The organism is Methanobacterium sp. CWC-01 (assembly GCF_030323845.1).
GTDB lineage: Archaea > Methanobacteriota > Methanobacteria > Methanobacteriales > Methanobacteriaceae > Methanobacterium > Methanobacterium aridiramus.
In genome coordinates this window covers 916,566-1,370,000 of sequence record NZ_CP040735.1, presented here as the reverse complement: position 1 = coordinate 1,370,000, position 453,435 = coordinate 916,566, and the positions used below count along the sequence as shown (strand labels likewise).

487 protein-coding genes, 16 tRNA genes and 1 other RNA gene (2 of these 504 running past the window's edge) are annotated in these 453,435 nt (G+C 42.8%); 220 read left to right on the top strand and 284 right to left on the bottom strand.

The features are described from left to right. A protein-coding gene (gene mer / locus FGU46_RS07435; protein ID WP_286473571.1) for a 5,10-methylenetetrahydromethanopterin reductase crosses the window boundary here: on the top strand, nt 1-109 show its 3' end. The gene continues 857 nt to the left of window position 1, outside the view; only the last 109 of its 966 coding nucleotides appear in the window; the start codon falls outside the window, past its left edge; the stop codon is at nt 107-109. A gap of 28 nt (nt 110-137) precedes the next feature. Here the strand turns inward: mer and FGU46_RS07430 are convergent, their stop codons facing one another. Beyond that, nucleotides 138-1,034, bottom strand: a complete 897-nt coding sequence (locus FGU46_RS07430) for an SPL family radical SAM protein (RefSeq protein WP_286473569.1) — start codon at nt 1,032-1,034, stop codon at nt 138-140. Between the two features lie 104 nt (nt 1,035-1,138). Between FGU46_RS07430 and FGU46_RS07425 the strand changes: the two genes are divergently transcribed. Next, entirely contained in the window at nt 1,139-2,209 is a 1,071-nt protein-coding gene (locus FGU46_RS07425; RefSeq protein ID WP_286478371.1) for an archaeosine biosynthesis radical SAM protein RaSEA, read from the top strand. Nucleotides 2,210-2,327: 118 nt separating this feature from the next. On the opposite strand, the gene FGU46_RS07420 is transcribed toward FGU46_RS07425, so the two are convergent. Continuing rightward, complete coding sequence (locus FGU46_RS07420; protein ID WP_286473567.1) at nt 2,328-2,960, bottom strand: DUF998 domain-containing protein; 633 nt, start codon at nt 2,958-2,960, stop codon at nt 2,328-2,330. A 118-nt stretch (nt 2,961-3,078) separates the two neighbouring features. Here FGU46_RS07420 and FGU46_RS07415 point away from each other — a divergent pair, with 118 nt between their 5' ends. Continuing rightward, nucleotides 3,079-4,368 (top strand): adenylyltransferase/cytidyltransferase family protein, encoded by a 1,290-nt coding sequence (locus FGU46_RS07415; protein ID WP_286473565.1) that lies wholly within the window; start codon nt 3,079-3,081, stop codon nt 4,366-4,368. On the opposite strand, the gene FGU46_RS07410 is transcribed toward FGU46_RS07415, so the two are convergent. The 10 genes from FGU46_RS07410 to FGU46_RS07365 form a co-directional block, all read right to left on the bottom strand. Further along, nucleotides 4,365-4,580 carry a hypothetical protein gene (locus FGU46_RS07410; protein ID WP_286473563.1) on the bottom strand — a complete coding sequence of 72 codons (216 nt, stop codon included), beginning with the start codon at nt 4,578-4,580 and terminating at the stop codon, nt 4,365-4,367. The two genes, FGU46_RS07415 and FGU46_RS07410, sit on opposite strands and share 4 nt — an antisense overlap. A gap of 107 nt (nt 4,581-4,687) precedes the next feature. Next, entirely contained in the window at nt 4,688-5,524 is an 837-nt protein-coding gene (locus FGU46_RS07405) for an NAD(P)-dependent oxidoreductase (RefSeq protein WP_286473561.1), read from the bottom strand. A 19-nt stretch (nt 5,525-5,543) separates the two neighbouring features. Continuing rightward, the gene (locus tag FGU46_RS07400; protein ID WP_286473559.1) at nt 5,544-6,152 is read right to left on the bottom strand and encodes a cytochrome c biogenesis CcdA family protein; all 609 of its coding nucleotides are present in this window, start codon (nt 6,150-6,152) and stop codon (nt 5,544-5,546) included. Between the two features lie 10 nt (nt 6,153-6,162). After that, on the bottom strand, nt 6,163-6,558 hold the full coding sequence (locus FGU46_RS07395) for a thioredoxin domain-containing protein (protein ID WP_286473556.1): 396 nt from the start codon (nt 6,556-6,558) through the stop codon (nt 6,163-6,165). Nucleotides 6,559-6,649: 91 nt separating this feature from the next. Further along, nucleotides 6,650-7,510 (bottom strand): damage-control phosphatase ARMT1 family protein, encoded by an 861-nt coding sequence (locus tag FGU46_RS07390; RefSeq protein ID WP_286473554.1) that lies wholly within the window; start codon nt 7,508-7,510, stop codon nt 6,650-6,652. A gap of 74 nt (nt 7,511-7,584) precedes the next feature. Next, on the bottom strand, nt 7,585-8,589 hold the full coding sequence (locus tag FGU46_RS07385) for a site-2 protease family protein (protein WP_286473551.1): 1,005 nt from the start codon (nt 8,587-8,589) through the stop codon (nt 7,585-7,587). A gap of 57 nt (nt 8,590-8,646) precedes the next feature. Beyond that, on the bottom strand, nt 8,647-8,844 hold the full coding sequence (locus FGU46_RS07380; protein WP_286473549.1) for a MoaD/ThiS family protein: 198 nt from the start codon (nt 8,842-8,844) through the stop codon (nt 8,647-8,649). 64 nt (nt 8,845-8,908) lie between these two features. Then, nucleotides 8,909-9,823 carry a TIGR00269 family protein gene (locus tag FGU46_RS07375; protein WP_286473547.1) on the bottom strand — a complete coding sequence of 305 codons (915 nt, stop codon included), beginning with the start codon at nt 9,821-9,823 and terminating at the stop codon, nt 8,909-8,911. A 45-nt stretch (nt 9,824-9,868) separates the two neighbouring features. Then, nucleotides 9,869-11,437 carry a dihydropteroate synthase-like protein gene (locus FGU46_RS07370; protein ID WP_286473543.1) on the bottom strand — a complete coding sequence of 523 codons (1,569 nt, stop codon included), beginning with the start codon at nt 11,435-11,437 and terminating at the stop codon, nt 9,869-9,871. A gap of 70 nt (nt 11,438-11,507) precedes the next feature. Further along, nucleotides 11,508-11,834, bottom strand: coding sequence for a hypothetical protein (locus FGU46_RS07365; protein ID WP_286473541.1), 327 nt, complete (start codon nt 11,832-11,834; stop codon nt 11,508-11,510). A 186-nt stretch (nt 11,835-12,020) separates the two neighbouring features. Here FGU46_RS07365 and porC point away from each other — a divergent pair, with 186 nt between their 5' ends. Genes porC through FGU46_RS07330 form a run of 7 tightly spaced genes read left to right on the top strand, consistent with a single transcriptional unit; the run spans nt 12,021 to nt 16,639 of the window. Continuing rightward, nucleotides 12,021-12,545 carry a pyruvate synthase subunit PorC gene (gene porC, locus FGU46_RS07360; RefSeq protein ID WP_286473538.1) on the top strand — a complete coding sequence of 175 codons (525 nt, stop codon included), beginning with the start codon at nt 12,021-12,023 and terminating at the stop codon, nt 12,543-12,545. Between the two features lie 17 nt (nt 12,546-12,562). After that, nucleotides 12,563-12,805, top strand: coding sequence for a pyruvate synthase subunit PorD (gene porD, locus FGU46_RS07355; protein WP_286473536.1), 243 nt, complete (start codon nt 12,563-12,565; stop codon nt 12,803-12,805). A gap of 2 nt (nt 12,806-12,807) precedes the next feature. Further along, nucleotides 12,808-13,956: a pyruvate synthase subunit PorA gene (gene porA / locus FGU46_RS07350; protein ID WP_286473533.1), complete on the top strand. Its 1,149-nt coding sequence runs from the start codon at nt 12,808-12,810 to the stop codon at nt 13,954-13,956. Next, nucleotides 13,956-14,819: a pyruvate synthase subunit PorB gene (gene porB, locus FGU46_RS07345; protein WP_286473531.1), complete on the top strand. Its 864-nt coding sequence runs from the start codon at nt 13,956-13,958 to the stop codon at nt 14,817-14,819. The genes porA and porB overlap by 1 nt, the downstream gene beginning before the upstream one ends. 11 nt (nt 14,820-14,830) lie before the next feature. Then, complete coding sequence (locus FGU46_RS07340) at nt 14,831-15,334, top strand: 4Fe-4S dicluster domain-containing protein (protein ID WP_286473526.1); 504 nt, start codon at nt 14,831-14,833, stop codon at nt 15,332-15,334. Between the two features lie 2 nt (nt 15,335-15,336). Then, nucleotides 15,337-15,768 carry a 4Fe-4S dicluster domain-containing protein gene (locus tag FGU46_RS07335; RefSeq protein ID WP_286473522.1) on the top strand — a complete coding sequence of 144 codons (432 nt, stop codon included), beginning with the start codon at nt 15,337-15,339 and terminating at the stop codon, nt 15,766-15,768. A gap of 31 nt (nt 15,769-15,799) precedes the next feature. Then, nucleotides 15,800-16,639, top strand: coding sequence for a fumarate hydratase (locus tag FGU46_RS07330; RefSeq protein ID WP_286473520.1), 840 nt, complete (start codon nt 15,800-15,802; stop codon nt 16,637-16,639). 100 nt (nt 16,640-16,739) lie between these two features. On the opposite strand, the gene phoU is transcribed toward FGU46_RS07330, so the two are convergent. The 6 genes from phoU to FGU46_RS07300 all read right to left on the bottom strand — a co-directional run bounded on the left by phoU (nt 16,740) and on the right by FGU46_RS07300 (nt 21,850). Further along, nucleotides 16,740-17,399 (bottom strand): phosphate signaling complex protein PhoU, encoded by a 660-nt coding sequence (phoU, locus tag FGU46_RS07325; RefSeq protein WP_286473516.1) that lies wholly within the window; start codon nt 17,397-17,399, stop codon nt 16,740-16,742. A gap of 26 nt (nt 17,400-17,425) precedes the next feature. Continuing rightward, the gene (pstB, locus tag FGU46_RS07320) at nt 17,426-18,181 is read right to left on the bottom strand and encodes a phosphate ABC transporter ATP-binding protein PstB (protein ID WP_286473514.1); all 756 of its coding nucleotides are present in this window, start codon (nt 18,179-18,181) and stop codon (nt 17,426-17,428) included. A gap of 2 nt (nt 18,182-18,183) precedes the next feature. Next, a complete protein-coding gene (gene pstA / locus FGU46_RS07315; RefSeq protein WP_286473511.1) occupies nt 18,184-19,032 on the bottom strand; it encodes a phosphate ABC transporter permease PstA in 849 nt (282 codons plus the stop codon). A 41-nt stretch (nt 19,033-19,073) separates the two neighbouring features. Continuing rightward, nucleotides 19,074-19,949: a phosphate ABC transporter permease subunit PstC gene (gene pstC / locus FGU46_RS07310; protein WP_286473509.1), complete on the bottom strand. Its 876-nt coding sequence runs from the start codon at nt 19,947-19,949 to the stop codon at nt 19,074-19,076. A 52-nt stretch (nt 19,950-20,001) separates the two neighbouring features. After that, nucleotides 20,002-20,817 (bottom strand): phosphate ABC transporter substrate-binding protein, encoded by an 816-nt coding sequence (locus FGU46_RS07305; protein WP_286473505.1) that lies wholly within the window; start codon nt 20,815-20,817, stop codon nt 20,002-20,004. Nucleotides 20,818-21,013: 196 nt separating this feature from the next. Further along, nucleotides 21,014-21,850, bottom strand: coding sequence for a phosphate ABC transporter substrate-binding protein (locus FGU46_RS07300; protein WP_286473501.1), 837 nt, complete (start codon nt 21,848-21,850; stop codon nt 21,014-21,016). Nucleotides 21,851-22,040: 190 nt separating this feature from the next. Here FGU46_RS07300 and FGU46_RS07295 point away from each other — a divergent pair, with 190 nt between their 5' ends. Beyond that, nucleotides 22,041-22,844: a citryl-CoA lyase gene (locus FGU46_RS07295; protein ID WP_286473499.1), complete on the top strand. Its 804-nt coding sequence runs from the start codon at nt 22,041-22,043 to the stop codon at nt 22,842-22,844. Nucleotides 22,845-23,090: 246 nt separating this feature from the next. Here FGU46_RS07295 and FGU46_RS07290 read toward each other — a convergent pair whose 3' ends face one another. The 5 genes from FGU46_RS07290 to FGU46_RS07270 all read right to left on the bottom strand — a co-directional run bounded on the left by FGU46_RS07290 (nt 23,091) and on the right by FGU46_RS07270 (nt 25,847). Continuing rightward, on the bottom strand, nt 23,091-23,999 hold the full coding sequence (locus tag FGU46_RS07290) for a phosphate signaling complex PhoU family protein (RefSeq protein ID WP_286473497.1): 909 nt from the start codon (nt 23,997-23,999) through the stop codon (nt 23,091-23,093). A gap of 16 nt (nt 24,000-24,015) precedes the next feature. After that, nucleotides 24,016-24,657, bottom strand: coding sequence for a hypothetical protein (locus FGU46_RS07285; RefSeq protein WP_286473494.1), 642 nt, complete (start codon nt 24,655-24,657; stop codon nt 24,016-24,018). A gap of 65 nt (nt 24,658-24,722) precedes the next feature. Beyond that, nucleotides 24,723-25,529 (bottom strand): metallophosphoesterase family protein, encoded by an 807-nt coding sequence (locus tag FGU46_RS07280; protein WP_286473491.1) that lies wholly within the window; start codon nt 25,527-25,529, stop codon nt 24,723-24,725. 140 nt (nt 25,530-25,669) lie between these two features. Then, nucleotides 25,670-25,742: transfer RNA gene (locus FGU46_RS07275), tRNA-Thr, on the bottom strand. Nucleotides 25,743-25,764: 22 nt separating this feature from the next. Then, nucleotides 25,765-25,847, bottom strand: a tRNA-Leu gene (locus FGU46_RS07270). Nucleotides 25,848-26,140: 293 nt separating this feature from the next. Between FGU46_RS07270 and FGU46_RS07265 the strand changes: the two genes are divergently transcribed. The 3 genes from FGU46_RS07265 to FGU46_RS07255 are packed head-to-tail and all read left to right on the top strand — an operon-like array spanning nt 26,141 to nt 28,878. Then, on the top strand, nt 26,141-26,323 hold the full coding sequence (locus FGU46_RS07265) for a 4Fe-4S binding protein (RefSeq protein ID WP_286473489.1): 183 nt from the start codon (nt 26,141-26,143) through the stop codon (nt 26,321-26,323). Next, nucleotides 26,320-27,468 carry an NAD(P)/FAD-dependent oxidoreductase gene (locus tag FGU46_RS07260; protein WP_286473486.1) on the top strand — a complete coding sequence of 383 codons (1,149 nt, stop codon included), beginning with the start codon at nt 26,320-26,322 and terminating at the stop codon, nt 27,466-27,468. Before FGU46_RS07265 ends, FGU46_RS07260 begins: the two co-directional genes overlap by 4 nt. A gap of 54 nt (nt 27,469-27,522) precedes the next feature. Then, a complete protein-coding gene (locus FGU46_RS07255) occupies nt 27,523-28,878 on the top strand; it encodes a HEAT repeat domain-containing protein (protein WP_286473475.1) in 1,356 nt (451 codons plus the stop codon). 102 nt (nt 28,879-28,980) lie between these two features. Here FGU46_RS07255 and FGU46_RS07250 read toward each other — a convergent pair whose 3' ends face one another. Genes FGU46_RS07250 through cdhA form a run of 7 tightly spaced genes read right to left on the bottom strand, consistent with a single transcriptional unit; the run spans nt 28,981 to nt 37,120 of the window. Then, on the bottom strand, nt 28,981-29,451 hold the full coding sequence (locus FGU46_RS07250) for a 4Fe-4S dicluster domain-containing protein (RefSeq protein ID WP_286473469.1): 471 nt from the start codon (nt 29,449-29,451) through the stop codon (nt 28,981-28,983). A gap of 22 nt (nt 29,452-29,473) precedes the next feature. Continuing rightward, nucleotides 29,474-30,850 carry an acetyl-CoA decarbonylase/synthase complex subunit gamma gene (gene acsC, locus FGU46_RS07245; protein WP_286473466.1) on the bottom strand — a complete coding sequence of 459 codons (1,377 nt, stop codon included), beginning with the start codon at nt 30,848-30,850 and terminating at the stop codon, nt 29,474-29,476. A 12-nt stretch (nt 30,851-30,862) separates the two neighbouring features. Continuing rightward, nucleotides 30,863-32,026: a CO dehydrogenase/acetyl-CoA synthase subunit delta gene (gene cdhD, locus FGU46_RS07240; protein ID WP_286473463.1), complete on the bottom strand. Its 1,164-nt coding sequence runs from the start codon at nt 32,024-32,026 to the stop codon at nt 30,863-30,865. 11 nt (nt 32,027-32,037) lie between these two features. After that, entirely contained in the window at nt 32,038-32,793 is a 756-nt protein-coding gene (locus FGU46_RS07235; RefSeq protein WP_286473451.1) for an ATP-binding protein, read from the bottom strand. A gap of 42 nt (nt 32,794-32,835) precedes the next feature. Continuing rightward, entirely contained in the window at nt 32,836-34,239 is a 1,404-nt protein-coding gene (gene cdhC, locus FGU46_RS07230; RefSeq protein WP_286473444.1) for a CO dehydrogenase/CO-methylating acetyl-CoA synthase complex subunit beta, read from the bottom strand. 45 nt (nt 34,240-34,284) lie between these two features. Next, nucleotides 34,285-34,800 carry a CO dehydrogenase/acetyl-CoA synthase complex subunit epsilon gene (cdhB, locus tag FGU46_RS07225; RefSeq protein ID WP_286473431.1) on the bottom strand — a complete coding sequence of 172 codons (516 nt, stop codon included), beginning with the start codon at nt 34,798-34,800 and terminating at the stop codon, nt 34,285-34,287. A 1-nt stretch (nt 34,801) separates the two neighbouring features. Further along, on the bottom strand, nt 34,802-37,120 hold the full coding sequence (gene cdhA / locus FGU46_RS07220) for a CO dehydrogenase/acetyl-CoA synthase complex subunit alpha (protein WP_286478367.1): 2,319 nt from the start codon (nt 37,118-37,120) through the stop codon (nt 34,802-34,804). 326 nt (nt 37,121-37,446) lie between these two features. Here cdhA and cbiM point away from each other — a divergent pair, with 326 nt between their 5' ends. From cbiM to cbiQ, 3 genes are all read left to right on the top strand, one after another. Further along, entirely contained in the window at nt 37,447-38,094 is a 648-nt protein-coding gene (gene cbiM, locus FGU46_RS07215) for a cobalt transporter CbiM (protein ID WP_286473411.1), read from the top strand. Beyond that, nucleotides 38,091-38,381, top strand: a complete 291-nt coding sequence (locus FGU46_RS07210; protein WP_286473403.1) for a PDGLE domain-containing protein — start codon at nt 38,091-38,093, stop codon at nt 38,379-38,381. Before cbiM ends, FGU46_RS07210 begins: the two co-directional genes overlap by 4 nt. A 102-nt stretch (nt 38,382-38,483) precedes the next feature. Then, entirely contained in the window at nt 38,484-39,272 is a 789-nt protein-coding gene (gene cbiQ, locus FGU46_RS07205; RefSeq protein ID WP_286473399.1) for a cobalt ECF transporter T component CbiQ, read from the top strand. Between the two features lie 71 nt (nt 39,273-39,343). On the opposite strand, the gene FGU46_RS07200 is transcribed toward cbiQ, so the two are convergent. Both FGU46_RS07200 and FGU46_RS07195 read right to left on the bottom strand, forming a co-directional pair. Beyond that, the gene (locus FGU46_RS07200) at nt 39,344-40,462 is read right to left on the bottom strand and encodes a type II secretion system F family protein (RefSeq protein ID WP_286473382.1); all 1,119 of its coding nucleotides are present in this window, start codon (nt 40,460-40,462) and stop codon (nt 39,344-39,346) included. A gap of 33 nt (nt 40,463-40,495) precedes the next feature. Further along, complete coding sequence (locus FGU46_RS07195) at nt 40,496-42,151, bottom strand: CpaF family protein (protein ID WP_286473373.1); 1,656 nt, start codon at nt 42,149-42,151, stop codon at nt 40,496-40,498. 416 nt (nt 42,152-42,567) lie between these two features. Here FGU46_RS07195 and FGU46_RS07190 point away from each other — a divergent pair, with 416 nt between their 5' ends. Continuing rightward, complete coding sequence (locus FGU46_RS07190) at nt 42,568-43,551, top strand: 50S ribosomal protein L11 methyltransferase (protein WP_286473369.1); 984 nt, start codon at nt 42,568-42,570, stop codon at nt 43,549-43,551. Between the two features lie 3 nt (nt 43,552-43,554). Here the strand turns inward: FGU46_RS07190 and FGU46_RS07185 are convergent, their stop codons facing one another. The 8 genes from FGU46_RS07185 to FGU46_RS07150 all read right to left on the bottom strand — a co-directional run bounded on the left by FGU46_RS07185 (nt 43,555) and on the right by FGU46_RS07150 (nt 49,031). Then, nucleotides 43,555-44,799, bottom strand: a complete 1,245-nt coding sequence (locus FGU46_RS07185) for a tripartite tricarboxylate transporter permease (RefSeq protein ID WP_286473366.1) — start codon at nt 44,797-44,799, stop codon at nt 43,555-43,557. 220 nt (nt 44,800-45,019) lie between these two features. Further along, on the bottom strand, nt 45,020-45,289 hold the full coding sequence (locus FGU46_RS07180; RefSeq protein ID WP_286473357.1) for an elongation factor 1-beta: 270 nt from the start codon (nt 45,287-45,289) through the stop codon (nt 45,020-45,022). 67 nt (nt 45,290-45,356) lie between these two features. After that, on the bottom strand, nt 45,357-45,518 hold the full coding sequence (locus FGU46_RS07175) for a zinc finger domain-containing protein (protein WP_286473349.1): 162 nt from the start codon (nt 45,516-45,518) through the stop codon (nt 45,357-45,359). Further along, nucleotides 45,519-46,163, bottom strand: a complete 645-nt coding sequence (locus FGU46_RS07170; protein ID WP_286473347.1) for an amino acid kinase family protein — start codon at nt 46,161-46,163, stop codon at nt 45,519-45,521. Nucleotides 46,164-46,179: 16 nt separating this feature from the next. Further along, the gene (gene pth2, locus FGU46_RS07165; protein ID WP_286473344.1) at nt 46,180-46,521 is read right to left on the bottom strand and encodes a peptidyl-tRNA hydrolase Pth2; all 342 of its coding nucleotides are present in this window, start codon (nt 46,519-46,521) and stop codon (nt 46,180-46,182) included. Nucleotides 46,522-46,607: 86 nt separating this feature from the next. Continuing rightward, nucleotides 46,608-47,207: a cation diffusion facilitator family transporter gene (locus FGU46_RS07160; protein ID WP_286473341.1), complete on the bottom strand. Its 600-nt coding sequence runs from the start codon at nt 47,205-47,207 to the stop codon at nt 46,608-46,610. 61 nt (nt 47,208-47,268) lie between these two features. Next, the gene (locus tag FGU46_RS07155; RefSeq protein WP_286473340.1) at nt 47,269-48,471 is read right to left on the bottom strand and encodes a YcaO-related McrA-glycine thioamidation protein; all 1,203 of its coding nucleotides are present in this window, start codon (nt 48,469-48,471) and stop codon (nt 47,269-47,271) included. Between the two features lie 11 nt (nt 48,472-48,482). Beyond that, nucleotides 48,483-49,031, bottom strand: a complete 549-nt coding sequence (locus tag FGU46_RS07150; protein ID WP_353619885.1) for a site-2 protease family protein — start codon at nt 49,029-49,031, stop codon at nt 48,483-48,485. Nucleotides 49,032-49,330: 299 nt separating this feature from the next. Here FGU46_RS07150 and FGU46_RS07145 point away from each other — a divergent pair, with 299 nt between their 5' ends. The 6 genes from FGU46_RS07145 to FGU46_RS07120 all read left to right on the top strand — a co-directional run bounded on the left by FGU46_RS07145 (nt 49,331) and on the right by FGU46_RS07120 (nt 53,901). After that, nucleotides 49,331-49,810, top strand: a complete 480-nt coding sequence (locus FGU46_RS07145) for an HIT family protein (RefSeq protein ID WP_286473336.1) — start codon at nt 49,331-49,333, stop codon at nt 49,808-49,810. 58 nt (nt 49,811-49,868) lie between these two features. Further along, the gene (locus FGU46_RS07140; protein WP_286473334.1) at nt 49,869-50,861 is read left to right on the top strand and encodes a M24 family metallopeptidase; all 993 of its coding nucleotides are present in this window, start codon (nt 49,869-49,871) and stop codon (nt 50,859-50,861) included. Between the two features lie 114 nt (nt 50,862-50,975). Further along, a complete protein-coding gene (locus FGU46_RS07135; protein ID WP_286473330.1) occupies nt 50,976-51,911 on the top strand; it encodes a type II secretion system F family protein in 936 nt (311 codons plus the stop codon). A 21-nt stretch (nt 51,912-51,932) separates the two neighbouring features. After that, complete coding sequence (locus FGU46_RS07130; RefSeq protein WP_286473325.1) at nt 51,933-52,127, top strand: class III signal peptide-containing protein; 195 nt, start codon at nt 51,933-51,935, stop codon at nt 52,125-52,127. A 100-nt stretch (nt 52,128-52,227) separates the two neighbouring features. After that, nucleotides 52,228-53,634 carry a lactaldehyde dehydrogenase gene (locus tag FGU46_RS07125; RefSeq protein WP_286473323.1) on the top strand — a complete coding sequence of 469 codons (1,407 nt, stop codon included), beginning with the start codon at nt 52,228-52,230 and terminating at the stop codon, nt 53,632-53,634. 42 nt (nt 53,635-53,676) lie between these two features. After that, complete coding sequence (locus FGU46_RS07120; protein WP_286473322.1) at nt 53,677-53,901, top strand: hypothetical protein; 225 nt, start codon at nt 53,677-53,679, stop codon at nt 53,899-53,901. Between the two features lie 101 nt (nt 53,902-54,002). Here the strand turns inward: FGU46_RS07120 and FGU46_RS07115 are convergent, their stop codons facing one another. Continuing rightward, nucleotides 54,003-54,728 carry a tRNA-binding protein gene (locus tag FGU46_RS07115; protein WP_286473315.1) on the bottom strand — a complete coding sequence of 242 codons (726 nt, stop codon included), beginning with the start codon at nt 54,726-54,728 and terminating at the stop codon, nt 54,003-54,005. 447 nt (nt 54,729-55,175) lie between these two features. Between FGU46_RS07115 and FGU46_RS07110 the strand changes: the two genes are divergently transcribed. The 4 genes from FGU46_RS07110 to FGU46_RS07095 all read left to right on the top strand — a co-directional run bounded on the left by FGU46_RS07110 (nt 55,176) and on the right by FGU46_RS07095 (nt 57,562). Then, nucleotides 55,176-55,496, top strand: a complete 321-nt coding sequence (locus FGU46_RS07110; protein WP_286473311.1) for a PRC-barrel domain-containing protein — start codon at nt 55,176-55,178, stop codon at nt 55,494-55,496. 12 nt (nt 55,497-55,508) lie between these two features. Then, nucleotides 55,509-56,273: an aspartate dehydrogenase gene (locus FGU46_RS07105; RefSeq protein WP_286473307.1), complete on the top strand. Its 765-nt coding sequence runs from the start codon at nt 55,509-55,511 to the stop codon at nt 56,271-56,273. 67 nt (nt 56,274-56,340) lie between these two features. Next, nucleotides 56,341-57,090, top strand: coding sequence for a tRNA(His) guanylyltransferase Thg1 family protein (locus FGU46_RS07100; protein ID WP_353619884.1), 750 nt, complete (start codon nt 56,341-56,343; stop codon nt 57,088-57,090). A gap of 10 nt (nt 57,091-57,100) precedes the next feature. After that, nucleotides 57,101-57,562, top strand: coding sequence for a Mov34/MPN/PAD-1 family protein (locus tag FGU46_RS07095; RefSeq protein WP_286473305.1), 462 nt, complete (start codon nt 57,101-57,103; stop codon nt 57,560-57,562). Nucleotides 57,563-57,757: 195 nt separating this feature from the next. Here FGU46_RS07095 and serA read toward each other — a convergent pair whose 3' ends face one another. Continuing rightward, nucleotides 57,758-59,329, bottom strand: a complete 1,572-nt coding sequence (gene serA / locus FGU46_RS07090) for a phosphoglycerate dehydrogenase (protein ID WP_286478343.1) — start codon at nt 59,327-59,329, stop codon at nt 57,758-57,760. Between the two features lie 296 nt (nt 59,330-59,625). On the opposite strand from serA, the gene FGU46_RS07085 reads away from it, so the two are divergent. Next, nucleotides 59,626-59,964, top strand: coding sequence for a heavy metal-binding domain-containing protein (locus FGU46_RS07085; RefSeq protein WP_286473301.1), 339 nt, complete (start codon nt 59,626-59,628; stop codon nt 59,962-59,964). Nucleotides 59,965-59,975: 11 nt separating this feature from the next. Next, nucleotides 59,976-60,725 (top strand): hypothetical protein, encoded by a 750-nt coding sequence (locus FGU46_RS07080; RefSeq protein ID WP_286473300.1) that lies wholly within the window; start codon nt 59,976-59,978, stop codon nt 60,723-60,725. Between the two features lie 33 nt (nt 60,726-60,758). Here the strand turns inward: FGU46_RS07080 and FGU46_RS07075 are convergent, their stop codons facing one another. After that, nucleotides 60,759-61,742, bottom strand: a complete 984-nt coding sequence (locus tag FGU46_RS07075) for a transcriptional regulator (protein WP_286473297.1) — start codon at nt 61,740-61,742, stop codon at nt 60,759-60,761. Between FGU46_RS07075 and FGU46_RS07070 the strand changes: the two genes are divergently transcribed. From FGU46_RS07070 to FGU46_RS06995, 16 genes are all read left to right on the top strand, one after another. Continuing rightward, entirely contained in the window at nt 61,742-63,013 is a 1,272-nt protein-coding gene (locus FGU46_RS07070; RefSeq protein ID WP_286473282.1) for a tRNA(Ile)(2)-agmatinylcytidine synthase, read from the top strand. The two genes, FGU46_RS07075 and FGU46_RS07070, sit on opposite strands and share 1 nt — an antisense overlap. Before the next feature lie 182 nt (nt 63,014-63,195). Continuing rightward, the gene (locus FGU46_RS07065; protein ID WP_286473278.1) at nt 63,196-64,521 is read left to right on the top strand and encodes an MmgE/PrpD family protein; all 1,326 of its coding nucleotides are present in this window, start codon (nt 63,196-63,198) and stop codon (nt 64,519-64,521) included. A gap of 10 nt (nt 64,522-64,531) precedes the next feature. Continuing rightward, nucleotides 64,532-65,440, top strand: coding sequence for a peptidase (locus tag FGU46_RS07060; protein WP_286473277.1), 909 nt, complete (start codon nt 64,532-64,534; stop codon nt 65,438-65,440). Between the two features lie 41 nt (nt 65,441-65,481). Next, complete coding sequence (locus tag FGU46_RS07055) at nt 65,482-66,345, top strand: fumarate hydratase (RefSeq protein ID WP_286478335.1); 864 nt, start codon at nt 65,482-65,484, stop codon at nt 66,343-66,345. Between the two features lies 1 nt (nt 66,346). Beyond that, the gene (locus tag FGU46_RS07050) at nt 66,347-67,198 is read left to right on the top strand and encodes a citryl-CoA lyase (protein WP_286473272.1); all 852 of its coding nucleotides are present in this window, start codon (nt 66,347-66,349) and stop codon (nt 67,196-67,198) included. A gap of 113 nt (nt 67,199-67,311) precedes the next feature. Continuing rightward, nucleotides 67,312-67,626, top strand: coding sequence for an ATP synthase archaeal subunit H (gene ahaH / locus FGU46_RS07045; RefSeq protein WP_286473271.1), 315 nt, complete (start codon nt 67,312-67,314; stop codon nt 67,624-67,626). Nucleotides 67,627-67,635: 9 nt separating this feature from the next. Then, nucleotides 67,636-69,624 carry a V-type ATP synthase subunit I gene (locus FGU46_RS07040; protein WP_286473269.1) on the top strand — a complete coding sequence of 663 codons (1,989 nt, stop codon included), beginning with the start codon at nt 67,636-67,638 and terminating at the stop codon, nt 69,622-69,624. Nucleotide 69,625: 1 nt separating this feature from the next. After that, complete coding sequence (locus tag FGU46_RS07035; RefSeq protein WP_286473265.1) at nt 69,626-70,105, top strand: V-type ATP synthase subunit K; 480 nt, start codon at nt 69,626-69,628, stop codon at nt 70,103-70,105. Nucleotides 70,106-70,110: 5 nt separating this feature from the next. After that, nucleotides 70,111-70,734 (top strand): V-type proton ATPase subunit E, encoded by a 624-nt coding sequence (locus tag FGU46_RS07030; protein ID WP_286478331.1) that lies wholly within the window; start codon nt 70,111-70,113, stop codon nt 70,732-70,734. A gap of 18 nt (nt 70,735-70,752) precedes the next feature. Beyond that, nucleotides 70,753-71,910, top strand: a complete 1,158-nt coding sequence (locus FGU46_RS07025) for a V-type ATP synthase subunit C (protein ID WP_286473264.1) — start codon at nt 70,753-70,755, stop codon at nt 71,908-71,910. Next, a complete protein-coding gene (locus tag FGU46_RS07020; protein WP_286473263.1) occupies nt 71,907-72,224 on the top strand; it encodes a V-type ATP synthase subunit F in 318 nt (105 codons plus the stop codon). Before FGU46_RS07025 ends, FGU46_RS07020 begins: the two co-directional genes overlap by 4 nt. Beyond that, nucleotides 72,221-73,975 (top strand): ATP synthase subunit A, encoded by a 1,755-nt coding sequence (locus tag FGU46_RS07015; protein WP_286473257.1) that lies wholly within the window; start codon nt 72,221-72,223, stop codon nt 73,973-73,975. The genes FGU46_RS07020 and FGU46_RS07015 overlap by 4 nt, the downstream gene beginning before the upstream one ends. Nucleotides 73,976-73,977: 2 nt before the next feature. Continuing rightward, entirely contained in the window at nt 73,978-75,369 is a 1,392-nt protein-coding gene (locus FGU46_RS07010) for an ATP synthase subunit B (protein WP_286478321.1), read from the top strand. A 26-nt stretch (nt 75,370-75,395) separates the two neighbouring features. Next, on the top strand, nt 75,396-76,052 hold the full coding sequence (locus FGU46_RS07005) for a V-type ATP synthase subunit D (RefSeq protein WP_286473252.1): 657 nt from the start codon (nt 75,396-75,398) through the stop codon (nt 76,050-76,052). Continuing rightward, nucleotides 76,045-76,440, top strand: coding sequence for a DUF22 domain-containing protein (locus tag FGU46_RS07000; RefSeq protein ID WP_286473246.1), 396 nt, complete (start codon nt 76,045-76,047; stop codon nt 76,438-76,440). Before FGU46_RS07005 ends, FGU46_RS07000 begins: the two co-directional genes overlap by 8 nt. Before the next feature lie 63 nt (nt 76,441-76,503). Further along, nucleotides 76,504-76,668, top strand: coding sequence for a hypothetical protein (locus tag FGU46_RS06995; RefSeq protein ID WP_286473242.1), 165 nt, complete (start codon nt 76,504-76,506; stop codon nt 76,666-76,668). A gap of 281 nt (nt 76,669-76,949) precedes the next feature. Here FGU46_RS06995 and FGU46_RS06990 read toward each other — a convergent pair whose 3' ends face one another. Together FGU46_RS06990 and FGU46_RS06985 are read right to left on the bottom strand one after the other, a co-directional pair. After that, on the bottom strand, nt 76,950-77,363 hold the full coding sequence (locus FGU46_RS06990; protein WP_286473239.1) for a hypothetical protein: 414 nt from the start codon (nt 77,361-77,363) through the stop codon (nt 76,950-76,952). A 63-nt stretch (nt 77,364-77,426) separates the two neighbouring features. After that, entirely contained in the window at nt 77,427-77,762 is a 336-nt protein-coding gene (locus FGU46_RS06985; protein WP_286473234.1) for a hypothetical protein, read from the bottom strand. A gap of 65 nt (nt 77,763-77,827) precedes the next feature. On the opposite strand from FGU46_RS06985, the gene FGU46_RS06980 reads away from it, so the two are divergent. Further along, nucleotides 77,828-78,238 carry a DUF61 family protein gene (locus FGU46_RS06980; protein WP_286473232.1) on the top strand — a complete coding sequence of 137 codons (411 nt, stop codon included), beginning with the start codon at nt 77,828-77,830 and terminating at the stop codon, nt 78,236-78,238. A 60-nt stretch (nt 78,239-78,298) separates the two neighbouring features. On the opposite strand, the gene FGU46_RS06975 is transcribed toward FGU46_RS06980, so the two are convergent. The 4 genes from FGU46_RS06975 to FGU46_RS06960 form a co-directional block, all read right to left on the bottom strand. Then, on the bottom strand, nt 78,299-79,414 hold the full coding sequence (locus FGU46_RS06975; RefSeq protein WP_286473231.1) for an ATP-grasp domain-containing protein: 1,116 nt from the start codon (nt 79,412-79,414) through the stop codon (nt 78,299-78,301). Between the two features lie 20 nt (nt 79,415-79,434). Further along, nucleotides 79,435-79,506 (bottom strand) — tRNA-Gln (locus FGU46_RS06970). A gap of 78 nt (nt 79,507-79,584) precedes the next feature. Continuing rightward, nucleotides 79,585-80,250, bottom strand: coding sequence for a CRISPR-associated protein Cas4 (locus FGU46_RS06965; RefSeq protein WP_286473227.1), 666 nt, complete (start codon nt 80,248-80,250; stop codon nt 79,585-79,587). A gap of 134 nt (nt 80,251-80,384) precedes the next feature. Continuing rightward, nucleotides 80,385-80,939 (bottom strand): hypothetical protein, encoded by a 555-nt coding sequence (locus tag FGU46_RS06960; RefSeq protein WP_286473222.1) that lies wholly within the window; start codon nt 80,937-80,939, stop codon nt 80,385-80,387. Between the two features lie 775 nt (nt 80,940-81,714). Between FGU46_RS06960 and cofH the strand changes: the two genes are divergently transcribed. Beyond that, the gene (gene cofH, locus FGU46_RS06955) at nt 81,715-82,761 is read left to right on the top strand and encodes a 5-amino-6-(D-ribitylamino)uracil--L-tyrosine 4-hydroxyphenyl transferase CofH (RefSeq protein ID WP_286473221.1); all 1,047 of its coding nucleotides are present in this window, start codon (nt 81,715-81,717) and stop codon (nt 82,759-82,761) included. 34 nt (nt 82,762-82,795) lie between these two features. Here cofH and FGU46_RS06950 read toward each other — a convergent pair whose 3' ends face one another. Then, nucleotides 82,796-83,110, bottom strand: a complete 315-nt coding sequence (locus FGU46_RS06950) for a DUF2769 domain-containing protein (RefSeq protein WP_286473214.1) — start codon at nt 83,108-83,110, stop codon at nt 82,796-82,798. 125 nt (nt 83,111-83,235) lie between these two features. On the opposite strand from FGU46_RS06950, the gene ku reads away from it, so the two are divergent. After that, nucleotides 83,236-84,027: a non-homologous end joining protein Ku gene (gene ku, locus FGU46_RS06945; RefSeq protein WP_286473211.1), complete on the top strand. Its 792-nt coding sequence runs from the start codon at nt 83,236-83,238 to the stop codon at nt 84,025-84,027. After that, the gene (locus FGU46_RS06940; RefSeq protein ID WP_286473209.1) at nt 84,002-84,889 is read left to right on the top strand and encodes an ATP-dependent DNA ligase; all 888 of its coding nucleotides are present in this window, start codon (nt 84,002-84,004) and stop codon (nt 84,887-84,889) included. The genes ku and FGU46_RS06940 overlap by 26 nt, the downstream gene beginning before the upstream one ends. 53 nt (nt 84,890-84,942) lie before the next feature. Here the strand turns inward: FGU46_RS06940 and FGU46_RS06935 are convergent, their stop codons facing one another. The 5 genes from FGU46_RS06935 to FGU46_RS06915 form a co-directional block, all read right to left on the bottom strand. After that, nucleotides 84,943-85,170, bottom strand: coding sequence for a zinc-ribbon domain-containing protein (locus tag FGU46_RS06935; RefSeq protein WP_286473207.1), 228 nt, complete (start codon nt 85,168-85,170; stop codon nt 84,943-84,945). Nucleotides 85,171-85,337: 167 nt separating this feature from the next. Further along, nucleotides 85,338-85,937 carry a DUF4405 domain-containing protein gene (locus FGU46_RS06930; protein ID WP_286473205.1) on the bottom strand — a complete coding sequence of 200 codons (600 nt, stop codon included), beginning with the start codon at nt 85,935-85,937 and terminating at the stop codon, nt 85,338-85,340. Then, nucleotides 85,934-86,260, bottom strand: coding sequence for a hypothetical protein (locus FGU46_RS06925; RefSeq protein WP_286473198.1), 327 nt, complete (start codon nt 86,258-86,260; stop codon nt 85,934-85,936). Before FGU46_RS06925 ends, FGU46_RS06930 begins: the two co-directional genes overlap by 4 nt. A 48-nt stretch (nt 86,261-86,308) precedes the next feature. Beyond that, nucleotides 86,309-87,073, bottom strand: a complete 765-nt coding sequence (locus FGU46_RS06920; protein WP_286473197.1) for an ABC transporter permease — start codon at nt 87,071-87,073, stop codon at nt 86,309-86,311. A gap of 1 nt (nt 87,074) precedes the next feature. Further along, nucleotides 87,075-88,016 (bottom strand): ATP-binding cassette domain-containing protein, encoded by a 942-nt coding sequence (locus tag FGU46_RS06915; protein ID WP_286473196.1) that lies wholly within the window; start codon nt 88,014-88,016, stop codon nt 87,075-87,077. A 143-nt stretch (nt 88,017-88,159) separates the two neighbouring features. Here FGU46_RS06915 and FGU46_RS06910 point away from each other — a divergent pair, with 143 nt between their 5' ends. The 3 genes from FGU46_RS06910 (at nt 88,160) to FGU46_RS06900 (ending at nt 90,807) form a co-directional block, all read left to right on the top strand. Further along, entirely contained in the window at nt 88,160-89,533 is a 1,374-nt protein-coding gene (locus tag FGU46_RS06910; protein ID WP_286473192.1) for an MBL fold metallo-hydrolase, read from the top strand. Between the two features lie 46 nt (nt 89,534-89,579). Further along, nucleotides 89,580-90,050, top strand: coding sequence for a pyridoxamine 5'-phosphate oxidase family protein (locus tag FGU46_RS06905; protein WP_286473190.1), 471 nt, complete (start codon nt 89,580-89,582; stop codon nt 90,048-90,050). Between the two features lie 181 nt (nt 90,051-90,231). Next, nucleotides 90,232-90,807 (top strand): methylated-DNA--[protein]-cysteine S-methyltransferase, encoded by a 576-nt coding sequence (locus FGU46_RS06900; protein WP_286473189.1) that lies wholly within the window; start codon nt 90,232-90,234, stop codon nt 90,805-90,807. A gap of 44 nt (nt 90,808-90,851) precedes the next feature. Here the strand turns inward: FGU46_RS06900 and FGU46_RS06895 are convergent, their stop codons facing one another. From FGU46_RS06895 to afpA, 5 genes are all read right to left on the bottom strand, one after another. Continuing rightward, nucleotides 90,852-91,604 carry an MIP/aquaporin family protein gene (locus FGU46_RS06895; RefSeq protein ID WP_286473182.1) on the bottom strand — a complete coding sequence of 251 codons (753 nt, stop codon included), beginning with the start codon at nt 91,602-91,604 and terminating at the stop codon, nt 90,852-90,854. 3 nt (nt 91,605-91,607) lie between these two features. Then, a complete protein-coding gene (locus tag FGU46_RS06890) occupies nt 91,608-91,817 on the bottom strand; it encodes a DUF2180 family protein (RefSeq protein ID WP_286473180.1) in 210 nt (69 codons plus the stop codon). Nucleotides 91,818-91,829: 12 nt separating this feature from the next. Beyond that, complete coding sequence (locus FGU46_RS06885) at nt 91,830-93,329, bottom strand: DUF2193 domain-containing protein (protein WP_286473178.1); 1,500 nt, start codon at nt 93,327-93,329, stop codon at nt 91,830-91,832. A gap of 310 nt (nt 93,330-93,639) precedes the next feature. Continuing rightward, nucleotides 93,640-94,092 carry a hypothetical protein gene (locus FGU46_RS06880; protein WP_286473177.1) on the bottom strand — a complete coding sequence of 151 codons (453 nt, stop codon included), beginning with the start codon at nt 94,090-94,092 and terminating at the stop codon, nt 93,640-93,642. A 106-nt stretch (nt 94,093-94,198) separates the two neighbouring features. Then, nucleotides 94,199-94,765, bottom strand: coding sequence for an archaeoflavoprotein AfpA (gene afpA, locus FGU46_RS06875; RefSeq protein ID WP_286473174.1), 567 nt, complete (start codon nt 94,763-94,765; stop codon nt 94,199-94,201). 184 nt (nt 94,766-94,949) lie between these two features. Here afpA and FGU46_RS06870 point away from each other — a divergent pair, with 184 nt between their 5' ends. The 5 genes from FGU46_RS06870 (at nt 94,950) to FGU46_RS06850 (ending at nt 98,586) form a co-directional block, all read left to right on the top strand. Continuing rightward, nucleotides 94,950-95,336 carry a Fur family transcriptional regulator gene (locus FGU46_RS06870; RefSeq protein WP_286473172.1) on the top strand — a complete coding sequence of 129 codons (387 nt, stop codon included), beginning with the start codon at nt 94,950-94,952 and terminating at the stop codon, nt 95,334-95,336. A 195-nt stretch (nt 95,337-95,531) separates the two neighbouring features. Next, entirely contained in the window at nt 95,532-96,473 is a 942-nt protein-coding gene (locus FGU46_RS06865) for a hypothetical protein (RefSeq protein ID WP_286473168.1), read from the top strand. A gap of 30 nt (nt 96,474-96,503) precedes the next feature. Further along, complete coding sequence (locus FGU46_RS06860; RefSeq protein ID WP_286473167.1) at nt 96,504-96,791, top strand: DUF2769 domain-containing protein; 288 nt, start codon at nt 96,504-96,506, stop codon at nt 96,789-96,791. A 14-nt stretch (nt 96,792-96,805) separates the two neighbouring features. Then, nucleotides 96,806-97,243 carry a small multi-drug export protein gene (locus tag FGU46_RS06855; protein ID WP_286473165.1) on the top strand — a complete coding sequence of 146 codons (438 nt, stop codon included), beginning with the start codon at nt 96,806-96,808 and terminating at the stop codon, nt 97,241-97,243. A 239-nt stretch (nt 97,244-97,482) separates the two neighbouring features. Then, the gene (locus FGU46_RS06850) at nt 97,483-98,586 is read left to right on the top strand and encodes an inositol-3-phosphate synthase (RefSeq protein ID WP_286473163.1); all 1,104 of its coding nucleotides are present in this window, start codon (nt 97,483-97,485) and stop codon (nt 98,584-98,586) included. Between the two features lie 89 nt (nt 98,587-98,675). Here FGU46_RS06850 and FGU46_RS06845 read toward each other — a convergent pair whose 3' ends face one another. Further along, on the bottom strand, nt 98,676-99,545 hold the full coding sequence (locus FGU46_RS06845) for a C1 family peptidase (protein WP_286473159.1): 870 nt from the start codon (nt 99,543-99,545) through the stop codon (nt 98,676-98,678). 354 nt (nt 99,546-99,899) lie between these two features. Here FGU46_RS06845 and FGU46_RS06840 point away from each other — a divergent pair, with 354 nt between their 5' ends. Next, on the top strand, nt 99,900-101,495 hold the full coding sequence (locus FGU46_RS06840) for a DUF6541 family protein (protein ID WP_286473158.1): 1,596 nt from the start codon (nt 99,900-99,902) through the stop codon (nt 101,493-101,495). Between the two features lie 24 nt (nt 101,496-101,519). On the opposite strand, the gene FGU46_RS06835 is transcribed toward FGU46_RS06840, so the two are convergent. Beyond that, complete coding sequence (locus FGU46_RS06835) at nt 101,520-101,771, bottom strand: hypothetical protein (protein ID WP_286473153.1); 252 nt, start codon at nt 101,769-101,771, stop codon at nt 101,520-101,522. Between the two features lie 160 nt (nt 101,772-101,931). Here FGU46_RS06835 and oadA point away from each other — a divergent pair, with 160 nt between their 5' ends. After that, complete coding sequence (gene oadA, locus FGU46_RS06830) at nt 101,932-103,647, top strand: sodium-extruding oxaloacetate decarboxylase subunit alpha (RefSeq protein WP_286473151.1); 1,716 nt, start codon at nt 101,932-101,934, stop codon at nt 103,645-103,647. Nucleotides 103,648-103,734: 87 nt separating this feature from the next. Here the strand turns inward: oadA and queC are convergent, their stop codons facing one another. From queC to FGU46_RS06810, 4 genes are all read right to left on the bottom strand, one after another. Continuing rightward, on the bottom strand, nt 103,735-104,421 hold the full coding sequence (queC, locus tag FGU46_RS06825) for a 7-cyano-7-deazaguanine synthase QueC (protein WP_286473150.1): 687 nt from the start codon (nt 104,419-104,421) through the stop codon (nt 103,735-103,737). 52 nt (nt 104,422-104,473) lie between these two features. After that, nucleotides 104,474-105,688 carry a nickel pincer cofactor biosynthesis protein LarC gene (gene larC / locus FGU46_RS06820; protein ID WP_286473146.1) on the bottom strand — a complete coding sequence of 405 codons (1,215 nt, stop codon included), beginning with the start codon at nt 105,686-105,688 and terminating at the stop codon, nt 104,474-104,476. 112 nt (nt 105,689-105,800) lie between these two features. Further along, entirely contained in the window at nt 105,801-105,974 is a 174-nt protein-coding gene (locus FGU46_RS06815; RefSeq protein WP_286473145.1) for a hypothetical protein, read from the bottom strand. Continuing rightward, complete coding sequence (locus FGU46_RS06810; protein ID WP_286473144.1) at nt 105,975-106,481, bottom strand: MJ1244 family protein; 507 nt, start codon at nt 106,479-106,481, stop codon at nt 105,975-105,977. Nucleotides 106,482-106,543: 62 nt separating this feature from the next. Between FGU46_RS06810 and FGU46_RS06805 the strand changes: the two genes are divergently transcribed. Genes FGU46_RS06805 through FGU46_RS06795 form a run of 3 tightly spaced genes read left to right on the top strand, consistent with a single transcriptional unit; the run spans nt 106,544 to nt 108,946 of the window. Next, nucleotides 106,544-107,593 (top strand): phosphatidylglycerophosphatase A, encoded by a 1,050-nt coding sequence (locus FGU46_RS06805; RefSeq protein WP_286473142.1) that lies wholly within the window; start codon nt 106,544-106,546, stop codon nt 107,591-107,593. Between the two features lies 1 nt (nt 107,594). Further along, nucleotides 107,595-108,407 carry an adenosylcobinamide-GDP ribazoletransferase gene (gene cobS, locus FGU46_RS06800; protein ID WP_286473140.1) on the top strand — a complete coding sequence of 271 codons (813 nt, stop codon included), beginning with the start codon at nt 107,595-107,597 and terminating at the stop codon, nt 108,405-108,407. Then, a complete protein-coding gene (locus FGU46_RS06795) occupies nt 108,407-108,946 on the top strand; it encodes a tRNA (cytidine(56)-2'-O)-methyltransferase (RefSeq protein ID WP_286473138.1) in 540 nt (179 codons plus the stop codon). Before cobS ends, FGU46_RS06795 begins: the two co-directional genes overlap by 1 nt. 14 nt (nt 108,947-108,960) lie before the next feature. Here the strand turns inward: FGU46_RS06795 and FGU46_RS06790 are convergent, their stop codons facing one another. Then, nucleotides 108,961-110,004: a PQQ-dependent sugar dehydrogenase gene (locus FGU46_RS06790; protein ID WP_286473136.1), complete on the bottom strand. Its 1,044-nt coding sequence runs from the start codon at nt 110,002-110,004 to the stop codon at nt 108,961-108,963. 133 nt (nt 110,005-110,137) lie between these two features. Here FGU46_RS06790 and upp point away from each other — a divergent pair, with 133 nt between their 5' ends. Continuing rightward, nucleotides 110,138-110,785, top strand: a complete 648-nt coding sequence (gene upp / locus FGU46_RS06785; protein ID WP_286473135.1) for a uracil phosphoribosyltransferase — start codon at nt 110,138-110,140, stop codon at nt 110,783-110,785. Nucleotides 110,786-110,850: 65 nt separating this feature from the next. On the opposite strand, the gene FGU46_RS06780 is transcribed toward upp, so the two are convergent. From FGU46_RS06780 to FGU46_RS06760, 5 genes are all read right to left on the bottom strand, one after another. Beyond that, nucleotides 110,851-111,357 (bottom strand): fumarate hydratase C-terminal domain-containing protein, encoded by a 507-nt coding sequence (locus FGU46_RS06780; RefSeq protein WP_286473131.1) that lies wholly within the window; start codon nt 111,355-111,357, stop codon nt 110,851-110,853. Between the two features lie 14 nt (nt 111,358-111,371). Further along, complete coding sequence (mfnA, locus tag FGU46_RS06775) at nt 111,372-112,523, bottom strand: tyrosine decarboxylase MfnA (RefSeq protein ID WP_286473129.1); 1,152 nt, start codon at nt 112,521-112,523, stop codon at nt 111,372-111,374. A gap of 91 nt (nt 112,524-112,614) precedes the next feature. Continuing rightward, nucleotides 112,615-114,903 (bottom strand): phosphoenolpyruvate synthase, encoded by a 2,289-nt coding sequence (gene ppsA / locus FGU46_RS06770; protein ID WP_286473125.1) that lies wholly within the window; start codon nt 114,901-114,903, stop codon nt 112,615-112,617. Between the two features lie 71 nt (nt 114,904-114,974). Then, a complete protein-coding gene (rplJ, locus tag FGU46_RS06765; protein ID WP_286473119.1) occupies nt 114,975-115,457 on the bottom strand; it encodes a 50S ribosomal protein L16 in 483 nt (160 codons plus the stop codon). A gap of 432 nt (nt 115,458-115,889) precedes the next feature. Continuing rightward, nucleotides 115,890-116,483: a hypothetical protein gene (locus tag FGU46_RS06760; protein ID WP_286473118.1), complete on the bottom strand. Its 594-nt coding sequence runs from the start codon at nt 116,481-116,483 to the stop codon at nt 115,890-115,892. A 703-nt stretch (nt 116,484-117,186) separates the two neighbouring features. Between FGU46_RS06760 and FGU46_RS06755 the strand changes: the two genes are divergently transcribed. From FGU46_RS06755 to serS, 3 genes are read left to right on the top strand one after another with little or no spacing between them, the layout of a single operon-like run. Beyond that, a complete protein-coding gene (locus FGU46_RS06755) occupies nt 117,187-117,969 on the top strand; it encodes an ATP-binding protein (RefSeq protein WP_286473116.1) in 783 nt (260 codons plus the stop codon). A gap of 9 nt (nt 117,970-117,978) precedes the next feature. Next, the gene (locus tag FGU46_RS06750; RefSeq protein WP_286473114.1) at nt 117,979-118,215 is read left to right on the top strand and encodes a KEOPS complex subunit Pcc1; all 237 of its coding nucleotides are present in this window, start codon (nt 117,979-117,981) and stop codon (nt 118,213-118,215) included. Next, nucleotides 118,212-119,765, top strand: a complete 1,554-nt coding sequence (serS, locus tag FGU46_RS06745; RefSeq protein ID WP_286473113.1) for a serine--tRNA ligase — start codon at nt 118,212-118,214, stop codon at nt 119,763-119,765. Before FGU46_RS06750 ends, serS begins: the two co-directional genes overlap by 4 nt. A 148-nt stretch (nt 119,766-119,913) precedes the next feature. Here the strand turns inward: serS and FGU46_RS06740 are convergent, their stop codons facing one another. Then, nucleotides 119,914-120,723 carry a peptidylprolyl isomerase gene (locus FGU46_RS06740; RefSeq protein WP_286473111.1) on the bottom strand — a complete coding sequence of 270 codons (810 nt, stop codon included), beginning with the start codon at nt 120,721-120,723 and terminating at the stop codon, nt 119,914-119,916. Further along, a complete protein-coding gene (locus FGU46_RS06735) occupies nt 120,714-121,814 on the bottom strand; it encodes a nucleotidyltransferase family protein (RefSeq protein ID WP_286473106.1) in 1,101 nt (366 codons plus the stop codon). Before FGU46_RS06735 ends, FGU46_RS06740 begins: the two co-directional genes overlap by 10 nt. Before the next feature lie 134 nt (nt 121,815-121,948). Between FGU46_RS06735 and FGU46_RS06730 the strand changes: the two genes are divergently transcribed. From FGU46_RS06730 to FGU46_RS06720, 3 genes are read left to right on the top strand one after another with little or no spacing between them, the layout of a single operon-like run. After that, nucleotides 121,949-123,232, top strand: a complete 1,284-nt coding sequence (locus FGU46_RS06730; protein WP_286473105.1) for a dihydroorotase — start codon at nt 121,949-121,951, stop codon at nt 123,230-123,232. A 20-nt stretch (nt 123,233-123,252) separates the two neighbouring features. Continuing rightward, the gene (locus FGU46_RS06725; protein WP_286473103.1) at nt 123,253-123,435 is read left to right on the top strand and encodes a CooT family nickel-binding protein; all 183 of its coding nucleotides are present in this window, start codon (nt 123,253-123,255) and stop codon (nt 123,433-123,435) included. A 46-nt stretch (nt 123,436-123,481) separates the two neighbouring features. Further along, complete coding sequence (locus FGU46_RS06720) at nt 123,482-124,126, top strand: DedA family protein (RefSeq protein ID WP_286473097.1); 645 nt, start codon at nt 123,482-123,484, stop codon at nt 124,124-124,126. A 124-nt stretch (nt 124,127-124,250) separates the two neighbouring features. Here the strand turns inward: FGU46_RS06720 and FGU46_RS06715 are convergent, their stop codons facing one another. Genes FGU46_RS06715 through FGU46_RS06700 form a run of 4 tightly spaced genes read right to left on the bottom strand, consistent with a single transcriptional unit; the run spans nt 124,251 to nt 128,302 of the window. Next, entirely contained in the window at nt 124,251-125,489 is a 1,239-nt protein-coding gene (locus tag FGU46_RS06715) for a 4Fe-4S binding protein (protein ID WP_286473095.1), read from the bottom strand. Nucleotides 125,490-125,506: 17 nt separating this feature from the next. Beyond that, nucleotides 125,507-126,925, bottom strand: a complete 1,419-nt coding sequence (mvhA, locus tag FGU46_RS06710; protein WP_286473093.1) for a F420-non-reducing hydrogenase subunit MvhA — start codon at nt 126,923-126,925, stop codon at nt 125,507-125,509. After that, nucleotides 126,925-127,854, bottom strand: coding sequence for an NADH-quinone oxidoreductase subunit B family protein (locus FGU46_RS06705; protein ID WP_286473087.1), 930 nt, complete (start codon nt 127,852-127,854; stop codon nt 126,925-126,927). The genes mvhA and FGU46_RS06705 overlap by 1 nt, the downstream gene beginning before the upstream one ends. A gap of 1 nt (nt 127,855) precedes the next feature. After that, on the bottom strand, nt 127,856-128,302 hold the full coding sequence (locus tag FGU46_RS06700; protein WP_286473086.1) for a hydrogenase iron-sulfur subunit: 447 nt from the start codon (nt 128,300-128,302) through the stop codon (nt 127,856-127,858). 540 nt (nt 128,303-128,842) lie between these two features. Between FGU46_RS06700 and FGU46_RS06695 the strand changes: the two genes are divergently transcribed. Then, nucleotides 128,843-129,595, top strand: coding sequence for an ABC transporter ATP-binding protein (locus FGU46_RS06695; protein ID WP_286478317.1), 753 nt, complete (start codon nt 128,843-128,845; stop codon nt 129,593-129,595). After that, nucleotides 129,577-130,797 carry a SufB/SufD family protein gene (locus FGU46_RS06690; protein WP_286473084.1) on the top strand — a complete coding sequence of 407 codons (1,221 nt, stop codon included), beginning with the start codon at nt 129,577-129,579 and terminating at the stop codon, nt 130,795-130,797. The genes FGU46_RS06695 and FGU46_RS06690 overlap by 19 nt, the downstream gene beginning before the upstream one ends. 229 nt (nt 130,798-131,026) lie before the next feature. Here FGU46_RS06690 and FGU46_RS06685 read toward each other — a convergent pair whose 3' ends face one another. The 18 genes from FGU46_RS06685 to mcrB all read right to left on the bottom strand — a co-directional run bounded on the left by FGU46_RS06685 (nt 131,027) and on the right by mcrB (nt 145,000). Beyond that, nucleotides 131,027-131,299 carry a PRC-barrel domain-containing protein gene (locus tag FGU46_RS06685; RefSeq protein ID WP_286473081.1) on the bottom strand — a complete coding sequence of 91 codons (273 nt, stop codon included), beginning with the start codon at nt 131,297-131,299 and terminating at the stop codon, nt 131,027-131,029. 5 nt (nt 131,300-131,304) lie between these two features. After that, nucleotides 131,305-131,901 carry an NTP transferase domain-containing protein gene (locus FGU46_RS06680; RefSeq protein ID WP_286473076.1) on the bottom strand — a complete coding sequence of 199 codons (597 nt, stop codon included), beginning with the start codon at nt 131,899-131,901 and terminating at the stop codon, nt 131,305-131,307. A gap of 82 nt (nt 131,902-131,983) precedes the next feature. Next, nucleotides 131,984-133,462 (bottom strand): methanogenesis marker 14 protein, encoded by a 1,479-nt coding sequence (locus FGU46_RS06675; RefSeq protein WP_415926585.1) that lies wholly within the window; start codon nt 133,460-133,462, stop codon nt 131,984-131,986. 124 nt (nt 133,463-133,586) lie between these two features. After that, on the bottom strand, nt 133,587-134,018 hold the full coding sequence (locus FGU46_RS06670; protein ID WP_286473073.1) for a universal stress protein: 432 nt from the start codon (nt 134,016-134,018) through the stop codon (nt 133,587-133,589). A gap of 14 nt (nt 134,019-134,032) precedes the next feature. Beyond that, on the bottom strand, nt 134,033-135,007 hold the full coding sequence (locus FGU46_RS06665; RefSeq protein WP_286473069.1) for a calcium/sodium antiporter: 975 nt from the start codon (nt 135,005-135,007) through the stop codon (nt 134,033-134,035). Between the two features lie 191 nt (nt 135,008-135,198). Beyond that, nucleotides 135,199-136,152, bottom strand: a complete 954-nt coding sequence (gene mtrH, locus FGU46_RS06660) for a tetrahydromethanopterin S-methyltransferase subunit H (RefSeq protein WP_286473066.1) — start codon at nt 136,150-136,152, stop codon at nt 135,199-135,201. 19 nt (nt 136,153-136,171) lie between these two features. Next, complete coding sequence (gene mtrG / locus FGU46_RS06655) at nt 136,172-136,426, bottom strand: tetrahydromethanopterin S-methyltransferase subunit MtrG (protein WP_286473064.1); 255 nt, start codon at nt 136,424-136,426, stop codon at nt 136,172-136,174. Nucleotides 136,427-136,430: 4 nt separating this feature from the next. Continuing rightward, a complete protein-coding gene (mtrF, locus tag FGU46_RS06650) occupies nt 136,431-136,640 on the bottom strand; it encodes a tetrahydromethanopterin S-methyltransferase subunit F (RefSeq protein WP_286473062.1) in 210 nt (69 codons plus the stop codon). Between the two features lie 12 nt (nt 136,641-136,652). Then, the gene (gene mtrA, locus FGU46_RS06645; RefSeq protein WP_286473060.1) at nt 136,653-137,375 is read right to left on the bottom strand and encodes a tetrahydromethanopterin S-methyltransferase subunit A; all 723 of its coding nucleotides are present in this window, start codon (nt 137,373-137,375) and stop codon (nt 136,653-136,655) included. A gap of 12 nt (nt 137,376-137,387) precedes the next feature. Further along, entirely contained in the window at nt 137,388-137,693 is a 306-nt protein-coding gene (gene mtrB / locus FGU46_RS06640) for a tetrahydromethanopterin S-methyltransferase subunit MtrB (RefSeq protein ID WP_286473058.1), read from the bottom strand. A gap of 11 nt (nt 137,694-137,704) precedes the next feature. After that, nucleotides 137,705-138,517: a tetrahydromethanopterin S-methyltransferase subunit MtrC gene (mtrC, locus tag FGU46_RS06635; protein WP_286473055.1), complete on the bottom strand. Its 813-nt coding sequence runs from the start codon at nt 138,515-138,517 to the stop codon at nt 137,705-137,707. Then, the gene (gene mtrD, locus FGU46_RS06630) at nt 138,517-139,242 is read right to left on the bottom strand and encodes a tetrahydromethanopterin S-methyltransferase subunit D (protein ID WP_286478305.1); all 726 of its coding nucleotides are present in this window, start codon (nt 139,240-139,242) and stop codon (nt 138,517-138,519) included. The genes mtrC and mtrD overlap by 1 nt, the downstream gene beginning before the upstream one ends. Nucleotides 139,243-139,254: 12 nt before the next feature. Beyond that, entirely contained in the window at nt 139,255-140,136 is an 882-nt protein-coding gene (gene mtrE / locus FGU46_RS06625) for a tetrahydromethanopterin S-methyltransferase subunit E (RefSeq protein ID WP_286473053.1), read from the bottom strand. Nucleotides 140,137-140,193: 57 nt separating this feature from the next. Next, the gene (gene mcrA / locus FGU46_RS06620; RefSeq protein WP_286473051.1) at nt 140,194-141,846 is read right to left on the bottom strand and encodes a coenzyme-B sulfoethylthiotransferase subunit alpha; all 1,653 of its coding nucleotides are present in this window, start codon (nt 141,844-141,846) and stop codon (nt 140,194-140,196) included. 17 nt (nt 141,847-141,863) lie between these two features. Beyond that, nucleotides 141,864-142,613, bottom strand: a complete 750-nt coding sequence (gene mcrG, locus FGU46_RS06615; RefSeq protein ID WP_286473046.1) for a coenzyme-B sulfoethylthiotransferase subunit gamma — start codon at nt 142,611-142,613, stop codon at nt 141,864-141,866. A 1-nt stretch (nt 142,614) separates the two neighbouring features. Beyond that, the gene (mcrC, locus tag FGU46_RS06610) at nt 142,615-143,211 is read right to left on the bottom strand and encodes a methyl-coenzyme M reductase I operon protein C (protein ID WP_286473044.1); all 597 of its coding nucleotides are present in this window, start codon (nt 143,209-143,211) and stop codon (nt 142,615-142,617) included. A 2-nt stretch (nt 143,212-143,213) separates the two neighbouring features. Next, nucleotides 143,214-143,645: a methyl-coenzyme M reductase operon protein D gene (mcrD, locus tag FGU46_RS06605; RefSeq protein ID WP_286473042.1), complete on the bottom strand. Its 432-nt coding sequence runs from the start codon at nt 143,643-143,645 to the stop codon at nt 143,214-143,216. Nucleotides 143,646-143,668: 23 nt separating this feature from the next. Next, nucleotides 143,669-145,000, bottom strand: coding sequence for a coenzyme-B sulfoethylthiotransferase subunit beta (gene mcrB / locus FGU46_RS06600; RefSeq protein ID WP_286473037.1), 1,332 nt, complete (start codon nt 144,998-145,000; stop codon nt 143,669-143,671). Nucleotides 145,001-145,276: 276 nt separating this feature from the next. On the opposite strand from mcrB, the gene mmp10 reads away from it, so the two are divergent. Further along, a complete protein-coding gene (gene mmp10, locus FGU46_RS06595; RefSeq protein WP_286478299.1) occupies nt 145,277-146,527 on the top strand; it encodes a methyl coenzyme M reductase-arginine methyltransferase Mmp10 in 1,251 nt (416 codons plus the stop codon). 56 nt (nt 146,528-146,583) lie between these two features. Continuing rightward, a complete protein-coding gene (locus FGU46_RS06590) occupies nt 146,584-147,927 on the top strand; it encodes a methyl-coenzyme M reductase glutamine C-methyltransferase (RefSeq protein WP_286473034.1) in 1,344 nt (447 codons plus the stop codon). Nucleotides 147,928-147,978: 51 nt separating this feature from the next. Here the strand turns inward: FGU46_RS06590 and FGU46_RS06585 are convergent, their stop codons facing one another. The 7 genes from FGU46_RS06585 to FGU46_RS06555 form a co-directional block, all read right to left on the bottom strand. Beyond that, a complete protein-coding gene (locus tag FGU46_RS06585; RefSeq protein WP_286473022.1) occupies nt 147,979-149,199 on the bottom strand; it encodes a cation diffusion facilitator family transporter in 1,221 nt (406 codons plus the stop codon). A gap of 88 nt (nt 149,200-149,287) precedes the next feature. Beyond that, entirely contained in the window at nt 149,288-150,178 is an 891-nt protein-coding gene (locus tag FGU46_RS06580; protein ID WP_286473020.1) for an ATP-binding protein, read from the bottom strand. Further along, nucleotides 150,175-151,083 carry an ATP-binding protein gene (locus FGU46_RS06575; RefSeq protein WP_286473016.1) on the bottom strand — a complete coding sequence of 303 codons (909 nt, stop codon included), beginning with the start codon at nt 151,081-151,083 and terminating at the stop codon, nt 150,175-150,177. The genes FGU46_RS06580 and FGU46_RS06575 overlap by 4 nt, the downstream gene beginning before the upstream one ends. A gap of 15 nt (nt 151,084-151,098) precedes the next feature. Then, nucleotides 151,099-151,542, bottom strand: coding sequence for a NifB/NifX family molybdenum-iron cluster-binding protein (locus FGU46_RS06570; protein WP_286473013.1), 444 nt, complete (start codon nt 151,540-151,542; stop codon nt 151,099-151,101). Nucleotides 151,543-151,544: 2 nt separating this feature from the next. Beyond that, entirely contained in the window at nt 151,545-152,396 is an 852-nt protein-coding gene (locus tag FGU46_RS06565; protein WP_286473010.1) for an Mrp/NBP35 family ATP-binding protein, read from the bottom strand. A 143-nt stretch (nt 152,397-152,539) separates the two neighbouring features. Then, nucleotides 152,540-152,908 carry a NifB/NifX family molybdenum-iron cluster-binding protein gene (locus FGU46_RS06560; RefSeq protein WP_286473007.1) on the bottom strand — a complete coding sequence of 123 codons (369 nt, stop codon included), beginning with the start codon at nt 152,906-152,908 and terminating at the stop codon, nt 152,540-152,542. A 12-nt stretch (nt 152,909-152,920) separates the two neighbouring features. Then, on the bottom strand, nt 152,921-153,268 hold the full coding sequence (locus FGU46_RS06555; RefSeq protein WP_286473006.1) for a hypothetical protein: 348 nt from the start codon (nt 153,266-153,268) through the stop codon (nt 152,921-152,923). Between the two features lie 95 nt (nt 153,269-153,363). Between FGU46_RS06555 and FGU46_RS06550 the strand changes: the two genes are divergently transcribed. Further along, nucleotides 153,364-153,954 carry a DUF134 domain-containing protein gene (locus tag FGU46_RS06550; protein ID WP_286473004.1) on the top strand — a complete coding sequence of 197 codons (591 nt, stop codon included), beginning with the start codon at nt 153,364-153,366 and terminating at the stop codon, nt 153,952-153,954. Nucleotides 153,955-154,200: 246 nt separating this feature from the next. Here FGU46_RS06550 and FGU46_RS06545 read toward each other — a convergent pair whose 3' ends face one another. From FGU46_RS06545 to FGU46_RS06535, 3 genes are all read right to left on the bottom strand, one after another. Continuing rightward, nucleotides 154,201-155,274 (bottom strand): metallophosphoesterase, encoded by a 1,074-nt coding sequence (locus tag FGU46_RS06545; protein ID WP_286473001.1) that lies wholly within the window; start codon nt 155,272-155,274, stop codon nt 154,201-154,203. Nucleotides 155,275-155,340: 66 nt separating this feature from the next. Next, nucleotides 155,341-156,294: a methanogenesis marker 7 protein gene (locus tag FGU46_RS06540; RefSeq protein ID WP_286472995.1), complete on the bottom strand. Its 954-nt coding sequence runs from the start codon at nt 156,292-156,294 to the stop codon at nt 155,341-155,343. Beyond that, on the bottom strand, nt 156,279-156,800 hold the full coding sequence (locus FGU46_RS06535; RefSeq protein ID WP_286472991.1) for a hypothetical protein: 522 nt from the start codon (nt 156,798-156,800) through the stop codon (nt 156,279-156,281). Before FGU46_RS06535 ends, FGU46_RS06540 begins: the two co-directional genes overlap by 16 nt. Before the next feature lie 259 nt (nt 156,801-157,059). Here FGU46_RS06535 and FGU46_RS06530 point away from each other — a divergent pair, with 259 nt between their 5' ends. The 4 genes from FGU46_RS06530 to FGU46_RS06515 all read left to right on the top strand — a co-directional run bounded on the left by FGU46_RS06530 (nt 157,060) and on the right by FGU46_RS06515 (nt 159,494). Next, complete coding sequence (locus FGU46_RS06530; RefSeq protein ID WP_286472990.1) at nt 157,060-157,269, top strand: TRAM domain-containing protein; 210 nt, start codon at nt 157,060-157,062, stop codon at nt 157,267-157,269. Nucleotides 157,270-157,312: 43 nt separating this feature from the next. Beyond that, entirely contained in the window at nt 157,313-157,984 is a 672-nt protein-coding gene (gene comB, locus FGU46_RS06525; protein ID WP_286472987.1) for a 2-phosphosulfolactate phosphatase, read from the top strand. Between the two features lie 4 nt (nt 157,985-157,988). Then, entirely contained in the window at nt 157,989-159,149 is a 1,161-nt protein-coding gene (locus FGU46_RS06520) for a TraB/GumN family protein (RefSeq protein WP_286472986.1), read from the top strand. Nucleotides 159,150-159,275: 126 nt separating this feature from the next. Then, a complete protein-coding gene (locus FGU46_RS06515) occupies nt 159,276-159,494 on the top strand; it encodes a DUF1922 domain-containing protein (RefSeq protein ID WP_286472984.1) in 219 nt (72 codons plus the stop codon). Nucleotides 159,495-159,596: 102 nt separating this feature from the next. Here the strand turns inward: FGU46_RS06515 and FGU46_RS06510 are convergent, their stop codons facing one another. Then, nucleotides 159,597-160,454 (bottom strand): TIGR00269 family protein, encoded by an 858-nt coding sequence (locus tag FGU46_RS06510; RefSeq protein WP_286472981.1) that lies wholly within the window; start codon nt 160,452-160,454, stop codon nt 159,597-159,599. Nucleotides 160,455-160,489: 35 nt separating this feature from the next. On the opposite strand from FGU46_RS06510, the gene FGU46_RS06505 reads away from it, so the two are divergent. Next, on the top strand, nt 160,490-160,789 hold the full coding sequence (locus tag FGU46_RS06505) for an MTH1187 family thiamine-binding protein (RefSeq protein ID WP_286472976.1): 300 nt from the start codon (nt 160,490-160,492) through the stop codon (nt 160,787-160,789). A 508-nt stretch (nt 160,790-161,297) separates the two neighbouring features. Here the strand turns inward: FGU46_RS06505 and FGU46_RS06500 are convergent. Both FGU46_RS06500 and FGU46_RS06495 read right to left on the bottom strand, forming a co-directional pair. Beyond that, the gene (locus tag FGU46_RS06500; protein ID WP_286472974.1) at nt 161,298-162,392 is read right to left on the bottom strand and encodes a DegT/DnrJ/EryC1/StrS family aminotransferase; all 1,095 of its coding nucleotides are present in this window, start codon (nt 162,390-162,392) and stop codon (nt 161,298-161,300) included. A 185-nt stretch (nt 162,393-162,577) separates the two neighbouring features. Beyond that, entirely contained in the window at nt 162,578-163,498 is a 921-nt protein-coding gene (locus tag FGU46_RS06495) for a CPBP family intramembrane glutamic endopeptidase (RefSeq protein WP_286472969.1), read from the bottom strand. Nucleotides 163,499-163,597: 99 nt separating this feature from the next. Between FGU46_RS06495 and FGU46_RS06490 the strand changes: the two genes are divergently transcribed. Continuing rightward, on the top strand, nt 163,598-164,773 hold the full coding sequence (locus tag FGU46_RS06490) for a tRNA (guanine(10)-N(2))-dimethyltransferase (RefSeq protein ID WP_286472968.1): 1,176 nt from the start codon (nt 163,598-163,600) through the stop codon (nt 164,771-164,773). A 101-nt stretch (nt 164,774-164,874) separates the two neighbouring features. Here the strand turns inward: FGU46_RS06490 and FGU46_RS06485 are convergent, their stop codons facing one another. Further along, nucleotides 164,875-165,564 carry a hypothetical protein gene (locus FGU46_RS06485; RefSeq protein WP_286472967.1) on the bottom strand — a complete coding sequence of 230 codons (690 nt, stop codon included), beginning with the start codon at nt 165,562-165,564 and terminating at the stop codon, nt 164,875-164,877. Nucleotides 165,565-166,162: 598 nt separating this feature from the next. Between FGU46_RS06485 and FGU46_RS06480 the strand changes: the two genes are divergently transcribed. Beyond that, complete coding sequence (locus FGU46_RS06480; RefSeq protein WP_286472961.1) at nt 166,163-166,837, top strand: DUF4013 domain-containing protein; 675 nt, start codon at nt 166,163-166,165, stop codon at nt 166,835-166,837. A gap of 217 nt (nt 166,838-167,054) precedes the next feature. Here FGU46_RS06480 and FGU46_RS06475 read toward each other — a convergent pair whose 3' ends face one another. Continuing rightward, a complete protein-coding gene (locus FGU46_RS06475) occupies nt 167,055-168,920 on the bottom strand; it encodes a glutamate synthase-related protein (protein WP_286472958.1) in 1,866 nt (621 codons plus the stop codon). After that, the gene (locus FGU46_RS06470) at nt 168,921-169,568 is read right to left on the bottom strand and encodes a GltB/FmdC/FwdC-like GXGXG domain-containing protein (protein ID WP_286472917.1); all 648 of its coding nucleotides are present in this window, start codon (nt 169,566-169,568) and stop codon (nt 168,921-168,923) included. A gap of 149 nt (nt 169,569-169,717) precedes the next feature. On the opposite strand from FGU46_RS06470, the gene FGU46_RS06465 reads away from it, so the two are divergent. Beyond that, complete coding sequence (locus FGU46_RS06465; RefSeq protein ID WP_286472914.1) at nt 169,718-170,284, top strand: winged helix-turn-helix domain-containing protein; 567 nt, start codon at nt 169,718-169,720, stop codon at nt 170,282-170,284. An 81-nt stretch (nt 170,285-170,365) separates the two neighbouring features. On the opposite strand, the gene FGU46_RS06460 is transcribed toward FGU46_RS06465, so the two are convergent. Continuing rightward, a complete protein-coding gene (locus FGU46_RS06460; protein WP_286472913.1) occupies nt 170,366-170,587 on the bottom strand; it encodes a hypothetical protein in 222 nt (73 codons plus the stop codon). Between the two features lie 132 nt (nt 170,588-170,719). Between FGU46_RS06460 and FGU46_RS06455 the strand changes: the two genes are divergently transcribed. From FGU46_RS06455 to cofG, 6 genes are all read left to right on the top strand, one after another. After that, complete coding sequence (locus FGU46_RS06455) at nt 170,720-171,199, top strand: Lrp/AsnC family transcriptional regulator (protein WP_286472911.1); 480 nt, start codon at nt 170,720-170,722, stop codon at nt 171,197-171,199. Between the two features lie 71 nt (nt 171,200-171,270). Next, nucleotides 171,271-172,296, top strand: coding sequence for a histone deacetylase family protein (locus FGU46_RS06450; protein ID WP_286472909.1), 1,026 nt, complete (start codon nt 171,271-171,273; stop codon nt 172,294-172,296). 9 nt (nt 172,297-172,305) lie between these two features. After that, nucleotides 172,306-172,986: a SepCysE family protein gene (locus tag FGU46_RS06445; protein ID WP_286472906.1), complete on the top strand. Its 681-nt coding sequence runs from the start codon at nt 172,306-172,308 to the stop codon at nt 172,984-172,986. A 179-nt stretch (nt 172,987-173,165) separates the two neighbouring features. Next, the gene (mptA, locus tag FGU46_RS06440; RefSeq protein ID WP_286478295.1) at nt 173,166-174,104 is read left to right on the top strand and encodes a GTP cyclohydrolase MptA; all 939 of its coding nucleotides are present in this window, start codon (nt 173,166-173,168) and stop codon (nt 174,102-174,104) included. After that, nucleotides 174,101-174,541 (top strand): DUF2120 domain-containing protein, encoded by a 441-nt coding sequence (locus FGU46_RS06435; RefSeq protein WP_286472905.1) that lies wholly within the window; start codon nt 174,101-174,103, stop codon nt 174,539-174,541. The genes mptA and FGU46_RS06435 overlap by 4 nt, the downstream gene beginning before the upstream one ends. A gap of 23 nt (nt 174,542-174,564) precedes the next feature. Next, complete coding sequence (gene cofG, locus FGU46_RS06430) at nt 174,565-175,638, top strand: 7,8-didemethyl-8-hydroxy-5-deazariboflavin synthase CofG (protein WP_286472903.1); 1,074 nt, start codon at nt 174,565-174,567, stop codon at nt 175,636-175,638. Between the two features lie 93 nt (nt 175,639-175,731). On the opposite strand, the gene FGU46_RS06425 is transcribed toward cofG, so the two are convergent. The 4 genes from FGU46_RS06425 to FGU46_RS06410 all read right to left on the bottom strand — a co-directional run bounded on the left by FGU46_RS06425 (nt 175,732) and on the right by FGU46_RS06410 (nt 182,434). Next, entirely contained in the window at nt 175,732-177,639 is a 1,908-nt protein-coding gene (locus FGU46_RS06425; protein ID WP_286472899.1) for a response regulator, read from the bottom strand. 10 nt (nt 177,640-177,649) lie between these two features. Beyond that, on the bottom strand, nt 177,650-180,733 hold the full coding sequence (locus tag FGU46_RS06420) for a PAS domain S-box protein (protein ID WP_286472893.1): 3,084 nt from the start codon (nt 180,731-180,733) through the stop codon (nt 177,650-177,652). Nucleotides 180,734-181,173: 440 nt separating this feature from the next. Continuing rightward, nucleotides 181,174-181,698, bottom strand: a complete 525-nt coding sequence (locus tag FGU46_RS06415; protein ID WP_286472892.1) for a nitroreductase family protein — start codon at nt 181,696-181,698, stop codon at nt 181,174-181,176. Between the two features lies 1 nt (nt 181,699). Continuing rightward, on the bottom strand, nt 181,700-182,434 hold the full coding sequence (locus FGU46_RS06410) for a class I SAM-dependent methyltransferase (RefSeq protein WP_286472888.1): 735 nt from the start codon (nt 182,432-182,434) through the stop codon (nt 181,700-181,702). A gap of 140 nt (nt 182,435-182,574) precedes the next feature. Here FGU46_RS06410 and FGU46_RS06405 point away from each other — a divergent pair, with 140 nt between their 5' ends. The 14 genes from FGU46_RS06405 (at nt 182,575) to comE (ending at nt 197,304) form a co-directional block, all read left to right on the top strand. Beyond that, entirely contained in the window at nt 182,575-182,919 is a 345-nt protein-coding gene (locus FGU46_RS06405; RefSeq protein WP_286472885.1) for a hypothetical protein, read from the top strand. Between the two features lie 311 nt (nt 182,920-183,230). Further along, a complete protein-coding gene (locus tag FGU46_RS06400; RefSeq protein WP_286472879.1) occupies nt 183,231-184,061 on the top strand; it encodes a formate/nitrite transporter family protein in 831 nt (276 codons plus the stop codon). Nucleotides 184,062-184,222: 161 nt separating this feature from the next. Next, nucleotides 184,223-186,277, top strand: coding sequence for a formate dehydrogenase subunit alpha (fdhF, locus tag FGU46_RS06395; protein WP_286472876.1), 2,055 nt, complete (start codon nt 184,223-184,225; stop codon nt 186,275-186,277). 4 nt (nt 186,278-186,281) lie between these two features. Then, the gene (locus FGU46_RS06390; RefSeq protein WP_286472873.1) at nt 186,282-187,478 is read left to right on the top strand and encodes a Coenzyme F420 hydrogenase/dehydrogenase, beta subunit C-terminal domain; all 1,197 of its coding nucleotides are present in this window, start codon (nt 186,282-186,284) and stop codon (nt 187,476-187,478) included. A 108-nt stretch (nt 187,479-187,586) separates the two neighbouring features. Next, nucleotides 187,587-188,012: a hydrogenase iron-sulfur subunit gene (locus tag FGU46_RS06385; protein ID WP_286472869.1), complete on the top strand. Its 426-nt coding sequence runs from the start codon at nt 187,587-187,589 to the stop codon at nt 188,010-188,012. Nucleotides 188,013-188,017: 5 nt separating this feature from the next. Continuing rightward, complete coding sequence (locus FGU46_RS06380) at nt 188,018-189,214, top strand: Coenzyme F420 hydrogenase/dehydrogenase, beta subunit C-terminal domain (protein ID WP_286472864.1); 1,197 nt, start codon at nt 188,018-188,020, stop codon at nt 189,212-189,214. 110 nt (nt 189,215-189,324) lie between these two features. Continuing rightward, a complete protein-coding gene (locus FGU46_RS06375; RefSeq protein ID WP_415926584.1) occupies nt 189,325-189,789 on the top strand; it encodes a beta-class carbonic anhydrase in 465 nt (154 codons plus the stop codon). Between the two features lie 257 nt (nt 189,790-190,046). Beyond that, the gene (locus FGU46_RS06370; RefSeq protein ID WP_286472860.1) at nt 190,047-191,138 is read left to right on the top strand and encodes a formate--phosphoribosylaminoimidazolecarboxamide ligase; all 1,092 of its coding nucleotides are present in this window, start codon (nt 190,047-190,049) and stop codon (nt 191,136-191,138) included. Between the two features lie 213 nt (nt 191,139-191,351). Next, nucleotides 191,352-191,984, top strand: a complete 633-nt coding sequence (psmB, locus tag FGU46_RS06365; protein WP_286472858.1) for an archaeal proteasome endopeptidase complex subunit beta — start codon at nt 191,352-191,354, stop codon at nt 191,982-191,984. Between the two features lie 71 nt (nt 191,985-192,055). After that, nucleotides 192,056-193,960 (top strand): beta-CASP ribonuclease aCPSF1, encoded by a 1,905-nt coding sequence (locus FGU46_RS06360; RefSeq protein ID WP_286472855.1) that lies wholly within the window; start codon nt 192,056-192,058, stop codon nt 193,958-193,960. Between the two features lie 122 nt (nt 193,961-194,082). Then, nucleotides 194,083-195,108, top strand: a complete 1,026-nt coding sequence (gene purM, locus FGU46_RS06355; protein ID WP_286472853.1) for a phosphoribosylformylglycinamidine cyclo-ligase — start codon at nt 194,083-194,085, stop codon at nt 195,106-195,108. 13 nt (nt 195,109-195,121) lie between these two features. Continuing rightward, the gene (comC, locus tag FGU46_RS06350) at nt 195,122-196,150 is read left to right on the top strand and encodes an L-sulfolactate dehydrogenase (protein ID WP_286472852.1); all 1,029 of its coding nucleotides are present in this window, start codon (nt 195,122-195,124) and stop codon (nt 196,148-196,150) included. Nucleotides 196,151-196,239: 89 nt separating this feature from the next. Then, entirely contained in the window at nt 196,240-196,731 is a 492-nt protein-coding gene (comD, locus tag FGU46_RS06345; RefSeq protein ID WP_286472847.1) for a sulfopyruvate decarboxylase subunit alpha, read from the top strand. 15 nt (nt 196,732-196,746) lie between these two features. Continuing rightward, nucleotides 196,747-197,304 carry a sulfopyruvate decarboxylase subunit beta gene (gene comE / locus FGU46_RS06340; RefSeq protein ID WP_286472844.1) on the top strand — a complete coding sequence of 186 codons (558 nt, stop codon included), beginning with the start codon at nt 196,747-196,749 and terminating at the stop codon, nt 197,302-197,304. Between the two features lie 20 nt (nt 197,305-197,324). On the opposite strand, the gene FGU46_RS06335 is transcribed toward comE, so the two are convergent. The 8 genes from FGU46_RS06335 to FGU46_RS06300 all read right to left on the bottom strand — a co-directional run bounded on the left by FGU46_RS06335 (nt 197,325) and on the right by FGU46_RS06300 (nt 203,519). Further along, a complete protein-coding gene (locus FGU46_RS06335; protein ID WP_286472840.1) occupies nt 197,325-197,891 on the bottom strand; it encodes a flavin reductase family protein in 567 nt (188 codons plus the stop codon). Between the two features lie 68 nt (nt 197,892-197,959). Next, on the bottom strand, nt 197,960-198,469 hold the full coding sequence (locus FGU46_RS06330; protein ID WP_286472836.1) for a nitroreductase family protein: 510 nt from the start codon (nt 198,467-198,469) through the stop codon (nt 197,960-197,962). 34 nt (nt 198,470-198,503) lie between these two features. Further along, nucleotides 198,504-199,652, bottom strand: coding sequence for an aldo/keto reductase (locus tag FGU46_RS06325; protein ID WP_286472834.1), 1,149 nt, complete (start codon nt 199,650-199,652; stop codon nt 198,504-198,506). Nucleotides 199,653-199,732: 80 nt separating this feature from the next. Beyond that, nucleotides 199,733-200,020 (bottom strand): phosphoribosyl-ATP diphosphatase, encoded by a 288-nt coding sequence (gene hisE, locus FGU46_RS06320; protein WP_286472830.1) that lies wholly within the window; start codon nt 200,018-200,020, stop codon nt 199,733-199,735. Nucleotide 200,021: 1 nt separating this feature from the next. Further along, nucleotides 200,022-200,834 carry a CBS domain-containing ParB/RepB/Spo0J family partition protein gene (locus FGU46_RS06315; RefSeq protein WP_286472826.1) on the bottom strand — a complete coding sequence of 271 codons (813 nt, stop codon included), beginning with the start codon at nt 200,832-200,834 and terminating at the stop codon, nt 200,022-200,024. A gap of 1 nt (nt 200,835) precedes the next feature. Then, nucleotides 200,836-201,078 carry a DUF504 domain-containing protein gene (locus tag FGU46_RS06310; protein ID WP_286472820.1) on the bottom strand — a complete coding sequence of 81 codons (243 nt, stop codon included), beginning with the start codon at nt 201,076-201,078 and terminating at the stop codon, nt 200,836-200,838. Nucleotides 201,079-201,114: 36 nt separating this feature from the next. After that, nucleotides 201,115-202,476 carry an Asp-tRNA(Asn)/Glu-tRNA(Gln) amidotransferase subunit GatB gene (gene gatB, locus FGU46_RS06305; RefSeq protein WP_286472817.1) on the bottom strand — a complete coding sequence of 454 codons (1,362 nt, stop codon included), beginning with the start codon at nt 202,474-202,476 and terminating at the stop codon, nt 201,115-201,117. 17 nt (nt 202,477-202,493) lie between these two features. Then, nucleotides 202,494-203,519, bottom strand: coding sequence for a radical SAM protein (locus FGU46_RS06300; RefSeq protein WP_286472815.1), 1,026 nt, complete (start codon nt 203,517-203,519; stop codon nt 202,494-202,496). 268 nt (nt 203,520-203,787) lie between these two features. Here FGU46_RS06300 and FGU46_RS06295 point away from each other — a divergent pair. The 7 genes from FGU46_RS06295 (at nt 203,788) to hjc (ending at nt 205,237) form a co-directional block, all read left to right on the top strand. Continuing rightward, nucleotides 203,788-203,860 (top strand) — tRNA-Asn (locus tag FGU46_RS06295). Nucleotides 203,861-203,864: 4 nt separating this feature from the next. Further along, nucleotides 203,865-203,938 (top strand) — tRNA-Ile (locus tag FGU46_RS06290). A gap of 25 nt (nt 203,939-203,963) precedes the next feature. Then, nucleotides 203,964-204,038 (top strand) — tRNA-Glu (locus FGU46_RS06285). A 61-nt stretch (nt 204,039-204,099) separates the two neighbouring features. Beyond that, nucleotides 204,100-204,183, top strand: a tRNA-Leu gene (locus FGU46_RS06280). A 39-nt stretch (nt 204,184-204,222) separates the two neighbouring features. After that, a tRNA-His gene (locus FGU46_RS06275) sits at nt 204,223-204,298 on the top strand. Nucleotides 204,299-204,452: 154 nt separating this feature from the next. Next, a complete protein-coding gene (locus tag FGU46_RS06270) occupies nt 204,453-204,767 on the top strand; it encodes a hypothetical protein (protein ID WP_286472813.1) in 315 nt (104 codons plus the stop codon). Nucleotides 204,768-204,823: 56 nt separating this feature from the next. Then, the gene (hjc, locus tag FGU46_RS06265; RefSeq protein ID WP_286472812.1) at nt 204,824-205,237 is read left to right on the top strand and encodes a Holliday junction resolvase Hjc; all 414 of its coding nucleotides are present in this window, start codon (nt 204,824-204,826) and stop codon (nt 205,235-205,237) included. 39 nt (nt 205,238-205,276) lie between these two features. Here hjc and FGU46_RS06260 read toward each other — a convergent pair whose 3' ends face one another. From FGU46_RS06260 to FGU46_RS06250, 3 genes are read right to left on the bottom strand one after another with little or no spacing between them, the layout of a single operon-like run. Then, complete coding sequence (locus FGU46_RS06260) at nt 205,277-206,374, bottom strand: AI-2E family transporter (RefSeq protein WP_286472811.1); 1,098 nt, start codon at nt 206,372-206,374, stop codon at nt 205,277-205,279. A 13-nt stretch (nt 206,375-206,387) separates the two neighbouring features. Next, nucleotides 206,388-207,182 (bottom strand): dihydroorotate dehydrogenase electron transfer subunit, encoded by a 795-nt coding sequence (locus tag FGU46_RS06255; protein WP_286472810.1) that lies wholly within the window; start codon nt 207,180-207,182, stop codon nt 206,388-206,390. A gap of 22 nt (nt 207,183-207,204) precedes the next feature. Beyond that, entirely contained in the window at nt 207,205-208,110 is a 906-nt protein-coding gene (locus FGU46_RS06250) for a dihydroorotate dehydrogenase (protein WP_286472809.1), read from the bottom strand. A 50-nt stretch (nt 208,111-208,160) separates the two neighbouring features. On the opposite strand from FGU46_RS06250, the gene FGU46_RS06245 reads away from it, so the two are divergent. Genes FGU46_RS06245 through FGU46_RS06235 form a run of 3 tightly spaced genes read left to right on the top strand, consistent with a single transcriptional unit; the run spans nt 208,161 to nt 210,401 of the window. Further along, complete coding sequence (locus tag FGU46_RS06245; RefSeq protein ID WP_286472808.1) at nt 208,161-209,375, top strand: NOP5/NOP56 family protein; 1,215 nt, start codon at nt 208,161-208,163, stop codon at nt 209,373-209,375. Nucleotides 209,376-209,433: 58 nt separating this feature from the next. Beyond that, nucleotides 209,434-209,703 carry a hypothetical protein gene (locus FGU46_RS06240; RefSeq protein ID WP_286472807.1) on the top strand — a complete coding sequence of 90 codons (270 nt, stop codon included), beginning with the start codon at nt 209,434-209,436 and terminating at the stop codon, nt 209,701-209,703. A 32-nt stretch (nt 209,704-209,735) separates the two neighbouring features. After that, nucleotides 209,736-210,401, top strand: a complete 666-nt coding sequence (locus FGU46_RS06235; protein ID WP_286472806.1) for a fibrillarin-like rRNA/tRNA 2'-O-methyltransferase — start codon at nt 209,736-209,738, stop codon at nt 210,399-210,401. Between the two features lie 258 nt (nt 210,402-210,659). On the opposite strand, the gene FGU46_RS06230 is transcribed toward FGU46_RS06235, so the two are convergent. From FGU46_RS06230 to FGU46_RS06130, 21 genes are all read right to left on the bottom strand, one after another. Continuing rightward, nucleotides 210,660-211,037, bottom strand: a complete 378-nt coding sequence (locus FGU46_RS06230) for a ubiquitination-like system serine protease family protein (RefSeq protein WP_286472805.1) — start codon at nt 211,035-211,037, stop codon at nt 210,660-210,662. Beyond that, the gene (locus tag FGU46_RS06225; protein WP_286472804.1) at nt 211,027-212,193 is read right to left on the bottom strand and encodes a ThiF family adenylyltransferase; all 1,167 of its coding nucleotides are present in this window, start codon (nt 212,191-212,193) and stop codon (nt 211,027-211,029) included. Before FGU46_RS06225 ends, FGU46_RS06230 begins: the two co-directional genes overlap by 11 nt. Next, complete coding sequence (locus FGU46_RS06220; RefSeq protein WP_286472803.1) at nt 212,168-212,404, bottom strand: hypothetical protein; 237 nt, start codon at nt 212,402-212,404, stop codon at nt 212,168-212,170. Before FGU46_RS06220 ends, FGU46_RS06225 begins: the two co-directional genes overlap by 26 nt. A gap of 454 nt (nt 212,405-212,858) precedes the next feature. Further along, complete coding sequence (locus tag FGU46_RS06215) at nt 212,859-213,620, bottom strand: hypothetical protein (RefSeq protein WP_286472802.1); 762 nt, start codon at nt 213,618-213,620, stop codon at nt 212,859-212,861. Nucleotides 213,621-214,550: 930 nt separating this feature from the next. Beyond that, nucleotides 214,551-214,922, bottom strand: coding sequence for a hypothetical protein (locus tag FGU46_RS06210; protein WP_286472801.1), 372 nt, complete (start codon nt 214,920-214,922; stop codon nt 214,551-214,553). Nucleotides 214,923-215,246: 324 nt separating this feature from the next. Further along, nucleotides 215,247-216,008 (bottom strand): hypothetical protein, encoded by a 762-nt coding sequence (locus tag FGU46_RS06205; protein WP_286472800.1) that lies wholly within the window; start codon nt 216,006-216,008, stop codon nt 215,247-215,249. 65 nt (nt 216,009-216,073) lie between these two features. Then, on the bottom strand, nt 216,074-220,702 hold the full coding sequence (locus tag FGU46_RS06200) for a NosD domain-containing protein (RefSeq protein ID WP_286472799.1): 4,629 nt from the start codon (nt 220,700-220,702) through the stop codon (nt 216,074-216,076). A gap of 163 nt (nt 220,703-220,865) precedes the next feature. Then, entirely contained in the window at nt 220,866-222,008 is a 1,143-nt protein-coding gene (gene coaBC, locus FGU46_RS06195; RefSeq protein ID WP_286472798.1) for a bifunctional phosphopantothenoylcysteine decarboxylase/phosphopantothenate--cysteine ligase CoaBC, read from the bottom strand. Between the two features lie 30 nt (nt 222,009-222,038). Continuing rightward, nucleotides 222,039-222,542, bottom strand: a complete 504-nt coding sequence (locus FGU46_RS06190) for a KH domain-containing protein (RefSeq protein ID WP_286472797.1) — start codon at nt 222,540-222,542, stop codon at nt 222,039-222,041. A 431-nt stretch (nt 222,543-222,973) separates the two neighbouring features. Further along, nucleotides 222,974-223,507, bottom strand: coding sequence for a PsbP-related protein (locus FGU46_RS06185; protein WP_286472796.1), 534 nt, complete (start codon nt 223,505-223,507; stop codon nt 222,974-222,976). Nucleotides 223,508-223,551: 44 nt separating this feature from the next. Beyond that, nucleotides 223,552-224,130 (bottom strand): hypothetical protein, encoded by a 579-nt coding sequence (locus tag FGU46_RS06180; RefSeq protein WP_286472795.1) that lies wholly within the window; start codon nt 224,128-224,130, stop codon nt 223,552-223,554. Beyond that, nucleotides 224,123-224,932, bottom strand: coding sequence for a prephenate dehydratase (gene pheA, locus FGU46_RS06175; RefSeq protein ID WP_286472794.1), 810 nt, complete (start codon nt 224,930-224,932; stop codon nt 224,123-224,125). Before pheA ends, FGU46_RS06180 begins: the two co-directional genes overlap by 8 nt. 88 nt (nt 224,933-225,020) lie before the next feature. Continuing rightward, on the bottom strand, nt 225,021-226,229 hold the full coding sequence (locus FGU46_RS06170) for an RNA ligase (protein WP_286472793.1): 1,209 nt from the start codon (nt 226,227-226,229) through the stop codon (nt 225,021-225,023). A 31-nt stretch (nt 226,230-226,260) separates the two neighbouring features. Continuing rightward, nucleotides 226,261-227,079 (bottom strand): CBS domain-containing protein, encoded by an 819-nt coding sequence (locus FGU46_RS06165; RefSeq protein WP_286472792.1) that lies wholly within the window; start codon nt 227,077-227,079, stop codon nt 226,261-226,263. Nucleotides 227,080-227,101: 22 nt separating this feature from the next. Beyond that, nucleotides 227,102-227,944: a CBS domain-containing protein gene (locus FGU46_RS06160; RefSeq protein ID WP_353619883.1), complete on the bottom strand. Its 843-nt coding sequence runs from the start codon at nt 227,942-227,944 to the stop codon at nt 227,102-227,104. Between the two features lie 14 nt (nt 227,945-227,958). After that, entirely contained in the window at nt 227,959-228,921 is a 963-nt protein-coding gene (locus tag FGU46_RS06155; RefSeq protein ID WP_286472791.1) for a CBS domain-containing protein, read from the bottom strand. Nucleotides 228,922-229,012: 91 nt separating this feature from the next. Beyond that, nucleotides 229,013-229,828: a CBS domain-containing protein gene (locus tag FGU46_RS06150; RefSeq protein WP_286472790.1), complete on the bottom strand. Its 816-nt coding sequence runs from the start codon at nt 229,826-229,828 to the stop codon at nt 229,013-229,015. Between the two features lies 1 nt (nt 229,829). After that, nucleotides 229,830-230,390, bottom strand: coding sequence for a CBS domain-containing protein (locus tag FGU46_RS06145; protein WP_286472789.1), 561 nt, complete (start codon nt 230,388-230,390; stop codon nt 229,830-229,832). An 11-nt stretch (nt 230,391-230,401) separates the two neighbouring features. Then, nucleotides 230,402-231,070: a 7-carboxy-7-deazaguanine synthase QueE gene (locus FGU46_RS06140; protein ID WP_353619899.1), complete on the bottom strand. Its 669-nt coding sequence runs from the start codon at nt 231,068-231,070 to the stop codon at nt 230,402-230,404. A gap of 51 nt (nt 231,071-231,121) precedes the next feature. Beyond that, on the bottom strand, nt 231,122-231,601 hold the full coding sequence (locus tag FGU46_RS06135; RefSeq protein WP_286472788.1) for a 6-pyruvoyl trahydropterin synthase family protein: 480 nt from the start codon (nt 231,599-231,601) through the stop codon (nt 231,122-231,124). 11 nt (nt 231,602-231,612) lie between these two features. Continuing rightward, on the bottom strand, nt 231,613-232,185 hold the full coding sequence (locus FGU46_RS06130) for a DUF366 family protein (RefSeq protein ID WP_286472787.1): 573 nt from the start codon (nt 232,183-232,185) through the stop codon (nt 231,613-231,615). 94 nt (nt 232,186-232,279) lie between these two features. Here FGU46_RS06130 and FGU46_RS06125 point away from each other — a divergent pair, with 94 nt between their 5' ends. From FGU46_RS06125 to cas4, 3 genes are all read left to right on the top strand, one after another. After that, nucleotides 232,280-233,317, top strand: a complete 1,038-nt coding sequence (locus FGU46_RS06125) for a DNA polymerase subunit beta (RefSeq protein WP_286472786.1) — start codon at nt 232,280-232,282, stop codon at nt 233,315-233,317. Between the two features lie 31 nt (nt 233,318-233,348). Next, entirely contained in the window at nt 233,349-234,632 is a 1,284-nt protein-coding gene (locus FGU46_RS06120; RefSeq protein WP_286472785.1) for a homoserine dehydrogenase, read from the top strand. An 83-nt stretch (nt 234,633-234,715) separates the two neighbouring features. Next, nucleotides 234,716-235,525, top strand: a complete 810-nt coding sequence (gene cas4 / locus FGU46_RS06115; protein ID WP_286472784.1) for a CRISPR-associated protein Cas4 — start codon at nt 234,716-234,718, stop codon at nt 235,523-235,525. 61 nt (nt 235,526-235,586) lie between these two features. Here the strand turns inward: cas4 and FGU46_RS06110 are convergent, their stop codons facing one another. Together FGU46_RS06110 and FGU46_RS06105 are read right to left on the bottom strand one after the other, a co-directional pair. Beyond that, the gene (locus FGU46_RS06110; RefSeq protein ID WP_286472783.1) at nt 235,587-235,910 is read right to left on the bottom strand and encodes a cupin domain-containing protein; all 324 of its coding nucleotides are present in this window, start codon (nt 235,908-235,910) and stop codon (nt 235,587-235,589) included. Between the two features lie 12 nt (nt 235,911-235,922). Next, entirely contained in the window at nt 235,923-236,426 is a 504-nt protein-coding gene (locus FGU46_RS06105) for a DUF6448 family protein (protein WP_286472782.1), read from the bottom strand. Nucleotides 236,427-236,577: 151 nt separating this feature from the next. Between FGU46_RS06105 and FGU46_RS06100 the strand changes: the two genes are divergently transcribed. Next, nucleotides 236,578-236,856: a hypothetical protein gene (locus tag FGU46_RS06100; protein WP_286472781.1), complete on the top strand. Its 279-nt coding sequence runs from the start codon at nt 236,578-236,580 to the stop codon at nt 236,854-236,856. A 6-nt stretch (nt 236,857-236,862) separates the two neighbouring features. Here the strand turns inward: FGU46_RS06100 and FGU46_RS06095 are convergent, their stop codons facing one another. From FGU46_RS06095 to FGU46_RS06085, 3 genes are read right to left on the bottom strand one after another with little or no spacing between them, the layout of a single operon-like run. Continuing rightward, nucleotides 236,863-237,519 (bottom strand): DUF5612 domain-containing protein, encoded by a 657-nt coding sequence (locus FGU46_RS06095; RefSeq protein WP_286472780.1) that lies wholly within the window; start codon nt 237,517-237,519, stop codon nt 236,863-236,865. 22 nt (nt 237,520-237,541) lie between these two features. Then, nucleotides 237,542-237,811, bottom strand: coding sequence for a hypothetical protein (locus tag FGU46_RS06090; RefSeq protein WP_286472779.1), 270 nt, complete (start codon nt 237,809-237,811; stop codon nt 237,542-237,544). Between the two features lie 8 nt (nt 237,812-237,819). After that, the gene (locus FGU46_RS06085) at nt 237,820-238,002 is read right to left on the bottom strand and encodes a pyridoxamine 5'-phosphate oxidase family protein (protein WP_286472778.1); all 183 of its coding nucleotides are present in this window, start codon (nt 238,000-238,002) and stop codon (nt 237,820-237,822) included. 267 nt (nt 238,003-238,269) lie between these two features. Here FGU46_RS06085 and FGU46_RS06080 point away from each other — a divergent pair, with 267 nt between their 5' ends. From FGU46_RS06080 to FGU46_RS06060, 5 genes are all read left to right on the top strand, one after another. Then, nucleotides 238,270-238,944 (top strand): TetR/AcrR family transcriptional regulator, encoded by a 675-nt coding sequence (locus tag FGU46_RS06080; protein ID WP_286472777.1) that lies wholly within the window; start codon nt 238,270-238,272, stop codon nt 238,942-238,944. 74 nt (nt 238,945-239,018) lie between these two features. Beyond that, on the top strand, nt 239,019-240,341 hold the full coding sequence (locus tag FGU46_RS06075) for a polysaccharide pyruvyl transferase family protein (RefSeq protein ID WP_286472776.1): 1,323 nt from the start codon (nt 239,019-239,021) through the stop codon (nt 240,339-240,341). Continuing rightward, nucleotides 240,334-243,108 carry an AMP-binding protein gene (locus FGU46_RS06070; RefSeq protein ID WP_286472775.1) on the top strand — a complete coding sequence of 925 codons (2,775 nt, stop codon included), beginning with the start codon at nt 240,334-240,336 and terminating at the stop codon, nt 243,106-243,108. The genes FGU46_RS06075 and FGU46_RS06070 overlap by 8 nt, the downstream gene beginning before the upstream one ends. Then, the gene (locus FGU46_RS06065) at nt 243,056-243,718 is read left to right on the top strand and encodes an L-2-amino-thiazoline-4-carboxylic acid hydrolase (protein ID WP_286472774.1); all 663 of its coding nucleotides are present in this window, start codon (nt 243,056-243,058) and stop codon (nt 243,716-243,718) included. Before FGU46_RS06070 ends, FGU46_RS06065 begins: the two co-directional genes overlap by 53 nt. Further along, complete coding sequence (locus tag FGU46_RS06060) at nt 243,715-245,013, top strand: FAD-dependent oxidoreductase (RefSeq protein WP_286472773.1); 1,299 nt, start codon at nt 243,715-243,717, stop codon at nt 245,011-245,013. The genes FGU46_RS06065 and FGU46_RS06060 overlap by 4 nt, the downstream gene beginning before the upstream one ends. A 38-nt stretch (nt 245,014-245,051) precedes the next feature. On the opposite strand, the gene FGU46_RS06055 is transcribed toward FGU46_RS06060, so the two are convergent. The 18 genes from FGU46_RS06055 to FGU46_RS05970 form a co-directional block, all read right to left on the bottom strand. Next, a complete protein-coding gene (locus FGU46_RS06055) occupies nt 245,052-245,315 on the bottom strand; it encodes an energy-converting hydrogenase B subunit P (protein ID WP_286472772.1) in 264 nt (87 codons plus the stop codon). Nucleotides 245,316-245,380: 65 nt separating this feature from the next. Then, nucleotides 245,381-246,370 carry a respiratory chain complex I subunit 1 family protein gene (locus tag FGU46_RS06050; RefSeq protein ID WP_286472771.1) on the bottom strand — a complete coding sequence of 330 codons (990 nt, stop codon included), beginning with the start codon at nt 246,368-246,370 and terminating at the stop codon, nt 245,381-245,383. A 12-nt stretch (nt 246,371-246,382) separates the two neighbouring features. Then, the gene (locus FGU46_RS06045; protein WP_286472770.1) at nt 246,383-247,510 is read right to left on the bottom strand and encodes a hydrogenase large subunit; all 1,128 of its coding nucleotides are present in this window, start codon (nt 247,508-247,510) and stop codon (nt 246,383-246,385) included. Nucleotides 247,511-247,560: 50 nt separating this feature from the next. Next, a complete protein-coding gene (locus tag FGU46_RS06040; RefSeq protein ID WP_286472769.1) occupies nt 247,561-248,007 on the bottom strand; it encodes an NADH-quinone oxidoreductase subunit B family protein in 447 nt (148 codons plus the stop codon). Between the two features lie 68 nt (nt 248,008-248,075). Continuing rightward, nucleotides 248,076-248,570: a 4Fe-4S binding protein gene (locus FGU46_RS06035; protein ID WP_286472768.1), complete on the bottom strand. Its 495-nt coding sequence runs from the start codon at nt 248,568-248,570 to the stop codon at nt 248,076-248,078. Beyond that, nucleotides 248,567-249,925, bottom strand: a complete 1,359-nt coding sequence (locus FGU46_RS06030; RefSeq protein WP_286472767.1) for a 4Fe-4S binding protein — start codon at nt 249,923-249,925, stop codon at nt 248,567-248,569. Before FGU46_RS06030 ends, FGU46_RS06035 begins: the two co-directional genes overlap by 4 nt. A 128-nt stretch (nt 249,926-250,053) precedes the next feature. Next, nucleotides 250,054-250,332, bottom strand: coding sequence for an energy-converting hydrogenase B subunit J (locus tag FGU46_RS06025; protein WP_286472766.1), 279 nt, complete (start codon nt 250,330-250,332; stop codon nt 250,054-250,056). Next, on the bottom strand, nt 250,329-250,808 hold the full coding sequence (locus tag FGU46_RS06020) for an MnhB domain-containing protein (protein ID WP_286472765.1): 480 nt from the start codon (nt 250,806-250,808) through the stop codon (nt 250,329-250,331). The genes FGU46_RS06025 and FGU46_RS06020 overlap by 4 nt, the downstream gene beginning before the upstream one ends. Beyond that, complete coding sequence (locus FGU46_RS06015) at nt 250,809-251,087, bottom strand: EhbH (protein ID WP_286472764.1); 279 nt, start codon at nt 251,085-251,087, stop codon at nt 250,809-250,811. It lies immediately after the preceding gene. Continuing rightward, nucleotides 251,080-251,415 carry an energy-converting hydrogenase B subunit G, EhbG gene (locus FGU46_RS06010; RefSeq protein ID WP_286472763.1) on the bottom strand — a complete coding sequence of 112 codons (336 nt, stop codon included), beginning with the start codon at nt 251,413-251,415 and terminating at the stop codon, nt 251,080-251,082. The genes FGU46_RS06015 and FGU46_RS06010 overlap by 8 nt, the downstream gene beginning before the upstream one ends. Then, nucleotides 251,412-252,917: an energy conserving hydrogenase EhbF gene (ehbF, locus tag FGU46_RS06005; protein WP_286472762.1), complete on the bottom strand. Its 1,506-nt coding sequence runs from the start codon at nt 252,915-252,917 to the stop codon at nt 251,412-251,414. The genes FGU46_RS06010 and ehbF overlap by 4 nt, the downstream gene beginning before the upstream one ends. Nucleotides 252,918-252,994: 77 nt before the next feature. After that, nucleotides 252,995-253,357: a cation:proton antiporter subunit C gene (locus tag FGU46_RS06000; RefSeq protein ID WP_286472761.1), complete on the bottom strand. Its 363-nt coding sequence runs from the start codon at nt 253,355-253,357 to the stop codon at nt 252,995-252,997. A gap of 2 nt (nt 253,358-253,359) precedes the next feature. Then, nucleotides 253,360-253,593, bottom strand: coding sequence for a DUF4040 domain-containing protein (locus FGU46_RS05995; RefSeq protein WP_286472760.1), 234 nt, complete (start codon nt 253,591-253,593; stop codon nt 253,360-253,362). Further along, entirely contained in the window at nt 253,590-253,862 is a 273-nt protein-coding gene (locus FGU46_RS05990; protein ID WP_286472759.1) for a monovalent cation/H(+) antiporter subunit G, read from the bottom strand. The genes FGU46_RS05995 and FGU46_RS05990 overlap by 4 nt, the downstream gene beginning before the upstream one ends. Beyond that, nucleotides 253,855-254,124: a monovalent cation/H+ antiporter complex subunit F gene (locus tag FGU46_RS05985; RefSeq protein WP_286472758.1), complete on the bottom strand. Its 270-nt coding sequence runs from the start codon at nt 254,122-254,124 to the stop codon at nt 253,855-253,857. The genes FGU46_RS05990 and FGU46_RS05985 overlap by 8 nt, the downstream gene beginning before the upstream one ends. Further along, on the bottom strand, nt 254,121-254,432 hold the full coding sequence (locus tag FGU46_RS05980) for a monovalent cation/H+ antiporter subunit E (protein ID WP_286472757.1): 312 nt from the start codon (nt 254,430-254,432) through the stop codon (nt 254,121-254,123). The genes FGU46_RS05985 and FGU46_RS05980 overlap by 4 nt, the downstream gene beginning before the upstream one ends. Before the next feature lie 326 nt (nt 254,433-254,758). Beyond that, the gene (locus FGU46_RS10880) at nt 254,759-255,109 is read right to left on the bottom strand and encodes a metal-dependent hydrolase (protein WP_353619898.1); all 351 of its coding nucleotides are present in this window, start codon (nt 255,107-255,109) and stop codon (nt 254,759-254,761) included. 366 nt (nt 255,110-255,475) lie between these two features. Next, on the bottom strand, nt 255,476-256,219 hold the full coding sequence (locus tag FGU46_RS05970; RefSeq protein WP_286472755.1) for a succinylglutamate desuccinylase/aspartoacylase domain-containing protein: 744 nt from the start codon (nt 256,217-256,219) through the stop codon (nt 255,476-255,478). 94 nt (nt 256,220-256,313) lie between these two features. Between FGU46_RS05970 and FGU46_RS05965 the strand changes: the two genes are divergently transcribed. Further along, nucleotides 256,314-257,492 carry an argininosuccinate synthase gene (locus FGU46_RS05965; RefSeq protein ID WP_286472754.1) on the top strand — a complete coding sequence of 393 codons (1,179 nt, stop codon included), beginning with the start codon at nt 256,314-256,316 and terminating at the stop codon, nt 257,490-257,492. Nucleotides 257,493-257,518: 26 nt separating this feature from the next. Then, nucleotides 257,519-257,779 carry a pro-sigmaK processing inhibitor BofA family protein gene (locus tag FGU46_RS05960; RefSeq protein ID WP_286472753.1) on the top strand — a complete coding sequence of 87 codons (261 nt, stop codon included), beginning with the start codon at nt 257,519-257,521 and terminating at the stop codon, nt 257,777-257,779. A gap of 15 nt (nt 257,780-257,794) precedes the next feature. On the opposite strand, the gene FGU46_RS05955 is transcribed toward FGU46_RS05960, so the two are convergent. Then, a complete protein-coding gene (locus tag FGU46_RS05955) occupies nt 257,795-259,273 on the bottom strand; it encodes an NAD(P)H-hydrate dehydratase (protein WP_286472752.1) in 1,479 nt (492 codons plus the stop codon). A 93-nt stretch (nt 259,274-259,366) separates the two neighbouring features. On the opposite strand from FGU46_RS05955, the gene FGU46_RS05950 reads away from it, so the two are divergent. Next, nucleotides 259,367-261,316 (top strand): 3H domain-containing protein, encoded by a 1,950-nt coding sequence (locus FGU46_RS05950; RefSeq protein ID WP_286472751.1) that lies wholly within the window; start codon nt 259,367-259,369, stop codon nt 261,314-261,316. Nucleotides 261,317-261,344: 28 nt separating this feature from the next. Here the strand turns inward: FGU46_RS05950 and fhcD are convergent, their stop codons facing one another. The 3 genes from fhcD to FGU46_RS05935 form a co-directional block, all read right to left on the bottom strand. Then, nucleotides 261,345-262,244 (bottom strand): formylmethanofuran--tetrahydromethanopterin N-formyltransferase, encoded by a 900-nt coding sequence (fhcD, locus tag FGU46_RS05945; RefSeq protein WP_286472750.1) that lies wholly within the window; start codon nt 262,242-262,244, stop codon nt 261,345-261,347. Between the two features lie 18 nt (nt 262,245-262,262). After that, a complete protein-coding gene (locus FGU46_RS05940; RefSeq protein WP_286472749.1) occupies nt 262,263-262,655 on the bottom strand; it encodes a pyridoxamine 5'-phosphate oxidase family protein in 393 nt (130 codons plus the stop codon). 240 nt (nt 262,656-262,895) lie between these two features. Then, nucleotides 262,896-263,381, bottom strand: a complete 486-nt coding sequence (locus FGU46_RS05935; RefSeq protein ID WP_286472748.1) for a metallophosphoesterase — start codon at nt 263,379-263,381, stop codon at nt 262,896-262,898. A gap of 214 nt (nt 263,382-263,595) precedes the next feature. On the opposite strand from FGU46_RS05935, the gene FGU46_RS05930 reads away from it, so the two are divergent. From FGU46_RS05930 to FGU46_RS05915, 4 genes are all read left to right on the top strand, one after another. Then, the gene (locus tag FGU46_RS05930; protein ID WP_286478261.1) at nt 263,596-264,387 is read left to right on the top strand and encodes a slipin family protein; all 792 of its coding nucleotides are present in this window, start codon (nt 263,596-263,598) and stop codon (nt 264,385-264,387) included. A 188-nt stretch (nt 264,388-264,575) separates the two neighbouring features. Further along, nucleotides 264,576-266,006 carry a TrkH family potassium uptake protein gene (locus FGU46_RS05925; RefSeq protein WP_286472747.1) on the top strand — a complete coding sequence of 477 codons (1,431 nt, stop codon included), beginning with the start codon at nt 264,576-264,578 and terminating at the stop codon, nt 266,004-266,006. Between the two features lie 82 nt (nt 266,007-266,088). Further along, nucleotides 266,089-266,739: a potassium channel family protein gene (locus FGU46_RS05920; protein ID WP_286472746.1), complete on the top strand. Its 651-nt coding sequence runs from the start codon at nt 266,089-266,091 to the stop codon at nt 266,737-266,739. Between the two features lie 303 nt (nt 266,740-267,042). Next, nucleotides 267,043-267,183: a hypothetical protein gene (locus FGU46_RS05915; protein ID WP_286472745.1), complete on the top strand. Its 141-nt coding sequence runs from the start codon at nt 267,043-267,045 to the stop codon at nt 267,181-267,183. A 168-nt stretch (nt 267,184-267,351) separates the two neighbouring features. On the opposite strand, the gene FGU46_RS05910 is transcribed toward FGU46_RS05915, so the two are convergent. The 10 genes from FGU46_RS05910 to FGU46_RS05865 form a co-directional block, all read right to left on the bottom strand. Continuing rightward, nucleotides 267,352-268,161 carry a UbiA family prenyltransferase gene (locus tag FGU46_RS05910; RefSeq protein ID WP_286472744.1) on the bottom strand — a complete coding sequence of 270 codons (810 nt, stop codon included), beginning with the start codon at nt 268,159-268,161 and terminating at the stop codon, nt 267,352-267,354. 52 nt (nt 268,162-268,213) lie between these two features. Next, nucleotides 268,214-269,032 carry a helix-turn-helix transcriptional regulator gene (locus FGU46_RS05905; RefSeq protein ID WP_286472743.1) on the bottom strand — a complete coding sequence of 273 codons (819 nt, stop codon included), beginning with the start codon at nt 269,030-269,032 and terminating at the stop codon, nt 268,214-268,216. 212 nt (nt 269,033-269,244) lie between these two features. Beyond that, nucleotides 269,245-269,862: an MBL fold metallo-hydrolase gene (locus FGU46_RS05900; RefSeq protein WP_286472742.1), complete on the bottom strand. Its 618-nt coding sequence runs from the start codon at nt 269,860-269,862 to the stop codon at nt 269,245-269,247. Nucleotides 269,863-269,898: 36 nt separating this feature from the next. Beyond that, nucleotides 269,899-270,051, bottom strand: a tRNA-Trp gene (locus tag FGU46_RS05895). 14 nt (nt 270,052-270,065) lie between these two features. Beyond that, nucleotides 270,066-270,137 (bottom strand) — tRNA-Cys (locus FGU46_RS05890). 88 nt (nt 270,138-270,225) lie between these two features. Continuing rightward, nucleotides 270,226-270,606, bottom strand: a complete 381-nt coding sequence (locus FGU46_RS05885) for a DUF3221 domain-containing protein (protein WP_286472741.1) — start codon at nt 270,604-270,606, stop codon at nt 270,226-270,228. Between the two features lie 242 nt (nt 270,607-270,848). Next, complete coding sequence (locus tag FGU46_RS05880) at nt 270,849-271,163, bottom strand: dihydrofolate reductase family protein (RefSeq protein ID WP_286472740.1); 315 nt, start codon at nt 271,161-271,163, stop codon at nt 270,849-270,851. A gap of 19 nt (nt 271,164-271,182) precedes the next feature. After that, a complete protein-coding gene (locus FGU46_RS05875) occupies nt 271,183-271,539 on the bottom strand; it encodes a dihydrofolate reductase family protein (protein WP_286472739.1) in 357 nt (118 codons plus the stop codon). 38 nt (nt 271,540-271,577) lie between these two features. Then, nucleotides 271,578-272,411: an isocitrate lyase/PEP mutase family protein gene (locus FGU46_RS05870; RefSeq protein ID WP_286478248.1), complete on the bottom strand. Its 834-nt coding sequence runs from the start codon at nt 272,409-272,411 to the stop codon at nt 271,578-271,580. A gap of 114 nt (nt 272,412-272,525) precedes the next feature. Next, complete coding sequence (locus FGU46_RS05865; RefSeq protein ID WP_286472738.1) at nt 272,526-273,281, bottom strand: class I SAM-dependent methyltransferase; 756 nt, start codon at nt 273,279-273,281, stop codon at nt 272,526-272,528. Between the two features lie 275 nt (nt 273,282-273,556). On the opposite strand from FGU46_RS05865, the gene FGU46_RS05860 reads away from it, so the two are divergent. Continuing rightward, nucleotides 273,557-274,171 (top strand): LysE family translocator, encoded by a 615-nt coding sequence (locus FGU46_RS05860; RefSeq protein ID WP_286472737.1) that lies wholly within the window; start codon nt 273,557-273,559, stop codon nt 274,169-274,171. Nucleotides 274,172-274,175: 4 nt separating this feature from the next. On the opposite strand, the gene FGU46_RS05855 is transcribed toward FGU46_RS05860, so the two are convergent. Then, on the bottom strand, nt 274,176-274,757 hold the full coding sequence (locus FGU46_RS05855) for a GNAT family N-acetyltransferase (protein WP_286472736.1): 582 nt from the start codon (nt 274,755-274,757) through the stop codon (nt 274,176-274,178). 173 nt (nt 274,758-274,930) lie between these two features. On the opposite strand from FGU46_RS05855, the gene FGU46_RS05850 reads away from it, so the two are divergent. From FGU46_RS05850 to FGU46_RS05825, 6 genes are read left to right on the top strand one after another with little or no spacing between them, the layout of a single operon-like run. After that, nucleotides 274,931-276,736: a DNA-directed DNA polymerase gene (locus FGU46_RS05850; protein WP_286472735.1), complete on the top strand. Its 1,806-nt coding sequence runs from the start codon at nt 274,931-274,933 to the stop codon at nt 276,734-276,736. Nucleotides 276,737-276,789: 53 nt separating this feature from the next. Then, a complete protein-coding gene (locus FGU46_RS05845; protein ID WP_286472734.1) occupies nt 276,790-277,767 on the top strand; it encodes a prenyltransferase/squalene oxidase repeat-containing protein in 978 nt (325 codons plus the stop codon). A gap of 14 nt (nt 277,768-277,781) precedes the next feature. Then, on the top strand, nt 277,782-278,033 hold the full coding sequence (locus FGU46_RS05840; protein ID WP_286472733.1) for a hypothetical protein: 252 nt from the start codon (nt 277,782-277,784) through the stop codon (nt 278,031-278,033). 5 nt (nt 278,034-278,038) lie between these two features. Beyond that, complete coding sequence (locus tag FGU46_RS05835) at nt 278,039-278,263, top strand: GNAT family N-acetyltransferase (RefSeq protein ID WP_286472732.1); 225 nt, start codon at nt 278,039-278,041, stop codon at nt 278,261-278,263. Nucleotides 278,264-278,272: 9 nt separating this feature from the next. Then, nucleotides 278,273-278,965, top strand: a complete 693-nt coding sequence (locus FGU46_RS05830; RefSeq protein WP_286472731.1) for a class I SAM-dependent methyltransferase — start codon at nt 278,273-278,275, stop codon at nt 278,963-278,965. Nucleotides 278,966-278,973: 8 nt separating this feature from the next. After that, nucleotides 278,974-279,681, top strand: a complete 708-nt coding sequence (locus FGU46_RS05825; protein WP_286472730.1) for a 4Fe-4S double cluster binding domain-containing protein — start codon at nt 278,974-278,976, stop codon at nt 279,679-279,681. Nucleotides 279,682-279,717: 36 nt separating this feature from the next. On the opposite strand, the gene larB is transcribed toward FGU46_RS05825, so the two are convergent. Then, nucleotides 279,718-280,497, bottom strand: coding sequence for a nickel pincer cofactor biosynthesis protein LarB (larB, locus tag FGU46_RS05820; protein ID WP_286472729.1), 780 nt, complete (start codon nt 280,495-280,497; stop codon nt 279,718-279,720). A 140-nt stretch (nt 280,498-280,637) separates the two neighbouring features. Between larB and hypF the strand changes: the two genes are divergently transcribed. Then, nucleotides 280,638-282,935 carry a carbamoyltransferase HypF gene (gene hypF, locus FGU46_RS05815; protein WP_286472724.1) on the top strand — a complete coding sequence of 766 codons (2,298 nt, stop codon included), beginning with the start codon at nt 280,638-280,640 and terminating at the stop codon, nt 282,933-282,935. A 26-nt stretch (nt 282,936-282,961) separates the two neighbouring features. Here the strand turns inward: hypF and FGU46_RS05810 are convergent, their stop codons facing one another. Beyond that, nucleotides 282,962-283,441, bottom strand: coding sequence for an ArsR/SmtB family transcription factor (locus FGU46_RS05810; protein WP_286472722.1), 480 nt, complete (start codon nt 283,439-283,441; stop codon nt 282,962-282,964). A gap of 154 nt (nt 283,442-283,595) precedes the next feature. On the opposite strand from FGU46_RS05810, the gene FGU46_RS05805 reads away from it, so the two are divergent. The 5 genes from FGU46_RS05805 to FGU46_RS05785 all read left to right on the top strand — a co-directional run bounded on the left by FGU46_RS05805 (nt 283,596) and on the right by FGU46_RS05785 (nt 288,391). Beyond that, a complete protein-coding gene (locus tag FGU46_RS05805) occupies nt 283,596-284,114 on the top strand; it encodes a nucleotide exchange factor GrpE (RefSeq protein WP_286472720.1) in 519 nt (172 codons plus the stop codon). Nucleotides 284,115-284,116: 2 nt separating this feature from the next. Beyond that, the gene (dnaK, locus tag FGU46_RS05800) at nt 284,117-285,976 is read left to right on the top strand and encodes a molecular chaperone DnaK (protein WP_286472710.1); all 1,860 of its coding nucleotides are present in this window, start codon (nt 284,117-284,119) and stop codon (nt 285,974-285,976) included. A gap of 145 nt (nt 285,977-286,121) precedes the next feature. Continuing rightward, a complete protein-coding gene (gene dnaJ, locus FGU46_RS05795) occupies nt 286,122-287,276 on the top strand; it encodes a molecular chaperone DnaJ (RefSeq protein WP_286472708.1) in 1,155 nt (384 codons plus the stop codon). A 144-nt stretch (nt 287,277-287,420) separates the two neighbouring features. After that, nucleotides 287,421-287,792 carry a carboxymuconolactone decarboxylase family protein gene (locus FGU46_RS05790; protein WP_286472702.1) on the top strand — a complete coding sequence of 124 codons (372 nt, stop codon included), beginning with the start codon at nt 287,421-287,423 and terminating at the stop codon, nt 287,790-287,792. 116 nt (nt 287,793-287,908) lie between these two features. Continuing rightward, a complete protein-coding gene (locus FGU46_RS05785) occupies nt 287,909-288,391 on the top strand; it encodes a DUF308 domain-containing protein (protein ID WP_286472695.1) in 483 nt (160 codons plus the stop codon). 86 nt (nt 288,392-288,477) lie between these two features. On the opposite strand, the gene rnpB is transcribed toward FGU46_RS05785, so the two are convergent. The 4 genes from rnpB to FGU46_RS05765 form a co-directional block, all read right to left on the bottom strand. Then, an RNA gene (gene rnpB, locus FGU46_RS05780) (RNase P RNA component) lies at nt 288,478-288,767 on the bottom strand. A 23-nt stretch (nt 288,768-288,790) separates the two neighbouring features. Beyond that, a tRNA-Met gene (locus tag FGU46_RS05775) sits at nt 288,791-288,865 on the bottom strand. A 261-nt stretch (nt 288,866-289,126) separates the two neighbouring features. Next, nucleotides 289,127-289,696 (bottom strand): hypothetical protein, encoded by a 570-nt coding sequence (locus FGU46_RS05770; RefSeq protein WP_286472694.1) that lies wholly within the window; start codon nt 289,694-289,696, stop codon nt 289,127-289,129. A 2-nt stretch (nt 289,697-289,698) separates the two neighbouring features. Continuing rightward, a complete protein-coding gene (locus FGU46_RS05765; protein ID WP_286472693.1) occupies nt 289,699-290,118 on the bottom strand; it encodes a hypothetical protein in 420 nt (139 codons plus the stop codon). A 310-nt stretch (nt 290,119-290,428) separates the two neighbouring features. On the opposite strand from FGU46_RS05765, the gene map reads away from it, so the two are divergent. Further along, entirely contained in the window at nt 290,429-291,349 is a 921-nt protein-coding gene (gene map, locus FGU46_RS05760) for a type II methionyl aminopeptidase (RefSeq protein ID WP_286472692.1), read from the top strand. 62 nt (nt 291,350-291,411) lie between these two features. Here map and FGU46_RS05755 read toward each other — a convergent pair whose 3' ends face one another. The 5 genes from FGU46_RS05755 to frhA all read right to left on the bottom strand — a co-directional run bounded on the left by FGU46_RS05755 (nt 291,412) and on the right by frhA (nt 295,969). Further along, entirely contained in the window at nt 291,412-292,437 is a 1,026-nt protein-coding gene (locus FGU46_RS05755; RefSeq protein WP_286478240.1) for a zinc ribbon domain-containing protein, read from the bottom strand. A gap of 122 nt (nt 292,438-292,559) precedes the next feature. Next, nucleotides 292,560-293,444 carry a coenzyme F420 hydrogenase subunit beta gene (gene frhB / locus FGU46_RS05750; RefSeq protein WP_286472691.1) on the bottom strand — a complete coding sequence of 295 codons (885 nt, stop codon included), beginning with the start codon at nt 293,442-293,444 and terminating at the stop codon, nt 292,560-292,562. An 11-nt stretch (nt 293,445-293,455) separates the two neighbouring features. After that, complete coding sequence (gene frhG / locus FGU46_RS05745) at nt 293,456-294,268, bottom strand: coenzyme F420 hydrogenase subunit gamma (RefSeq protein ID WP_286472688.1); 813 nt, start codon at nt 294,266-294,268, stop codon at nt 293,456-293,458. After that, nucleotides 294,269-294,742 (bottom strand): coenzyme F420-reducing hydrogenase, FrhD protein, encoded by a 474-nt coding sequence (gene frhD, locus FGU46_RS05740; RefSeq protein ID WP_286472685.1) that lies wholly within the window; start codon nt 294,740-294,742, stop codon nt 294,269-294,271. Nucleotides 294,743-294,751: 9 nt separating this feature from the next. Beyond that, on the bottom strand, nt 294,752-295,969 hold the full coding sequence (frhA, locus tag FGU46_RS05735) for a coenzyme F420 hydrogenase subunit alpha (protein WP_286472679.1): 1,218 nt from the start codon (nt 295,967-295,969) through the stop codon (nt 294,752-294,754). A 257-nt stretch (nt 295,970-296,226) separates the two neighbouring features. Between frhA and FGU46_RS05730 the strand changes: the two genes are divergently transcribed. From FGU46_RS05730 to FGU46_RS05715, 4 genes are all read left to right on the top strand, one after another. Continuing rightward, nucleotides 296,227-296,667 carry a PepSY domain-containing protein gene (locus FGU46_RS05730; protein WP_286472675.1) on the top strand — a complete coding sequence of 147 codons (441 nt, stop codon included), beginning with the start codon at nt 296,227-296,229 and terminating at the stop codon, nt 296,665-296,667. Further along, nucleotides 296,660-297,376 carry a proteasome assembly chaperone family protein gene (locus tag FGU46_RS05725; RefSeq protein ID WP_286472670.1) on the top strand — a complete coding sequence of 239 codons (717 nt, stop codon included), beginning with the start codon at nt 296,660-296,662 and terminating at the stop codon, nt 297,374-297,376. Before FGU46_RS05730 ends, FGU46_RS05725 begins: the two co-directional genes overlap by 8 nt. A gap of 7 nt (nt 297,377-297,383) precedes the next feature. Continuing rightward, nucleotides 297,384-297,457: transfer RNA gene (locus FGU46_RS05720), tRNA-Arg, on the top strand. A gap of 57 nt (nt 297,458-297,514) precedes the next feature. After that, nucleotides 297,515-297,589: transfer RNA gene (locus FGU46_RS05715), tRNA-Arg, on the top strand. Nucleotides 297,590-297,697: 108 nt separating this feature from the next. Here FGU46_RS05715 and FGU46_RS05710 read toward each other — a convergent pair. From FGU46_RS05710 to hpt, 16 genes are all read right to left on the bottom strand, one after another. Continuing rightward, a complete protein-coding gene (locus FGU46_RS05710) occupies nt 297,698-298,957 on the bottom strand; it encodes a TIGR00375 family protein (RefSeq protein ID WP_286472665.1) in 1,260 nt (419 codons plus the stop codon). 49 nt (nt 298,958-299,006) lie between these two features. After that, nucleotides 299,007-299,780, bottom strand: a complete 774-nt coding sequence (locus FGU46_RS05705) for a proteasome assembly chaperone family protein (RefSeq protein ID WP_286472659.1) — start codon at nt 299,778-299,780, stop codon at nt 299,007-299,009. 57 nt (nt 299,781-299,837) lie between these two features. Beyond that, nucleotides 299,838-300,023, bottom strand: a complete 186-nt coding sequence (locus FGU46_RS05700; RefSeq protein ID WP_286472657.1) for an RNA-protein complex protein Nop10 — start codon at nt 300,021-300,023, stop codon at nt 299,838-299,840. Beyond that, the gene (locus FGU46_RS05695) at nt 300,020-300,799 is read right to left on the bottom strand and encodes a translation initiation factor IF-2 subunit alpha (RefSeq protein ID WP_286472656.1); all 780 of its coding nucleotides are present in this window, start codon (nt 300,797-300,799) and stop codon (nt 300,020-300,022) included. The genes FGU46_RS05700 and FGU46_RS05695 overlap by 4 nt, the downstream gene beginning before the upstream one ends. Before the next feature lie 9 nt (nt 300,800-300,808). Further along, nucleotides 300,809-300,985 (bottom strand): 30S ribosomal protein S27e, encoded by a 177-nt coding sequence (locus FGU46_RS05690; RefSeq protein ID WP_286472651.1) that lies wholly within the window; start codon nt 300,983-300,985, stop codon nt 300,809-300,811. Between the two features lie 9 nt (nt 300,986-300,994). Then, a complete protein-coding gene (locus tag FGU46_RS05685) occupies nt 300,995-301,273 on the bottom strand; it encodes a 50S ribosomal protein L44e (protein WP_286472649.1) in 279 nt (92 codons plus the stop codon). Between the two features lie 115 nt (nt 301,274-301,388). After that, nucleotides 301,389-302,156 carry a DNA replication complex subunit Gins51 gene (locus tag FGU46_RS05680; RefSeq protein ID WP_286472643.1) on the bottom strand — a complete coding sequence of 256 codons (768 nt, stop codon included), beginning with the start codon at nt 302,154-302,156 and terminating at the stop codon, nt 301,389-301,391. Between the two features lie 119 nt (nt 302,157-302,275). Beyond that, nucleotides 302,276-303,010, bottom strand: coding sequence for a proliferating cell nuclear antigen (pcna) (gene pcn / locus FGU46_RS05675; protein WP_286472639.1), 735 nt, complete (start codon nt 303,008-303,010; stop codon nt 302,276-302,278). A 12-nt stretch (nt 303,011-303,022) separates the two neighbouring features. After that, nucleotides 303,023-303,622, bottom strand: coding sequence for a hypothetical protein (locus FGU46_RS05670; protein WP_286472636.1), 600 nt, complete (start codon nt 303,620-303,622; stop codon nt 303,023-303,025). 9 nt (nt 303,623-303,631) lie between these two features. Beyond that, a complete protein-coding gene (locus tag FGU46_RS05665; RefSeq protein ID WP_286472634.1) occupies nt 303,632-303,946 on the bottom strand; it encodes a transcription factor S in 315 nt (104 codons plus the stop codon). Between the two features lie 47 nt (nt 303,947-303,993). After that, nucleotides 303,994-304,413: an NUDIX hydrolase gene (locus FGU46_RS05660; protein ID WP_286478230.1), complete on the bottom strand. Its 420-nt coding sequence runs from the start codon at nt 304,411-304,413 to the stop codon at nt 303,994-303,996. Between the two features lie 72 nt (nt 304,414-304,485). Next, nucleotides 304,486-305,094, bottom strand: a complete 609-nt coding sequence (locus tag FGU46_RS05655; RefSeq protein ID WP_286472632.1) for an endonuclease dU — start codon at nt 305,092-305,094, stop codon at nt 304,486-304,488. A gap of 2 nt (nt 305,095-305,096) precedes the next feature. Next, entirely contained in the window at nt 305,097-305,354 is a 258-nt protein-coding gene (locus FGU46_RS05650) for a DNA-directed RNA polymerase subunit L (RefSeq protein WP_286472630.1), read from the bottom strand. A gap of 2 nt (nt 305,355-305,356) precedes the next feature. Beyond that, complete coding sequence (locus FGU46_RS05645) at nt 305,357-305,926, bottom strand: exosome complex RNA-binding protein Csl4 (protein ID WP_286472629.1); 570 nt, start codon at nt 305,924-305,926, stop codon at nt 305,357-305,359. A gap of 335 nt (nt 305,927-306,261) precedes the next feature. Further along, nucleotides 306,262-307,254 carry a diphthamide biosynthesis enzyme Dph2 gene (gene dph2 / locus FGU46_RS05640; RefSeq protein ID WP_286472622.1) on the bottom strand — a complete coding sequence of 331 codons (993 nt, stop codon included), beginning with the start codon at nt 307,252-307,254 and terminating at the stop codon, nt 306,262-306,264. A 41-nt stretch (nt 307,255-307,295) separates the two neighbouring features. After that, nucleotides 307,296-307,850, bottom strand: a complete 555-nt coding sequence (gene hpt / locus FGU46_RS05635; RefSeq protein WP_286472621.1) for a hypoxanthine/guanine phosphoribosyltransferase — start codon at nt 307,848-307,850, stop codon at nt 307,296-307,298. Nucleotides 307,851-308,183: 333 nt separating this feature from the next. Here hpt and FGU46_RS05630 point away from each other — a divergent pair, with 333 nt between their 5' ends. The 8 genes from FGU46_RS05630 (at nt 308,184) to FGU46_RS05595 (ending at nt 314,131) form a co-directional block, all read left to right on the top strand. Next, entirely contained in the window at nt 308,184-309,518 is a 1,335-nt protein-coding gene (locus FGU46_RS05630) for a signal recognition particle protein Srp54 (protein ID WP_286472620.1), read from the top strand. A 74-nt stretch (nt 309,519-309,592) separates the two neighbouring features. Next, nucleotides 309,593-310,780 (top strand): tRNA pseudouridine(54/55) synthase Pus10, encoded by a 1,188-nt coding sequence (locus tag FGU46_RS05625; RefSeq protein ID WP_286472619.1) that lies wholly within the window; start codon nt 309,593-309,595, stop codon nt 310,778-310,780. Between the two features lie 265 nt (nt 310,781-311,045). Continuing rightward, nucleotides 311,046-311,336, top strand: coding sequence for a 50S ribosomal protein L21e (locus FGU46_RS05620; RefSeq protein ID WP_286472617.1), 291 nt, complete (start codon nt 311,046-311,048; stop codon nt 311,334-311,336). Nucleotides 311,337-311,341: 5 nt separating this feature from the next. Beyond that, nucleotides 311,342-311,674, top strand: a complete 333-nt coding sequence (locus tag FGU46_RS05615) for an RNA polymerase Rpb4 family protein (RefSeq protein ID WP_286472615.1) — start codon at nt 311,342-311,344, stop codon at nt 311,672-311,674. Between the two features lie 47 nt (nt 311,675-311,721). Continuing rightward, nucleotides 311,722-312,303, top strand: a complete 582-nt coding sequence (locus tag FGU46_RS05610) for a DUF655 domain-containing protein (protein ID WP_286472611.1) — start codon at nt 311,722-311,724, stop codon at nt 312,301-312,303. Between the two features lie 5 nt (nt 312,304-312,308). Next, nucleotides 312,309-313,139: a 16S rRNA (adenine(1518)-N(6)/adenine(1519)-N(6))-dimethyltransferase RsmA gene (gene rsmA / locus FGU46_RS05605; protein ID WP_286472609.1), complete on the top strand. Its 831-nt coding sequence runs from the start codon at nt 312,309-312,311 to the stop codon at nt 313,137-313,139. Between the two features lie 56 nt (nt 313,140-313,195). After that, nucleotides 313,196-313,498, top strand: coding sequence for a carboxymuconolactone decarboxylase family protein (locus tag FGU46_RS05600; protein WP_286472607.1), 303 nt, complete (start codon nt 313,196-313,198; stop codon nt 313,496-313,498). A 36-nt stretch (nt 313,499-313,534) separates the two neighbouring features. Further along, complete coding sequence (locus FGU46_RS05595; RefSeq protein ID WP_286472605.1) at nt 313,535-314,131, top strand: HemK2/MTQ2 family protein methyltransferase; 597 nt, start codon at nt 313,535-313,537, stop codon at nt 314,129-314,131. Nucleotides 314,132-314,203: 72 nt separating this feature from the next. Here FGU46_RS05595 and FGU46_RS05590 read toward each other — a convergent pair whose 3' ends face one another. Beyond that, nucleotides 314,204-315,214 (bottom strand): hypothetical protein, encoded by a 1,011-nt coding sequence (locus FGU46_RS05590; protein ID WP_286472603.1) that lies wholly within the window; start codon nt 315,212-315,214, stop codon nt 314,204-314,206. Between the two features lie 9 nt (nt 315,215-315,223). Further along, a complete protein-coding gene (locus tag FGU46_RS05585) occupies nt 315,224-316,204 on the bottom strand; it encodes a hypothetical protein (protein ID WP_286472602.1) in 981 nt (326 codons plus the stop codon). Nucleotides 316,205-316,471: 267 nt separating this feature from the next. Between FGU46_RS05585 and FGU46_RS05580 the strand changes: the two genes are divergently transcribed. Genes FGU46_RS05580 through amrS form a run of 4 tightly spaced genes read left to right on the top strand, consistent with a single transcriptional unit; the run spans nt 316,472 to nt 319,340 of the window. After that, complete coding sequence (locus FGU46_RS05580) at nt 316,472-316,867, top strand: Zn-ribbon domain-containing OB-fold protein (protein ID WP_286472601.1); 396 nt, start codon at nt 316,472-316,474, stop codon at nt 316,865-316,867. Then, a complete protein-coding gene (gene cfbA / locus FGU46_RS05575; RefSeq protein WP_286472600.1) occupies nt 316,842-317,285 on the top strand; it encodes a sirohydrochlorin nickelochelatase in 444 nt (147 codons plus the stop codon). The genes FGU46_RS05580 and cfbA overlap by 26 nt, the downstream gene beginning before the upstream one ends. Further along, a complete protein-coding gene (thiL, locus tag FGU46_RS05570) occupies nt 317,275-318,321 on the top strand; it encodes a thiamine-phosphate kinase (RefSeq protein ID WP_286472598.1) in 1,047 nt (348 codons plus the stop codon). Before cfbA ends, thiL begins: the two co-directional genes overlap by 11 nt. 14 nt (nt 318,322-318,335) lie before the next feature. Next, entirely contained in the window at nt 318,336-319,340 is a 1,005-nt protein-coding gene (gene amrS / locus FGU46_RS05565) for an AmmeMemoRadiSam system radical SAM enzyme (protein WP_286472596.1), read from the top strand. 14 nt (nt 319,341-319,354) lie between these two features. On the opposite strand, the gene FGU46_RS05560 is transcribed toward amrS, so the two are convergent. Genes FGU46_RS05560 through purE form a run of 3 tightly spaced genes read right to left on the bottom strand, consistent with a single transcriptional unit; the run spans nt 319,355 to nt 321,862 of the window. Continuing rightward, nucleotides 319,355-320,638 (bottom strand): UbiD family decarboxylase, encoded by a 1,284-nt coding sequence (locus FGU46_RS05560; protein ID WP_286472592.1) that lies wholly within the window; start codon nt 320,636-320,638, stop codon nt 319,355-319,357. Between the two features lie 31 nt (nt 320,639-320,669). Further along, a complete protein-coding gene (locus FGU46_RS05555) occupies nt 320,670-320,804 on the bottom strand; it encodes a hypothetical protein (protein WP_286472586.1) in 135 nt (44 codons plus the stop codon). Nucleotides 320,805-320,845: 41 nt separating this feature from the next. Beyond that, on the bottom strand, nt 320,846-321,862 hold the full coding sequence (gene purE, locus FGU46_RS05550) for a 5-(carboxyamino)imidazole ribonucleotide mutase (RefSeq protein ID WP_286472581.1): 1,017 nt from the start codon (nt 321,860-321,862) through the stop codon (nt 320,846-320,848). A 251-nt stretch (nt 321,863-322,113) separates the two neighbouring features. Here purE and FGU46_RS05545 point away from each other — a divergent pair, with 251 nt between their 5' ends. Then, nucleotides 322,114-323,763 (top strand): glycosyltransferase, encoded by a 1,650-nt coding sequence (locus tag FGU46_RS05545; RefSeq protein ID WP_286472579.1) that lies wholly within the window; start codon nt 322,114-322,116, stop codon nt 323,761-323,763. A gap of 97 nt (nt 323,764-323,860) precedes the next feature. Here FGU46_RS05545 and mmp11 read toward each other — a convergent pair whose 3' ends face one another. The 7 genes from mmp11 to FGU46_RS05510 all read right to left on the bottom strand — a co-directional run bounded on the left by mmp11 (nt 323,861) and on the right by FGU46_RS05510 (nt 330,271). Continuing rightward, nucleotides 323,861-324,793, bottom strand: coding sequence for a methanogenesis marker protein 11 (gene mmp11, locus FGU46_RS05540; protein WP_286472577.1), 933 nt, complete (start codon nt 324,791-324,793; stop codon nt 323,861-323,863). Between the two features lie 150 nt (nt 324,794-324,943). Then, nucleotides 324,944-325,354, bottom strand: a complete 411-nt coding sequence (gene ribH / locus FGU46_RS05535) for a 6,7-dimethyl-8-ribityllumazine synthase (RefSeq protein WP_286472575.1) — start codon at nt 325,352-325,354, stop codon at nt 324,944-324,946. Nucleotides 325,355-325,556: 202 nt separating this feature from the next. After that, nucleotides 325,557-326,762 (bottom strand): cysteine desulfurase, encoded by a 1,206-nt coding sequence (locus tag FGU46_RS05530; RefSeq protein ID WP_286472570.1) that lies wholly within the window; start codon nt 326,760-326,762, stop codon nt 325,557-325,559. 86 nt (nt 326,763-326,848) lie between these two features. Beyond that, complete coding sequence (locus FGU46_RS05525; RefSeq protein ID WP_415926589.1) at nt 326,849-327,862, bottom strand: isocitrate/isopropylmalate family dehydrogenase; 1,014 nt, start codon at nt 327,860-327,862, stop codon at nt 326,849-326,851. A gap of 66 nt (nt 327,863-327,928) precedes the next feature. Next, a complete protein-coding gene (locus FGU46_RS05520; RefSeq protein ID WP_286478223.1) occupies nt 327,929-328,429 on the bottom strand; it encodes a 3-isopropylmalate dehydratase small subunit in 501 nt (166 codons plus the stop codon). A gap of 95 nt (nt 328,430-328,524) precedes the next feature. Next, entirely contained in the window at nt 328,525-329,775 is a 1,251-nt protein-coding gene (hacA, locus tag FGU46_RS05515; protein ID WP_286472566.1) for a homoaconitase large subunit, read from the bottom strand. Nucleotides 329,776-329,845: 70 nt separating this feature from the next. Further along, on the bottom strand, nt 329,846-330,271 hold the full coding sequence (locus FGU46_RS05510; RefSeq protein ID WP_286472565.1) for a MarR family winged helix-turn-helix transcriptional regulator: 426 nt from the start codon (nt 330,269-330,271) through the stop codon (nt 329,846-329,848). 218 nt (nt 330,272-330,489) lie between these two features. On the opposite strand from FGU46_RS05510, the gene FGU46_RS05505 reads away from it, so the two are divergent. The 6 genes from FGU46_RS05505 to FGU46_RS05480 all read left to right on the top strand — a co-directional run bounded on the left by FGU46_RS05505 (nt 330,490) and on the right by FGU46_RS05480 (nt 339,014). Then, nucleotides 330,490-332,871, top strand: a complete 2,382-nt coding sequence (locus FGU46_RS05505; protein WP_286472561.1) for an OB-fold nucleic acid binding domain-containing protein — start codon at nt 330,490-330,492, stop codon at nt 332,869-332,871. Between the two features lie 42 nt (nt 332,872-332,913). Further along, entirely contained in the window at nt 332,914-333,849 is a 936-nt protein-coding gene (gene radA / locus FGU46_RS05500) for a DNA repair and recombination protein RadA (protein ID WP_286472558.1), read from the top strand. Nucleotides 333,850-334,102: 253 nt separating this feature from the next. Continuing rightward, the gene (locus FGU46_RS05495; RefSeq protein ID WP_415926588.1) at nt 334,103-336,055 is read left to right on the top strand and encodes a 4Fe-4S binding protein; all 1,953 of its coding nucleotides are present in this window, start codon (nt 334,103-334,105) and stop codon (nt 336,053-336,055) included. A 167-nt stretch (nt 336,056-336,222) separates the two neighbouring features. After that, entirely contained in the window at nt 336,223-336,909 is a 687-nt protein-coding gene (locus FGU46_RS05490; protein WP_286472554.1) for a DUF169 domain-containing protein, read from the top strand. Nucleotides 336,910-337,028: 119 nt separating this feature from the next. Next, nucleotides 337,029-338,297 carry a serine hydroxymethyltransferase gene (gene glyA / locus FGU46_RS05485; RefSeq protein WP_286472548.1) on the top strand — a complete coding sequence of 423 codons (1,269 nt, stop codon included), beginning with the start codon at nt 337,029-337,031 and terminating at the stop codon, nt 338,295-338,297. A gap of 15 nt (nt 338,298-338,312) precedes the next feature. After that, on the top strand, nt 338,313-339,014 hold the full coding sequence (locus FGU46_RS05480) for a dihydromethanopterin reductase (acceptor) (RefSeq protein WP_286472532.1): 702 nt from the start codon (nt 338,313-338,315) through the stop codon (nt 339,012-339,014). Nucleotides 339,015-339,100: 86 nt separating this feature from the next. Here FGU46_RS05480 and FGU46_RS05475 read toward each other — a convergent pair whose 3' ends face one another. The 5 genes from FGU46_RS05475 to FGU46_RS05455 form a co-directional block, all read right to left on the bottom strand. Next, nucleotides 339,101-339,385, bottom strand: a complete 285-nt coding sequence (locus FGU46_RS05475; protein ID WP_286472523.1) for a DUF5750 family protein — start codon at nt 339,383-339,385, stop codon at nt 339,101-339,103. A 24-nt stretch (nt 339,386-339,409) separates the two neighbouring features. Then, the gene (locus tag FGU46_RS05470) at nt 339,410-339,724 is read right to left on the bottom strand and encodes a DUF192 domain-containing protein (protein ID WP_286472515.1); all 315 of its coding nucleotides are present in this window, start codon (nt 339,722-339,724) and stop codon (nt 339,410-339,412) included. Between the two features lie 205 nt (nt 339,725-339,929). Then, a complete protein-coding gene (locus FGU46_RS05465) occupies nt 339,930-341,276 on the bottom strand; it encodes a magnesium transporter (RefSeq protein WP_286472510.1) in 1,347 nt (448 codons plus the stop codon). A gap of 109 nt (nt 341,277-341,385) precedes the next feature. Then, a complete protein-coding gene (locus FGU46_RS05460) occupies nt 341,386-341,823 on the bottom strand; it encodes an Lrp/AsnC family transcriptional regulator (RefSeq protein ID WP_286472492.1) in 438 nt (145 codons plus the stop codon). A 226-nt stretch (nt 341,824-342,049) separates the two neighbouring features. Beyond that, nucleotides 342,050-342,622: a potassium channel family protein gene (locus tag FGU46_RS05455; RefSeq protein ID WP_353619897.1), complete on the bottom strand. Its 573-nt coding sequence runs from the start codon at nt 342,620-342,622 to the stop codon at nt 342,050-342,052. Nucleotides 342,623-342,947: 325 nt separating this feature from the next. Between FGU46_RS05455 and FGU46_RS05450 the strand changes: the two genes are divergently transcribed. From FGU46_RS05450 to FGU46_RS05435, 4 genes are all read left to right on the top strand, one after another. Further along, nucleotides 342,948-344,153 carry a methionine adenosyltransferase gene (locus tag FGU46_RS05450; RefSeq protein WP_286472484.1) on the top strand — a complete coding sequence of 402 codons (1,206 nt, stop codon included), beginning with the start codon at nt 342,948-342,950 and terminating at the stop codon, nt 344,151-344,153. 167 nt (nt 344,154-344,320) lie between these two features. Further along, entirely contained in the window at nt 344,321-347,470 is a 3,150-nt protein-coding gene (gene ileS, locus FGU46_RS05445) for an isoleucine--tRNA ligase (RefSeq protein WP_286472478.1), read from the top strand. 18 nt (nt 347,471-347,488) lie between these two features. After that, nucleotides 347,489-349,654, top strand: coding sequence for a phosphoribosylformylglycinamidine synthase subunit PurL (gene purL, locus FGU46_RS05440; protein WP_286472473.1), 2,166 nt, complete (start codon nt 347,489-347,491; stop codon nt 349,652-349,654). Nucleotides 349,655-349,658: 4 nt separating this feature from the next. Continuing rightward, on the top strand, nt 349,659-350,219 hold the full coding sequence (locus tag FGU46_RS05435; protein ID WP_286472468.1) for a diacylglycerol/polyprenol kinase family protein: 561 nt from the start codon (nt 349,659-349,661) through the stop codon (nt 350,217-350,219). 36 nt (nt 350,220-350,255) lie between these two features. Here FGU46_RS05435 and FGU46_RS05430 read toward each other — a convergent pair whose 3' ends face one another. From FGU46_RS05430 to FGU46_RS05415, 4 genes are read right to left on the bottom strand one after another with little or no spacing between them, the layout of a single operon-like run. Then, on the bottom strand, nt 350,256-351,389 hold the full coding sequence (locus tag FGU46_RS05430; protein WP_286472465.1) for an ABC transporter permease: 1,134 nt from the start codon (nt 351,387-351,389) through the stop codon (nt 350,256-350,258). Nucleotides 351,390-351,414: 25 nt separating this feature from the next. Then, complete coding sequence (locus FGU46_RS05425; protein ID WP_286472461.1) at nt 351,415-352,611, bottom strand: ABC transporter permease; 1,197 nt, start codon at nt 352,609-352,611, stop codon at nt 351,415-351,417. Continuing rightward, nucleotides 352,608-353,561, bottom strand: a complete 954-nt coding sequence (locus FGU46_RS05420) for an ABC transporter ATP-binding protein (protein WP_353619882.1) — start codon at nt 353,559-353,561, stop codon at nt 352,608-352,610. The genes FGU46_RS05425 and FGU46_RS05420 overlap by 4 nt, the downstream gene beginning before the upstream one ends. Nucleotides 353,562-353,568: 7 nt before the next feature. After that, a complete protein-coding gene (locus tag FGU46_RS05415) occupies nt 353,569-354,195 on the bottom strand; it encodes a cadmium resistance transporter (protein ID WP_286472457.1) in 627 nt (208 codons plus the stop codon). Nucleotides 354,196-354,599: 404 nt separating this feature from the next. Between FGU46_RS05415 and FGU46_RS05410 the strand changes: the two genes are divergently transcribed. Further along, the gene (locus tag FGU46_RS05410; protein WP_286472455.1) at nt 354,600-355,841 is read left to right on the top strand and encodes a molybdopterin molybdotransferase MoeA; all 1,242 of its coding nucleotides are present in this window, start codon (nt 354,600-354,602) and stop codon (nt 355,839-355,841) included. 27 nt (nt 355,842-355,868) lie between these two features. Further along, nucleotides 355,869-357,017 carry a site-2 protease family protein gene (locus FGU46_RS05405; protein ID WP_286472443.1) on the top strand — a complete coding sequence of 383 codons (1,149 nt, stop codon included), beginning with the start codon at nt 355,869-355,871 and terminating at the stop codon, nt 357,015-357,017. A gap of 46 nt (nt 357,018-357,063) precedes the next feature. On the opposite strand, the gene FGU46_RS05400 is transcribed toward FGU46_RS05405, so the two are convergent. The 5 genes from FGU46_RS05400 to FGU46_RS05380 are packed head-to-tail and all read right to left on the bottom strand — an operon-like array spanning nt 357,064 to nt 358,966. Continuing rightward, complete coding sequence (locus tag FGU46_RS05400; protein WP_286472440.1) at nt 357,064-357,228, bottom strand: hypothetical protein; 165 nt, start codon at nt 357,226-357,228, stop codon at nt 357,064-357,066. Between the two features lie 14 nt (nt 357,229-357,242). Then, nucleotides 357,243-357,566 (bottom strand): sulfurtransferase complex subunit TusB, encoded by a 324-nt coding sequence (gene tusB / locus FGU46_RS05395; RefSeq protein WP_286472437.1) that lies wholly within the window; start codon nt 357,564-357,566, stop codon nt 357,243-357,245. Nucleotides 357,567-357,594: 28 nt separating this feature from the next. Continuing rightward, on the bottom strand, nt 357,595-358,212 hold the full coding sequence (locus FGU46_RS05390; RefSeq protein ID WP_286472431.1) for a (Fe-S)-binding protein: 618 nt from the start codon (nt 358,210-358,212) through the stop codon (nt 357,595-357,597). 9 nt (nt 358,213-358,221) lie between these two features. Beyond that, nucleotides 358,222-358,584, bottom strand: coding sequence for a DsrE family protein (locus FGU46_RS05385; protein WP_286472429.1), 363 nt, complete (start codon nt 358,582-358,584; stop codon nt 358,222-358,224). Between the two features lies 1 nt (nt 358,585). Further along, entirely contained in the window at nt 358,586-358,966 is a 381-nt protein-coding gene (locus FGU46_RS05380; protein ID WP_286472425.1) for a DsrE/DsrF/TusD sulfur relay family protein, read from the bottom strand. 165 nt (nt 358,967-359,131) lie between these two features. On the opposite strand from FGU46_RS05380, the gene FGU46_RS05375 reads away from it, so the two are divergent. Then, nucleotides 359,132-360,484, top strand: a complete 1,353-nt coding sequence (locus FGU46_RS05375) for an FAD-dependent oxidoreductase (protein ID WP_286478210.1) — start codon at nt 359,132-359,134, stop codon at nt 360,482-360,484. Nucleotides 360,485-360,660: 176 nt separating this feature from the next. On the opposite strand, the gene FGU46_RS05370 is transcribed toward FGU46_RS05375, so the two are convergent. Continuing rightward, on the bottom strand, nt 360,661-361,884 hold the full coding sequence (locus FGU46_RS05370; RefSeq protein WP_286478205.1) for an FprA family A-type flavoprotein: 1,224 nt from the start codon (nt 361,882-361,884) through the stop codon (nt 360,661-360,663). Nucleotides 361,885-362,046: 162 nt separating this feature from the next. On the opposite strand from FGU46_RS05370, the gene FGU46_RS05365 reads away from it, so the two are divergent. Next, nucleotides 362,047-362,805 (top strand): V4R domain-containing protein, encoded by a 759-nt coding sequence (locus FGU46_RS05365; protein WP_286472419.1) that lies wholly within the window; start codon nt 362,047-362,049, stop codon nt 362,803-362,805. 9 nt (nt 362,806-362,814) lie between these two features. Here the strand turns inward: FGU46_RS05365 and FGU46_RS05360 are convergent, their stop codons facing one another. Both FGU46_RS05360 and cobI read right to left on the bottom strand, forming a co-directional pair. Then, complete coding sequence (locus FGU46_RS05360) at nt 362,815-363,801, bottom strand: alpha/beta fold hydrolase (protein WP_286472418.1); 987 nt, start codon at nt 363,799-363,801, stop codon at nt 362,815-362,817. Nucleotides 363,802-363,817: 16 nt separating this feature from the next. Next, entirely contained in the window at nt 363,818-364,516 is a 699-nt protein-coding gene (gene cobI / locus FGU46_RS05355) for a precorrin-2 C(20)-methyltransferase (protein ID WP_286472410.1), read from the bottom strand. Between the two features lie 136 nt (nt 364,517-364,652). On the opposite strand from cobI, the gene FGU46_RS05350 reads away from it, so the two are divergent. After that, on the top strand, nt 364,653-366,524 hold the full coding sequence (locus FGU46_RS05350; protein WP_286472405.1) for a helicase C-terminal domain-containing protein: 1,872 nt from the start codon (nt 364,653-364,655) through the stop codon (nt 366,522-366,524). 162 nt (nt 366,525-366,686) lie between these two features. Here FGU46_RS05350 and FGU46_RS05345 read toward each other — a convergent pair. From FGU46_RS05345 to FGU46_RS05335, 3 genes are all read right to left on the bottom strand, one after another. Then, nucleotides 366,687-366,762, bottom strand: a tRNA-Arg gene (locus FGU46_RS05345). Nucleotides 366,763-366,885: 123 nt separating this feature from the next. Continuing rightward, the gene (locus FGU46_RS05340; protein ID WP_286472402.1) at nt 366,886-367,107 is read right to left on the bottom strand and encodes a VOC family protein; all 222 of its coding nucleotides are present in this window, start codon (nt 367,105-367,107) and stop codon (nt 366,886-366,888) included. 29 nt (nt 367,108-367,136) lie between these two features. Continuing rightward, entirely contained in the window at nt 367,137-367,805 is a 669-nt protein-coding gene (locus FGU46_RS05335; protein ID WP_286472400.1) for a DUF4013 domain-containing protein, read from the bottom strand. A gap of 173 nt (nt 367,806-367,978) precedes the next feature. Here FGU46_RS05335 and hisF point away from each other — a divergent pair, with 173 nt between their 5' ends. The 6 genes from hisF to FGU46_RS05305 all read left to right on the top strand — a co-directional run bounded on the left by hisF (nt 367,979) and on the right by FGU46_RS05305 (nt 372,928). Continuing rightward, nucleotides 367,979-368,803 (top strand): imidazole glycerol phosphate synthase subunit HisF, encoded by an 825-nt coding sequence (hisF, locus tag FGU46_RS05330; protein ID WP_286472391.1) that lies wholly within the window; start codon nt 367,979-367,981, stop codon nt 368,801-368,803. Between the two features lie 19 nt (nt 368,804-368,822). Then, nucleotides 368,823-369,773 carry a hypothetical protein gene (locus FGU46_RS05325; protein ID WP_286472390.1) on the top strand — a complete coding sequence of 317 codons (951 nt, stop codon included), beginning with the start codon at nt 368,823-368,825 and terminating at the stop codon, nt 369,771-369,773. 54 nt (nt 369,774-369,827) lie between these two features. Further along, the gene (locus FGU46_RS05320; RefSeq protein ID WP_286472388.1) at nt 369,828-370,319 is read left to right on the top strand and encodes a hypothetical protein; all 492 of its coding nucleotides are present in this window, start codon (nt 369,828-369,830) and stop codon (nt 370,317-370,319) included. A 335-nt stretch (nt 370,320-370,654) separates the two neighbouring features. Continuing rightward, entirely contained in the window at nt 370,655-371,641 is a 987-nt protein-coding gene (locus FGU46_RS05315; protein WP_286472380.1) for a DNA glycosylase, read from the top strand. A 4-nt stretch (nt 371,642-371,645) separates the two neighbouring features. After that, nucleotides 371,646-372,248, top strand: a complete 603-nt coding sequence (locus FGU46_RS05310) for a hypothetical protein (RefSeq protein ID WP_286472379.1) — start codon at nt 371,646-371,648, stop codon at nt 372,246-372,248. 128 nt (nt 372,249-372,376) lie between these two features. Further along, the gene (locus tag FGU46_RS05305) at nt 372,377-372,928 is read left to right on the top strand and encodes a GAF domain-containing protein (RefSeq protein WP_286472377.1); all 552 of its coding nucleotides are present in this window, start codon (nt 372,377-372,379) and stop codon (nt 372,926-372,928) included. A gap of 12 nt (nt 372,929-372,940) precedes the next feature. Here the strand turns inward: FGU46_RS05305 and FGU46_RS05300 are convergent, their stop codons facing one another. The 3 genes from FGU46_RS05300 to FGU46_RS05290 form a co-directional block, all read right to left on the bottom strand. Further along, nucleotides 372,941-373,219, bottom strand: coding sequence for a hypothetical protein (locus FGU46_RS05300; protein WP_286472372.1), 279 nt, complete (start codon nt 373,217-373,219; stop codon nt 372,941-372,943). A gap of 233 nt (nt 373,220-373,452) precedes the next feature. Next, on the bottom strand, nt 373,453-373,878 hold the full coding sequence (locus FGU46_RS05295; protein ID WP_286472369.1) for a peptidylprolyl isomerase: 426 nt from the start codon (nt 373,876-373,878) through the stop codon (nt 373,453-373,455). A 141-nt stretch (nt 373,879-374,019) separates the two neighbouring features. Continuing rightward, complete coding sequence (locus FGU46_RS05290; protein WP_286472367.1) at nt 374,020-374,361, bottom strand: hypothetical protein; 342 nt, start codon at nt 374,359-374,361, stop codon at nt 374,020-374,022. Nucleotides 374,362-374,507: 146 nt separating this feature from the next. Here FGU46_RS05290 and FGU46_RS05285 point away from each other — a divergent pair, with 146 nt between their 5' ends. The 3 genes from FGU46_RS05285 (at nt 374,508) to dapF (ending at nt 378,024) form a co-directional block, all read left to right on the top strand. Beyond that, entirely contained in the window at nt 374,508-375,686 is a 1,179-nt protein-coding gene (locus FGU46_RS05285) for an acetylornithine transaminase (protein ID WP_286472365.1), read from the top strand. 182 nt (nt 375,687-375,868) lie between these two features. After that, a complete protein-coding gene (gene lysA, locus FGU46_RS05280; RefSeq protein WP_286472358.1) occupies nt 375,869-377,155 on the top strand; it encodes a diaminopimelate decarboxylase in 1,287 nt (428 codons plus the stop codon). Next, nucleotides 377,152-378,024: a diaminopimelate epimerase gene (dapF, locus tag FGU46_RS05275; RefSeq protein ID WP_286472357.1), complete on the top strand. Its 873-nt coding sequence runs from the start codon at nt 377,152-377,154 to the stop codon at nt 378,022-378,024. Before lysA ends, dapF begins: the two co-directional genes overlap by 4 nt. A gap of 101 nt (nt 378,025-378,125) precedes the next feature. Here dapF and cobJ read toward each other — a convergent pair whose 3' ends face one another. After that, a complete protein-coding gene (cobJ, locus tag FGU46_RS05270) occupies nt 378,126-379,187 on the bottom strand; it encodes a precorrin-3B C(17)-methyltransferase (RefSeq protein WP_286478195.1) in 1,062 nt (353 codons plus the stop codon). 62 nt (nt 379,188-379,249) lie between these two features. Next, entirely contained in the window at nt 379,250-379,774 is a 525-nt protein-coding gene (locus tag FGU46_RS05265) for a hypothetical protein (RefSeq protein ID WP_286478190.1), read from the bottom strand. 196 nt (nt 379,775-379,970) lie between these two features. Between FGU46_RS05265 and FGU46_RS05260 the strand changes: the two genes are divergently transcribed. Together FGU46_RS05260 and FGU46_RS05255 are read left to right on the top strand one after the other, a co-directional pair. After that, a complete protein-coding gene (locus FGU46_RS05260; protein WP_286478181.1) occupies nt 379,971-381,422 on the top strand; it encodes a DNA-directed DNA polymerase II small subunit in 1,452 nt (483 codons plus the stop codon). Nucleotides 381,423-381,553: 131 nt separating this feature from the next. Beyond that, nucleotides 381,554-382,114 carry a class II aldolase/adducin family protein gene (locus FGU46_RS05255; protein ID WP_286478179.1) on the top strand — a complete coding sequence of 187 codons (561 nt, stop codon included), beginning with the start codon at nt 381,554-381,556 and terminating at the stop codon, nt 382,112-382,114. 101 nt (nt 382,115-382,215) lie between these two features. On the opposite strand, the gene FGU46_RS05250 is transcribed toward FGU46_RS05255, so the two are convergent. The 3 genes from FGU46_RS05250 to FGU46_RS05240 form a co-directional block, all read right to left on the bottom strand. Beyond that, complete coding sequence (locus tag FGU46_RS05250; RefSeq protein ID WP_286478173.1) at nt 382,216-382,470, bottom strand: UPF0147 family protein; 255 nt, start codon at nt 382,468-382,470, stop codon at nt 382,216-382,218. A gap of 165 nt (nt 382,471-382,635) precedes the next feature. Beyond that, complete coding sequence (locus FGU46_RS05245) at nt 382,636-383,634, bottom strand: cobalt-precorrin 5A hydrolase (RefSeq protein WP_286478171.1); 999 nt, start codon at nt 383,632-383,634, stop codon at nt 382,636-382,638. A 140-nt stretch (nt 383,635-383,774) separates the two neighbouring features. Continuing rightward, entirely contained in the window at nt 383,775-384,875 is a 1,101-nt protein-coding gene (locus FGU46_RS05240; protein WP_286478169.1) for a cobalamin biosynthesis protein, read from the bottom strand. A gap of 1,146 nt (nt 384,876-386,021) precedes the next feature. Here FGU46_RS05240 and FGU46_RS05235 point away from each other — a divergent pair. After that, nucleotides 386,022-387,170 carry an orc1/cdc6 family replication initiation protein gene (locus tag FGU46_RS05235; protein ID WP_286478167.1) on the top strand — a complete coding sequence of 383 codons (1,149 nt, stop codon included), beginning with the start codon at nt 386,022-386,024 and terminating at the stop codon, nt 387,168-387,170. Nucleotides 387,171-387,184: 14 nt separating this feature from the next. On the opposite strand, the gene pyrB is transcribed toward FGU46_RS05235, so the two are convergent. From pyrB to FGU46_RS05200, 7 genes are all read right to left on the bottom strand, one after another. Further along, nucleotides 387,185-388,108 carry an aspartate carbamoyltransferase gene (gene pyrB, locus FGU46_RS05230; protein WP_286478160.1) on the bottom strand — a complete coding sequence of 308 codons (924 nt, stop codon included), beginning with the start codon at nt 388,106-388,108 and terminating at the stop codon, nt 387,185-387,187. A gap of 84 nt (nt 388,109-388,192) precedes the next feature. Next, nucleotides 388,193-388,921, bottom strand: a complete 729-nt coding sequence (locus FGU46_RS05225) for a tRNA (adenine-N1)-methyltransferase (RefSeq protein WP_286478159.1) — start codon at nt 388,919-388,921, stop codon at nt 388,193-388,195. Between the two features lie 36 nt (nt 388,922-388,957). After that, nucleotides 388,958-391,162, bottom strand: a complete 2,205-nt coding sequence (locus FGU46_RS05220; RefSeq protein WP_286478151.1) for a DEAD/DEAH box helicase — start codon at nt 391,160-391,162, stop codon at nt 388,958-388,960. Nucleotides 391,163-391,232: 70 nt separating this feature from the next. Continuing rightward, nucleotides 391,233-392,423, bottom strand: coding sequence for an aconitase X catalytic domain-containing protein (locus tag FGU46_RS05215; protein WP_286478145.1), 1,191 nt, complete (start codon nt 392,421-392,423; stop codon nt 391,233-391,235). Between the two features lie 22 nt (nt 392,424-392,445). Continuing rightward, nucleotides 392,446-393,807: a DHH family phosphoesterase gene (locus FGU46_RS05210; protein ID WP_286478134.1), complete on the bottom strand. Its 1,362-nt coding sequence runs from the start codon at nt 393,805-393,807 to the stop codon at nt 392,446-392,448. Next, nucleotides 393,773-394,174 carry a 30S ribosomal protein S15 gene (locus FGU46_RS05205; RefSeq protein WP_286478132.1) on the bottom strand — a complete coding sequence of 134 codons (402 nt, stop codon included), beginning with the start codon at nt 394,172-394,174 and terminating at the stop codon, nt 393,773-393,775. The genes FGU46_RS05210 and FGU46_RS05205 overlap by 35 nt, the downstream gene beginning before the upstream one ends. 1 nt (nt 394,175) lies before the next feature. Next, nucleotides 394,176-394,760 (bottom strand): XTP/dITP diphosphatase, encoded by a 585-nt coding sequence (locus tag FGU46_RS05200; protein WP_286478120.1) that lies wholly within the window; start codon nt 394,758-394,760, stop codon nt 394,176-394,178. A 139-nt stretch (nt 394,761-394,899) separates the two neighbouring features. Between FGU46_RS05200 and FGU46_RS05195 the strand changes: the two genes are divergently transcribed. The 9 genes from FGU46_RS05195 to FGU46_RS05155 all read left to right on the top strand — a co-directional run bounded on the left by FGU46_RS05195 (nt 394,900) and on the right by FGU46_RS05155 (nt 404,836). Beyond that, entirely contained in the window at nt 394,900-396,030 is a 1,131-nt protein-coding gene (locus tag FGU46_RS05195; protein ID WP_286478110.1) for a tyrosine-type recombinase/integrase, read from the top strand. A gap of 150 nt (nt 396,031-396,180) precedes the next feature. Then, nucleotides 396,181-396,312: a hypothetical protein gene (locus tag FGU46_RS05190; protein ID WP_286478092.1), complete on the top strand. Its 132-nt coding sequence runs from the start codon at nt 396,181-396,183 to the stop codon at nt 396,310-396,312. Between the two features lie 192 nt (nt 396,313-396,504). Next, nucleotides 396,505-396,648: a hypothetical protein gene (locus FGU46_RS05185; protein ID WP_286478080.1), complete on the top strand. Its 144-nt coding sequence runs from the start codon at nt 396,505-396,507 to the stop codon at nt 396,646-396,648. Between the two features lie 130 nt (nt 396,649-396,778). Beyond that, nucleotides 396,779-399,190: a bifunctional DNA primase/polymerase gene (locus FGU46_RS05180; RefSeq protein WP_286478074.1), complete on the top strand. Its 2,412-nt coding sequence runs from the start codon at nt 396,779-396,781 to the stop codon at nt 399,188-399,190. Next, entirely contained in the window at nt 399,180-399,425 is a 246-nt protein-coding gene (locus FGU46_RS05175; RefSeq protein WP_286478070.1) for a hypothetical protein, read from the top strand. Before FGU46_RS05180 ends, FGU46_RS05175 begins: the two co-directional genes overlap by 11 nt. 441 nt (nt 399,426-399,866) lie before the next feature. Beyond that, entirely contained in the window at nt 399,867-400,094 is a 228-nt protein-coding gene (locus FGU46_RS05170; RefSeq protein WP_286478059.1) for a hypothetical protein, read from the top strand. Nucleotides 400,095-400,220: 126 nt separating this feature from the next. Then, a complete protein-coding gene (locus FGU46_RS05165; protein WP_286478052.1) occupies nt 400,221-401,033 on the top strand; it encodes a hypothetical protein in 813 nt (270 codons plus the stop codon). Between the two features lie 18 nt (nt 401,034-401,051). Further along, nucleotides 401,052-403,766, top strand: a complete 2,715-nt coding sequence (locus tag FGU46_RS05160; protein WP_286478046.1) for a class I SAM-dependent DNA methyltransferase — start codon at nt 401,052-401,054, stop codon at nt 403,764-403,766. A gap of 8 nt (nt 403,767-403,774) precedes the next feature. Then, nucleotides 403,775-404,836, top strand: coding sequence for an endonuclease NucS domain-containing protein (locus tag FGU46_RS05155; protein ID WP_286478035.1), 1,062 nt, complete (start codon nt 403,775-403,777; stop codon nt 404,834-404,836). 77 nt (nt 404,837-404,913) lie between these two features. Here the strand turns inward: FGU46_RS05155 and FGU46_RS05150 are convergent, their stop codons facing one another. The 3 genes from FGU46_RS05150 to FGU46_RS05140 all read right to left on the bottom strand — a co-directional run bounded on the left by FGU46_RS05150 (nt 404,914) and on the right by FGU46_RS05140 (nt 409,126). Continuing rightward, nucleotides 404,914-406,638, bottom strand: coding sequence for a hypothetical protein (locus tag FGU46_RS05150; RefSeq protein ID WP_286478016.1), 1,725 nt, complete (start codon nt 406,636-406,638; stop codon nt 404,914-404,916). Further along, complete coding sequence (locus FGU46_RS05145; protein WP_286478009.1) at nt 406,604-407,209, bottom strand: hypothetical protein; 606 nt, start codon at nt 407,207-407,209, stop codon at nt 406,604-406,606. Before FGU46_RS05145 ends, FGU46_RS05150 begins: the two co-directional genes overlap by 35 nt. Nucleotides 407,210-407,488: 279 nt before the next feature. Next, the gene (locus FGU46_RS05140; RefSeq protein ID WP_286478006.1) at nt 407,489-409,126 is read right to left on the bottom strand and encodes a bifunctional N(6)-L-threonylcarbamoyladenine synthase/serine/threonine protein kinase; all 1,638 of its coding nucleotides are present in this window, start codon (nt 409,124-409,126) and stop codon (nt 407,489-407,491) included. A gap of 539 nt (nt 409,127-409,665) precedes the next feature. Here FGU46_RS05140 and FGU46_RS05135 point away from each other — a divergent pair. Beyond that, complete coding sequence (locus FGU46_RS05135; RefSeq protein ID WP_286478001.1) at nt 409,666-410,400, top strand: alpha/beta hydrolase; 735 nt, start codon at nt 409,666-409,668, stop codon at nt 410,398-410,400. A gap of 34 nt (nt 410,401-410,434) precedes the next feature. Continuing rightward, the gene (gene cobT, locus FGU46_RS05130) at nt 410,435-411,502 is read left to right on the top strand and encodes a nicotinate mononucleotide-dependent phosphoribosyltransferase CobT (RefSeq protein ID WP_286478570.1); all 1,068 of its coding nucleotides are present in this window, start codon (nt 410,435-410,437) and stop codon (nt 411,500-411,502) included. A gap of 62 nt (nt 411,503-411,564) precedes the next feature. On the opposite strand, the gene FGU46_RS05125 is transcribed toward cobT, so the two are convergent. Beyond that, entirely contained in the window at nt 411,565-412,389 is an 825-nt protein-coding gene (locus FGU46_RS05125; RefSeq protein ID WP_286478567.1) for an undecaprenyl-diphosphate phosphatase, read from the bottom strand. Nucleotides 412,390-412,491: 102 nt separating this feature from the next. Then, the gene (gene ilvE, locus FGU46_RS05120; RefSeq protein ID WP_286477997.1) at nt 412,492-413,412 is read right to left on the bottom strand and encodes a branched-chain-amino-acid transaminase; all 921 of its coding nucleotides are present in this window, start codon (nt 413,410-413,412) and stop codon (nt 412,492-412,494) included. Nucleotides 413,413-413,554: 142 nt separating this feature from the next. Between ilvE and FGU46_RS05115 the strand changes: the two genes are divergently transcribed. Both FGU46_RS05115 and FGU46_RS05110 read left to right on the top strand, forming a co-directional pair. After that, nucleotides 413,555-413,626 (top strand) — tRNA-Val (locus tag FGU46_RS05115). Between the two features lie 88 nt (nt 413,627-413,714). Continuing rightward, nucleotides 413,715-413,786 (top strand) — tRNA-Val (locus FGU46_RS05110). A 144-nt stretch (nt 413,787-413,930) separates the two neighbouring features. Here the strand turns inward: FGU46_RS05110 and FGU46_RS05105 are convergent. Next, a complete protein-coding gene (locus tag FGU46_RS05105; RefSeq protein WP_286477990.1) occupies nt 413,931-414,725 on the bottom strand; it encodes a restriction endonuclease in 795 nt (264 codons plus the stop codon). A gap of 158 nt (nt 414,726-414,883) precedes the next feature. Here FGU46_RS05105 and surE point away from each other — a divergent pair, with 158 nt between their 5' ends. Both surE and FGU46_RS05095 read left to right on the top strand, forming a co-directional pair. Beyond that, nucleotides 414,884-415,657 carry a 5'/3'-nucleotidase SurE gene (gene surE, locus FGU46_RS05100; RefSeq protein WP_286477972.1) on the top strand — a complete coding sequence of 258 codons (774 nt, stop codon included), beginning with the start codon at nt 414,884-414,886 and terminating at the stop codon, nt 415,655-415,657. Between the two features lie 38 nt (nt 415,658-415,695). Continuing rightward, on the top strand, nt 415,696-415,995 hold the full coding sequence (locus FGU46_RS05095; RefSeq protein ID WP_286477960.1) for a DUF2098 family protein: 300 nt from the start codon (nt 415,696-415,698) through the stop codon (nt 415,993-415,995). A 285-nt stretch (nt 415,996-416,280) separates the two neighbouring features. On the opposite strand, the gene FGU46_RS05090 is transcribed toward FGU46_RS05095, so the two are convergent. From FGU46_RS05090 to FGU46_RS05075, 4 genes are all read right to left on the bottom strand, one after another. After that, nucleotides 416,281-417,279 carry a methanogenesis marker 12 protein gene (locus tag FGU46_RS05090; protein ID WP_286477950.1) on the bottom strand — a complete coding sequence of 333 codons (999 nt, stop codon included), beginning with the start codon at nt 417,277-417,279 and terminating at the stop codon, nt 416,281-416,283. A gap of 39 nt (nt 417,280-417,318) precedes the next feature. After that, nucleotides 417,319-418,305, bottom strand: coding sequence for a ketol-acid reductoisomerase (gene ilvC, locus FGU46_RS05085; protein ID WP_286477941.1), 987 nt, complete (start codon nt 418,303-418,305; stop codon nt 417,319-417,321). Nucleotides 418,306-418,498: 193 nt separating this feature from the next. Further along, nucleotides 418,499-418,999: an acetolactate synthase small subunit gene (gene ilvN / locus FGU46_RS05080; RefSeq protein ID WP_286477937.1), complete on the bottom strand. Its 501-nt coding sequence runs from the start codon at nt 418,997-418,999 to the stop codon at nt 418,499-418,501. Beyond that, complete coding sequence (locus tag FGU46_RS05075) at nt 419,000-420,736, bottom strand: acetolactate synthase large subunit (protein WP_286477931.1); 1,737 nt, start codon at nt 420,734-420,736, stop codon at nt 419,000-419,002. 160 nt (nt 420,737-420,896) lie between these two features. Here FGU46_RS05075 and purD point away from each other — a divergent pair, with 160 nt between their 5' ends. Beyond that, nucleotides 420,897-422,213 (top strand): phosphoribosylamine--glycine ligase, encoded by a 1,317-nt coding sequence (gene purD / locus FGU46_RS05070; RefSeq protein ID WP_286477925.1) that lies wholly within the window; start codon nt 420,897-420,899, stop codon nt 422,211-422,213. A gap of 40 nt (nt 422,214-422,253) precedes the next feature. Further along, complete coding sequence (argF, locus tag FGU46_RS05065) at nt 422,254-423,159, top strand: ornithine carbamoyltransferase (RefSeq protein ID WP_286477918.1); 906 nt, start codon at nt 422,254-422,256, stop codon at nt 423,157-423,159. 51 nt (nt 423,160-423,210) lie between these two features. Here argF and FGU46_RS05060 read toward each other — a convergent pair whose 3' ends face one another. The 4 genes from FGU46_RS05060 to ilvD are packed head-to-tail and all read right to left on the bottom strand — an operon-like array spanning nt 423,211 to nt 427,710. Next, nucleotides 423,211-423,759 carry a TetR/AcrR family transcriptional regulator gene (locus tag FGU46_RS05060; protein WP_286477911.1) on the bottom strand — a complete coding sequence of 183 codons (549 nt, stop codon included), beginning with the start codon at nt 423,757-423,759 and terminating at the stop codon, nt 423,211-423,213. 59 nt (nt 423,760-423,818) lie between these two features. Beyond that, the gene (gene argS / locus FGU46_RS05055; protein WP_286477904.1) at nt 423,819-425,507 is read right to left on the bottom strand and encodes an arginine--tRNA ligase; all 1,689 of its coding nucleotides are present in this window, start codon (nt 425,505-425,507) and stop codon (nt 423,819-423,821) included. A gap of 52 nt (nt 425,508-425,559) precedes the next feature. Continuing rightward, on the bottom strand, nt 425,560-426,045 hold the full coding sequence (locus FGU46_RS05050; RefSeq protein WP_286477899.1) for a signal peptidase I: 486 nt from the start codon (nt 426,043-426,045) through the stop codon (nt 425,560-425,562). Nucleotides 426,046-426,054: 9 nt separating this feature from the next. Continuing rightward, entirely contained in the window at nt 426,055-427,710 is a 1,656-nt protein-coding gene (gene ilvD, locus FGU46_RS05045; protein ID WP_286477894.1) for a dihydroxy-acid dehydratase, read from the bottom strand. A gap of 358 nt (nt 427,711-428,068) precedes the next feature. On the opposite strand from ilvD, the gene FGU46_RS05040 reads away from it, so the two are divergent. From FGU46_RS05040 to FGU46_RS05025, 4 genes are all read left to right on the top strand, one after another. Then, complete coding sequence (locus FGU46_RS05040; protein WP_286477886.1) at nt 428,069-429,307, top strand: MgtC/SapB family protein; 1,239 nt, start codon at nt 428,069-428,071, stop codon at nt 429,305-429,307. A gap of 114 nt (nt 429,308-429,421) precedes the next feature. Beyond that, entirely contained in the window at nt 429,422-431,248 is a 1,827-nt protein-coding gene (locus tag FGU46_RS05035; RefSeq protein WP_286477881.1) for a threonine--tRNA ligase, read from the top strand. A 228-nt stretch (nt 431,249-431,476) separates the two neighbouring features. Further along, nucleotides 431,477-432,253: a ParA family protein gene (locus FGU46_RS05030; protein ID WP_286477873.1), complete on the top strand. Its 777-nt coding sequence runs from the start codon at nt 431,477-431,479 to the stop codon at nt 432,251-432,253. After that, nucleotides 432,250-432,630: an AAA family ATPase gene (locus tag FGU46_RS05025; protein ID WP_286477867.1), complete on the top strand. Its 381-nt coding sequence runs from the start codon at nt 432,250-432,252 to the stop codon at nt 432,628-432,630. The genes FGU46_RS05030 and FGU46_RS05025 overlap by 4 nt, the downstream gene beginning before the upstream one ends. A 68-nt stretch (nt 432,631-432,698) precedes the next feature. Here FGU46_RS05025 and FGU46_RS05020 read toward each other — a convergent pair whose 3' ends face one another. Further along, on the bottom strand, nt 432,699-433,820 hold the full coding sequence (locus FGU46_RS05020; RefSeq protein ID WP_286477857.1) for a radical SAM protein: 1,122 nt from the start codon (nt 433,818-433,820) through the stop codon (nt 432,699-432,701). A gap of 93 nt (nt 433,821-433,913) precedes the next feature. Here FGU46_RS05020 and cfbB point away from each other — a divergent pair, with 93 nt between their 5' ends. The 4 genes from cfbB to FGU46_RS05000 all read left to right on the top strand — a co-directional run bounded on the left by cfbB (nt 433,914) and on the right by FGU46_RS05000 (nt 439,336). Continuing rightward, entirely contained in the window at nt 433,914-435,260 is a 1,347-nt protein-coding gene (gene cfbB / locus FGU46_RS05015) for a Ni-sirohydrochlorin a,c-diamide synthase (RefSeq protein WP_286477851.1), read from the top strand. Between the two features lie 74 nt (nt 435,261-435,334). Then, nucleotides 435,335-436,471 carry an oligosaccharide repeat unit polymerase family protein gene (locus FGU46_RS05010; protein ID WP_286477843.1) on the top strand — a complete coding sequence of 379 codons (1,137 nt, stop codon included), beginning with the start codon at nt 435,335-435,337 and terminating at the stop codon, nt 436,469-436,471. Between the two features lie 648 nt (nt 436,472-437,119). After that, nucleotides 437,120-437,950 carry a F420-dependent methylenetetrahydromethanopterin dehydrogenase gene (locus FGU46_RS05005; protein WP_286477840.1) on the top strand — a complete coding sequence of 277 codons (831 nt, stop codon included), beginning with the start codon at nt 437,120-437,122 and terminating at the stop codon, nt 437,948-437,950. A 183-nt stretch (nt 437,951-438,133) separates the two neighbouring features. Further along, nucleotides 438,134-439,336, top strand: a complete 1,203-nt coding sequence (locus FGU46_RS05000; protein WP_286477831.1) for an HD domain-containing protein — start codon at nt 438,134-438,136, stop codon at nt 439,334-439,336. Nucleotides 439,337-439,362: 26 nt separating this feature from the next. Here the strand turns inward: FGU46_RS05000 and FGU46_RS04995 are convergent, their stop codons facing one another. The 5 genes from FGU46_RS04995 to FGU46_RS04975 all read right to left on the bottom strand — a co-directional run bounded on the left by FGU46_RS04995 (nt 439,363) and on the right by FGU46_RS04975 (nt 442,380). Continuing rightward, nucleotides 439,363-439,833 (bottom strand): flavodoxin family protein, encoded by a 471-nt coding sequence (locus FGU46_RS04995; protein WP_286477825.1) that lies wholly within the window; start codon nt 439,831-439,833, stop codon nt 439,363-439,365. A 370-nt stretch (nt 439,834-440,203) separates the two neighbouring features. Beyond that, nucleotides 440,204-440,779 (bottom strand): imidazoleglycerol-phosphate dehydratase HisB, encoded by a 576-nt coding sequence (gene hisB, locus FGU46_RS04990; protein ID WP_286477819.1) that lies wholly within the window; start codon nt 440,777-440,779, stop codon nt 440,204-440,206. Then, complete coding sequence (locus FGU46_RS04985; protein WP_286477805.1) at nt 440,757-440,960, bottom strand: ferredoxin family protein; 204 nt, start codon at nt 440,958-440,960, stop codon at nt 440,757-440,759. Before FGU46_RS04985 ends, hisB begins: the two co-directional genes overlap by 23 nt. Before the next feature lie 107 nt (nt 440,961-441,067). Beyond that, entirely contained in the window at nt 441,068-441,769 is a 702-nt protein-coding gene (locus FGU46_RS04980) for a TOBE domain-containing protein (protein WP_286477804.1), read from the bottom strand. A gap of 20 nt (nt 441,770-441,789) precedes the next feature. Beyond that, on the bottom strand, nt 441,790-442,380 hold the full coding sequence (locus tag FGU46_RS04975; RefSeq protein WP_286478565.1) for a flavodoxin family protein: 591 nt from the start codon (nt 442,378-442,380) through the stop codon (nt 441,790-441,792). 718 nt (nt 442,381-443,098) lie between these two features. On the opposite strand from FGU46_RS04975, the gene FGU46_RS04970 reads away from it, so the two are divergent. Continuing rightward, nucleotides 443,099-443,698: a hypothetical protein gene (locus FGU46_RS04970; protein ID WP_286477802.1), complete on the top strand. Its 600-nt coding sequence runs from the start codon at nt 443,099-443,101 to the stop codon at nt 443,696-443,698. 475 nt (nt 443,699-444,173) lie between these two features. Here the strand turns inward: FGU46_RS04970 and FGU46_RS04965 are convergent, their stop codons facing one another. Both FGU46_RS04965 and FGU46_RS04960 read right to left on the bottom strand, forming a co-directional pair. Next, nucleotides 444,174-445,394, bottom strand: a complete 1,221-nt coding sequence (locus FGU46_RS04965; RefSeq protein ID WP_286477793.1) for a bifunctional 5,6,7,8-tetrahydromethanopterin hydro-lyase/3-hexulose-6-phosphate synthase — start codon at nt 445,392-445,394, stop codon at nt 444,174-444,176. Between the two features lie 172 nt (nt 445,395-445,566). Continuing rightward, nucleotides 445,567-446,859 carry a TrpB-like pyridoxal phosphate-dependent enzyme gene (locus tag FGU46_RS04960; protein ID WP_286478563.1) on the bottom strand — a complete coding sequence of 431 codons (1,293 nt, stop codon included), beginning with the start codon at nt 446,857-446,859 and terminating at the stop codon, nt 445,567-445,569. Nucleotides 446,860-446,980: 121 nt separating this feature from the next. Between FGU46_RS04960 and FGU46_RS04955 the strand changes: the two genes are divergently transcribed. The 7 genes from FGU46_RS04955 to albA all read left to right on the top strand — a co-directional run bounded on the left by FGU46_RS04955 (nt 446,981) and on the right by albA (nt 453,183). Next, complete coding sequence (locus FGU46_RS04955; RefSeq protein WP_286477787.1) at nt 446,981-448,006, top strand: DUF1786 domain-containing protein; 1,026 nt, start codon at nt 446,981-446,983, stop codon at nt 448,004-448,006. Between the two features lie 7 nt (nt 448,007-448,013). Continuing rightward, nucleotides 448,014-448,661 (top strand): PHP domain-containing protein, encoded by a 648-nt coding sequence (locus FGU46_RS04950; protein ID WP_286477781.1) that lies wholly within the window; start codon nt 448,014-448,016, stop codon nt 448,659-448,661. Between the two features lie 39 nt (nt 448,662-448,700). After that, nucleotides 448,701-449,483, top strand: a complete 783-nt coding sequence (locus FGU46_RS04945; protein ID WP_286477776.1) for a DUF63 family protein — start codon at nt 448,701-448,703, stop codon at nt 449,481-449,483. A gap of 69 nt (nt 449,484-449,552) precedes the next feature. Beyond that, the gene (locus tag FGU46_RS04940) at nt 449,553-451,076 is read left to right on the top strand and encodes a 2-isopropylmalate synthase (RefSeq protein WP_286477770.1); all 1,524 of its coding nucleotides are present in this window, start codon (nt 449,553-449,555) and stop codon (nt 451,074-451,076) included. Between the two features lie 105 nt (nt 451,077-451,181). Next, nucleotides 451,182-451,931 (top strand): ATP-binding response regulator, encoded by a 750-nt coding sequence (locus FGU46_RS04935; protein WP_286477766.1) that lies wholly within the window; start codon nt 451,182-451,184, stop codon nt 451,929-451,931. Nucleotides 451,932-451,996: 65 nt separating this feature from the next. Then, entirely contained in the window at nt 451,997-452,746 is a 750-nt protein-coding gene (locus FGU46_RS04930; RefSeq protein ID WP_286477761.1) for an ATP-binding response regulator, read from the top strand. A gap of 161 nt (nt 452,747-452,907) precedes the next feature. Continuing rightward, a complete protein-coding gene (albA, locus tag FGU46_RS04925) occupies nt 452,908-453,183 on the top strand; it encodes a DNA-binding protein Alba (RefSeq protein WP_286477758.1) in 276 nt (91 codons plus the stop codon). Nucleotides 453,184-453,308: 125 nt separating this feature from the next. On the opposite strand, the gene FGU46_RS04920 is transcribed toward albA, so the two are convergent. Then, nucleotides 453,309-453,435 carry the final stretch of a beta-alanine-activating enzyme beta-propeller domain-containing protein gene (locus FGU46_RS04920; RefSeq protein WP_286477755.1) on the bottom strand. The gene runs 1,115 nt beyond the window's last position, so only the last 127 of its 1,242 coding nucleotides appear in the window; its start codon lies off the right edge, out of view; it ends in the stop codon at nt 453,309-453,311.

Sequence of the window (453,435 nt, the reverse complement as noted above, 5' to 3'; positions counted from 1 at the left end):
CGAAGCTCTCGGTGAAATGGGTGTAACCCAGTACGTAGCCGGTTCCCCAATTGGTCCTGACAAAGAAAAATCCATAAAACTGTTAGGAGAAGTAATAGACAGCTTCTAAATAAACTTCTTCTTCTTTTTTTTATTTTTCAATACACCCTGTTTCTGATTCCGTGGTCTTTGCACAAATTCTTCACCCTGAGGTATAGCTCTCGCTGATATTTCCGGGAAGGTGCAAATGAATTTCCAAAAAGGGCACGAGTCTCCTCTACCTTCTCTGGAAAATGTTGCTCCAGGGTCTCATAATAACGAGTTTTACAATCAGCAGGGCCTTCACCAAATAGTGTCAACCCAGCCGCCAGAACAAAATCTGCCCCCTGCTTTTTTGCCCGGCCAATCATATAATCCAGAGATTCCGGGGTGTCAGAAAGATAGGGTAGCAGGGGCATGAACACCGCCCCGACCCTGAAACCGGCCTCTTTACACTTCTTCATGGTTTCTAACCTTACATCTGGCTCCGGGGCTTCGGGTTCAAATATCCGGGCCAGCTCCGGATCCATGGTGGAAAAGGAAAAGGAGATGATAACTCCCTTACCCACTCGGTCCCGTAGTTCCCGTGGAATAATGGCCTTTTCTCCAATCTTAGTCAAAAGGTCCAGATCCCTTAAAATCAGGGAGGATCTGGTCAGGATATGCACCGGAAACTGGAAGCGTAGGATAATCCTGAGAAATTCATGGGTGATCTTATAATCTTCCTCCAGTGGCAGGTAAGGATCAGTAGCTGATCCCAGGGCTATAAATGCGTACTCTTTTTTTCGGGCCTGGTTTTTCAACTGTTTAACCAGTACCTGGGGGCCATTGATTTTGACTGCCAGCCCAGGCACCTGATGCTCCCCATATTTGCTACCTCGGGTATAGCAGTATACACAGTTAAATGAACAGCCCGAGTAAGGGTTGAGGGAGTAACCCGACAAAAACCAGTCATCAACATGTCTTTGCTTGTTCAGGACTGATTTAACCTTGATTTCCTGGACCACGTATTTCACCTTAATATGATTATTCGATTTGGTGAGAAATTAGATTATCAGATTTATTAAATAATATCTTCAGAGTACTATAATAGATCTTGAGTTGTTAGAAGGTAAAAATGATGGAAATCAAAGAGCTAAACCGTGAGCTTCGGGAGAAATCTCTTAGAAGGATTGATAAAAAATCACCACCAGAACTGGCTGCCAGCTGGTCCAGCGAGGACCTACTCTACTCTGGCCCCGGCCGGACCATATTCATGGTATTACCCACCTCCGGCTGTGCCTGGGCTCTTTCAGGTTCAGGGGGGTGCACTATGTGCAGTTACGTGGCGGATTCACCACTGGAAGCAGTATCGGCAGAGGAGATGCTGGAAATATTCCATGAACACTTCGAAAAACAGATACAAAGACAGGCCCTGGAGGGTCCCACCGCGGTGAAGTTATTCGTATCTGGCAGCTTCCTTAATCCGAAAGAAGTCCCAGCAGAAGCCAGGAGGAAGATTCTTAAATCCCTGGCTGATTACCCGGAAATTGAAGAGGTGGTGGTGGAGTCCCGCCCCGAGTACGTCATCGAAGAAGTGCTCCAGGAGTGCTGTGAGGCTTTGCCGGGTAAAATATTCGAGGTGGCCATGGGTCTAGAAACCGGGGATGAAAGACGCCGGATGAACATCATAAATAAGGGTTTTTCCAATGCAGAGTTTGAACGGGCTGTACAAACAATCCAGGAACTTAAATCCGAATACCCCATAAGATCCAAGGCCTATTTACTTGTAAAGCCCATCCTGACCAGTGAAAAGGAAGCCATAATTGATGCCATCCAGTCTGCCGAGTATGCTGAACAATCTGGAGTGGACCGGATTTCTTTCTGCCCCTCCACCATCCATAAAGGTACTTTAATGGAAATTCTCTGGAGGAAGGGTTCTTATCAGCCGCCCTGGATATGGAGTGTTATGGAAATAATCCGGAGAGTTCGCAGTCTGGCCAAGATACCGGTTATCATGGACACCGCCGGTTTTGGTACCCGCAGGGGGCCTTACAACTGTAAAAAGTGTAACTCTGCCCTGAAAGAGATGATCATCCAGTCCAACATAACCCAGACCATTCCGGAAGATTTTGAATGTGAATGTAGAAGTAAGTGGCTGGCTGAAGTGGAATACTCAGGAATAACTGGTTCTCCAAGTAATTTGAACTAAAAGGAGATTTCTTTGATGGGAGATTCCCCAGAACTTTAGTCCTCCCTGGTTTAAAAATATTTTTTAGTGAAAAACATTAATTTTTTTGAGTATTTAATTGAGAAATCTTAAAAAGGAATCAATCCCCGCTTTTTTCAGTTACAGATAATCCCATGAGGTATCCGCCGAAGCCCAGGAACCACAATACCACGGGATAGGCCACCCATCTTTCCACACCACCACCACCCAATAGGGGCATGAACATGTTGGACGTGAACAGGAAGAACAGACAAATAACTCCAAACAAGAGGGCCATATACTTGAGTGGTGATTTGATTAATCTGAAGGAGTAGATAGCAGATAGACCTCCGCTTGCAAATGCGGTCAGGGAGAATATGGGGTGCTGGGGGGTGATGTTACCGGGGAATACTCCCACACCCAGAACTCCCAAACCCAAAAGTCCAATGAGGATTCCAGCGATTTTATCACGGAAATATCGGAACAGGAAATAATTACCCACCAATATAAGAATTCCAGAAATAATCATGGTCCAGTTAAAAATTGTGGCTGATGGCTGGGTGATGATGCTGTTGGGAGGTACTGTAGAGCCTAAATCACTGATCATGCTCTGGGCAGTGGTGTAGGTGAGTTCATCTGGATAAAAAATTTCTCCGGTTATGATTCCCATTAGAATTATGCTGCCGACTAAGAAAAACAGAAATCCGGCTAGGGTCAAATTTTGTTTACTTGAATTCTGATTCAGGTCTGCCATTTTTATTACCTAATGAATTATTTTCTATTCTGTACTCCTTTATCATAATAAAGTTCTTTATAAATTATATATTACTAGTTGAATCTATAGAAATAAAAACAGCAATTAAGGAAGCACGATGATCGGAATCAGCGCGGACTTTGACCCCGTACACAATGGACATGTTAAGCTCATCCAAAAGGCCCGGGAAGTAGCCGATGAGAAAAACACGGAAGTGGTTATCTACCTCAACAAGGGTTACAGTGCCAACCACGCCCCCTTCTTCGCGGACTACGATGCCCGGAAGAGGATGGCCCTGGAAGCCGGGGCAGATCGAATTTTTCCCATTGAAGGCCTACACCATCGTCTGACCATGGCCTACACCGTGCCCATAAGGATTGCTATGATGATCCAGGATGGGGTGCGGGATTATGTGGATGCCGCCGATGTAAGACCGGAACAGATTAAGAAGTACGCCTCTCGCTTTGTAAAAAGTGGAATATTCAGCGGGATTCCCCGTAATTTACCCAACCGTAATGTGATACGCTGGTATGCGGTTAACGAATTTCTGGGTAAGGTTCTGGGTAATAAAATGGAGTTTCATTTTATTCCTGAATCAAAGGTGGGAGAAGAAAAGATCTCAGGACGCATAATACGCAGGGAAATCCTGGAGAATAACTTAGAAATACCGAAGAGTGTCCAAAAACTGCTTCCCATTTCCACCGTGAAAATATTGCAAGAAGAAATTGACCATGAAAATATTCCGGGAAAAAGAAACCTGGAAGTTCTCCTGGACCGCTTGAACAACTATTCCCGTCCGCGCCTTTTAGAAATCGCTCACTTGAACGCTGCTGCCGTGGAAGAAATAGTCCAGGGACGCAAGTACCGTAAAGAAGCGCCAGCCTGGGCTTCACTTAGAAAGGCAGGATATGGGCCGGTTCTCACCCGCCTGGCTTTGAGTTGTGTGGAGGAGGATGTCACTCGCCGGGAGGTTTTTGACCTTATAAGACACTACCAGACGGAAGGAATCATACCCCCTGACCAGAAGGTAGAAAGAGTTATTGATAGGGCATGGTTCGTGGCATCATCAGCTGATAAGGGGATGGAAAGTCAGGAAGCTCATGAAAGATTCAGGAATGGGGAGAAGATTCGTTCCAAAGCTCCCTATACTGTTGATGCCGGTATTCATCTTCGCAGTTTTGAATTATCCTCCCTGCAGGAGGGCCTTCCCGCCTGGTTGTATGTGGATAAGAGAGGAATGATTGCCTGCCTCCTTAAAACTGCAGAACGTAAAATTAAAAGTCCACTGAAGTTACCGGCCAGAGATGCTACCTACCTCCGGCTGCTTTTAGATTCCCAGATTGTGCCCCTCCAGGGCAGTATGGTTAGTAAAAAGAGAGGCTGGAGAGTGCGAATCCAGGTGGGTTAATTAGTTATATTAAAGTGTTCAGTGCTATGGCTTACCACCGGACACTCCCATTCCCGGCAGAAAGTCATGGTAAACACCCCATCATCAGTGTCTATGTAAAATCTCCAGCAGTCCTTTTCCCGACCCTGGACTTCGAAACGGATATCCATTACTTTTTTACCCACCAACTTTGCGAGGGCCTCTTTACATTCTTTCATCTGGTTGATTTTCACAAAAGCCACCCTACAGAGATTTAGGTAATTATTATTCTGTCAAAGGACTGTAATATAATTAAAGATCAGGCCCAAGAAATTCGAAAATGCGAACGTTCCGTCCAGATTTAACCCTGATGATCTGGTTTATCCAGTTTTTGGAAGAGTTGGTGCATGTTGGCTGGCCTTTTATCCAGTTTACCCAGCTTATCGGCCAGGGCCACCAAAGATTCCAGGGTGGCCTTGCTCATGAAAGGTTCGGTTAGAGCAGAAAGCATCTTTACCACCTCTTCCATCTCTTCAGACCTTCGCCGAGCATGATAGAAACTGCTTGTCATCCTAGAAACTGCTGATTCTTTAAAGTCAGGCCCTTCCGTCTGTGATATGTATTTTAAAACTTCTTCATCTATGCCCATCCGGTAGGCGGCGTGTAGGGATTCCAAAAGAAGTGCTGAAACCCCCTTGGTGTAGGCGCTGCGCAGCATCTTAATGGCGGAGGCCTGGCCTGGTTCTGACCCAATGACCTCAATATTCATACCATAACCATTTAATTTCTCGAATTCTTCTGCACCCGCCCCTGAAGCTATGATTTTAACCTTCAAACCATTTCGCTGGACACTGCCTAGGATTGCTGCGTCCACGGTGTCGGAGCTTCCAACATTTTTTAAAGCTTCCTTAACGGTGGCGGGAGATACGTTATTGAGATCCACATAAACCCCCTGGATATGGTCCAATTCCCTGGCTACCAGTACTGCTTGGGATGGTGTAACCGCCGAGAAGATCATTTCCGCCTTTTTTGCCATTTCCTGGTTGTTACTGCACAGTTGAACATCCATTGATCTGGCCAATTCCTTGGTCCGCACACTTCTTCCCTCCAGACAGGTGTAGACCTCCACACCCTCCCCCATAAGACCCCTAGCCAGGGTAGAGGCCACTTCACCAAAACCTATAAAGCCCACTCTCATATTACTACCTCTTAGCTCATTACAACAAGCCCCACAACAAATAAATTCCGGCCAGCACTATAACCAGACCGGATATGATCCTTATCGTGCTTGAGTATTTTGAAATTCTCTCAAAGTTTATTCTAGAGGCCAGAAGAGCCAGTATGAACAGGGTGAGAGAGAAACCTGCAGCAAACAGTATCATGTTCAGGGCGCTGTAGAGCACGTTGCCCGTGGCGGTGCTGTATGCTGCTATCGCCACTACATAGGGCCCAAAGCAGGGGGACCAGGCCAGACAGGTCAATAGTCCCAGTATAAAAGATCCCACGACACCGCCTTCAGTACTGGATTTAAATGATAATCTTGGAATCTGGGGGTTGAATATGAAAAAAATCCCCACCAAAACCAGGATGATTGCAGCCAGCATCCTTATATGGAGAAGATATGCATTCAGGGCCGCGGTAAATATAACGGTTAGTATGGTGATAACTGCAAAGATTAAAAAAAACCCGCCGGTGAAGGCAAAAATTTCTCTTAAACTCCGATTCAGAATGGAATATCCAACAACGATGGGTATGAGTGGCAGCACGCATGGCGATAATAAGGAGGCCATTCCCGCCAGGAATGATAATATAAAACCGGTTTGCATCCCCCTACTCCTATAGTTGGCTCAGTAACTGGCTGGCAGATTGGTATCCTTCAATTCTTTTTATTTCCTGTCCATTAGAGTTGAAGATGATGATGGTGGGTAAACCGTAGATTGCATACCGGGAGCTTAAATCAGGGTTGTCATCGGTGTCAATCTTAACCGCAATATAACTTTGCGCTATCCGTTGTTGAACATCAGGGTCAGTGTAAGTTACACTATCCATCTCCTGGCAGTAGTGACACCAGTCAGCGTAAAAGTCAGCGAATACCATTTTATTGGAAGCCTGAGCCTGCTGAAATGCCGTGTTCATATCGGTGTTCCAGTTAATGCCAGAAGAACCAGTACTGGAATTGTTCTGGGTGCCAGGGAGGAAAGTACAACCAGTTATCACCACGACCAGGAACATGATTCCTAGGATAGTAAATAGCCTGCTCATAATGCTTGATTGTCATTTAAAGGGAATATATTTTTGGTGCTCTCAACTTTTAAATCTCAATTTACAGCTTTAAGACCACGTTATCACCGACCTCTACACCTATTTCCCGAGCTATCGGGGAGCATTTGGCGTTGAATAGACAAAAAACAGGTTTATCTTTTAAATCCATTTCGGTAAGGCCCTCATAGTTACCCAGGCCCTTGGAAATTACCATATCTGATCGGAAAAAGAGTTCCAGGAAGTCTGATGAAACATCTTTATAAACCACCCCCACTGAATCGGTTCCGATGGTGGTTAAATCTGCAAACTCATCTAAACCAATATCCCGTGCTTCCTCCAGGCAGGCATCGTTTAAAATGGGCATCTCCTTGAGGGCCACGGTGACCTTAACTTCATATTTTTGGATTTCTTCTATGAGCAACTTGTCGAAGACTATTTCTCCCACATTATCCGCCAGATATAAAACATTTCGGCCTTTTTTAAGTTCTTCTTCCAGTTCAGGAGAATTATCTACAGTTAATTCTTTTTGCATGGCCGACAGGATCATAGCCTCCATATCGATATCCAGGCCCAAAGCAGCAAAATCCAGGAGATTTCCAGCGATGGCAGCTTTTAAATAGTTTTTAAGACTGGGATCCTCTTTTAAGATCTTTTTTACTTGGGGTAGAAATTTAAGGGCAATTTCATTGGATTTAGCCCTTTCCTGGTGGTACGGATCATGGTTACCAGTTTCTCTTTTGATGGTGCGGTGCATCTCGGTGCCAATCTCATTGGCAGATGCATTCGGTTGGAATCTCTGACCTATGAGATCGGTTAACTGGGAAGTGATCTCCAGCTTTAATTTTTCATCATCGGTAGCCAGATCCAGGGCTTCTCGGGCCTGTCTTAGAAAACAGGGGGCGCATTCGTAGTGTACTTTCATAAGATCATCTTAAATTTTTTTAACGCTAATTCATTCAGGGTCTAATTTTCATATAAGTATTGAGTCGTATCCATTTAAGATGGTACAGGGGATAAGCACAGTATAAGCAAGATCAGGGCCATGATGGCCATTATTTTTCTTCCCCGGGTGATGGGGGCCACATTATCCATGGCCCCCGGGTGTGTCTTGCTTTTGAAGAGTATTATCAACATTAGGAGGGCCATAGGGATCCATCCTAACAGTACGGTTACCACCACGGCTAACATGGATATTACCGAGTGTATCTTTTCACTGAAAATGGACCTGGATATATGGCCCCCATCCAGGAAAGCCACCGGCATCAGATTTAACATGGCCACCACCACTCCCACCCAACCGGCAAAAGCCACTGGGTGTAAAAATATCATCTGACCCGAAGCCACGGCAGGGGCAGTGAAGTAGGCTATAATATCCATTAAAAGAGGCGGTGTGAAAAGCATGGCCCCTGTTGATTGTACAGTTACCGTGGAGATACTCAATCCAATCATCAAAACCGGCACCGTTACCAGAAGCCCAGCCAGTGGGCCGCTTAATCCCAAATCAAAGAGGGCGTTACGATTGGGGATGGGAGATTTGACGTTTATAACTGCGCCGAAGGTGCCTATTATAGTGGGAGCCGGGATGAAGTAGGGCAATGTAGCTTTAACACCATGTTTACGGGCGTAAATAAAATGGGCTGTTTCATGTGTACCTATTATGGCCAGAAGAGCTATTGCAAATCCTACTGCCGCCAGCCAGCTGTTTCCCAGAAGATAACCAGCTGCCAGAGTGGTTCCCAGGGTGGCCAGAAATAGTATCAAGTTTATATGAATCCGGGAATCTTTTTGCTCTGGTTTCTGGGCCAGTCGTATCCGGTAATACAGTCCATCAGGATCAATATAGGGTAAGTAATTTACCTGGTCCAGTTCCTCAACCAGGGCAGTAAATTTTTCAGTACTATAATCCCCAACCATGAAGTAGGATGCGTCTTCATCATCCACAAATTCTATAACCGAGAAATATCTACCCACAATATCATACAGAAGCTCTTGGTCTTCCAATGGTTCACGTCCAGGTTAATTTTCAATTAATTCAGATCATAAGAAAGTTGATAAAGTTTATCCCCCATATATAACCCTTATAACCTCAATGGTATCCCCATCTTCCAGGGATTCTTCTTCGATGACTATCTGCTGGTTTTTTTTAACCACCACAGTTTCCAGGGGTATTTCCATCTCCTGAAGTAGGTCTTTGATTTTACCCCCCATAATTTCCATCCTTTTTTCTTCTTCTCCCATTATAAAGGTAATATTCATCTAATCACTTCGGGTTTATATGCAGATTCTACAAGTATAAAGTTAACTAGTGTATCTTTTAGATTTATTCATTCCTCTCTTTTAGGAAGCTGCAGGCCTTACACAGATTGGCGGCTGCTGGTTCACCACATACTTTACACCGGGTGAGAGGCGATTTTCTGGAAAATTCTTTCTTCAGAACTGGTTTTATTCGGTCAAATCCACGAAGGGTGGAGTACATAATGGTGGGATGTTTTAGGGATATTTCCTTCAAAAACTGCCCCACTTCGGCCCGAAAAGAATCACCAGCGTAAGGACACCCTGCCAGGTGAACCTTGAGTTCCCTGGCCAGTACGTAAAGTGCTATTTCCCTTTCCGGTACTTCCCGGAGAGGTTTGATTTTCACGGTGAACCGGGGATCTTTGGACTGGGATTTTACACCGATCCGGGTCAAATTATCGAGATTTCCTTCCAGATAGTTCATCAGGATTGACTGAGCCTCATCATCTAAGTTGTGACCGGTGGCAATTTTAGTGGCACCCTCCTCCCTGGCTACTTTGTTGAGTATCCATCGTCTGAAAACCCCACAATAGGTACAGGCCCCATTTTGGGGTTTTTTCATTAGTTCATCCAGAGTAACTCCTAAATATTCTTCAAAGGAAACTATTCTATGCTTTATATCCATTTCTTTGGCGATTTTAGTGGCGATTTCCACGCCTTCCGCCCGGTAACCACTTATTCCCTCGTCGATGGTCACTGCCATCACTTCAACAATACCCCTCTCATGAAGATTTTTTAGGATATCTAGGGCCATGACACTGTCTTTTCCACCGGATAACCCTAATAGTATTTTGTCTCCCTTTTCCACCAGTTTATATTTTCTTATATCCTTTAAGACCTTCTCCTGCATTTTCTGGATGAAACAATCTTTACAGAGTTTCTGTCCGGAGTGCTTACGGTGAATGACCACCGGAATTGACCCACAATAGTCACATTTCATAGTACTATCCTGATTTGCATTCTGACATCTAAATTGTACCTAACTTCACTTCTCCAGAAACTTTTGGAAAATGGGAAAGTCCTGTACGTAATGTTTGCCAAATTTCACTGACTCTTCTGCTTTTTGAAGTTCTGATCCCAGGTAAGCAGCATGTTCCAATTTGGTTACCAGCCTTCTTTTAATGATTTCATCGTAAATAGGCTTGGCTTCAATGCCGGTTAGAGTAAGTTGGGGCTTACTTTTCTGATAGTGCACCGCCATTATAAGGCCGTTGGAAACGGTGATTTTGAAACTGCCAGCAGGGTCCTGGTTGAAAGTGTAATCAGGTTTTCCCTCCACTTCCGGAACATCAAGGGCCTCTTCCAGGGTTTCACCACGCCTCTTGTCCTTGAAAACCACTAGATTAATTCCCAGATCCTTGGGTATGGAACCTCTTTTCTTAGCCAGGAACATCATTTGAGATGATATTGCCAGTTCTTTGACGCTTCCCACCGTTTTCCCACTTTCTTCAGGTGTGAAGAGTATACTTGCCCCCAGTTCCATCCCTATACCTGATAATAAAGTGTTTACTCCAGTAGAGTCCACATCCAACAGTTCGGTTACGTTTCCCACCCCAAAAAATAGGGGAACTCTGTTTTCACTTTTAAACTGGCGACAGGCTAAGAACGAATCCACAATGCTTTTACTGTTAACCGGATCCAGAACTGGATCAGCAATGACTTCCAGGTCTCTGCATTTTTCTATGAGGCTCTTCAGGGAACTTACTCGCTCTTCCCAGGTGCTAGGCACCCAGTTTTGGCTGTAATCCGTGGGGAGTAAGACTGCAGGCACTTCCTTTTCTCTAAGCAGGGTTAGCAGTTCCTGGTAGTTCCCGTGGTCCAGGCTTAAAACCAGGTCCACCCCGGACTCAACTGCCACTTCAATCTCTGCCGGGTTGAGGGTGTCGATGCTGATGGGTACGTCTAGTTTATCCTTTAAAAGATCAATCATGGCCGGTATTCTACTTTTGAGGTTTTCTCCGGCCAGCATGCCCAGATCCACCAGATCAGCACCGGATCTAACGAAGTATTCTGCCCTTCTCAGCAACTTCTCAGGGCTTAGAAGGGGGGCATTGGCTATTTCGGCTAGAACTCGCATGGGAAAGTCCTCCCCCACGGGGAGGTTCCCCACCATAATGTTTTCAGGTTTTTTAAGTAGTTTTTTAATGTTTTCAGAGTCTTCTTCAAAGTCCTGAATGTATTTAAGTGCCCGATTCCTGAGTTCGTCTTCTATAAGCTTATCTGCCGGTTTTTTAGATGACAGGTCAATTTTATCCAGCATCTCCAGCACCACTCCCAAATCAGCAGCATCAGTGGATCCCTTGTAGGTGGGTATACCCGTAACCTCCCCCACATAACTTACATCCTTTCTTATCAGCCCCGGAGTAATGATCATGTCCAGAGATTCCAGTTCTATCCCTGATATGTTATCCAGTTCAGCAACTATGCGACGGGGTGTAAGAAAAGCAGCTATGGGTGTGTTAAAGGTTAAAACATGAACTTCATGTTCTGATTGGGCGGTGACCTTTGTAACCAGCGGACTGGCCAGTTTGGCGGTGACGATGAGTATTTTCATAGGATTGTTCCCAAAGATTGAAATTATTATTTACCAGGATGTTAATCAGATTCTAACTAAAGTTCGTCAACTATTTCTTCACAGGCCGGTACTGAACCTTGTAATCTTTCCAGGGGTTTCTCCCCGTTTTTGAGGGCTGCTTACCCTGATAGGTTATGAGTACCTCACTGCCCAGGGGCACCTTTCCCATCAAATCATCCAGGACGGTGGAGCCCCAGATTTTTTTTTCTCCATTCTCAGTTTTGATGAAGTACATGTTACTCTTATACTGCCCCACATTCTCTTCTTTTTCTATATAGATCCCCTGAATTGATTCCCCTATAGCTTCAGGTTCCCACAGATCATCTTTATCTTTTTCTTCCGTTTCCTTTTCCACTTCTATCCATTCGCTCATCATTATCCCTCTAATTTAAGTTAGGTAGTAGATCAAAATTATTAAAAATTATTTTTTAGTTTTCTTTTTTGGCCTATTGGTACTAATTTTTTGCTAAAAAATCAGTCCCCATAATATATCAACAATCATCCAACACGTATATATATTAAAAATTTATAATGATTAACTATGAGGAATGGAGGTAAATAGATGATCGAAATTCGCTTTCACGGACGTGGCGGACAAGGAGCAGTAACCGCCGCAGAGATACTAGCAAAAGCAGCCTTCGAAGATGGAAAATACTGTCAAGCATTCCCATTTTTCGGTGCTGAAAGAAAAGGCGCACCAGTAATGGCTTTCTCAAGGATACATGATAAGCCTATTAGAAGGAGATATCAAGTTTACAACCCCGATTATGTGGTAGTGCTGGATGAAACACTACTCGAAGCTGTGGACATAGTTTCTGGTCTTAAAGAAGGGGGTAAAGTAGTTATCAATACTGAAGAGGATTTGAAGTTGGATAGTGTAGAAGTACACACCATAGACGCTACCGGAATTGCCCTGGAGACTCTGGGCGTCCCCATTGTGAACACAGTAATGTTAGGAGCGTTTGCCAAGGTAACCGAAGAAGTTTCCCTTGATTCAATTATAAAAATAACCAAAGAAACATTCCCTGGTAAAATTGGGGAGAAAAACGCCACGGCAGCTGAAATTGCTTATGAACAGGTGAAATAATAATTTAAGGTGATCTAATGGTAAACACAGGAGCAGCAGTTAAAGAACCAGGCAGCACCCGTAAGAACAAAACTGGAAGCTGGAGGACCTTCAAGCCAGTCCTGGATAAGGATAAATGCATAGACTGCGATAACTGCATTCTTTTCTGTCCTGAGGGATGTATAAACCAAGAACATGACATTGATTACGATTACTGTAAAGGATGCGGCATATGCGCTGAAGAATGTCCAGTTGAAGCTATTAAAATGGAGAGGGGATAGAAATGGTATTAAAAGTTATGACTTCCAACCGGGCCGTGGCCGAAGCAGTGAAAATGGCTAAACCAGATGTGGTGCCCGTTTATCCCATTACCCCTCAGACCACCATATCTGAGTATCTGGCTAAGTTCGTGGCAGACGGAGAGTTGAAATCCGAGTATATTAGGGTAGAATCAGAGCACAGCGCTATAAGTGCCGCTTTAGGAGCATCAAGTGCAGGTGTTAGGGTTTTCACTGCAACATCATCACAGGGACTGGCCCTGATGCACGAGATATTATTTGCCACTGCGGGTATGAGGAGCCCAGTGGTCCTGGTGGATGCCAACCGGGCATTATCTGCTCCTTTAAGTATTTGGAATGACCAGCAGGACACCATATCTGAACGTGACTCCGGATGGCTGCAGATATATGCAGAAAACGCTCAAGAGGCCTTAGATGCTGTGTTAATCGCCTATCGAGTTGCTGAAGATCCAGAAGTGCTGTTACCCTGCATGGTCTGTATTGACGGCTACTTTTTAACCCATACCGTGGAACCCCTGGATGTGCCCAGCCAGGAAGAAGTGGACCAGTTCTTACCACCCTACAAACCCTATGCCTTCCTGGACCCGGAAAACCCCATGTCCATCGGCACCTTCACTGATCCGGAATACTACATGGAAGCCCGTTATGCCATAGAAAAAGCCATGGAAAAGTCCAAAGAGGTCATTGCCAAGGCCGATCAAGATTTCAAGGAAATATTCGGAAGAGAATATGATTTAGTTGAAAACTACCGGTGTGACGATGCTGAGATCATCATCGTAGCTATGGGATCTGTTTGTGGCACTATTAAAGATGTGATAGACACCCTTAGAGAAGAGGGAGAGAAGGTAGGACTCTTAAAACTGCGAGTATTCCGTCCCTTCCCCCAGGAGGAGATTGTGAAGGTCCTGGGAAAAGCATCCAAAGTGGCGGTTCTGGATAAGAATGTCTCTTTTGGAATGGGAGGAGTGGTTTATAACGAAATTAAAGCTAAAACCAACGCTGATACATACGGATTTATTGCTGGACTGGGTGGACGAGACATAACCCCAGAACACATCAGGGAAATCATTGCTAAAACTAAAAATCCCACCCGTGAGGTGGAATGGATAGGACTGAAAAAGGAGGAAGTCTAATGGAAATCAGTAAAGAAGAATTCCTGGCCCCTGGACATCGAGGATGTGCCGGCTGCGGAGCCACAGTAGGGGTCAGGCTGGCCCTGAAGGCCCTGGGCAAGAACACAGTGGCCGTGTCTGCCACTGGTTGTCTGGAGGTTATCACTACTCCCTACCCAGAAACTGCCTGGGAGATTCCCTGGGTACATGTAGCCTTCGAAAACGCGGCAGCAGTTGCGTCAGGAGTTGAAAGAGCACTCAAAGCACAGGGAAAAGATGCCCAAGTAGTTGCATTCGCCGGAGATGGTGGAACTGCAGATATTGGACTGCAGGCCCTGTCCGGAGCCATGGAACGTGGACACAACATCATTTACATCTGTTACGATAACGAAGCCTACATGAACACCGGGGTGCAGCGCAGTGGGGCTACACCTTATGGAGCCTCTACCACTACCAGTCCACATGGTAAGGAGAGTTTTGGAGAAGATAAACCCAAAAAGAACATTCCCATGATAATGGCCGCCCATGGAGTGCCCTACGTGGCCACCGCCTCCATTTCTTATCCAGAAGACTTTGTTAAAAAGGTGCAGAAAGCCAGGGAAATTGAAGGACCGGCTTACATTCACCTCCACCAACCCTGCACCACTGGGTGGGGATACGATCCCGCGAAAACCATAGAACTGGGCCGTTTGGCTGTTGAAACCGGCTCCTGGATCCTTTACGAGATTGTTGAGGGCGAGTTCAGGGTGACCTATCGTCCCCTGCAGCGGAAACCAGTAGAAGAGTACCTAAACGCCCAGAAAAGGTTTAAACACCTCACTGACCAGGAGCGTCTGCGCATCCAGAACCAAGTTGATGCCCTGTGCAGTGAATTAAAAATATAGGAGGCCCATCCTTGGAAAAAATAATAATCCAACCGGAACTCTGTGATGGCTGCCTGGACTGTCAGGAAGCCTGTGCCCAGATTCATGGCACATCCGGGATTCTGGTGAGGGAAGTGGAAGGATCATACTATCCCATCATCTGCCAGCAGTGTGAGGATGCTCCCTGTGAATTAATCTGTCCCACTGAGGCCATCGGCAAAGAAGGAATTGATAAAGATCGTTGTATCGGTTGTGGGCTGTGTATGATGGTCTGTCCCTTTGGTGCAGTGGTCATCCACGAGCGTAAGGCCCATAAATGTAATCAGTGCCCTGATCTGGATACACCAGCCTGTATTAAGGCCTGTTCCCAGCGCGCCATAGCCAAGGTGGATACCGACAAATTACAAGCCAAAAGACAACTCGAACACATCAAAAAGATTTCTGGCGTGAAGAAAAGATCCCACCGAGGCTCAGATCTTGTACAAATTGTCACTGCCAACACCCGGGCTAAAAAGGCCCTGGATAAGGAGGCCTGAGGATGAAGGAACTGATTTCAAGGCCCGAACTCTGTGATGAATGCGGCAAATGTGAACGTATATGTCCCAAAAATGCCATCCGAGTGGTTAGTGGAGTGCCACTATTCTGTTTGCACTGTGCTAAGGACCGGGCCCCCTGCCTCAATGTATGTCCAGAGGAGGCCATAGAAGAGGTAAATGGGGCTATTATCATCCACGAAGAAGCCTGTATTGGCTGTGGCCTGTGCCGCGATTTCTGTCCCGTGGGAGCCATTCAAATTAATGAGTATGGAATTGCCACCAAATGTGACCTGTGTGAGGGTGAGGAAGTACCACTCTGCGTGTCAGTATGCCCCACCGAGGCCCTGAAGATAAGTTCTGAGGATATAATGACCGAAAAAAGAGATCGTGTAGCCAAGGAACTGGAAAGAGTTAAGATGATCATGAAATACTGATCATCAGTATTTATTTTATTAACTGATTTTTATGATAGCATCGGAGAGAGTGGAGGAGGAAGTTTGCCGCCTGTTTAAGGAAGCAGTGATTAAACTTCCGTCTGATGTAAAGAAGGCCCTTAAGGATGCCTATGATAATGAAACCGAAGAGGTGGCCCGCCTTAACTTGGAAGCGGTTTTGGATAATATTAAGGCCGCCGAGGATATGGGAGTTCCACTCTGCCAGGACACCGGTCTGCCCATCATATTCGTGAAACTGGGAAATGTTCATGTGGAAAACCTTTACCAGGGCATCCGAAAGGGAGTGAAACGTGCCACCCGAGAAATACCCCTCCGACCCAACGTGGTGGACCCCTTCACCCGTCAGAACACCGGGAACAACACCGGTCAGTTAATACCACAGATCGACGTGGAGTTAGTGGAAGGTGACTATCTGGAGATAACGGTATTCCCCAAGGGATTCGGTTCCGAAAATAACAACACCCTTAAAATGGCCCTTCCCGGTGAAGGAGAAGAAGGAGTTGAATATTTCGTCCTGGATACTGTGCTGGCTGCCGGTGGCAAGCCCTGCCCCCCCATCCGGATAGGAGTGGGTATTGGAGGATCTTCTGATCTGGCACTTAAACTGGCCAAGAAGGCCCTTCTGGATGAGGTGGGAGCCAAAAACCCAGATGAAAGACTGGCCCGGTTGGAGGAAGAGATTTTAAACCAAGTCAACGCCACCGGTATTGGACCCATGGGCCTGGGTGGTAAAACCACTGCCCTGGATGTTAAAATACGCACCGCCGATACACACACCGCTGGACTGCCCATAGGTGTCTGTATTCAGTGTTGGGCCGCCAGGAAAGCCACTGGCCGGTTGAAAGAGTGATAATTTTTTTTTAAATTAAGTTAGTTGAATAAAGTCTATTTAGTTTTTAATTACTATAATAAAGAATTAAAAAGAAGAAAAGAAAAAAAATACAAGTTTCCTATGGTTTTTTACAGGTAATCATGAAGATAGTGCGATCCCCGATATTCTCCGCCCGATCGGCAATTCTTTCCAGTATACGGGCTAAGAACAACAGATAAACCAGGTATGAGATGGTTTCCGGGTCATCGATCATGCATTTGGTAACATCGTTCATGGCCCGGTCGAATAGGTCATCAACCTTATCATCATCCCTTCTAAGCTCCCGGGCGGTGTCCATGTTCTGGCCCAGGAAGGTGGTGAGACTCTTGCTGACCATGTTCTCCACGATATCGGCCATGTGCACAATATCATCCATGGGTTTTTCAGGGACCTCCTCATCCTTTATCTGCTTGGCCACCTCGGTGATGTTGCCTGCCAAATAGCCAATCCTTTTCAAATGACTCCCAACCTTGATACAGGCCTCAATAAATCTCAGATCACCAGCCACTGGCTGTTCAGCGGCGATGATGCCCAGGGTCTTGTGTTCCAGGTCGTAGTTCATCTCATCAATCTTTTGAGCAGCGTCCTTCACACTCCTTACCTTCTCTTCATCATAATTAAAAAGGACTTTAATAGAATCCCGATAGGCCTGCATGGTTTTTTTACCCATCTGCTCTACATCTTCCCTTAATTCCTTTAATCTCCTTCTAAACAATATCCTTGGATGTCTTTTCTCCATTTTATAACCCCATTTAATAAATTTAATCAGCCAAATCGGCCAGTGATGTAATCCTCAGTGCGTTGATCACATGGTTCCAGGAATATCTGGTCGGTGAGACCACTCTCCACTATTTCTCCATGGAGGAAGAATGCCGCGTATTTAGAAACCCGGGTGGCCTGTTGCATATTGTGGGTGACGATGATGATGGTGTAGTCCTTCTTCAACTTGTGTATCAGGTCCTCGATCTTGGTGGTGGAGATGGGATCCAGGGCAGAGCAGGGCTCGTCCATAAGTATAACCTCCGGTTCCACGGCAATGGTCCGGGCGATGCACAGACGTTGCTGCTGTCCTCCCGAAAGCCCCATGGCCGATTTTTCCAGGATATTTTCAACCTCATTCCACAAGGCTGCTCCTTTAAGGGCCTCTTCCACCCTTTGAGCTAAGACATCTTTATCGTTTATTCCGTGTACCCTCAGACCATAAGCCACATTGTCAAATATGGATTTGGGGAAGGGGTTGGGCTTCTGGAAGACCATGCCAACTCTTTTGCGCAATTCGACTACGTCTACTTTTGGTTTGTAGATATCCTCACCATCCAGCAGGATAGTTCCTTCCATCCGGAAAGTACTTATGAGGTCGTTCATTCTGTTCAGACTACGGATGAAAGTCGATTTTCCACAACCAGAAGGCCCTATAAGGGCTGTTACGTTGTTTTTAGGGATTTTTAGGCTTACATCCTTTAGAATGTGTAATTCATCAAAGTAAACGTTCAGATCTTCTGCTTCTATTCTATATTCCATTTTTATCGCCCCATCATCTTCTTACGGTAACGATCCACCAGCGTATTGGTGGCTACAGTAATTATGAGGATTAGAATCACCATCACCGCTGCTGTCCCCCAGGCATTATCCAGAGATATGCCCTCCGTGGCGAGGATATAAAGGTGCAGTGGTAAAGGTCGTGCTGGATCCAATAGTGAAGTGGGTATCAAAAGAGCAGCGCCCACAGTATACAACACTGCTGCAGCTTCGGCAATAGCCCGGGCCATTCCCAGTATTATTCCTGTAGTTATTCCGGGTAGTGCGGCAGGTATAATAACTTTGTAAACAGTCTGCCACTTGGTGGCCCCTAAAGCCAGACTTCCCTCGGCATATGACTTGTTAACCGATTCTACAGAAACTTCAGAAGCCGCTAGTATGGTGGGTAAAGCCATTAGGGCCAGAGTGAGGCCACCGGAGAGTACACTCCATCCTAGACCTAAATACACAACAAAAAATGCCAACCCGAACAATCCAAATATTATGGAAGGTATGGAACTCAGTGTTTCGGCTCCAAATCTAATCAGTTTAACTGTTTTGTTTTCACCAGCATACTCAGCCAGATAAACAGCCGCCCCTACACCCAGGGGTGCAGCCACTAGAACGGCAATAAGAGTCACGTAAATACTGGACATTATCATGGGGAATATCCCGCCTGATCTACCAGAATCTATGGGATCAGTGAACAGAAATTCTAAACTGACAAACGGCAATCCCTTAAAAAGGACGTAGCCAATTATGAATAATAATATGAATATGGTTAGTATTCCTGAAGCCCAAAAAATACTGTTCATTATCTTCTGGGCGATTTTTGGGGGTATAATCCTGTGCATTAATTAGACCCCCTTTACTTTAAATGTAGTCCTGAATGCGGTCATAAGTACCCGCCCCCAATAGTCACCTTCTTCTTGTAGTGGAGGTAGTTGGCTATGACCAGGAGTATGATGATCATGAATATGAGCACGATACCTGTGGCAAACAGGGCGTTGTAGTGTACACCCGTTGCATAACCCATCTCAATGGCAATATTAGAGGTCAGTGCCCGTACCGGGTCAAATATTGAACCGGGGATCTGTACCACGTTACCAGCTACCATGATAATGGCCAGAGTTTCACCAATGGCACGTCCCATTCCCAGAATTACGGAAGTTATCACTCCCGGTATGGCAGCCGGAAAAATTACATTTTTAATGGTCTGCCAGTGGGTGGCGCCAAGAGCCAGAGAAGCTTCTTTGTATTCTTGAGGTACAGAAACCAAAGCATCCTCGGATACGCTGACAATAATCGGTAGGATCATTACGGTTAGGATGATGGATGCCGTGAACATGCTAAAACCAGTGCCTCCAAACTGGACCCGCATGAAGGGGACCAATAGAATAAGTCCAAAAAATCCGTAAACCACAGAAGGAATACCCGCCAGAGTTTGTAGAGTAGGTTTTAATATCTTCTTCATTCTGTTGGGAGCTACTTCTGCTAAAAATATGGCACATAATAATCCTAGTGGAACTGCCATTAGTAGGGAAAGTAGAGTTATGCCTATCGAACCTATGATCATTGGAAATACGCCATATTGTCCCTCAGATGGACTCCAGTCCATTCCAAAAATAAAGTTGAAAAATCCTACACTTTCCAGAGCCGGAATACCTTCTTGGAAAATGAAGATTATTATAAGAGCTATGATTATAATCGAAGATATTGCCGTTAATAGTAGCCCTTTCTCAACAAAATACTCTTCAGTCCACTTAGACATATTATCATAACCTCAAATTATCGTTCTAATTGAAAAATCTTGTATTCTGTTATTACACTGAAACTGGTACCACTTTTTCTTTCGCTACAATGTTCTGTCCTTCGGGACTTAAACACCAGTCAATGAATTCTTTAACAGCACCTTCAGGTTCTCCTGCGGTGAGGAATAGGAATGGCCTTTGAAGCTCATAAGAACCATCTAGCACGGTTTCCAATGAAGGATAAACTCCATCTAACTCAACAGCCTTAACATCACCACTCATATGAGCCAGGGATACATATCCAATGGCATTAGGATCTTGTTTTACGGCCAGCTTTACAGACTCTGTGGAAGTCTGCACAATGGCATCACTTATAACCTTAGAATCTTTACCCATCACCAGATCTTCAAAGGCTTTTCTGGTTCCGGAGCCATCTTCGCGTACTACCACATTTATAGAGGCATCAGGCCCTCCCACATCCTTCCAGTTCTTTATGTCACCTGAGAAGATTTGCTTTAGTTGATCTTTACTCAGATCATCTACCGGGTTTTCAGAATTTACTGCAATCACTATCCCTTCCTTACCAATAACAAATTCCTTCAAAGAACCCCTTTCATCAGCTTTTAGATCTTTTGAGCTGGTACCAATGGCTATTATGTCCTGGGATACACTTCGTATCCCCAAGCCTGAACCACCCCCCTGCACGTTGATCTTCACGTTGGGATGAGTTTTCATGTATTCCTGAGCCAGTGCCTCTGCCACGGGTTGAACCGAAGTGGATCCGGCGATATCTATTCTTTCATACTGATTTTCAGTGCTGATAGTGCTGTAAACTGCAATGATGATTATTAATATTACCAACAATCCTAAGCCGATTTTTAACTTCACTTAATCACCATAAAAAATACTATTAGAAATTACTTCCAACTAACAGTATTTATAATTATATAGTGATAGAGGACTGGAGATATTTTAGATGCCCGTTGGCGTTAATAAAGGTTTTTTTCAACTCAAAAAATTCTTCCGCATATTCTGTCGTTAAAGAAAATAAAAAGGTGGTTGAACCACCATTTTCCTATTTTATCTAGCTGACCTGCTTACCGGTTGGGACCAGTTTTTCGGACTTGATTATGGCCTGACCTTCAGCACCGTTTACCCAATCAATGAAAGCCTTTACAGCCCCACTGGCATCTCCTTTAACCAGGAAGAGGAATGGTCGCTGGATCTTGTAGGTACCATCCAGTATAGTGGATTCGGAAGGAGCTACGTTATCGATTTGCAGAGCTTTTGCATCTTTAACTGCCGCAAAGGATATGAAACCTATGGCGTTAGGATCTTGTACCACAGTTTGTTGCACAGCTTCAGTGGAACTTTGCACAATAGCATCTTTCTTAAAAGATACTTTCGTACCGTTGTCCAGTTTTCCTAACACAATTTCCTGGAAAGCATCACGGGTACCAGATCCGTCTTCACGAACCACGACGTTAATTTGAGCATCAGCACCACCTACTTCCTTCCAGTTGGTGATATTACCAGTGAATATTCCTTTAACCTGTTCTAAGGTTAATCCACTGACTGAATTTTGACTGTTTACTACGACTGCTATTCCATCTTTACCTATCTCGTATTGAGTTAGTCCGGCAGATTCGTTGTCTTTTAACTCCTTGGAACTAGTCCCTATATCTGCGGTACCATCTTGTACACTTTTAATGCCCACACTGGAGCCTCCGCCTTGAACTGTTATCTTCACATCCGGATTCTTTTTCATGTACTCCGTTGCTAATTTCTCAGCAACAGGTTGTACTGAAGTTGAACCAACTATGTTAATACTTTCTTGACTGCTTCCGCCTGCTAAAACGAAGTAGGCTCCCACAATTACTAAAAGGACCACAATGATCCCGATTATATATTTGGTGTCCATTTTAAATCACCTCAATCCACACTGACTTAGCATTCTATTTAAAGGTTACTAATTGTGTTTAATATAACACTATAAGTGAATTAAATAAAGGCCTTATAGGCCGTATCTAAATTATTTTTCACTTTTTATGAACATTAATTCGCTAAAAGCATTAGATTTAAATAGTAAACCCTTCCTTAAAAGAATTCCAATGATAACTCAGGATGGACTTAATAACATTTTCAAAACCAGATACTCACGCTGGAGGACCTCAATAACGAAGGTAGAACCTAATCAGCTGGTTACCAGGGGATATTCACAGGAGGATCTGATTGGTAATATATCCTTCCCAGCCATGATAAATCTGCTCTTGAAGGGTGATTTACCCACGGAAAAAGAGGAGAAAATGTTAAGTGCAGTTCTGGTTTCCTTTTGTGATCACGGATTAACACTCCCAAGTACACAGTCGGCAAGACTCATTGCATCCGCAGGCTCCTCTCTAAATGCATGCATAGCCGGAGGTCTACTGGCTTTCGGAGAAAATCATGCTGGAGCCATAGAAAAGTCCATGAAGATGTTACAAGATGGAGTACAAGCATCACAATCCTATGGCCGGTCATTAATCAATGTCGCCAATGATTTACTATCAGATTTTTTAATTAGAGGCCTAAAAGTTCCGGGTTTTGGTCACCGCTATCACAAAGAGGATCCTAGGGCCCCTAGACTCTTGAAACTTGCCAAAAAATATGGTTGCTTTGGTGAACACTCCCAATTTGCCATTCACTTAGAAGACACATTAAGTGAAGATAAAGGAGTGAAAATGAACGTTGACGGGGCTAATGCAGCCGTATTATCTGATTTAGGATTTGACTGGAGAATAGGAACTGGAATGTTTATTATCGGTAGAATCCCCGGTATTTTAGCCCATGTCCATGAAGAACAAACCAGAGAAGAGCCTTTCCGTAAGATTTTAGACACGGATAACGAAGGCATGATTAACTCTTTTAGAATCTGAGTATTATAGTTGAACTATTCTACAACAACTGTCACTTTCCAACCAAACCATTCATTTTATCCTTCACATATTCCAAGTCTAATTTTTCCTTTTTAATACCTGCAAGTGATAATAAAGCCATTACAAGGCCAATACACCCCCCAAATATAACCACCTAAGAAAAATAAGAAAAAAAACCGAAATTTAAAAAAGTAAGATAGAGCTCTTAATGGATTAATCTAAAAACAAAAAGAAATAAAGCAACACCTAATCTAATTTATACCTACCCTGAAACCGTTCAGGGGTGGTGGTACGGGGTATATTACGGTAAAACTCACCGGCAGTGTCTATGATCTCGATGGAGATATCTCCAATCCGTTCGAAAGCCTTAACCACCCGTGAGAGATAAATGTAGTAGGTGGATCTCTCCTGATCCATCAGGTCATCCTCAGCCATCTGATGAGCAATCCTGTTCATTGCTTCGCCCTGAAGGCTATGCAACTTTTCTTCAGCGTCCATGACTTTATCTTTAAGTTCCAGTTTTTCGTTGGAAAAGGCGTTCATGGAATGGGTTATCATCTTATGGGATGTATCATACATAGATTTTATGATCCCCATCATCTCCCCATCAACATCATAGGACTCGTTTAAAGCAAAATTAGCTATATGGCATGAATGATCACCAATACGCTCAAGATCAAAGGCTATTTCTCCAAATACCATGGTTTTACTGAATTCTGAATAGGGGTTCATGGACACGGCAGTTTCCACCGAAGAACGAACCTTTTCCAGCATGTTATTAGTTATATAATCTAATCTGAGGGCTTCTTCAGCCAGGACCGCATCATGGTTAAGAAAAGCCTCAAAAGACATTTCCAATTGCTGACAAACGTGTTTGGCCATGTCACTGAGCATTTCCTTAATCAAGTAGGATCCAGCATGTTCCCGGGATGTGGGTTCTTCCTGAAAAATCTCAGAGAACTCGTCAAACTTCTTAAAATCAAGTATATATGCTCTCCGGACCACTCCTTTTTTTACCAGGGGTTGAAGGAGTTTAGTTACGTATCTACGGGTCAATCCCAGTTTTTCCGCGATTTCATCCTGGGTGGAAGGACTTTCATATAATATTACATCCAGAACCGCTTTAAGGGTGCTGTTTTTCGCTCTCTTGGTCATTATATCAGTTTGTGTCCTATTTTTTCTGATTCATTTGATGATCTTCACTCTCTTTATTATGATCTTTTTCATAGATAACAGTCACCGATTCCCTGGTGATGGCAATTATCACGTACAGAAGTGCTATAACTACCATAATAGAGATTATTTCGTTGAGTTGATAAAATATGGGCGAATATAAATTTACAATAGCCGAATTTAAGTCCGCAAACCCGCCTAAAAGTTTCACCACCCCTACGGCCAAGACCACATAACCATACTTTCGTGATATGCTTTTTTCATAGCCCAGTCGGCGTTCAACAAAGGGGAATAATCCCATTATTATGAGTGCTAATCCGATGGTCCGGAACAGATTCCAGCCCGTGGCCCTCTCCAGTAAGAAGAATAAATCTCCCTGTGGAAGTGAAAAAATGTAGAATAAGTACACAATTTCTATTATAAGAATTACAATCAATGGGAAGATGTAAAAGATGCTGCGCTCCACCCGCTGAGTTTTAACTCCGTCCAGTGGTTCCCTGAAAATGTGTGACATTACCTGATATAGCATGGAACCTATTACGGCCCCTATGATGGTACCTGTAACTCCCAACTGAGAGGTGGTGTAGGCCACGATTCCGGATATTACTCCGGCCATTACTATATCCAATGCTTTAGACATTCTAACACTTCTTCAGATTGATCCTGATCCTGGTGAATTTTTTATAACCTTTTCCTTAATTTGATTTAAACACTGTGCGGCGAGTTGTGACAATACGAACAGATTAAATATTCACTGCCATCAACTTTAACTGAGTAGTTTGCCATCTCCTTTTTATAACCGGTCTGGCTGTTAATTAGATTCACGATTATCTTATCCTCGTTAATCAGAATCTGGTTGTAGGAAGCCTGGGTATTTCCCCTCAACTTACGTGTGGTAGCCGTGCCGGAGTTAAGGGTGACCATCTTCTCGATCATCCACACATTGGGAACATGTTTATGGCCATTTAAGACAAAGTCAACCCCATAATCAGAAAATACCCTTAAAAGATCACCTGAATCCAGGAGTATATTTCTTTCTCTGCCAGTCTGGGGTATAGGTAAAAGATGATGGTGGAAGGTAACAATTTTACACAAATCACTGGGTATTTTGTCCAGTTGCATCTTCAGCCAATCCAGCTGATCCACCCCAATCTGACCATCATTTATATCTGGCTCTGATGAATCCAGGCCAATAATTGCAAAGCCGCCACTTTTGTCGGTGTGAACAAATTTACGATGGCCTATTAACTTTTCAAAATGGATCAACCCAACGTTACGAGCATCATGGTTCCCCGGTATGGTATAGGTATTGGTTATGGTTTTAAGTTCTTCCAGGAAAGTGAGGGCATCCTCATATTCATGCAGATATCCCTGGGTAGTCAGATCACCGGAAACAACAATCAGATCTGGATTTTCAGATTCGAGTTGTTTTAGAACATTGTATTTCAGGTCATGGGAGAAAGTTTTCTCCCCAAAGTGAATATCAGATATCTGTATAATTTTTCGCTCCATTAGATCACCACATTAATAGCCCAATTGCTATGTCCCTCAGAATAAAATCACTTTCAATAAATAAAAGGGTTTTCACAAATAATAATATGGAAGCAAATTAAAGTGAATTATTAAATTCTAGAGTTAAATTAATGTTTATAAGCCCTAGGGGGGATTCGAACCCCCGGCCTATACCTTACCAAGGTATCGCTCTACCGGCTGAGCCACTAGGGCAGTAATTTAAAACCAACCACAGTGCAGGGGAAGGGATTCGAACCCTCGAAGGCCTACGCCAGAGGATCTTAAGTCCTCCCCCTTTGGCCGCTCGGGCACCCCTGCATACAACGAACTTGGTGTGATATCCTATATTAACTTAACGGTTAGCTTGTTGCTGGGACTATTTTCCATTTAATTTAACTTCATCCTCCCCTAATTTACTGATTTTGATGTATTTACAGATATCAATGTAGTTTAAAACTAAAAACATTCAATTTACACTACCTATAGCCAGATAAATCCTGAATAATCTCTACGATAAGACAAACAGGAGTTAAGGTAATGAGGTAATTTATATAAGAGTCATAATCCCATACTATCAATGGTTATTAACTTTCGAGATAACAGTCCATGGGGTGTCTAAAATAGAAAGGCTTCCTGATATTTGCGGAGTTTGCGGAGTTTGCGTTGCTGTTTGCCCACAAAATTGCCTAAAAATCACCGAAAACGTCTTGGAGATCTTAGAAGGCTGTGATAATTGCGGCTATTGTCTCCAAGTATGTCCCCTGGGTGCCATCAAAATGGAAGGTGGAAAATGAAGTACGACGTGGTGGTAATAGGAGGACGGGTGGGAGGTTCAACTACGTCATTATTTGCATCTAAACATGGCTTAGACGTGCTCATGATTGAAAAACGTCAGGAAATCGGAACTCCCGTTCAGTGTGCCGGAGCTACAACCTGCAACACCTTCCAGACCCTGGATATGAAACCTTCAAACAAATACATCTGCACCGAGATATATGGTGGAACCATATGTTCTCCTGATGGTAATCGGGCTAAACTCAGGGGAAAAAAGGTAGAAGGATATATATTAGAAAGAAAAGCCTTTGATAAACATCTGGCCATCGAATCTGCCCGGGCAGGGACCGATATTATGGTTAAAACCATGGTCACTGATCTGGTAAGAAAGGATGGAAAAGTATGTGGTGTGGTGGCCAAACACATGGGAAAAACCATGGAGATTGAAGCTGATCTGGTGATTGCTGCAGATGGAGTTGAATCCCAAATTGCCCCACTGGCAGGTCTTAACACTCAAAAAAGGCCCCAAGATATAGGTTCCTGTGCCCAATATGAAATGGTGGGAATGGATGTAGACCCCAACTACGTAGAATTCTACTTTGGGGCAAATACAGCTCCCGGAGGTTATCTATGGGTATTTCCGAAAGGTGAGGGTCTGGCCAACGTAGGGGTGGGAGTTAGGAATTCTCCATACCCGGCCTATCATTACCTCCAAAAATTCACATCACAACTACCGGCCACTCCCGTTGAACTTAACGTGGGAGGAGTTCCTCTTTCGGGCGTGGTGGAAAAGACCTTCACCGATGGTTTCCTTCTGGTAGGTGATGCTGCTGGCCAGGTGGAACCTCTTAGTGGCGGTGGAATACACACCACGGTAGAGTGTGCTAAAATTGCCGGGGAAGTGGCCGCTGAAGCCCTGGAAAAAAATGATACTTCTACCCGTTTTTTGAAAAATTATGAAAAACAGTGCAGAGCTAAGGTGGGAAATAACATCAAAAACTCCCTTAAATATCGTCGTATTATGGATAAACTAGTTGATGAAGACTTCAATGAAATAACCAAATTTTTAGAGGGACACGATTTAGAATCAATATCAAAATTATCGATGATGGGACTTATTAAAGGACATCCTAATCTTTTAGGACTATTAAAGAAGATATTATAAGAATTAAAAAAGTAAATAATAGAGGAGATAATATAGAAGAGGGGCAGGTGGAACATGAACTCATTACAACCAGATATTGATAAACTAATAGAGAATGGGGACGTGGAAGGACTAATCAATGCTTTATATGATGATGATTACATCACCCGAAAAGAAGCCGCCTTTGGTCTTAAAAAGGTGGGTGATAAGAGGGCTGTGGAGCACCTGATTAATTCTCTACTTTACAAAAACTGGCATAAAGATTACACCATATTAACCGGGGTTAGAGAGAATTCTGCAGAAGCTTTAGGGATGATCGGAGAGGAATCAGCCATCGACGCATTGATCCAGGCTTTAGAAGAAGACCCTGATGAAGAAGTGCGCTGGAAAGCTGCCTGGGCTCTGGGAGAAATTGGGAACATCCAGGCCACTGAAGCACTGATTAAAGCCCTGAAAGATAACGATTGGACTGTGCGAAGACACGCCGCCAATGCCCTGGGTATGATTGGTGACGAAGAGGCGGTGCCACCCATAATTAAGGCCCTGAATGATAAGGACTGGCACGTGCGTAAATATGCCGCGGTAGCCCTGGGTAAGATGAAGGATGAACGGGCCATCCCCATTCTTTTAGAAGCCCTGGACGATGATGATGCGGATGTAAGATGGAAAGCGGGTTCTTCCTTGATAAAAATGGGAAATATGGTCGTTCCTTCCGTTATAAATGTCTTCAAAACTGGAAGCTGGCGTGTGCGAGGAAGGGCAGCGGAGATTCTGGGAAGGATTGGAGATGAACGAGCGGTTCCGGTTTTAATTGATTCTTTAAGCCCGGGAAGATCACTAGAAAAGCATAGGCACGTTAGAGGAAAAGCTGCTGAAGCATTGGGAAATATTGGTAACAAAGACGCTATAGACATTCTCTTGAAAACTTTCCACGAAGATGAATATAAATATGTCCAGGATAAGGCAGAGGAAGCTATAAATAAAATCAGGAAAACTGCAAAAGAAAGGAGGATACTTACCTACGACAATGGGGAAGTTTCCTTCAATTATCCAGGTGAATGGGACCTCATGGATACCCCCGATCCCAAAAAAATAGTGAAGGGTTTCTATGCAAACAGCGCCATCAACCTATCCCTTAACCGACAAGCAGACGTAGAAGATATAACCTCTAAAGAATTTGCAGAAATGTTAAGGAATGTGCTGTCCATCCAGAATAGCACTATAATCTCGGAGGACTTGTTCGCCAGGGATGGTATGGAGATTTATCAAGTGGTGGCCGAGAACAATGAGGTGGTCCCCACCGACATACTGGCTGTTTCCTATAAAAAGCTAGGTCTCTTGTACTATCTGTGGTTTGCAGGGGATCCAGAAATCCTTAAGCACGCTGAAGAAGGAATTCAGATTATTCTGGACACTTTCAACATCTATTAGTATTCCGGATTATCCAGTATAATTTTTTATTATTTTTTTACTGAAAACTTATTTTTTTAAAAAGTAGGAATAGACCCAGATCCATCTGGGCCACGCTATTCATTATCCAACCTTGTCTTGGTAGGCCTTCATAGCTTCGTTCAAAACTTCAGTAAAGGAAAGATCTTTCTTGAGTTCTTCCAGATCCTCCACCGAGAATATCTTTAGAACGTTATCTTTACAGGCATCTACACAGGCCGGGATTACACCCTCAGCATCCAGACACAGGGTGCACTTCTGCATACACTTATGATCCTCGTCAATTACCATCATCCCCACGGGACAGGCGATCATGCACAGGCGGCAGAGGATACAAGCATCCTCATCCACCATTAACGTGCCTTCATCCTCCCTAATAGCCCCAGTTGGACATATCCTGGCGCAAGGAGCCTTATCAGGGTGGCATTGCATGCAGAATATAGGCACCGTACTGCTCTTCTTTACACGAGCCACTCCGTGTTCTTTCTGGCAGGCGTTGATACAGTCTTGACATTCACTGCAACGCCTGGGATCTACCACCATCAGGGTTTTCATGTTATCACTTTCCCAAATCCAATCAAGATTTTCCTTTTATGTCCGATAAGAACCCAGGCACAGCCGAAGAGTCCCTGGGACCCACAATAACTTCCCACCCACTTTCATCTTCAATTTCACCACTAACCGGGGCTGCTAGCCCGGGTATGATCAGTGTGCGGGTTTCTACCTTATCCTCTATACCGGTTTCCTTGATAAGATCGGCTACTGCCTCGGCATTAAGCTGGCCTCCCGCCAGGGAAACATCCACTGCTCGACCTTCGGTGTCCAGTACCAGTAGGTATGCATTGGCCTTGCCCTTAATGTCCCCTTCCACGGTGTAGAAGGTGAGGGCGAAATTGGTGGTCATCAATACTGGTGAATCTTTGTTCACATCTCCAAATTCGTAAAGTCCAGCATCCACTGCCTGAGGCTTCCGGGGGTCGGTGTATATGCCCTGTCTTAGAGTCAGGACCGGAATCAGTTCCCATATGTTTGTTCCATGGAATATTAGAACGTCTGCATATTTGTTCATGAGGGTGGCGGCGATGGTGGCCTCTCTGATACCACCCTGGATCTCATCCCTTTCGTATAACCAGGTGAGGGCGGGTATACCCAGTATGGGGAACCGGAAGTCTTCATCCTGTTCTTCCACTGCCAGCCGGCGGATCATAACGAAATCATCCAGACTGTCCCCGACACCGGCCTCCACGAAGGTTCCGGGGTCCAGAACAATGTCAGTTATTCCCTTATTCCTTAAAGCCCGGCTGATGTTCTTCATCTTCTCCAGGTCGTTGGGAGAGAATATGGTCAGGGGACAATCATATTCCAGGGCTAATGCAGCCATTTCTTCCATGTTAGTCTCGTTAGCTGCGTAGATAAGGGGTCTTTCATCCCCAACTTTTTCCAGGGCGGCTTTAATGGCTGCAGGATCAAAGGAACATAATATTAGTGGGAATCTGGTGGTTCTAAGCTTGGCTGCGGCTTCAGCAAATTTTGCTGTGTCTCCAGAGGTATTTCGGAGGGCTATTGCATCGAGTTTAAGCATTTCTCCAATCCTTTCAAACTCGGTGTCTTCGATGATCTTAACCCTTTCCTGGAACTCTTCATCGGCCAGGTTATCGGCGATATCAATCACCAGGGCAGTGGGATTGTAGTAGGTTAACTCGTAGCGATACAATACTTCGTCTCCACCAATGATGACCGTTTTAGCACCGGTACCGATGGTGATCTCCCTTACTGCAGGGGCAAGTAGGGCCTCCAGCTGGGCGAATGCTTCCGGTTCCAGTTCCGTGCACAGATCCAGTTGAGTTTCTTTTTCGGAGAGTTTAGTGGCGAAGGCCATGCAGGAGGCCTCTCCACAATCTTCGCAGTTGGTTTTGGGGAGTAATTTGTAAATATCCATGGCTGTAACTTGCATACTCATAACCTCCTATTCCAGCTCCGTTATCCAGTTGGATATGTCTGGTACATCAGTTGTAAGGTACTCCTTGGTGAAAGTGGAGCCTATTTCACTTAAAAGCTGCACTGATAAGGGGTGCAGCATCATGAAGATGTCCACTCCACATAACATCATGGTCAGGCCAGTGACTATCTCCCAGATGGGCCCCCGATAGTCGGTGGGTCCCCAATCATCGTTTTTCATCCAGGCTTCCCTGGATCCCCAGGCATTGGTGGTTCCAGAGCTCATGGGCATCTGCAGGTCCTTGTCACCTTTCAGGGCAGCCAGTCGGGTCCGGGTGATGACGTCAATGGAAAACTCGATACCGTAACCGAGGGCACAAGTTGTGGGGTCCATGACTATGTCGTTGGGGGTGAGTCCCTCTTTCATCAGGTACTTGTTGAGGGTTTTTTGCATATTAACATCGGTGATGGCCCAGCTTAAGACGGCATGATTGTAATCAACAGCAGCTTTAGCCACCTTCTTGTAGTCCAGATCCAGGTTGGCCGATGCTAAAAGACATCTTTCTCCTTCGGCAGCGGCAGCGGCTGCTTCAAGGATTACTGGGTCTTTCTGCGGGTCACCAGATCCCCCTACCACCAGTGGCACATCCACAGCTTGCAGTACTTCTTCTATGTCCTGAGCCGCTTCACGAGGTGTTTTGTCCATGACCTTGGGACCGGTTCCAATCAGGTGAATGGTAACCATGTTGGCCCCAAATTCCTTCACCGCCTTTTTTGCCCAGTCCCCAGGGTGGTCCATGACATCGGAGAAGTGTTCCCTTATTGGTCGGGGTAGTCCGGGCATGGGAATATCAAACACGTCGAAAGTTACCACCGGTGGGTTGGGTTGTGGCTCCTCGAAACGGTATAGGGCCTTTTGTCCGCCTAAAAAAACTGGCTTGCGGGTTCCAGCCCCCAGTTGAACCTCTGCTACCTCTCCAGGGTAGTCCTGTACTGGTGGTATAAATTCCAGGGTTTCCATCTTCTCAGAAACTTTCTTAACAGCCGCCTGTTGTTGCACCGCCTGTTGCATTACTCGCTGCATGGCTGGGGCCAGTTGCAGTTCCAGTTCATCAAAATCCATACGAAACTCATTTATTTCTACATAATCCGTTTTTTCCAATAGTTTAAGAAGTTGCGATATTTTATCCATATACCCACACCCTATTCTCTTAAAATTCGGGACAATATCCCGGATACTGCCTTTACAGTATTAGAATCATCTGGTAATTCCACCAGAGGTTTTCCCTCCAGATCGTATTCCGTGACCTCTTCATCTTCATGTACAATCCCCAAAATTTCAAGACCGGTCTCCTGGGCCTTTTTAATAAGATCCTCTTCTATTTCAGGCCTTACCCGGTTCAAGATGAGATACAGTTCTTTGAATTGTATCTCCAGTTCACCCGCCAGATCTCCAATGCGATGGGCAGTTAACATCCCCCTCTTGGAGTTATCAGTAACCACCAGCATTAAATCCACGTTCTGAGTGGTTCGTCGGCTCAGGTGTTCCAGTCCGGCTTCGGTGTCAATGATAATGAGGTCATAGTTTTCGGAAAGGTTCTCAATGATCCTGCGAAGCATGTTGTTAACCGCACAGTAGCATCCACTCCCTTCAGGGCGCCCCATGACCAAAAGATCAAATTCTGGAGTCTCAATAATGGACTCCATGATCTTGTAGTCCAGGATGTCCCACTTGTTCATTCCAGTGGGAATTTTACCCTGGGCCGTGTCTTTTTTGAGTTCTTCGCGGATATCTCCCACGGTACGATCCACATCAACCCCCAGGGCTTCAGGAAGGTTGGAATCAGGGTCAGCATCTATGGCCAGAATATCCTTCCCGGTTTTGGATAGCTCCTTTATGAGGAGGGATGACACCAGGGTCTTGCCGACTCCGCCCTTGCCACTGATTGCAATTATCAAATTAATTCTCCTTGATGGATTACCATTTAGATGTTTTTTTAGTTATTTTCTTTTAATAATCACCTTCTCTGCGTAGACTTTAGCATTTTTAAAGATGATCTTCACTCCTCCCGATGCGGGCATGGTAAGTTCAGGGGCGTAGGCCATCGGGGCCAGGGGTAGAGACTCCATACTCATTTCAGCATATTCTACGGGTTCTTCCCCCAGGGCAGGAGCTTCTTCTACTTCCTCTACCTCCTGAGAACTTTCCAGCCTTTTCATTATGGGATGTCCCTTCTCCTCCAGGAACGTCCGCATTTCCTTTATGTTGGCTGCATCTTCTTCAGTGGTGATTTTATCCTTGAGATCCTCAGGGATGTAATCGGAAAGGGATTCCTTAATTTCTTTAGGTAACCATATTATCCGCTCATAGCCTCCGTCGGCCTGTAAAAATTTTGGTGAACGCATGTATTCCAGGCTGAGTCCGGTGAATCCTTCCACCTGTTTTCCACCTGAACATTGCCCGGCCATGGCCGAGAATGGTATTCCCAGTGGTGTTTCTCCCCGGAAGTCCCGGTCCACAATCCCAATTCCATCCAGTTCAGGAATGTAGAAGGCTACTGCTTCGAAACATCCGCAGGAAGTATGAGGGTATCCAAAAACACTGTGCAGGTATACCCTATCGAAGGTGCCCTGTGATCGATCAGCCACGACTTCATTAACCGTGGAATATTCGCCTTTAACTTCGTCTAAAACTTCGCCCTTACCAATTTCAAATATGGGCCCATCTGGATCCATTTTAGCTGCAGCCCGGCAGTCGAACCAGTTGATGGCTCCACACAGAGCGGTACGGTCGGGGGTAACCACACAAACGTGGGTGGGTGCAAAGGACTGGCACATCACACAACCGTAAAAAACGTCAACATCCTCATCCGAGAGTTCACGGGCCCGGGCATCTCTTTGTTCATATTGAGTACCGGCTTTTTCGACGAATTCTTTGACCTTATCTTCATCGGTCATGATGGTAATGGCTATGGCTTCAATTATGGGGAATTCTTCCTTAAATAAAATGGACAAAGCCTTGGCCAGATCTTCAAGTTTAAATCCTGCTTCTAGGGCCTCTTTACTAACCCTACACCAGATCTGGTCCCGCTGGTTAAGGTGCATGAACCCCTTTATGTAGTTACATAGTTCGTGGGTTCTCCTTTCGATAACACCTTCCAGTTCCTTTTCCAATGTTTCTCCCTGGATTTCAATCAAAATACCCAAGGGATGAATATCGCCTTCCTGCATATCCTGCAGTTCTGGGCCTATGATCTCCACCTTACCGTCCTCAACGTTTTCTTCCACTTGAACCAGTTCAGCTCCCAATGACTTGGGACCAGCCAGCTCCACAAACATGTTAGCGGATCTTATTCTTTCACCCTCGTACATGGGGCTTACATCAACCGGTATATCCTCAAACATCCAATTTCCTCCGTTATTCCTCTTTTTGTGCTAAATAATGACTAATTATTGTCCTGCCATCTTTGCCAGATATTTTAACCATTCCTCATCTTTCATATTGGGGAAAGATGCATCAGCATTGGAATGGAAGAATTTGCAGATGGTTAGTGTTTTCAGATGAGGGGCATAGTGTTTCAGTGCCGATAGACCCTGGGAAGCCAGGTAATAGATGCATCCCAAGAAAATAACCAGGTCATGTTGACCTTCACCATTTACACCATCCCATTCGGGGTCTTTCAGTAGATTTACGATTTCAATGGCACCATAAGCAGTAGAATCCAATCCAATTTCCCGGAAGGCTTTGTAAGCATCTCCAGTAGTTACCACTGGTAGGTTCCATTTTTCAGCTATTCCCTTGGATAGGGAAAGTAAAGGTTCTTCCTTAACCAGCGGCCCTAAAATAAATAAAGGCCTTTTAGATTTTCGAATCATTAGTTCCGCAGTCTCAGGTGTAACTAGGAGTGCTTGTTTGGGTCCGGCAATAACTGTGGGTTGCCAGGGTATAACACGATCGTTACTCAATTCAATCACCATCCAATCCCATGAGGGATGGTTCCTGGGGTATTTCCCTAGGTTCCCATCCTACTTCTTCCAGTAAATCTTTCACTTCTTTTTTATGAGTGATTGGTATGTCCTTGTCGTTGCGAACGAAAAGGTTTATATCCGGGGGCAGTACACCAAAATAACGTTTATAAATATCGATATAATGGTTTAATTTGATCTGTCTTCCCTTGGCAGTGTCGGTCGGTCTTATGCACAGTTTAGCTATCACGGGCATAGCTTCCTCCACAGTTTCAGCAGCATATATCAAATGCTCTGGGGCTGGCTCGCCATCCATTATTTTACCAGTTCTCAGATCTTTTATTTTCCAGTTTTCTTTCTTATCAGCTCGGCCCAAATATAGCCGACGATATTTAGATCCATGTGGCCCAATAACCACTGGGATACCCCAGCGATTAACTCCAGTAGCAATCGCTGCTGCTTTTTGACTGTAAGCACCCCAAGCCACACCACAAGCACCTACCCGGTTTAGGATGTAGTCTGCTATTTCTTCGAAATTGCCTTCCAGGGGTTTTTTGGCGAATATATTGGCTATTTTAATACATGCACCTGAAATGTGGGCATTTGATACACAGGACCCCATATTTACCAGACCTCGGGCATCGAAGTCTCCACTGTACTGTTCATAGAGTGTTTTTCCTTCTTCGTCCTTGTATTCACCAATGGACATGGCCCCACAGCCGGTGGCGACCACGATGTAGTTACGTTCCAAGAATTCCTTGGCCATTTCAGCTACTTCTTTCCCACCATCAGGATAGTTTGAACATCCCACGAAAGCTATAACACCAGGTATATCTCCTAGAACTAGTGGAGCCCCGACTCTTCGGATTTCTACATCTTGTACTGGCCCTCGGCCGGCCCGGATATTGAATTTCTCATCTTTAACGAAGTGCTCTCCCACTTTAGTTATGATATCCATCAGAGGAAGATCTCTTTCACATTCTTGTTCGCATCTACCGCAGCTGTAACATACATCATATTCGTATAAGTCCTGGAACTTGGAAAAATCACCTTTACCTGCTGCCACAACAGCCTCCATCATTGGCTTGTTGTTGGGACAAACACGATTACACCATCCGCACTCAGTACAATTTGCGGCTATTTTTTGTATTTCATCTAATTCCGGCAAAAGTTTAAGTTTTTCACGTTCAGGTGATAAAATTTTAGCCACTTTAACCGAGACTTCCCCAACCTTTTTAGGATTGAGGATTAAGGCTCCAGATATTTCCTTGTTGACCAGTTTGGAAACGATTTTATCGGCTTCTTCATCGGTCATGTCGGGAAGTCCTAAACACATCTTATCGGTGGTGGCGATAACCGCACTATTCTTATTTAATGCTTCTTCAAGTACATCCGTACGTATACATTGCTCGTCAACAACAATAACATCAGCCACGCCGCTGCGGATGAATTTAAGCTGTTTAGAGAGGGGGCCCACTACTTTAGCCCGGTCGTTATAACGAGTTACATCTATGGCTGCACAACATATACCACAGACCTCTAAATCCTCTTCCTGGCCGGTTTCATCCAAGTAATCCATTATTCCAGCACCTGGAAGAACATTATGACCTATACAAAGCACAACTGGCTTTTTACTGTCGATAGTTCCCATTCCCATTTCCACGAGAGGTGCATCCTCATCACCTTTTGGCATGTTCAAGGCCACAATTTGGGCAATGTCACCGACTTCACGCGCTAAATCATCCATCATCCCCGAATGAAGTGCTTTAGACTCAAAATCAAGGCTACTTCCTTCTTGCCCGGTGTGACAAGCAGATAAAAGGTGGGACATTTGTTCTTCAACATAAGAGATCACTTCTTTAAGATCGCCCAGCTTTTCCGGTTTCTTACCCATTAAGGTTCGGATTAAAGGAGCTTCGATGTCAATATTCATCCCTAAATCGATGGGGAAATCTGCCCCGAAAGTTTCAATGAGATGTTCCACCAGGTGGCGTGCGTGCCCAGCATGAGCTGCTGTACCTATATTACACGCTAGAAGCACTATCCGCGCCTGTTGAGCCGCAGAATCAATCCCACAAGCACCTTTCTTGCCAGTTAGGTCGCATTTTCCGAAGGTGCACAAACAGCACATATCACAGAATGGTGCGTAGAATGGTTGGTACCGATCCAGTAGCTTCATATCCCATGATCGCAGATCGGTTACATGAGGTTTGGGAGTTGGACCCATGGGGACTTCTTCTCCGATTTTATTGCCATCTTTTTCCTCTATCTCCCCGATAGAGATTTTTATATCCTTTGATTTCCAGAAATCGTCCTTCATCTCTTTTGGTTTAGGTGCCACATGTATCACCGAATTATTAATGATTTATAATGATATTTTGAGATTGTGGTGATCTATATATATAAAGTTTGCGTATTACTTCCCTGCCAAAAAGGGACGTTTTTGTAATAAATTTTTAATACTAAAAATAATGAAAAAAACCATTCAGTAATACTAACAGAAACCTTTATATGATTATAAATAAAACCTCATTTTACCAGTTAAAATGAATTTCAAGGCCTTTAAAGGAGTATTACTAAGTTCACCTAAATTGGCTGTGAAGTAATACTGGTCAGTCATGGTGTGAAAAGAGAGGAGGGAAAAATATGCATATACCAGATGGTTTTATTCCGTTATGGCAGTGCGCGATCTACTGGATCATTGCCCTGGTAGCGCTAGGTATTTCGCTTAGATGGGCCCGATCGAACTTGGACGAAAGGAACGTTCCACTGTTGGCCGTTCTGGCCGCAGGTATATTCGCAATACAGGCTATGAACATACCAATACCCTGGGGAACCAGTGGTCATATGGTAGGCGCAGCATTGATAGCAATTATATTTTTCAGTCCCTGGGCTGCAGTACTGGTTCTGTCCATTGTGCTGATATTACAGGGATTGATATTTGGAGATGGTGGAATGACGGCTCTTGGAGCCAACATAGTCAACATGGGAATTATTGGTGGTTTTGTTGGATTCTATGCTTACAAAACACTCAAAGGAATTGGAAGAGTACCAGCAGTCTTTATTGCATCATGGGCCTCAATATTCCTGGCATCCATTGCCTGTGCCTTTGAAATGGCCTGGGCTGGTACTTTCCCACTGGCAGAAGGAATTGCCTTCATGGGACTTTATCACGCTGTGATTGGATGTATTGAAGGTGTGATCTCTGTAGTGGTAGTTCTGGGAATCGACAGGGTGAGATCAGACTTGTTAGCCGACTGGGTTAGCAGTAGTAAACAGGAGGCCCTGCAATGAACACCCAAAATCGTAACTTAGTGATGGGTGGTCTGGCCATAGCCATAGTTATAGCCATTCTAGCACCCTTCTTGGCATCCAGCAATCCAGACGGATTGGAAAGTGCTGCAGAAAGTCTGGAAGTCCCTGAATCTGAAGCAACATTCGAATCACCATTACCTGACTACGCCATACCGGGAATGGAAGATAATCCCTGGGGTGGTGTTGCAGCCCTAATTTTCGGGACAATATTGGTGGTGCTAGTGATGCTGGGATTGGCAACCTTCCTCAGCAAAAGAAAAAGGTAAAGGTCCAGAATAATTAAGGGAGCTTATTTTTAAGCTCCCAACTGCTTTTTTACCTAACTGATTTTTTATATACTTTTCATAATAAATAAAAGAAGAGATACCATGGAAGGACTGGCTGAAATCGATCGAGAAGCTCGTAAAGAAAGCTTCATGAACAACTTAGATGGAAGGATAAAACTCATATCTGCAATGTTAATCATAATATACGCAGTTTCCAGTGCTAACATCATGATTCTGGCCATAATGGAAGTATACCTTTTAATCCTGGTTTCCATATCTAATGTTACCCCTAAATATGCCTTAAAGCGGATTGCCCTCATCATCCCATTCGGAGGATTCGTGGCCCTAATACAACCGTTCTTTCAGCCAGGAAATGTGATCTGGACCGGACCTTTTGGTTGGTTACAAATTACAGATTATGGTCTGTTTTTCGGAGCCTTACTCCTCTCTAGAATGGTAGTTGCAGTTACGGCCATTGTGTTTTTATCATCATCAACTTCCATGCAGGACCTGGTGGCCTCCGCACAGAGATTAGGAGTACCCCACCAGTTGGCTATGCTCCTGAACCTCACCGTTAGATATCTTTTTTTCTTCTACGATCAACTTGAGAATATATTAAATGCCCAGTCCACCCGCTGCTTTGACATATTCAATAAGAAGACCTCTTATAAGTGGAGGTTAAGAAAAGTAGGCGAAACAATCACTATGATGTTCCTTAGAGCATTTGAACAGGGGGAAAAGGTTTACCTGAGCATGATGTCCCGGGGTTATTCTGAAAATACCCAGACCTACCGGGCTAAAACTAGACTAGATTCCAAAGACTACGGCTTCTTCAGTATAACCTTGTTGTTCATCGCCGGTCTGCAATTAATGAACATGTTCCTTCTTTAAAAATAAAAAAATCAATGATCCCCGGTGTAAGGAACCGATGAACCATTTCTTATTTGATTTTAAACTTTATTTTAAAGCTTGGGCTCCAGCCTCTTGATCATGAAGGCCATGAAGGCTACAATGGCCGGGAAGAAGAAGAGGTACATGATGAGTAGCAATATAGGTGGGATCATTGGCCCCATAACAGTGGAAGCCGCGATGAGCATAACCATGAGGATAACCGGTCCCAGAATGGCTATGAACATGTAAATCATGGTGAATGAGTTTAGCTTCTGGGCATAATCTTTGAGTTTCATCCTCATTTCATAGGCGGTGTCCTCGGCGATAACCCCCAGGGTTTTGGCCAGATCTCCCCCACTGGTAAGTGTTCGGGTGATCTGATACACGGCTCTTTTCAGACCCTCAGAATCTATTCGTTCACTCATATCCATTAGGGCCTGTTCCGTAGTTTGACCATACCTTATTTCCTCTAAGGCCCGAGCAAATTCTTCAGAAAGAGGACCGTAGCCTGAAGTGGCCACTGACCGCATACTGTCATGGAGTCCCATTCCGGCCCGGAGTTCAGTGGCCATCTGTCTAAGGGCAAATGGTATTTCTCGTGAAGCAGCAGTGGATCGGCCCCCTGATTTCATTTTTGGTAGATATATGAGGAATACAGTTAATAAGATAATCAAAATACCGAAGATAAGCCCTATTTCCAGACCTATACCTAAAATTATCAAGACCACGAACACTATCCCAAAGGAAAGCACACCTAATCCTAAGATTAATTTAGGATCAACACCTTTCTTTTCCTCTTCACGAAGAATTTCTTCTAAAGATGCTTTCCGAATGGCAGTCTTTTGAGATTCTTCTGTAGAATCAGTATCCGTCCTTTCATATTTCTTGTCAATTAACTCCCGAAATATGGCAATTTCATCTTTATCCATATTCATACGTTTAATACTTCTTTTGGGAGCTGAGGACCGGGTAGTAGATGCCTTGAATTTGAGGCCTTCATCATCATCCTTTTTCTTGGGTTTAAAAGGAGATTTTACAGCGGGTTTACGGGGTTTGATCTTTCCCACTCTCTTTACCGGGGTTTGAACTCCACTACTAACCTTCTGAGCCCCCTCACCTACCTTCTGGGATGAGTCAACAGTGAAATTACCTATACGGTTAAAAAATTTTTTAAGGCCCTCGAAAACCATTATTTACACCTTTTCATTCTGCTTGCCAAGATTCTATAATATTCTGTCCATCATTTCATCAGGGTCCCGGTAATAACTGTTTACACAACGTCCCACTTCATGGATGGACCTTATATTGTTATCTGCCAGGTACTCCAGTACCAGCCTTCTCTTTTCTATTTCTTCTTCTATCTCAGTTATACCAATACCTCTCAGTTCGGCTATATCTCTTAAAGTTTGACTGGCGATTCCCACATATTCAACTTTATCAGTAACATTATTCCATTCGAACACTCGGTTTAGCTGGACGTTACCTTCTTCCATACCCACTACTTCGGCCACCTCAGTGACTCTACGCATAGATCCTCCTTCAGACCGATACATACGGTTCTGCATGATTATAAAGTCCAGAGCAGGTATCATGATGTTGGGAACACTCATAGGAGGGTTGACTAATCTAGTTATGGTTTCCCTGGCAGTGTTAGAGTGAAGCGTACCCATACCAGAGTGACCAGTATTTAGCGCGGTGAACAGAGTTGTGGCTTCTCCTCCCCGAACTTCTCCCACAATAACACGATCTGGCCTTTGACGGAGTGAATTCTTAACCAGTGTGTCCATATTGAGTTCACCTTGACCCTCAATATTGGGTGGGCGGGTCTCCATACGCAGAACGTGTGTGTGAGGCAGTTGCAGTTCCAGAGTGTCTTCAATGGTTATGATCCTTTCCCGTGGGGGTACAAAGGCAGCGACGGTGTTGAGGGTGGTGGTCTTACCAGAACCGGTACCACCCGCAATGATGGCGTTACAGGGTTTAACACCCATACCATCGGTACAGACCCAAAGGAAACCTGCCAGGTGTGATGAAAGAGTTTTGAAGTTTATTAAATCCACCACGGTTAGGGGATCCTTACGGAATTTACGAATGGTTAAAGTGGAACCATCAGCAGAAACCGGGGGAATGGTTGCGTTTACCCTTGACCCATCCTTCAAACGAGCATCCAGAATGGGCATCTGTTGGTCTATTCTCCTACCCACCTGACGGGCAATGACATCGATGATGGCCCGGATATCTTCATCAGTTTCAAAAACAACATTGGTGGCCATCATTCCTATCTTTCGATGGTATACAAATACCGTTCTATCGGTCCCAATTACCATGACCTCTTCCAGATCATCGTCCTTGATCATGGGATCCAGTTTGCCGTAACCCAGCATCTCCTGGGATATCTGGGTAGCCAGTCGATCCACATCCCTTATGCCCTTGCTGCGCAGGAATTGCTTAACCTCACCAGTAAAGGAGTCTTCATCAACCTGGAATTCTTCACCCTGGGCCACAGCCACTTCCACTAGTTTTTCCCGGATCTCGTTGAAAAGATTTAATTCATTCTTTGACAACCGGGGTAAAGCAACGTTATATTTGGGGATAAGACCTTCCTCAATAATTTCGGCTTTAAAAGCTTCAGACATCTGTCTAGCTTTTTTAGGACGTCTTGAACCCCTTTTTGAATGTTCCTTTATTAAGTTGTCCAGATTGAATTTATCATCATCTCTGGCAAAAAAACCTTCCTCAGCTCTCCCCTCAGTTTCAGACTCTTCATCAGATCTTTCTAAGTTTTCTTCACTCTTCTTTGAGGCTTCTGCTTCATCTGCATCCTCATCTGCAAATTCACCCAAAAGATCTCTAAGAATCTCTTTACGCTTGTCCCTCATAAAACTCGATTATTTATATAACGTATCAAATATTTAAGCTTAAGCCTAATTTTACTCCACAATATCCCACAACCCCAGGGACTAGAGGATTGGTAAGTTTCTGCCGTTACATAATATTTTCAGAGTGAGATGAAAAAATTGATCCCAAGACCCTGTTATGCAGGGGTGAGGCTTTTCGAACACTGCTTTTATGGAATAAAAATGTTTTCAAAGCCATGATTATAAATTTTAATTCCATATGACATTGAGATTATCTTTAAGCAGATCAATGCTGGTTTTTCTATTGAAAAAATTCCGATATTACTAAGAATCAGTTAGTAGTGCCCACTGGCTCTTCCCATATCTACTTCCTATTCTAGAGATCTTGGGACAACGTAAGGAAAAGATATTGTAAAATGACTGCCTTATTTAAGTCCATGAATATCAAGTGTTCTTGCGGGATCCACTTCCTAAAAAGTTGTGAAGAGGTTCTGAAAAGTCTGGAGGATCATTACTTGCCCTGCAAAAGCTGCGAGAATACTGATCTGAAAAAGTTTCGGCCTTTAATAGAGCAAGTTGAGTTAAAAAACATTGACGCCCCATGGAAACGATGCAAATGTGGACGTCGCCACCTGGATTATGTGATGGCCCACATTCTGGCGATAATGATGGAAGAAGGGCAAAGGAATCGGAACTCTACTCTACGCCAGGTTGGAACTCCCCTAATAACACCCGGATATCCTTTAAAAGGCCCTCCTTATCTAGAGAAAGATTCCATGATCCTTTTAACTGATGATATTGATGAAAATTGTTCTCTGAGAATTTACAAAGATGTACCCGAGGTTAAAGGAGTCTTAAAAGGTGATTTGAAAGTAACCGTGGGGGTTAGAGATTCGGGATCATCACCACACACTTACCAGCTTCTGGCCGGGTGCGACTTGAGGTGCGACATCCTAAAAACCACATGTGGACCGATTTGCATCTACAAAAACCAGAGTCAAATTCATCTGGAGTTTCCAAAACCATCTAACCCTAAAATAATTGCTCTTCATCAAATATTGAGCAAATATCAGAATCCAAGTGTTCTAGACTGTACATGCGGACCTGGGACCCTGGGGATAGCTGCCCTCAAATCAGGTGCCAGTAAAGTAGTTTTTAATGACATCTGGTATCCTGCTGCCAGGATGACTACCATTAATCTGGAAGTTAACGGATTTCCAGTGAATATTAACGAGAAAAAACAGGGATTATTAGCAGAAGGTGAGAATTCCCAGGTTTACTGTGCTGATATCAGGGATTTGAAATATGTTTTGGATGGGAGGTTTGATATCGGCGTTATAGATCCATTTCCGGGTGTTAATTTTAAAGAATTTAGCCAGGCGGTAGGTGAAATATGTCAGGAAGTGATTATAATCCAGTAAACATCATAATCCAGCATAAACCACAATAGCAGGCACTATTAACACCCCCATAAGGTGTGACTTATTAAGATCAAGATAATGGGGAAGTAAACCAAGAGATATGGATGTAATATAAACCAATACCACCATTAGAACGTTAGCTTGCTCTATAAATGAGAATAAAGCCACTAAGAAGCTCATGAATATGATTACATACCAGGTTAATTTATTATAATCGACTTTTTCCAGATTCTTCCCGGCAGCGTCTCCCAGTTTTAGGCATAAAATCAGTGCTACTGATACTGCGGTTATCGATGCGAATATGAAAACCAGGAGATGGGGAAAATTAACCCCATTTAGCAGGTGGTTGACGTAAACAGCGATTCCACTTCGGGGATTTCCAATCAAAAAAATGGCCATTAACGAAAATAAAGCATCAGAAACATTAACACCGCTCATGGCCACCAGAAATCCTTCCCTTTGATTCTCAGTATCACTACCACCACTGAGTTCCTGGGCTATCATGCTACCCTGGGCCGGGCCTAAACCTGGCAGGAAACCTAGTATGCTTCCTGCAATCCCTCCTGCAAAAATTCCTCTAATCACATCAGTGTTTATGGTAAGCCTGTGATAATGATCCTGTTTGGGTAAAAAAGAGTTCTGAGATAAGCTGTAAAGCATGGTACTCACTCCAAAAAGACCGGTGAACATGCATAGAAAGGATACACTGGTGGGCAGGGATGAGTTTAGAAGGGTCCAGCCCATAATCCCGGAGAGTATGAATATCAATGATGACCAGGCCATGGCCATTTTATCCCTGCTAAGACGAATTATCATCACGATAACCACTATAATGAGCATTATCCATATATATGGCTTCAGCAGCCCGTAAAGTGGTGGTAAGACCATCATGAACACTGGTAACAGTATTATCACCACCATAACCGATCCAAACCCCCCCAGAGCCACTAAACGGATGGCTTCTTTTCCCCTGCCTTGAAGCAGCATTTGATGTCCAGGTAGTACGGATAGTACCGTTCCTTCTTCAGGAACACCCAGAAACATGGATGGAATAAACTCCAGTAGGGCATGGCTGATGGACATGGATATCAGGAAGACACAAATTGATTCAGGAGAGTAGAAATTTAGTAGAAAATTAGAAGATGCGAAAATAAAGGCTCCCACTGTGTTAACATGGATCCCGGGAATCAGACCGGTTACTGCACCGCAGAATATGCCGATAAAACAGGCCAGGATCAAGTCAATCAATATTTCCACCAACTTTCGATAGATGTCAGTGTAAGATTGATCCTCATTATTAATAATTTTTTATAAAAAATTATTATTAAAAATTTATTATTGAAGATTATTTCTGGAGATTCACAGTTTAAAAAAAATTTTGTTGAAAAAAAATAGACTCCATTAACAGAATCTGCTATTATAAAGAATGGATTTATGATAACTAAAATAAGAAAAATTGACATCCAGGCTACATGAGCCGGCGGACGTCAGTAACTTCTACGCTGTTAACACCATCAATCTGAGCCAGATTTTCTTCCACTGGTTCTGTTCCGCCCTCGGCATCTCCCACCACAACCATAACATTAAGGGCCACCAGGCCAAAAGCAATGGGTTCTTCGTCAATTTTGTGTAATTCAGCTCCAGATGGCATGGAACTTTCCACATCAGTTTTAATTTTTGCCAAGTCCACATCAGGACTTTCCGGCATGAGTTTTATAGTTGCAACCACATCTCCCATACTATTTCCTCCCATAAATTTTTAAGTATTCTAAAAGTTTCTAGTAAGATTTCCAATTATAAGGTCCTTAAGGTCCTTTAAATCCACACTTGCACTGATACATGTGGCCAAAGGTTCTGCATTTCTGGCAGCGGAAAAGAATCTCCTGACATTCCGGACATTCAAATTTTACATAGGTCTCTACAGGGGATATCTCTTGTTTACAAGATGTACATTCTATTTTATCCATTTAATCTCCTCCAATGAACGTGTATATAGAGCTCTCGCCATCCATTATGGATAGAACCCTTTCGGGATACTTTCCGTTAACAACATAACATGTGGATGGGTATTGGAATAAAAGCTCCGCAAAACTATCATCTACAGATGTTTCACCAAAATTTAGTAGTTTTCTATCATCAATATTCCTTAGTAGCTGGGCCCCATCCTGGGATGGATCCCGCGTGTATATACCATCTACATCAGTGGCTATTAATAGTTTCGCCTCTAGGAGGTGGGCGAAGTAGAGTGAGATGGAATCGGAAGTAACTCTCCAGGAGTGTTCCAGGGGGTCCAGGAAATGCATAAGCTTTGATGGCAGCAATACCGGAGTTTTACCTGCTTTTATGGTATTTTTTGCATCTTCCAGAGAATATACTGCTACCCCGTTCTTGATTTTATCAGACAGAAGTCTTCCTAGAATGTCCATACACATTATGGCGGCATGGTGGTTGGCAGATCTCGAAAAATGAATTTGATGGTCCAATTGCCTTATCAGATTAGCGAAATCTCCACCACCACATATTATTAAGACCTTTCTATTCTTAAGAGATTCTGCCAGATTTATGGCATAATTGGGGAACAGGCTCCCCCCAATCTTAACTACCCACTCCATCTAAAACACCACATCATTACTTGAGAAGTTTGAGATCCTGGGTTATTTTATCGATTTTATCATCTTCATCTGGCCCTATTCCCAGGCAGGTCACTGTAGACGGGGGTAGTTCGGTATGGCCTGCATCCCGTACCAAGTAATGGGGAATTCCAGCTGCTTTAACCAACTCATGTATCTGGTAAAGCTCTTCTTCATTTTTAACCTTTAAAACAACCTTTTTTTCTGCCTCTCTTTCCCACTTGGTAATCTTTAATTTATCAGCCCTCTTATAAGCACCAAGACTGCCATGACAGGCCTGGGCAGCTATTTTACCCCTGCTCATGGGCAAATCTCCCCTTATGACTAGAACTTGTTTCATATTTATCATTAATAGATGGGTTAATCCCATAAAAATAGTATTCATTTGAAATTAACAGGTTAAATAAGAAAGTAGGATTTATTAATTTAATCTTCTTCACCGAACAAGATCTCATAGCCCTCTCTCAATAGATAGACAGATATAAGGAGCCCAATAAGCGGGTCCGCCTGCCAAATACCCCAAAAATAGTTCAATAAAAGACCAGTTAAAAGAGCTATGGAGAGAAAAAAACAGGATAGAGTTTCTTTTGAGTCAGCAATCAGGCTTTTACTTCCAAGATCGTTCCCGGTACTATGTTTAAGGTAAAAAAGCAGGGGCATTACAATTGTGGATGCCAATGCAATCATTATTCCCAGTAAGCTCGGTTCAGGAATTTCTGCATTATAAAGCTTGCTAAAGGATTCGTACAAAACGTATCCGCCCAGGATGAGGAAGGTATAACCAACATACCTTAAGGCCCGTCTTTCCAACCCTTCCTCCTCATCTGGCTCTAGGTCGTCCTTCCTAAATCTCCATACCATTATAACTGCAGAAAGGGATTCAACTGCGCTATCCAGGCCAAATCCAATTAATGAAACACTTCCAGCCCATACTCCAGCGAGGATGGATAAGGTACCCTCGGCAATATTATATATGATGGTGAAGTAGGAAAGAAAAAGAGCCCGCCTCATCAATTTTTGTTTCAAAAACTCACCAAAATAATTACCATAACTTGGGACCATAACCGGGCCATGACCTAAAAATATCCTAAAAAATATCTCTATTCATGATTCTTTTACCCATCCGTTCAGGATCCACAGCGTATACTTCCAATCCAGGTATTATAACCCTGACTACTGGAATATCAATCTCTGGACGGGTGATATCAACATATAAAACCTCTTTAATGCCTGTTTTTATAAGTTCATCCAAGGAAATTTCCAGATCATCCTTAAAGGAAGCGGTGGACTTGTTTTCCATCTGGGATACGTCAATTTTTTCCTTATAATCCCCAAACCAATGTTTGTTAATGCGTTTCATGCGCTCGTATCCTGCTTTTCGCATGAAAACAGCCCGGTTGGTGTCTTCCCGAGTCCCGTGTATCTGGGTGGCACGACTCTGAGCCACTTCGGTTAAGGCCCTTATTACCGCGATTTCCGGATCCAAGTGGGTGCCCACCCCCATGGTCAGAAGAGCCGGATCTTTAAGTACCGTATCATCGGCCACTGCCGCTATGGTGGTTATTTTTATGTCGGCAGTGAGGTCCACCAGCTTAACATCCACCCCCTTTTTCCTGAATTTATACAGAAGGGTTCTAATAAGCTCGTTTTGAGTTTCATCACATATAACTTCTTTTTTATGTTTCTTACGTGCTTCAAATATGCTCCAGGCATCTCTCTCCACCACTTCCATCAGCCCATGAAAAACTGCCTCCTCCAGGACGTTGCCTGACGCCAGGCCGTTGGTGTTGGACTTGAAAAGATGAACCCCATCCCGTGGCTGATATGGATGATAAACTGCATTAGCAGGTATAAGCTGTTTTTTGTCGGTTTTGGCATCCAGAGCTGGTATCCATTCTATTTTTTCAGAGTGAGGATCAGATATTCTCCGGGGGATGATCAGCGAACGGGGATCCAAACATTCACCCGGTTCATAAACCTTTGAAACTATATTAACCTTGTCTGAAGCCTGAAACTCTGCAGAATACCTCTCAAATGCCTCCATCATGGCCGAAGCCTTGGCTTGTATTTTGGTTGCGCCTTTACCAGCATATATACTCACCGCACCCTCTGCTGCTCCGGGCCGGATGGCGGAGTACACTGGTATTCCCACCCGATCCAGGTGAGTTATCTCGGCTATTCGGGTCACTCCTGCAAATTTCAGTTTCCCTTCAACCTTGCTAATTGTTTTTTCCGGATTAACAGCCCGGTGAGTGCATCCAAAATATGTGACGGGGATTTCTCTGAACATTTAACCAGATCCTACATTAAACTTCCTAACATGGAATAAACGACCATTAAAAAGGATAATCCTGCTGAAAGGCCCCAAATAACTGGGTTCCATTTAAAAACCTTGGCACCGTCAAACACACTGATGGGTATGAGGTTAAAAAGGGCTAAAAAGCTGTTGACCGTGAATCCTAATATCCCCATAAGGTATATGAGGCTTGGAGACGGGAAAAGAAAGGCTATGCCCATGAAAATAAATGCCAAAATTACGTTGGTCATGGGCCCTGCCAGGGAAATTTTCCCATTCTCTTCCCTAGATATGTACTCTCCGTGAATGTAAACCGCCCCCGGTGCTGCGAATACAAAACCAAAGTAGGCAGTCACCAGGGCTAATATCAAACCTTGCACCCACATCCGATACTCGGCATAAAACCCGTAATGTACTGCGACGAATTTATGGGAAAGTTCGTGAAGAACGAACCCCAATCCAACAGACACCAGAGTAACAGGTATGAGATAAAAGAAGATATTTAAATTCCTTCCACTGAATATATAAGCGAAAGCGCCGGCAATCACCAGCATAGAGATTATTATATCCCTAATTTCTCTTGAAGTAAACTTCACCATATTAAATAAAACCAATGTCTTACTTATAATAATTTTCGCCGTAACCAAAAAAGCCGCTGAAATTGATTTTGATAGGATAATAATCTAAATTAGCACTCCAATGCAAATAATTTTTAATCCGATTTTATAATAATACTTAATATGAGATTTTATAATAATATTAATATAAAAAATAGAATATTTCATTAATCACAGCGAGGATATTTCATGATTAAAAATCATAGAACCATTATTTAAATATACGGGTACATTAGATGAATGTTTCTTGCGAATACTGCCAAATAGAAGAAGGATATGGAGATTTAATATGGGAAACAACCTACTGGCTTATTTTCCTCGCACCCAGTCAGAGATATCTGGGTACCTGCGTAGTTGCCCAAAAGAAAGGTTGTAAAGATCTCTCTGGATTAAAAAAAGAGGAATGGACAGAATTCGGGTTAATTGTGAAAAGACTGGAAGAAACTCTGAAAACCATTTTCAACCCCACGCTCTTCAACTGGAGTTGTTTTAAAAACGCTACTTTTCGCCAAAAGAATCCGAAACCAGAGGTCCACTGGCATTTCATTCCACGCTATAAGGAAGAGGTAGTCTTTGGAGGATTGAAGTTCAAAGACCCGGATTTCGGTTACATTCCCCAGCCCATTACTCGAAGAATACCCCCCCAAGTACAAAAGAATCTTAAAAAGAAGATCGAAACTCATTTAATAAATAAATACCCAAAAACATCAAAATAAGAAATCAAGTGAAAAAAAATCATGATATATATATTATTTCATAGTCAAGGAGGTTTCAATGGAAATTCCTGAAATAATCAACCAGATGCATGAGGAAGGAATAGAATCTCTCCTGATTTTCAAACCAGAAAATATAACTTATCTAAGTGGTTACTGGCCAACCAGCACTTCAATTTTTTTACTTAAAGATGATCCCGTACTCTTGGTTCCTAAATTAGACCTTAAAGAGGCAGAAGAAACATCTACCATTGAGGTTGATGAATTAAAATCTTTACCTAAACTCAAGAAGGTACTTCCGGTTAATCTGGGAGTGGAACCCTCCCTTAACATTGCCACCTACCAGAAGTTGGGTGGAGACTTTGAAATTCAGGTGACGGACTTGGTGGAAAGGTCAAGAGTTATAAAATCAGACCAGGAGATTTCTCATATCCAGAAGGCAATCAACATCGCCGAAAAATCATTAATGGAACTGGAAATGAGTGGTACTGAAGAGGATGCTGCAGCCCAACTGGAATATCTAATGAGACAAAATGGTTCAAGTAAACCAGCCTTTGATACTATTATGGCGTCGGGGCGACGTTCCAGTTTTCCCCATGCATCCACATCCTCAGAAAATATAGAAAGCCCCCTGGTAATTGATTGGGGAGCAGTACATAATCATTATGCTTCAGACACCAGCCGTACCCTGATCCGGACAGAAAAGGAAGAGGAAATTTTTGATATAGTACTTGAAGCCCAAAATAAGGCCATAAAAACCATTAAACCAGGAGTCAAGGCTTCTTATATCGATAAGGTGGCTAGAGATATTATAACTGAATATGGCTATGGTGAAAGTTTCCTTCATTCCACCGGCCACGGGGTGGGTCTGGAGGTTCATGAAATGCCTTCACTGTCATCAAGAGAGAATAAAAAATTGGAATCAGGAATGGTGATCACTGTAGAACCAGGGATCTATCTGGAGGGAAGATTTGGAGTTCGAGTGGAAGATATGGTACTGGTGGCAAAAAGATCTAAAGTCTTGAATAATATAGATTCACGGTTGAGTTTCTAGGAAGAGTCTAACCTATAAAAAATGTCTAGTGAAGTAAGAATCAATAAACCGTGACTTACTTATAATAATATAATATATAATAAGCTAACATAATTAATGAGTAGGTGAAAAAAAATGGCCTTGATACCCCCCCCACTAGCACCAGTATCTGAGACCATGGACCGAATATTCCCAGATAGGTATCTTGTAAAACTTCAGGAGACACTTATTCGTGCAGGGATGTACGTTAAAGCTTCTGATCTTATAACTTTACTTGTTTTAGTCGGTTTCGGATTAGCAGTAGTTGCATTTGTGTTATTTTCAATTTTTGGAATAAATCCCATTTTAGGAATTCTGTTAGGACTATTTGCTCCTGCTATTCTTATTGGTGCATGGTTGTTCTTCTTAATGGAAAGAAGAGTAGATGCCATTGAAAATGGAACTCCTGATTTTCTAAGGCAGATTGCATCATTATTACGCGCCGGGGTGGGTATTGAGACTGCTTTGGAAGATATCTCTAAACACGGTAAAGGACCACTCTACGATGAGCTTAAACGGACTGTAATCGAAATAAAAATTGGAAGCACTTTTGATGAATCCCTGTTATCGATGGGGGAGCGTCTGAAGTCCAAAAATCTTGATAGAACATTCCGTATGATATTAGAAGGCAGAAGGGTTGGTGGAAGTCTAGCCGATGTAATCGAAACTGTAGCGGAAGACCTGAGAGCAGTTTTATCTCTTCAAAGGGAGCGAAGAGCAAACGTGATGATGTCGGTGATGTTTTTGGTTATAGCCGCCATTATAGCCGCACCTTTTGCATTAGGAATGATTATGACCTATTCTTCATTTATTGAGGTCATAGGAAAACCAAATGCACTGCAAGACGCAGCTATGATGTCCGCCACAGGATATATAATCATACACTCCATCATTGCCAGCTTATTAATTGGTATTGTCATGTATGGAAGTGCCAAGAAGGGAGTGAAATATGCTCTACTCTTAGTACCGGCAGCTTACGCCATATTTTATGTTATAACACTTTTAGGACCCGGATTATTAGGATTTTCATAGAAAGGGGGTTTTACTATTGGAATGGTGAATGATGAATCAGGGCAGACTGGAGCAGAAATGATCCTCATTATTGGAGGCATAATAGTTATAGCCATAATTGCCGCCATAGTGTACCGAAATTACCTGCAGGGTCTGGGTGATGAAATTAACAAAACTGAAGTACAAAATGTAACCAATAACATTCAAAATCTAGGCGACACCATAAACGGTACCTAAGCCTTTAAAACAGCACCAATGTTATTTTTGACTATTGATTTTACTTTTTTAATTTAATTTTCTTCTAACCTATGCTAAGACACCACCAGGAGGTTCAAGCATGAAAATGTTGATCAATGGCAAATTAGAGGATAAAAATAATAATATACCTGTTATTAATCCTTTCAACAATGAATTGGTGGATAAAGTTCCCCTGGGAAATGTAGAAGACGTTAAGGGGGCCATTTTAGCCGCTAATCGGGCCTGTAAATTGATGGATGAGATGTCTTCCCGAAAGCTTTCCCGGATACTCACTGACGTACACCAGGAGCTCAGGGAGAATAAGGAAGACATGGCCCGACTGATAACCCTGGAAACCGGAAAGACTATACGAGACTCACGTATGGAAATGCAACGCACTCTGGAGACTCTCCAGCTGTCTGCAGAGGAATGTAAACGAATATATGGAGAAACAGTGCCCATGGACGCGGCTATCGCAGGTAAAAGTGTTTTTGGTTTTACCCTAAAAATTCCATTAGGGGTGGTGGCGGCCATTACTCCCTTTAATTATCCAGTTAATCTGGCCATCCACAAACTGGCACCCGCCCTGGCTGCCAAAAATTCGGTGGTCCTTAAACCATCCCTCACCGCCCCTCTGGCTGCCATGAAACTGGCCGAAATCATGGGGTATCACCTTCCCCCTGGAGCGGTTAACTGTGTAACTGGCAAAAGCAGTGTGATCGGGGACGAATTAGTTACCAGTACCCTGATCAATAAAATATCCTTCACTGGAAGTGTTCCCACCGGATTGTCCATAGCACAGAAAGCTGGTTTGAAAAAGCTTACCCTGGAGCTGGGTGGCAACGATCCCCTGGTGATCCTAGAAGACGCTGATCTGGATGCAGCTGTCTCCGCCACTGTGGCCGGATCCTATCTTAATGCCGGGCAGGTTTGCATAGCCGTTAAGAGGATAATCATACAGGATCAGGTGGCAGATGATTTTTTGGAGGATTTAATTCGAAAAACTGAAAAATTAAAGGTAGGCAATCCCCTGGATCCTAAAACCGACATGGGACCACTCATTGATGAACAGGCTGCTTTAACTGTACAGAATAAAGTGGAAGATGCTGTTAAGGAGGGTGCACAGCTTCTTTGTGGTGGCCAAAGAAAGGGGTCATTCTACCAACCCACCGTCCTGGACCATGTACAACCAGATATGCAGGTAGTCCAGGAAGAAACCTTCGGACCAGTTTCCCCCATTATAAGAGTGAAAACTGAAAAAGAAGCTTATAAAATGGCCAATTATACCCAATATGGTCTACAAGCAGGGGTTTTTACTCAGGATATAAACCGGGCTAAACGTGCGGTGAAAAATATAGAAGCAGGGTCTGTTCTTGTGAATAAACAACCCACCTTCAGGACGGATAACATGCCATTTGGGGGTTTTAAAATGAGTGGTATGGGCAAGGAGGGTGTTAAATATGCGCTTGAAGATATGACCCGCACCAAGATGGTGGTTATCGGATGAGTGGGTATAGATAAGCATTGATCATTAGTAATGGGTGATGATATGTACACAGACGGTCAGCTCAGGATATTGCAGGGAGAAATCACTAAGGATGACATTAAGGCCATGCCACGATTGATGGAAGGATTTAATGTAGGGGATAGTGTGGCCATTATCCACGATGACGATTTAAGGGATTTGCTTGATGATTATTACGAACTGATAATTAGTTATAAAGAACTTGTGGAAGAACTTACAGCCATAAAAAGATCTATAGGGTTACTATAGGGTTACTATAGGCGATTAACTAACAAATGGAACTTTAAGGCTGAAAACTACTATTTAATTCCAAAAAAAATTCAACTACGGATAATTTGATTCACTTCTTATTAGCATTTCAAAAATGCTTCCACCAGGTTACGGGCCTCATTAAGAGCTTCTAATGGAATACCACGAGGAATATCCCCTATATCACCATCCACATCCTTTAAAACACCGTCTCCAGCCCCCAGGAACATTCCTTCACTGGTAATACCTAAGAAGTTTTCAGGAGGTAGAAGGGCCACCGCCACTTTATCACCATCTTTCAGGGTTAAATCATTGGTAACCACAGTTATTGCACGTTCACCCAGGTTTAAATTACATATTAAAAGTTTTAAAGCAGCTGGATGTTTTGCCACACTGAGAATTTCCCCTTTTTTCATGTCAACACCTATTACCGGGTCATTTATCTCTCCTAAAAGAATCCTCTGCCTGAGACCGTAGATGGTGTTTAGGAAGAACTTTATCTTGGCCAATGATTCCTCCACTTTTTCCCTTTCACCACGATCCGCCATCTGTAGGAACTGGCGATTCCAGGACTCACCTCCCAATGCTTCCATTACTTCCTGGGCAAGTGCCTCCAATGTTTTCAGGTGTGTGCTCTCGGCCATTTCAACCGGGGAAAGGTAAGAATAATACAGCGACTGGATCTCTGGTACCATTTTACGGGCAGCATCCAGGGCTTGTTTTTTACTCCACCTTCCCTTGAGATTGGCCCGGTCCACAGTTCTTATAAAAAGTTCAACAGACTTTTCTGCCACTTTAAGCCGGTAATCGTTACTGGTATCCCACATGGTGTCACCTTAAGAAATAATATGGATCAAGTTTAGGTTAATTATGCCTATTAATATTAATTTAATATTAATTCAGATGATTTAAAAGACCAATCTAAATTCTGTTCTGTCATCTTTCTTGGTTCTAAGTGAAAGATATGTGCTTGTTACCGCCAATCCCACCATTATCTGAAGAACAATCATTTTTGGTAAAAATTGTAGTAATACAATAGGATCGATGTATTTGAGGATAGCCAAAAAAACAATACTTCTCCATTTTAATTGAAAATACAATTTTTAGATTTGCATTTTAAGTTTTTTTATCATAAAATTAAGTTAACGGTGTCTATTTTTCGAAATATTTAAGTATGGTGAGGTTTTTAAATTTATTTAGTTAAGGTAACATCCTGGGGCATTCCATAAAAGGATAAGACCGGGAAAATGATAAAAAAAGGCAGGTGGTTTAATATGGTGGAGTTAACAAATCTATACAACTTGGATGTGTACACCACCCGCGGTAAATACGTGGGACGGATTCAGGACGTTGTGTTGAACATTAAGAAAGGAAGAGTTTCAACCCTGAAGGCAGTTGCCATAAATCATGACAAAAAAAGTGTGGGCATTAAGGACGTAATAACCAAGAGTATCCGTATAGTACCCGAAACTGACGAAATCCGGCCCCTTAAAGAAGAAGGTAGTATAGATATACCTTACGAGAGGGTGCAGGCCGTGGGGGACATACTGTTAATTAGCCCCGAGATAAAAGAACCTGCAGTGTCTCCACAGTAGGAAGATAAGTTCATGAAGGTTGGAATTCTAGGTTGCGGCGCCATAGCTAACATAATAACTAATTTTTCCCAAGAGGGCAAGCTCGGCGTCGAAATTGCATTTTTCTACGATCGGGATATGGAAAGGGCGGAAAATCTGGCGTCCCAGGTAGATGGCAGGGTGGTTCTGAACCTGGAGGACATGCTGGACGAAGTGGACCTGGTTATCGAGGCTGCTTCCCCTCAGGCTGTGGAACAGATGGTTCCCCTTATTTTAGAAAAGGGTAGAGATGTGCTGATCATGAGTGTGGGGGGGCTTATGAACCCCCAAATAAGGAAAAATCTTGAATCTATAGCTAAAAAGAATAATGCCAAGATTCACGTCCCCTCCGGGGCAATAGTTGGTCTAGACGGTATGAAAGCAGCTTCAATTGGTAAAATCCAAAATGCAACCCTTATTACCCGAAAACCCCCCCGTTCACTTGGTATCGAAACCAAGGAAGAAACCATACTTTATCAGGGAAAGGCCAGTGCTGCGGTGGAGAAGTTTCCCATGAACATTAACGTGGCAGCCACTTTGAGCATTGCAGCCGGTATGGAAATCGAGGTGCAGATAATCGCTGACCCCCAAGTAGACCGAAACATGCATGAAGTCCGGGTGGTGGGTGACTTTGGAGAATTTAGGACCGTTACTGAAAACGTTCGATGTGCCATTAACCCAAAAACCAGCGTTATGGCCGCTTATTCTGCCATTAAACTCCTGAATAGTCTTAATGAAAATCTTCAGGTCGGCACTTAGACTTTAATTTTATTTATCACTGCAACTCATCATATGTCTCCACATATAATGTCCCAACACAGGATAGATGTTCAAGATGAAAGAATGTGAAATTTATTCAAATTTGAAAATTCCCTGCAGCTCTAAGGTAGTGATAAGAGCTGACGGAAGAAACTTTCAAAGGCTGGCGAAAGAACTGGATTTAAAAAAACCCTACGATAAGACCTTCAGCACTTTAATGGCCAGTGTGGGAGTCGATGTTTTCCAGGAATTCAGCCCAATTATGGTGTACACTTTTTCTGATGAGATTAACATTTTGCTGGGAGAGATACCCTTCGCAGGACGGGTGGAGAAGATTGATTCCGTTTTTGCTGGTTTTATAAGCAGCAGTTTTACCCAGAAACTCATGATGAAAAATCTTGATTCTGATGAGTTATCGGGGCCCTTATCCTTTGATTCCCGCATCATACCTCTTTCATCCGAAATGGTGGTAAAATATTTCCAGGAAAGGCAAAGCGAAGCCTGGCGAAACTGTCTTAATGGATATGCTTACTGGACACTGCGAAAGGAACATTCCTACCAAAAAACAGTGCAAATCCTCAGAAAACAAAAAAGCAAAGACTTGCACGATTTACTTTTCAAGAGGGGAATTAATATTAATGAAGTACCCTCCTGGCAGCGCCGTGGGCTGGGCATCTACCGTAGAGATGTGGAGGTAGAAGGCTACAATCCCCTGAAAGAAAAAAAGGTGGTTTCAATTCGTGAAAAGGCCTTTGTAGATTGGGAACTGCCCCTATTTGACCCTGAATTTTTTAAGGGTCTTAAAAAATTAAAGTGATGATTCTCCAATGGCAGACCGAATACCTGCAGAGGATAACCCGGGTATCTTAGACAAGTTTATTGGATATTTACTGGGTAATGACAAACGAGATTTCCAGGAAGTGCACATAGATGCCGGGATAATTGATGAAATTATTAGTATTGCTAGAGAGTCCCATCCTAACGAATTCGCAGCTCTTCTAGAAGGAAAAATAAAAGTTAATACATTGAAAATCCAAGGACTTGTTTTTCTTCCCGGGGAAACCTCTAACCAGGGAGCTGTTATGCAGACCTTCATGAAGCCCCTTATCACCGGGACCATAGGTTCGGTGCACAGCCACCCCGGCTATAATGCCAGCCCCTCCAAAGCGGACCTCTACTTTTTCTCTAAAAATGGTCTTTTCCATTTAATAATTGCTGAACCATACGATGAGCATAGCATTAGGGCTTATGACAGTATGGGGGCTGAAATTAGGTTCAAGATTATTTGAGAGCTAGCCATCCTTTTCTGTCAATTACACGAATACGGTATTACATGAATGCTGTAAAAATCAGATAAAAAATCAACACCAGGACTAAAAATCCAATAATCTGTATCATTTGTGGTCTATCCATTTTTTTACCTCCCTTATCCTGCAGAGTCTCATACTATTTTATAATAAAAAGGGGTTTATCAACCTTTATAATTAAAGGTTGACAGCCACTGCATCGTAAACGTGTATCATTTTTTTCAGTTCGGCCACCACGTCATGGGGAACGTTTTGATCAACTTTCAGAACCATAACTGCTTCTCCACCGGGTTCCTGTCTACCCACCTGCATCTTGGCGATATTTATACCATGTTCACCTAACTTGGTTCCTATGAAACCTATTATCCCGGGTATATCCTTGTATTTAGCGATGAGCATGGTCCCCTTAGTTTCAACATCCACGTTGTAGTCGTTTATCATTACGATTTTGGGTTCCCGGGAGAAAACTCCCTCCACACTCACCTGGTTGGCGTCGGCCTTCATATCCACCTTAATCAGGTTTTTATATCCTCCAGCATCACTGCGTTTTCCTTCAGTGATGATGATACCCCTGTTCTGGGCAACGGTGGCGGCGTTTACCAGGTTTACTGGTTCAGTGAGTATGGGGTTTAAAACTTCCTGGAGCAGTATCCGGGTGATAATATCATGATTAGACATCTTGGCCAGTTCCCCACAGTAGGTAACCTCCAGTTCATTTATATTACCCTCAGCAGTCTGTATTAAGAATTTTCCCAGTTTTTCAACCAGACTTAAGTATGGTTTAATCTGCTGGAAGGTCTTGGGGTCGATGACCGGCATGTTAAGAACATTTTTAGGTGATCCTCCTTTTAAAACTTCTTTAACATCTTTAGCCACGATTATAGCTGCGTCACGCTGTGCTTCACGGGTGGATGCCCCTATATGAGGCGTGAATACCACATTATCCAGGGTTAGAAGGGGATTGTCCTTCGGTGGTTCCTGTTCGAATACATCCAACGCAGCACCCCCAATTTTTCCATCTAGGATGGCCTGGTAAAGGTCTTCCTCATTTATGATACCTCCGCGGGCACAGTTTATAATAAAGGCGTTATCCTTCATGATCTCCATTTCTTCCTTGGCTATGAGGTGTTTGGTCTCAGGGGTGAGGGGTACGTGTATGGTTATAACATCAGCAACTCTTAATAGGCCATATAAGTCCATTACTTCGACTCCGATCTCGGCAGCAGCTTCTGGAGTGATGTACGGGTCGTATACCATGAGGTCCATACCAAAGGCCTTACAACGACTGGCTACCTGACTTCCAATACGGCCCATTCCCACTATTCCTAAGGTTTTGCCGTTTAGTTCCATGCCCATAAATGCACTTTTATCCCATTTACCTTCCTTAACTGATTTATCGGCCAGAGATATTTTCCGGGCCAGGGAAAGCATGAGTCCCATAGCATGTTCGGCCACGGTAATGGAGGTGGATTCCGGAGCATTTACCACCATTACACCCCTTTCCGTAGCGGCCTCCACATCCACGTTGTCCACCCCTACACCTGCACGAGCAATTATACGGAGTTTAGGGGCGGCTTCTATGACCTCCCGTGTAACTTTGGTTCGACTCCTAACCACTATGGCTTCAAAATCATTAATATCATTAACAAGCTCTTCGGGAGTGATACTGGTATGGACTACTACCTCTGCTACCTCTTTCAGCTCCTCTATTCCTTTTTCATTGATTTGATCAGCGATAAGTACCTTCATATTATCCATCATGTTCACCAGCTTACTGTGGTTCATTTCATAGTATTAGAGTTAGGGCGTTTAAACCTTTGCTGACCATTTAGGGGTTACCCGAGAGGGCATAGAAAATAGAATTATTTAGGAAAATATATCATATTTACTGTATACTAACCTTTAAAACTGTGATAATCATTTAAGACATGACAGTAGAGATAAATCCTTAAATACCGAATAAGAGATATTGTTTAACAACTTAAGGATATTTGTTATTAAATAATGAATAAAAATTAGAGATTGTGAAATCGTGAGGCGATAAGATGGTTTCGGTAGATGAATTTGTAATCGTAAGTTCCAACTACGTGCCGGGATACGAAATTATAGAAACTAAAGGCTTTGTTTATGGCCTTACCGTGCGTAGCCGGGGAGTGGGTGGACAGATAGGAGCAGGAATTCGGTCTATGTTTGGAGGAGAGATCAAAGAATACGTTAGTATGATGGAAGAAACCAGGGAGGAAGCCCTGCGGAGGGCTATTCAACATGCCCAGGATATGGGGGCTAATGCCGTAATCAGCGCCCGGTACGATTCCAATGATATATCTGATATAATGCAGGAGATACTGGTTTACGGAACGGCAGTAGTGGTTCGGAAAGAATAAGTGGGAGTAAAATGTTTGAAGGCTGCCTAAACCTTAATAACGTTTCTTTACCCCGTACCCTGTTGGGAACTTCACCCTTCATTGGAGCCGGGCAGTTTGGACACCGAGCACGTCTGTATCAGCTTGACCTCTACAGCAATCCCGAAAACATGCTTCGTATCATCAGAACCAGTTACGATGGGGGTGTGAGGGGAATGCAGCTTTTACCCTACCCCCCGGTGATCCAGGCCCTGGAAATGGCCCGGGATGAGGGCATGAAAATAGATGTAATAGGAACAGTACGCCATGACCATGAAAAGGAGGACATTGAACTCCTAAACAACCTGGATGCTAAGGCCATGCTCCTCCACGCCATGATCACCGACCAGGGTGATTGGGATTTCATTGCAGACAAGTTGAACCACATCCAGGAAGCGGAAGCTATTCCCGGTTTGGTGACCCATCGTCCTTTCCACACTACCCGTATGCTCCTAGAATCTCTGGTTAAAGATCTTTTTGAACTGTACATGATACCCTTAAACCGGCTGGGCTACCTGATGGACTGTGAACAGAACCTGGAAGAAGAGCGAAGCCAACTGCGGGAAATGGTTCTGGAACTGGACAAAACCATAATTGGAAAAAAATTGTTGGCTGCCGGGATAATGACACCCCAGGATGCTTTTGAATATCTGAAAACCCTGGATTATGTGGACATGGTGGCAGTGGGTATTGCTTCAGAAAGTGAAGCCCGGGAAACATTCGGGATTCTTTCCAGAAAATAAATAGTTTTCTATAGGCTTTCTAATATCTGAAGCCTAGTTATCCCTTCTTTCTTTTAAAAGTTTCATAAAGTCCCGGGAATTTTTAAGTTCTTCCATCTCCCAGTTGTGCACCACCGGCACTCCCTCAATGGAGTTCAATTTTCGCCGGCTGGCCAGTATAAAAGCTGCTTCGGTATCAGTTATAGAGGATATATCCCTTAGATTCACAGCCATCTTAGTCAGTAGCTTTTGATTTCGTTGCTTATCCAGATTAGCGATTATAGGCTGAGCATCCTTAGACCTAATCTGGTCAGGTTTAGCCAGAGCATCAAAAGGTGTACGGTTGGTCTTTATAACCCCATAACCCAACTCTTCCAGTTCTTTGTGTTCAGATTCCCCAATTTTTGCATCTTTAGCAGTTAGAGGGACCTGGAATAGATTTACAGATACTGTAATCTTCATGTTCAGTATTCGCTCCAGAACCATGGCGGTTTCGGGATGGGCCCGGGCTCTTCCAGTTTCATATTTATATATGGTCTCTCGGGATACATGGGCCAGATCAGCCAGTTCCTTTAAGGATAAATCCTGCTCTTCACGCAGCTCTTTAATAATTTGACCATCAATCTGGACGTAATATCCACCCCTCCCGGCGAATACCTCCGGATAAAGGTTGTCGACAATCAGGTTGCGGAAGGTTTCCATGGCAATGACGGGAATGCCATGACGTTCGTAAACCACGTCTTCTTCCAGATACTCGTTTTTAGACTTTACTCCCACCACTAATGGTGAAGCCAGGAGTGTGTTAGCCACCATTTTTATTTCCTGGGCTTGTTCCAGGCTGAACCCATCCACATTCACCAGGACTTTCATTAAAATAAGTATTAATTCGCGGCGGGCTACCAGATCAAAGCAACTCCGATCATATATATTAGAAGTTTCAAAACCATGGTTGGTTAAAGTTTTAGTGATGTCTAAGAGTAGCTCTTCTCTGTGCACTGGAAGATTGGCATGAGGCAGGAGATCACCCCGGTGATGCAATGTACAATAATATATTATTATATGTAGGTTTTGATGACACGGATTCCAGTAGTGGAATGTGCACCACTTATGTATGTGCTGTGGTGCTGGAGAGACTTAAAGCTTGTGGTATGACTTTAAAAGGAGAACCTCGCCTAATACGTCTCAACCCATTTGCACCATATAAAACCCGAGGAAACGGTGCAGTGTCATTCAAACTGGTTTTGGATCATAAACAGGATGTCAAAAGAGTTAAAAAGATAGTTTTAGATACGGTGGAAGAGTTATCACAGATGGATGACCCCCGCACCAACCCGGGAGTGGTGTTCTATCAGGGCCCGATAACCGAAGATCTGCAGGAATACTCGTTGCGGACTGTGCAGTGTATGGTTACCCTAGAAGAAGCAGAACAACTTGCCCAGCAGATTGAAGCTGAAGTTTTTAAATATAAAAATGGCAGAGGAGTTATTGGCGCTTTAGCTGCCATCGGATGCCCATTATCTGATAAAACCTACGAATTGATTGCCTACCGAGAAGTTGATAACTACGGTGAAGTTAGGAGAATTGATGAGGATTCAGTGCGTGTGATGAACCAGAAGACCTATCCTGAAACGTTTGATAACTTGGATGAGGGTTACATGGCCATTACTCCCCACACCCCATGTCCCGTACTTTATGGAATTAGAGGGGAAAGTAAAGAAGCAGTGTCCAGAGCTCAGGAGCTGGTTAAATCGGAAGAACCCATTGAACGTGTTATGGTATTTTTAACCAACCAACACACCGACATGCACCTCCAAAACTCGGACACTATTGCAGGAATGGATCAGTATCAATGCTACCGGGTTGCAGGTGAAGTTTACAGCACCCCCCATGTAATCGAAGGTGGACACGTTATATTCAACTTGAAAGATGCATCCGGGGAAATAGAGTGTGCAGCCTACGAACCCACCAAGGGATTCAGAAACACGGTGCGTAAGCTTGCCCCAGGCGATTATGTTATTGTTTACGGAGGAATTGGGGATAGAGGAACTCTAAATGTGGAAAAAATTGAGATACTTCATCTTAGGCCACAGTATCAGAATCTTAATCCCCGGTGTAAATGTGGTAAACGCATGAAGTCGGCCGGAAAAGATAAAGGGTACAAATGTTCCCGTTGTGGTGTCAAGGTGGTTGATGCTCCTAAAGAAAAGGTGGAAATAGTGAGGGATCTGGAGGAAGGCTTTTACGAAGTTCCCCCCTCAGCCAGGAGACACTTAAGCCAGCCATTGGTCCGAATCCAGGGACATGAGTGAATCACTATTTTTGTCAGATATGCAATTAAATAGACACTAGGACTATTTCTGCTAAATATATCGGGTTTACCCTGTTAGGGTTGAATGAATTTCATTTATAATTTGATTAAAAGGAAATTCTAAGACCTCCCTGATACCTTATCAAAAAGTTTATCTTCATGGGCGTTACCCCTAGGATACATATGATCACTGCTGAACTGGCCCACTTCATTGGTAATACCGAATATAACGATTTTCCCTTAAAAGTTGTAGAGAAGGCTAAGCTATGTTTTTTAGACTTTTTAGGGGTATCCATTGCTGGTTCAAGGACCCGGAGTGGCCAGATTATGAGAAGTATCATCAGTTCCAATGGTCAATCCACAGTTATTGGCGGTCCAAGAACCAGTGCCAGAGAGGCCAGTTTGATCAACGGTGTGTCGGCCCATTCTCTGGATCTAGATGATGGACATCGCCTGGCCCAGCTTCATCCCGGAGCTTGTGTGATACCAGCTGCTTTATCACTGGCAGAATCAGAGGAAAGAAGTGGAAGAGATTTCCTAGAAGCCATGATAGTCGGATATCAGGTAACATTATCCCTGGGAATGATGGTTAATCCCAGTCACAGAAACAAGGGGTTTCACAGTACCGGGACTTGTGGAACGTTTGGAGCAGCAGCAGCGGGTAAAGTGTTAAAACTTTCTGAGGAAGAAAATATGAATTGTTTAGGCCTGGCCGGTACCCAGGCTGCAGGGTTACTGGAATCCGACCATTCCGGCAGTATGGCCAAACATCTGCATCCGGGTCGGGCGGCATATTCAGGAGTGCTTTCAGCCCTACTCTCCCAAAAAGGATTCACAGGAGCCAGGAGCATAGTGGAAGGTAGGGAAGGTTTCCTGAATTCCATGTGTAAAGTGGACGATACAATACAAACCGAATGGAAAATAACGCCAGATGAATCTTATCATATCGCAGGAGTTTATTTCAAGAATTATCCAGTGTGCAGGCATCTACACTCCGCTTTAGATTCCACGTTATCTTTGCACCGAAGATATCGAATTAAGCCCCGGGATGTTGTTGAAGTGAAAGTTAAGACCTACCAAATTGCAGCCGAACACCGAGACTACACACCTCAGGAACCAGAAGCCATCAGACAGAGCCTACCAGCAACTGTGGCTTTGGCCATTTCTCAAGGCCATCTGCACCCCCATGAACTTCATATCAACGAAGATGTGTTGAGTTTAGCTTCTAAAGTGTCTATAGAGTGCGATCCCGATTTCGAAGCACTTTATCCTGAAATGAGACCAGCCCAAGTAATGATAAAGACGACTAAAGGATCTTTTAAGGATACGGTTTATCTACCTCATGGAGAACCAGAAAAAGCCTTTAGCTGGGATGATCTTCGAGTTAAGTTTCTGACTCTGAATCCCAAATTTGATGCAGATACCCTGGACATAATAAAAAGGATAGAATCACTTGATATGAATGATTTAATGAATATTTTGTCAAATTATGAGGATAAGAACCTTTAAAGGTGATTTAATGTACACAGAGGATTATTTAGAAAATATTGGTATAAAAAAGGCCGATAATAGCCCATCAATGCCCCCTAAGCGGTTTGAAGATGGGGCCCAATACCGTTTTGAGGTGCCGGGAATCCAAAAGCCAGAGACCCTGTCAGGTTTGATTGACGCTCTGGACCATTTTGAAGTTCAAATTCACCGGGTAACCCAGACCAAAGGCATAATGTTACTTACTGACTCCGAAATACTGGAAATGGCTGATATGGCCAGAGAAGCTGGTTTGGAACTGTTTTTGAGTGTAGGTCCCAGGGCTACCTATGATACTAGCGCTTCGGCTCAGACCAAAGAGGGAGCCCGGATTGGATACCGTCTGCGTGGTTACCAAAATCTGGTATACGCCATAGAAGATGTTAAACGAGCGGTGAATCTGGGGGTGAGGGGAATCGTGTTGTACGACGAAGGACTTCTATGGGTGCTTTCTAAGATGCGAAGCGATGGAGAGCTTCCTTTCAATGTTCACTTCAAGATTTCAGCCCATACTGGACATGGAAACCCTGCTTCGGCCCGTCTGATGCAAGATATTGGAGCCGACTCATTTAATCCAGTACGTGACTTATCGGTGACCATGATGCACGAGATCCGGCAGGTTATTGACATTTCTCTGGACATACACACCGAAAACCCTAAGTCCTCTGGAGGGTTCATACGACATTATGAGGCCCCAGAAATTATAAGACGCGCTTCTCCAGTATATCTAAAGACAGGAGGAGCAGTTGCTGCCCATCATGGTTGGGATACCACCTCCAGCCAGGCCGCCGAGCGTGTCAGACAGGTACGCCTGGTTCAGGACATGATCAACCGTTATTATCCGGAAGCAACAAAATCCAAGTTGGGGAGTGAGGATCTGGCCATTCCCGAAAAAATTTAATTAATTTATTATATAATAACGATAAGGATGATTTTATGGAGATTAATGTGGTGGGGATGGTTAAAAACACCGTTATTGAGGCCAGTACCAGTTTTCGGGATGATCAACTGGGGGCTTATCATCGAGCCCTGGAAAAGGAAGAAAATCCCAACGCCAGATGGGTCCTGGAGATCATGCTAGAAAATGCCCTGCTGGCGGAGAAAAATAAAGTGCCCCTCTGTGATGACACCGGTGTACCACACGTTCTAGTAGAGATTGGGCATGATACTCTCCTTCCGCCTAATTTTCTTGGCCAAATTAAGGAAGGGATTCGTCAAGGCCTGTTAAAACTTCCAGGTAGACCTATGGCTGTGCGTGGAGAGGGTATTGAGAGAATAGAGCAGAGGAAGGGTCTGGACAACAACCCCGGAAAACTGGTTCCTCCCGGGTTTTTAGTTGACACTGCAGATTTTGAAGGCCTTAAAATTCATGTACTGATGTTAGGTGGGGGGCCAGAGATAAGGGCCCTTACTCGGAGCGTTTTTCACAAGAGGGATCATAGAAAGCTTTTTAAGGAAGTGGTAACATGGATGAGATCAGAGATACCTAAGCTGGGATGTACTCCCACCGTCCCTGCTGTTGGCATTGGTAGAACTCATTTTGAAGCTTCATCCTTAATGCTCAAGGCAATGGCTCATCGGAGTCTCGACCAGCAATCAGAATTGGAAATAGAAATAACCGAATCCCTTAACAAGTCAGGTATTGGTTCCCTGGGACTGGGTGGAACGGTAACGGCCCTGGGAAGCCTGGTACAAATAGGTCCACAAAGGGCCAGCGGAGTTCGGATAGTGTGTATGCGGCCCTGCTGCTCTGTGGAGCCCCGCAGGTCATCGTTATATTTGCCACCAAATTTTTGGAGTGAATAAAATGGCAATTGGAAGAGAAACTGTGGAAAATCTTATTAAAATCTCAAAACCAAAATGGAGAACCTCCATTTCTCAGGTGGCACCCAATCGAATTACAACCAGAGGATATCCCCAGGAAGACCTCATTGAAAACATATCCTTCGCAGAAATGGTTTACCTCCTTTTAAAGGGAGAAATTCCCTCAAAAAGTCAGTCCAAAATGTTACAATCCGTTCTAGTTTCCTTCTGTGACCACGGAGTAACCCCTCCCAGCACCCAGATGGCCAGAATAATGGCTTCTACCGGATCTTCCATGAACTCCTGCGTAGCAGGGGGGCTGTTATCCTTTGGCAAACACCATGCCGGAGCTCTGGAACTTTCTATGAAAGTTTTACAGGATGCCTTGAAGCATGTGGAAATAGAAAGAATTGATTCGGAAAGTGTCGACTTGGTACAAACCGCGGCCCAGATGGTAGTGGATCGCTACCGGAGTAAGGGTGAGAAAATTCCCGGATTTGGCCACAGATTCCATCAAGAAGACCCCAGGCCGCCGAAACTAATCGATATGGCCATTAAATACGATTGTTTTGGAATTCACACCGAACTAGCCCTAAATATTCAAGAAATACTCTTCAAAACCAAAGGCGTCCGTATGAATATTGATGGAGCCAATGCCGGAATACTTTCAGATTTAGGTTTTGAATGGGAATTGGGAACTGGTATCTTCATGATTGGGAGACTTCCAGCACTGGTTGCTCATGTAAATGAAGAGAAGGTTAGGGAAACTCCTTTCAGAAAGCTTTTTGAGATTGAAGAGATTTATTACGATGGTCCAGATATCAAAAAGTTAGACGAATTTTTTAACATTGATTAAAAGTTTTTTTTGTGCCTAAAATTTCGCTCTTTTCCCCTGAAAATTAAATAGTAAATCATAAATATAACTCAAAATAGAATTCCGTTTATCATAGTCATATTAGGGTGATTTAAATGACAACAATATCTGAAGCTATCACTACCATTAAAAAGGCCGAAAATGACGCCGATAGACTCATAGAAGACGCAAAAGCTAAATCTTCTGAGATTATCAAAGAATCCAAATCAAAAACTTACGATACCATTGAAACGGCCAAAGAACAGGCAAATAGTGAAGCAGAAAAAATATTATTTGAAGCCGAAACCAACGCCAAAAAAGAAGCTTATCATATAAACCATGAAACTGGTGAAAAAGTAGAGCAAACTAAAAATAAAGCTACCGGTATGGTTGAAGAAGCTGCAGAGGTCATTGTAAAAAGCATATTATAAGTGAGTACCATGTTCAAGCCGGCAAGGATGAAAAAGCTCAAGATAATCACCTTAGACAAGTACGCTGATTCTGCAGTGAGTTCACTTCACGAAGCGGGCTTAGTCCAAATCGAGGATATATCTGAGCGAATACAACAAGACGCAGAATGGAGACAAATTCTCAAACCTTCGGGTACATCTCCTTTTACCGGGAAAATTTCTTCTCTTTTGATGAAGACCACCGGGACCTTGGATTTTTTAAAATCTATGGAGAAAAAGGAGAAAGGGATTCTACCCATGGTTAAAGGTTTTATAAGCCCTCCTCCCATTGAAAAAGTAGATATTGAAGAGTTGGAGGTTCAAGATCTTATAGAAGATGCTGATAAAACATTGGCCGAGGTTGCTTCCAAAACCAAGCCCCTCGAAGAAAAGTTAAACCAACTTGATAATAGAAAATCTGAACTGGAGAATGCTCTTAAAGTCTCCCAAAACCTTTTAAATTTTGATGTGGATCTCTCTTTTTTGGAAGGATCTGATTATGTCTCTTATTTTGCCGGAAAAATATCTTCTGAATCCTTTGATACTTTTAAAGGAACTTTAAAGAATTTGCCTGAGGAAATGGTGATTTTTGACCATGAAAGCGATTTGAAAAACTTTAAGGTACTGGTCATTGTTACCCTAAAAAAACATGGCGACGAAGTTTTAAGTCAGCTGCGTAAGCTGGAGTTTGAAAGATTCGAGATTTCGGGCTTATCCGGTACCCCCAGTGATATTATACAGAAATCAGAAAATGAGATAGTAACTATTACCCAAAACAAGGAATCGGTTTTGAACGATCTATCTGAAATAGCTGATAAATGGATTACCAAACTTCAAGGTCTCAAAGAACAGTTAGAGATACAAAAACAGCGCAGCGAGATTTTCTCATCATTCGGTGAAACCAAAAATACTTTGATGTTCGAAGGTTGGGTAACTGAGAAAAAATTGAATGTTGCTCTGGAAACCATTGAGACCTCAACTGAAGGTCATTCCATTGTTGATGTTTCAGATCCGGATGTTGAAACTGATAAAATTCCAATTCATCTGGATAACCCACGATTTGCCAAACCGTATGAAATGTTTGTACACATGTATTCTCCCCCGGATTATAGGGAGATTGATCCCACCATCCTTATGGCCATTGTATTCCCATTTTTCTTTGGTTTCTGTCTTACAGAAGCTGGTTACGGGATAATTGATGCCCTGGTTGGTTTCATCATATTTAGGGGCCTGGGAAGAAACAGTAAAACTTGGGCCAATCTTGGATTGATAATGATTGCCTGTGGAGTGTGGGCCATTATTCTGGGAGCAGCTACCAACAGTTTCATTGGAGACTTCGTACCTCGATTTATATGGGGAGATCCCAGTGCCGCAATTCCTACCACAATCCCCTCTATTAACTCCTTCGTGTTCCCCCAAAACATTTTGATACTGGCACTCCTGGTTGGTGTCATTCACATCAACATGGGATTAGTCATAGGTGCCTACAACAACATAGTTAGGGGAGATTTGAGAGAAGCTTTAGGAGCCCAGATACCATGGTTTGTCCTGGAAGCAGGAGTAATATTGTTATTGGTAGGCGGAATTTATATTGGAGGCCCAGTCATTGCTGCCAGTCTGATAATGCTCCTTTACTTCAACGGATTGTTTGGATTAATGGACGTTTCCGGTTTCCTGGGTACTCTTTTATCCTACGCCAGGCTTCTGGCACTGTGTCTTTCCACTGGAGGGATTGCCACCACAGTTAACATCCTAACAGGAATCGTTGCAGACATGATCCCCTTCATTGGAATTATTATTGCACCCCTAATATTCATTGGGGGACAAATCGCAAATTTAGCATTCCAAAGTCTGGGTGCTTTTATCAATTCATTGCGTTTGCATTACGTTGAGTTTTTCGCTCAATTTTACATAGGAGGAAGCCAAAAATTCAGGGATTTCCGCACTAAAAGAAAGTATACTGATATAGGAGGTAAATAAAATGGTAGAAATAGCTTTAGGAACAGCATTAGCAGCAATCGGTGCCGGATTAGCCGTCGGTTTCGCTGGATTAGGTTCAGGATTAGGACAAGGAATAGCAGCAGCAGGAAGTGTGGGTGCTGTGGCAGAAGACGAGGAAATGTTCGCCAGAGGTATCATTTTCACTGCTTTGCCCGAAACTCAGGCTATCTACGGTTTTTTGATCGCTATACTGCTCATGGTTTTCACAATTATGTCTGGACAAGACTTGCCTACAACCTCAGGTCTGGTAGCAATAGGTGCTGGAGCAGCAATAGGATTCGCTGGTCTTGGTTCTGGTATGGGCCAAGGTATCACTGCATCCTCATCAGTAGGAGCTGTTGTTGAAAACGAAGACATGTTTGCCAGAGGTATCATCTTCACCGCCTTGCCTGAAACTCAGGCTATCTACGGGTTCCTGATTGCAATACTCCTGATGGTATTTGGTGGACTTCTGGGATGATCGAGATGAGTTCCGGGAAAGAGAAGATAGTCTCAAGTATAATGTCCGATGCTCAGATTAAAGCAGAGGCCATATTAGCTAAAGCAGAAAAGGAAAAAGAATCCATTCTCTCTGAAGGTGAAGTCCAAGCAGTAGTTGAGAAAGAAAGAATCTTAGAAACCGCAGAAAAACAGGCTAAAATGAGATATCAACAGATCATCTCAGAAGCTAAGATGAATTCCCGTAGAATGGAACTTGAGGCTAGAGAAGAAATGATAGAAGAAGCCTTCAACAAAGCCGAAGAAAAGCTTACAGAAATTGCTTCTTCAGACGCCGCTGAATACAAAACATCTCTCCAAAAAATGATTACCGAAGCAGGTGTTGAAATTGGAGGAGGAGATCTTGTTGTACTCGTTAAAGAAAGCGATGTAACTAAGGTAAAGGATTCTTTACCATCTATTGAAAAAGAGATCACCGATAAAATCAACACCCCCACTAAACTGGAGATGGGAGAAAACATCCCCACTATTGGTGGGACTGTTCTAAAAACGAAAAATGGCGAAATAGAGGTTAATAACACCATCGAAGCAAGGATGCAACGCTTTAAAAAGTCACTGCGATCCGAAGTTGCAGGAATATTGTTCCAATAGAAATAGAGGAGATTTCACATGGTAGAAGATATAACTTCTTTAATAAATGGATTGGGATTTCCATCAGTGGAAGCTTTTCTAGCCCTTCTAGTTATTGTGTTGGCAATATTCGGGGCAATAGTATACATATCAACCATCAAACCAGTGCTTAGCATGTTCCCCTATACCTATCCCAACGCAAGGGTTAGGGCCAGAATGGGAAGGATCTTCAACGAAAAACAGTTTTCTGAAATCATAGAATCAGGAAACATCGAAGAAGTTAAAAATTATCTCAGGGGATACCCAGATTACGCCAAATACATCGATCAGTACCCTCTTGAAAAGGCTCTGGATACTCTTTTAGCTGAAAACTATGATTTAGTAGCAAGGATTACTCCTGAAAACAGTAGAGACGCGTTCAAGTTTTTACTGAAAAAATGGGACATCCGGAACATAAAAAGCATAGTAATCGCCAAAGCAGTGGGATTAAACGCTGACGACACACTTGATCTTATTGTTCCCTATGGAGATCTAACCGATAAACTTGACGCCCTAATAGAGGCCGATAACATCACAGAAGTATTAGGTGCCCTGGAAGGAACTGAATACGCACCTATACTGGAGGATGCTATTCCCATCTACCAGGAAACCGGGATGCTGTTACCATTAGAAGCCTCTTTGGATAAATATCTCCTGGAGAACCTTCTAAGGACGGTTGCCACACCAGAAGATGATAACACTTCTTATCTAAAAAATTACGTAGGGGACATGGTGGACAGCACCAACCTGAAAATCATCTTAAGGGCCAAGGTTGATGGATTGAAGTTTGAGGATATAGAACCCTACATGATCAGTGATGGTTACCAGATTCGGGAATGGAAGCTGAAGGATCTTCTGGAAACAGAAGATGTGGCTGGAGTGGTTAGTGGTCTGGAAGGAAGCGACTACGCAGCTATACTATCAGGAGCTATGGCTGATTACAACGAAACTGGTTCCATATCCGCCTTTGAAACCGCCCTGGATAACCATGTGAACGATACTGCAAAAAAAATATCCCTGAAAAACCAGTTCGGAATTGGCCCCATGATCGGTTTTCTAAGTAGAAAAGAAATGGAAATAAAAAACCTGAAGATCATCGCTCGTGGAAAAAGGGAAGAAGGATATTCTCCTGCTCAGATTAAGGAGATGTTAATATGAAATCAGCAATAGCAGTGATGGCTGATCCGGACACAGTTACCGGTTTCATGCTGGGAGGAATTAAAGACGGATTTCCTGTAAGTAACATGGAAGAAGCAGGAAAAAAGCTGGAAGAACTTCGAAAAGAATATTCCATTATAATAACCACCGAAAAAATTGGAGACCATTACAGAGCTACGATAGATAAGATGAGCAGTGAAGGTGCACTGCCCATGATAATTGAAATACCAGATAAAACCGGCTCGATAGATAGGGAATCTGATCCTATCCGGGAGCTTATTAAACGAGTAATTGGGGTTGAGATGGTAGAATGACTGCCGAAGGAAAGATAATTAAGATAGCGGGTCCTGTAATTACCGCTGATGGTATGAGAGGGACTCAGATGTACGAGATGGTTAAGGTTGGTGAAGACAAGCTCATCGGTGAGATAATCGAACTTGAAGGCGACACCGCCACCATCCAGGTTTACGAAGAAACAGCCGGAATGAAGCCCGGAGAAATAGTAGAACCTACGGGAGGGCCCCTATCAGTTGAACTGGGACCCGGAATCATTGGTTCCATTTTTGACGGTATCCAGAGACCACTGGAAACCATCAAGATCAAAACTGGGGACTACATTGAAAGGGGAGTGGACGTTCCATCCATACCAAAGGACAAAAAATGGTCCTTCAAACCCTTAGCCACAGCTGGTGCCGAAGTTAAAGGGGGAGACATAATCGGGGAAGTGCAGGAAACTTCTGCGGTGACCCAGAAGATAATGATCCCACCGAACGTATCCGGTACCCTGAAGAGCATAGTATCAGAAGGGGACTACATTGTAGAGGAGGATATCGCTGAAGTTGAAACCGACAAAGGGCCTGTTAAAGTACAGATGATGCAAAAATGGCCAGTGCGTACGGGTAGGCCTTACAAAGACAAGTTAGACCCAGACATACCCTTAGTAACCGGTCAAAGAGCCCAGGACACTTTCTTCCCCGTGGCTAAAGGTGGAACCGCAGCTATACCCGGTCCATTCGGATCCGGTAAAACTGTAACCCAGCAACAGTTGGCTAAATGGGCCGACGCTGATATCATCGTTTATGTGGGTTGCGGTGAAAGAGGTAACGAAATGACCGAGGTTCTGAAAGAATTCCCAGAACTTGAGGACCCGAAAACTGGTAAACCACTGATGGACCGAACCGTGCTGATTGCTAACACTTCTAACATGCCTGTGGCAGCCAGGGAAGCCTGTGTATACACGGGTATAACCATTGCCGAATATTTCCGTGATATGGGATACGATGTGGCCTTAATGGCAGACTCCACATCCCGATGGGCCGAGGCCATGAGGGAGATCTCGGGAAGGTTGGAAGAAATGCCTGGTGAAGAGGGGTACCCTGCCTATCTAGCTTCACGTCTGGCCCAGTTCTATGAACGAGCTGGCCGAGTTACAACCGTGGGTACCGAAGATAAAACTGCTTCTGTTAGTGTAGTGGGAGCTGTATCACCACCTGGTGGAGACTTATCCGAACCAGTAACTCAGAACACCCTGCGTATCTGTAAGGTTTTCTGGGCACTGGACGCATCTCTGGCAGATAAAAGACACTTCCCATCCATAGACTGGTTGCAGAGTTATTCACTTTACGTGGACAGTGTAGAAGGATGGTGGGACGCTTCAGTTGGTGCCGACTGGAGGAAAACCAGGGATGAGGCCATGATTCTTCTGCAGAAAGAATCTGAACTTCAGGAGATCGTGCAACTGGTAGGACCAGACGCACTTCCTGACAGAGAAAGGATCACCCTGGAAACTACCCGAATGATACGGGAGGACTTCCTGCAACAGAACGCCTACCACGAAGTAGACACCTACTGTTCTTCATCAAAACAGTACCAGATGCTTAAGACCATTATAATGTTCCAGGAACATGCCACCGCAGCTCTGGAAAGAGGAGCAGCATCTGCTGATCTTACAGCCTTATCCGTTAAGGAAGATATCGGAAGGATGAAGTTTATCCCTGAAGCTGAATTTGACGAAAAAGTGAAAGAAATCCAGGATAAAATAGTTAAACAGACGAGTGAGGTATGAAGATGAACGCCAATATCAAAACCAGGGAATACACAACTGTTTCCGAAGTGGCTGGCCCCCTTATGATTGTGGAAGGTGTGGAAGGCGTTGCCTACAATGAAATAGTGGATATTGAAACGCCCAATGGTGAAATGAGAAGGGGACAAGTCCTGGAGGTAAAAGGCGATATAGCTGTGGTACAGGTCTTCGAAGGAACCAGAGATCTGAACACTTCCACCACCAAGGTCCGATTCACCGGAGAAACCGCTCATATCGGAGTGTCACTGGACATGCTGGGACGTGTCTTCAACGGTACCGGCAAACCCATCGACGGTGGTCCTGAAATCATACCAGAAAAGGAACTGGACATCAACGGAAGTCCCATGAATCCTTCTGCCAGAGAATTCCCAGCAGAGTTCATCCAAACGGGTATATCAACCATCGACGGGATGAACACCCTGGTAAGAGGACAGAAGCTACCTATCTTCTCCGGATCCGGTTTACCGCACAACGATCTGGCGGCCCAAATCGCCAGACAGGCCAAAGTACTGGCCGAAGAATCCGAGTTTTCAGTTATATTCGCGGCCATGGGTATTACCCACGAAGAAGCAAACTACTTCATGCGGGACTTCGAGCGAACTGGTGCCCTGGAAAGAGTTACCGTGTTCATGAACCTGGCCGACGACCCGGCCATTGAACGAATCATCACCCCCCGTATGGCCTTAACCACTGCTGAATACTTCGCCTTTGAGCATAACATGCACGTACTGGTTATCCTTACCGACATGACCAACTACGCCGAAGCACTGCGGGAGATATCAGCAGCTCGGGATGAAGTGCCTGGAAGAAGGGGATACCCTGGTTACATGTATACTGACCTTTCTAGTATCTACGAAAGGGCTGGCCGTATCGTGGGTAAGGAAGGTTCCATCACCCAGATGCCAATTCTGGTTATGCCCCAGGATGACATTACTCACCCCATTCCCGACCTTACCGGTTACATTACCGAGGGACAAATCGTGCTTTCCAGAGATTTACACCGTAAAGGGATTTATCCACCAGTAGATGTGTTACCATCACTTTCCAGACTGATGAGTGGTGGAATTGGTGAAGGACAAACCAGAGAAGACCATAGCGGTGTCTCAGACCAGTTATACTCTGCATATGCCGAAGGACGTGACTTGAGAGATCTGATGGCTGTGGTGGGTGAAGAAGCCCTGACCGAGCGTGACCGGAAATTCCTGTCCTTTGCAGATGATTTTGAAGGTAAATTCATCACCCAGAGCAAGGATGAAGACCGTTCTATCCAGGAAACCCTGGATCTTGGTTGGGAGTTAATGAGTCTGCTGCCCATTGCCGAACTCAAACGGGTACGTGCAGAACACATTCCCAAATACCACCCTGACCAGAAATAACCCAATTCACCTTATAGAGGGATAAAATGGCACAAGAAATGATAGAAGGCGTCAATCCCACACGGATGGAGCTTCTAAAATTAAAACAGCGAGAAAAACTTGCAGTGAAGGGATACAGTCTCCTCAAGGAAAAAAGGAATGCCCTTATTATGGAGTTTTTCAACATCCTCGAGAGAGTGAAAGGATCCCGAGAAAATGTGGCTGAGAAATTGCAGGAAGCCTATCAGGATCTTACCGCTGCCCAGATCATAATGGGCGATTTAGCTGTTAAAAAGGCTGCCATGTCCGTCACTGAGTCTGTGGATGTGGATATTGACTCTAGAAGTGTGATGGGAGTTGTGGTGCCACTGATCGAATCAGAAACTGCACAGCGTACCATTGTGGAACGTGGCTATGGATTTATGGACACATCGGTGAAATTGGATGAAGCTGCTAAGAAGTTCGAAGAATCCATCCAGCTCATAATTGAACTGGGAGAGATCGAAAAAACCATCATGCTCCTGGCAGGGGAAATAGAGTCAACTAAAAGAAGGGTAAATGCCCTGGAGCATATTATTATTCCCCGACTGGAAAACACGGTCAAATACATTGAGATGCGCCTGGAAGAGATGGAAAGGGAGAACTTTGTACGGCTTAAAATGATCAAAAAAACCATGGAAGAAACGGAGGTAGCCAATGGTTAGAATAATAACTCGTCTGGATCAGGTTAAAAGGGATTTGCATGATCACGAGAAACCACCTATTGATTTCCAGATCGGCACCATATCCGGGAAAGTTCGTGCCATTATTGCCGATGAAGACCGGGAATTCAAGGCCGGTCAGATAAAGGCAGTTAAGATCAAGAAGATATCCATCAATGCCAAGCACATATCTTTTATCAGCGCCTACGCAGCCAATAAATACGGGCACACTATGGCAGTTGGAGAAGAAACCTACCTACCCATATCAATGGACCGATCTGCAGATCACGCTCAGTTCGCTGCAGCACTCGATTGTAAAATTGAAAAGAATGATCTATTGGGCCTTTTAATACTCCTTCCCGTTGAATTAACTAGCCGATGGAAGGAATAAATTATCGCCCAATATTTTTGTTTTTAATAGATGTCTAATCTTCATTTTTTGTGGTGAAGTAAATTGAACCTAGATTTTTTATGGAATTTCGATTGGGAAGAAATTAAAAAAGATCCGGACAAGATGGCCAAGGTCTTCATGTTAATTTCAGGAGCCATGATTCTGAGCACAATTTTAATCGTGATCGGAACCATAATATTCATTTTGAGTGTGTTAGGACTGTTGTAATTCCTGTTGTAATTGGGGTACAGAGGAATCCATTGCCCTAATAGATTCTGAATAAAAACGAGGATAAAAATAAATGTATAATATGTATCTATGTAATTCTTTACTCAGCAGGGTTTCGGTTTAAAATCTGCATCAGCAAACTCACTATAATAAAACCGCCAATAATAACACCAAAAATATACCAGGAATAGTCCATTGTTATACTCATCTTCACACCTCTCTCCTATAGCAATAATGAACTCTCATTATAGAAAAGCTTTTTCAATTTGTTTTCTTGTCATTCAAAGACCCATCTTGTCTATTACAAAGTCTTGTAGTGGCTTTTTAGCATCGTTCATTTCATTCAACAGTTGCTCAGCCATGGTCCGTACCTTATAGTAGGGCTCTAAAACTTCTTTCTTTTCATTTTCCAATTTCTTCAAGACCATAACACGAGACTCTTTTTTCTTACCAAAACGTTTCTTGGGAATAACATCTTGGTTCTGATTGAATACTTGATTCTGTTCCCTCTTTCGCTTTAAATAAACCGCTTCTATATAGCGGATGTCTCTTTTTAATTCGAGATGCAGATTTTTTAGTTCTTCTTCCCTTTCTTCAAGTTCATCCAAAATTGTACGAGACTCGGCCATGGTTTTGGGCTCTACATCCAGGTCCGCCAATTCCATTATGCGTTTATAATAATCGTTAGCTTCCATCTAAATCATCTCTGCAATTGCATCCGCTCTTGCTCACTTAATAAGATAATATAAAAGAGCCAATCAAGTTTTCAGATCTATTGTTACCTTCAGCATGTTATCTTTTAATTCACAGACCGTGCTCAGATCATCGTTGTTCCTTTCAATTTCCTTCAGACGGAATAAAACGTTGGTAAGGGAAATGGTATTAAATATTCCAGTCTTATTATCGGGTTTAGAAGATATGAGTAGTAGGATAAAACGATTATCTTCCACCATAACGTTGTAGTTGATGGCGTTGATGTAGATAGCATCAGAAAGCCTTAAAAGTAGCTTGATATGTTTGATCGGAAGTCCGCTGTTAGAAATAATCTTTTTTATCTTGTCGTTTTCACGGCACTGTTCAATGTCAATGTCCATTTAACCACCAGGCTTACCACTGTACTAGAAGATATTATAGTTTACTATTTTAAATAATTGGTTGTATGAGACAGGACCCGAATCGGTCGGATCGACTGTTAAAAAAACAGATCCTGAGTCTTAACCGACATATTCCCCGGCAGAGAAAAACCTTATCTGAGCTTATAACTGAAGATAAACCCCATGTGATGGGTGTGGATGGCTCCCGTCATCGTTTTAAGAGGAATGAGCTGGAACTGGTTGTTTCCATGTTAAATGATTCTGAACAGGATATTCTGAAGTTACCCATCTACATCGAAATGGACACCATGGCTTCTGGGGCTCGTGTGGCCGGTAAACTGGAAACAAGGATATTCTGTAAGATTTTGAAAAGGAAAGAATGTCAAAGGGATGAAATTTTTATTTACCGACCAGAGATGAAGCTGATACGCCAAAAATTGCCTACAGTAACCCAGTACATGTTCCTGGTTAGGTAAGATTTATCATTCCTTACAAGATGTTTTTTGAGGTTCTACCAAGAACCTAACTTTAAGGACCTACTTTAAGGGGAGTAAATTTTCATAGACTTTATCCACCCTTAACCGGGCCTTATACAAAGCATTTTCCATCATATTATCACTGCTAAGGACGGTGGCCACGGGTTCCCCGACTTCGATTATTACCCCCTCCAGGGGGAGGTCGTGGATGCCCCTGAAATCCATATTACCAGCTATGGACTTTTTCTGAGCATGGACGATCATTTTAACAGCAAATTTTTCAGGTAAGGGAATGGGCACCATATTTCCATGACAGGCCTCCATATGGGCCTCGGCCATGTTAATCCCCAAAGATTTTTCCACACACTCGAAGGTACCCTGAATTCGGGGATTTACCTCCAGTACATAAACTTCCCCATCATTGATTATGAAATCCACACCATTAGATCCCACCAGATCCAGATGGGCGATCACCATCTCTGCCAATTGCACGATGTCAGCCGTTCCACAGTAGGGGGTGATGTTACCCGCGTATCCAAATGGCTCTTTTTGGCCTAGTTTAACATCACCCACAATTTGGCTGCTGGTAATAAGGGTCCTGACCTCTTTTCCAGTGCTGAGAACCGATGCACTGATGTTCTCACCGAGTAGGTGCTCCTGCAGTAGCCAGTCCTCAGGCCAGTTTTCAGGATCATCCCATTTCCTTACCCCATATCCCCCTGCACCATCTTTAGGTTTGATGATGAATTCTTTATCCGGGTACTGTCGTGTGATCTCCCTAGCTTCCTCAAGGCTTTCAGGCATATAAGTTAATGGCATCCGGAAGTCATCCCTTAAAGCCCGGTACAGATGGGCCTTATCAACTCCGGGAGAACGATTTCCACATACCTTACTGGCAGGGAAATCTGAGGGTGATGAACCAGAAAGGCAGATCACCCAGTCCACCTCGTCTATCATGGAGAGGGCTTCATTTTTTAAATCAAAAGGGTTAAAATCTTCTTGGAAGTGACCACACGATACTCCTGCCCTTTGTTCCAGTATAGGGAGTGAAAGATCCGTACAGTTTTCCAGATCTGTGACTCCAAAGTAATCTGCAGAATAAACCTTATATCCTAGTTTCTTAAGGGAACAGGCCACAGCCCGGGTGTTGACACCTGCCAATAATATGGTTTCCATGTAATCCCCTTTAAAAGAAATAGTCCCGAGCGGAGTCGAACCGCCGTCGCCGGGTCCAAAGCCCAGCAGGATTACCACTACCCCACGGGACTAATTTGTAAAAAAGGCTGTGGTAATACAGCACTCCCCTTTTAGTTGAACGTCATATTTAAAGGTATCGGAGCCTGCAGTTAGGGTTCAATCCGACGGTCGCATTTAGCGCTAAAACGGCAGCTACGACATTTATTTGGATTTTCAGTAGCTAAAAACTCTTCATTGAACAAGAGAGCCTGATGAACATGATGAACAATGCTTTTTATCCGGTTTTCAGCTTTTTCATCAAAGTAATGCTGCCAGAAAACATCCCCAGAAGTGCTCTGGCGTAGAGAAGCAATTATTCTGCGCCCATCACCATATTTGTCCTTAAAGGCGAGACAGTACCCAAAAACCTGATTTATTTGGGAGGAATAAGCAATTTTTCCCGGTTTATCATCGATAATTATGAACTCATCAGGAGTCATCCATATCTCATCAATAAGTCCTCGAATACCATGACGAGCCGATTCCACATATAACTCCCGGGAAAGTATTTCAACGGTTTTGGAAGTCTCCATCATTTCTTCCATGGTGGTGGGAACCGCATCCTTTTTAAACTCCTCTTCCAGCACGTGATGAACCTTGCTTCCCCTCTTCATAGCCATGGTGCGTGGGGCAGTGATTCCTTTAACATTCTCCAGGTAAATGCAGTACTCACAGTACCCCTGGGTGTTAAGCCAGCTTATGGGAAAGTTATTCTGACCATCAATAATCCGTACCTGTGCAATTTCCGGGTGGTAAGTTGGACGTGAATCTTTCATGGTTTAAACTCCCTATATTACCCCTGTTAAGTATATTAAGATATGAAATTATAAAGGTTGGGTGAGAGCAGCTGAAAAGTATTAAACAAAACTTAGTATGAAATTGAATGGGATAAATTAGTCACTTGAGTTCCTTATAGATCTTTTTCTTCTTTACTGGCTAATTTACTTCTTATAGCCGTCCAGAAGTCTCCCCTGTGCTTCGAAAGTTCTTCTTCAAGAAGTTCGGCTTTTTTCACATCTAACTGATGTTTTTTCTCCAGAGTCTGGTAGTTTTCTCTTTCAACTTTCAAATTCGTTTCCAGTTCCTGGTTATTAACACGAAGATTTTCCAATTCAGCAGTTAATCCACGGATTTGCTGGTTATTCTTCATATTTTTAGCCACTAACTCTTTGTAAGAACGGGATAATTCACTATGTTTCCATTCCAGTTCATCCAACTCCTTCTGATAGACACCAATATGACGCTGAAGCTCGTCTTGATCACCTACCAATTCTCCCTCATCATTAAACATACCATCTAGTTCATCCTGAAGGACCACAAAAACATCCAGACCGCATTCCAGTTGATCAGATATTTTTAGAGGGACCAAGTATTGGTTGTACTCGTATGTCTTCCTCTTACCACCCACGGTCTTTTTGGTCTTCTTCCGGTAACATTTGACCGTGGATTTGATTAACTTAACCATAAAACTTTCATCCCCCTGACCAACAAAATTCTATTGGTCCAAATATACTTTTATAGTTGGTGATAATCTAAGACGATACTTCTAAATTAATCCGTAAATACGTGATGTTTCACCCATAAAGGCCTAAAGTAGTTTTATAGGAGTTGGAATTAAATTACCAGAAATAACAACAAATATGGATATTACTAGAAATACTATGGAATGGGAAGGATTTGGAAAAATGTCCTGAATGTAAAATACTGAATAACGCATAGCCCTTAAGAGGGACTAGGAATACCAATAACAGCAAGAAAGTACTAGGTTCGTCATGTGCCTTCCTGTTCAACGGGAGTGATCCGCTGTACCCAATGTGGTTACACTATTCGAATACTGTGAGGATCGTGAGCTGCCACTGAAGATCAAAAAGATTGAGCTCTAGTAAATTTGATTCAACCACCGATAAGTTGTGCAGGTAATTATCATTCGCCACATCCCATATGAAGGCTTTTCCTACCCCTAAAATCGAAAGGTATTTATTATATAAAAAAGACCTATTAATTGCCTATTGGTTAATAGGTACCCAACTTCTGGGACTCCTGTCATAATTCCTCCCATCAATACATTATACTAATTTCTAATAAGAGGAAAAAGTCCCAGAAGTCCCCCCCCAATGCTACTCATTTTTCACAGATCAATTCTCTAGATCCCATAAAATTCAAATAATTTATCGGACCAAAATCTTAAAATACGGAACGTATAATATCCATGTGTCCCCCTTAAAGGGAGGTTTCATCACATGATATCCGATATTTATGATCGCTCCTTAGATGGAGACATAACCCGTGAAGACGCCTTAATGCTGGTTAAATACAACCCGTTTGAATTATTCGACACTGCTGACCAGCTTCGTCAAGAGATCGTGGGTGACCGGGTCACCTTCGTAGCCAATCGAAACATCGACATCACCGACCGCTGCATCATCGAATGCGGCTTCTGCTCATTCCGGAACCATATCGGGTACGAAATGACCACCGACGAAATATTAGATAGTATCAGGGAAGCCAAAGAGGTGGGAGCCACGGAAGTATGTTTATTTGGAGGCGTGCTTCCCCACATGACTGTTGAATATTATTTAGACCTTATTAAATCTATAAAATCAAATTATGACATTAAGATTCATGGACTATCACCGGTCGAAGTGTATCATGCAGCTAAATCGTCAGAGGTGAGTACTAAAGAGGCTTTGAGTGTCTTTAAGAAGGCCGGTTTAGATACCATGACTGGTGCAGCCGCAGAGATCCTGGTGGATTCGGTTAGGAAGCAGATCTGCCCTAATAAAGTATCCACTGCCCAGTGGGTGGAGATAATTACTGAAGCTCATCTTTTGGGGATCCCCACCACTTCCACTATAATGTACGGTACCGTGGAAACCTGGGAGGACCGGATCGAGCACTTGCTTATTTTGCGCGATATACAACGTCAGACAGGGGGATTTACAGAATTTGTGCCCTTAACCTTCCTCAATGAGAATAACCTTCTGGGTAATGCCTCTAAAGGGGCCAGTGGTATGGACGACCTGAAACTTCATGCCCTGGCCAGAATTGTCTTTGGTAGAGACCTACCCAATATCCAGGCTTCCTGGATAAAAATGGGGACAAAAATGGCACAAATAGTGCTTTGTTGTGGTGCTAATGACTTAGGGGGCACCATGATGGAGGATAAGATATCCGTAGCCGCCGGAGCAGCCCATGGTGAGTATTTATCCCGGGAAGAGATGGCCTTAATTATAAAAGAAATTGGAAGAGTGCCAGCCGAGAGGGATACTATTTACAAACTGATCTAGGGACATAATTATCATAAACAGACTTTAAATCAAATCATCTAATAATCCGGGCCGAACCATCCCTGCAGAAGTAACGTTGTGGTTCCAACTTATATTCATCCCAGATGGAGCATTCATTACATTTGCAGACCTTTTTTGTATCAATATCCTGACAGATGGCCTTACCTGTAGAGCAGTATAGTCCTGGGACTCTTTCCTCATCCATCCTCATGGGACTGTCCAAGTCCTGCTGGGTCATGAGTAACATGATCTTCTGCTTGTCCCTTACGCACTGGCTTTCAATCTGGACCGCACACTTGGTACATAGGCATTTTTTAATATTTTCCATGCTGAAGTCTATTCCAACCATAGTCTACCCATTTTAGTTTAATTATTTTAGATTATCTCTGTCTATACTGAAATTAATTTTTATGGAAACCTTGGATAAGTGAAAAGTTTATGGGAACTAAAACAAAAAATTAATGGGTGAAATCTATGAGATCCATCTGGTCAGGGGCAATGAAGTTTGGAACTATTTTTATACCGATCCGTTTGTACGCTGCCAGTGAAAACCTGCATATAGGGTTCCATCTGGTGCATAAAACCGATTGCGGCCGGGTTCGTTACAAGAAGGTGTGTGCGAAAGACGGGGAAGAGCTTAAACCCGAAGATATTGTGAGGGCCATTGATATCGCTGGGGAGTGCATACAGTTTACAGAAGATGAAATCAAGAATCTGCGTCCCTTCACCACCCGTACCATGGAAATTTTAGGGTTCTGCGAATCCTACGAAATACCATTAGTTGCCCTTGGCAAACCCTACTACATTGGAACCGAGTCTCCCAAAAAGGGAGGGGTAGCGCAGGGGTTCCAGATGCTGAAAAAAGCAATGCAGGACAGTGATAAAGTGGCAGTGGTTCGTTGGGTGGCCCGATCCAACGAATACATGGGTATGTTAACATCCTACGAGCAGGGGTTCCTCCTGAAGCAGATACTCTATCATGAACAGATCCGATCAGTTGAGGAGATCGAGATCATAGAAGCTGAGGTGGATCCAGAAGTATTAGAAAAGGGGATGCAGGTAGTGGAGAAGATGGCCATTAACTTTGACTGGACCCGGTATAGAGAAAAATACACCCAGGAACTGCGGGAACTCATTGAGAAGAAAGCCCTGGGTGAAGAGATAATACCGGAGTTAAAACCCCCTGAAACTCGTTCTCTGGAAAAAGAGCTGGAGAAAATGCTGGCCATGGTGGATGAAAATGAAGATAGAGCCCATGCTGGCTAAACTGAAAAATTTAGACGTTAATTTGGCAGGTACTTGGATAAGTGAACCCAAATATGATGGGGAAAGACTTTTAGCCGAGTCGAAGGGGAAAAGAATTGGATTATGGACCCGTAGACACGTTCAGGTATCGCGCAAGTTTCCAGAAGTTGTGGATGCTCTTATGAAAGTGAATGGTGATGACTGGATCCTGGATGGGGAATTAACCGTACCTGGAGGCTTTCGTAGGCTTTTAAAACGCAACGTGGAAGATAAAACCAAGATCAAGATCCTGTCCCAGAAGATACCGGCCACCTATCATGTGTTCGACATACTCCGCTGGGAGGGAGAGGATCTCGCCATGAAACCCCTTAAAGACCGGAAAAAAATACTCTTAAACCATATAATACCATCTAAGCGGGTGAAACTAATGCCCTTCCGCCTGGTGACCAGTTCCAAGGTGAAAAAACACTTCCAGGAGTATGTGGAAGATGGTTTTGAAGGCGCGGTACTGAAAAATGCACTTTCAACCTACGAACCCGGCAAGAGGACTGGTCAGTGGATAAAGATCAAAAGAGAAGAAACTGTAGATGTAAATATCATCGGTGCCACCCAAAGTACAGGCAGCATACCCTTCGGAGCCCTTCTGATGGAGAAGGATGGAAAATACTTCGGGAAAGTAGGTACTGGATACAGCACTGCTGAACAAAAGTCCATAATGAAAATACTCGAAAAAAATCAGGGCCCCCTTAAGATTCCCATACCTTCAGACGTGAAATCTGAGGTTCTGATAACATCCCGACCGCTGCCAGCCGAGATAAAGGTAAATGAGATCTTCAAAGGTTCACCCCGGGCACCGGTGTGGATACGATTCCGGTGGGGCTAATTAAAGAATAAATTTAAATGGTTCAATCCTGATTATAACGCCCTTTGATCATCTCATAATTTAATACCCACTCCGGGTATAAATGATATTAAAATAGCCACAATGATCAAGATCAGTACAACTAACGCCAGGATGACTTGTAGTTTTAATTCTGATTTGGCTTTCTCTGGTTTCTTGGATTTTTTTTCAAGTCGGGGGAATATGGTTAACTTCGAGCCGCACCCCGAGCAGAATCGGGCCCCGTCTGGGTTTTTTGTTCCACATCTTTGACAATCAGGCATTCGGTATCCTCCATTATAAAGATCAATTACCTTTTAAGGCACACGTTATTTCAAACTTTCTCATATAATAATCATATAATCCTTTGAATCGCTTATACTTTAATGGGTATAATACTTATCAGGTGATCACAACATGATCTTTAATTTTCACACGTATTTAATGCAATTTAAAGCCTGAAAATTCCTTTAAACTGTTTCCAGTAAAGATGTACATGGAATATACTTGTCACTGCCATTATAATTGAAAATTCAGCATGCCAGAAGTCAATGGACATATTCCAAGGCGTTTGCATACCAAAGTTTATCAGTATTATCAACACTATTCCTGTAATCCCCGAGACCAGAAAACTACCGGTTAGTATGTAATTCCAGATACGATAGTAGGGCCTTCTTTTTAATCTATGGTTGAGATAGAGGAAGTAAGTGACCAGATAGGAAATGGAAGTCAATATTACCAGGGGTATCAGATAAAAATTAGCACCAGGCACTTGTTCTGGTTCATTAATCTCACTAGGAGTAATATTCTCTTGGCTTCCCCTTCTTCTACCACTTCCAGTCAAGTTATCAGTAGTGGTGGTGCTGGTGTTATCAATACTATCAGGGGAAGACTGGGAGAGATCACAGATACCATCCTGATTAGTATCTACATAGCGGGGACATTGACCAGGGAAAGGATCATCCACCAGCCCATAAGGACAGTCATTCCAGGCGTAAACGGCAATAGGAGCCAATATAACGATTAAAAGGACCGTTAATAGCTTCTTCAATGACGAGACCTCCGGCCAAAGGTGTAAGAACGGAACGATTTCCAATAAACATGTATGTGGAAGATGGAAATTGCAAACATGGCAATGGCCACTTGCACATGCCAGTACAGGAAATCTTTACTAATGGGAAGAGCTAACCCGTATTCTACCAGCCCTATAAGGATCATTCCCGCCCCTACTGATACTAAAAATGTTATCAGAATGAGGATATTCCATATCTGTACGTGACGAGATCTTCTTAGGTAACCTTTCTTGAATAAAACATAGCTGAACAGGTACAAAATCAGGAAGGTCAAAGATATGGGCAATAGATAGTAGGTCATATAGTTATCCTCAATTAGACTTTTTATCCTTACTGTGGAAGTAAGATTCTACATCAACTCCTGTTCTCTGCGGCTGAAGACGAAAGCTGATAACAAGACCATGATAAGTGCGAAGAGGCTCACAACCACCAAACTCACATACAAAGGTAATACCGAGGTTTTCAGGATTATGGCCCGGAGGGCATCCACCCCGTAGGTTAATGGATCTAGATACACCGCTACTTGAAGCCAGGATGGCAAATTAGTGACCGGAAAGAGAGCTCCGCTAAGAAGGAAAATAGGGAGAACTATGAAGCTGAGGATGAGGTTAAATCCTTCCATACTATCGGTGAAAGAAGCAATTAAGAGACCTAAACCTGCCAGACCAAGGGAGATCAATAGGATAACCACTGCACTCTGAATAAATATTTCAGGAGTCATCTGGATACCTACCAGGAAGGACAGTAATAGGAGTATTAATCCCTGTATCATGGCCGTGGTGCTTATACCCAATGCTTTACCAAAAACAATAGCCGGCCTGGAAATAGGTGCCACCAGTATCTCTTTAAGGAATCCGTATTGACGATCGATGATTACCGAGACCCCGGAAAAAACAGCGGTGAAAAGTACAGTCTGACCTATGATCCCTGGGAAAATAAAGGCCTGGTATCCTCCCACACCCCCACCAAAACGTACGGCTGAACCCAGTCCGGTTCCGAAGATGAGCAACCATAAAAGTGGAGTTACCACTGAGGTTAATATACGGGAACGGTATCTAACAAACCTTTTGTTCTCCCGGAGCCAGATAGTATAAATTCCCTCCAGTTCCGGCATATTAGGCTCCCTCACTTATGGATCTTCCTGTGTATTTGAGGAACACATCCTCCAGGTTGGGATGTTCTAGTTCAATGGAATTCACAAAAATATCATTCTGATTGGCAAAGTTAACGATCTCTGGGACCAGATAATCTCCCCTTTCCACCATCATCTTGATTTCGGAGTCAACTGCAAAGATATCTTTAACGAAAACCAGGTTTTGTGCCTTTTCCATGAATTCCTCAGGTTTATCTACCTTTACAGTGATGGTATCTGCTTTCAACTCCCGCTTGAGATTGCTGGGCGAGTCAGCGGTGATTATAGTTCCCCTATTTATGATGGCCACCTCATCACATAGTTTGTCAGCCTCTTCCATGTAATGGGTGGTCATAAGGACAGTGACCTTCTCCTCCTGATTTAACTTCTGTATGTACTCCCAGATACTCTCCCTGGTCTGTGGATCCAGACCCAGGGTGGGTTCATCCAGAAACAGGACCTTAGGATGGTGTATTAAGCCCCTTCCTATCTCCAGTCTTCGCTTCATACCTCCAGAGTAAGTCTTTACGAATTCATCAGCCTTGGACCCCAGGGCTATGAGATCCAGTACCTCATCCAGGCGTTTTTCCCGTAGATCCTTGGGTACTCCGTACAGAGCAGCGTGCATTTCCAGATGTTCCCTTCCAGTCAAAATGTCATCCAGAGCCCGGGATTGAAAAACGATTCCAATTGATTCTCTTACTTTTTTTGGATCCTTAACAATATCATATCCGTTCACGGTGGCCGAACCTTCGGTGGGATGCAGTATGGTGCACAGCATAGAGATCAGGGTGGTCTTACCAGCGCCATTAGGCCCTAAAACCCCATATACACTATTTTTAGGCACTTTCAGGTTTACACCGTCCACTGCTGTGAAATCATCATATTTTTTGGTGATGTTCTGGGTTTCTATAATATATTCCATGTGATCCTCCCAAAAGATCTATTTAAAAATTATTGTGTATCCGGGTGATTTAATAATTTAGTTTGCATCGATAAAATTAAATCTAATCTGGATAATACTATAATCATCCCTGAAGTTTTAAATAGCAAATAGGTGGTTTAAGCTTGATTTTTAGGATGATAAAATCTGAGGGTATAGCCCACCACTCTTACTTCTTAGGAGATGGAGGGAAAGCAGCCGTTATAGATCCCAGGCGGGATGTGGAGATCTACCAGGATCTAGCCCAGGAAAATGATCTTCAAATCGAATATATCTTCGAAACCCATCGTAACGAGGATTATGTAATTGGTTCCCTGGAACTTCAGAATGCTGCTGGTGGCGAAATATATCATGGAGCCCACTTTGATTTTGCTTATGGGAATCCGGTTAATGAGAAAGATAAATTCCAATTGGGATCCATGGAGTTGGAGGTTCTAGAAACTCCGGGCCATACTAAAGAAAGTATATCCCTGGTTCTTCGGGATTTGAGTGCTTCCCATGCTGTTCAGATGGTTTTTACAGGCGATCTTATTTTCGCTGGAGAAACAGGGAGGATCGACTTTTACGGAGTCAAAAACCGCCCAAAGATGGCCGAGCTACTGTACGACAGTCTATTTACCAAGATATTCTCTCTAGGCGAACATGTGATCCTTTGTCCAGCCCACGGTGCTGGGTCAGTTTGTGGAGCCGACATCAGGGAACAGGACTACTCCACCGTTGGTTATGAGATGAATACTAATCAGCAGCTTCAGTTAAGTAAAGAGGAGTTTATCCGCCAAAAATCTGAAGAAGAGTTGTATTATCCGCCTTATTTCAGGAACATGGAAAAATTAAACCAGGATGGTGCTCCAATTCTGGGTCGGCTTCTTCACCTTAGACCTGTATCTCCTTTAAATTTAATCAAACTACAAAAAAATGGCTTCCAGATCCTGGACGTCCGTAAACCAACCAGTTTCGCCGGAGGACATATAAAAGGTAGTCTGAGCATCTGGAGGGAAGGTGTGCCCGCCTTTGCCGGGTGGTTCCTTAACTACCAGGACCCCATTATAATCGTGGACGACCGGGATGGTACTCGAGATATGGTGCAACGGGTACTGCTCCGTGCAGGCTTTGACAATCTATACGGATATCTTTCGGGCGGATTCCCATCTTGGTATCTTCAAGCCCAGGATGTGGAAACCTTAAAACTCCAGACAGTCCAACAACTCCGGGATAGACAGTTCGATGGTGACTTCAACCTTTTAGATGTTCGCAAGTTAGCTGACCGTGAAAAAGGCTTCATTGAAGGTTCAAAGCATATATACGCCGGTTTAGTCCCACATAGATTAGAAGAAATTCCTAAAGAACAGGAAATTGTGGTTTACTGTGATTCAGGATTTAAATCAACCATGGTGGCCAGTTATCTACTTCAGAAGGGTTATCGTGATGTGGTTAGTGTACTGGGGAGTATGAGGGCCTGGATAAACGCTTCATATCCTGTGGTTAAAAATAATCAATGATAATTAAGATAATAAATGTAATGATGGAATGTAAAATGGTGATACCATGGAATTGCATAAAATACCCTTCATGAATAAAGAAGAGTACGACAGTTTAATTAAAGATGGCTACGTTAGTAGAATTGCGTTTAAGGGCGAATACCCTTATATAGCCCCTTTTCTCTATGTGTTTGATGGAAGATTCCTGTACTTCCTCTCCACCAAATACGGAAAGAAAGTGAAGCTCTTAAATGAAGATCCCCAAGTTGCAGTTGAGATCGAATGTTACCATCCGGACATGTCTCATTTCCGCTTTGTGACCCTGCAGGGAACCATAAACTCTGTGGTAGAAGAAGATGAAAAAAAAAGTGTGAGGGGAATGTTCGTCGACTTGATAAAAGAAAAAGAGCTTTCTCCTAAAATCTTAGCTGCACTGGGACATTCACCGGAAGAACCATTGGAAAAAATATGCCAGGAAGAACGCAGTTACGTGTGGAAACTGGTGGATGTGCAGGATATTGTGGCTCTGAAAAGCTAAACAGGCTTTCTGTAGAAATAATTAAGAAATAGTTTATCGATGATAAAACAGGAGATATCCTACTTCCATTGTGGGGGCCCATTTAGATATGCTAAGTTTGAATATCGTTTAAATCTAATCTTCCATATTTTCCTTAGTTTTTGACTTATATAATAGTTAATAATTAAAAACCATTGAAAAGATGAAAATAAAAATCCTTGAATCAACTTCTTTTGGACCAGTAGCAATATTATGGTCCATATTCAATGGACAGCCCCAAATTACCAGAGTTATAATCTCCAAACCAGATTACTCAGCTTTAGATCAGGCCACCCACAGCTACCCGGATGCTCAGCCCTCTTCCTGCAGGGAAATTGATGCGGTTACCACAGACATCAAAGCGTTTCTTGAAGGAGAAGATGTTACCTTTCCCCTTGAAATGGTAACTTTAGATGAGTGTCCGCCCTTTCAAAAGGCAGTGTTGCACGCTGAACACCTGATTCCAAGGGGAAGTGTCAGTACCTACAAACTCATTGCTGCGTATCTGGGCAATGGCCAGGCCTCCCGGGCGGTTGGCAATGCCCTGGCGAGTAATCCTTTCCCCATCATAGTCCCCTGCCATCGAGCTATTCGCTCGGATGGGCACATTGGAGGTTTTCAAGGCGGATTTTATATGAAAAAAGCTTTATTAGAAAACGAAGGTGTGAAAATCGATGATAAGGGGCGAGTGGTTAATCCACCATTGCATTACGGGACAGAGCCGGATGAAAATAAATAAAATTAAAAAAAAAGAATAAAAGAGTTTTTTTATTATATTTCTGGTTAAATACTGGTATCTTCGCTGGTTAGATACTGGTAGAGAAGTGCTGCCACCACGGCGCCCACAATTGGCCCGATGACGTAAATGGGGAAGTAATTCCACAGATTATTTCCGCCCAGCAACAGGTCACCTAGATAGGGTCCGAAGGTCCTGGCTGGGTTGAGGGATGCTCCAGCAATATTACCCGTGGTGGTGATAACACCAGCCACGGTTAATCCTATGGCCATCCCGGCAAATCCAGGTGTGGCTCTACGGTCTACAGCGACTCCCATGATGGTCAGCATCAATATGAAAGTCCCAATTGCCTCCACCAGGATGGCCTGTCCGTAACCAATACCAGGGAAGGGTGCTGTGGCACCTAAACCACCAATGGTAACTGCATCTATACCCACAATCATGGCAAAGGTCAGACTGGCCAGTGAGGCACCCATCAGTTGCGCTATGATGTAGGGTAACACATCCCTGCTGGGGAACTTCCTAACAGCCCATAAACCAATAGTTACCGCAGGATTTATGTGACAGCCAGAAATGGAACCCAGGGCATATATTGATGCCATAATGGCGAATCCGAATGCCAATCCAATGGCCAGCCAGTCGCCCAGGCCCCCCAAAACTCCAATTCCAATGTTAAAGGTGGTGGTGGGATCCTGACCGGCACTGATCATCAGGGTGATGGCCGCAGCCCCTGCTCCAAAAAAAACCAGTAGGAAGGTCCCTACCAGTTCGGCTATAGCCCGTTTAGCCAGAGAAGCCATCTACTATTCCCCCTCCAGAGCGTTGTAGCAGGATGGGCAGAGTATGCGGGGCAGGGTTTTTTTTACCTTCTCCGAGGGGAAGGGATATCCTCCTTCCCATAGCTCAACCTCCTGGCGTATGATGTGTTCCTGGCATAATCCCATCCCACATACGATGCATATGGCCAGAGCGTCAGTTTCTTTTCCCTGTTGTGCACAAACATAACATTTCATGTTTTCACATCCTTAGACGGCTTCTTTCCACTGGCAATGGTTGTGGCGGAAGTCCACCAGACAGGCTGAGGCACAGCTCTTACAGGTTCGGGCTGGTGATGCGGGGTTTTCCTTGTCCAGGGCTATGATGTTGGTCATTAGAGTGGCGGTGACTGGTTCACTGGTTAATAGGCAGGGGTAGTCAGCCAGACGCATCAATGCTGAGAAGCGAACAGTTATGGCACAGGCCGGATAGGTGTAGCGTTGTGGGTTCATAATAACTTCATTCTGGTGTACTGGTTCCAGATCCACGGTGAAATTTCCGATACGGGGTGTGAGTTTTCCTGGTGTTCCGTTCTGGGCACGTCGAGCCGTGTCCAGGTGGTTCCATCCCCGGTATATCATGTCCATGAAATCACAGTTGTGCAGTTCAGCCGCGGCACCCCGGGTAGGGTAGAGTTGAACGTAGTTGTGGAACCTTTTGGTTAACATGTCCACCACCATGGGTGCGTTAAACCCATCCAGTTCCAGTATGTATTCCACAGCACAGGCAGATGATCCTGTAGCCAGGGATAAAATCTCCACTGCGCTTTTGAAATTGGGAAGAGCTGCTTTTAGCGTGGATTCCATCACTGCCGTGGTGGCCTCTATAACCCCCATGATCACATCATCCTTACACATGTTGTAGGTGGACTGGGCGATGTGATGAGAAATATCACCCACACAGTAGGCCGGCACGGTGAGTATGTTTCCATAGTGCACCCCATCATCTACCGCGGCCATGATGGTCCTTTTCATTTTATCTTTGTATCCCGCCATGTACTTGCGGACGTCGAAAGAGGTGTGTCCCAGGGAATCCATAAGTTGGGCTTGGGCATCCACCGGATTCTCGTAGATCTGCTGGACCATAGCCACTTCTTTATCGATGGCATCGGATAGGGTGGCTCCTGCTTCTAACTCCTGGGCAAATACTTCCCCCACACCATAAGAGGTGTTCATTCCCCATGATTTGGCAGATAAGATGGCCTGTTTATGTTCCAGTGGTGCATCTACAGTCTGCAGAATCTGATTCACTAGGTTACTGGTACTACCGGGTATGAGGGCAAAATCCACCACACAAGTAGGGCCATAGAATCCACCGTATCTACGGACCACTTCCCGGCCTATGAGGGCTTCAGAACTTGATATCGCGTCTATGAATCTATCCACACTGGCCTGGAAGTCTGAATCTTCTTCGCCGAGGATCTCCAGGATAGCCGGGGTTTGATAGTGCTCCACGAAGGGGTCATCTTCGGGGCGAATGGTGTCGGTGAGGCTGTTTAAAAGTTCAAAGTGAGTTTTCACCGAATCCACGTGGAGATTGATGACCGATTCACTCTGGTCACCAACGGCCTCCATCTTCTCCACCACATCCAGGTAGGCCTTGGTATCTTTAATCTTAAAGTCAGTTCCCCGATTCTTCTTAATAGTCGCAACATCTGCTTTTTGGGCCATTAAGGCCTCATTTACCATTTTTTCATATAATTCCTGCATTTTATCACCTCAAACATCTTCATATTCTTGTGATCTATCTCACAGGAGTAGTGGTTCCAAAATTAAAAAATTGGTAAATCCCTACCCCCACGGCAGTTATCGGAGATCAAAAAAAACAACCTTATTCCCCTCCCGCTTAATTTCGTTTTTAATACGAGGGCTGCCGTTTTTCTTACATGTACATTTATGTTATGATTGAAGTAGTTGATAAATTTTTCCGGATTATAATTCCTTTGATGAAGACTTCACTTGTGGAGAGTTCATTATTCAAAAGATATGGAAGAGTATGGAGTTCAATCCATCAATCCCTTTAAAAATGTTCGGAGAAAGTTTTCAAAATCAGGTGGTAACCTTCGATAGCGTTTACACCCTCAGAAGCCTTCAGTAAGATTGAAGTTACCTTCCCATCCTTTTCAGGGAAATAAGACTGATAATAATGAATTCCGTCGTAAAAAGCTTCCACTTGGTAGATTTCATGTCCTTCAATATCCACCAAGCCCTCCTTCTGAATATACTGTGAAGCTGGCTTTGTCAAATTCACATAATCTTCAAATGATTCTCCATCTAACAGATGCCAGGTCTGAATCTCTCCACTTACACCATCTCCCTCAATGGTAAGCTCCTCACTGATGGTCCAATCGACAGGATATTGGAAGGAAACATCTACCGAATCATAATATTTGGTTGTTTTTTCCTCAGTACATCCAGAAATAGTCACTACACCTAAAATTAAAATGAACGTTAATAGAATTCCACGTTTCAAATATTCACCCCCGGATATTAGAATGGTAATTATAATGTTAACTGGATTTAAAAAAGTTATGAATCTACATGTAAACAGAATCTTTCAGAAAGCCGTTAAACTCATATCATTTGGAAAAATGTTGGTTGAAAACCTCTTCAATGTCCTCCGGGTCCTTTATCATGAAGGTCCTGTGCATTTTAGCCAGTTTTTCCACGTGTTCCACATCCTCTTTTCGGATGGTGATCTTTAAATCCTTGCCATTAGGCAGTTTGGTGATGGTCACGCCTTCTTCGTAATCCGATGGAAGTATATAAAGGGGAACGTCAGCTTTTTGGCCCATTATGGCGGCGTTGGCAATTAGGGTGTCACCCATTCGCATGGCTATCTTGGCCACAGTGTTAGAGGTGGTGGGTGCGATAAGCATGAATTTATATTTACCTAACTGGATATTGCCAGCTAGAAAAGGAGCATTGGCATTGATTTCAACCCAGATCCTATCGAAGTTTTCTTCGATCTGGTTGGATATTCCGTAGTACTTCACAACTTGGTCACCGGATTTGGAGATGTACACTTCAATGTCCACCTCATCTTCGTACTTGTACTTTATTTTCTTCATCACTTCCAGTGTTTCCAGAATCTTATCGCCGGCACCGGTAATCCCCCAGGCAACCTTCTTTTTCTTCCTTTCCATGCTCATTCCCCCGATTCAATGGCCATCTATTTATTTAAAGCCATTTATTTAAAATTTTGGCCCATCTCATTTATTTTTCCTTTAGTCAAGTTCCAGTCTGGAAGATAGTTGTTTTTAAATAGAACTTGGTTCTATATAAGTTTTGTTTCGATAATTTTTTATTTGATGTAATCAACTATCATTCATGGAGAATTTGTTAAAAAAACATAAGATCAAAATCACTCCCCAAAGGATGGAGTTGATCAGAATATTAAATGAATTGGGAAATACCCATCCATCCTTTAATGGAATTTACCAGACAATTAATGCCACTCACCCCAATGTGAGTCGTTCCACGGTCTACGAGAATCTAAAACTTCTGGTTGAACTGGGAATTATAACGAGCTTTCATTACAAGGGTGAAATCCGCTACGAAATGGACCCGGAACCCCATGTGAACCTAGCAGAGCTGGATGGCACCATAACTGATATAAAAAATCCTGAAATTCAGAAACATTTAGAATATATCCGGCGGATCCTAAAGGAAAAGGAAGGGATAGAACCTGAGACCTTATTAGTGATTGTAGAGTAATAGTTTTCATTTTAAAATGCAGGAGTTAGTGCTTGATCCGGATTAAGTTCTCTAATAGCCTAAAAAAATGATATAGATCAGCAAATAGGTTTAATCCATAATCAAATCAATTATTCTAATCCTTCAAATATGTCTGAATTTCCTGAATATTGGCTAAAAGAAAACCTTATAAAATCCTAACGCATAAATAAACTTATGAAGTCCGAACCCCGAAAAAACGGACTAATTATAGGAATTATACTGGTTTTATTTTTATCTCTAAATGCTTTGAGTGCTCACCAACCCCGACTGGATACTGGAGCTGCGGTTTCCGCGGAAAATCCAATTATTGTGGAAAATCCAGAAATTTCCCAGGCATTCTATGGCCAACTCAACGGGAAGCCTGTTTATTACCAGATAAAGTCAGATCAGCCCTTCCAGTTGTATGTGAACTTGCTGGTCCCCACCAGCCCTGGACAGGGGGGCGAATTTATATCAGCGGAAGTTACTGACCAAACCGGGAATATTGTGATGTTTTTAAACGGAACCAATTCCACCTGGACTCCCTATTTTGAGGAGTTTGGAGGGGACTTCTACTTAAAAGGACCGGAAGCTACCCTGGATGTGCCGGACGGGACTTACACCATAAAGGTCTTCAACTCCCAAAACCAGGGTAAATACTCCATCGCCATCGGGAAGATTGAAACTTTCCCAGCTAACGAAGCATTGGCCGCCCTATTTACCCTGCCACTTCTTAAACAGCAATTTTTTGCCAAACCAATTTCAACCCTTTTCATTGAATTTATAGGGATTATAGTGGCTCTAGGAAGTGTCATGGTCCTTTTCACCCTCATGATCAAATCCAGAAAGTCAGAAGAGTTAAAAGCCCTGACTATCAGAGTGGGTGCTGCAATAGCACCACTCATATGGATGGGTTCGATTATAGCTACTCTGGTGTGGATGTGGGTAATGTACCAAAACCCTCTGAATATACTGGGAATAGTTAACACCCTTATACTGGTTTTAATCCTTATCCTAACCTGGAGGGTTGGTTCAAAGACTATGAACCCTGACTTAACTAAACTGCCCCTGATTACCACGGTGTTCCTGGTGATATTTTGGTGGATTTTCGTATTCCTGGCCATATCCGTCATTTAGGTTGTTGGTTACAGATTTTAAGGTGATATAATGGATTTATTCCAAGAACTGCTGGAAGAACTAAGAAATTTAAGTGAGGAAGATCGTGCTAAAAAGCTTAAAGAAATGGAAGGTGACTGTGTCTGCCCCATCTGCCCCACCTATGAGGACTGTGGGAAGGGAGAAAACGTCTTCTGCATCACCCAGAAAAGTAGCTGTGTAGATATGGAACTGGGATGCCTGTGTCCCACCTGTCCTTTGGCACAAAAATATAAAATAGGAGTGCTTTACAACTTCTATTGTCACCGTGGGACAGAAAAAGAGCAGCGAGAGGGTTAATCTTTTTTAAAAATATGAGCCTAGAATCAGTGATAGCAGTTTTTGCAACCAGTGCACTGGAACTATGGTTAGCCATTCCCCTGGGTCTGGCTTTGGGTTTAAATCCGGTTATTATCGCATTGGCATCCATGGCCGGCTCCATATTTGCTGTTTTAGTTGTGGCCCTCACCGGTGCTAACTTGAGAAACCGCATCCTCAGATGGAGGTATAAAAATGAGCCGACTCAACACCATCGGTGGTATCAGATTTGGAATAAGTATGGAGTCATGGGCCTGGGGTTAATCTCTCCACTTATTTTTGGTGCGCCACTGGGAACCGCCGTTGGAATGGCCTTAGGAGCTAAAAAAGAAAAGTTAGTTATCTGGATGAGTTTAGGTATCCTGATCTGGAGTTTAGGTCTCACTTGGGCCGGATTCATGGGAATGTTAAATTTGCAAAGCTTTATTCAATAACCAGTCATGTTTTTTTAGATTAATCCAATGGGTAGTAGGAATAAAAAAAGACGAATAACGTGTTTTTCTAAGTTTTATAAGATTACATGGCCAGTTGATCGAAACATTTAATAGTAAATCTAGGCTAAGGTTACCCTAAGAGAAGTTAAAAGGCTTATTATTTAGAATGGTGATATTGATTTTAAATAACGAACCCTAGGCACCATTTTTTAAGATGGCGTATGGAGAAGGTGTTAGATTTGGATAAGATAAGGATCGCGATTATTGGCATAGGAAATTGTGCAAGCTCACTCATACAAGGTATTTACTACTATCAGGATAAGGAAGCAGATGATGCTATTGGACTCATGCACTGGGATATTGGAGGATATCTGCCTTCTGATCTGGAAGTGGTGGCTGCCTTCGACATAGACCAGCGCAAGGTTGGTAAAGATGTGAATAAAGCCATATTCGCCCCACCGAATTGTACCCAGGTATTCTGTCCAGACTTATCACCATCAGGAGTTAAAGTTGAAATGGGGTGCGTATTAGACGGAGTAGCTGCCCACATGGCGGAATTTGATGAAAATCATACCTTTGTAGTTTCAGAAGAATCAGAAAAAAGCAAAGAAGAGATTGTTAAGATTTTAAAGGATAAAGATGTGGAGATTCTGGTGAACTACCTGCCCGTAGGATCTGAAGAAGCTGTACGTTTCTATGCAGAATGTGCTCTGGAGGCGGGTGTAGCTCTAATAAACTCCATGCCCGTGTTCATAGTTAGCGATCCGGTATGGGCGGCCAGATTTGAAGAAAAAGGAATACCAATAGTGGGTGATGACATAAAGGCACAGATAGGTGCTACTATTACTCATCGTACCCTGGCCAATCTTTTCCGGGAAAGGGGAGTCAAACTGGAACGTACCTATCAACTTAACACCGGTGGGAACACAGACTTTTTAAACATGCTCAACCGCAGCCGTCTGGATTCTAAAAAGGAATCTAAAACTGAAGCAGTTCAATCCGTATTGGGAAAAAGGCTGGATTCAGAAAATATACACATAGGTCCCAGTGACTACGTACCCTGGCAGAAAGATAATAAGCTCTGTTTCCTTCGTATGGAAGGTAAAACCTTTGGAGATGTTCCCATGAACATTGAATTACGTCTTTCAGTAGAGGATTCACCTAACTCGGCTGGTTGTGTCATCGATGCCGTGCGCTGCTGCAAACTTGCCCTGGAACGGGGAATAGGCGGACAGTTAACTTCCATATCTGCATTTACCATGAAACACCCCCCTGAGCAGTACACCGATGATCTGGCCAGGGAGATGGTGGATGAGTTTATTGCCGGGGAAAGGGAGAGATAGTTCTTTTTTTTAAGTTAAAAGTAAATTAAACCAGGAAGATGGAGTAAAACACCCATCTATCCATTAATCACAAATTTATTCTTCAAAACTTACTCTTCTATACCAAATTGTTCGGTGTCCACCCACTCGTTTTTTATCAGTGTCCACCAATCAGTGGCTAATCCTTTAGTAACGTATTCGTAGGGTAACCAGCCATATCCCTCTTTACCCCACTTTGTCCCCCAGGAGTTTCGTATTAATATAGCCCCGGTGGTTTTATTTTTGCAGGAAGAATTTTTTATTTCCATTTTATCATCGTAGCCCACGGCCATCACGGCATGTCCACCCATGACCTGCTCTCCCTTACAGGGGTAAGGTATCTTACCAGTGGCCGCTGAATCTTGTATGGAGTTGTATACTGTAAAGCCAAATATAGATGGCAGTCCCGCGGCTAGATTGGTTTTGATTCTGTCTAAAAGAACTTCTGTATCAGTCTGCAGAGGATCAAGACGAAGGTACTGTAAGGCCTGATAACTCTGCGCGAAAGAATAAGTGAAGGCTGGTGGCTCCAAGTCAAAGTCTTCCACCACATAGGGATAGTATTCCTCGGGAGGTACTCCGAAAAGGACCAGAGCCTGCATGGTAGTCCTTAGGTAGGCCCCGGTGTCCCCAGTAACCTTCATAAGGTTTCTGGTGGCCTTGTATAAAAAAAGGCGTGAGGCATCCAGATGTTTACCAAATGCTCTTTTCTCAAAATATTCCACCATTCCCACTCCTGCATTAGCTGTGCAGGAGCCTAGCTGTCCCTGATCTTCCACAGGAGGGCACCATTCCCTGAGATCTATGTTTTCAGGGGCTGCCTTTAACGGATCAGCGATGCCCATTTTATCCATAAGCGGTTTTAAACTCTTTCGACTCACACTGTAATCCCGGAAGTCGGGATAATCTTTTAACCAACCCATACCATTCCTGTTATCCACATTCATCACCTACTAAATAATTGATGATATTGACTGTAAGTAATAATTTAGGATAGATTTCCAGTGAATATAATAAAATTATTGCTCTTATAAAGCAATATTGCACCATCGAAAATTTTAAAACCTTTAATTATATCGTTTATTAATATAAAACTAATCCTTATTAATTTTTTTGTATTTTGAGTTGAAAATGACCATTTTACAATGTAATAAAATCATAATTTTATATAATAAAAAAAGAGTGCACTACTTTTGGTGGCATAAATTCCAGTGGAAATCTTTTTATCCAGATCAGCCCCCAATATCTACTGTGGGATTAGATTTTTTATCTCCTTAAAATTCCAGGATGAAAACATGGAACTGAAAAAATACGGTAAATACGCGCTGGCCATCCCCACAGTGGTGGCTCTACTGCTGGCACTGATCCCCACCCTGAAGTATCAATGGCCCCTCAGCTGGGACATCATCTACCACGTTCAGTATGCAAAGGTTTACTCCCAATACGGGTTAACATTAACCACTCCCCTATTAAACGCTCCAGTGGGGCAAAAAATAGGTTATCCTCCTCTTTTCCACTTCCTGTTGGCTGGTCTTGGAAATTTATTCCAGACTGACTACTTCCAGGTCGCGCGCTCATTACAACCAGTTCTAACCGCTTTGGTAGTTTTTTCAACTTCCTATGTAGCTTATAAGTTCTATGGAAAACTGGCTGGGGTGTCGGCCGGGTTTATACTCATATCCAGCTATCTTTTCAAAAGGATGATCCTTCCAGTACCAGAAAACCTGGCCCTGATCTTCATTCCCCTGGCTGTTTATCTTTACTATCTATCCATAAGAGATAATCGAGTTAAAATAGCAGTTTTATCGGGTTTAATACTGATATTGATCATGGGGATCCATTTGGCAGCGGCCTTAACCCTGTTATTAACGGTTAGCGCTATCAGTCTAGTTGAATTAGTGTATTACCGGGATGTGGAAGTATTTAAGAGTTATGGAGCATTCTTATTGCCCCCAATATTAACCCTAATCATTGTTGTCATGGGATTGTTATTCCTGTACCCAGAGGTATTTGGATCGGTTTTAGCTCAGGGAATAACTGCCGCAACTGGCTTTGCAACCTCGCTGGTTACTAACCGCCCCTTAAGTATCCCAGGTTACCTTGGAAATTTAGGGCCTTTAGCATGTGTTTTTGGACTCTTAGGATTAATAAGAGCACTAAAGCAGCCTAGAAAAAAGGATCTGTTCATTATCGTCTGGATAGTAGCCATGCTCCTTCTGAGCGTTTCTTACCTTATCGGTATCAACGTTATATCCTATCGGGTGATGATCTACATCCTCATACCCCTCTCCATACTGGCGGGGTTGGGCCTTCATCAATTTTATAATCATCTGAAAAATTACCATCGTTCATCCTCCCCACGATTCAGGTGTACCGTTATGGTACTGATATTTATACTGGCTACCTTAAGCGGATTTTTAACAGTCAGCAGTCAGGATATTGCTTCTTTTTCCGTTAAGAGCGACTATGGTGATATCCAAATCGCGCCGCCATCTGACGCCGAGCTGGATCTCGCCAGTTGGTTCCAGGAAAATGGCAATCAAAACCGTTCCATCCTTATATCCAACCAGTTCACGGGAATGTTCCTGGCCACCCAGGCAGGGGTGCCTATGCACTACGGTTTTGAGTATTATGGCCTTAAAAGTCTACCTACAGCCACCTTAGATGCCATGATGAATGAAAGCATCGGTTATATTGTATATGATAAAAAACTGGTCCTATCACCACCAGATGAAAGCAAACTGCATATTAAAAGGGTTTATTACGAGTTTTTCCCCCTGTTCTACTTCAGCCAGGACATTGAAAAAAACATAGATCAGATTAAGCCAGACTACACCCAATTGGTCTACGAAAACCAGGAATTCATCGTTTGCCAGGTGGTTTATACCTAATATTCTGCCTAAGACTTCTTATCCCTACGAGTTCTTATCAATGAACTCCCGGTACACCCACACCACCAGCTGCCCCACTATCCAGGGTACGAATATGAAAATCAGCACCCCCGTTACAATCAGTAAAAGGCCGCCAATTAATCCGGGTAGTAAATTCATGGCGTAACTAGCTAGATTTGTACTGAAAAAGTTTAAAACCGTGGTTATTGCACCAAAGATAATGCTGAAGATAAGTCCTGCCAGCCAGTACTTGCCAAAACCTTCTCTTATACTCATTTGAATTTCTCCAGGTTATAATATTAACTTTTTAGAGTTTAACTATTGGTGTGCTGGCTTTTGATCTACCCTAAAGCCTCATCCTGTTTTGAGAAATATATATGCCAGTTTTGACTATCTATATTAAGATTAGTAAATTTCAACAACTTCGAGGGTCATCATGACTAAGATTAGGATCATTGAAACAGCGTACCGGGATGCCCATCAATCACTACTGGCCACCCGTATGAGGACCAGGGATATGTTGCCCATTGCCGAGGAAATGGACAAAGTGGGATACTTTTCACTGGAGTCCTGGGGAGGAGCAACCTTTGACTCCTGTATCCGCTACCTCAACGAAGACCCCTGGGAAAGGTTAAGAGAACTAAAAGAACATGTGACTAAGACCCCACTGCAGATGTTACTCCGGGGTCAGAACCTGGTGGGATACAAGCACTACCCGGATGATATCGTACGCAGATTTGTGGAGAAGTCCTACGAGAACGGGGTGGACGTTTTCAGGATATTTGATGCCTTGAACGACATTCGAAACATGGAAATGTCTATTAAGGTGGCCAAAGAACAGGGTGCTCATGTACAGGTTGTCATCAGTTACACCACCAGTCCCTACCACACTCTAGAGAAGTATGTGGAATTCGCCAAGGAATTAGAGGCTAAAGACTGTGATTCACTGGCTATAAAAGATATGGCCGGACTTATCTCTCCCCATGATACTTATGAACTTATTAAAACTCTTAAAGAAGAAACTAACCTACTTATTAACCTGCACTGTCACTGTACCAGCGGTATGACCCCCATGAGTTACTATGCAGCATGTGAAGCCGGAGTAGACCTTTTAGACACTGCAATTTCTCCACTGGCCTGGGGAGCCTCTCAACCCCCTACTGAGAGTATAGTGGCTGCCTTAAAAGACACCCCCTACGATACGGGACTGGATTTGAAGCTCTTAAACCGTATAAAGAAGTACTTCGAAGAGATTAGGAAAAAATACAGTGGCATACTAGACCCCATAACTGAGAGGGTTGATACTGACGTCTTAATATACCAAATACCCGGGGGAATGCTCTCTAACCTGGTTTCCCAGCTTAAAGAACAAAACGCCATGGACCGTTACCAGGACGTGCTGGATGAAATGCCCCGGGTCCGAAAGGAAATGGGCTATCCGCCCCTGGTAACCCCCACCAGCCAGATCGTAGGTATCCAGGCAGTTATGAATGTTCTGAGCGGAGAAAGATATAAAAACGTCACCCAAGAGGTTAAAGAGTACATGAAGGGCTTTTATGGTAGGCCACCAGCCCCCATAGATCCCGAGGTTTCCAAGAAGATCATCGGGGATGAAGAGGTCATAACCTGCCGGCCCGCCGACCTCCTGGAGCCGGGACTGGAGAAATGTCGCGCTGAGGCAGAAAAACTGGGTATTGTGAATAAAGAAGAAGATGTACTGACCTACGCCCTTTATCCTGCCGTGGCACCCAAGTTCCTTAGGGGAGAATTAGAAGAAGAACCCTTGGAACCTCCAAAAGAGGATGGTGCATCCAATGACACGGGAACTGTCCCCACCGATTACCAGGTCGATGTGGATGGAGAAGTTTTCCAAGTAAAGGTGGTTCCCACCGGTTACATGGAAATTGAGCCAGCAAACCAGACCCCCACAGGACCAGTGGAGGGCGGGGTCTCATCTACCATGCAGGGCATGATCCTCAAGTTAAAGGTTACAACAGGGGATAAAGTCAATGAAGGAGACGTTGTGGCTGTGGTAGAGGCCATGAAGATGGAAAATAACATACACGCCCCTGAATCTGGAATGGTAGAGGAAGTCTTCGTAGAGGAGGGTGACACCGTCAATGCCGGAGATCCCCTGATGGTTATAAAATAAATGTGGGTTTAACCCTGCATTAACCTTTTTTTTAATTTTTAAGGACTTTTCTTTAGTAAATTTTTTTTAGACTAATAACAATAGAGTCTAATCACTGTATACAGTTCTATCAACAACTCCAGACTTATAAAAAGCCCTCTTACGCCTCATACAGGATTCACAAGTCCCACAATGCTCCTCCCCACCCAGGTAACACGAGTAACTCAAATGCAGAGGGGCATCAACCCTATCTCCTAATTCCACTATCCCAGTCTTTTCCAGATTGATAAGCGGGGCCTCTATTTCTATTTCATCCGGGGAACCTATTTCCAGGACTTTATTGAATGCTTTCAGGAACCCTTGGGAGTTATCAGGAAAGGTGGCTGCTTCTTCCTGATCCCAGCCCACTATTATGGCTTTGGCTCCTTCAGACTCTGCAAATGAAGTTGCAATGGCTGTGAATACAATGTTACGTCCAGGAACCCACACTTTACGGGCAGTCTGGTCACAGAGTTCCTTATTATCCAGTTGATCCATCCCAATTTGGGGGACCTCTTCTTGGCTGGTGAGGGCTGAGTTTCCCAGAGCAGCTAACCAGGGAAGGTCGATGACCGTGTGCTCGATGTCCAAGGCATCACATATGGCCTGGGATGACTTTATCTCCATTTCAGCACTTCGTTGACCATAATTAAAGGTCACAGCATGGATCTGGTAATGATCTTTAAGGTAGGTAGTGGCCACTGTGGAATCCAAACCACCGGATAGGACGGATATGGCCCTAGGTTTTAAATTCATTTATTTAACTCCTAATTTACATTAACAATGTCCATAGATAACTTAGATTAACTTAGATTATTTGTTCCCGGGAGATGTGGTGCCAAAATGCCTCATCCGCCATCCGGATTACCTCTTTAATGGGGATTTGCATCTTTTCTGCTATCTGACGTGCGTCTTCATATTCAGGGGCGGTGTTTATAATTTCATTGCCAATCTTTCCCACTTTTATGCGAATTTTTTCATAACTTCCAGCTAGTTCAAATTCTAGGGGGATGATCTCCCTCTCCAGGATGTTCCTATGGACAAACGGCATGACTCTAACGCCTAAAGTACCTGTCTCTCGTATAATGGCCTCAGATATCCTGTCACAATCCTGTGGACGGACAATTACCCGCAGCAGGTGGCCGGGACGATTTTTTTTCATTAATACTGGTATCATGGAAACATCCAATGCTCCCTGAGCCATTAACTTTTGGAAAAGATTTCCCAATATCTCTCCGGAAACATTATCTAAGTTGGTCTCCAAGATGGCCACTTGATCCGTGGGAAGGGCCGAGGCCCCTTTAATTATCCTTAGAACATTGGGAAAGTGCAGATCCATTTTACCCGCCCCATAGCCAGCTCTCTTGCTGGTCAAGAAGGGCTGAAACTGACAGTATTCATCCACCAGATTTACGTATAAGGCTGCACCGGTGGGGGTGGTGAGCTCTTCGGATACCGGGCCACCCTGGGTTGGTGTGTTTTTTAAGATTTCCAGAGTAGCAGGGGCGGGTATACTCATCAATCCATGTTTAGTTTTTTTCATACCCCCACCCATGGCAACTGGCAGGCCATATACCTTATGTAAGTTTAATTTTAAATCATAAAAGGCATAGGCGGAGCCCATTACATCGGCCACCGCGTCTGCAGCACCCACCTCATGGAAATGAACATCTTCTAAATCAACACCATGCACCCGAGCTTCAGCCCGGGCCAGGGTTTTGAAAACATTCATGGAAAGATCAAATGCCCCAGAAGGCATTTCTTCAGGTTTTGTATTCTTTAAAATCTTAACCAGTTTTACATATTTAATTGAATCCTGGTCCTCAGCGTCAATCTTAGCATGGGTAGCAGCCAAACCTCCTTTATTTAACTTTTCCAGTTTTATATCGATATGGCCAAAAGGAGAAGTAAAATATTCCATAACACTTTTCGTGCCATTTATATCAGCCCCCAGGTCAATTAATGCGCTTAAAACCATATTACCTGCTATTCCTGCATTTTGGGGGTCGATAATTACTACCATAAGATCACTATTTTAAATAATTATAAAAATCTTAAATTCCTTTTTTTTAGATAGATCCTTAAATAGATATTTCGAGGGTCAAAAAAAATGAAAAAAATGAATATTAAGGCCTCTAATCACACTTTGGTGGAGTTTCTACCATGTGGAATTTATAATAACGGGTAAATCCACAATCTTTACAGGTTATCTTAAGGGTGTAGGTGTCCACTTCAATGTCGTGGATGGTAGCATCCCCACATTTAAAACAACTCGCGGATTTTTTTAATTTCCACTTTTCAATTGCCATCTACGATACCCCCTTTTCCGCCCCTTTGATGGTGTAGTGGCGGGTGGCACCACAGTTGGTGCACCATATTTTAGCCCGGTTAGTATCTATTCTGATTCTTTGAATGGCATTTTCTCCACAGTAAAAGCATGAAACTTCTTTTTCCAGTAACCAGGTTTCAGCCCTTTCTGCTTTTTCCTTGTCGCCATAGTTAACGATTATACGACGGATAGGAACTTCCATAATGGTATATTTTTCTCCTTCCAGGTTATCAGTTACTGATTTGACAATTCCTTCCACCCTTTCCTCTTCCACCACACTGCAAATCAGAACTGCATCGGTTGCAAGGTCCCGAATAAGACTAATGGCAGATTTGGGATCTTCCTTAATAGAAAAACCCTTCCAATCCTGAGGAGACATTCCCTTATACTCTAAAACATAAAATCCAGTTATACCTGCATCAGTTAACGCGTTCATGGCCTTTCCTAAGTTTTCAACCTCGACAAAGACCCTTAAATGCACTTTCATAAGACCACCTATATAAATTATATCCTTCATATCTATTATATGCTAGTGTGAAAGGTGGTTAGATGGAAGTAAAGCTATGTACCGATGATTTTAATCTGGTAATGAACCAGAATGAGGTTATTTTAGAGGGAAAAAAGGATTTTATCCTATTCGGGAGGTCGAAGAACTTTAATGGTTGGGGAAAGTTCAGATCACTTTCCAATCATGTTCTGGAAGTAGATGTCACTGGGGATAAATTAGACGAAGAAAGATATATTGCAGATCTGGTTTTAAAAAAAGAACTACCTGAGCCAGCAGCAGTTATCCTAACCCCCTCCACAAGAATAAAAAATGAAATGGTGACCATTGGGCCAGTTTCTACCATTATCAGTGCCGGTGAGTCACGAACAGGAACTGCAATTTTTGAAAATATTTTTATCTCCACCATGGTGCTTGTAGACCGTGTTCTGGACCAAGGCACCCTTCTAAAACTAATACTTAACATTCAAAATACCCTATCAACTGTTTTATGGGAATTAGGTGCTATCGATGGTGCCCATCTCAAAAACCAACCTATGCCCATTTTAATTTTGTGTAAAGGTTTAGAAACCCAGGAAAATCCCGATGAAATTCAGGAAATAGAAGAATTCGCCCACCAATGCGTATTGAAAGCTACCCGTTTAGCCCTGGAGGATGCGGGGTATCCACTTTCCATAACCCAATTTTTGAATGCATCCGGGGTGGGAATAGATGACCTGGTGGCGGCCGGGACAGAACTTCTGGTAGGTGTAGATGACAGTCCTGAACTTCGAGTAAAGATTAAAGGGCAATTAATAAAAGCTTTACAGGACATAAACGTGATTTCGTTAGTCCTGGCGGGCATTAGGGTAGAAGATGATTACCAGCGTCATCGGGTGCTGGGCGTGGATGTGGATGATGATCCGGCCTATTTGTATGCAGACGAGGTCTTGGGAATGGCCATTGCCAATCAAATAGCCGGTACCAAGGCCATATTCAATTTTAAAAGGTATGATGAGAAAAAACCGGGCATAATTAGCAAACTGGGCCCTATGCTGGATGACGTGTGCGCGGGATTAGTGGCCGGCTGCATGTCCAAAATATTCGAGGAATAACATGGCAAGTAAAGTTAGATTAGATGCCCCAGTTCGAAAAGGTGAAGGTAATAAAAGTAACAGGATCAACGGTTGGAAAGGGTTCCTGGGACTGGTCTCTTTCTCCACCATACTACCCTTAAATATTCATACCAGCATACAGGAAATGGCAAGATTTACTTGGACCTGGCCATTAATTGGTGGTTTCATTGGAATATTAGTAGGTTTAGTGGCCTTTCTGATTACAGGTGTAATACACCTACCCCAATTGATATCTGCTGCCCTGATATACAGCTTCGCCATCATCATTACCGGGTTACACCACCTGGACGGGCTGATAGACTTTGGAGACGGGCTTATGGCCCATGGAAATCCCCAAAGACGAATAGAAATTATGAGGGATCAAAGGATTGGGACCGGAGGACTTTCATCTCTTTTAATTGTAGCCCTTGTAACTGTGACATCCCTATCGGCACTTCCGGTGGAGCTATTGGTAATGATAATTGTTGTATCTGAAATAGCAGCCAAGTTAGGCCTGGTAACCTGTGCCACTTTTTCCAGACCCTCAGGTGATGGTACCGGCACCCATTTCATAGAAAATATGAGTCCCAGATTATTGGGCATTTCCCTGACTATATGCATCCTCATAGGATATTTTGCAGTGCAGTACACTGGAATAACCGGAATATTAGGAGGCGTTGTTATGGGCCTGATCATGGCCATGATAGCCCGTCGAAAGTTCAAATACACCACAGGCGATATATTGGGGGCTACAAATGAATTATCCCGAATGTTGGCCCTGCTCGTAATGGTTTTAATCCTGACTATGGGGTGATGAGAGTGGAAGTAAAGGTTTTAAGGCTGGATCACCGGCGGATACGTGACGCTAGAATTACTACACATGTATGTTTAACTGCCCGGGCATTTGGAGCATCAGGAGTATTCCTGGATGGAGACCATGACCAGAAACTCATGGAAAACGTCCGGGATGTGGTGAAAAGATGGGGTGGTTCCTTCCAGATCGATTATCAAAAAAACTGGAAAAACCTTCTAGAGGAGTGGAAAAAGAATGACGGAGAGATAATCCATCTTACCATGTACGGAGAACCTGTCCAGAATGTAACTCCCCACATAAAAGATTCCAAAAAGGACAAGCTGGTAGTGGTAGGCGGGCCCCGGGTACCTACCGAGGTATATCAGAAGGCCGACTGGAATGTGGCCGTGACCAGCCAACCCCATTCCGAGGTATCGGCCCTGGCCTTATTCCTGCACCTGCTCTTCGAGGGCCAGGAACTGGACCTCGAATTTGAGGGAGGAGAAATCAAGGTTTTACCATCCCCTAAGGGTAAGAAAGTGATTATGGGCCGGGATTAACCATAGAACCCGGATTAACTTACCTTCACCCTTATGATCCGATCATCTCCTGATTTAGGAATACCCCGACCATCCCGATTAGAAGTGGAGATGTAGAGGTAACCACCATACTCTACCACATCCCTAATACGGCCCAGATCATGGAACAAAACCTCTTCCCCCACCACAGATCTTCCATCCACCGACAATCTTACTCTTCTAAGCTGATTCCCCCTTAAACCAGCCAGATAAAGGCTTCCCTGGGAGTAGGCCAATCCAGACGGGGCCAGGGTGAATTCGGTAAAGGCACGTAAGGGTGAAACCATACCGGGGGAGGTCTGATTACCTTCCATGTTGGGCCAGCCATAGTTGGAACCGCTGGTGATGATGTTGATCTCATCGTTACTACTCTGACCATGTTCAGAAGCATACATAATACCATTACTACCCCAAGCTATTCCCTGGGGGTTGCGGTGTCCGTAGCTGTACACGTAGCTTCCAAAGGGGTTGTCAGATGGTATGCTGCCATCTGGATTGATTCGGAGTATTTTACCCGCCAGTGAATTAGTATCCTGGGCCAGTTGCCGTTGAGAAGCATCCCCTGTGGTAATGTACAGTTTACCATCAGGACCGAATTTCAATCGGCCCCCATCATGTATCTGGGCGGCGGGAATGTTTTCTATTAATATGGTCTCATTTTCTAACCTTTCACCTAATTGGAAGCGGGACACCCTATTGAAGCTGCCCGAGGTGTAATAAAGATAGATGTACCGGTTTTGGCCAAATTCAGGATCCACGGCCACACCTAAAAGACCTGATTCACCGGTGGAAGTGGGGTTAACGTTTCCCACCACCTTAACCTGATTACCCTCCAGAATACTTACCCTCCCTGGTCGTTCAGTGAATATCATCCTTCCGTCTGGCAAAAATGCCATTGCCCAGGGCACTTCCAGGTTTTCAGCCAACACCTCAGTCTGATTACCTGTATCCTGGACCTGACGAGGTAATGTCAAATAAACTCCAACAGCCACCACTAAAACCAGTAATATAACCCCCACTATCAGCAGATTTCTCCTCATTTCCATCTCCCCCTAGTCTGCATATTATAATATCTTCTTCTACCACTTTATATTTTCAAAAAAAAGAATACATCATTAACCCACTGTTTACTATTATAATAATCGGAAATATATGGATTAAAGGAGATTAGAAATGATGATAGAAGTTAACCATCTACTGGTCCAGGAGCGGTTAAGCAGGATTAGAAGACGCAACGTGGGGCGTGTTGAATTCCGAGCAGGAGTGAGAGAAATTGGGCGGTTAATCAGCTACCAATTTGCCAACAGTCTGGATAAGGAAGAATTTGACGTGGAAACTCCCATGGGTACCGCAAAGGGTGTGAAGATTAAGGACTGGGACGATCTAATTGTGGTCAGTGTACTGCGAGCCGCCATACCCATGGTGGAAGGGATTATGCGGGTATTCCAGGAGGCCCAGTCCGGAGTGGCTGGCGCGTGGAGGAGTGATGAACCCCCCTTCCCCGTGGAAGTGGGGTACTTGAGGCTTCCGGAAGTTGACGGTAAAATAGTGATTGTGGCTGATCCCATGCTGGCCACCGGGAACACTTTAGTGGCCATACTGGACCGTATTAAAGAATTGGGAACACCCAAACGATTGGTTATGTTTAACATAATCTCGGCCCCGGAGGGATTAGAAAAAGTGCTTAGCCAACATCCTGATGTGGAGTTATACACGGCCTCCATTGATAAGGAACTTACCTGTGACGGTTATATTGTTCCGGGGCTTGGTGACGCAGGAGACATCGCCTTTGGTAAGCCCTGTGAATATACCTGCCCATAAATAATATAAGATAATATAAAATGAGATGAAGATAAAATAAAGGCTAGATACGACGTGTAGATTGTTTAGTAAAGTGATTCGCCTTGGGCCACGGCCACTATCCCGGGAACCCCCCGCACTTCAAGTTTATGAATGGCCTCCATACCCTCTTCAGGGAAGGCAACTACTTCAGAGGAGATAACCTTACTGGTGAGGAGAGCTGCCGCCGGGGGGGTGACTGCAAAAACAGATTTATATTGGTTCAAGTCATCTATCGTTTCTGGGGAAAGAGCCCCTTTACCAAGGTGTATGCGTACCCCGGCCCGGGATAATGGAGCAATGCTTTCCTCGATTTCCACTTTGTTACTGGTGGTGGGGGATATGCCTGCTTGGCTAACAGCCGTGTGCATAATAACTGCTCCCTCCAATTTAAATGGGGTATCTTCTTTTTTTATGAGTTTAACCAGGCGTGGTAGGGCTGCATCGCGGCCGGTGAAAATGCTGCCAGATATAATGATGAGATCACCAACCTTCAACTGTTGGACCACATCTAGAGTTAGTGGAGTGTTGATATTTCTGCCTTTTTCTACCATGTGAACTTCTACTCCTAAAAGGATTTTAAATCAGTTAAGTCAGACAAGAATTTAAGAAGATGCTCTTTTTTAATATGGGGCATGACAATTATGCGAATAGCCGCGGGGTAAGCAGAAACAGAAGGTAACCATCCTTTATCCATCATTCCCTGGGATATTTCATCCATAGTCATTTTGGGAGAGTGGAAAGCCACGATGTTAAGTTCTGGTTCGGTTACCAGTTCAAATCCAGCCTTTTCTATACCATCAGCCAGGAAATCAGTTAACTCCATGCATCTGGTAGCAATTTTACGGTAACCGTCTCTTCCCAGGTGTTTTAAGAGGGCCCAGGTAGCAGCGGTGCTGGCTCCGGTCCGGGTGCCTACGATGGTTGATTGCCGGTCTTCAGTCAGGTAGGGTGTTTCTATACTCATGGATTCCAGATATTTCCTGTGACGGAATAAAATCCCACCGGTGGGTATAGGGGCCAGACCCATCTTATGGGGGTCTATGGTTATGGATGAAACTCCCGGAATCTTAAAATCAAATTCTGGTAAATAATATCCAGCATCTCGCAGGAAGGGTATGGAAAATCCTCCAAAAGCAGCGTCCACATGGAGGTAAATATCGTTATCCATGCAGATCTCAGACAATCCCAGTATCGGATCTATTTTTCCCAGCTCAGTAGTGCCGGCCACCCCTACCACAGCCACCGTCCTATCCGATATCAGATCCTCCACTGAAGTTAGGTCTACCCGGTAGTTCTCATCCAGTTCAGCTTCTTTGAGGGAAAGACACAACATTTCCGCTGCTTTTTTGAAGGAAAAGTGGGCGGATTTTGGTACAATGATCTCGGCATCTTTAATTTCACTAAGGTTACGGGCAGCCCGCACAGCCATTAAATTAGCCTCCGTCCCCCCAGTGATGATATGACCATGTACATCAGGTTTTCCAAGCATATCGCCCAGAATAGTTATCACTTCATCTTCCAGGTCTTTAGTACCAGGGAAAAGCCCAGGATCCCCCAGGTTAGATTCTAAAAACATAGAGTATGCTTCCAGGGCTACTGGATGAGGGCAGGTGCACATGGATCCCAATATCCTGCCGGACTGATAGGTTAAGTCCTTTTTTTTGTATTCCCTGAGACTTTCAATGACCTTTTCTCGGGACATTCCCTTGTATTGCATATGATCCCTAAAACATAGAATTATTATGGCCTTTGGAAATGGCCTTTAGAAGTAAAACCTAAAATAAAGAAAATAATGGAGTTTTGTACTCCTATTGTTGCATCATCTTACGTGCAGCTTTGAGTAAAAGTTTTTTCTCCACCCGGGCCACAGTTTCCCGGACATCAGCCACAGCATCTGTGTTGGCAGATACCGAGGTTATTCCCAGTTCTACTAATTTTTCCACAATGGCTGGGATACTTCCCGCCTGTCCACAGATACTGGTTTTCACCCCAGCCTTGTTACACTCTATGATTACTCTTTCAATGAGTTTAAGCACTGCAGGGTGACCTTCAGTGTATAAACCGGCCACTTTCTCGTTATTGCGATCAATGGCCAGGGTGTACTGGGTGAGGTCGTTGGTTCCAAAACTCACAAAGTCCAGTCCTTCAGCAATGAAGTCCTCTATAATCATCGCTGCCCCGGGTGTTTCCACCATTACCCCAAATTCGATCGTTTTCTGAGGTTTAAGGCCCACTTCACGGGCTATATTTTTAGCTTGCTTCAGCTCGTCGGGGTGTTGCACCAGGGGTAGCATGATGCCAATGTTGGTGTATCCCTGTTCGTGGAGCTTTTTGATGGCCTTGAACTCTGCCCGGAGAATATCCGGCTCGTCCAATTCTCTTCTGATACCTCTCCAGCCCAGCATGGGGTTGTGTTCATGTGGTTCGCCTTCTCCACCTTCCAGGGATTGGAATTCATCGGTGGGTGCGTCCAGGGTTCGGTACCAGACTGGTTTAGGGTAGAAGGTATCCGCTACTTTTAGTATGTTCTCCACCAGTACCCGAATGAGTTCATCTTCATTCCCTTCCACTATGTATTTTTTGGGATGTACTCCAGTGGTGAGCATCATATGTTCGGTTCTGAGTAATCCTACACCATCAGCGCCAGTAGCTGCGGCCTTTCTGGCTGCTTCAGGCATGCTGACATTCACTTTTACCTCAGTCACAGTTAACAGGGATGGTGAAACCATTACTTGCTGTTCGGTGGTTTCTTCCTTTTTTGTGGTGTCTATCAGTTTACCCTCCCATACTAATCCCTTGTTACCATCCAGGGTAACTACGCTGTTTTCAGGGAGTATTTGAGTGGCTTCTCCGGTCCCCACCACACAGGGGATTCCCAATTCACGGGATACTATAGCAGCGTGGCAGGTGACCCCGCCCTCATCGGTTATGATACCATTAGCCCTTTTCATGGCCGGAACCATATCCGGGGTGGTCATTACCGTCACCAATATATCTCCTTCATGAACTTTGTCCAGTTCATCGGTGCTGCTGATGATCTTTACCGTTCCCGCAGCCATTCCAGGACTGGCCCCCAGTCCCTTGGTAATAATAGTCCGATCTATTTTTTCGCCTTCTTCCACTTCAGATACTTCCTGAAGGGTAGTTACTGGCCGGGACTGCAACATGAAAATACGGCCCCCTTCGATGGCCCATTCGGTGTCCTGGGGGAACTGGTAATGATTGTGTATATTCCGGCCCAGCTCCGCCAGGCTAGATATTTCATCATCGTTTAGAACCTGTTTGTTTTTAAGATCATCAGGCACAGGTAACTTCACCGTATTGCCCTTTTCAGGATCACGGACGAACATGATGTTCTTTTCACTTACCTGATGTTCGTTGATCTTCCCGGTTTGCTTGTCCACCCAGTAAGTGTCGGGAGTAACTGTTCCAGATACTACTGCTTCGCCCAGACCCCAGGCGGCCTCGATTAGAATTTTTTCCTCACCGGTGGATGGGTGAACGGTGAACATAACTCCGGCCTTTTCAGCATTCACCATTTCCTGTACCACCACCGCAATGTAAACCTTGTCGTGGTCGAAGTTGTTTTCTTCCCGGTAAAATATGGCTCGGGCTCCGAACAAGGATGCCCAGCATTTCTGAACGTATTTAAGGACGTCTTCATCGCCCCTTATATTTAGATAAGTATCTTGCTGGCCTGCGAATGATGCTTCAGGGAGATCCTCAGCGGTAGCAGATGATCTGATGGCTACAAATACGTCATCAGAGCCAATACGAAGACACAAAGCATTATATGCTTCTATGATAATCCTTCTGATGTCATCCGGCATCGGAGTGTCAATGACGATCTTTTTTATCCTTCGAGCGGCATCCTGAAGTTCTCGATTCTGGTTGACGTCAATGGCATTAAGAATGTCCATAATGGTGTCGAAGATTCCTGTCTCCTCCACGAATTTCTGGTAAGTTGCAGAAGTAACCACAAACCCGGGGGGTACTGGTATGCCTGCCTGGGTTAGCTCCCCCAGGTTAGCCCCCTTTCCACCAGCCACATCAACATCGTCTTTTCCCAGTTCCTCGAAAAATTTGACAAACTCCATGCTAACCCTCTTTTATCCGTTTCTTTTTACCAGCAAAGGTACTACTTAAAGCACTATTTAAAAATTTAAATCTATTTAACCAGTTCTGCCCCTTCATCGATTACTATCTTACAGGGGACTGGAAACTTCATGGCAGCCCTTCTGAGTGCTTCTTTGGCGTCCTTAAAGTTCTTCTTGTTGGTTCTAATTGTTAAGACACGCTGGTCAGCTTTAACTATCGCCACTGAACTCACTGGCTTTCCGTATGCTTTTCTCATACCATCCTGCACCCGGTCTGCACCAGCACCAGTAGCCATAGGGTTCTCACGCACTATGTGGTGAGGATATACCCTTATTTTCAAGTGGTAACCCATTCTACCAGCCCTTCTCTGCATGTACCTGTTGGAAGCTATCCTAGAAGCTTCCAGAGAATTGTGAGAGAGATGGGCCTGTTTCTTAAGGGCCAGGCTTACGGTAAGGGGAAACTCACCTGATAAGTTACCCATGTCATATTGAACAATCCTGGAACCAGGAATTTTACGAATGTACTCTTTTCTAGTGTATGCTCTTACCATCTATTCTTCCTCCTTGTCAAAGTTTAATTCTATAATCTAATAAATTTTAGGCTTCCACCAGTTGGGTCATATAATTACTCGGAATCAAAACCAGGTAGAAATCAATAGTAGATTTAGTTTGTGAATTTATAATATATAAGACTTGGCAATGGCTAAAATTACCAGCATAAAATATCATGAAAAAAAGTTAAATTCGTTTTATCAGAATGATCATTGCACATTTGCACATTAAAATTTAATGTAGAATATGAATAATTTTCTTGCTCTACTTAAGAATCCGCCTTTGATTTCTTCAAATAATAAGAAAATCATCTAACTGGGTAGAAAAATCAAAAAACTACTCTTTAATGGAGTATAATTATTTTAAAAAAAATATTGGAGGATTAAGAGCTTGCACCCCAAATCCACACACTTTATGCACTTATGGATCCATCAACTCTGGATTACTTTACCGTTGACGTAGTTGGATGTGTACCAGTATCGCATTGCGTATCCGTTGCCTTTGTAGTCGTAGTTTACCCATTTGCCGTTTTTGTAGTATTGTACGGATCGGTGTCGGGAAGACATGCTGGTGGCGTATTGAATGATTCTTACTTTGTATCCTTGTTTTTTCAATTGATTGTAAAGTATTGCACTGTTGGTCCAGCAGTCTCCGGTTCCTTTAGAACCTTTGCTGGATTTGTAACTGGATTTGTAGTATACTTTCACGTATTTGGTGACTTTAACGTAGTATGCGGCTCGGACGTACCTGTAGCGGCCGTTCCGGTACTTTTTCTTGTACTTGTACTTTTTCACGTAGTAGGTTTTCTTCTTCCAGTAATAGGAAGCCGCGTTGACTTCTGGTTTTGCAACTGAAGCCGAATTTGCTGAGTCGATGTTCGTAACTTGTGAAACGCTGGTGCTTTGACTTGTGCTCAGACTATCTACGGCCCCTGAGAGGGGTAAAGTGCATATCACTATCGCTAATGCGAATAGCAACGCTTTATTTACTTGTCGCTTGATTATACCGCCTCCGTGTCTCATCATATCACATGATAAGCCATCTTGGTATAGAATTGCATCTAGTAACAGGACTTATAAAGGTTCTGGTTTTATTCTCGCAAATTCCAAGCCATACAGCTTTTTTTTCGATTTAAGACGTCTTTAGAGGGAATTCACAAGACCAAAAATAGATAAACCCAATCCATTGTTATTTTCCCCAACATACCTTNCAACTAAATAAAGCCAAGCTAATCAGAATTCATAAAAAGATCCATTCCTAAAATACACTGTGCCCCACCCAATGACCCAATTAACAAAAAAGAACCAAACTACAACATTTCAATCATTTATGAAGTTATGACAAGCAATTTATACTAAATCATCTTTAAATCCACATTTCACAAGGAAATAGGAGACCACGTCTTTTTCCACTCCCCATCCCCGGAGCGAAGTGACAAGGGTTGATAGCAAAATGATCATAATCCGCCCCAAGAACCCTAAAACCTTCCTAAACTGTTCAGTTTAACCCTGCAACGGTTCTAATCCAATTAAAAATTCGGGCCAATAAACCCTGAAAATCTATAAATCGGATTAAAATTTCATTAATACCTAGTTCAGACCACCTTATAGTAGAATTTAACAAATTTTATACTCGTTAAGTAATTAAACCCCAGCCACCATAGTAGATCTATTGATCCCTGACCTCTGTTGATGAGGGGCTATTAATCAGTTTTTGTTGGTGAAAAGTATGAAGATCGCGGTTACTGGAAAAGGAGGAGTAGGAAAAACCACACTGGCTGGTACCCTGGCTTGTATACTATCCCAAACCTACAGGGTATTCGCCATCGACGCCGACCCGGACATGAATCTGGCGGGAAGTTTGGGAATACACACCCCTATAACTCCCATATCTAAAATGAAGGACCTGATTAAAGACCGGACCGGTGCTGAACCAGGATCATCCTTTGGAGAAGTTTTCAAGATGAACCCCAAGATATCTGATCTTCCGGAATCCCTTTCCATAAATTACGATGAAGAAGGACGTTTGAAACTCCTGGTGATGGGTACCGTGGATAAAGGGGGCGATGGATGTGTTTGCCCCGCTTCAGTACTCCTTAAAGCTCTTTTAAGGCACCTTATATTGAAAAAAGACGAAATAATTCTTTTAGACATGGAAGCGGGAATTGAACATCTGGGAAGACGTACCGCAGAAGCCGTGGATCTGATGATTATTGTGGTGGAACCCGGACTCAAATCTTTAGAAACCGCCGCCCGTATCAGGAAACTGGCTAAGGATATCGGAGTGGAAGAAGTGGTTGCCGTTATAAATAAAGTTTCCAGTGGGGATGAAGAAGCCTTCGTAACCAGTAAACTCAATGAAATTGGTTTAAATGTTTTAGGAAGTATCCCCCGGGATTATAATGTGGTGAAAGCCGATATGGAAGGTCTGCCCCTGGTTGATTATCCTGATTCTCCGGCTCTAAAAGCAGTGGAGGATATCGCGGAAAATATTTTAAGCAATCTCCCCTAAAATCATAGTATGCAGATCACTGCTCGGCTAACCTTCCATTATCAGGCGGAAAAACAGGCTATAATTGCCTACCAATCCCTAGAACCTGATAACCGGAATTATCTGGAGTCAAAAGTTGTAGATAATGACTTTATATGTGAAATTCGCGGTGAATCTGTGACAAGAGTATTAGCAACTCTCGATGACCTTATTTTTTCTGAGATCCTGGTAGAAAAAGTGTTAAAAATAGATGGTGATGAAATATGAAGTTTACATTAGAAGGCCAAATCACCTTCAGTAAAGATGCTGAAGAGGCCCGTGATGATATTAAAGAATTCCTAAACGATGCCAACCAAGACCTTTTCCTCAAAGGAGTGCCCCCGGAACAGAAGGAAGATGCCTCCCGTGTGGTGGAATGGAGCCTAGAAGGGGACACCCTGCATCTCAAGCTGGTCTCCGGTAGAAGAGGAAGAGCCCATGACGCCATCCTAAGGATAAAAAAACCTTTAACACAACTTTTAGGTCCCAAGTACCGGCTGGGAGTCCGTAAAATTTCAGTTGATTTCTATGAAATCCGCATACCCACCAGGGAGATGGTGGATGTAGGTGAAATGCCCTATGTCCAGGATTCCAGCTTCAAAGACGGGGTCATGATAATTAAATTCCAGAAATTAGAAGAATCAGATATTCGTCGCCATGTGGTTGATCGGGTGGTAAAACAAGTCCAGAACCAAGCAGGTATATTAACGGATACTTCCTCTGAAGAATCATCCACTGATATCCTAACTCGACAGGTTACCAAAATTGAACCGGGAACCATAGTTTTCAAGAGTAAAAAACAGGAAATCTTCTTTGACGGAGATCCCACTGAGGAGTTAGCCCGGTTGGGGTGGGTTAAAAAGTTTCCTGGTAAAGGGCAGTGGTTCTATGGGCCTCCACTCATCACACTGCAGAGGGCTGTGGAGGAGATATTCCTGGAAAAACTGGTTTATAAACTGGGTTTCGAGGAGTGCATGTGGCCCAAACTCATTCCCATCCCAGTGATGAACAAGATGCGCTACCTGGAAGGCCTCCCCGAAGGAATGTACTACTGTTCTGCTCCTCGCCGGGACCCAGAACTCTTTGAGAAGTTTAAAAATGAATTAACCATCACCAAAGAGGTGCCCATCCATCGTCTGAAAGAGGGATTGAAGGACCCATCCTACGTCTTGGCACCAGCCCAGTGCGAGCCATTTTACGAGTTTTTCTCACATGAAGTGGTAGATGAAAAGGATCTTCCTATTTCCCTGTTCGATCGTAGCGGTTGGACCTACCGCTGGGAGGCCGGCGGAGCCAAGGGCCTGGACAGGGTTCACGAATTCCAGAGGGTGGAACTGGTGTGGCTGGGCCACCCGGAACAGGTGGAAAAAATTCGTGACGCCACCCTGGAGATCTCACAGGAATTAGCCGACCAGATGGAGCTGGAATGGTACACCGAAGTAGGTGATGACCCTTTCTACCTGGAGGGTAGAAAATTAGAGGATAGGGGAATTGAATTTCCGGATGTACCCAAATATGAGATGCGCCTGGTGGTTCCTGGAGCCGATAAGGGAGTGGCTGCGGTTTCTGCCAACGTACACGGCACCCACTTTACGGAAGGTTTTTCCATCAAAGAGGCCCATCAAAAAACTCTGTGGACCGGATGTACCGGTATCGGCATCACCCGCTGGTTGTTCGGATTCCTGGCCCAGAAGGGTTTTGATAAGGAAAATTGGCCAATTGACGTCAAGAAAAGAGTGGAAATGGTCAGGGTTCCCAAGATGGTTACCTGGCCATGATAAGTTCGTAGACGGCCAATCCAAGAACACGTGCTTTAAATTGGTGCACTGAAAAGCCAAGAAAATCTAAAATAGTATTTAATCAAAAATAGTTAAAAAAATAGTTAGTAGGAGTAGAAACCAGGTTTCTACAACCTATTTATTTTTATTATTCTTCGGCTTCCTCAGGAAGCGTTTCTTCAGGAAGTTTTTCCTCAACCACTTCTTCTTCAGGAAGTTTCTCTGGAACTTCCTCTTCTTCTTCGACCTCTTCCTTCTTCTCGAAAACATCCACAAATTCTACCTTGGAAACATTGTCCATGTTCTCGTGGATATCCCGAGCAATACGGAATCTAGCAAGAGTTATGTCCATGTAGGATCTTTGCTGGTCGAATTTAGCCATTTCATCCATGTAAATGACTACCTTACCATCTTCCACCAGGACCGTGTGTTTTTCAGGGTCCAGATTCGGGTTGGGGTAGTGTAACTGGATCATGGCTTTGACCTTTTCGGTGTCATCTTCGATTATCTCTTCCACCTTAACCTGATACTCCAGGTTTTTACCGGCCAGTTCGTGGTTGAAGTCCACCGTGACCCGACCGCCACTGACGGTTCGGATAATGCCAGTGTGGCCCTCGGAAGTGATGGCCATTCCCACTTGGGGCTTAATCCCCTGCTTTTTAAACTCACGCATGGGGACCATCTGCAGAAGGTTGGAGTCACGCTTGCCGAAACCATCTTCCGGACTAACATCGACATTTTTTTCTTCTCCTGCTTCCATACCTTCAACAGCATCATCTAAAGCTGGTAATATGTGTCCGCCGCCCACGACTATGGGGATGGCTCCATAAGCTTTACCTTCAGTAATAATTTCTTCTTTTTCGGCTACTTCTTGGTTGGTGGTGTCAAAGACCTCGTTAGTTTCCTGGATTCTTCCAGTGTAGTCCAGTCTTATAAAATCTCCTTTTTTCACTGGCATATCTCTAGCCTCCTTTGTGATATTCTCATTTTAAATTCTCTTAGGACTTCTTTATTTTTATAGTTTAATATACGTATGACAGCAGGATAATGATCAATGTATCGGCTAATGGTGTCACCATCGATTCTGGCTTCCAAGGAGGATAGAACTCTTTCTGGATGGTGGCGGCTGAAACCACGAGCAATACATGATCTTAACTCGTCAATAGAATTAAAAGGACGTTTTTCCAGGATAGCCTCCCGGGTGCGGTGATCAATCAGGGCCAGGGCCTTCAAATCATGAGGATTGGCCTGGTTGGCCGTGTATAAAATGCCCTCCACGTCCCTGGTTCCATGGAGAGGTGCTCTTTTCTGGTTCATCTCTTCTTCTAGGACTTCTATAGTTTGGGGCGGTAACATTTGCTGTGCAGATTCCAGGTTCCCGGAGACAACTGCTTCCCTTATAATAGTTCCACTAACGCCCTCTATACGGGGTATGAAAATAAATTTATCCTTGAAGTCGAAACCAATCCGGGTTAAAGATTTGGAGAGGGATATGATAACATAATTATCCTCATTAAGCCTTCCCTGAAGCAGAACCTCCCCACTTTCCATGTCCACCATACGATAAGGTTTAGGAGCCACTCCCCTGCCTTTACTGATGGTTTCTAAGAGGGGTGTGAATTCCTGGCTGGGTTTGTAGCCACGGGGGATATAATCTGCGTCTAACGCCCGGAACATGCGCGCCAGGCATAGTGAATACTGTCCTGATCCCATTATACCCATCGGTGGGCCTTCCACCACCACATCTGCACCTACCGCCACTGCTGCCTTGGCCCTGGCCTGACGAGTTAGTATGTAGGGCAATCCCCGTCCGCTGCGTTCAAAAAGACCGGGAACTATTGCCACAAAGATTCCCTCTGGAATTGCTTTTTTAGCTTCCAGTAGACAGTGCAAATGGCCCTTGTGGAGCGGGTTGTACTCAGTAAAATCGGCCAGTAAGGGGATATCAGATTCAACATCTTTTGTTTCCGGTCGCTTAGCCACATCTTCCAGGAAGGTTTTCCGATCCCGGGCCAGAATTTCCTTTACCAAGTCCACTGTGTAGTCCATGCTTATCTATTTGACTTTCATCAAAGTTATATGATTATTTCAATAAAGAGTAGATGAAGTGAATACAAAACCCGGGAAAATTACTAAAAAATAACCATTCCTGTTCCTTCTTTCTTATAAGGAGAGTGTTTGTAATGCTGGATCTGTGTCTCACCAACTGCAAACTCGAACTAGACCACAGAAAGGTTTGTTTGGGAATAAAAAAGGGGAAGATATATTCCATTAAAAAGTTACCAACACCATCCCATGAAACCCTGGATCTGAGGGGTAAGTTAGTCCTTCCGGGTCTTATCGATTCCCATGTGCACTTTCGGGATCCGGGTATGACCCATAAGGAAGATTTTCGCAGTGGTTCAGCGGCAGCAGCTGCTGGTGGCTTCACCACCGTACTGGACATGCCCAACAACATACCTCCCACCAGCACCCCCCAAGCTTTTTTGAAAAAACTCAAGATTGCTGAAAAGAAGAGTCTGGTTGACTTTGGACTACATGCTGGGGTTAAGGACCCCCACGATATGGGATCACTTGCAGAATTACGACCAGCGTCCTTCAAAATATTCATGGATCTGGTGGATGACATCTTTTTACAGGAAGCTTCTGTGAACCTAAAGGGGTGTGATCCGGAACTGCCCCTGTCCCTACATCCCGAGGATTCCACTATCGTAAGCCAATTCACCTCGACCATGAAAAGGGAAGGGAATGAAACTATCCTGTACGCCCAAGCACGCCCCCCAATGGCAGAGGAGGTTGCCGTGGCTGAAGCAATAACTCTATGCCAGAAGATAAACCAGAAAATACATCTCTGCCACGTGAGTACCCAAAAATCCTTCCATATGGCGAAATATGCCCAGAAGGGGGGATTGCCGTTGAGTTTCGAGGTAACTCCCCACCACCTGTTCCTGGATGCTTCTTATCTGGAGCGCTGGGGAAACCTGGCCAAGACCAACCCCCCCCTGAGGGATGATGAACATAGACTGGGAATCGCCGAACTGGCTGGAATAGATATCATCGCCTCGGACCACGCCCCCCACACCCTGGAGGAAAAGAGTCAGGATGTGTGGAATGCCCCACCCGGTGTTCCTGGCCTGGAAACTGCACTTCCACTGCTTCTAACCCTTGTGAATCGGGGAAAACTTACTTTATATGATTTAAAAAGGCTTTTATGTGAAAATCCTGCCAGAATATTTAATATTCCTAACAAAGGCTTTATTAAAGAGGGCATGGACGCCGATCTGGTAGTGGTAGACCTTGATAGGGAAGAGATGATAGACCCTGGGAAATTCCAATCAAAAGCCAAATATTCTCCCTTCAAAGGTTTTAAAGTTAAAGGGATGCCAGTGATGACCATGGTTAGGGGTAATTTGGTAATGAATGAAGGAGAAGTTTTAGACAACCAAGGAAAATGTGTTTATTCTTAAAAAAAATGAGGTGCGAAAAAATGTGTGAATCAAGCGTCTACAGTACCAATGGAGAAAAGATAATGGAAGATGTCATATCCATTAAAATTGATGGCGAAAATATTAACTTACTTGATATACTGAATCAGCCCCTCTCCATTACAGGAAAAATAGTGGAGATAGACTTGGATAAGCATGGAATTTATGTGGAAGTCCAGGATTAAATCAACAAATGTGAACAAGTTGACCCATTAAAATTCCAGTGATACCGTGTTAGAAGAAATAATACTGGGCATCGAAACTTTCTTTTTAAATTATGGTACCCTGGGAGTCTTCCTGGCCAGTATTATCGAGGAGATAATTGCACCCATACCTTCCACCCTGGTTATAATGGGAAGCAGCTTCCTAATACTGAAAGGTTATCCGCTGGCTTTGGAAAACATTTTAACACTCTTAACGTATGTGGTTCTGCCTGCATCAGCGGGTGTGACCCTGGGTTCCCTCTTTGTGTATGCCATTGGTTACTTATTGGGCTGCCCCTTCATTAGACGGTGGGGAAAATATTTGGGGGTATCTTGGGGAGACATCGCGAAGGCAAAAGGCCAGTTCTCTTCCAAAAAAAACGATAACCTGATATTATTCATTCTTCGGGCTATTCCAGTAGTTCCTAGTGTGGCCATAAGTATATTCTGTGGTGTTATACGCTACCGTATCCGGGATTATCTAATTTTTACTCTTCTGGGTAGCCTGTTAAGGGGATTCATACTCGGCCTGCTGGGCTGGCAGTTCGGAATGCTATACCTCGAAATATCACAGCAAATATCCTTCCTGGAAGAATTAGTCCTGATATTGTTGGTTATGGCCCTGGCCATATATCTTTACCGGAGAAAACAAAAAGATCCTGAAAAAACCTAGAACTATATCTAGAACTATCAATTCACTTAAATTAGAATTGAAATCCAAATAAATTTTAATTCCTAAAAAAAGTCCTAAAAAAAAGTTATTTTAGGTGGGTTCGCACCACCTAAGATATTTTGTTTTACTTAAGAGAAAGGGCTTCGTGTGGACAGGCTGGTATGCACTGGTCGCAGAGTATACAGAATCCTTTGAGTGGGACTTTGTCGTCGGTAAGTTTCAGCATGTCGTAAGGACATACCTCCACACAGTCACCGCACTGGGTACACTTTTCAGGACTGTACTGGATCCGGTTTCTTTTAACGATTTGTCCGTCTACCACTTTATCCATTTCAACCAGCGTTAAAGCCTCGTTAGGACAGGCCATGGTACAGGCACCGCAACGGGTACACATCGCAAAGGCTGGCTCGCCACCAACTTCTTCATCTCCAGGCACCTGGAAACCAGTCTTGGTTACTACCCTCATGGCGTCATTAGGACATATGCGAGCACAAGCTCCGACATAATCACATTTGGATTCGTCCCAAACCAGGCCCTCTTCCGAGGCAGGTTTGGCTGGTCCCAATTCAACTTCCAGATCAATGGCTTCCACAGGACAGAGTCTTTCACAAAGTCCACAGGCTGTGCATATCTCTGGGAGGTCAACGGTGAGAGTTGCTGGTTTTGGCTTGATGAAGTCGCCAGGACAAGATTCTACACATAGATTACAGCCGATACAAGTTTCTTCGTCCAGTTCAAATTTGAGCATGTCCTTGGAACGTTTTTCGGGCTTTTTACCGGAGATAAATACCGCATTCCAGGGGCAGGTCTGGGAACAGACGCCACACTTGATACAGGTGTCTTCATCGATTTCAATTTTTCCACCGATTTCTGGAAGGGTGATGGCGTCCACAGGACATTCATCCACGCACATTCCACAACCCACGCAATCGGCGATGAATATAGGTCCAGTTATGACCAGATCGCTCTTTTTGGGTTCAATAACACCTTCCACGCCAATTACATCTACCGGGCACACGTCAACACATTGTTGGCACATGACACAGTATCCATGCAGGGGTATTTTCTGGACGGTGCCCTCATCCAATTTAAGAATGTTGGGAGGACACACCTCCACACAGTCCCCACACTCGTTGCACAAGTCGGGGTTGAATACGATACGAGTCTGGGTGGTGCCAGCATCATCTACTGCCAGTTCGTCAGTTTTAAGAGCGCCAGTGGGACATATGTCCACACATTTGGGCTCTCCTCCACAAACGTCACAGTAGATGACATCTGCAGGGGATACGGTTATGGCAGTAGTAGGACAAGCGCCTTCACAGGCTCCGCATCGAATACAGTCGTCCTTATTTACTACTATCATGGTTTTTCTCCATCAATTTAGATTCTCTTCACAAGGTGTCCCTCTGAGTCATAGACTTCAAGGGTAGCCAGTCTCATTTGACTGTCGATTTGGTGAGTTGCACAGGATAAACATGGATCGTAGGCTCTTATAACCATCTCCATTAGGTTAAATATCTTGTCGTCTACTTCAACACCTGGTTTTATATAATCTTTGGCTACCTTCTGGATACCCATTTCCATGGCAGGGTTGTTCTGGATGGTAGCTACTACAATGTTGGCTTTGGTGACCATTCCATTTTCGTCACAGGCGTAGTGGTGGGTTAGTGTCCCTCGGGAAGCCTCCACTATTCCTACACCTTCACCAGCAGTTCTTTCCAGAGGACCTGGGAACTTATCACCAGACAAATCTCCTTCTAAAGTATCAGCAGCACATTCGGCGGATGCCAGTAACTCAATGAGTCGAGCCCAGTGATATAGTAAAGGTTCGTGGGCGTAACCAAAGGTTTTTCTGAATTCTTCGAATTCTGCCTGGGCTAGAGGAGCTGCATCTGGCATTTTGTCGGCTACATTGAGCCGAGATAATGGGCAAACTCTGTAAACTCCGTCCGGATATCCTAAGTCTTTTATATAGGGGAATTTCAGCCAGGAGTAGGGTTTAACATGCTCGGCGATGTAGTCCAGATAATCTGATGGTTTAAATTCGGCATACATATTACCTTCTTTGTCTTTCATGCGGACGTTTCCGTCGTACATGTCCCATACACCGTTTTTAACCAGTCCACAGTGGTAACTTTCCATGTACCCTAATGTTTTGACCAGGTCAATATTTTCTTCAAATATTGGTTTGGCCAGTTCCAGAGTTGCTACAGACAATTCCACATTCCTCTTGGCCTTCTTTAGAAGGTCTTTCTGGGTTTCATCGTCCAGACTGGTGGAGATACCTCCCGGAGTAGATGATGTAGGGTGTATAGGTCGCCCCCCGGTGGCTTTCACAATATCTAAAGCGTTTTTTCGCAGTTCAATTGCCTGTAAAGCAGCTTCTGGAGCGTCTTTAACAATCTGGAATACGTTCCTGGTTTTCCTGTCTTTTCCGGCTAAGAAGTCTGGAGCCGCCAGGAAATAGAAGTGCAGGGCGTGGGAGTGCATGGTGGAACCCCAGTCCATGAGTTCCCGCATCTTGTAGGCATCGGGAAGAATTTCATCAGGTTCGAATCCAAAACATGCGTCCACAGCTTTGGCAGCGGCCAGGTGGTGCTGCACATCACAGATCCCGCATATTCTGGGCACTAATCTTGGTACTTCTTCAATATTTCTTCCCTGCAGGAATTTTTCAAATCCACGGAATTCCATAACGTGGAGTTTGGTGTCCTGAACGTTTCCTGCATCATCCAGGTCCACTGTGATCTTTGCGTGACCTTCAATCCTGGTCACAGGTTCCATTTTAATTGTAACCATTATTTACCCTCCTTTTTCACCTTAGCGGGCACAAGAGCCGCGGGGAGTGTGTAGGTATAGAAAGTTCCAACTATATCATCCAGTTCATTGGCTACTTCTTCGGGATCCACAGTTTTATCACGTTCCACACCGAAGTCAGAACCAATGGCACTGATCATTTTGGCGCCCTGGTCGACTACATTGAAGGTAGGTCCGTAGCATCCCTGGCACTTGATGCCTATAATGGGACATTCAGCACCACATATGGAAGTAGTGGCAGGCCCCATACATACTAATCCTTGAGGTACCAAGCACATTTCCGGGTCCGGTTCTCCAAGTTCGAACTGTCGGATAATTTTGTCCATAGCCATTCCTTCTGGTGGCTTTTCCCTTGGACAAACTTCACATAAGTTGGTTTGTGGTATTTCTGGTAGTTCTTCTCCTTTTAAGAGGGCCATTACAATCTGGGCTACCAGATCGGATCGGGGTGGGCAGCCAGGTAGGAGTAAATCAACATCAATAACATCAGTTAGCGGTCTTACCCTACTTTCCAGATGAGGTACTCCTTCACTGGGTATTATTCCTTCATCGTTGTAGGTGCTCTCTGAGTTGATGTAAGCCTCTTGAGTTAAATCATCAACGGTGTGGAGGTTTCCTAATCCAAAGACTCCCCCATAAGCTGCACAGGTACCGTATCCTATGACTACCTTTGCTTTTTCCCTTACTTTCAGTGCCAGTTCCCGGTTTTCATCGTTTCGAATACCTCCGGTTACAATGGCAACATCCACGTCACTCCATTCATCATATTTAACGTCCATTAGAACTGGCATAAATTCAAAATCGGCCAATCCCAGAACATCGACAATGGCTTCATGTATGTCCGCAATAGACAGTTCACATCCAGAACATACGCTGAGCCATACATTTCCTAGTTTAATTTTATCCGCCATATTAAGCCTCCATTTCCGATTCTTCTGGGGCTTCTAATTGTGCCTTTAGTGGGGATGGACCCAGACTTTGGATGCGATCCACCATCATTTTAACTGTCTCCGCGAACTTTTCACCTTCAGATGCGGAAATCCAGTCGTGGTGAATCCTTTCTCTTCCAATTCCAAGATCATCAGCCAATTTGTATATAATCCTCATTCTACGGTCGAGTTTGTAGTTTCCGGCGTCGTAGTGACAGTCACCATGGTGACAACCAGCAACGATTACACCATCGGCGCCTTCCCGGAACGCCTTCAGAATAAACTGGGGTTCAATCCTTCCAGAACACATTACCCGAATGACCCTTACATTTGGAGGATATTGCATCCTTGCGGTTCCAGCGGTGTCAGCTCCACCGTAGGAGCACCAGTTACAACAAAACATTACAATTTTCACATCATCCTCAGCCATATGGCTTCCTCCTTGACTTCATGGTGTACCTATAATGTACGTATATGAGTTAAAGTATAGTTATTATAAAGCTTACTTACCGGACTAATTCGAAAAATTTATATGTAAGAATAACATCGGAGAATTTTTTAATATCACCCGTTCGGTTCTTTTATGAACTCTTTAGGTTATAGGCTGGCTAATTATTTTATTATTGAATTATTAGCTATTTAAACTATTTATCATCTCACCGCCCCCTGGTATTATTAAGTAGGAGTATACAAACAGCCCGAAACAAATTATTAACCAAGTTTAACGGTGATTGGGAATTATTAACAGAATTTATCCACTTTAATATTCTATAATGTTATTTTTTGGAATAATATCATTAGATAAGGATTCTATATTGAAAAAATGAGTTATTATTTTGATAAATGTCAATAATTTTGATTTCCACGTTTTTAGTTATTTATTTATGACAATACATCAATAAACCTTAACACTGATTGGACTAATTTTCACCATATCAGTTCTCAAAAAACGACCATAGAGGTGGTTAAACTGCTACTGGAGATAACCGATTTAGCGGTTGAGGTTAATGGGAAAGAAATTTTAAGCGACATAGACCTCTACATAGACAAGGGAGAAACTCATGTGCTCCTAGGGCCTAATGGATCAGGCAAAAGCACTTTGTTCATGACTTTGTTAGGATTTCCGAAGTACAATGTAACCCGAGGGGAGATAATCTTTAAAGGGGAAGATATAACTGATTACTCAACCACGGCCCGGGTGAAGATGGGTGTGGGTGTGAGTTTCCAGAATCCACCTGCAATTAGAGGGGTCAAGTTACAGGATCTCTTAAAAATTGAACATCACGAAACTGGAGAAGAACTAAGCCCGGAAATGATGGGCATGGTCAAGAAACTCAAATTTGATGAACATTTCCTGGAGAGAGATGTCAATCTGGGTTTTTCCGGGGGAGAAGTGAAGAGATCAGAAATTTTACAGCTACTTGCCCAAGAACCAGACTTCATCATGTTCGACGAACCAGACTCAGGGGTAGATATTGAGAATGTGGAGCTCTTAGCCGAAGAAATCAATATTCTTTTGGATAAAGATAAAAAACCAGCATTAAGAGAGAAATCAGGACTACTTATCACTCATTTGGGTTACATCCTTAACTTCGTCACCGCAAATACTGCCCACGTTTTAATGGATGGAAAAATAGCTTGTTCAGGAATTCCTGATGAAATACTTGAGCATGTGAGAAAAGAAGGTTTTAAGGGGTGCGTAGAATGCTGCGGGATACACTAAAAAAGGCAGAGAAGGCCAAAAAGAAGAAAGCCACCCTGGGAGAAGACATTAACCTGGAAGAATTTGAAAAAGAAGAAGCAGGGGAACATGAAGAGGTTGAGTCGCTGGATCAGCTTCCCAGCAGATATCAGGAAACCATGCTGAAAGTGGGTGTGGACCCTGGAGCGGATGAACGGGGAGGTTCATTTATGATGATGGACCAAAGCGGAATTTTGGCAGAATCCCGCTCTAAATCTATAGAACTTTTGAATATTAGGGATGCCCTGGAAAAGTATAATTGGCTATCGGACTATATGTGGAATGCCATTGATGTCGATACGGACAAATATACTGCAGAGACAGCTCTAGGCGAACCCGGAGGATTTTTCATCCGCGCCCTGCCTGGAGCCAAAACCGTGTTTCCCATCCAGGCCTGTATGTTCATTGGTGATAATCGACTAGCTCAAACAGCCCACAATATCGTAATCGCAGAAGAAGGCTCAGAAATTCACATGATCACCGGATGTGCCACCGGTGATGATATTTCATCCGCCCTACACATCGGTGTTTCTGAGTTCTACATCCAGAAAGATGCAAAAATCAGTTATACCATGGTCCACAACTGGGGGGAGCAGGTAGAAGTCAGACCCCGCACTGCCGTGGTCCTGGAGGACAATGCCACTTACATCAACAATTACATACTCACCAGTCCCGTAAAAACCATTCAGTCCTACCCTACTGCGTACTGTAAGGGTGAGAACTCTAAGGTTGTTTTTCAATCCATCCTAGGTGGTCAGAAGAAATCTATTCTGGACTTGGGCTCCCGGGTTATCCTGGAAGGTCGTGGTTCCAGTGCCGAAATGATATCCAGAGCAGTGTCCAAAGACCAGTCCCAGATATATTCCCGGGGACATCTGGCCGGTAAAGTGCGAGATTCAAAAGGACACTTGGAATGCCATGGATTGGTTTTATCAGATGATTCCCTGATTTACGCTGTTCCTGAGTTGGAAGGTAGTGCTGTTGATCTGGAACTATCCCACGAAGCCGCGGTAGGGAAGATAGCTGAAGAAGAAGTGCTGTATTTGACGTCCAGGGGTCTTACTGAGGAAGAAGCTGCTAGTATGATCGTCCGCGGATTCCTGAGCATGGACATAACTGGTCTGCCACCAGAACTGGCTACAGAGACCAAACGCATGCTGGATATGAGTCTGAAAGGAATGTAAAAATTATCTTTACTTCCTTTTTTCTTTCCTTTTTTTGTTAATTTTTCATATTTTATAAATAATATAAAATACGAAGCACATTGTTCAAAAAGAATTGATTACTTGCACTTATCTTAAGGGATGAATTTAAAAAGAACTATCTGGGACTCTAAAATATTGATTAAACCTGATTATTGATTAAATCTGAGATCCCGGTCATTAAATAAATTTAAATAAAATAGGAGTGGGTTTATTCGGAGATGATAATAAATTCTCCCACCTTTTCCACCTTGCCGAATGGAATCAGGAGATTGTCTCCCTTCTTTTTAGCACCCTTAACCTGTACATTTCGACCTTTATCAACTTTGATTACCACATCGGTTATTTTACCAGTACGATCGTTTACTATGAGCTCTTCCAGCTCCCCCAAGATACGGGCGTTACTAGTGGCCACTTGATAACCCTTAATCTCGCTCCATACCTTTTCTTCCCCTTTTATAAGTTTCCTCTCTGGTTCCACCATAAACATCACCTGCAGGAGTTCATCCCAAGTTTTTTTAGGGATATTATGTCCTCGGGGCTATTAATATTTAAGGCTACTTCTAATTTGCCGAGGACAAGAAGCTCCTCATCTTGTTCTGTGTCTTTGCCCCTTAATATATTTAATCCAGATGGTACCAGATTTTCCCAGACCATACTGGGCTGAAGACAGTGTTTATAGAAAATTTCCACCGGCACCATCACCGACAGGGCAGGTTTTTGACACTGAAGGTAGTATTGGATTACCTCATCAACCACCTCCCCGGTGAGTAGGGGTAGATCAGCAGTGACGGTGAGGATAATTTTATCATGAAGATCTGGCCGGGAAAGTATATATGCCATATCCTCCACGTAGCCCCGGCCTGGAGTATCTATACTGGCCAATCCCTTGTTTTTAACCCACCTGGCGGTCTGTGGAGTGTGAATACTGGTGGCCACCATGACCGTTTCCACATATTCCGAAGAAAAAATCGCATCCACTACGTTCTGAATCAGAGGCTGGCCCAGTACTTCCAGAAGAGGTTTCTCCTGGTTTGATCGCATTCTGGTACCCTTACCACCAGCCATGATCACTGCAATTACCATGAAATCCCTCAGAATCTAGATTCCGTAATTTTTAGTTCGAATAGCGTGGAATATATTTTTGGGAAAGATGAGGATGGTTGCTTCATTTTCCCTTCTGCTGTAGTTTTCTGCGCTGACCGAGGATACAAGGTCCACCCTGTCTACCGCCCAGGGGTATTTTGGTAGTTCCCATGGAATTCATGCAACGAGCCATTACCGCCGCCCCCAGAGCAAGAGCATCAGAAACAAACAAAACGTCTTTAAAATAGGGTTTAGCATATTCCATGATGAATTCGGGTTTTCTACCGGTGATACCCGCACGTCCGGTAACTCCCAATGCCGAACCCTCCTCGATGACCTTTTCCTCTACGGCCTCATCAATTAACCTTTTAACCACAAGGGCACTTACGTGGTCCAGGGTGGCAAAGATAGTGTGGATTCCAGCTTCCTCGTATATTTTATGGCCAATTTTGGTCAGTTCCGGCAACTTATCACCATTGACACCCACATCACAGCCTATGAGGGTAGTTCCTGCACTGTTGGCAGCATCGGGATCTACAGGTACGGTTCCAAACCGATCCCGGTTTTCAGGCACCTTTCTAATATCCACGTGTTCATGCACCTGTTTTGCGTATTCCAGGGCCGCCTTCCAGTCTGCTTTTTTAAGGATGTCCCGCGAGTACAGATCAAGGGCTGCTCCTCCCCTTTGATCAACTTTCTCTGTTCCACGGATAACCGCATCGGAAATGGCTCCTGCCAGTCCGCAGAAGTTACCGATGGTTCGAGCGTAGGGTTGATCATTATTAACTATACGTCCTGCTAATGTAGTTCCAAAGTCCATAGAGACACAGGGGTTTCTGAAATCAATTTCAGTCCACTTTGCACCTGCTTTTATACCGGCAGTTACCAGCTCACCCTCCATTTCGTTGGCCACAACCGATCGGCCGGTGGGCGGTACTACGCTTACTACCGCACCATCAAACATTACCTTATCCAGCAGGGTGAATTCCTGTAGCCTTTTGGGCAGGGCCTCTTTGGATATGGCCGGAGACATCTTGCGGGGAGGTATACCCGCATCCAGACAGCCATCAGCCAGGGCGATGATCAACTCTCCCACTTCTTCCGGGGATGCGAAACCAGCAGTGACCCCGGTGGATCTTACTACGAAATCTAAATCCTTTTCTAGATCAATTTTAGAACGTTTGATGGACTCCAAGATCGTGTCTCGGACCATCTCGGATACCGATTCTTTAGTTAGCTCTACATGCCAGACTGTCTCTCCGAATACTCTTTCACCCTTCCTAGGAGGTCTGATATCCCTGGTCATCTTTACCGTTTTGTCCAGAAGGTAGGTGCGACTGGTATTAAGGTTGGTAGCAGTTAAGATACACTTGGTGGTGGTATTTCCCAGTTCCACCGAGGCGACAATATAGTACACATCCGGCCGCAGGGAGGTTCCATACCCCTGACCCACTGCCTTCTTGGTAAAGGTGGCCATCTTAGCATCTTCAATGGTGATGAACTTACTCTTTGCCATAACTGGTTTTGGACCGATACCTAGAATTTTCTTAAAAAGTGACAGAATAATCCCCTCCTAATTTAAAATCTCCAGATTAGGATTTATTTAAAATAGTTATAAATCTTATGAAAATAATTGAACCACCAAAGAATGGATAAAAAAATTAAAAAAAAGTCTTAGAATCCACTCAAGTAGTTCTTACCAGAAGAATGGTGCAAGGAGCCGAGTGAACAACCTTCTCAGAAACACTGCCCAAAAGACGCTTGTCTACAATGTTCTTTCCGGTTCCCAGTATTATAAGATCCACACCCTCTTTTTCTGCTGTTTTAACTATTTCTTCGGCGGGATCACCCTCCAACAGGATTTTTCTAAATTTTATGGCATCGCAGCCAGGAGCCTCGAAGACTCTTTCCATCTGGTCCAGTATTTCCTTGCCCTTAGTCCTTAATTCAGTGATCATCATTTCTTTCACCTTTTTAGGTGTTAAAAATGGGACCGAAGTCTCTACTACATATATGCCCATTATTTCGGTTTTCCGATCCTTTAGAAGGTTTAAGGTATGTTCCATAATCTGATCCATATATTGGCCCATACTGGCGACCATAATTTTTTCATACATTCCTGATCATCCCCCTAAGATAGTATAAATATCCTGATTATGGCATAGGAAAGGTAGGTTCCAATTAATATTATTCCCCCTGATCTATTTAATTTCATCTTTCCAGTTCTAATCAGCACCATTAACAGCACCGTGACCAGAATCATTACCGGTGCATCAAAGACTATAGAAAGTCTTTCCACCGGCACTCCCAGGATTAGTGCAGGTATTCCAATTCCTATAAGTATGTTGAAGGTGTTACTGCCCAGTACCGTCCCAATAGAAAGATCGTGAAGACCTTTCATAGCCGACGACAGAGTTACCACCAGTTCTGGGATGCTGGTGCCTATGGCCAGGGTGAAAAGTCCCATGATCATCTCGGGTATGCCGGCGATACGGGCTAGTTCCACCCCACTGTAGACCAGTATTCGACAACCCACAATTAGGCCCAGGAGTCCCAGCAATGCAAATCCTAATTTTTTCTTGTCCAACACCTTTTTCTCGGGTTTATGATTATTTTGGTAATATTTTTGTTCTCTCAGGATGCTTTTACTCCTTTGGGATTTTATTAAAAGCCACAAATAGACCCCATAAAGTGATACCATTACCAGAGCAGCTACCCAATTAATATCTCCAAAAAACATGAAAAATAGGAGAATTAAGCCGGTGGCAAGAGTCATCAACCAATCTCGATTCAATCCTTCCTTACTGGCCCCAATCCCCCCTGCAACCGTGGCCGAAATACCGAGGATGCCCGCGATATTCCAGATATTAGAACCAATAACCGTGCCTACTCCAATATCCACACTACCAGATAAGGAAGCTATCAGAGCTGAACCGAACTCAGGAAGGGAAGTCCCCATAGCTGAGGCTGTTACTCCCAGGATTATCTGGGATATACCCAGGGCACTCCCAATTTCTATTAAATTATCAACAAAAACATCAGCAGATTTGATAACCAAGATCAAAGAAACTGCTAAGGCTCCTACTAGCAGGAAGATTTGAATCAAATTATCACCGGAAGTATGTTTCCCGTCTCCTCCATATATACTTTCTCTCCTATAATTAATTAATCTTTATTTAAAAACGTTTCCACCTATTTTTTTTTAAATAGAGGATTATTATTAGAGAATTATGAAAAATTGAGTTTTATCTAAACTAATTACAAAAAAAGAAAAATATATCTAAGGCGAAAATCGCCTTAGAGTAGTTTGAAGAGTGGGTGCTCTTCGATGGGCTCGGTTCCAATATCCTTAGCAGCTTCAGCTAAGAAGATGTCACACATAGCACATGCAGGGAATGCCATTTCACAGTTTTCAATAGGACCTATGAGCACGAAGTCTCCTCCAGCCATCTGCATGATGAGGTTGGATCCTACGTCGGCTACTGGCCAGGCTTCTGGGTGTCCCATTCCACCTTTATCTACAGGTTTTTTGTAGGTTCTCATCCAGTCCCAAGCAGATGGTACGTTGTGTATACCTGCTCCGGATGGGTATCCCCATTTGCTTTTCTGCATGAAGGAAGTTCGAACTGCAGGACCTGCTCCTTGACCCAGAGGGGTCACAGCTACGTCCATCAGTGGTTTGTCGATACCGGATTCAGCAGCCATTTCCAGGAGCCCTTTATCCAGTACACTTCCACCATTTTCCCAGATGTCTATTTTACCCTGGGCAGTCATGTCCATGGCGTTGAAACCCAGGACAATTGATGCGGTCAGGTCTGTTTCTCCCACAGCCACAATTTCGGATGGATCGGCAGCCATGTTGATGGAGTTGTAGATTGCTCTATCTGCCAGTCCTACTTCGGTTGCATAGTTTGCACCGGCGATCCTTGCTTCTGCTGAGGTTGAGTCAATCAGGAAGGGGTAGTCCGAATGTTCTCCCACAAACTCCAGGTATTTAACGATTGCTTCTGGAGTTTGTCCGAAGGTGTGAACCCAGTGTGGGTTTCCTGTTGTATCAGACATTTCTTCCTGTATTTTCATTAGGCTCTGTGCTGCTTCTGCGTCGAATATACCGGCCTTCTCATCTTCAATAATTTTGTGTCCACCATAAAATATGGTACCTGCTAAAACAGTTGGATATTCACCTGGCTGTCCTCCACATTTGACGCCAGCAATATCTAACACAACTTGTTCTTTGTCAAATCTAAACATAAATTGACCTCCTTAATATTTAGACTCCACCAAAGGCGGATAAGATTGCTCCTACCTTCACCACGTTGAAAGCCACAAACAGGATTATTAGTCCTATTACGATTCCGTATAGAATACCAATATCCCTGCCTATTTGCTGGCCCATTCTCTGAGATATTTCACCCCAGGTGAACTCAACTTTTTCGTCCATGTCGTCTAATCGTTCATTAGCCTTGTTAAACTCATCGGCAGGAACTATGGGACGTGGTATTACATTTTTTTCTTCTTCAGCCATTTTATCAAGCCCCACTGCTGGTCATTAAAGCCCATAGGACTGGAATACCTACCAAGAGAAGTGCTAGGATGAATCCCAGAGCCATACCGTAAATTCTGGTGGCAATGAGTCCAGAAAACAGTCTCTGATCTCTACCAATCAGTTGGGCTCGGTATTTTACATCTGCTGCTACTTTACGTATGCCTCGAATATTAGGTTTATTTGATATTAACATCTAAAAACCCCCTTATTGTAAGAGCAGTATGGTTCCAAGAGTCAGGATGAAGATCAACCCGATCATGATTCCCTGAACTTTACCGGCATACATACCTGCGGATATCCTCTGTAAACTACCAACTGATTTAACTTGGGTTTGGATACTGCGCATTCTTGCATCGATTAAAGCAGTTTCAGGAGTAACTGGCGGTATTTCTTCACCTTCTTCCTCTTCTTCGCCACCCTCTTTTACTTCGATGACCATTGCTTCTTCTTCGAATGCACCTGGGTCTTTTTCGATGCATTCCTTGATCTTAGATTGTATAGCCGCGGCATCTTCCACATCGATGATGCTGACAATTTCCATTTGCTGCTGGAACCTCTCGATTCCCTCATCAGGAATGTTCTCGATGAAAGGAATAGCTCCAGTAGCATCGATAATTTTCCTTTTTTCGGGGTCAACACCGTTGGCGTGGAGTGCTTCTATACTTTGACCAGTAATGTGTCCCTGCACTTCAGATCCACACAGAACCAGAAACCTAATGTTAGGGTTTGAGATGAGATTAGCGAGCATCTTCTCAATACCCAGGTTCTCAGTCTTGCAAGGCCCGGCAATAGCCGCCCCCGCATCAACTGGAATTTGTTCTATGTGAGAAGCCAGTGTAGCAGCTGCAACAGGACTTTCAGGGTCACCTACTACGTAATCCCCGTTTATCACAGGCCAGCCCTCTGCTGGTGATTTCTTTTCAGCCAACTTTAACACCTCCTATAACAATAGGGCCAGCAGTAGTACTAACCCTAAGACGAATCCATAAACCATGTTGGTTAATTTACCAGCGGTAAGGTACACTCCTTCCCTTCCAGGATAGGAACCTTCAGATACGGTTGTTGGATCAAGGGCTGTGTATAAATCTTCTACTGCAACCTCTAACACACCTAATTGTTCGTTTACACCGTCCATGGAGACGATTACGACATCTCTGCCTAAAGCCGCTCCTATGATACCAGTGGATGGATCGTGGGTTAAATTGGATTCAGGAGCAATTTGTATTAACGGTAACATTTCTGCCATTTTTATTCCTCCTAGTGTTCCTCCTCTTTAGGCCACATACCAGACCATTGGACAGATGCAGCTTCTTCACTTGATGCCTGTATGAATGCGTTCATGGATATGAACCAAGCGATGGCACCAAGAACAGCTATTACCCACCATGCTTTGGAGGATCCGATACCGAGTAATCCGGTAATGGCCATTGCCATGAAACCAGTGGCTGCGGCCAGTTTAAGGGTTCGAACCCGGTTTTCTTGTGGTCCTAAACAGGCGTTGAATGGGTGCTGTATGGCCATGGTGTTCATTATAAATAGCACACCAATAATTCCAGTGGAAATTACACTGACTAATATGGCTGGCATTAAGTAACTTCCGGCAATTGCGGCTGAGAATCCGAGGACGGATATGGCAGCTGCACCAGAAAGTTCCATGGTACATGAAACCAGGACAGGTATTTTCATTCCAATTACTTTGGTACCAAGCAGAGCCACTACACCGCCTAATATGACGGCTAACAGTACTCCAATCAAGGGTGCTAATATAGCGTAGCTCGCACCGATGAAAATACCACCGGCTAAACCGGCTATGACACCTATGGCACCGATGGCCAGGGACATGTATCCAATGGAAGGTACACCGGTACCTAAACCATAGCTTGCAACTCGCGCAATGGCGTCTGCGCCCCAAATAATGGCACAAACAGCTCCTAATGCGGCCAGAAGTGGTCCTATCACGGGGTCAATAGGGGTGGCATATATACCAATAATTCCGCCTACAACTCCCAGGGCCAAAGTTTGCTTTGGGTCTATAGCGGACTCGCCGCCTCCCCCTGCTGCAACTGACATTAGAAGACACCTCCTTTAAGTAGTAATACTCCAATTAATCCCGTAACAAGGGATGCAATAAGACATGCCAAAACACCTTTAGGGATTCTTTTGAATTTGGGGTCGTGGAATCCTTCAATGGTACCTCCAATGTTGTAGGAAGCAATTACTGCGTTAATAAAGAAAGTACCTAATGCGAATATTCCTGCGACCATGGCTGCGGCAATAGAAGTATTTCCACTTATCAGCGGAATGTAAGCTGGTAAAGTGACCAGTGATTCGTAGACCGCCCAGTAAATCAGGCCTCCACCTAGTCCACCTAATATTCCACCAATTACCCCACTGACGAAACACACCGTTGGAATACCGTGTCCTTCTGTACCGGGAGTTACGTACTTCTCTTGCGGTAATTTGGTTATTGGGTCGGTATTTACCTTTGCGGATACAGGCACACAGCCCACACCGTAAACGTATACCCAGTTACCTACCAGCATGGTTACGGCTATCATTAAAGCTGCACCACCGGCTCCGGCTGCTAATATGAGCCAGAGTGGCTGTCCAGTCATGGCTGCAGCGGTTATGAGTCCAGTCATACCACTACCAGCAGCCAGCATGGCAGTACCAGTTCCCACACCAGTAGCTGTTGCTATAGCTGCTGGAGCACCACCCACTGGTATGAAGTGTACACCTCCACCAATAAGGGCCCCGCCAACAGTTACAGCAGCGATCATTAATAATGGGTCCATCATAAAACCTCCTTACTCCTTATATGGTCCGTATTTGTTTCTGGCAAATACTTCGATTCGGTTGTTGATGTAGATCAGTAGTAAGACTATCACGAAAGATGCGACTACTCCACCAGCTAATCCAAAGACCAGGGTGACCCAGAAGCTAAGGAATACTATCAGTCCAAAAGCGAAACCAGTTACTGGTCCTCCAAATTTGGCACAGAAGTATACAACATCTATTGAGTTTCTGGGACCTAACTCTGATTGCCGGGTGATGTCACCGTGAATAGCTACAGGAATACCTCCACCGAATGGGTACTGCTGGTATTCCCTTTCAGCACCGTAGTGAACGTCTCCAGTTGATGAACCAATGGCTCCGATGGTTATACCCCATAAAACTGCTAAAAATGGCAATGCGAAGGGGTGAGCGAAACCTGGTATTTGTAAAGTCATCAGGTATGATAATCCTACTATACAGAACGTTGTAATAAATCCGTGGCCAGCAATTGGTCCTAAGTGCTGGGTAACAACATCCAGGAACAGTGGTTGATTAAATTGAGATTGACTCACTATCCTTCCCAAATGGGATGAAGTAGCGAAAGTGGCATGAACCAAAGCTGCTATGGCTGCTCCTGATGCAATAGACAATATGACAGGTAGGCTGAGTGAATTTAATAGAACAAAAGCTACGCCACCAGCTATACCGGCCCATGTACCCATGGAGACGGGTTCGCCTGAGACAGCCTTGTTGAACATTCTGTGTAAGTTACCCATCTGGGGTGCCAGTTGTACCTGAGAGTTGGGGTTACTCTGTGAACCAACGTCGGATTCCAGATCCTCTGCAGCACCAGCAATGGTAGCAGCTGCACCCATAAGAGCAACAACACCTAATCCTGCTATCATAGCCTCCATATAATTCCTCCTCTTAATTTTTTAAATAAATAAAAAAAATAGGTGTTTGCGTAACACCTATTTTGCTGGGCTAATTAAAGCTCTTTCACCGTCTGGTTCGAATTCTCGTAGAGCACCTTTGGCAAAGTTGGCCCTTACTTCGGAGAAGTCGAAGGTCAGGTTGTCGTCGGCAAAGGCAATTTTAACCAGTGGGTTAAGTACAAATGCGTCTCCACGGGCGGCGTGTGCAGCCTGAGAGATACCGGCGTATTCCCCTTGGTGACCCACGTTCATGGCGTAGTTGGGGTAGTTGGCTCCTCTCAGTTCCAGTGGTAATCCTTCGTCTCCACGGATGGAGAATACGTTGGATGCACCACACTGGTCCTGCAGGTCGTATCCATAGAATCCGAGCCTGGAGTGCTGTTCTTTGTGCAGGTACATTGACAGGTACCATCCACTAAGAGCAGTCTGAGCGTTTCCAGTGGCGTAACCAGTGGAACAACCGGATGCTGCTGCACAGATAGCTGCCCTCTGAGATCCACCGAACTGGTCTTCTAAGAGTGCAGGGTATTCTTCGTACTGTTCCAGGCCGTAGAAGGTTACTTCGGATGCTACGTCCAGCACGGTATCCATGGTGTTAGGTGCTTGGGCTACTCCGAACTTGTCCTCTACGTACTCTTTACCGAAGTAGCAGTAGTCGTCGAGGATGTTGTCAGTGTAGGCAGCGGTAGCGTACTGGGTAAATCCAACACCACCAGACATGTAGGAACCTAGCCAGATCTGATCGTATAACATAGCACCGGAAGCCACCACGTCCAGAGATACTCGGACAGGGTCTTCGTAGTACTTACGGGAGGACTGACAGATGTCAGCTAAGAATCCGAAGGCAATACCTCCAGGTTCGTTTTCCCCACGAGCACGTCGTACAGGTAGGTAGGTACCCATGTGGATAACTGCTGCGTGTTTAGCTGCGTAAGCGAAGTCACCAGTTGCGGCTTCCCCGGCAGCTTGTTTGTAGGCAGAAATCATGGACATACCAATCTGCATAGCAGACCATCGTGAGGTGGTTCCACCGTCACAGGTACGGGATACTATGGTTGGTATACGTACTGCTTGCCACATGCTGTCCCCAACTTCAGCTTTTAAAACTTCGGCTTGGTGTTCTGGGAACATTTTGTTGATGTCGATGACATAGGCAGAGTCGATTTCGTCTGCAATTTCGTCGTTACCAGTGAAGATTTTCACGTAACTGTCAGCCACCAGAGTTGGGTGGGTTTCCACCATGTGCTCTTGGACAACTGCAGCACCAGGCATAGCGTGGTTCACAGTTTCCAGGTAGTGAGTGATGGTTTCAGGGGTAACTTCTTTACCTAACCTTTTCTCAATAACGTTGTGGGCTGAGTCTAATCCCACAATAACGGTCCTTCGGATGTCGTCCCAGAATTGCTGCATAGCAGCGTTGTTGACGAAGTGAAGGTCGTCACCTTCCACGAAGGTGTCGGTGGTTGAAACCTGGTAAGGCATGAGGACCCTTTGACCCAGTGGAGTACCCACGTCAGGGTCGTATTGAGGAATTCCACGTTTTTTAGCCACTTCTTTACCAGCGGCCACGAATTCCCGCTTCCTCTCGGACTGTTGCCATCCACCGTATTTGTAGAAGGTGGTCTTGGTTTCCTCAGGAGCTTCTTCGAATTTTTCTTTCAATGCTCTTATAAACATCTTATCGGCCATAATCATACACCTCCTGATTATTCAGGACTGAAACCAGCCTCGGATCGGACCACGTGTATTCGGTGCAGTATTTCAACTGCGTCCTTGTCGTCGCGGTATGCTTCACCATCTTTTCGGTAGATAGTGGTCTTTTCTTTGAGGGTAGCTTCATCCAGTGGTTCTCCCATTACTACGGGTTCGTCCAGCTCGTCGCCGATCTGATTTTTGACTGCTTCCACTTTGCCGGTGTCTTTGTTTAAGACCAGCCTTCGCAGCATGTCAAACATCATACCATCTTCATCTAACCTGAGGGAGTGACCGTGTACAGTTTTACCCCTGATACCACTTCTGGCTGGGTCAAACCATTCGGTTTCCAGCAAGTACTTGGAGTATTTTTCCAGGTCTCTTTCTCTGGTTTCTATAATTTGCCTTCCGGATAGGGTACCAGCGTCGGCTCCACGGAACCTGCACAGGTATGATCTGGACCTGACGAATGGCTGAGCTGGGGCAAAGTACATGGAGTCAGTGAACTGAATGTATCGTACTCGGTCTCCTGCTTTTGCACCGTCAAGTGGCACCACCATTTCGCGAATGGCGTCGTCTGGTTCATCCATCTCTTCCAGAGGTGGGTGTACGCTTGGGTATTCTTCACCGGGAGCCCGGTGTCCCAGGATGTTCACCACATCCTCATCTGAGATTTCCCTGAGCTTTTCTAGTTCGTAGTCAGGGTCACTAAAATTTCTTCGGTTTTGAGCAACCTTAGTTGTTCCAGGATAATATTGTGCCATATCATGCACCTCCTAATGCTAATCTCACCTTTTTAATAATCTCATCCAATTTTTCTTGGGGACAAGTTTCTCCTCTAATAACTCCGCTTATTATGTCCACAATTTCACCTTTGGTATTGGGTTCTTCGGGCATAACAGCCTTAGTTTTGACACCAATTTTTGCGAAATCTTCAAAGTCCACCGGGTATTCACAGATAATCACACAGGGCCGGTCAACATGCCTGAGAATCAGGCGGGCCTTGTATATGATATGGTGTTTTACCCCTCCCAGGTGCACTACTACCACTTTAAACCTTTTGATCTGTTCTTCCTCCTTGACCGTTAGGCCCATGAGGCTCCCAGATCCAGCTGTGGGTGCATCCTGAGGCACTCCTGCTCCTGCGTTAAGTACCAGCGTGCTGGTGAGAATGTTAGCTTCCCGCAGGGCAAACGTGATTTCACAGACTGGCTTGGTAATGTGTCTCCTTCCAGGAGACATTGCTATAGCCAATACCTCATTTCCACACTCGGCAAAAGTACCGCGCTGCGCTATTCCGCCTCCTTCACCCATTCCCATGGTTTCTCTGCAGTCTACAACGTGGGTGCATTTGCCAATCATGTTCAGTCTTTCCTCTTGATTACAGTGGTTCTTTCACTGAGTTTTGCGTTCTGATCGGTTAACCCGATCATTTCTTCTGGTATCTGGTCAAGACCAGCGTACTTAATATCGTCGGTAACTGTTTTCTCCTTCCTGATGAAGGTTCCCACGTAAACGTTGAAACCGAAGGGAAGGTGATTTTCGCATATCGCTCTTACATCACTGATAGTATCTTCTTCATCAATTTCAAGAAGTATCCTACCGGTTTGTACCTGTAATTGTACTTTCTCGCCTTGGATGGTTATGGTCCGATCTGAACTTCCTTCCTTCACAGGTGGAAGTCTTGGTCCGTGTACCACCATCCTTTTAACGCCTTCCATCACTTCCAGTTCGTTTAGCAACTTTTCAGTGGTTTCTGCGTTTAATAATCGGTGTGGAAATATCTCGATGTCCATTTAACTCTTAGCCCCCAATTGGATTAGATTTGGTCTTTTATGTCTACTGCGGCCTCCACCACATATTTTAGTGGTTCTCGGAATTCGTCCACTTGACTGTACACTTCTTTGATAAGTCCGGAGGTTGATTCAGGTGAGAACATCTGGGTCCCGGCGTCTAATGCCATGGCTGCAGCCACACATGGGATGGCGAAACCTTTACTGTGTCGGGTCACGATGTGGTTACCGTTGAATATACCAGGACCTCCACCACCATAGATAGAGTGGCTGAAGAAAGAGAATCCTACAGCTACACCTTCGGCTCGGCCGAAGTCTACGCTTGGTAATCCAGTTGCGAATTCAAGAATGTCGTTGTAGTACAGAATGGTTGAGGATACACCTTGGGCAGCACGGGCAGCACCTTGGTTGACCATGGTCGCGGCAATTAATCCTGCAGCGGCGTATGCGTTCCATTTAGCTAAGTCGTCGGTTCCGTAGACTTTGAATCCATTTAATTCTTTTTCTACACTTACGACTCCATCAGCAGCAGATCTGTCCACCAGGTCGTTGATAACGGATCCTACAGTTCCTTCGGCACCGTTGTCCTTAACCAGGTCGAATACCAGGTTATCTGCGTTCATACCTTGGTAAGCCAGTCCGAGAAGGTGCATTCTTTCGAATTTACCTACTGCGTCACCCATTTCAAACATAGCGGATTGTTCCAGAATACTGGACAGAGCAGATGTTTGCATGGTGTTTTTCAAGGTTGCGGCTACTACGTGGTTTACCATGATGTTACGTAGAGCATATCCAGGGCCTTCCAGTTTCTGTGGTAAGTCCAGCATGGTGGCGATGTTTCCACCCATATACTCCACGGATTGTGGGTATCGTCCTAAGATGGCTGCTTTTACCATGTTGGCGTCATACATATTGACGTCGCAGACATCAATTATGGCCTGTATAAATGCTGAAGCAGTTACCAGTGGTGCGGCTGAGTATTCAGCTGCTGCTTCGAACCTTGCGTCTGGTATTTGCACCAGAGCCCTTTTTCCGCCGGCTAGTAGATCGACAGTGGTGTTGTCACCCTCATCTACTTGGATCATTTCCTTGGCTTTGGCTGCAATAGCATCAGCGTTGCCTACGATGTCCAGATCCATTTCTCGACCCAGTATTTTACATGCTGGTCCGCCGACTTTTGCAGTCTTTAAAGCGTTCTCTGTACCTTCCAGGTTTACAGCTACAGTCCTTTTAACACCTTGCACAATACTTTTTATGGCAGGGTTTTTTAACGGACTGAGGGCTTCTATAGGTACTTGTTCTTCAACAAGGTTGCCTCTGTCGTCGTACAAGTCGACCTTATCTTCAAACTTTGCCATTATTTCCCTCCTACAGATTCTTGTATACCAATTCTTCGTACCATATCAGAAAAAGTAGAAAAAAGGCTACTTATCCCGGGTTTAAACCCTATTTGGTACAATTTGGTATACGAACCTCATTTTCTCCCATGTATATTATTAAAGTTTCTTTTTGATTCAAGTAGAAAGATTTATATGTAGACCACCGGAAGAATTTTGTCCCAATACGTTCAACTTTCCTTACAAAAGGAGAACAAAAAAATAGCCTATATAATATATGAAGACATAGTAGATAGCATGCAGATAATTGCCGATATAGGCGGAATACCCGGTAAAAACTGCCGAGGGTTCTGTAAATACTGTTATTTTCGTAAAGTGAAGACCTTAGATCCTTTAGGATGTAGACAATGTTCACCAGGAAAATTGGGCTGTGAACATTGTACTGAAGGTGTTAGGGAGACGAAAACTGAGTTTATACCCCCATTCCTGGTTTTAGGAAACCTACAAAATTCTCTGATGATGGGAAATTACCGGGGGGGAGATCTGAAAATAAATATCAGTGGTGGTGGCGATTTAAGTTGTTATCCCTATCTATTAGAACTTACCTCGGCAATTTCACAATGGGGAATGCCCATTCACCTGGGTTATACCAGTGGGAAAGGGATAGATGATCCGCAGATGGCGGAGCAACTCATTGCTCATGGAGTGGAGGAGGTAACTTACACTATTTTTTCCACCAACCCCCTGCTCCGAAAGACTTGGATGAAGGATCCCACCCCTGAAGCATCGGTAGAGGCTTTTAGAATATTCTGTGAAAACTCAGAAGTTCATGCTGCAGCGGTGATCGTGCCCGGAGTAAACGATGGGGAAGAGTTGTTAAAAACATGTAACGACCTGGAAGAGTGGGGAGCGAATGCACTGATTCTTATGAGATTTGCTAATTTCCGTAACCAGGGGCTTATATTAGGCAATGAGCCAATTATCAATGGTTTAACCCCCCATAGTCTAGAAGAGTTTGAAGACATGGTGCGCGAAATAAACCGGGACTACCAATTCAGAGTAACAGGGACGCCCCTATGTGATCCTGAAACTGACGCTCCATTCGCCTTATCTCTGGATAAAAAAAGAGAATATGTGGATATTCTCTCAGAAATAAAATCTGAAGCCACTTTACTAACCGGTAAAGTAGCCAAGCCTTTCCTCGAAAAAATTATGGAAAATATTGGTGCGTCTGATCTGGTGAACGTGGTGGCTGCGGACCAGGATATTGGCTGCCTCATAACCCATGAAGAGTTGGAAGATTTGGACCTGAAAGACCTGAAAGAAACTGTAATCATCCCCGGGAGAGCCTTTGTCCATGACAAAAAGGCAACCGAGATATTGAGTCAGGACGGAGTTGAAAGACTTGTGGTTCGCGGCCCAGACAAACTTACTGTTGATGGAGAAATGAGTGGTACCCTCAGTAAAGAAGACGTGCTTAAAAAAGAGTTAATGGCATTTGAAGACTTGATTGAAGCCATAAACTTCTTTGGGGTCCGGAAAAAATAGGATTTAGGCCTATGATAGGCCAACCATCAGTACAATGACAAGTTTGCATAACATAAATGGAGATTACGGGTTTTCAGATGAGGAATGATTTTAAAATAACGATTTTAACCCCGGAATATTACACCTATGGCAGCATGGTGATTGGTGGGGTTCTGAAAGATGCAGGATACTCAGTCACCCTCCAAAAAGGCTTTCAGAATATTCCTAAAGCAGATGTAATTTTTATAAGCCTCCAATCAACCATTCACCTATTGAAATACCGGGACCAAATCCTCAACCTACCGGGTTATAAAATTCTGGGAGGCCCGGTCACCCAGGTCCCAGAGTTGGCCCTGGAACAACTCCCCGTAGATCTGATACTCAAGGGAGAGGGAGAAGTTACGGTATTAAAAATATTAAAAGAGCTAGAACTGTCTCCCAAGAAAGATTCAACCCCACAGTTGACCCTTGACCCTGATTTAGAAATGGTAAATAACAACCCAAAAGTTGTTAAAGGAACAAAATCATCCCTAAAAAGGCCAATCCCCCTAATACCTGAAAATATTAGTTCGGAAAGTATCAGAGGTGCTAACGTTTACATTGAAACACATCGGGGATGTCCTGGTAACTGTGGTTTCTGCCAGGTCCCCTGCTTTTTTGGTAGAAAAGTGAGAAGTCGGCCTGCAGATGATATAATTAACGAAGTAAAGGAATTTATGGAAAAGGGGGCCCGTAGAATTGCTATCAGTGGAGGTACCGGTTCTTTGTACGGCAGCCCCAAGTTCAACCAGGTTGATGAACAAGCCTTCAGCAATCTTCTCAGGGAAATATCAAATTTAACTGGTTCATCTAACCTTACCGTCCCTGATGTACGGGTAGATTTGATCAATGATGAAATTTTAGAGTCCATCAATCTATATACGAATAAATGGGTGTACTTTGGCATAGAATCCGGAAGTGAAAATGTTTTAAAGAAAATGAAGAAGGGAATAAATCTGGATGAAGTTCGAAATGCCGTGGAGTCTGCCCGGAGGTATGGTCTTAAAATTGCCGGTTCATTTATCGTGGCCTATCCAGGTGAAGATGATGAAGACTTCCAGGCCACTCTGGATTTTGCTGACGAATTAATGTTGGACGATTACTTCATAAGTATCGCGGAGCCCTTACCCGGCACTGACCTGGGGAATAAGATAGTCGAAATCCCTTTTAATGAAAACCCACTTTTCATTCCCGGAGAAAAATACAAAAAGTACGGGCTAAGCCTGGCGGAAGAGAGGGCCCTGGAATTTATGCTGGAATCATACGTATATCGAAGTTTACCCCAACCCATGACCGCAGAGTTATTCAAAGCACTTTTAGATGAAGTAAAATCCCAGGGAAAACATATTAAGGCTGTGACGCCGATGCTTATGGGCGGATAATTGGAAACATTATACAGGAAGGACTGGGATCATTACGGGCAATGAACGGGATCATCGAACCATGTTATAGGCGTTGTTCAAAATATCTTCTAAATTATCGCCTTCAACATCCACCTTTTGAATCAATTCTTCCATTAACACGTAACTGGGCCCTTCACCCACATCTTCACCAGCGATGAGCACATCCACAGATTCGTTGGCCAGAAATTCAGCGGATTTAATGCCTTTCTTTCTTTTCAGATTTCTTCCAGGATTAACCTTTATTTTAAAACTTTTTAAATTCCCTTTAAAAACATCCGCTATTAAAAAATAAGATGCTTTACCGAAGTGATTAGATACTGTTGACAGCAAGCCATCATTATTTTCTAGGGGGATTGCAAAACGCACCATATCCTTTTTTGCTGGTTCTATCTGTACGGTAAGGGTGTCCAACTCGGTTATAACCTCTTTTACCTTGACCTTCACCTTTTCGGAGAGTTCATAAGCTTTCTCCACGGGAAGCTCTTTTTTGGTCTCCAGATGAAGTTCTGCAAATACGAAGGGCCCTGATCTTCGAACTTTCATATCATGAATTCCCTCTACTCCTGGTATTGATTTTACTAGTGAATGGACTGTTTGGATTTTTTCAGGGTCCATACCCACATCCAACAGAACCAGAACGGCGTCCTTTCCCAGTTTCAGACCCATATAAATGATGAGAACGGCAACAAAAACCCCAGCAACACCCTGAATAGAAGTATAACCTAAATATGCCAAAAATATACCTGTAAAAACGATTAATGAAGATAATACATCGATTAAACTATGTTTTCCATCACTTATCAGGGCTTGTGATTTAATTTCCCTCCCTACTTTTTCCTTATACCGGGAGAACATCAGGTTTACCATGGCGGAAATGGCTGCCACTGACAAACTGATCAGGGGTATTCCGATTGGTTCTGGATTTAAGAAACTGTTGAAGGATTCGATGGCAATCTCAATCCCCGAAAAAATAATGATTAGAGCCACTATAAGCGAAGAGAATGTTTCTAATTTGTAGTAGCCATACGGAAACTTTTGGTCGGGCTTTCGTTGAGAAAAACGGAGCCCAATGTAGACTGCTAGAGAAGCGAATATGTCTGAAAAAGAATTGACTGCGTCGGCTATTAAAGCTATACTGCCAGATAAAACACCAACTATACCTTTTAAGGAAGCTAGGAAAATATTAGCCAGGCTAGAATACTTTGCAACGTTTTCTCCTCTTTTTAGATTGGCCTGAGCTTTTAAATCCATGGAGATCCCCTTGAATTATTATGAATGAAATCACTGAAAATTTGGGAATATTAGAAAAGGTAGAACCATCTATGACAATTGGTTTCTATCACCCCAGCATTGGCAAAAAGCTAAGTATTTCTTTGAAAATTTCTTCAAAATCCTTTTCGTAAACTACTGCCGGTTTAAGATTTATTAAAGCTTCTACAAATCTCTTGTCATAGGGAATCTCACCCAATAGGGGAATTTTTTCAGCTCTAGAGTAGTTTTCAATTTTTTTGGCGAATTTTTCGTTAATATCCCAGCGGTTGATTACCATTCCATGGGGAATACCAAAGAACCTCACCATCTCCAGGGCCCTTTGAAAATCGGCGAAAGCCACGGGTGTGGGTTCAGTAACCATAATCACATAATCACTTCCCCGAACCGAGGCTACAACTGGACAACCTATGCCTGCCGCCGAGTCTACTATTAAATATTCAGCCTGAAGATCTTCAGCCAACTGGTAGGCCCTATTTTTAACAGCGTCCACCACTCGTCCCGAACCAGATTCACCAATCTTCAACTGACCAGATACAACTGGGAATCCATAATCAGTTTCTCCAATCCCTATTTTTGCATTTTCTACTGGTTTGAATTCTATAGCACATTCCGGACAGGCCACCACACAGGCCCCGCAACCAACACACAGAAAATCATTGATATGTGGCATATTTTCTTCATTAAGCCAGTTAATGGCCCCAAATTTACAAGCACTTAAACAGGCTTTACGGGATTTACATTTATTTTTTTCCACTTGTGCCTTTTCAGTGGCCTTTATCGACTCCCAGGACTGGAAATCACCCTCTTCTAATCCTAAAACTAGTCCGAGATTAGGGGCATCCACATCACAATCGACAGCCACGATTTTATTTTCTTTCCCCAGAAGAACTGCCAGGGAAGAGGTTAAGGTACTCTTACCCACCCCACCCTTACCGGAAAGAATGGTAATGGTTTTCATTGATTTTCCTCCGCAGAAGATTGTTCCAGCCGAGTTTCTTCAACCATGTCAACAACAAATTGAGAAACCAAGTCACCAAGGGCAGGGACACCTCTAGAATAATTTTCCAGTATTCGTTTCTGGTAAGGGATTTCCAACACAACTTCCAATCCCATCTCACCAGCAAGGACTTTTATAAGGTCAAGTTTTCCCAGATCCGCCCGGTTTATAATAATTTTAGCTTCCAGTCCGATTTTTTCCAGTAATTCAAGGATGAGGCCCAAATCATGTTTTCCAAGGGGTGTTGGCTCAGAGACAGCCAATACCAGATTTGTATCCATTAAAGCAGCTATTACATTACAATGAGTCCCAGCAGCGGTGTCTATAACCGTTATTGGGTAATCTTCTTCCAATTGAGAAGCATATTTGCGAGTGGCATTCACCACCAGGGTGCTGGCCTCACAACCCACCTCTACCTCCCCAGAAATCAGCAAAAAATTTTCTGCAATTTCCGTTTCTGTACTTCCTTCCCGAGTTTCAATTTTGCCCTGGTATATTGTTCCAATTACCTGGCTGTCCTCGGTTATTGACCCTGCAGGGCAGGCCAGTATACATGCTCCACACCCATTGCATTGTTCCGGTATCAAAAAAGGATATTCACCGGTCACGAATACGATGGCATTCTGTCGGCATACTCTGGAGCAGGTACCACACTTCTGGCAGGTTTCCTGGTCAAAGGAAGGGAGTAAGGTTTCAACATCCATCACCTTCTGCCTGCTGATGGAAAGCAGCAAATGGTCATCGGGACACTCCACATCACAATCCACCAGAAGGGTCTTAACATGTTTGGCCATTTCATAGGCTACAGATGTGGCAACTGTTGATTTTCCGGTTCCTCCCTTTCCTCCGGTAACGGCTATTCTCATTTGCATCCTCAACTATCAGAATCGTCGGCCACCACCGCGGCCGCCTCGACCACCACCTCGTCCGGCACCCATTCCCGCACCCATTCCAGCGCCATCACGACCCCTATTTTCTGGGCCTGGTACCGTAATTTCCTCCAGTTCCCCCTTCTTATAGAGTTTTAAGTTTTCTTCTACAGTACCGGGTTGGATTTCGTAAACTTTTATGTTAAAGCGTCTTAACACTTCAAAGGCGTTGGGACCTACCGCCCCAGAAATCACTACCTTGGTCTTCTCTTCGGCCAGTAATTGAGCCGCCTGAATTCCCGCACCTCCACCAGCAGTCATAGCCGGATTGTTTAAGACCTTAACTTCCTGAATTTCATCATTCACGTCGGCTAGGATAAAATACGGGCACCTGCCAAATACGGGACTGGCACCGGAATCTAAATTTTCTCCAGTAGCCGCAACAGCTATTTTCATATTCAATCACTCCTCTTTTTTATATGTTCTTCGATTTTGTCCACAATTTCCATTATTCTCTGCGAGAATAAAGAATTATTATTTTGGGTAATGATGTGCATGTCTTCATCTGAATCAGAGACATTTCCGAGGTCTATGGGCAATTTTCCCAGGAAAGGAATCTCCATCTTAGTGGCAATCCTCTCTCCACCGCCACTGCCAAAAATAAAACTCTCTTCACCACATTTAGGGCATACAAATCCAGCCATATTTTCTATAATCCCAATCACCGGGATGTTTAATGATTTGGCCATGGACACACACTTCTCAACATCTTCCAGAGCCACCGGGGAGGGTGTGGTGACAATCACAATCCCGTCCAAGAATGGTATGGACTGTAAAACCGTCAGGGGCTCATCTCCCGTGCCAGGAGGGTTGTCCACAATCAACAGATCCAGTTCATCCCAGGCTACATGCCCCAGGAATTGCCTTAAGGCGCCGGTCTTCTTGGGACCCCTCCATATTACGGGAGAATCTTTTGAGGGTAGTAAAAATGCTACCGACATGACCTTGATGTTCTCTTTGGTTAATACTGGTAAAATTCCTCTTTCATCAGCATCAAGATGTTTTCCCTCCACTCCCAACATCAGGGGGACATTGGGGCCGTGGAAATCAGCATCTAAAATACCAGTATGATAACCCTTCTGATTGAATGCTACGGCCAGATTTACAGAAACGGTGGATTTACCAACCCCACCTTTCCCACTCATAACAGCAATTTTATGCTTTATTTGGGCCATATTTTTCGTGATAGCAATATCTTCTTCCATAATTGCTATTTTACGTTCATTTTCTTTATTTTCATCAGACTCCATTTTTCCACTTCAACCTACTTATTAAATGAAAAGCTTTCCAATTATCAGATAGGCTCATAATATGAATTATTCCGATATTCTGCTGAAAATTCATCCTTTCTCAGTAAATTCTATTTCAGGATTGGCATCTTTCAGTATTGGTATCAATGACCACCACTACAGCCAGCACTATCATCGGCTAAATTCAACATTCCACTTTGTAATTGTTCAAATGCGTTTTCAACCGTGCCTGATGCCCCAACATAAACAACAATTCCTTTTTCTCCCAGCATCCGGATGGCTTTGGAACCAAGATTTCCACATAATAATATGTTGGCTTTGGTGTTGGCCACCGCCTCGGCAGGAGTCATGGTACCTCCCGCATGCCTTCCTAAGCTTTCCACTATCTCTATATCTTTAATTTCATCATTTTCAAAAGTAATTAATGCAAAGTAAGGTGTTTTTCCAAAGTGTTGGGAAATAGGAGATGAAATACCTTGATTATCCATTATGGGGACACATATAACAGTCATAGTCATCTCTCCTTAATTGGCACCACACAATGGTGCGCCACACTCTGGGCAGTTTGATGTCCTACAGGGGACTCCGGGAGTTTTTACCGTTTCGTATCCACACTGAGTACACTTACATTTACTGGGAGGTCCGGCACCAATGCCCGATCCACCATATCCCCTTCTTCTTCCTTGCCCTGGCTGTCCTACTGGTCTTTGTGGGTTATCCCCAGCACTTATAGTGTTAATATCTTCAGATCCACAGTCAGGACACTTTGTATAGGTTTTTTGAGGACTGTGCCATTCAAATCCGCATTTATTGCATTTGTAGCTCTTTTTATCAGCCATATGATCCACTCCAAATTCAGTTCTAACGTACATAACTATTATGAATATATATTCATAACTACTATATAAAGTTTGAATTTTTCCAAATGGCCGAATGTTTATAAACATTTTTGAATATATATTCGCTTATGTCAAGACCCAGAAGGTTAAGGAGGATATTGGAAGAACCTCAAATTCGCTGTTTCAAACCTGAAGGTACCAATATGGATTCTTTAGAGTCTGTAAAAATAACAATAGACGAATTCGAAGCAATAAGGCTCCGAGACTATCATAATATCCAGCAGAAAAGATCTGCAGAGGTAATGGGAATTTCGCAACCCACCTTTCACCGGATATTGAGTTCTGCCCGTAAGAAGATATCTAAAGCTTTAATAGAGGGAACCCCCATTACCATCATCGGAGATGATTTTATAACAGACAAAGAACGGTACATATGCGCCATATGTGGATTTAAATGGTTGAATTCTGGAAAAGAATATCATAATTGTCCTGACTGTCAGTCTGAAGATATAAAACTTATTAATGATGATCTTCACCCCGAAAGAACCGACCCAACATTGATTCTAAGAAAATCCTATGGTGGCCAAGGAATGGGAGCCGGCCCACCCCTAGTTTGTAAATGCCCGAACTGTGGATATGAATCTCGCAAAAAACGGGGAGTCCCCTGTAAAAATACCACATGCCCCCAATGTGAAACTCCCCTGTGTGGAGTGAATTAGGTTTAATCCTTTCTTTTCAACTCTTCGAATTAAATTCAATACTTTAGTGGCTTTTTGTAAATAAGACGTTTTAAACCTTAAATAACCTTAAATAGGTATAAAAAGTGATATAAATGTATAAAATAATGTTAACCGTGCTAACGTTGTGTGTAATAATAGTAGTGACTATTCTAAATCCAGCGAAGAATAATTAGAATACAGAGATTATATTAAGAATCCCGAGAGTATTCAGAAAATTCATATCCATCAAATTGGCTTCAGAAGCAGCAAAGTCACCTCACAACGAGACCCCCACCGCATAGGTGGGCCCCAGGTCCCAGTTCCTGGTGAAACATGTAAAAAAGAACTGCCATTATTATAAAATCCACCTAAATAGGGGAATCTTAATTTTACCAGGAAATTGAAGGGAAAAAACTGGCCTTGATGAGTGTGGCCGGAAAGTTGCAGATCCACACCGGCCGCTCTGGCCACATCAAAATCATCAGGCAAGTGATAGAGAAGTATTGTGGGTTTATTTTTGTCAATCTCCAATTCATCTAGTGTATTTTTAAGATATCCACTGTGGTAGGAGTAATCTACACCCACCACCTGCAGTTCACCAAATTGCACCACTTTGTTGCGCAACAATTGAATTGGAGTGAGGGATATGGCGTTGCAAACCTCACTTAAGCCCTGAAAGTAGTCATGATTTCCTGGAGTAAAGAAAACCGGGGATTTAAACTGGTTAAGTGCTTTTATGATCCTCTCATCTATCTGGGAACTGCCATCGAACAGGTCCCCGGTTATGAATACTACGTCCGGATTTAGTCGGTTGCACTTTGCAACTACATCCCCCAGGAAAGAATGGTTCCTAATAGGGCCCAGGTGAACATCACTCAACTGAACTACCCGCATTTCCCGGCTTAAACCCGGTAAAGGAAGGCTAAATTCTTTAATTTTTAACCAAAATGCATTATAGATTGAAAACCCACTGACTAAGGCCGTTGAAGAGACAATTACTGCTCCGGCCAGCATGGTGGGTAACTCATAAAATAGGCCAAGTATCTGATATATTACAATACCCCACAGTAAAAAGAATGAAACCCCTACCCAGGAGGCAGCCAGGGTATAGAATATGCCGCTGAGCCGGTCCGACAGGATACGTTCCAAAACTGCAGCAACAGGGTAAAATAGCGCTGATAAAACTACCAGAAGGTAAAAATACCCGTTTACGGGTAAAACAAACAGATTACTCAGAGTATGAAGAATGTAGTAATTCAGGATCAGAAGTCCCAGGAAAAAAACGGACACAAACCCAGCGACCTGTAAAATCCTTTTCATGGTGTCCTCAATGGTTTTAGATTGTTAGTACCAATCTTAGATCGCTCCCGATCTTAAGGAACGTTATCATTTAGCCGTGACTTTTTGGGATGATTCCTGTTCCAAAGGTTCCACCAAGGAGGTTTCAGATAAAAGCTTGACCAGTATGTAGTTGTACATGAAAGAACGCTTTATATCTGCTATATCACCTAAGCGATAATCTTGAACCATTAGATTTTCAATTTCTTCGTGATACTGGTCATAATCCAGTTTGACCCGGACTCCGTCCAACTGACTTACCACTGGCGCCGGAGAATAAACCTTCTTAATGGCCGAAACTTGGTTTTCTATCTCAGTTTTAACCAGTATAGAGGGAACAATAGGAGGATCATCGCCCATATCCATTCTCCGGTTATTGATTATTTCCTCCACCACTTCCGCCAGTTTCTTAAGGGCACGGATATTTTCTCCTCTTTTTAAACGTCGGGGTATTCTTCCCAAGCCACTCACGTAGGCATCTGCACCGGGAATATCATCGACATCAATTTCTGGAGCCCCGGTCACCACTACCGGTATTTCCAGATCCTCAAATAAATGTGTTTTTTTGAGTATGCACTCCCGGAAACTTCCCAGGGCAAATACCGCCAGGTCATGTTCCTCTATGAGCCTTTTTTCCTCTTCCGATATATTTGATATACCCTTACCAGCCCCTCTCTTCAGACCGATCATATTATCCTTGGCTCCAAATCGCCGTAAATATTCGGAGATGTCACAGGCTGAATGAGGGAGGTGCTGCCGGGCCAGGGTGGGTGAGACTATGGCCAGTTCAGTGCCAGCCATGGGGGCCAGCCGTACCTTTCCCAATAGTTCTTTAGCCTTTTCTTGAACTTTTTCCACATCTTCCAAAGGAACAGCCAGGGTTAATACCAGGTCCATTTGACTGACGGTTTCCTGAAGTACAAACCCACCAAGATCCTCAATAAGCTCATTCATCTCCTCATGCTTGTGTACTCCGCCAGTATAAGTTAAAGTCTCGTACATAATCTTTTCTCCAGGATACTGTACCTCATGTGAGCTCTTTCCAGAGGGTCAATGGGCGCGTTCTTATGGGAGGGAATCTCAATCGCCCTATCCCCTGCAGCTTTGATTTCAGTAGATATTTTTTTACGAAGATAATCAGGATATACCATGAAATCGGCCTGATCTTCCACCAGGGTGAAACCCATGTCAGCAACTATCTCTTTAAGAAAAATAGAGTAAACCTTAACTTTTATTTTTTTCCTTTCCTCCCCTTTTATTGGGATATAATGGTCCAGGTTAAATTTAAGAGGAGATGTTCCCATTTTATCAGCCAGATGCTGAATACTATCCTTTATCTGGGTGAAAGTGTTTAATTTGACCTTCAATGAAGGTTTAGTGGTTTTTGTCTCCCATAATACCACCGCCAAATCGGCATCAGTGGAATCGGGATCACTGGAAACTATGAAATCAGGTACTCCGGCCAGTACTACAACCCCCCTGCACATGGGTGTGGTGACAACTTTCATGATAGATCAACAGATGGCACACTATATATATTATTCAGGGAGTTTAATTGGAAATATCATAATTTTATTCAGGGAGTTATCTGGGAATATCATAATGTCATAATATAACTTCCTTGGATCCTGGCAAAACAAGCCTTATGTAGCCTAAAAATAGGAAATAATAGCATTTAGACACCTTACAACAATATTTATATACAATAATAGAAAGATCAGTCCTTATCAAGATCAAATTATCTTGGTCTTCAGGGTGTGATTTGAATTGTACGGTGAAGATGAAACTCAACAGACCGCCCCCATTGCAGAGGGCGAAGAGTATGAAGTTAAAATTGAAGATGTAGGTAAGGAAGGCGACGGGATAACCCGTGTCCAGGGTTTCGTAGTCTTCGTACCGGACACTAAAGTTGGTGAGGAAGTCAAAATCAGAATTACTTCAGTTAGAAGACGATTTGCTTTTGCTGAGAAAATATAACAAAAAACTTTTTTTTCCTAAACTTTCTATTTTTGGTGTACCCATGTATGTTTCCCTAACTTTAGAGAATTCGTATTCTGAAGATGTTTCTATAATGGTGGATGTACTTCGTGCCAGTACCACCATCACAGTGGCTCTGGAAAGCTTTGAAGAAATCATCCCGGTCCTAGAAATAGATGAGGCTTTAAGTCTAGCTTCCCATCAAGAGGCCATCCTGGCTGGAGAAAGGGAAGGGGCAACTGTGAAAGGATTCGACACTGGAAATTCCCCCGTTGAAATCAAGAAGTTCCAGGGAAAAACCCTGATCCTGACTACCAGCAATGGCACCCGCATACTGGGAAGTATGAAGGGCATCCCCATGATAGGATCATTTATTAACGCTAAGTCTGTAGCCAGGAAGGCCCTAGAACAAGCTAATAACCATATTGAAGTGGTTATGGCTGGTGTAAACGGCAGATTTGCAATTGAAGACTTTTTAGGTGCAGGAGCAATAATTTCGCACCTGCAAAGCAGTTGCACCCTAGATGAAATGGCGTTGGCTTCTGTCTTAGCCAGTGCTGACATTGAAAAAATAGAAAAAACGGTTCATGAATCTTTATCCGCGGCCAATCTCCGCCAACTGGGCTTTGAGAAGGACATCAAGTTCTGCCTGAAACGAGATGCCTCTGACTTAGTTCCAGTTTACCAGAATGGGGTCATTGAAGCCCAGAAGTGAAAAAATGCCACCAGAAAAGCTTAAGATTATAGGAACTGCCCACGTGTCCCAACCCAGCGTGGAAGAGGTTAGAACAGCCATACTGGAGGGTGAACCAGACGTAGTGGCTGTGGAACTGGACCCCAACCGTTATCATAATCTGATGAACGAAAAAAATGGGGTTAATGAAGAGAATAAGAAGCCCAAAATTAGTGAAATTATCAAAGGGAATAATTTAACCCTCTTTTTGGTGAGTGCCTTTTTATCCTATTTCCAGAAAAAGATCGGGGACGACCTTGGTGTGAAGCCGGGTGCAGAAATGATAGTGGCCATTGAATCTGCAGAACAGGTAGGTGCCAAAATAGCCCTAATAGACCGCGATATTCAAATAACCCTGCAAAGGGCTTTGAATCAAATGAGCCTGTGGGAGAAATTGAAATTTTTCTACGGGATTCTGGGATCATTTTTCAGCAAGGATGATGAACTGGAGGACTTGGAAAGTATTAAAGAGGGAGATGCTCTGGCGGAGGTCATGGAATATTTCCAGAAAATGTCCCCTAAGGCGTATCAAGTTTTGGTGAAGGAAAGAGATGCTTACATGGCGCAGATGCTACTCAATCAGGAAGGTGATGTGGTAGCAGTGGTGGGAGCTGGCCACCAGGAAGGAATCCAGCACTACTTGGAACATCCCCAGGAAATACCTCCCCTATACCAGCTAAACCAGATTAAAAAAACCGGATTTCCGGTGGGCAAGTTAATATTATTTCTAATACCCGTAATTATCATCATAATCTTCTTACTGGCATTTCTAAAGGGGATCAACATCCAGATGAACCTTTTACACTTTGTACTCTTGACAGGAGGACTTTCATTTGCAGGTTCCCTCCTGGCCGGATCCAGACTCCTATCCGCAGTGGTTGCCTTTTTGGTGGCCCCCATCACCTCCATCCACCCCCTTCTATCCGCGGGATGGTTCGCCGGAATAGCTGAGGCCAAGTTAAGGGGAGCCTCAATGGATGATCTCGGGGGGTTGGGTAAATGTGAGAGCTTCAAAGAACTATTGGGAAACCGTTTATTCCGGGTGCTCCTGGTAGTAGTGGGTGCCAATATTGGCTGCACAATCGGGACCCTACTATCCATCTCTAACGTTATATTACCTCTGTTTAATCAGTTGATTGGCTTTTAGACCTATAATATCCTTCACAGTTGTGTTGCTCAATCTATTTTAAGGTGATAATCCTATCAATCATCATTGATTAAAAGAGATCCAGTGATTGAAGATCTTTGTAAAAAATAGCTATAGGCCAATATCATGTACATTATCTTCCGATGCACTTGTGGACGTGTGAATTACTCTAAAACTGGTTTTAAAACAAAAAAATGTGTTTGCGGTAAGAATCTTAAAGTTAGAGATATGCGGATCATCAAAAAAGCTCAGAATCATCAGGAAGCGTCAGAAATCGTGCAACAGTTACAGGAAGAGATTCATGGAGGGGCATATTTCACCACCGCCGATAAAGTTCAGAGATGAGTTTCCATCAATTTAACTCCTTAACTTAGGATAACTCCAGAGTTGGTCATGAAAATACACCTAACTTCACATTTCATCCTCCAATTATTGATCCCTCATTATTTAATCCCCCGTTATTTCTTCTCTTATTTCGCAGGCTTTGCATAGCAAGGATGATGATGGTTCACCACAACGTTGACATTCGTGAAGATCAGCCACCTTCAGCCGAGATTTTTTAAATTGGAAAGATTTCTGGAAGGATTTTAATAGATTCATCTTGGTTCCGGGACGTTTTTCTTCCAGCTGATTAAGAAAATTCTTCAAGTGAGATCGAAATGAAGTGTAAGCATAGGGACATTCCGCCATGTGAACCTCAAGGTCATTTAATACCGCCCAGAGGCCCACCTGTTTCTCATGAATCTCCCATAAAGGTTTGATGCGGGGTATCATCCGGGGATGGATACGGTCCAGTTTTGGTCCGAATTTAGCAAAACGTCGGGTGTCGGCACGAGCAAAACTCATTAAAAATGATTGAACCTCATCATCCAGGTTATGACCCGTGGCCAGCTTGTCTGCCCCTAAATCACTGGCAGTCTGGTTTAACAGGTAACGCCGGAAAACTCCACAGGGAATGCAGGCGGTATGATGAAAATTAGCTGCCTGATCCAGGGTGATGTCCATTTCTTCTTTTAGCGACTTTTCTAAAAGTTCTATTCCCAATTTACTAGCATGCAAACGTGCTATATGCAGCCCGTCAGCCCGGTAACCGGATATGCCCTCATCAATGGCTATGGCCACCAGTTCAAAGTTAAATTTTTCTTTAAAACCATGAAGGGCATATAAAGTTAGTACGCTGTCTTTTCCACCGGAAAGGGCTACAGCAACCTTATCATCAGGACCTATAAGTGAATAATCTGTTATCACCTTTTCTATCCTATTAAAAAGGTCCTGGTTGAAGACTTCCCGGTCCAGGGATCTCATAAATGATATATGGGCTAGTTAACATAAATAAAACTATGATATGCGCGGAACTGACCATAATCCCCATAGGAACCTCTGAAACCAGCCTGAGTGGTTATATTGCTGCGGCAGTATCTGCACTGGAAGAAACTGGTATAACATATGAATTAAGTGGAATGGGGACTCAACTGGAAAGCGAAGATCCCGATGAACTCTTTGATGCTATTAAAAAGGCCCATGAAGCCGTTTTTCTGAAGGGAGTTCTTAGGGTGGCTACCAGCATAAAAATAGACGACCGTCGGGATGCGGATAAAGGACTATCCCAGAAGGTTATGGCCGTTAAAGAGAAACTTTAGATATAATCATTTCTTAGGCCTTTAAGATACCTTTAAGATAGTTAATTGATATTAATTCCATCGGCCTAAGTTAAAGTATATGTTATTATTTCATACTGATAAAAAAATTCATAAAAAGCGTCTAAGATTTCTCCTTTAACCCTTATTTAGTACTTACCTAGATGAAAATATAAAATCTCAATAAGGTATTAAGTATTACATCGTCTTAAATCCCACCAAATATTTCTAAAATTGTCCAATCATAACCATTTTTTAGTATTCATTTACCAAGTCACCCAGTTTCCTTTGAAATATAAAAAAGTTTAGATCAAGAGGTTCATGCAATATTCATGGTCCATGCTTGCTCAATCGAAAAGTATTTATACAAATTTAACATTGAGTAATAATTGCCTATTACTTAAAGGCATCATGCTGGAGGAATTCCATTCGTGATTATCCAATAATCACCCCCCCCAAAGGAGCTCCTCCATGCATTTTTTAAAATACATTCCTTAATTTTGCGTAATTTTTAAAACAGCTTATCTCCCGCTTCCGATAGTACGCTGACTATTTTCTCAACATCCTCAACGCTTAAATTGGGATGTACAGGTATGGATAAGACTTCATGAGCCGCTTTTTCGGCTTCCGGACAATCAGCATCAAAATTCAAGTCCTGATATAATTTCTGTTGGTATATGGGTATTGGGTAATGGATTCCAGTTCCGATACCGTTTCCACTCAGAAAATTCATGAATTCATCCCTTTTACCTCCACCCACCCGTATAGTGTACTGGTGGAACACGTGTCTTACCCCCTCCAGGACATGAGGATGTTCTATACCCGGTATTTCCTTTATGTGTTCGGTTAAATATTCAGCATTTTCTAAACGCCTTTCATTGAAATCATCCAGCTTCTCCAGTTGCACCAAACCAATGGCTGCCGCTATGTCAGTCATACGAAAGTTGTAGCCTAGAACCACGTGGCTGTAACGTTCTTTCTCACCGTGAGCTCTTAATATCCTAGCACTATCGGCTATTTCCTGATTATTCGTGGTTATGATCCCCCCTTCGCTGGTGGTCATGTTTTTGGTAGGGTAAAAACTGAAACACCCCATATCACCCAGGGATCCTGTCTTTTTATTATTATAAAGGGCCCCATGAGCCTGGGCCGCGTCTTCAATCACCATCAGATCATTATCCCCGGCTACACGGTTTATCTTATCCATCTGAGCTGGCTGCCCATAGAGATGTACCGGTAAGATAGCCCTGGTTTCATCGGTGATGGCTTCTTCTATTTTAGAAGGATCTAAATTGTAAGTTAGGGGGTTTATGTCTACAAAAACCGGACAAGCCCCAACGTATAATGCACAATTACCTGTGGCGGCGAAACTGAAAGGAGTGGTTATTACCTCGTCACCTTTTCCTATTCCTGCCGCCAGCATGGCCAGATGCAGGGCGGTGGTGCCTGAACTTGTCGCTACGGCATGATCCACACCTACATATTCCGCAAATTTTTCCTCAAATTCGGCCACCCGTGGACCCTGGGCTATCATTCCTGATTTTAATACTTTAACCACTTCTTCTATTTCTTTTTCGCCAATTAGGGGTTTAGCAATGGGTATCATGATATCACTCAAATTTAATCAAACTCCCTTTACAGAGATTTTAAAACGTTAAGGGAAAAAAATACATAATTGTCGGTTTTTTGGATACATACATTCTAATTCTTTGCCTTAAAAAATGTTTCATGAAGTTAAAATTTAGGGCCTGTGAACCTATTGCGTCTTATTATCGTAACTAAATCCATAATCTACTTAGCTCCGAAGATTTCCCCTAATTTCCTCATCTGATTCCAGTATAGGACCACTAACATTAAAATTACTGCTAGAATCAGGAACGGTATACCTGTAAATGGATTGGAAGCGGGTGCGGTGATGAGTGAAGGTAGTCCTGGCAGGCCGGAGTCTGCAGAGTTAAATATCAATGCCACGAAGAGGTTGTTTACGATATGTACTCCCATGGCGGTCTCCAGGCCATTATCGGCCAAGGCAATGATCCCCAGCATTAGACCAATAAGGAAAGTAGAAACCACTATGGACAGGCTCTGATCGAGGTTAGCTCCATTGAAAAAATGTACCAGCCCAAATAGGGTTGATGTGAGCAGTAAGGGAATGATGGGCCTTTCGGAGATGAGACTAATGCCCTGCATCAGGTACCCCCTGAATAGTAATTCCTCAAAGGAAGCCTGTACCGGGAAGACCAATGCACTTAAACCCAGCAGTAGATAAAAGGCTTCAAAGTTTAGGGACACCTGGTATGCGCCAGGATTGAGTAAAAAATCTGGGAAACTCAGTAATGAGAGTATCACGAACCATATGAAGCCCCCCTTTAATAACATCCTCCAACGAAATCCCACCCCATAGTTTACCAGCATTTTAAAGTTCTTATGATGCAAAAACCGTACAAAAAGGTAGAAAAGAAAGAATGATACGGCGTAGGTAACTCCGGTAATGAGAATTATAAATAGCGGGTTGTTGATGGAGATTAGAGTATTTATCATATCCGGGCTAATTACCGGGTAATTAAGAACAGTGTAAATAACTACTATAAGCGCTATTATTAGTCCTGCGGCTATGCTCGCCAGCCCTAATGAACCTAATAGGGTGAAAAGATATCTCCACCAGTTGTTTTTTCCGGTTTTTGCATTTTCCAGGTAGAGTGAATGGAACATGAAACAACTCCTAAACTAATTAATATTACTCACATTATAATTACTCTTAATAGGCGTATAATGGAAACATTATAAGATGGATGTTTTGAGGTTTAATTTATGGATCATGTGCTTATAAATGAGGGACAGGTGAAAATCAGGATCCCCCCCTTCGAGAAAGTATCCTCCCGGGCTCCGGTTTTTTACAATCCGGTTATGGAATTAAACCGGGATCTGTCGGTGCTGGCCATTCAGCAATTTAAATCCGAAATAGAGAAGGGTTTAAGTATCTGTGATGCCTTTGGAGGTAGTGGTATCAGAGGAATACGCTACGCGAAAGAGGTTTCAGGGGTAGAAGGGGTGGTGATAAACGATGTCAATCCCCGGGCAGTGGCCCTGGCCAGGGATAATTCCCTAAAAAATGGTTTAAACAACATCACTGTCTGTCAGAAGGATGCTAACCTGATTCTACGTCTTTGTAAGGGCAAATTCAACGTGGTAGATATTGATCCCTTTGGAACTCCCTCTCCTTTCATAGACTCGGCTGCAGTAAACCTTCCTCGGAATAGTATGCTGGCTGTGACTGCCACCGACACTTCGGCCCTGTGTGGCACCTACCCGGAACCCTGTATCAGGAAGTACGGCTCTAAACCACTTAAAACTGAGTATTGTCATGAAAATGGTTTGAGGATACTGGCCGGGTTTTTATCGCTGTCTTTTGCCCGGTATAAGAAGTTTTTAACCTTCAAGTTCTCCCATAGCACTGAACATTACCTGCGTATCTATGCCACCATCAGTAAAGGGGCTAAAAAAACTGATAAATCCCTGAATAATATGGGTTACATTGCCTACTGTCCCCGCTGCCTTAACCGTCAGGTCTTTTATGGTATGGCTCCCCTTGTTGATGCCAGATGCCCTCGCTGTGAACATTCCCTGCGGGTGGCTGGTCCCCTGTGGTGTGGGGATATACAGGATTCTGATTTTATATCAGGAATGATTGAAAAAAGTGAAAAATTAGTCTTAAATCGCCGAAAAGATGCCATGAAACTTTTAAAACTCTGTAAAGCAGAGTCAAAGGCACCCCCTACTTTTTATGAAATTCACACCATCTGCAGTAAGCTTAAAATAAGTGCACCCCCCCTGATGGAGTTGTTAGATCTACTCAAAGCTGCGGGTTACATGGCTTCTCCCACCCATTTCACACCCACGGGGATAAAAACCTCCGCCCCACTGGAACTGGTGGAGGAACTGATTGAAGAACTGGTTGAACGCCGTAATATTAATGCTGAGGCTTAGTATATAAAAATATAATGCAGGGAAATATCTAATCCTTGCAGGGAATATCCAGTCCCCCGGATACAATCCCTAAATACTCCATAAGTTCTCTTATTTTTTCTTTATTCGTAGTCCAGCATGCCTTCGGTGTAATAATACTGAAGTTCCGAGGCATGTAGCCATTCGTAGGTACGATAGGGCAGACTCAGATAGGGCTGTATCATTCCCTTTACGATGTAGTAGTAAGCAGCGAATCGCCCGTACTCATACCAGCAGATCTGGACGTATAATGGGAATCCACATCCCTGGTTGATAATGGGGTTGCCTGCCCGGGCAGTTCCATGGTAAACCATGGGTATGGGGCCTTGTTGACCTTTCTGTCTGGCTATTTTTTTAACGTAAGCCATGGCCTCGTCGTAGTCATCAAATACTTTACCATCCGCTTTGTACTGCCACCGGTCCTTGGGTATGCCGTATATGAACGTCTGTAGAACGTCATTCCAATCTATATCCGTTTTAGCCCGGTTAACCTTATCTACAAATGCCAATTCAATTATGGTGACGTTGTTCTCGGTGTAGTGCCGGTAGTTCGAATCTCCAGCATAGTGCACTACCAGGACACATTTAGATCCCCTCTGTTGACCATACTGGGCTAAGACTTCAGAGTGAGGATGGCCCGGGAACATGTCCGGATTAGCGAATTTAACAAATCCCAGTCTTCCCACCGGGTCCACTGGACCTAAAAGGGCTGAGAAGAATAGGAACACTCCAAATATGGCCAGGAGGATTACTACGATGAATTGCCATTTCAATATATTTCACCTATTAATGATATTAAAGCTTATTTTCAATTTTAAGATCATAGCAAGTTTTTTTCCACTGCTATACATAATATTGACTATTGAATTTGTACTTCAAGTCATGTGTTATCTACACTGCAGTATTTATATTATCCCAAACAATTTCTATCAAATCCCATTTCATCCTTTAGCTTTATCAAAGTATAATTTAGCAATTTATCTACGAATTAAGTAACTGGTGGGTTTTTATTAAACATTTAATTGTTCAAATCATTTAATAGCCCAATGAGAGATCAGGAAGCTTCTAGTAGATCAGTATAATTGCATCAGCAATGGACCCTGGATTATTTACAAAAAAATAATTGGAATATTAGATTATTTCAGTAATTTTATACATCTTTTAATCCAGATAGCAAAAATCTATTCTTCTTTGTTATAATTTAATTAGTTTTTTAAGCCGATAAATAATATGAAATTTTTAACACGATCTTCAGTTCTACAAACATTTCTTTCTAGGTCAAACTATTATTAAGTTTGAAAAACCGAAATTTTTATCCCTTAAGACCTTCATATTAACGTATTGTAAATAAACCCTTTGAGGTGAAACAAAATGAATGTTGGAGAAAACATAAGTGATTCTCTGCAATATCCCATTCAAGATTGGGTAAAGTTACTTATTTTGGGAATTATCCTGATAATCCCGATTGTAAACTTTATCGCCCTTGGATATTACTTAAGAATCATAAAATCAACTTTAGCTGGTATTGATGATATTCCAGATTTCGACGATGTTGGAGAACTATTTATTGATGGTCTAAAGATTTTAATTGTTGGTATAATTTACTCAATAATACCCCTAATCTTCTATCTGCTTGCATTTGTATTCGCAGGAACCGGAGATTTCAGTAATGTGGCATTTAACGGGATTGCACTGCTCTTCTTCATAATAGCAATTCTACTCGCTATAATCATAAGCATATTTGCTTATGTTGGTATCGCTAACATGGCCTACTACGATGGCGAGATCGGCGCAGCTTTGAGATACAGCGAAATACTCGACCGAATCAGAGCAATTGGATGGGGAAATTATATCATCTGGTGGATCGTGCTAATGGTAGTTCTAACCGTAATAGGACTTATCATTGGTCTGGTCGGAGGAATACTGATGTTCATTCTCATTGGTTTCCTTGTATTCTTATTAGGATACGGTTATCTACTGATGTTCCAAGGTAGATCCGTAGCTTTAATCTTTGCAGAAAGCGCAGAATACGAACCTGTGGAATAAAACCAGCAAAAAATCTATTTTTTTCTTTTTTTTATTATTTACCGTTTATTTTTTACCTTTTAATGTAAATTAGTACCTATAATTAAATAAATACGGATTAACTATTTAATATCCCACTAATGTCTTAAACAGCACACTAAGAGAGTCAATTCTCAATATAAAAATAATTTTTTCTTAAAAAATAAAAAAAAATGGGGAAAAATAAATTCCCTTCAATTTAAGTCCCGGTCAACCTTACACCAGTTATGGTGGCAGTATCCGAGTTCAAAGCCCGCAGATCATCTGGTTCGAACTTACGAACGTCATCATGACCGGCAAGCTGGGCCAGCATCTTGGTCTCCTCAGTCATGGATTTAATGTAGTTAGCCACCTTCATGGCCGCTACGTCTATATCCAGACGCTCACATAGGGTTGGATCCTGGGTGGCCACCCCCACAGGACATTTTCCAGTGTAACACATACGACAGGCTACACAGCCCATGGCGATCATGGCTCCGGTTCCGATGTAAGCTGCATCTGCTCCCAGGGCCATGGCCTTGGCCACGTCGGCACCACTGCGTATTCCACCAGTGATGATAAGGTCCACGGTGTCCTTCATTCCGATTTCCTCCAGGCCGTGTACCGCTTCCATCAGGGCCGCCAGGGTGGGTATTCCCGTGTGTTCGATAACCACTGCTGGTGCCGCCCCGGTTCCTCCTTCCATACCATCCACGGAGATCACGTCGGCTCCGGCTTCAGCCACCAGTTGCACATCCTCGTGTACTCTTCCTGGTCCTAATTTGACCACAATAGGTACTTGCCAGTCGGTTACTTCCCTTATCAGTTCGATGTGTTTGGCCAGGTCTCCGTCCTGGGTGGCATCCAGGAACCGAGCTGGACTAAGGGCATCGGTTCCTATGGGTATTCCCCTAATTTTAGCCACCTTGGGACTTACCTTTTCTGCTAAAAGGTGTCCTCCCATACCTGGCTTAGCCCCCTGACCTATCTTTACCTCAATGGCATCAGCCACGTTGAGATAGTCTGCTGAAACACCGAAACGTCCGGATGAGTATTGAACCATCAGTTTATCCGCATATTCCCTTTCTCGGGGCAGCATTCCTCCTTCTCCAGTGTTGGCACAGGATCCTACCAGAGAAGATCCCTTGGCCATGGCCAATTTACACTCCTCACTGAGAGCTCCGAAGGACATCCCGGCAATCAGAACCGGAGTCGCGAGTTCCAAGGGATTTTCAGCGTACCGACTTCCCAGAACCACTTTGGTGTTACAGGCTTCCCGGTATTTATCCACCGGTGCAATGGATGCCTGGGCAGGGAGTATGATTATGTCGTCAAAGTTTGGTAATCTGCGTTCGGTTCCAAAACCTCGCAATACATATTTTCCTGCCTTGGAAGTGTATCTTATATCGGCAATGGTCCTAGGATCCCATATACTTCCTGCTCCAGTTGGTATAAGTACTGGACAGGCTGCAGTGCACGATCCACACATTATACACTTGGTTTTATCAATTTCTGCATGGTCGCCCACAATTTCTATGGCGTTGGTGGGGCACACAATTTCGCAGGTTCCACAGAATACGCATAATCCCTGGGTTGCAATGGCCAGGTCATTAGAAGGTGACATAGCCCGAGTAGAAGAAGGTTTGGTGAGGTTGTTCTCGATTTCGAAACCTCTTTGCAAGCCTGTGGCAAACTCTTTAACATCAACCACTTCTAAACAGCCCTCAGAACATGATTTAACACAAGCTGGGATATCATTTTCTGATTGGAGGCACTGTTGCTCGCACTTCAGGATCTGGTCTTCGGTGTGGGTGATGCAGCCAATGGGACACATGAGCATACACAGCCGGCAGCCTACGCAGGAGTCCTGGTCAATATGAACAACATCGTTCTCCCGGTAGATGGCATCTCGGAAGCAACCGCGCATGCAGGATGGATTGATGCATTGCTGACACAGGATGGCCTGATATCCATCGGTCATCTTGTGTAGGAAGATGCTGCTTTCCCCGTTGACTTTAGCACAGGCTTCAACACAGTCATTACAGCCATCACACTTTTCAGAATTGGTTAAAAGGATCTGTTTCATTTAATTCCCCCCGTAGAAAGGTCTTAACTCTTTGGGTTCGATCTTTTTGAATCCGTCAATATCTGCTTCGATTTCGTATTGTGAGAATAATTTTGAGAGTTTGGACTTATCATCCTCATCCAGTTCATTAATGGCTCCGTTGGCACCGGTCTCAAAGTCTCCAGCCACATATATGGTGCCGCCAATCATCCAATCACCGGTATCCACACCGGCGTTTCCGGTGACGATAATATCCCCACTGAGCATGTACAGCCCCGCCAGGTTTCCCATATTACCGTCAATAATTATGGTTCCACCCTTATTGAGCTGACCTACCGCGTTTCCAGCATCACCATAAACTACTATAGTTCCGTTGTAAGTTCCAAATCCCACTCCGTCTTCAGCAGAACCCCTGACTATAATTTCTCCGGAGGTCATATTGTCGCCGACGTAACGACCTGTGCTACCATCAATTTCGATGAAGGCACCATTGTTAAGGGCCCCTACAAAGTCCCCCACATCTCCCCTTAGTAGTATATCTACGCCAGAGTTCAAACCTACAGCAATGGAATCCAATTTTCCAGGATTATCCAGGGTTATTCTGTATTTATCTTGAGCTAAAGCTTTCTTAATCTCCACATTCAACTGTCGAGTTGACAGATTCTCCACTGATATTAATTCTGATGCGCTCGTTATAATTCCCCCATTTTTGGTTAAGCCTAGGTAAATCCCACTTACTTATAAAGACAGCAGCTTCATGTAACTTTAGAAGTAGACAGTTATATAGTAAGATGATAAAATAAAATGTAGGTGTGCGCATGAAAACTCTTATAACTAATCTGCGAGGCCAGTGCCTTTTCAACGCATCAATGAAGACCCAACCGGATGGATTGATAAGTCTCCATGATAACAAAAAACAGAAGACTGAACTCGAATCTTTCCTGAAAGGTGGTGAAATAATAATTGAGAGCGAAGATATGCTGGAGTCCTGCCAGAAAATCGCTGATGTGATCAAAGGAGCACAAAAGCATGGCAAAGTGTTGGTGGCATTTGGCAGTGGAGAAATTGGGCCACTTTTAAATTTTGTAGCCAATCTGGAAGAAGTGGATGAACTATACACCTGTTACGGGAAGAAAATCATTAGACTCCCGATTTTAAAGATGGATTTATCCCAGACCCGACTCAGAATATTGGAACTCCTCTCCGAACAGGAGTTAAAGGCCGTGGAACTTGGAAAGATAATTGGCATATCCAGACCAATGGCCTACAAACACTTGAAGGTCCTGATTAATGGCGGTTTGGTGAAGAAATCTTCGCGAATGGAAAGATATGCCATCACCAAAACCGGCAGGTTAACAATCTATAGGCAAAGAACAAAAGATTAAAAAAAGAAGAGAAAATGAAGAGAAAGAAGAAAATGACTCATGAAGAGCCTATTATAATCTCTTATATGAGGTGATTGACCACTATTCCATGGGGTACTCGATGCGTAGTTTGTAATTGGCCCTATCACTTAAAAGCACAGTTCCCGGTAAGAAGTAATCCTCAAATATCTTTACCTTTCGGGTCATGCACGGATCTACATCTTCCTTGCTGTCATAAGAACTACACTCTAAATCATCGATAAGTCCTTTTTTAACCAGCGCTATGTACCTCATTCTGACAGTTTCATCGTTAAGGGGGTCCATTTTGTGATCACCTATTTAATACAATGTCAGAACTTATACTTAAAACCTTTCCAAGCTATAATAAAAATTGTATATTTATATATGATAGAAAGTATCATAATATAATCATTGTTCATATAAAGGTGAAATTGTATGAAAGAAAGTGGCCTACCGAATACAGTGAAAATTGATGATCTGGATCGTGACATAATCAGCATATTTAACGAAGACGGGAGAATCTCCTACCGAAAAATCGCTAAGAAACTGGACATATCCATTGGAACCGTACATAACCGCATGGAAAAACTCACCCAAAATGGGGTGATAAAGAAATTTGCACCGGTAATCGATCACCAAAAACTGGGCTATGACCTGACCACCATCATTGGAGTAAGGGTGACGGGCGGAGTCCTAAGAAACTGGGAAGATCGTACCGCCTACCACCACAACGTGCTATGCATGTATGACGTGACAGGGGAGTTCGATGCCATACTCATTGCCCGGTTCAAAGACACCAATGAACTGGATAACTTCATTAAAAAGCTCTTAAAAGAGCCAGATGTCCAAAGAACCTACACACAGACCGTTTTAAACATAGTGAAGGAAGATTTAAGCTCGATAAGGATGCTCTAATTTGGTAGCAACACTCCTTTAGTATGCTAAAAAATTAGACTTTCAAATTCATTAATTTGGGGAAGGTAAAAATGATGGCCCTGGTCTATTCACCAGAATACCTGGAACATAAAACCCCTAATCACCCTGAATCCCCAGACCGACTCAGCAAAATAATTAAAGGCCTGGAAGAAGCTGATTTAATAGGGAATATTCCCATTTTTGAGCCATATATGGCAAAAGAAGAAGATTTAGAGCGAGTGCATACTTCAGACCACGTCGAAAGAATTAGAACCTTCTGTGAACGCGGTGGCGGCTATCTTGACTTTGACACCTACGCCTCTCCTCAAAGCTATGAAATAGCCAAGCTAGCGGCTGGAGGGGCCATAAAAGCATCCGAACTTGTACTTAATGGATTCAGTAGTTCTTATGCGCTGGTAAGGCCACCCGGCCATCACGCTACAAGAGAACGTGCCATGGGTTTCTGTTTGTTTAATAATCTTGCGGTGGCCCTGGAATATCTACGAAAAGTTAGAAAGATTAAAAAATTTGTAATATTCGACTTCGATGTCCACTACGGTAACGGAACAGCCCATATATTTTATAACGATCCCGATGTCCTTTACATCTCTATTCACCAGGACCCACATACTATTTTCCCATCAGAAGGTTTCTTAGAAGAGATTGGTGAGGGGGCAGGAGAAGGTTTCAACCTTAACATTCCCCTATCTCCGGGTTCGGGGACATCCGACTACATATACATCCTCCAACGAATATTAAGACCAGTTTTTAAAGATTTTAATGCCGATTTTTATTTTTTTGATGTGGGTTTCGATGCTCACCGGGATGATCCATTATCCAGAATGCTTCTGGATGATGATTTTTATGAATGGATGGCCATGGAAATCTCAAATCAATCCCAGCCCCGGGTTCTGACCCTGGAGGGCGGTTACCATCTGGAGGCATTGAAGCGATGCAACCTGAAAATGATAAATATATTGAAGGAAGAAACACTAGAACATTCTCAAATTTCCCCTGAAATGTCCAGGGTTCAGGAGGAAACTAAAAACTTATTCAAACGCATAGAGGATAATTTTTCACCATTTTTTACATTCTGAGGAGATTTGATGGAACAGTTAAGACTAAAACAGGCCCAAACATTGATAAAAGAGGCCGGAAAATCCATAAAGACAAGTGAAGGTTTAAAAGAGCCCAAAGAAGGGAAAATTGATTCAAAAACGTATGGTGAGATTATTAACCTGCTGTTGGAAACTGAAGAGTTTATTTACACTTCCAGACCTGATCACAATCTATCGCTGGAAGAGGCCCAAATATTCTGTGGGAATCTTCTGGAAATCAGAGATAAAATTGACACTTTACTAATTGACTTTGGAGTCATGGAAACTGAAAATTTAGAGGAGGAAGTAGGTAAACTTTCTTCAGACTTCATTTTCTTAACCCCCAAAGCAAACTTTAAGAAATCATTGACCCGGTGGGGAGTTAACCCCCAGAGGATAGTGGTGGCGGGAGTGCCGCTTCAGATTGAAGATATGCGAATTCTTAACCCTAAACTTCCTGAAAAAGCGTTAGAACCGATAAAAGTCAAAATAGAACATGTTAAAAGCGATTTGGAGCGAAAAATTCAATCCTTTAATCCGAAGAAGGTTTTAGTGGTGATAGAAAAGGACAAAGCCGGGATAATATTAGCAGAAAGGGCTGAAAAACTTTTCAATTCCTCTAAAATAGAAAAAGAAAGTATAAAGGATATGGAAATTCAGGATTTTCTGATGATACTGAAGAAGTGCTGATTTATCATGTGCTTTTCATCATCACATCCCCAAATATCACAAAAGATATAATAAGTGAAATAGTTTCTTATGTATAATACCAATCCTGTTAATATAAGACAATGAAAAGTTACTTTTAAATCTTCGAGCTTGGAGAATAGGATGGGATCAGGAGTGGAAAGAAATTGGACCAAATATGCATGCCAGATACTCAAAATAAGACACCTAGCGTCCCCGTTCACTTAACCAGAGTGGGAGTCACCGGGGTAAAAAAACTCTTAAAAATTGAGAGGGAGGGTAAACGACCCATAGTTCTCATTCCTACTTTTGACGCGTTTGTGGATCTTCCCAGCACACAGCGAGGTATTCACATGTCTCGTAACCCTGAGGCTATAAGTGAAGTTCTCGAGGAAGCTCTTGATAAAACTGCAGTCGAAATCGAGTCTCTGTGCGCGAGTATTGTTCATTCACTCCTAAACAAACATAAGTATGCCACTCATGCCGAGGTAAGCATGAAAAGCGACTTCATGATCATGAAAAAATCGCCAGTCACCCGTCTGAAGACCCAGGAGATGACCAAGATCATGGCCGATGCCAGTGGTATCCGTGGAGAAGATGGGGAGGTGCTCATCCGGAAAATGATCGGTGCCGAAGTAGTGGGGATGACTGTCTGCCCCTGTGCCCAGGAAACAGTTAAAGAAACTTCCAAACAAAAACTTTTAGAATTCCTAGACGAGGAAACCACCGAAAAAGTATTGGACACTGTTTCTTTCTCATCCCACAATCAACGAGGCATAGGAATGATCATGATCGAAGTACCGGAGCATCAGATTATTCGTGGCGAAGATATAATTGAGATAATTGAAGATTCCATGAGTTCTTCAGTTTCTGAAATGCTTAAAAGGCCCGATGAAAATGCGGTGGTTCTCCACGCCCATCAGAACCCCATGTTTGTGGAGGACTGCGTGCGTAACATGGTGCAGAAGATCGTTCATCAATATTCCCATCTGCCGGACGACACCCTCATCACAGTTAGACAGGTTAATGAAGAAAGTATTCATCGACACAACGCCTTTGCAGAAAAGGTAGCTACTTTAAAAGAACTTAAAAGTGAAATCGAAGAAGGTAACGGATTATGAGAACTCATAACATTGCTGGTCTGATAATGGGCGGCTTAGAAGCTTTTGAAGGTTCTAGGGCCGCGATGGATACCTCCCAGATGTTGATCGTCCGAGGCATGAGTCGGAAAAGAGTGCAACCCGATGAACTGGGATCAACCCTTGACCAGTTACTTAAGGACCTGGGAGTGAAGGAGATGAATTTATACTCCGATGAAGCTGGAGATATTCTGGGAGTTATGGATGAACAGATCCGGAGTTCGGTACCAATCAATACCGAAACTGATATTGGAGGCATTTACCGGCTTAAAGAATCATTTGAATCCATGAACTGTCACACTGACTATCGTATGGGCCTTATGGAAGGGGATATAGCTATTTTTGTGGTGATCTGGAAGGATAAGAGTGGGATTGGTCCTCTGTTTGTGGAAGTTGTTATATCCCTGCTGGAAGCCTAGCTTCCTAACGGGAGGAAGCCACGATGCCAGTATCTAAAAATGAAATCATCTCTATTTTAAATGCCAGAGGGGACCAGATACCATCTCTCATGTCTAAAGCCTCCCTCAAAAGAGATAGTAATAACATAACCTTCTCTAAGAACGTTTTCATACCCCTCACCAATGTGTGCCGCAATGATTGTGGATACTGTACTTTTCGACAGGACCCCCAGGATCCCCAGACTAATCTGCTTATGGATCCGGAAGAAGTAATGAAAATCGTGCGCAACGGCCATGATCACGGGTGCAGGGAGGCTCTTTTTACGTTTGGAGAACATGCGGATGAGAACCCCCTGGTGCTTAATGCCTTGAAAAAAATTGGGCAGGAGAATATTTTAGACTATCTCTATTTCCTATGTGAGGATACTCTTGAGAAAACCAATTTACTTCCTCACAGTAATCCGGGAGTACTTGAAAAGAGTGAATTAAAAATGCTCAAAGATGTAAATGCCTCCATGGGGTTGATGCTGGAGACCACCAGTGAAAGGATCATGAATACCGTGGCCCATCAGCACAGTCCGGGTAAAGATCCTAAAAAAAGGATTAAAACCATCAAAAACGCGGGGAAGCTTAAAATACCCTTCACAACCGGACTTCTTATTGGTATTGGGGAAACTGTGGAAGAAAGAGCAGAGTCACTACTGGAAATACGAAAGATTCAGGATAAATACGGTCACATACAGGAGATTATTATTCAAAACTTTCGTAGCAAACCTGGAATAGTCATGCAAGACTATCCCGAACCATCCCTGGCAGAGATGATAAGAATGGTGGTTGCTACCCGAATCCTCTTTCCGGATTGTGGAGTGCAGGTGCCACCAAACCTCAACTTGGAAGCAGCTCAGATATTTTTACTCGCCGGGTCCGATGATTGGGGAGGAATTTCACCCCTAACCCCAGACCATGTCAATCCTGAAGCTCCCTGGCCCGGAATGAAAGAATTACGACGCATAACCGAAGATATGGGATTCAAATTAACAGAACGGCTGCCAGTGTATGATAAATTCATAAATCCCCAGTTTTTAAGTGACAAAGTGCTGAAAAAGATATCTAATTAAAAAAAATGGTTATATAATACTAAAAAAAACCTTTTTTAACATAATTCTCATTCTAAATCCAGTGCAAACAATGAACTAGGGTTAAGGTATGAACTAACCTGCGAAAGTAATTTTAAATTCAGCTCCCGGACTTTTTTTGATATCCAATGTTCCCCTAAGCTGTAAAGTCAGGGTTTGCACAATGTGAAGTCCTAGAGAATCCGTGTTATTGGATATATCAAAGTCACTGGGTAAACCGATACCATCGTCGGCCACGGTTAGAATATTGTTTTTGTCCTGAGTTTGAAGACGTATGGATACTTTACCCGCCCTATCATCTGGAAATGCATGTTTTAGAGAGTTAGAGACAAGTTCATTTACAATAAGGCCTAACGGAATGGAGGTGTCCAGATTTAGGAATATTTCATCCACATTAACTTCTAGTTCAACCCCTTTTACGTCTGCTTCATAAAATCTGAATAGCTGCTGGGCAATCCTTTCAATGTAATCACCAAAACTAATCTGGTTTAGGTCTGGTGATTGGTAAAGCTGCTCATGAATAAGGGACATAGCCCTGACTCTGTTTTTACTCTCTCTAAACATTTTTAAGGCAGTTTTATCCTTTACATATCTAGATTGAAGGCTCATTAAACTGGAGATGATTTGCAGATTGTTTTTAACGCGATGATGGACTTCCCTTAATAAAACTTCTTTTTCCTTTAAAGATGCTTTAATCTGCTTTTCAGCCTCCACCATAGCAGTTATATCCACAGAAGCAGACATAACCCCCTCTATATTACCTTGAGAACTGTATAGTGGGGCTGCGCCCATGAGAATATCAATTAAGGATCCATCTTTACGTACACCCCTCAATTCAATTTCATTGATTACCTCACCGGAGAGAACCCTTTTGTTAATTACTTCACGGCCTTCCAATTCATCAGAAGGCGCGGAAGGTAACACTTTACCCATTACCTCCTTCCGGTTCCAACCATAAATCCTTTCTGCTGCCGGGTTCCATACTGATTTCACTTCACCATCAGGATTAAGGTCGAATATGGCAAAGGGTGAGGAATTAATAATCGTTTCCAGGTAACTATTCAAATCAGCTAATTCCTCCTTACTTCTGACCAGTTTTTTCTCAGCATCCTTACGTACCGTGATGTCCCTTCCAATGATCTGAATGGCGAATATACTGCCTTCTTTTTTCAGTGGCACCAGGCGAATATCCACGTAACTGGTGTCACCATTTTTTTGCACTTCAATTTCAAAGGGTTTAACATCCTTGCCCTTGGTTGCCGCACGGAAAAGATCCTTATAATCAGGATTGTTAACTTTAATGGTGCTGGTTACCTTCCTGAAGGGTTCACCTATTAAATCAAACCGCGAACATCCCAAAAAACTTTCGGCAGCCTTATTTATTTCTCTGATAACACCTTCTGCATCCATAAGAAGTATATAATCTGGAGAAAATTCAAAAAGAGAACGATACTTTTCTTCAGACTTTTTTAAGGCCTCTTCATACTTTTTCTTTTCTTCCCTTTTTTTAGCATCGTTTAAAGCCCGGTTTAAAGCGTGAGGGAGCTTGGATAAATTATTCTTTATGACATAATCAGTGGCTCCTTTTTTTAGGGTTTCGATGGCGAATTCTTCACCCATCTTACCACTGACAAAGATGAAAGGAGTGTGCGGTACCCGTTCTTTGGCCAGATTCAAAGCAGTTATACCATCAAATTGGGGAAGAGAATGATCAGCAAGGATAATGTCGGGTTGGAAATCTTCCAAGCCTTCAAGGTAGTCCTTTTCATCTTCAACAATTATTGATTCGAATTCTACCCCTGAACGTTTTAATTCAAGTTCTACCAGTTCCGCATCAAGAGGTACATCCTCTAAAATGAGTACTTTAATCTTGCCCATTATATGATCCCTTAATTTATTCACTATCCCATTATTAACATTACTATCGGCCATTACAAGATCAGTTCCTTGGGCCTCCCTATCCATTCTTAAGTTTTTAGTCATCACTCTACCTTCATTTTGCGGATTTAGCGATATTTTTATTGGAGTTTGCCACTTGAGCCATCGGTTGATTAAGGGGCATTTTTATCTGGAATTCAGTACCCATATCATCTTTGATCTTTATTCTGCCATTGACTTGTTCAATAAAGGTATTAACTAGTTTTATTCCCAGTGATTCTGCTTTTTCAAGATCAAAATATTCGGGCAGCCCGATGCCATCGTCGGCTACGGTAATGGAAAGCTCATTGGCATCCCTGTGCGCTTGGATAAGGATGGTTCCTTCTCGCAGTAAGGGGAAAGCATGCTTAAGAGAGTTAGATACCAGCTCATTTACAATCATCCCACACATGATGGCCGTGTCCATATCCACAGCGAGATCAGGAGCCTCGATATCTATGGTGACCCCACTTACTCCGGAGGATCGCAGGACATAACTGGTTAGACTTTGGATGTACTCCTGAAAGTCGATATTTTCCAGGTCAGGGGATTGATAAAGCTTTTGGTGTACCAGGGCAATTGCTTTCATGTGATTCCTGTTTTCCTGGAACTGTCTTACCATCTGATCCATCATGTACTCCGATTGCAAACTGTTTAAACTGGAAATCATGTTCACATTGTTACGGAAACGATGGTAAAGATTTTTTAGAACTTCTTCGCGTTTTTCCAGATCTTCTCTACTTTGCAGATCTTTTTCCTTTAACGCCTTTATTTCAAATTGAGTTGATTCCTCTAATTGTTTTAATTCTAATTTTTTATCGTTAAGGACTTTATTCTTATTTTCAATGGTGTTGTTAAATTTAGAAATGGTATCTTTAAGTTTTTCAGATGTTCTTTGTAGTTCCATCTCCATTTGATGATATTTTTCTTGAATTTCCATTTCTGACTGCTTCTGAAGTGCCAATTCAACTTCAAACTGTTCCTGGGAGTTTAACATTTCAACCTGGACTGTTTTGAGTTCAGCTTCAAGGTTCCGGTTGCGATTTATTAGATTATTTTCACGTTCTTCAAGGGATTTCACTTGCTCTTTGAATGAAATTGTAGTTTTGGATAGTTCATCAGATTTTATTTGGAGTTTTTTCTGCAGTTCATACTTGGTTTTTTCCAGTTGTTCTTCTTTAGTCCTCATCTGTTTAATTTCTGATTCAAGGCTAGTCCTAACCGCTTCAAACTCAGATTCATTTTGTTCCATCTCCAGACCCAGATGATGAATCTGAGCCTCCAGAGCCTCTTCTTTTTCTTTATGAGGCGTTATTTCGCGACCTACAGCCTGGAATTCTGAAACAGTTTCATCATCATTGAAAATGGCCGTTACAACCCACTGCCACCATAGGAAATCCCCATCCGCGACTTCCAGTGGTCCTTCAAAAATTGTCACTGGATTTCCGACAGTCACCGGATCCATCATTTCCATGAATTTATCCTGTTCAGAGCCAGCTATGGAAAAAACTGAGCTTCCAGGATTTTCCCCAAAATAACGGTTGTAGGCTGGGTTAGTGAAGGTTAATTTTGCATCGGGAGTGAAACGACAGACAATATCGTTCTGTTCCTCGATCATGGATCGATACAGAACCTCTGAACTTTTTAGTTGGTTCTCCCTGATTTTTTCCTCAGTTACGTCGGTTAAGATTATATTCAAACCACTAAGAGAGGTAAAGACGTCTAACTGGATATATTGATCTTCATGGTTAATTTCACATTTCTTGGTTAGTTTTTGAGGGATCTCAGATTCCATGGCAGTTTTTAGAGTATCATGTACATCATCAGAAAGGAAGGGGAATATACTGTCCAGAGTTTTTCCCTCAAGCTCATGGACCGGCAGGGGTGATAAAGCAATGGCGGCCTGGTTTAAATATTTTGAGTTAAATTCTGAATCCAGGACCACGATACTGGTATCAATACCTTCTAAAACATCCTGGTAATCATCACAAGTTTTCTGGAGAGTTTGTTCAATGATTTTGTGATGAGTTACATCCCTAAATTCGAAAATATAACGTTTAGCGGCACAATCCAACTTAATAGAACTTATGGACACTTCAAAACAGGTTTGTCCGGAGTCAGTTTTTTTATAGTGAACAACGTTACTCCTATTACCCAGATCTAATTCAATTTCGTAGATTACATTATGACCTGAATTAAGGATTTCAAATTCCTCATCACTAATATTAAGGTCTCTGAATATGTCAGAACCCACTAATTCATCTACATCCTTGGCATCCCCTAGTTCCAGGCAAACGGGGTTGGCATCTATCAATTTTCCTTCGGAATCGTAGACCGCCAGGGCCAGGGGAGATTGTTTGAAAATCCCTCTGAACCATTTTTCACTCTCAAGTAAAGCTTCTTCACTCTTCACTTCCTGACTTACATCCTCAAAGATGAGGTTTACTCCAAGAAGTTTTCCTTCATCGTCTTCTATGGGAGTGATATTGTACTTGATTTGAATTTCTACATTTTCAGGAGTTATTAGGGTGGTTCTATCAGATTCTGTGCTGTAAACATTGATTATGTTGTTAAGATATGTATCCGACTTTTCAGCTTTTTTTATGGCACTTATGGGAAAAACCTCTGATAAGTCTCTGTATAATGCATCTGAAACACTAAATCCAGTTAATTTTACAGCTAGGTCATTAAAAAACCTTACACACCCATTATTATCAGTGACGATTATTCCTGAATTCGTTAATTTTTTATCTATCCACTCCCCACTTTGTAATAATCTTTTTTCAGCTTTGTGATTGTAAAGAGCTTCTTCAATTTTTTGATGGAGTTCATTCTCCTCGAATGGTTTTATTAGATAGGCGTAAGGCCGAGTATCTTCTGCCCTTTCACGGGTTCGCTCATCTACGTGTGCAGTGAGATATATTATGGGAATATCAAAAAGATCCTTTATCTTCTGGGCGGCGTCAATTCCATCTCCTTCTCCCTTGAGGACGATATCCATTAAAACCAGGTCTGGTTGAATTTTTTCAGCCTTTTGGACGGCTTCTTTACTTGAAAAGGCAAAAGTGGGGACATCATAACCCCAGTATCTTAATTTCCTCTGGAGTTCCATGGCAGTTAATCCTTCATCTTCCACCACGAGAATTTTTGTTGCTGACATGATCATCCCTCGAATAATATTGTTCGTCATGAACAATATTGACTTGTACTTTTAATTATGCCGGACCTCATATAAAAGCTTTACATTTTTTCATAATTTTTGCCCGAAATTTCTTAAAATTTAAAGTTAAAACTATCTTTTATAAGAGAAAATATCTTTTAAAAACGCATTGCAGCGAAAAATAGAGTTTATTAGCTGCTTTTTTTTCAAATTACTTAAAATCAGATCTTCAAGGATTTTTAGATACAAAACTCCCCGAGGACCCTCCCACCCCCCCCCCAGCTCCACAAGGTTATCTTCTAACATAATATATGATATTATATATACTGAAAAAAAATTCAAAAACAACTTAAAATTAGGCCCTGGAACCTTGCAAAGAACTGATTATGCAACTAGATTATGCCAAAATAAGATATTCGTATAGTCCATTAAGATAAAAACTATTCACACCCCTCATAGTGTATAAATTCCTCCAAATCATCTCGGGGTGGAGGTAATGGATTTTCATCAGGATAACCAACTGGTATTAGTGCAACTGGCCTCAATCCTGGAGGAAGGTGAAGTGTACGGGATACCAAATCTTCATCAAAGGCACCCACCCAGCATGCCCCCAGGCCGATGGCATGGGCAGCGAGAAGGATGTTTTGGCCAGCGCATGCGGCATCCTGTATGCAGTATAGTTCTCTTCCACGATTATTATAAGTGACAGAACATACGTGTTGATTGGCACATAATACCAGTATCAGTGGTGCATCAGCTAAAAATTCTCTTAAATAAGCTGCAGATGCTAGTTTTTCCTTTGTTTTGGACTTTTTGACCACTACCACTTCCCAGCTTTGCAAATTTCCTGCAGATGGGGCCCAGACACCAGCTTCAATCACCTTCTTCAGGACTTTATCATCCACCGGATCTTTTTTAAATTTTCTAATACTTCTTCTCCCCTTTATAGCCTCAAAAATGTCCATGTTAACACCTAATCCCTATTTTAGCGTCAATCACCACGTGATAAACTCCAGGAGCATATTTTTTAATAATTCGCTGGTTTAGTATTTCCACTTCTTGATCTATGGCCGCGGATTTGATTCTCTCCACTGGCCGGATGAACTTTAACTTTTCAGGGACTGACTCGTGGTAATGTATCACACCCCCATCCCGGATGGCATTCATTGCCACGTCCAGATACTCATGAGTGTTACCGATGTAGCCCATTAGGACCCGGTCTGCCACTTTTTGTGGTGCAACGTCACGGCAATCACCGAAAAGTGGCTCTACAATATCATCTACCCGGTTGAGTAGAACATTCTCTTTAAGATAATGGTAGGACACCGGGTTTATTTCCACTGCGTAAACCTTTTTTGGCCGGGAATGGACGGCAATGGGGATGGAAAAGTAGCCTATCCCTGCGAACAGGTCCACCACTATTTCACCATCATTTATCAGTTTTGACAATCTGATCCTCTCGGCAGTGTTTCCTTTAGACCACATCACCTGGGATACATCCATCTTAAAAAGACATTTGTTCTCCTTATGGATGGTTTCGGTGCCCTCCCCCCATAAAAGTTCAACTTCGGGCTTTCTTTGAGGTCCACTAATGTAACCTAGTTTAGCTATTTTATTTACTCCAGGGATTTTGAGGAGTTCCTGGAGATCATCTTGATCTTCTTTAACCAGCAGTATATCGCCAAGGACCTTGCCTTTCATATAATATATTATTGGGAGATTTTTGATTATAATTTTATCCTGTGAAAAGTTCATGGATTTAGGTTACTTGACAAAAAAAAGAAAAAAGATTTATACAATAGGTAAATAAATTTCTATTATCAAAGGAAGGGGTTTTTACAATGGCAGAAAAACGTTCAGAAGCTATAAAAGAAGAAATGAAAGCTGATTTGAAAAAGGATTATGATGAAAAACTTAAAGCGCACCTTAATTGTGAATTAGAAGATGATCTTCAAAAAGAGTTATTCGATCATATTGTTGGACAGTGCAACCTGACTCTGGAAAAAGAATTAGATGAACACATAATAGCAATGGATGAAGATGAACTGGATGCCGAAGTAAAAGATCAGATCTATGGACAAGCTAAAGAAATCCTGGACAAAGAATTGGAAGACTTCATAATAGGAAAGGATGAAGAAGAAATCCAGAAAAGAATTCAGGAACAAATCAGGGGTAAAAAATCCTAATTAAGTAAAGGCCACCCCATACCTATTTTTATACTATTTTGAATTATAATTGTATGGGGAACTCATTTCTAATAGTCTCAACATTTTTTTATAAATAATATACTTAATAATATAATTCGCATAATTTGTTTTAAAAGGTGATTTTAGCCAATTTAATGAATCACAGCATTTTAAAAGACTTAATTACCTTCGATACACATTAATCTGCGTTTCGCTTATATGTCTTTCGATTTATTATTAACAGTAAAAGGTTATATTAGGAAACAAGAACTTATAATCATTAATTATGTAGAATTAAGAGGTGAAAAAATATGGCATCGTCGTTTAAGTCACCTGCTGATACAGCCAAGGCATGTGTTGCCATAGCAGAGCTAAAAGAATCTGCTCCGCTAAGCAACTTGATTATCTTGAGCTTTTTAGCTGGTGCATATATTGCGTTTGGAGGCCTTTTGGCCGAAGTTGTTACTGGTGGTTTGGCAGCCGCAGGTGCTCCACCAGGTATTGTAAAGTTACTCTTTGGTGCAGTGTTCCCCGTGGGACTGATGCTGGTGGTAATTGCCGGTTCAGAACTATTTACCGGAAACTGTATGTACATGCCAATGGGTCTGTTAAAAGGAAAAGCAAGTGTGGGAGGCCTGGCTCGAAACTGGATAGTAAGCTGGATTTTCAACTTAGTTGGAGCTCTATTCGTCGCCTACTGTTTAGCCTATCTGTCTGGTATCCTGGCTGTAGATCCATGGGCTGCTGGAGCTATGACCGTAGCTAAAACCAAAGCATTAGGAGGCGCTAAATTCATTGCCGCAGGTAAATCCGTGTCTTCCTTAACCTGGATGCAGGTGTTCTGGAGAGCCATTGGATGTAACTGGCTGGTTTGTCTGGCCGTGTATCTGGCTATTGCTTCCGACGATATTATTGGTAAAATATTCGGTATCTGGTTCCCAATATTTGCTTTCGTTGCTACCGGATTCGAGCACGTTGTTGCAAACATGTTCTTTATTCCTATGGGAATTTTCCTCGGTGGAGTAACCTGGAGTCAGTTCTTCATTAACAACATGATTCCTGCCACTATCGGAAACATCATTGGTGGAGCCATATTTGTAGGTGCCATTTACTGGTGGACCTACCTGAGAGGAAGCGACTAAGGGAATTCAACTTCCCTTAATTTTTTTTATTTTTATTCATACAAAAGGGGAGTTTTTTCGTACCGCAAATGTTAATATATATAATAGAAATTCATAATGAAATTCATTTTAGACCAAATTATTAAACCAAAAAATTTCGTGAACATTCCAGGAGGTAGATCATGAATCTAGAATACACACCAACCACATGTCCATACTGTGGATGTGGATGTGGATTCAACTTGGTAAGCGTTGATGGACGGCTTGTCGGAGTTGAACCATGGAAAAGAAACCCGGTAAACGAAGGAAAACTATGCCCTAAAGGTAATTTTTCATACGAATTCGTGCACCGAGACGATAGATTAACCACCCCTTTAATCAAAGAAGGCGGTAAATTTAGGGAAGCAACTTGGGACGAAGCACTGGACTTAGTTGCATCCAAATTAGGTGAAATGAAAGAAGCAAATGCCGAACAAATGGCATTCCTTTCCTCAGCCAGATGCACCAACGAAGAAAACTACGTGTTTCAGAAGTTTGTGCGAACCGTAATTGGAACCAACAACGTAGATCACTGCGCAAGACTGTGTCACGGCCCTTCAGTGGCCGGGCTGGCCCAGACCTTTGGATCCGGAGCTATGACCAACTCACTGGAAAGCTGTGCTCATGCGGATGTGGTGTTCCTAATTGGAACCAACACCCTTGAACAACACCCACTTATGTGGAGAAGGGCCTTACAAGCCAAGGATAAGGGCGCTAAAATCATGGTGGCAGACCCCAGGTTCACACCATCTGCCAAACAAGCTGACCTTTACATACCCTTCAAATCCGGGACCGACGTGGCCCTCTTAAACGGTATGATGAACGTGATCATAGAGGAAGGCCTCGAAGATAAAGAGTTCATAGAAAACCGGACCACGGATTTCGATGAATTAAAGGCCATGGTCAAAAAGTATCCGCCTGAAGAAGTAGCAAAAATAACCGGAGTGGCCCCTGAACTCATCAGAGAAGCTGCGATTATGTACGCTAAAGCAGACAACGCTGCTCTTCTATTCTCCATGGGTATCACCCAGCACACCGTCGGTACCGAAAACGTTATGTCCACTTCCAACCTGGCCATGCTCACCGGTAACATCGGAAGACCTGGAACCGGAGTAAACCCATTAAGAGGACAAAACAACGTGCAAGGAGCATGTGACATGGGAGCTCTCCCGGTAGTATACCCCGGATATCAAGCAGTAATCAACGAGGAACTGGGAGAGAAAATGAAATGTTCCTGGGGATGCAGTGACCTGTCCTGTACACCCGGTCTTACCGTGGTGGAAATGATGCACGCCGCTCACGATGGAGATATCAAAGGCATGTACATCATGGGCGAAAACCCTATGGTATCCGATCCTGACCTAAAACACGTGGAAGCTGCCTTGAACAACCTGGACTTCTTAGTAGTGCAGGACATTTTCTTAACCGAAACCGCACAGTTAGCAGATGTAGTGCTACCCGCCATGTCCTGGGCTGAAAAAGACGGAACCTTCACCAGCACCGAAAGAAGGGTGCAATATATCCGGAAAGCAGTTGAAGGACCTGGTGAAGCAAGGGACGACTGGGCCATAGTTTCTGACATTGCCACCAGAATGGGATCTGATTTATTCAATTACAACTCCCCACATGAGATAATGGAGGAAGTCAGAACTGTAACTCCCCAGTACGCCGGGATGAACAAAGAAAGGCTATCCAAACCAGAAGCCCTTCACTGGCCATGCCCCGATGAAGAACACCCTGGAACTCCTATTCTCCACGCCGAAAGATTTGCAACTCCCGATGGTCTGGGCGTATTCAAAGCCATCGAGTGGAAGCCACCAGCCGAAAATCCAGACGAAGAGTATCCATTCATACTCACCACTGGACGAACATTGTTCCACTGGCACACTGGTAGTATGACCCGAAGATCAGAAACCCTGGATCGGGAAGTACCAGCTGGATGGGTTGAAATTAATCCTGAAGACGCAGCTGAACTTGGCATTAAAAATAAAGAGATGGTTCGTGTTAAAACCCGACGCGGAGAAATCGAAATCGGTGCCAAAGTCACTCCAGACATCATTAAAGGAACGGTGTTCATACCCTTCCACTTTGCTGAAAGTGCAGCAAACATACTAACCAGTGGAGATCAGTTAGATCCATTCGCCAAGATGCCGGAACTCAAAGTATCAGCTGCCAGTGTAGAGAAAATAGCGGGGTGATCCTATGGTTCAAGTAGGTGATATGTACTACGCCTGGGGGTCGGATGACGAAATAGCCGCCAGCGGTGAATGCGGTGGAGCAGTTACCACTATACTGAAATTTCTGTTAGAAGATGGTATTGTGGACGCAGTTCTAGCCGTTAAAAAAGGTTCAGACCTCTATGACGCAGTTCCCACCCTAATCAGTGATCCGGAAAAGATCATAGAAACTGCCGGTTCTCTGCACTGTGGAACCCTCAACATGGCCAAAACTCTAGAAAAATATCTGGATGGTGCCAGAAATATGAAAATCGCCGTCACTGCCAAACCATGCGATGCTATGACCATGGTAGAGCTCATCAAACGTGAGCAGATTGACGGAGATAACATAATTATCGTGGGGGTTAACTGCGGAGGAACCATGCCTCCCGTTAAGGCCCGGGAAATGATCGAAAAATTCTACGAAACCGATCCTGACGCTGTAATAAAAGAAGAAATCGCCAAAGGAAATCTTATAATAGAAACAGCTGAGGGAGAACAAGAGATAAGCATTGACGAACTGGAAGACCAGGGCTATGGACGAAGAACCAACTGCAGACGATGTGAGATTAACATTCCCCGAATGGCAGATCTAGCCCTAGGTAACTGGGGTGTCATAGGACCTTTAGCTGGGAAGGCTACCTTCGTAGAAGTATTCTCAGAAAAAGGTGCAGACGTTTTAGACAAGGCCATCAACGCCGGAGTTTTAAACACCCAGGAGCCCATACCCAAAGGTGTGGAAATCCGGGCCAACATCGACAAAATCATGGCTAAACTGGCCAATAAATGGCAAGCCAAAGACTTCGACGAAAGTAGGGGCGAGATAATGGCTACCTTCGCCCAGTACTTGGATGAATTCGAAAGATGCATTAAGTGCTATGGCTGCCGGGAATCCTGTCCCATCTGCTACTGTGAAGAATGTACTCTAGAAGTAGATGGACCAGAATGGTTAGCAAAAGGCTCTCTACCACCATCTCCAATGTTCCACATGGAACGTTTAATACACATGGTGGACTCCTGTACCAACTGTGGACAGTGCGAAGAAGTCTGCCCCGCAGAAATACCACTAGCTAAAATTTGGCACGAAATAAACTCCAAGATAAAGGAGACCTATGGATACCAGCGAGGAGTTAAAGAGGGAATGCCGCCATTCTCCTATTTTCCTCTGGAGGCAGGCAAGTAAATAAATTGAAGTGGGGATGAATCCTCACTTCCCAAATATTTTATGCACCTTAATCCTAAATGTTCATAGAACTAATAAAAAAAAGAGAATTAAAAGGAGAAGACGCTTATGGAATGGGAACCCAAAATAATAGTTTTTTGTTGTAACTGGTGTTCTTATGGAGGGGCAGATACTGCCGGTACCGCGAGGATGCAATATCCTCCTAACGTCCGTGTGATCAGAGTAATGTGCTCTGGTAGAATAAACCCACTTTTCATCTTAAAAGCATTCGATGAAGGTGCAGACGGAGTTATGGTAGCAGGATGCCACTTTGGAGACTGCCACTACGATAGAGGAAATTTCGCATGTGATCGCCGAATGACTGCCTTAAAAACAGTCCTAACTACCCTGGGCATTGATGAAGGAAGATTCTACCTGGATTGGATATCTGCCTCTGAAGGTGAAAAATTCGCCAATACAATGACCATGGTAAGTGAAAAAGTAAAAGAACTCGGTCCATTCTCGTGGAGACAAAATAAAGCTGAGGCTGGGTGATTAACATGGTGCAAGTAAACGATATGTATTATGCATGGTCTCCCGATGAGGAAATTGCTGAAAGTGGAGAATGCGGAGGAGCTGTAACTTCTATAATGAAATTCTTACTGGAAGAAGGAATTGTAGATGCAGTTTTAGCCGTTAAAAAAGGTTCAGACCTTTATGACGCAGTCCCCACCCTAATCAGTGACCCAGAAAAGATCAAAGAAACAGCTGGTTCACTACACTGTGGAACCCTCAATATCTGCAATACCCTGAGCAATTACCTGAACGGTGCCAAGGATATGAAAATCGCGGTGACTACCAAACCCTGCGATGCAATGAGCATCGTGGAACTCATGAAAAGAAAGCAGATAGACCCAGAAAACGTGGTAATGATTGGCGTTAACTGTGGAGGAACCATGCCTCCCGTTAAAGCCAGAGAAATGATCGAAAAATTCTACGATCTGGATCCTGACGATGTACTGAAAGAAGAAATCGCCAAAGGAAACCTTATAATCGAAACCGCTGACCAAGAAAAAGAGATAAGCATCGACGAACTGGAAGAGCAAGGCTATGGACGAAGAACCAACTGTAGACGATGTGAAAACAATATACCCGTAATGTCAGACATAGCAATGGGTAACTGGGGCGTAATAGGGCCTTTAGCCGGGAAAGCTACCTTCGTAGAAGTATTCTCAGAAAAAGGTGCCGAAATCCTGCAGAAGGCCATAGATGCTGGAGCCCTAAAGGTTCAGGACCCAGTACCTAAGGGCATTGAAATCCGAGCCAACATCGATAAAGCCATGGTAAATCTGGCCAATAAATGGCAAGCCAAAGACTTCGGAGACGAAGGTGGCCTGTTAGAGATAGATGCATACATGGACGAATTTGACCGATGTATAAAATGTTACGGTTGCAGAGAAGCCTGCCCAATATGCTGGTGCATTAAATGTACCATTGAGTCTGAATCAGATGATTGGGTAGGAAAAGGAGAAATTCCTCCTTCACCAATGTTCCACTTTGTGAGAATGATTCATATGGTGGATTCCTGTACCAACTGCGGACAATGCGAAGAAGTCTGCCCCGCAGAAATACCACTGGCCAAAATTTTCCATAAGGTAAACCGCAACCTACAAGATGTCTTTGACTACTATCCTGGATACGATCGGGAACGAAAGCCACCGCTATCTGTGGTTGACAAAGAACCAAGTGAGGAATAGCTTCCTCACCATTTATTTATTTTTAAATTTAATTTTTAGGTGATATTATGATGATTGACAAGGTACTAAAGGCTAACCAAGACTTTACCAAAGAATTTGAGCCTAAAAAAATGAGTCACATGCCTCAAAAAAAGCTTTCTATTGTTACCTGTATGGACACCCGACTCACCGGATTCTTAGAGCCAGCTCTGGGAATCGAACGAGGTGATGCCAAGATTATTAAAAATGCGGGTAACACCGTGGCAGGCAGGGACGTAATTCGATCCGTGGCGGCCTCCATATTTGCGCTGGGAGTGGAAGAGGTAATGGTCATTGGTCACACCAACTGTGGAATGGCCAACGTGGACCCTGAAAAACTAAAAAGCACCATGGAAGAACGGGGCATTGACCCGGAAGAAATAGCCAAAGTTGACATAAAAGAATGGATTGGGGCTATTGACGGGGAAGAATCCAACGTAATCCAGGTAGTAGAAGAAATTAAAAGTTCACCCTTTATTCCCGATGATGTACCAATCCATGGACTTATTATGGACATAGAAAGCGGAGAATTGAAGGTTCTTTTGGACGACAGATAATTCATTTCTTTTTTATTATTTAAACTATTATTTGCTAATAAGCCTTGCTTTTGCTAATTTTTTAAAATTAAAGTTTTATGACATTTTAATTGTATCAGAATATTCTATCATCTTCTCTTATTCGCCTAATTTTTAATATAAATATCACTATTTTTATGAATAGTGATACGAAAGATCAAGACGAAAAAAATAACTACCTCATACAATCCATATGCTATTAACTCATTGTATTGTGGAATATGTGGAGGAAATAAACCATGAGCAAAATAGACCGGCAAAAAATTATGGGCATTCTGGATGAGTATGATAAGGAAGACATTACTATTGCAACGTTAGGAAGCCACTCATCCTTACATATGTTTCAGGGCGCAAAAACAGAGGGCTTCAGGACCGCAGTAGTGTGTGAAAAGGGTCGTGAGGTTCCTTATAAAAGGTTTGGAGTTTGTGATGAATATATAATGGTCGATCATTTTAGTGACATAGTTAATGAGGAAGTGCAGGAACAATTAAGGGATATGAACAGTATCGTATTCCCACACGGTTCATTTGTGGCCTATGCAGGATTGGATAACATAGAAACCATTTTTAACGTTCCCATGTTTGGAAACCGGGATATCCTGCGTTGGGAAGCTGAAAGGGATCTGGAAAGGAAATTGATGACCGAATCCGGGGTCAGAATTCCTAAAAAGATAAAAAATCCAGCTGATATTGACGGCACGGTTATGGTTAAATTCCCCGGAGCCCGGGGAGGAAGAGGGTACTTCGTCGCTAACTCTACTGAAGAGTACGACGAGAAAATTGAGACTATGATGGCCAGAAACTGGATCGAAGAAGAAGATATAAAAGGGGCCCACATTGAAGAATATGTATTAGGCTGTAACTACTGTATCCACTACTTCTTCTCAGGATTAAAGGATGAAGTAGAACTAATGGGGATTGACAGCAGATACGAATCTACCATAGACGGTTTGGTCCGAGTTCCTGCTAAAGATCAGATCGATATGGGTGTTAACGCATCCTATGTTGTAACCGGTAATCACCCAGTAGTTTTAAGAGAATCACTGCTCCCACAGGCATTTGATATAGGAGACAAGATCACCGAAGGTGCCAAAGGATTGGTACCGCCAGGATTCAACGGTCCATTCTGTATGCAGACCCTGGTTAACGATGACCTAGAAGTGGTAGTGTTTGAGATGAGTGCCCGGTCCGACGGTGGAACCAACACCTTCATGAACGGATCTGCCTACAGCTACCTCTACTACGGAGAACCATTAAGCATGGGCCGCAGAATGGCAATGGAAATCAAAAATGGGATAGCTGAAGATAGGTTAGATGAAATAATAACTTAATAAATCCCTTTTTTATTTTTTTTCTATTTTTTTTACGGCTCAAATCATGTCTTAAAAACAATTTTAGAATGGTATAATCTTTAAAAAAAAGGCCTTAAAAGGCCGTTAAAGGGTAAAAACCTTAACTAGTAATATTTATATACCATGAATATTAAAGTAGCCATTAGAAAACTTATTTTTTGACTTCGCATTTATTTTAATAGAGGTGTATCTATGAATGATGAAAATCGACTTAAAGGCACTACAACTGTGGGTTTAACCTGTAAAGATGGAGTTGTTTTTGCCACCGAAAGAAGGGCCAGTATGGGCAACTTGATCGCCCACAAGGTTGCCGATAAAATATTCAAACTTGACCATCATATTGGAGCCACCATCGCTGGCTCAGTTTCAGATGCCCAAAGCCTCATGAAATACATCAGTGCCGAAATCGCCCTTTACAGGCTAAGAAACGGCAAAAAAATGAGTGTAGAGGCTGCAGCCACCTTAACTTCTAACATATTACATTCATCCAGATTTTATCCCTTCTTCGTCCAGACCCTATTGGGAGGAGTGGATGATAAGGGCCCCGCTGTATATTCACTGGATCCCACCGGAGGAGTGGTTAAAGATATGATGATATCCACCGGTTCAGGTTCACCATTTGCGTATGGGGTTCTGGAAGACCGCTATAGTGAAGACCTTTACGTGGAAGAAGGAGTTGATGTTGCCATTCGAGCTATAAAAGCCGCCATGGAACGTGACACCTATTCTGGAAACGGCATCGTGGTGGCCACCATCACCGCCGAGGAAGGCTTCAAAAAACTAAGTGAGGAAGAAGTAGAAAAAAAGATTAAACAAATCATCTAATCTACTTTTAATTAATTTTTTTAAGGACCTTAAGGTCCGGACTTTATTTCTATTTTTCTAGACGTGATGTTATGGGTTCAGAGATTCAAGAAATCAAAAATACCATAGTACAAAGATTGCCCAAAAGAGTGCAAGTAGCCAAAGTGGAATTCGAGGGACCGGAGGTGGTCATATACACCAAAAATCCGGAGATCATTACTGAAAATGGTGATCTTATACGGGATCTGGCCAAGGACCTCCGCAAAAGGATCATCATCCGCTCGGACAAGTCTGTGCTCATGGAGCCAGAGGCCTCCATCGACCACATCCACCAGATCGTTCCCCAGGATGCCAAGATAACTAACATCTCATTCGATGACGTTACTTGCGAGGTTATTATCGAAGCCCGAAAGCCAGGATTGGTAATAGGTAAATACGGGGCTACTTCCAGAGAGATCGTAAAACAGATAGGTTGGGCCCCTAAAATTCTTAGAACACCCCCAATATCCTCCGAAGTAATTCAAAGGATAAGAAGAACTCTCAGAAAGAATAGTAAAGAGAGGAAAAAAATTTTACAGGAATTGGGAAATCGTATACACCGGCCGGTTTATATGGAAAATGAATGGGCCCGTATAACGGCTTTAGGTGGTTTTAGAGAGGTCGGCCGTTCCTCATTATTTTTACAGACCAGTAACAGTAAAATACTGCTTGATTGTGGTGTTAACGTTGCGGGAAGCGATGATAAAAGTTCTTACCCCTATTTAAACGTTCCAGAATTTGTTTTAGACGATCTGGATGCGGTGATCATATCCCACGCCCACCTGGACCACTCTGGATTCCTTCCTTACCTTTATCATTACGGTTATGATGGGCCAGTATACTGCACCACCCCTACCCGAGACCTCATGACGCTTCTTCAACTCGATCACATTGATATAGCCCATCGAGAAGATAGTCCCCTCCCATTTAACGTTAAACATGTGAAAAAGTGCATTAAACACACCATAACCCTGGATTACGGGGAAGTAACAGATATCGCCCCGGACATCCGCCTGACACTCCACAACGCCGGTCACATCCTGGGATCGGCCATCACCCACATGCACATCGGTGACGGACAACACAACTTTGTATACACCGGAGATTTCAAATTTGAACGAAGCAGGCTCTTGGAGCCAGCAGTATCCAAGTTCCCACGTATAGAATCTCTGGTTATGGAGAGTACCTACGGAGGCCACGATGATGTGCAGCCCACCCGAAACGATGCCGAAAAAAAGCTGATAAAAACCATATACCACACTCTGGGAAGGGGTGGTAAGGTACTGGTTCCGGTGTTTGCAGTGGGAAGGGCTCAAGAATTGATGATAGTTCTGGAAGAGTATATGAGGCATGGAATCATTGATGAAGTCCCTATCTACATTGACGGCATGATCTGGGAAGCTAACGCCATCCACACCGCCCGACCAGAGTATCTGAGTAAGGATTTAAGGGACCAGATATTCCATATGGGTCGAAACCCCTTCATATCCGATGTCTTCCACAAGGTTAACGGTATTGAAAAACGCCGAGATATCATAGAAGGGGAACCAGCCATTATTCTATCCACTTCCGGTATGCTCACCGGGGGAAACTCAGTGGAGTACTTCAAATGGCTCTGTGAAGATGAAAAAAGCAGCCTGGTCTTTGTAGGGTACCAATCGGAAGGTTCCCTGGGAAGGAGAATCCAGAAGGGTTGGAAGGAGATACCACTCAAAGAAGATGGAAAAACTAACGTTTACAACGTGAAGATGCAGATCACAACCATAGAAGGTTTTAGTGGTCATTCTGACCGTAAACAACTAATGGATTACATTAGACGCATCTCACCCAAACCCGAGAAGATATTGGTCTGTCATGGTGACAATTACAAAACCCTGGATCTGGCCAGCAGCATCTACCGTAGCTATAAAATTGAAACAAAAACCCCCATGAATCTGGAAACAGTTAGAATACAGTAAGATTCTTTAGAGGATAGGAGGAAATTTAGGGGATTATCCCCTATCTATATTTTAAGATTCTTGCAGTAGTAATGTTCATTTTAGTCTAATATTAAATCTAATAGTAATAATATGGTGATTGTATGGTAACCTATTCTGAATCAGGAGTGGATATAGACCTGGAAGAGGTCACAGTGGAGGCTATGGTATCTCAGCTTAAATCTACCCTGAAACTTCAAGATGTAATTACCGACACCGGTCACTTCGCCGCTCTTTTACGACTGGGTGATAAAGCCCTGGCCATGAGCACCGATGGAGTGGGAAGCAAAATACTGGTCGCGGAGCTTATGGATAAATATGACACAGTGGGTATTGACTGCGTGGCCATGGTGGTAAATGATATCCTCTGTGTGGGTGCCAAACCATTAGCCATGGTGGATTACCTGGCCGTGGAAAAACCAGACCCTGAAATAGCATCACAGCTTGGCAAAGGACTTGCCGAAGGATCTTTGGATGCTAATATCGCCATGATTGGTGGTGAGACTGCTTCTTTACCCGGAATAGTGCATAATCTTGATTTAGCAGGAACAGGTATTGGGATAGTAGACACCAACAGAATAATTAGTGGGGAAGAAATTCGGGAAGGAGACGCTGTAATTGGTATAGGCAGTAGCGGTATTCACAGCAATGGATTAAGTCTGGCTCGTAAAGCCTTTTTTGAAGAAGCCCAGCTAAAAATATCAGATCCATTACCCGATTATCCTGATATCACCGTGGGGGAGGTACTTTTAGAACCGACCCGCATCTATGTTAAGCCGGTTATGGATCTTTTAAGTGAAGTGGATGTTCATGGTCTGGCCCATATTACAGGTGGCGGTTTTAACAACCTAAAAAGGCTCAAAAAAGGATTGAGTTACCATTTAGATAATCTACCAGATCCTATGCCTGTTTTTGAGTCAATTTATTCACTGGGAGTTCCTCTGGAAGAGATGTACCGTGTTTTCAATATGGGGGTTGGTTTTGCCATTATCACCCATCCAGAGAACGTCCAGCAGACTTTAAAAATCATTACGAAATACTATCCGGCCCAGCAGATAGGTAAGGTTGTGGCCGATGGGAAAGGACAGGTAAAACTTAAAACTATGGAAAAATCATGGATCGAACTTTAAAAGAGGTGTTGGAATGAGAATTACCATCAAACAGGAACGATACCTAATTACAGAAATTCTTACTAAACTGGGAGTATCAGCAGAAGATGCCACCATTGTAGCTGAGGTAACCGTCGACGCTGATTTAAAAGGTTTTTCATCCCATGGAATCGGCAGGTTCCCCCAGTATATCAAGGGACTCAAAGTGGGCACCATCCATCCCAAAGCAGAAGTAACGGTGGAAAGGGAAAGCCCAGCCACGGCATTACTTAAGGGAAACCATGGTTTTGGACATGTTATTGCCTACAGAGGAATGGAAATGGCCATTGAAAAGGCAAAAAGTGCAGGTATAGGGATGGTGGGCATCAATAACTCCAACCATTTCGGAGTGGCAGGATACTATTCAGACATGGCCATCATGCAGGACCTTATCGGACTGGTTATCACCAACACCGAACCAGCCGTGGCTCCCATTGGAGGCCAGGAACCAATACTTGGTACCAACCCCCTAGCGATTGGAATACCATCCAATAGCCATTATGTCTCCGTGGACATGGCCACCTCTGCTGCGGCTAGGGGGAAGATCCTGGAAGCCATGCGTAGGGGAGAGGAACTACCAGAAAACGTGGCTCTCGATGCGGAGGGTAACCCTACCATTGATCCCTGTGCAGCCATAAAAGGATCTATACTTCCCTTTGGGGCCCATAAGGGATATGCTCTGGCGTTCATGATTGAAATAATGTCCGGACCCCTGGTGGGTGCTGCCTACGGCAAATACGTGACCGGGACCGCCAACCCAGAAGTAGAGTGCACCAAAGGGGATCTTCTGGCTGTTATAGACCCTTCATGTTTTGTGGATCTGGATCAGTTCAAAGCGGAAGTGGATGATTTCATAGCCGAAGTAAAGGCTACTCCCAACGTGTTCATACCAGGCGATATGGAACTGAGAAACATTAAAAAGTTCAAAAAAGAGGGAATTCCAATTGATGAGAAGTTAGAACTCCAATTAAAAGATTTATGCCAGGAAATGAACATCAATTGGAAAGATATGACAGAAAACTAATTATTTAACTTTAGTTGGATCATCTAAAAAAAGGGTTAGAATACAAGGATTAAGCCCACTAATAACATTGGAATATCAAGGTGTATCAAATGGATAGCAGTGAAGCTGTCTTTAACGGACTTAAAAATGCAGGAATAGATTTTGTAGCTAGCTTGCCCTGCGTTAACCTTGATAAACTAATGCAACTGGTGGATTGTGATCCTGAAATTAAGCACATACCCGTTACCCGGGAAGAAGAAGGTTTTGGTATATGTGCGGGGGCCTTTCTAGCCGGTAAAAGGCCAGCCATTCTCATGCAAAACTCGGGGCTGGGAAACTCAGTTAACGTATTGGCATCCCTGTACAAACTATACCAGATTCCCATTTTGATGATAATGAGTCACCGTGGCACCCAAGGGGAGTTCATGAGCGCCCAGATACCCATGGGAAAGGCCACCCCCGGAGTGTTGGATGCCCTGAAAATAGCTTACCTTAACCCCAAAACCCCGGAAGATGCTTTAAAACTTATACCCGAAGCCTGGATTCTGGCCGAGGCCGGTGAAGCACCCCTAGGAATACTGTTGGATATTACTTTCTGGTGAGTTAGAAGGTGAAAAATGCAGAGAATAGAAGCCATCCGTAAAATTTGCGAATATCTGGATGATGAACTGGTGATCTGTAACATCGGGTTCCCCTCCCGGGAGTTATACCATGTTAAAGATTCTCCCACCCACTTCTACATGTTAGGATCCATGGGCATGGCCTCCTCCATAGGTCTGGGACTATCCTTGGCCCAGGACCGCACGGTAGTAGTCCTGGATGGGGACGGATCAGTTCTGATGAACCTGGGGAGTCTGGTCACCATATACAATCAGAATCCCAAGAATCTGGTTCTGGTGGTCGTGGACAACGAGTGCTATGGTTCCACCGGTAGTCAGTGTACCTACAGTTCCACCACCAATCTTAAGAAGGTAGCAGAAGCTATTGGCTTCCGGAAAACTTTTTTCTTCACGGATAAGATTGATTTCCAAGGGGTTTTAGATGCTGAAGGGCCAGTATTCGTCCATTTGAAGGTTCTCCCGGGAAATGCAGATGTTCCTGTAATTCCCATGGAGCCAGAAGATATTAAGAAGAGATTTATGGAAGAAGTTCAGGGAAAAACAAGTAAAAAATAATAAGTATTGTTCTAATGAGTTCACTTCTTAACTTGTTTTCCCACGGAAAAGGCCTTGGCAACGAAATTTCCCACACGGTAATAAGCGGAATCATCTGGACTGTAAATTAGGGGTTTTATTTTTTGCAGTAAAGAATCGGATTTATGAACATCCTCCTCCACTTTAATGTCCATAATCTCGCCTATAAATTGTGTATGCAGTCCGATTTCAAGGCTCTGGAGTAATTTACACTCTAAAACAAATGGAAACTCGTCTACATATGGTGCATCCACAACTTCACTTTTCTGGGGGGTCAATCCAGTGGCCTGGAACTTGTCCAAATCTTTGCCTGATGTAATTCCAAAAAAATCGGCCTCCTTAACATATTCGGCTGAGGGGATGCTGACCGTGAAGGCTTGACGCTCCAATATATTGTGATAGGTGTATGTAGCTTCTCTCAGGGATACTGAAAGACAGGGTGGCACAGAACAACATATACCTCCCCATGCTGCAGTCATAACATTTGGTTTACCTTCCTTATCGTAGGTTCCCACCACAAAGACCGGAGTGGGGTGCACAATTGTTTTAGCGCCCATTGATTTTTTCAATTTTTAGCCTCCTGTAAACATATTCCTTAGAAAAATTTGGGTTTAATAATAATCTATCACTCCAAAAACTACCAGTGCTCGTAACGAACCAATTCCTTTAACTCCTTTCGAGTTTTGGTGCCGGATTCATCGGCAGGATAGCCTAAAGGGGTGAATATTAGTGGTTCTACTTCTTCTGGTAGTTTTAATATCTTCCGTGCTGCTTGAGAATCAAAGGCAGCTATCCAACAGGTGCCAAGGCCCAAATCAGCTGCAGCGAGTATGAGATGATCCATGGCAATGGCCACATCCACATCCACATAACAACGCCCATCTCGACGTGTCCATCCCTTCGAAGGAATTGCACAGGCACATATCACCAGGGGGGCCTCCGAAAACCAATCCGCGTGGTATATGCTTTTTAAATCTTCTTCTTTACCCCTGGTTTCAACTACAATCAAACTGAAAGGCTGTTTATTTGCAGCTGTGGGAGCAATACGTGCAGCTTCCAGGACCCTTCGCACTTTATCATCTTCCACAACTTTGTCCTGGTAGCTGCGGACACTGTACCGGTTTTCAATCAATTCTTGAAATTCCATAGCATATCAACTCCAATTCCAAAAGATTAATTCACTACTCTTCTAAGGTCTTCTTTACTTCCTTTAGTTTTTCGCGGATGGGAAGTCTCTGGGAACACATCTCTTCACAAAGCCCACATTCCAGGCAGTTAGAAGCGTGTTCAGTGTCTTTTAACATGAAGTAGTACTGTCCCCGGACATTGGTAATGTCGTTGAGCATGGCGGCCTGATTGAGGTAACTTAGACACTGAGGTATGTTTATTCCCGAAGGACAGGGCATGCAGTAACCGCAGGCACTGCATTCCACGGTGATCTTGTCCTTGTAGGCCTGTTTAACCTGTTCCATGACCTCATTTTCCCAGGGGGATAATGAATCAGGCCACCCCTTTTCCGCTGTTTTAAGGTTTTCTAGGAGTTGTTCCATGGTGTTCATCCCACTTAAGACCACATCAATCTGTGGAATATTCCAGAGATAACGAAACGCCCATTCTGCCGGTGTCCAATCGGATCCTTCCCACAGCTTCGCCACCTCGAAGGGTACCTGTCTGGCCAGAACTCCACCTTTTAGTGGTTCCATGATAAGGGTACCGATGCCTCGCTCCGCTGCATATTCCAGGCCTTCCTTACCGACCTGGATCTGTTCATCCAGATAGTTGTACTGTAACTGGCATACATCCCACTGGTAAGAGTTCACCACTTCTTTAAAGAAGGCAGTTTCATCGTGACATGAGAATCCAGTGTATTTTATTCGTCCATCAGCAACTGCCGAATCTAAAAATTCCAAAATCCCCAGATCCTCCAGGTGAAACCAGTTTTTTTCTTTCAAGGAGTGAAGAAGGTAAAAATCAATTTGGTCGGTTTGTAAGCGTTTTAATTGCTCGTCAAGAAATCTATCCATATCTTCTGGTTCTTTTAACAGCCAGGTGGGAATTTTAGTGGCCAGGTAAACCTGACTACGTTCGTCCCGCTGGTACAGGTACTCTCCCAGGAAAACTTCACTATTACCACCTTCAGAGTTGCTGATGCCATGGTAGGGGTAGGCGGTGTCCAGGTAGTTCACCCCATTTTTTAGGGCATGATCAAGGAGTTTGGAAGCTTTTTTCTCATCTATTTTATCATATCGACCCTTAACAGGTAGTCGCATGCATCCAAATCCCAGTATAGAAACCTTTTCCCCGGTTGAACCTAGTTCTCGGTATAACATGGCGAACCTCAAATTTTTTGGAATATTATTTATTACATAATCCAAAGTTCATGGCCATCTCCACTTGAGCCATAAAAAAATTAACCCCTTCTTCTCTCAAATTCATCCAGCAACTCTTCCAGTTCCACTCCTTTATAGACTAGAAGAAGTAAAATGTGGAATATCAGGTCCGCTGATTCTTGAACCAGATTCTCATTGTTTTTGGAAGCTATTATTACCTCAGCAGCTTCTTCCCCGATTTTTTCCAGGATCTTGTCTTCTGCCTTTTTTTGGCTGTCCTGCATGATGTTGGAGGTGTAGGAGTCCACCGGGTGATTGCGACGGCCCTCTAAAACCTGATAAACATCCCTTATAACCTTCTCTTTCACCCTAATCCTCCTTTTTATCTCTTTTACTAGATTCCTGGCGTAAACTAGTGGTTATAGCTATTAAAGGGTGTTGAGCATCGTCAATGATTTGTATATCATCCAAGGAGAATATACCATTCTTATCTGCGGTTTTTTCCATACCCAGTTTAAGATCACGGTCCAGTTTTATTACGTAGGAATCTATCTCCTGGTATCCTAATTTTCTGGCAGCCACGGTACGATGGTGTCCGTCAACCAAAATGAAACGATCTCCAGTTTCAACCACGATGGTTGGCTCAGCCAGACCCCTTTCAAGCTCATAGGTACGCCCTTGAAGTTCATCGGCATAAATACGGTTTTGGGTGGGCCGTAGTTTATTAATGGGAACGGTTTTATGTATAAGTTTGGTTTTAATATCGTAGAGTTGTTCCAGGGTTTTCTTGAAATAGTTAACCTTCATGGGTGTTGATCTTTCAATATGGGAACGCACAATATCAGTGTTGGTTATAATACCCACCAGATGTCCTTCACTATCCATCACAGGTAGACGTGATATGCCCATGCGAAACATGACTCTGGATGCATCGTTAATAGTCATCTCCTGATCAGCAACCACCACATCGGTGGACATGATTTCTCTCACACTCCTTAACCATGGTTTTAAAACCAGGTCAAATGCAGTAACCATGCCCATAACCTTCCCATTAGTCTTCACTGGAAATCCATCGTGACCAGTGACCTTCATAAGTTCGATGACTTCTTCGTTGGATGTATCAGGGGTGACGGTAATGACCTTCTTGGTCATGTAGTCCTTCACCAGGGCTGAACTACTCATCTTATCCCTCCTTATAATGTTTTTCCCATAATAAGTCTTTATCACATTCTATCTTTATAACACGATGACAGGGGATTTTGGTTTCGTCTTCCAATATCATAAATCCGCCTTCTAATGATTTAATTTCACTACCATCTATTCTTTTCAGGTTTCCAGGGATTCCCCGATGTATGAAGGTGACTGTGCAATTTCTAATCTTCTTCTCAGGATGCCAGAGCAACATATCCAAAACACGCTTGGCCATAAGCCTTCCCCCATACCGACAGGGCAGATCATAAGTTTAAGCCCTTGCTTCCAACTCATCTCGAATTAACTGGTTAGTGTGGGAAGGATCGGCCTTTCCACGGGTTAATTTCATTACTTGACCAACTAAGAAGTTAAGGGCCTTCTTTTGACCATTATAATAGTCCTTAACCGCTTCCGGATTGTTTTCAATAGCCTGCCTAACGGCCCTCTGAACTTCATCCTCTTCAACCACCCCCATTAACCCCATTTTCTCGGCAATGGTACTGGGCATCTGGGAGTTTTTAGGTAATTTCTCCATGATCCTCTGTCCAGCTTTGGTGGTGATCTTCTTATCCAGCAACATATTAAACAGTTCCACCAATTGCGCAGGGGTGATTTCACTTTCCTTGAAGTTCAACTTGTTGTAGTATACCACTCTTTTGACCTCATCCCTCATCCAGAGGGCGGCAAATTTAGGGTCCACTTCCAGGGCTACCTCCTCAAAGGCATCGGCCAGGTCGATTTCAGAAGTTAACACCCGGGCATGATCCTCAGGGATACCGTACTCCTTTACGAATCGTTCTGTCTTGATGTGAGATGGTTCTGGCATGTGTTCCCGCACGTATTCCACCCGTTCCTCCTCCGCCAGCATAGGGGGCAGATCAGGGTCGGGTATGTAACGGTAGTCATCGGCCTCTTCTTTAAGCCGCATGGGGACGGTGATCATCTGAGATTCCAGGAAAGCCCTGGTTTCCTGTTTCACTTCTATGCCCCGCTTAATGAGGTTCTTCTGCCTCACCATTTCAAACTTAAGGGCCTTGTAGGCGCCCTTGATGGAGTTTATGTTTTTTATTTCTGCCCGTTTACCACCTTCCAGGGAGATGTTAACATCGGCCCGCATGGTACCTTCCCCCCGGGCACTGCCACTGTACTCCAGTACCCGGATAAGCTCTCTTAAGAATTTACGGGCTTCCTCAGGTGAAGTCATGTCGGGTTCGGTTACAATTTCTATGAGTGGAATGCCAGAGCGGTTGAAATCCACAATTCCCAGGTCAGGTTTGTACTGTCCGGGATCTTCCTCCAGGTGCACCTCCCTGATCCGGACTCCGTTGAGATCTCCTTCAAAACCAATGGGAATGGAAGTTCTCTGGTATCCTGAAGATAAATCCGGATAGTCATAATGTTTTCTCTGGAAGTAAGTTAGCTCTGGAGTTATTTTACAACCTAACATCAAAGCGATTTTTATGGCCCCCTCTATGGCATCATGGTTAGGGGGATATGGCTTCGCACCTGGTTGGTTAAGGCATACAAAGCAGATATTATGGTTGGGTGCCGCTTCCTGGTAGTTGGTGCGGCAGTCACAGAAAAGTTTAGAATTGGTATCAAGTTGAACGTGAATTTCTAATCCGCATTTCATTTTAATAGCGATTCCTCCTATTTAAGGGTGAGAAGTCTATCCTCATTCTTTGGTTTATTATTGAGACACCTTTTGATATATCTTTTTACAAAGGGTTCCAGGTCCCTGCGGTAACTGGACCCCACAAGCCTATCAGCATCAGTGAAGGTTCCTTCAAGTTTTCTTCCAGCCCAATGAACTTCTTCTTCCACTCTCCTACCCTTCCCAGTTCCAAACATGGAAAATAGAGGAAACTTGGTTAGTCCATTGGCACCAGCCAGTATTAACGGACCTATATTGGCCAGGTTATCAATCCAGGTCCCGGTGATGATTTCCAGATCCGGAAAGCGGATCCGAGTGGCGGCCACCACTCCCGCATAATACAGTGACGCCGGTTGTGGTTTCCGGGCATAGGGAGTGCCTTCATGGGGGTTTAAGGAGTAAAATATTAGGCGGTTAATACCATAGTCTTCAATCAGGCTAAACAGGTAGTTAAGATCCTCAGGAGTCTCTCCTAATCCCAGAATGATGGTGATGGCCTTCTTAAAACCCAGCTCTCCAGCCAGTTCTAACATATCCATAATATCATCCAGATTCTTACTGGGACATATTTGACGCTGCAGATCAGTATTGGCAACTTCCACAGCTCCAGTTATGCCCTTAATCTCTTCACCATAAGAATCAATGTCCTTGGTAATCCCCACGTTTAGCCAAACCGGACTGCCCGTTAACTGGTAGATTTCCTGGGCCAGATCTCTGATCTCGGAGGTGGTAAAAGAACCATAACCCCCAGATAGGAACTCTATATTCCAGCCCATCCTATTTACCACCTCTACTTCCGCTAATATGGCTTCCAACCTCCTTCGGGCCTTTTGAGGATCCTTGATGAGTGGCTTCTGGGTGGACATGTAACAGAAGGCACAATCCCCCTTATCACACCACCAGGAAAGGAATATGGCCCTTTCCAGAGATATGGTGTCTCCATGATTTTTCAGTGTAATCTGATTGGCCTGGTTCAGTAGATCCAGTATCTCGAAGTCTTTAATTTTGTTTATTAGATTCATAGATTCCCTAATATCTTAGATAAAATATTTACGATAAAAACCACTCTAACGATATCAAAATCGTGATTAGATGTTGAAAGATTTATTTATCACAAAAAGATTTAATATGGAGTATATTCGAATTGTTTAATATCCTTATTGCCAACCCAAAATGTTTATATACCATAAATTACTACCTTCAAACTACATCTCGGTCTGTTTATGTTTTTTAATAAACTTGTCAACTGAGAAAATAGTTTGCAAATTTAGCAGGCTTTACTTGGGAATTGCCGCCGTAGCTCAGTAGGTAGAGCGTTCGGCTGTTAACCGATTGGTCACAGGTTCGAGCCCTGTCGGCGGCGCTCTGGGCCCATAGCTTAGCCAGGTAGAGCGCCCGGCTCATAACCGGGCGGCCATGGGTTCGAATCCCATTGGGCCCATCTAATTTAACTCCAATATTCATATGCTCCGGTGGTGTAGTCCGGCCAATCATTTCGGCCTTTCGAGCCGAAGACTCGGGTTCGAATCCCGGCCGGAGCATTACTACCTTTTAAGGTTTTGAATTACTAACGGCCTATTACAGATAATCAAAGTAACCTTTGCAGGGGTGCCCGAGCTGGCCAAAGGGGACAGGCTTAGGACCTGTTGGCGTAGGCCTACCAGGGTTCGAATCCCTGCCCCTGCATCGCATAAGTTACATCCACAACCATGAACAATTCAAAGTGCCGGGGTGGGGTAGGTGGTTATCCTACGGGACTGTGGATCCCGCGACTCGGGTTCGAATCTCGGCCCCGGCCCCATTTTTATCTTACTGATTTTTTGGTAGAATCTTATTTTTTATGAATCCTTTTTTCACGAGAAAAGGGATCAATAATCACATATACCGCTGAAATTAGAAAACTACTTATTCATAATGTTTCATATTATGGCTTGGTACTAGATGTTGGTGGGTTTATGATAAAAATGGAAAAGACATGCGGTTCAATAAAGTGCGATGTTTTGTGTGATGGAAAAGTTATTGGGGAGATGGACGGAGTAATTATAACCCAATGGTTTTTAAAAAATAATTACCGATACACGGGAACCTTTTCCAGATTCACTACCAAAAATCCGGAATTAAGCCGTTCGGGCATAACAGTAGATATTAAATTTAGAAACAGCAAAATGATGGCTAAACAAGCTTCAATAGATTGGATAAGGGGCCCTAGTAAAAATGGAACTTTTCTGGCCAAAAATATTGAATACGATGAAGCCGAGGAGTCTATTTAAGTTATTTAATTCTTTCCTGGCGTTATCATCCAATTATTATTGTTTTTTGGTGCAATATGAGTAAAACTGGATCCAGAGAGGAACGTGAACTTGTTAAAATGTTGTGGGACGCGGATTGCGCTGCTATGCGGGCACCTGCATCAGGAGGAGCAACCAAGAAACCGCTTCCAGATATTATCGCCGGTAATGGCAAAATTTATTTAGCCATAGAAGTTAAATCATCTTCCAAAGACCGGATTTATATTAATTCTCAAAAAATAGAAGCTCTTTTGGAGTTTTCTAATATTTTCGGAGCCCAACCTTACATAGGGGCCAAATTTTTACGGGAAAAATGGCGTTTTGTCCGGCCGGAGGATTTGTACCGAACCAAACAGGAAAACTTCCGGTTGGATAAAGAGTTGGCCTTTTCCAAGGGAATGGAATTTGACGAGTTATTGGGGAAAAGTAAGCAGGTCAAATTTTCGGGATAAAATTTTCGGGATAACTACTTCAATTATCTTATCCTGGTACTATTCATCAGTCCCTTTTTCTCCAGGTTTCCCTATTTTTTCATCCTCAATTAAATTTTCCATCTGTTCTTCGTTTTTATAGGCTACCACCGCAGCGTATGCCACCCCTAGAATCAAAGGGCCCAAAATGAATCCCACCAACCCAAATATCAAGGGTCCGGAGAGGAATCCCAGGATAAATATCATGGGATGAATATCTGCGTATTTCCCGGAAAGTTTGGGGCGGATATAGATATCGCTTCCACTCAGGAATATCCCGAATAAAAGTACAGCCACGGCACGGATGTAATTACCAGATACAAGATCCCAGATGGTGAGTACGGTGTAAACGGGCCAGGGCCCTAAGATGGGGATGAGTTGGAAAAATCCGGTTATTATACCCAAAAATAGGGCATATGGGTATCCAAGAAGGTAAAAGCCTACGCCGGCCATTAATCCAATTATTATGGCTGTTAAAAAGTGCCCGTAAAAGATACTCTTTAGAACCCGTTCGATCTCGCTATATAAGTTTTCAAAATAGTGTTCTCGGCCGGCAGGGATGGTATATTGTATATACTCCATTAATTTATCACCATCACTGGCTAAATAGAATGTTGAAGCCAGGAATATGAATATCTGCAGGGCCAACATGGGTATGGACTCTATCAGACCCAAGATGTAGTTCACGACATATCTGATGATGTCCGCCAATTCCACGTTGACGATGTTAAGAATAGAAGCGATGTAGGGATAGATGGTGGCCGGGATATTTTCCTGAAGGACAACAGTCTGTTGTGCTGAAGTACTGTTTAGTAAACTGAGATCTATACCTCGGGCTAGTTCTACCAGGGAAGAAGAAGATGAAATGAGGGTGCCGATACTATAGGCTAAAAGTGCAATTAAGGGCAGGATCACTATGATCATGGCCACCACAATGGCCAGGGAACGAAATTTAAGTTTAGGTTCCATTTTATGGGCCAACGGCCTTATACCATAGGCAAAAATAGCCCCCAGAATAACCATACTGATTATGGGATAGATGACCATGAAAGATAACGCTAGAAGGACTATAACCACAAAAAATGCCGATGTGAGGGTTCCCTTCAATTTGTAAATCATAATACACCTCTTATTAGAGTTTGTGCCTTGTACCAGAGGAGTCACGTCGGTAAGATCCAAATTCAGTGATCAATCGCAGCTCATGTCCCCAAAAAACTGGGCCCTCGGCACAGACTCGCCAGCCCATGTCATCAACACAACACTGGCCGCATATCCCCACAGCACATTTCATCCATCGTTCCAGGGAGAACTGTGAGGAGATATTATGATTTTCAGCAATTTCAAACAGTGCCTTCATCATGGGCTCCGGGCCGCAACTTACCAGCATGTCAAAGTCATCATCCTGAAGAAGTTTATCGGCCAGTACGGTGGGAAACCCGCAGAAACCACAGCTCCCATCATCGGTGGCAGTATGGACCTTAACCTCCATTTCTTCAAGTTTTTCCACGTAAAGCAACTCTTCTTCAGTGACTGCGGCACAGATCACCTCCAAGTCCAGGCCCCTTCGGATGGCTTCGGTGGTGAAGGCAAAAACTGGGGCCATTCCAATACCTCCGCCAACAGCCAGTATCTTTGACCCTGCCATCTGGAAGGGCCTACCATAGGGGCCACGTAGCCCAATCTTATCACCTTCTTTTAAGGAATGTAACTGGTTGGTGATTTTCCCTACATTTTTAATGGATACGCCTATCTCACCAGCCACCGGATCAGCAAAAGAGATGGACATGGGCTTCTCATCCTGGAAGTTCCACACCATCAAAAACTGCCCCGGATGAACCTCTCCCCCATCCCAATCAAATATGAAAGTTTTAACGGTGGGATTTTCGGTTTCTATCCTTTTTATCTCCAAAACCTTTGGAACGTGCATGTTATCAGTCCATAAACATTTTTTAGTCCTGATGAGCCAGGCCCACCATTTCATCTACAGAATGGAATTCTTTATCCTTCATGAAAACGGCCATTCCATTGGCGATCCTCTGGAATACATCCAGTCCCTGGTACATGACCGCGGTTCCAACCTGAATACAGCGGGCCCCAGCATAAAGGAACTCCACCGCGTCCGCATAGTCCATTATACCACCCACACCGATTATTGGAATCTTCACCGCTTCATAGACCTGGTAAACACATCTTAGGGCAATTGGTTTAATGGCCGGGCCTGACATTCCACCAAACCGGTTGGAAAGAACTGGTCGTGCTGTTTCCAGGTCAATACACATACCCGGTCCTAGAGAGTTAATGAGGGTAAGTCCATCGCAGCCTGCATTGGCTGCTGCAACGGCTATTTCAATAATGTCCGTAACGTTAGGAGTTAATTTAACAATGACCGGTATTTGAACCGTTTGTTTAACCTTTCTTACAATTTCTGCCGTTAAATCCGGATCTTGACCTATGGAAGCTCCGCAGCCAGTCATGGCATGGGGACAGGATACGTTCAGTTCCAGGGCATCAACCATATCTTCCACCTCCCTAGCTACCAGGGAGAACTCTTCAGGAGATGATCCGTAAAGCGAGGCAATGGTGGGTACTTTTTCATCGATTTTTTCTAGTTCCACCTTGAAGGCCTGGACCCCCGGGTTGGAAAGGCCAATGGCGTTGATTATTCCTCCCCGCACCTCTACGGTGGTGGGATTGGGGTAGCCCTTGTTCTGTTCCAGACTAAAAGACTTAGTAACTATGCCTCCCGCCCCATTTCGAGCGGCCCAGTTCAAAGAAGATGCTGTGCTGCCCAGTACACCGGCAGCTAGTAGTATGGGGTTTTTTAATTTCATATTCAGAATTTCTACTTCAAGCATGATTACACCCGGAGCAATGTTTTATAATCCTTCCCCTACACAGTAAACCCATGGAATGTTACCTCAGCAGTACTTTCGCCGGATTTATAGCTCTAGATGAAAATTTCAACCTCCTTGATTATGAACTTTTCCCAAAGAATAAACTGTTAGAGAAGTATCTGAAACTTCAAACTGGGGAAATAACTGAAGAAGAGAAGCTTTTAATCGGAAAAATGGCTAATGATGGTTACCATATCGTCATAGAGTCCAATAAGTTGGCTTCAGCATACAAAGAGCTTGATTCCGATTTTGAATTTAGGATAGCATCTAATACCCCCGGGGGGAAGTTTTTACGAGCTAATCTCCCTCACATTCTGCAGAAGGTCGGTTTCATCGAGATGGCCAATGATCTTAGAGGAGTGCTACATGAATTATCCATCCGGGTCACGGAGGAAAAACTCAGAACCGCCTCCCGGGCCGATGACCTGCTCCTCATCCAAGCCATAAACGCCATAGAAGAGGTGGAAGAGTCTGTAGTGAAGCTGAGCGAAAGACTGAGAGAATGGTATCCTATACATTTCCCGGAACTGGATCTGGTTAAAAATCAGGAAAAGTACGCCGAACTGGTGGCTTTATATGGTGATCGAGATTCTATAATCGATTCTGGAGTTTTAGCTGAAGTTTTAGATGAAGATATCAATCTGGAAACCAGTTTAGGGTCAGATATATCCCCGGAAGACCTGGAAATCATGCAGGAATTTGCCAGGAGCCTGCAGGCCCTGATGTTAACTAAAAAATCCCTGACGAGTTTTGTGAATAAGAGGATGGGTGAACTGGCCCCTAACCTCCGGGAACTGGCTGGTGCATCTCTTGGTGCCAAGCTCATATCCCACGTGGGCAGCATCAAACGATTGGCCATGCTCCCCTCCAGCACCATCCAGATCATAGGGGCGGAGAAGGCACTTTTCCGACACCTGAAAACTGGAGAGCGACCCCCCAAACACGGACTCATATATCAACACCCCGAGGTCCGGGGGTCCCGGTATTGGATACGAGGAAAGGTGGCTCGTCTAATGGCTGCCAAAATAAGCCTGGCGGTACGGAAAGACTTCTTCAGCGGTGACAAGAACCCACAGATTACAGAAGACTTTAATAATCGCTTAGAGGAAATCAGAAAGGCACATCCATTTCCGAAAAAGAGCACCAAGACCAAAGTATCCAAGAAGAAGAAAAAGAAACGGGATAAAAAACGTTTTACTCGTAGCGAATTGAAGGATTATTACTAATGGGTGACGAATTTCATTGGATTTAGGGGGAGAAAACATAGAATTAGGAGAAATAACCATGTTAAATGATCTGGTCGCCATTGTATCCATCTTATCCAGCATAGTTTCCATGATCCTGGCAATCTATGCCATATTGTTCTCCCGAAGAGTGGAAGAACGCCTGAAAAGTAATTTCCTGATACTTAAAAAAACCATGGAACAGAACCGTGACCAGGCAGAGGCCTGCCTTTCCAACATAGACAAGGAAGCAGAAGCCATTAAGAACACCGTGGCCGACAGTCATTCCCAGATTCACCAGACCCTCCAGATGCTGAAGAAAGAGAAATAGATCTATTGAAGATTTATAATTGAGGATCTAAGATGGAAATAAGAGAAAAATACCCAGGAGTCTACCAGTTAGAGGATAACGTGGCCACCGTTAACCTCCGGCCCCAGGTGAAGGTTTACGGCGAAAAGTTGGTGGACTTTGAGGATAAGGAACTCCGGATATGGGACCCCCGCCGTTCCAAGTTAGCCGCAGCCATCAGAAATGGCCTGGTAACCTTCCCCTTTAAGGGAGACTCTAAAGTGCTTTATTTAGGGGCTTCCGCCGGGACCACCCCCTCCCACCTGTCAGACATTTTGGTACATGGTTCCTTGTTCTGTGTGGAGTTTTCACCGCGGATGATGAGAGAACTATTACACTTGAGCCGTCAGCGGGATAACCTGATCCCCATCCTGGACGATGCCACCAAACCCCATCATTATCAGTCCTTAATGGAGGAAGTGGATGTGGTGTACTGTGACGTGGCCCAGCCCAGACAGACTGAACTTTTTATGGATAACATGCGCAGATTCCTGAAAGAGGATGGTCTGGGGATTATAGCCATTAAATCCAGGAGTATAGACGTGACGCAGCGTCCTAAGAAGATCTTCCGCCAGGAAGAATCCAAGCTAAAAGCAGCGGGCTTCCGGGTGCTGGAAAAAGTAGACTTGGAGCCCTACGAGAAGGACCATCGGATGGTGGTGTGTGAGTTTGCTTTTTGAGGCACGGTGTTTTATTTACGCATGTTGAACCATGTTTGGAGGGGTGAATGGAGAATAAAAACGTTTTTGAATCTATAAGAATCAGGAGTCTGATTTTCTGGACTGTTTTAGGCTTTGTTTCGATCTGCTATTAAAAAGCTTCATAAAGAATATACTATGTCTTCAACACTTCAAGAAGGAAATAAGCATCATATTATATTAGGTTGGTGATAAAAATTAAAATGAAGGAAGACATGAGAATAAATGTCGATTTGACTATTAATGTCTATAGTTGAAAAACGATTTAATTCTTTCAATTAAACTCTTCGGATGTTCAACCCGTTTTTTCAGATCCTTTTTATCTTTTTCAATTACTGCTTCTCTTCTATGTTTAGACATTGATTTTGCCCAAACAACCTCATCTTCTGTAATAAAATAATGAGATTTACATTCATGGAGCCAATTACCGAAAGAAGGAGTTAATGAAACTGTTTCACCATTATAACACAAGTGGTATCTGGCAGTTGAAAGAGATGCGACTATTTCAGCTCCACATCCACAAGGACATAAATGTTTCGTAACATTGTATTCCAATGAGATATAAAGGGTATTATCTTCTATTTTCTCAGGGATAGTTTCAACGAATTTATGATCCATGATTGATCAACTCTTCATCAATGATGAATACTGAATTGAAGGTAATATCTACCTGGTTATAAAATCCAGAATATTTCTTCCATTCTATTACAGCTAATACTGCATTAAGTGCATTTAATTCAGTAATTTGAATATTTTGCGTGTAAAGATTATCTTCATCTTCTTGTTTAATTACAGGTATTTTGTCTAAATAAGTCCTGTTTTCAGGAGTAATCATTGTTTTTCTAATTTGGCCTCTTAATGAATCTCCTGTCTCTAGTTTAGTTATTCCCATCCCCACGTCTACAAAAGGTATTTTACACTCGATAAGGTAATCAATAATTATTCCTTTGTCTTTTGAGTTATCAATAGCAACAAAAACAAAATCATACGAACTTAATGATTCTATGTTATTTTCATCAATATATTCTTCGCAACAATGAATACCTGAGCGAAGTTTTTCATATTTACTTTTTAAATATGAAACTTTGCTTTGGCCTTTTAGTAGTTCTTCTAAAGGTACTGCTCCAGGCATCCTATAAGCATTATGATTTTTTAGTTGATCTCCATCAAATAATGCAATCTCTGCAACTGGTGTTTTAGAGACATAGTCCAATATAAATGCTCCAGTACCACCTAAACCGATAATAGCAATTTTTTGATTTTTTAATTTGTTGTTAATCTCAGTTATTCCCGCTCGAGCAGTATTTGTATCAGGATAGTTAAATACACTATCTTGCTCATAAGAAGCATAATCAAAATGTTTAGGCCTCACACTTGGATCAATTGACCGAGCAGGAGCCCCTAATAACTTAATATATCTCTCCATTTTTTCATAAAAGTCAGGATATCCATTATCAGGTCTTGAAGATAACTGATGATGGCCAATAATTTCTTCCGTCAAAGAATTTTTATTGTTATTAAGAACAAAAGGCAATTTATCACCATTTTGGTTACAAGGAAGATCACCAGTAAACCAAACAGTATGATCTTGTTGAGTTATAGTATTTCCAGAAAGATTAAATGGACAGAAAATAGATGCAAACGCTACCTTCTTTTTAGTATTCACATAAGGAATGCCCTCAATAACTATGTTATTATTAAGGATTGAGATAGCGAAACCTTCATCTTTTAATTTTTTAAGATCTGGATTATGATCTATTAGTTGAGTCGACATTTATTCTCATGTCTTCCTTCATTTTAATTTTATCTCCAACAGAATAATCTCGTGGATCTTTTCCATTTTTATTAGTTGATGTCATCGTATAATCTTTGGCAGCATCATCATAGCTACCAAAAGCCAAAACAACAACTTCTTCAAATGTATATTCTTTATTTTTTTCTACGGTTTTAGGAGTTCCATTAATAAAAACAGTAATTTCTTTCACGATTTCCCCTCCAATGAATTAAGTAATAATAGATTAATCAATTATCAATATAAAATATGCTATTTTTAGCGTTTATCCTGAATTTGACTAACTCATTTTTAAAATATAGTATTTGACAACTTTAGCAGGTAGTTTCTTGACAATAACTTGACAAATCTGACAGATCCAAAATGTAATGACAAGAGAAGAGTGCCAAGTCACCTACTTATGCCTCGCTGAAGTTTTTAAAGATTTGAAAGAAGACATTAAACTTTTACAAGATGTTCTGCAGCTGCATGGATGATGAAATGGAGTGAGGTCTTTTTTGACACTTATATTTCAATAATAAAAATTTATCACATGAATATAAGCATACTATTTTAGTGCATTTCTAATGGTTATTTTAGGGATTAAAAGTGCAAAAATTGCAATTAACATCAGTATAACACATATTCCAAGGATATTTTCCTTTTTTTCATTGGATATTTTTAAATCTTCTGTAAATTTGGATGAAAAAAAATAGGGCAATATTTAAAGAAAGAAAAGAAGCGACTACGAATTCGTCTTTTGAAAGTTGATAGAAGAAATAACGGATGATAAAAAACTGTAATATTAAAAGGACCCCCATGGCCATCGCATAATTAAATGAAACATTAATATTTCCAGTTAGCGCGTTAGCTATATCATGCCTCTCTGAAACATCAAATTCTCTACGTTTATAATAAAAGCCGCAAATAAAAGCCATCAAACCCAAAGTAACTCCGTAAAGGAATATGGGGGCGTAGGAAGTTAAAAAACCTGCCAAACTACCGATAGTTATAATCACGCCGGTAAATAGCAGTATTAGTCTTGTTTTATCTTTCAAAAAACTGATTATAACGTTTTGACCATTTTCAGAAGACTTTAAATAATTTTTACGGACTTGATTAACTAAAAAGATAGTAATCAACACTGCACCTATCACATAATAAAAAAACGTGGATGAAACATAAGCGGGGTTATAATAGTAGATGTAAACCAAAATAAGCCATTGAACAAAATTAACACCAAATTCAGCCGTAATATATCTAACCGTGACTTTAATCCTCCTATCAACAGTATAAAACCCAGATATAAGGAGCATCACTCCTACAGTAATGCCAAATATATCTAAGGGAGACTTAGACCCCAAATAAATTGCTAAATACAGTAATATTATACCAATACCCAATATTGTTATCAACTTTTTTTCATCCATAATAACTCCCAATTAAGATACTAAAACCACATTTAATTGCAATCTCTCTGTTTTCTGCCCATAATCCCCCCAGACCACCACATCAAGGCTCTGTAGATTGTCTACCTAAACGTAACCTTAACTCTTTCGCCAAGAACCCACCAAAAAAGTCCGACAATAGGGAATAATAAAAACAAAGCTAATAGGGAATAGATGCTTAATTCTCTTTTAAAGATAAAAATAAGTCCCAATAAGGCACCTATAGAATATAAAAAATTGTTATAAAATCCTATTCTGGCATTATTAGTCCGGGAAAGATAAACAGCAGCAAACCCGCCCAAAATGAACACAGATATTGTTAAAAGATCTAGAAACAAAGACCTTGGTAAGAATTTAACAAAAAACACTAAAAACCCAATCACAAAATTCCCTAAAATTATAGCAATGACAGGATGATATCTATTCATTTCATTCTGACCTCAACAGTAACGACCTAGTCGTTTATTGGTGTGGGAATGTGTAAATTCACGCTTTCTCAAAGATGTTTATTCTGCTAATTTTCTATTTTTTTACCAGGTAATTATTCGTGTATTATCAGCTTTCCGATATAATTGGATGTAATAGTGTACAAAACTTATTAATCCTACGATCATGCCAATAAAAAATATATAATCTATTAAATTCAAAAATAGCGCTTTATTCATGTAAATACTGATTAACATTCCACTCTGGATAGTTAATATGATTAAATAAGTCGAATAGAATATTCTATAGTTGAACTTCTTGACTCTATAAGCATTGAATAAAATAAAGGGAAGGAAGAAAAAGATCATTACCAAAAAGGATAACGAATTTTCAATAGTCAGATAAAAGAAAGAAGATAAAATAGGAAATATTATGCTTGAAATCAGATGTAATACCTCTTTTTTCATTATAATAACCTCATTTCATTCAATTTCGTTGTATAAACCACGGATCATCATCTAATTCAATCATACTATGTGCACTGTAAGTCATTGAACCTACACCCATAGAAAATACAACTACCCCTACTGGAGTTCCTATGCCTCCTGATTCAACAATAATTCCTGCACCTGTCATTGCCAAAGCATAACCTCCAGCAAGTCCAATTAAACCTGTTGTTAAACCTACTACCTTTTTATCATTTAGTTGATATCCGTCATTGCTAGTCGTGCTGGCCGCATTAACTACTACTTTTGTTGTTTTGGTTGGTGTTGAAACTTGAACTTTGTAGGCTATTTTTTTCCAGTAACCTTTCTTATAATGCCAGGTAGTAAGCCAGAACCCAGTAGTCTTCTTCACCCATTTAACTCGCAACTCATAGTGCCCAGGCACCCATACCGACAACCATCCCCACCCATATCTATGGCCTGGAACCCACACCCAATAAGTCCTAGGCACATAATACGTAGTACTCACCCACCTTTTAGTCGAATACCAGTACCCTGGAACCCAGACATACTATACTTAGTTGTAGTAAGGGACTTAATATTTACATTTCAAGATAGCAGTGCACAATTCTCCTGAAGGAAAGTCATGACTATTTTCGTGCATTTAGGATAAAAAGTGCAAAAATTACGATAAACGGCACTATAACACACAGCCCCAAGATATTTTCCTTTTTTTTCATTGGATATTTTTAAATCTTCTATAAATTTGGATGGAAAAAATTATGGCAATACATAGGGAAATAGTGCCGGCAGTAGACCAATCTTGTATTGACATTTGATGGATGAAATAACGTAAGATTAAAAATTGTAAGATTAAAAGGACCCCCATGGCCATCACATAATTAAATGAAAATTTAATATTCCTAGTTAGCGCATTAGCAATATCCCGCCTCTCTGAAATGCTAAATCCTCTACGTTCAAAATAAAAACCATGAATAAAAACCATCAATCCCAAAGTAATCCCATAAAGGAAAATGGGAGCGTAGGAAGTTATAAAACCGGCTATACTAGCAATTATTATAAATACACCGGTAAATAGCAGTATTAGTCTTGTTTTATCCCTCAAAAAACTGATTATGACATTCTGACCATTCCCAGAAGACTGTAAATAATTTTTACGGACTTGGTTAACCAGAAAGGCAGTAATCAACACCGCACCAATTAAATAATAGAAAAACGTGGATGAAACATAACTATGATTGTAGTAGTAGATATAAATCAAAATAAGCCACTGAACAATATTAACACCAAATTCAGCCGTAATATAACTAACCGTGACTTTAATCCTCCTATCCACAGTATAAAACCCAGATATAAGGAGCATCACCCCTACAGTAATACCAAATATATCTAAGGGAGACTTAGACCCCAAATAAATTACTAAATAAAGTAATATTAAGCCAATACCGGATATTATTATCCAATTTTTTTCATCCATAAACATCACTCTATAGAGAATTTTACAAAATGTTATTAGGGTTTAAACCACTATGAAGAATTATATCACCTAAATCCCGAAGCCACATCTGTTATGCCCTCCTGAATTAAATGTGCTCCCCCATATCCCATTAAGAATCCAAAACCTTCAGGAGAAAAAGCAGTCCCTCCTGCAACTAATAAACCACCTCCAGCTATTTTTACAACTCCTACAACAATTTGTTGTTGATTTTTATTTAAATAGGGTTGTTTATTATTGAATAGCATTTCACGATTAGTAAGGGGTGTATACTGCACTTTGTATGTGATTTTTTTCCAGTAGCCTTTTTTATAATGCCATACTGTCTTCCAATACCCACTTTTAACCCACACCCTCACCCAGCGCAATTCATAATGACCCCACACATACCAGGAAAGAGGACCCCAATGAGCCCAATAACCAGAAACCCAAACCCACCTCAACTTCCATCCATAATGACTCGTATTAACCCATTCCTTAGTCGAATACCAGTAACCATCCACCCACACATACTTGAACTTGGTTGTGTAAGCCATGGCTTTAATATTTTGCATCTCCTCATCCGTCAACAACGTACCATTCACCTCGATGGTACCATTAGCCACAATGAGCACAAAACCAGTAGAATCAGTCAAATTAGATATAAACAACTCACTAAACCGGGTCCGATTCATCTCCACAAATCCAAAATTAGGATCAATCAGATAAACCATGGTGCTGGTTATATTCCGTATAATATTGTAGTGATAATTCCCATTAATCTTCAAAACCACAATATAATCCGTCTGGAGCTGATCCACACCTAACCGGTACCCCGCTGCGTTCAAACCTTTACTCAAGGCCGCCTGCTTCAAACCATACATAGTAGTCCCGGTTTCATCAGTACCGGCCAGAGTAGCAAGCTCATCTTCAGTAGCATTCACACCCAGATTCTTCATCACCGTAGCCAGCGCCGCAGGCCCACAAGTATAAATGGTGGTGGCCACCACCATCTCACTGGAATCTATCCAAGCGGTATCCGTAACCCAGTTATCAGAAATACTATTACCAGACACAGTAGAGTTACCTGAGTCGTAGTAACAGATTCCACAACCATTATCCACCACAATATTCCCTTCCAGGGTAGTATTATTGGATTTAAAAAGATAAACACCAATCCAATTCCCCTTAACCGTGTTTTCCGTTAAATTATTGCCAGTTGAATTGTAAAGATGCACTCCATCCCAGTTGTCAGTCACATTATTTCCAGATAAGACCGTGCTGTTTGAATTTTCAAAATAGATCCCATAATAATTATCCGTTAAATTATTCAACGATACACTATTACCGGTAGAATTGTACAAAGCCATCCCATAATAATTATCCCGAACTACATTCCCCGATATGGTGTTATTACTGGATAGATAGAAATAAATCCCCTTATCATTACCAGTAACACGGTTCCCACTGATATTACAGTTATTTGCAGAGCTAAAGGCAATACCATTCGCATTATCAGCCCCACCTATGTTTAAACCCTGTATTGTTGAACCACTACCACCACTTGTAATTAAAAAAACACTTTTCTCGGTATCCGCCGCATTAACCGTGACATTCTCACCAAGAACCGGCTTAATAGTAACTGTTTTATTAACCACAATGTTCTCCGTGTAAGTACCATCACCCAGCAGTATAATATCACCATTTAAAGTATCAGTATCATCTATTGCCGCCTGTATACTATTAAATGATTCATTGGTCCGGGAATTAAGCACACCCACCATACTAACAATAACGGTTTTAGTAATGGATTGATTATCTAGAGATACGGTAACATTAGCCGTGCCAGAGGATGTGCTGTTAAGCCTTGACACTGCTTTACCATTTCTAGTAGACGCTGGAGTGATAATGGTCCCAAATGTGGTGTTGAAATCTACTGGTATCCCTTCTGGAACAGTATCCCCCGAAGAAGTATCCTCTCCCTGGTTATTATGCGTTAAATCTGCAGTTATTATATATGAAGCACTTTCCGTGACAGATTGATCACGTGAACTGGTAACCGATAACACGATCCATTGAGTGATGTCCATGGTGCCCTGGACTGAAGCCAGTACTTCAGTTTGATTATTAGATCCCCACCAGTTGTTAGTGGCATTTACAGTTCCACTACCCTCATTATAAAGCCCATATCTACCATTTCCTGCAATCCTATTAAGATAAATCCCAGCAGAAGAATTGTAAAGACAAATTCCATCCAAACTATTATTCGATATTGAATTACTATAGATAGTGTTATTAAGTGAGCTATTAACCTTGATTCCATGGTTACTATTATTTTTGACAGTGTTATAAGCAAGGGTAGTATCAGAACTCGTATCAATAAATATACCATTATTGATATTGCAGGAGATGGTGTTTCCAGACACTTCATTACCCGATGAGTTATCCACATATACCCCGTTTAAATTGCTGGTAAGGTTGTTTTGAAATATGGTGTTGTTATTAGAATTATTGATAAAGATTCCAGCGTTACCGGTAGCTCCTATAATAATAAGGTTCTGTATAATTGAACCACTTCCCCCCAATTGGATGGTGAATACGGGAAGATCCATATCCGCGGCGTTAACTGTTGTGTTTCCGGATAGTGATGTGATTTTAAGCCTTTTATCTACATCTAGGTTTTCGGTGAAGGTTCCATCCCCTAGGGTGATGGTGTCGTTGTTCTGGGTGTCAGCATCATCTATAGCAGCTTGTATGGTAGTGAAGAATTCCTGGGTCCGGAAATTGTACACCTTATCCGGGTTAGAAACCGCGATCCACGGAACTACAGATACAGAGTCGGGTAAAGCACCCTCGGTACAGTTATAGGATGTTAAAATCTGTGAATACATATACACCAGGGATTCAAAACCCATGAAATCGCCTAAACTGGTATCAGCCACATAATTAGGTGCATATCCATTGCTATTCATAGAATTTTTGATATCAGCGGCCAGGTCCACAAATTCAGCATCAAAAACCAAGCCCAGGGTAATGTTTTCCAGGGGACTTGCCGCATCCTGGAAACCACCCAGAATAATAGTGTTATTTAACTCGTCATTGATGTTCAATACAGCCTGGGTGGACAGTTTCAGGAACTGAGCCATATTCACCTCGATTCCAGAAATTTCCACCCCACAGGGAAGCTGATGATTAGTTTCAATATAAGTTTTCACCACCTCCGAAGCAGTTTTAATCCACTCCACGGTGAAGGCAATATCTGCCCCGAACCAGGGATCATAGAGAACCGTCCCCCCGGCCACGCCAATGTCGCTGGGACCGGTTAAGGAAACCACGGGATCATCTGAACCCCACCAGTTACCAGTTGCATCCACAGTTTCCGAACCATCATTGTAGAGTCCGTATCCCTCATATTCCAGGCCATTTCCAAATATCCGATTGAAATTAATGTTACCCGATGAGTAATAGAAGATGATTCCACTTCCATTATTATCAATGAAGCTGTTCCTGGTGATGGTACCATTATTAGAGTAATGAGCCTCCAATCCCACCCCATTAAGTGTCAAGTTATTATCAACTATCTGGTTGTTATCTGAATAGTCCAGATAAAGCCCATAATCGTTGCTGCTCCCATTATTCCCGGAGATGATGTTGTTGGGGGAGCTATTCAGGCACATTCCAAAATGGCTACCGGTGAGGTTGTTTTCAGTTAAGGTGTTATTACCCGCGTTGTCCAGCCATATTCCACCATAATCATTACTGGTTAAATTGTTCCCCCGACACGTATTGTTATCCGAATAATCCAACACCAGTCCACAAACATAATTATCGGCAAAACTATTCTCATGGATGGTGTTATCACCTGATTGGTAGATATACAGGCCATAATCATTATTGGTACCGTTATTTCCAGATATGGTGTTGCTGGGGGAGTAATCAAGCCAAATTCCCACATAGTTACTGGTGAGCTGGTTATCGTTCAGGGTATTATTAGCTGAGTTTTGTAGCCAGATTCCCCGGCAACTATAGTTGTTAATTATATTGTTCCAGGATATTGTGTTGCTATCTGAATGATCCAGCACCAAGGCGTAGGTGTAGTGATTGGCCAGGGTATTCCCGGTTAGAGTATTACTCCCTGAGTATTGGAGCCACATTCCATTGTAATTGGTGGCCAATTCATTGCCAGATATGGTGTTGTTCCCGGAAGATTCAAAATAAAACCCATAACTGTTGTATGATAGGTGGTTTTGTGATATGGTGTTTTTATGGGAGTTTTTCAGGTAGATTCCCCAAAAATTATTGATGATGGTGTTCCCTGAAATAGTAATACTATCCGAATTTTCCAGGTAGATTCCCACACTGCCTGTGGCCCCCATTATAGTGAAATTCTGTATCACTGAGCCATTACAGTTATTTTCAATGTCAAAAACTGGGAAAGAAGTATCAAAAGCCTGAACCGTTACATTCGCACCAGAAGCTGCCGTTACCGTTAGCTTTTTATTGATAACCACATTTTCAGTATAAGTATAAGCAGTCCCATTATCATCACACACAACAACGGTGTCATTATCCCCCGCACCGTTTACAGCCGCCTGAATACTGTCCCCTGGATTCACAGTCCAATCAGCAGCCGAAACCACACCCGTACAAAGACTAAACACCAACAAAATTCCCACGAAAACCAAAAACCTATTCACAAAGATCACCCAACCCTAAACATAAACATTTATATTAATATTACTCACTAATAAAAATTATTACTAACAATATTGTCCATCAAAAACAATCAAAAATAATTAAATCCTTCCTTACCCTTTAAATTATGAAAAAAACCAGTAAAAGATCATTAATATAAAAAAACTAAACCCGCTGCACCACTTTATCCATTATCTTACCCGCAATCTCTTCCTTCGAGGTCAAAGGAACCTTACGAACGTGTTCATCAATTAAAAGCACCTGGTTCTCATCTGATCCGAAACCAGCCCCAGGAACAGCCACATCGTTGGCCACCACCAAGTCGGCGCGGGATTCCTCCATTCTTTGCCGGGCAGCTTCTATGATTTCATCCTTGGAAACATTATAATCAGCTTTAAATGCTACCAGAAATATTTCAGGATTGATAACCTTCACACGATTAATGATTTTAGGAGCCGGTCGCAATTGGAGGGTTATATCTTCATGGGAGGATACCTTATGGGTTTCCTTTTCCAGAGTGAAGTCCGACACCGCCGCCGCGGATAGGAACACATCATGGTCCAGGACCTGTCCTTCTACTTCTAGCTGCATCTCCAGAGCAGAGCCCACCCTTATAACTCGGAATATGGATGGAAGTCCGATTTCAACCCGTCCACAGAGCAGAGTTACCCCTGCTCCCCTCCGGAAGGCTTCTTTGGCTATTTCCACACCCATCTTTCCGGAGCTGCGGTTGGTTATCCCCCGGATGGGATCTATATCCTCATAGGTGGCTCCGGCACTGACCAGAACCTTCTTACCAGCAAGATCTCCATTTGAAGTGTTTCTTTCCACTTTAAGAACTATATCTTGGATGGAGGGGAATTTAGCCTTACTCTCCTCGTGTCGGGGTTCAACAAATACTATTCCCTCATGTTTAAGCTTCTGGATGTTCTCTTCCACGGCCCGGTACATGGATTCGTGCATGGAAGGTACCATAATAATGGGAGTGTTATAACCGAAGGCCGTGACTAGAAGGGTGTTAATGGGGTTGTCAGCTATTTTATAGGCAAATTTGCTGATGACATTAGCAGTGGCGGGTGCCACCAAAATCAGATCTTCACGGGCGTATGTGACGTGTTCAACGTCACCGGTAAGTTTGGTTATGACCTGCTCCCCCGTGGCAAATTCCAGAGCATAAGGATTGATTATATCGCAGGCCCCATCACTCATGAAGCATTTAACTTTAAATCCCTGCCTTTTCAGTTCCCGGACCAGTTTAACCGTCTCAACTGCAGCAACACTACCAGTTACACACATTACAATTCGCATGATCTTCACATCCCCGATTTTAATGGGAGATTAGTAATCGTTCCGATCAATTACCACCAGGGTTTCTTCCCCGGTTAACTCTTTTATAATATCATTAAGGACTTCAATTTTAGCGGGAAGGCGACGAGAATCCTCTTTTCTAACTCTTATCTTATATTTCTGCTTCTGGTCCATGCCATAAACAATATTTATACCAGAGATCCGGGCTGGTGCCAGAATATCCTGGGCCACAGTTTTTAAATCAGAATTTTCGCCTACCACCCTGATCTTCTTGCCCACAGTTTTAGATATCTCCCTAACTATCTTTCCACCCTTGCCTATAATCTTACCAACCTGATCTTTCTGGGTGATGATTATAACCACGTCACCTATTTCGATGGTCTTTTTAAAACCAACCTTACCATCACCCAGTTTGAAAAGAATTTTAGCAATGTCCAGGTCGAGTTGGGTTATTTCCCCACTTTTTAATTTAGTCTCACAGCCCTGACAAAGTATTTCGCTTTTTAGACAGACATCGCACACAGGCAACACCATTCTCAATTCCTCCTCACTTAAGTGACTAAGGTTCTAAGTAGCCTTTGAATCTTAAACCAGGCACCTAGAATTGATTTTATAATTACTTTCCAGGTCTTCATTAAAATATCCTGGATTTAAGACCCTACCATGACGTAGAGTCCCAGTATAGCCTTTTTTATAGATGATTAAAATAAAAGCGTGATTTTAGGCGAGTGATAACACTCCGCGTATAAGATGACAATCTACTCTTAATATACTATCCCTACAACCTACTATATAATTTTTTGCTTGACCATAAACATGATATCCAGACTTAAATTCACGGGTTAAGAATAAAAATACTGGTTCTATATTGACTAAATTAAATTAGAAGGTAAAAAAAAGGAGTTTGGTTTTAAGGTTTTCTGCAGATGTCCCGGTTTGTTTAAGCATTCCCCGGCTTTTATCAGCTACTGAGCCTGGAAACTGTTGATTATGATGTCAAACTTGGATTGCAGACTTTCAAAATCTGATTTTTTGGAACTGCACAGTATCACGTAGATGGTGCTGTTTTTCTCCAGCCATACTGCACGATACTGTTTTTCAATACCCGACGATGAAGAAGTGTAAATGTTTTCCACAGCAGTTAATTTATCAGTGGTTATATTCGCTTCTGAAACTCGCTGATTACCAGTATTGTTGAAGAAGGTGGCGTAGTTTTCATCATAGGCTTCCTGGAGGTCTGTCGCCGTGGTGACATTCGGTTTTTGGATCACCACCTGGGTGGTGGGAGAATTAGTGTTGGAAATTACACTATTCGGGTCAGCAACGGCTGCCACTGCATTGGGGGAAGTGGTTTGAACCACCACCCAATCTTCCGGGTACTGGAAGGAGACATTGTTTTGATTGAAAGTTTTGGTAGCGTTATCATCCTGATCTGTGACGCAACCCGATGCCATTACCACGGCCAGTAGTGTAAACATTAAAAGGAGATATCTCCGCATTCTAACACCTTTCTTCCATTATCTTCATAGACATTAATCAGTTCTTATCCAGTCGAATTGGTGGGAGGGGTTGTGGGGGTGGTGGGTGTGACAGTAGTGTTGCTGCTCTTAGTAGTAGTGGTCGTCTTATTAACGTTGGTGCTGGTGGTCGTGTCAGTGAGGTTAGTGGTATTTTCCACTGGAAAAGCACTTTCATTAGCCACTATAGAAGCACCAGACGATTCAGAGGGGGACTGCATGATGAGAACACCGAATCCAGTTCCCACGAAGAATGCCACCACCAGGAATATGGCCAGTATTGTTTTCCATCTGCTGCTGGAGATGGAATTTACCTTACCCTGGGGTTTAGGGGAACTGATATATCTCTGCAGAAGTAATTCCCTTTCTTCCTGTTTTTTCTTCTCTTCTTCCTTCTCAGTCCAGTATTCAAGGGGTTTTTCAACCTGCCCTTTACCCTGAAGCCTTTTAATCCTATCAGCAGTCTCGAGTGTTTCAAGCTGCTCATTCAATTCATTCTTTTGTGAAATGTAAGCTTTACGGGATATATTACCCTGCGAATAGTCAAATTCAAGCTCTTGTAAGCTTCTAATAATCTTTTGCTTATCTGGCACTATATCAATCATCTCCTTCTCTGGGATAGGAGCCAATAATCTTTACGTATCCTACCTTGGATCTAATGTTATTTAAAACATTCCGAATGGTTTTCTCTTCCCGGTGTCCTTCAAAGTCCAGGAAGAAAATATAGCTTCCTAGCCTCTCTTTTGATGGCCGAGACTCAATTTTGGTAAGGTTAATATTAAAAGTTGCAAATTCGCCTAATAAGTCATAAAGACCACCGGGATGATCATCGGGAAGAGAAAATACGATAGATGTCTTATCTTTTCCCGTGCAAACATTATCATGATCTCCTATGGCCAGAAAGCGGGTGGTGTTATTGGGATAATCCTGAATATCCAGATCGGCAATTACCAGTCCGTATATTTCCGCCGCCCTTGAAGTGCCAATAGCTGCCCTTTCAGGTTTACCTTTTATGGTCTTGGCAGCAGCAGTGGTACTTACTGTGGCCCTGGTGGGTATTCCCAGTTTTTCCAGGTAATGACGGCACTGGGCCAGTGCTTGGGAATGAGAATAGACTTCTTTCACATCTTCCAGTCCGGCTCCTGGATTTAGGAGTAGATGCTGTCTGATGGGGAGTATGATCTCCCGCATTATCTTTAAAGAATCCTCTTGGGCCATTATATCCAGGGTGACTCCCACTGATCCTTCCACTGAATTTTCGATGGGCACCACCCCCAAATCCACCTCCCGGGATTTAACCGCTTCCAGAACTTCCACTATAGAATCAAAGGACCTTAAATCCCCTGATAATTTAGAGGCTGCTTCCTCAGTGAATGTGCCAGACGGCCCTAAAAATCCAATTATCATGTTATGCTCCAGTTATTAAATGCCCCAGTAATAAAAGAATATCTGAAATATTTTTTATGTTAGAGATAATTTTTCATGAAACTATTAACTAGTATAATCCACCATTTAAAAAATTGCTGATCTTATCAGAAGTAGATTGATGCAGCCTCCTTATAACTGCCTTCCCCTTTTTAACTTCCACTACAGTAGCTATTACCCCCAAACTCCTCAGATACCGTACGAAATCCTCAGCTTCATCGGGGCTGTCCACCTCAATTACCAGATCCTCTGCAGCCACTTTATCATCAGCTATTAAGCGTATGGTCTCCAGCATAGGGTAAAGAATAGATTCTCCCATCCTTTTAGCTCTTAATTTTATTTCGACATCAGATTCATCCATCTCGAAGGACTGGAATCCTTCCCTGATAACTCTACTAAAGAAAAATGCCTGTCCCAGATCAAAGGGGTAACTGAAGGCATATTCCAGTTCAGAAGCATGAGCCTGGGAAGAGGTGTACTTTAAGGGCTGAATTTCCATATCGGGGTCCTTCATCACCACTCCCTCACGGTCTTTTTCTCCAAGCTTCCTAACTATATCCAGAATTTCACCGGCAGCTTCATGGGTGTCATAAATACCTAACAGTCTTACGGGGGGAAGTCCATACTCTTCCAGAAGCTTTCTCTTTTCCAGAATGGGCAGGGGCTTGTTGCTAAGTTTTTCACGCACATCAAAGATTCTAAATCCCAGTTTGCCAATTTCGGGATAGTATTGGGATACGTAGGGATTATCAGTCCCCACCATTTCGCCACAAATAATCAGTTGCGGGTGATGGTTGAAAAACTCTTCCATATCCATTAACTGATTGGCCTTTTTGGTGGTGTAGGGACATATAAAACCTCCCCTGGTGAAGGCCATTATTCGATTATTAACTCTGGCTATTCGTACATTATAACCATTCATCTTTTCTTCCAGAGCAATTTCGCTGTTAAAATGCTTTTTTAATACAGGTTCAAGCATTAAAGTCCTTCTTATCTTTGGAAATCCCCTTATTACCTCCACTGATTTGCCTAAACAAATCATGGTTCCGGCTTCAATCTTACCAATACTCTTACGGATCTGGATAGCATCTAAACCGTAATCACTGTAAAACTTAATCGTGCCCCGTTTAAAGGCTCCTTTAAGCTGTTGAGAACTTAATTGAAGTATTTTTGGGAGTTCTAGTTCAATAAAGTCCTTTAAGCTTATCTTTGAACCTTTATCATGGGGATGTTCAAAAAAAAATTGTTCGGGGAATTTCCTCCCCCTCTCCGATTGCATAGATAAAACCACTAGGTGGGCTAAAAGGGATTTACTCAATCCCCTCCAGTTCAGCTATGAGTTGGAGGATGTTGGTCTTAGTAATAATTCCCTCCATCACTTCACCCATAACCAAAAGACCACTTAATCCGTTTTCAAGCATCATAGAAGCTGCTTCTGCGATAGTTGCATCTTTGTTGATGGTTTTAACGTTTTGGGTCATCACATCCTCGACCAGGAGGTTTCTAATTCGAGATGACTTGTACTTGTCAGGAACCACTTTGCGGAAGGATATCATAGCCATGGCAATGTCCTTAGCCGTGAGGATTCCCTGAATCTCATCATCTTCGGTGACCATAACCCTTCCCAGATCATCGTCGATTATGATTCTACGGGCGTGTACCAATCGATCCTGAGGAGAAACCGTGACAATATCCTGATTCATGCGCTCTTCAACCTTGATTTCGTTGAAGGGCCGGCCCTGGCAAGTGTCCATGAAGTCCGATTTGGTGATCATGCCCACCAACTCTCCATCATCGACCACCGGAAGACCGCCTATCCTGTTTTCCAACATCATCTGCGCTGCTATTCCCAAACTCTTATCACTGCCCACAGTGACCGGGGTGTAAGTCATTATCGTGGAAATGTGGAAATGGGAAGGGGGTAAATTTCCGTATTTGGATGATCCCAGATGTGAAGCTATATCTTTCTCAGTAATTATACCCACTAACTCTTTTTGATGGTTATGGTTGGTGTTCACCACGGGAAGGCGAGACACTTTGTGTTTTTTCATGGATTTGAGGGCGTCGTGAATGTTCTGGTCTTTATCAATCACTACCACTTTTTTGGACATTATATTCTTTACATGCATTTGCATCCCCTCGATTGACAATTTACTGAATTCCCCTGATTAGATCAGTTTTAGTGATTATTCCCACTAGTTCATCATCATCTACTACTGGTAATCCACTAATTTTCTTTTCAATCATCATTTCAGCTGCTCTGGAAGCATCTTCATCCTTCTGAATCATTACCAAATGGTTGGTCATTATATCCCCTGCAGTGAACATAGATACTTCTCGAACATTTCTTTTATCCAGGCCTTCAGTTTTCCTGAGGAAATATATTTTTTCCACACTGACACCAGTTTCAGGATCTTCCACGTCTGCAAAGGAAATATTGGCAGGGGTGATGATACCAACGGGCGAGCTATCGCGCATAACTATGACTTTACCGATTTTCTTCTCTTCCATAATACTTATGACATGTCCAATACTGTGGTTTTCACTTGCAGTTACCACGTCAGAAGACATTAAATCAGATACTTTCCATCGGCCCCCTAATTTTTCACTGTAAAACTTCATGATATCCGTTTTAGTAACTATACCAGCTAGGCCGTCTTCATCCACTACTGGAATGGAACTAATGTTATTTTTTATCATTAACTCCACCGCATCCCTTATTCCTTTATTGGGACTGACAGTAACTGGGTTGGAAGTCATTATCCTTCTAATGGATATTTTGTCAATGGGCCTTCGCCTCCAGGCAGGACCCTTACCCCCCATTTTACGGGTAAGGTCTTTTTCAGTAACTATACCCACCGGGATTTCTTCTTTATCTAAGACCACAATCCTACTGAAGCCATGTTTTAACATTAGATTACGCGCATGACTTACCTGCTCGTTATCCTGCATCACAATGACTTCCTGGTTCATAACATCCTTAATTTGTATCATGATATCATCCCTAATCATTGCTGGTTAAAAAATGTATTAGCCTTTAATAGCGTTAATATATCTCTTTCAGTGATTATTCCCTGAATATTGCCATTTTGGATTACAGGAAGGCCCCCAATTCCTTTATCATCCATCAGCTCACAGGTATCACCAAGTCGAGTCCTGGGTTCGACTGAAATCACCTTATCTTCCATGATCTCGGTGATGGTGGTGTTGAGAATGTCCTCAGCACTGTTAGTGATCATTAGATCAAAGGCCTGGTTCTTGCCCAGAAACTCCAAGATATCGGTGGCCGTTACTATCCCAACAACCTTTTCATCCTCAGGATGAGGCGTTTTTCTTTCCTCCCCCACCACAGGAATTCGACGGAGTCGATTGCGGACCATTATCTTAGAGGCACCTTCTATTCTGGTTCCCGGTGAAGTGGTAATGACACTTTTGGTCATGTAATCCTCCACCAATTCATCGGTTAATACCCCTGCCAGGAGCATCACAAAATCTCTCTCAGAAACTATACCATTTATTTTATACTCAGAATCAACTATCGGTAAAGCTCCTACTCCTTTATCAATCATTTTAGATACAGCATCGGTAATAGAGCTTTTAGTAGTTAATACTTCCACTTCCCGGGTCATTATTTCCTTCACTGACTCGTTAACTGCTGCTGGGAAGTTATCCTGGTATTTTTCTTCCAGAATTTTGTACTTATCTCCTCCCCCCAGAAAGTCCAGGATATCCATGGAGGTCACTATTCCCAGCAACTTTTCAGAACCAGGGTCAGTTATAGGAAGCCTTCTGAACTTGTTTTTTACCATTATTTCAGCTGCTTCCTTGATGGTGGCAGTTTGAGGTGCAGTAACCACATTCTTTTTGGCTATGCTCATCACGTCTCCATCGTGCTCAGAGGCACGGGTTTTAAATTCCAATGGACCTCGGTCCATTGATTTCACCAGGTTTATGGTTTGTTTTTTTCTCATCTATACACCTCTTGTGAGATATTAATCTTAGTAACACTAAAAATTCTTAAAAATAGTTTTAAACCCAACTTCAAACTTAGTAGTCGGATTTTCAGCCCATATAAGAACATAATATATCTTCCCTTGAAACTATACCAATTAAATCGGCTTCTTTAGCTCTTTGGGGTTCTTTTTTGATATATAATGCGTTTTCTACTACTGGGAAACGCCCCAGATTATATTGCAACATTAATTCTGCTGTTTTTTTAGTAGAAGTTTCAGGAGTTACAACTAACGGCGGGGTTTTCATGACTTTTTCCACCTTTGTTGAACGCCTCATATCCCCAGATTCACGGTTAATCCGAATATTACCTGAGTCGATTACGTCTTTTCTAGTGATAATTCCTATTAATTTTTTATTTTTCATCACTGGAAGACCAGAAAATCCAGTTTCATCCATACGGCTCCAGACATGATATATTAAATCTTGGTAGTCACAGGTAACAACATCCTGAGAAAATGTTTCTGCAACAGTCTCTTTCTTTGGCTTTATACCATCTTCAAGGAATTTTTCAAGTATGTCAGCCACAGTCAGTATACCCACTAGTTTCATGTTTTCAGCTGATTCCACAACTGGGGCAAAAACTTCATCTGCATCCAAAATTTTAATAGCAACGTCTCGGATTTCCATATCAGGAGTAGCAATTACCTTGGGATGTTCCATTAATCCACGAGCATCAATGTTTGATTTAGTGGATGAAATGTTTAAAATTTCTCCACGCGTTATGACGCCCTCTAGTCTGTTACTGGATACAACGGGTATGGTTCTAAATCCTTCTTCCCTAAAGAGTGATCTAACATGGGTGGCTTTGGTGTCTGCGGATACGGATAGGGGGTTGGAGGTCATTATTTTATTGACAGTAGTCATACTACTCCCCCTCTAGATCTTCCTTGCATTCTTCACAGACAAACTTACCGTCAACTTCATCCAGATACTCGATGTAGTTTCCACATACTTCACAAGCGCCAGGAACCGGTTCTGGACTGTTGGAATAATCCAAAGAAGTCTCCATCCGGGCATTCTCCACCAGTATCTCCGTGAGCTCTGGTGATACACTGACCACATCCGTAGTGGTGAGGATTCCAACTAGAACACCATCATTGACCACAGGAAGTCTTCTGATATTATTTTTGGCCATTAACCTCGCAGCTTCGTTCAGTTCACTTCCAGGATGAACTTCTATGAGGTTTTGAGTCATAAGATCGCCGACTTGTATTTGACTGGCCTTTAAGTCCTTGGAAACTACCTTGGCGATTATGTCACTTTCTGTAATCAATCCTTCGGGTTCTGAGTTGCTTTTAATGATGAGGCTTCCAATATCCCTCTCGGTCATTATTCTTGCTGCTTCGGCAACGCTGGTCTGGGGTTCTACGGTTATCACTCTTGATGTCATTGCGTCGTGTACGGTGACCTTGGTATCCATTTCCATTTAAAAACCTCCTATCTCAGGTGCAGAAGTTTGTGTACCTGAGGTATGGTCAATACATCCAGATGTTTACCTGTTTCTTCGGAGATCCTCAATAATTTACTGGGGCAATACGTCCAATCTTCTAGTGGACTGGCAGGTTGAAGCACCATGGAAAGCTTAGAGGATTTTTGAACCCCATACTTAATCCTGGAGGCTATCCAACCAATCTCATCCGCCGGAGTACCGGGTAGTACCACCACTTTACAGTAAGTATTTATCCCCTCATCTATTAATAGGTTTATGGATTCTAGTTCCCGGGTAAAGAGACTTTCCCAGTCAGAAACCGCTTTATGTTCGGGTAATTTAACATCCACCGATGCATAGGTTAAATAATCCACTATTTTTTCAATTTCATTGGGTAAAGACCCGTTGGTTTCTAATAAACACTTTAAACTGTACTCTTCCAAAAAATTTTTAATAAAATCCGCGTTTAGTAGTGGTTCTCCTCCAGTTAAAGAAAATGAATGTAAATCAGGTGTCTTCAAGTCCTCGATTTTCTGGTAAAGATTGGCGGAGGATATTTCATAACCCGCGTTCATATCCCTGCTTTGAGGAGTATCGCAGTAATTACAGTTCAAATTGCAGCCGGCAAATCTTATGAATATCTGCCGTCTTCCTAAAAGGGCTCCTTCACCCTGTATACTGGAGAAAACTTCACATATACGGGTTTTAAATTTAATCCCCCCATATTTCTAAGGTTTGAAGGTGTAGTAAGCTCCCTGTCCGATTCCTTCGTTAACACATATCTCTACACTTTCGATATTAGAGCTTAAATTTTCCAGAGCCCGGTATACGTGCTCGGCAAAGAAGCGAGACAATTCCTCAGCAGAGGTAGAAGTGGTGGGGAGTAAACAGCAGTCTTCTTTAGGAAGAACATAATTTTTGGACCCAATGGCAAATTCCAGGGGCCCTTCCATATTCATAAATTTGATCTGGTCACTTTTTAGAGGTAAAAGGACCTTGTGGTCAAGTTTCTTACATAATTTTCTCACAATGGTCTTGACGGCTTTGAAGTCCACCACAAATCCAAACTGTCCACTTCGTTCCCCCTCTACCACCACGTCCACGTGGTAAGAGTGGCCGTGTATGCCCCCGCAGAATTCATGGCCCGGGATCATGTGGGCTGATGCGAAACGTAAATTGGCGTGTATGCCATTGATAACTATCTTCATCCATATCACCTTTAAAACACTCTGGTTTTAGATATATCCTCTTCAATTGTCTTCAATTCCATTTCATAAGCTTTGAAGATTTCTTCAGCTATTTCATGTGCTTTTTCATTATCAAAACCCTCAATCCAGTCTTTGAGGCCAGCCGTGGTAACGTCGCCCGGGGTTCCTACTGTAGTTAGGTTTACTCCAAAGTGGATCTTCATGCTACTGGCAGAACAAGTGGCTATGGATACTGAAAGCTTCCCCTGGCCTAAGAAAAGATCATCACCATTTCTTTGAATATTTAGATCCATCTCTTGCAGGAAATCCTTAACAATAGTTACCAGGAGCCTCTGCCGATGATAACACAGTCGCAAATCTGCTGGTTGACAATCAAAATGTTCCACCATCAAGTGTAACATTTCATCAGACTTAATCTCCAACCCCACATCTTCATAGTCGATGATCTTATGGTTTTCCAGGTTCATGGGGCCTATCCATGATATTAAGCTGGAGCCTTTGATATTGAAGTTCTTTAATGCCCACATGGGCTCTATTTGACTCCCATCATAAAGAATAGGGTCTTTTAATCCCTTGTATTTCATAAATTCACACTTTTACATCGCTTTCGATAGTTACTCTCATGACTATCATATTTACTATCATATTTAATAATGTTGCAAATCACTAAATTTATTCATGAGAGCCAGACCCAGAGACTTTATCTACACCCGGGATGATCTCTTCCTGGCCACCACCACCTATTTGCATCCTGACGACAGGATACTGGCCTTTTTAAGGTATGTTCCTAAAGAGGATGGTGAGAGGTCACGTAATAACTCCCGATACACTAAAGTGGATTCAAAACAGGCTTATGCATATCTAAATGACTTTTTTCCCAATTATATTTTTAACTGTGATGTAACTCAGGTAGAGATGATGGGAGCACCAAAAGATAGGGTTAAAGATATACTCAAGCCCGAAGAGCGGCTTAAAGAGATAATGCAATCATGGTTAGATGGTCATTTAGAGGACCAGCTCCTCCAGAAGGTGGTAATGGTAGCTGAAGTCTTTCAGGATGAAGCCGGTATTTCTCCAGCTCATATGGGCATATCCGGATCCATACTGCCGGGCCTTTATGATCCTGCGGTCTCGGACATTGATTTTGTTATATATGGTCTTGAAAATCATAGAAATGCTATGGAATTTTTTTCTGAAATCAAGAATGACCCTGATTACCCATTAGATGCTATTGGAGAAGATTACTGGTTAAGATTGTACGAAAAACGGATCAAAGATTCTTCACTTAGTTTCCAGGAGTTTCAGTGGTATGAAAATCGTAAAAATAATCGGGGAGTGGTTTCTGGAACACTCTTCGATATCCTGGCCACCAGAGACTGGTCCGAAATAGAAGGCATCTACGGTGATAAAGTATACGAACCATTGGGATATGCTGAAATAGAGTGTACTGTAAAAGACTCCATTGCCTCCTTTGACAACCCGGCGGTCTACGAAGTGGAGGATGTGAAGATTTTAAATGGGCCAACAGCCCCCATCACCCAAGTAGCTTCCTACACCCATACTTATGCTGGCCAAGCCGTGGAAGGTGAGAGGATTCTGGTTAAAGGTAAATTAGAAAGGGTTACTGGTAAAAAAACAATCCATCGTTTGATAGTAGGTACCACCCGAGAATCGGTGGGGGAATTTATTAAGTTAAAAAGTTTGAAGAAATCATAGCAAGATAAATCTAATTTTATGAGATGATATTATGAAAAAAACCGTGAATATTGGACTTATTGGTTTTGGAACGATTGGAAGCGGAGTAGTAGAAACCCTTAACCGAAATCTGCCCTTGATAGAAGAAAAGGTCGGTGTCGAGGTGGTACTTAAGAAAATCGTGGATCTGGATATCGTGACTGACCGAGGGGTGCAAGTAGATCCTCACATACTTTCCACCAACGTGGATGACATACTGGAAGATCCAGATATGGATATTGTTATCGAATTGATTGGAGGCTATCAACCAGCCCTGAAGTTCATCCTGAAGGCTATGGAGAATGGTAAGCATGTGGTAACTGCCAATAAGGCTCTTTTGGCCAAACACTGGGAAGAGATCCTGGAAACTGCCTTTAAAAACGGAGTTAGGGTGTGTTTTGAAGCCAGTGTCGGTGGAGGAATCCCGCTTTTAGAGCCTCTCAATGATAGTCTGGCTGCCAACCAAATCCAATCCATTTATGGAATTATTAACGGTACTGCCAATTACATTCTGACCAAAATGAGCGAGGAAGGTCGTGAATTCGAAGATGTTCTTAATGAAGCTCAGACACTGGGATACGCAGAACAGGACCCCGCCTTTGATGTGGAAGGACATGATACGGCCCAAAAACTTATTATCTTAACCATTCTTGGGTTTGGAGTTTTCATAAAGCAGGAGAAATTCCATGTGGAGGGTATAAGTTTGATCACCCCCCAGGACATCCTATTCGCCTCTGAGGAGTTGGGTTGTGTTATTAAGCTGCTGGCCATATCCCAACTGGCAGATGGAGAGTTGGAGGTAAGGGTGCATCCCACCCTGGTCCCCAAAGACCATCTTTTAGCCGCGGTTAAGGGAGTTTTCAACGGAGTTTACATCGTGGGTGACGTAGTGGGGCCGGTGATGATGTATGGACCCGGTGCAGGAATGTTACCCACTGCCAGTGCTGTGGTTTCTGATTGTATGGATATCATAGGAGACCCTAACAAGCCACTACTCTACGGCCCTCAGAACACCAATGTGGAGAGTATTAGGCCTATAGCTGAAGTGGTATCCCGTTACTATCTCCGGATAACTGCTATTGATATGCCAGGGGTTTTACACGCCATATCGGGTATTTTAAGTGATCTGAATATAAGCATCGAATCTGTTAACCAGGAAAGGAGAGACGAAGGCCAGGAAGTTCCCATATTTATGGTCACACATCATGCTAAAGAGCAGAATATGCTCCTGGCTGTGGAAAGGATTGAAAGCCTGGAATCAGTTACTAAAGATACGGTTTTCATCAGACTTCTCTAGGCCCTTGGTATTAATTATGGGAAGATTTATTAATATTGAGTAATAATTTATTACTAATTTTTATGTAAATATGTGGTGAATATATGATAAGTGCATCCTCCATGTCCGACTTCCTTTACTGTCCATTGAAAGCCTATTTAAAATACGTGCAGGGATATGAAGTATCCAGTGAACCCCTTTTGATTGGAAAATTAACACATGAACTTTTAAGAGGTTTTAATGAAATAACAAAGCGTAATTTATGGTCTCTGGATGAAAACATGACCCTGGATGAAATATCCAGGAATCTCTGGGAGGATGTTCCATCCTTAATTAAAAAAACCGTCAACAAAAAGGATTACAAAGATATAGTAGATCGAGAGAGAATTGAAGAAATATGCGAGAGACTGGAAGACCAGTTCAGACTGGACTCCTTCCTATTAGTATTTAAATCACGTAAGATGTTGAATATGGGAATGAGTGGAGATGAAATAGCTGATACTTTATTTCCCCCTTCCATGGTAGAATTTCGTATGGAAAGTCGTTCAATTGGGCTCCGTGGAAAAGTAGATCGAATAGAGATCGAGGAAGGTGTTTACTTTCCTGTAGAAATAAAAACAGGCTCACCGCCAGTTAAAGGAGTTTGGAAGTCACACGCACTGCAATTAACGGCATATGCCATATTAATGGAAGAAACATTCCAGAAAGAAGTTATGGTGGGTTTTGTAGACTATGTGCAAGTAGGGGAGCGAAAACCAGTGATAATAAGTCAGGAATTGAGAGAAGAATTCTACCATACATTCAATGAACTGGAAAGCATGATACTGGAAGGATATGTCCCAGAAGCCTCCCCCAGCAGTAGGAAATGTAATAAATGTGAATTCAGCGAGTTTTGTGAGTATGGGGAATCTTAAAATAAATTATATGAGAAAAAAATAGATATTAAACCGCCAGCAGGTTCAATCTAAATGTTTACTAGGAACGGATCATAGTAAGAACCATCTTGAACTTCTCCACCGCATGAAGGGCATGGGGGTCGTTGGCCGGCATAATAATCATGTCCCCCTCATCCACTAAGTTTTTGTTCCCGGAAATGGTAATTTCTGCCCTACCATCTATCACTTGTACCATGGCATCGAAGGGGGCAGTGTGTTCACTTAAACCCTCACCCTTATCAAAGGCGAATATGGTGACGGTTCCAGTTTCTTTACGCATTATTTCTCTACTTACCACCGCTCCTTCCTGGTATTCAATTAAGTCTTCTAACCTGATTGGTATGGCTTCTAATTCTTCGGACATTTATGCACCTCATTATCCCTGTTCCATATATTCATATAATTTATCCAAGTACCGGACAAAATCCTGCATGGATGAAATGTAGTCCCGTCCCGATTCTATGTCGCTTATTTCATAATCCTTTTTAGAGAGCGCGTCCTCAAAACGTGTTTGTATATCTTCTTTCATGAAAGAAACCATAAAATTAATGAGATCCGACGGATTTTCCTTGTAAAGAGCTTCTTCAGCCAGAGTTAGTGCAGGACGACGGTTATATCCTGCAGGTTTTATTCCATCATATGGTTTTCCTCTCCATAATAAATGGAGGCGGACCACAGTCTCGAAGAACCAGTAATCAGCCAGTTCAGCGGCATCAGCACTCAACTCCCGCACTAGGAGAGTTCTCTCGAATGCTTCCTTAAGTTCAGCTTCATATTCAACTGGAACAAAAGGAAGGATATAACTAACATTTTCCATATCTAAAGCCATTTCAGCGGCATTTACTACTGGTCCGTCCATACTTTCAGAATGGGGTGGCATCACAAACCTCCTATGAAAATTTTGGAATCTGTATGTCTACTATGTTCTTGGGATTATAAAATTGTGTACCACACATGGGGGGCCGTGAAAGCTTCTATCGATACAAAAAAAATTTAAATCTCAATAAAATCATATTAAAATTGGTGATTAAATGGCTAGTAACGAGGAACTCATGAAAAAATGTGAAGATTTAGACGATAGTACCGTGATGGGATCCTGTCAAGTCCTCTTAAAAATGATGGCCGATAAAGAGGTTGAATTCGAGGAAGATAAAGAACAGACTTACCTGCAGATGGCTGAAAACTTGAAACCAAAAGACGTGTCCAAGGTCCTGCAACTGGCATTGAAAGTCAGGGAAAGTGGAGATATAAAAGACCCTGATCTGAAAAATGCGGCCAGTAGATTAATAAGAGCCATTGAAATGAGTTAAAATTATTTAAAATCTTTTTCTTTTTAATTTTTTGAGGTCGAATATGGCAGTTTCAGCCACAGCCATAACTGCCATGACCCCGGCCTGAACCGGATCAGTCACCACTAGATCTGCCTTCTGGGTAACGCTGCCAGGCATGTTGAGGCTGATGACGATGACCTCATGTTCATCTTTTATTTCTTCTATAGCCCGGGTAATAGAGCCTCCCATGATGGATCCCGCCAATACCAGAGCACCCACCCGGGGGAGCCTTCCCACCGCAGATACGGCTTCGGCAAGTTCCTTTTCACCCACAAGAGGTATAGTGTCCACGCTAATCCTTTCCCCCCTAATGTTATGGCGATCAGCTTCGGTAATAGCCCCATGAGCCACCATAGCCACTTGGGCGCCGCCCCCAATTATGATGATGCGCTTACCATAAATATCAGCTAGAGATCGGTGAATTTCAACCTCCTGCACCGCTTCGAAGCCTTTAATCTTCTCGATGAATATCTCGGTGTTTTTAACATCCTCCAGTTCCATGTAAATGGACCCTGAATCCTTATCTTCAATGAAAAGGTGAGTGTATATGATGTTTATCCCGCAACGAGCCATCAAAGCACTTATGTCATTAAGAACCCCTGGTTCGTTTCGGGCTTTAATGTTTATGGCAATTTCCTTCATTTATATCACAATAAGTTAAGCTCTAAAAGCATGGCTTCCCGATTTGTAATATTATATGGCGCTTCCCAGGATATAAATTTGATAAATTGGGAGGAGATTTTAGACTTTTACCAAGGCAAAATCCATGGATTGTCCAATTAGTACCCTTTTTTTTACCAGTCAGCTGGTCAATTTCAATTTTTATAACGGCAACCCCCTCCAGATCTGCCTCTGAGTACTCAAAGGAAGATTGAGAGGAATATTTCTTCATTAAAGTGTCAAGAGCATCTTTTTTATCTTCAATTTCATCCACAAAGTGTGCTATTCCAAGGCCGATAACACTAAGTAACGCATGCTCCAGTTGCAGGCTTGGGAATCTTTTACAATCTGGGTTTGAATGTCTACTTCAAAACATACACGGTCATTATTTTTTAAAATATCTATCTTTCTCCCTTCCGGAGCGGTATGGAGATATATACAGTTATCATGATAAGCGAAGTTCATGGGGACCAGGAGGGTCGGTTATCTTCATAAAATGATATTCTGAGCACCTCTGCTTCCCGAAGTACCTTTTCCATCTAATTTTTGCTTTTAATCTCTTTATCAGCTCTTCGCATGTGGAAACACCTTTTTAATTGTATGTATATTTCATAAGATAAAAATTAACTAACGAACGTTAGTTTTATATACTATGAAATACAACTTTTATCCAAGAAATGAACGAACGTTCGCTTTTTAATAGTTGAGAGTTACATTAGAATGGAGGTCTAAATGATGATCCAAACCTCTAAAAAATCTCCTAAAAAAGGAAAAAAATCAGGAATATCTACTAAAGAGAAAATATTCAATGTATCAATCGATCTTTTCTCACAAAGAGGGTATAATGGAGTTTCAGTTCGTGAGATTGCCAGAGAAGTAGGAATAAGAGAGAGTTCTATATACAACCACTACGGGAGCAAAGATGCCATAATGGACAGTATCTTCCAGTATTTTAAAGAGGAACTAACTAAAATGAGGCCTCCAGAAGCCGAAAATCGGGAAAAATTAGACAACATCACACCAGAAATTTTCATAGAGCGAGCGAATCGCACTTTAAATCTTTTTGAAACCCCAAAGATGGAAAAAATATTCAGAATCATCTCAAACGAGCAGTTCCGAGATAAAAGAGCCAAAAAAATTGTTTTAGAGTATCTAATTCATGAACCTTACTCCTTCTCAAAGAAGGTGTTAGAAATCATGATGCGTAAGGGAACAACCGATAAATTTGACCCTAAAATCAAAGCAATGGAATTTCAGTATCCGATGTACTCTTTATTTTTAGAAAATCTTCTATTAAGGAGTGATGGGGCCGATACCAGTGCAAATGAAAAATTAATTGAAAGCCACTTAGAATATTTTGTGAACAGCCTTAAAAAGTCGAAATCTAAGTTTCCAACTGATCACTAACGAATTATAAGTGTTCAAAGACTAATAAGTAGGATATAATCGATATAGACATGATATCAATTAAATAAAATAATATGAAGGACTTAATGATGTTAAAAGATGTTTTTGAATCATCATCACTTGCAGATGATAATGTGGGTGGAGATTCACATATTTCTCCAAATATTATTAAAAAGGTACTTCTGGTGGGTTACAACGGCGCTAACAACACCGGCTCTGAAGCCCGGTTAATTGCCATAATAGAGGATTTAAGACAGGTACTGGGGCCGGAAGTGCAGATCACCGTACCCACCCTGAATGAGGAAAACTTACGCCGCTACCTGGAGGAGGATGCTTTCCTGCACATAGCACCCATCCCTTCCATCTTCTTGTTCCCTATCAGGAAGTTAGTCAAAGAGCATGACTTGGTCCTTTTGGTGGAAGGTAGCTGTTATATGGATACCTGGACTTCAGCACTTCTCTGGGCATTTTTATGGACCACTAAATGTGCCCATGACTTGGGAAAGCCTTGTATAGCCTATGCCGTGGATGCGGGTGAGCTTTCGTCTCTAAATCAGTATCTGGTTAAGAGGGAGGCCAGTAAAACTGATCTAATAATCACCCGGACCAAGCAAGCTACCAAAAGACTGGAATCCATTGGAGTGACTGCAGCCATAAAAACCACAGCAGACACTGCCTTCAACTTTCACGAAGACCAGTCAGACCATGATCTTATGAAAACCATGTGGCCTGAATCACCACTTGGGGTGGTTGGCCTGGCGATAGTGGATTTTTCTCTCTGGCCGGTGGTTATCAGACCCTGGGGGAGGAAGGAAGATCTTTACAAATGGCCCTATTATTTCTCACGATCCCCGAAGAGAAATGAAGCCAGAAAGAGGCTGGTTGAAGGATGGTCTAGAATTGCGGATCAAGTCATCCTTAAACATGGAAAAAAAATCATTCTATTTTGTATGGAAGAATTGGACGAACCTCTGGCTCGAGATATCCGCCAAAAAATGGAGCATGAAGACAGATGTCGGATCATATCCTCCAGGGAGTTTAACGCATCCCAGATAACATCCCTACTGGGTCAGCTGGATCTGTTGGTCACATCCCGTTATCATGCCGCAGTACTCTCCTTAAGATCAAGGGTGCCTCAGATAGCAGTGGGCCATGACCCCAGACTGGATTCCATATACCAGGATCTGGGGTTGTATGAAGACTACTTCCTAAGTCACTGCACGCCAAATTTATGGAAAGATCTTGATGAAAAGATAAATTTACTTTTAGAAGATCCTGATTTACAGCAACCTCATCTAGAGCAAGGATATGAAGAACAACTAAGCCTATCCCAAAAGAACCCAATACTCCTGCGGGAGTTTTTACAATCAAAAAATTTGGGGTGGCACCATGAGTGACCGAATACTTCTTACCGGAGCCAATGGATTTATAGGAACTCAGATAGCTCGTTGGTTACTAAAAAACACAGAACATCAAATTCTGGCCATGGTACGTGCCCAAGATAAAGAATCAGCTATAAATCGCCTGAAAAGGGCCTGGTGGGACTGGCCTGAACTTTTACACGCCCTAGAAACAAGGGTGGAAGTTATCCCCGGTGACGTGGCCATGGAAAATCTGGGCTGGGATGATGACACCCATTCCCGAATGGCCGCGGATATCACCCATATCATTCATACCGTGGCTGATCTGAGATTACACGCTCCGCTGGAAGAGTTGAGAAAAACCAACCTTCAGGGAACAGTTAATCTCCTGAAACTAGCCAAGAGCGCCGGGGTTAATGGGAATTTCCGGCGTTTCTCCCACCTGTCAACGGCCTACGTGGCCGGGAAGCACCAGGGAGAAATAGGGGAAGATGAACTAAGCAGTTCCCAGGGTTTCTGGAGTAACTATGAGGAGAGTAAATATGAAGCTGAAAAGGCAGTGCGAGAATCTGGGCTGCCTTACTCCATATTCCGACCAGGAATGGTAGTTGGAGATTCAGAAACAGGGGAGATAAAAACCTTCAACACCTTATACGTTCTTTTAAAACTGTATCTAACGGGACAGTTACGCTTCATCCCTACCAGCTCCTCTATGAAACTCAACCCCGTGCCAGTAAACTACGTGGCCAGGGCGGTGGGTGCTTTAACTTTAAACTCCCAGGCTTTAAATGTGACTTTCCACCTCACCCCTCCCCCATCCCAGATGACATCCGTGAAAGAGATTCTGGAAGAAACCCGGAGATGGGCTCGGGAAAAACTGCAGCTAAACCTTCCCAGACCATTTTTTATCCCAGTTTCGTCCATCATACAGAGATTAACCCCCTCATCAGATAAAAACCGTAAACCAGGGCTTTTAGATGTTCTAATTACCCTGGCCCCGTATCTCGATGAAAAAAGGGTTTATAGGAATGATAATACAGAAATGTTCTTAGGGCCTAGTGACTTGGACTGGAGGGACTACCTTCCTCATTTGCTTGATTACGCAGTATACCGCGGCTTTTTCCACCGATCAGAAAGAACCGTCCATGAACAGGTTCTGTTCCGGTTGAAGAGCCGAAGTTTTCCTGTAAAGTTATATGACGTGATAGAGGGGGAGGTTAAGGAAAAATCATCGGCCAGGATGTATAAGGATATTTTAAGGGCCGCCAGTGCCCTTCAAAAGTTGGGAGTGAAGAAGAAGGACCGAGTGGCCATGGTGGGACTCAACAGCACCCGTTACCTGGCCCTGGAAGTAGCTATAGGCCTTCTAGGGGCGGTGAGTGTTCCTCTATACTACACCAGCCCCCCCCAGGAAATTAAGAACATCTTGAAGTCATGCGGGGCAAGAATTCTGTTCATTGGCACCCCCCACCTTATGAAACGATCAAGCGAGCTGGATAGAGAGATGACCATGGTTTCCTTTTGCCGGGAATCGCAGAAGATACCGGCTAATATTTTATCCTGGGCATCATTTTTAGAAAAGGGAGATGATTTAGCACCGAAACTGTCCCTGGTGGAATTTGGTGATCTGGCTACCATCCGCTATACTTCTGGAACCACCGGTAGCCCCAAGGGAGTTACCTTCCAACAGGGGAATCTGCGCTGGATGGCGGAGTCCATGGCTTCCTTACCCTCCTGGGAAGAACGAATCCGTGAAGTCAGATACTTGTCATTTCTACCTATGAATCATGTGGTGGAGGGAATTCTAGGGACATTTGCACCTTATTACGCCCCTGCAAGCCTGAAGCTATACTTTCTGGAAGATTTCTACCAGCTCCCGACAGCCCTGCCACTGGTTCGGCCCACTATATTCTTCTCGGTGCCCAGATTTTATGAGAAGATGTGGTCGCGGCTTAAAAAAAGCGCCATTGGAAATTATTATCTGCAATTGGAAGAGGGGGTGGTTAAAAAAATCCTTAAGCCATTCATACGTAGATCACTTCTCAACCAGGCCGGTTTGAATCTTTGCCAGCAGCTGATAGTGGGCTCTGCCACTTCCAGTCAGCAGTTACTTCAGGATTATCAGGATCTGGGAATTGAAATACACAATGCCTACGGACTCACCGAGGCACCACTGGTGACCCTTAATCGCCTTGGAAATAACCGTATAGGGACTGTAGGGGAGCCACTCCCTGAAACACAGGTAAACTTCAGCAAAAATGGAGAACTAATGGTTAAAGGACCTCAAGTCACCCCTGGCTATTTTGAAGTTGAACTGGAACCTTCTATAAAAGATGGTTGGTTAATCACTGGTGATTTAGGATACGTGACTCCAGAAGGAAGTTTAGTTATTACCGGGAGAAAAAAGGAGCTTTTAATAAATTCATACGGTAAAAGCATCGACCCACTGCATATCGAGGCCTTGTTGAGAGATCTTCCCCAGGTAGCAGAGGTTATGCTGGTGGGGGAAGGCAAACCCTATCTAAGCGCCCTATTGTGGGTGGATGAAGATTACAGTTCACAGCAGATCTCCCAGGAAATCTCCAAAATCAACCAGAACCTTTCCCGTCCAGAACAAGTTAAAAAGTGGGCCATCATCTCCAACGATCTATCCATTGAAGGTGGAGATCTGACGGCCAATATGAAACTTAAAAGGGAAATTATCAGCTCTCGTTATCAGAAAGTTATCACTGCATTATACCAGGGTACTGATGAACCCTGTGTATTGGAATTTGGCCAGTGGGAGGCAGAACATGGGTCTTAAACTGGATTTACTATCATTATGGATGCCTGATTTTATCATGAAAAAGGAGATTAAAACTATAGCTGAAGTTACCATCCGAGAACTGGACCGGTTGATAGAGGAAAATTCACACTCACAAAATTCACACTCAACATTAAAATCATTACCCACCCCTAAAATCGAGGGCAGAAGCAGGAATAGGAGGATAGAAATGGCTTCTGCACATGAACAACGAGTTAAATTACTGATCCAGGTACTGGGACGTGACAAAGCTATAGAACTTGGTAGAGCAGCCCTGTTCAGAACCGGACAGGAGTTAGGATCCCAACTCAAGGGGAGGTTAGGGGTTGGAGATAGCCTTACCGATCTAATCAAAGCCGCACGTATTCTTTATAGAGTACTGGGAATAGATTTTGCAGTCCAAAAAACCAATGACACCATATTTTTGGTGGTTAATCGCTGTCAGCTTGCTGACTATTATTCCTCCGACACCTGCTGGGTCCTCAGTGCCACTGACGAAGGGGTGGTGCAGGGCTTAAATCCCCATATCTCCATGAAATTCAACCAGCGTATGGCTGCTGGGGCTTCATGTTGTCTGGCGCCCATCACCTCAGAGGAGGGAATAATATGAGGGCCATTGTAGTAGGTACTGGTGCAGGAGGTGCCACTGCTGCGCGTGAATTGCAGTCCAATGGATTTAAGGTGTTAATACTGGAATCAGGAGCCCCCTTCAAACCTTTCACCAGGAATTTATCCTGGAGTGAACCATTACGGCGGTTAGGACTACTAGGTGGGGAGAAAAATTTCCGACATCTCTTTCCAGCCATGGATATGCAGCGTTCCTCTGCGGATCTATTGCTGGTAAGGGGACTTACCACCGGAGGTTCTACAGTATTATCCTGCGGTAACCTGGTTCGAACCGATAATGGTTTTAAAGAGATAGGATTAGATTTAACCCCAGAATTTCAGGAACTTGAAGCGGAATTACATCCTGAGCCTATTCCTAAACAGATGTGGAGGCCTTTAACCAGAAAGATGTTCCAATCGGCCCAGGACATGGGATTTGATCCCAAACCCACCCCCAAAGTGGTAGATCCACAGCGATGTACCGGGTGCGGCCTATGTGAACTGGGTTGCCGGGTAGGTGCTCGCTGGGATTCCCGAAGATTCCTCCAGGAAGCCGTGAATAGGGGAGCTGTATTGCACACCAACACTTCTGTGGAGAAGATCATCGTGGCAGATAACCTGGTTAAAGGAGTTCTGACCAGATGCAAAGGAAAAAACATCATTATAAAAGGGGATGTGGTAGTTCTGGCCGCAGGGGGAATTGGCACTGCCCAGATACTTAAAAATTCCGGGCTGGCGGTTAAGGATAATCTGTGGGCAGACATAGTGCTAACCCTGGGCGGAGTTTCCCAGGGAGCTCATCAACTGGAAGAACCACCCATGGTATGGTACACCGAACATGAACATTTTATTCTGTCTCCCTACCTGGATATTCTCTCCCATTTCTTCCATAAACCCTGGAGAAATGTGTCCATTGATGACAGGGTTGGTTTGATGATTAAACTGGCCGATGTGGAAGAGGGGACTGTTTATGCCAATGGTAAAGTAGAAAAAAGCCTCACCAGTGTTGATCAAATCCGTTTAGAAGAGGCTATCGAGTATGCATCCCGGATTATGGAAGGTGCAGGGGTTTCCCGGCCATTCATAAGGGGCATGTACAATGGGGGCCATTTGGGTGGCACAGTTCCCCTCAAAAAGGAATACGTGAAAGATATGAAACCCTCCTGGTTACCGGAAGGATTGTGGGTGGCGGATTTGTCCCTGGCACGACGTTCTCAAGGAATGCCCACCATACTCCTCACTGCAGCCCTGGCCCTTAGAGTAGCCCGTATGATAATCGAAGAATATGAAAATGGATAGATGTTGGCTTAAAAGTAATGAATATAGCGAATGAAGTTTTAGCTATCTGATTCTTTTAATTTCTCCAGCTGAGCCTTGGCCTTACGGAACATGCTGAGGTAATTGTCTTCTTCCCTGACGGGAGTGACTTCCAATCCCAGTTTTTGGTGTTCCTCTATCCATTCTTCCGAAAATACCGGGACTTCTATCTTTATAAAATCCTCAGTGGGATTCACTACGATAATGTTCCGGTAGGGAAAATCCCATTCCACAATGTATCCCCCCAGGCTGATTATGTGTAGGGGTCTTATCACAATTTTCATTTAATCACCATGATTTTTGATAATATACTTCAAGATAAATGATTGATCTATTTTTTTAAAACGCTTTACAGGGATGCGGCCACCAAGGCCAGAACACCAAGTATCGAAGCTGCGGCTACCGTAGGATAGAACTGCTTGTAAGTAAATATGGGGGAGAAAGCACTCATAACTGCCATGAACATGGGGAATAATAGCGCGACCACTAGGGTTATGATGAAACTTGGATTTAGGATGTTAGGAGCTATTCCCAGGAATAAGGTTGCGAACAGAGTGGCCAGCACAAACATTAGAAATCCCCGGGTTAAGTAAACATATGCCCTGTATTTTGCCGCGTATTCAAGGTAGGGGCCCTCTATAACATCTGCCTTGGTTTTTAGAATAGCAAAGGGATACTCGTTTAGGAGTATCATGTACCCAATGAAGAACACCACGGCTCCCAGGACTCCGGCCACAGTGAATAGTATGGGTCCGTTTACCTCTTGGTAGGCCACTATATCTGAAAGGTATATGCTTCCCGTCATAGCCACCGCCACAAACAGGGCAATGTAGATTGGAAAAGAACCAAAAGCAATCATTCGGAATGCTCGTAGAGTACTTAACTCTTCCACGAATGACCGAGGAGTTTCGGGATGTTTAGCTCCCCTAGCCATATCCGGAAATGGCATACGTACGGAAAGGACAGATTTTGATAAACTACCCATAAACATGTACATAACTTCCTCCACCTTTAACAAACCCACTATAGCGATAACACTAGCCAGACCACCTAAAAAGTACATTTCAGGGATTAACAAGATTAACAACACAATTACTACTATTAAGCTAATAATAGGAAGTGAATTATACAGTCTGGGCATGGGAGAATTGGGACTTATGGTCTGTTTGAAGAAAAATTTGATGGGAGCCATGATCCCGGGACTGGTAATGGGTGGACCGACCCTTTGCTGGATCCGGGCGTGTATGAACTTACGTTCAATGCCAGGTAGCAAGAGACTTACGATAAAGGCCACCACCAGGGTGCCCAGTACTGTTAGTAGGGAATATGTAACGTTCATGGTTAGTTCACCTCATATCTCGATGATCTGTATTGCTCTGTCTGTGCATGTAAAACAGGGATCGCATTGAACAATGGACAGTTGGGCGTCAGTAATGTGATGACCTATACAGGCATGCTGCATTGCACCTATATTAGCCATGGACGGCGTCCTGATTACACAGTGTCGCACTCGACCGTCTTCTAAAGCATAGGAATGATAAAGGGTCCCCCTAGGCACTTCGATATAACTCTTGGTAAGGGGTGTATCTTTCATATCCCAGCTACGGTTAGTAATGGGGCCTTCCGGAATATCCCGGATGGCCTGGCGGATAATCTTTATGGACTCAAAGTTTTCAAAGACGCGGGTCAGAAGTTGGGATTTCACATCACCTCCATCCTGGGTGATGACGTCAAATTCGAATGGATCGTACTCTTTCATGTCCGTCCGAACGTCACTTTTAACCCCCGTAGCCCTTAAGGTAGGGCCAGTGCAGGCTAATCGCAACGCGTCTTTCTGACTGATAACTCCCACTCCGGTAATTCTGCTCAAGACCATGGGGTCGGACACGAAACGGTCCGCAAAGGCGGCAAGCCTCTCCTCCATCAAGTCCATTCCGTCCTTGAGTTTCAGGATACGGTTATCATCCAGTTCGCAGCGGGGACGAACCCCCCCCAGAATGGATGCTCCGTACTGCACCCGGTTGCCTCCGATCATGCCTAACAGATCCATCACTGTTTCCCGAATGTAGAACAATCGCATGGAGAAGGTTTCATGACCCAGCACCTCGTTTCCATGGGCCAGATAAAGGAAATGGCTGTGTAGTCTTTCTAGTTCTTCCATTATAATCCTTATATATTGTGCTCTTTCCGGTACTTCTATATCCAGGGCCTTTTCTCCCACCAGACAGGAGTTCCAGATGTGGCTGTTGGAACATATACCGCAGATCTTCTCGGTGAGACTGTTGGCCTTCTCCACCGGGAGGCCTTCCATGATTCGTTCCACCCCCCGGTGGTTAACTCCCACCGTTATCTCTGCATCCCGGACTATCTCGTCTTCTACGAAGAGTCTAACCCGGTATGGTTCTAATGCGGCAGGGTGAACCGTCCCCAGCGGGATCTCTGCCTCAATAACCGTTTGTTTTTGATTGTTATCATCCATGAGCTTACACCTTCAATTTCAATATATTTCCTTTTCAAATTAGATCTAAATTATTCTGCGTTTAATAATAATGGTAAAGCAGAGACTAAACCAGCCACTATGTCTTGTGGACGAACTGCACATCCAGGAACTTTAGCATCCACTGGTATGATCTGATCTACCGGTCCTGCTATCTCTTCTGATGGAATATCACCATGACAGTTCTTGTACACTCCTCCCATTAGGGCGCAGGCCCCAGCAGCTACCACTGCCTTGGGCTCTGGTATGGCTTTATAAATTTCTCGTAACGGTCCTTCGTTGTGCTTGGTTACTGGACCAGTGACTATCAAGACATCTGCTTCCCGGGGATTCCATGTTAAAAAGACTTTGTATTGTTCTGCATCGAATTTGGGAGAGAATATACAGTTAACTATTTCTATATCGCAGCCGTTGCATCCACCGGTGTACACCAACATCACGTGCACCGCTCGACCCCGAGAATATGATTTTAAGCTCATATGCTTCCTCTTAAATGTTTTTAGTGATTGTATATGTTTTATGTAATTTTTAGTTAATTCTTCTTGATTTAATTTTCTTCATTTCTTCGCTTTCTAATGATGGTGTTATCGGCCAGGTACTGGGAGATGAATGCTATTTTATCATCAGAGATCTTAACCGGCTTTTCAAGAAGTTTAGATATGTCTGAGTCTACTTCGCCCACATCATTAGGATGTATTGTTCCTGCCTCACCAAATAAAGCGTAGAGTGGGCAGAAATCATGGCAATAGTAACAGTTAACACATTTCTCGCTATTAAGAACCGGTAACTGGGTTTTGGTGAGTCCCTCCATCAGTTCCACTGGTTCATCCAGTTCCACCATTTCTATGGCCCCGGTGGGGCAGGCGTTGCTGCACCCTCCACAACCGATGCAAGGAACCTTAGCTACCTTTTCAGTAGGCGTTACCCGGCCCTCCAGGATCATGCTGCGCAGTTCCATATCAGTTACCCGGTCTGAGGCTAATAATATCCTCTTCAGGTTGGTAAAAGCTCCTTCCAGGAATATGAGAACTAGATTCTTCATGGTTCCACCTCGAATTCTCTTTCAAAGAGTATTGCTCTGGCTGGACAGGCATTGCTGCATGCACCGCAGTATGTGCACTTGGATTCATCCACCACCATCCTACCATCTTCCTCTTTAATAGCATCCTCCGGGCAGATTTTGGCACATAACTTGCAATTCATGCATAGTTTGTCCTGTACAAAGGTGAATCCTTCTTTGATGGATTTTCTCCGCATGGTAGTGGTGGGTATAGCCTCCACAGGGCAGTGAATAGCACAATTCTCACAGAGCACGCATTTTTCAAGATCCACGTCAATGGTACCCCTTCGTAAAGTTATCGCGTCCTTAGGGCATGTCTCAGCACATATTCCACAAGATATACAGTCATCAGAGACTGAACCATCCCAAGTAACCTGTTGGAAGCTTCTGGCTTCATTTAAGTCACATGATTTGACACACTTACCACATGAAACACAGAAACCTTCTATTTTACGTTCTGGATCATTGGATAGCCTTAAAGTACCAACTGGACATGCATCCAGACAGTCCATGGTTTCACAGTCTTCACAAAGGTTGGGGTCGTAACGTAAATGCCCATTCACCATCTTCAAGGCACCTTGGGGACATGCGTCTGCACAAAGGCCACAGTTGAGGCAGGAGATGAGTTTGCCCGTGATTTGTTCCTCGGGTTCTAATTTGTTAATTTTTACCTGGAAGTCCTCGATGTAGATGGCCTGATTAGGACATTCACCTACACACTTCAAACAAGCTGTGCATTTCTCTGGATCTATGGTGCAATTTTCGATGGCCCCTACGGGACAGACATCCTCGCAGACCCTGCACTCGGTGCATTTCCCCGTTGGCTCCACATCCACCAGGATGGCCCCTGTTGGGCAGTAATATTCACATCTTCGGCACAGGGTGCACTTCTCAGCATCGGTTACCAAACTGGTTCTTTGCGCCAATTCTTTCTCTTTCTTGGACCTTAATGGTGGTTGAACTGTGAGGTTAAGTGATTCCAGAAATTTGAGTTGACGGTCTTCAATGACATCGTAAGCATCCACACGAGCCTTTTCGGGACAGGAAGGGACACATATTCCACATCGTGAACAAATACCCTTAACCACCCCATCTTCAATGGTAATATTGTTTACCGGGCAGGATAGTTCGCAAACTCCGCAGGCGTTGCATTTGGCCCGGTCCACCACATATCCTCCGTATTTATTTTTGAAAATAGCCTTGTTGGGACAAACATCGGCGCACACGCCGCAGGTTATGCAGCTGAAGGCTTTGCCATTAATAAGACGTATAGCACCAGTAGGGCACTCTTCGATGCACTCTCCGCTGCCTTTACATTTCTTGGTTGTTAAAAACATGGGTGATCCTTCCCTTATTCCTCCAATTTGCTTTGTTGTTGGTTATCTTTATTAATCCTTGAATTCTTTTGTGATTTATTTGCAATGATGCAGTATTATGGTTTTAAATTCCGTGGTTTTTAATTCCGTTATGTTGATTCCTCGATTTTTGCAGTGGCACTTCTTCCAAATATTAGTTTTCCCAGGATGATTCCCACTGCACAGGCTACAAAGCCACTGGCTAAGGGTGCATCAGAGTAGTATGGAAACGGGCCCAGGAAGTAAGCTACAATCATGGCCACTATGATAAAAACGGCGTAAACCGATGCGTCAAATTTAAGTTTGCTTTCCGGATCTTCCCTGATCCTGGTCCCCAGTACAAAGCCTAGGATGAAACCCAGAATAAGTGGTCCAGCGTATATTATCATTCCTGAACCTCCTCTTTTTCTCCTTCCAGCTCCTTAAATCCTAGGAATGCTATTACCACTGCACTTAACCCTACCATGACCTTCAAACCCACCACGAAGTTTAGGTAAGGAATTATTCCGGCAGAGGTAGGGTCCGGGTAGTTGAAGACCGACTGAATAGATGCCGGTACGATACTGTAGAGATCCACTCCCACGTTATACAGGAAGAATCCGGAGAATATGAGTCCTGCTAGGCCCAGGAAAACATATCCTAAAGCACCTACACTTTCAACTGCGGCCATGAAGTCATGGGAAAGTTTAAATGGGCTTTCTTTAAGTCCGTATACAATTAGACAGAATATGAATCCGGCAGCTATTATGGCTCCGCCCTGAAATCCTCCTCCAGGGGTGATGTGCCCACCCAGGATGGTGAGAACCCCCAGGCACATTATAACCAGAGCTGCGGGGAATACAAATATCTTGAGAATGGTACTCATCTACTTACCTCCCATTTGGACTTTTCCTCTTCCAAACACCAGTAAAACTGCAACCACAGCGGTGACCAGAATTAGGGCCTCTCCCAGGGTATCATAACCCCTCCAGTCAAAGACCACGTTGGTTACCATGTTAGGGGCTATCTCAGTACCTACCCAGTTGTAAAGGTAGCTTATACCGGGATAAATAAGAGGTTTGAAGTCATATATTGATTGGAATAAAGCTACTGCAAATATTACCAGGGAAAATCCCATTATAAGATTCTTAATACCATCAGACATTTAAACTCCCCCAATAGAAAATGGTAATAACTATAACCAAAGCCAGTACAACGTAAAAGGTCATTCCATAAAGAGAATCATTCATTTCTCTTTTTAATCGCGGCATAATCGGCATAGCCAATACTGCGGTAGATAACACCACCAGAATGGCTACAATCATCAGCACATTATTAACCAGTCTCAGCATGATCAGGGCCACCAGTAACGAGGATATTAGGGTAATTTCCGCAGTTAACATAGCCGAAGTGGACACATTAGTAACAGGCCCCTCTGAATCAGCTTTTTGAGCATCTTTTATCTTTTTTACAATTAGGTCATAGAGATTCATGGAATACCCCCTGCGAGACTAGTAGATATTCCCTGTAAAAAGTCGGTGGCCACCTGGGGAAACAGCCCCAAGACCAGACAGACAAGGAGGAATATGAACAGGGCCAGGATGGTTACCCGGGGTATTTTATCATTTCGGATGGTCAGGTCCACGGGCCTGGGCCGCATGTAAACAGCGTGGAAAGCCTTCATAAAGGTCATAAAAGTTACAATGCTGAGGAGTATCATTATAACCCCTAACTCGGGTAGGCCCGCTTGAATTGACGCCTGAATTAGCATTAATTTGCTCTGGAAGGCGTTGAGAGGAGGCACCCCCGCCATGGCAAAGCCGGCTAGAAGAACCAGCAGAGCGACCAGGGGGTTCTTAACCATAAGCCCGCCTAACTTGCGAATATCACTCTCACCGGTCTGGTAGTAAATGGTTCCGAATCCAATAAACAGGAAGGCTGTGATTATTACTTCGTTGACGGCCTGGAAGAGTCCAGCAGTTATCCCGTAGGCTGTGCCAAGCCCTAAACCCAGTCCAATATAACCGAGTTCTCCTACTGCCAGGAAACCGATCATACGTTTTAGATCGGTTTGCATGATGGCCATGGTAATTCCCAGGATCATGGCCAGTAGTGAAACTCCAATGATTACCATCTGCGAAAGGGGCAGATAGGAGAAAATACGGAGTATGATTATACCCAGGGCTACGAAGGTAAAGACTGAAAAGGCCTGGAGGAGTGCAGCACCATGTGGGAGGGCTTTACTATATATGGCCGATTTAATGGTGTGGAATGGCGGAAGCCCCGAACCATATAGCCACCCAAAAAAAATCAGCCCACAAGCCATTAAAATCACCGGATTTTGTGGATCGACAACTCCACTTTTTAAGGATACAATAATATCAGTAATGTTAACATTTCCAGTTACTCCTAAAAGCAGCGCAATTCCCAATAGCAGCAAAGGAGATGCTATACTTCCCAGAATCATGTATTTCAGGGCTGTTTCGTAATTTCCTTCCACCTGCGATACCAGAACCACTCCCACCGTGGCCAGGGCCGCGATTTCGAAGAACACGTAGAAGTTGAAAATGTCATCGGTAAGGAGTAAGGCACTGACTGCCGCCACGCCCATGAACATCATAAAGCCATATACTCCCGATGGCCTTCGGGTTTCAAACAGCGAAACCATTATGGCCAGAAAAGCCACCAGGCCTAGGATAAATATGAATAGTTTCTGAGCATCCTGGAAGGAATAGGTAATGGCCGGGTGGAATGCATTGAGTGCAGTTCCAGTTATTAAAGACGGTAACCCCGTGGACAGGGTAGGGTTCTGGGTTAGGGGCTCATATCCCCCGAAGTAGTGTACTCCATAGCTGGCCAGTAGCGGTAGTAACGGTAGTGTAAGGGCCACTACAATGGCAATGGTCTTTATTGTGCGATCTTTTTTATGAAGAAGGTTTAAAAAGAGTGCACAGATTAGGGGAACCATGATCATTAAAGGTATTAAGAGGTCCAATTTATAGCCTCCTTAAAATTAAGGTTACCCTCATATTTGTGGTTTCCAGGTTATGATAACTATTTAACGACATATGATTAGTCCCCCAGTACCTTGGATGCCTTTAGGGATCCGTGTTTCTTGTAGAGCACCATGATAATCCCCAGCATCACGGCCATAGTACTGGCCCCTATTACAATACTGGTTAAAACCAGGGCAAATGGAAGTGGATAAGCGGCGTTCTGTGCAAACCAATCACGGGCCATACCTGGCAAGTAAATGTACACAATTCCGCCCGGTTTGTACCCCAGGGCGATGAGGAACAAATTGGCCCCATCTCCGATAAAAGCCAGACCTATCACCTTCTTTATTAGGTTATCCAGGAATACTGCTGCAAATATGCCAATAACAATCAGGGCACCTGCCGTGAATAGTGAAGCCAGTTGTGTGTCCATGATCATTTTTAATCCTCCACCCTTCGTGTTTTGTAAACTGCCAGTGCAATGAATACGGGGATTATGGCTGATCCCACGATGGCTTGGGTTAAGGCCACATCCGGGGCCAGCAGGTATTGATAAAGAAAAGCTAATGATGCTCCAGGAATACCAGTGAGTATAGCTGCCTTCAGGAGGTCTCTCTGCATTAGAGCCAGAATAGCGCCCAGAATAGTGATGATCATCAATACATATTCAATCATTGTTTATCCTCTCCGTAGAAGAATCCGTTGGCCATGGCATGCGATGCAAATGGGGCCAGAATAAAGTAGGCCCCGGCCAGTAGGGGCTCACCCAGGACCAGCAAGGCCAGGATACAAGCCATGTCCGCAACCCCCAGAATGTGGATTCTCGCGTATAAGACCCTTTCTAGGTCATCTTTAAATCTTAAAATTCCTAAAGCTGCTAAAAGGATAAATATGGCTGATACTATTAGTAGACTCGCCCTTATGATGGTAAAAATATCATCCATTGTGATACCCCCTTAAAACCCGGGCAAAGGCAATGGTTCCCACCGGCCCCAGTAGCACCAGGGCAGTTGCAATATCCTTGCAATAGGCTATATGATAAATATTTTCAACAAGAATGAGAATTACGGCTACTGCTATACTCAAAGCTGCAGTTCCGACCAAACCCATCCCAATGGTTTTACGTGTGGCGATGCGTATACAAGCAACGGCAAAAATGGCCAGAGCCGCCAGTAGAATGTATTCCGATATTATTAGTATACTCATTCTAACATCCCTTTTATGTATGGTTCAAACGGAATAACGTCCTCGTTTTTGCGTGCAATAATAGTTGCTACCTTTAAAACTTGATTTTCTGAATCTAAATCCACGGATAGAGTTCCAGGAGTCAGTGTGATGCTGTTAGCCAGAATAGTCTGAGAAATAGGTCTCTTAAGGACAGTGGGTATTTCCACAATTACTGGCTCCACCTTGCCGTTCACGGTTCGTGCGGCAACATCCAAGGTTGCCTTGATAATTTCAAAGATTAAAACCATGAAATAGGCGATTCCATAGAATATTCTTGTGATAAACATGGTGAATTAGCCCCTTAAACTGTCTATGATGATTAACAATGCACAATTAACATGGTTAAAACAGATTAAGCCACCCTAATGAAGCATAAGTTAACCATGATAATTACAATTCATCATTATAAAACATGATATATAAATATAACTAAATTAAATTTCCACGGTATTTCTACCCATTTCCCCCTAACTGGTTTTTTTCAATTCAACCCTTAATCATCTTTTAACAGAGTAATAAAATTGACATAAAGACCGTAATAAGATACTAATTTGTGCACAAATTAGTGATTTACTTATAGATCCATTGAAGTAGTGAATGAATTTGAGAAAGATTAGATGTAGAACCAGATGAGCCCCATCATCCACAAGATTATCAAGAAAATCAGCATCTTCTTACCGAATTTCTTTGAATACAAGGGGCTGAAAAGAGCCACTCCCCTGCCAGTGAACATATCCAAAATGATATGACTCATTAAACCCAATACAAAAGAAAGAAATACATAAAATACATTAAAAGACACGTATGACATTAAAAATATCCCCAAAAAACTCAAAATAACATAAAAGGGTACAACCTGTTTGTTTAAAATTAATATACCCAAAAAAACAGCTATAATAGCCAGAGAGGGTATAACTGGTACTGAAAATTTAAGAAAAAGTTGAAATGCGCCATAAGTGAACATTGTTAACAAGGAGGCGATGAGTGTTACACCCAATATGGAGTGCATGAATCCACGGTGAGTTGATACGAAAAAAATCAATGATAACAAGATAAGGATTAAGCCCAGTAAGATAGATGAGTGGATGATATAGAGGATCAGAACTAAAATGATCCCAAAAAGGGCGAGTAAAAGCAAGTTACTATTTCGAAGCGGGTGATCCAGATCTACGATGGATGCACCAATCACTGCCAGGGAAAGGTAAAAAACATTGGGGAAAAAGGGGGCAGTGACTGCAATGGAAATGAGTAGCGAAAATAGTAAATGGTTCTTATAAGACGGCATTTTCCTAAGATTCTGATTTTAAAGATTTTTTGACCATGAAAAAGGTCATGGGTGTACATCAGTTAATTCCATCAATTTAAATCCCGCATAATCTAAGAATGTTCTCATTTGATGGTATGAACGTTCTGGACTTCCTTTTTCGACCCATCCATTGTTAGACACTACTTCACAGGTAACCGCCGGGGTACCACTCAGGTTAGCTTCATCCTCCAGGGCTCCAGTAAAGAGAGTTCCCGCATTTTCCTGGCATATTATTTTGGAGGAGGTATTCTCTGCTATATATTTTGCCATTTTAAAACTCTCGTAACAGGGTTTCTTGGAACAAAAAATACTTTGAACCCCGGGATTACTGTTCTTTTGGGTGGAATGAAAATCGGCTAAAGCACCTATTTTAAGGGATTTGAGTAGCTTTAAAATGTCATTAGAAATAGTGCCTGGTTTATATGCACTTCGATTCATATCAAAACCATCAAAACGGCGTGAGTTTTGCATGATGGCCTTTGGTATGGCAAATGGGATGAAGTAAATTGTGCCACGTAATTTAATTACACTTATCTCGTTTATTAACCTTACCGAGGAGATTTGGGGGGGCAATTCATTACCATGAATCCCAGAAATAATCATTACCCGGGGAGTACCCTTTCCTAATTTTAAAAGAGGCGTACCCTCTTTAGCAGCATCGATGAGAGTTTTTGTCAGGGGTTTTTTAACTAAATGTTGATTTAAAGTACGGTTTTCCTCTATAATTCCCCCAGTTCCCGAGGACATAATGGTCATTTCCAGATTCATGCTACACCAAGTTTTAAATTAAGCCTTTGTAAATATAAGATATGATTTTAGATATGATTTTAATTTTCATATAAATAATCAAGGTGATTCAAAAATGGAGAAAGTGGTCCTTGCATTCAGCGGTGGCCTGGACACCTCTGTATGTGTCAAATTATTAGAAGATAAATATCAAAAAGAGGTTATAACTGCCTGTGTCGACGTTGGTCAGCCAGAGGAGGAAATATCACGACCTGAAAAATTAGCCCGTGATATGGGAGTGAAACACTACACCATTGATGCTAAAGAAGAATTTGCACGAGAATTCATATTTCCGGCAGTTAAGGCCAACGCCCTTTACGAAGGTTATCCCCTCAGTACTGCCCTGGCACGACCCCTTATTGCCATGAAAATCGTGCAACTGGCCAAAAAAGAAGGTGCAAGCGCTATCTCACATGGATGTACCGGGAAAGGTAACGATCAATTCCGTTTCGAATCCACCATCAGATCCGGTTCTTCTTGCGAGGTCATAGCCCCCATTCGGGATCTGAACTTAACCCGGACCGAAGAAATGGAATATGCCAAGGAACATGGCATACCTCTCCCATCAGACAAGCTGTACAGTATCGATGAGAATTTATGGGGCCGTTCCATTGAAGGAGACATTCTAGAGGATCCTATGATAGAAACTCCCGAAGAAGCCTTTAACTGGACTCGCTCCACTGAAGATGCTCCGGAAGATGCTCAAATCATGGAGATAGCCTTTGAAAAAGGAGTGCCCATGGCCCTTGATGGTCAGAACTTGGGCCCGGTAGAAATTATTGAGGCCTGTAATCGGGTGGCTGGTTTACATGGTATCGGCCGGGTGGATATCATGGAAGACCGTATAATTGGTTTAAAATCCAGGGAGAACTACGAAACTCCCGGTGCTTTGTTCATTATAACCGCCCATAAAGCATTAGAACAGCTAACCCTAACCAGAGCCGAACTTAAATTCAGTGAAATAGTTTCTCAAACCTACTCTGAACTGATCTACAATGGCTTGTGGCACGAGCCCCTGCGTGAGGATCTGGATAAGCTCCTGGATCATATGCAGCGGAGGGTGTCTGGAGTAGTTAAGCTCAAGCTGCATAAGGGAAGTCTGCGCATCCTGGGAAGAAAATCTCCATACAGCCTCTACAATGAAAAGGCCGTCTCTTTTGAGGATAAGGATATGGACCAAAGAGAAATGGCAGGTATGGTTAAAAACTATGCCCTCCAGGCGGCTTGTTACCAGGAAATCTGTAAAAAAAGATAGATTCTTGGTGTAAATAAGGTTAACACATGGGCATTCTGGAAATCGTTTTAATCGGAATAATCCTGGTCATTCTGGGCATTATCGGCATTAATGTCCTGCTGAAGGTAGGTAAGATAGTTCTCACCATCGTCGTGCACATGCTGCTGGGTTGGATAATGCTCTTCATCTGGAATATATTACCCTTCTTCAAAATTCCCATCACCATTTTAACTGTACTGGTTGCTGGTTTTGGTGGTATCCTGGGAGTTGGAGTCTTGATATTGGCCAAAGCACTGGGATTATATTAAGGGACTAAATTGATTTTATTGGGGTTTCATTACTTGTGGAAGGAAGTTTAGAACTTGGGTGGCTGTGAAACTGTACCCAAATTTTTCTCGAGCCAGATCTCCAGCCCTTCCATTGATATAAGCACCCAAAAGGGCAGCTTCAAATCCAGAATGCCCCTGAGCCATCAGACCTCCGACTAATCCTGCTAAACAGTCCCCCGTACCCCCCACAGTCATGCCCGGGTTTCCAGTGTTATTAAGTTTCAATAAACCATTAAAGCCAATTAAATCTATTCTTCCCTTTAAAAGGATGGTGAAAGTACTGTTAAGAGTTAAATTTCTGATCAAACCTATTTTATCTTCCAGATTCCCAGTAACGTCCTTTCCAAAAAGGGCCTTAAATTCAGCCGCATGAGGGGTAACAACGATTTCAGAATCTTTTTCATATAATAAATCTTTGTCAACCAATTTTAAAGCATCGGCATCCATTAAGACTGGTTTTTCGATATTTTCAATTATCTGATTAACTGCCAGTTTAGTCCCTTCCTCGGTGCCAACTCCACAGCCAAGAACAACAGAATCCACTTTTTCTGAGAATTTTAGTATGGTATCCACATCGGAAGGTAGAATAACATCGGAAGGTAGACTTTCAACAATTATATCTGGAGAATATGAGCGTATGGCAGTAGATACAACTTTAGGACAAATAACGATAGATAGATCTGCACCAGATCCCAGGGCAGCCAGAGCAGCCAGAGCAGGAGCGCCAGAATAATCTTTACTCCCACCGATAATGAGCACCCGACCATTTTGACCCTTATGGGATTTTTGATCTCGCTTTCGAAGACGTAACAAATCCCCTGGGCCAGCATACAACTCTGCGTCCAGGGGGATGCCGATGTCACAGACATGTATGGTGCCCACGTAATCCGACCTGGCTTTTTCAAGCCCAGTCTTCTTCCGGTGAAAAGTGATGGTATGATGGGCCTTCACGGCCTTGTGCCCAACCAACCCAGTGAGAGGATCTAATCCACTGGGAACATCTACAGCGACTTTAATCGCTTTAGATTGATTTATAACATCGATGGCAGTGGAAAAGGGTTCTCTAATTTTTCCATGAACACCGGTACCTAAAAGTGCATCAACTACCACATCAGAGCCCGTTTGTGTGACCTGTGATGAATCATTTATAACTGTTATCTGTAGATCACTCAAGTTATGGTCAATTTTTTCTAGAAGCTCCCAGTTGGTGAGGGTTTCCTGGGACTTTATTTGACAGGGGTGGGCTAAGAGTAGGACCTCAACCCCAAATCCATAGTTAAGCAAGTGCCGGGCTGCTACAAAACCGTCTCCACCATTACCACCCACTCCGGCAAATATGGTAACTCGGCAGGGATCTACTATTTCCACAATTTTCCGGGCCAGAGATCCACCAGCATTCTCCATGAGGGAAGACCTTGAGATACCCATAGCCTCGGCATTAGCATCAACTACCATCATGTCCTTGGGAGTCATGTTATCACTATTAATATAAATTATAAAAAGGTGATATTTAATCTTAGGATTTTTTAGCCCTCTTTTACGCAATTCTGTGATGGGGGTGAACAGATGATAGGCGGTGATCAGTTGCGAAACCCAATACCCCCCAACCCGGTAGTTCCCTCCATACCTTCCTCTATTCTGAGATATGCGCTTCTAGGTGTGGGTCTACTTTTAGCCTATGGAATTATCGGATCTATGATTATAATGCGACTGGATCCCATAAATGCCCTATACTTTGCAGTGATAACAACGGCAACAGTGGGTTACGGCGACATAAGCCCTGCCAACCCCATACAAAAGTTGTTTGTAGTTACCCTGGTTTTAGGAGGGGCCAGTCTATTAGCTTATGCCTTTACACTTGCCATAGCGGTGGTTTCCATGACATTTGAAGATATTACATCAGGAGCTCGTGAAAAACGGCGAATTGCATCTTTAAACAATCATTTCATACTCTGCGGCTACGGTCGTGTGGGTAGCGCCGTGCACCGGGAGCTCAAGAAAAGAAAACAACAAGCCCTGATTATTGAAAGAGACAAAAATGTAGTTGAAAAGGAGCTTTGGGCAGAGCCAGAGGTCATGGCCATCCACGGAGATGCTACTGAAGAGTCTTTGATGCGCCAGGCCAGAGTGGAGAAGGCCCGGGGAGTGATCATAACCACTGGCGATGATGTGGACAACCTGTTTATAACTCTCACCGCACGAGAACTGAATTCTGAGGTATGGATAGTGGCCAGAGCCAGTAAAGAAGAAAACATTAAGAGATTGTCACGCTCTGGAGCAGATAAAGTCATATCCCCCGAAACCAGCGGCGCAGCAGACATCTACTTCGCCGCCATCGAACCCACCATTATGAAGATTACAGAGATGCACGACGTGTCTGACATTCGTAAAGAATCTGAAATAATTCTAAAACACGGATGCACCCTGGAAAATATAGAATATCATCTACCGGAATTCAAGGAACCTTTGGCCAGAATTGTTGGTTTATCAGATCAAGAACAGTTAGATCGTTTTTTAGAAAGTTTGGAACGTGATAAATCACGTAAAAAATCATTAGAGAGGATATACGAGTCGGTGAGTGGTATTCACTCCCACTGGATTTCCGGTCCAGACAAAAAGAGCCTGGACGCAGTTGCCAAAGAACTTGAAAATGAAGGTTTCCTCCTAGGGATTGACCTAGAAGAGCAAGAAATAAAAGAAGCAGCTCGGAAATATGGAAGGCTGGTTGAAGTCGTTATAAAACCAGAAATCAAGATTACGGAGATGCACGGAGTTTTGGATATAAGGGAAGAAGCAGAGATAATTCTAAAAAACGGATGCACCCTGGAAGATATTGAATATTATCTACCAGGATTCAGGGAGCCATTGATGAGGAAAGTTAACCTTTCTGAACTGGGGGAGATGGACCGGTTTCTGGAAGGATTGAATCATGATTCAGTGAAGATGGAAAATCTAGAACGTCTTTACACTCTCTCAGGAGGAGGAATACACTCTCACCGTATTTCTGGGCCGGATACCAAAACTTTAGGAGTGGTAGAGGAAAAACTGAAGGAGAAAGGCTTTCTTTTAGGGGTAAATCTAACAAAGAACGAAATTACCAATGAAATCCAGAAATTTGGAAGAATCTCTGAGATGCTCCTCAAACATGACGTGGGGCAGGTAGATGATAAAAAAATCGTTATAAGCCTTGGAGGACGTATTTTAGACTCAAAACATTATCTTCCCGGTGTGCATCAGGTGGTGACCCGCAAATTGTATCTAAAGTCCATGGAAGATCTGGAAAGGTGTGAAAAGGAGTACCAGAAACCCGACGCCAAAAGATCCTTACAAGCACTTGACGAGATTTCAAGACATATACATTCCCACACTGTTTCTGCGCCGGATGTAAAGGTGATTAAAAGTATTGAAAAGGCTTTGATAAAAGAAGGTATGCTCCTGGGCGCGGATGTTCCCGAAGAAGAGATCTGGGAAATTGTAGAGAGTGCTGAGGCTCGTAAATTTTGTATTGAAGATTAAAAAAAATTAAAAAAGAATAAAAAGAGGTTTAGAAGAGACTGGTAAGCCAGATCTGATAGGCACCTAGTGTTCCGCCGTAGTTACCGGCATAGATCCTCTTAACACCAGGAACCTTTACTGCTGCATTTATTCCTGCCTTCATGGCCTCTTTAATTGCGTCCTCGCTGACTCCATCAATGACGATTTCGTATATACCTTCAATTCCTTCCGGGATCTCACAGTCAATACCTTCGGCACCTCTCAGGGTGGGGCAGAACTTTTCGTTGGTGGTGGCGTGCATGAACTTGTACTTGAGAGAACCCACCTTGGAACCTGAAGCAACTATACCTCCGGGGAAAGGAGTAATGGTCCCAGGAACCCCTTGAATAGCATCAACAGCAACTTCTGCGCCAAGAAGAGCTGATGCCTGATTTTCAGCCATTACAAAGAAGTTACCTCCGGCAACTCCGCCTTTAATTCCTAATTCTTCCTCTATTACAAAATCTCCAGACATAAGTGGAATTTTATAAATTTTTCTTCCACCAACATTACCCTCCGAATCATATCCATCGGCAAAGAATTTGAGTTTAAATCCTATTCTTAGTTTTTCATCGGCTTCATCGCCCATGGCATCGAACACCGCGGTGGTGGCCGAGGTTAATATACATTGGCCGATTCTTTCGATGAGTTGGTGCTCCAGTTCGTCTTTTTTAGGGTGACAGATCATTACCACGTATCCGGGCCTCCCATCGGGAGTTTCATTAGGAGGAATGTAGGCGTCAATGCCGGCCTCGGCTGGACATGAAATTACTGATGAACCAAATCCTACCGTTTCATCGGCTGCTATTTTGGCGAATTTTTGGGTGGCAGCTGTAACCAAGAATTTTGAAACGTATATATCGAAAGCTTCTGCAAAGGTATCTTCTATTTCTACGTTGTTAATTTGCATCAAAATCACCATATTAGTTTAGGCTATCTTCTTACCGGCATCACCGACTTTAACTGAGTAAATCTCTTCAATGGTTATTATTATCGCTGCTTTCGGACTGGGAGCCAGCGGGTTGGTATCTTTCACCCAGTTAACCACTTCATCAAAATATTTACCTTCAGTGAATATTTTCACAGAACCCTTAAACTGGTAGGGGTATCGAGCCGCGTCCTGAACCACAAAGGCTATTTTAGGATTGGCTTCCAGATTAGCCCGGCTTTTTACCATATAACTATCAGCAATTATGACCGTTTTTTCGTCCAATGGCTTGATAAATCCAATGGGGACCACGTTCGGAACTCCCTCTGGAGTGGCCGTGGCCACATATGCGCGCTCTTTCTCAATTATTTCCATCATTTCCGCGTTCATCATTTAATAGACCTCCATTTCCCAATTAAGACATGGTGTGTTTAAATAGCAATAGATATTGATTGATTTACATACTTTTATAATCTTTTTGATTTAATTTTGTGAAATGACAGTCCAGTTAACACCATAATCCAAATGAATTTAAGGTTTTAACCAATAAATAACGTTAAATTAATAATCGATTATTTTAAAATGTTTAAAAAATAAATAACCACTCATTGTAACGGAATTTCGCTACTTTAACTATAAAAGTACTTTTTTAAAATTTAAATCCTCGGTTGAAAGTAGAATTACTGTTTTTTTACCGGAAAGATATCCACAGGTCTCTCCGGGATTAATTATAATTGTTTTATCACCTGAAACATCCATTTGATGGCTATGCCCCCTTATCAGAACATCATAGTTCTCACCACTGGCCAATGCATCTACTAAGCTCTGGTTTGCACCATGGATAACAGCTATCTTCCTTCCATCAGTGTGTATCTCCTTGAAATCCTCCAGATTACAAAGTTCCTTAAACGCTGTTTTTAATCCCTCCCTTTCCCCATCATTGTTTCCGTATATAGCTTCAAAAGGCATTTTAAGTTTTTTAAACTCGAAAGCGGTGAAGGGGGAGATGAGATCCCCTGCATGTATGACCAGCTCCACCCCATTATGGTTAAAAAAATCAACCGCCAGACGAATTGCTTCCAGATGATCATGACTGTCTGACATTATTCCGATTAACATCCTTACCCCTCTAAAATATAATTATTATCTAGTAATTCTACCTTTTCTTGCAAATATTTTTTATGAAGAAACTCAATTTTCCTTTTAAATGATTATTACTGAAGTTAATGATTATTAAAAATACAAATTTCATTCAAAAATATTAGTAACAAATCTCCATAATATACAATAACGGAGGTCAATTGTATAAACTTTGGAGGTTGATTTGATGGCTTTGGATCCTATAACATTAATCATCATCGGAGTAGTAATATTGATTATACTGGCATTATCTATCCGTATAGTCAATCAGTATGAAAGAGGCGTTGTTTTTAGACTGGGAAAGGTTATAGGAGTTCGAGACCCTGGACTTCGTTTAATTATTCCCCTGGTGGATCGGATGGTGAAACCATCCCTGCAGATAGTCACCATGCCTATCCCGGCCCAGAAAATTATAACTCAGGATAACGTGACCATTGATGTGGCAGCAGTGGCCTATTTCAAAGTTGTAGATGCCTACAAAGCTGTGGTGGAAATTGAGAACTACAACCGGGCCGTGAACCAGATTTCACAGACCACAGTTCGGAGTGTGGTGGGACAGTTCACTTTAGATGAAGTATTATCCGAAACTCCCCTGGTAAACAGTAAAATTCAGGAGATAATTGACACTCACAGTGAAGCTTGGGGTATTAAAGTTACTACAGTGGAGATAAAAGATATTAAGTTACCCGACAGCATGCAAAGGGCCATCGCATTGCAAGCAGAGGCAGAAAGAGAAAAAAGGGCCAAAATCATATCGGCCGAGGGCGAATATCTTGCTGCCGGCAAACTAGGAGAAGCAGCCGACATAATTGCTGAACACCCTGTGGCACTTCAGCTGCGTATCATGCAGGTGCTGAGCATCATTGCTGCCGAGAAAAACTCAACCATAGTATTCCCTGCCCAGCTACTCAACAGCATAAGGGATATTAAGGACTTCCTGGAATCAGAAGTGCCCAGTGCTAAGGAAATTAAAAAATCTAAATAAGCCTTTATAGATCTTTAAACTCCATAGAAGCTTTGAATTACGCAGGGTGCTGGAATGCTTTAAAAACCCTGATAAAAACCCTGCTAATTCCATGGAGTATATGGATATAACCGGAAGATTTCGGCAGTTAATAGCAATCCCGTGGTCAGATTTATATCATAGTGCCGTCCATGAGTTATACGGTATAGATGATAGGTCAACTTAGAAGGAGGGATTTGCTTTTAATAGCACATCCCCTGGGAATGATCATGCAGGGCACCGGGGTAGTGGTCCTCTTACCCTTAATAACTGCCTTAGTATACAACGAAAGCACTTATCTGGCCTTTATTATACCTTCTATTTTATCCCTGGCCCTGGGATATCTACTCAAAATGCGTTCATCCCAGGACGATAAATTAGGGCTTAAACATGGGATGATCATAGCGGCCGTGGCCTGGTTGTGGGCTGCCCTGATTGGTAGCCTCTGTTTAGTGATGGGTACTCATATAGATTTTTTGAACGCTTTTTTCGAGAGCATGTCCGCCTGGACTGGTAGCGGTTTATCAATATTCACTAACGTGGAGATACTTCCCAAGTCTATTCTATTTTTAAGAAGCCTGGAACAATGGGTTGGTGGTTTAGGAGTTATAATTGTTATTATTGGAATATTAATTCGTCCTGGCACAGCAGCAGCGCGTCTTTACAAGTCTGAAGCTCGGGAAGAGAAAATAAAGCCCAGTATCACCGGAACAGTGAAAACCATTTGGTGGATATATCTATTTTACACGGTAGTGGGAATTTTGCTATATATAGCTGCAGGTATGCCTATTTTTGATGCCATCAATAATACCTTCACCAATCTCTCCACCGGTGGTATGTCGGTTAAAAATGATAACATCGGGGCTTATCATAGCCTGGCCATCTACATCATCACCATGATCCTGATGGTTATTGGTGGTACCAGCTTTTTGGTTCATTATAAGGCCCTGAAGGGCAGGGCCATTGATGTTTTGCGTGATATACAGTTCCAGACCACCATCATCATGATAGCATTATTTTCCATTCTGTTAATAGTGGGAACTAAATTTGCCACCATTGATGCTGTTTTTTTTGTTATTTCTGCCCTGAGTTGCACTGGTTCCAACATCCAACCAGTGAACGTGATGGTTAACTGGCCTGATTATGCTAAAATCATTATTACCGCCTGTATGATAATTGGTATGTCTGCTGGTTCGACTACCGGCGCCCTTAAACTCATCCGAATAATTACTCTGGTAAAGGGGATTTATTGGGAGATTTTAAGAATAGTATCCCCGGCTGGTTCCGTAATTCCTAGAAAAATTTCCGGAAAAGCGGTGGGTGATGAAGAGATAAGAGAAGCTGGAGGATACCTGTTCCTTTACTTTATATTCCTGTTTGCAAGCTGGCTGGTCCTTATGCAGTATGGATATGGGGGGATTAATTCCATATTTGAAGTAGCATCTGCCCAGGGTAACGTTGGCCTGTCCACAGGCATCGTCGCCCCCACAATGCCCCCCTTGACCGAAATTTTCTTAATAATAAATATGTGGGTGGGGAGGATCGAGATAATACCGGTTCTGGTTCTGTTAAAACTTTTCGTCGATCTATTTAAAAGGTGAAGTGTACAAACAAAAGCTATTAAAACACAGGATAAATTTGATGCCAAGTTTTTAAATAAATAACAACTTAAGGTGTTTACTAATGTACATTGTTATTATGGGAGGTGGAAGGGTGGGATTAACCCTGGCATCTTCCCTTGTCACCCGAGGACGGGATGTTACACTAATAGAGAACGATTCTAATCTTTGTTCTAATGCTGCGGCTGAACTTGACGCTCTGGTACTATGTGGAAGCGGAACTAATGTTAAAACATTAGAAGAGGCCAATATAGCTGATGCAGACGTATTTGTGGCTGCAACTGGTAACGATGAAGCAAATTTGCTTTCTTGTATCCTGGTAAAGGAATATCATGTTCCTAAGATCATTGCCCGACTTAGCAACCCTGATCACGCCGAGGCCTTTAGGAAGGTGGGCATTCATGATGTGATCAGTCCTGAGCTTACCGCCGCCGGTTATCTAGAAAAATTGATCACTCGCCCCAAAATTGCCGATCTAATTGTAATAGGTAAAGGAAGTGGAGAAATACTTGAAATGAGCGTTCAAAATAAAAAAATCATCGGTAAGAGGGTGTCAGATGTCAGTCCTACCGAGGATTATATCATCGTGGCCATTCACCATAATGGAAATATCACCATTCCCAAGGCCGATATGGTGTTGAAGGAGAACGATCGTATCTCGGTTCTGGTGAAAACCCAGGCTGTGAAGAAGACCGCGAAACTTTTCATTGGATAAAAGGATTTTTATGGATTCTTTCACCCATTTTTAATTCCTTTCATTATTTTAAGTTTTTTAAAGGTTAAAGATAAATTATCAGGAGCTTTAGGTGGGATTTCAATTGATTTTGATTTCTTCTATTGCCATTGGTTTCCTCTCTCCCTGACCCGTTTTACGGCTGATATATAATACTACACTGACGCTTTCACCACCATCCTGGCCATATCCGTGATCATTATACTTTATCTTCGTTTACAGCCCAAATACAAAAAATGGCCATGATCATCTTCATGGTGGTGCTAATATCACTAGGGGGAATCAGTGCTACGAAAAAATGGATATCATCCAAAGTCAGACACAGTCGGATGGCTACAACAACTCACCATTCAAAACGGATCCTATCAAGAGGCCCAGGATGCCATAGGATATGCTGATAATCTACCTGAAGTCAGAAAAATTTAGATGGGATTCTAATTACATCATAATTAATATTACATCATAATTAATGCAAACCAGGAGGCAGGAACGTGGTTTATAACTTATTCCGACTTTATGGCTATTGGGGGGCCAAATAAATCATGGTTATGGTTTCCTAGTTTTCTACTCTTCACTATTCTAGTTTCAATTATTCTAAAAATGCAGGTTCACCATAAAACATAAAGCCGCAATTAAAATCCATTCTCCATCCACAAATAAATCTCGGGAAAAGGCCTCTAATTTTCTGTTTTCAGAGAAATAACTTATGTACCAAAACCCATAGAATATGGAAAAAGCAAATATTAGCCAGTAATGGAGAAAAAAACCCTCTAAAATTGCTATTAAAAACCAGGGAATAAGCATGGATTGAATTCCTAATAACAAGAGTTTGGTCCTTGACCTTCCCAGCAGTACCGGTATAGTTTTCACTCCGCTTTTTTTATCTCCTTCAATGTCCCGTATGTCGAAGGAAACTGCGTTCACAAAGATTTTAATGAATATAAAAATGAATATCATGACAGTGGGGCCAAATCCCTGATAATTGCAGGTCAACGGGACAAAAACAGCGCCAACTACCCAGCTAAGAGTAACAATGAAGTTTTTCATCCCTGGAATGTTCTTAAGCCGTGGAAGCTTTGGAGAAACTTCTATACTATAGAGGACACCAATAATCAGAGGAAACAGGAACACCAGTATGATCACTGGATTCACGATCACTCCTATTAGCAGAGCAACAGCATAGGATAGGATACATAAAAACAGCAAGATTTTTTCCTTTCCCTTAACATAAGCACCTCTTTCTGGAATATTAACGGAATCCTCTTCCAAATCGGTTAGACGGTTTAAACTGTAAACCGAGAATGTTGAAAGGAAAACAGCAATAAGTAGTATAGAGTTGGGCTGTACATTCAGAAATTCAAAGGAACAATAGGTTAAAAAAACACACACCAAGGATATGAACAAGGAATTAAAAACTAAAAAAGATAATATTTTTTCTGAAAAAGATAAAAAACCGTCAAATAATTTTTTTAGACTTTTCTCGGTAATATTTGAATAATTTTTCTCCCCATAGGATTGCATCAAGATCATCACTCACCAAGTCCATACTATAATCATAAGATCCATCTTCAAACGCCAATCCTAATGAAACGAACTGATCAGTGACTGTAAAGCCAATTTTTACATCCTCATCTGTGATCCATAGTTCAAAATTTTCCTGGGAAGTAAGATTCGTAAATGTTTCTGGTTCCTGGGCAGCAAGCTCATAAAGCTTATTCATTATGCTTTCAGTGACAATTAGCTGTGTATCAACACCATTCAATACCATCTGTATCATTAGATCCTTGAAATCTGAGTGAAACAATGGAGAAACACCTCGAAATTTATTCACAGGAGGTAATAACTGAGTGAAGGTCATATGCGGCTTGTAGATGTCGGTAGGTTCTGATTGGATAAGATCTCCATTCATTAAAGATCCTATCTGCAGCAAAAGATTATCAGGTATACCTTCAATGCAATGTCCATCCCATAGTTTTTCGAATCTTTTAGTGACTATTACTGATTTGACTAGATCCTTGAAATTTAAAGTGAGAATTTTGCCACTAGGAGTAAGATTGTAACGATCCCCAGTTTTTTTGACAATGTTTCTTTTTTCCAGTTCATTCATACCATGGAGAATTGTTGATGACCTCAGATCTATAAGTTCTCTAAGTTCAGAAAGATTTTTCGGCCCCCCATGGAGAGTAATCATTATTTTCGCTCTTACTCCCGAAATTGCTAGGAACTTGAGATTGTCTTGTACTTCGTCCAACAATTCGTAGGCGTTGTCTTTCATTATATTCCCATCCCTTAATTTATTAACTCTCGAGAATTTTGTTTTTTGAGAGCAAAACTGTTTATGGCGTCTATTATAAAATTTGGACTTAAATTCATTGTTTGGTCGTTAATGGCCACCATATCTCTATTATTAACATCTAACATTTTTTCCCTCAACATATGCAATATTAATACCCTACTATAATATATTTTTGTGTGAACTAAAACACATTATAATACATTCAGTAAATCCTTTGCCCAGTGGATATGTTCTGAACCATGATCAGTCCATGGCCCATGACCAGGAAGCAAATTTTCAACTTTCAGTTTACTAAGCCTTTCTAAAGAATTGATCATGTCACCAAGATTCCCACCCAAATCAACACGTCCAAAACCACCACCAGCAAATACTGTGTCACCAGAGACCAGGGTTTCACCATCATAAAGACATATGCCCCCCCGGGTATGACCCGGAGTATGTATAACTTTGAATCCACCTATTTTGTCCCCTTCTTTGAGTTTGAGGTCAACACTCATCTTCCCCATTGATCTTCCGAACATAACAGCCGCGGTAGCCAGGTCATCACCAATCTCATAGGGGATTGCATCTTCTAGATGCATGGCCACATCCAGATCCAGGTATCGATTACCACCCACATGATCATAATGGTTATGGGTGTTCACAATTAGGGATAGATCTTCCATAGCAATACCCCCATTTTTAAGAGAATCAAAAAAGTAACCAATATTTTCACCGGTACCGGTGTCAACCACCACATCCTCAAAAACGTAGATGTTAGAATCGTATCCGCGTCCTTCTATCATTAGAATGTCGTTAATTTTGTTCAAAAAATTATCCCCCTCATAATGAGGTTACAGAAAAAGTGGGGTCACAGGGATTTGAACCCTGATCCTAGGATTTCTCTTGTCTCAGTACTCCAATCGATCATCATCCGATTGTAATACCTAACGTCAGAGCGCGCGTTTCTTCAAAGACAACTGGAGTCCCAGATGATGGCCTGGTTACACCATGACCCCTTTAAATGGTTTAAAGCCAAGGGAGAGATTTGAACTCCCGTGTAATGGATCTGCAGTCCACCGCTTCGCCTCTAAGCTACCTTGGCTTAACACTTAGGTTAAGTTTTGTTTCTATTTAAACCTTACGTAGTGCAACTGACAGGGATGAAAAAAAAGATCTAAGGGTTGTAATTCTTATTTCAAAATGGTAATCTGACTGGCAGTGGTTTGCGGCGGATAAGATTGGAGTAAAGGCCCAGTAAAGCGGATTTCTACGGCTTGTCCAGGTTGAATATTTTCAAAAGAACTGTTAGAACTTTGGCCAGCGCTATTCTCCATAATTATAGTTTCTTCAGATATTTTAACGGAAATATTCATTGTTTGGTTGTTATCAGCCATTGTTCCCTGGACTAGAACCGATTCCGTGTTATTAGTAACATTTTGAGAGTCAGGATAACATACTCCTACAACTTGGCCCTTCATGTCTACAGGTTCCTCGCCGGTGGCACAGAAAACTCCATAGGCCACACCCATAAACAATACCAGCAGCAATGCGATTAATGTTATGACCCTCATGTTCTCTCCTTTCACGGTTAATATGTTGTGCCCTTATTAATATGTTTTTGCATCCTAACTCTCTAACTAAAAAGATATATACCCATCAGGGCACGAACTGACAGGACCAGATGACAATAAATTAGATAAATGAAATTTTCTAGGAAATTGTGATCCCGAACCCTTATCATAAGATTCGCTTCAAATAATACCAAATCCATAAACTAACAACCACATATCTCCCAATTGAGCTATAAACGTAATTACAGTGGCCGATTAAAGCTTTTTGAAACCTGGTAAGTTAAATAAACCATGCCATCTTCTAATCCATCCACATCAACTAATTTTAACTGAACATTTTCCCTATCTGATTCCAGTTCCGTATTGTAAATGGAGTTTTCAGCTGTTCCCACTAAAACGGGGTGTATCAGGACATGTACCTCATCAACTAACCCCGCCTGAAAGAGAGCCCCATTTAAAACTCCACCACTATCGATCCTAACCAGTTTAACACCGAATTGAAGGTTTAATTCATGGAGAGCAGTTTCTAAATCAGCTTGCTTGTAACCAACTATCATGTAGGGGATGAACCTTTCATCAAGAAAGTCTAAATTCTTTAGGAGTAGAACGGGAACATAATACTATGATATCTCTGATGTAGGGCATGCGACGAACTTCACTCCAAATACGAATCTGTCCTCTACTGTCCGGAACCACCAGTATCGGTCTATGATCCTCGGGATCCACTTCTCGAGGTTGGAAGTCTTCCTGACTTTCTTCGGATATATCGCCGGGGTTTACATGGAAACCGGTTAATACTGTTTTACTCCCCATCAGCACAGCATCAGCACCTATTTCTGATGCTAACTGGTAATATAAATCCACATCAGCATCAAACCCAGTTATACGTCCATCCACACTTGTGGCATTAAAGGTTATTCCCCACGGCAACATGTGATACACCTCCTCCATTTTGGAATATAAAATTAGATTCATGATAGTATGTCGTTTAAATCCTCACTGGAGATTAAGCAGCTTTCTTCCATCAGATCCATCAATTTATCTTTTTTCAGATATTCTAAAGATCCTTTTAAGGCCTTTAAGCTGGAATAAATCAGCAGGGTTGGTATGCTAACCCGTGCCACTCCTAGCCGATCAAGATCAGCAATGGAGAAGTTTTTAATATTGTAAGGCATGCCAGCAGCTATACTAACTGGGCCTTTAACTTCTTTTATGATGGTTTCAACTTCATCCAAAGTCTCCACATAGGTTATAAACACCAGATCCGCTCCATCATCAAGATACTGGTTGGCACGTTCTATGGACAGATTCATGGCATCTTCCCGATTATTCAAAGATTTTAAAGCATCTGTACGCCCATTAATCACTAATGCAGGGTTTCCTTCAATTTCGGCCGTTTCCCGGGCCACCATGATCTTTTCACCCATCAGATCTTCACTGATGATCTGCAGGAGACCGCCAGTGCCCAGGACCTGATCCTCCAGGTTCATCCCTGCCACACCAATCTCAATGAATCTGCTGACGGTTTCAATTACCGCTTCAGGACCCCCATAACCATCTTCTGCATCCGCCATTACCGGAACATCCACGGCTTCAACGATTCTGCGGGTTATTTCCAGGTTTTCTTCCAGAGAAACGTCTGACTCACGGGAATAACTTGCCGCGACAGAAAAACTGTAACCAGAACACTGCACTGCTTTGAAACCTGCTTTCTGGATCATAAGGGCGCTTATGGGATCGTAAGCATCCGGCATCACCAGAGGCTGCTCAAGGGATAGGAGTTTACGGAGACTTTTACTTTTAATATTAAAATCCTCCCATTATTTCTAAGAGGAAATTGGGTTTAAATTTTTGGCCTATTGCTATGGTCTAAATAGTGTAGACGTGATTAAGTATCCATCACCAGAAAGATTATAGAATTAATACTCAGCTATTACCAGCATCTCATAATCTTCAGTGGTAAGAGGATCAGTTCGGCTGAATTCCCCCAGTTTACATCCACAAATATCAATTCTATCAAATCCAAGAGATTCAAGAAGCCATGTAATCTCTGAAGGAACATAATATCGTTCATTACAGTTCAATGTCATTTCATTCCCATCATCATCTTCTATTTCCAGCTGATATTTATCCCTAAAAGCCATAAGGTCAAAGGTATTATCAAGGTTGGCAGAATAGTTAGAGTGGGTGTTTATGAAATCCTTAACTGAATGGAACAAAGGATACAACCCGTTAAGGGTGGTGAAGATCAATTTCCCCTTTACATTTATTGATCGGGCTGCACTTTCTAATATCTGGAAGTTCATCTGGTCAGATTCCATGAGGGGAAATGCACCCTCACAGATCATAATAACCAGATCAAACTCATCCTGGAAGGGGAGGTTTCTGGCATCAGCTTTTATAAAATCTATTTTCACTCCGGCTTCAGCAGCCTTTTTTCGGGCCTTATCCAGCATGTTTTCTGATAAATCTGCCCCAGTGACTGAATAACCACGTCTTGCAAGTTCAACTGCATGCCGTCCAGTTCCACACCCTACATCCAGTATTTTACAGCCCTTATCATGATTTATTTCTGATTCTATGAAATCAACTTCCCCTATGGTTCCCTGTGTGAATACTTCATTATCATATTTTTCAGCGTAATTGTAAAATAGCTCTTCATACCATTTTTTCATTATAACACCCTAATGATCATTGATATAATCTTATATCTTCACTTTAAAATTCTAGTAGTCAAGAGAGACTGATAATACCCTGCCAGTAAAAGATAGAGGTCAACTTATCCGAATGTAACATTTTATTGTTGACTTCAAAATAGGAAAAACATATTTCCTTCCAGTGCCCCTCGATGTATATGACTAATTCAGATGGTAAATTCCATCAAAAGAGTCCGATGAGATTTAATATCAGTGCAAAATAATCATTATCCAATTTTAAAGGAAATCTTCAAATGATGGAATCCTTAATCGCAGGAATTACACTAGGCCTCTATTCTGGTTTATCCCCCGGCCCCCTCCTGGTACTAGTAATCTCCCAAACAATAAAACATGGCTATCTGGAGGGAATAAAGGTTGCCTTGGCACCCGTAATTTCGGATATGCCCATCATTATATTATCATTGACATTTCTATCGATGATTTCCAAATACACCCCCATTTTAGGATTTATTTCAATTATCGGTGGTATATATCTAGGTTATCTGGCTTACGAAAGCTTTAAAACAAAAGGTATTGTTAAGGATGTTATTCCAGAAAATCCCCAATCCCTAAAAAAAGGAGTTACGGTTAATCTTCTAAATCCATCGCCCTATTTATTCTGGATAACTATTGGTGGACCTTTATTGATCCATGGTAGTGTAGAAAGTCCTTTTTCAGCTATTCTATTTATTATTGGTTTTTATGGACTTTTAATCGGCGCCAAAATATTTTTAGCCTATGCAATAGGGAAATCACGCGATTTTCTTACGGGAAAGAGTTATATCTATACCATGCGAGTTATCGGCCTGATTTTAGTAATTTTTGCAATTTATTTCATTAAGCAAGGCATTCCGTTGATTATAAGTTAATTTTCTACTCATTGATGTCTGTCATGAGCGCATATTCCATATTATAAACCCCTTTCTCCCATTTAAAAAAGGATAAACTCTTCTTTTTGAATATTTTAAAGCCAACTTTTTCATACAATCGCAAAGCACCGGTGTTCTCTATATCAACATCCAGAACTGCTCTTTTACTTCCCTGCCCTCTCATCAATTTAACTGCTTTTTTCAGAATGAAAGATCCGATTCCCCTACTCCGGAATGATTCATCCACAGCCAATATGGCCAGATAACTGTCCTGGTCTTCTAGATCTGAAAGAAACATCTTATCCAGAATAGAAATCAGGGTGTACTTCAAAGCGTCTGCCACGTCCAGGTTTTTGAAAAAAGATTTCAACTCGTCAAGGAAAAACGGCCTTTTTCCATGGTGTATGACTGCTAAACCCAACACATGATTCTCATCATCGGATACTACATATATATGCTGATGGTTCAGGTTATTAACATCGGCAAGTACCAATTTTTCTATTACCCCGGCACTTTTTTCCTTATTCTTATAGAAAAAATTAAAAGTATCGGCATCAGCTTCGTAAATCAACTCAGCAACCTTCAACGGGTTATGCTTCTGTAAATCTAATTTTTCGAACTGCATTTTGGGAGAACTCGTTTTGATCAGGAATATTGATATTAGTCACTAACTTTTACACTTGCAAGGTACGGCAACTTTGAATAATTAGTATGATCTGAACAAAATATTATACCAACGTTCATATAAACTAGGAGTGTATGGAAACTGCAACCATGGTCTTACTGGACATTGACTACGTTACCGAAGAGGATATGCCAGTAATACGGTTATTTGGTACCTTTATGACTGAAAAAGGGCCTAAATCTATCATTGCGCTAGACCGGGACTTCCAGCCCTACATTTATGTAATACCGAACCATCTAGAAAAATGTCGTGAAGAACTGGCAGAGTTTAATGTGGTCCGGGTAGAAAAGGTGGGACGAAAGGATCTCGGCAGACCCGTGAATGTTTTAAAGGTCTTTTTTAAGCATCCTCAAGATGTGCCCCGTTTAAGAGATGAAATTGCTAACTTGGATAGTGTGGATGATATCCGGGAATATGATTTACCATTCTACCGTAGATATCTAATCGATAAGGGGCTTTTTCCCATGGGGAAGGTGCAAATCCATGGTAATTTCATTTCTTCCCGTGAGTATCGGGGATGCCTATCCGAAGACACCCACATTCTGGAGATAACTGGTGAACCTGTTCTTCTGGAGTCCGATTTCCCTGAACTAAAAATTTTAAGTTTTGATATAGAAACATACAACCCTAAGGGTATGCCCCGGGCAGAGGAAGACCCTATAATAATGATAAGCCTTTCCAGCAATGAAGGCTTAAGAAAAGTGATTTCCACAGCAGAATGTGATTTTTATTTTGTTAAAACCGTGGCCACGGAAGAAGAAATATTAGAAGAATTTATGAGCACCGTTAAAAAGGAGAACCCCAACATCATCCTGGGTTACAATTCAGACAACTTCGATTTTAACTATATTAATGAACGGGCCAAAAAATTGGGGATTTCAGTGGACCTGGGCACGGATGGCTCCTCACTTAAATTTATGAGGAGAGGTTTTACCAATGCGGCTCTGGTAAAAGGCAGAGTGCACGTAGATCTTTACCTGGTGGTGCGTCGCTACTTGTCCATGGATCGTTACACACTAGAACGGGTTTATTGGGAGCTTTTTGGTGAGGACAAAGAAGACATACCCGGAAATGAAATCTGCGATTACTGGGATAATGGCGGTTTACAACTGGATTCACTCTTCAAGTATTCTTTGGATGATGCTGAGGCAGTCACCAAGATTGGAGAGAAGATGCTACCCTTAACTATGGAACTCACCCGGATCGTGGGCCAGCCATTTTTCGATGTGGCCCGTATGGCCACCGGCCAGCTAGTGGAGTGGTATCTGATCCGAAAAGCCTTCGAAGTGGGAGAATTAGTTCCAAACAAACCATCCTCAGCCGAACATTCAGATCGGAGAGGTAAGAGAGCTGCAGGTGGCTACGTTAAGGACCCTGAGAAAGGACTTCATGAAAACATTGTTTATTTTGATTTCAGAAGTCTCTACCCCAGCATCATCATATCCAAGAACGTATCCCTGGACACTCTGGTGGGAGACTGCGTAGAAGGAGCCTGTCACGTGTCCCCCGAAGCAGGTTATCTGTTTTTAAAAGAACCACGAGGATTTGTTCCATCGGTGATTGGAAATGTTTTAAGTGAAAGGGTGCGTTTGAAGACCATGATGCACCAGGCTACAGATGAAAGGGAAATTCAACTCCTTAATGTGCAGCAAGAAGCACTTAAGCGTTTGGCCAACTCCATGTACGGGGTTTATGGGTTTTCCAGATTCAGGTGGTACAGTCTAGAATGTGCTGATGCCATTACTGCCTGGGGACGGGATTATATAAAAAATACCATGAAAAAGGCTGAAGAATTCGGTTTTAAGTCAATATATGCTGATACCGATGGTTTTTATGCGGTTTATGAAGGTCATAGTACCTCCCAAGAAGATTCAGCATAGACTAGAGTTAGAAATCTAGATTCAAGGTCTAGATTCCATCTATAGAGGTGAATATGAAGGCAGGGATAGATGGACTGAAAGTAGATCCCAGTGAAACTCTATTATCATGTGGTAATCCATCCATAGAATATTTCACTCGCCGGGAACTGTTAGAGGAAAATGTGAAACCGGTGGAAATATTATGGGATCTTAATCCAATTCAAAAAATATTTAAAAGACAGCAAGAAGAAGGTTTTTGGAGATACCCTGGCAAAATACGTGAAACACATGCCAATCAGGATTATAACCAGTTGGAAACATTCCGCATGTTAGGAGAACTAGTGGAGAAATATGGTCTTAACTGTGAACATCCCTTAATAGAGAAGACCGCTCAATATCTTTTTAATTGCCAAACCGAGGAGGGAGACTTTCGGGGAATTTATGGCAACCAATACGCCACCACTTATTCACCAGCCATAATGGAGTTACTTATCAAAGCAGGATATGCGGATGACCCCCGAATAGAAAAAGGAATTAATTGGCTTCTTTCACAGCGTCAGGATGATGGTGGATGGGCCATTCCCTTTAGAACCCGGAATAAAAGATATAAAGATTTTTATAACATACCTGAACCTTTACAAACAGACAGTTCCAAACCATTTTCCCATTTAGTTACTGGTATGGTGCTCCGGGCCTTCGCCGCTCACCCCCAAACCCGCCAATCAAAGGAAGCTCAGAAAGCAGGGAAGTTAGTGGCCAGCCGATTCTTCCAACCAGACAAATATACTGATAGGAAAGATAAAAAGTACTGGGAGAGTGTTTCATTTCCCTTCTGGTTCACCAATGTGTTAACTGCCTTAGATTCACTTTCATTAATGGGATTTTCCAGGAAGGATCCCCAAGTACGGGAGGGTCTGGACTTTTTACGCCAGAAACAAAGGCCAGATGGACTTTTCAACTTAAAACTTCTAATGACCCGTGATAAAGACTTGAAATACTGGATCGTTCTGGCGGTCGGTAGGGTGTTCAAGAGATTTTATGAGCAAGATTGACTTAAAGATTTACAATGACTCAGATCAGATACCATGAGGTTGGAATTGAGGGCCTGGATATGATCCAGGAGTTATGGAAGTTACTCAGATTACACGTTGGTAGCATCTCTGATTTTAATGGCCAGATGGAACAACTAACCTTCCAGGAGCGTAAAGAATTCCTCCTGGAAAAGTCGGAGGGAGGCAACCTCCGGTTGGACCTGGCTCGAGATCCGAATAATAGTCAAGGTTGCCTACTGTGTGAGCACCATAAACTCCGAAAATAGTAGAAGTGGACTCTATTTATGTGAGAGGAGGATACCGCTCCCAGGGCATTGGGGACCAGCTCATGAAACGTTCCCTGGAGTGGATGGATGAAAAAGGCGCGAAAGCAAAAAAAATTTTGGTAACCACAGGTAACCAGGATGCCCTGTTATTTTACCGGCGCTACGGATTTAGGCTACGAAGGGTGGTCCTGGAACAAATGACCAGTTATAATAGCGATGATTATATCTAAAGGTGGATCATGGTGAAGGAGAACAATCGACATGAAATTTTAAGGGAAAAATTTGGCCAGGGAGCCGAGGAGTACGATCGGCAGAGGAAATATATTATCCCCCGTCTGGATGATTTATACCATATATTAGCAGATCTGGCCAGCACCAACACTCAAAGACCCCGAATACTGGATTTGGGTGCTGGAACTGGGCTTTTAACCGCTTATATTTATGATAGATATCCTCAGGGCCATTTCACCCTGTTAGATATCTCCGAAGAGATGCTTAAGATCGCTAAGGGTAGATTTAAAAAGATCCACCATTTCAGTTATGTTGTGGCCGATTATACGGAACATGACTTCGATGAGTCATTCGACCTGATCGTTTCATCTCTCTCCATTCATCACCTGAAACATCAGGATAAGCAGATTTTGTACCAGAAAATCTACGATCTCCTGAATCCGGAGGGTATATTCCTAAACGCTGATCAGGTACTGGGACCCAACCCGGCCAGTGAAAAGGAATATCAGAGGAACTGGTTGGAAAATATAGAGGTGGGATCACTTTCAAAAGCCGAAAAAAAGATTATATTGGACCGTATGCAACTAGATAATCCTGCCACTTTAAGAGAAAACCTAAAATGGCTAATAAATATTGGTTATAGAGACGTGGATGTTTTCTACAAATACTACAACTTTTGCATCATTTATGGAAAGAAGTAGGGGATTTTATGACATTAGACTATGTTTTGAATGATTTAGTTAGAGATGAGGGTGCGGATTTTTTTGGAGTAGCAGACCTCAACCAGGCTCATGAGACCATCCTGGAACAGGGTGGAGAAGGGGTTGCCTCCTACCCCCGGGCTATCAGCATTGGAATAACACTTTTCGACACCATAATAGACCAGTTACCAAAAGGGTCTGACCAGGGCGTGGCGGTTAGCTACCGGCATCACTACGATGTTACCAATCTCCGTTTAGACCTTTTAGCTGCTAAAGTAGCCAGTAGGCTGCAAAGGGAAGGTTATAAGGCCTATCCAATCCCGGCGTCACAGAGGTATGATGATCAGCGGATCTGTGCTATTTTCTCACATAAACTGGCTGCTAACCTGGCCGGTTTAGGCTGGGTTGGAAAAAATTGCCTGCTGATAACTCCTGAGGCTGGTCCCCGGGTCAGATGGGTTACGGTGCTAACCAACGCTCCCCTAATTCCTAATCAAGAACTGGTTAAAGATTCCTGTGGAAGCTGTACTGAATGTGTGGAGGCTTGTCCAGTGGGTGCATTCACAGGGGTGCCCTTCAAATTAGAGGATGTACGAGAAGTAAGATACGATGCCGCTAAGTGTGAAAAATATTTAAATAATCTTGAAAAGGCTACTGGTCTGGCTACTTGTGGCTTATGCATATATGCCTGCCCCCAGAAGGGTTTAAATAAATAATAACTAATTGGATTAAGTCTATTAAGCATTATATTATTATAAAGAAGATCGGAGCATGGTGGCTGCGAAAACAGCGGCCCCAAATCCATTATCAATATTCACCACAGCTATTCCTGGAGCGCAGGACTGCAGCATGGCGTTTAAAGCTGCAAAACCTCCTTCACCCACCCCATATCCTACTGATGTTGGAACCCCGATTACCGGAACATCCACTAGGCCAGCCACCACAGAAGGAAGAGCTCCTTCCATCCCGGCCACCACTATAATGGCCTTTACCCCACTATCTATCATTTTAGCTATCTGTGAAAATAATCGATGTATGCCGGCCACTCCCACATCGTATGAGCTTAATACCTGACAACCAGCTTCTTCAGCCACCAAGCGTGCTTCTTCAGCCACAGGTATGTCTGATGTGCCAGCAGTGATTATGCCGATCTTTCCAATTTTTTCGTTTTCCTGATCCATTGTTTCCTGACCCTTTACTATCAATACTCTGGCTCGGGAGTTGTATTTAATTTTGAGACCTGAATGTGATAACAATTCATCTAGATGAGATTTTATGGACTCAAAACGTTCCGATCCAAGTCTAGTTACCAATAATCGACCATTCTTCGTGCAGGATTTAATAATCTTTATTAGTTCTTCTTCTTTCTTTCCTTCGGCGTATACTGCTTCTGGAAACCCGGTGCGCATATCCCGGGTCGCATCTAACTTGGCAAAATCTCCCAGTTCCTTAATTTGCATGGCTTTAAGCTTTTTTTCAGCTTCTTCCAGGGAAATTTCCCCGACTAAAACCTGTTGAAGTACATCTCTCATAATTTCACCGTAGCCCACACCATATATATAAAGTTGGAGGTTTAAAAACAATTCTTAAGGTAAGTTGAATGATGAATATTTATATTTAGACTTATTTTAGCGATTAAAACCTATTTAAAGTTATTAAACTGGAGTTATTCATGCCAAAAGCCAGAATATTGGTCCAGGGTATTGTTCAGGGAGTTGGATTTCGTCCTAACATTTATCGCCTGGCAAAAAATAACCAGATCAACGGATACGTCCGTAACTTAGGAAACATAGTGGAGATCATTGCCGAAGGGGAAGAGCAGGATATAAATAATTTTTGTGAAGATATAAAAAGGAAAAAACCCCCCATATCCAAGATAAATTCTCTGGAACTAGAATGGACAAATGCTGACAGTATCCCAGTATATGAAGACTTCCAGATACTGGAAAGTTCCGCTGATTTCTCGGGTTCTTCAGTAATTCCCCCTGATTTGGCGGTGTGTGATAGCTGTCTGGAAGAGATTTTAAAAAAGAAAGATAGACGCTACGAGTATCCCTTTACCGCCTGCACCGATTGCGGCCCCCGTTTTACGGTCATAAATTCGGTGCCCTACGATAGGGAACGTACCTCCATGGATAAGTTTCCTCTTTGTCCTGATTGCCTGGAAGAATATCGAGATGTGGAGGATCGTCGTTACCATGCTGAAGCAACCTGCTGTCCGGTGTGCGGCCCCCAAGTATTCCTTCACGATTTAGAATCTGAAAATCCCATCAAAGATGCGGTTGGACTGTTGGATGATGGACATATATTGGCCATTAAGGGTATTGGAGGCACTCACCTGGTGGCTATGACCACCGATGATCTTCCAGTGGCCAAGATGCGGGGAAGATTAGGCCGGTTCAACCAGCCCTTCGCCTGCATGTCCCCTGATGTGGAAACCATCCGTAGCTTCGCCGAGGTGGCTGATTTTGAAGAAAAAACACTCCTATCCCAAAGTAGGCCCATTGTAATTTTGAAAAAAAACAAAGATTATTTTTTATCCCCTCTGGTTTCTCCAGTACTTCATAATCTAGGTATAATGCTCCCTTACTCGGGTTTACATCACCTACTTTTCAAGTACACTGATGAACCAGCTTACATTATGACCTCAGCCAACATGCCTGGGGAGCCCATGCTGATCGACAACCAGGAGATTGTGGAGAAACTGGAGGGAATTGCGGATTATTTCCTCCTGCATGACCGTGAGATCTTAAACCGGTGCGATGATTCTGTGGTTAGATTTAGAGGAGGGGAAATGGCCTTTATCAGGAGGTCCCGAGGTTATGTGCCTGAACCTTACGATTTATCCTCTTTAAACCATGATTTAAATATTCTGGCTCTGGGACCAGAGATTGACGTCACCTTTTCCCTTCTAAAAGAGGGTCGCTGCTACGTTTCCCAGCATATTGGGGACACCACTAAATATGACACCTTCCGGTACCTCCAGAAGGCCATAAATTATATGATGGAGATAACCAGAACGGATGAAGTCGATTTAGTGGCCTGTGATCTTCATCCCATGTTTTTTACCACTAATCTGGCCCATGAATTTGGAGAACGTTTCGAGTGCCCGGTGGTTAAGGTGCAGCATCATCATGCCCATGCCGCGGCCCTAGGTGTAGATCATGGTGTGGATGAGATGATATGTATCGCTGCCGATGGCGTGGGTTATGGTGATGATGGCGGTGCGTGGGGAGGGGAGATCCTTCATTGGCAGGGAAAAGCATATCAACGTATGGGTAGTTTAATGCCCCAAAAAATGCCAAGTGGTGATTTAACCACTAGATATCCATCCAGAATGTTGATGGCCATGGTCTTCAATGAATATTCCCCGGAAGAGCTTACAGAACTCATGAAAAGAGATTATATCCATTATTTCCAACATGGAGAACGGGAAGTGGAGGTAGTAGCTCGTCAACTGGAACGTGATTTTAACATAACCACCACCACCAGCACCGGCCGGGTACTGGATGCCATATCGGCTGCCCTCCAGATATGCGGGGAAAGAACCTATGAGGGAGAATGTGCCATGAAACTGGAGTCTGTAGCATTTAAAGGCAGTTCTCAACTGGATATACCGCTAAAAATCAAAAAAAGCAGCGGTATGAATATTCTGGATACTTCCTCCATTTTGATGTCTGTCCTAGAACATAAGCTAGAAGGAGAGAAAACTCCCGATATCGCCTGTTCTGCCCAAAGAGCAGTGGCCAGTGGTCTGGCTAAGGTTGCAATAAAAAGTGCGGATAAAAGTGGAGTGAACGTAATAGGTGGCTCCGGGGGAGTTTTCTATAATGAAGCCATCAGCATGACCATCAAAAAGGAGATCGAATCTGCCGGCTATCATTTCATCCAGCACAAAAATAGCTGCGCTGGGGATGGATCGGTTTCCCTGGGTCAGGCTGTAGTGGCAGCAATGAAGGGCCTTAAATGATAGGGTTTAATGATTAGGGAGTAGACTTAGGGCGTGTATTTAACCGGCAGATTCATGGATCGTATTTCTAATGCTCTCTTTCTTTTTTCTAAATCTATTAAGAGGTCCTCGGCATGTTTTTTGGCCAGGTCATAATTTTTTATCAGGTTTTTAAGATCATCGGAAACGTCCTCACCCCGCAAGGATCGCTCTTCCAGCATCTGCAGTTCCTGGAATTCATGGCCAGGGACTTTAATGCGGATGGTGCCCTGACTTATAAATATCTGAAATTCCACGTCCTGGGAGATATCGTAGTATTTTCGCGGCCTTCCACGTTCTATTTTCTGGAAAAATGAACTTAAAAGACCAGCTTCTTCCATAGCCCTTAAATGTTCTATTATGGCCTTCTGACCAACCTCCAGTTCCTTTGAAATCTGACTAACGAAGCGGGGCTCATCCCTGAGAAGATCTAATATGTTTCTCCGGGTTTTGCAGCCCATAACATCTAACAAAAGTTCTAAATCCATTTAAAACCACTTACCTAACATCCTAATTGATGTTTTTCATCGAATCAATTTTATTAACTTTGAGTTACTATAATAGAGAAAGGTTTATATAACCTTTGGTAACTATAATAGTTAAAGGTTATTGTTCTTACCCATCTCCATAAAAGGTGAAGCAATGAGCGAAGATCAACATTTAAAGAATCAAAGGGATGATCTGGACGATCTGAAGAATCAAATCCAGGAAAAAATTGAAATAATTCAGGAGAATGAACAGCGTATTGATGAATGTCAGGACCAGCTTCTAAGAATGCAAGCCGATTTGGAAAATTACAGAAAACACACCGAAAAACGCATGAAGGAACATGTGGAACGGGCCAACCAGGATATAATCATAAAAATTCTGGAAACCTATGAGGACCTGCACAGGGCCCTCCAGGCAGACAAGTCCGAAGACCTCCGTGAAGGTGTGGAACTTATCTACCAGAAACTTCGTGGCGTCTTAGAAAGCGAGGGGCTGGAAGAGATTCCTGCGGAAGGGGAGAAATTTGACCCTTACAAACATGAAGCCCTGATGGCAGAGGCCCATGAGGAGTATGACAATGGTTGTATCATTCAAGAACTCTCAAAAGGATATACGCTTAATTCTAAGGTAATTAAATACTCAAAAGTTAAAGTTTGCAAAAAAGGTGATTAATTATGGCTAAAACTGAGAAAATAATTGGTATAGATCTAGGAACAAGTAACTCAGCCGCTGCGGTGCTAGTTGCCGGGAAACCAACCATCATCCCCAGTGCCGAAGGAGCCACCCAGTATGGAAAGTCTTTCCCCAGCTACGTGGCCTTTACTGATGATGGGCAAAGGCTGGTGGGAGAACCAGCCCGTAGACAGGCAGTTACCAATCCTGAAAAAACTATTACCGCCATTAAAAGGCAGATGGGAACTAACTACAAGGTTGATGTGGCTGGGAAACAGTACACTCCCCAGGAAATATCTGCTTTTATCCTGCAGAAGATAAAAAAAGATGCGGAAGCTTTCCTGGGTGAGGAAGTGAAAAAGGCAGTTATCACTGTGCCAGCCTACTTCGACGATAACCAGAGAACGGCAACCAAGGATGCCGGTACTATTGCTGGATTGGATGTGGTCCGGTTAGTAAACGAACCCACCGCCGCCAGTCTGGCCTATGGTATCGATAAAGCCAGTGAAGATGAAATGGAAATTCTGGTATTCGACTTCGGTGGAGGTACCCTGGACGTGACTATCATGGAGTTTGGAGGAGGAGTGTTTGAGGTTCGATCCACCAGTGGGGACACCAAGTTAGGTGGTACCGACATGGACAACACCCTCATGAACTACCTAGCCGAGGAGTTCCAAAAAGAAACCGGTGTGAACCTTCTTAATGATGATCAGGCCGTGCAAAGGTTAAAAGAAGCAGCAGAAAAGGCCAAAATTGAGCTATCAACCACCCTCAAAACGGATATTAACCTCCCCTTCATCACCGCCACCCAGGATGGACCTAAACACCTTACCCACACCCTGAGCCGGGCTAAAGTAGAGGAACTGGTGGACCCCATCATCAAAAGATGTGCGGCGCCAATGGAACAGGCCATTAAAGATGCTAAAATGAACAAAAACGACATAGACAAGATTATCCTGGTGGGAGGACCTACCCGGATGCCCATCGTCCAGAAATTCGTAGAGGATTACATTGGTAAGCCTGTTGAAAGGGGAATAGATCCCATGGAATGTGTGGCTGTAGGGGCGGCCATCCAGGGAGGTGTACTGGCTGGAGAAATTAAGGATCTGGTCTTACTAGATGTTACTCCCTTATCACTGGGTATAGAAACTCTGGGCGGAGTTTTCACCAAGTTAATTGAGCGTAATACCACCATACCAACTAAGAAGAGCCAAATATTCAGTACCGCCGCAGATAACCAAACTTCAGTTGATATTCATGTCTTGCAGGGGGAACGCCCAGTTGCCAGCGGAAACACGACCTTGGGAAGGTTCCAGCTGGTGGGAATACCACCTGCACCCCGGGGAATCCCACAAATCGAGGTCACCTTCGACATCGATGCCAATGGTATTATGAACGTGTCGGCCAAGGACATGGGTACCGGCAAGGAACAGGCCATTACCATCACTGCTCCTAACAAGCTTTCCGAGGATGAAATTGATCAGAAAGTAAAAGAAGCGGAGATGCACGCCGAGGAAGATAAAAAACGGCAGGAAGAAGTTCAAATACGTAACGATGCCGACAGTATGATCTACACCTCTGAGAAAACCCTGGAAGAACTGGGGGATAAAGTGCAGGCTGACCAGAAAACCAAGATCGAAGAACTGGTTAAGGAACTTCAGGAACTGGTTGCCGGGGATGACTTGGAAGCCATCAAGACCAAGACCGAGGAACTCACCAAGGTGGTCCAGGAAGTTGGGGCAGCCATTTACCAGCAAGCCCAACAAGCACAAGCCCAACAACAGCAAAAACAGGGAGAAGGAACAGGAAGTCACGGCCCAGAAGATGAAGACGCTGTAGACGCCGAATATGAGAAAAAATAGAGGCATTATTATATCCTCTATTTTTACATTTTTTCCCAAAATTTTTATTACATCCTCTTACAAACCATCCATCTGTAAAGGAAATTTCTAAAGAAAGATTTTGTTTACTTTAAGTTGATTTTAATATTATTCAGGAAGATTATACATGGCAGATAAGCGGGATTATTACGAGGTCCTTGGAGTGGACCGTGAAGCTACCAAGAAGGATATAAAGAAGGCTTACAGGAAATTGGCAATGGAATACCATCCAGATGTAAGCGATGATCCGGGAGCAGCTGAAAAGTTTAAAGAAATCAGCGAAGCCTATGCGGTATTATCCGATGAGGAAAAAAGGGGTACTTACGATCAATTCGGACATGCCGGTATGGGTGGCTTCAGCCAGGAGGACATCTTCAACAACATAAACTTCGAAGACATCTTCCGCGGATTCGGATTTGGAGGAAGTGGAGGGGGTGGCTTCGAAACTATATTCGACCTTTTCGGTTTTGGCGGAGGTCGAAGGAATGGCCCGCAACGTGGGGCTGATGTGGTCTACGACTTGAGGATAACGCTGGAGGAAGCAGCCACAGGAATTGAAAGGGACATTGAAGTGCCCCATAAACAGATCTGCCCCCGCTGTCAAGGATCCCGGGCAGAACCCGGTACCGACAGTCACACTTGCGAAGCCTGTGGAGGCAGTGGTCAAGTCCGTCATGTTCAAAATACCCCCCTGGGACAGTTTGCCTCGGTAAGGCCATGTAGCACCTGCCGAGGAGAGGGAACTATCATCGACAGTCCCTGTCATGAGTGTCATGGTAAGGGAATTGTGAAACAGAAAACCACCATTAACATTAAAATACCACCGGGAGTGGAGAATGGATCCCGCCTTAGGGTATCTGGCCAGGGAGATGTTGGTAAACGTGGCGGCCCCCCTGGAGATCTTTACGTGATGATAGCTGTAAAGCATCACCATCTTTTCGAGCGGGAGGGAGCCAATCTTTACTATGAAAAGCCAATAAGCTTTGTTCAAGCTACCCTTGGGGATAAAGTTGAAATTCCCACGCTAGATGGCGCAGTGGATCTAAAAATCCCGGCTGGAACCCAAACTGGGACATCTTTCCGTGTTAAAGGAGAGGGAATGCCTCATCTCCGCTGGAATGGGAAAGGTAACCTCTATGTAAAAGTCAAAATAGTGACACCCAAGAGAATTAGTCCCAAACAGAGAGAACTCCTGGAAAAGTTTGCCAATATTAGTGGAGATGAAATATACACCGAGGAGAAGGGTTTCTTTGACAAAGTTAAGGATGCCATCACCCATTAGACAAATTGTTTCCTGATTTTTCTTTTCATTAGATTAATGGAATCACTATAGAAAATAGCTGCCAATGATCAAGCTATTTATTTCAGGATAGCACATTATTATTTAATGTAAGGGCCACCATGGTAGCTAAATTGAGGTGATTAGATGTACACTGACCAAGGGAATTCTGATAGTACTGTACCAGAGATACTGGAAAAAATAGAGGGTTACTTTGGATTTATTCCCAAAATTTTCGAAGTCCTATCCGAAAATCCACCGGCATTGAAGGCTTTTTTTGATAAAGTGGAAAGCATTATGGTTGATGATGCCCTGAATCCGTTGACCAAGGAGTTTGTTAGTATCGGAGCTGCTTCTGGACTTGGTTCCGCTCACTGTCTGCGAACCCACTTGGAAGTGGCCAGGCAGTTGGGTGCAACCGATGAACAGCTATTACTTTCCATAATTATAGGCGCATCCATTGCTGAGACCACCGCATTATCCCAGTGTTTAAGGGTTTACGATGATTTTAGGAGTTAATATTCTATTTTGAATCTTATTTTTAATTATTCTAGAATTCTTAATCAGCAAAAATGTAATAATGACCATTAACATAAATCTAGCCTAAAGATGCTTTAATTAAGGAGTGTATAGAAATGGAAAAAAACAGAATGGCCATTGTGCTGATAATTTTGGGTATAATCGTCCTGGCCTTTCCCCTATTAGGAGTGCTCCCCTTCAGTATTTTAACTGGTCTTGGGGTAATTGTATTGGGTATTGGCCTGATTTTAGCCGGTTATGTTGATATGAAAACCAGTAAAGCCCTGGGAATAATTGAAATTATATTGGGAGTAATTGCCTTCATTCTGGGCGTCGGTTTCATAGTCGATCCTTCACTATTCACCTTTGTGGCCAGCTTGTTCATCTATCTGGCAGGGTTAATACTGATAATTGTAGGTATTGCTGCATTGATCAGTAAACCTAGGGGTAGCCGATGGAATGGTATTGTGGCCCTGATGCTTGGGTTAATCTACATTTTGTTTGGCTATTTGATAAAGGACCCAAAAACATTAGGAATTCTAATTGGTCTGTGGCTGGTTATAACCGGGGTCCTACTATTATTCCAGAAAAACTATTAAAAAAAACCTTTTTTTATTTTGAAATAATTATAAAAACAAAAAAGTTCTTCGAAACGCGTAGCCATTGAATTAATTTTAAATTAATGGCATGCCGAGAGTAACCCACCTTCTGTTCATGGCAGCATTCATCTTTGCAGGCTACCTCTGCCTCATACAGGATTCATCAGCAGTATTTGCCCTTGCATCCCGTGGAATGGCCGTTTCACCGATCCTCCTGCTGTCAATCCGCTTGGCTTCATGTTCATTCAACAGGAGACGTGTCGTTTCTGCTCCAGAGTCATGCTTCTCAGCATATGCTTATTAAAGGCATCACGGTCTGTACGATGGGTGGAGTTTCCTCAGTTTACAAAAAACCGGTAGCTGCCCTTCGGCTTGCCATTAATGAGGAATAAAAGTAAATAGCGGGGCCTAGATTTGAACTAGGGCTCTCGGGGTTATGAGCCCCGCGGGATCACCAGACTACCCCACCCCGCTGTACCTCTCTGTTGTATTTTAGAGTATATAAAGGTTTACTTGTAAGAATAAAAACTAATAAAAAGCCATTTTATAACCAATAAATACTGTAAAAGAAATAAAAAAAGGATTTAAGTCTTGGTTTATCCATGCATTTCTTAGTTTATCCAGACGTTGATCAATTCTTTTTAATTTCTGAGTGGTATTTCATAAAATCTTTGAATCGATATCTAATAATCTAAATCTATCCTAATAGTCTTATATCTGTATTCAAAGATTATTTTATTCTTCTTTTCCTTCTAGTGACGTTAGTCTTTTTTCAATGTGTTCAAATTTTTTATTGGCATGTCCTCGGTATTCATTGAAACGTCTCTCTAGGTCATTTAGATCTGTTGTTACTTTGCCGAATTTCTTTTCCAGTTCACCTATATCCTTTTTTGTGGCTAGTTCCCAGTCCGCGATTAGTTGGTCGCTTTTTTCATCCAGGAACTGGTCAATTTTTCCGGATAAGACATCGGTGCTTATGGGAACTTCTTTGACCCTGCCTTTTAGGCTTTTTCCCACGCCTGAGACTTTTTCGCTGACTCCGGCAACGTTTATCTTTTCCCCCACTCCGGAAACCTTCTCGCTGACGCCAGAGACATTAATTTTTTCACCCATTCCCTGCATGGAACCTTCTCCACCTACTTTTCCCCCCAGATCACTGGCTCCACTGCGTACGGTTTCACCTAAGCTGGCAGCATCGCTTCGCATAGTGTCTAGACTTATGCTACGGTCTCGAAGGTAGTAGTAGAGTAGGACAATCACAGCTCCTGCCAACACAAGAATGGCAAATAATTCCAATGCAGTCATTCTCACAGTCCCCCTTTGCTACCCTTTTTTTCTAGTTCTTTTTCTTTCTTTTCTATTTCTGTTAGGAGTTTTTGGAGTTTTTCGTATTCTGTCCGGGCTTCCAGGCGGGTTACTCTTTCGTTTATTTCGCTGTGCATGAATCCAGCCTTGTGCATTAATTTGGAGGTTTCACCTCTGATCTGAGCTAGTTTTTCCTGTTGTTCTTGAGGTAGGGGTAGGACATTCTCCATCATTCGCTTGGCCTCCAAATCCTTCTCCACCAGTTCAATTTTCTTGAGTTCGGCCTGTTTTTGCAAAAACTCGACGTTACTTTGAGCTTCTCTAACCCGTCGCCATTGCATGACAATAATAATTATGGTTATTACGGCAATTACAACGATTATAAGCCAAAAGATATTCTGCGGAATGTTCACATCAGCCATAATATTCCCCCTTAATGTAGGTCACTATTGAATGAAAATTTAATGATTAACAGCAGGCGGAATTTATCCAAATTAAGCCTATTTGCTTCATTAAATCATCATCGGGACTCATCCATGTTATAATAATCAAAGCTTCCAAAAGGAACTTGATTAATTTATACAAGGGATGATAAATACATATATTATGGGCTTTTTATATATTAAATGTTCTCCTGTTCTAAGCCCATCCAAGGTTGATAAAATTAAGATAGAGATTTATCCTGTTTATATTTAAGCTGTAAAAGGTTAATTAAAATATTGAAGTGATTAAATGATTGAAAATTATATCAAAGCGGGAAAAATTGTTAAAGAAGTCCGGGAACTCGCTTTAAAGGAAGTGCATGAAGGAATGAAAGTCCTGGATCTGATAAACTTAATTGAAGGGGAGATCATTAAACGTGGGGCCCTACCTGCCTTTCCGTGTAACATTTCCATTAACGAAATCACTGCCCATTACACCTCCCCACCTGAAGACAGTACCCTGATTAAAGGGGGAGATCTGGTTAAAATTGATTTAGGTGCCCATGTAGATGGATTCATAGCTGATTCGGCCGTTTCGGTAAGTGTAGATGGGGATGACCCTGCAGAAAATATGGCCCCCTATACTCCCCAAATTCAGGAAGAGATGATTGAAACCGCCCAAGAAGCCCTGAATACGGCCATTAGCACCATCAAACCAGGGGTGGAAGTGGGAAGGATCGGTGAGGAGGTTGAAAAAACAATTCAAGCCCAAGGATTAAAACCTGTTTCCAACCTCACTGGACACAGCATGGAACAGTGGATACTGCATTCCGGACTTTCCATACCAAATGTGAAGGAAAAAAACAATCATAAACTTGAAGAAGGAGATGTTTTGGCCATAGAACCCTTTGTAACCGATGGGATGGGGCTGGTAGGTGATATGAAAGATGCCTTCATTTTCAGATTCCTCCGAGATCGACCCGTCAGAATGATTCAGGCCAGGAAGATTCTGGAAAGAATTAAAATTGAGTATAAAATTTTACCATTCGCTCAAAGATGGTTGGAAGATAACGAAAAATCCAGCAAAACCAGTATCGCTTTGCGTCAGCTCATATCTTCCCGGGCAGTTTATCCCTATCATGTATTGCGCGAAAAAAGTGGGGCAAGGGTTGCGCAAGCTGAGCACACTGTAATTGTGGAATCAGAAGGCTGTTTGATCATAACGAAATGACTTGAATCTTAAATCACTAGTAATGTCATCGACCTAATGCTACCTTTTTTCTATTTATCCCATTATTCAAATGCATCGAAGATATCATCGAATGGATCAAATGTCTCAAAAAATTCGAAGGAGCGTAGGGCATCCATTCCAAAAATATCATTTATATTCGCTTCCGATTTAAAATTCTTTAAAAAGTCAATGGGAAAAAGGTAGTATGGATAAAATTTAGAAGTGGTAGATTCAATCCCTGCCAAATTATTTTCCAAAAACCGGAGTGTGTCCAAGTCGTAATTGAGGATGAATATGTGACTACCCACTGCAGATAAAAATGCCTTGGCCCTTTCAGGATCAGTGCTCACCCATTCTCCCAGGTGATCTGCATCCTCCAGAACGTCTTTAATTTTTTTTCTGATACCAACACCCAATTCGGTTAATCGATAATGATCACGCGAATGAAAGCCATTTTTTTCCACTCTCTCCATATATCCCTCTTTAATTAGTGGATTGATCATGTAAATATCCTTGTATTCTAAAAATGGATTAGTTAGAACCGGGCTCATATTTTTCAGGACCATTTGAATATATTGGAAGACTTCTATTTCTTGATAACTGTATAGAGGTTTGCGAAATATTTCTTCATATGGTTGAAGGCGAGTTTCAAATTCTTTTCCCCGCTGTACTTCATGGAAAAGGCCCGGTTTTTTTACAGAAAGTCCTTTATCTTCCTGAAAGGTTTGCATTCTAATTACGCGCCGCGCCAAAAGATCCAGCATCGTAAGTTTGAACATTTCTTTTCCATCGGCATCTAAATCCAATATCAGGAGGGATTCAGCTGGAGTTAATTCTAGTGACTCCATTTTATCCCGGGAGTAATATTCATCCTCTGTTTCTTGAAGATCTGTGATTTGGAGTTTGGTACCGCACTCCATGCAGAATGACGCGTAAGATGGATTTTCAGTAAGACAATTACTGCAAATCATACCAGCGGCCAGAGAACTCTTATCTATTAATGTACCGCATCGAGTACAAAAACGGGCATTTTCCACATTCAAAGTACCGCATTTGGGGCATGATCTTTTATAACTTGATGAATTGATTTTATCACGCTCAGATAAAGTCCATTATAGTTAAAAATGAGTATGTATCACTTAATAAAATTTAGTACTTTTTAAATCCTTGAAAATAAAAAGAAAAAAGTAGGTTTAAGGGATTAAATCCCTTAAATATTGGCTAATGGGTCTTCTTTCTCGCTGCTGGCCTTGTATGGAACTGGTAAGCCCATGGCTTTCCGTTCGTCAATTGTCTTCATGTTTTTGGTCTTCTTCTCGGTTGCCAATTTTTCTAAGAGGCCGAGACCAGGTTTAACATCGTCCATTGCTTTGGTTTCGATGACTCCTGCATCTACAGCTGCTTTGAATATGGTTTCACCGGCATCAGTCCTGGTGAAGACAGTAGACCATCCGTCTGGAGTTCCTACTGAACCTGTAGATACGTCAGCTAATTCAGCAACGTAGTCCAGACAGATTTTACATCCATTTTGCTCGTAGCCGTGGGTTTCTTTCAGTGGTAGGGTGTACACATCATCCGCAGTGTAAGCCCAGAATTTTCCCTTTCCAATGTCCATCTTCTCCACGAGAGTTGGGTCGATACCCATTTTCTCACTGATGAAGGTTTGCAGGGATGTGAATGGGAAGTTTTCCATACAGAAGATACCTACTGCCAGGGCAATCTTGTCAGCCAAGAATCGTACCCCGAAGGGGTAGGATTGCATCTTTCGGATACCCATGAGCTGACAGGGTATGGCCACGGTACCTATCTTCTCTAATCCATACTGTCGGGCTGCTTTTTTAAGCATCCAGACGTTAGGGGAGAATGTGTATTTGGTTCCGGCGGCTGCCAGCACTTCCTCAGCGGTCATAGCCACGGTTGGAGCCGGTTTCCATAGTTCTTCAGTGGGTCCAGCCACTACTGCACCATCGATGAGTTTTTCATCTAAGGCGTAGCAGAACAGGGCGGATACTATTCCACCGTCTTGGGCTATTTTTTGGATTTGTTTGTCAGTGGATCTTGCGGCAACAACTTCTTTGTAAGTTCCTAATACCATTGTCACTCCTCCTATAACCCTAAATCCTTATTGATCTGTTCAGCTGGCCACCAGCTTCTTGGACACTGCACGTAACAAATTCCACATTTAATACAGCGGTCTTCATTCAGTTCAGGCCTTCCATTGGTCATGCTTAGAGCTCGTGTCTGGCAAGCCATGGCACAGGTTCCACATCCAATACATAGAGCCTGGTTTACCACTTTGGTCTGCAGGTCGCAGCCACAGGCTTCGGTGTAACCAGCCAGGTCTAACATGGGTTGTAGGTAGTCCATGTCACCGTTGATAAGTGCTACAACGGTTTTAGCTATTATTTCTGGTGATGGCGGACATCCATGTATGGCACAATCCACTTTGATCAGATCAGCAATGGGCACGAATGATTCATGTGCAGGCTGTGCTTGTTGTCCTCCTCGTGAAAAACGGGTGAAACAACCTGTGGCGGCACATGAACCAAAGGCACATACCAGTGCTGCTTTTTCACGAACTTCCAGTAATTCCTTTACACTGTGTTCATCCTGTAGACAACATGATCCTTCCACCAGGGCTAAGTCCATTTCTGGCATTTCCCATAGGTCGACCAAGGTTGTTCCGTAGACGATGTCCACCAGATTGGTGAGTAATTCTGCGAGAATATCGTAATTCTCGGTTAGCGACATTCCGTCGCCAGTACATCCTGAAAGGTGGATGTAACCTATTCTTGGTTTAGCTTTCTCTTCAGCCACTTTTTCAACCTCCTGTTGTGAAGCTTCTTGTTCAGGTTCTGCTTCTTTTTCAGGTTTTGCCTCCATTCCTAAAAACGATTTAAGACGGGCTAATATTGACATTTAATTAACCCCTATCTCTTCTAAAATCAACTTAATGGCCTTTGGAATAGCTTCCTCCACACTTTTGGTTAACCCCAACTCAACGTCGGGGGCAGAGACACGTTCTGGTTGGCATCCAATTACCATTACTTCACAGGACTCTGCCAAGTCGTGCAAGGGCTGGCTTACTGGCCAGGAGTGCACATTCTCGTAGGATCCTTTTGGTAATTCATCCACCCCGAATATTCGCATGGTGCCGGGTTCAGCACCGAACTCAACAATATCTACCACTATCATTTTCTTCCAACAATCTTGAGGAAGAGTGAACACGAAGTGGGGAGCTCCAGTGCCGGCGTCTATAGTCATGACATTCTCTGGGAGAGGCTGTTCCTGGGAATATTTGTTTAGGGCCTCTATTACTGCTGGTCCGAATCCGTCATCCGCAAAGAGGATGTTTCCGCATCCGACCACTAAGATCTCTGCATCGTATGGCATAGTTATTCCTTAGATTCTGACCATTTCGTTTTTAATGACGCTCCTGTCTTCATCGTCCACCACAATCACGTGGGTTGCACAGGACAGACATGGGTCGTAAGCTCGGATAACGTGGGGGCCGAATTCATGGTGGAATCCTTCAGTGGCTGGTCCCATGGTGGGTATGTTCCAAGTGGTAGGTACCAGGCAGGTGTAGAACTGGAGTTTGCCGTCGGCTACTTGTGCCATGTGCACATCTGTTCCCCTTGGTCCTTCAATCGGGCCTATTCCCAGTTTGTTTGTTCCCCTGGGATCAAAGTCCGCTCGAACCGGTGCAGATGTATCCAGTTCAGCCAGAATGGCTATAGCTCGGGATAACGCCGATTTCATCTCCATGGCTCTGGCCACATGCTGAGCAACTACACCTTTTTCAGTGAAGCCCCGGTATTGAACTGCTCGTGCCCTTGGCCCTGTTTCCACGTTCACTCCATCATAGAGAGGTATGGTGGAGCAAGCTCTTTTTGCAATATCTGCATCGTCATACCAGCTTTCGGGCATGATTTCTGTGAATCGGTCCATGTCGAAATTGTCCCGATTTCCATATAGATTGTCCGTGGTAAAAATGGGCTGGTTATGGACACCTAAACCTGCTGGCAATCCTTTGTCAGCTACAAGTCCCACAATCAAATCAACGTGTTCATCAAGTTTTGGTTTCAAAGCTTTTAATCTTGCGTATAATTTCTTACGGGCTACTTCCGAAATATTGTCTGCCATTCCTCCAATCCGGATGTCAGAGGGGTGAATTCCTTCACCGGCAACCATATCCACCACATACTGGGAAACTTTCCGCACCTCAGATACGGAGTTTACTGCAGTGGCAAACAGGTCTTCTGGCACGAAGTCAGCGGCAATGAGGAACTGGTGGATTGCGTGACTGTTGATGTGGTGAGCACATAGCGTTAGTTCCCTCAGCTGCTTAGCGGCTTTGGGTATTTCTATATCCAGAGAATCATCTATGGCTTCCACAGATGCCAGAGTGTGGGGTATAGGACATACACCACAGATCCGCTGCGCATATACTGGCGCAGATTCTGGAGCTTTACCAGTCAACATTTTTTCTAATCCTCTAACCGGAGTTATACTGAAGTATCTCCCCTTGGTTACGATTCCTTCGTCATCGACTTCCATGACCAACTCTGCGTGTCCTTCTTGTCGTGAGGTTGGCGAGATAACTACTCGTTCGCTCAAACGTATCACCTCTTGTTTTTATAAGAACATCATAAACTGTTGAACAGAACCATATTAATATATTTATATTAAAAGCAGAGATGTAAAGTATAAATATAGATTACAACATAACAATTTATGTTATCGGAAAATTGATGCTAAATATTAATTTAATTACCCTTTTACACTTCTTTATCCTTTATAATAGTTCATGAGGCGAAATACTATTAACTATGAAACCAATATCCTATTAGGTAGTCCAAAAGGGAAGTGAATTGATGTTAAATAATAAAATAATTTTGTCCGTAATCATCGTATTGGTCATAGGTGTTGCTGCCGCTGGTTATCAGATGAGCAGTTCTACATCTGGACTCTGGACACCAATTCAATCTCAAAGCCAGGACAGCTCACCTCTAACCACTGAAACCAGCTCCGGATCAGATCAAAGCTCATCCTCAGGATCGAGCTCTTCGTCTGGACAATCAAGCGGGACAGGAAGTGCTAATGTGAAAGTAACCTCTTCAGAAGCTAAAATTATTGCGCAACGTTACATTGAAGAACCTGATGCCAGTGCCGGGGAGCCCCTACTGAAGGATTTGAATGGGAAACAAACCTATGTAGTGCCCATAATGATGAACGGAGATCAAGTAGGAGAAATATACATTGACCCTCAGACTGGAGAGAATCTAGGGGGGGCAGGAGGGGTTTCATATGGTTAATATGGTAGAAAACGAAGAATGTTGCCATATCATATCTGAAGATGTGAAAAATGCTGTAGTTATAGAAGGATCGCCTGAATTAGGGTTGATTGGAAACATCGTGGGTTGGCTTCTGGTGGAGGAACTTCAGATGGATGAAATTGGCCATATAGAATCCAAATATTTCCCTCCTTTAGCTGTTCTCTATAAGGGTGTAGCAATTCATCCATTCCGAATATACAGTAACAATGAACTGGTTCTATTTCTTTCAGATTTTGTGGTACCACCAAACGTGACCCATGACATGACCAACGCCATTGTAGAATGGATGGAACGTAACCAGAGCAAAGAACTCATAACCTTAAATAGCGTTGCGGTTAGAGAAAAAACTAATGGTGTGGCAGGCGCAGCTAATAATGAAGAAAGTTTAAAGCGTTTAGGTGATCTTGAAATACCAATACTCCCTTTTGGGAATATTAACGGTATTTCAGGTACTCTTTTAACTAGAACCAAAACCAGTGACATCCCAGGGTCATGCCTTTTTGCGGAGGTACTGAACCAGTACCCAGACCCCAGAGCAGCTGCTAGTATAGTGGATGTTTTAAATAGAATGCTGGATATAAACGTTAATGCTGATCCTCTTATTAAAGAGGCCGAAGAAATAGAATCACGGCTAAAAGAATTGGCACAAGCCGTTCAAGGAGAGCAAGAGTCTCCAGCGTACATGTAATTCATACGGGCCCGTAGCCTAGTTGGATAGGGCGTCGGACTTCTAATCCGAAGGTCCCGGGTTCAAATCCCGGCGGGTCCGTTTAAGAAACATCTTTTTGTGCATTAACTTGTGGTGTAATTTATATTCAAATTTAAAGGGCCCGTAGCCTAGTCTGGATAGGGCATCAGACTCCTAATCTGAAGGTCCGGGGTTCAAATCCCCGCGGGTCCGCTGCTATTTTAAAAAAAAATTAGTTTATCCGAATCTTGATGAATTCAAAAAATTCTGAAAATTATACAAAGACAAAAACAGCTCTAAAATATTCATTTAATTAAATATTTATTTAAAATATTCATCTAATGTATTAGATTCCATAGATCGTGATTTTGTAGATTGTATTTTCTGTGCTGATTTTTCTGGATCTAAAATTATCTCACCGTACCGTCCACCACCACCGGACTGCATTTTAAGGGTTCCATCCCGGAATGATTTAATAACAGGGGCCAGTTTAGGATCCGCCTCCTCCAAATCTTCCATTGGGGCGTTGATCAAAACTGATATCTCATCACTAAATCTTTGCAACATTTCCCGCCAGATCTTCTGGACAAAAACGGTGGTAACACCCTTACCATATACTAAACTGATGATTTCGGCCAGAGGAAGGATATATATATAAGGAGGACGATTTGGGGGGTGATGAGGCTCATTCCAGGTAGCTAGTTCCTCTATTCGATAGTCAACTCCCTTTTTTATGGTGCCGCCGCAGGGACATTTCATCTTCATTTCCAGTGCCTTTTTTACAGGGAAAAGGTGGTAGCACTTGGTACATGCGGTGAGATGGTACTTCCCCATCCTGGGATCGAAGCCATAATTGGCTTTAATCTTCAGATCCTTAAGAGCATTCTCCAGTGATGGGTAATCTATCCTGTTGATTTCGATCTCATTGAATTCCCTCCCCAGCCGGTGGGGCCAGGGGGAATGTGCATCAGAATTGGTCAGAAAAGGAATATCCTGAAGTTCCTCAATGCGATCAGCCATATCGGTATCTGCTGAAAGTCCCAGTTCTAAAAAATCGGGTTTATGAGAATAACAGTCATATATACTGTCATACTCCTTATATATGCTGGTCCATGGAGTGAATGCGTGCGAAGGACCCAATAAACAGCCCTTTTCCTGAGCAAGTTCTTGTATCTCTCTGCCGCTCATTCTGACCCGGGGCCGACCATCACTATCCAGGTTTCCCCGGAGTTCACCGCGTATTTGATGGGCAGTTTCAATGGAGGGTAAAATTAGAAGGTGATGAACCCTTTTTATGTCTTCCACTTCGGCCGTGAGAATTAATAGAGGTTCCTGGTTCTGTGATGGAAGATCAGGATCTTTTTCAGGGCGTCTATCTTCTTTTATAGAATATACACCATCTGCAACCTGTTCAGTGGAGTCTTCAATAAGTTGTAACCACCTCTGATGGAAGGCGTCCCCGGTTCCCACCAGATGTAAACCTTTCAACTGTGCTTGAGCTGCTATCACCTCAGGCACCATATTTTTGGAGGTGGCCATGGAGTATCGGCCGTGAATATGCAAATCCGCCCTAATTATCATGGATATCCCATTTAAACCTATAAGGTTTAGTAAAGTATAACCATATATTCTAACCAATATAGCGGAGATCCTCTTCCCCAGGAGCTAATCGCATCCCTTCTGCAATCTCTCGCTCCATTTGCTGGGCTTTGGATATCATCTTACGTGTTTCTTCAGCTCTTTCCTCCAGTTTCGCCACATCAACCTCTAATTTTAAAATCTGGAGTAAAATAGTTAGTACAGCCTTGGAGGCATCGGCATCAATAAAGTACCCTGGAGTTTCTCCCATAAGACAAGCACCTTCAATACTTTCAGCCATTCCCAGCCCTAGTAGTAACCCGGATGCACCGATGATTCCACCATCAGCGGATCTTAGGGTCACTTCATATTCTTTAAGGCTTTCTGCAAGCTCAGTATTAGTAGCCGCCCCATATACCTTGGGATTGTCCACAGGCTGACCAGTACCCAATCCACCCAGAGTAAACATCTGTTTTACACCATATTTCTTTACAAAATCAATGATAACTCCGCAGATTTCATATTGTCCTTCTGGACTCAATCCCTGAGTGTTTCCCACCAGTATTATGTAGTCTCTTTTGTCCTCCCCAGCAGATTTGAGGTAGTAAAACTCATTTTTCATGGGTTCAATAATCCCGTTTTCACCCACAAAAACTTGTGGAGGGAAAGATGGTGAGTAAAGTTCGGCGAACATCTCTGCTTCCAGTTCATGGATCAGATGCTCTGCTACCAACTTTCCGACGTGTCCAATTCCGGGTAGAGCCTCTATAAATATAGGTTCATCCAGATCTACATCTTTAAACTGGTTTATAATGGTTTTATTCATCTAAACACTCCCTTCATTGCGGGCAATTATTTAATGATCAAATTAAATCAGGAACATTTAATCAGAACTGTTATTTGACGGATTTCTAACCTGTTCCTTCAGCATTCTTCTGTACTTCCCGTATTTATCTTCCGGAGAATATTTTGGTGGATAGATAACTCTCACGTCCCCCCCACAATGGGGACAATGATCTTGAATGGTATATTCACTGCAGGAAGTGCAGCGCTTCATCTTAAACTTCATTCTAATTCACGGTGAAATTCGCCTTCGCCTCCGGCTTTTTCCACGAATTTGATGGCTTTTTGAGCAGCTTTATCCAGTATGTCCTCAGCAGTTGGGTAATCTGAAGATACAACTGTTAGACGGTATTTGGGGGCACCAACACATTGTACGGAAAGATTTTCATCTTTGATAGATCCCAGAGCATCCCTTATTATCTCCACCCCATTAGGAGCATAGGAGGTCAGGTTAATGTATCCATTGATCTGGACTTCCGGAGGGGATATGTTTTTCTTGGCCACTTCAGTTATGGCTTTGGCCCAGGTTTCATCCACTCCTCTCTCCACCAGTACATCGACTCCTTCTTCAGCAGCCGCTTCAAAGGCCCCATATAGATCCCCAAATTCTTCCATGATGGCATAACCAACTTCATCATAACCAGCATCCAGATCCTTCTCCAGGCTCTTAGCTGCAAATTCTAGAAGTTTCTCGGCTTTTTGTTCAATTTTCCACTGCTGAATCTTTCGGGTCCTCTGATCTTCACGGATCCTTTTAAGAGAAACATCCACATGTCCCTTCCGAGGATTAACCCGAAGTACGCGAGCCACGATTTTCTGGTTTTCCCGTACGTAGTCTCGAATATTTTTAACCCACCCAGCAGAAACTTCTGAAATGTGTATAAATGCCTCTTTACCAGGATATTCATCCAGATAAGCAAAAGCACCGTAGTTTAGGACCTTATGTACAGTTCCCACTACCAGGTCCCTCTCAGCAGGCCATTCGTTTTTGGTTCTTACCATCAAGTCACCTTAATCAATCACTTCTATAATTTGAGCTACGATTTTTGATTTTCCACCCTTAGGTTGCACCAGGGTCTTACTGCATATAATACACTCAACCTTAGATGCAGCATGGTCAAATACCACTTGTTGGTTTCCGCAGTCCCCACATTTGACCCTTAAAAAGTTGCTTTTTTTCTTGGACATGAAATCACCCTACATTGTAAACTCTACTTTTCCGGTTCGGAATGTGGATCGTTTTATGTGAGACTTACCACACTTTTTACATTTATAACGTAAATCCAGCTTTTTGGTTGGTTTATTTCCTGAGGGCAGGGGCCTAGGATATCCCCGGTAACCACTAGTCACCCTTCTGAACTGCCGCTGACCCCATTTAAGTTCGCTGGCTTTTCTCCTCTTTGACTCTAATACGTCATGAACAGTATGCTTTTTGCAACTTGGACAGTAAGTTCTCCTTTCTTTAGGAATTTTCATATTTAATCACCTCTTCTATGTAAAAATAAGCCATGTGACTGGTAAAAATCACTATAAGGGCCTTGAACTATTTTAAGAAGCCTGATTTTTATTCAGACTAAGTATCTTTTAATCTTTATTTATACCTTTGTATGGGCCTTCCCTTGTCCTTCTTGATGAGTATCCTGGCATTGGCTTCGGGCATGCTAATGACATCCCCAGGATACATGGGGCCGTAAACCTTATGATCTACCCCCATTATAGAAGGAAGTTCAGCAGTTATCATTAAAACTTCAGTAGGCATCCTAGGGGACATCTTATCTGGGTCTGAAAATTCCGAAGATGTTGATCCTTTGGGTGCCACCCTATTTTTAGCCATAGGCCCTGATTTAGAAGATCTTTTAGCAGCTTTAGCATTTCCATTGGTTAGAGCCGGTTCCTGACCAAACTGCCGGTAGATTTCATCTTCAACTGGTGGAAAGAGGGAATTATCATCAAATTCAGGATCCAATTCAGTTGATGGTTTTTCCGATGCAAGAGTTTGTTTAGGAACTTCTGGGTTGGATTTAGCTGTATTATCAGTTCCAGTTCCACTATCCTTTTTTTTCTTTTTTTTAACTGAAGATGAACTTATTGGAAAGTTCATGGCCTTCCTATATTGAGATAAAGATCGGAACAATTCTTGATATAGATCAATTTCTTCAGGAGTAGAGTTAATGGGACTTTGAGGACGAATATCATCCTTTTGTTCGAGAAAAAGCTGAAAAGAACGTTGGACATTCATCACAGCACTGTTAGTTATTTTATGTTCCCTTCTTTCACAGATCTCTGAAACAATACGCTGCGCATCCCGAAGCAGTAGATAAGAATCCAGGGATAATTGGTTATTGCCAATTTTTTCCATTAGGCCATCTAGGTAACGAAAAACTCTTTGGTAAAAATCATCCCCCACCGGAGATAGACCACTCAGGCTGCGTTCCTTTTTTTGGATCTCTCTTAGCCTCTGGAAAAACTCATCCAACCCTATTCCTCACTTTCTATCCTTGGAGCTAGGAGGAAGCTTAATTCGCCTTCATCCGAAGCCATTTTTAGGTAAAGGTTAAGAGGCATGTCATTTCCCAACTTAATTTGAGCTGTTTCTGAGAATTTATCCGCCTTCATCATTTCCTTAACTTTCTCTAGACTGAAGACCGATTTAGCATTTTCCTGTATTTTTTCTCCATGCAGGTATTCTATTTGGGCATCCCCAAAGTCCCCTTCCGCTGAGGCCTTGAACTTATCTTCATCTACCTGGAGAGCGATTTTGTCAGAAACTATTCCAATATCCTGTATGGAGTCTTTGAGCAGGCTGAAGGGTACCTCCAATTCCGTGGGATAATCCAGTTGAGGAGGGCTAGGTGCCTCATATTCAATGTCGATGAGCCTGATCTTGAATGTACGGCGTGCTTCACCCTCAAAGGTTATGATGAAGTTCCCCTCATCAGTGGTCAGTTCCACCATATCCTCTGCTTTTGCCCGTTTAAGGACTTTCATCAACTCTTCGGTGTCAACATTGATTTTGAGAGGTTCTTTGCACTGATACTCATCGAAAACATTCTTCTTCAATTCCAGATGTACGAATGTGATGTGGCTGCGGTCCAGAGCATCCAGTCTTAGGCCTTCTTCATCGGCTTGCATTTGCACCTCATCCACAATGGACGATATAGCGTCGAAACTGGTTTTTAAAATGTTTGAATCGCTTAAAACTGCCTTGAACATGTTGTTCCTCCTTTAATTACTTTTATTCTTATCTTCTATATTATTCTTTTTCGTTTTTTTGTCCTTGACTTCTGATTTACTTTTTTCTTCTGAAATGTCCATTTCCACGTTAAGCTTATTGAGAACTGTGTCATGCCAATAACGGCGGCCAAATACAGTTATGAGTATCAAAAGACCAATCAAAATCAAAAACGAAGAAAACATGGCCCGTTCTCCAAATATCACATTGTCAACTACCCGTGTCGCAGCTGTAAAGAGGAGTATGAGGCCGGATAACATTAATAATCCGCCGACTATTGCCGCGGTATACCTTATGATGCGTGTTTTTTCGGCCAGGATTAATTTGGTGACTTTCATGTTCATCAACCCCTCTTTGAAATGTAATTCAGAGAATTCATGAACATCAGCTTTTTCACCAGTCTTATGTGAAGTTTTCTTCGGGGGATTTGGATTTTTAGATTTATTATCATCTAAGCCAAGATCAGGACTAACGAAAATCTTTTTAAATCTTGCAAATCCAAGATCAGTGCTGGAGTCAGCTCCCCCGCCTTTTTCCTTTTCCCGATTTTTTTGAGATCCTGTGGTCTTATCGGGTGTAGTATTATCCTTCATAACCTTCTCCTAGTCGTATTCCCTCCAAGTGTAACCACATTGACTGCACCTTAAAAATCGTGTTTCAGATTCATCTGCCCTCCGGGTCTGCTGCAGCCACCAGAAGGCTTCTTTATTTTTACATTTCGGACACACTGCCCTGGTTGTGGGTAGGGTTTTAACGTCATCTCCAGTTACTATTACATTCTCCCTGGTAGATATCTTCTCTGAAACTTCATAATCACTTAGAGATTTCTTGGTTATTTTCTTTTGGTATCCACATTGACACTCAAAACATTCACCTTTGGGAAACATTACTGTCCCACATTTTGGGCAGAACTCCATTTTAGTCCTCCTGATCATCTAAATATCATAAATTGTCTACGATTTTTTTATTGAGTATTATAATTATTTATAATCTTTAAAGCATCATTGAAAATTTTTTTATGGTCAAACGCCAGTTCCATGGAATGTATCGAATTTAAGGTGAAGTAAGCTGCATCAACCGCATCGGTGGATGGCTTCACTGTTCCCCCTGCCGGTGTAGCCAAGAAGCAAACAGAAACGGTGTGTCCCCGTGGGTCGCGATCGGGATCAGAATAGACACCGACCAGCTTTTTGAGATGCACAGATATTCCTGTTTCCTCCCTAGCCTCCCTTACTGCTGACTGCTCCACGGTCTCACCATACTCAACAAAGCCCCCTGGTAAAGCCCAGAATCCTTTAAAGGGGCTATTTTTCCTTTTTATAAGCAACACTGTTCCAGCTTCGCCGATTATTACTACATCAACGGTTAAAAAAGGTTTTTTTATTTAAACACTTCCTGTAGTATAGAATAGTAATTTTCAATGATGGTTCATTCGATTACGAGATCTTAGCCATTATTAAGCGCTTCCCCGGGAATCTCCAGTTATAACCCCTGAAGCAATTATGTGGGCCACACGAATGGGCTCAGGTATGGCGCTTCTGGTGGTTGCCAGCTTTACTATTTCTTCTGCATCTTCCCAGGATATTCCGCTGGTTTGAATGTAGATTGGCTCTTTATTATGGATTTTCTGTATTTTTCCTGCTTTTTGAATAAGTTTCCATTTTTTCCCCCAGTTTGGGAAGTTCTGGAGGGCATTTTTTATTTTGAGCAAATCTGGCTGTTTGCGCATGATTACAATCACGGGGATCTCTGTTTTATGAAATATCTGCTGGATATCCACTACGTTAAAACCACCAAAGGTAATTCCGTCCAGCATGATCACCCCTATCTGTTCACGATGGCGGGACCGGTTTACCATCCCCACTAACTTGTCAGTGACATCATCGCCGTCATTGGTAATGTGGGTACTCAGAACACCATCCAGCCAGATTCCTGCTCTAAATATTGTTCCAATAATCAGGACTTTTTCTTTTCCGTGTGGTGTGAAAGGTCCGTCGTCAACTCCCAGTATACGTATTTCCTTCTTTATTTTCCAGAATTTTTTATTAGGAATTCCTTCATTCATCCTTAGGCAGATTCTACTAATTTCTTAAATTCCCCACAACGTTTCTGTAAAGTTTTAGCCGCCTTTTTAAGTGACTGACGGGGATTTTTAGCTTTTATGTACAATCTTGGCTGTCCAATTATAGGGTGGTCAATAACGTAAGCTGCAGATTCAACATTTTTATCTTCCATTAAAACTGTTCTAAGAGCGTTGCAAAGGCTATGGGACTCCCCTGTAATTTCAATTTCCAGTTCCTTCTTTTCATCCTTTATGATCTTCATGATCATCCCTCATATTTAGAAGATAACTTCCGGGTCTCTTTATTACCGCAATTAGGGCATTTTACTTGATTTTTACCAATCTTGTTCATGAAATATCGGCATTTAGTGCACATGGCCTTTAAAACACCCAATTCTTCTTCTGCAGTGGTGAGGTCGGCGTTGTCAATTCCCAGAACCTTGGTTACTTTAGCTTCGATAAGATCACCAATACGGAAGTCGTCAGTAAGTTTGTCCACATAGCCTTTCTGGGCCTGAGATATGTGAATACCACCCACACAGGATATTGGAAGGCTCCTGTTGGTGTCTTTGATTCCTTCTATTTCCACCATGGCCCTTTGACCACGTACATCTTTTATCTGTCCCAAAATGACCGCTCCTCTACTGAGAATGGCAGGGGATTTAGTTTTGGGTATTATGGAAATTTTTTTATTTTTTTGGTCTATGTATACTGTTCCTGCCACCAAAGACCGAATTTTACCTTCTTCTTCATAGGTCCATTCCGATGGGAGAAACTCCTCAGTGACACCTAAAGCGTCACCAGGGAGAACAAAATCTCCAGATTTGGCTTTCATCTATTCACCTCTTATTTAAAACAAGTCTAACAAATTCAGTACTTAATAAAACTTTATCGTGTTAATCGGACTTAATACGTATTTTATGATGTGATTAAGATAATAGGGGATGCTGCTTACGGATAAAATCTGTATAAGCAATCAGGTAAATCAAGAAGTATTATTATATTTTATTATATGACGGTTTCAAGTATTAAGTTATGTTTTTTTCATTTATTTCATCGATCATTTCATCGAAATCAATTCACATCAATGGGAATGATTAGGCAATATGATTTTATCTTTATATAGGATCAGCTAAACTCCAATAAGTTTCCTTCCATAGTCTTTCATTCTTACTCATATATAATCTCATCTATCTGATAGTCTCCCCAATCCTTTATACCCAATGCAATTTCTAATTCATATGGAGTTATTAAGGGTTTTTCGTAGATCTGGTCATCATCGATGGCTATTCGAGGACAGGCAGTTACTACAAAGGCATTCAAATCCCGGAAAGCCATTAAAAGATCGGGTGTGATGTTATCAAGGAGTATGAGGTAAGCCTCCCGGTTCTGATCTTGAATCAATTTTTTTAAGGATTTGGCCATTTCCAGGCGCATTTGGCCTTCTTTTGATGAAACTAAAATTCCAAATCGTTTAGCTTCCATGCATAGTGCAATTTTAGCAAACCGCTTTCGAAGAACTCTATCTGCGAATTCATCTATTTCTCTAGCCTCATTCATGTAGGGATCAGCTATAATAACCGGCTTATGGGTGGATAATTTCAGACCCAGAGGGTGGAAGTTTCCACTTCCTATATAAAGGAAGGCATCCACCGAAAGGCCACGAGCCGAAGAAAAGTTACATCCCAGCACCTGTCCGTGCACAGTTCCTTTACCAGGCCCCATCTGAACATTTTTACCATTTTCCTCTAGAAAATTAGCTAAATCATCCAATAAATAAAGATGCTGGGTGGTGGTCACCAAACCAATGGTTTGATAATCGTCAAGGAGTTTAAGAGCCTCTTTTGCCGATTCGAATACTTCAACTGTGGAATAAGCTTCCACAAATAAAACTGGGATCCTGTAATCCAAGGGTAGGGGAGTATGCCCCCAGTGAATCAACAAATCCACCAGACCTTCCATGGAACGGTCGGATAGATCACAGGCCCCATAACAGGCATCCCCAGATATCAGGGTGGTGGCACCCGTTTCTTTTTCTATTTTTCGGGCTAATCTAGTAGCATGCACCCGCAATCCATCGGGAAACTGCAATCCTACCATCTTTGCATTTAATCCACGTATTTTAGCGACTGTTTCCTCTTCTTCCAGCTGATAATTTAGCATTTTAGTTCCTAACGGAGTTTTTTGCCATTATATCTTCAATTTCATATAATTAAAACTCGGCCATCCCGGACATCGACTTTAACTAAAGTTTTAACTTCCAATCCAGTTTCAGCCTCTACTTTCTCTTTTCCGCTTCCTTTTTCAATGACAGCCACCACGTCAACTACTTCCAGCCCCATATTCTGAAGGGCTTTCAACACCGCAGTCATGGTACCACCAGTACTTACCACATCATCTATTAACATTACCCGGTCGCCTTTGGTTAAACCATTGATGTAAAGCTCCCCTTCACTGTAACCCGTCATTTGATGGACAGCTACTTCTCCATCCAAATTGTAACGACGTTTTCTAACTACTACAAATGGAATCCTGGTTTTAATTGACAGAGCAGTGGCCAGGTGGATCCCCATAGCCTCCACACAGACTATCTTGTCCAATGGAAAACTTATAATCCTTGAAGTAGCTTCTGCAACTTCTTCCAGTAATTCTGGTTCAGTTAAAGGAATTCCATCGGTAATTGGATGTACGAAGTAGTTATAATCACCTTTTTTAACAATAGGGGACTCAATTAATGATTTTTTGAGGTTTTCAAGCATCTTTTCACCCAATTTTTGACCCTAATTCACATAATTGCTCTTATATTATTCTAAAACGTTGATATTAATGGAATAACAGAGAATCTAAAGGGCACGAATTACCAGGCGGTTTAAACCAGAATATACATATAAATATGCTTTTAAAGGCCTTTAGCTCCCCATACTAGTTTATAAGTCAATTCGTTATTTTCCAACCCGGCATCTTTATCTTTATATACCCTGAATTTACTATTATATATACTCAGATATATCAAAATTAAATAGATTTCAAAATTAAATTTAATACTGCTGATTTTTTATCAATTACTGGTGAATCTAATCTGGTGATATACAATGTTAGGCAATCTGGGAAAGAACCTGACCAATACCATGAAAAAACTGGCTGGAATGGCCATCATCGATGAAGAAGTGGTCAAAGAAGTCATAAAGGACATACAAAGGGCCCTCATCCAGGCCGATGTTAATATAAAACTGGTTTTAAATCTTTCCAAGACCATAGAAAAGCGTTCACTCTCTGAAGAGCCCCCAAAGGGAGTAACCCCCAAAGAGCATGTGATCAAGATCGTCTATGAAGAACTGGTGCATCTTTTAGGTGAAAAAGCTCCCGAAATTGAGGTAGAAACCAAGCCTTTCAAAATACTATTCATGGGGCTGCAGGGAAGTGGTAAAACTACCACAATAGGTAAATTAGCCCGTTATCTTCAGAGAAAAGGTTTCAATCCCGCCATTATATGTACCGATACTTGGAGGCCTGCTGCCTACGAACAACTACGACAGCTAACCGAAAGTCTCAACGTCCCCCTCTACGGCGATCCTGACAATGAAGATGCGCTGGATTTAGCCAAAAAAGGGATTAAAAAATTTAAAAAACAGGATATCATTATTGTAGACACTGCCGGCCGTCACAAGGAAGAAAAAGATCTTCTGGACGAAATGAAGCAGATATCGGTAGTGGTGGATCCGGATGAAGTAATGCTGGTTATCGATGGTACCATAGGTCAACAGGCACGTGAACAGGCCCTGGCCTTTAGTCAGACCACCGACATCGGCTCCATCGTTATTACCAAACTCGATGGATCAGCTAAGGGGGGTGGAGCTCTTTCGGCAGTGGCCGAGATTGGAGCTCCCATCAAATTTATTGGAACCGGTGAACGCATTGAAGATCTAGAGGCCTTCGATCCAGATCGGTTTATATCCCGACTGTTGGGAATGGGAGACATTAAGACTTTGATTGAGAGGGCTGAAGAAATTGCCGAGGGAGACGAAGTGGACATGGAGTCAATGGATGCCATGCTCAGTGGTAAGTTTACCCTAAAGGATATGTACGCCCAGTTTGAAGTTATGAACAAAATGGGACCCATGCAGCAGGTCTTGAACATGATGCCAGGTATGGGAAACAAACTCCCCAAAAATGCATCCCAGGTAACGGAAGAACGACTCAATAAGTACCGTATTCTTATGGACTCCATGACTGAACATGAACTCACCCATCCAGAGGTTATTAAACAGTCCAGAGTAAAAAGGATTGCCAAAGGAGCCGGAATGCGTAACGAAGATGTTAAAGAACTTTTAAAATATTATCAAGTCACCAAGAAAGCCATCAAAGGCTTTGGTAAGCGCAAAATGGGCGGTCCCTTGGGGCAGATGATGCGGCAGATGATGCGTTAAAATTCACTTTTGCAATACATTACTAGGATGTAGATTTGATGGATTCTATTTTGAAAAATAAGGCTATTAAAATCATGAAAATCACTAACGGTGAGATATGCGACCGTTGTCTAGGTCGTCATCTTTCCAGAGATTTACCCGGAGAATCCAACTCTGAAAGGGGAGAATATGCCCGAAGACATTTTTTAGACCATATAAACAAATTCGAAGATGTTAAAAAATGTAAGGTTTGTTTTGGTACCTTTGATAATCTTGAAGACATTTTAAAAGATGTTTCAGATACCATTAAAGATAAAGGGGTTGAATTTTCCACCTTTCTGGTGGGTTGTCGCTTCCCCCAGGACATCATGGAGAAAGAAAAGGAGTTACAAACGGAAATCCAGTTAGAAGTGGAGAGTATTAAAAAAGAATTCAACCGGGAGTTAGGTAAACTGCTCTATGATCATTGGGAAAAAGAAGTGGATTTTGAGAATCCACAGCTGGTGATAATGTCTGATCTTTCTAGAAATCGCGTTGATCTGCAAATTAATGCCCTCTTTATCGAAGGTCGCTACCGGAAACTGGTGAGAAACATTCCCCAAACCAAATGGCCCTGCAGGAAGTGCAAGGGAAAAGGCTGTGAGCGCTGTAATTACACTGGAAAAATGTATGAAGAATCCGTGGAGGAGTTAATATCCCCTTCGGTCTTAATGATGGCAGGAGGAACTGAATCCAAGTTTCATGGTGCTGGAAGAGAAGACATTGATGTAAAAATGCTGGGAAAAGGTCGCCCATTCGTACTGGAAATTAAAGAACCCTTAAAACGTGACTTGGATCTTAAAAGGTTGGAGTATGAAATAAATAAAAATGCTCAGGGGAAGGTAGAGGTCCTGAACCTTAAATCATCGGAAAAACAAAGGCGTAGTGCCATCAAAACTTCCTCAACCGACACGTATAAGACTTATCTGGCTCTTGTAGAGTTGGCTGCAACAGTTGACGCTGCGGATCTGGAGCGCCTTACTAAGTTGAAATTGATAGAACAACGCACCCCTATTAGGGTCTCACACCGCCGAGCGGATAAGGTTAGAAAACGCCAAATCAAAGGGTTAACTGCCACCAAAATCGGCGAAAAAACCTTGGAATTGAAAATTGACTGTGAGGGCGGTTTGTATATAAAGGAACTGATATCTGGTGATGAGGGTAGAACCCAACCCAGTGTGTCATTACTCCTGGGCACTCCAGCCAGATGCGTGCAGTTGGATGTGTTGGAGGTCAACATTTAAAAGGGTGGAAGGATAGTATTATAAACTCCTGAAATGTATAAATAGTCAACGTAGATAATAGAAGATGCCCGGTCCATTCCGGCCTATTTAGGGCGGATATAGGGTAATAAATGCTGGATCAGCCTGAATGTCTTCTAATGGTTAGTTAGGGTACTATTATTAAATTCAGGTTGTGAAGCAGTTTGGAACTTGTCAGAATTCAGTTTCATTAGCTAATGAAAACCAATTTCATTAGGATTCTAGTTTATCATGGAGGTTTTTTAAAATGCAAAGATCAAGAGGTTTCAGAAGTAAAACACGACACAAGCTCAAAAAGAGCATTAGAGCCGGTAGAACCAATCCCATTACCAAAAAAATCCAGACTTTCAGTAAAGATGATCTGGTTCACATCATAATAGATCCTAGTGTACATAAGGGTCAACCCCACCCACGTTTCCATGGGAAAACAGGTAAAGTATCCGATAAGCGAGGTAGAGCTTATATCGTGGAAATCAACGACGGGAACAAAGCAAAACGCCTGATTATCAGACCTGAACACCTGAAAGTCCAAGAGTGATTGGGATGATTGGAAAAAAAGTGTTAAAAACCGATCCCATACCCTTTTGCCAAGCTAAAGATTTGTTGGAAGAACGGGCGAAGGTCCAGGAACTGAGTTACGAGCAGAATCTGGCAATGGATCACGTTACCAAATTTTCCAAAATTTCGGTGAAATCTGCCCAGAAAATGATTGCTGAATTAGAAGAGATTATAAAAACCAATCAGGCCGTTAAAATGGCGGACATAATGCCAGAAGATATGGCAGACATGAGGCTGATGTTCTCTAAAGAAAGGGGCGCCCACAAAAAGGAAGACTTGGACAAAATATTGGATATTATAAATAAATATCGGGAATAACAGTTATAAAACTGAATATTTAATATTCCCTGGAGATAGATGGTCATATGGAAGATTATGCGATTATACTTGATTTTCTCCCTCTGGGATATGTGGATGCGGGTACAACCACTTATAAACGAAAACCAGTGGCACAAGCCATAGGAACCGAAGAATTCACCCTTCTAGAGTTAACTCCCAAAGATAACATGACTCTCACCATACTTCAGAAGGTTTACATTGGTGCCGGAAAGAGGGATGAAATATCCAGGGTTAACCGCAGGATCCCCTACGAAAAATTAACTTCCACCGCTAAAATTGAACTTAATTACGTTATAGAAGAGATTATAAGAGATAAGGAGGACAAATTTGTCTATTTCTTCAATGAATCCGGACCTATATCTCTTCGATTACACCAAATCGAGCTTTTGCCAGGTATTGGTAAAAAACATATGACAGACATCCTTCAAGCCAGGAAAGAAGGTCCTTTCGAAAGTTTTGATGACATAAAAAAGAGGGTTCCCATGATATCCGACCCAGTGAAGCTCATCTCCAAACGAATCGTAATGGAGCTGGAATCCCATGAAGCTAAGGGTAAGAGAAAATACACTATTTTTACACGGCCCCCTAAAAGGAAAACCCAGCCCTGAAGGAAATGTTATCCCGGGAAACAATAAAAATTCTTAAAAAACACCAGATTAGGCTGAATAAACGAAAAAGCCAGCATTATCTGGTGAGTTCTTCTATTTTGGATAGAATTATTCGCAAAGCAGAACCTTCTGTCAATGACACCATTCTGGATATTGGCGCTGGAATAGGTACCCTCACCATTCCCCTTTCAGAAATGGCCAGGAAGGTAGTGGCCATAGAACAAGACCCTCAAATAGCCAGTATCCTCAGGGAAAGATTGGAAGAAAAAGGAATAACTAACGTAGATGTATTGGAGGGGGATGCAACTCGTCTGGAGTTACCACCATTTAATAAAGTAGTGTCTAACCTTCCTTACAAGATTTCTTCGCCAATTACCTTTCGACTTCTGGAGTATGATTTTGATTTTGGAATTTTAATGTACCAGCTGGAGTTTGCAGATCGGATGGTAGCCAAACCAGGAGAATCAAAATACTCCCGGCTCTCAGTGATGATTAACTTAAAAGCCGAAGCAGAAAAACTATTTACAGTTCCCAAAGGAGCTTTTCTACCCCCACCACGAGTATCATCAGCGGTGGTGAAGTTAACCCCTAAAAAAGATGTTAAACTGGACGAATTTATGTTAAATATTACCAGGGCACTTTTCCAGCATAAACGTAAGAAGGCTAAGAAAGCTCTCTTAGATTCGTATCATGAGTGGGCGCCGGATAAAAAATTTGCTAAAGAAATGTTATCCCGATTAGATTCCGAATTGATGGATGAGAGGCCATTTCAGATGGAATCTGAAAACATTATTCAAATCACCCATGAATTGAAAAAATTAATAAAAAGTGATTAAAAAAAGTTTGAAAGAAGAGTTTAATTAGATATTTGATTTAATGGTTGGGGAGAAAAATGGAAAAAAATCCTTATGAAATTTTTCAGAAAGAATGTCCTGATTTAGCCGAAAGTTTCAATAAATTAGTAGAGGTCCAGAGGTCAATGGAGGGATTAGATGCTAAGACCAAGCAATTAATAAACATTGCCATACAGACTGCCAACTCCAATCCCCTAGGTGTCCAGTTACACGCCCAAATAGCCCGGAAAAGCGGAGCCAGCCGAGAAGAAGTCAAAGAAGCTGTCGTTATGAATTTACATCTTTCAGGACTCTCAAAAGTTCTTAATTGTCTTCCAGCGGCTCTTGATGGTTATGGATAGACATTTAATAATTAATGATAAGCACTAGTGAGAATTATGTTGGAATATAACGGATTGTTTATTAACACCCATCCACAAGTCTATGAACCTGCTGAAGACAGTTTATTACTGGCCAATACCCTTGAATTAAGTCGAAAAGATGTTGTTCTAGAAATAGGAACAGGTACGGGCATCATCGCAATTTCAGCCGCCAGGAAAGTAGCCCGAGTGGTGGCCACCGATATTAATCCCTGGGCAATACATTGTGCAAGTAAGAATCTGATTGCCAATCGTGCCTTCAACGTAGAGCTACGCGAAGGAAATCTTTTTGAACCTGTCCAGGGAGAAAAATTTGACCTAATCGTCTTCAATACTCCTTATCTACCTACTGAAGAGGATGAAATGCTGGATGATGATTTAAACTCAGCTTGGGATGGTGGCATTAACGGTAGAGAAATTATAGATAAGTTTTTAGATGGTTTACGTGGACATATTCGTGAAGGAGGTCGGGTTCAGTTGGTGCAGTCTTCCCTGTCTGATGTGGACAGGACCCTGGAAAGATTAGAGCAGATAGGATTTCAAGCATCGGTAATAGCCGTGGAAAAATGTTTTTTTGAGGAAATAGTGGTTATTAGTGGAAAATTAGGCCCCTGAGTTGAAATCCATTCTAATTCACCTTGTTTTTGACCCCATAGATAATAACCTGAAATAAACCCTATTTAAAGCCTAAATCCAAACTTTAAAAATAAAATTACAAGGTTGAGGTGTTAAATATTGGGTTCTAATTTTTTCAGCAGGCGTGTTCTTAGAAAAACGGCCAATATAAACATCAAAGGCTTCATTAGAATTACCAGAGGAAAAAACATGTAACCAGATGGTTGCATTACCCTTCTCAGCCAATATTTGAGATAATCTTTCATTCAACCTATAGGGTGACGAGGTAAATTTATAACGATTGTCTGTGAGGTTTTGGGTGGAATCTATTATCCAGCAGGCAGACTGATCCATTACCATAGGAGGATCTGTCATAATATAGATATCTGTATTGTTGATATCGTTTTGAGTTACAGTAAAGGGCTTGCATTTCCATCCGGGCTTGTTATAGGCTGATCCTCGAGTATGTTGATAATTGTGCGTGAGATTGCAGTGAGGACAGATTAAAGGCTGATACCGATCAGGAGAAGTTTCTGATGGTTGGTGGGATACAATGGAAGTTAAGACAATGGCGATCATATAATCACACATGATGGTACGGTTAATGGTTAAAATATCCCTTGCTGCTTCCGGATGCTCCTGGTTATTTACAGTGATGGTTTCCAGGGAACGATCCCGGGGGGATACGATCATGGTGGAGTTTAAACCAAATGGTAGTAATTTACCATCCATAAGCTCGTGATAATTTTCAGCCAGTTTTAATATCTTTTTCATGTTCAAAGTATTGTTAAATGTCCCGGTGGCAGAATCCGCTTGAGCTAATCCAGGTTTTACCATGGAAAGGGGTTGATGACCTTCTTCCCAATTCTCTGGAGAACCTGGTGTGGTCAACAATAAATTTGCATTTTCAGTTACGATTCTCTGTAAAGAATGTACATAAGAAGTTTCATCCATTTTCGAACTTATCAAGTCCATGTTATTTGCAGAAACTCCTAAAAAGACGGCAAATACCACTAGTGCCAGTAATAAATCCATGGACAATACTTGTCCAGCCTCTTTGTCCTGAAAATTATTCCCGAACATATAATCACGTTAAATCCGGGGTAATCCATACTTTTTTCGGTGCGAATCGTCTAAAAATAGTTGAAAAATGAGAGCCCCCTCCTGATGATATTGAATACTTCCTCCCGGATAGATATCACTGCCGTTCTCTCCGAATATAACGTGATCCACAGAACAGGGCGCACTATCAGATTGGTTGTAGGTCGGAGGAGGTATAATGAATATTTCAAGTCCCTGGTGTAGGCAGGTGCTCTTTCCTTCCAACCTACATAGATAGCAGGCACCATCATTGCTCTCATGATAGAATCCGTTGTCTAGACAGTTTTTCAGAGTTTCTAGTGTAACCGGATCCCCATGGCCTACAAAGGGATCATATGGACATTTTTTAATGAATAAAGGAGAACTAGCATTTTCATATAGCGCCCAATTCTTTTCACCTCTTTGTTCTAGATATGACGCCAGGCTATGGCCATAATAAATTCTGCTGCCGTTTATGGAGGCTCCACCATATTCATAGCATTTAACAATGGGCATGGGATCCGGTAGCGGATCGTTAGGGTCATTAATAGAAATTTTCTGGCGGAGGATCCGTTGATGCGAAACTTTATCCTTCTGGACTACCACAGTGGATGTTACTTCCACTTCAAAGGGGTCATTAGATTCTTTAATTGATTCTACAGTGCAGTTTACTTGTAATCCATATTTATTATAATTTTGAGTAATCTGATCCACTTTAAGCTGTAAATTATCCTTTGTTGATTTTTTACTATCAGATAATGGTTTTTTAGAGTTAATGACATCAAAAGCCTCTTCTTTTAATACTATTCGGCCCAGGTGTGGTATGTTGGACTCCAAGTCCTGGAAGACGTGTAAACAGTTTTCAGATTCTATGAACAGGGAATTTGATTCTGTGTTAGCATAATTTACATCAACGAGTACCATAACCAGCGCTAAAACTGGCAATATTAGTAAAAAAGATGTTCCAGCCATTACATATCCGCTATTATCCATACCATCACCACGAAATTATAAGTATTACTAATTATTATTATAGTAATAATATTTAAGTTTAAGGTACCACTCATAATATTGGTATTAACTTTTCGTGAAAAATTCATAAATAGATTAATAGGTGAAAAAGTAGGATAAAAGTGGTGAGGTAACACTTTTAGATTAGTATTACCTCTCTTTTGAGATATAAAAAAACCATTCTAAGAACTATTCACTTAGTTTAATTTCAAATAAAGAGTTACATAAATTTTTACTAGGAGGTTCAATATGAAGGACATTGTACGAGGCTGGCGTCATATTCCCCAGCGCTACAATCTTATAGGGTCAAAATGTATCCACTGCGGGAAGGTCTATTTCCCAGTTAGGGTTATATGCCCCGAGTGCAGAAGGAAAGGTAAATTAGAAGAAATAAAATTAAGTGGAAAAGGTAGAATTCATACCTACTCAGTTATACACACCCCCACCGATGACTTCAAGTTAATATCACCCTATGTGGTGGCCATTATAGAGCTGGAGGAAGGAACCAGAATAACCAGTCAAATTGTGGACTCCGATGGAGATAACATAGAAATTGGTGATGAGGTAGAAGTTGTATTTAGAAAAATCAGAGAAGAAGGCGATGATGGAGTGATATCTTATGGCTACAAATTCAAACTCAAATGATGTGGGCGTAATTCTGGTAGGCCACGGAAGTCGATTACCATATGGTAAAGACGTTTTAAGTCAATTAGCAGAGATATATAAAAAGAATACGGAATATCCTGTGGAAATTGGGTTTATGAACATGTCCAAACCATCCATACCCACCTCCATCAATAAACTGGCTGATATGGGCGTGAAAAAGATTGTGGTTACTCCAGTCTTCCTGGCTGATGGTGTTCATACCACCCAGGACATTCCTCGAATTCTGGGACTGGACAATGGCAACGAAAACCTGGAACACAACCACCATCATGACCATGACCATGATGGAGAAGAGGAGCACGTGCATTTCCATGGAGAGATTATCTACACCAAGCCCCTGGGTGCAGACAGTCGTATAGCTGATATAATTAAAGATCGGGTAGATAATGCCCTCTAATAAACTTAAAATTTCGGATATTGGCGAAAAAAGACTGATTAAACGGCTCCTATCTCAGAGCCAGAAGTCCATTCCCCATTCCCCTTTTTTTAAAAACTTTTTCAACAATAATTCACTGAAAAGTCTTGAGGATGATGCTGCTATCCTATCCATGGGAGACCAGTATCTGGTAATAACTTCTGATCTGCTCTTCCAGCCCTCTCACTTTCCCCCAGAGATGTCTCCCCTGGAAATGGGGATGAAATCTGTGGTGGTTAATTTAAGTGATTTAGCCGCAATGGGTGCCCGTCCCCTGGGAATTATCATGTCCATGGGGCTCCCTCCAGATCTTCCTCTGGAAGATTTTGATTTACTAGTTGAAGGGATATTGAAAACATGTGAAAACTACGATATCGCCCTTCTGGGAGGAGATACCAACCAGACTGATGAAATAACCCTATGTGGAACGGCACTGGGAATGGTTGATCGGGAAAAACTTTTAATGAAATCTGGAGCGCGAGAGGGGGATTTAGTAGCTGTTACCGGGACTTTAGGTTCTGCCGCAGCCGGTTTTGAAGTTCTATTAAGTGATGAATTAGTTATGGATGCACTTAATCTAAAGGAAAAAGATAAAATATTAAAAAAGGCTTTACAACCTATAGCCCGAGTAGAGGAGAGTATGAAGTTATCTGAAAATAAAGCCACATCCTGCACTGATATAACCGATGGACTGGTAAGTGAAATGGGAGAAATTATTGCAGCAAGTGACCAGAAAATAGGAATCCGTTTCTATGAGGATAAAATCCCCACAAGGCCTATTTTAGATGTAGTTGCCCGGATAAGTGGGAAAAACAGCCAAGAAATGGTTCTTTACTATGGAGAAGACTTTGAATTGCTTTTCACTATTAATCCCCAGGATTTTAGCTCCCTGCAGGGAGAAATTGAGGTGCATGCCATTGGGGAAGTTACCAGTTCCGGACGGATCGAGATGATAGATAAGGATGGAAAGACAAATATACTGGTACCAAGGGGTTACGAGCATCTACATAAATCCTAAAATCAGGGAGGATCATGAAGAAAGAGGCCATGCTCTATGAAAAAGTAGGGCCCATGTTGAACTGTCACGTGTGTAACCGACGTTGTCTTATTTCCAGGGGAAAAAGAGGCTTCTGTAACATGCGTGAGAACATAGAAGATACTCTTTATAGTTTAAACTATGCAGCGGCCTCCTCCATAGCTGTAGATCCCATCGAAAAAAAGCCCTTATTTCACTTTTATCCCGGTACCAGTTCTTTTTCCCTGGGGACTCTGGGATGTAACTTCCGTTGCCGGTACTGCCAGAACTGGAGCATATCCCAGGCAGAATTAGAAGACATTCCCACCCGAGAACTTCCACCTGAAGAGGCCATCAAACTTACCAAGGAATACAACTGTTTTTCTATTTCCTGGACCTACAACGAGCCCACCATGTGGTTTGAATATACCTACGATTCGGCTATTTTAGCCCAGAAGGCGGATATTAAGACGGTTTATGTAACCAATGGTTACATGAGTCAGGAAGCCCTGGAACTCATCACTCCCTTCTTGGACGCGGCCAATGTGGATTTAAAGGGGATGTCGGAGCGTTTCTATAAGGAATTATGTGATGCCCGGCTTCAGCCCGTCCTGGATAACATCCAAACCATGTATGAAAATGGGATTCATTTAGAAGTGACCAATCTAATAATACCAGGATACAATGACTCCGAGGATGATCTTAAGGTTCTGGTTAAATTCATGGCGGAAGAAGTAGGGGTAGAAGTGCCTCTGCACTTCAGCCGTTTTCATCCCGATTATCAGCTTAATCAGGTCCAACCCACCCCCATTAAAACCTTAGAAAAGGCCCGAGATATGGCCCGTGAAGCAGGGATGCGCTACGTTTACATTGGTAACGTTCCAGGGCATGATGGAGAAAATACCCGCTGTTATGAATGTGAAGAACTTCTTATACAACGAGACGGGTTTAAAGTAGTGGATAAAGGATTAAAAAAGAATAAATGTCCTCACTGTGGAGCCCCCATAGATATTGTAGATTGAAAACGGAATTCTAACTATAAGGTCTGACTGACCCGCTCAAACTTCTCTTTTTTATCTAAAGGTTTGGTTGCGTCTACTCCCACCTTGGTGGTCGTTCCATCAGGTGCAGCACAAGGATCCAGAGACGATCCTCGAGCCAAGGGGACTATTATAATGTCTTCATCGCCCTTAACTCTCGTAGCTATGGCGTACTCCAGATCCTCAGGGTCGAATACGTTGACATCTTCATCTACAACCACACAATGTTTTAGGGATGGATGAGCAGCCAAGGCCGCCATGATCACATTTTTACCATCCCCCTGAGTTTGTTTCTGGATTGAAACAGCCGCATGAAGCCAGCAACAGCCACCCCCTGTTAAAACCACATGCTTAACGGTTGGTACCGTGTTTTGGACCGCTTGGAAAATGCGTGGCTCCTGGGGCAGGCCCTGCAGAAGTTTATGCTCGTTGCCGGCCGGCATTATAGCATGATACAGAGAATTATCACGATAATGGACTCTGTCCAGTTCTATAACTGGTTCTTGCCTTACCACGTCGTAGGTATCGGTTAAATCCACGAAAGGTCCCTCCTCAGCACGTTCATAGGGAAGAATCTTACCTTCCATGAGAATCTCACATTCCGGCACCTCTAAATCCACTGTTTCACAGTTAATCAGACCCATCTCCCCATTTTGAAAGTTATTAGCCACTTCCAGTTCATCGGTGGCTATGGAGACAGATGTTGTAGTTGCTAATAGTGTAGCCGGATCCATTCCAATGGCTATTGCGATCTCCAGTGGTTCACCATTGCGTTCTGCCCTCTGATGATAGGTGTACAGGTGCCGGGGCACTATGCGAGCGGTGAGCTTATCTGCACCCAGTACCAACATGCGGTGAATGGAAGCATTTCTCACCCCGGTATCCGGATCCTTAGCTATAATAACCCCTGCGGTGATATAGGGCCCACCATCCTTTTTATAATAGGTGGGGACAGGTAATTCAGTCATGTCCGGTTTTTTGGATATATCAAAGAATTTCTTAGCATCCTGATATTTATCAATTGGTACTGGGTTTTCTGTGGCCTCAACTATTCTCTGGGTAATGCCAGAGACTTCAACTCCCATGGCTTGGGATATTTTTTCACGGGTATTACAAATGCCGGAAACAATCTTCATTTCGGTTTCTCTGATATTCTGGAAAATTAGCGTGTCTTTTGGATATTTCCGCATGATTTCACAGATTTGCAGATAGGTTGAAACTTTCTCTTCTATTTCCAATACTCTTGAATCATCCTCAAGAGTTTTTAAAAATTCTCGCATAAAATCACCCCAAATCCCAACTATTCATATCTTAATCATATCCTGGATACAATGTAAATACAAGCAGTATAACGACTATTGCTCCCCAGATGTAATTGACAGGACAGGCACATTCCCCAGTGGAGCAGCTTAAACCATCTTCAGGATCTTCATCATTAATTTTCATTTATTCACTCATAATAAGTTATAGCCAGTAATGACAGGATTTCACCATTTACAATTTATATGGCCCTTAAAGTTAAGTAATTCCTCTTTTATGAGGTTATCACCAAGGGCCAGCATTTCCGCCGCCAAGATAGCTGCATTCCCACCGGCATCTATTCCGGTGGTAGCCACCGGGACCCCGGGAGGCATGTTAACCATGGACAACAGGGCATCCAAACCATCCAAGCGCATGGAACAGGGCACTCCCAGAACCGGTTTTTCAGTGTGCGCTACGACTGCACCAGTAACATGAGCAGAAAGTCCCGAGATGGCAATAAAAACCTCTGCATCTCTATTTATATCCAGAAATTTTTCAAACTTATCAGGAGATCGGATAGGAGACACTACCGCTGATTCATGACTGATATTGAGCTTGTCCAAGAACATGGTAGTCTTTTTAGCTACCTTCATGTCCGAATAGCTTCCTGACACCACCGCCACTTTAGGGGGATTTAAATTTGGAGAAGTAGAAGTTTCATCTGGATTATCCTTCATTTCACTCTTCCAGGAAGGGGGGGAGTAATATTTACCCCGCAAACTATCCAGAAGTTTATCCTCATCTTCCTTTACCTTGGTAAAAAAATCTTTTCTCATGGAAGAAAGCCTTTCTCTGACATTGAAATCGTGAATACCAATAATTTGAGCCGCTAAAATGGCTGCATTTTCACCACGATCCACCCCCACCGTGGCTACGGGTGCACCAAGGGGCATCTGTACCGTTGCGAAGAGGGCATCCAATCCCCCCAGTTTAACATCAACCGGGACACCAATAACTGGCTTATAAGTATTGGCCGCTATTATACCCGGTAAATGGGCTGAAAGCCCAGCTATGCCCATAAAAACTTCTATTCCTTTTTCAGTCGCTTTAGAAACTATATGTTTCACTTTTTGATGGGTCCGGTGGGCGGAGGCTACTCGGATATCGTAGGGTATCTCCAATTTCTCCAGAGCGTCCAGAGCCTTCTCGGCAATATTTATATCGGATGCACTTCCCAGCAGTATCATTACTTTAGGTTCCATTTGGTAACCTCAATTCATAACTAGGTTTTAAAGTGATTTTTCAGATGCTGTCCGGCTGTTATTCACTAAAACTTTATGTTAAACTGGTAATAAAGTTTTGTGGAACCTTCCTTATTTAATACTGCCAGTTACCAATTTATATATAAGAAGATGACGTAAGTGAACTAAAGAGGTGTGACTTAGTGTCTTGGATCATTCTAATTTTTGTCTTAATTCTTTCGTCAGTTAAAAATAGAACTGAAAGACGAGAAATGACTGTTTCAGTAATTATTCCCGCATTTAACGAAGAGAACACCGTCGGTGAAGTGGTTAAAGTGGTTAAATCCCTGAAATATATCTATGAAATCATCGTGGTTGATGATGGTTCCACCGATAACACCGGGGATGTTGCCAAGTCAGCTGGAGCCATAGTCATCAGTCACATAAAAAATCGTGGGAAGGGAGCAGCAATAAAAACTGGTTTTAATAATTCAAATGGAGATATAGCTGTATTTCTAGACGCAGATATCCAAAATTTAACTGCAGATAAAGTGGATAAAATCATCAAACCCATCCTTAGGGACGAAGCAGATGTCACCAAGACCAAATTTAAAAGGGAAGCAGGGCGAGTTACAGAACTTACGGCCAAACCTCTCTTAAATTTTTTCTTTCCAGAGATCAAATTTGAACAACCGCTCAGCGGCCAGTTTGCGGCTAAAAGGTCCTTTCTTAAGGGCATAAAACTGGAGGACGATTACGGAGTGGATGTTGGTATAGTGCTGGATGCAGATGTCCGTGGAATGAGAATTAAAGAGGTTGATATTGGAAAAATCGACCATGTGCTTTCCTCACTTCATGAGCTGAACATAGTAGCCACGGAGGTAGTTAGAACCATTGTGGACCGTGCCACAGAGTATGGCCGCATCACCATGATTGACACCCTGGGGAAACACATCAGAATGGGGCTTCTGGGACTTTCACTAGCAACACTGGGATTTTTCTGCGTATTCTTCATAAGATTCTTCCCAGTCCAGTTAGGCCTGTTAATATCACTTGTTGGAGCCATAGTGGCTATTTTCTATATAATAAGGATATTTAAAACTTCATTCCGGTCTTTGATCAAATCTGACGGGAAATCGCGGAGTTTAAGATCGTTCTTCTATATGCATTCCCCTATGATAGTCTCTGGACTCATCATGGTGGCTATGCTGGCTACTCTTTTGGGATCAGTTCATGTGGATGAAGGAAAGATATCCATAGAACCAGCCTCCCGTAATCTGATTATATGGAAAAATGTCTCCGAAAATAAGAGTTTTGACATTAGAGGACCTTATCTGGTGGATAGTGCCCTTGAAAATGAATCTTCATTGATAAGAAGCCCGCCAGATGCCATGAGCACATTAGGCCTAGGATACGGGGACTCTATTTACATAAATCAACGGCGTTATAATTTAACCCAAAATCTCCAAGGGGAAGAAAATGTCCTGCGCATACCCTATGATGCCCGTGAATACTTTGGTTTGAACATCAGGGACGTCATCCCCGACACCAATCTAAGGAATATTTTCAAGAATCTGTACGCTGAAAGAAGTATAATTCTGCAGAATGCTGGTGATCTAAATGTTAAAGAAGGAGTAATCCTTCGAAGTGGGGAGGATGACGGTAAATATATTAACATCTACCTCAACGACCAAAAAATCAGTACCACAACCGGAATAATCAACAACGGGACCTATAGCATATATGTTAACAGCGTTAAATACCGGGAGGTTTTCATTAATAAAAATAAACCAACCACAATCATTTATATCCAGAGTGGACGAGATACTGTGAAAATAGAAATTGAAGGTAACGTGAAGTCGGACATGGAAATCCCCAATGCTGCTAGGGGAAGGTTCCTGAACGTTATATTCTCGGGTTAACTGGCATATGGTACAATTAATAAATTTGCAGAGGAAGCCTGTAATAATTTGCTGCGATCATTTCTTGAATCAGAATAACTTAGAGAGTAGCCGAGACCTATTCATAAACCCGTGCGGCTTCCTTCAAATCGTTATAAACACCCAGAGCAGCTAAGGCCCCAATTTTTCCCTGTTTACCCGTAACCTCCACCAGTTCTACTCCCGTTTCTTTTGCAACCATTTCAGCTTGTTCCACTGTGATCATGGATTTCTTAGTAGCTTCAGAGTAGTCTCTAAGCTTTTGAGGGATTTTAACTCCAGAAAGTACAGCAATTGCTGTTTTATCAGATAAAGTGTAGCTTTTTAATAGTTGGCATGTTTCCTTAACTAAATGTTCCCTTTCACCGGGTCGAACCGCAAACACCAAGGCTATAGCCACACAGTTCTGAGTCTTATGGGGATTATGGGGATAAAGTTGTACAGTAACGTGATCTAGATACTGGTAACCCTTTTTAGCAAGTTTCATTGCAACATTATGGGCCATAGTCCAGGTTGCTCCCTCTTCTTTGGTGTCGGTATCATCTATGCCCAGAACTACCTTCTCCATGCGAGGAGTTATCACCGCCGCCCTACCTAACTTGGATCCTCCGCCGACATCATAGAGTTCAACCCTTTTAACCCCCTCAGCCATCCCGCGACACATCCCTGCTCCCACTCCGGCACCAGCAAGTCCAGCGTGGACGACACGTACTTCATCTCCTTCAACAGCAACTTCTTCGATTCCAGCAGCCCTGAAGCTAGGTTTAAGGTTTAAATCAACCTTGCCCACCCTGGTTAGGTAGGTGTGCCGGTTCCCATCTCTCTCAGATTTCAGTACCAGTTCACTGGACCTCCCATACTGGTAGACCATCCATTCCGATCCGCCAATGCAGGGGTGGTACTCCACAATTTCCACCAGATCATCATCCACCAGGGTAAGCACCTTCTGATAAGGGACTATCCAGGGGTCCTGAAACTTTTCTTTGAGGTCTTGTGGGGTTAATATTTCCATGCTTAACTCTCCATCGATATAATCTTGTTAAAATTAATCTACCTGTCGAGTGTGGGGCCTAAAATACCATATTCTTTAGGTAGCCAAATAACCATCTTAGGATGATTTGTGGCGAATTGGGGCATGATCGAAAAAAAACAAGTGGAATGACTATTCCAGTCGTTCCACCATTTTTACCGCGGCTTCCACGGCACGTTTAGCATAATCCACCCGTTGATGGGCTTCTAAACGGGTCATACCCGGCCCTGTGATGCCCAGGGCCACTGGTTTATCATAATCCAGGGCCAGATCAGCGATTTTTCGTGATGCATGCTGCACCACGATTTGATCGTGATCAGTAGCTCCTTCAATAACTGCACCCAGAGTTATGGCAGCATCAATATCATCCATCTCCAAAAGTTTCTTAATGGCCAGAGGCATGTCGAAAACCCCTGGAACAGTGATAACTTGAGTTATTTCCGAGTCTAAAAATTTAGCGTGCTCTTTAGCAAGTTCTAACATCATATGAGTTATGTCATAGTTGAATTCGGCAACAACTGCCCCAATTCTTACCTTAACCATACTTAGTTCCTCCCGTAAATAATTGCCTACTTTTAATCTCAGATAGGATTATTTTAAAAGTTCTTATATTAAATTTAATTATCTATCCTTAGAATTATATCCATTAGAATGCTAATACAATTGCAGCCACCGAACTTATGACCATGATCACAATTATGAACAGAGCTATTATCTGTGGACGTTCCATTTGACAATCTCCTTTCTATCTCATTTCCAAAAAATTGGAAATTTCTTCAAGACATTCACCCAATATTTTTACTTCTTCCGTTGTGTTATAGTAGTGGAAAGAGGCCCTCACAGTTCCCCCTGCTTTCCGGGCTTCCAAGTGTTCAATGGATGGAATTGCACAGTGTTGTCCGCTTCGAACGCAAATGTTTTTTGTTTCGTCCAGGATCTTAGCCAGGTCGTGGGGGTTTATTCCATCAATATTGAAGGATACTATTCCATAAATATTTTCTGGACTGCCGTACAAGGTTGTTCCATCAAGGTCGATAAGTCGTTTATAAAGAATTTGAGTAAGTTTTCTATCATGTTTTTCGATTTTACTGATGCCTATACGTTTCACATAATTTACCGCAGCACCTAATCCAATAAATCCAGCTATGTTCTGTGTTCCTCCTTCAAATCGGTTGGGGCACGGAGTTAATTGAAAACCATTCCTAGAAACATATTCCACAGTCCCGCCACCCAGATTCATTGGCTCCATTTTCTCCTGAATATCCTGGTCACAGTATAGAAATCCTGTACCCACCGGACCCAGTATACCTTTATGACCTGGAAAAGCGATGAAATCAGCCTTAAGATCTTTCACATTTAATTTTAAGTGACCCGCGGATTGGGCTGCGTCAATTAAGTATGGTGTACCCTTTTCCCTGGCTATTTTTCCCAGTTCTTCCACCGGCTGTACCGAACCAATGGAATTGGAGATGTGGGTGATGGTTAAAAGTTTAGTGTTCTTATCAATAGCATTATCGATATCAGATGGGTCAACAACACCCTCCTGATTGGCCTTAACAATTTCTACCTCCACACCTCTTTTTTTAAGATTAAGCCAGGGGACCAGGTTGGAGTGATGTTCCATGTTGGAAACCACGATTCTGTCGCCTTTTCTGAATTTAATGCCCTTGGCCACCAGGTTTATGGCTTCAGTGGTATTTTTGGTGAAAATTATTTCATTAGAACTGGCCGCCCTAAAAAATTTTGCCACGATTTCTCTGGCATTTTCCATTTCCTGTGTGGCTTTTGCTGTTAAGCGATAAGCTCCCCGCCCAGTATTGGCATTGTAATGATAGAAATAATCACACATAGCCTCCACCACCGGCCGGGGGGTGGGAGTGGTGCTGGCCGCGTCCAGATAAATATAATCTTCCAAAAGTGGGATGTCCTCCCTTACATCAGCAGTTTTCATTATTAACCTCAAGTTTCATGTAAAGGATTTGCTCGCAGATTTCTACTTCCATGTGGTTCAATACATAATAAAAGAAGCATAGGCCCCTATACCTCCAGCTTCCGTCTTACTTCACGGGCCATCTCCATAGTGGATGCTGTACCTTTCAAATCACCGGTAACCACTTTACCCTCTGCCAGGACGGCCACCAGTGCTTCCTCCAGTCTTCGAGCTTCCTCATGCTCTTCCAGGTAGTCCAGCATTAACACCGCCGAGAGGATCATTGCTGATGGATTGGCGGTGCCTTTACCGGCGTGACTGGGCGCCGAGCCATGTACCGGTTCAAAGAGACCCTGATTTTCCCCAATGTTAGCAGAAGGAATTAATCCTAAACCACCCACTAAACCTGCCCCCTCGTCGGATAATATATCACCAAAGAGATTGGTGGTTACTATAACATCGAACATTTCCGGTTTGGTGATGAAGAACATTGCCGTGGCATCTACATAACGGTCGTCTAACTCCATATCAGGATATTCTTTGGCTACTTTGTAAAAAATCTCTTTGAAGAGCCCATCAGTTTTTTTCAAAACGTTGGCCTTGTGTACAGCGGTTACCTTACTCCGGTTTGTTTTTTTGGCGTATTCGAAGGCAAATTTACATATTCTCTCCGATGCTTTTCGGGTGACAATCCGCAGTGCAGTGGCTCCCTCTTCGGTGTATTCCTCCCTTCCAATGTAGAGTCCTTCGGTGTTTTCTCTCACTATTACGAAGTCTATGTTGTCAAAAAGACAATTTGTTCCAGGATAAGATTTAACTGGTCGCAAGTTTACATAGAGGTCTAATTCTTGCCTCATTTTCACAATAACGTCAGCAGCAGATTCTCCTGCCGCACCGAAAAGACATGCCTGGGAATTTTTTACTATATCCACTGTTTCCTGGGGCAACGCTACCCCACTTTTTTCCATATATTCATCACCAGCCTCGGCAAACTGGTAATCAAATTCAACATCCAGGGCTTCTAAAATATGTAGGGTGGCTTCCATCACCTCTTTACCAATCCCATCACCAGGTATAACTGCTATTCTATACATAACAACACTCCTATTACTATTCCCTATTACTATTCTATAATTCAATTAATTTCATTTTCAAGTTCCACAATCATTATTAGAAGAAAAAAATTCCTACTGGACTTTTATCTCGGCCAGATGGTTCTTCAGGTAACTGATTAGACCCCCTTCCTTCATTATACCCATCATGAAATCTGGCAGGGGTTTAATTTCAAACTCTTGAGAGCTATTTACATCCTTTAAAGTTCCTTTATCCACATCTATCTCAATCTCATCCCCCTCTAAGATGTGTCCCGAAATATTCTTGGCTTCTATCAAGAGCAGACCTATATTTATTGAGTTTCTATAAAATATCCTGGCAAAAGACTCGGCCACTACGGCTGCCACACCAGCTCCCTTGATGGCTATGGGGGCATGTTCCCGGGAAGATCCGCAGCCGAAATTTTTTCCGGCCACTATAATATCCCCTTTTTTTACTTTTTTGGAAAAATCAGGATCACATCCCTCCATCACACAGGCGGCAAGTTCTTTTTCCCCAGTTAATATTAGATAACGGCCAGGGATGATTATATCTGTGTCCACATCATCTCCAAACTTCCAGACCTTTCCTTTAATGATTTTATCCATTTTATCACCTACTTTTGATGCCTCTCAAAATATATTGGTAGTTTAAATCCATTAGTTCTGTTCATTCTCATTAGATTCAATAATTAACGTGGGTCGGTAATTTCCCCCTTTATGGCGGAGGCAGCTGCCACTGCAGCCGAACTGAGATAAACTTCGGCGTCTGGACTACCCTGTCGCCCCTTGAAGTTACGGTTGGAAGTGGAAAGACTGACTTCACCAGGCCCTAAGAGGCCTACATGTCCGCCCAAACAGGGCCCGCAGCAGGGGTTACATACTAGGGCCCCGGCATCCACGAATATGTTCATCAGCCCCTCATCTAGCGCATTACGATAGACTTCTCTTGAAGCCGGTATTACCAGCATACGCACATTTGTAGAGACTTCTTTTCCTTTTAATATTTCAGCAGCCACGCGCATATCATCCAGACGTCCGTTTGTACAGGATCCCAGGAATATTTGGTCAATAGTAGTTCCCTCAACCTCAGTTACTGGTTTTACATTATCCACGTTGTGGGGGCAGGCGATCTGGGGCACCAAATCAGTAACATCAACTTGCATGGTCTTCAGGGATTCTGCATCTTCATCGGTGCTAAATACCCGGTATTTCTTGTTCGATCTTTGTTCAATATATTTAATGGTCTTTTCATCAGGTTCTACCAGGCCAGTTTTGCCCCCCATTTCTATCGCCATGTTACATAGCACCATACGATCTGAAACTGACATTTTACTGGTGGTTTCACCGCCAAATTCACAAGCCTGATAGGTAGCGCCATCTGCACCCACCTGACCTATTATATTTAAAACCACATCCTTAGAGTAAACATGCTTATCCAATTTACCATCAATTTGGAATTTTATGGTTTCTGGAACTTTAAACCATAATTTACCCGTGGCAAAGACCATGGCCATATCAGTTGACCCTATACCTGTTGAAAATGCTCCTAATGCCCCATGAGTGCAAGTGTGCGAGTCAGTCCCCACCACCACTTCGCCAGGAACAACATGTCCTTTCTCCGGAAGTACTTGATGACAGACTCCCTCCCTTACATCATAAAAATTATCTATTCCTTGTTCACTGACAAATTCGCGCATTATGAGGTGATTTTGTGCTGCTTCCAGTGAATCAGCAGGTACCTGGTGGTCAAAGATCACCACGATTTTTTCTGGATCCCAGACCTCATCCACCCCAATCTTCTTAAAAGACTCTACTGATAAAGGTCCAGTTAAATCATGAGTCATGGCCACGTCTATATTGGCCATTACGATTTTTCCTGCGTCAACTTTTTCTATTCCCGCTGCTTTGGCTATTATTTTCTCTGCCATGGTCCTTGGCATTTATAATCCTCCTCTCTTAGTTTTTTAAGTTTATAATATGCTAAAAATACTCCTTTGATCAATTTGAATCTCATAAAGTTGATATCTTGATTTTATTCACTATATGAATAAATTTTTCAACCTCTTCTGGCGTTAAAATCTTTAAAATCTTTTTTATAGTGTTTTTATGAACTTGCATATGCATTTCCATTATTTTCTTACCTTTTGGAGTGAGTTGTAGGAAATAAAAACGTTTATCATCTTCAGATCGAATTTTAAGTACTATTCCCAGCTCTATTAACTGATTGATGGCAATCGAAACCGTTGATTTTTTTATATCCAGTTTTTTAGATATTTCAGAAACGCTTATTCCTTCATACTTGTTAATTAGTTCGATATAATACAACTGCCGCAACGTGTACTGTTTTAGTTCGCCACTAAGAAGTTGAGTCTGGAATTTCCTGATTAATCCGCTTAAATCATCCATAGCCTCTACTAGTTCCAGTTCTTCATTCATGGCCACACCCCCACTCAGTATATAGTTTTATCTAACTAACTATTATAAAAAAGTATCCCTAACGTTGCAAATAAAGGACCTACGATAATTAGGGTAGTTGAGAATTTTACCAATTGGTAATAACAATAACTATAAATAGTAATACTAATATGATTAATTAGTACCATTAGGTAATAGATAATAGTATAGAAGAGAGATATTTTGGTGAGGGAGCCTAAATGAGGGAAATTAGCGAAGAAATAAGGCAAGAATATGAGAAAATCAAGGACAAAATCTCATATGAAGATTTTTTAAAGAAAATGGAGATAAGAGCTCAGGATTATGAGGGAGTAAGCTTTATGAGCGAGCTAGACCTTGCCCGGGTAATTGTAGGAGAATATATTGAAGAAAAAAATGAGCCCCTAATTCAGGAGTCTAAAGATCATAAAATATCAGAACTAGAGGCCGGACAACATAACCTAACCATTGTCGGTAGAGTTATGAAAATGTCCAATATCAAAAAATTCACGAGTAGAAAAGGTAAAGAAGGCAGATTAGCCAACATCATCCTTGCTGATGACACAGGGAGTATGAGGATGGTTTTCTGGACAGAGAACATTAAGCTATTAACTAAGAATGACATTCGGGAAGGGGATGTGATTAAGCTAAAAGGGGTGGAAATAAAGCAAGGATATCGGGAAGATGAAGCCCACTTGAACGCCAGATCAGAACTGAAAAAGCTCCCTTCCGAAGAATTCACTTACTTACCTTCCCCTATAACTGAAATAACCAGATTATGTGACGTTCAGGGCGATATGGAAGTAAATGTAATCGCCCGGATTATAAGAATCCCCCGAATTAGAACTTTTGACCGTAATGGATCCGAAGGAAAAGTAGCTTCCCTGGAACTTCAAGACGAAAGCGGGAAAATGACCTTCACCCTATGGAACCGGGACACCGACCTTATTAACACTCTGGATCTTCATGAAGGAGACGCAGTGAAAATAATGGGGGCGCAAAGCCGAGTTAGAAATGGAGAAGTTTCATTGAACCATTCCTGGATAGGTCGTGTTGAAAAAGGAGAGTTTGATGTACCCGAATATAGTGAAAACGTGCTCAAAATAGGGGATGCCCGTGAAATGAGAGACGTGACTATTGTAGGAGTGGCCAGCAAGGTTTACGACGAAATTACCTTCGAGAGGGATGACGGGAGTACCGGTCGAGTGAAATCCCTGGAACTGGAGGATGACACTGGGGCCATCAGAGTTACACTTTGGAATGAAGATACCGCCCTAGAAATTAAAAAAGGAGATATTATCAAAATCATCGGAGGTAACATCGAATTTGATGATTATTCCACTGCTGGATATCGCATAAACACCAACTGGAATAGTAAAATACTAATAAATCCACCAATAGATGCTAAACTTAAAGAAATGCTCCATGAATGCGGTAAATACCTCAAACCATTTAAAATTGGGGAATTAAACCAGATAGAGGATGAAGGCGACGAAGTGGATGTGGTAGGGCGAGTGGTGAACTTGTACGAACCCAACGAATTCCAGAGGGATGATGGCAGCAAGGGAGTGGTCCGCAGCGCAGAACTGGCTGATGAAACCGGTGTGGTGCGTGTGTCATTATGGGAAGACAAAGCAGAGGGCCACTTGAATGAAGGAGATGCTGTGAAGATTGAAAATGCCAGAACCCGCCTGGGAAACTACAACGTGGAACTTAGTGTTGGTAAAACTTCTCGAATACTTAAACCCAGCCCAGAAGAGATGGAAAAGCTTCCTTCTGTTAAAGAAGTTGCAGACATGCTCTACCAGGATAAAAAGATTACCGAATTGACCGAAGGAGATCGTGAAGCACGTATATTGGGTAGAATTCTAAGCCTTTATGAGCCACGGGAGTTCACCAGAGAAGACGGTAGCAGAGGCATGGTAAGATCCGTGGAAATAGCCGATGACACCGGAGTGATAAGGGCTTCCCTGTGGGATGATCAAGCCAATCAACAATTCTCCGAAGGAGATGCAGTGCGAATAGCAAATCCACGTGTTACCCTTAGAAACGACGTAGTAGAGATAAGCGCCGGCAGGACGACACAGGTAACCCGTGTAAAAGATGAGGAATCTGACCTCCCCGCTTTAAAAGATATACAGGAGAAAATTTATCCTTCCAAAAAAATTGATGAAATTGAAGAGGACCTTCGAAATATTAGAGTAAGTGGGGAGATCATGGAGGCCTTTGGTAACAAAATCCTATTTGAGATGTGTCCCACTTGTAACAAACGAGTTATTTGGGAAGAAGATACATACGTATGTGAAGTATGTGGCGAGGAAGTTGAGAATCCAGAGTACCTGATGATAATTTCCATCTTACTGGAGGATGATACCGGCACCATACGCACCACGTTCTTCCGCCAGGCAGCTGAGGATCTGTTAGGTATAAGCACCAAAGAAGCTGAGGAGATAATTGATAAAACAGGTGATGAAGGTTCTCTGGAAGAAAAAGTAGTAGAATTAGTGGGAAGACAAATTAAAATTATTGCAGATGCTGGTTTCGACGAATACAATGAAGAAGTGCGTCTGAATGCCAAGAAAGTTCTTGAAATAAAAATATGAATCTGAAGCTGTGATTGTCAAAAAGAAGGAAGGGAGATTGAAATGGTTGAATTGGAAGACTTACCAAATGTCGGAGAAAAAACAGCCCAAAAGTTAAGGGATGCTGGTTTTGCGGACATGATGAGACTAGCCACCGCCACCGCTAAAGAACTTAGTGTTAAAGTTGAGATTGGAGAGGGTGTGGCTGAAAAAGTTATCGAAGCAGCCCGTAAGGCTGAACAAATAGACTTTGAAACCGCCCTGGATGTTATGGAACGCAGAAAAGATGTTGGGAGAATAACAACCGGGAGCAGTGGACTGGATGAACTTATAGGCGGAGGAATTGAAACTCAGGCCATCACTGAAGTTTTTGGAGAGTTCGGATCGGGTAAGAGTCAGATATCTCATGAAATAGCAGTATCAGTTCAGCTTCCCCCAGAAAAAGGGGGTTTAGAAGGTGAATGTGTTTTCATAGATACAGAAAACACCTTCCGTCCGGAAAGGATTCGTCAAATCGCTGAGGGCTTTGATATGGATGTGGAAGAAGTTCTACAGAAGATCCATATTGCCCGTGCTTTTAACTCCAGCCACCAGATACTGATGGCCGATAAGGTTAATGAACTTATTCAGCGTGGAATTAATATACGTCTGGTAATTGTTGATTCCCTCACCGCCCACTTCCGGGCGGAATATGTGGGGCGGGAGTCACTGGCCACCCGACAGCAAAAATTGAACCAACATTTACACACCCTGCAAAACATTGCCAATACCTACAATTCAGCGGTTTTTGTTACAAACCAGGTACAAGCCCGGCCTGATGCATTCTTCGGAAGCCCAACTAAGGCTATTGGAGGTCACGTGCTGGGGCACGCTGCCACCTACCGGATATGGTTAAAAAAGGGTCTGGCTGGGAAACGGATCGCAAGGTTAGTGGACAGTCCTCACCTACCAGAAGGAGAGGCTGTATTCAAAATCGTTACCGAGGGAATCACGGATTGATTCCCGAATTATTGTTTTTTTTATTAGTTAAGAATTGTATTTGATTTGATCGTTTAGAGTACTGAAAATATTTTTTATTCTAAACCTTCCCAGGAATGAAAGGCTGCAAATTTTCTAGTATATAAAGCTTGTTCTAAATTTTGAATAGAAAACTTTATTTAATAAAGTGATAGACACAACACTACTAATAATGTAACTTTCACAAGACGTGGAATAGGTGATATAATTGGCAGAAGAAGAAAAAAAGGAAGAAATGACCGAAGAACCTAAAATTGGAGTCTACACGTGTCACTGCGGGATCAACATTGGAGGTGTAGTTGACATCGACGAAGTCAAGGAGTACGCAGCTACCCTGCCTAATGTGGTATTATCCGAAGAATACAAGTACATGTGTTCAGATCCTGGACAGGACATCATCCAGAAAGATATCAAAGAAAAAGGCATTAATCGAGTTGTAGTTGCTGCATGTTCACCCCGGCTTCACGAGCCAACCTTCCGAAGATGTGTTAGGGAAGCTGGACTGAATCCATTCTTATTTGAATTTGCTAACATTAGGGAGCACGACTCCTGGGTGCATATGGGAGAACCAGAAGCTGCTACCGAAAAAGCTAAAGACTTGGTCCGAATGGCCGTGGCCAAAGCACGTTTATTAGAGCCTCTTGAATCCTCTACAGTGGCTGTGGACAACAAAGCGCTGGTTATAGGCGGAGGTGTGGCTGGTATTCAATCTGCACTCGATTTAGCGGATATGGGATTCAAAACCTATCTAGTTGAAAAACAACCCACCATCGGTGGACGAATGGCCCAACTGGACAAAACATTCCCGACTCTGGACTGTTCCATGTGTATTCTGGCCCCTAAAATGGTGGACGCCGGTAAACACGAAAACATCGAGCTAATATCCTACGCAGAAGTGAAAGAAGTTCACGGTTACATCGGTAACTTCCAAGTGGTAATTGAGAAAAAGCCAAGATACGTAAGAGAAGAAGTTTGTACCGGTTGCGGCAGTTGTACCGAAGTATGTCCTATAGAAATGCCTAACTACTTCGACGAAGGTATGGGTATGGTCAAAGCGACTTTCTTACCTTTCCCTCAAGCTGTGCCTCTGGTAGCCACCATAAACAAAGACTACTGTATCGACTGTAAACTCTGTGACCAAGCCTGTGGAAACGGTGCCATCTTCCACGAGCAAGAGGCTGAAGAAATCGAGATTGAAGTAGGTACAATCATAGTAGCCACTGGTTACGACCCATACAACCCCACCGAGAAGAAAGAATGGAGTTACGCCGACGCTGATAACGTCATTACCGGTCTGGAACTGGAAAGACTTATCAACGCATCTGGACCCACCATGGGTAAAGTCTTAAAACCTTCCGATGGCGAAAAACCCAAGAGTGTGGCCTTCATCCAGTGTGTAGGTAGTAGGGACGCACAGATCGACAAACCTTACTGTTCCCGGGTATGCTGTATGTACGCCATGAAGAACGCCCAGTTAATCAAGGACAAAGCCCCAGATACAGATGTGGCCATCTACTACATGGACATCCGTGCCTTTGGTAAAGGATTCGAGGAATTCTACCAAAGATCTCAAGAGAAGTATGGAATTAAGTTCATCCGTGGCCGACCCGCATCAGTACTCGTCAACCCTGACGACACCCTCACCATACGGGCAGAGGACAGCATGCTGGGCAAAGTCACCGAGTTCAACTATGATATGGTAGTACTCTCTGTGGGTCTACAGCCCCCAGAAGGATCAGAAGAACTTAGACAGACCATCGGGCTTTCCAAAAGCGCTGACGGTTTCCTGATGGAAGCTCACCCCAAACTACGACCGGTCGATACCCTAACTGATGGTGTATATCTAGCCGGTGTGTCACAAGGTCCTAAGGATATTCCAGACGCAGTGGCTCAAGCATCAGGTGCTGCAGCCCGAGCAGCCATACCCATGGTTAAAGGTGAAGTGGAAATCGAACCCATCATTGCTGCCGTCGACACTGACGTGTGTGGTGGATGCGAAGTCTGTATTGAACTATGTCCATTCGGAGCTCTTGAACGTGTAGACGAACAGGCCCATGTGAACGTAGCTCTATGCAAAGGTTGTGGAACCTGTGTAGCTGCCTGCCCATCAGGAGCAATGGATCAGCAACACTTCCGAACCGCCCAGATAATGGCTCAGATTGAAGCTGCCTTAAACGCAGGTAAATAAGGGTTTAATCCCTTATTTCTTTATTTATTTTAAATTCCGGCCATAAAAAACGGCCATAAAAATAATACCAATACTTTCTTATTCTAATCACTTTCTTATTCTAAAATTCCAAAATTTTATGTTCAGCCCCCACCTAACTATTCCTATATCAGATGGGTGGGGTGCATATGATACATCAGAAGTTGGGAAAAAAACTTAAAAACGTTTTAAAACTGGAGCGAGAACCAGTAGCCATTAAATGGTCCTTCAAGGAACCTAAAAAGATACCTCTAGAAGAAGAAAAATCCAGGTTCTGTCGTAAAATAGAAAAGGCCATGAATGGGGAGGTTTTTTATTCTAACTTAGAACATGAGCTGTGTATGGGCGGAGCAAGATACAGTGGCCTGGGAGATAAGAGTAACTATCCCGTCAGTCTCAGAAGCGGAAATTTTCTGGTGGCTGCCGGAGTTTATAAAAATATACCTGCAGTGCAGAGATCCTGGCAAAACAACCTCTGCATACCTGCAGACATATTCCGGGCAGTGATCTTCGCCCCTTTAGTTAACGCCGAATTCGAACCAGACGTGGTGTTAATAGTATGTAATGCCCGGCAGGGTATGGAAATCTTACATGCCAATGCATATGATACTGGTTCACATTCTTTGGGGGGCGATTCAGGGCCTATTTGTAGTTCGATGGCCGCTATTCCCTATCTAACTGGAAAGGTAACGTATGGATTTGCAGACATTGGATCCCGACGGCACATGGAGATGAAAGATTATGAAGTTATGGTAAGTATCCCAGCCAGCGAATTAGAGCGTATCGTAGCAAACCTTCTGGAAATGAGAACTAAAACATTCTTTAAAGAACAATAGAAAGTGTTTTAGTTTTTATTTGAATCTAAAATGGGGGGCCTTAGAAAGTATTTATAACCCCAATTTTTATAGATAATTTCACTCTTAATTTAATATTTCACGTTTATCGGAGGAATAAAATGGTCAAAAATGAAGAATATGCCTATAAAATAAAAGAAATCACTAAAAAGCATCATGAATGGATGAAAAACAGTATAAATCTAATTGCCAGTGAAAACATTACCAGTACAATCGTGAGGGAGGCTTTATCATCTGATCTATCCCACCGTTATGCGGAAGGGCTTCCTGGAAAACGTTTCTACGAGGGTTGTCAGTACATCGACCAGATAGAGGAAATGACCATTGAATTATCCAAGAAAATATTCCAGGCCGAACATGCCAATGTACAACCCATATCTGGCGTGGTTGCCAATTTAGCGTCTTTTTTTGCAGTTTCAGATCAGGGTGATACCATAATGGCCCTGGAGGTTCCAGTAGGTGGACATATAAGTCATGCTTCGGTTAGTGCAGCCGGAATAAGGTGCCTTGATGTACATCCCCACCCCTTTGACCCGTTGAAGATGAACATCGATGCCGAGGCCATGAAGAAGAAGATCTTAGAAGAGAAGCCCAAAATTGTCCTGTTAGGTGGTAGCCTATTCCTATTCCCCCATCCAGTTGAAGATGCCAGGGAAGCAGCCGATGAGGTGGGGGCCAAAGTCATGTACGATGGCGCCCATGTACTGGGACTCATAGCTGGCGGTCAATTCCAAGACCCACTTAAAGAAGGTGCTGACCTTTTAGTAGGAAGCACTCATAAAACCTTCCCCGGCCCCCAGGGCGGTATTATACTCTGTAAAAATGATATAGCTGATTCAGTTGACGAAGCAGTGTTCCCTGGAGTAGTAAGTAACCACCATCTCCATCATCTCGCTGCCCTTGGCATAGCCACCGCAGAGATGCTGGAATTTGGAGCAGATTACGCTGACCAAACCATTAAAAATGCCCAGAAACTGGGAGAAAACTTGTATGAACTCGGTTTTAATGTATTATGTGAAGATCAAGGGTTTACCAAATCCCATCAAGTGGTGATGGATGTTTCCAACATCAACCACGCTTCCATATTGGCTAAAACTTTGGAAAAAAATAACATAATACTCAACAAGAATTTACTTCCCTGGGACGATGTAAACCGCACGGAAGACCCCTCCGGAATTCGTATTGGGACCCAGGAAATTACTCGCAGAGGAATGAAGGAGTCTGAAATGGCCGAAGTGGCGGGATACATAAAAAATGTGGTGATGGATGGTAAAAATGTGCAAGATGAAGTCACAGAATTCATGGGCCAGTACACCCAGGTGCACTACGCTTTCCAATCAGATGAAGGCTATCGTTACTTAGAATTTTAAAATATCGGAGAAATCATGAAAATAGCCTGGGGCATTACTGGAGCCGGACACCTGCTCCTGGAGAGTGTTGAAACACTAGAAAAAATTTCCAGGGAACATGAGGTAACCGTACTACTATCCGCAGCTGGTGAAGAAGTTCTTAAAATGTATGGGCTTTATGGGCGAATTGAATCTCTCACCGGAGGCTATTACCAGGAGCTGGTCCTGGAGAAGGATCAGAAGTTCAGTTATCCCCTTGCTGGTCGATTCTCCCTGGGTCGTTACGACCTCCTGGTGGTCTCTCCATCCACATCCAACACCATTGCCAAGGTAGTCAGTGGCATTGCTGATACCCTCATTACCAACGCCATTGCCCAGGCAGGTAAGGGTAAGATATCAACCATGATAGTGCCTGTTGATCTGGAAGCAGGGGACGTGCAAACTGTGCTGCCCTCGAAACTGGAACTGGAATTATGTCAACACTGTTCAACCTGCCAGGCGGCTGCTGCCTGTCCTCAGGACGCCATAACGCCCGGAGTGGAAATTAACCTCTTAAAGTGCCAGGGATGCGGTGCATGTCAAATTGCGTGTCCTTTTGGAGCAGTTTCCGGTGGGAAAAAGATTTTCATTCGCATGAGGGAGATCGATGTTTCAAACACCAAAAAATTGGATGCTTTAGAGGATGTGGATGTGGTTGAAACTCCGAAGCAACTTTTAAAAATCATTTCTTCGTTTTAGATTTTAGCCGATGTTATTCCGTAAAGAATTTCAAAGATCAAAATTTCCAAAAATTGAAGAAGGCTTTTAATATTTAGGATCTGAATTCATCTACTCTCATCAAGTAAATCCAATATATAGGCTGTCATTTCGATTTCTTCCCGGGCAATATAGTCCTCCATCCTATCCTTGGCATCCGCACTGTGGAAGGGATAGTAATCCCCATGGAAAAAGGTGGTTAGATACAATTCATCACATTTCACCACCAGGGGATCCTCCACCTTGACCTGGAGTTGGGCTATCTCCCCGGGATTCAGTCCTTTCACTTGGTAAGTTATGTAATATTTCTCAAATTCTTCTGAAAAACCGTAGTCCACAATTTTTACTTCCATACTCACATTCCTCCAGGAGTTTATTCAAGCTATTTCACAGGTAAAGTCCAGCTCATCACCTATTTCAGTAGAAGAATTACTTAAAACCCCTGTTCTAAACTCGATAACGTATCTGGCAGGGGCCTTTGGAGTGTAGGTCTGCCATGGTTTTAGAGTTACTGTATCCACCACAATTTTGGCTTCATCCAAAAAAACCAAATCCAACGGTATGCGCATGAAGAACATGTGGATAGCTGAGCCCCTTCTTCCCCTACCCGCAGGGATCTTCAAAATCAAGCCTCTTTCCAGATTTTTCTTCAGCATCAATCCACGAAAACGGGAAAAAAAACTGTCGGCCATTTGTGCCCCACCTAAATTGGTACCCTTTGTTTTATTTACAATCAGCATGGGGTCCGTTTTAGCATAGTCCATATTATTACCTTTTTTTTATATGTGTCCCTAAGTGTTAAAATTAATCTAACGATGGTAAGTATTATGATCACTTTTTACGGGTCAAGAAACTATCGGTCATGTTATGATTTGTAGCTTTTATTACTGGTTTTTTCTACAAAGTATATCCTAAAATGGAAATTACCATTATCACCAGGAATGTATTGGCTATAGGGTCAGTTATGCTGGTGGTTAAGGGTATAACCACATTGTCAGGATCAAGCCCCTTTTTGTAGGTTATTATGCTCAGATAAAAGGCAATCATTAACATGAAGGGTGTCAGGATCAAACCAGCCAGGGTACTTATCAAAACCATGTTTTCAATTCCAACCGATTTAACTCCGAGGAGTACTGATGCAAAATGGGCTAAAAGACCTATGGTTGGATAGATTATTAAGGCCAGGATTATAATTATCCCAAAATTTCTTAAAGCTTCTTCCGAGGGCCTGAGGGAAGCTTTAATTGACCCAATATGTAATCTGGAAGATAATCTGGCCCCCAGAATACTGACCAGATCTCCACTTTCACCAGAGAATAACGGCACCAAAGCCAGAATGCTGGGATTATTTAAGATCAGCGAAAAACTGCTGTTCAGGATGGTACCGGCAGTGGTGCCCAGGATTGAAGACAGGAACAGGGTGGGTGTGCTGTGTTTTATGATCTTTTTAAGGTTACTTTCACCTCTGATTCCAACAATAAACGCAATTATACCTATGATTATGAATACCAGGAATAATATTGTGTCAAAAAATCCATTTCTAATCCATAATAGTATTTGTATCGCCAGAAGGAGGGATGGGAGGGTAAAAAGGTCTCCTGAAGCTGCTATTAATGGAGTGGTTACGTTATCCGGGTCCCAACCATTTTCGTAACTTTTAATGGTGATTAAAATGGTGGCTGGTAAGAGCAGGGCCCCGGAGAATATTCCTCCCAATACGGATATAATGGTGAAGTCCACCAGGCTAATACTTTCATAGCCCAAGGCCATAGAAAACCCTTTAGCCATAAATGCCAGGAAAATTGACATTATAAACGTTAAAATCATTGCGGAGATAATATTTTGATATAAAATTGTTGATTTTTTTAGTTCAGGCGATAAGATACCAATATGCAGATTGGAGCCTAATCGAGACCCTAACGCGCCAAAAATATTTCCCCTCATCCCAATTGCTCCAGGAATGAGAATAAGTAGCCCCGGAAGGATTGAAAGTGTTTCGGTCATGCGACTTAAAAGAATACCTGCAATCAGGTCTCCGATGGCGCATATGAAAAGGGCGATGAATCCTTCACCTAATGTTCTGGAAACATCACGAAAAAAATGAGCAACTTTACCGGAAATAACAAAGGGTATAGAAAGGGCCTTCAGAGACCTTTTTGAGACTACGATAACAATTCTGGCCAGGAGGTTCAATAGAAGTAATATTAAGTCCCCAATCTTCTTCACTGGATCTGTCCATTTCACCTAACCACCTGAACAGGGGGTCTGCGGATTTGCAGTTCACCCCAACTAAATTACATAAATTAAGTATCTTAACTTTAAATTTAATCTTCGACATTTCCGTATTTATCCACTAAAATGATGGAATATCCTCCTTAACACGTTCCATTACAATCATTTCAGTTAAATCCTCAACACCGTCAATAGAACGGATTTTAGTGTTTATAAGTTTATTCAGTTCCTCAATACTTCTCACCCATACCTTAATAAGTATATCATATTCCCCGGATACGCTGTAAACTTCTGAGACTTCTTCCAGTCGGGATAGCATTTCTTTAACAGACTCGTGCTTTTCAGACTCGGTTTGAATGATTATTATGGAAGTAATTTCCAAACCAATCTTCTGCCAGTCCAGGATTATGGTGTAGCGATTGATTATTTCCGATTCTAATTTTTTAAGGCGATTGGATATAGTTGCATCAGGGATGTCAATTTCCTTTGACATCTGAGAAAGGGTAATCCTTGAATTTCTAATCAAGGAACGCAATATAGCCAGATCAACATCGTCCATTTCAATCACCATTTAAGTGGGTAATAAGTAATATGCCATATCCACTTATAAAGATTTGGGAATATTACTAATATACCTAGCGAATTTGAGTATTTCTCTAATGTTTTATCATTTATTTAGAAAGTTCACGATCTCAATTTTTGAGGATAGATTGGTGTAGAAAATAGATTAAAAAAAGGAGGAATTTAAGAAATAATGAAAAATTAGACCTCAATTGTATTATGAATTATATTTCAGCTATTTCATTATATTCAAGATCTTCAAGCTTAATTTCGCCACTGGCAAGCTTGTCAAGTATATTTGCACCAGTTTCGTTTCCCTTGGCGATTAGGGTGTCATTCACATCAAGAATTGTATTTTTATCCGGACCATAAATCCATGACTCGTTTCTCCTGATGGCAATTACCGTCATTCCCGTCCTGGTGGCAAGTAAAAGCTCTCCTAAAGAATTATCAATCAATTCTGATGATTCGCATATTTTAACTCTGATGATCATTTCATCCGATTCTTCCATGACCATTTTAAATACCGGATGCGGCTTTATACCCTTCAAAACCAGATCAGCTATGTCTTTAGCTGAATCAGCTATGTTCTCAGTTGCTTCCCCCACCTCCAGAAGGGCGGTCAGTTTCTCCGCATCTTCAACAGTTCTTGCCGCCAGGAGAGATTCCTTCTTAATCTCATAGTTAAGCCGGTTAATTTTATTTTCCAGTTTTTTAACTTCTTCCGCCGCGTCTTTACTGTTAAAAAGTAGGGCAGAATATGCTAAATCAACCATTAATTCGGACATGTTCTTCATTTCAATTAAAATATCCTTGATACTTTTTGGCACCTTTCATCCTCCGGATTATATTTCTAATAGCTGAATGTTGTTAAACTTTTTTATTGAACTACAAATCCATTATAAAAGAGTTTTATCTATTCCTAATTGTATCCTTATCTTGTGATTTTATACATTTTAAGCACAACTGATATCATCGATCATTTTTTATATAATCCAACTCATATGGCATAAAGGAAAAGTTTCATGGGTTATGTTTAAACGTCTTAAACCGCGTTTAGAAACCATAACTCATGGAGATGGTTTTAACCTAATCATTAACTAGGTTTGGAGGATTGAATTTATGCGTAATATCATAGTGGAGAAGCTCATCCAGAAGCCCATCGAGGAACAGGAAATTGAAATCGTGGAAAGGAAGGGTATCGGGCATCCCGACAGCATAAGTGATGGAATAGCTGAATCAGTTAGTCGGGCTCTTTGTAATGCTTATTTAGATTATTTTGGTGGTGTTCTGCACCACAACACCGATGAAGTACAGATTACCGCCGGAGAATCCTATCCCGAGTTCGGAGGTGGAGATATCATCAAACCCATGGATATCCTCCTCACTGGACGTGGAGTTCCAGAATATGATGGTCGTAAGATTGGTGTGGACCGTATTGCCATCGGGGCTGCCAAGGAGTATCTCAATAAAGCCCTGATCAACCTGAATGTGGAGACCTGTACCGTGGTGGAGTGCAAGATCGGCCATGGATCCGGTGACCTGGTGGATGTTTTCGCCCGAAAAGGAATGCCCTCAGCGAATGACACCTCTTTCGGAGTAGGATACGCTCCTTTCTCTGAAACCGAGCAAATAGTTATGGCCAGTGAGGAACTTTTAAACTCCGCTGACTTTAAGAAGAAGTATCCCCAAATTGGGGAAGATATAAAGGTCATGGGACTACGAGAAAAGGACAAAATCACACTGACCGTAGCCGTGGCCATGATATCCAAGTACACCAACAGTGTGGAAGAGTATCATGAAGCCAAGGCTATGGTGAAGGACACTATAACCCAACTGGCACACAAGTATACCAATCGTGAAGTGGAAACCTTTGTGAACACCGGAGACGACCCCACCAGTCAGACCGAAAAAGGCTATTATCTCACCGTTACTGGTACCTCGGCGGAGATGGGGGACGACGGATCTGTGGGGCGTGGTAACCGTGCTAACGGTCTCATTACTCCTAACCGACCCATGTCCATGGAGGCCACTTCTGGTAAGAACCCCATCAATCATGTGGGAAAAATATACAACTTGCTATCGAATCAAATGGCCAATAACATCGTTGACGAAGTGGAAGGAGTGAAACAGGTACAAATTATGATTCTAAGCCAGATAGGTTCTCCCATCGACCAGCCTAAAGCTGCCAGTGCCCAGTTAATCCTAGAGGAAGGCTACCAGATGGATGGAGTTCGGAAAGAAGTGAATGGAGTTATGGACTCCTGCTTAGCTGAAATCAACGGTATTACTGAATTGTTAATAAAGGGAAAGCTTAGAACCTTCTAATAGGAGTTCTAAATCCTCTCTATTTTCAATTTGTTTTTATTTTAATCTTTTTTTCTTAAAATGGATATCTCCATCAAGACTAACGTTGGATCAAATTATATAAACGGGCGAGGACAAACCCTATTTTTGAATAAATCACCTAAGATCATTTAACGAGGAGAATAATTATGGCGATAGAGGAAGCCCAGCGTTCATATAATCCACAAATCATAGAAAAAAGAGCTCAGGAGTTCTGGAAAAGCAGGAAAACTTACCAGATGAGCCAGAAAAATCGGGAGGATGGACCCCGGTTTTCATTCCTGGACGGACCCCCCTACTGCAGTGGCCGAATACACCTGGGAACTGCCTGGAATAAAATTATCAAGGACACTTATCTCCGTTACAAGACCATGGCCGGATTCAACGTTCGCAGACAGGCGGGATGGGACACTCACGGCCTTCCCATCGAACATAAGGTAGAGGGCCTGCTAGGAATCAAGAGCAAAAAGGAGATTGAAACTAAGATTGGCATAGAAAACTTCGTAGAGAAGTGCCGGGAATTCGCCATTGAAAATCAGGGAGTTATGACCCAGCAGTTCAAGATGCTGGGAGTCTGGATGGATTGGGATAATCCCTACGTTACCTTCGACCCTAAATACATGGAATCCTGCTGGTGGACCCTGAAAAGAGCCCATGAAAAGGATCTGCTGGTGCAGGATCTGCGGGTCATAACGTGGTGTCCCCGCTGTGAAACCGCCCTGGCCCTGGCGGAGATAGATTACGAAAACAAGGACGACCCCTCTATCTATGTTAAATTTCCCCTGAAAGAAGCTCAACCAGGATTATCTGAAAATACCTTCGTCCTTGTTTGGACCACCACTCCCTGGACCCTTCCCGCCAACATGGCCGTGTGCGTACATCCTGATTATGATTACGCCTACGTAAAGGTCGGTGAGGAAACATATCTGCTGGCGGAGGCCCTGGCTGACTCTATATTGGGGGAAAGTGAATACGAAATTATTAAAGTGGTTAAAGGATCTCAAATTGAGGGCCTGGAATATCAGCATCCTCTAACTCGGGATATACCAGTTCAGAACGATTTTAATCACGTGATACTGCCCGGAGAGCATGTGACTCTGACCGAGGGGACGGGTTGTGTGCATACTGCACCAGGACATGGTCCGGACGACTTTGAGATTGGTAAGCAATATGGGCTGCCTATATTCTGCCCCGTAGATGAAGCAGGGTTATTTAAAGAAGAGGCAGGTAAGTATGAAGGCCAGTTTGTTAAGGATGCTGATCCTTACATCATCGCCGACTTGGAAGCCCATGGTCTGCTCTTTAAAGAAGGCACTATTGAACACCGTTATGGATTCTGCTGGAGGTGCAAGACCCCCATCATCTACCTGGCCACTGAACAATGGTTTTTGAAGATCACTCAAATCAAGAACCAGCTCCTCAGTGAACTGGATAAGGTGGAGTGGGTTCCCTCCTGGGCTGGTGAGAGCCGCTTCCGGAACTGGATCGAGAACGCTCGGGACTGGACCATCAGCCGCCAGCGCTACTGGGGAATACCCATACCCATCTGGACTTGCAGTGACTGTGGAGGGATGACAGTGGTGGGATCCCTGGAGGAACTGGGCCAACTGTCCCAGGAGAAGCTGGAGGGAGATGTGCTGCACCGACCATACGTAGATCGCGTGAATATACCATGTCGGTGCGGAGGACAGATGCAGCGCACCCCAGACGTACTGGACGTATGGATAGACTCCGGAGTAGCTGGATGGGCTGCTCTTTATTACCCCCAGGAACAGGAATTATTTGAAGAATGGTACCCCTACGATTTCATCACCGAAGGCCACGACCAGACCAGGGGATGGTTCTACTCCCAGATGGGTTGTGGTGTAATCGCCCTGGATAGTGTCCCCTATCGTAAGGTCTTAATGCACGGTTTCACCCTGGACGAGGAGGGTAAAAAGATGAGTAAATCCCTGGGTAACGTGGTGGAGCCCGATGAAGTGGTGGCTAAGTATGGGGCTGATGTGCTGCGTTTCTATTTGCTCTGGGCCAACAAACCCTGGGAGGACCTGAAGTTTAACTGGGACGAAATGAAAAACATCAACAAGATGTTCAACATCCTCTGGAATGTTCACGTCTTCGCCTCCACCTACATGGGGCTGGATAACTTCCAACCCACCAGATATGGGCCGGAGGATGTTAAACTTCGTGCGGAGGATCGTTGGATTACTTCCCGGGTACAGTCGGTGGCTCAGGAAGTGACGGAAGCCATTGAAGCTCTGCATCTGCACCGAGCTGCTCGCATCCTGCAGGACTTCATACTGGAGGATCTGAGCCGCTGGTATGTCCGTCTCATCCGGGGCCGGACCTGGATTGAAAAGGAGGACCCTGACAAACTTGGAGCCTACCAAACCCTCTACAGCACGCTTAAGAGAATAGTAACCCTCATGGCACCTATAGCGCCACATATATGTGAGGATATCTACCAGCACCTTATTCGATCACTGGAAACTGATCTTCCCGAGAGTGTGCATCTTTTGGACTGGGAATTTGATGAAACTCTCCGGGATCAGGAACTGGAGGCTGATATGAACGTGGTGCGGGACATCATCGAGGCCTGCGCCCGGGCCCGGGACGTCGCCCGATACAAGCTCCGGTGGCCAGTTCGGGAGATCGTGATCGTGTCCGAAGACCATGAAGTCCTGGAAGCTGCCCTAAATCTGGAGGCGGTGCTACTAGAACAAGCTAACACCAAGAAGATCACTCCTTCTCAGGAGTTTCAGGACCTTAAGATATTAGCCACACCGAACATGAAGACCCTGGGACCTCGACTACGAGGGGATGTTCCCAAGGTGGCAGCAAAACTGGCCGAGATAGATGGCCGGGAACTGATGGAAGAAATAGAGTCTGAGGGGGTCTTTGCCGTGGCCCTTGATGGTCAAAGCGTGGAGTTGGGACCTGAAGATGTGATCCTGGAAACCGAACTACCTGATAACGTCACAAACTCCGAGTTTTCAGGGGGTAACGTTTTTGTTGACACCGAAGTCACCCCCGAAATCTTATCGGAGGCCATGAGCCGCGAGCTGGTGCGGAGGATACAAGATATGAGGAAGGATCTGGATCTGGAAGTGGAGGCCCACATACTGGTCAACGTGGACTGCAGTGCCGAATTCCAGAATCTGGTTAAACCATTCCTGGAGTTTATTTCACACGAAGTACGTGCCATTGAACTTACATTCCAGGCTCCGGATGGGGATTACAGCAAAAAGTGGAAAATAGAGGATCATGAACTTACCGTTGGCATTAAACAGTCGGATTAGTATTAGGAGGGTGTGATATTGACTTTAACCGCAGAGGAAATGGATTACATCAGAAATGAGTTAGGGCGGGACCCTAATCCCCTGGAATATGGTATGCTGGACATAATGTTCTCAGAACATTGTTCCTACAAGAGTAGCAGGCCAGTATTGGCCCTGTTTCCCACCGAAGGAAAAAACGTCATTATGGGACCTGGTGACGATGCAGGGATTGTGGATTTAACTGAGGACCTAGCCCTGGTGATGGGCATGGAAAGCCATAACCACCCCTCCGCCATAGAACCTTATGGTGGGGCAGGAACTGGTATTGGTGGAATAATAAGGGACATAATATCCATGGGGGCTATGCCCGTGGCCCTTCTAGATTCACTCCGTTTTGGGCCTCTGGAAGACCAGCGAAGTCGTTACCTTTTTGAATATGTGGTTAAGGGAATTTCAGATTATGGTAACCGGGTAGGCATACCCACCGTGGGGGGCGAAGTGGAATTCGATGAAAATTTCCAGTTCAACCCCCTGGTAAACGTAGTATGTGCCGGCCTGGTCCGGAAAAACAGTATCGTGAGAGGAATAGCGCCGAACGTAGGCGATGTATTTGTTCTTATGGGAGGCCGCACCGGCCGTGACGGCATCCACGGGGTGACCTTCGCCTCCGAGGAGCTTACCTCTTCATCCGAGCTGGAAAGTAGACCCGCCGTGCAGGTAGCCGATCCATTCACCAAGAAACAGGTAATGGAAGCCACACTGGAAGCTTTGGAGAAGATTGACATTCAGGGACTTAAAGACTTGGGAGGGGGAGGCCTTACCTGCTGCATATCGGAAATGGCAGCCAAGGGAGGTAATGGCGCCCGGATGGAGTTGACCAAGGTACCCCTCCGGGAGGAGGGAATGACTCCCTACGAGATAATGCTATCCGAGTCCCAGGAAAGAATGGTCTTCGTGGTTAACCAGAAGGATGTGGCTGGTTTAGTGGCCATAATCGAAAAACACGAGCTGCCCTACGCCGTCATTGGTGAGGTAACTGACCAGGGGCAGATGGTAGTTACCCAGGAGGGAGAAGTGGTGGCGGATCTACCCTGCGAATTACTGGCCGATCCTCCCCTGGTGGAAAGGGAAGCCCGTGAACCAATACACCATGAGGAATACGTAGAATTAGAGGATTCACCTGCTGATAAAGCCCTTTTAAAGCTTTTATCTTCCCTGAACGTTGCCAGTAAGAAGTGGGTGTACCGTCAGTACGATCATGAAGTTCAGGTTCGCACCGTGGTCAAACCCGGGGACGATGCTGCCGTGCTGAGGGTGGACCAGGAGAAGGGCTTCACCCTCACCACCGACTGTAACAACATACACTGCTATCTGGACCCCTACCATGGTGGTGCCGGCGCAGTGGCCGAGGCCATCCGAAATGTGGTGGCCATGGGTTCGGATCCGCTCTGTATGGTGGATTGCCTTAACTTTGGAAATCCAGAAAAACCAGAAGTGTTCTGGCAGTTCCAGAAGTGTGTACAGGGAATGTCTGACGTGGCCAGACGTTTCAATTTACCGGTTATCAGTGGAAACGTGAGTTTTTATAACGAAACCGAGGGAGTTACCGTTAATCCCTCACCGGTAGTCAGCGTGGCTGGGGCTATCGATCTTAAAGACATCCGCACCACCCCCTTCAAGAATGAGAGTGATGTGATCATTTTAATAGGTAACACCCATCCCGAATTGGATGGTTCCGAATATCATAAATCCATGCACGGAGTGATGCAGGGCAAAGCACCCCAAGTGGATATGGAAGCAGAATTCCAATCTGCCCAGGCAGTGCTGAAAATGGTTAAGAAAGATGACCAAGGGAATATAACCGCCGTACATGACCTCTCCAGTGGTGGTCTGGCTGTATCCCTGGCCGAGATGGCACTGGAAGGAGGTTGGGGCGCTACGGTGGATCTCTCCAGAGTACCGGGAGATGGGGATATGACTCCCATCCAGGTTCTGTTCTCGGAGTCCCACGCCAGATACCTGTTAACAGTGAGGGAAGAATACGCAAATGATATCACCAACACCCTCCGTAATATGGGTGTTCCTGCTGCATCCATTGGCCGGGTGGAGGGGAATTCTCTGGTAATTGAACAGGCCGGATTACGTATTGCTGTGGAAGAGCTTAAAAAGGCCCACCAGGGAGCCATAGAGAAATTTATGGCCTGATATTATGAACAGGGAACTCCTGAGGCAGCTAATACATGCCTCAGGCGTCTTTGTAGTAGTTCTGAGCTACTTAATCCCAGTGAAGGCCCTCATCATCATTTGTCTGGCCCTGCTGGTGTTTCTGGTGTTGATATTCCGATGGGATCGTTACATACACATCCCCATTTTTTCTCCAATTTTACGATACTGCAAAAGAAGCGAAGATGAAATGGGATCCATCTATTTCTTTCTGGGAATAATCATCACCCTCTTCATCTTCCAGGCCAACCTGGAAGTAGCCAACGCCGCCATTTTAATTCTGCTTTTCGGAGATTCAGCGTCCACCCTGGTGGGTAAAAGATGGGGAAAAGTGAAATTACCATTTCAGGAGAATAAAACTCTGGAAGGGAGTCTGGCCTTCCTGTTAGTTGGCTTTATCGCGTCATTAACCCAGCTTACCATGATCCCGGCTCTTTCAGGGGCCCTGTCCGGTGCATTGACCGAAGCCTATAGTCCCCTTGATGATAACCTCACCATACCCCTGGTGGCTGGCCTGGTGATTAGTTTGGTGGTTTATTATCTGTAAAATCTCCGGTATCAATAGTACCTAAATCTTTTTATTTTACAGTCGAATGGCCCGTTCATGACGGAACGACTTTACCGTTACCATGAACATCAGGATAGAAATCAAAATTGTAGGCACTAGAAAAAGGATGATTTCAGGGCTAATCACCGGCCTGGAAGCGATTTTAACCATTAAAACTGTGGGTATGAAGTTGAACAGCACCTGGAACATGCCCGATTTTACGAAGAGGGGGACAAAGAGAATGAAAGTAGCGAAGACCAGAATCAAGGTAATAGCCGAGTTAGCCTCCTTGGTACTGTCTACCAGGATTGATATGAGTATTCCCACTCCAATAAACCCTAAACCCAGAAAAAAAAGAATTAAAAGCATTAGTATGGTGTTGAAGATGGGTACTTGTAACAGATCCAGTAGTAAAATCCAGGCCAGACTCTGGAGCAGTGAAAAACTCAATATAGGAATTATTTTGCCCATAACCACCGTACTACTTGATAGGGGAGCCATAAGCAGGACTTCGAAGGTTTTTCTTTCCTTTTCCCCTACTATGCTATCTGTAACCAGGTTACTGGCCATGAAGAAGGGTAAAAGTAGTATAAAAGGTACTATAAACCCGTACATGACCTCTACAAAATAGGGGCTGTCCAGGGCGATGTTAACCGCCTCATCTTCTTCCAAATTCACTACCCGGAGTTTAACGGGTTCTTGTATGGCATTTATCTGTTCTTCACTTAATTCTAATGATTGAAGGCTTCTTTGGATCTGAAAAGTGTCCACCGCTTTACTTATCTTGGTGGAGGCCACAGGGTAGAAGACGTTGGAAGTATCAAGTTCAACCTGAACCTCCCCCTGGGGAGACATGCCAATTACCGCTACCAGATCCGTTCCTAAAAATTTTTTAGCCTCTAGGGTGGTGTTGAAATATTCCAGTTGGAGTTTTTGAGCTTCGAGATCATCGACAAGGGTTGATTGATTTAAGTCCTCGGATAATCCTACCTTGAATGCCGAATTAACCCCATAACTATCTATAACAGCAGGGTCATTCACCAGAGCAGTTGATATGGCCAGGCCAAATGTTCCCAGGATTATTAGCAACTGTACCAGAACTACCAGTAAAAAGATCCTGTTTCCCAGGATATCATGGGCTTCTTTTTTTACGAGGGCTGTCAATTTCAATTACGAATCTCCCGTGAAAAGATATCTATTTATTTTTAATTTTTTTTAGTCCCACTAATTCCAGGGTTAACCTAATAACGCCAGGTCTGGGTCCGAAGACCACATCGTCACGGCGAAAGAGTGCCGCGCTAAGCCCATAGGATATCAGGCTGATAACCACGATGAAAGTCAAGGATAGCAGGATTTCGCCCGGGGCTATGTTTTCTCCCGAGAATATTCGCATAACCAGGGTCATGGGGGATATGTTAGCCGCGGCTGACTGGCGAGATATGTGTCCCAAAAGGGGTACGATTAGAAGACCTGATATGAATATATAGGCAAAGGTAAGGCCAATGCCGGCTTCTTTGTAGTTTTTGGAGTAGGCTGCGATTATAGTGGTCAGCCCCACCAGAGGGATGGCGGTGAGGACCACGATTATATATACGATTCCTGCATTTTTTAACTGGAAACCGGTCCCCAGGAGGATTACCATCCACATACCTACCTGCAGGGCCATTATCATCACCACGGCTAGACTCTTACCGATAATGATGTCGGTGGATGTCAGGGGCATGGCCATCAATATTTCCCCGGTTTTACGTTCCTTTTCTCCCACCAGACTGTCAATGATAAGGTTTCCAAAAAGAAATAGGGGTAAAAAGAGAAGCACCGATAGCATAACCTTCCTGATTATCTGCAGGGGTACTGATTCCCCGGAGGTTGTCTCAGTTACTCCCGGTTGGCTAGCGACATTTTGGGGCCTGGAAGACTCCAGGTAGGAAGTGGTGAGGGCCGATGATAGTGCTTTAGTGGTGGAGTTCACCTCCTCTCGCACCACACTCCTTTTAGGGTCACGGTAGTCCAGATAGAGGACGGTTTCCACCTGATCTCCATTCCGGACCAGACTTACCGATTCAGGTGGTACGGTATAAAACCCGGCGGTAAGTCCACGCTCTAAACGGCTCCAGGCCTGCTGGTATGTGGAGTTCTGAATGGTGAGAACTTCCGAATTTAAACGTCTGGAGAACAGACCCCCCTGGTCATCCACGTCCAGGGTGGCAAAGCCCGAGAGGGAAGGAGTGATGGACAGAGCCTCATTACTCTCCATATTGGCGGCAAAGGAATTGAATACCATGATCATCAGAAACAGGACTGATATCTGCAGAAAGAATATTAATAGAAATTTACGGCTTTTGATTGTGTTTTTAAACTCCCAACGAGTGATGGTTATAAAGTTCATCATATACTCCTATTTTCCAGGGTGCCAATGAACACGTCCTCCAGGGTGGGTTCTTTGGTGTTAACTGCCAGGGCCCGGCTTCCCAGTACATCGATTATTTTGGATATCTCCTCCCGGGAGTTTAAAGAGATTATGTACTGATTTTTTACTAATTCCAGGTTCTCCACCGATTTAAATTCGCATATAGCTCCATGATCAGATTTGAGCGGATTTCTCACCTGCACCGTGAGTAAAAGGTCGCCGTGGACCTTGGATTTAAGGTCCTGGGGCGTGCCCATGTCTCTGATGCATCCCTGATCTAGAATGGCCACCCGGTCACAGAGCTGGTCAGCTTCATCCATGTAATGAGTGCAGAGTATGATGGTTTTATCACCTTTAAGCTGGTTTATGAAGTGGCGGATGTTTTGGCTGGTGGCCGGATCCAGACCCATGGTGGGTTCATCAAAAATTATAACTTGAGGATCGTGCACCAGGGCCCTGGCTATGCCAATTCGCTGCCGAAGCCCCTTGGAGAAGGTATTAATTCTGTCCTCGGCCCGGTGGGTCATGCCCACCAGTTCCAGGAGTTCATCAATGCGTGGATCAATATCTGTCCTGGGAACTCCGTATAGCTCAGAAAAGTATCTTAACAAGTCCCGGGCCTTGAACCTCTCGTAGAGGTTTGGTTCCTCTGGCAAGTAACCGATGATGGACTTGATCTTCAGAGGATCTTTATGTATGCTGTATCCATCAACCAACACATCGCCGTGGTCAGGTTTCAGGATGCAACATGTAATACGGATGGCGGTAGTCTTACCAGCCCCGTTGGGGCCGATAATACCCAGCAGTTCCCCCTTTTTCACATCTAAGTTGAGATTATCCAGGGCCTTAATGCTTCCAAAGGATTTTGAAAGACCATCTATGCTGATCATAACTTGGGGAGAGGTCACCATATCACATCCTATGATGTTCAATATAAGATTAGGTATGATTAAAAGATGTAGCTAAAAGTGAAATTCCGCCTCCTGTATATAGAATTATGATTCCAATGCCGATAAGTACAAAGGGGAGAATCAGGTGGCCGTATTTAAGAATTTTCTGACCTACGAGGCGGTTGTGAACCAGTTTATAACTTAAAAAGCACCATATTCCAGTTAAAATTAAAAAACTTAGGGTAATGCCGAGTGTATCCCACGTATTGACACTGGACATCAAGGGAATATAAACCCCTAAGTTGTCGCCTCCATTGGCTATGGTAACCAGTGCGACCTTAAAGGCAGGATATATTCTCCCATTTTCCTCATTAAAGGATTCAAGCTCTTTAAAATCGTCATGAATATTTTTTATTTCAAATAAATTTTTTATACCAATCAGTATGGGTAGGAAGCCCATAAGACTTATTATGGATGATGAAACGATTAAGTTGATAAAAGACGCCATTATACTGACTATTATTAGCGTACCAAAGCCAAGATACTGTCCCAACACCACACTGCCATTCGAAAAGGCCTTGCTGCTGAAAAAAGCTGTCAGAATGAAAATATCATCTATATTGGTGGCTAGGAAGGCCGAGGCAGAAATGGTTAGTAGGAGTATTAATGATTCCATGCGTCATTTTTTATGTGAAGTATGGATTTTAATGTGTGGAATAATTTCAATTTTTTTAGAACCATTGATCTATCTCTAGGATAATTCAAAATTAGGGAACGATGCTTTTCAAGCTAGTTTGTATTTATTAGAGTGGTATGTAAGGTGCGCATTTATCTTATTTTAATTTATCCTTGAAAATATTAACAGTAAGACCTTCTTAAACTAGTAATAACCATTGTAACTTCATTTATCTATTAGGTTATTTTAATTATTTGATAGGTATCCGTCGAGGGGGTTATGGTTCAGTGGTCTGTGTGAAAAACTATCTAAAATGCATAACCGATGATCTATTAACTTATAAAGGAGAGAGTACCCTAAACTAGTTGGAATTAAACTTACATCATATTACACCATCAAAGATCATGACATGGAATCAAGAGAAGATTTATATGTTTTTATACGAGCTTATGCCAGTGCGGGAAGCTAAAAAAATACTTAAAAGTAATTTAAATCCTGCAAAAACGGAAATAAAAAACCTGGAGCAGATTAATCGTCGAGTACTATCCCAGGAGGTAGTATCCCTAATAGATGCACCTCCATTTGATAGATCAGCCATGGATGGATACGCTCTCCAGGCGGAAGAGACCTTTGGACATTCCGAAGAAAATCCAGTACATCTGAATATCGTGGATCGCATAGGAGCCGGGGAAGTCTCAAGTGTAGACCTAAAGGAAGGGGAAGCCATACAAATAGCAACTGGTGCTCCTCTACCTTCCGGAGCAAATGCAGTGGTGATGGAGGAGTACACTCAGAGTCACCAAGTCCATCTGGAAGTGGAAACCGCAGTGATACCGGGAGAGAACGTTTCTCCTGCTGGTGAAGATTTTAAGACTGGAGATTTGATCCTGAGTCCGGGGAGAGTGCTGAACCCGCCAGAAATAGGTATTGTGGCCTCTGCCGGATATGGTGAAGTGGAAGTATATAAGAAACCAAGAGTGGGAGTAATGGTCACTGGAAGTGAGCTGGTGATGCCCAAGTCCCAACTAGAAGGAGCAGAAATCATAAACTCCAACCATTTCACCCTGAAGTCCCTGGTGGAAAGTGCACTTGCTGTTCCGGACATGACTCACTGTGTGGATGACCATGAACTGGTCCGAAAAGAATTCTTAAGATTGTTAAAAAACAATGATTGTCTCTTAACCACCGGGGGAACCGCCATCAGTAAGGGTGACGTGGTGGTGGACGTGGCTGACGAACTGGGTGAGGTATTAATCCACGGGGTGACCCTCAGACCGGGGAAACCATTTGCCTTTGCAGTTGTGGAAGACAAGCCCGTTTTCATGCTTTCTGGGTTTCCAGTGGCAGCCATGGTCCAATTCGATGTGTTCGTTCGGGAAAATCTTTTAAGGATGCAAGGTTTGGAAAGAGAGCTTAATTTCACTACCAAAATCGCTGCAAGGAAAATCCCATCGACCCTAGGACGTACCGATTATATAAGAGCCCGTATAGAGGGTGAAAAAGTCCGACCATTGAAGATTAAAGGATCGGGGATCATAAGGTCCATGGTAGATTCTGACTGCTACATTGTTATGGAAGAAAATCTAGAAGGAGTTGACTCTGGAGAAAAATGTAAGGTACTTCCCTATCACTCCCTGCAGGTTTAAAGAGGTTTTACGATACAAGGTGATTGTTTGAACGCTTTATGGTATTATGCCATCGGTTTTGTTGTTATATGGACTTTAGCTTTCTTATTTAAGGATAAATTAAAGATAGAAATGGAAGGTCCCATAATTCTGAGGAAAACCACCCGTATGAGGGACTTCATTGACTCCGTTGCCCAGAAAAGTCCTAAGCTCTGGCGGTGGGTTATGAATGGAGGTATCGTGATGGCTGTTTTTTTAATGGCCTTCATTGTTTACTACTTGGTGGCGTCTCTGGAGACGGTGGCGGTTAACCCCCAAGTGTCCATTGTACTTCCTGGAGTGGAAATACCCGGCTCACCAATTTATTTACCCTTTGGTTACGGATTAATTGGCCTGATCACAGTTATTGTGATCCATGAGTTTGGTCATGGAATCCTGGCTCGGGTGGAAAAGGTGAAAATTAAGTCTCTGGGAGTGGGATTATTAGCCATTCTGCCCATTGCTTTTGTGGAACCTGATGACGAAGAGGTAAATAAGTTGGGAAGCGTTTCAAAGCTGCGCATCTTCGCCGCTGGATCCATATTCAACATGATGCTGGCGGCATTGGCCATTGCCATCTACTTCATTTTGACCCTATTCTTAATACCCTACGCTCTGCCAGCGGCAGGTTTGGAAATAATGAGCGTGGTGCCGGGTAGTCCGGCCGACGGAATATTGCAGGAGGGTATGTTGATCCAGACTATTAATGGCAACTCAGTCACTGATCGAGACAGTTTCTCACAGGTAATTCAAGAACTTACGGTTGGAGACCAAGTTATCATTGGTACTGATCAGGGCACCTACAGCATCACCACCGGCGTCAATCCTAACAGCACAAGCAGTGCCTATATAGGGATTAAAAGCCAGGAAAAACATGTGGTGAGTGAAGGGCTGTCAAACATTCTGGGTGAAAGCATCCCCTGGGTTCTGGTGTATCTGGCTGAGCTGTTCATGTGGATATTCACCCTCAATTTTGGTATTGGACTGTTCAACCTACTTCCTCTGAAACCCTTCGACGGAGGATTGATCTTCGAAGAAATTTTAGGGAACTGGACCTCCGAACGGGTTACCAGGGCCTGTACCTATGCAATGTCAATTTTTTGCCTGAGCCTGGTTCTGATAAATCTGGGATACGGATTTTTAGCCGCAATTATTTAATAAAGAATAGATTAATAATAAAAAAAGATTGACTCTATAAAAAAAACTATGGAGCACAGTTGAAACAGTAGTCAACATGGCGGTTGGTCCGGAAGAACTTTCCGCACCCGGGACACTGCACCTGGCGCAGAATAGATGGGGGCCTTTCCACCGCAGGGGGCTGACACTGGCAGGTTACCGGTGCTTGGCTTCTAATTCTTTTTTTATTCATTTTTCTCTAAATTTTTAAAAAGTCAATATCTGATCCATTTCTTCCATTATGGCCACCACCAGTTCCCGGTATGAGGACATTATTCCAGTACCAGGGAAGGTCTGTTCCGGGGATATGCCCCGGGCTTCAAGGTCCTCCAACAAGGCATAGAGCTGGCCATTTTCAATAATACTGTGGATTTTACCGGACTTTTGATGGCCTTTACGAGCACAGTACACTCCATCCCCAATTAAATACACATTAACATCTTCTTTTCCTATATATAGGTCCAAAAACTGCGCAAAGGTATTGAATCCATTTTCAGCCGGGGTTTTGGTTACTATAAATCCGATGCGCATTATACCATCTTTTCTTAAAATCACTTTGTTATCCGGAATTCCATCCCAGAGTGGCCATCAGAGGTTTTCCCAGTAACTTTTCCAGACATCTCAGTTTGTTTGAATGCTCCGGTTCTTTTAGGGGAGTGCAGCGGTCCAGGGTGGTATCTCCAGCGAGAAGTTTCATGGCAAAGGCCGTGCAGGTAGCTTCTCCACAATCTCCACACCCAGTTTGGGGTAGGCAGTGATAGAGGTCCAGGGGCCCCATGTTAGAAAGTCTTTCCTGGGCATCCTGTTGCTCTGAAGTATCGGTATGGGACTGGTGTAGATGGGCCTGATTTATATCATTCATGATTTTGGTTAGAGTTTCCAGGGCGTCTTCTTCATCTATGGTTTTGTTCATACTCACTTTTCCAGAAGGATAGATAGTTATGAGCCGATCAAAGAGTGATAGAGTAAGAATATTTTTATTTTTTAGGTAATTAACCTTTCCCGGAGGGTAAGTGACCATTAAGATGGGGATGACTGTGTCCAAGGGACTATCCAGTTGCATTAGTACCCGAACCATTCCCTCAGCCACTATGCATGGACGAATCTCCTTGATTATAACCTCTTTTACCAATGCCCCATCAGCCAGGATCAGGTGTTTATTTTCCTCATCAGTCATTTTCATCTCCTAAAATTTTATAAAGGCAGTTTTTCCCATTTTTGACTCCAGAATCTCAAATAACTCCCCATCATCAATTACCTGGGCTGATTCAACTAATTCTTTCCCTGATATGCCTCTTTTCTCCATTGAATCCTTATGAACGAATATACTTCCTTCCGGGAATACTAGGTAGGCTAATTCTCCCACGTTGGGAAACTTGAGGGTTTCCTGTGATTTTTGATTTTCCAGAGCGGCATACACCCCATCTCCTACTAGAAATACATCGGCATCAAAATCACGATTAAGACAAGCAATGGCCACATAATAACCACTGAATGCATCCTCCCAGCCATAAGGAGGTTTATCTATTATTATCAGGGCTGAATCCATCCTATCCTCCCAGACTAATAACTTGATGACTGTTTTCTATCCATTGGGGAATATCGTAGACACTGGTGATTCTAACATCTTTTATATAAGGATTGGGAGTGCAGGTATGGCCCCTGGCCGTGGCACAGCGAATACAGGCCCTAATATCTGCCCCTGCAGCCACCAATTTACGAAATTTGTTGGCTAAGTTGGGAAAAGATTGTGGATTCTGCTCTTTTTTGGGAATGTGCGTGGCATCCATGTACAAAAAGATCTGAACACCATATCCTAATTCAAGGGCGTTTAAAGCCAGGCGATAGGCAATGTTTGCATGCTGTGAGCGGTAGGGACCTTCAGTAAGGATCAGAGTTAGGAACTTTTTATCGACAGGCTTCAATACCATGTGCTTATTATGGTGCTACCCGGATAAATAATTGTGCATGATAAATAATGATTAATTAACGATCATTATAGCCCATCTTAGAATTGACCCAATCTTTTTACTTGATTTAATTACAGAATTAACTATGGAGTTAACATGGAGTAGATATTGGGATGTGAAGAAAACATGAAGGTAGTCATTATTGGAGGGGGAGCTGGTGGACTTTCCACAGCATCTAATATTAAAAAATACAATGATAAAGCCGAAATTACGGTTATTACCCGGGATAAAAATGTTGCCTATTCCCCCTGTGCCATTCCCTATGTTTTAAGCGGTGATGTTGAAAATTTTGATGATATTATAATGCACCAACCGGAAGAATACCAGGAGAGGGGTATAACGGTGCTGACTGAAGCTGAAGTATTGGAAATTGAAAAAGAACTGAATAAAATAAAATACGTCCAAAAACGTGACAAAATACGCCATGAAAGAGAATTAGACTACGATTACCTGGTTTTAGCCACCGGAGGTGCTCCTTTCATCCCCCCAGTGAAAGGTGCTAATTTAAAGGGTGTATTCACCATTCGGACCATTAATGATGGATTTAAGATAAAAAAATGGGCAGAGAAAAGTCAAAAAGCCGTGGTGGTAGGGGCCGGTTTGATTGGGTTGGAAACTGCATATGGACTTAAAAAAATGGGTTTGGATGTGGTTGTGGCAGAAATGGTCTCCCAGATAGTTCCCAGATTACTGGACCCTAGTATGGCCCGTTTAGTTCAGAATTACCTGGAAAAAGAGGGTATAAGGGTTATCCTGGGAAGTTCCATCGAAAAGATATTGGGTAGCAAGGAAGTGGAGGGGGTTCATCTGGGGGATGAGATAATAGAAGCCGATCTGGTGATAATGGCCACCGGAGTGCGTCCTGAAACCCATCTAGCTGAATATATTGGTTGTGAGCTGGGAAAATGGGCTATTAAAGTCAATGAAAAGATGGAAACATCAATTCCGGGCATTTATGCTGTGGGAGACTGTGTTGAAGTTACTGACGCCATCACCGGCCATCCCACCCAATCCCCACTAGGATCAACAGCAGTGCGACAGGCTAAAATAGCTGCTAAAAACATTGTAGGGCTGTCCGTCGAAGTTAAGCCAGTTTTAAATGCCACTGTGGCCAAAATTGGTGCCCTCGAATTCGGAGCAGTAGGATTAACCAAAACCGTCGCCACCCACAACGGTATTTTCGTTATAGCCGGGAAAAAAAGAGCCCTTACCAAGGCCCGTTACTATCCCGGGGCCAAAAGGATTGATGTTAAAATGGTGTGTAACCTCCAGGGAAGAATTATAGGCTGTCAGATAGTAGCCGAGGAACGAGTGGCTGAGCGGGTGGACACCATGGCCCTGGCCATAGCCAAAAAGGTTACCTGTTACGAACTGGCTAATATGGAGTTCTCCTACGCCCCACCAGTATCCATGGTAATTGACCCCATTATTCTAGCTGCCGAAAACGCCTGTGAGAAGCTTAAAGAAATAGGAGGGTAGAAGGATGATTATTCATCCTTCTACAGGCATAGATGAGTAAATATAACATTTAGAGTTGCATAGAATTGATTTAGTTTAAAAATCATGCCAGGGCCAGAGGGGGGAAAATTTAATCATTATGAGATTTCATTTTTTGTTCCGACCCTGGCTATGATGGGAAAGAGATAACAACCCCATTATAGTGCTTTTATCTCTTGGGCCAGTTTCTTGCCTACTTCGAAGCATTTTGACAGCTCGTCCTGGTCCGGTACGAAGGTAACTTCATATTCCTCTTTAACGTTGAATCCATATTGATTAAGTTCTTCAGCGAGCTTATGGGGTGATCCTCCCCGTCCACCCATGGACCCGAAGGTTACTGCCAGTCTTTCCCTGCCGGTGCGGTTGAATAAGAGTCCCCGTAGGTAGAATAAAATGTCACCCACACTGGGATAGGGCTCGTCGTTAATGGTAGGGACCCCCAGGGCGATGGCCTTACTGTCCAGGATGTCCTTCACCATTTCGCTCCGTTCATCCTCATGGAGATAGTACATCTTCACATCTACTCCTTCGCTTATTGCCCCATTAGCTATAGTATGGGCCATTTTTTGGGTAGAGTGGTGCATGGTATCGTAGATGATGGTAATCTTATCATCACACTCCCCGGTTGCCCAGGAACTGTAGGCACCGATGACTTTCATAGGATCGGTCCATATCTGTCCGTGGGCTGGTGCAATCATTTTGATCTGATCCAAAAGACCAAGATCAGTGACTTCCTGGAACTTCTTCAAAACCAGTTTTGATAGGGGGGTCAGCAGATTAGCGTAAAACTTCTGGGTGGCCTCTATCAAAACATATTCGGGAATATCATTATCATAGCGCTGCGCAAAGCACAGATGTTGACTGAAAGCATCGTTGGAGAAGAGCACACCATCTTCCTCCAGGAAAGTAAACATGCTGTCCGGCCAGTGCAGGAGGAAAGCTTCCAAGAAGGTGAGGGTTTTTCCTCCTAAGTCCAGTGTTTCACCAGTCCCTACCTCCATGAAGTTAGCCCCTTCCAGGGCAGGGAAATGCTTTAAAAGGCCTTTTACCGCGATTTTAGTACAGTATATAGGAGTTTCTGGGAAATTCCGGTGTAGTTCAGTTAAAAGGCTGCTGTGGTCCATTTCAACATGGTTCTGTACGATTATATCAATCTGGACCTCTTTTCCTTCCTGCTGGAAGGCATTCTCCACCCGGGCCATGAGCTCCTGATAATTGCCATGGTAGGCGTTATCTATCAGGGCCACTTTGTCCGCTCCAAATACTAAATAAGCATTGTAAGTGGTTCCTTTTAAAGTGTAACCGTGATACTGTCTGATGTCCCAGTCCAGGACTCCCACCCAGTAAACTCCGTCTGCCATCTTTTTTGCCATTGCTTTCATACTCATTACCCTCCCCATGACATATCGTCAGGATAGTTCGTCTTAATACGAACTTCCATATGGCAATTGTGACCCAATCCTATATAAATGTTCGGGTATACACGAACGTATAGGAAGATACGAACCATTAAATGTGGTGGGGTACATATCAACAATGACATTATGAAGGACTCCACAAAAAGTACGGATCTGGTTAGGATATATTCATCGGCCAATGGCGTGAGCGTGGTACAAAGCCCGGTGAAGAAACAGATATTATTTTTGCTTAAAGAGAAGGGTATGAGTGGCTCCGAAATAGTTTCCGCCACTGGAAAATCTAAATCAACAGTTTCGGTACATCTCCAGGATTTAATGGATGCAAAGATCATCAGTTGGAAGCCTCACCCCCAGGATCGTCGGAAAAAAATATTCTACGTAAACTCCAGATATCTAGGTGATATATCACGAGAAAGAGAAATTGAATCCGATATCAACCTCTATCTAGACCGCCACGTTATACAATCCACCGACCCCTTCCGTTTCTTCCGCTTCATGTTTCGCACTATACGGGTGGCTCTTCTGGATGAAGGTATTAACATAGACCCCATTCTCCACCGGGCAGGAGTGAAAGTGGGGGAAGTCTTTTACCATAAATTAAAAGCACCCACTATGGAGAAACTAACCAAAAATCTGGCTGATTTTTGGGAAGAAAACCATTTAGGAAGGTTAAAAATCAAAAGTCTAGAACCGCCCATAATACAGGCCTACGACTGTTTTGAATGTGAAGATCTACCTCCCTTAGGAAGACCGGCCTGTTCCTTTGATAGCGGTATACTGGAGGCAGTTTTTTCAGCTCACCTGGGAGAAAGTGTTTCCGTGAAAGAAACTAAATGTTATGCACAGTATGATCAATACTGTCAATTTCTTGTGAATCCCATTTAAATCCGGTTATTAATCATTTTCTAAAAAAGTAGCGATAGCCCTTTTTGCCAGTTCCAGGTCCCTCACACAACCATAATGGCCAAATATGGACGGATAGATAAAAATTTGGGCATCTTCAATGGCTTCTGCCAGGGGGACCGTGCTGATGCTGGGCGGGAAAATCTGGTCGTTGGCAATGGCGATAATCAGCGTCCTGGCCCTAATTTGAGAAACCATATTTTCTAAATTGAAGTCCAGCATGGCCCGGTTACGCCAAAGGAGGTCGTTGGCATCCAGAGCTGCCACTTCCTGATTACGCTCATCCATGGCCTCCCAGAACTCTTCATCAGTTTCAAACTCCTGTTCAAAGTATTCGGGAGTCATGGACCAGAGAAATCCCACCGTAGAACCTCGTTCCAGGGCCCCTAATGGATTTTTAGTATAATTTCCATCCCGATAAGCCGGGTCTTCTCGTATTATTCTGCTCATGAGTCCGTAGGCACCGTTCATCTGTCTTCCTGATTTCGGTCCGGTGGCAATGAGGATCAGGAAATCCATGAAATTCGGATAATCAACCGCCCACTGCAGGGCCTGAAATCCGCCCATGGAGGTCCCTATCACTCCTTTAAGCTGTTTTATACCCAGAGCCTCCATGAGTTTCATGTGAAACTTAACCATGTCCTTAACTGTGTAAGGAGGGAATGTGGGGCCCAGTCCTGTTGTGGAAGGGCAGGCTGAACTTGATGAGCCCAAGGCTGTGGGGGATATTATGAAAAAGCGCTTGGTGTCCACTGCCTTCCCGGGACCAATGACCGCGTCGATATTGCCCACCGAACTGTAACTGCCGGACCAGCCGTGTAGGTACAAGACCCCGTTGGTAATATTTCCCGCCTTATCTGTGATTTTACGGCCGAAAGTAGCGTATTCGATTTTCAAATCCTTTAAAACTTCTCCTGATTCAAACTGAAAAGACTCCAGATGAATATATTGTGGTTGGATTTGTGGTTGGATTTCCATAAGACGGCCCCCCCCCTCATTGGTCCTTGAATTTGATGATGGTGGTGGAAAGATATTTTTTATCCTGGGAAAATCCTTTTATTATCTTTTCATCCCCCATACCACAGTTTTGTACGGAAATTATCTCCTTCTGCCTGGGATCCTTCCCTACAATATCCTGCAGTACTTTACTGTGACGGCTGGTCTTCATTATCACCGCGGTGTCGGCGTGTTCTAGAATGGGGGCTAACCTTTCATCTACCTTGGGCACGATGACTATGATTTCGTCTTTCTCTCCCAGGGAAAGATGAGCCGATGCCGCGCATCCCGTGAAGGAGGTTATTCCCGGGATGGTTTCCACCTCAAATCCAGTGTGACGAATCTTTTTCTCCAGATACGCAAAGGTACTGTACACGGTAGGATCTCCCAGGGTGATGAAAGCCACGTCTTGGCCCTGTTCCAGCCTTTCTTTTACCATACAGGCGGCTTTATCCCAGTGTGCATGCAGTTCTTCCTGGTCCTCGTGCATGGGGAAGACTGGATCCAGTACTTCATATTCATCATCACGAGACTCGAGTACAAAACCTACTATAGATAGGGCTAAACTAGGCCTTGATTCGGCTGAACGAGGGGAACATATTACTGGTACATTTTTGAGAATATTTATCGCCTTTAATGTTAATAATTCTGGATTTCCCGGCCCTACACCGATACCCATTAGTTTTCCTGATGACATTTATTTACTCCTGTGTTAATCATTCTTTGAAATCTTTTATAATCTTTGAATTGCAGATAAGATGAATAAATCCCTTTTTGAAGGTTTAATCAGGGGCTTCCACCTATTTATATCACCAGCACAATATAGGTAATCCATGGATAATGGCTTTTTCTGTAGTAAATGTGGCATGATACTCTCTAACTGCAAATGTACCTCCCGGAAGAGCAGGGCAACTCCCTCTGGCAAATGGTCAGCTAGGGGGGCTGGTGAATCAATAAACCCACAGCAAAGATCTAAATTCCATGAAAAGGATCTATTTAGAAATCAAAAGCATAAATCATTGGCAACTGTACCTATAAAAATAAAAGAAACTCGTATAACCCCTTCACGTTTGAAGGAACTTAAAAAAATGTATCCCCATGTTGAAGAGGAAATTTTAGAAGAGTTCCCTTTTCCCTCCCCCCGGGAGGGTCAGTTGGAGATTATTGTCCGCTTAAATGAGGCCATTGAACAGGGCTATCCATATCTGATTTTGGAAGCAGGTACTGGTACTGGTAAATCGGCAGTGGCCACCACCCTGGCCCGCATGTATCAGCCCACCTACATTCTCACCATGACTAAACAGTTGCAGTCACAGTACGCCGCCGAGTTTGGCTATCCCCTGGTGAAGGGTCGGGGAAATTTCGCCTGTCTGGACAGTAATCTGGATCTGAGCTGTGATATGGGGACCTGTCAGACTACCCCCAGCTCCCAGGAGTTCAGCTGCGATTACGGGGTGACCAAGTCACCATTTGAGGGAGGATATGCCTTCCAGGATGCATTCGGAGCACCCATATACTTCAGATCACAGGATCACTGTCCTTACTGGGAGCAGAAGGCCGAATCAGCCGAGAGCAACATCACCCTCATGAACTATGACTACGCCCTTTTAGAGCTTAACTACGTGAAACACTTCGGTAAGAGGCAGTTGATGGTCCTGGATGAGGCCCACAATCTGGAAGATAAACTGATGCGACGGTTAGAAGTTAACCTCTCCCGGCAGAGGCTGGAAAAGGATGTTAGAAAAACCATTCCCCGCTCCATGATGGCCTATAAGGAACCAGTGGAATGGATCCTGTTTTTAGAGTCCCTCTACGATGCCTATGCTGATCTAAGTGTGAAGGAGATGCCCAAAAATCAGGCCGACCGGGTGACCAGTACTAAATTACGGCTTTCTGAGCTTTTAAACAATTTGGAAGACCAGCCCGAAAACTGGGTGGTGGATGCTGACCACGCGGGGGTGTCCTTTAAGCCACTCCGGGTGGATGGCTACACCGAAAACCGGCTCTTTCAATACGCCGATACCTGTCTGTTCATGAGTGCCACCATACTGGATAAAGAACTTTTCAGCAGGTGGCTGGGCCTGGAACCGGATGAGGTTTTCTACTTGGAAGTTCCCAGTCCATTCCCCGCTGGTAACCGGCCGGTGCATATGAACTTGGCCGGGAAGATGTCTCAACGTCTCATCAAACGTACCGCACCCAAAACCATCCCCATTCTGGAGAAAATCATTAAGCACCATAAGTATGAAAAGGGTCTGATACACACCCACAACTACAAATGCCAGCAATATATCATGAACCAGCTCAACAGTTCCCGGCTCATAGGACATAACAGCCAGAACCGGGAGTATGCTCTATATGAATTTGAGAAAACCCAGGAACCAAGGATTCTGGTGAGTCCATCCATGAGCGAAGGAGTGGATCTACCCTATGAACAGTGCCAGTTCCAGGTAATCTATAAGATACCCTTCCCCTACCTGGGCGATCCCCAGGTAAACGAACGCCGTAAGCAAGACCCACGCTGGTATGCATATAAAACAGTGATAACCTTGCTCCAAGCCTACGGACGGGGTATGCGCGCCGAGGATGATTACTGTGAAACGTACATCCTTGACGGAAATATAAGAATGCTTTTAACCGGTAAGATGTACCGTAACCTCATTCCCCGCTTCTTTAAAGAGGCCATTGTGAGGAATGGAAAGTGAAAGGTAATTACTAATTCAGAGATCAACCTACTGGTTTTTTATTATGGACAGCCATTTCCAATACCTTCCTGATCCTTCTTCTCCGGGTTTCAATAACATTCTTGTAGTAAATTGCCGTTTAACAAAATAAATTAGGGTGACAAAACAAATAATTAAAATTAGCGGACCCGGAGGGATTTGAACCCTCGACCTTGGGATCCGAAGTCCCACGTCATATTCCAGGCTAGACTACGGGCCCTAAAATTTACAGACAGATCAGATGTTAGGTGGTTTTCCTTATATAACTATGGTTGTACAATTAATGCCATTCATTGATTGAAGTGCTAGTAGATGAAGAAGGGTTATGTCCTGCCTAAATTATTCAAAACAAATCTAAATTATCCGGTGGATCGTCGGCAACTGTCGCGTCTTCTGCTAGAAGTTTTCTTGGATATAAACCCAGAAATATGCCCCCCAATGGGAATAAAACTAGATTATCCGTGCCAGATGTTGATTTTTCCCATTTTAATCCTTTTTCATAAAATTCCAATGATTTTTCAAGATCCTTTACACCCAGGGTGATTATATTTAATTTTTGCCTCATATTCACCCCTCATATTATTACACTCTATTTTAAGGTTTTGTTAGGTATACTAACCCGGTAAATCGGCTTTCAAAGCTAAATAAATAGGTGTAAGCCAATAAAGTAATCATAATAACTATTGGAATCCTCCCCAAACCAGGCAAATTCAGTGCAGGAGAAATTAATTCGATCAAGAAGTTGATTAAACCCCCAAAGATGGTCATAAAAAGGATTAAAGCCAAATATTTTATCCATCCCACTTCTTTGATACGATCAAAAATCTTTTTAAACTCAAATGCGGCAGTAAAGCTTTTTTCATCAGCCATATGCGCCAGGCACATTACAAACAAAGCGTTGAATAGGGAAGTGTAGATGGCAGCAATGGTAAATGATGCCAGATTCAGGTCAACATCTCCTATCAAAAAGGACTCCAAAATCCATAAGAGACCATAAAATATCATTACAAATATTAAAGCCATTCCCAGAAAGATTAAACCATCCCGGAACATGTTCATCCAATCCGTGAACTCTGGATGTCCATCATTATCCCCAGTGGTGTAGTATATGATCCTGAAAAGATAACCTAAGGCCAGAATACCAGGGATAATTAAGAAGCTGGCTGAGAACAGGATTAATAATCCCAAATAACTTTTTATATTAAAAGGATAAATTAGGGAGTCCTTAACAATTTCAATTGATTTCATTTTCCTGTTTTTCAAATTTTCCCCGTGTAAGTCTTATATTTTATTATTTGATTTCGGGGTTTAAAATATAAAGCCTAATATATGCTGCTTTAAAAATTAAAATTTGAGGACGATTACATCGAGAAGAATATAGACATCAGATATAGACTTATCATAAATTCATGATAAAACAATTTCAAGGAGGACTTATGTTAGCCAAAAGGATTATACCCTGTTTAGACTGCGACTTGCAGGTGCCCCACGGCCGGGTGGTTAAGGGAGTAGAGTTTAAACAGATACGCTACGCCGGGGATCCGGTGGAACTGGCCACCAAGTACTATGAGGATGGGGCGGATGAAATCGTGTTCCTGGATATCACTGCCTCACACGAGCGGAGGGAGACCATGGCCGATGTCATTAAGGCCACCACCGAAAATGTGTTCGTGCCTATATGTGTGGGGGGAGGCATTCGTAAACCAGAAGATTATGTGAACATGCTCAAAGCCGGTGCTGACAAGTGTTCAACCAACACCGCCGCCATTCATAACCCGGATTTGATAAATCAGGCCTCGGAGATCGTGGGCAGCCAGGCCTGCGTGATTGGGATTGATGCCAAACGAAGGTATGTGAATAATCCTCAAGAGAGTGATGACCGGATCATCGTGGAAACTGAGAATGGATATTGCTGGTACGACTGCAGTATTTACGGTGGACGTGATTTTACAGGAAAAGATGCTATCCAGTGGGCTATAGAGTGTCAAGAAAGGGGTGCAGGTGAAATTTTGCTGACCTCCATGGATAGAGACGGAACCAAGGATGGCTACGACCTTCCCCTGAACCGGACCATGAGTGAGCTGCTTGACATTCCCATAATCGCCTCCGGCGGTGGAGGAAATCCTGAACATATATATCGCGCATTTAAAGATGGTAAAGCAGATGCCGCCCTGGCAGCCAGTATTTTCCATTTCAACGAGTATCCCGTGCCGGTGGTTAAGGAGTACCTGCGGAAAAAGGGAGTTGAAGTAAGGATATAGGGAAATCTGAGGAATCAAAATGTCACTAATAATTAACAGCACCACCCCGGAGGGAATTGTCCTGGCCGCTGACAGCCGCCAGTCCTATCGTAACATGAAGGGCATGGCCCGGGTTGGGAGTGATACCGCCTCCAAACTATTCCAAATAAATAACCGGATTGGTGTGGGCGCGGCAGGACTGGCCTTTTTGCCTGAAGGAGCTGTAGTTAAAAATGTGAGCCATTTCATCGAAGAATATAAGCGCGACCCAGAAGTAGAGGGATTAGAGGTTGAAGAAACAGCACAGGGATTGTACGACCTTTTCAACCAGAGATACAAGTGGAAAACGCAGCTTAACGAACTGGAAAGTAAAATCGCCCACGATTTGCACTCCAAGGGGCTGCGTATCCTGAATGTCCAGAAAATGGACAACCAAGTCAAATTCACTTACCAGAACTCCCAAGGCGTAGTGGAAGATATTACCGCTGCTTTAGACCCCATAGAACTATTAGTAGCAGGTTATAATGCCGATGGATCTCACCAGGTATTCAGCTGCCGCATACCCGGCCCTATACAGAAATTGCGGGACAGTTACCAGCTGGATAAGCAGTACGGCAGTTCCTGGATTGGGCAGGGCGACGTTGTCACCCGGATCGTGCTGGGCTTCGATGGGCGTATTGCCAATGTAGACTTCATGAAAGAGATGTTCCAAAGCCGGGGTGAAGCTGAGGTTCAAAGACAGCTCCAGGGCCTGGAGTACGCCATCCAGTGGGGGGCCATGAGCCTTCAGGATGCCGTTGATTTCTCAACCCTGATGATCCAGACCACCAGCGCCATGCAACGCTTCTCCGACGGTATAAACGCCGACCCGGGGGATATGCCAGGTGTGGGTGGACCCATTGATGTGGCGGTGATAACCCCCGACCAGGGTTTCGTGTGGATAAAGAAGAAGCGGCTCAGATATGGGGATAACGAAGTGGATCTGGAATAATATAATAATTAACACTGAACATATCCTAGAAAAAACCAGTGATAGGCGAGAGAAGTGAACAGAAGAAAACACATTTTCCTGGACGAAAAAACAAAGATCGAACGAATGGAAAATAAAATCAAGAAATACGAAAAATACAAGCCTTATCATGAAAAAACAGTTGAAGAAGACTTCCGTTTAAAAGAAAAGGTGGCCATGCTGAGTATAGTGGCCAGTAATTTCATGATGACCGGCCACAGCCCCACTCTTGTCTTAACCAAAAGGGAAGATGGAGATGAGGTTATGTTACCGGTGGGAGGAGGACAAAAGGATAGGGCCCGAGAGATAATATCCAAAATTGATTTCAGAAAACTCTATCGGGGAGGAAAGGGTAGACAAACCGGCCCCCTGATGATCATAACTGCCATATGTATGTACGTTATGAGGCAAGATAACCCCCGAAGGGGTGACATTAAATATTCCAACAAATTTATTAGGAAAGTAGGAGTTAACAAGGAGATTTATCAACATATTAGTCAAAAACTGGATTCTTACCAGGAAACATGATATCTGATAGGTCGCTCTATATAGTGATAAGAAAAAAATCGACTTATTTTTCCAAATTAATCTATAAAGTTATAATTTTTCCATAATTATATGGATAAGATACGGATAAGTAAATGCTATTTAGTTAACTATTTTTTACCCCCACATGACATTAAGCCTAACATTAAGCCTATTTTTAAAAAATTAGACCAAATTTATGGCATTTAAAGCATTCAAGCCATTTATTAAAAATTAGCCGGCTGTAGATGCTATTTATGCTAATTTCGAGCGGGCCCTTGGAAGGTTGTATAGTCACCAAAGGAATTATACCCCTTAATCATTAAAGGAATAATTGTATGAAAACTGAATTGGAAATAAATTCAGAAGAATTTAAAGGCCCTCTTAACATTCCTCTAACTGTTAATAGTGGCCAAACTTCTCAACCAGCCTGGAAAGAAGATGATAATTATTTTCAGGAGTTGGTTTTAATAAATGGCGCCCCCTGCCTGCTTGAAGTTGCCCACCAACCCGGCGCCAAACGACCAGTTGAAGTAAGAGCCTCATTTTCATATAAAATTACAGAGAACCAGATAAAACTCAAAGTAATGGAGATATTCGACTTAAACTTTGATTTAAATAACTTTTATCAATTTTTAAGGAATGATCCTGTTCTAACACCCACCATCGATTTTTGCCATGGCCTGAGACTCTTCAAAGCCCATGATCCCTTTGAATGTATTATTTCTTCCATATCTTCGGCAAACTGTTCTATCATACGCTGGACCCGTTCCATCCAGGATATAAAGCACCAATGGGGACAGGGTTATCATTTTAGTTCTGGAAATTTCTACACCTTTCCCTCCCCCGAAATCCTGGCCACTGTTCCAGAACACGATTTGGAAGAAATGCAAAGATGTGAAGATGAATTACCAGATGATTTCGTGTTTAAGAATAATCTACAGGCCTGCGGAGTGGGCTATCGGGCCAAGTATATTACTCAGGCCGCGCAGATAGTGCAGGATAAGATGAGCCTGGAAAAGCTGGCCAAAATGAGATATGAAGATGCATTTCACACTGTCCTGGAACTTCCGGGAGTGGGACCCAAAGTAGCTGACTGCATCCTACTTTATGGTTTTGGTATGGGAGAAGCATTCCCGGTGGATGTGTGGATTAAACGTATCGTAGAACATCTCTATTTTCCGGGTAAGGAACTAAAACCACATGAAGTGCGAGAATTCGGTAGAGAAGAGTTTGGTGATTACGCTGGTTACGTGCAGCTCTACCTATTCCATTACGCGCGTAAATCTGGACTTTTAGATTCTCTACGGCCTACCAAGAAGTGATAGCATGGGAGAATTTTCAAAAACCCTGGAAGATTTTCAGAAATCTGCAGGGAGGGATTATAGGAAATTAATGAACAGCCTCGAGGAAGATCACTGCTGGAAGTGTCCTATGCATTCCACCAGTAACCAAGCTAACTGTAAAGAAGTGCACGCCTGGTTAAAGATACAGAAAGCCCTGGAAGAAGGAGTTTGGGAAAATATCAGAGAAAATCGCTCTGAAGATGAATTAGAGGCCATTACTGCTAGATTCCTGGAAAAAAGATTTAAAAAAGAAAACCGGCATCAAGACGAAACGCTTATAATAATTAAGACCAAGAATGGGTTCCCTCCTGATATTCCAGAAAACAGTGCCCTGCTCATTAAACCCCAGCCTCAAAAGGTTAAAAAAGGTGATCTGGTCCTCATACCACTTGAAATGCCCTGTCCGGTTTCCTGGTTTTTTAAGGCAGGGCTGTGCGCCGGAGTACCTTTTCGGGTGGCTCGTGCGGGCAAAGTTTATCATCGGGGGGCGTTATGGTACTTGAAAACCGTTGAGGGCTTGGAAATTCCAGTGCCTTTCATACTAGGGGTGGTGTTACAGGTTCTGGATAAGAAACTCCAATTTTGAATTTCCCGAATCTATAGCCTTAGTTGGAGGATTAACCGGCCCCATCGAAGCTAATCGGTTCCCGTGAATAAACATTAATTATCAATCCACCCTAAAAGAAATTAAATAATAACCGGGACGATCCAGACATGAAAGGAAGGATTCAAAAAGAAAAACATGTAGAAATTGAGGTTCAGGAGAAACTGGATTACTTAAAAAGTCGGGTTAAAGATTTAAGTCCTGATTCCTCATTAAAGGAAGTTTCAGATCTGTTCCTGGAGGTGGTTACCCAGTTAACCCATAGTCCCCATGGTTATATGGCCTTCGTGGATCCTAAAAATGGAGATAGTGTGGGAATATCTTTTTCACATTTAACCGATTCCTGTCAAATTTATGAAAAAATAGGAGAAGCCAGATTCAAAGTATTGAATGATGGAAGCTATGGCGGTCTTTTGGGCTATTCTCTGGATACTGGACAGTCTATTTACACCAATGATCCTGCCCATCACCCGGCGGCCCATGGTCTGCCACCACTCCATGAGCCGGTAGCTCGATTCCTTTCGGTTCCAGTTTTAGATGGGGAGGAGGTGCTGGGCCAGATTGTGCTGGGCAACTCGGCAGTGGACTATGATAAATCCCAGGTGCGAATTGCCGAACAGGTAGCAGAATTATATGCCCTGGTGCTTAAAAAGCTGCTGTGAGAATTTGATATCTTATTTTAAAAAGAAGAACCATAAGGCCGCTATTATTACCAGACCAACCAAGGTAATGAGTATAACTTTCCTTAGCATCCTGCTCTTCTTAGGGTCTACCAGTGACTGGCGGAATATGTCAAATAGTACCAACAGGCACATGATAATGATTATAATCTGGGGAGTGTTACCGGACCAGGCGTTAAAGAGGTTACCTATTACCACGGTTCCCATTATAAATATTACGTAGATTATGATGTTGCCATAACTTTCCAGATAATTAATGGCTTCCTTTTTCATTGGAATACCCTATATCCCGACTCCTATATGTATATTTTCCCCCAGAGGATATTCTTAGTCATTCCAGTTCCCGATGGACCTACCTTGAGGTCAGGAAAATTAGATAAGATATCTTAAGAACTATATAGCTGATAGACGTGTTAATCCTATTCCTGCCACAGTTATTTAGAAAAGAAAATTAAAAAAGAGTGTATAGTTGAATCATTAAACCTTCACCTTTGGCTGCTGGTTTATTATTCATCATACACGGTGACTTTGCGCATTACATCACCGGCTTTGATGGTGTTAACTACATCCATACCCTTTACCACCTTCCCAAACACAGTGTGCACCCCGTCCAGATGGGGTTGTGGGCTGTGGGTAATGAAGAACTGGCTACCACCAGTGTCTTTACCGGCGTGGGCCATAGATAAAGCCCCAGTACCGTGTTTATGGGGATTAATTTCACATTTAATGGTGTAACCTGGACCTCCCGTACCATCACCCTTGGGACAGCCGCCCTGGATGACAAAATCTGGGATAACCCGGTGGAAGGTTAATCCATCATAGTAACCAGATTTTGCCAGCTTTTCAAAGTTAGCAACGGTGTTCGGAGCTTCTTTATCAAAAAGGGTTAGTTCAATGTCTCCTTTATCAGTTTCAATCCTTGCTTTTTTCATGATATCACCATCCTTAAGTTATAAGTCCTGATGTAATAAACCTGATGTAGTTAAAGATCTGGATCTAAATTTACCATTAAAGAAATACCTTTCCAGAACAAAAATTATCCATAAAAACACCTATTACATAAAAATTGTGCTTTAAATTTGATTGAAATCATGAGGGCCCTTTACCATGAAGGCCATGAGTAAAGCCAGAATACCGGCCACTACCCAGGAAACTCCGGATAGGATCAGGCCCTGGAAGAAATTGTATAAACCCAGTGCGAAAAGAGCCAGAGAACAGCCCAGTATTATGATCTTGCGTAGTTTAAAGCCTTTTACTGGCCTTCCCAGTTGTTTGAAGATGGCTAAAAAGAAGATTGCTATTATTATCCAGGTTATGCCCATGGAAAAGAGGCCAGTGATGGCACTGTATATTCCCATGATCAGCAGGAAGGCCACTCCCGCGTAGATGATCGTTTCTTTGGGTTCCATGGCCATCCATGGGTTTCGCCACTATTTAATGGTTCCTCCTAGAAGGGAGTAGAGATTATTGGACAGATCGTTGAGACCCTAGTCTGAAAATATTATAAAGTACACGGTTTAATAAGAAGATAGGAGATTGTAGATTTTTTAGAGGTGAAGAAATGAACACTAGTGAAATCATGGGCCTGGATAAAGAATATGTCATGCAGACCTACGGAAGGCAACCAATAGCCCTAAAGAAAGGCAGGGGAGCCGTAGTATGGGATGTTGAAGGCCGTTCTTACATTGACTGCGTGGCTGGTATTGCCGTGAACAACTTGGGTCATGCCCATCCTCGCCTGGTGGAGGCCATAACTCGCCAGGCAGGAAAATTGATCCACACCTCCAATCTTTATTATACCGAGGAACAGGTTAAGCTATCAGAGCGTCTCGCCCAGATTTCGCCCCACGGTAAGGCCTTTTTCTGCAACAGTGGAGCCGAAGCCAACGAAGGCGCCATTAAACTGGCCCGCAAATATACCGGGAAGGGTGAGATAATTACCATGAAAAACAGTTTCCACGGACGCACCATCACCACCATTACCGCCACTGGTCAGGAAAAGTACCAGAAAGGTTTCGGACCCCTAACTCCTGGTTTCAAACATGTGCCCTACGCTGATGTGAATGCAGTTGCGGAGGCCATAACCACCGATACCGCCGCCGTGCTGGTGGAGCCGGTTCAGGGCGAGGGCGGAGTTATAGTGCCACCGAACGGTTATCTGGAAGAATTAAAAAAGTTATGCCATGAAAAGGGCGTGCTGCTAATATTTGACGAAGTGCAGACCGGCTTCGGACGTACCGGGGAGATGTTCGCCAGCCAAACCTTCAAGGTGGCTCCTGACATCACCACCCTGGCCAAGGCCATCGCCGGAGGATTCCCCATGGGTGCCGTGCTGGCCAGTGCCGAAGTGGGCAGTGCATTTCAACCAGGAGACCATGCTGCTACCTTCGGAGGAGGACCACTGGCTTGTGCTGCAGCATTGGCATCTATAGAAACCATTGAATGCGAAGGATTGCTTCGGAAATCCAGAGAATATGGTAAGTACTTCCATGATGGCCTCTGCCAGCTTCGGGAAGAACATGGTATCGTGGAGGATGTTCGGGGTGTGGGTATGATGCTGGGAATGGAATTAAGTATGCCCTGCGCTAACATCGTCAATGAGATGCGGGAGAAAGGGGTACTAGTGAATTGTGCAGCCGATGTGGTGTTAAGGTTCGTTCCTCCCCTGGTTATCACCAGAGAAGAAATTGATACCGTTATAAATATTCTGGATGAGATTTTAGCCCGTATATCAGATTAATCTCCGTCTATTATGCTCTTCCACCAAACTTATTCTTTTTTAGCACTCTTTTTGTTGAACAAAATTTTGCTATTTCCCTGGGAAGTCAGGGTTATTTAATTTCGAACCCATAACCCCCATCTTTTTATAGTAAAACAGTAATAAACCTATTACATTATTTATCTTTTATTTGGAGGATTATTATGAACCTGCACTATCAAACCAATGACAAAGGACACTTGGCCATTGGCGGAGCAGATGCTCTGGATCTGGCCCAGGAATACGGTACACCCTTATATGTGGTGGATGAGATGAGGGTGAGGGAGAACTATCGCCGCGTTTACCAGGCCTTCTCCCAGGAGTATAAAAAATTCCAAATATTCTACGCTGCCAAGGCCAACACCAACCTGGCGGTTATGCGGATTTTAGAAGAAGAAGGCAGCGGTATTGATGCCGTGTCCCCGGGAGAAATTTACACTTCTCTGCTGGCCGGATTTGAACCGGAAAGAATTCTCTATACTGGGAATAACATTACAACAACAGAATTAGAGTTTGCTTTAAAGTCTGGTGTTAGAATCAATGTGGACAGTGTCTCCCAGCTGCAGAGGTTAGCAGAGCTTCCCAGAAGTGATGGACTTAAAATATCCTTCCGGGTGAATCCTATGGTAGGGGCTGGTCACCATGACCATTGCATCACCGGTGGAGAACTATCCAAGTTCGGAATAATGGAACATGAAGCGGTTGATGTGTACAATATGGCCCTTGATTTAGGATTCCGTCCAGTGGGAATTCACACTCACATTGGGAGCGGAATTCTGGATCCGGAGCCATTTAAACTGGCGGTTAAGGTATTGATGGATGTGGCCGGCCAAGTTCATGGTGAAACTGGAGTCAACTTTGAATTCATAGATTTCGGGGGAGGCCTGGGAATTCCTTACACCCCAGACGAACCTCAACTGGAGATTGAAACTTTCGCCAGGGAAATTACCAGGTTATTCAAGGAAAAAATCTACGAATATGGTTTGAATAATCCCACCCTGTGCATAGAACCTGGCCGATACATTGTCGGAGACGCATCATACCTCTTAACACGAGTTAACACTGTTAAACAAAGTTACAGGAAGTTTGTGGGAGTGGATGCAGGATTTAACACCTTACTTCGACCCACCATGTACGGCAGCTACCACCATATCCTGGTGGGAGATAAACCTGAAGCTAGAGCCCAGGAAAATTTAGATGTAGCCGGGAACATCTGCGAATCCGGAGATCTCTTTGCCCGTGAGCGTCCCCTACCTAAGATTAAAGAAGGCGACGTCCTGGCCATAATGAATGCTGGGGCATATGCATTCTCCATGGCCAGTCAGTACAACAGTAGACCGCGGCCAGCAGAAGTCTTGGTGAGAAAGGGAGAAGTAGATATTATAAGAGAAAGAGAAACCTTCGCAGACCTTTTATCCAAACAAAATCTACCGGTGAGGCTTCTAAAATGACCACTAAAAATATCATTCTCTTCTCCAAGATGCATGGTCTGGGCAACGACTACGTGGTCATTAATGAATCAGAAGAGACGCTAATCCCTGAAGATAAAAAACCAATCGTGGTAGAACAGCTTTGTAGAAGAGGTTTCTCAATTGGAGCAGATGGGGTGATCTTCGTATCACCTTCTGAGATGGCACAGATAAGATTTCGTATATTCAACGCTGATGGCAGTGAAGCCGAGATGTGTGGTAACGGAATCCGTTGCTTCGCCAAGTTCATCTACGAAAACCACGTCGTGGAACAGGAAACCATAAAGGTGGAAACTCTGGGTGGAATTAAAACACTGGAGCTTAATGTACTGGAGGGTGAAGTAATCTCCACTAGGGTGGATATGGGCCTGGCCAGCTTCCTGGCCCAAGAAATACCCATGATCACCGATAAAGAGGAATTTCTGGACGAAGAACTGGATGTGGATGGAAAAAAATTCGCCCTAACCACAGTCAATGTAGGTAACCCCCATGCTGTGATATTCACCGATGATTTGAATGATGTGGCCCTGGAGGAAGTGGGGCCACTTCTAGAAAACCACTCCGCCTTCCCGGAACGTATTAATGTACATTTTGTGCGGATCATCAGTCCTTGTGAGGTGGAAATGATAACTTGGGAGAGAGGAGCGGGTTTTACCCTGGCCTGCGGTACCGGAGCAACTTCAGTGGCTCTTTCCGGTTACCGGTTGGGACAACTGGACCATGACGTCCTAGTACATCTGCCTGGCGGAGACCTGGAGATTAGTGTCTATCAAGTGGATGGTAATTTAGGCGCCTTTATGGAAGGTGACGCCACCATGGTCTTTGAGGGAATTATTGAGATAGACTTTTAGTCAGATAGAAAATAAAAAACCTATTTTCAAAGAAAAGCGTGGGATAAGTCGAGGACAAACCATCCCCTTCTCACCTGCATCTTCCTCATAGCATGCCCCTATTATTTGGTGAAGAAGACGCACTCCCGTCGTAATTTAAGAAGCTCTTTTTTGTGATTCTCCAAGTCATCGATGTTGTGCAACAATTGATCTAGCTTGCCCTGTATGCACTGCACAGTTTGGTCCTGGTGTATCCACCGGCACCCTTCACAACTCCAAACTTGCTTTTCTTTTATCCACCGGCCGCCGGTGCTGGAGTCGCCGCAGGGGTAAAAGGGACAGTAACAGAAGGTGCAGTTTTGGGGATGCTGGTGGCAGGGGTAGTATTCACAGGATAGATTGGCTCCTTCCACTCCTTCACCCGCCAAATATTTCTCATAAAAATCTGAAGCCAAGGGATGAATGGGGTGGGGTATGTGGTAACCGCGGGGAGTTACCATTTTACCATCCTGAAGGTAGGTGAAGGTATTGCCCACCAGGATGGTGGTGGACATATCCACATCCTCCAGAGAAAGCTGCTCCAAGGTGGTAACATTGACTTCCGGGCCATTTTCTCCGGTTTTGACCGTTCCCACCGGAGTTTCAGCCTTCCGAATATCCATTAAAATCTGATACGCCTCTTGCAGGGGAATTGTTCGGCGTTTACCGCGAGGATTATAGAAAACAATTATTAAATCCGCCTCGGCAGCCTTCCTGGTCTTTCTTTTTATCTCAGAAATAGGAGTTAAAATATCGCTTAAGCTAATAACAGCAAAATCGTGTAGTGGAGCACCTAACAGTGCGGCGGTGTAGGTTGCTGCCGTGACCCCAGGAACCACCTCCACCTTCACATCCTCATATTTGCCTAGAACCTGGTAGAGCACGTTAGCCATGCCATACACTCCCGGGTCACCGCTACTAACAAGCGCAACCTTTTTCCCCCGGCGTGAATGGGAAATGGCCAGTTCCACCCTTTCCAGTTCCTGGCCCATGCCCCGGGCTATTACCTGTTTTCCTTCGGTCAGATCGCGGATCTGCTTCAAATAGCCTCCGTAACCAATGACCACATCAGCGTCCTGGAGGATCTTTAGAGCCCGAATGGTCATGTCATCACGTCGAGGTCCTATTCCAACCACATATATCATGATTCAATCTCTTAAGATTAGGTCAATTTCAATTATAAATTAAAACTGGTTAAATGGTGTGTTTAACTGGTTCTATTGTTATTGTAGAGCTTTCTGGTGCTGGTAACTTGAATGCTGTTTACATCGATGGTAATTCCACTGGTTTTTTCGGTGGCCGTGGCCGTGGCCGTTACACTGTACGTTTCCTGGGGTGAAATAACAATTTGCCCCCCACTGCTGTTGCCTGTGCCTCCACCGGACTGTACGTCCTTATAAAGCATGGCAGTTATGTTGACCAGGATGGTGTTATTATCATTGCTCTGGATGGTGTAAGCTACCAAGGTGTCCATATTAATACCATCCATCCCCGCCTTGGTTTTAAGAGCTTCACCTACTTCTTCTTTATTCAGGATATCCAGGGCTTCTTTATTATCCAGAGAGCTATCTCCAAAATTAAAAATGGATGATATGGCGTCAATCTGCATTCCGATGAGTTTGTTTATGTCTGGTGCATTTCCAGTTACTATAGTGTAGGAACTAAAAAGTCCTGCTTCAAAAAACAGGAAAAAGAATCCTAGGAAGAGTAAAGCTTTAACTAGTGGGGACAAAATATCACCTAAATAAAATATGTTGAATAGTTCTATTATTTCCTCCTTTTATATAAAGAGTATATCACCCAATCGTTTTCGTGAATTCTCAAAGGGTTCGGAATAGATCCAAGTGCAGGTTCAGATTTCCAAAAAATGTATATCTTCTTTTCTCCAATTCTAATCTAATTCAAATATTCCCTTTTTAGGTTAACCCATGACAAGTGATCTGATCCTTAAATTTGCTGATGCGGAAATTCTGCTGGATGATGCTGCTTACCGTAAAATAAACAGCCACAATGATAGTAAAGAACTGGCAGACTCTCTTATTAATGATTTGGTTAATAATGGTGATTCCATATTTCTTTTAACCGGAGAAATGGTGGATGAATTTCTGGAAGATCTGGAAGAGAAGGACGGTTTAAGGGAACCCATCCGGCAGAGCAAACTTCTGCCCCAGGAATTTGATTTTCAAATTTTACAGGACGCCAGTAAGAAGTCCTACACCAATGGCGAAATTAAAGACTTTTCTTCCTACTTTGCCAATCGCTATCATAAGATCTGGCAGATGCTCACCAGGAAACAAGAGCTTAAAAATGCCCAGCCCATTAAAAATGCCCAGAGAAGTGAAGATGTGGTGGAAGTGGTGGGAATGGTGAACGACATCCGTTACACCAAGAAAAACCATAAATTCATGGAAATCGAGGACGAAACTGGTACCATGTCTCTTTTGGTCCATAACGATAACCACCAACTCTATGAGGATGCCGAGCGCATTGTTAAAGATCAAGTGGTGGGAGTGGTCGGTAGTAGGAAAGGGAGTTTGCTGATGGCCAGCCAGATCATAAATCCAGGAGTGCCCAGAATTGATGAGAAGCAGATGAATTTTTCAGCTGTATTCCTCTCCGACACCCATATCGGTAGTTCAACTTTCCTGGAAAAAGCATTCCAGAGATTTATAATGTGGATGAATGGGGACTACGGAGATGAACTGCAACGCGAAATTGCTAACGATGTGAAGTACTTGGTAATTGCCGGGGATATAGTGGATGGAATTGGAGTTTATCCTGGTCAGGATAAAGAATTGAACATCAAAGACATATACCAGCAGTATGAAGAGGCCGCCCGCCTACTGGGAGATGTAACCAACGTTAAAATCATTATTGCTCCGGGAAACCACGATGCCTGCCGGTTGGCTGAACCACAACCCGCACTCCCGGAAGAGTATGCCAAGGACTTGTATCAGATGAATAATGTGGAATTTGTCAGTAACCCTTCTCTGATTAGTATGGATGGGATTAAAACATTGATATACCATGGTAGAAGCTTTGATGACTTGGCCATGACGGTTAAGGGACTTAGCCATCAGAATTCAGATATTATAATGAAGGAACTTTTGGAAAAACGTCACTTAGCACCCATATATGGTGAAAGGACACCTCTAGCCTCGGAAATTGAAGATCACTTAGTCATAGAGGACGTGCCTGACGTATTTCATACCGGTCATGTCCATATAAATAGTTACAAGAAATACAAGGGAATTCACCTTATCAACAGTGGAACCTTCCAATCCCAGACCGAGTTTCAGAAGATATATAACATCGTGCCTACCTGCGCCCAGGTACCTGTGCTTAATCGTGGATCCATGAAGCTTCTTAAGTTTAATTAGGTTTATTCATAACTTAGGATCAAAAACTATTAAATCATACGCTTTAATCATTTAATGATTATTTAACGAATTATACATATTTAATAATGAATCTCCGGGTTTTAGAGTGACCAATCATGTATCAGATTAAAATGAAAGTTGCAGAAACTTCTCAGCACATATATAAGCAAGGACTGTCCCCGGGTAAGTCCGGGAACGTGAGCATGAAAAAGGATGATTTAGTAGCCATAACTCCCACGAAAACTTCTTTAAAAGATGTTGGGAGCGAATCTGTGGCTCTAGTTGGTCTGGATGGAAAAATTCTAACTGAAGGAGTGATTCCCTCATCAGAGTTGGAACTGCACCTGATGATCTACCAGGAACGGGATGATGTGGAAGGAATAGTCCACACCCACTCCCCATATGCTACTGGATTTGCACTGGCTGGAAAGAAAATTAATCGTCTAGAAGGATTGGGAGCAGTGAACAAATCATACTTGGAGATGGTGGATTATGCTCCGCCGGGAAGTTCAAAACTAGCCCAACTGGTAAAAAATGGTATTAAGAAAGAAGATATTCTGATAATGAAGGCTCATGGGGTGGTTTCAGTAGGGCCCTCCATCCATGAAGCAGTTCTAATGGCAGAATGGGTGGAAAAAACTGCTAAAACGTTGTTTGTTGCCCAGATTCTAAAAAATAATGGAAATATTTAGTGAAAAAGAAAAAATTCACAGCATTTATTTTATTTAAGAAAATTAGTTTTATTTAAGAAAAATTAGTAGCTTTTATCTTGTAAGAAATATTTAAATATTTTTTAATGTCTTATAGATTCAAGCTCACTTAAAACTTCCCAAATAAGTGTTCGAGCATGTATGGGGATGTTAGGGTCGTTGCTGATTTCATCCAGTATCGAAATAACTGTACTGGCCCTGATGGATGGTTCATCATCATCTGCTGCCAATAAATCTCTTGATTCTTCGGCAGCTCTTCGGATGTTGCGAGGTACACTAGTATCCTCCATTATATGTTGTAAAATCTGATTACAACGTTCAAAAGCTTCGGTAGTCATAAATTTAGCCTCCTCTTAATTAGAATAAAATCAGATAAAAAGCTGTTTAATGAACTTTATGTCTTCTGTTTTAAAAAGGTTTTGGTATGTGAAGGGTAAAAAAGGGTTTAAAAAAAGTCTTCATTCATTAAAAGTTCATATACTGGTTTAATAACTCTAAGACTTTTAATACAACCTTCCAGAGACTGCTACCGCAACTGAAACTCCATTTTTACTTGTTTTACTTAGTATCAGTCTCGAAGAATCTCCAGCAGTGATTAGGGCAGACGGTTCTGCCACTCCCACAACTCCAAATTTTTTCTCAACCAAGATAGAAGGTTTAAGATCCGGATGGATGTAAACTTCAAGGGCATCGACGGAAACTACCTCAACTGGTATTCCAAGACTCCATGCGGCTTCAATAATACCTTCCTCATCTTTTTTCATTTCTCCAGTAGAAATAATATCTAAACGATCCACAGGGATCTTTAAAAGAGCGGCAGCCTCTTCTAAACAGTTCAAAACTTGTTTATCGGAAACTCCCCTTCGGCTTCCCACACCAGCTACCAAAGGTAGAGGGTTTAAAATCAAACTTATCTCTTCAAAATCAACACGTATATGATTATCATCCCAATAATGAAATTTATACGTATTACGGGCAATTTCATTCTCTTCAACAAAATCATAACGAGTGGGAAGATATAAATCCAGGATTTGTCCATCGGTTATGGCCCGGTTAAGAGCTTTAACGGTGTTAAGATTACTAAGTGAAAGCCAATACTTACGGGCCAGTGCATCCACACCCATCTTTTTTGAAACATCAGTAGAGGTGGTTATCACGGGATTGGCATCTAATGCCTGGGAAACTTTGAGGGTGTAATCATTGGCTCCGCCCAAATGACCTGATAAAAGGCTAATAACATGTTTTCCATTATCATCAATTACCAGGAATGCTGGATCTGTTTCTTTACTTTTTATTAAATTACAAATGGTCCTTATAACTATTCCAGTAGCCATTATAGCTATGATACAGTCATAGTCATCGTATATCTTCATAAATGTGTCTTTCACATCACCCACATAACGATCAACTTGTATGACAGTGGGATCCTCTGATAGTTTATGACTTAATTTATCAGCTAAGATAACCCCATTTTTGGTGATGCTAACAATGGCAAATCTCATGTATCTTATCTCCTAATGGACTTGTAGTTCTTCTGTAACATTTTTTAATTGTCAATCAATTTTTGTATCAATCAAATTTGTCCCAACAATTAAAGTGGCATGTATTTCTATTTCAATTAGGTTCTTATTTATCCCACTTTTTAGATAATTGTAATTGTTAGATAGAAAATTAGGTAGATGGTGAAGCAAAGCAGCAGGAACAGTGCAATGGTAATTTTTGTAAGGAAAATGGCTTTTCCTATCATTTTATTATCTAAATGATTTTTACTATCTAAATGATCTACAGATTTTCCCAAAACATAAATCCCTGGTTTTTCAAGTTGCACATTCAAAGCTCCAGCTGCTGCTGCCATTGGGTATCCAGAGTTAGGACTGGGAGTCTTTTTGGCATCACGTTTCATTATTTTCCATGAATTCTTCCAGGCTAGGCCACCAATTGCAGCGGCCATTATCACCATGAGGCCAGTGATGCGTGATGGTAAAAAATTTATGATATCATCTAACTTGGCCGGGAAATACCCGATAGTCTTGTATTTATCGTTATTATATCCAACCATGGCATCTAGAGTGTTAACCACACGGTAGAAAACCCCAATAAGGATGGGTAGTATAAGGAGTGTGAATGAGTACCATGAATTGGTAAATGGATTGGTGACTTCAAAAAACCAGTTCAAACCATTTAAATTCAAACCATTTAAAGAGTTTAGGAGAAAATTTTGGCTTACATCCACACCATAAAGGAATGTAACCAATATTCCAGCCAGTAATATGTAGAATATTGGTGCGGTGACCGAATCATTAATATTTTCAGTGATGCTTTCCACCGTAGCTGAGGCTAATTCATTTTTTGAAAGGGTTTCAGTGTCTCTACTCACTAGATACGAAACCAGTTCACGAGCTTTGTCAACATTCCCTTCTAACTCATTTTGTATTTCGCTGGCAGTTCGGTATAGTCCTTTTATGGCAAATATAGTTGATAATAGAAGGGCTGATACTATGATGAACACAATATGGGAAAAACTTGCTAAAACAAGCAGGAAATAGAATATAATCACGAAAATTGAAATGGTGATGGACGTCAGTACCAGACCTGATATTTTACTATCCCATCTTGTTAAACGGACTGAAAAGTGATCTATAGCCTTTCCCATCCACACTACGGGATGTATTGGTGCAGGGACTTCTCCCCACAAGATATCTATCATGAGTGATAATATTAATAGGAACAATAGATTAAGCATAGTTTTTACACCGTATAAGGAATTATAAGCAATGTTTCTATTTAAGTTTTCATTTTATGATTCTGATTTTCATTTGATAGACATCAATTTCAAGTGTAAAAAAAATATAAGCAAAGATTTTAGCGCTGTTATTATAGTCTTTTAAAGATCAGTAGGTTGCGGATTGCTTCTCAATAAAGTCCAATACGTGTTGGTTTCTAGCATAGGGTTTGAGAGGTAGGTTTCAAGTGTAAATTAATATTTTCATCAGGTGCAAGACGGATATGAGAGATACGTTTCAAGTGAAAACCTAAAAAAATAGTCATAATAATAAAGAGAGGTGCATTTCCACTGTAACATGAAAAAAGGTGTAATAGAATAAATCTAGAGATAGAGATATATTTCCACTGTAAAAAATATTAGACATAATTAGAATATAATAAATTTATAATAAAAATTATTACATATGTGTTGTTATACAAATTTAATAATAACTTTTTAAAAGACTTTAAAAAGTTAATAAAAGAATTTTAAGAATTAATATAAACATTGTGATTATTTTGTTTGTTTATAATGTGATATTTCATTTAATTATTCAATTATAAGATTATACTCACCAAATTCGTTTTTACTTAAAATTTATGATTTAACTAAAAATATTTTATTAATTTTTATTATTAATTTTTACAATCAGAAAATTTACAGTTGAAATGCATGTCTTTCTCTCCTGTTTCCAGATGATGTTTGTATTTTTACAGTTGAAATGCATGTCTTACTCCTACACCATTAACTGAATCTTTCAATTTTTACAGTTGAAATGCATGTCTTACTCCTACACCATTAACTGAATCTTTCAATTTTTACAGTTGAAATGCATGTCTAAGTCATGTATTTCCAGCCCATAACTTATTTTTACAGTGGAAATGCACCTCTCTCATACTAATCTATATATGGTATGGTGAAGTTACACTTGAAACGCACCTTATACTATAGGTCGGGGGATAATGTTTTCTGAAAATGGGTCTTTATTTAATTGTTAATGGCTTTAATCAGTTTATTTTTCCCCTATCAAAGTTAATATGTTGATATTTGGGATTACCATTCGGCAATATTAACTGGACTTATTATCTGCAAGTGAATGAGATTTCAATATTAATAACCGGTGGTTTGATGAACATTTTTGAAGAATTGGGTGAAAAAAAATCTATTTTTAAATGTAAAAAATATCTTGATCATCGTTTTTTACCGGACTATCTACCACACCGGGATGAACAAATAAAATCTGTGGCTAAGTACTGGATCGAGGCTTTGGGTAATGTAACTCCACCGGATGTGACCATTTATGGCAAAACCGGAACTGGAAAAACTGCAGTGGCTAAATTTGCCAAGAAACAATTGGAACAAGTGGCCCGGGATAAAAATGTTAATGTCCGGGTGGAATACATCCGTTGCACTGATTATACCACTGAATATCAAGTTATTGCTAGATTATGCCAACAGATGGGTCAGGATGTACCCTATCGTGGTTGGACCAAAGCGGAAGTGGTGCATGCCTTCCGCAACCTTTTTAAAAAGAACGTTTTTGGAAAGAATCTTATTCTAATAATTATCCTGGACGAAATTGACATACTCCTCAAAAATGATGGTGATGGCCTTCTTTACACTCTTACCCGAACTGAAAATGTTGCTATAGCTTCTATAAGTAACTACGTCGAATTTAAACAATTCATAAAACCCCGTGTAAAAAGTAGTCTGCGGGATCGGGAGATTGTTTTCCCACCTTATAATGCCCAACAGCTGGTGGACATTCTTGAAGAACGTGCTAAATTATCTTTTAATGAAGGTTCTCTTGAAAATGAGGTCATACCCCTCTGCGCAGCTTTGGCTGCCCGAGAAGAGGGTGATGCCCGTTACGCTTTAGATCTGCTTCGAACCTCTGGTGAACTGGCTGATGAGAAAGGAACCGATATCGTGCATGAAGACTATGTAAGGGAAGCTAAGGATAATATTGAGCATAATAAGGTCACTGACATAGTAATGACCCTTCCCAGTCAGCAACAGAAAGTTCTGGAATCTTTACTATACCTCACCAACCATAAAGAGGAAATTACGAGTGGAAGACTCTATGATGTTTATAAAGACATTACTAAGGGTGATTCTGTTTCCTACCGGCGAATATTTGATTTCATAAATGAACTGGAAATGTTAGGGCTTATATCTACCAAAACGGTTTCCAGAGGGCGGGGTAAAGGCCGGACCAATATAATTGACCTCCAGTGTGACACCCATCTTTTGGAAGATGCCATGTGGCAGTAAAATAAGTCGTAAAATTATATCTTTTGTTTAATCAAAGACTTTAAAAGTGCCATTCGCACTGGCACCCCATAGAATGCTTGCTGGAAGTATTTCCCGTAGGGTGTGTCATCCACATCGGGAGCTATTTCATCAACCCTGGGCAGAGGATGCATCACCATGGCTTCACTATTTTTTAAAAGCTCTTTATCGATGGTGTAAGCCCCCTTAATCTTCAAGTATTCCTGTGGATCTGGAAAACGTTCTTTTTGGATCCTGGTGACGTAGAGAACATCCACATAGGATAAAACATCCCTTATTTCACTGGTCTCCTGGACGGTAACTCCGGCTCCACTCAGATCTTCCATAATCTCCCTGGGCATCTTCAACTCCGGTGGTGATACAAAGCTCATCCGAGCCCCAAACATGGCCAGGGCGTAGGCCAGGGAATGCACCGTTCTCCCATATTTAAGATCACCCACCAGGGCCACATGCAGATCCCTGATCTTACCCAGCAACCTTTTCATGGTGTACAAATCCAGCAAAGTCTGGGTGGGGTGCTGTCCAGCTCCATCTCCAGCATTAATCACCGGCACGTCCACGATATCTGCAGCCAGACGGGCAGTTCCTTCCATATTATGTCGCAGCACCAAAGCATCGGTATATTCACCCACAGTTCGCACCGTGTCGGTAAGTTTTTCACCCTTAGTGGCACTGCTGGTCCTAGCCTCAGCAAAACCAATGGTACTTCCCCCCAGACGTTTCATGGCTGCCTCAAATGATAACCTAGTACGGGTGGATGGCTCATAGAACAGCATACCCAGAAGTTTTCCGGATAAAATATCTGATGATTCCTGGGACCGAGCGATGGGTTCCATCTTCTCAGCAATTCTTAAAATGTAATCAATATCATCCTTACTGAAATCTCTAATGGAAATGATGTCTCTTTGACTGAAAACCATACACTGATCCCCCTTACAAGCTGAAACCTATCCTGGTTATCCTCTTTGTTTATTATCTTAAATAATCATTCTCTTTTCCCTGATTCATAACTTACGGGCAAAGGTTAAATATCCAGTGTGCCCGGTCATCCTTGTTTTAGGACGAGTACCCTTGCTCTTAACTTCCATACCCCTTAAAAGACATTCCATCGTTTCAATATTGGAAAATCCAACCTTTTTAAGCACATGATGCAGGGTCATAATTTGATCCACGAAGGGAGTGTACGTAGCCAGGAATCCACCAGTTTTAATTGCGCTAAAGACATTTTCTGCCACCATCCATGGTTTGGGAAGATCCAAAAACACTAGGTCCAGATCCTTCTCGTCCATCTCCAGCGATAAGTCCTGGCATTTCACCTCCACGTTCTTTAAACCAAATCCCTCGATGTTTCGCTTGGCTATCTCAGCAAAATCTTCTCTTATTTCGTAACTGTATACTTTACCCTCCGGACCCACTACGTTAGCCAGGAAGATGGCGCTCGCTCCAGCTCCGGTACCAGCATCCAGAACCCTACCTCCACATCCAATTCCAGTGTAAGCAGCCATGATCCCCATATCCTTAGGTAGAATTATGGAGCAGCGTCTTTCCATCAATTCTATGTAGTCGTTGATGTTGGCATCTATGACCGTGTATTTCTTTCCCAGATGTGTCTTCAACACATCACCTGAGGCGCTTTTTACTATGTCTTCCTTTTTAATGTAGCCAGCGTCGGTGTGCAGGTCATCAGAACCTACCAGATACTTTCTACCTCTAGAGTCTATTAAAACACGCATGATGATCAAATCCTTGATAAATAATTTATAAGCCTTCTATTTCTTTTTATAAACTGATTCCACTATTTCTCGTATATTTTGGGCAATTTTTTTACCAATACCTTCAACTTTCTGTAAATCTTTGAGACTGGCCTTTATAACCCCTTCCACGCTACCGAATTCTTCCAGTAGCTTACGCGCCGTTACCGGACCCACTTGGGGTAGTGATTCTACTATGAATAGTTGCTGTTCTTCCAGGGTAAGGGGCTTGCGCTCAGTCCTGGTTTGTATTTTACGGGGTCCTTTTTCCATTTCTCTTATTGCTAGTCGCTGGATCATAGCCGCCGTGTCTTCCGGGGATCGGGTGGGGATGATGGGTAGACCAAAGTCCACAGCAAGACTAGCCAGAGCACCCCTGATGGCGTTGGGATGTAAACCGCCGCTGTACAGATCATCTCCTTCCAGGATTACAACTGGCTGCTGGAAGCTTTCCACCATATCTTTAGCCTGTTTGTACAGCCGTTTGTCAATGACCGAGCCAACAAAGTCCCTGGAGCTTTTTCTTTCCACAGCTACCTCATTACCCACTTGGTAATCTGCCACCGAAAGACTGGTGCTTACAACCTTGACCCCTAAACTATGCAATTCCCTGACCACACCGGACTTGACTTCCCGGTGGTCCACATAAACCACTGGCTTTTCCACTTCGGGCACCAGATTTACCTGTTCCGGTCTGATCTCCACCTTTTTTTCATAATCCTGGGAGAGCTGATTTTTCATCCTTTTCTCCTTGTACTGGCTGGAGTAATAATATGACTCGTCACGGGTTCCTTTAGTTATGAGTATTATCATCCTTCCTTTACTTTTCCTACCCGTCCTACCACGTCTCTGAATCATTCTGATTTCAGATGGAACTGGCTCGTAGAGGATTACCAAGTCCACTGAAGGTATGTCTATTCCTTCCTCAGCCACGCTGGTAGAAACCAGTACTTGGTAACTTTTCATACGGAAAGCCTTAATAATCTCCTTCTGTTCTTTCTGGCTTAGTCCTTTTTCTTTCTCCCGGGATGCCTGTCCGAAGAACTTAACCGCTTTAATACCTTCTTCCTGGCATTTGCTGTAAATCTGGTTAACCGTGTCCCGGTACTGACTGAATACAATTATCTGCCTATCCTTTCCTTGTAGCTCTTTTTTAAGGATTTCTATTAACTCCTTCATTTTAGGATGTTCTAGGCCTTGTTCCTGGGCTTTTTTAGTCAAATAAACGGCTGTTTTAAATTCATCATCTTTTAACAAACCTTTAGCTGCTTTGGTATTTTTTTTAGCCAGACGCTGGAAGTATCCGTTTAAATTATGGATACCCTGGGTTTCTAGAAGTTCTAGTGAATGCAGGATACTGAAAACAGCAGTTAACACCGAAATTGCTATTAAACAATCTCTGGGGGGCTTAGCACTGCGAGATATCCTGTTCTGCACTCTGCTGCGAGCCTTTAGAATATCTCGTTTGCTTATCTGGGAAATGGATCTGATGATTCCCATCTTCTTCAAAGCCTTTAACCTTCCTTTCTGCGCAGCTTCCAAATGGCCTTTTATGGCCTTCTGTTCCTTGGTTAGTTCCACGCGGACCCAGTCCACATCTATGGGATTGAAATAAGGCTTTACATCCAAATCGTCCTCATTCTTGACAACCACATTATGTATAAAGAGATTTTCACACACTGCATTTATTTTTTCTTCCTCCCCCCCAGGAGAGGCGGTTAAACCCAGAATCAGGGGATTCTGGGAAGTGGTTTGGTAAATGTTGGCCAGGAATACGTAAGCATAGGATCCTGTCCCCCGGTGGCATTCATCAAAAACTAAGAGGGAAACATTTTCTAGAGAATAACGTCCAGCGATGAGATCAGATTCAATGGTTTGAGGCGTGGCTAAAATTACCTGTGCTTCATTCCAACGTTTGGATCTTTCATTGGGACTCACAGCGCCAGTTAAAACCATGGTGGTGGCCTTTAGAAACAAATGAAAACTTTCTTCATGCTGTACTGCCAGGGGCTTGCTGGGAGCAACTACCAGCACTTTACTGTCAGGAAAGTTCTTCAACCGCTCGGCAGCAACCAATACAGCTATAATAGTCTTTCCCAGAGCAGTAGGAGCCACGATCATGGTGTTACCCTTTCTGAGAACATCGGCAGCCAGAACCTGCTGGTAAAGCCTGGATTCAATCTTCTCGGGGTAGATGAGATGGTGCTCTATCCATTTACTCATGATTATGATTATCAAGCCGATTTCTTATAATGGTGTTGGAATCTGCCACCAATAGGAAAATGAATTCAATTTATTTGAAGTACAGCAGATTTTCCAAGTCATCATAGACCACTTCTAAGCCGCACATACTGGGCACGTAATTAGCAGCTTTGGCCGAGTTTACCCCGATTACTTGGTAGTCTAACTCCTCAATGGGAGCCACCACCATACAAGTGTCGGTGATGATTTTCCCACCGGCCTTTCGGATGGTATCCGTGTAGCCCATCCGGTCCGCAGCGGCCTTAACCAGGATGGAGGTACAAACCCACAAATCATTGCTCAAAGTTTTTCCTTCTAAAAAGCTGGCCACTTCACCTACCTCATCCAGGGAGGCGTGGGGACATCCCAGGCAGATCAGATCCGGTTTTTTAGAACTGGAGGATAGTTGTCCTCGGACTTCCTGGATTTCACTTTCTTCCACGGTCATAAGCTCCACCTCCCCCACTTCCAGGCCCCGCATGGCCAGATGATATTCGGGAGTAACGTCCTGCACATGATAGAGAGCCACGGCCCCGGAAGAAGCCAGAGCTGCCCCTAAACTTTTCAAATCGTTGGGGCCTGGCTTGCCCGTCATCTGGAAGTATGGCACTCCACTTCCCACTTCCTTACCCACCATGTAGCCCAGAGCCCCGTAATCGGCACCATTAAGGTTGGTTTGTACTTCCACCACCAGATTAGCTTTACGGCCAGACTCCAAGTGATAGCCATACAAGGGGGCACGACCACAAATAGCTGCGGAAAGTGCTCCCGGACCTCCCTCACGATTGGTTCTGGCGCCTATAACAGAATTAGCATAACAAACAGCGGATGATTCTGACCAAGCTATGTGACTGCCCAGGATGGGTAGGTTGCTGGCCAGGTAGGGTGTACAGGTGCAAGTGGTGGTGATTCCCATCTTCTGGTAGGCGGCTACGATTCGAAGCTGCCTTTCGGTGAACTCTCGGGAGAATCCCAGCTCTTGCCAGTGATCCAGGTCCACCCCGGCAGGGTTGAGGGTGGATGGTACCCTAACCCGGGCACTCTGAGCCATTTCTTCTAGAAATTCCAGGCCGGCATCACCAATGGTTTTGTAGGACACCCCTGATATCTGGGCCGAGGTGATTTCCACCATTTTTTCGGCCTGATATATGTCTCCCAGTGCCACCAGGATTTCCATACTCTTCTCAACGGCAGGGCCGTAGTGGCCCTGGTACATTTTTTCCTCTTCTGGAGTCAGGTACATGTTGTCACCAAATTAACCAGGATTAAGATGATATCTGGCTTCCCACCATATCATTGACCAGATTCTTGAAGTTTTCCAGATCCTTGTAGGGGATCATGGCCCCAGCGGCTATATTGTGTCCTCCACCAGCTCCATTGAAATTATGGGAGGCCTGTTCCATGGCCAATCCCAGGTTGACACCCTTAGCCGTCATCTGAGTGGTGGTGCGGGCAGATACCTTCACATCTTGGTGTAAACGGGCCAGGGTTAAAACCGGTTTTTCTGGATTAAGGATGCCTAATTCCAGCCCCACACTGGCCAGGGTTCCCAGGATGCTTTTACGCTTCTTATCCTCGGTGTAAATGCACTGTATGAATTCCCTCTCCTGGCCACCTTCCTTTCGGATCCATTCCAGGCCAGAGAGCAGCCGGTCCTGGTAGCGGTGCAGTAATTCCATTCCCTCCTTAAGAGCCGCATCCCTATCCCCCAAACAGATACTCATACCCACAGTGTGTTGTTTACTCTTTCCACACGCATCAAGAATTCTAGAATAATCTTCTAGACTTCTTAGTGGAGGTTTTTCACTTATAAGGGCATATACAGTTCCCAGTATCTTGGGATTCACCTTGACTAGCTCTTCCCGCAGGATGTCCTTTTCCTCGTTGGCCAGATCTGAGAATTTAATCCCATATGAAAGTCCTAATTTTTCTAAAAATCCCTGGCTACCTTCTAGATCACCAGAAACACCTGAAAGAGCTGGATTGAAGGTGTAGGACAGGGCCTTGTACAGCGGTTCATCTTCTTTATAGGCCAACTTCAAATCTTCGTATACCTCTATAAAACCCGCTTCTTGTCCTTCCTGCAGGATGGTCTGATTCACTCCCTGGAACCCGTTTTGTCCCTGCATATCACCCATGGCGCCAGCCAGGGCTATTCCGGTTAGCTCTGGATTATCCAGGGAACGAACCGATAGGTAAGTAACACCAGAGGCGCTGACGTCGCGGGTACCGTCCATTCCAAATAAGTGTGGATTCACATGGACCAGGTTTTCATGTTTATCTCCGGTGGCGTCTATGGTCTGGTGGTGGTCAGCAATGATGGAGTCCCCGCGGAGCTTACTTATACGCTCTACGTAAGCACTTCCCATGTCGCAGAAAAAATATAACTTGTATTTTTCCTGGCTAAGGCGTTCTAAAATATCATCCTTAAGCCGAGGTACTATAGTAACGTGGAATTTACCCTTACGCTTGGCTATAGCGTTGCAGATTACGCCAGCAGCGGAGATACCGTCGGCATCATTGTGGGAGATTACTCTCACCACATGATCCCGTTCTAGGTGTTTCTCCAGGAGCTGGCAGGCTTCTTCAGCCCTACTTAACAAGTAGTGCTGCCTTTTTTGGTTCATATCTCCATCCTTGAGGTAGCACACCTTCCCGCACGTAGTACTTTACTAGTCTACGAATCCGGGATTCCATCAGTTGCAGGCCACGGCGAGTGTGCAGATCCTTGGGGTTTTCCTCCAAGTGGTCCCTCACGTTGACGGCTTTACGAATGAGGTTCATCAAATCTTCCGGATATTCCAATCCCTGGTCGTGGTTTTCCAGGATCTGGGTTATCTTCATCCCAGTCACGGCTTTCACGTCGGGAATTCCGTACTGGTCTCTTAGTATTACTCCAATTTTACTGGTAGAGTTTCCTTCCTTGGTCAGTTTCAATATCAGTTCTTCAATCTCTTCAGTTGAGTATTCTATCCAATCTGGCTCCAGAGCCATCCTAATCACCTCTGTAATCTTCAAACCATAACGCGAATTTTTCTAAGGATCTCCTTCGATGGGAAAAACGGTTTTTTATCTCCCTTTTCAGCTCACCAAAGGTTTTATCGTAACCGTTAGGTATAAAAATGGGATCGTATGCGAATCCATATTCTCCGCGTTCCTCATGGGCTATTTGTCCTTCCACCACACCTAAAAAAATCTCGGGCTCGGTCTTGGGCGTAGCAAACCCAATCACCGACCTGAACTCGGCGTAGCGGTCCTGAACATCTTCCATGAGCTTTAAAATGCCCTTGTTTTTCAGGGTACCCTGCACGTAGGACGAGTAAGTTCCAGGGAACCATCCTAACTCCCGGATAAATAGACCGGCATCTTCTACAATCACCGGTTTCTCAAGACGCTTGGAAGCGTAAAGGGCACCATAACGGGCTACTTCATCCAAGTCACCCTGAATTTCGGGATAGCCCAGGTCCACGTGCTCCACCTCGATCTGGAAGTGGCTGAATATTCCTTGGGCTTCTTTTACTTTGTGTTGGTTCCCAGTTATAAAGGTTATCCTCTTTGAAAGATATCCACTTTTAGCCATTAAAATCACCAATAAGAAACACTACAAATCAGTAATAAGCGTTACACATATATAAACGTTACAATCCACCCTTAAGTTACTATGCTTATACTGTTTGGGTTTCCAAGTATCTATATACAAAACAAAAGGAGTGATTTTCATGATCAATATTATAGATGATAAATATTTTAAACAATTCGTTCGGGCTAGAAGATACAAAGAACGATCAATCAAATTCCATAGGCAGGGTTTACAAGCTTATTCTGATTTTATAGGAAAAACACCCACAGAAATAATAAAAGAAGCTATAATGGAAGAAGAAGATGGAAAAAGGATGAACAAAAGGAAAATCAAAGAATATTTTATTGATTTCGTAGAACATCTTTCGGAGAAAAAGTATGCTCCTCAAACAATTTTTAACAGGGTCAATTCTGTTAAAACATTTTACCATGAATATGATGTTATAACTCCAAGGATAAAACTACCAACTTCAAATGAAAATCCTGCCCTAAAAAGGATTCCTTCAAAAAAAGACATATTAAAAGCTATCAGACACACGAATAAGCGAAACGAAGCAATAATACTATTAATGGCATCTTCTGGCCTTGCTTCTGCTGAAATAAGAAATTTAAAGTATAAAGACTTCATAAAAGCATTAGAACACGAACTAAAAGACTTAACTGGTGATGAAAGATTTGATTTAACTAAAATTCAATCAAGGCTCCAAGATAAGGATGTAGTTGGGCAATGGCATGTCATTAGGCAGAAGACCGAAATGGATTATATTACCTTTTCTACGCCTGAAAGCATATTTGCCATTATAGAATACCTAAAAAATAATGAAAATAATAACAAATACCTAAAATCTATGGAAGATTATCTTTTCTCGGTCAATGGGAATAAGATGAAGGGAAATACTTTTGATGAGGCATTCCAGGCTATCAATGACCGGTGTGGCTTTGGAAAGTCAGGGTACCAACGTTTTTTTCGATCTCATAACCTTAGGAAGTTTTTTACAAATGCCTTATACGATGCAGGAATGGATTCTTATAGAGTAGAATGGCTATTAGGGCATAAATTGGAAAAAACTGCTGGTTCTTACTTTAAAATGGATATAGAATCGATGAGAAAGGAGTATATGAAGCATATGGATGCATTAATAATCATAGAAAACAATTTGAATAGAAATAATCAATACATGGCAGAAAAAGAGAAAGTAGAACTTATAGAAAGCCTTTTATCTAACAATCAATTCATTAAGGCCTTACAGAAGAAAGTTGTTGTAGAATAAAAATAGGATTCATTTTACCTTTTTTTTTATTTATTTTTTAAATTAGTTTTAATCTGGATAATTTTGTTTTCTACTCTTCAAAAGCGTTACAGTATAAAGTGAAGTAATCAAATTTTGAACTTAAAAAAAGTTTGAAATGCTTCTAAAAAAATGAAGGAGGTGGAAAACATGGAATTTTATGATATATTACAAGAAATCTATGAAGAACAGTATAATATCGATGATAAACCCGCGTATATAGATACAATAGAAAAACTACTCAAAATTGTTGGAAAAATTTAATTTTTTTACTTTTTACAGTGTCTGCACATTCTTTTTTCTACTAAATTAAAGTTTTACAGTAAATAGTGAAGCATCATAATTGGAATAGAATCAAGAACCCAAAGATGCTTTTAAAAATGATTAGGAGTGATTAAAATTAGGTATATTGATACCAAGGCAATTACAGTTCATATTTTTTCTGAACAACGTTGTATGCTTGAAAGAATTAAAGAAGAAATTGAAATTGAATGTGGGCTGAAAGTTCCAATATCTGAACTTATTAGGCAATCTTTGGATAAAGGAATTCCTTTAATTAAGGAAAATAAGGATTTTTTAAAGGCCCAGATTAAGAGATAGTAAATTTTGAACCTATTCCGGGTTTGGGATATAATATAAACATAACAATAACAAGAAGGACCCATAACAGGGCGATTATTTTTTTTTATTGATAATCCCAGACCAATTCATTTATAGGAGTGGATAAAACTTGATAAAAATAGATAATTTGAAGGAAACGGTTTGTAATAGTTATAACTTACTTGAATGTGCTATTAATGATGAAAATCGTGAAAAATATGGTTTAGCTGTGGTTTTTAATACTAGGGAAAAGCATCCTGGATTTAATAATTGGCAGACATATGCAAAAGAAGATCAATCAGATGAAGATGTCCGGCGTCTTTATAATAAAGCTGGCACTAAAGCTACTTCTTATAGTTACTTTACTGGTATTGGTGGTCTTGTTGATCTAGATTTTGATTGGGAATGGACTTATCACATATTGAAGCGTAGATATCCAGAAATGTTCGATACTTTGACTATAAAAACACCTAATGGAGGTTATAGATGCCTGTATGTCGTAGAAGATCCTAAGGATTACCTTAAATTTAAGCAACGTTCTCCAAGGGTGGAAATACATGGTAAAGAAGGAAAGCATGTAATTGTACATGGAAAAGGCAATGATGACAATGGATATCTACAAGAATACATTGTAGTAAATGATCTTGAAATTAAAAGAGCCAATGATATAATTAAAGTAACAAGTAATTTCCTTGAAGAATGGAGCAATACATGTAGTTTCCTTGAGTACCAATGTATTAAAAATGCAGTATCTCATAAAAAGAACCATTGCACACATGAGCAACGTACCTCAATCGCAGCATTCTTCCATGCCAATGGGATCGACATCGAAGATGCAATTGACTTTTTTAGAACATTTACAGACTTTGATTACAATATTACCAAAGATCACTTGGAGAGGATATACGAAAAGGACTTTAAACACCCAACTTGTAGCCATCTTAAAACAGTGTTTAACATCAATGATGATACTTGTAAGAACTGCATAAGGAAAAAAGAATATGCTGATTCAGATCAGATTGTTTCTACAACCAAGGAGTTTGATCTTTCCCAAATTGATGCTTCTGACATTTTTAGCTTGGATGATGATAATCTTCATGATGATATTAAAGAAACACCCATTACTACCATTGATGGAAGTATTTATTATTTAATTCCACTTAAACCACAACTTAAACCCACCCAAAATGATGGTACCTATGAAGAAGTTTCAGAGGTAATAGGTTTTTATGGTGAAAAATGTGGATATGGCTTTGATCCAATCCCTTTTTATACAACCACCAACGATGCATCTTCCAGAACCACTATAACAAATTCTAACATTCTCCTAAATGGTAATCAGCAACGCATGATAGAGCTTTGTATAAAAGAAGCCTTATCTATACCTGAAAATATCCAAAAAAGTCCTGAACTAATTTTTTCTAAATTACCTGGAACACTTATCCAAGAAACTATCCAAAAAGACATCTATAAGAAACTGGACTATTACCTTAACCTTGATTACGATATTCAGTACGTTCTGACTACTTGTTTTATTATGGGAACCTATCTTTTTCCTTTATTTGCTTCATATGGTTACATGATAATTAGTGGCGAAAAAGGGACTGGAAAAGGAACATTTCTGGACCTAATGGAAAAGACTTGCTGGAATGCGACAAGTAAACAAGTTTCCATAACCGAAGCCGCACTTTTTAGAAGAATAGCCAAACAACTTCCAACATTAATAATCGACGAATTCCATCGAACACTCAACACCAGCTCTGGCAATGCACTAATATCAATTTTAGAAGCAGGCTACGACCAAGGAGGAACAGTACCAAGAACAGAAAAACGCAAAGATAAAAAAGGCAATGAAGAATACTACGTCGTAGATTATCCTGTTTATTGCCCTAAAGTCCTTGCAACCCGCAAACCTGTAGAAGCTGATGAAAAAGGAGTAAAAATAATCCTAACCAAACTAATTAATGACAAAAAATATGCTAAAAGAAAAAAAGAACTCTCCAATGACCCATTCTTCTCAACAGTTCGAAAAAGATTAATGCAATGGGCTATTTCAAACCAAAAAGCAGTTCTTGAAGCCTACAACGCAATAGAACCAACTAATAGACTAAATGGCAGAGAATTCAACGTCTGGTTACCCTTATTAGCCATATGCAAACAAGCATTCCCTAATAAATATCCAGATCTCCTTTCATTTGCAGAAGATACCATAAGCAAAGGCAGATCAAACACCTATGAAAAAGAAAACAGGGTCTTAAGAGCACTATACAGCATGTACAAAGGTCAAAAGCTTACCGATGGGGGTAACAAACTCAACGAACCATCATACAAAGTTACAAACAAAGAAATCCATGATGAACTAGTTGAAACAGAGAATGAAGGCATACACCACAATGCCACTAAATCTGCTATTGAAAACCTTAAAATAGCAGGATGGTCATCAGGAGGCCAATACTTCATCAAAAAAACAAAACTACTCCAACTATTCGATGAAAGAGGACTTATGGAGGATTTGTCAAGTGGTGATGTTTATGGTAACTAAAAAGAACTTAAATTTCTTTAATAAGCTTAAAAAGTCTATGATATTCCTTAAGCTTAAAGGAAGTAATTCTTTCGTAACTTTCCTTGATGATGTTGATGAAGAAGGCAATATCTATATTATGGATGACAATGTGTGTCAATTTATTTCAAATAACTTCATTTTCTGTATAAGGCCAGTTTATAATGTTACTAGGGAAGAATTTGAAGAAAGAAAGCGAATGAAAAGAAAAAGATAATCAGGATAGATTATTTTTTTTTACCTTTTCCATTTTTTCATATAGAGTAAAGAAAAAGTATTAACAAACTCATTGTAAAAAGTCATGTTTACAACTTGGCATAAGAACTATAAGTCATTTAATGTAACGATAACTAATATTTTAGACACAAATTTCCCATAAACCTTCTTCAGGATATGAAGACCCCCCCCTTAATTTTTTTTCCATATTATATCTAATCAATTTGAAAATAAACATAATAAATGTGTTTGTATTGGAATACAATACATTATAGCCGTCCGTTAGATTTATTATGGATCAGGTGTAAGTATAATTTGCACACTATGTAGTACGTAGTAGAACGTCCTCCAAATAGTTTTTTGGTATCTTCTATGTACTGGGAGGGTGGGTTTTCTGATGACTATCCTCCCGCTCCTATGTTATTTTTTAGGGGATGGTACCATGCTGATTGAATCTGTAGAAGAAGAAGCTGATGTTAGGTTTGCAGTTGGAATTATGAGATTTTCGCATGTAAAATCACATGAATACTTGGATTATGGTCTTGAATACAAGGATAGTGTAGTTGTAATTCATAAGGATGATTTAATGGCCTTGTTAAAATTATGTCATGGGTTTCCAAAATTCAAGAAGAAATTGGCAGAATTTTACGAAGTTTTGGAAGCATGGTAAAATTTTTGGGGGGATTTCCAGTAACCTTTAGTTATAATCTACTTCGTGATATTGGCGTTAAACGAAGTAAATCAAAAAGGATTGGATAACACAAAATTTTAATATAAAATTGGTAGAATTTTTACTATGCCCGGGTTTAATTCTTATTTATTTTGGGAAGAAGACTATAGGTCATGTGAATCTGAATTTTTAGAATTCTTAACATATGTGCCATTATCTGATGATCACTATAATGTATGGTCATTGAAATTAGCCAATCAACTCCTATTGATTGGAAGCAGTATTGATTCTTTCTTCAAATCTGCATTGTATTCTTTAAGGAAAAAATGGATTTACAATCATATAGAATCTAATAAATATTATTCTATTGGCCTTGATCTTGGAGAAGGCTTCCGCTGGTTTTGTTATAATGGAATTGGCTACATCGAAGAAGATTTTAAAGACGAATCAGACTTTTATTGTAAGCTCTTAAAAGATGCGCAACCAAATATGGGCTTATATAGGGAAATGTTTGAAGATTATTACCATTTGAGTAGTAAATCAGTCTATGTTCTTCGAACTGAAGAAGAATTAAGACCTTTTCAGGAATGGGAAGATGGAAGGAGCCCAGAATGGTGGAAAATTTACACAGACTTAAAACATAGTAAATTTCAAAATAAGAAAAATGCAACTTTAAAAACGGTTTTGGATTCATTATCTGCTTTATTTTTGTTGAATGTGTATCATATTGATAATCGTAAATTTTTAGCTAATCATGGCATCTTAAGAGGAAATATTAATCTTAATCATCCTGAATTTTTAAATTCCAGGGAAAAAATAGATACTCTTGAGCCTATAATCGCTAAAACGGATTTATTTGGATATGTTTGGGATACAAATGGTCATTGGACTGAATATCCATGGTCAATATTAAATCCTGGAAATGTTTATGGTCTTTAATTATATACTGGAGAAACAATGCCATTAAGCTGGAATGAAATGAAAACAAGGGCAGTTGCTTTTTCAAAAGAATGGGAACATGAGGAAAGGGAAAGAGCAGAATCCCAAACCTTTTGGAACGAATTTTTTAACATATTTGGTATTAGTAGAAGACGTGTAGCCACATTCGAGAAGCCAGTAAAGAAATTTGATGATAAGCAAGGATTCATTGATTTACTTTGGAAAGGAGTCATTTTAGTTGAACATAAGTCAAGAGGGGAAAGCCTGGACACAGCATATACACAAGCGAAAGACTATTTTCCTGGATTGAAAGAAAAAGAACTCCCAAGATATATACTAGTTTCCGACTTTGCCAATTTCCGATTATATGACCTTGAAGATGATAAAAGGACTGAATTTGAACTCAAAGATCTTTATTTGAATGTTAATTTGTTTGATTTCATTGCTGGTTACCAGAAGAGAACTTTTAAAGAAGAAGATCCTGTAAACATCGAAGCTGCAGAACTAATGGGCAAGTTACATGATAAACTACTAGAAATTGGATATGAAGGACATGAACTAGAATTGTATCTTGTAAGGCTATTATTTTGTATGTTTGCTGATGATACTAGCATATTTGAAAGAAACCTTTTTTTGGATTATATTGTAATAAAAACAAACGAGGATGGTAGTGACCTGGCACACCATTTATCTACTCTTTTTCATGTGTTGAACACTCCGGAGAATAAAAGATTAACAAACCTCGACGAATCTTTGAATGCATTCCCCTATATCAACGGTAAACTTTTTGAAGAAGTATTGTCTCCTGCATCGTTTGATAGCTCCATGAGGAAGATATTAATAGACTGTTGTCTTTTAGATTGGGGAAAGATATCCCCAGCTATCTTTGGTTCTTTATTCCAATCAGTAATGGATCCTGAAAAGCGAAGGAACCTGGGTGCTCATTATACATCAGAAAAAAATATTCTTAAATTAATTAAACCACTATTTCTTGATGATTTATGGCATGAATTCAAAAAAGTGAAAAATAATAGACGGAAGCTGAATGAATTCCATAAAAAGATCAGTAATCTCAAATTTTTTGATCCTGCATGTGGATGTGGGAACTTTTTAGTAATTACTTATAGAGAGATTCGTATTCTTGAGCTTGAAATAACTAGAATCCTTTTAACAGATACTGAAGGGTTTAGACAACAACTCATGAACATTGAAAATGTTTTAAAAGTTGATGTAGATTCATTTTATGGAATAGAAGTTGAAGAATTCCCTGCTAGAATTGCAGAAGTATCAATGTGGATGATGGATCACCAAATGAACATGAGGGTTTCAGAACAATTTGGAATCTATTTTACACGTTTGCCTTTACAAAAGGGAGCAAACATAACTGTAGGGAATGCTCTTAAGCTTAAATGGGAAAAAATTGTTCCAAAAGATCATCTAACTTATATGATAGGAAATCCACCTTATGCAGGTAAACAAAAACAAGATGAATCACAAAAAAAAGACATGAAGCTTATTTTCAAAGGGATTAAAGGTTATGGAGTTCTTGATTATGTAACGGCATGGTACATTAAAGCCGCACAATACATACAAAAATCGGATATAAAGGTTGCTTTTGTCTCCACTAACTCTATATCCCAGGGAGAACAAGTAGGGATTTTATGGAATGAATTATTCAATGAATATGGAATTAAAATTCATTTCGCCCATCGCACTTTTAAATGGAGTAATGAGGCTAAGAATGCAGCTGCCGTTTTTGTTGTTATAATCGGTTTTGCCACTTTTGATACTAATAAAAAACTGATTTTTGAATATAATAATCCTAAATCCGAAGCACATGAAATTAAAGTCAATAACATAAATCCTTACTTAATTGAAGGCTCGGACATTGTTATATTAAAAAGGAAAATTCCTCTATGCGATGTTCCTAAAATATCCTTTGGAAGCATGCCAAATGATGGGGGAAATTTATTACTTTCTGATGATGAAAAAAATGAACTATTAAAAAAAGAACCTAATGCAGCAAAATTTGTCAGACCATTAATAAGTGGACGTGAATTCATTAATGGAATTAGCAGATGGTGTTTGTGGTTAGTTGATGCCAAACCTAACGAATTAAAGCAGATGCCAGAAGTATCTAAAAGGATAAAATTGGTAAAAGAACATAGAATGAAAAGTAGAAGAAAAGCTACGCAGAAGTTGGCAGATTTTCCCACATTATTTGGTGAAATAAGACACCCTGAAACTGATTATCTGGCAATTCCTCTCAATTCTTCGGGTAACCGGCGATTTATTCCAATGGGGTTTTTGGATAAGAATAATATTGCAAATAACAGTTGTTCGGTAATAAAAGGAAGCAGTTTATATCATTTTGGAGTGATGATGTCAACAATGCATATGACTTGGGTAAATTATGTAGGTGGTAGAATAAAAGGAGATTATAGATACTCGAACGAGATCATATACAATAATTTCCCATGGCCAGACAATTCAAGTAAAAATAAAATTCAAAATGTCAAAGTAAAGGCTGACAAGGTTCTTACAGTTCGCCAACAATTTTCTAAAGATTCTTTGGCAGATTTATATGATCCTTTAATGATGCCCCCAAAATTAGTGAAAGCACATATGGAATTAGATCGTGCTGTTGATTTATGTTATAGAAAAAATCCATTTGTAAATGACGTTAACAGAATGGAATTTTTATTAGATCTTTATCAAAATTATGAAAAATAGGGATTTTTATGGAGTTAAACGATGAACAAGTTCAAAAGCTACTTGAATGGTATTTAACCATATCTAAAACGAGAGAATGGATTAATTTTAGAAATCAGGAGCATGAAAAAAATCATTCCTGGATTAAACCTGGAGTTATCGAGGACATGGGTGAAGATGAACTTAAAGAAAGGTTTTTTGATTACTTTAAAGGTGGGGGTGGAAGACAAAATCTAAATCAGATTTATAGGGATCGGATTATAAGAAATAAAGACTTGAAGAAAACTTTGCTATATCTTTTCAACGAACAAATTGATATCAAAGAAAGAATTAACTCGGTTTTAGATGGTGATGGTCATATCGAAGGGATGGGAAAGGCCATTGTAACTTCTCTTTTAATGGATTATGATATTGGAAAGTACTGTTTATGGAATGAAAAAACAATGATGGGCTTTTCTGCCTTAGGGATAGATATTGAATATAAAGGCCTTAAAGCTGGTGAAGTTTATTTAAACGTACTTGAAGAACTAGAACGTATTAAATCCCTAAAAACAGAATATAATTTAACTTTTGAAGACATTGATTTATTTTTACATACAATCTCTGCTGTTGATGAAGGTGTTGAAGCAGTTAGTACTATAATTCAAGGGGAAGACCTTTCCGGAGATTCTTATATTGATATAGAAGGACTAAAATCTATGGAATTTGCCATGGAAAAATATCTTGAAGAATTTATTGAATCAAACTTTGACAAGATTGACTTTGGTGCTAAACTTAAATTATATCAAGATGAAGAAAATACAGGCAGACAATATATAACTTCAGTTGGAAGAATAGATTTATTAGCATTTGATGAGGAAAAAAAAGAATTTGTTGTTATAGAATTAAAAAAAGGTCAGAGTAGTGACGTTGTTGTTGGACAAATCACTCGTTATATGGGCTGGGTAAAAGAAAATCTAGCTAAAAATTATTTTGTTAGGGGTATTATTATTGCTAAAGAGAAGGATGAAAGGTTGGAATATTCATTGAAAGTTGTTCCAAGTGTTGATTTGTTCTTATATAACATCAATTTTGATATAATTAACCTGTAGGATATAATACGGGTTCACCAATTATGTTGCTGCTCGTGGCTTCTATTTAACCACATTTTTGGTTTTTTTGGCTATGTTCAACTCTCCACAGTCAAATAAAGATCTAAATAGTTAATAATAGATTTATTTGCCCGGTGCGGATACACTAATGCAAAAAAAAGTAATAATGATGGATCATATGAAGATAAAATGGGATCCAATTTTTTAGATTCGCTTACTAAATTATTCCATTTTTCTGGAGTTTTTGGTAATTCATCATGAACCTTTCCATCGCGGCATCTCCAAGTAAAAATATCCTCATTGTTATCAAATTCAAATGTTTCAAACCTAATATAAGAAATGTCATGCCAATTTTCCATTAAGGTTTTTTTCTTGTTTCTTCTTACTAACATCAAAATTAAAGTTTCCAATATGAAAGAACTTCCATTAAATTCCTTAAAATCAATTTTTTTAAGATTGGATTTAACAAGAATTTCGTTTAGTACCTTCTCAAATTGCCCAGGCTTATTTTTACCAACCATCCTTATCTGGGGAAGAACCTCGGCAAATTCCTTAGAAACATCAATTGCCATTATTTCTGTCAAGATATAGTGATAACTTTTTAATTCAAATTCGAGCCTTAAAATTCCTTCCAAAACATCCCTTAAATTATAATATGGATTAGGAAAACCAAAATCTTTATTTGGCTGGTTTCTATTAACAATGGAAAGAAACATATTTTCTAATAATGAATAAGCAATTTCATTCTCATCTTCTTTTTCTAAATACTTAATTATACTAAAAAGAAAAGGAAATGCCGATTCTCCCCAAAAAAAGTAGTTATCCTGATTTTCTTTTATTAATTCAAATAATTCCTCATTCACCTTGTAATCTTCTTTAACAAGTGACAAGTGGATTTCAAGTGTAGATAAAGTACCTAAAACCAGTAGAATTCTTGAATTATATGAAGCTCTATTTTCTCCAATCATGCTTCCTTCAAAGAAATCTTTCTTTTCTAATACTTCATCTTGTAGTAAGGATAAATTTCTTTTTATTTCCAACATTATTAATTCCACAGATTCTTCCCATTTATCTTTCAATCCGGATTTATGTGCAAAACGCATAATTGATGCAGCTAAACAAGTCCATGCTTCAAATAGTGCAAAATAATTCTCTTTGTTTTGAAATGGATCCAATAAATAACTAACAATAATAAGACTACTTGATACAGCATTTATTTTATCGGATTCTCTTACCATATCTCGACTAAAAATGATTTGATCTAAAAAATCAATAAATTGGTCTTTTGGTAATAAATCACGACCATCACTATTTAAAAGCCCTAAAAATAAACTAAAATCATCAAATTCTTGAGGGATGAACTTTCCTTGAGCCTTTTTAAACATTTTTAATAATTCATGTATATCAATAATTTTTAATTCATTATATCCACGTGATACATAACTGGAATTATGGCCATTAATTTTTGATATCGCATAACTGTTTACAACTCCGTTCATTACTAAATGAGATTGATGGGTCTGTCCTGGTTTAAATGAAGGATGATTAATGGGTATTTCTACTAGTTCATCTATTTGGGATTTTATGTTTCGCCAGTCGGTCAAGTTCATGTTCCCACTTTTTAATTGAAAAGCATGATAATTACCATCAGAATCTATAGCGATAATGTCTTTGCCATCTTCAAGCGGGCCATGTGTATTTTTAACTAATTCATATTCATTAAGAAGTACCTGAAAAAAAGCAGCTCTATAATTAGTTTCATTAGTTTTAGTCAACCAATTTTCTATTGCTTTCTCTATCATCCCATTCTTTCCTCTTTTCAACAATTATTTCATCTAATCTTTCGTTAAATTCATCTAAATGACTTGGGTTTCTTTTGAGGTATTCGGATAACCTTTTATCTTGGTCAATAATTGTTTTTGGATGCATGAAAAAGGTGGGTAAATAAGGATTGCCATTTTCATCAAATTCAACTTGTATTTTTTCTAAACCATCTAAATACAATTCAGTAATTAATTTTCCTTTACCATCCAACTTATTCCCTGTTTTAGTCACAGCTATATCTATTTCTTTAAAAAATTGTTTTGTAATTTTATCTGATATCTCTTGAACAGCCTTTAGGCATTTTTCAACGAAAAACACTATACCCTTATCTAAAACTTCTTCATCTTTAATTGAAAATCTACTATCAACTTTTTCATATTCATGTTCAACATAATCTCCAGCAGAATCAATAAAGGAATGGCTTTTACCTTCAAAACGCGTTTTTTTCCGTATTTGAGAAAGAAAAGTTCCATCATGGACTTTATCTGAAACAGTTAAAAAAATTGAATTTTCTAACTTATTTTTAATGGATGGAAAATCTGGAAGCAAATTATCACCATAAGGTATTATCTAAATAGTAGTTGATATTATTATTCTCTAATTTAATAATCATCTATCAAATGAATTCATTTGCATTGAATATTTCTTTAATTAGACCTAGAAAAATAACAAGTTTTATATCTAGCTTGCCTTATATCAAAATTTGATACTTGGAAGTAGATTTAACCCAAAACTTGATATCTTTTTTGGAAGATAAAGGTTATCTTCCGTAGAATTTCTTCATTTCTATTCTCTTCATTTCTATTCAACATAATCACCATTATAATCTTAACTCGATTCAATGACCGTATAACGCCCTCTTCCTTCTATTTCCCTTACCTTATCCACAACCAGCTGGTAGTCCTCAGCATCCTGGTATCCTTCCAGAATCGCTGCGAAACACTCTCCACTTATTTCATGATGAATGCCACTTAGGGCCTTTTTGAAAACCAGAAGGTCCACCCCTTTGTCTTCGGTTAACTGGGAGATTTTACCCAGCCCGAAGTCAATGAAGATTATTTTGTCTCCATTTAACAGCAGGTTGCTGGTGGTGAGGTCTCCGTGTATTATACCGCAATGGTGCAGCCTGGCTATACTTTCTCCAATCTTATTACAGATGGTGGTAATTTCATCCAGCTTAGAATCATCAATAACATCCTTAACCAAATTTCCATCCATTTTTTCCATGGTGATGGTACTTTCCTTAATATTGATGTCGTAAACCAGGGGAGTCACTACTCCGCAGCGTTTAGCCTCATTTAATAGTTTAGATTCACCTTTGGTCCGAGTTTTACGGAGAATGTTGTCTATTTCCTTTATCCGATAGCTTTTAGGTATTCTTTTTTTAACCATCACCGCATGGTCTAGATACAGATCCTGGTAGAGATTAGCCTCAGCCCCCTTGGCAGCCAGTTCTTGAGGTAATTCTAATAATTCACTGGCTTTTTTCATCCAGGGAACTGGTACTTGGTCGGTACGGTAGCGTTGGATTATGTTGGTGTTATTTAGGTCCTGTCTGGCCCCGTTTTTATGCATCAACTGGCCCATCCAGGCAATCATGGCACCGTTATCTCCACAGTACTCCATGGGGGGTATAAAAAATTGGGCATAATGTTCCCGGGTCATGACCGAAACCATCTCTCTGAGACGTTGATTGGCAGCCACCCCGCCCACCAAGAGAATTTCCTTCTTCCTGGAATGGGCCAGGGCCCTCTCCGTAACTTCCACCAGCATGGCAAAAGCCGTCTCCTGTAGACTGAAGCACACATCCTCCAGGGATTCTCCCCCTTCATACTTCCGTAAGGCGGCGGTTAAAAGACCTGAAAAGGCCAGATCCATCCCTTTAACTGTGTAGGGCAGATTGATATAGTTACTGGATTTATTAGCCAATTCTTCAACCCGGGGTCCTCCTGGGTGGCCCAGATCAGTTTGTCTAGAGAACTGGTCCAGCATGTTACCGGCGGCGATGTCCAGAGTCTCGCCAAATACTTGGTACAGACCTGAATCAAAGGCAATTACCTGACTGTTCCCCCCGCTCACGTATAATGTGACCGGGTCTTTACAACCGGTGGTTAATCGACCGATTTCCACATGTCCCACACAGTGATTCACTCCTAGGATGGGAACATCCAGCCGGAGGGCTAAGGTCCGGGCGGCGGTGGCCACGGTGCGCAGGGCAGGCCCTAAACCCGGTCCCTTGGAGAAGGCCACCAAATCAATGCCGTTTAGATCTAATTGGGCCTCTTCCAGTGCTTCGCTTATTAGTTGGGGTAGGGACGCGGCGTGGTGATCTGCTGCCTCTCGAGGGTGAATTCCCCCAGAATCAGGGATCAATTGTTTGCCCTTTGATGCCAGAATTTTTCCTTCATCATCTACGATGCCCACACCGGTCTTCTCGGCAGTTCCTTCTAAACCTAGACATATCAAAAAATCACACCAAAATCTATGGAAATTTTAAATAATGATCTATTTCCATTTAATATCTAATTTTAGGAATGTTTTTTGACTCCAAATATGGGAGTATCATCAAGGCTAAATAGGAGCTTATCGTTCTGATCTGTGGACTTTACCAGTATGCCTGCGATGCATCTACCCCACTGACCAGCACTGCTGTGGTGGAATATTCGACAAGTCGTCAACCAGTTCAACTCATCGCATTAACTAGGCCTAATTGGAAGGGACATGACCGGAAGGGACATGGCCAACGCAGCCATGAAAGTCTAGGATAACCATTAAAAGCGCATTTAAACTGCAGAATGGATATAAAGCGCTATTTGCTGGCTTTTACTTATTCTCATGCTGATGCGGGAATGGTGCTCCTACATCAAAGAAAAACTATATTATGGGGATCGATAGGAGATCCCATTCTAGTTCATTAAGTTTTTAAATAAATTGTCATCTTTGGTGAACATCTTTAATTTTAAATATAGTTTTGACTTATGAATATTCAGAAAGAGGCTTTTACAATGGAATCAAAAAAGAAATATGTCCTCATAACTCTTTTAGCTGTATTAATTATAGCTGTAACTGGTTTCATATACTACGTTTCTGACTACTATCCCGCAGATAACGCAGCCCGGGCTGCACTATCCTCCAATACTTCCTACACGGTAGAGAATACTGATGATTCTATCACCTTCACCCCCACTGGGAACCAGAGCATTACCGGCATAATCATCTATCCAGGGGGTAAGGTAGAGGCGGAGAGCTATTCAGTTTTGGCTTCTAGACTCGCCGCGAATGGTTACACTACTATAATCGTGAAAATGCCCTTTAATTTAGCAATTTTCGGGGTAAATAAAGCCGATAAGGTCATGGTCAGTCATCCGGAAATCACATCCTGGGTCATGGCCGGCCATTCCCTGGGCGGTGTTCTTGCATCGGACTATGCAGTGAACCATCCCGAAAAAATTAAGGGAGTCATTTATCTGGCTGCCTACCCCGCCGCCAACGCTTCCAACGCCACCTTTAAGGCCTTATCAATAAGGGGTTCCCAGGACGCGCTGACCACCAGTGGAGATATTACAGCTAACCTTAACAAGTTCCCAGCCAACACTACCTTCGTAACCATAAGTGGTGGTAACCACTACAACGTTGGTGATTATGGTGTCCAGGCTGGAGACAATAACGGCACCATCACCCGGCAGCAACAGCAGAGTGAAACAGTTAATTACATACTCCAATTCCTTAAAAGCCTATAATAAGTTCGAAAATAAGAGCAGAACAGATGATAACATGGATAAGGCCATTAAAACATACGGATCTATAGATAAACTCCCCGAACTGAATGGAAAAGACGCACTATTTCTATGCACCATAGCCAGCACCTTAACATCCCGCATACCTGGCATAACCGGGGCGGGGGCAACACCAGAACTAACTGATTACACTCCGGCGGCTGATGTGGAGTTAATTGTCCACGGAGAACCTACCTGTCTCACAGAGATACCGCAAACTATTGTGAATGGGGCTGCAGCACCCACTCCAGCAGTGATTACCAAAGCCGCCCTGGAACTGGCAGATATCCCCTTTCTAGTGGCAGATGCTGGGGCTGCAGTCAAACCGAACCTGCCTTATGTTAACATCAATGATGAACCCGGTTCTAACATCAAAACCGGTCAGGCGGTTTCTAATCCCCAGTTAATATTCGAACAGGGAAAAATTCTGGGCGAGCTGCTTTCCCGTCTTACTGGTCATATTTTCATTGGTGAAAGCACCCCCGCCGGCACTACCACGGCTCTGGGAGTATTGCAGGCCCTGGGATATGATGCCTGGGGAAAGGTCAGTGGCAGCACCCCTGAAAATCCCCACAGTCTTAAACAGGAACTGGTGGAGCAGGGCCTGAAGGTCGCTGGCCTCTACGGTCACGGACCCCAGGACCCTTTCAAAGCGGTACAGGCGGTAGGCGATCCCATGATTCCTGCCGTGGCGGGAATAGCTGCTGGAAGCCAAGCACCAGTAACGCTGGCTGGTGGAACGCAGATGACAGCGGTGTGCGCTCTTTTAAAAGCAGTTCATCCTGGATTTGCCTTTGATGACCTTTCCATTGCCACCACCATCTTCGTGGCCCGGGACGATACTTCGGATATTAACTACCTCACCCGCCAGATCGATGATATCACCATCTTCGCCGTGGATCCCTTCTTTGAAAAATCAGAAAATGAGGGATTAAAAAATTATCTTAATGGAACGGTGAAGGAAGGAGTGGGAGCTGGTGGAGCAATGCTGGCCGCTCTTTTAAGGGGTGTCCCCATGGATGATATTCGTTCTAGAATCGAAGATCTCTGTAGAGAGATCTTCTAATATTCTTATTATATACTTAATAGCTTAGTTGGAGTGGGCGAAAGATACTAAGTTATTCGCCTTCAAAGGACCACTGTTAATATTAAGGTTATGATTCCCACCGTCCAGCAGTAATAGGCGAATATGACCAAACTGTGCTTTTTTATATAGCCCATCAGAAACTTGATGGCTAAATAACTGAATATCATTGCAGATATCAATCCACCAACAAAAGAGCCGGTGCTTATATCGAAACCTGCAGTCAAATCCTTTAATTGAATCAACGCTGCCCCTAGAATCGCGGGAATGGATAATAAGAAGCTGAAACGGGCTGCCATTTCGCGGTCAAAACCCAAATAAAGGCTGGTGGCTATGGTGGCTCCGGAACGGGATATACCGGGGGCGATGGCGCATCCCTGGGCAATACCAACTATTAATGAGTTGGTAAAGGATATTTCTTTGGTTTTCTTCTCCCCACGAGGCATTCTCTCCACACCCCACAAAATAAAACCAGTAATCAACAGAAAGAATCCTACAGCGCTTACTGAACTGAAAAGACTTTCAAAAAAGTCTTTCAGCAAAATTCCCATGAGTCCGGCAGGTATGGTTCCTACCAGTATCAGCCAGGCGAGTCTTTTGAACTGGTCATTTCTGATTTCTTCTTTGAATCTTCCTCGGGGTATGTCTGCCAGGCTGGAGAAAAAGGCTTTGATCATGGCTATTACATCACTCCTGAAATAGGATATCACGGCGATGAGAGTTCCCACGTGGAGCAGGGTGTCGAAGGCCAGGCTGGATTCTACTCCCAGAAGTTCGGGAACGATAACCAGGTGAGCTGAACTGCTTATGGGTAGAAATTCCGTTAATCCCTGAACCATACCCAGTATTAATGCTTGAATGATATTAATATCCATTTTATTACACCTACAATTATTGGATGCTAACTAATTAGAACTAACTAATTAGAAGTTATAAGTTTTTACTTTTAAGTTATAAGTTATAATTAAACATCAGAGAAAGGTCAACCATCCGTACCTGTCTTCAGTATTTCCTTCCAGGATTTCGAAAAAACTATCCTGTAACTTCTTGGTTAATTGGCCCCTTACACCGTCCCCGATGGTGATCTGGTCCACGGAGCGTATGGGCGTAACCTCGGCCGCGGTACCGGTAAGGAACACTTCATCGGCCAGATACAACATCTCCCGGGGGATCTGCTGTTCAACCACTTCTAGGTCCATATCCCTGGCCAGGGTGATTATGGAGTCCCGGGTGATGCCGTTTAAAAGTGAGGAGGACAAGGGGGGCGTGTAGAGGATACCCTCCTTTACCAGGAAGATGTTTTCTCCACTGCCTTCACTGACCATACCACCGTAGTCCAGCATGATGGCCTCGTGGTAGCCATTGAAGAGGGATTCCATCTTGGCTAACTGGCTGTTCATGTAGTTAGAACCAGCCTTGGCTAGGTTGGGCATGGTATCCGGGGCCATCCTCCTCCAGGATGATACTCCCACATCTACCCCCAGCTCCAGGGCTTCCTCTCCCAGGTACTTTCCCCAGGCCCAGGCCGCGATAACCGATTCCACGGGGCAGTTTAAAGGATAAACACCAAGCTCGGCATATCCCCGGAAGACCAATGGCCGGATGTAGCAGGCTTTAAGCCCGTTAATCTTCACGGTTTCCAGAATAGCTTCTCTAAATTCATCCTGTGAGTAGGGGATGTCCATCCGGTAGATCTTGGCCGAGTTGTATAAACGGGCCACATGCTCTTCCAGGCGGAATATGGCCGGGCCTTGTTTGGTGTTGTAACAGCGGATTCCTTCAAAAACACTGGATCCGTAGTGTACAACGTGAGATAATACGTGAATGTTTGCTTCTTTCCAGTCAACGAACTTTCCGTTGAACCATATTTTTCCTGATTCGTCAAAGGCCATGTTATCCCTCCAGTTCTTTTAGGTTGGCTGCCATAAAAAATCTTTTGTTAATTTGTGCACGACATTAGTTGCATTCCTCCATTCGGTGCTACTAGTAAAGTATAAATACGCTGCTCACCAAACCAGAGGAATGTTCAAATCAGGGCCGGTGGTCTAGGGGTATGATACCTCGCTTACAACGAGGTGACCAGGAGTTCGAATCTCCTCCGGCCCACTAAACATCATTTTTTCCTGTTTTGTAAAGGTTTCCTAAGAAGAGTAAATTTTAATCAGCATGTCAATAATATAATAGGAAGTCAGATGGGCCGGTGGTCTAGGGGTATGATACCTCGCTCACACCGAGGTGACCAGGAGTTCGAATCTCCTCCGGCCCACTACCAAATACAGTTAATTTTCAGCTCATGTTATAATTTTTTTTAAGATATGTTTAGATTTCAAATCTATATTTTAATCTTTTGAGGCGAGTGACGACAAGGGTCACTCATCTAAAAAATACTCAAAGTAAGGATCTTCTTAGCCTAGAAGTACAGAATAAGTAGCACGTTTATCAGCAAGGCTACGAAAAAAACGGTAGTACCTTTTACCAGGGCGGCATTCAGGTCACGTTCCAGGATCAACACCAAGCCGTAGGAAAGAATAGCCGAGGAAACGATGGTGGACATACCACTCATAGCGGTGCTGTTGGAACTTAGTTCTACTAGGTAGGTAATTAATTTGGATAATAACAGCACGATGATGATGAGTACGATGGGGTTTTTTACTAGGGGCCTTAACCTTGGCCATACTGGTTCAGAAGGCTTTCTTGTACGGCCGGTACTCTTTTTTAAACTGCCCTTTCCACGGGATAAGAATCCGAGTGATACACTGGGGCCACTGGATGAAGAAGGTGTGTAATCCGTTTCTTCCTCCACATCCTCATAATCCACCACACTCTCTTCTTCCACTAGTTCTTCCTGGTGCTGGGTGAAGCGCTTGGCAAGGACCATGAGTCCATCTTTATCAATAAGTTTAATATTGCGACGTCCAGCATAATTGTTGGCGCTGTCTGTGAAGTAGGAAGTGGTAACCACCACTACTTTGGATGCCTTCAGGGTTTTGGCCACCATTTCCATTTCTTTGAGGACGTCCATGCCGACTTCCCATCGTTCATCATAATTTTTACAGGCCACCACCACTCCGATATCACCTAGAATAGTGGGTAGAACTCCATAGATATCGATGATGTGTCGCGAGGTTTGAAAATTCTGGTAAACTTTGAACCCAGATTCCTCCATTACCCTGGCCATGAACCTGACCAACCTGTTTTTATCCACTTCCCTCACCAGCTCTCTTGATCAAATCATTGACAACCTATTTCATTATTTAACAGTAATATTATTTCTTCTCTACCTTTTTATACTTAAAACTGTTCCTTTCCTATCCCTTAACTACCACACAAACTATTTAGAGGTGTGGGTATAAATCTAGCTTCATGGCTATTCTCATTACCAACGACGACGGTTTCAACTCATCGGGCATCATGGCCGCAAAAAAGGCAGTGGAAGGACTGACAAAAATACAGGTAGTTGCACCAGCTACTCAACAGAGCGGAATTGGCCACGCTTTGACTCTATTTGAACCAATTAGGGTCACTTCTGTTACCTTGAGCGATGGAGATCACGCTTTTTCAGTATCTGGAACTCCCACCGACGCAGTTATACTCGGAATATATCAACTGGCCGAAGAAAAACCGGAACTAGTCATATCTGGTATCAACATTGGAGAAAACCTGGGAAAGTCTGAATTATCTACTTCGGGTACTATTGGGGCGGCCATGGAGGCTGCTGTTCATGGAATACCTGCCCTTTCCGTATCCTTGCAGGTAACCCGGGGTGATATAAAATTCCATGATGGCCATGTTGATGTTGATTTTGCCCATGCCCAGAGGATGGTCCGGAGGGTTACCCAGCAGATACTTAAAAAGGGATTACCGGATGGTGTTGATTTTTTGAATCTTAACATTCCATCCCACCCTCACAATGACCAGATTAAAATCACCAATTTAGGGGAAAGAATGTATCGGGTTCATATCACCGAGAGACTAGATCCCCGGGGAAGACCATACTACTGGATCGATGGAGATCCTGTGGAAGATGATAATGAGGGCACCGATGTACATTCCCTAAAAATCGAAAATACAACCACTTTAACTCCAGTATCCCTGGACTGCACCGCTTCCCTTGATTTGATGAAGGGATGGATCTGATTTAATCCAAGTTAATAGGTTTTTGAAGGTAAATTTTGATGGAAGCTAAAGATTTCAGGCAGCGGACCATTAAGAAAGGATCTATTGTTAAATATCTGGGAACCCTAACTACCGGCAGGGTTCAGCAAATACGGGCGGAAGGTGAACATGCTTGGATAAAGATGGATTCCACTGGTCTTTTTTATCGGTCTGATTATCTTATCTTGATTGATGGAGATATTGATTTGAACAAGAAAAGTAAGGAACTCAAGCCTGGTGAAAAAGTAAAGAAATTAAAAAGAATATCCCCCACCGAAATTTCAGACCATGGAGATGGTCCCGGTTATGGTGGTGGCTAAGATTATGGTTTTATCCTATTTCAAATCCTATTTTAGAGATAAATAATTTTTAGAGGTATAATCACCTTGAAAATCAAATTGAATATGAATTTTGAGGCTTTTAATAATCTTCATATATTCTACGGTAGAACTAATTGTTGGTCCAATCAAGCTTTCACGATACCATTTTTTCTACTGTAGAAATAAAATTTCAAAAAACTTAATATGCCGATGGTATTCCTAGTAAAAACGTGCTAATTTGTCATAAAAGCTATTATTAATTATCTGGGAATTATCTGGGAAATTCTAAAACTGTTCTGCCTTTATACCTAAAATTTCCTTTGCACCCTGAAATACATCACGGGCAATCTGAGCGCTGCCCATGGAACCCGAGGTAGGTGGTAGTAAGACGCATTCACCTACATTTTCCAAGTCCTCTGCTAGTCTACCGTAGAAATCATAGGGTTCGCGCAGGGATCCCACTGACCCGGTCATAACCACGCCCTCTAAATTTTTCCGGGAAATTCCATTCAAACCCCAAATTTCCATTAAAATCGTCATTAACATGGTATCCATTGCGAGCTTAGCCTTGAAGTCCCCAAGTTGGTACCTTTGCAGGAGAACTTCCCGGGCACGGGTGACTTCTTCATCCAAACCCGCTACTTTCACTGCTCCTGCCTGCGAAAAACATTGATTGGCCGTTTTAATACCCTCATCTATATCTCTAATCATTTCCAGGTCTAAAGGCCCGTGTATTATCCCCATAGCTCCGAGACAGGCATCCATTGCCCCAATAATTTTAGCATCCTCCAGCAGGATGCTTACCGTGTTGGAGCTGATATCTGCTACGATGAAGTCCTGAAAACCAGTCTCTAAATGGGCGTTGTAGCAGATACTGACCTTTTCGGCACTGGCCTGATGAGAATAAGCAGCTCTGAAACGTGGGTCAAGTGATTCGCTGTTTTTATGCAGACCTGGTATCAGGATGGTGGGTATCTGGGACTGCTCTATTTCATCATATACGAAGGTACCTCCCCCGGTAACTTTCCCGGCACCCTCAATGGAAAGTATCCCCCGGTCAACAACCTTCCCTATGGGGGTTATCTTCGAAATACCATCCCCCATGGCATAAGTTATGGCCATAAGGTCAATTTTCTCTGGATCAACCCTCTTGAAAAGTTCATTCATGGCTGAAACTTCGCCACGAGATAATTGAACCCGGCCTATTTTGAAATGCACAGGTTCATCGTCCAGCACAGTGAAGGAGACACCGGTAGTACCGTGATCCATTCCCACAAAGACCATTTAGTACCTCAATTAAGAATTATAAATTAATAATGTGGATTATTTTTCAAGTCCACATAGTTTCCTGAGTTTACGACCTTCTTTTTCAATTTGTAGATCTGCTTCCAGGTCGCGTAGCCGGTTTAGTTGAGGTTTACCGGCTTGGTTTTCCAGTGCCCATTCTTTGGTAAATTTACCGTTTTGGATTTCCTTAAGAACCTTTTTCATCTCGGAACGGGTTTCATCAGTTATTAGCCGTTCTCGACGAGATAATCCTCCAAATTCAGCGGTGTTACTTACGTCGTGCCACATTCCGGCGAATCCTTTCTGGTAGATCAGGTCCACGATCAGTTTAAGCTCGTGACAAGTCTCAAAATAGGCCAGTTCAGGTTGATAGCCGGCTTCCACCAGGGTGCTGAACCCTGCTTTAATTAGCTCGGTGACTCCACCGCACAGAACCGCCTGCTCACCAAAAAGGTCGGTTTCAGTTTCTTCTTTGAAGGTGGTCTCTAGAACACCGGCACGAGTTAAACCGCAACCCTGCCCCATGGCAAGGGCAATAGCCATGGCCTCTCCAGTATAATCCTTTTCCACAGCCACCAGTCCTGGAACTCCAAATCCATCGACATATTGTTGTCTAACTGTAGATCCTGGTCCTTTAGGGGCAATCATGGTTATGTTAACGTTTTTTGGAGGTTTTATGTACTGGAAGTGGATGTTGTACCCGTGGGAGAAGGATATGGTGTTTCCTTCCTCCAGTCCGTCTTTTATAGACTGTTCATAGACCTGGGCCTGGATTTCGTCGGGTATGAGTAGGTGTATGATGTCTGCTTTTTGTGAGGCCTCTTCCACGGTCATAACTTCAAGACCATCCTCTTTGGCCACCTTCCAGGAGCTACCATCCTGGCGTAGCCCAACCACCACGTTTAGGCCACTTTCGGCCATGTTCATGGACTGAGCCCTACCCTGACTACCGTAGCCTATAACGGCAACGATTTTATCTTTTAAAACATCTGTGTTCACGTCTTTTTCATAATAAATTTTCATATGATCGCCTCTTTAAAATTGGGAACTCCCTGGCAGGTATAAAACCAAATTTTCTGTCTAGTAGTTAAGGGAAAGTTCATTTATATAATTTTTTCTTGCCTTCTAAAATCCGAATCATCCTTTTAATCAAAAATTATCAAAAAGAGATGGAAAATTTATCTTAATAAGACATTATCTTATAAGATATATCCCATCAGATTGTTTTTGTCCCTCTGGTAATGGCGGTTGGCCCTGTTCTGGCAATTTCCTGGATTCCAAAACTCTGAAGGAGGTCAATGAGGGCATCAATCTTGTCGGGCGTACCGGTGATTTCGATGGTTAGATTATCGGGACTTACATCTATTATTCTACCCCGGAATATGTTGGCGTACTGAATTATCTCGGAACGGGCCTTTTCATGGGGAGCATGGGTTTTAATCAGGCAAAGTTCTCTTAAAACCGTTGATGGGGGGTCCAGGTCCCTGACCTTAATGACTTCGATGAGCTTGTTCAACTGTTTGGTTATTTGTTCGAGTACCTTCTCATCTCCCCTGGATATGATGGTCATACGGGCCATTCCGTCTTTTTCCGACGGACCCACGGTTATGGCGTCGATATTAAATCCTCTTCGTGTGAAAAGTCCGGCAACTCTCTGTAAAACACCGGGTCGGTGTAGAACCACGGCACTTATTATGTGGCTTCGCTCGTTGGTCATCTAATCACCTCCCTTTTCGGCTACAGAAGGTCGGTATGGTATTTCACCTGGAACTTCCCTTTCTACTTTGTATTCCCCCACGATCTCAGTTAAACCACAACCAGGCGGTACCATGGGCAGTATCTCGTTAGGATCGATTATTACATCGATAAGGGTTGGTTCTCCAGATTTAAGGGCTTCAGTGAGGGTCTCTTTCATCTCTCCAGGCTTTTCCACGCGATGAGCATTTACTCCAAAGGCTTCAGCCAGCTTTACAAAGTCCGGAACTTCACCCAGTTTGGTGTGGGATATTCGTTCCTCGTAGAAGAGTTTCTGCCACTGGGCCACCATTCCCAGGTAGCGGTTATCCAGAACACAGACCACCACCGGGATATCATACTCTTTGACGGTGGCCAGGTCCTGACAGACCATTAAGAACCCTCCATCTCCGCACACCGCAACCACATCCTCTTCCGGGAGGGCTACCTTGGCCCCCATGGCTGCGGGGAAACCGAATCCCATGGTTCCCAGTCCACCCGATGATATGAATTTTCGGGGGTTCATAGAATTGAAATAATGAGCCATCCACATCTGGTTCTGCCCCACATCGGTGGTGAGAATAGTATCATCCGTCACTGCTTCGGATATCTCTTTAATAACCTGTTGTGGCTTTAATGGAGTATCATCAAATGATAATCGTGGTATGCAGCTGCCTCGGAACTCTTTCACGTGTTTGGTCCACTCCTTTTTCTGGGTGCCTTCCACCTGAGATATTACCCGTATCAGGTGGGACAGGATTATCTTGGCGTCACCGACAATGGGCACATCCACTGGGATGTTTTTACCAATCTCGGCGGGATCAACATCGATATGGATAATTTTGGCCTTGGAAGCAAATTTAGACACATCCCCAGTGGTCCGGTCTGAGAAACGGCATCCAATCGCTATCAGACAATCACAGTCGTCCACCAGGAAGTTGGATACTTTACGGCCGTGCATCCCCAGCATTCCCAGTGATAGAGAATTATCCTCTGGGAAGCATCCTTTACCCATTAAGGTAGTAGTAACTGGTGCTCCAAGAAGTTCTGAAAGTTTAAAAACTTCTTCTGAGGAACCAGAAAGTATTACTCCGCCCCCTGCCAGTATAACTGGCTTTTTAGCTTTGAGTATGACGTCGGCGGCCCGTTTTATTTGTAAGGGGTGCCCCTTCTTGGTGGGCTTGTAACCGGGTAAATCGATTATTATGTTCTCGGGATATTCCAGTTCGGCTTCCTGTACATCCTTGGGAAGGTCCAGAACCACCGGGCCAGGTCGGCCAGTGGAGGCGATATAAAATGCCGATTTTATCATGGGGGGAATTTCAGAGGGGGACATTGGCTGAAAGCTGTGCTTGGTTATGGGCATGGTAATCCCCAGGGTATCCACCTCCTGAAATGCATCATTTCCAATCAAATGGCTGGCTACTTGTCCTGCCAGGGCTACCACTGGAGAAGAGTCCATGTAAGCGGTGGCTATGCCGGTAACCAGGTTAGTGGCTCCGGGTCCTGAAGTTCCGATGCAGACTCCGACTTTTCCTGATGCCCGGGCGAAACCGTCCGCAGCGTGTGCCGCGCACTGTTCATGCCTTACCAGTATGTGTCTAAGGTCAGAATCATATATTTCGTCATATAAAGGAAGCAACACTCCTCCGGGGTATCCGAAGACAACGTCCACTCCCTGATCAGTAAGTGATTGGATTATGGCTCTACTGCCCTTCATAAAAACACCTTAACCTATACTAAACATTAATACTATCCTACTCATAAACACTTCCTCTCTCCAACACTTTAATTCTTGTGATAGAATAGTAGTAGAGGGCGAAAAGTACATCCATTTTTTATAAGATTATGAATTTATAGATGCACGGGAGGGCTAGTTTATGAAGATATTGGTAGTGGGAACCGGCGCCCGAGAACACGTCATTTGCCAGGCTGTTCACCAGGACGCAGAATTATATTCATATATGAGTAAACAGAATCCGGGAATCGCAAAATTATCCAAAGAATTCCATATCGGAAGCGAAATGGAATTAGAAGCCGTTAAAAAACAGGCCATTTCATGGGGGGTGGATCTGGCCATAATAGGTCCTGAATCTCCTCTGGAAGAAGGTATCGTGGACTCACTTCAGGAAGCGGGAATCGCCTGTGTGGGACCGACCCAGGCAGCGGCCCGTATTGAAACTGATAAGGCTTTCATGAGAAAACTTTTCGTTGACCACCATATTGGAGGTTCAGTTGCTTACGGAGTATTCGGTGATGTGGAAGAGGCCGGGAATTTCATTGACGAATTTGATAGAGAGTTAGTGGTGAAGCCCGTGGGATTAACTGGTGGTAAAGGTGTAAAAATAGTTGGAGAACACCTTAAAGATGGTAAAGACGCTAAAAAATACGTTAAAGAGATTATCAATAACAAAATTAGCGGCCATGCCAGCGTGGTCCTGGAAGAACGCCTGGTGGGGGAAGAATATACCATTCAGGCTTTGGTCGATGGAAGCCATGTGATGCCCATGCCCGCTGCTCAGGATCATCCCCACGCCTATGAGGGAGATCAGGGCCCCATAACCGGGGGAATGGGATCATACTCCGACACCAATGGATTACTGCCTTTCCTGGATGAAAAAGCATATCAGGATTCGGTTAAGATCATGGAAGATACTATCAAGGCCGTTAAAAAAGAAGTGGGGCCCTATCAGGGCGTTCTTTACGGACAATTCATGCTCTGCAGTGATGGGCCACGTCTGGTGGAATACAACGCCCGATTCGGAGATCCCGAGGCCATGAATGTTCTTCCCATTTTAAAAACAAGTTTCGTGGAGTTATGTCAGCGAGTAGTTGATGGAAATCTTACAAAAGCATCTTTCGAACCTAAAGCCACGGTTTGCAAGTACCTGGTCCCCACTGGCTACCCAGAAAGCGGTAAAGCCAACTCTATCATCAAGGTAGATGAGGAGAAGATAAACAAGGCCGGCGCCATGGTTTATTATGCTGCGGTTAACCAGAAAAACGATCAAATATTCACTTCGTCTTCACGGGCTCTGGGTCTGGTGGCGGCTGGAGAAACTATCGCTGAGGCCGAGGAGATCTGTGAGAAGGCAACAGCTTACGTGGACGGGGATCTTTACCATCGTCGAGACGTGGGAACTGCTGAACTTATTCAAAAACGAATTAAGCACATGGAAGACTTATTAGCGAGTTGAGTATTTATTGTCCGGGTGAGTTTATAGGAGATGGTGAGAAATGCAACATGTTTTATCAGTGCTGGACATCCAAGACCAGATCAGTGACATTCTGAAACAGGCCCAGATTTTTAAACAGGGCCATGGAACAGTTGAACCTTTGAAAGGCAAGACCCTAGCCATGGTATTCGAAAAATCATCTACCCGGACCCGCATCTCCTTTGAAGTGGCCATGTATCAGTTAGGTGGCTTCCCTCTGTACCTTTCCACTTCGGACTTACAACTGGGCCGGGGGGAGATAATTGAGGACACTTCCCGAGCCATGACCCGCTACGTGGACGGGGTGATGATCCGTGCCCGAGAGCACCAGGATGTGGTTAAATTCTCCAGAAACTCCCGGGTGCCCGTAATTAACGGGCTTACCAATTTGGAACATCCCTGCCAGGCCTTAGCTGACATGTTAACTATACTGGAAAGGAAAGGATCCTTCAAGGTTAAAATGGTCTATGTGGGGGATGGTAATAACGTGGTTAACTCCCTGTTACTGGCCACCGCCCTTCTGGGTATGGACTTCACCGTGGCCTGTCCACCCGGATACGAACCCGATCCGGAAATTACAAAAGAAGCTTTCAAGATAGCTGAAAAAACAGGATCAACTCTGGAAGTAACTCCCCACGTTCAAAAAGCAGTGAAGGGGGCGGACGTTCTCTACACCGATGTTTGGGTTAGTATGGGTGATGAAGAAGAGGCAGATCAACGTTTAAAAGATCTTCAGGCCTATCAGATCAACTCAGAACTGCTTAAACTGGCTGATCCAGAAGCTGTTGTTTTGCATTGCCTCCCGGCGGTACGTGATCAGGAAATCACTGAAGAAGTGCTTAACGGTCCCCAGTCAGCAGTTTGGGATCAGGCTGAGAATCGACTGCATGCGCAGAAGGCGTTGCTATACTTTTTGCTTAAAGACTGAAGTATCCGTCTTTTTTTCTATTTTTTAAATAGAATTAATTTTAACATAAATTTAATCCATTTTTTTCAGGCATTGAGTGGTGTATTTTATGAATTCTTGCACTGCCACCTCGTAATCTACAAAGGGACATCCCTGGCGCTTATTAAATATGATGAAATATGCAAAGGCCATTATGTTGAAGGCCAGTACTTTATAGTCTATTCCAGCACCGGGTGCTGCAGTTTCTAGAAATTTTCCCAGGTTGTTTACACCATTGATCAGCACGGTTTCAGAGGTATTATGATTCTCGGTGATGAGTATTTTGACGTATTCAAAGTTTTTATCTTCCATCTCTATGACTGCTTCGATTAGGAATTTTAATAGATCCTGGGATTCGTCCAAAGGTTGGCTGAATATCTGGACTATGTCTGCAGTAATCCGATCATAATTCACCATTAGAACCGTGTGGAATAGATTTTCTTTACTCCCAAACTTTCTAAAGAGGGTCATCTCCGTAAAACCAGATTCTTTGGCTATAAGTTTGGTTTTAGCCCCGTCATATCCTCTTTCTGCGAATATTTTTAATGCTGCATCTAAAATCTTTTTTTCAGTCTTATCCATCTTATCCTCATTAGATGTTCTTCTTAATTTAAATATCTTCTTAAACAGAATTCATAACATCACATACTAACTGGAGATTCTATGCCCAGGAGTGCCAGGGAGTTCCGGATGGTAATCCGGGACTTATCCACCAACATCAATCTCAAATCCTCTTTTCCCGATCCTAAAACTGGCATTGACTTATAAAATCGGTTGAAGACTCCGGCCAGTTCCAGGGTATACTGGGCCACGGGATGAACTCTGCGAGCAGCTGCTGATTCCTCTATAACACGTGTAAATCTGGCTATGGTTTTAATTAGCTCGATCTCCATCTGATCCAGATCTTCCAAGTCATCCGCATCTACTTCAATCTCAGGGGGATAACTGGCTTTTTCCAGTATCTTGCAGGCCCGGGCGTGGGCATACTGGATGGAGGCACAGCCCCGTTCGAAACTCAGGGCCTCATCCCACTTGAAAACTATATGTTTCTCCGGGGATAACCGGGCTATATAAAATCGGATGGCACCCACTCCAATTATTTCAGCAATTTCACGTTGTTCTTCTCCATTCAACTCGGGTCTTCTATTTTCGAGTTCTTCCAGAGCTCTTTTAACAGCTTCATCCATTAAATCATCTACACTAATAAACACACCCCGTCTGGTGGACATGGACCCTTCTGGCAGGGTTATGAATTCATAGAAAATAACTTCTGGCCTACGGCATCCGACTAGTTCCAGCACCACACTCAACTGCTCCAGTGCCAGTTTATGGTCAGATCCTAAGATATCAATGGATATGTTTGCCTCTTCCGCTTTTTGTTCATGATAAGCCAGATCTCGGGTGGAATAAAGTGAAGTGCCATCGGACCGACGTAGAATCAGTTCTTTTTCTATACCAAATTGGTTGAGATTCAGGTACAGCACCTCATTTTCCTGGGTATAATCCTTCAGTTCCTCTAAAATAGCATCTACCTTCCCTTCCCGTATGAATTGACTTTCCCACACGAATTTATCGTGATGTATGTGTAGTCTCTGGGAAGTTTCCTTCACACCTTCCAGACATTTATCCACCACCTCCCTAAAAAGTTCCTCCAGCTGTGGTGGGAACTCCTGTTCATAAGTTTTTAGTATAGCGTCAATTTCTGTTTTTATCTCAGGATTGGCATTTAAAGTCTGGTTCACCTGGAAGTACAGCTTACCCATTTCCACGTCTGGTTTTTCTTCCGGATCCAACTGGTAATCCAGGTTTTGCAGTCCCCACACAATCATGGCGATCTGTCGTCCCATATCATTAACATAGTACTGGGTTTCCAGGGGATAGCCCCCGGCCCGAAGTACTCTGGCCAGAGAGTCCCCAATTATGGCATTTCGTATGTGTCCTATGTGCAGGGGTCCGTTGGGGTTTGCTGAAGTATGTTCCAAAATCACTGAATCGTTTTGAAGTTCTAACTGACCATATCCTTCATCTACTGATTCTAAAACCTCCCGGAAGAACATTGCATGGTCCAGGAAGAAGTTCAGATAGGGACCCCGGGCCTCCACCCGGTCAATGAGGGGTGGTAGTTCCAGGTTATCCATAATATTTTCAGATATCTCTGAAGGAGATCTTTTTAGCTTACCAGCCAGTTGAAAAGCCACATTCGTTGCCAGATCACCCATATTGGGGTTGGGGGGTTGTTCGAATTTGATTTCAACCTCTACGCCCCATTGGAGCTTGTTTATAGAGGCCTTCACTGATTCTGCAGCTTGATTTTCCAGTTTCCTGTACATGAATTCACCTTGTTAAATAAAAAAAATGATATTATAAAAGTTAAAATGAAGACTAAAGGCCCCTGATCCACAGGGTTAAGTAGCCGATTTTAGGGATTACCAGCGGATATTCTCCCCAACTTATCACCTTGGCCTGTACCTGATCCGGATACACCGGGGCAGGATCTGCTCCCGAATTATTGTCACCCTGGGTAACGTAATAGCTGCGTCCCTGGGCATCTTTCCCTGTGCTAATTATTCGGTGAATAACTGGTTCGGGGTACCATGTGGCTTGGTAGATGATTATGTCCCCTACCTGGAGATTATTCGGACTCACCTCTTCTATCCCCAGGAAATTGCTTTTTTCAATTAACACTACGTCGCCCCGGTAGAATACGGGTTCCATGCTACCGGATACCACCACGTTAAGGTGCTGGGCCAGCAAGATCCCGACCACGATGATAATTATGTAACTGGCAATTTCACGGCCAGTTGAACTTTTAGAATCTTCTTCTGGAAGTTTGCTCTTTTTCTGAGGAGCTTTTTTTCTGTTGGACATTCAATACACCTATCTTAGTATAGCTCCCTCATTAGCTGAACTGGCCAGTTTACGGTATCGGTCCAGCCATCCTTTAACTTCTTTCCCGGGATGAACCACCTTTCCCAGTCTTTGCTCAATTTCTTCAGGGGACAATAGAAGCTCAATTTTCCTGCGGGGCATGTCTATTTGGATAAGATCTCCATCCTCCACCACCGCTATGGGGCCACCAGCCTGGGCCTCAGGTGAGACATGGCCAATACAGGGGCCTCTAGTTCCTCCAGAAAATCTTCCATCGGTTATGAGCGCTACTTTGTTTATTTCCAAGCCGGATATGGCCGAGGTGGGATTGAGCATCTCTCTCATTCCTGGCCCTCCCTTGGGCCCCTCGTAGCGGATGACCACCACATCACCCTCCTCCACTGCTCCCTGGAATATGGCCTTCACACATTCTTCTTCTGAATTAAAGACCTTGGCCGGGCCCTGGTGCTGCAGCATATCCGGATCAACTGCTCCCTGTTTTACCACTGATCCATCAGGGGCTAAACTACCCTTTAGTATGGCGATTCCCCCTTCTTCATGGTAGGGATGGTCCAGGGGACGGATAACATTATGGTCCAGAACCTGGGCATCTTTAAGATTGTCTATTAAAACTTTACCAGTGCAGGTTAGTGCGTCCTGCTTTATCTTGGACTCCAGAACCTTTAGTACAGCAGGGATTCCTCCGGCCTGATGCAGGTCTAGCATGGTGTGCTGCCCCGAGGGGCTGATGGCGGTGATATGGGGCACCTTTCGGCTTAGCTCATCAAAAAGATCCAGGGTCACCTCCACTCCCTGTTCCCGTAATTCATTGGCAATGGCTGGTATGTGTAGTGTGGTATTACTCGAACCTCCTAAGGCTAAATCAGCCACAATGGCGTTGTAAAAGGCTGACTGAGTCATTATCTGGGATGGTTTCAGATTTTCTTCAATCATGGCCACTATCCGCTCTCCACTCTCCCGGGCGATCCACATTTTATGGGCATCCACGGCGTGGGTGGTGGCACAGTAGGGCAGACTCATGCCCATGGCCTCGGTGAGGCAGGCCATGCTATTGGCTGTGAAAAGACCTGCGCAGGAACCTGCTCCAGGGCAGGCGCAACGTTCCAACTCATCCAACTCTTCTAAAGTCATCTTGCCGGATGAAACTTTACTCACTGCTTCGAAAACGTTAATTAAATCCACAGATTGCCCTTTAAACTCTCCAGGTAACATGGGTCCGCCGGTAACTACAATGGAGGGTATGTCCAGACGGGCTGCAGCCATGAGCATTCCTGGCACCACCTTATCACAGGTGGGTAGCAATACCAGTCCATCCAGGCTGTGGGCTTGGGCCATGCTTTCTACCGTGTCGGCCACAATCTCCCGGGAAGCCAGAGAATATCGCATCCCATCATGGTTCATGGCCAGGCCGTCACAGATGGCCATGGTGTTGAACTCGAATGGAACACCTCCAGCATTACTTATTCCAAGTTTAATAGATTCTGCAACTTTTTTTAGATGAATATGTCCGGGAACTATGTCCGTAAAACTATTAGCCACGCCAATGAAAGCTTTTTCCATCTCGGAGTCGGTTAAACCACAGGCCCTTAAGAGGGAACGGTGCGGGGCTCTTTGAATACCCTTTTTTATGGTGTCGCTTCTCATGCCATCACCTGATATAAGAATAATAGAAGTGAATTTACTACCCATTAATATGTTCTATCATTGGGTGCACATATCTTTTATAATAGGATCCTATTGTGAAATGACCACAGCTTCAAAAGGGACAAAGGGCTGTATTGGCATCATCTCATCCATTTAAGGTTATAGATATGCTCCATATCTTATCTATTTACTTCCATTTTAGCTAGGAGTTATAATATTAAAGCATCGGGTCACTATTTTAATAGCCAGCACTTAACTCGTATTATAACCACATGTTGAAATGAAGCTAAGACCTTTACAGATTCTAGACCACATTCATTAAGAATTTACATATACAACTTATCCTTTAAGTAATAACATGGACCTATTTCTTCTTTTGAAGATTATAATTGCCCTGGCTTTAGGAGCACTGATTGGTATAGAAAGGGAGAGGAAGGGACATGAAATGGAATTTGCCGGGGTCCGTACCTTTATGCTTATTTCCTTCCTGGGAATAACTTCTGCCTACCTTTCCCAATTCAACTCTTTCTTTTTAGGACTGGCCTTTATAGGGGTGGTGGTTTTGATAGCTGCCAGTTATCTGGTAACCACCCGTAAAAATGGTGATGTGGGTCTAACCACTGAAGTGGCCGCTTTGATCACCTTTATTTTAGGAGCAATGTGTATATCGGACCAAGGCCTCCAGGTGGCACCGATCCTAGCCATAATCATCACCACCATACTGGCCACCAAGAAGTATCTGCACCGCTTTGTCAGGAGAATAAGTGAGAAAGAACTTATCAACACCCTAAAGTTCCTTATAATAGCCTTTGTAATACTTCCACTGCTTCCCAACACTACTCTGGGTCCGCTGGAAGTTTTCAATCCCTACCAGATCTGGTTGATGGTGGTTTTCATCTCGGCCATAAGTTACACCGGATATATTCTCATGAAATTCATAGGCCCTGATCGAGGGCTGGGTTTAACGGGCATAATAGGCGGATTCGTTTCCAGCACTGCGGTAACTACTTCCATGGCGGCTCGGGTAAAAGAAAGCAACTTCCTCATGGGGGCCGCTGTTTTCGCCACGGTGGTGGCCAGTGCCATGATGTTCCTCAGGGTGTTGCTGGAGGTTTCTGTAATCAATCCTTCACTGATTTTCCTGGTGGCGGTGCCCATGCTGGTTATGGGTGTTCTGGGAATAATACTTGCCATATTTATCTGGAGACGGGTTGAGAATCGGGATATGGATGCAGATTTACAACTTGAAAATCCCTTCTCCCTAAAGCCAGCTTTAATATTTGGAGGGCTTTTCTTAGCAGTTCTTTTCGTTTCAAAGATGGCTAACATCTATTTGGGTAGTAGAGGTGTTTATCTGGCCAGCATTATCTCGGGGGTGGCCGATGTAGATGCCATCACCATCAGCATGTCACTATTGGCACCCCACACCATCACTCCTACCACCGCGGCCACAGCCATTACCCTGGCGGCCATGTCCAACACCGTGTTCAAGTTCCTCATAGCACTATTTTTAGGTACCCGTAAATTCGCCACCAACGTGGGGTTAATTTTCCTCTTAATAATCATAGCCGGGGTACTGGCCATATTTTTAGCATGATCATGCTCGTTTTTGAAATGTTAATGAAGTTGATACAGGAGCCATGGCTAGTTCAAGGTAGTGTATAAATAACATCAGCACTGACTTTTATTTTAGGTATTTTAAGGTGGTATCATGCGCATACTTTTAATTCACTCTGATTATTTGAAATATGAAACCAAGAACCAGACCAGAATTGCAGAAAAAATAGATGATGATAGGAAAAAAGGACAGTACCAAGATGTTCTGGTGGTTTTCACTGCTGTGGAAAAGGAGGATGAGGAGAATCCTCAAAATATCATCGAAAAGGCGGTCCTGGAGATTGAAGATGTCTTCGGAAAGGTTAAGGCTGATAAGATAGTCATATACCCCTATGCTCATTTAAGCTCTTCTCTGGGGGCTCCAGAGTTTGCTAAGGGTGTTCTTAAAAGTTTAGAATCTGCCCTTTTAGATAATGGCTTGCCAGTGGCCAGGGTGCCCTTTGGCTGGTACAAATCTTTCCAGGTGGCCTGTAAGGGACACCCCTTATCAGAACTCTCCAGAACCATCACCGCCGAGTCCCGAGCTGAAGAAGAGACAAAAGAAGAACAGGAATCTCAGTTTTTCATTCTGTTCGAAGGTGAACTCCACGACCCGGAGACCTTCCACTACGAAAATCAGGACTTAGAACAGCTGGTTAAGTATGAACTGGGGGTTTCAGAGTCTTCCGGTGATGAACCACCTCATGTGAAGCTCATGCGTGAGAAGAGTCTGGCTGATTATGAACCATCCGCCGATGTGGGCCATCTGCGCTGGTATCCCAAGGGCCGTCTCATTCGAGACCTCTTATCCGACTACGTTTATGGCCTGGTAACTGAAAGGGGGGCCATGCCCGTGGAAACACCCATTATGTACGACCTGGCCGATGATGCCATACGGGTGCATGCCGAGAAGTTCGGGGAACGCCAGTACCGTATGGGTGGTAAGAAGGAATTAATGTTAAGATACGCCTGCTGTTTTGGGGCCTTTAGGGTTCTTTCTGACTCCTTTTTAACCTGGAAGAATCTTCCGGTAGGCATCTATGAACTTTCCACCTACAGCTTCCGATTAGAGAAGAAAGGAGAAGTAGTGGGCCTTAAACGGCTGAGGGGATTCACCATGCCCGATCTGCACACCGTCTGCGCTGATCTTAATCAGTCCCTTCAGGAATTCGACCAGCAAATACTCATGTGCCAACAGACGGGAGAAGACCTTAACGTCAACTACGAGGTAATCATGCGTGCCACCCAGGATTTTCTGGACCAAAACCGGGAGTGGGTATCCCATGCTGCGGAAAAAATAGGTAAACCTGTTCTCCTGGAGGTTTTACCAAAACGAAAGCACTACTGGATAGCTAAAATGGACTTTGCTGCTATAGACTACTTGGGAAGGCCTATTGAGAACCCAACTATCCAAATTGACGTAGAAAGTGGGGAAAGGTTTGGAATAACCTATATTGACCAGAATGAACAGGAGCATTATCCTATAATAATCCACTGCAGCCCTACTGGAAGTATTGAGCGAGTTATATGCAGCCTTCTTGAGAACACCGCAGTACGAATGGAGCAAAGAGCTCCCATGTTGCCTGTCTGGTTATCTCCCACTCAACTGCGCATCCTCCCGGTGGCGGACCGGCATCTGGACTTTGCCATGGAACTGGCTCAGGAGATGCGAAAAGCCCAGATTCGGGTGGATGTAGATGACCGGCCGGACCGGGTGGGTAAAAAAATACGCAACGCTGCCGGGGATTGGGTACCATACGTAGTGGTGATTGGAGATAAAGAACTTGAGCAGGGTATATTCAATGTTTCAGTCCGAGAAACCAGTGAAAAAGTAGACATGACTCAAGATGAGCTCTTAAACACCATCAAAGAGGCCGTTCAGGGAATGCCATTCCGTTCATTACCTCTACCCCTTTTATTATCCCGCAGAGTAAACTTCTAGGCCAAAACCAAATAATTTTTTTACCAAAAACCTCTCCAGGTACCTTGAAGGGTCTGTTTATTTTTTATAAGTATTTTTTATACTCATATTTTTTTACACTTTCTTCTACCATCTCCCGGCCGAGACTAACTTTCTGATTATTTAATTTTTAATTTAGAGCGGATAGATAAGCTTAAATATAATAATGATAAGTTATAAGTTATAAGTTATAAATGGAGGCCGGTTTAAATGGCAGAAGTAATTGCAATACTGAATCAGAAGGGAGGTTGTGGGAAAACCACCACTGCGGTTAATCTTGCCGCGGCATTAGCTCTGATGGGGAAGCAAATCCTGGTCATCGACCTTGATCCCCAGGGCAACGCCACCACCGCCTTTGGAATTGAAAAAAATGAGATTGATAAAACTATATACACCGTCCTCATCGGTCAGGATACCATGGAAGAGGCCCTTTTGCCGACTGAAATTTCTGGACTGCACCTGATTCCCAGCAATATTTCACTGAGTGGGGCTGAAATAGAACTGAGCAAGGAAGTGGGTTACCACACCATTTTAGACATGTCCATGGATGGAATAAGGGGCCATTACGATTATATATTCATAGACGTGCCACCTTCGCTGGGCATACTCACCATAAATTCTCTGATGGCTGCTGATAGTGTGCTCATCCCTATACAGGCTGAATTTTATGCTCTGGAGGGAATGGCTGATCTTATGGAGGCCATGGAACTGGTTGAAACCAGACTTAAGAGTCCATCCCCCATTAAAGGCATTCTTCTCACTCTTTTTGATGCCCGAACCCGGCTGGGTAGGGATGTCTACAGCAACATCAAAGAATACTTTGGGGAAAGAGAATACGTTTTCAAGACCATCATACCCCGTAACATCACATTAGCCGAAGCCCCCAGTCATGGTAAGCCCTGTATTATCTACGATGAGGAGAGCACTGGCACGGAGGCCTATAAAAAGCTAGCCAGGGAGTTTATCCTGTTGGAGGACAACAAATGAATCCTAAAAAAACTGGCGGGGCCCTGGGTAAAGGCTTAGATGCCCTAATAAAGAGGGAAAAACCAGCTGCAACTGAGATTGATGAGAAACCACCCGGTGTAAAAGGATCAGGTAATAAATCAAAATCATCCACCACTTCTGCTACTAGGAGATCTGCCAATGGTGATCCGACCATCCAGGCAGTTTTAATGGAAGTTCATAAGAATCCCCGGATATCTCTATGGTCGGTTCGCTCTGCGGCGGTTCTGCGTTTTTTGAAAAAAACAAAACCAGAGTTTAGCATCAGTAAGGAAGCTTCGGCCTTGATAGAAGCCGCAGTTCAGGATAAATATCCTGATATCTGGAAACTCTTCCAGGACCAGGACTTTAAATTATAACGTGTTTTAATTATAACTTATAAGTTTTAAGTTATCACTTGTAAGTTATAATATTTGTTTAAAATAATTTAGAAGTTAAGGGTGGACTGATAAATTCGGTTTAATTTAATAAATGGTTCAGCCCGCTTGATCCACACTCCCGTTTTTTTCAAATCTTCTAAACTAGTGAAAACATGCCCTGATCTTCGAGCCGCTAATATTTTCCTAGCAGACTTAGGACCAATACCTGGGACTTTGATCAAATCATTAAAACTGGACTCATTTATCTCCACCGGAAAGTTTTCCGGATGGAATTGGGCCCATAACTGTTTAGGATCATCATCCAGGAACAGGTGATCAGAATCATCTAATATCATATCTTTCACTGCAAAACCATAGGAGTTAAGAAGGAATTGGGCCTGATACAAACGGGGAACACGTTTCGGATCCGGTGGGGAATGACTATTTAGAGGAGTGCCCTCTAAAGGAATAAAAGGACTTAGATAGCTTAATTTAATATTTAAATTTTTGTTTAACCATTGCACACGCTTCAATATATCCGCATCATTTTCCTGATTGGCCCCTACCATCAACTGGGTGCTTTGCCCAGCAGGAGCAAGTTCTGGATAACGATTTTTCAATCGATTAATCCATTTCATCCTTCTTAAAACATCTTTATGATAATCCTTGGTCGTGGTAAGCTCTGAAAAACCAGAGGACGTTGCTGATTCTAAGTTAACACTTATACGATCAGCTAAACTCATGGCCCGTTTGATCTGGTCGTAAGAAGCTCCTGGAAGTATCTTGAGATGAATGTACCCCTGATACTCATGTTCCTTCCTCAACAAACGGGCTACTTCCACCAAGTTTTCCATGCCCTTATCCGGATCACCAGGAAGACCTGAACTTAAAAAAAGTCCTTCGGCATAGTGATTCTGGTAATACTGTAGAAACACTGACACTAACTCTTGAGGACTGTATTCTTCCCGGTTAAACTTGTTTTGACAGTTATTTAAACAGTAAAGGCAATCACAGGTGCAGTGATTGCTCATCAGAGTTTTGAACAGTGGTACTGAACATCCCTGGGCGGTTTGGGCATGGTAGATGCCGGGGAGCTTGGCTGATGTAAAATTCTCCTGATTAAGACTAACATAATTACAGAGATCGTACTGGGATCCCTCCCCCAGGATTCTTAACTTTTCTAAGTTCATTACTATATGATTTTTTCCCGCACCATCTTAAATTTTTTTGAAAAGCGCCATATGGGATATTAGTTTTATAGGGAGGGTGGTCAAACTAAAAATATGCGATTGATACTGTCTGGTACTGGTAGTGCAGTGGGAAAAACTACCATTGCCACCGGCATAATGAAGGCTTTTTCAAGAGAATACAGGGTTCAACCTTTTAAAGTGGGGCCGGACTATATTGACCCCACCTATCACACCCTGGCCACTGGCCACAGCTCCCGTAATCTGGACTCCTTTTTCATGTCAGAACCCCAAATCCGGGAAGCTTTCCAGAGGGGGCTTAATATTTCCAAAGCAGACATGGGAATTATTGAAGGTGTTCGGGGCCTATATGAAGGTATCAGTCCTACGGGAGATGTGGGCAACACCGCTTCCGTGGCTAAGGCTTTAAACGCTCCGGTGGTTCTAATATTAAACGCCAGGAGTCTGGTTAAAAGTGCAGCAGCCATAGTTATAGGTTTTAAGACCCTGGATCCGGAAGTTCGCATTGAGGGGGTTATCCTGAACCAGGTAAAAAACCGTAAACATTACTTGAAAACCAAAGAAGCTGTGGAGAAACTGGCTAAAACACCAGTAGTTGGTGGTATACCTCGTAGTGATGAAATAAAAGTTGAGCAGCGTCACCTGGGCCTGGTCCCCGCTGTGGAAAGGGAGAATATCCTGGGATACATTGGTGATTGGGGTCGGGTGATGGAGGAAAATCTTGATCTGGATGCCCTTCAAGAGATAATGAGGGGAGCAGGTGAACTTCCTCCGGGAAGGGAAGCTCTATGGAGAAGTGGGGGTAATAAAAAAGTTAAAATTGGAGTGGCCCGGGATGAAGTATTCACTTTCTATTACCAGGAGAATCTGGAGGCACTAGAGGCCAACCATGCCCATCTGGTGTATTTCAGCCCCCTCCACCATGAAGAAATTCCGGATGTGGATGGTCTTTACATTGGGGGGGGATATCCTGAGATCTTCTCCCGGGAACTGGAGGCCAACCACTCCATGCGGAAATCTGTGGTTAAGTTTCACCAGGAGGAACGTCCCATCTACGCCGAGTGTGGGGGGCTTATGTATTTGACTCGTAGTATCAACCAGCAGGAAATGTGTGGAATATTCCCTTACCCCTCTCAGATGACGGCCAAACCTCAAGCCCTTAGTTATGTAATATCCCAGGCCATCGAGGACAACGTTATTCTTAAAAAGGGCGAAACCTTCCGGGGCCATGAATTTCACTACTCGAAGGTGACACTGGAGGGTAACACACCAAAATTTGCCTTCAAAGTACTCCGCGGAAGGGGTATTGCTTCTAAAAGGGATGGATTGATGGATAAAAATGCTCTGGCCAGTTATGTGCATACTCACGTAGCAGCCTGCCCACCATTCCCTGCTAACTTCACGGACTGCGCCCGAGAATAGTGGTACATAGTTTTATATTTCCAGACTATTATATCAGATAACCCTGACATTTTTTTAATCCGAAGGCAAGAAAAATGAAAGTAAAAGATGTAGATCTCTTTTCACCATACATCGTGGTGGTGGTCATTGGGCTGTACGTAGCCCTGGCGCTGGTTGGATTTGAAAAACACCTGAGGAACCTGCAGTATCCAGACCCAGCAACCTTCGGCTACATAGCACTGGGAACCTTATTCTTCACACTGGGAGTGGTTTTACCATGGCTCATATATCGTTACTCTGGCCACCTGAAAACTTTTTTCAATAAACCGGAAACTGATCTTGAAAGTGATCCCACCTGGTATTCCCAGTTGAGATTCCTCCTTAACGAGAAACTACTCCTGGGTATCGTGATTTTTAGCCTCCTCCTGCAGGCCACTAATCTCTATCTTTTGGGCGGCATCCCCCTACTGAGTGGATATCTTAAGTTTAAGGCCACCACCGACTTATGGCGGATAGCCTACCCCCTTTTCTTACCTGCCTTAAATCTGCTCCTAGCCAAATATCCACGTAAAATTTATTACCTCCTGTTTTTAATAGGCCTGGCCCTGTTTGGCTTAACTGGTTACCGGACCACCACCCTGGCGATCATAATCAGCGTATTTATCACTACCTATTACACTCGCCGTCTGAAAACATCCCATATAATTGGATTCATCACCTTCATAGCCTTAATTGGTATTGCCGTGGGATACATAGCAGTTAAAGCCATCGAATGGCAACAATGGAGCTTGAACCCCTTTGATCTGGTTTTTTACCGAGCCGCATTTACCACTATGGTTCTGTCTAAAATTGTGGCCATGCAGGGTGCTACCGGTGGAGATCTCTTTCTACAGATATTTTCATCTGGTCATCCACGAGTCACAGTGGGTTGCACCGCCCTGGGTTACAAAGCTTGCATTACCTCCACCATCTTTGGTCCCGCCCTTCTGGACTTCGGGGCCATCGGATTGGCAATTCAGATGTTACTCATCGGTCTGGCTTTAAGGATGGTGTACAATGTACAGAAAATTAAAAATGGTGTATATGCTGCACTTTATTCAATTATTCTGGCTCACACTCTAATATGGGTAGAAACTGGGCCTACTGACATTACTGTCTGGCTTTTCTATGCTATGGCACTTTTTGGGGTGCTGATATTCTGGTTAAGGTATTCTAAATTGAATTTAAAATAGAATGGAGCACTCCTTTTATAATCTAAAATCCATAATGCTTCTAAATTTTCTACTGTAGAATTATTTACTTCGCTATATATCATAGTTCTTTCTACTGTAGAAGATTGTTGTCAATATAATCCTTTTAATAATTTATTCATTTAATATTAGCTTATTTTTTTGTATAAAAAATTATATTAATCGTTATAATCCTTTTTAGGCTGTTAATAAATATTTTTTTTAAAATTTCATTCTGAGTCCTCTAATGATTACTGTTCGCTTAATTTAATCATTATTCGCCCGGGGTTCGCACCTGTTTCAATGTTTCAATGAAAGCATTAATAATTTCTTCAGGTTTTGTGCATCAAAAGTTACACTTGAAATGGTGGTCTTGGTACACACTCATTTCAACAAAACTCATAAAAAATGTATTTAAAGACGTTATCATGGTCTTTAAATTGTACAATCACTGCATAACATTTCATTTGATCCCATGATACATTCGAATTTTAATTATTTTACTAAAATATAATCAAATAATCTTTCTTTATCCCATATGGACTTCTTAATCACTGTAGACTGCAGAGAATATGGGTATAAAAACCTTTTTGAAAAAATTAAATGAAAAAATACTTATTAGATCATCAAAATAGCATCACCGGTGATAAAATGGTTGTTAAAATAGGAGTTATTAAATGCGGTAACTTAGGTACCTCTCCTGTCATCGACTTAGTGTTAGACGAGAGGGCCGACCGACCTAATATAGATGTAAGAGGCGTGGGTTCAGGTGCAAAGATGAACCCAGAACAGATCGAAGAAGCAGTGCCAAAAATAATGGACTTTGAACCAGACTTCGTGGTATTCATCAGCCCCAACCCTGGTGCCCCTGGCCCAGCAAGAGCAAGAGAACTCTTATCTGAAATGGACGTTCCTGCGGTTATAGTTGGTGACGCTCCTGGAATGGGTAAAAGAGAGGAAATGGATGAGCAAGGCCTGGGATACATCGTAGTCCTGGGAGACCCTATGATCGGTGCCCGAAGAGAATTCCTGGATCCCACTGAAATGGCCAGCTTCAACGCCGATGTTATCAAGGTACTGGCTGCTACTGGAGCATACCGTGTCGTACAGCAAACTCTGGATGATATCATAGCCACCTGCGAAGCCGGTAACGAAATTGAACTACCAAAAGTAGTTATTGACGCTGCCAAAGCCACAGGTGCTGGTGGATTCTCTAACCCTTACGCTAAAGCCAAAGCTATGGCTGCTTACGAAATTGCTGCTAAAGTGGGAGATATAGACCTCAAGGGTTGTTTCATGGTTAAAGAAATGGAAAAATACGTCCCCATTGTTGCTTCCGCCCACGAAATGATTGCCGCCGCAGCTAAACTTGCAGTTGAAGCCCGGGAAATAGAAAAAGCTAACGACACTGTCGTGCGTAAACCACACGGTGCACAAGGTCAGACTCTATTCAAGACCGAGTTAGTATCCAAACCAGAATAGAACTAATTTAAAAGCAGTCCTTGGGGCTGCTTCACATTTTGTTTTTTTCTTTTTAAGAATAATTTTCAACTTTGAATCAATTTTAAGTATTCCATTCGGGGTAAGTTCTCGTCTTTTTAGAAAATTACATTTAACTGTCTGTTGATAATACAAATAAGTGGATTTAATAATAAGAGGCAGTCGATGATCCAAGATCTTATAAAACGTTTCTACGATGCAGCCAGCATGCAACGCTGGAATGATCATATCCGCCTGGTGGAACTTAACGAACTTGATAAACAGGCTCATAAAATGGTCATTGCCTATGTGATAGCTAAATTCGAAGAAGAAAGACTGGGAAAGGGTAGGGTTAACTGGATTGAACTTATTGAGGGCGGTATCTTCGAGTTCCTCCACCGCCTGGTGTTAACCGATATAAAACCGCCTGTTTTCCACAAGATGATGGCTGAAAAGGGAAATGAATTAAATACACATGTTTTTAGAGTGTTGCAACATGATATGGTGGGACTGGGTGATGAGAAATTTAAAGAAAGATTTGAAGGTTACTTTACCAGTCCACAAAACAGCCTCGAGCGACGTATACTCCGTGCTGCCCATTATCTGGCCACTAACTGGGAATTCAAGATTATTTACCACGCCGCACCCTTTATCTACGGCATTGAAAGGACTAAAGAAAACATCGAAAACCAGATTGAAGACCATTACGACCTCATAGGTGTGCAGAAGATTCTTCTGGGAAAGAAATCCTTCGGCTTTATAGATCTTTGTGGACAACTCCGCTTCCAGAAAAGATGGGCCCATACGCCTCGCATTCCCGAAACTTCAGTCCTGGGCCACATGCTCATAGTGGCGGCCACTTCTTATTTGGGCACTTTGGAAATGGGAGTGGAACCCTGCAATAAAAGACTTTACAACAATTTCTACGCCGGCCTTTTCCACGACCTTCCAGAAGTACTCACCAAGGACATTATATCACCAATAAAACGTTCTGTGGAAGGACTAGAAGACACTATTAAAAATTATGAAGATTACCAGATGAAAGAGGAATTATTACCTCTGCTTCCCAAGACCTGGCATGAGGAGATGAGGTATTTCACTTATGGGGAGTTTAAGAATAAGGCAAAACAGGAGGGAGAAATAGTTTTGGATATTTCATTTAAAGACCTGAATAAGAAATTTAATGAGGATCAATACTTCCCCATGGATGGGGAGATTATAAAAGCCTTCGATCAACTCTCTGCATTTATAGAGGCCAAATTATCCATAAAACATGGAGTTTCTTCTGACGCTCTCCTCGAGGCAGAATCTAATATTTACAATTTGATGAAGGACTCTAAGGTTTCTGGGATAGATTTCGGTAGGATATTCCGCTACTTCTCCAGTTGAAAAAAATATCCCAAAAAAACTCTCCATTATTCCCTGAAGAGGTCCTGGAATTCGTCTACCTTAGCCACCCATTCTCCGCTCTTCTGGTCATTGCCGTTGATTATCAATTTTTTCACAAATTCCATCCCCTGCACCTCCAGAGCTGTCTTTATCTGGTCAGTTGCTCCCTGGTTCCCATTTCCTCCCATGGTGACCATGACAACTAACTTTTTACCCTTCACATTTTTCAACTCGCTGAGATATTGATTCACTCCTGGCGGGGCACGACCAGCCCATACCGGGCAGCAGAGAAGTAAACAATCATATTCAGACAGATCAGTAATACAATCTTGTATAGGCCATTTCTTTTCCAGATAAGCATGAATTGCTTTTATCATATACCAGCGGTCTTTTAACGGTTGGATTCTGGTTAAATCAGCATCTATAGTTTCACTGATCCGCTGGGCAATAACCATGGTGTTTCCGGTGTAGGAATAACAAGCTATAAGGGTTCTCATATTATTATTTCCAGTTTAATCTAATTAATAAGCATATCCTACCACTTCGACATCATGGTGCCTCTTCTACTTAGGTATCTAATCTCGGCCTAATACCGATATCATGAGAATTAAGAAAATAGGGATGACCATACTCCAGCGGGGATTGATGAATGAGATCATGATGGCATTAGAAATCACAACCGCAGAAGTTAAAAAGTGAACAGCAATTTGGGAAGCGCATTCCTATGGTCTCACTAGCATATAACTGGAGACAGAACCCACCGGGATCTGGAGGATACCACCGGATGGTCATGGCAATATTCCATCTGACAGCTCCCAACCAGCGCTAGGGAATAAAATTCCTTCTTGGACCTTTTTTTACCCCGCTTCAGAGCACACCCTTGGTACTGGGGATTAAGTCATGTTCTATCCGGCTGGCTTCTTTCAGGGCCCGGGCCAGGGCTTTAAACAGGGCTTCGATCTGATGATGATCGTTTTCTCCCTCGGCTCTGGCGTGTAGATTTATCTGTGCACTATGGGCGAATGATTCAAAAAAGTGTGGCACATTTTCGGTACTCAAATCTCCTACTTTAGATGATTTGAAGTTCATATCCAGGACAGTATAACTTCTTCCACTCAGATCAACCACTACCAGTGCCAGGGCCTCATCCATGGGAACTAAGGAGTTTGCCACTCTTTTAATGCCTTTTTTATCTCCTAAAGCTTCTTTATAGGCCAGGCCCAGGGTTATGCCCACATCTTCCACGGTGTGATGGTCGTCCACTTCCAGGTCTCCATCCACCTTTAAGTTAAGATCAAATAGTCCGTGACGTGCAAAAGAATTCAGCATATGGTCAAAAAACTGTATACCAGAATTTATATCATAGTTCCCAGCACCGTCAATATTTATTTCCAATTCGATGTCCGTTTCAGAGGTTTTTCTATTCATCTTCTTTAGGCGCATCTCTAATCACCCTTATGGCATCTTCAGGACATTTGGACGCACAGATGGTGCACAAGTGGCAGAAGCGCAGGTTGGTGGCCATTGCCTGTTTTCCAATGTTCCATATTTTAGCTCCCTTGGGACATTCTTCCTTGCAGATCCCGCAGCCAGTACACTTTTCAGGGTCAACTTCTATTCGCATTTAATCGTCCTAGTTGTTTGAGCCTTTTTAATTCTACATTCATATAAAAGGCTTCTAAACCCTTTCCTTCTGATAACTTATAAGTTATTAGTTGTGAGTTATAACTTCTAACTGATCTTTATAACCGATATAGAGGCGGCTTTGAATCCAATATAAACTTTTTTCCCTAGGTTTAAATCCAGTTTTTCCCGGGAATACTCTGTTATGTCTACCATAAGGCTGATACCATCAAGAGTAACGGTTAACCTAACAGTGCCTTCTTTAAGTTCCATGCCCACGATTTCACAGGGAAAAACATTCCTCAAACTGGAGGGCTGTGGCTCTAACATGACCATGATATCATCGGGGCTGATCAGAATTAGTACCGCATCTCCCACATCCAAATCTTCGGTTAAAGGGATGGATATCTTCATGCTGTCCAGGACAATCTTTATAATGCGTGAAACTTCATCAATTTCAGATACCAGTCCACTGATCTCGTTCACCACCCGGTGTTTGCGAATCACATTGGACAGCTTGATGTATTCCCAGGTTAGTGACTTGCCAGTTTCCGAGAGTCTGCTTCCTCCTCCTCCACCTTTCCCTCCTCTTTGGGTGATCACCACCGGTGATTCTACTTCCGTTTCCATATCCTCGATGTACTTAAGGGCACTGCGGTATGGAATATTGGCTTTCTTGGAGGCCTTCATTATGGATCCTAGCTCATCAATGTATTTTAGAAGGAAGAACCTTTTTTGATCGAAAAATACAGTTTTGTCCCCTATCTCTAAATGGACATCTACCTGAAGTTGGTCGCTTATGTTATTCATGGCATGAACCTGTTAATTTCTCATTCAATATTTGAATATTTTTCAAGGAATATGGTAAAGCGTTTTAAGGTTTTTCGGAGGCTTTTAAACCCTTCTTCATCGCCCTTAACGCCATCTAAAGTATCCTGGGACCAAAAATTAGCACCTAAATTAGCACCAAAAGCCCCCCCACTAACCGGTATTGCTCCGTTGAGGATGTAATAGGTGATGATCTGCTGCATGGCCAGTTCCTGACCTCCAGCCCGGTCTCCACCAACGGTAATACCCATCCCCACTTTGTACTGCAGAAAATTAAAATCAACAGCTCCCAAAGCCCGGCAACGATCCATAACAGCTTTTAAATTAGCACTAAGGCCTCCGTTGTAAATAGGGGTGGCCATTATAAGTCCCTGGGCCTCCTGGATGAGGGGATACACCTGGTACATGTCATCCTTCAGTATACACTCCTTCTTACGCATACAGTAATCGCAGTGACGACAGGGGCCAATTTTTTTTCCCCGCACTGTGAAAAATTCGGTTTCGAACCCCTTCTCTTTCATCATGGCCAGGGCTTCTTGTAAAACGTATTCGGTGGCCTGTTTCCTAGGACTTCCACATATTCCCAGTATGATAAGATCACTCCCCTATTACTTATTATGCAAGGTCTAATTTAACCTTCATGTCTGGCTGTGGTAGATATTTTCATTCTATCAAGATCCTGGATTAATAGGAAGTTAACCTTTCTTCGTAATACCTTCGGGACATGGTTGGAGAAGCTCAGGCTACAGATTCTGTTAATCAGGATTTTTCAGGGTTATTGGTCTTAATTTTTAATTGGATTTGTACCGTTGCAGGGTTAAATTGAACAGTTAGAGAAGGTTTTTGGGTTCTTGGGGTGGATTATGATCATTTTGCTATCAACCCCTGTAGCTTTACTCTGGGGATGGGGAGTGGAAAAAGACGTGGTCTCCTATTTCCTTGTGAAATGTGGATTTAAAGCTGATTAAGTATAAATTGCTTGTAATAACTTCATAAATGATTGAAATGTTGTAGTTTGGTTCTTTTTTGTTAATTGGGTCATTGGGTGGGGCACAGTGTATTTTAGGAATGGATCTTTTTATGAATTCTGATTAGCTTGGCTTTATTTTGGTANAATAATCTTTTTTTGAAGGTATGTTGGGGAAAATAACAATGGATTGGGTTTATCTATTTTTGGTCTTGTGAATTCCCTCTAAAGACGTCTTAAATCGAAAAAAAAGCTGTATGGCTTGGAATTTGCGAGAATAAAACCAGAAGCTTTATAAGTCATGTTCCAAAAATGCAGTGTTATACCATAGGGCCTCATCATACATGGATATGGTGAGTCACGGAGGCGGTATAATTAAGCGACAAATAAATTATGTGTTGCTATTAGCGTTAGCAATAGCAGTATGCACTTTACCCCTATCCGGGGCAGTTGACAACCTTTCAAGTCAAAGCACCAGTACTTCACAAGTGACTAGTATTGATTCAGCAAATTCGGCTTCAGTTGCAAAACCAGAAGTCAACGCGGCTTCCTATTACTGGAAGAAGAAAACCTACTACGTGAAAAAGTACAAGTACAAGAAAAAGTACCGGAACGGCCGCTACAGATACGTCCGAGCCGCATACTATGTTAAAGTCACCAAATACGTGAAAGTATACTACAAATCCAGTTACAAATCCAGCAAAGGTTCTAAAGGAACCGGAGACTGCTGGACCAACAGTGCAATACTTTACAATCAATTGAAAAAACAAGGATACAAAGTAAGAATCATTCAATACGCCACCAGCATGTCATCCCGACACCGATCCGTACAATACTACAAAAACGGCAAATGGGTAAACTACGACTACAAAGGCAACGGATACGCAATGCGATACTACTGGACATCCAACTACGTCAACGGTAAAGTAATCCAAAGCTCCTAAAAAAAAGAAAAGCCCAAAAGGACACGGATTCAGAGTGCAAACTCTTAATCCTCCACCATTTTATTATATGGGTAGCGGAGTTTTCAAGAAAATTAATTGTATTAGTTGTTCTATTTTAATTTTATTCAATTTGCAAACTAATTTGTTTCCATTATTTGCAAAGAATTTCGAATTTCGTACATTCAATTTGTCCATTCCATCATCAACTATGGAGAGGTTTGAATCCTAAATTGGTCGATAGTTTCTGTAATTTAGTTTATATATTTGCATTAAGTTGTAAATTAAAGATTAAAACATTATATTTTAAGTTTTATGGCAAAAAAGAGTTAATGTGAAGTTATATCTAAGTTTAACTCCCAGTATTTTATAGAACCACTTGTGACTTGATTATCGTCTACTTGGGCACTAAAAAATTTCATAAAGAATGAGAATTAAAAAATAGAGATTAAGAGCATATTTTAAGAAAATGCTCTTTTTAAATGGATTCGTCTTCGTCCAGAGCCAGACGCATGGTGTCTGGGTCCTGGGGCATGTGTTCCAGGAAATCCTCGGCTGCGTGGCGGACATCACGGGATCCGATAATGTAACGGCCCACCACAATAATGTCAGCACCACTTTCCAGGGCTTCATTAACCTTCTGGGGGGTTATTCCTCCGGCCACCGCAACTAAGCGGTTGCCGCCTAAAATCTCTTTGATCTCTTTGATGTTGCCCCATTCAGTCATTTCATCGAGTTTTTCGCCTTTTTCTTTTTTAAGTGTCTCTAGGTCCACGTTACGGTGTAGTAACACAATATCTGGCATGAAATTCAGGTTCTGAAGTTTTTCCAGGAAATTGTCCACGTTCATCATATCCAGAATGGAGTAAATCCCCTGTTTCGAGGCTTCGTGGATGGCTTTTTCAATGGATTCGATGGTTCCCAGGCCAGAAATGGCCACTGCATCAGCGGTTTCATCGGCAGCCATTTTAACTTCTATTCGCCCCACATCCAGGGTTTTTAAATCCGCTATGATGAAGGCGTCCTGTTTGAGCTCCCTGATTTTGCCTACCACGCTCACCCCGAATTTTTTGACCAGGGGGGTTCCGGCTTCGATTAGGATCCGCTCGCGGTCCGGAAGGCTATTGATAATTCGCTCCATTTCGGCCATGTTATCCAGATCCAGTGCAACTTGCAGGTATGGAGGATCCCATAGGCGGTTAACCTTGAATCCCATAATTCCGTGTACTCCTCGGTCTTTTTCTGATAGTACTTTATCTACTGATGGATAGCTAGTCATGGCCCTTTTAATGGCCAGTTTGGTGGCCCCATAGTTGTACTGATAAATTTTCCGGTAGTCAGAGGCTTCTGGGTGTATAAATACACTGACTATGAGAACCAGATCTTCAGCATCTTCACTAGGTATTAAACCTTCCTGCACGGCATCGGCCACGGCACGCCCTACCGCGGTTTGAGCCGGTCCAAATATCTTATTAGCATCACCTAAATCTCTGACTGAAACTTTGGGAATAATTAAAGTGGCGGGTTTGGTCATTAAATTGGGCCGGATAACCGATAACAGGGGAGTGTGTCCCAGGGACATATTTCCCATGTTACTGACGAAGGCATTCCCTACGGGCCCTTCTTTGTCTCCGATAACTAGATCAATGTGAGCAATTTCATTTCCATTTCCAATTAAGGCTTCACCTATCCTGTACATGATCATTGTCCTCCTATGGTCTGTTTAAAACTATGGACTTAAAGAGTATAAAAAGATAATTAAAGGCCCTTAATCTTGATAGATAAAATATGGTTTCCTAGAAATTGTGCATTAGAATAGATTAGCATGCTTTAGAAAAGAAAAAATAAAAAAATAAAAATTGAAAGGACGATTAACTTAATTTACCTTCTATATAATCGTCGTAACCCTGCAGATCCAGTAAACCGTGGCCTGAGAAGTTTATGATGATATTCTTCTCTTCTTTTTCCTTTCTGCACTTTATGGCTTCATCCATACCTACTTTTATGGCATGGCAGGTCTCTGGGGCTGGTATTACTCCTTCCACATCGGCAAATATCTTACCCGATTCGAAGATTTCGGTTTGAGTGACTGAACGTGCTTCTATCAATTTTTCGTGTGCTAATAGAGCCACCAGTGGCGACATTCCGTGATATCTCAATCCGCCAGTGTGTATGGCTGGTGGTACGAATTCATGTCCCAGGGTATACATTTTTATCAGCGGAGTCATACCTGCTGTGTCTCCAAAATCGTAACGGTATTCGCCCTGGGTTAGAGTGGGACAGGAATTGGGCTCGGCAGCAATGAATTTACAGTTGATGTTTCCATCTAGCTGGTCTTTAATAAATGGGAAAACCGCTCCTGCGAAGTTACTTCCTCCTCCCACGCATCCTACCATGATGTCTGGCTCAGCATCGATCATGGCCAGTTGTTTCTTGGTTTCCAGGCCGATAACAGTCTGGTGGAGCATGACATGGTTTAAGACACTTCCCAGGGAGTAGTAAATTTTTTCATCTTTCAAGGCGTCTTCGATTGCCTCTGAGATGGCAATACCTAAAGTTCCGGGATGGTCCGGGTCTTCACTCAGTATTTTCCTGCCGAATTCTGTTTTATCACTGGGTGATGGTAATATTTCCCCATTGTAGAGATGCATAATAGTTTTACGGTATGGCTTCTGTTGGAAGGATACCCGTACCATGTAAACCCGGCAGTCGATATCCATCATGTTACAGGCCAGTGACAAAGCTGAACCCCATTGTCCTGCGCCGGTTTCGGTGGTGAGCATCCTGGCCTTGTCTTTTTTTGCATAATAGGCTTGAGCTATGGCTGTGTTGAACTTGTGACTTCCTGTGGGAGACATGTCCTCCCTTTTGTAGAATATCTTGGCTGGGGTGTCCAGATGATCCTCCAGGCCTTTAGCACGGTAAAGGGGGCTTGGCCTCCCGACCTTTTTGTAAATCTTTCTAACTTTTTTTGGAATTGTTATGTAACGTTTCTGGGATAGTTCTTGTTCTAAAACGCCTCTGGAAAATATTTTGGGCAGATTTTCCAGTTGTTTTCCTTCTTCGGTTTGTGAATATTCAGGAAATTCCACTGGCAAATCAGCGGATAGGTTGTACCATTTTTTTGGAATTGCTTTAGCCGGTAAAGTAACTCTTTGCATGATTATCACCTTCTATTGATAGCCCACACTATCTTGACCGTACTATTTAAACCTTTGTTGTATAATTTTGTACATTATATTTTTACCTTAAATTATAAAGAGCTTAGAACATAAAATACAACATATGAAGATTTTGGCAATTGATGTGGGAACTGGTACACAGGATATCATGCTATATGACTCTGAGGAACCAATTGAAAACGCAGTAAAGCTGGTACTTCCCTCTCCCACTCGTATAATAGCAAATAAAATAGGAAACCATCACCACGATATTTTCTTGAGTGGAGAAACCATGGGTGGTGGGCCGGTTACCAGAGCCATAAAAAGACACTTGGATAAGGGCTACCGGGTGGTTATGACCAAAAGCTCAGCTCGAACTGTACGCGATGATTTAAATGAAGTAAGGTCCGCCGGAATTGAAATCGTGGATGATGGAGAAGAACATCCAGAAATTGCTGAGATAAAGCTGGGAGACATAGATCTTGATATTTTAAAAGGAGCACTACAATATTTTGATGTTCCCCTGGAATTTGACCAAGTGGGCGTGGCCGTTCAGGATCATGGTTTCTTGAAGGAAATGGGGGACCGTGATTTTCGTTTCCACAAGATAAGGGAAAAAATGAACGCACCCTTACTTCCGGAAGAGTTTGCTTTCCATGCCGAGGCTCCTGATTACTTTACCCGTATGCAGGGAGTTTTACGTACCTTAAAAGGTTACAAACCCACAGTAATGGATTCCAAGTTCGCAGCCCTGTGTGGATGTACCTGTGACCCGTTCGTGGAGGCCTTGGAAAACTTCGTGGCCCTGGACATTGGAAATGGCCACACCCTGGCCGCATCCTTTAAAGATGGAAAAATATGTGGAGTTTTTGAGCATCATACCCGCATGTTGACTCCATCAAAAATAGAGAGCTTCATCAGTAGGTTGGTCTCCGGAGAAATTACTCATGAAGAAGTTCATGAGGATGGTGGCCACGGAGCATGGGTGGTGGAGCCCATTGAAGGGTGTGAAATAGTGGTGGCCACCGGCCCCAGGAGGAAGATAATGGATAGAACTGTTTACAGCGTTTACAATGCTGCTCCTGCTGGGGATGTTATGATGGTGGGGCCAGCCGGCCTTATTAGGGCTATAATGTCCAAGAGAGGATAATGGGGACATGATCATAGATACACACATACACAGCACTTATTCGCCAGATTCAAGTTCCACTGTAGCTGATATTGTAAAGTACAGTCGTAAGATTGGCCTGGATGCGGTGGCCATCGCCGACCATGATACCATGAAAGGATCAAAGGAAGCCTTAAATAGATTTAAGGGGCTTAAAGATTTTGTAATAATCCCTGCCATGGAAATCAGCACTAATAAAGGCCATATTGTGGCATTGGGAATAAAAGAGGAGATCAGTCCTGGTTTAGATCCGGAAGAAACCGTGGATCTAATTAGAGACCAGGGGGGAATTGCAGTAGCTGCCCATCCATTCGTACGCTACCGTGAAGGCATTTTCAGCCGCATTACCAGTTTAGATGTGGATGCCCTGGAAACCCTAAACTCCAGGTACATTTTTGGTTATTCCAACTGGAGGGCTCGTAAGATGGCTGAGGAAACTAACGTTCCTCAATTGGGAGCTAGCGATGCCCACTTCCTGGGAGCTATTGGCAGTTGTGTCACTGAATTAGAGGCAGATTTCGATGTGGAAAGTATTCTGGAAGTTATACTCTCTGGAAAGACCAATGTTTTTGGGGATCGAACACCTCTCCCCCTTATAATAAAGGAAGTCATCAATAAGAAGATAAAGAAAGTTTAACTTCAATTTAAGAAAAAATTTCTCATATTTATACTCGTCATGATAGTTGAATTCATTCAGGAAAACTTCCTATACCTTCATCCCGGTTACACCCTACTTAACACCATTGTTTTTGGCATTATCCTGGGATTGTCCATTCTAATCATAATCCGCATGTTCAAATGGCTCAGAAAGGATCCTGGAGAATTGTTCCTGGCCCTGGTACCATTCATCTTCTTTGGTTCCAGCACCCGGGCCCTGGTGGATAATGGATTGTATCCCCTCTCCCTGCTACTGGTAACTCCGGGCATATACGTTCTAACAGCCTTGGCCTCCATAACCGCCCTTCTTTTTTCAGTGTACCTGGAAAAGAAAACAGGATGGGACTATCGATATCTCCTGTTTAGTATGGGGGTCTTGATGTGTGTTCCCAACGTATTCATGATTCAATACATCAACCCGGTTCCCTTAATTCAGATATTAGGGTTTTGGGCTTTGATATCCGCACCTTTCATCTTTTTAAGGAATAAATGGTGGCTAATCAAAGATAAATTTAATTTAAGTGTCCTGATTGCTCACCTGCTGGATGCTAGCACCACTTTCGTGGCAGTGGACTTCTATGGTTATGGAGAGCAGCATGTGCTGCCTAATTTCCTCACCCAACTAGCTGATACTGCAGTCGTGATGTTTCCACTCAAGATTACAGTGATATTGGCGGTTTTATATGTAATAGACACCAATGTGAATGACAAGACCACCAGGAATATGCTGAAACTGGCTGTATTCATATTGGGATTGGCTCCTGGGCTTCGGAACTTGCTGAGTCTGATCATGGGCAGCTGATAATCCCAATTTATTTATGAAACACTAACCTACCATAATAATAACTTTAGAATAAGTTGAGGTCTTCCCATGTACATGGATATGGTGAAAGCAAAGATGAGCTTACCCGGGAGGGTTAAAATATTCGACACCACCCTCCGGGATGGTGAACAAACACCAGGAGTAGCCATCACACCCAAAGAAAAGCTAAGAATAGCCAAACGGCTGGATGTTCTGGGAGTCGATACCATAGAGGTTGGCTTCCCGGCTGCTTCACCAGGAGAACAGCAAGCAGCCCGAGAAATAAAGGAATTAGGCTTGAATGCCCAGATTTGTGGTTTAGCCCGGGTGTTGCAGGAAGACCTGGATGCTGCCATAAACAGTGAAGTGGATTACATCCACACCTTCATCGGCACTTCTCCCCTCCACCGGGAGTACAAGCTTAAAATGGGTAAGGAAGATATTCTCCAAAAGGCCGTAGAAGCGGTGGAATATATAAAGGATCATGGCATCGTGGCCGAATTTTCAGCAGAAGATGCGACTAGAACTGAATTTGACTATCTATTGGAGATATACAGGGCTGTGGAATCAGCTGGGTCTGATTATATAAACGTACCAGATACTGTGGGAGTGATGGTCCCCTCTTCCATGAACTATCTAATTGGAAAGCTCAAAAAGGAGCTGGCCGTGCCCATCAGTGTCCACTGTCACGATGACTTTGGCCTAGCGGTGGCCAACTCCCTGGCCGCGGTAGAAGCTGGCGCCGAACAAGTACATGCCACCATCAATGGAATCGGGGAACGGGCTGGTAACACCTCCCTGGAAGAAGTGGTCATGGCTTTAATCATCAATTATGATGTAAAACTTAATATAAACACCAAATTATTGGTGGACACTTCCCAGATGGTGTCCAGGATAACCGGGGTTAGAATACCGCCCAACAAAGCTATTGTGGGAGACAATGCATTTGCCCACGAGGCCGGTATTCATGTTCACGGGGTTTTAGCCAAGGCAGAGACCTACGAACCACTCATGCCTGAGATTGTAGGCCACACCCGGCGCATAGTACTGGGCAAACACACCGGAGCCCGGGCTTTATGGTCCAAACTGGATGACTATGGTATTGAGATGAATGAGGATCAGTTCTGCCAGGTCTTTGACCAGGTAAAGAAACTGGGTGACAAGGGTAAAATGGTCACTGATGCAGATTTAAAGGCCCTGGCGGAGACAGTGCTAGGTAGAGCACAAAAAGAAACAGTCAAACTAGAAGGACTCTCCGTACTCACCGGAGACAACGTACTGCCCACCGCCACCATCAAATTGAACATAGATGGAGAGGTCAAAACCGCTGCTAAAACGGGAGTGGGCCCGGTTGATGCTGCCATAAATGCTATACAAAGTTTAGTTAGTGACACCGCCGATATAGAACTAAAGGAATATAATATTGAGGCTATAACGGGTGGTACCAATGCCCTGGCGGAGGTGTTTGTGATCATGGCCGACAAAGAGGGTAACCAGGCCACAGGCCGGTCCACGGTAGAAGACGTAGTGATGGCCAGTGTGGAAGCGGTATTGGATGCCATAAATAAAATATTAATGGTAAAATTGATCTAAAAACTATTAACCAAAAAAGGGCATAAAATGGGGTGATTGAATGGTTTATATAAAAGGTAGACTTAACCCTACAACATGTGATAATAGAACTGGAGGTAGGACCAAGTGAGCGGTGCAAAAATTCTTGTGGTGGAGGACGAACGTATCACGGCTGAAGATATCAAGGCCGGACTGGAATTCGATGGTTACCAGGTTCCTGTTATTTGTTCTTCTGGCGAAGATGCTGTTCAAAAGGCAGGTAAAATCAAGCCTGATCTGGTTTTGATGGATATCAGACTGGAAGGTGAAATGGATGGTATAGATGCTGCTTGTGAGATTAGGCGTCTTTATGATATACCTGTAATTTACCTTACAGCTTACTCTGATGAGAAGACGGTGGAAAGGGCTAAAAAGACTGAACCATCTGGATTTTTGGTAAAAGGTCAGGGAATTATTAACAAACCTTTTGAAGACACTGAACTTCGTGCTGCTATTGAAATTACTCTGTATCGTCATCATATGGAAAAAGAACACCACCAGTTATTTTCGGCAATGCTCCGCAACGTTAGTGAGGCTGTAATATCCACTGATCCGTCTAAGAAGGTGAGATTTATCAATAATGCCGCCGAGAATATCACGGGCTGGTCAAAGGACGATGTCCTGGGTAAGAACCTGGAAGATGTCTTTTTAAAACTTAAACCTCTAATTGAGGAGGAGATGGACCTGGGAAATGCACTGGCTCCCGGTGAAACTCCTTCTTATAAGGCCATGGATGGATCTGAGGTGCTTTTAGAAGGCACTGTCACTCCTTTAAATGACAATAAAGGGGCAGTGAGTGGCCTGGTTATCATATTCAGGCCTCAAAATAGTCTATAATTATTCAAACTTCATAAAGATTATCTGATGCTCTTTTGAAGTAACTTAAAAAGAGAGGGATGCAAATGGCGGCCGCAAAGATCCTGGTAGTCGAAGATGAACGGATCACCGGAGAGGACATAAAAATGGGTCTGGAAAGTGCAGGCTACACGGTTCCATCCATTGTTTCGTCAGGTGAGGAAGCAATCCAAGAGGTTGAGAAATTCCTCCCGGACCTGGTTCTGATGGACATAAGACTTAATGGGGAGATGGATGGTATTGAGGCAGCGGAAAATATAAGATCCAGATTTAAAATCCCGGTAATTTATCTAACTGCTTTTTCTGATGAAAATACTGTAAAACGGGCTAAAGAGACTCAGCCATCTGGATTTATCATCAAAAAACCATTTGGATTTTTACATAAACCATTCGATGACAACGAACTACAAACGGCCATTGAGATCACTCTTAAACATCATGAACTGGAAAAGAAGTTTTACCGTCCTGATAAATGGATACAGAACATGCTAAGCAACATCAGTGACGCTGTTATCTCCACTGATCCCCGGGGTCGCATCAATTTTATGAATTCATCGGCTGAAGATATAACTGGCATGAAGGAAAAAGAAGTTCTGAATCGAGAGCTCCAAGATTTATTCATCAACCTCAGAAATGATAATTCTGAAGAAGATTTCAACTTAAAAATACCTCAAGAACTCATTTTTATGGCCAGAGATGGATCGGAAACGGCTGTGGACGGAAATTTAACTATGATAGATGGTGTTGATGGTAAAATAGAAGGTTATGTGGTCATATTCCGTCTTAAACAATCTTAAATCGACCTAAATTCATAAAAAACTAATCCTGCACTTTAAAGTCATAAAAGACAGAAATTGATAAAAAATATAGTTAAACATATAGATATCCATGAGAATAAATATGTAATATATAATAAGGATAAGAGTTATTACCATTAATATCATTGGAGGTTAAAGCGATGTCAGAGGAAAATATAGTGTACATTGGTAACAAGCCGGTAATGAACTATGTCTTAGCTGTAGTGACTCAGATGAACGGTGGTGTCTCTGAAGTTATTCTAAAGGCAAGAGGAAGAGCAATTAGCAGAGCAGTGGACGTTGCTGAAATCGTAAGAAACCGCTTTATTACCGACGCAACCGTTACAAACATTGACATAAGCACTGAGGAGATCATGAGTAATGAAGGGTCTTCTACTAACGTATCAGCTATAGAAATATCTTTAGCCAAGGAATAAATCAGTGAAATCTTGAAACCTCAATGGTTTCATACTTTTTTTTATTTTAGCTGTTTTAAAGGAATATTTTATACTACTGAAAAAGAAAAATCTAAAGCCGCTGGTGCGGCTTTTAAAAACTGAATCTACTCTTCTTTTTTCTTTCTACCCCTTATAGCCCTTAAACCCACTAGCAGGGCTAAAATTACTACTATGGCTCCTCCGATGTAGTAGGCGAATATGGATATGGGTCCGCTTTCCTTATCATTTTTT

Bases quoted from the DNA above. Each gene is read 5' to 3' on its own strand.
- FGU46_RS05195 (WP_286478110.1), top strand. From the start codon at position 394,900: ATGATCAATATTATAGATGATAAATATTTTAAACAATTCGTTCGGGCT.
- FGU46_RS06240 (WP_286472807.1), top strand. From the start codon at position 209,434: ATGTTAAATGATCTGGTCGCCATTGTATCCATCTTATCCAGCATAGTT.
- FGU46_RS06185 (WP_286472796.1), bottom strand. From the start codon at position 223,507: ATGCGGAGATATCTCCTTTTAATGTTTACACTACTGGCCGTGGTAATG.
- cobT (WP_286478570.1), top strand. From the start codon at position 410,435: ATGGATAAGGCCATTAAAACATACGGATCTATAGATAAACTCCCCGAA.
- pstC (WP_286473509.1), bottom strand. From the start codon at position 19,949: ATGTCTAAGTGGACTGAAGAGTATTTTGTTGAGAAAGGGCTACTATTA.
- porD (WP_286473536.1), top strand. From the start codon at position 12,563: ATGGTAAACACAGGAGCAGCAGTTAAAGAACCAGGCAGCACCCGTAAG.
- FGU46_RS06055 (WP_286472772.1), bottom strand. From the start codon at position 245,315: ATGAAAATTGTGATAAGACCCCTACACATAATCAGCCTGGGGGGATAC.
- FGU46_RS07015 (WP_286473257.1), top strand. From the start codon at position 72,221: ATGACTGCCGAAGGAAAGATAATTAAGATAGCGGGTCCTGTAATTACC.
- FGU46_RS06270 (WP_286472813.1), top strand. From the start codon at position 204,453: ATGATAAAAATGGAAAAGACATGCGGTTCAATAAAGTGCGATGTTTTG.
- FGU46_RS05560 (WP_286472592.1), bottom strand. From the start codon at position 320,638: ATGCGAGAATTTTTAAAAACTCTTGAGGATGATTCAAGAGTATTGGAA.
- FGU46_RS05255 (WP_286478179.1), top strand. From the start codon at position 381,554: ATGAAAGTTGCAGAAACTTCTCAGCACATATATAAGCAAGGACTGTCC.
- FGU46_RS07200 (WP_286473382.1), bottom strand. From the start codon at position 40,462: ATGGTTTTCGAGGGCCTTAAAAAATTTTTTAACCGTATAGGTAATTTC.
- FGU46_RS05450 (WP_286472484.1), top strand. From the start codon at position 342,948: ATGCGTAATATCATAGTGGAGAAGCTCATCCAGAAGCCCATCGAGGAA.
- FGU46_RS07115 (WP_286473315.1), bottom strand. From the start codon at position 54,728: ATGTGGGATACCAGTAACGATTACCGGCTTAAAGTGGCAGAAAAGTCT.
- FGU46_RS06700 (WP_286473086.1), bottom strand. From the start codon at position 128,302: ATGGCTGAGGATGATGTGAAAATTGTAATGTTTTGTTGTAACTGGTGC.
- FGU46_RS05725 (WP_286472670.1), top strand. From the start codon at position 296,660: ATGGTTAATATGGTAGAAAACGAAGAATGTTGCCATATCATATCTGAA.
- FGU46_RS06885 (WP_286473178.1), bottom strand. From the start codon at position 93,329: ATGCAGGAATTATATGAAAAAATGGTAAATGAGGCCTTAATGGCCCAA.
- FGU46_RS05685 (WP_286472649.1), bottom strand. From the start codon at position 301,273: ATGAAAATTCCTAAAGAAAGGAGAACTTACTGTCCAAGTTGCAAAAAG.
- FGU46_RS05580 (WP_286472601.1), top strand. From the start codon at position 316,472: ATGAAGGACATTGTACGAGGCTGGCGTCATATTCCCCAGCGCTACAAT.
- FGU46_RS06385 (WP_286472869.1), top strand. From the start codon at position 187,587: ATGGAATGGGAACCCAAAATAATAGTTTTTTGTTGTAACTGGTGTTCT.
- FGU46_RS06950 (WP_286473214.1), bottom strand. From the start codon at position 83,110: ATGGTTGGAATAGACTTCAGCATGGAAAATATTAAAAAATGCCTATGT.
- FGU46_RS05220 (WP_286478151.1), bottom strand. From the start codon at position 391,162: ATGAGTAAATGGATAGAGCACCATCTCATCTACCCCGAGAAGATTGAA.
- FGU46_RS07390 (WP_286473554.1), bottom strand. From the start codon at position 7,510: ATGAAAGTACACTACGAATGCGCCCCCTGTTTTCTAAGACAGGCCCGA.
- FGU46_RS06310 (WP_286472820.1), bottom strand. From the start codon at position 201,078: ATGGCCAAGCGTGTTTTGGATATGTTGCTCTGGCATCCTGAGAAGAAG.
- FGU46_RS05000 (WP_286477831.1), top strand. From the start codon at position 438,134: ATGATCCAAGATCTTATAAAACGTTTCTACGATGCAGCCAGCATGCAA.
- mcrD (WP_286473042.1), bottom strand. From the start codon at position 143,645: ATGGACATCGAGATATTTCCACACCGATTATTAAACGCAGAAACCACT.
- FGU46_RS06110 (WP_286472783.1), bottom strand. From the start codon at position 235,910: ATGTCCGAAGAATTAGAAGCCATACCAATCAGGTTAGAAGACTTAATT.
- FGU46_RS06105 (WP_286472782.1), bottom strand. From the start codon at position 236,426: ATGCCACCCCATTCTGAAAGTATGGACGGACCAGTAGTAAATGCCGCT.
- FGU46_RS06325 (WP_286472834.1), bottom strand. From the start codon at position 199,652: ATGTTATACCGAGAACTAGGTTCAACCGGGGAAAAGGTTTCTATACTG.
- tusB (WP_286472437.1), bottom strand. From the start codon at position 357,566: ATGCGCATCGGATTTATAGTAACCAAAACCCCGGCTGAAAATGGATTC.
- cdhD (WP_286473463.1), bottom strand. From the start codon at position 32,026: ATGGATAAAATATCGCAACTTCTTAAACTATTGGAAAAAACGGATTAT.
- FGU46_RS06205 (WP_286472800.1), bottom strand. From the start codon at position 216,008: ATGGATGAAAAAAATTGGATAATAATATCCGGTATTGGCTTAATATTA.
- gatB (WP_286472817.1), bottom strand. From the start codon at position 202,476: ATGAAATGCGGATTAGAAATTCACGTTCAACTTGATACCAATTCTAAA.
- FGU46_RS05020 (WP_286477857.1), bottom strand. From the start codon at position 433,820: ATGAACTTAGAAAAGTTAAGAATCCTGGGGGAGGGATCCCAGTACGAT.
- FGU46_RS06425 (WP_286472899.1), bottom strand. From the start codon at position 177,639: ATGACTAAAAACTTAAGAATGGATAGGGAGGCCCAAGGAACTGATCTT.
- FGU46_RS06965 (WP_286473227.1), bottom strand. From the start codon at position 80,250: ATGAAAGATTCACGTCCAACTTACCACCCGGAAATTGCACAGGTACGG.
- FGU46_RS05680 (WP_286472643.1), bottom strand. From the start codon at position 302,156: ATGGAAAAAATTGGCAATAACCAATTATCCCTGGATTCTTATCTACTG.
- serS (WP_286473113.1), top strand. From the start codon at position 118,212: ATGAAGTTTACATTAGAAGGCCAAATCACCTTCAGTAAAGATGCTGAA.
- FGU46_RS05690 (WP_286472651.1), bottom strand. From the start codon at position 300,985: ATGTCCAAGAAAAAAAGCAACTTTTTAAGGGTCAAATGTGGGGACTGC.
- purD (WP_286477925.1), top strand. From the start codon at position 420,897: ATGAAGATATTGGTAGTGGGAACCGGCGCCCGAGAACACGTCATTTGC.
- FGU46_RS05530 (WP_286472570.1), bottom strand. From the start codon at position 326,762: ATGAAAACTGCTGATGTAAGGGAGGACATCCCACTTTTGGAAGATTAT.
- FGU46_RS05370 (WP_286478205.1), bottom strand. From the start codon at position 361,884: ATGAAAGCAATGGCAAAAAAGATGGCAGACGGAGTTTACTGGGTGGGA.
- FGU46_RS06400 (WP_286472879.1), top strand. From the start codon at position 183,231: ATGGCATCGTCGTTTAAGTCACCTGCTGATACAGCCAAGGCATGTGTT.
- map (WP_286472692.1), top strand. From the start codon at position 290,429: ATGATTGAAAATTATATCAAAGCGGGAAAAATTGTTAAAGAAGTCCGG.
- FGU46_RS05150 (WP_286478016.1), bottom strand. From the start codon at position 406,638: ATGATAGAGAAAGCAATAGAAAATTGGTTGACTAAAACTAATGAAACT.
- FGU46_RS06980 (WP_286473232.1), top strand. From the start codon at position 77,828: ATGAGACAGGACCCGAATCGGTCGGATCGACTGTTAAAAAAACAGATC.
- FGU46_RS07195 (WP_286473373.1), bottom strand. From the start codon at position 42,151: ATGAGGGACAAGCGTAAAGAGATTCTTAGAGATCTTTTGGGTGAATTT.
- FGU46_RS06865 (WP_286473168.1), top strand. From the start codon at position 95,532: ATGAAGTCCGAACCCCGAAAAAACGGACTAATTATAGGAATTATACTG.
- FGU46_RS04945 (WP_286477776.1), top strand. From the start codon at position 448,701: ATGATAGTTGAATTCATTCAGGAAAACTTCCTATACCTTCATCCCGGT.
- FGU46_RS05090 (WP_286477950.1), bottom strand. From the start codon at position 417,279: ATGGTCTTTGTGGGAATGGATCACGGTACTACCGGTGTCTCCTTCACT.
- pcn (WP_286472639.1), bottom strand. From the start codon at position 303,010: ATGTTCAAGGCAGTTTTAAGCGATTCAAACATTTTAAAAACCAGTTTC.
- FGU46_RS05060 (WP_286477911.1), bottom strand. From the start codon at position 423,759: ATGGATAAGACTGAAAAAAAGATTTTAGATGCAGCATTAAAAATATTC.
- FGU46_RS07110 (WP_286473311.1), top strand. From the start codon at position 55,176: ATGGTGGAGTTAACAAATCTATACAACTTGGATGTGTACACCACCCGC.
- FGU46_RS05425 (WP_286472461.1), bottom strand. From the start codon at position 352,611: ATGATGAACTTTATAACCATCACTCGTTGGGAGTTTAAAAACACAATC.
- FGU46_RS05630 (WP_286472620.1), top strand. From the start codon at position 308,184: ATGTTAGGCAATCTGGGAAAGAACCTGACCAATACCATGAAAAAACTG.
- FGU46_RS05245 (WP_286478171.1), bottom strand. From the start codon at position 383,634: ATGAGATTTGCCATTGTTAGCATCACCAAAAATGGGGTTATCTTAGCT.
- FGU46_RS05670 (WP_286472636.1), bottom strand. From the start codon at position 303,622: ATGAAGGATAATACTACACCCGATAAGACCACAGGATCTCAAAAAAAT.
- FGU46_RS07300 (WP_286473501.1), bottom strand. From the start codon at position 21,850: ATGGACACCAAATATATAATCGGGATCATTGTGGTCCTTTTAGTAATT.
- FGU46_RS05170 (WP_286478059.1), top strand. From the start codon at position 399,867: ATGCTGATTGAATCTGTAGAAGAAGAAGCTGATGTTAGGTTTGCAGTT.
- FGU46_RS07210 (WP_286473403.1), top strand. From the start codon at position 38,091: ATGAACACCCAAAATCGTAACTTAGTGATGGGTGGTCTGGCCATAGCC.
- purE (WP_286472581.1), bottom strand. From the start codon at position 321,862: ATGGAACCTAAAGTAATGATACTGCTGGGAAGTGCATCCGATATAAAT.
- FGU46_RS05810 (WP_286472722.1), bottom strand. From the start codon at position 283,441: ATGGATTTAGAACTTTTGTTAGATGTTATGGGCTGCAAAACCCGGAGA.
- acsC (WP_286473466.1), bottom strand. From the start codon at position 30,850: ATGCAAGTTACAGCCATGGATATTTACAAATTACTCCCCAAAACCAAC.
- FGU46_RS05290 (WP_286472367.1), bottom strand. From the start codon at position 374,361: ATGGCCATGGAACCCAAAGAAACGATCATCTACGCGGGAGTGGCCTTC.
- FGU46_RS07330 (WP_286473520.1), top strand. From the start codon at position 15,800: ATGATAGCATCGGAGAGAGTGGAGGAGGAAGTTTGCCGCCTGTTTAAG.
- FGU46_RS07020 (WP_286473263.1), top strand. From the start codon at position 71,907: ATGAAATCAGCAATAGCAGTGATGGCTGATCCGGACACAGTTACCGGT.
- porA (WP_286473533.1), top strand. From the start codon at position 12,808: ATGGTATTAAAAGTTATGACTTCCAACCGGGCCGTGGCCGAAGCAGTG.
- thiL (WP_286472598.1), top strand. From the start codon at position 317,275: ATGCCCTCTAATAAACTTAAAATTTCGGATATTGGCGAAAAAAGACTG.
- FGU46_RS06130 (WP_286472787.1), bottom strand. From the start codon at position 232,185: ATGAAATACAAGGGATTAAAAGACCCTATTCTTTATGATGGGAGTCAA.
- FGU46_RS05385 (WP_286472429.1), bottom strand. From the start codon at position 358,584: ATGGATTCAGCCCTGATAATAATAGATAAACCTCCTTATGGCTGGGAG.
- FGU46_RS07155 (WP_286473340.1), bottom strand. From the start codon at position 48,471: ATGTTCAGAGAAATCCCCGTCACATATTTTGGATGCACTCACCGGGCT.
- FGU46_RS06535 (WP_286472991.1), bottom strand. From the start codon at position 156,800: ATGAAAGTTGTCACCACACCCATGTGCAGGGGGGTTGTAGTACTGGCC.
- FGU46_RS04955 (WP_286477787.1), top strand. From the start codon at position 446,981: ATGAAGATTTTGGCAATTGATGTGGGAACTGGTACACAGGATATCATG.
- FGU46_RS05165 (WP_286478052.1), top strand. From the start codon at position 400,221: ATGCCCGGGTTTAATTCTTATTTATTTTGGGAAGAAGACTATAGGTCA.
- FGU46_RS07170 (WP_286473347.1), bottom strand. From the start codon at position 46,163: ATGGAGTGGGTAGTTAAGATTGGGGGGAGCCTGTTCCCCAATTATGCC.
- FGU46_RS06255 (WP_286472810.1), bottom strand. From the start codon at position 207,182: ATGCACGTTCCAAAGGTTTTGGAGATAAAAAGGATAGAAACCGAAAAT.
- albA (WP_286477758.1), top strand. From the start codon at position 452,908: ATGTCAGAGGAAAATATAGTGTACATTGGTAACAAGCCGGTAATGAAC.
- FGU46_RS06015 (WP_286472764.1), bottom strand. From the start codon at position 251,087: ATGTCTGATGGTATTAAGAATCTTATAATGGGATTTTCCCTGGTAATA.
- FGU46_RS06170 (WP_286472793.1), bottom strand. From the start codon at position 226,229: ATGCAATCGGAGAGGGGGAGGAAATTCCCCGAACAATTTTTTTTTGAA.
- FGU46_RS05390 (WP_286472431.1), bottom strand. From the start codon at position 358,212: ATGACTGATGAGGAAAATAAACACCTGATCCTGGCTGATGGGGCATTG.
- FGU46_RS05935 (WP_286472748.1), bottom strand. From the start codon at position 263,381: ATGTTAATCGGAATAATGTCAGACAGTCATGATCATCTGGAAGCAATT.
- FGU46_RS06680 (WP_286473076.1), bottom strand. From the start codon at position 131,901: ATGGTAATTGCAGTGATCATGGCTGGTGGTAAGGGTACCAGAATGCGA.
- FGU46_RS05825 (WP_286472730.1), top strand. From the start codon at position 278,974: ATGACATTAGACTATGTTTTGAATGATTTAGTTAGAGATGAGGGTGCG.
- FGU46_RS07010 (WP_286478321.1), top strand. From the start codon at position 73,978: ATGAACGCCAATATCAAAACCAGGGAATACACAACTGTTTCCGAAGTG.
- FGU46_RS07405 (WP_286473561.1), bottom strand. From the start codon at position 5,524: ATGAGAGTGGGCTTTATAGGTTTTGGTGAAGTGGCCTCTACCCTGGCT.
- FGU46_RS06370 (WP_286472860.1), top strand. From the start codon at position 190,047: ATGAGCAAAATAGACCGGCAAAAAATTATGGGCATTCTGGATGAGTAT.
- FGU46_RS06060 (WP_286472773.1), top strand. From the start codon at position 243,715: ATGAGGGCCATTGTAGTAGGTACTGGTGCAGGAGGTGCCACTGCTGCG.
- FGU46_RS06360 (WP_286472855.1), top strand. From the start codon at position 192,056: ATGGGTTCAGAGATTCAAGAAATCAAAAATACCATAGTACAAAGATTG.
- FGU46_RS05205 (WP_286478132.1), bottom strand. From the start codon at position 394,174: ATGGCTCTGGAGCCAGATTGGATAGAATACTCAACTGAAGAGATTGAA.
- FGU46_RS06740 (WP_286473111.1), bottom strand. From the start codon at position 120,723: ATGCCAGTGAAAAAAGGAGATTTTATAAGACTGGACTACACTGGAAGA.
- FGU46_RS07420 (WP_286473567.1), bottom strand. From the start codon at position 2,960: ATGGCAGACCTGAATCAGAATTCAAGTAAACAAAATTTGACCCTAGCC.
- FGU46_RS06480 (WP_286472961.1), top strand. From the start codon at position 166,163: ATGAATGTTGGAGAAAACATAAGTGATTCTCTGCAATATCCCATTCAA.
- FGU46_RS06450 (WP_286472909.1), top strand. From the start codon at position 171,271: ATGATGGCCCTGGTCTATTCACCAGAATACCTGGAACATAAAACCCCT.
- FGU46_RS05705 (WP_286472659.1), bottom strand. From the start codon at position 299,780: ATGAATAAAACCATTATAAACCAGTTTAAAGATGTAGATCTGGATGAA.
- FGU46_RS04995 (WP_286477825.1), bottom strand. From the start codon at position 439,833: ATGAGAACCCTTATAGCTTGTTATTCCTACACCGGAAACACCATGGTT.
- FGU46_RS05765 (WP_286472693.1), bottom strand. From the start codon at position 290,118: ATGGCTGATGTGAACATTCCGCAGAATATCTTTTGGCTTATAATCGTT.
- FGU46_RS05875 (WP_286472739.1), bottom strand. From the start codon at position 271,539: ATGTTGCCGTGGGGAATAACCTTTAATGCCACAAGTGTGGATGGACGT.
- FGU46_RS06730 (WP_286473105.1), top strand. From the start codon at position 121,949: ATGCTGGATCTGTGTCTCACCAACTGCAAACTCGAACTAGACCACAGA.
- cfbA (WP_286472600.1), top strand. From the start codon at position 316,842: ATGGCTACAAATTCAAACTCAAATGATGTGGGCGTAATTCTGGTAGGC.
- FGU46_RS06160 (WP_353619883.1), bottom strand. From the start codon at position 227,944: ATGATACAAATTAAGGATGTTATGAACCAGGAAGTCATTGTGATGCAG.
- FGU46_RS06870 (WP_286473172.1), top strand. From the start codon at position 94,950: ATGGAGAATTTGTTAAAAAAACATAAGATCAAAATCACTCCCCAAAGG.
- hacA (WP_286472566.1), bottom strand. From the start codon at position 329,775: ATGCCAAGGACCATGGCAGAGAAAATAATAGCCAAAGCAGCGGGAATA.
- FGU46_RS04980 (WP_286477804.1), bottom strand. From the start codon at position 441,769: ATGAATAACATAAGCGACCAACTTCAGGTAGATGTCCATTTAGAGATA.
- cofG (WP_286472903.1), top strand. From the start codon at position 174,565: ATGCCAGTATCTAAAAATGAAATCATCTCTATTTTAAATGCCAGAGGG.
- FGU46_RS07380 (WP_286473549.1), bottom strand. From the start codon at position 8,844: ATGAATATTACCTTTATAATGGGAGAAGAAGAAAAAAGGATGGAAATT.
- FGU46_RS07140 (WP_286473334.1), top strand. From the start codon at position 49,869: ATGGAAATTCCTGAAATAATCAACCAGATGCATGAGGAAGGAATAGAA.
- FGU46_RS05225 (WP_286478159.1), bottom strand. From the start codon at position 388,921: ATGCGTGTTTTAATAGACTCTAGAGGTAGAAAGTATCTGGTAGGTTCT.
- ahaH (WP_286473271.1), top strand. From the start codon at position 67,312: ATGACAACAATATCTGAAGCTATCACTACCATTAAAAAGGCCGAAAAT.
- afpA (WP_286473174.1), bottom strand. From the start codon at position 94,765: ATGGAAAGGAAGAAAAAGAAGGTTGCCTGGGGGATTACCGGTGCCGGC.
- FGU46_RS05645 (WP_286472629.1), bottom strand. From the start codon at position 305,926: ATGAAAGCCAAATCTGGAGATTTTGTTCTCCCTGGTGACGCTTTAGGT.
- FGU46_RS06260 (WP_286472811.1), bottom strand. From the start codon at position 206,374: ATGATTTACAAATTGAAGGGAACCCTCACATCGGCATTTTTTGTGGTT.
- FGU46_RS05600 (WP_286472607.1), top strand. From the start codon at position 313,196: ATGGAAAAAAATCCTTATGAAATTTTTCAGAAAGAATGTCCTGATTTA.
- FGU46_RS06230 (WP_286472805.1), bottom strand. From the start codon at position 211,037: ATGGATCATAAATTCGTTGAAACTATCCCTGAGAAAATAGAAGATAAT.
- FGU46_RS06515 (WP_286472984.1), top strand. From the start codon at position 159,276: ATGTACATTATCTTCCGATGCACTTGTGGACGTGTGAATTACTCTAAA.
- mtrD (WP_286478305.1), bottom strand. From the start codon at position 139,242: ATGGACCCATTATTAATGATCGCTGCTGTAACTGTTGGCGGGGCCCTT.
- FGU46_RS06150 (WP_286472790.1), bottom strand. From the start codon at position 229,828: ATGACTACTGTCAATAAAATAATGACCTCCAACCCCCTATCCGTATCC.
- FGU46_RS06040 (WP_286472769.1), bottom strand. From the start codon at position 248,007: ATGAGCTTAAAATCATATTCTCGGGGTCGAGCGGTGCACGTGATGTTG.
- FGU46_RS06330 (WP_286472836.1), bottom strand. From the start codon at position 198,469: ATGGAATTTCAAGAATTGATTGAAAACCGGTACAGTGTCCGCAGCTAC.
- FGU46_RS05375 (WP_286478210.1), top strand. From the start codon at position 359,132: ATGAAGGTAGTCATTATTGGAGGGGGAGCTGGTGGACTTTCCACAGCA.
- FGU46_RS06070 (WP_286472775.1), top strand. From the start codon at position 240,334: ATGAGTGACCGAATACTTCTTACCGGAGCCAATGGATTTATAGGAACT.
- FGU46_RS05970 (WP_286472755.1), bottom strand. From the start codon at position 256,219: ATGAATCTGGAAATGACCATTATGTCCTCGGGAACTGGGGGAATTATA.
- FGU46_RS06505 (WP_286472976.1), top strand. From the start codon at position 160,490: ATGATATGCGCGGAACTGACCATAATCCCCATAGGAACCTCTGAAACC.
- FGU46_RS05960 (WP_286472753.1), top strand. From the start codon at position 257,519: ATGGGCATTCTGGAAATCGTTTTAATCGGAATAATCCTGGTCATTCTG.
- FGU46_RS06050 (WP_286472771.1), bottom strand. From the start codon at position 246,370: ATGAACGTTACATATTCCCTACTAACAGTACTGGGCACCCTGGTGGTG.
- ileS (WP_286472478.1), top strand. From the start codon at position 344,321: ATGGCGATAGAGGAAGCCCAGCGTTCATATAATCCACAAATCATAGAA.
- FGU46_RS05010 (WP_286477843.1), top strand. From the start codon at position 435,335: ATGAAAGTAAAAGATGTAGATCTCTTTTCACCATACATCGTGGTGGTG.
- cobJ (WP_286478195.1), bottom strand. From the start codon at position 379,187: ATGATATATGTGGTTGGAATAGGACCTCGACGTGATGACATGACCATT.
- FGU46_RS05950 (WP_286472751.1), top strand. From the start codon at position 259,367: ATGATAGGCGGTGATCAGTTGCGAAACCCAATACCCCCCAACCCGGTA.
- FGU46_RS06585 (WP_286473022.1), bottom strand. From the start codon at position 149,199: ATGGATTTAAAAGCTCAGGCCAATCTAAAAAGAGGAGAAAACGTTGCA.
- FGU46_RS07290 (WP_286473497.1), bottom strand. From the start codon at position 23,999: ATGACCAAGAGAGCGAAAAACAGCACCCTTAAAGCGGTTCTGGATGTA.
- FGU46_RS06540 (WP_286472995.1), bottom strand. From the start codon at position 156,294: ATGTACGAGACTTTAACTTATACTGGCGGAGTACACAAGCATGAGGAG.
- purM (WP_286472853.1), top strand. From the start codon at position 194,083: ATGGTAACCTATTCTGAATCAGGAGTGGATATAGACCTGGAAGAGGTC.
- FGU46_RS05040 (WP_286477886.1), top strand. From the start codon at position 428,069: ATGGACCTATTTCTTCTTTTGAAGATTATAATTGCCCTGGCTTTAGGA.
- FGU46_RS06975 (WP_286473231.1), bottom strand. From the start codon at position 79,414: ATGGAAACCATATTATTGGCAGGTGTCAACACCCGGGCTGTGGCCTGT.
- ku (WP_286473211.1), top strand. From the start codon at position 83,236: ATGAGATCCATCTGGTCAGGGGCAATGAAGTTTGGAACTATTTTTATA.
- FGU46_RS05460 (WP_286472492.1), bottom strand. From the start codon at position 341,823: ATGGACGATGTTGATCTGGCTATATTGCGTTCCTTGATTAGAAATTCA.
- FGU46_RS06025 (WP_286472766.1), bottom strand. From the start codon at position 250,332: ATGATAATATACGCTGGACCACTTATTCTGGGTTTCATCCTAGGCTTT.
- FGU46_RS06705 (WP_286473087.1), bottom strand. From the start codon at position 127,854: ATGGCGGATAAAATTAAACTAGGAAATGTATGGCTCAGCGTATGTTCT.
- argF (WP_286477918.1), top strand. From the start codon at position 422,254: ATGCAACATGTTTTATCAGTGCTGGACATCCAAGACCAGATCAGTGAC.
- FGU46_RS06410 (WP_286472888.1), bottom strand. From the start codon at position 182,434: ATGAAAGGCAAGGTCCTTGGCGATATACTGCTGGTTAAAGAAGATCAA.
- FGU46_RS05185 (WP_286478080.1), top strand. From the start codon at position 396,505: ATGCTTGAAAGAATTAAAGAAGAAATTGAAATTGAATGTGGGCTGAAA.
- FGU46_RS05730 (WP_286472675.1), top strand. From the start codon at position 296,227: ATGTTAAATAATAAAATAATTTTGTCCGTAATCATCGTATTGGTCATA.
- serA (WP_286478343.1), bottom strand. From the start codon at position 59,329: ATGAAGGTACTTATCGCTGATCAAATCAATGAAAAAGGAATAGAGGAG.
- larB (WP_286472729.1), bottom strand. From the start codon at position 280,497: ATGAGAGATGTACTTCAACAGGTTTTAGTCGGGGAAATTTCCCTGGAA.
- ribH (WP_286472575.1), bottom strand. From the start codon at position 325,354: ATGGTTAAGGTAAGAATTGGGGCAGTTGTTGCCGAATTCAACTATGAC.
- FGU46_RS05360 (WP_286472418.1), bottom strand. From the start codon at position 363,801: ATGGAAATCCAACCACAAATCCAACCACAATATATTCATCTGGAGTCT.
- FGU46_RS06300 (WP_286472815.1), bottom strand. From the start codon at position 203,519: ATGAATCTAATAAACAAAATTAAAGACTTCGAGATACTGGATCTACTG.
- mcrC (WP_286473044.1), bottom strand. From the start codon at position 143,211: ATGATTGGCAAATGCACCCACGTTGTAGACTGCAGAGAAACCATGGGA.
- oadA (WP_286473151.1), top strand. From the start codon at position 101,932: ATGACTAAGATTAGGATCATTGAAACAGCGTACCGGGATGCCCATCAA.
- FGU46_RS05595 (WP_286472605.1), top strand. From the start codon at position 313,535: ATGTTGGAATATAACGGATTGTTTATTAACACCCATCCACAAGTCTAT.
- FGU46_RS05135 (WP_286478001.1), top strand. From the start codon at position 409,666: ATGGAATCAAAAAAGAAATATGTCCTCATAACTCTTTTAGCTGTATTA.
- FGU46_RS06575 (WP_286473016.1), bottom strand. From the start codon at position 151,083: ATGAGAATAGCCGTTACCGGAGGAAAGGGAGGAACCGGAAAATCAACA.
- FGU46_RS06560 (WP_286473007.1), bottom strand. From the start codon at position 152,908: ATGACTGTTATATGTGTCCCCATAATGGATAATCAAGGTATTTCATCT.
- FGU46_RS06510 (WP_286472981.1), bottom strand. From the start codon at position 160,454: ATGAGATCCCTGGACCGGGAAGTCTTCAACCAGGACCTTTTTAATAGG.
- FGU46_RS05030 (WP_286477873.1), top strand. From the start codon at position 431,477: ATGGCAGAAGTAATTGCAATACTGAATCAGAAGGGAGGTTGTGGGAAA.
- lysA (WP_286472358.1), top strand. From the start codon at position 375,869: ATGAACCTGCACTATCAAACCAATGACAAAGGACACTTGGCCATTGGC.
- FGU46_RS06380 (WP_286472864.1), top strand. From the start codon at position 188,018: ATGGTGCAAGTAAACGATATGTATTATGCATGGTCTCCCGATGAGGAA.
- FGU46_RS06405 (WP_286472885.1), top strand. From the start codon at position 182,575: ATGGCAGAAAAACGTTCAGAAGCTATAAAAGAAGAAATGAAAGCTGAT.
- mtrH (WP_286473066.1), bottom strand. From the start codon at position 136,152: ATGTTTAGATTTGACAAAGAACAAGTTGTGTTAGATATTGCTGGCGTC.
- FGU46_RS07070 (WP_286473282.1), top strand. From the start codon at position 61,742: ATGTACAATAATATATTATTATATGTAGGTTTTGATGACACGGATTCC.
- FGU46_RS07280 (WP_286473491.1), bottom strand. From the start codon at position 25,529: ATGGAGCGAAAAATTATACAGATATCTGATATTCACTTTGGGGAGAAA.
- FGU46_RS05505 (WP_286472561.1), top strand. From the start codon at position 330,490: ATGAGGGAAATTAGCGAAGAAATAAGGCAAGAATATGAGAAAATCAAG.
- mcrG (WP_286473046.1), bottom strand. From the start codon at position 142,613: ATGGCACAATATTATCCTGGAACAACTAAGGTTGCTCAAAACCGAAGA.
- FGU46_RS07030 (WP_286478331.1), top strand. From the start codon at position 70,111: ATGAGTTCCGGGAAAGAGAAGATAGTCTCAAGTATAATGTCCGATGCT.
- FGU46_RS04965 (WP_286477793.1), bottom strand. From the start codon at position 445,394: ATGTACAGGATAGGTGAAGCCTTAATTGGAAATGGAAATGAAATTGCT.
- FGU46_RS05250 (WP_286478173.1), bottom strand. From the start codon at position 382,470: ATGACTACCGAAGCTTTTGAACGTTGTAATCAGATTTTACAACATATA.
- mtrE (WP_286473053.1), bottom strand. From the start codon at position 140,136: ATGGAGGCTATGATAGCAGGATTAGGTGTTGTTGCTCTTATGGGTGCA.
- FGU46_RS07400 (WP_286473559.1), bottom strand. From the start codon at position 6,152: ATGCAAACCGGTTTTATATTATCATTCCTGGCGGGAATGGCCTCCTTA.
- FGU46_RS05695 (WP_286472656.1), bottom strand. From the start codon at position 300,799: ATGGTAAGAACCAAAAACGAATGGCCTGCTGAGAGGGACCTGGTAGTG.
- FGU46_RS05940 (WP_286472749.1), bottom strand. From the start codon at position 262,655: ATGATGAACGCGGAAATGATGGAAATAATTGAGAAAGAGCGCGCATAT.
- FGU46_RS06670 (WP_286473073.1), bottom strand. From the start codon at position 134,018: ATGTATGAAAAAATTATGGTCGCCAGTATGGGCCAATATATGGATCAG.
- FGU46_RS05075 (WP_286477931.1), bottom strand. From the start codon at position 420,736: ATGAAGGGCAGTAGAGCCATAATCCAATCACTTACTGATCAGGGAGTG.
- FGU46_RS06755 (WP_286473116.1), top strand. From the start codon at position 117,187: ATGAAGATCGCGGTTACTGGAAAAGGAGGAGTAGGAAAAACCACACTG.
- FGU46_RS07035 (WP_286473265.1), top strand. From the start codon at position 69,626: ATGGTAGAAATAGCTTTAGGAACAGCATTAGCAGCAATCGGTGCCGGA.
- FGU46_RS07375 (WP_286473547.1), bottom strand. From the start codon at position 9,823: ATGAAATGTGACTATTGTGGGTCAATTCCGGTGGTCATTCACCGTAAG.
- mcrA (WP_286473051.1), bottom strand. From the start codon at position 141,846: ATGGCCGATAAGATGTTTATAAGAGCATTGAAAGAAAAATTCGAAGAA.
- FGU46_RS06545 (WP_286473001.1), bottom strand. From the start codon at position 155,274: ATGAAAAGGATTTTACAGGTCGCTGGGTTTGTGTCCGTTTTTTTCCTG.
- cfbB (WP_286477851.1), top strand. From the start codon at position 433,914: ATGCGATTGATACTGTCTGGTACTGGTAGTGCAGTGGGAAAAACTACC.
- FGU46_RS05590 (WP_286472603.1), bottom strand. From the start codon at position 315,214: ATGTTCGGGAATAATTTTCAGGACAAAGAGGCTGGACAAGTATTGTCC.
- FGU46_RS05830 (WP_286472731.1), top strand. From the start codon at position 278,273: ATGGTGAAGGAGAACAATCGACATGAAATTTTAAGGGAAAAATTTGGC.
- FGU46_RS06855 (WP_286473165.1), top strand. From the start codon at position 96,806: ATGAGCCTAGAATCAGTGATAGCAGTTTTTGCAACCAGTGCACTGGAA.
- FGU46_RS07150 (WP_353619885.1), bottom strand. From the start codon at position 49,031: ATGCTGGTGATTGCCGGCGCTTTCGCTTATATATTCAGTGGAAGGAAT.
- FGU46_RS05625 (WP_286472619.1), top strand. From the start codon at position 309,593: ATGAAAATCACTAACGGTGAGATATGCGACCGTTGTCTAGGTCGTCAT.
- FGU46_RS06900 (WP_286473189.1), top strand. From the start codon at position 90,232: ATGAAAATAAAAATCCTTGAATCAACTTCTTTTGGACCAGTAGCAATA.
- ilvC (WP_286477941.1), bottom strand. From the start codon at position 418,305: ATGAAAATTTATTATGAAAAAGACGTGAACACAGATGTTTTAAAAGAT.
- upp (WP_286473135.1), top strand. From the start codon at position 110,138: ATGATGATAGAAGTTAACCATCTACTGGTCCAGGAGCGGTTAAGCAGG.
- cofH (WP_286473221.1), top strand. From the start codon at position 81,715: ATGATATCCGATATTTATGATCGCTCCTTAGATGGAGACATAACCCGT.
- hpt (WP_286472621.1), bottom strand. From the start codon at position 307,850: ATGCTTGAAAACCTCAAAAAATCATTAATTGAGTCCCCTATTGTTAAA.
- FGU46_RS06080 (WP_286472777.1), top strand. From the start codon at position 238,270: ATGATGATCCAAACCTCTAAAAAATCTCCTAAAAAAGGAAAAAAATCA.
- FGU46_RS06435 (WP_286472905.1), top strand. From the start codon at position 174,101: ATGAGAACTCATAACATTGCTGGTCTGATAATGGGCGGCTTAGAAGCT.
- FGU46_RS07125 (WP_286473323.1), top strand. From the start codon at position 52,228: ATGAAAATGTTGATCAATGGCAAATTAGAGGATAAAAATAATAATATA.
- mmp11 (WP_286472577.1), bottom strand. From the start codon at position 324,793: ATGGAAATATTAACCCCACAAGACCTCAAAGAAAAGTTTCAGGACCCC.
- phoU (WP_286473516.1), bottom strand. From the start codon at position 17,399: ATGGAGAAAAGACATCCAAGGATATTGTTTAGAAGGAGATTAAAGGAA.
- FGU46_RS05380 (WP_286472425.1), bottom strand. From the start codon at position 358,966: ATGGTATTGAAGCCTGTCGATAAAAAGTTCCTAACTCTGATCCTTACT.
- hisF (WP_286472391.1), top strand. From the start codon at position 367,979: ATGTTAGCCAAAAGGATTATACCCTGTTTAGACTGCGACTTGCAGGTG.
- argS (WP_286477904.1), bottom strand. From the start codon at position 425,507: ATGTACAGGAAACTGGAAAATCAAGCTGCAGAATCAGTGAAGGCCTCT.
- frhB (WP_286472691.1), bottom strand. From the start codon at position 293,444: ATGGTATTAGGAACTTACAAAGAAGTTGTTGCCGCAAGATCCACTGAC.
- frhG (WP_286472688.1), bottom strand. From the start codon at position 294,268: ATGTCAATATTAGCCCGTCTTAAATCGTTTTTAGGAATGGAGGCAAAA.
- FGU46_RS05190 (WP_286478092.1), top strand. From the start codon at position 396,181: ATGAAGGAGGTGGAAAACATGGAATTTTATGATATATTACAAGAAATC.
- dnaJ (WP_286472708.1), top strand. From the start codon at position 286,122: ATGGCAGATAAGCGGGATTATTACGAGGTCCTTGGAGTGGACCGTGAA.
- fdhF (WP_286472876.1), top strand. From the start codon at position 184,223: ATGAATCTAGAATACACACCAACCACATGTCCATACTGTGGATGTGGA.
- FGU46_RS05175 (WP_286478070.1), top strand. From the start codon at position 399,180: ATGGTAACTAAAAAGAACTTAAATTTCTTTAATAAGCTTAAAAAGTCT.
- FGU46_RS07135 (WP_286473330.1), top strand. From the start codon at position 50,976: ATGGCCTTGATACCCCCCCCACTAGCACCAGTATCTGAGACCATGGAC.
- FGU46_RS07100 (WP_353619884.1), top strand. From the start codon at position 56,341: ATGTTCAAGATGAAAGAATGTGAAATTTATTCAAATTTGAAAATTCCC.
- FGU46_RS05455 (WP_353619897.1), bottom strand. From the start codon at position 342,622: ATGAAGAACATGTCCGAATTAATGGTTGATTTAGCATATTCTGCCCTA.
- FGU46_RS05200 (WP_286478120.1), bottom strand. From the start codon at position 394,760: ATGGCTAAAAGTGGATATCTTTCAAAGAGGATAACCTTTATAACTGGG.
- FGU46_RS05995 (WP_286472760.1), bottom strand. From the start codon at position 253,593: ATGATTGAATATGTATTGATGATCATCACTATTCTGGGCGCTATTCTG.
- FGU46_RS06750 (WP_286473114.1), top strand. From the start codon at position 117,979: ATGCAGATCACTGCTCGGCTAACCTTCCATTATCAGGCGGAAAAACAG.
- FGU46_RS07175 (WP_286473349.1), bottom strand. From the start codon at position 45,518: ATGGATAAAATAGAATGTACATCTTGTAAACAAGAGATATCCCCTGTA.
- FGU46_RS06215 (WP_286472802.1), bottom strand. From the start codon at position 213,620: ATGGATGAAAAAAAGTTGATAACAATATTGGGTATTGGTATAATATTA.
- FGU46_RS07145 (WP_286473336.1), top strand. From the start codon at position 49,331: ATGAATGTTTCTTGCGAATACTGCCAAATAGAAGAAGGATATGGAGAT.
- FGU46_RS05585 (WP_286472602.1), bottom strand. From the start codon at position 316,204: ATGGATAATAGCGGATATGTAATGGCTGGAACATCTTTTTTACTAATA.
- FGU46_RS05770 (WP_286472694.1), bottom strand. From the start codon at position 289,696: ATGACTGCATTGGAATTATTTGCCATTCTTGTGTTGGCAGGAGCTGTG.
- FGU46_RS05260 (WP_286478181.1), top strand. From the start codon at position 379,971: ATGACAAGTGATCTGATCCTTAAATTTGCTGATGCGGAAATTCTGCTG.
- FGU46_RS06135 (WP_286472788.1), bottom strand. From the start codon at position 231,601: ATGAAGATAGTTATCAATGGCATACACGCCAATTTACGTTTCGCATCA.
- FGU46_RS06455 (WP_286472911.1), top strand. From the start codon at position 170,720: ATGAAAGAAAGTGGCCTACCGAATACAGTGAAAATTGATGATCTGGAT.
- FGU46_RS06460 (WP_286472913.1), bottom strand. From the start codon at position 170,587: ATGGACCCCCTTAACGATGAAACTGTCAGAATGAGGTACATAGCGCTG.
- mtrG (WP_286473064.1), bottom strand. From the start codon at position 136,426: ATGGCTGAAGAAGAAAAAAATGTAATACCACGTCCCATAGTTCCTGCC.
- FGU46_RS05215 (WP_286478145.1), bottom strand. From the start codon at position 392,423: ATGTACCTGACTCCAGAAGAGGAAAAAATGTACCAGGGCCACTACGGC.
- FGU46_RS06915 (WP_286473196.1), bottom strand. From the start codon at position 88,016: ATGGAATATATTATAGAAACCCAGAACATCACCAAAAAATATGATGAT.
- FGU46_RS05350 (WP_286472405.1), top strand. From the start codon at position 364,653: ATGGATAATGGCTTTTTCTGTAGTAAATGTGGCATGATACTCTCTAAC.
- FGU46_RS07080 (WP_286473300.1), top strand. From the start codon at position 59,976: ATGTTTGAAGGCTGCCTAAACCTTAATAACGTTTCTTTACCCCGTACC.
- FGU46_RS06375 (WP_415926584.1), top strand. From the start codon at position 189,325: ATGAGTCACATGCCTCAAAAAAAGCTTTCTATTGTTACCTGTATGGAC.
- FGU46_RS05095 (WP_286477960.1), top strand. From the start codon at position 415,696: ATGGAAGCTAAAGATTTCAGGCAGCGGACCATTAAGAAAGGATCTATT.
- FGU46_RS07425 (WP_286478371.1), top strand. From the start codon at position 1,139: ATGGAAATCAAAGAGCTAAACCGTGAGCTTCGGGAGAAATCTCTTAGA.
- FGU46_RS06420 (WP_286472893.1), bottom strand. From the start codon at position 180,733: ATGTCAGCAACAAAAATTCTCGTGGTGGAAGATGAAGGATTAACTGCC.
- ppsA (WP_286473125.1), bottom strand. From the start codon at position 114,903: ATGGAGTTTGTCAAATTTTTCGAGGAACTGGGAAAAGACGATGTTGAT.
- FGU46_RS06940 (WP_286473209.1), top strand. From the start codon at position 84,002: ATGAAGATAGAGCCCATGCTGGCTAAACTGAAAAATTTAGACGTTAAT.
- FGU46_RS06495 (WP_286472969.1), bottom strand. From the start codon at position 163,498: ATGTTCCATTCACTCTACCTGGAAAATGCAAAAACCGGAAAAAACAAC.
- FGU46_RS07025 (WP_286473264.1), top strand. From the start codon at position 70,753: ATGGTAGAAGATATAACTTCTTTAATAAATGGATTGGGATTTCCATCA.
- FGU46_RS05985 (WP_286472758.1), bottom strand. From the start codon at position 254,124: ATGAGTATACTAATAATATCGGAATACATTCTACTGGCGGCTCTGGCC.
- FGU46_RS06890 (WP_286473180.1), bottom strand. From the start codon at position 91,817: ATGAAATGTTATGTTTGTGCACAACAGGGAAAAGAAACTGACGCTCTG.
- FGU46_RS07295 (WP_286473499.1), top strand. From the start codon at position 22,041: ATGATAACTCAGGATGGACTTAATAACATTTTCAAAACCAGATACTCA.
- FGU46_RS05700 (WP_286472657.1), bottom strand. From the start codon at position 300,023: ATGAAGTTTAAGATGAAGCGCTGCACTTCCTGCAGTGAATATACCATT.
- FGU46_RS05300 (WP_286472372.1), bottom strand. From the start codon at position 373,219: ATGAAAAAGGAAGCCATTAATTATCTGGAAAGTTATGGCAACATCATA.
- FGU46_RS06010 (WP_286472763.1), bottom strand. From the start codon at position 251,415: ATGAATCTCTATGACCTAATTGTAAAAAAGATAAAAGATGCTCAAAAA.
- FGU46_RS06020 (WP_286472765.1), bottom strand. From the start codon at position 250,808: ATGAGTACCATTCTCAAGATATTTGTATTCCCCGCAGCTCTGGTTATA.
- ilvN (WP_286477937.1), bottom strand. From the start codon at position 418,999: ATGACCAACGAGCGAAGCCACATAATAAGTGCCGTGGTTCTACACCGA.
- FGU46_RS06805 (WP_286473142.1), top strand. From the start codon at position 106,544: ATGGAAGTAAAGCTATGTACCGATGATTTTAATCTGGTAATGAACCAG.
- FGU46_RS06250 (WP_286472809.1), bottom strand. From the start codon at position 208,110: ATGCTTGAAGTAGAAATTCTGAATATGAAATTAAAAAACCCCATACTA.
- pheA (WP_286472794.1), bottom strand. From the start codon at position 224,932: ATGATAATTGGATTTTTAGGGCCGTCTGGCACATTCACTGAGGAAGCA.
- FGU46_RS07335 (WP_286473522.1), top strand. From the start codon at position 15,337: ATGAAGGAACTGATTTCAAGGCCCGAACTCTGTGATGAATGCGGCAAA.
- FGU46_RS05710 (WP_286472665.1), bottom strand. From the start codon at position 298,957: ATGATAATTAGGGCGGATTTGCATATTCACGGCCGATACTCCATGGCC.
- FGU46_RS06125 (WP_286472786.1), top strand. From the start codon at position 232,280: ATGAGAGCCAGACCCAGAGACTTTATCTACACCCGGGATGATCTCTTC.
- FGU46_RS07085 (WP_286473301.1), top strand. From the start codon at position 59,626: ATGGTTTCGGTAGATGAATTTGTAATCGTAAGTTCCAACTACGTGCCG.
- cdhA (WP_286478367.1), bottom strand. From the start codon at position 37,120: ATGAAGGACGATTTCTGGAAATCAAAGGATATAAAAATCTCTATCGGG.
- pstA (WP_286473511.1), bottom strand. From the start codon at position 19,032: ATGCACAGGATTATACCCCCAAAAATCGCCCAGAAGATAATGAACAGT.
- FGU46_RS05885 (WP_286472741.1), bottom strand. From the start codon at position 270,606: ATGAGGGTCATAACATTAATCGCATTGCTGCTGGTATTGTTTATGGGT.
- FGU46_RS07095 (WP_286473305.1), top strand. From the start codon at position 57,101: ATGGCAGACCGAATACCTGCAGAGGATAACCCGGGTATCTTAGACAAG.
- FGU46_RS05805 (WP_286472720.1), top strand. From the start codon at position 283,596: ATGAGCGAAGATCAACATTTAAAGAATCAAAGGGATGATCTGGACGAT.
- mcrB (WP_286473037.1), bottom strand. From the start codon at position 145,000: ATGGCAAAGTTTGAAGATAAGGTCGACTTGTACGACGACAGAGGCAAC.
- FGU46_RS06690 (WP_286473084.1), top strand. From the start codon at position 129,577: ATGCTGCGGGATACACTAAAAAAGGCAGAGAAGGCCAAAAAGAAGAAA.
- FGU46_RS04985 (WP_286477805.1), bottom strand. From the start codon at position 440,960: ATGCGAATAGAAGTTGACCCTGAAAAGTGTACTGGCTGCGGGATCTGC.
- cas4 (WP_286472784.1), top strand. From the start codon at position 234,716: ATGATAAGTGCATCCTCCATGTCCGACTTCCTTTACTGTCCATTGAAA.
- hisB (WP_286477819.1), bottom strand. From the start codon at position 440,779: ATGCGCCTAAAGAAGATGAATAGAAAAACCTCTGAAACGGACATCGAA.
- FGU46_RS06795 (WP_286473138.1), top strand. From the start codon at position 108,407: ATGAGAGTGGAAGTAAAGGTTTTAAGGCTGGATCACCGGCGGATACGT.
- FGU46_RS06685 (WP_286473081.1), bottom strand. From the start codon at position 131,299: ATGGTGGAACCAGAGAGGAAACTTATAAAAGGGGAAGAAAAGGTATGG.
- FGU46_RS07180 (WP_286473357.1), bottom strand. From the start codon at position 45,289: ATGGGAGATGTGGTTGCAACTATAAAACTCATGCCGGAAAGTCCTGAT.
- FGU46_RS06590 (WP_286473034.1), top strand. From the start codon at position 146,584: ATGGAGATTACGGGTTTTCAGATGAGGAATGATTTTAAAATAACGATT.
- FGU46_RS05285 (WP_286472365.1), top strand. From the start codon at position 374,508: ATGAACACTAGTGAAATCATGGGCCTGGATAAAGAATATGTCATGCAG.
- psmB (WP_286472858.1), top strand. From the start codon at position 191,352: ATGAATGATGAAAATCGACTTAAAGGCACTACAACTGTGGGTTTAACC.
- FGU46_RS06860 (WP_286473167.1), top strand. From the start codon at position 96,504: ATGGATTTATTCCAAGAACTGCTGGAAGAACTAAGAAATTTAAGTGAG.
- cobI (WP_286472410.1), bottom strand. From the start codon at position 364,516: ATGTCATCAGGAAAACTAATGGGTATCGGTGTAGGGCCGGGAAATCCA.
- mvhA (WP_286473093.1), bottom strand. From the start codon at position 126,925: ATGGTTACAATTAAAATGGAACCTGTGACCAGGATTGAAGGTCACGCA.
- FGU46_RS05325 (WP_286472390.1), top strand. From the start codon at position 368,823: ATGTCACTAATAATTAACAGCACCACCCCGGAGGGAATTGTCCTGGCC.
- FGU46_RS07255 (WP_286473475.1), top strand. From the start codon at position 27,523: ATGAACTCATTACAACCAGATATTGATAAACTAATAGAGAATGGGGAC.
- FGU46_RS05620 (WP_286472617.1), top strand. From the start codon at position 311,046: ATGCAAAGATCAAGAGGTTTCAGAAGTAAAACACGACACAAGCTCAAA.
- cbiM (WP_286473411.1), top strand. From the start codon at position 37,447: ATGCATATACCAGATGGTTTTATTCCGTTATGGCAGTGCGCGATCTAC.
- FGU46_RS05490 (WP_286472554.1), top strand. From the start codon at position 336,223: ATGATACATCAGAAGTTGGGAAAAAAACTTAAAAACGTTTTAAAACTG.
- FGU46_RS05555 (WP_286472586.1), bottom strand. From the start codon at position 320,804: ATGAAAATTAATGATGAAGATCCTGAAGATGGTTTAAGCTGCTCCACT.
- mtrC (WP_286473055.1), bottom strand. From the start codon at position 138,517: ATGTCAGTTGCAGCAGGGGGAGGCGGCGAGTCCGCTATAGACCCAAAG.
- porC (WP_286473538.1), top strand. From the start codon at position 12,021: ATGATCGAAATTCGCTTTCACGGACGTGGCGGACAAGGAGCAGTAACC.
- FGU46_RS05860 (WP_286472737.1), top strand. From the start codon at position 273,557: ATGATGGAATCCTTAATCGCAGGAATTACACTAGGCCTCTATTCTGGT.
- ilvE (WP_286477997.1), bottom strand. From the start codon at position 413,412: ATGGCCTTTGACGAATCAGGAAAAATATGGTTCAACGGAAAGTTCGTT.
- FGU46_RS06565 (WP_286473010.1), bottom strand. From the start codon at position 152,396: ATGGAGTCTGATGAAAATAAAGAAAATGAACGTAAAATAGCAATTATG.
- FGU46_RS06835 (WP_286473153.1), bottom strand. From the start codon at position 101,771: ATGAGTATAAGAGAAGGTTTTGGCAAGTACTGGCTGGCAGGACTTATC.
- FGU46_RS06990 (WP_286473239.1), bottom strand. From the start codon at position 77,363: ATGGAAGCTAACGATTATTATAAACGCATAATGGAATTGGCGGACCTG.
- FGU46_RS06760 (WP_286473118.1), bottom strand. From the start codon at position 116,483: ATGATGAGACACGGAGGCGGTATAATCAAGCGACAAGTAAATAAAGCG.
- FGU46_RS06120 (WP_286472785.1), top strand. From the start codon at position 233,349: ATGAAAAAAACCGTGAATATTGGACTTATTGGTTTTGGAACGATTGGA.
- amrS (WP_286472596.1), top strand. From the start codon at position 318,336: ATGAAGAAAGAGGCCATGCTCTATGAAAAAGTAGGGCCCATGTTGAAC.
- FGU46_RS06725 (WP_286473103.1), top strand. From the start codon at position 123,253: ATGTGTGAATCAAGCGTCTACAGTACCAATGGAGAAAAGATAATGGAA.
- FGU46_RS07260 (WP_286473486.1), top strand. From the start codon at position 26,320: ATGAAGTACGACGTGGTGGTAATAGGAGGACGGGTGGGAGGTTCAACT.
- dph2 (WP_286472622.1), bottom strand. From the start codon at position 307,254: ATGCTAAATTATCAGCTGGAAGAAGAGGAAACAGTCGCTAAAATACGT.
- dapF (WP_286472357.1), top strand. From the start codon at position 377,152: ATGACCACTAAAAATATCATTCTCTTCTCCAAGATGCATGGTCTGGGC.
- FGU46_RS06465 (WP_286472914.1), top strand. From the start codon at position 169,718: ATGAAAACTCTTATAACTAATCTGCGAGGCCAGTGCCTTTTCAACGCA.
- FGU46_RS06445 (WP_286472906.1), top strand. From the start codon at position 172,306: ATGGAACAGTTAAGACTAAAACAGGCCCAAACATTGATAAAAGAGGCC.
- FGU46_RS05615 (WP_286472615.1), top strand. From the start codon at position 311,342: ATGATTGGAAAAAAAGTGTTAAAAACCGATCCCATACCCTTTTGCCAA.
- FGU46_RS05850 (WP_286472735.1), top strand. From the start codon at position 274,931: ATGGAAACTGCAACCATGGTCTTACTGGACATTGACTACGTTACCGAA.
- frhD (WP_286472685.1), bottom strand. From the start codon at position 294,742: ATGCCATACGATGCAGAGATCTTAGTGGTCGGATGCGGAAACATCCTC.
- FGU46_RS05955 (WP_286472752.1), bottom strand. From the start codon at position 259,273: ATGACTCCCAAGGACATGATGGTAGTTGATGCTAATGCCGAGGCTATG.
- FGU46_RS05410 (WP_286472455.1), top strand. From the start codon at position 354,600: ATGACATGGAATCAAGAGAAGATTTATATGTTTTTATACGAGCTTATG.
- FGU46_RS06500 (WP_286472974.1), bottom strand. From the start codon at position 162,392: ATGATACCCATTGCTAAACCCCTAATTGGCGAAAAAGAAATAGAAGAA.
- FGU46_RS06065 (WP_286472774.1), top strand. From the start codon at position 243,056: ATGAACCCTGTGTATTGGAATTTGGCCAGTGGGAGGCAGAACATGGGT.
- FGU46_RS07190 (WP_286473369.1), top strand. From the start codon at position 42,568: ATGAATATCAAGTGTTCTTGCGGGATCCACTTCCTAAAAAGTTGTGAA.
- larC (WP_286473146.1), bottom strand. From the start codon at position 105,688: ATGGTAGTAATTATCGACCCCCAAAATGCAGGAATAGCAGGTAATATG.
- FGU46_RS05610 (WP_286472611.1), top strand. From the start codon at position 311,722: ATGGAAGATTATGCGATTATACTTGATTTTCTCCCTCTGGGATATGTG.
- FGU46_RS06840 (WP_286473158.1), top strand. From the start codon at position 99,900: ATGGAACTGAAAAAATACGGTAAATACGCGCTGGCCATCCCCACAGTG.
- FGU46_RS06715 (WP_286473095.1), bottom strand. From the start codon at position 125,489: ATGATAGTAGTAAATAAGGACGACTGTATTCGATGCGGAGCCTGTGAA.
- ilvD (WP_286477894.1), bottom strand. From the start codon at position 427,710: ATGAGAAGCGACACCATAAAAAAGGGTATTCAAAGAGCCCCGCACCGT.
- FGU46_RS05980 (WP_286472757.1), bottom strand. From the start codon at position 254,432: ATGTTTATCACAAGAATATTCTATGGAATCGCCTATTTCATGGTTTTA.
- FGU46_RS05475 (WP_286472523.1), bottom strand. From the start codon at position 339,385: ATGGAAGTAAAAATTGTGGACTACGGTTTTTCAGAAGAATTTGAGAAA.
- FGU46_RS06985 (WP_286473234.1), bottom strand. From the start codon at position 77,762: ATGGACATTGACATTGAACAGTGCCGTGAAAACGACAAGATAAAAAAG.
- FGU46_RS10880 (WP_353619898.1), bottom strand. From the start codon at position 255,109: ATGTTCACTTATGGCGCATTTCAACTTTTTCTTAAATTTTCAGTACCA.
- queC (WP_286473150.1), bottom strand. From the start codon at position 104,421: ATGAATTTAAAACCTAGGGCCATATCCGTCCTATCCGGTGGTTTGGAT.
- FGU46_RS05305 (WP_286472377.1), top strand. From the start codon at position 372,377: ATGAAAGGAAGGATTCAAAAAGAAAAACATGTAGAAATTGAGGTTCAG.
- FGU46_RS05315 (WP_286472380.1), top strand. From the start codon at position 370,655: ATGAAAACTGAATTGGAAATAAATTCAGAAGAATTTAAAGGCCCTCTT.
- FGU46_RS05880 (WP_286472740.1), bottom strand. From the start codon at position 271,163: ATGATAGTTGGTTACAAGCAAGCTGATTTAGAAACTGCTCTCCATGAA.
- mtrF (WP_286473062.1), bottom strand. From the start codon at position 136,640: ATGTTAATATCAAATAAACCTAATATTCGAGGCATACGTAAAGTAGCA.
- FGU46_RS07370 (WP_286473543.1), bottom strand. From the start codon at position 11,437: ATGAAAATACTCATCGTCACCGCCAAACTGGCCAGTCCGCTGGTTACA.
- pstB (WP_286473514.1), bottom strand. From the start codon at position 18,181: ATGGAATATAGAATAGAAGCAGAAGATCTGAACGTTTACTTTGATGAA.
- FGU46_RS06315 (WP_286472826.1), bottom strand. From the start codon at position 200,834: ATGAGTAGTTCAGCCCTGGTGAAGGACTACATGACCAAGAAGGTCATT.
- FGU46_RS04930 (WP_286477761.1), top strand. From the start codon at position 451,997: ATGGCGGCCGCAAAGATCCTGGTAGTCGAAGATGAACGGATCACCGGA.
- comB (WP_286472987.1), top strand. From the start codon at position 157,313: ATGTATGTTTCCCTAACTTTAGAGAATTCGTATTCTGAAGATGTTTCT.
- comC (WP_286472852.1), top strand. From the start codon at position 195,122: ATGAGAATTACCATCAAACAGGAACGATACCTAATTACAGAAATTCTT.
- FGU46_RS05035 (WP_286477881.1), top strand. From the start codon at position 429,422: ATGCGCATACTTTTAATTCACTCTGATTATTTGAAATATGAAACCAAG.
- FGU46_RS06180 (WP_286472795.1), bottom strand. From the start codon at position 224,130: ATGATTGATATAGTGCCAGATAAGCAAAAGATTATTAGAAGCTTACAA.
- FGU46_RS05845 (WP_286472734.1), top strand. From the start codon at position 276,790: ATGAAGGCAGGGATAGATGGACTGAAAGTAGATCCCAGTGAAACTCTA.
- fhcD (WP_286472750.1), bottom strand. From the start codon at position 262,244: ATGCAAATTAACAACGTAGAAATAGAAGATACCTTTGCAGAAGCTTTC.
- FGU46_RS06925 (WP_286473198.1), bottom strand. From the start codon at position 86,260: ATGACCTACTATCTATTGCCCATATCTTTGACCTTCCTGATTTTGTAC.
- FGU46_RS05240 (WP_286478169.1), bottom strand. From the start codon at position 384,875: ATGCTTAATCTATTGTTCCTATTAATATTATCACTCATGATAGATATC.
- cbiQ (WP_286473399.1), top strand. From the start codon at position 38,484: ATGGAAGGACTGGCTGAAATCGATCGAGAAGCTCGTAAAGAAAGCTTC.
- radA (WP_286472558.1), top strand. From the start codon at position 332,914: ATGGTTGAATTGGAAGACTTACCAAATGTCGGAGAAAAAACAGCCCAA.
- FGU46_RS06390 (WP_286472873.1), top strand. From the start codon at position 186,282: ATGGTTCAAGTAGGTGATATGTACTACGCCTGGGGGTCGGATGACGAA.
- FGU46_RS05160 (WP_286478046.1), top strand. From the start codon at position 401,052: ATGCCATTAAGCTGGAATGAAATGAAAACAAGGGCAGTTGCTTTTTCA.
- FGU46_RS05665 (WP_286472634.1), bottom strand. From the start codon at position 303,946: ATGGAGTTCTGCCCAAAATGTGGGACAGTAATGTTTCCCAAAGGTGAA.
- comE (WP_286472844.1), top strand. From the start codon at position 196,747: ATGCAGAGAATAGAAGCCATCCGTAAAATTTGCGAATATCTGGATGAT.
- FGU46_RS07105 (WP_286473307.1), top strand. From the start codon at position 55,509: ATGAAGGTTGGAATTCTAGGTTGCGGCGCCATAGCTAACATAATAACT.
- FGU46_RS05655 (WP_286472632.1), bottom strand. From the start codon at position 305,094: ATGAATGAAGGAATTCCTAATAAAAAATTCTGGAAAATAAAGAAGGAA.
- FGU46_RS07050 (WP_286473272.1), top strand. From the start codon at position 66,347: ATGGCAATTGGAAGAGAAACTGTGGAAAATCTTATTAAAATCTCAAAA.
- FGU46_RS05310 (WP_286472379.1), top strand. From the start codon at position 371,646: ATGGGAGAATTTTCAAAAACCCTGGAAGATTTTCAGAAATCTGCAGGG.
- FGU46_RS04970 (WP_286477802.1), top strand. From the start codon at position 443,099: ATGGATATGGTGAGTCACGGAGGCGGTATAATTAAGCGACAAATAAAT.
- FGU46_RS05785 (WP_286472695.1), top strand. From the start codon at position 287,909: ATGGAAAAAAACAGAATGGCCATTGTGCTGATAATTTTGGGTATAATC.
- rplJ (WP_286473119.1), bottom strand. From the start codon at position 115,457: ATGGTAAGAGCATACACTAGAAAAGAGTACATTCGTAAAATTCCTGGT.
- comD (WP_286472847.1), top strand. From the start codon at position 196,240: ATGGATAGCAGTGAAGCTGTCTTTAACGGACTTAAAAATGCAGGAATA.
- FGU46_RS06550 (WP_286473004.1), top strand. From the start codon at position 153,364: ATGTCAAGACCCAGAAGGTTAAGGAGGATATTGGAAGAACCTCAAATT.
- FGU46_RS05925 (WP_286472747.1), top strand. From the start codon at position 264,576: ATGATAGGTCAACTTAGAAGGAGGGATTTGCTTTTAATAGCACATCCC.
- mptA (WP_286478295.1), top strand. From the start codon at position 173,166: ATGCCAGATACTCAAAATAAGACACCTAGCGTCCCCGTTCACTTAACC.
- FGU46_RS06555 (WP_286473006.1), bottom strand. From the start codon at position 153,268: ATGTACGTTAGAACTGAATTTGGAGTGGATCATATGGCTGATAAAAAG.
- FGU46_RS04950 (WP_286477781.1), top strand. From the start codon at position 448,014: ATGATCATAGATACACACATACACAGCACTTATTCGCCAGATTCAAGT.
- FGU46_RS06190 (WP_286472797.1), bottom strand. From the start codon at position 222,542: ATGGTGTTGCCTGTGTGCGATGTCTGTCTAAAAAGCGAAATACTTTGT.
- surE (WP_286477972.1), top strand. From the start codon at position 414,884: ATGGCTATTCTCATTACCAACGACGACGGTTTCAACTCATCGGGCATC.
- mfnA (WP_286473129.1), bottom strand. From the start codon at position 112,523: ATGCAATACAAGGGAATGTCCCGAGAAAAGGTCATTGAAAGTCTCAGG.
- FGU46_RS05470 (WP_286472515.1), bottom strand. From the start codon at position 339,724: ATGGCCGACAGTTTTTTTTCCCGTTTTCGTGGATTGATGCTGAAGAAA.
- FGU46_RS05295 (WP_286472369.1), bottom strand. From the start codon at position 373,878: ATGAAAAAAGCAAGGATTGAAACTGATAAAGGAGACATTGAACTAACC.
- FGU46_RS06000 (WP_286472761.1), bottom strand. From the start codon at position 253,357: ATGATCATGGACACACAACTGGCTTCACTATTCACGGCAGGTGCCCTG.
- FGU46_RS07005 (WP_286473252.1), top strand. From the start codon at position 75,396: ATGGCACAAGAAATGATAGAAGGCGTCAATCCCACACGGATGGAGCTT.
- FGU46_RS06815 (WP_286473145.1), bottom strand. From the start codon at position 105,974: ATGGCAATTGAAAAGTGGAAATTAAAAAAATCCGCGAGTTGTTTTAAA.
- FGU46_RS06155 (WP_286472791.1), bottom strand. From the start codon at position 228,921: ATGAGAAAAAAACAAACCATAAACCTGGTGAAATCAATGGACCGAGGT.
- FGU46_RS05545 (WP_286472579.1), top strand. From the start codon at position 322,114: ATGACTGTTTCAGTAATTATTCCCGCATTTAACGAAGAGAACACCGTC.
- FGU46_RS05400 (WP_286472440.1), bottom strand. From the start codon at position 357,228: ATGAATAAAAAAAGAATTAGAAGCCAAGCACCGGTAACCTGCCAGTGT.
- FGU46_RS07395 (WP_286473556.1), bottom strand. From the start codon at position 6,558: ATGTTCCTGGTCGTGGTGATAACTGGTTGTACTTTCCTCCCTGGCACC.
- FGU46_RS06570 (WP_286473013.1), bottom strand. From the start codon at position 151,542: ATGAAAATAGCTGTTGCGGCTACTGGAGAAAATTTAGATTCCGGTGCC.
- FGU46_RS06580 (WP_286473020.1), bottom strand. From the start codon at position 150,178: ATGAAAACCATTACCATTCTTTCCGGTAAGGGTGGGGTGGGTAAGAGT.
- FGU46_RS06895 (WP_286473182.1), bottom strand. From the start codon at position 91,604: ATGGCTTCTCTGGCTAAACGGGCTATAGCCGAACTGGTAGGGACCTTC.
- FGU46_RS06475 (WP_286472958.1), bottom strand. From the start codon at position 168,920: ATGAAACAGATCCTTTTAACCAATTCTGAAAAGTGTGATGGCTGTAAT.
- FGU46_RS06095 (WP_286472780.1), bottom strand. From the start codon at position 237,519: ATGAAGGAAATTGCCATAAACATTAAAGCCCGAAACGAACCAGGGGTT.
- FGU46_RS05155 (WP_286478035.1), top strand. From the start codon at position 403,775: ATGGAGTTAAACGATGAACAAGTTCAAAAGCTACTTGAATGGTATTTA.
- FGU46_RS05905 (WP_286472743.1), bottom strand. From the start codon at position 269,032: ATGAAAGACAACGCCTACGAATTGTTGGACGAAGTACAAGACAATCTC.
- FGU46_RS05005 (WP_286477840.1), top strand. From the start codon at position 437,120: ATGGTTGTTAAAATAGGAGTTATTAAATGCGGTAACTTAGGTACCTCT.
- mtrB (WP_286473058.1), bottom strand. From the start codon at position 137,693: ATGGCAGAAATGTTACCGTTAATACAAATTGCTCCTGAATCCAATTTA.
- FGU46_RS07415 (WP_286473565.1), top strand. From the start codon at position 3,079: ATGATCGGAATCAGCGCGGACTTTGACCCCGTACACAATGGACATGTT.
- FGU46_RS06085 (WP_286472778.1), bottom strand. From the start codon at position 238,002: ATGAACTTCGCTTATCATGATAACTGTATATATCTCCATACCGCTCCG.
- porB (WP_286473531.1), top strand. From the start codon at position 13,956: ATGGAAATCAGTAAAGAAGAATTCCTGGCCCCTGGACATCGAGGATGT.
- FGU46_RS05025 (WP_286477867.1), top strand. From the start codon at position 432,250: ATGAATCCTAAAAAAACTGGCGGGGCCCTGGGTAAAGGCTTAGATGCC.
- FGU46_RS06490 (WP_286472968.1), top strand. From the start codon at position 163,598: ATGGATCATGTGCTTATAAATGAGGGACAGGTGAAAATCAGGATCCCC.
- FGU46_RS06030 (WP_286472767.1), bottom strand. From the start codon at position 249,925: ATGTTTTTAACAACCAAGAAATGTAAAGGCAGCGGAGAGTGCATCGAA.
- FGU46_RS07065 (WP_286473278.1), top strand. From the start codon at position 63,196: ATGATCACTGCTGAACTGGCCCACTTCATTGGTAATACCGAATATAAC.
- FGU46_RS05435 (WP_286472468.1), top strand. From the start codon at position 349,659: ATGAACAGGGAACTCCTGAGGCAGCTAATACATGCCTCAGGCGTCTTT.
- FGU46_RS06045 (WP_286472770.1), bottom strand. From the start codon at position 247,510: ATGGATGATAACAATCAAAAACAAACGGTTATTGAGGCAGAGATCCCG.
- FGU46_RS05840 (WP_286472733.1), top strand. From the start codon at position 277,782: ATGACTCAGATCAGATACCATGAGGTTGGAATTGAGGGCCTGGATATG.
- FGU46_RS07060 (WP_286473277.1), top strand. From the start codon at position 64,532: ATGTACACAGAGGATTATTTAGAAAATATTGGTATAAAAAAGGCCGAT.
- FGU46_RS05990 (WP_286472759.1), bottom strand. From the start codon at position 253,862: ATGGATGATATTTTTACCATCATAAGGGCGAGTCTACTAATAGTATCA.
- FGU46_RS06100 (WP_286472781.1), top strand. From the start codon at position 236,578: ATGGCTAGTAACGAGGAACTCATGAAAAAATGTGAAGATTTAGACGAT.
- FGU46_RS07285 (WP_286473494.1), bottom strand. From the start codon at position 24,657: ATGTCTAAAGCATTGGATATAGTAATGGCCGGAGTAATATCCGGAATC.
- FGU46_RS05495 (WP_415926588.1), top strand. From the start codon at position 334,103: ATGACCGAAGAACCTAAAATTGGAGTCTACACGTGTCACTGCGGGATC.
- FGU46_RS06935 (WP_286473207.1), bottom strand. From the start codon at position 85,170: ATGCCTGATTGTCAAAGATGTGGAACAAAAAACCCAGACGGGGCCCGA.
- FGU46_RS06780 (WP_286473131.1), bottom strand. From the start codon at position 111,357: ATGGTAGAAAAAGGCAGAAATATCAACACTCCACTAACTCTAGATGTG.
- FGU46_RS06245 (WP_286472808.1), top strand. From the start codon at position 208,161: ATGGAATGTTACCTCAGCAGTACTTTCGCCGGATTTATAGCTCTAGAT.
- FGU46_RS05365 (WP_286472419.1), top strand. From the start codon at position 362,047: ATGAAGGACTCCACAAAAAGTACGGATCTGGTTAGGATATATTCATCG.
- FGU46_RS06075 (WP_286472776.1), top strand. From the start codon at position 239,019: ATGAAGGACTTAATGATGTTAAAAGATGTTTTTGAATCATCATCACTT.
- glyA (WP_286472548.1), top strand. From the start codon at position 337,029: ATGGTCAAAAATGAAGAATATGCCTATAAAATAAAAGAAATCACTAAA.
- hypF (WP_286472724.1), top strand. From the start codon at position 280,638: ATGCCAAAAGCCAGAATATTGGTCCAGGGTATTGTTCAGGGAGTTGGA.
- FGU46_RS07040 (WP_286473269.1), top strand. From the start codon at position 67,636: ATGTTCAAGCCGGCAAGGATGAAAAAGCTCAAGATAATCACCTTAGAC.
- FGU46_RS04940 (WP_286477770.1), top strand. From the start codon at position 449,553: ATGTACATGGATATGGTGAAAGCAAAGATGAGCTTACCCGGGAGGGTT.
- FGU46_RS05210 (WP_286478134.1), bottom strand. From the start codon at position 393,807: ATGAACCAAAAAAGGCAGCACTACTTGTTAAGTAGGGCTGAAGAAGCC.
- FGU46_RS07365 (WP_286473541.1), bottom strand. From the start codon at position 11,834: ATGATGAGCGAATGGATAGAAGTGGAAAAGGAAACGGAAGAAAAAGAT.
- FGU46_RS06790 (WP_286473136.1), bottom strand. From the start codon at position 110,004: ATGAGGAGAAATCTGCTGATAGTGGGGGTTATATTACTGGTTTTAGTG.
- FGU46_RS05865 (WP_286472738.1), bottom strand. From the start codon at position 273,281: ATGAAAAAATGGTATGAAGAGCTATTTTACAATTACGCTGAAAAATAT.
- FGU46_RS06225 (WP_286472804.1), bottom strand. From the start codon at position 212,193: ATGTCGACTCAACTAATAGATCATAATCCAGATCTTAAAAAATTAAAA.
- FGU46_RS06235 (WP_286472806.1), top strand. From the start codon at position 209,736: ATGGAAATAAGAGAAAAATACCCAGGAGTCTACCAGTTAGAGGATAAC.
- FGU46_RS06960 (WP_286473222.1), bottom strand. From the start codon at position 80,939: ATGGTTAAGTTAATCAAATCCACGGTCAAATGTTACCGGAAGAAGACC.
- FGU46_RS06520 (WP_286472986.1), top strand. From the start codon at position 157,989: ATGCCACCAGAAAAGCTTAAGATTATAGGAACTGCCCACGTGTCCCAA.
- FGU46_RS05480 (WP_286472532.1), top strand. From the start codon at position 338,313: ATGAAAATAGCCTGGGGCATTACTGGAGCCGGACACCTGCTCCTGGAG.
- FGU46_RS06905 (WP_286473190.1), top strand. From the start codon at position 89,580: ATGGAATTGCATAAAATACCCTTCATGAATAAAGAAGAGTACGACAGT.
- pth2 (WP_286473344.1), bottom strand. From the start codon at position 46,521: ATGAAACAAGTTCTAGTCATAAGGGGAGATTTGCCCATGAGCAGGGGT.
- coaBC (WP_286472798.1), bottom strand. From the start codon at position 222,008: ATGCGAATTGTAATGTGTGTAACTGGTAGTGTTGCTGCAGTTGAGACG.
- pyrB (WP_286478160.1), bottom strand. From the start codon at position 388,108: ATGGTTTTCAGTCAAAGAGACATCATTTCCATTAGAGATTTCAGTAAG.
- FGU46_RS06145 (WP_286472789.1), bottom strand. From the start codon at position 230,390: ATGGAAATGGATACCAAGGTCACCGTACACGACGCAATGACATCAAGA.
- FGU46_RS06735 (WP_286473106.1), bottom strand. From the start codon at position 121,814: ATGGACTACACAGTGGACTTGGTAAAGGAAATTCTGGCCCGGGATCGG.
- FGU46_RS05510 (WP_286472565.1), bottom strand. From the start codon at position 330,271: ATGAATGAAGAACTGGAACTAGTAGAGGCTATGGATGATTTAAGCGGA.
- FGU46_RS05050 (WP_286477899.1), bottom strand. From the start codon at position 426,045: ATGTCCAACAGAAAAAAAGCTCCTCAGAAAAAGAGCAAACTTCCAGAA.
- rsmA (WP_286472609.1), top strand. From the start codon at position 312,309: ATGTTATCCCGGGAAACAATAAAAATTCTTAAAAAACACCAGATTAGG.
- FGU46_RS07130 (WP_286473325.1), top strand. From the start codon at position 51,933: ATGGTGAATGATGAATCAGGGCAGACTGGAGCAGAAATGATCCTCATT.
- FGU46_RS06165 (WP_286472792.1), bottom strand. From the start codon at position 227,079: ATGCATGTAAAGAATATAATGTCCAAAAAAGTGGTAGTGATTGATAAA.
- dnaK (WP_286472710.1), top strand. From the start codon at position 284,117: ATGGCTAAAACTGAGAAAATAATTGGTATAGATCTAGGAACAAGTAAC.
- FGU46_RS05790 (WP_286472702.1), top strand. From the start codon at position 287,421: ATGTACACTGACCAAGGGAATTCTGATAGTACTGTACCAGAGATACTG.
- FGU46_RS05340 (WP_286472402.1), bottom strand. From the start codon at position 367,107: ATGAGGCAAAAATTAAATATAATCACCCTGGGTGTAAAGGATCTTGAA.
- FGU46_RS05965 (WP_286472754.1), top strand. From the start codon at position 256,314: ATGGAGAAAGTGGTCCTTGCATTCAGCGGTGGCCTGGACACCTCTGTA.
- hjc (WP_286472812.1), top strand. From the start codon at position 204,824: ATGAGTAAAACTGGATCCAGAGAGGAACGTGAACTTGTTAAAATGTTG.
- FGU46_RS06035 (WP_286472768.1), bottom strand. From the start codon at position 248,570: ATGAAGAATCTAGTTCTCATATTCCTGGAAGGAGCTTTTACCAACCTG.
- cobS (WP_286473140.1), top strand. From the start codon at position 107,595: ATGGCAAGTAAAGTTAGATTAGATGCCCCAGTTCGAAAAGGTGAAGGT.
- FGU46_RS05415 (WP_286472457.1), bottom strand. From the start codon at position 354,195: ATGGAATCATTAATACTCCTACTAACCATTTCTGCCTCGGCCTTCCTA.
- FGU46_RS05920 (WP_286472746.1), top strand. From the start codon at position 266,089: ATGTACATTGTTATTATGGGAGGTGGAAGGGTGGGATTAACCCTGGCA.
- FGU46_RS07120 (WP_286473322.1), top strand. From the start codon at position 53,677: ATGTACACAGACGGTCAGCTCAGGATATTGCAGGGAGAAATCACTAAG.
- mmp10 (WP_286478299.1), top strand. From the start codon at position 145,277: ATGCAGATAATTGCCGATATAGGCGGAATACCCGGTAAAAACTGCCGA.
- cdhC (WP_286473444.1), bottom strand. From the start codon at position 34,239: ATGTTTGAGGATATACCGGTTGATGTAAGCCCCATGTACGAGGGTGAA.
- FGU46_RS06810 (WP_286473144.1), bottom strand. From the start codon at position 106,481: ATGAAAGTGCATTTAAGGGTCTTTGTCGAGGTTGAAAACTTAGGAAAG.
- FGU46_RS07250 (WP_286473469.1), bottom strand. From the start codon at position 29,451: ATGAAAACCCTGATGGTGGTAGATCCCAGGCGTTGCAGTGAATGTCAA.
- FGU46_RS05650 (WP_286472630.1), bottom strand. From the start codon at position 305,354: ATGAAGATCATAAAGGATGAAAAGAAGGAACTGGAAATTGAAATTACA.
- FGU46_RS06415 (WP_286472892.1), bottom strand. From the start codon at position 181,698: ATGGACATTTTTGAGGCTATAAAGGGGAGAAGAAGTATTAGAAAATTT.
- FGU46_RS07000 (WP_286473246.1), top strand. From the start codon at position 76,045: ATGGTTAGAATAATAACTCGTCTGGATCAGGTTAAAAGGGATTTGCAT.
- FGU46_RS06920 (WP_286473197.1), bottom strand. From the start codon at position 87,073: ATGCCGGAACTGGAGGGAATTTATACTATCTGGCTCCGGGAGAACAAA.